Origin of the sequence: Parvularcula mediterranea, assembly GCF_013085255.1 — a bacterium.
Taxonomy (GTDB): Bacteria; Pseudomonadota; Alphaproteobacteria; order Caulobacterales; family Parvularculaceae; genus Parvularcula; species Parvularcula mediterranea.
Map to the genome: position 1 here is coordinate 1,068,062 of NZ_JABFCX010000002.1, position 453,101 is coordinate 1,521,162.

Consider the following 453,101-nt stretch of genomic DNA (forward strand, 5'->3'; position numbering starts at 1 on the left):
TGATGAGGTGGCGGCCCGCGATCCTGTCGATGCCTTCGACGATGAGATCAGCGCCCTCGATGAGGGAGAGGCCGTTCTCAGCCGTCAGCATCTGCGGAACGGGGCGCACTTCGATCCCCGAGTGCTGAGCGCGAAGACGCCTGGCTGCAGCGATGGCCTTGGGCCGACCGACATCCGCTTCGGTGTAAAGGATCTGCCGCTGGAGGTTCGAGGTCTCTACCTCGTCGCCATCAATGATGGTCAGATGGCCGACACCTGCCGCGCCGAGATAGGCAAGGATGGGGCAGCCGAGCCCACCGGCGCCAACCACCACGACCTTCGCGGCGGCAAGGCGCTTGATGCCCTGACCGCCGATCTCGGGAAGGAGGAGGTGGTGCTTGTCGCGCATGGCGCCCTTTGGGCTCAGACCCCGGTGGAGCCGAAGCCGCCCGTACCGCGCACGGTCTCCGGCAACTCGTCGGCGGTCTCTTCAAAGTCCGCGCGAATGTAGGGGGCGACCACGAGCTGAGCGATGCGCATACCGCGCTCAACCGTGAAGTCTTCCGTGCCAAGATTGATGAGGCTGACCTTCATCTCGCCGCGATAGTCCGCATCGACGGTACCCGGGGCATTGATCACGGTGATGCCGAACTTGGACGCAAGGCCAGAGCGCGGGCGGACCTGGCCTTCGGTGCCCTTGGGCAGGGCGATGGAGAGGCCCGTCGGGATCATCGCCTTGGCGCCGGGGATCAGGACAATATCATTGTCGATGGCGGCGCGGAGGTCTGCGCCCGCAGAATCTTCGGTCTGATAGCTCGGAAGGTCAAGACCTTCAGCATGCGGAAGACGTTTGATAAGGACCTTGGCCATAACGGGTTCTCCGGTTACTCGGCGTTCTTCTGCAGCACCTCTCCCGCAAGGTAAAGCGAGCCGCAGATGAGGACTCTCGGCTGGCCTTCGCCCGACTTGCCAAAGGCTTCCACGGCATGGGTCAGGGCTGCCTCAACGCTGTCCATCGGCTTGGCGGGGAGCCCTGCGCGCTGAGCCGCTTCGGCGAGCTGGCCTGCATCCATCGCAGCGGCGTGTTCGGCCTTCACTGTCAGCACTGTCGAGGCGAGGCCCTCGAAGGGTGCGAGGAACTCTTCGGCATCCTTGTTCTTCTGGATACCGACGATCAGGACGAGAGGGCGGGGGCTCCGCTCTTCGAGGTCCGCGAGGGTTCTTGCGAGGGCGCGGCCTGCATGGGGGTTATGTCCGCCATCGAGCCAAAGCTCACCCGGGTCGCCCTGGTGTTTCGTCACGATGGAAGTGAGTTTGCCGTGGCCCAAACGCTGGAAGCGCGCGGGCCACTCAGCAGCTTCGATCCCCATGCTGATGAAATCATCGTCCGGCGCGAGGCCAGCCTTCTTGAGGGCCGCCACTGCAAGCCCTGCATTGTCGATCTGGTGCTGACCCACCAGGCGCGGCAGCTTGAGGTCGGAGAGCCCGTGCTCATCCTCATAGGTGAAACCGCCGCCTTCGCGGACGAGCTGCCAGTCTTCGCCAAGCAGATGCTGGTCTGCGCCGAGCGCGAGTGCCCTGTTGCGGAGGACGTCTAGAACCTCAGGGCGCTGAGCACCTGTCACTAGGTTCGATCCCTGCTTGATGATCCCGGCCTTCTCGAAGGCAATTTCTGCAAGGCTGTCGCCCAGCCAGTCCTGATGGTCGAGGCCAATCGGAGTGATGACGCAGGCGCGGGGGTCGGGGACGACGTTGGTGGCATCGAGCCTTCCTCCGAGCCCCGTCTCCAGCAGCAAAACATCAGCAGGCGTCTCTGCAAAGGCTAGGAACGCTGCGGCCGTTGCGGCCTCGAAATAGGTCAGCGGCAAATCACCCGCTGCCGCTTCGCAACGGCCGAGCACGGACGCCAGCTTCTCATCGGAGATCTGCTCGCCAGCAAGAACGACCCGCTCATTGAAGCGGACGAGGTGGGGCGAAGTATAGACATGCACGCGCCGCCCGGCCGCTGCGAGGATCGTGCGCATGAAGGCAATGGTCGAGCCCTTGCCATTGGTTCCTGCCACATGGATCGTGGGCGGAAGGTTCCTGTGCGGATCACCAAGGCGCCCGAGCGCCTTCTCGATACGGTCGAGGCCGAGAACGATCTCGGCCGGGTTCGTGTTCTCGAACCTCGTGAGAAGGCGTTCGACTTCTGCCTTGGCGGCAGGGGTGTTCATCTACTCGGCAGCCTTCGGAAGCTCGTCAGCGGCAGCTTCGGGAGCGGCGTCATTGGCAGGCTGGGTCGTCGCCTCGGCAATCGGCTCGGGCAGCTCCCGCTGGACAGCGCCGGTCGGGGCCATCAGCACGCTGAGAATATTGCCAAGCTCGGCAGCCATCTCGCGCCGGTCGGTGACGCGGTCGAGCATGCCCTTGTCAAGGAGGTATTCGGACTTCTGGAAGTCCTCAGGAAGCTTCTCGCGGATCGTCTGTTCGATGACGCGCGGGCCTGCAAAGCCGATGAGCGCGCCGGGCTCGGCCATGTGGACATCGCCCAGCATGGCATAGCTCGCGGTGACGCCGCCCGTGGTCGGGTTCGTCAGGATCACGACGTAAGGAAGGCCAGCCTCGCGGACCTTCTGCACGGCGATGGTCGAGCGCGGCATCTGCATCAGGGAGAGGATCCCCTCCTGCATCCGCGCGCCGCCCGATGCTGTGACGACGATCAGCGCCGCGCCTGCATCAACGGCTGCGTCAGCCGCGGTGAGGAGGCCCTCGCCGATGGCGGTGCCCATGGAGCCACCCATGAACTTGAAGTTCTGGACCGCCACGACAGCCGCGCGCTCGCCCAGCATGCCCTTGCCGACGACCAGCGCGTCACGCTCGCCGGTGCGCTTGCGATAGTCCTTGAGGCGCGCAGGGTAGGGCTTGGTGTCCTTGAACTTGAGGGGGTCGTCCGGCGTCTCGGGCAATTCCAGCCGCTCCCACTCCTCGCCGAGGAGGTGGAAGAGCCGCATGACCGGAGTGATCGGGTGGTGGTGGCCGCAATTGGGGCAGACCATCTGCTCGGCCTCGAGGTCCCGGTTGAACGTCATCTGCTCGCATGACGGGCAGCGGGTCCAGAGTGCCTGCTGGTCGTCTTGCGCCCGAAACATCTTCTTGATGCCGGGAGGCGTGATGTCGGTGAGCCAGTTCATGAGCCTTCTCCCATTCCGTGCGTGGCAGCAGCGATGTCGCGCGCCAGTTCCAGAGCTGCGTCAGGGCCTTCTACCGCAAGCGTTTTAACGATGGCTGAGCCCACGACCACTGCGTCGGCGTGTTGGGCCGCAGCCCTTGCCGATGCGGCGTCCTTGATGCCGAACCCGGCGGCGATGGGCAAGGAGGTCTTCGTGCGCAATCGCGCGATGGCTTCGCCCAGCTCGTCCGCGCCAGCAGAGCGGTCACCCGTCACGCCTGCCACGGCAACGTAGTAGAGGAAGCCCGAAGCCCGCTCGACAACCCTGTCGATCCGCTCATCGCGGGTCGTGGGCGTGGCGAGGCGGATGACGTCGAGGCCAGCCTTTTTCGCTTGCGCGTCAAGGGTTTCGCTCTCTTCAGGCGGCAGGTCGACGAGGATCAGGCCATCGGCGCCCGCTTCAACGGCATCGCTCGCAAAGCTCTCGCCATGCTGTAGCACCGGATTGGCGTAGCCCATGAGGACGATAGGGGTCTCGTGACCGGCCTCACGGAAACGTTTCACCATCGAAAGCGTGCCCTGAAGCGTTTGCCCCAGGGCAAGGGCGCGCTGGCCTGCCTCGGCGATGATCGGGCCGTCCGCCATTGGGTCGGTGAAGGGAAAACCAAGCTCGATCACGTCCGCCCCGGCCTCGGGAAGCGCGTGGAGCAGCTTCTCCGTGGTCTCGGCGTTCGGGTCACCGGCCATGATGAACGGAACAAAGGCCGTGCGGCCCTCGGACTTGAGGCGGTCAAAGGTCTGAGAAAGTCGTGTCACGGGCTGTGCGTGCCGTCTGTGCGTGGTGAGCGCAAGGGGTTTGAGGAGGACTGAGATGGAAGGTGCCGCCTCCCTCTCCCAATGGGAGAGGGATTGAGGGTGAGGGCCTTCGAGGGCAGTCCATCACCTGCCCTCACCCGAAATCTGCAGATTTTGACCTCTCCCTGAGGGAGAGGTGGGCTCAGTTGCCGCCGATTGGGCTTCCCGGCGGGACCTGCGGATCGGCTGGCTTCGGCGATGCCGGCTGCGCAGGGGCAGAGAGATGCGCTTCGATCTGCCGCGCGAGGAAGGCCGAGTGGCTGTCCGTGCGGTCGTCGAGTTCATCCTGAACCCGCGCAAGGGCTCGCTGCACCTCGGCACGAACAGGCGTCGAGGCATTGCCGCTGTCCACATCCATCAGCGCTGCGACGAGCCTCGCTTCGACGAGCGCCGCCAGCGCTTCGCCCTGAGCCGTCTGTGGCGAGGCGGAAAGGATCGCGTCGAGGGTGTCTTCCAGCACCTCCTCGAGCGAAGGGTTGGCGTCATCCCGGGCTGCGAACTGGTGGAGCCGCTCAAGCCTGCGGGGGGCGAGGATCGCGCCGAGGCTGATGTCAGCGGAGGCTTCGGCTGCGCTCATCAGGTCAAAGATCTCGCCCGTCCGGCTGCCAAAGGCTTCGCGGCTCGAAACACCGACCATGGCGCCTGCGCCCGGCGGCAGGATCGTGAGGAGCTCATCGGGAAGGTCAAGGAAGTTGGGGTCGAGCGTCCGAAGGATGAGATCAAGCGCCGTGCGCTGACGTTCTGGCGAGACGATCTCAACTTGGGGGACGACATCGCCGACCTGTCCATATGTATAGCGTGCTCCGCCGAGCGACTTGGCTGCCGCGACCACTTGATAGCGGTGGTAGAGATAGATCGGCACCAGCGCCTGACGCAGGCGCTCCGTCCCTTGACCATCGGCCACACGGCTCGTGTCGAAGCCTTCGAGGCCGAGCGCCCTGACGGCGATGACATTGGCAAGCTCCGTCACAGGATCTGCACCATTGTCCCAGACGGCTGCTTCAGGATGGGCCGAACCGACGCCGCGGCCGTGGCTGTCCTGAATGAAGGGAACGCCCGCCTCGCGTGCCTCTTCCATCAGCTCCGACGCGTCCTCACCGCCATAAAGCCAGCGCACAGTCAGCTTGTCCCATTCGCCAAGGCCGGTGGCGTAGGTCTCGGAGAAATCGAGCTGGCCGTTCCGTGCACGAACGTAAGGGGCGGGATAGTCCATCACCGACGCCCTGTCCGCGGTCGAGGCTGCGAAATTATGGTCAAAGCCAAGCGCGTGCCCGACCTCGTGGGCAGAGAGCTGGCGGATCCTTGCAAGGCTCAACTCGATGGGGTCATCCGCATCGCCGCTGCCTGTGCCCGAGACGCCCGCCAGGCCTTCGAAGATCATGCGGTCCTGGCGCACCCGCTGGGAGCCGAGGATCACATTGCCCTTTAGCATTTCTCCTGTACGCGGATCAGCCACGGCCCCGCCATAGGACCAGCCGCGTGTCTGGCGGTGGACCCAACGGATCACGTTGTAGCGGATGTCGGCGGGGTGGATACCTTCGGGCAGCTCTTCGACGCGATAGGCATCAGGCAGGCCAGCGGCCTCGAAACCTTCCGCCCACCACATGGCCCCTTCGATGAGGGCCGACTTGATCGGCTCCGGCGCGCCTCGATCGACGTAGAAGACGATGGGCTCGCCTTCCTCGATCCGATGGCGCATGGCGAAGCTGCGCGGCACTTCCTCCGCAAGCGGAGCAGAGAAGTCATAGACAACCTGCTCAAACGCGCCGAGGCGGCTGTCATTGCGCTTGGGCTCATAGCCCTCCTCGGGAAGCCTCGCGAGGGTGTGGTGTACGGACAGGGTGACAGCCTTGGAGAAGGGCGCAGTGCGCCTCACCTCGATGCCGGGGTCGGAGCCTGCGAAAGTCAGCTCGGTATCGATCTCGGTGTTGTCGGGAAAGCCGAGAATGCCTCCCGGCATGATCATCGAGCGGTCCTTGGCGAGGGTGAAGCCGCCCAGCCCCTCGCCAACACCGAAGAGGTCGGTGAGGAACAGGCCTGAAAGGTCGACCCTCACCCCTTCGTCGCTGACCTTCTCCGCTACGCCTGACCAGAGGATCGAGCGGCCGAAGCTTTGCTCCGTAGCAAGACGTTCGTCGTTGTTCTCCGCGCTGGCACGGAAGGTCGTGTTCTCAGCCTCGGCCGTGACCCGCTTGCCGATGATCCGGAAGCGGATGACCCGCCCCCGCTCGCCAAGGCCGCGGTCGAGGCCGAGCGGGTTGGAGCCTAGCCCTGCCGAAAGCGACATGGCGTGAATGGCGCGCAGGCTCACCCCGTCCGTGTCCGGCACGGGGAGGGTCGCGATGAGCTTGCCGTCTTCGGTCAGTTCCAGCGGGACAAAGCCGCCGGATTGGGCGAGGAGCGCTGGCTTTTCGACCGCCTCGCTCGCGGGGCTTTCTGTGGGCGGCTCGCCTCCTCCGCAGGCCGAAAGGGCGAGAACGGCGGCGGAAAGGACCAGCCAGTGACGCATGAGGTGTGCTCCTGAAAACTAAGACGCCGGACGGTAGGAACCGGCTTTCTCAGGCGCAACGGTGAATAGCGGTTATCGGGAAGGGCCATGGGACGCGCCCGCCCGCTTGGCCTAGTCTCTCGGGGGAACGGAGGGACGTCATGGAAACGCTCACCAAGGTCTCGTGGGGGCTTCTCGCCCTCCTGCATCTCGCGCCAGCAGCGGCAGTTTTCTCGCCATCGGTCGTCGGCAAGCTTTACGGCGTCGATCCCGCAGGGGATGTCGGCGTGCTGCTCATCCATCGCGGCGCGCTGTTTCTCGCGGTGCTGCTGGTCGCTCTTTACGCCATCATCAGTGTCGATGCCCGGCGTGCTGCGTCCCTTGTCGCGATCGTCAGCATGCTTGGCTTCCTGATTGTCTACGCGCGGGCGGGCATGCCCGCGGGACCGCTCAAGAAGATCGCGGTTGCAGACCTCGCAGGGCTTCTCCCGCTGGCGTTCGTCAGCTGGCAGGCCTGGCGCTAGACCTCGACGCCCAGCGCTGCCGCGACGGTGAAGACGTCCTTGTCGCCCCGGCCGCACATGTTGAGGAGGAGGATCTGGTCCTCATCCATCTCCGCTGCGACCTCGAGGGCGCGGGCGAGGGCATGGCTTGGCTCGAGGGCGGGGATGATCCCTTCCGTCCGTGCACAGAGCTGGAAGGCTTCGAGCGCTTCGGTGTCCGTGGCAGAGATGTACTCCACCCGCCCGCTCTCATGGAGCCATGCGTGCTCTGGGCCGATACCGGGATAGTCGAGGCCCGCCGAAATTGAGTGGGCGTCGTCGATCTGTCCGTGCTCATCTTGCAGGAGGTAGGTCTTGTTGCCGTGGAGGACGCCCGGCTTGCCGCCGGTGAGGCTCGCAGCATGTTCCGTCGTCTGAAGACCTTTCCCTGCCGCCTCGACGCCGATGAGGCGCACTTCCTTGTCATCAAGGAATGGGTGGAACAGGCCGATGGCGTTCGAGCCGCCGCCAATGCAGGCCATGGCAACGTCGGGCAGGCGGCCTTCTGCCTTCATCATCTGCTCTTTGGCCTCTTGTCCGATCACGGATTGGAAGTCCCTGACCATCATCGGATAGGGGTGCGGGCCCGCCGCGGTGCCGATGCAGTAGAAGGTGTCCGCAACATTGGTCACCCAGTCGCGAAGTGCCTCGTTCATGGCGTCCTTGAGGGTACCCTTGCCGGAAGTGACAGGGACGATCTCCGCGCCCAAGAGCTTCATCCGGAAGACGTTCGGCTTCTGCCGCTCGACGTCCTCAGCGCCCATATAGACAACGCACGGAAGACCCATCAGGGCACAGACGGTTGCTGTCGCAACGCCATGCTGACCAGCGCCGGTTTCGGCGATGATCCTTGTGCGCCCCATTCTCTTGGCAAGGAGGATCTGCCCGACGCAATTGTTGATCTTGTGCGCGCCCGTGTGGTTCAGCTCGTCCCGCTTGAGAAAGATCTTCGCGCCCTTGCCTTTGCCTGCAGACTTGCGGGCATGCTCGGTGAGGCGGCCCGCATAGGTGAGGGGCGAGGGGCGTCCTACATATTCGTTCAGTAGGCGGTCTAATTCTTCCCTGAAGTCCGGGTCTGCTTTCGCGTCCTCGTAGGCGCGGCCGAGCTCGAGGATCAGCGGCATAAGCGTCTCGGCGACGTAGCGGCCACCGAACGTGCCGAAGTGTCCCGTATCGTCGGGCCCATTGCGGAAGCTGTTGAGCGGGGTGCGTGGGTCGTCGGCCATCGAAATCTCCTGAGGGGCGGGGCCTAGCAGCGCAAAGCCCGATCTTCCAAGGGGTTCCGGCGCGGAGATGCGCCCTCTGTTTGTCGCAGGAGGCCCCGCTCTTCTAAGGTGTCTCCTTCCCAAGAGGCCCCATGACCAAATTTCGACCCATGAGACCCAGCGACCGGTCGAGCATCATCGCTATGCTCGATGCCAATATCCCGGAGGCGTTTGCCCCCGGGGAGCGGGAGGTCTTCCTCTCCTTCCTCGACGCGATTGGCGAGCGCTACCGGGTGTTCGAGGAAGCCGGTGAGGTTCTGGCTGCCTACGCACTGTCCCCCGATGACGAGACGGGCGAGGCGCGGATCCAATGGTTCATGGCGCACCCGGCTGCCCACGGCCGGGGCCTCGGCAGGGCGATGATGGCAGAGGCCATGACAGGGGCTCAGGCGATGGGCGCTAGGTGCATCCACATTGCCGCGAGCCATGTCTCGGAAGGCTTCTATGCCCGTTGCGGAGCCGAAACAGTACAGAGAAAGAGGGATGGTTGGGCCCCCAGGATGCACCGGGTCGATATGGAGCTGAAGCTCTAGGCCTCCTTTGCGGCTTCGATGAAGGCCTTGATGAGGCCCGCGTCCTTCACGCCCTTTCCCCGCTCGACGCCGGAGGAGACATCGACGCCCACGAAGCCGCTATGCTGGCGGGCGGCGCGGATGGCTTCGGCGACGTTTTCGGGAGTGAGCCCCCCTGCGAGGAGGAACTTCCGCTCGCCTTTATAGCCAGCGAGTGCGTCCCAATCGAACGCGACGCCGTGGCCGCCTTTCTGGGCGGAGCCTTCAGGCGGCTTAGCATCGAAGAGGAACGCGCTGGCGTGGCGCCTATCCGCTGCTTCGGCTTCTGCTGCCGTCGCGACCGGGATCGCGCGCAGGACGGGCAGGCCGATCTCCTTTTCAATCCGCTCGGCGAAGGCATCGTCTTCGCCGCCGTGGAGCTGGATGCGGTCGAGACCCACGGCATTGTGGGTGGCGGCGATCTCCTCGAAGGCATTGTCAGCGAAGAGGCCGACCACTTCTGCGTTGCCGAAGAGGATGTCCCTGACCTTGTGCGCCTCGCGCAGGTTCACCCGGCGCGGGCTCGCCTGGGCAAAGACCAGCCCGCCAAGCTGTGCGCCATTGTCGACAGCGGCCATCGCGTCCTCAGAGGTCCTGAGCCCGCAGATCTTGATGAGGAGAGGGCTCGTCACCTGACAGCCGGGAGGTTGGTGCCGCCTTCGGAGGTGGCTGGCCGTTCGTTCGCCAGCTTCACTTCGCGCTCAAGCTCACGCACGCGGCGTCTCTGCTCTTTGGCGTTCTTCCTGAGGCGGGTGTTCGAGATCCACATACCCACCGCGCCGAGGACGAAGCCCACCAGCAGCGTTCCGGAAAGCCCAGCCCAAAGCGGTGCCGTAAAGGCGAGCGCTGGCTCCTCAAGAGAGGTCGGGTCGAAGCTGATCGTCACGAGGCTCCGGTTGGCCACGAAGAAGGCCACCAGAACGGGCGCGAGCAAGATGAGGAAGACGGTCGTCAGAAAGCGCGGCATGTCCGCTATGTGGCGAGGTTGGGCGCTAAAGGAAAGCCGTTAGGCCTGCGCTGCCTTGGCACTGCTCCGGCTTGTGACCGGATGGCCCGCGCGTTCATTGATACGCTCGCGAATTTCCTTGCCGGCCTTGAAGAACGGCGCCCATTTTTCCTCGACCTCGACAGTGTCGCCGGTACGCGGGTTTCTGCCGACGCGGGCTTCGCGGTGGCGGACGGAGAAGGCACCGAAGCCTCTCAACTCCACGCGGTCGCCATTGCACAGAGCATCGGTGATCTCGTCGAACACGACGTTGACCATTCTCTCGACGTCTTTTGCAAACAGATGGGGGTTCTCTTCTGCGAGGATCTGGATCAACTCGGACTTAATCACAACAGTCGCTCCAAGCGCTTTTGGTGGGACAAGTATCCTGAGGAACTCTTTCAGGAATAAACCTGTGCTAAGATTCACACAAAGCATGAACCGTGACTATGGGTCAACTCTTTGGACCTTAAATGCGATAGTGCTCTCAACACTTTGACCTGCATCAAGGAAATGGAACCTTTTCCACGGGGTGCGGCGATCCTCCGGGTGAAAATAGCATGGAAAATTTGAGTAATTTCTGCGAGGCGGCGCCGGTTCGCATCGCGTGGAGTTCCCTTGAAGCCTTCTCTCCGTCTCGCAGCGGTCTCCGCTGTCGCCCTCCAGGCTGCTTCCGCCCAGACCGTTGACCGGATCACTGTCAGGGCCGCTCCGCCCGAAAGCCTCGACGACCGGCCAGCCAGCCTCAGCCTCTTGGATGGGCCCATTCAGGAGCTGATCTCACCCCGCGCGCCAGCGGAGCTTTTGAACCGCGCTCCCGGCGTCTTCGTTCAGTCAGGCTCGGGCCGTGAGCATCTGACCGCGATCAGGTCCCCAGTCCTCACAGGAGGAGCGGGCGCAGGCTCTTTCCTCTTCTTGCAGGACGGCATTCCCCTGAGAGCGGCAGGCTTTGCCAATGTAAACGGCCTTTTCCACGCAGGTTTCCCGTTTGCCGAGAGCGTCGAGGTCCTGCGCGGGCCGGGGGATGTGGCTTATGGCGCGAACGCCCTCCACGGTGCGATCAATGTCCGCTCAGCAGCCCCAGGCGAGGGCGACACTGCCTTCACGCTGAGCGCCGGAAGCTTCGACCGCGGCAGGGCCATCGGCTCCTTGAACCGCGAAGGGCTCTCCGCCGGGCTCAGCGTTCTCCAAGATGGCGGTTACAGGGCCGATTCCGGTGCGCTCGAGCTTAAAGGCCAGCTCGCAGCAAAAATAGGCGAGGGCACGCTGAGGCTCTCGGTCCATCATCTGGAGCAGGAAACAGCAGGCTTCGTCCTCGGCGATGATGCCTTCAAAGACGACGCCCTGCGCCGCTCCAACCCCAATCCGGACGCCTTCAGGGATGTCCGGCACGCTCTTGTCAGCTTCGAGCAGCCTTTCTCCGCTGGCGGTTGGGAGGGCACCGTGACGCCCTTCGCCCGGGCGACGGATATGGAATTCAGGATGCATTTTCTCCCCGGCACGCCGCTGGAAGAAAATGACCACGCGAGCATTGGCGTCCAGAGTATTGCCTTTCGGAGCCTGTCAGACGCCATGCAGGTAGCTGTTGGTTTCGATGCCGATATCACTGAAGGTGCCCTGACGGAGATCCAAACGGCCCCGACCCGCTTCTCGTTCGTCCAGGGCGTCCACTATGATTTCGAGGTGGTCGCGCAGGAGGCAGCACCCTTCGCCAAGCTCCTCTGGGAGGCTTCGGACAGGCTGGCTCTCGAAGGCGGGGTGCGCCTCACGCACACGCGCTACGATTATGACAACAACACAGCGGCCAATGTTGTTGGCCGCTTCCGCCGCCCTGCCGACCGCGAGGACGACTTCACGACCGTGACCGGCAAGCTCGCAGGCACATTTGCGATCTCTCCCGGGCAGTCGGTCTACGCCTCCCTCGCAAGGGGTGCCCGGGCACCGCAGATCGCCGAGCTCTACCGGATCCAGGTGAACCAGGACCCGGAAGGCATTGAGCCTGAAACCCTCGACAGTGCGGAGCTTGGCTGGCGCGCAGGGGGCGGCTGGGGCCAGCTGGCGCTCACGGCATTTGCCATGCGCAAGGAGAACGTCTTCTTCCGCGACGCCGACGGTTTCAACGTCACCGATGGCGAGACCACGCATGTCGGGGTCGAGGGCGAGGCGACGTTCAGCCTCCACGAAACCCTCTCCTTGAGGCTCAGCGGGACCTATGCCGAGCATCGGTACGGCTTTGACCGGAATGTCGGGAACGCCTCCGAAGTGATCACTGACGGGGACACGGTCGACACGGCGCCGGAAACCCTGGGCACGGCGCAGCTCACTTGGACGCCATCGTCTGACTGGCTCGTCGAGCTGGCAGCGACCCATGTCGGGGATTATCCGATGAACGCTGCGAACACCGTCACCTATGAAGGCCACGACCTTCTCGACCTGAGGGTGCAGAAGCAGCTTGGCGACAAGCTCTCTTTGACAGGCATTGTCCGCAATGCACTCGACACCCGGTACGCAAGGCGAGCAGATTTTGCTTTCGGAAACGAAAGGTTCTTCCCCGGCGAGGAACGGGCCTATGAGCTGGTTCTTTCCGCGAAGTTTTGACCCTGCGGCTGATAGGTTTAGAGACCCTTCGCCCCTCCCGGCCTATGTCCGCCTAAGACCTTCAGAAAGTCCCGTCCGATGAGCGAAGAGAAGACCGTCCCCTTTGGTGCCCGCGATGTCTCGCGGGAGGAGAAGGCGCCTCTCGTGCGCGAGGTCTTCCGTTCGGTCGCGACCTCCTATGACGTGATGAATGACTTCATGTCCGGCGGCATGCACCGGGTCTGGAAATCGGTGACGGTGGACAGGATGAACCCCCAGCCGGGACATCACCTGATCGACGTGGCTGGCGGCACAGGAGACATTGCTGCGAGCTTTTTGACGCGCGCGGGTGAACGTGATCCTCGCGGGCGCGCTCCAGCCGAGGCCGTGGTCTGCGACATCAACCATGCGATGCTCGATGCGGGGAACGGCCGTGACCATGCGGCGCGGGTCTGCGGCGATGCGGAAAAGCTTCCGTTCACGGATGGCATGTTCAGCCACTATTCCATCGGCTTTGGCATTCGAAACGTCACAGACAGGGCAGCCGCCTTCCGCGAGGCCTTCCGTGTGCTGCGCTTCGGCGGAAGGCTCTTCGTCCTCGAATTCAGCCAGCCTCCGACAGAAGGCTTTCGCGCGGTCTATGATCGCTATTCTGATGAAGTCATTCCGCGCCTCGGAGAGGCTGTGGCGGGCGATCGGGAGAGCTATCAATATCTCGTCGACTCCATCAGGCGCTTTCCGGGCCCTGACGATCTGGCGAGCGAGATCCGTGCCGCAGGGTTTTCACGCGTGAAGTATGAGCGCTTCACGGGCGGCATCTGTGTCCTCCACATGGCGGCGAAGATCTAACTTATGTTCCGAGGGCTGAGCGATCTTCTGAGGCTGTTGCGGATCACATGGATCCTGGCGCGTCATGACGCGCTGATCCCGCGTGAGTTCGACCGTCAGGTCCCCTCATGGGTGCGCCTTGTGGGCAAGGTCACGCGTTTCGGTACCCGCGCGCGGGGGCGTCGCCCGGGCCAGCGTCTCGCCGATGCGTTGGCGGGCCAAGGGCCTGCCTACGTCAAGTTCGGCCAGCTCCTCGCTACAAGGCCTGACATTATCGGCCTCGAAATGGCGGAGGACCTGGCGAAGCTTCAGGACCAGATGCCGCCCTTCCCGCAGGCCGAAGCCATCCGCGAGATCGAGCGTTCCTTCGGCAAGCCAATCGCGGAGCTGTTCACGTCTTTCTCGGAACCGGTCGCCGCGGCATCGATTGCGCAAGTCCACCGTGCACGGACGCTTTCCGGGAGTGACGTGGCCGTCAAAGTCCTCCGCCCCGGCATCGAGAAGACCGCGAGACGGGAATTCAGGACACTCCTCTTGGGCGCGAAGCTGACCCAGCGTTTCGTGCCTGCGGCCCGGCGTATGGAGCCGGTGAAGTTCATCCGCACCCTGATGCAAAGCTCCGAGCTTGAGCTTGATCTTCGGATCGAGGCAGGCTCGGCTTCTGAGCTTCGCGAGAATCTTGCTGAGTATCCTGACCTCGTCATTCCCGAGGTTGATTGGCAGCATTCCGCCCGGCGCATTCTCACCCTTCAATGGATCGAGGGTACGCCAGTCACCGATCTCGAAGCGCTTGGTGCACGGAATATCGACCGTTCGAAGCTCGCCATCCTCGCGATGCGCTCGTTCCTGAGCCAGGCCCTCGACCACGGCTTCTTCCACGCCGACATGCACCAGGGGAACCTCTTCGTCGACGAGAAGGGGCGGCTTGTCCTCATCGATTTCGGCATCATGGGCCGGCTCGATGAGAAAGCCCGACGTGCCTTTGCCGAGATCATCTACGGCTTCATCCGGCGGGATTATCGCGCAGCGGCGCTTGCCCATTTCGAGGCGGGCTATGTGCCCGAGCATTTCAACGTGGATGCCTTCGCCACGGCCCTTCGCGCGGTGGGCGAGCCGATCTTCGGAAAGAAAGCGGACCAGCTCGACATGAGCAGGGTGCTCCAGCAGCTCTTCGACGTGACCGATGTCTTCGACATGCACCTGCGGCCGGAGCTCGTTCTGCTTCAGCGCACGATGGTGGTGGTGGAAGGCGTAGCGCGGGTCCTCGATCCGGAGATCGACCTCTGGGCGACCGCCGAGCCGATCGTCAGGGACTATGTGAAGCGCGAGGTGGGCGGCAAAGCCTTTGCCCGCCAAGCCAAGGCCAACTTCGACGCCGCCAAGGACTTGGTGGAAGCATTCCCCGAGTTCGCCCAGGCTGCGGAGAACGTCGCGGGCCAGCTCGCCAATGGCGGGCTCCGCCTCTCAGACGACTCCATCGAGCGGCTAGCGCGGGCCATCAAGGGCAAGCCTGTCCGCCCGGGCAAAGACAAGCCAAGCGCCTGATCCTCTCTCATCGCGACAGGTAGGCAAAGAAAAAGGGCGAAGCCGAAGCTTCGCCCTCTTCAATCTGCGGCGTCAGCTGCTGAAGCTTAGAAGCTCCAGCGGTAGCCGACTTCGGCGATGAACTGGTCAACGTCGATTTCGAGATCCGAGACGAGGCCGAGTGCGCCGCCGGTTTCGACTTCAACGCTTTCAGCTGCGCGGTAGCGGAAGCCAGCGTGCAGGGCCGTGGTTGCGGACAGGTCGTAGTCGACGCCAATCATGGCCTGCCAGCCGAAGCCGGTGCTGTTGTCGTCAACGAGGCCGAGGCCCGAAGGATCGTAGTCGACGTTGGTGTTCACGACACCGATGCCGAGGCCGATGAACGGGTGCACGTCTTCGGAAGGAACGGTGAAGTCGTAGTAGCCATTGACCATGAAGCCGATCGTGGAGACCGAGCCCTGAGCGTCTTCGATGACGCGGCCGATGTTGATGCCGAGCGGCTCGGTCGCGCCGACGAGGACGCCTGCGTCCACAGCCTGGAGGCTGCCGCCGAGAGCGCGGAAGTCGTCATGGTCTTTGACGTTGGCGCGGGTGTAGCTGAGCTCGAGCTCGCTGCGGAACGGGCCGAGGGCCGTTGCTTTACCGAGAGCGATCGAAGCGAAGCCGCCGACTTCGAATTCGGAGTCGAAGACGTAGTTGGCGTCGCTGGTGAGCGTGCCAGCGTCGAGGCCGAGAACGAAGTTCTCGCCGACATCGCCGGAGTTGCTGCTGTCGGCGCTGAGAAGGAAGCCCAGCTTGCCTGCGACGTAGTAGTCTTGGGCTGCGGCGCCGGCCGAGGCCATTGCCAGACCAGCAGCGGTCATCATCATGAGAGTTTTCGTCATTTTTGGCCTCCTCAGGCGCCCTGCCGTTACGATTCGCAGGCGCAGTTGATTCATGGCGCGTGCATGCGCGCGCTCTTCCGATAAAGCGTTCAACGTTGCGTATTCAAGTGAGTTCCCGCAGTGCACCCCAAGAAACCTCAGCGGGCGGCAAAAACGCAACAGAGGAAATTAACGTAACGGCTTCCCTTTTCGCGCGAACGACGTGCCAGACAAAGGCTTGCCAGCGTAAACAGGGAGACAAACCATGACGTCAGAAGAGCACCGGTCACGCCGCGTCCTTTTGGTCGTGGGAGGCGGGATCGCGGCGTACAAGTCGCTGGAGCTCGCCCGTGAGTTGTCAAAACGCGGCGTGACGGTCACTTCCGTGCTCACCAAGGGCGGTGCCGAATTCGTCACGCCCCTCTCTCTTTCGGGCCTCACCGGCGAGAAGTGCTACACCGATCTTTTCAGTCTCACCGACGAGGTGGAGATGGGCCATATCGAGCTCAGTCGCTCCGCTGACCTTGTTCTCGTGGCGCCCGCGACTGCTGATCTCATGGCGAAAGCGGCCCAGGGGCTGGCCAACGATCTCGCATCGACCCTTCTCCTGGCGACGGACAAGAAGGTGCTCTTCGCCCCCGCCATGAATGTGAAGATGTGGGAGCACCCTGCCACCCGGCGGAACCTCGCGCAGCTCAGGGAAGACGGCGCAGAGTTCGTTGGCCCGGGCGAAGGCGCCATGGCCTGCGGCGAATTCGGCGAAGGCCGCCTCGCGGAGCCGTGGGAGATTGCCGACGCTGCCGAAAAGCTTCTTCCCGCCCCCCAAGGCAGGCTGTCTGGCAGAAAAGTGGTGATCACCGCAGGCCCGACCCATGAGCCGGTGGACCCGGTTCGCTTCGTGGGCAACCGCTCGTCGGGCAAGCAGGGCTACGCGATCGCCGCTGCCTGCCGGAACGAAGGAGCAGATGTGACCCTGATCTCCGGCCCCGTTTCCCTGCCTGCGCCGTCGGGCTGCGACGTCATCCATGTGCAGACGGCGCGCGAGATGATGGCCGCAACGGAACAGGCGCTACCAGCCGATGTCTTCATCGCCTGCGCTGCGGTGGCCGATTACCGCCCTGCGGTCGAAACGCCGCACAAGGTCAAAAAAGAGCGGGGCGGCCTGACGGCCATCGATCTCATCGAAAACCCTGACATCCTCGCGACGATCTCGCAGCTCGATGTGGGGAGGCCGCAGCTGGTTGTCGGCTTTGCGGCTGAAACTGACGATGTGCTCGGCCATGCTGAGACCAAGCGCGCCCGGAAGAAGTGCGACTGGATCGTCGCGAACGACGTCTCGCCGGGCACCCCCTCCATGGGCGGTGACAAGAACGAGGTCACGATCATCACCGGCGACGATGACGAGAGCCTGCCGATGATGGCGAAGGACATGCTCGGCGCCCACCTCGCAAGGCGGATCGCCGACAAGCTCGATCAGGGGTGACGGCTAGAGACGCTCGACGTCGTAGCCGCGGCCCCTGAGCATGTCCTGCAGCGACGCGTCGCCTGCGAGGTGGCCAGCGCCGACGGCGACGACGAAGGTACCGGGCTCATCGGTCAGGACCCGGTCGATCTGCTGAGACCAGTCCGCGTTGCGGTCGGTGATCAGACGCTCGCGCAGCTTGGGATAATCGGCGAAGGCACTGTTGATCAGGTAGTCGACCCGCTCGACATCCCCTTCGTACCAGGCCCCCATGAGGTCGGCGTAGTAGGCTTCGCCCTCTTCAAGATCATCAAGGACTTCAAGGAAATAGGCGGCATCGCGCTCGTCATCGCCATTGGCCAGCATCTGTATCTGCTGGGCTGCGGTCTCGAGGTAGCGGAGCGGCACGCCGCGCTCGAGCATCTCGCGGGAGATGATGACGTCAGCGCCTGAGGCTGGATCGCCGCCCGCCTTGATGAGCGAGAGGACGCTCATCTGCATGGTCGCGAACCAGGGACGGAAATTGTTCAGCTGTGAGAGGCTGAGGTCCAGCTCGCCGAGCGCCTCGTCGATCCTCTTCTGGTCCTTCTTCTCGAAGAAGTCCGACAGCGTCATGTCGTTCTTGAGCTCTGCGGTCTGGGTGACGACCAGGCCCATCGCCCTCTGCGCTTCACGGGAAAAGACGTCGGCTTCCAGGAAGACGGCCTCGGCCTGGTTGAAGGCGGTCCTGATGTCCTGGGTCTGCCATTCGACCCCGGGCTTCATCAGGTGGACCGTGCCGAGGAGGTAGACGACAGTGTCCTCGTCGGAGACCTGCCAGATGGCGACGTTGCTTTCGCCTTCTGTGGCTTCATCGAGGTTGGAGGGGCGATCCTTGCCGCCAACCGGTTCTGCAATCTCCTGCTGACCGCCGAGTTCCTCGATGACGATATCGCCCGAGGCGGCGTCATCTGAGCACGCGCCTAAGAGGCCCGCAGAAAAAGCCGCCAGGGCAAGCGGGAATGAAAAGCGCATGGAGATTCCTCTTTTTGGTCGCCACGGAGTTAGCACGATCCAGGAAGCGAACCGTGTCCGAAAGACAACGTCCGGTGCTTCCTGGAACCCAGCCAAAACAGCCTTAATTCCGTAAACAAACCTTACCTGCGTGCTTACCATAGTTTGCACTCACATTAACGCGATAGGCACGGTTGGTCCTCTAGATACTATCACACGGAAGGGAGGGATCGCTGTGCTACTGACAAATGCCTCGGCACAAGTCGCGTTGAAGACATTGCGCACGGCGAATGTGAACCTGCAGACGACGCAGGACCGCATCTCCACTGGTCTCAAGGTTGCGTCGGCCGACGACAACCCGGCCTTCTTCCTCGTCTCAACGACCCAGCGTTCCGACGTGGTGGTTCAGGACGGCATCCGCGAGAATCTGCAGGTCGGTCTTGGCGCGCTCCGCACCGCGATGGCAGCGCAGCCAGCGATCGATGACGCCATCCTCAACATCAAGAACGCGATTGTCGCCCTCGAAAACGGCACTGCCGAAGAAGAGCTGACGACGATCATTGAACAGCAGATCGATCAGGTCCGCGAAGTCCTGAAAGCTGCGAGCTACAACGGCCTCAACCTTCTCGACACGCGCGAAGCCCAGACGATGGTCATCGGCGCTGAACGCGACGGTGGCAGCTACGACTTCCAGACGCTTGAGCTTGTTGGCGCAGGTCTCGGCATCAGGCCGACCGTTGCCTCGCCCACCGTGGCGCCGTTTGCGGGGTCCGTCCTCGACCTCAACTCAACCCGGGATAACGGCACCGAGGGTACCTATGGCGGCTACACCGTTGGTACGGTCAATGGCGTCAACACCGGCACCAACGGTTCTGGCGGTGTCGACGAGCGGACCTTCGGCATCAGCTTCGAGACCGGGTCGGACATCACGACCCAGCAGGTGATCTACGAAGAGGGCGGCAACGTCCGCGGCCTCAACATCTCGATCCGCAACGGCCTTCTCGTTTTCGGTGGCTACAACCTGCCAACGGGCGACCCGGGCACCGAGTGGACCTACCGCGAGGTCCAGGTCTCGATCGAAGCCAACACACGCTACACCGCGCAGCTCGTCCTCGATGGCGACGCCGCAGCGACGGGTGAGTTCCGGGGCTATCTCAACGGCGAGTTCGTTGATCGCGTCGGCGGCGTCGGCGTCCTGTTTGACCACCCCGGCGGTATCGGCGTTGGCCGGATCAACGGCAACGCTGTCGTCAATGGCTCTGTGGTCAACCGCATCACCGGTCCTACGGGTAACGACTTCCAGGGGTCGGTGGACAAGGTCATCGCCTACAACTCGATCTTCACGACGACCGAGTTCGACATCATCAACAGCTACCTCGCCGAGGACTGGCTGCCTGAGCGCGGGATCCAGTACTATATCGGCTCCGAAGAGCGTCAGGAGACAGCGTCCCTGATCCAGCTTCTCGAAGCTGTGGTGCCGATCGATCAGGACGGCTTCTCGACTTCCGCCGCGCTCGAAGTGCTCGACGCAGCGTCGAAGAAAGCCAACCGCGCGTTCAGCACCTTTGGCTTCTACGAGGCCCGGCTCGAGCGTCAGCAGGACTACCTCTTCAACCTCTCCGGTTCGATGGAGAGCGGGATCGCGGCGCTTGTCGAAGCGGATCTCGCCGAGGAGTCCGCCAAGCTGCAGGCCTTCCAGGTCCAGACCCAGCTGGCGCAGCAGAGCCTCCTGATTGCCAACCAGCGGCCGCAATCGCTCCTCCGGCTTTTCGCCTGATCTTGATTTCGTAACGCCCCTGTGGTCCGTAACACCCGGTCAACAAACCGATCGGGTGCATGTCGAAAGCCGTCCACATCCTCTTGGCCATCTGGCTACTCGTGACGCCGGCACTCGCCGCGCATCATGATGCGGAGCATCTGGACGATGCCATCGCCGATCATACCCAGTGCGTTCTCTGTCAAGTTGGCGAGCGCGACGATGACCTGCTCGCATCAGGAATTGCGCCGCAGACGGCAACTTTTCAGCCACAGAACCCTGAGGCGCTGAAGCCCCAGGCCGGGCTGACCCATTACCTGCAATCGGAAAGCATCAGGGGACCCCCGGCGTCTCTCTGACACCGAACCTCCCATTCAGCTTTCCAATGAAGTCCCGCGCCGGAAAGGCCCGGGCATGCAGGGTATTAGACCATGAAACGCAATCTCCTCCGCGCCAGCTGCGCGATCCTTCCGCTTGCCATCGCTTCGGCCCACGCCAACACGGGCGCTGCCCACGATCCCGACGAAGACACCATCGTCGTCACCGCAACGCCGCTCGACAAAACCGCAGGTGAGCTCCTTGCTCCGGTCTCGGTTCTCGATGGCGACGAGCTCCGTCGCCAGGCCCGTGAGAGCCTCGGTGAGACGCTTCGCCGCGAACCGGGCGTCAGCACGACCTTCTTCGGCCCGGGCGCCAGCCGCCCCATCATTCGCGGCCTCGGCGGTGACCGGGTCCGGACGCTGACCAACGGCATCGGCACCATCGATGCGGCGGCAGCCAGCCCTGACCACGCCACCCCGATCGAGCCCGCTCTCGCTGAGACCATCGAAGTCGTCCGCGGCACGGGCCTCCTGCGCTATGGCAGCTCTGCCGCTGGCGGTGTCGTCAACGTCCTCGATGGCCGCATCCCGCAAGAGGTTCCTGAAGGCGGCGTCGATGCTGCGGTCAGCGCGGGCTACTCGACCGTCGACGAAGGCACCTTCGTCTCCGGTGCCGTTCAGGCGGCCATCGCCAAGCTCGGCAACCATGACCTCGTGATCTCGCTGCAGGGCAGCCGCCGCGACGCGGATGATTACGAGATCCCGGGCTTCGCCGAGTCCGAAGCTTTTATGGAAGCTGAAGAGGAAGAGGAGCACGACGAAGGCGATGAGCACGGTGACGAGCATGGCGATGAGGAAGCCGAAGGCATCCTTGAGAACTCGTTCCTCGAAACCTCGACCTACGCCGCTGGCCTGTCGCTTGTCGGTGACCGCAGCTTCCTCGGCTTCTCGGTCCAGCAGGTGAGCTCCGAGTACGGAATTCCTGCCGGTCATGGTCACGGCCACGGCGAAGAGGAAGAAGAGCACGGCGACGAGCACGGTGAGGAAGAAGAGGGCGGCGTCACCCTCGACCTCGAGCAGACCCGCTACGACATCAATGGTCGTCTCGAGTTTGGCGGCTTCATCCAGGCAGCGAACCTTTTTGCGGGCTATGCTGACTATGAGCACACCGAGTTCGAGCCCGACGGCGAAGCCGGTACGGTCTTCTCGAACGAAGGCTACGAGATCCGCATCGAGGCCGTTCAGGCCACCATCGGCGGCTGGAGCGGTGCGTCGGGCATCCAGCTTCGCTCGCGTGATTTCTCGGCGGTTGGCGAAGAGGCCTTCGTGCCGGAAACCGAGACCGAACAGTTCGGTATCTTCACCTTCCAGGAGGTCGAGAACGGCCCGCTCCTCCTCGAAGCCGCCCTGCGCTACGAACATAATGAGCAAAGCCGTGCGCCTGCTGACGAGTTCCTCGTTATTGCAGGTGAGCCCGCCATCGTCGAAGCCATTCCGGTGATCGAAGAACGGACCTTCGACACCTTCTCAGGCTCGGCCGGTGCACGCTTCCAGCTCTCGGAGACCGTATCGGTCAACGCGCAGCTCTTCCGTACAGAGAGGGCTCCGGTCACCGAAGAGCTCTTCTCCGGCGGTCCGCACCTTGCGACCCAGAGCTTCGACATCGGCAATCAGGACCTCGACATCGAAGAAGCCGTTGGTCTTGAGTTCGGCCTGCGCTTTGCCGGTGAGAACGCATCGGTCCGCGCCAACATTTTCCGCACGGATTATGATGGCTTCATCTACCAGCGGAACACCGGCCTCGGCGGCGGTGCGATCCTGGCCTTCGAAGGCGAGGACGACCCCGAAGAGCTCGAAGAGTTCGGTGAGCTGACGGTGCTGCAGTTCGACCAGGCCGACGCGATCTTCACCGGTTTCGAGATCGAGGCCTCGGCCAATCTCGGCACCACGGGTCCGATCAGCTGGTCGGGCGACATTGTTGCTGACTATGTCGAAGCAAAGCTCGACGAGGCGGATGCGTCGGGTAACGCACAGCTTCCCCAGATTCCGCCCTTCGGCGTGATCGCAGGCATCGAAGCTGACATGGCGCAGCTCTCGCTGCGTGCAGAGGTTGAGCACAATGCCGAGGCCGACGAAGTCTCGCGCTTTGAGCTTCCCACCGAAGCCTTCACGATGACCAACCTCTATGCTGACTATCAGCTGACGGAGCGTGTCACCCTTTCGGTTGCAGGTCTCAACCTCACCGATGAAGAGGCGCGCCTTCATACGTCTTTCCTTAAAGACCAGGTGCCACTGCCCGGACGGAACTTCCGTTTCTCTGTTCAGGTCTCCTACTGAGCTTACTGAACATTGCTCACACTCTGCGAGGAGGGTTCACAAACCCTCCTCGTTAGGTATTCTCGCCTCATAGGGAGAGCCACTGTTTAGCGGCTGCGAGGGGCAGCCTGGCTCTCTGCAATGAGGGAGTGATCTATGGAAATCAAAGACAAGGCCCAAGGGCCTTCGAGAAGAACTGTGCTCGGTTCAGCGGCTGGTGCTGCGAGCGTTGCCGGAGCGATCGGGCTCAGTTCCGCTGCATCCGCAAAGAGTGGCCGGGGCGGCCCGCCGCCCGCCAGCAACGGCCACCCGATCCTTGCCGATAAGAACACCCACCGGAAACTCGATGCCGTCCGCCTGCGTTTCAAGGCTGCGCGGGACCTGCTGAACCCCGGCCTGCCGCGTCAGGAGACCAGCGGCGACGATAGTTACGCTGACCGCCGCGCGAGCTTCACCAAGACGCTCCCGCATAACGAGTTCGGCGAGGTCGACACGGCCGCGTACCAAAAGCTTCTCGATGCGCTCGCCAGCCGCGAGCAGGACGATTTCGACGCGATTCCGCTCTCGCCGCTCGCGGACCGGAAGCTTGCCAACCCGCAAGGCGCCTACAAGTTCGAGCTGACTGGGCTCGATGGCCAGCTCACATGGATGCGCCCCGCACCGAAGTTCTCGGGCCTCGAAACGGCTGCGGAGATGGGAGAGCTCTACTGGAAAGCCGCTTGCCGCGATATTCCGTTCTCGGATTATGAGACCAACAACCGCATCGCGAATGCGGCCGCCGATCTCAACGGCTTCTCCGAAACCGTGGGGCCGAAGGATGGCGGTTCCGTCACCCCGCTGACGATCTTCCGTGGTGAGACCCCGGGCGATCTTACGGGTCCCTATATCAGCCAGTTCCTCCTCAAGCCGATCCCGTTCGGTAATGGCCGGATCGAGCAGCGCTATGACCGTCCTGCGCGGGGCGATGACTTCATGGATGACTGGGCCAGCTATCTTGCCGTCCAGCGCGGTGTTGCACCGACGCCGCTCGTGAAAGGCAATCCGCGCTACATCACCAACGCCCGGGCGCTTGGCGAGTTTGTGCATGTCGACTTCACCTTCCAGGCCTATCAGTCAGCGGCGCTGATCCTGCTCGGTATTCCGGGTGCGTTCGATATCGGCAACCTCTACAACACGAACGCGACGCAAGGCGCGTTTGTCTCGCTCGGTGGTCCGGACGTTCTTGACCTTGTCTCAAAGGCGGGCAACCTCTCGCTGACCGGTGCCTGGTACCAGAAGTGGCTGGTCCACCGCCGCCTCCGTCCCGAAGCATACGGAGGAAAACTCACCCAACAGATGCTTGGCAATAGGGACTACGGCCTGCCTGACGAGATCATGGACAGCCGTGCGGTCCGCCGCACCCAGCGGGTGCAGGGCAACGCGCTTCTGAGTCAGGCCTTCCCAGAGGGCTCGCCGACGCACCCTGCTTATCCTGCAGGCCACGCGACCATCGCAGGCGCTTGCTGCACGGTACTCAAGGCCTTCTTCGAAGAAAGCCTCGAAATCCCGAACCCGGTCGTGGCCAACCGCAACGGTACGGCGCTTGATCCTTATGCGGGTACGCTGACGATTGGCGGCGAGATCGACAAGCTCGCCAACAATATCGCCCTTGGCCGCGACTGGGCCGGTGTCCACTATCGCTCTGACGGCGTGGACGGCCTTCTCGTCGGCGAGCAGCAGGCCATCGGCCTCCTGCGCGACTATTCAAGGACGTATAATGAGCGTTTTGACGGCTTCACGCTGAGGAAGTTCGACGGCACGCGTATCCGCATCAATGCCGGCGAGGTCTACGCCGCCGGCGCCTGATCGGAACCATAGGTCATCTCGAGGAAGACATCCTCGAGATCGGCCTCCACGGTGGAGATGTCCTTCACCGAGACCCCTGCGGCGCTGACATTCGACAGGATGTCAGCGACCCGGGTCAGGGACGGGCGGTAATCGATATAGAGGTTGCCGTCCTTCTTGATCTGCGCCCCCTCGATGCCGCGCACGGCTTCGTCGGAAAGCGCAGCCTCAGGCACCACCATCAGCGTTTTGCGGTCGAGGCTCTTGATCAGTTCATCCTTGGGCTGAACGGTTCGGACATTGCCCTTGTGGATGATGCCGATCGTATCGCAGAGCTCCTGGGCCTCTTCGAGATAGTGCGTGGTCAGAATGACCGTCACGCCTCTCTCATGAAGCTCCATCACCTGCTCCCAGAGCTGTTTCCTGAGCTCGATATCGACCCCAGCGGTGGGCTCGTCGAGGATGAGGACAGGCGGATCATGGACCATCGCCTTGGCAACGAGCAGCCTGCGCTTCATGCCGCCTGACAGTGTACGGACATAGGCCTCTGCCTTGTCCTCGAGGCCGAGGGAGCGGAGGATTTCCATGGTCCGGCGCTTCGACTTCGGTACGCCGTAAAGGCCGGCCTGAATCTCCAGCCCCTCGCGGGGGGTGAAGAAGACGTCTGTGGAGAGCTCCTGCGGCACGACGCCGATCGAGGCGCGGGACTGTCGGGGGTTCTGATCGATGTCGAAGCCCCAGATCGAAGCCGTGCCGCTCGTCTTGTTCACGAGGCCTGCGAGGATATTGATGAAGGTCGACTTGCCTGCGCCGTTGGGGCCGAGGAGCCCGAAGACCGACCCGCGCGGCACATCGAGGTCGATACCTTCGAGCGCTACTTTCTCGGGCTGCCCCTTACCGCCCTTGTAGACCTTGCGCAGTCCGCGGGCGGAAATGGCGGCTTCGGGGGCGCTGTTCACTAGGGCATCGGACATGGCGTGGGCATTTCGGCGAAGCCTCTCCCTGCGTCAACCGAGCGAACTGCCGTAAGCTTGCAGGCCCGCCGCCCCTCCGGCATAGGGGGGCCATGGCGACGAAACTTCCAGCGCATAAAGAGCCCCGCAGCTACGAGCAGATTCTCACCGAGGTCATCCATGACCGCGATGCGCTGGAGGTGGTGTTCACCGACCACCGCCGGGTGGCCTGCATGGGCTCGGGCGGCGCGCTTGGGCACCCGAAGACGTTCTACACGATCGGCGACAAGGGCTATGTCGAGTGCGGCTACTGCGACCGGGTCTTCGTCTACGACAAGGAACGCGCTGGCGAAGAGCAGCACGGCCTTGAGGAGCGCAAGGCTCTTCCCGGCGACGGCGTTACCGAGAGCGCAACACCTCGTCCCGGAGAGTCCCTGGACGCTTGAGGTGATAGCGGCGCATCACCGCGTAGAACACGATCACCCAAAAGAGCAGTAGGCTGAAGAAATTGAAGAACCCGCCCCATCCCTGAAGGATGAGCTGGAGGGCTTCGAGATCGGCTGTGCGGACGAGCCTGATCCCATCGGCTGAAAGCTGGATTTGCTGGGCCTGCTCGCCGGGCTGGGGGATAATGCCTGAGAGCTCCATGAAGCGGATGACCGTCGTCGTCAGCGCAAGGACCAGCGGCGCGAAAACGAGAAAGATCCCAACAGCCGTGAAGGTATAGAAGGGCGCCCGGGGCGCCTCAACCCGCGCGAAGATCTCGCGGAACCGGTCCTGGGTCAGCCCTTCAAGGAGCTTGGGCTCTTTCCGCTCGATGAGCTTCCACTCTTCCTCCGAGCCAATGCGGACATCCTCGTCGATCCGCTTCTGCCAAGTGCGGAGGACGCCGTACCAGGCGCCGAGAATGACAAGGACGAGGAGGTAGTAGGTCAGCAGCATAGCCGCTTCCTAACCCCGCGCATGCGCCCCGTCACCTGAGGATTTGGGAGGGTGAACCACCGTCACCAGTGCCCAGCTCAGGATCATCAGGATGAACCAGGCGGGGTATTTCTGCCAGCTCACCGGCCGCCAGACCTCTTGCTGGTCTGGGTAGAGCCAGATGCCCGCCAGCGTCGCGAGGTTCTCCGCAAGGAAGATGAACAGCGCCACGAGCGCGAAGCCAAGGAGCAGGGGCATTTTGTGCCTGAACCGCCAGACCCGGTAGTGCACCCAGGTCCTCCGGTAGATCCAGGCCGTCGCCGCCAGCAGCAGCCACCTGATATCCGGCAGATAATGGTGCGCAAAGAAATTCGCGTAGATGAGCCCTGCGACCACGAAGGTCTGCCAGCGCGCCGGATAGCGGTCGAAGCGGAACTCGAAGACCCTCATGCACCGCGCGAGATAGCTCCCGACAGCCGCGTACATGAAGCCCGAGAAAAGCGGCACGGCGCCGATCCTGAGCATGCTCGCTTCGGGGTACGTCCAGCTGCCCGCACCCGTCTTGAAGACTTCCATCGCGGTTCCGACGGCGTGGAAGATGAAGATGACCAGCGCCTCCTGAGGCCGCTCCAGCTTCGTCACGAGGAACAGCACCTGCACGGTCAGGGCATAGGCGAAGAGAAAATCGTACCGCGCGACCGGGCTGTTCTCAGGCCAGAAAAGGGCGGTCAGGAGGATCGCTGCGAGGATCAGCCCGCCAAAGAGGCAGGCCCAGGCCTGCTTGATCCCGAAGACGAGAAACTCGGTCAGGCCATTCGCCAGCCGTTCCCCAAGGGTACTTCGCAGGAACGCTTCCACCGGCACGAGCGCGCGCTGGAGAAGCTGGTCCACCCGGGAGATCTCTTGATTGCTCGTCACGCTCGCGCCCCTCAGGCGATAGCCCTAGCCTGACTTGAGCGCGGTGGGCAGGCCTCGAAGGGCTGCTGGTCACGGCTTTGCGATGTGACCTCAGACGATGGGTTACCTAGAAGTTGAGGGGGAACTCTGGGGAGAGACCATGAAAAAAATCACTGCACTGGCCGCCGCTCTTGGCGCGCTGACCATCACCGCGGCCCATGCCGCATCTTTGACTATCGCGCCCGATGCCGACGGCACGGTCCAGGTCTTCGGCGGCGACAGCGTCATCACCGATGATGCATCGCTCAACGTGACCCAATCAGGCGGCCTCGCAAGAAACGCCATCTTCGAATTCGACCTCTCGGGCATCGGCGATGACGCGACCATCACGGGGGCAACCTTCTCGATCACCCTGAGCCGGTTCGTCTCCAACACAGGCGGAAATCCGGCAGCCGTTGATCTCTTCGCCTATGGCGGCGACGGCGTCATCGACATTTCGGACTTTGGTGCGGCTGGCGCTCAGGTCGTGGATACCACAATTCCGGCTGGCGGAAGCGGCGGCACGGTTTTCGACTTCACCTTCACGGATGTTGCGACCCTCCAGAGCCTCTTGGTCTCGGACCTTCTGACGCTGAGAATGGAGACGGACAGCTTCGCGTCCATCGCGATACAGGCTCTAGAAGCCAGCAATGGCGGGGCGGCGAGCCTGACGATCAATTTCGATGTCCCCAATGGCCCTGCAATCCCGATCCCCGCGGCGGCGTGGCTCTTTGCAGCGGGCCTCGGCGGCATCCTCCGCTTCCGCAGCAAACGCTAAGCGGCTTGGAAGTGTTTGGGACGGCGGCTCTTCAGGAGCCGCCGTTCTGCTGTCCGGCCCACCAGTCGGCGTAGCTTGAGTTCTTCGGGTGCTTCCGTGTTTCGTCAGGGGCGCCATCGTCCCACCAGACCGGGCCACGTTCACCGAGGGAGACCTTGGCTTCATGCACCTTGGCGCGGGCGGCCTTGGTCTCTTCTTCTGACGTGGCATCGCGCACGGCGCGGCGGGCCGCCTTCAGGTCTTCGACCAAGCCCTTGCGGGTTTCCTGATCGAGGCTGGGGTCTGACTTCCGCCAGAGGCGCTCCTTGGCCACGAAGTAGCGGCCATCGGGGGTCTCGGGGTATTTCAAGGCGTTCGGGTTTTGCTGAGCGCGGCGGAAAGCGCATCGGCGAGCTCTCCGCGCTCCTTCGGCGAGAGAAAGCTCCCGATAATCAGTGTCTTGCCGCCTTCGGTGAGCTTCAGCTGGCTCTCATGCTTCACGGGCCGATCGATCCACAGGCGCACCCAATAGGGCGACAGCTTCCACCGGGTCTCGTGGCCTGAAGGGAGCACGCGGCTCACCCAGAGCGCCTCGTCGGTGAGCATCACCCGCTCATGCCGCCGCCCTTGTGCGTAGGACAGGCGGAAGGCCCACCAGACGATCAGAATGTCGATCCCGCAGAAGAAGGCCACAGGCCACGCGCCGAGGGTCAGATAGATGAACCCGTTCACAAGGTTGACCCCGATGACCACCGCCAGAACCCTGAAAAAGCCGTCCCGCGAGAGTGACCGGTTAGGATAGAGAAGCGCGTGGAACCTGAAATCATCCTCGGGCGCCACGGGGTCAGGACCGGAAAGCCTGGCCTTTCCGGTGGCGTGGGGCGGCATGGTCTCGATGGAGGTCGTTCTGGCCATGGGGGTGATCTGCCTCATCCAGCGCCAGAAGCAACGGCGCGCAATGTCGCCGCAATTCTGCGCCTTTCCCTTGCGCTTGAGGGCCGCAGCGCGCCAGTCTCCCACGACCTAACACTAGGAGTGAACCATGGCTGATTTCGAAGAGCACCTCGCGGACGTCCGCAAATATGACAGCGGCGCCGATGAGGCCGTCGTAAAGAAGCTCTACAACCGCCTGCGCCTGACCATCTCGAACCGCGATGCGGCGACGGTGGCGTGCTCGGACAAGTCAGAGCTCGAGACCGTGCGCGACGGCTTCTGCAAGAAGACCCTCGGCCTCGACGCCAAGCATTCAGACGATGAGATCATGGGCGTCCTCGAGAATGTTTGCCAGGAGATGTCCGACGAGAAGCGCGGCAAGCCGCGGGTGCCCTACTACTACCTCGTTGCGAAGCACACGGGTACGCTCGACAAGCTTTAAGTCTCTGAGATTGCTGGATTATGGAGCGCGCGGGCAATGCTCGCGCGCTCGTTTTTGTCTGATGGATGCTGAATCGAGTTCAGGATGACGGGTGGGGAACAGACCTCGCAGTTATCGTCATCCCGGACTTGATCCGGGACCCATCACAGAAAGAGACCGCGCGAAGCGCTCCTTCGTCACGCTGGACATAAGCGCGATGTCAGCCCTACTTCGCCCCATGCCGCGCCCCATGAAAAAGGACGATATCGAGGAGTTCATCCGCCGCCTTTCCGAGGCGATGCCGGAGCCTGAGACGGAGCTTGAGTATCAGAGCCCGTTCGAACTCCTCGTCGCCGTGGCCCTGTCCGCGCAGGCAACGGACGTGTCGGTCAACGCCTGCACGCGGAAGCTCTACCCGGTGGCCAATACGCCCGATGCGATCCTCGCTCTCGGTGAGGAAGGGCTGGCGGAATACATCAAGACCATCGGGCTGTGGCGGAACAAGGCGAAGAACGTCATCGCCCTCTGCCGCATCTTGATCGACGAGCATGGCGGTGTGGTGCCGGAGACGAGGGAAGAGCTGCAAAGCCTCCCGGGCGTCGGGCGCAAGACGGCGGATGTCGTTCTCAACGTCGCCTTCGGTCAGCCGACGATTGCGGTCGATACGCACATCTTCCGCGTCTCGAACCGCACCGGGCTCGCCAGCGGCAAGACGGCCGACCAGGTGGCGGACAAGCTGCCCAAGCGCATCCCTGCGCCCTATCTTCAGGATGCCCACCACTGGCTGATCCTGCATGGGCGTTACGTCTGCAAGGCGCGGACGCCCGAATGCTGGCGGTGTGAGGTCAATGACCTCTGCGGTTTCAAACCGAAGACCCCTTCCCCCGAAGAGCAGAAAGCGGCGAAGAAGGCGGCTCCTAAACGCAAGGCGGTGAAGAAGGCCGCCAGGAAGAAAAAGGCCGCGTAAGCCATGAAGGACAAGGTCATCACCGCCCTCGACCTCACCACCGTCGAGGAAGCCGAAGCGCTGGTGGCGCTGCTCGGTGACGAAGGCGTCGCCTATAAGATCGGCTACCAGCTTTTCCCGCTGGGCGGCTACGCGCTCGCCCGAAGGCTGGTGGAGCGAGGCAAGCAGGTCTTCATCGACGCCAAGCTCCTCGACATCGGTTCCACCGTCGAAAAGGGCGTCAGGAGCCTCACCAAGATCGGTGCGCATCTCCTCACCGTCCATGCCGACGGCGACGCGATCCGCGGCGCGGTGGAGGGGCGGGGAGACAGCCACCTGAAGATCCTCGCGGTCACGGTGCTGACGAGCTGGGACCAGGAAGCGGTGACAAGCCACGGGATCACCGACAGCGTCCCTGACCTCGTCCTCCGCCGGGCAGAGCTTGCTCTTAAATCCGGGGCAGACGGCCTGATTGCTTCGGCCCAGGAGGCACCGGTGCTGCGCGAGCGGTTCGGATCGGAGCCCCTGATCATCACTCCGGGCATCAGGCCCGCAGGCTCTGCTGCCGGCGACCAGAAGCGGATCGTCACCCCTTCGGAAGCCATTGCCAACGGCGCGAGCGCGCTCGTGATCGGGAGGCCCATCACGGCAGCGGAGAGCCCGCGCGGTGCGCTCACGAAGATCTACGAAGAGCTCGAAGGCACGGCGTGAACAGCCCCGCATCTCTCCTGAGGGGCGCAAAGCGCCTCGTGGTGAAGGTCGGCTCGTCACTCGTCGCGGGGGGCGACATCTTTCGCCATGACGGGTTTGCGGGCGACCTTGCTGGCTTGAGCGCCGAAGCGGTCCTTATCAGCTCTGGCGCTGTGGCGCTCGGGCGGCGGGCCGCGCCTGACGTGGCAGGTGAGACCCTGGCGCAAAGGCAGGCGCTTTCGGCCATCGGCCAGCCGCTCCTCATGGCGACGTGGGAGCAGGCGATGGGTGGGGCCAACGCGCGGACGGCGCAGGTCCTCCTGACCCCTGACGTGACGGATGATCCCAAGCGGCGGGAGAACGCCAAAGCGACCATCGAAGCGCTTCTGAGCGCCGGGATGCTGCCGATCGTCAACGAGAACGACACGGTGGCGACGGACGAGCTGCGCTATGGCGACAATGACAGGCTGGCGGCGCAGACGGCGGCGCTGGTCGGGGCGGACCTGCTGGTCCTTCTCTCCGACGTGGAAGGCTATTTCGACGACGACCCCGGCAAGTCACCGGGTGCCAGGCACTGGCCGGTGATCCCACCTGAGGTGCTCAGCGATCCTGCAGCGCACATCCCGCAGGAAGCCTCCGCCCTCGGCACCGGCGGCATGCGGTCGAAAGTGGAAGCAGCCCGCCTCGCGGTGGAGGCAGGCATTCCGGTGCTGATCGGTTCGGGGAGGGGGCAAAGGCCCCTTGGCCGCCTCGCGGGCGGTGAGGGCAGGGCCTCGATGGCCCTGCCGCAGGGTTAGCCGGCGCGCGGAGGCATCGGCGGCTCAGGCATCGGGCGCGAGCGCATCTCCGCTTCGAGGTCAGCGAAAGCCATCTCGATCTCGGACTGGGTGGCGTTCGGGTCCACCGTGCGGCTCTCGGCCATGATGGACAGCGACCGGCGTGCTTGGTCCTCAATGTCGTAGGTGACGATTTCGAGGGTGATCACCCGGCTCATCTCGCCGTCTCGTTCGATCGTTTCGACCGAGCGCTTGGAGAAGCTGCCCTGGGGCTCGAACTCTTCAGGGGACAGGGTGCCGCTCTTGTCGGTGTCGAGGGCTTCGAAAAGGCGGCTCATGCCATCAGCCGAGCGCGGGGCACGCGGCGCGGGCGGGGCTTCCATATTGCCCTTGCGCTTGACGATACGGACTTCCTCGACCTCGACATTGTCCTCGGTCATCTGCCCGCGATCCGCGAACTCCGACAGGCTCAGCGCACCGTCGCCATTGCGGTCATAGGCGCGGAACGTTGAGTCATCGGCAAGGCTGACACCGGTGCCGAAGGTGGCGGCCGCAAGGGCTGCACCGATGCCGCCCGCAGCGGTCTTGAAGGGGTTGTTCTTAAACATGGACATAAGGCTTCTCTCTTCCTGGGTTGGAAGGGCCTGGGCCTCGAGGTCGTCGGCGATGAACTGCCTGACGATATCCGACGCGGTGACACCGCGCTCCTTGCAAGCCTCCATGAAGGCCCGCTTCTGGGTGTAGGGAAGCCTGATCTCCAAGCTCTCGGATTTCTTTTCCGGCCGTTTCATCATCGTCTCCTCATCGAGGTCCCGGGGCCCGGGTGAGGAAAGCCGAGCAGGAACCAGCGTCCCGAAGGTAGTGAATGTGCGCCCGGATGCACGTGAAATGCTGTCCGGACGCGCAGAATTGCTGCAGTTTTCGTGCCTGAGAAGGGCCTAATCAGCGTCCCGCTGTGCCCGCCATTCTTCGAGGCTCAGGCCCTCGCGGACGCCTTCGCAGACATATTTCTGGAGCTCGTCGGCGGCTTCCTGATCGTCGTCGAGAAGCTCTTCGGGCTGGATCGGCTTGCCGATCTTGAAGTCGAAGGTCTGGCCCTTCTTGTTCATCAGCTCGTGGAACAGGGTCATGTTCCTCAGCTCCTCGTCGATATTGTTGAACCAGTAGTAGAGCCATGAGTTGCGGCTCTTCAGGTTCACCGGGATCACCGGGCACTTGTAGCGTTTGGGCAGGTTGGCGACCGTCGACATCCAGGGGCGCTCGATGAGCTCCTTGTCGTCGTTCATGTAGGCGAGGCGGCCTGACGGGAAGAGGATGATCGACCGGCCCTGGTCGAAGGCTTTCTTCGTGGCCTTGAGGGTTTCACGGCTCTTGGCCCGGCTTTTCTTGTCGTCGCGCCACTCGACCGGGATCAGCTTGTCCGTGAGGCGCGGGTTGAGCCTGATCGCGTCGGCATTGACGAAGACGATAGGGTCGGGGCGCACCTCGGTGATGACGTCATGGAGCGCGAGGCCGTCAGCGATACCTGTGGGGTGGTTGCAGGCGATGATGCAGGGGCCGTCCTTGGGTATGTTCTCGATACCGTCGACCTCCAGCTTCATCTGGATCATGCGCGAGGCGTATCCGAAGGCCTCCTTGGCATCCATGCGGCCCGCCTCGTCGACCATGCGCTTGGCTTTGCCGTAGTCGAGGACGCCGTTGAGGGTCAGCCGGTAGAGCGGCCAGAACGTCGACTGCGAAAGCTTGATCGCCCGCTCGCGGATCAGCTGGTCCACGATGTGCTGGTGGCGCGTCAGGTGACCCGTGTCTGTCGGGGGCCGCACATAGTAGGGGCTGGTCGACTGCCACTCATAGATCTCGCGGTCGGCCTCGCTGCCCTCAGGGGAGAGCGGCTTGGCGTCGGAGCCGAGCATGGTGTGGTCGATCTCGATAGGCGTCTTGTCGTCCAAGGATCAGACCTCGTTCTGCTTGGCGGTGAGCTCGGCGCAGCCCTGCTTGGCGAGGGCGAAGATGGCCTGGAACTGCTCTTCGGAGAAGGGATCGCCTTCAGCCGTGGCCTGAACCTCCACCAGACCGCCGGTGCCGGTCATGACGAAGTTGGCGTCAGCTTGAGCGTTGGAATCCTCGTCATAATCGAGATCGAGGACCGGGCCGCCACCATAGAGGCCGCAGGATACGGCTGCGATCGAGCCTGTGAGCGGGTCCTTGGTGATAACGCCGTCTTTCAAGGCCCAACGGATGGCTTCGCGTAGGGCGACGAAACCGCCGGTGATCGAGGCGCAGCGCGTGCCGCCATCGGCCTGGATGACATCGCAGTCGACGGTGATCTGACGCTCGCCGAGGGCCTTGAAGTCGACCACTGCGCGCAAAGAGCGGCCAATCAGGCGCTGGATTTCCTGGGTCCGGCCGGACGGGCCGTTCTTGGTATCGCGGCGACCACGGGTGTGCGTGGCCCGCGGAAGCATCGAGTACTCAGCCGTCACCCAGCCCGTACCCCGGCCGCGCATCCATGGCGGGACGTTCTCTTCCCAGCTGGCCGTACACAGGACGTGGGTGTTGCCCGCCTTGATCAGGCACGAGCCCTCGGCATAGCGAGAAACGCCTGTTTCTATAGTGACTTGGCGAAGTTCATTGAAGGTCCGACCGGACGGGCGCATGGGCACTCCTTAATCTTGAAGCGCACCCCTAGCGGGCGTCAGGCGCGGCGTCGATGGTGACTGGGTTACGCCCCTGAGAAGCTTCAGTTCCTACCGAATCGTCATCACGCGGCCACAGTTCCGCCTCTTGAGTGCCCCCGTTTTCTGGACAAGTGTTCCGCCCGGACCTCACGGGAACGTGTGGGTGGGTAGGAGGAATTACCAATGTTCAAGCTTCGGCTGACGGCCGGCGCCGCGTTGATGGCGCTTGTCTCGGGGTGTTTGCCCCAGGGCTCGGGGAGCGGCTCAGCAGGGGGAGCAGGAACTGGGGGCGGTCAGGCACCGCCGCCGCCAACATCTATCAGTCAGGCAGACGCCGTGCGCTTCTTGCAGCAGGCCAGCTTCGGGGGAACGCCCGAAGAGGTCAGCCAGCTCAGGAACAACGGCATCGAGCCCTGGCTCGTCGCGCAGCTCAACGCGCCTTACGCGCCTTACACGCCGCGGATCCAAGAGATCGACCGCTCGCGGTTCATTCAGACAAGAGACTATGTCGAGCTCTGGTGGGAGCGCATCGTCAATGGCGACGCCCAGCTTCGGGAGCGAATGGCCTATGCGCTTTCGCAGATCGTGGTTGTTTCCCTCCGGGACCCCGGCGTTGCCAAGCAGCGACTTGCATTTGCAACGTATACAGATCTTATTCAGCGTGAGGCACTCGGGAACTATTGCGATCTCATCCGTGAGGTGACGATGACGCCCGCAATGGGCATCTTCCTCACGCACCTGGGGAATAAGAAGGCGGATGCCGAAACAGGCTTCGTTCCTGACGAGAACTACGCGCGTGAGATCCTTCAGCTCTTCACGATTGGTCTCGAAACGCTCGATGCCGCGGGTCGGAGTACGGGTGCTGAGACCTACACCCCTGAGGATGTGTCAGGACTGGCCGCGGTCTTCACGGGCCTCTCATGGGCGGATACAGATTTCGACCGTCCACGGATTGATGAATTCAATCGCTACGCTCTGATGGAGGGTTACCGGGCAGAGCACGAGGCGATGCCGAAGAGCTTCCTCGGCACGACAATCGACTTCGGTGAGGACGCGGAGACGAGCGTTGCGGCCACGCTGGACTTCCTCCTGAGCCATCCGAACGTAGCGCCCTTCATCTCGAAGCAGCTGATCCAGAAGCTCGTGACGTCGAACCCCTCGCCGCAATATGTGCGCCGGGTGGCTGAGACGTTCGAGGCAGGCAGGTACACGCTGGCCAATGGCCAATCGATTGGAACGGGCAGGCGTTGCGACCTTGCGGCTACCGCGGCGGCCATCCTCACCGACGAGGAGGCGCGTCGTCCTGCCGGCAACGATTACGGAAAGATCCGCTCGCCCATCCTGCGCCTCGCTCAGCTCATACGAACCTACCGGGTCGATCAGGAAGTGACCCGCTTCGGTGAAATCCCGAACGCCTTCTTCATCAGCGATGCCGAGGACTCCGACAAGTTGGGCGTCAATGCCTTCCTGTCGCCCTCGGTCTTCAACTTCTACCGACCGGGTTATGTCGGTCCGGGTACGGAGAGTGCAGACCTCGACCTTGTCACGCCGGAGTATCAGCTCGCAACGACGCCTTCACTGGTTGGATACATCAACGCTGTCCGCCGGTATGCGTCCCAGCCGAACCGCGGCGTCACTGATTTTGACGTTGCTGTCATCGACTACCAGCGGCTCACCGATGTTGCTGACGATGCCACGGCCCTCCTCAACAGGGTGGATGGCGATCTGACGGGAGGTCTGCTTTCTGCCGAAAACCGAGAGAAGATTCTCTCCGTCCTCGAGATGATCGAGGTAAAGGGTAACGATGCCGACAATGATCGGAAGAAGCGGGTTGAGACCGCGCTCTTCATGGTCGCCATCTCCCCCGAATATGTTGTTCAGCGTTAGGAGGATATGATCATGCTCGACAGACGCTCTTTCATGATGGGGACTGCAGGTGCCCTTGCGGCCTCTCCGCTCCTCCCCTCAGCAGCGCTTGCTGCTGACCGTTCCGGCTACAAGGCGCTTGTGTGCGTGATGATGCTGGGCGGCGCCGATACCCATGACCTCCTGATTGGTCATGACCAGCCCTCCTATGATGCGTGGGCGGATCAACGTCGCTCAATTCTCAACAATTACGAGGCAGGCGAAAACCCGACGGCACGTGCCCGGGACCGTCTCCTCCGGCTTGATCCGCTCAATGGGGGCGAGTTTGGCTCCAGGGCCTTCGGCATGCCGCCGGAGATGGCGTCGCTCAAGGACCTCTTCGACAGGGGCGATATGGCCTTTGTACCAAATGTCGGCCCACTGATCGAACCGGTGACGCGCCAGCAGGTCAAGGACAAGACTGCTCGGGTCCCTTCCAAGATCGGCTCGCACAATGACCAGCGATCGACCTGGCAGGCCTTCTCTGGCGAAGGTGCCAAGGCGGGCTGGGGCGGCCTCATTCTCGATGCGGTGGGTGAAAGCTCTCCTTACACGGCGATTTCCGCGAGAAGTCAGACTGTGTTCCTGCAAGGTGAGGACACCGTGCAGCTTCAGGTCCCGTCCAATGGCCAGTTCAAGCGCGCCTACGGCATGGACAAGACGATCTACGGTAACGAAGAGATCACCCAGGCCATCCGGAGCTACTACAGCAATGCGGCTGACCACCTCTCCAACCCGCTGATGCGGGACATCGTTCGTGCACAGGGCAATGCCGTGGACAATATGGAGGTCCTCGCCGAGCTTCTGGATGGTCCCTCCATCGGAGATACGGTCCGGATCGAAGGCAATGGCTGGTCGCAACAGCTTGCGACGGTCGCCGACATGATCGGGCTCAGGAATGAGTTCGGTGTCAGCCGTCAGGTCTTCCAGGTGAGCGCGGGCGGGTGGGACACCCATAAGGACCAGCACGAGCGTATTCCTGGCCTCCTTGGGGGTCTCTCCCAGGCGATCGCCAGCTTCCAGGCTGCGATCGATGCGGCCGGTCTTTCAGATAGCGTAACGCTCTTCACGATGTCGGACTTTGGCAGGACCCTTCAGGCCAACTCGTCAGGGACAGATCATGGCTGGGGCGGTCACCACATGGTGGTTGGCGGCGCTGTCCGTGGTCAGAGGATTCACGGCCGTGTGCCTGAGTTTGCCCCTGACCACGACCGCGACTTCAAACGCGGCGCACTGATCCCTGAGATCTCCGTCGACCAATATGGTGCAGAACTGGCCCGCTGGTTCGGGCTCACCCAGAGCGAGCTGGATCTCGTCTTTCCGAACCGCCGCAACTTCGACCCGGGGGCGCTTCAGCTCTTCGCTTGATGCGCTCAAAGGCCGATCGCAAGAAGGCCCCGCACGGATGTTCCGTGCGGGGCCTTATTTTGGTCTTTGCGGTGGTGCGAAGGGGCTAGCGCCAACTGAACTCGAGGCGCTCGAGGTCGTTGACCACCTGCCAGGTGCCGCCGCCTTCTTCGACACGGGCCTGCCAGTCTTCAAGCCGTTTCATGTACTCGCGCGGATCGACATTGTCCGACTTCAGCTTGGTCACATTGAGGGCGATGACATGGAAGCCGTCGAGGGTCAGGGGGATGTCCCTGATATAGCCAGCGGGGAGATCTTCCTTGAGGTCCGAGAAGATGAAGATGACCTTCCGGCCCGTCTCCTTCTCGATCAGGAACTCCGAGGCCTGAAGAACGCCGCCTGTGATGTCCGTGTGGGAGGAGGGAGCGACGTCCTTGACGAAGCTGTCCACCCGCTCACGGAACTGGCGTTTCTGCTGGTTCGCGACCGAGGGACGGTCGTCGAAGTGCATCTTCGCGACGATGTCCCGCTCGGAGAAGCTGCCCGTATCGACGCGCGCGACGGCAAAGGCGTCGTCGGGTTCGAGGCGGGCGAGGATCACGTTGATGATCTGCTGCGCCTGGTCGATCTCCCGGGTGTAGGTGCCCGACGTGTCGATCAGCATGTAGACCCCGGTGTTGGTCACAGGGGGCTCTCCACAGGCAGCGAGGCTCGCTGCCATGGAGGTGGTCAGGGTAAGGATCGTTTTCCGCATGGCTTCCTCCTTAGGCTGCCTTTTGTTCCTGAAGACGGGCTTCGGTGCTCTCCAGCATTTCCCGCGCGCCGGACGGGCTCTTCATTTCAGCGCGGACGTCGAGGAATCTGCGCTCTGCCCAGAGGGGAGCGAAGATCACGACGTCGTAGAGCTGGGCGAAGACCCGGCCGAATTCTTCGAAGACCCGGGCAAGGAGCCTCAGGCCAAAGGCGGAGACCATCAGCGTCCCCGATGCCATCCATCCGAGGACGGAGCGCATGGAATGGATGAAGGTCTCGAGCGGGATCGCGATGAAGGTGAGGGCGAAGGGCAGGATGAAGCCCATGCCCATCTGCGCCGCCGTGGTGATCCACAGGAAGGCGACTTCCTGGGTCTCGTCGCCACGAAGCACGGCCGAGGTCGCAAGCTCGTCCTGAAGGAGCAGTTCCCGCATATAGGCGAGGCCAGCCTCCACACAGGCGAGGGACAGGAGGAGCGTGAAACTGACCACCGCAAGGCGGTGCCTGACCTTGTCGGGCAGGGAGGCGATCACCGGGAAGAGCGAGGTGATCCTGAGGCATTCCATGAGGAAAAGGCCCATCGACAGCTCGACAAGGATGATGACGAGGGCAGCGATATCGGCGGTCTTGAAGCTGCCGATATAGGTGTTGCCGCCGACCATTTCGGACATGGGCCGGGCGATGAGGTGGAAGTTCACCACCGCGCCGCCTGTTGCGACGATAAGCACGAGGCCTGCGATAAAGAACTGGACCAGGGCCGATGACTGGAGCGCCATCGCCGCCTGATCGGTATCCTTATGAATATCCTCGAACTTCTTCATCGAGGCATCCACGGACGCAGCCCGCTCGTTGAGGCTCTCGACCCGGCCCTTGACGTCGCCGAGGAGCTTCACACTCTCCCGCCAAGCAGGGGCCATGTCGTGGAGATGCTTGTGCCGCTGTCGGCAATCCTCGCGGTAAGCCTTGTTGGCCTCCTCGCCGGCCTTCTTGAAGGAGCCGTGGATCGATTCGAGGACCTGCCGCAGAACCGGCTCCGCCTTGTCGGGCACAGCCGCGACGGCTTCCACCGCGTCGGCCCAGCCGGGAGGCGATGGCGGGTTGGAGGCAGACTTGGCGTAGTCTTCATCAAGGCGCGTGGCATGGCCTGCCAGTTCCTGATGAAGGGTTGGATAGTCGCCAAGGTCACGGCGGACCTTGTCGGAGAAGCGCTCATACTCTCGCTCCACGAGGCGGGCAGCGGCATCGCGGCCAGCGGCGAGAAGGACTTCGCGGTTCCGGGCGACCAGCCTTGTCCTGACACGGATCAAACTGCGTGAGGCAAAGCGTAGTCCTGCGCCGATGGCAGACGAGCTTTCGCTCAGAACGCTCTTGATGGGCACTCTTGCGAGATAGAGCGCCACGATGGCGCCTGTGATGATTGCAGCGGTGCCGGCAAAGCTGTCGGCGAAAAAAGTAGCGTCGGACAAGGGTAGCCCCTCCCGTTTAAAAACCATCGCCCACCGCAGGCGCGCAAAGGTCCGCACGCTGCCCATCGATCAGGGTGCTCACGGAAAAGGTCTGCATGCAGGCGAGTTCGCGGCGAAAGTGAGGCAAGCACCTGAGCGCCAGGCGTAGTCTAGTGTTGCAGCGCACAAGTATTCACTGCGTAACGCTCTTGATAGAGTGCGCGACAGCTGGTGGATTGTTCAGAAAGGGGAGAGGTTCATGAAAAGGATAATCGGCGCGCTTGCCGCGATTTCTATGCTGTCCGTAGCTCCAGCTTATGCTGCAGTTTCCAGCACTTGTGGGGGCTCCAGTTGTACGCTGACCGAGCTGATTTCCGGCGAAACGATTACCATCGACGGTGTAACATTCAGCATCTCGGATTTCTTCGACACAAGCTCAGTGGCCCTCGATACCGACGTGATTACGGTCACCGGATCGTCTGAACCGGGGAAGGCGTCTTTGAAGTTCGAGGCAACACCGGCCCTCACCGTTATGGGTGATCTCGACTTTCTCGGTGCTGATTTCACGCTCGGCGCTGTGGTCGACATGATGTCGCCGGCGACGATCACAGGAGCATCCCTTGAGGCTGGTGCCGATGATCTTGCCATTTCAGGGCCCGGAGTTTCGTCGGCATTGTTCGACGTCGATGGCAGTTTCCTCGAGGTGTTTGACGATTCCGATTTTGGTGAGCTTCTCAGCAGTGCCACCGCGCTGGGCGGGGTCAGCATGATTTCGGCTCTCGGCAGCATCGGCCTCTTCGGTCTCGACTCATCATCAACGGCGAGCCTGACGGGCTTCACCTTCGCGCTGGACCTCGACGGGGTCCCGGAAATTCCGGTGCCCGCGGCGCTGCCTTTGTTCCTGGCAGGCCTCGCAATCATCCGCAGGCGGCGTACTACCTGAGCATACGCTCAGGCGCCTGCCTTAATTCATCTGTGTACATAGGGACCCGTGGAGCCTCCACGGGCATGAGGAGGAGTGAACCCATGAAACATTTCTGGAAGAAGACTGCGGCGACGGCGGCAGGGCTGTTCGCCCTGGCTGGCGGACAAGCGGCGGCACAGGAGTTCTACCTCGGCCAGATTATCTGGGGCGGCTGGAACTTCTGCCCCCGCGGCACGGCGACTGCCAATGGAGCGCTTCTTTCCATCTCGCAGAACCAGGCGCTCTTCTCGCTGCTCGGGACCCAGTATGGCGGGGATGGCCGGACGACGTTCGGCCTCCCTGACCTGCAGGGCCGCATGGCCATGGGGCAGGGCAACGGCGCTGGCCTCACACCGCGGAGAGAGGGCGAGGAAGGCGGCTCGGAAACAGAGACGCTGACCGAGGCGCAGATACCTTCGCACGACCATGATCTGAAAGCGACGACGGCCCTTGGGAATACCAACAACCCCAATGGCGCGGCCCAGGCCAATGGCCGGACGGCACGGGTCTATTCGACGAGCGCACAGCCTTTGAACACGACGATGAACGGCGAGTCCGTGGCTGATGCAGGCGGCTCCCAGTCCCACAACAATCTGCCGCCCTACACGGTCGTGAGAGCCTGTATTGTCACGGTGGGGACCTTCCCGTCCCGCAACTAGGGACCGTCCGGTCTTCCCTCTCTGCCACGAGCCGCGCTAAGCTGTGCTCGTGGCAAAATTGACTGATATCGACGTCCGCTCTCGGCAGATCTTCAAGGAGCTGGTCGAGACCTATCTCGAAACCGGTGAGCCCGTGGGCTCCCGGACCCTTTCCCGGCGCGATGGGGTTGATGTCTCGCCCGCCACGATCCGCAATGTGATGGCGGACCTTTCCGAGCTCGGCCTTCTCGATGCGCCGCACACCTCCGCAGGCAGGATGCCGACAGAGCGGGGGCTGCGGCTGTTCGTTGACGGGATGCTGGAGGTTGGCCAGCCGACGCCTGAAGAGCGCGCGGTCCTCGACCAGCGTGCAGGCGCGGGCGATGCCGAGGCCATGCTCGACAGCGCGGCGGGGATGCTCTCGGGCCTCACCCGCATGGCCAGCGTGGTTATGGCGTCGAAGAGCGAGCGGCCGATCAAGCATCTCGAATTCGTCCGGCTTGATGACCGCCGTGCGCTCGCCGTTATCGTTGATGAGGGCGGTGACGTGGAGAACCGCCTCCTCGACCTGCCACCGGGGCTACCCGCGACGTCGCTGATCGAGGCGGCCAACTATCTTAACGCCCAGCTGACGGGCCGCACCTTGCGCGAGGCCCAGCGGCTGGTGAATGCGGACATTGAAGCCCGCAAGACGGCGCTCGATGATCTGACGACGGAGCTTGTGAAGCGCGGCATCGCAGAGTTCAGCCAGGCTGGAGGCCGACAGCTTATTGTCCGGGGGCAGAGCAACCTCCTGGCGGGTGCGCAGGACGACCTTGCCCGGGTGCAGCAGCTCTTTGACGAGCTGGAGCGGAAAGAAGGTCTTCTGGATCTCCTCGAGGCGGCGCGGGATGGCGAAGGCGTTCGCATCTTCATTGGGGCCGAGAATCGTCTGTTCTCCCTCTCGGGTAGCTCGGTGGTGGCAGCGCCTTACAGGGACCGGGACCGCAACATTGTCGGCGTTCTCGGTGTCGTGGGTCCGACGCGCCTCAATTATGGCCGGGTCATTCCGCTAGTCGATTACACAGCAGAGCTCGTCACGCGCATGATGCGCTGAGGTCCAGACCTTGCGGGGTGTCCTCCTGGCTCCAACATGGCCCTGCGGGAGGAACGTCATGATCAGAACAGCCATTGCCGGGGCAGCGCTTCTCGCGGCCTGCGCCACGGCCCCCGAAGAGCGCATCGATTTCTCAGGCGTGCAGGACGACCTCGCGGGCGAACCGACCAAGGTCCTGGTGCTGGGCACGGTCCACATCAATCAGCAGCCTGCCGAAGCCTTTGACCTCGCCAACCTCTCGCTGGTCCTTGAGAAGCTCGAAGCGTTCGAGCCCGACATCATCGCGATCGAGAATGTGGACGGTGAGGACTGCTTCGTGATGCGCGCTTTCGGCAATGTCTATCCGGGCGTTGCCGACCGCTACTGCCCTGATCCACAGCCGGCGCTCGCCTCTCTTGGCATGACGCAGCCGGAAGCGACCATGGCGCTCTGGACGCTGCTCGACGAAGTGGGCGACGACCCGGCCCCTGCCCAGCGGCGACGGCTCGCTGCGCTCTTCTGGGCCACGGGCAATCCCTATTCCTCCGTGGTCCAATGGTATGGACTAGATGAAGCTGAGCGCAGGACTGGGGATGGCATCGACGAAAGCCTCCTTGAGCTGATTGAGAAGCGAAGTCAGAGCCGAAACGAGAGCAATGCCATCGCCGCTGTGCTCGCCGACCGTGCAGGTCTCCAGCAAGTCCATCCGATGGATGACCATACCGCCGACCGCGTCATTATCCGTTCAAAGACGAACCCCTACAAGATCCTCGGCGAAGAGGTCTGGGGCAAGTATGCGCCTGCAGGCCGGGCGTTCTACGAGGAGACCCTGAAGCTCATCGGTACGCAAGAAGGTGTGGTCGAGGCCTACAGGCGGCTGAACTCCCTCGAAGCCCAGAAGATGACGATCGCTGGTGACTTTGGCGCTGCCGCCGCCCATAGCGAGGAGACCCGGACCTATGTCGCCTGGTGGCAGGCGCGGGGGCTGCGCATGGCGGCCAACGTCGTGGAGGCTGCAGGCACGGAGCCGGGCGCCAGGGTGCTGGTCATCGTGGGCGCCTCGCACAAGGCCTATTTCGATGCCTACCTCGACCAGATGCAGGATATGGAAATCCTGTCCGTAGACGACGTTCTGGCAGACTAGTTCGTGTAGAGAATGAGCTTGTCGCGGGTGGTCTCGCGACGCTCGAACCGGTTGAGACCGTTGACCCCGAAGAGGCTCGTGGAGAGCTTGTCATCGGGAAGCACGACAACGGCAAGATCGCGCAGGATCAGCTCGTCGATTTCGAGGGCCGGAAGGGTCGCAGGCGCGCCGAGCACTTCGCCATTCGCCGTCTGGAAGGGGATCCGGTAGTCGCGCTCGCTCGGCTGGATTCCTGCCTTGCGCGCGTCACTCTCGCGGAGCGTCACGATGCTGGCGCCAGTGTCGACCATCATCCGGGTCGGGCGGCCATTGATCCGGCCGTCAAGCATGAAGTGCCCATCACGCCGTGCACTGATGATGATCTCTGACGGTGCGCCATCCATCATCTCGACCCGCAGGGGCTCAGGCTCGCGCAGGGGATTGTACCGGCCATCATCATCGAAGCCGCGCAGCCCGAAGAACAGGACCACCACGGCAAGGGTGCCGACCGCGATGAAACCATTGTTCTGCAAACCGTACTCCTTCGGTGGGTGATCCTGACCTTCCTTTCAGATAGGATGCTTCCGTGCAACGCGCGAGACCCAGATAGATGAAGCTTACGGCATGTGCCGCCATTCTCGGCTTTTCCGCGGTCGCTCTCGGCGCGTTTGGAGCGCACGGTCTTGAAAACCGCCTGTCTGCCGAAGCGCAGGGCTGGTGGGAGACAGCGAGCTTCTACCTTTTGGTTCACGCGGCCCTCGGCGCGGCGATGGCGGGGCAGGGGCGCCGGTGGCGGTGGGCGGTCGTTCTGTTGCTTGGTGGAGCGGCGCTCTTCGCTGCCACCCTCTATGCCATGGCGCTCGGCGCCCCGCGCGTGCTGGGCGCAGTGACGCCGCTTGGAGGGCTGGGGATGCTGGCAGGCTGGGCGCTGTTCGCACTGCAGGCCCTGCGTGGTCATGGGGCAGGGCTCAAGCCCGGCGGCAAGCGCCTGCGCTAGCGGGAGAGCCCGAGGACGTCGTCCATGCCGTAGAGGCCAGCGGGCTTGCCGATCACCCACTCGGCAGCCTTGATCGCGCCGCTGGCGAAGGTTTCGCGGCTGAGGGCCATGTGGCCGAGGCTGATGGTTTCGCCGTCAGCATAGAAGCCGACCTCGTGTTCACCGAAGACGCCCCCGCCGCGCCTGACGGCAAAGCCGATCTCCTCCGCCTTGCGGGCTTCGTCACGGCCGTGCCGGCCGAAATGCGCAGCTTCCGACAGGGCCGTTCCGCGTGCGCGGGCAGCAGCCTCGCCCAAGAGAAGCGCCGTGCCCGATGGGCTGTCTTTTTTATGCCGGTGGTGGGTCTCGAGGATCTCGATATCGAAGCCTTCGAGGCTCTTCGCTGCCGTGGCGACAAGGTGCTTCAGGACAGTGATCCCGAGAGACATATTGCCGGACTGGACGATAGCAATGTCAGCTGCCGTAGCCTTGATCTCCGCCTGCTGAGCATCCTCGATCCCCGTCGTGCCGGTGACGAAGGGGATGCCGTTCTCCCGGCAGAAGGCGAGCGCTTTCACGCAGCCTTCAGGGGATGAGAAGTCCACGACGACATCGATCTTCGAAGCATCCGCAAACGGATAATCCTTGGCCGGGTGAAGAGCCTTGATGGCTTCACCCATGCGCCCGCCGCCGCCGACAAGGCCGAGCTTCATGACGACACCGCAGCGAGGATCGCCTTGCAGTCCGTTGCTTCTGCCATGGCGGCCTGGGTCGCAAACCGCGCAGCCACGGGGCGGCCAGAGCCTTCCCATTCACCGAGGGAGATGTTCCCCTCATCGCCTAGAATGATGATCGTGGTCTGGAATCCGCGGGAGCGGAAAGCGGGCAAGCCGCAGAGAGTCAGGGCTTCGACGCCTTCCTCGCGGCGGCGCTCGGCGGTCATGGTGCTGACGTTTCTGGCGAAGGCTTTGCCGTCCGGCGTTGTGTCCACGGAGAAGTCGTAACTGTTGCCGTCATCCGAGCCGCACCGGCGCGAGAAAAGGATGCCTTCGGGTTTCGGATCGACCGGTTTGCGTTGGTAGAAGGCCGTGTAGTTCTGATAGACATCAGCCGTATCGTCATTGCACGTCTCATCGTTGAACGTGCCCGGCAGGGCGTTCGCAATGGCGCGGCCAACATCGTCGAGGGGCATGGTGTCCGGCATGGTCAGCGCGTCCCTGGCCTCAGCCTCGGCTTCCGCCCCCGCCATCTCGTCCGCGACGTCCGCAACCTTGCCATTGATCAGCTCATCAAGGCGGGCCTCGATGGCAGCCATCTCCGCCTCCTGCTCAGGCGTGATGGCTCCGCCGTTCTTGGCGATCTCCATCGAGATTTCGACGAGCCGCTCCTGACACTCCTCGAGCGTCATCTCGGAGACAGGCTTCAGAAGCAGCGCCGCCAGAGCAGCAGCCAGCAGGAGCTTGAACATGGGCACTTCCCTCTTCCCTCGGGTTCCGGATGAGAGACTAGAGCCTCAGGGCTCAGGGCCAAGCCTTTTCGTTAGCCGTCGGTCCCGTTGAGCTTGTCCCAGAAGTCCTTGGCCTTGCCCAGGAAGTCGTTCGACTTCGGGCAATCCTCGCCATCACCTTCCGCGCAGAACTCCTTGAGGAGCTCCTTCTGGCGGGCGGTGAGGTTGGTCGGGGTCTCGACGCGCAGCTCGACAAACATGTCGCCCCGGGTCTTGCGCCTCAGCTGCGTCATGCCGGAGCTCCGTAGGCGGAACTTCGTGCCGGTCTGGCTGCCTTCGGGGATCTTGATCTTGACCCGGCCGCCTTCGATGGTCGGCACTTCAACTTCGCCGCCGAGGGCCGCTGTCGCCATCGGAACGTGCACGTCGCAATAAAGGTCTGGCCCGTCGCGCTCGAAAAGCTCGTGGTCCGTCACGGAGACAAAGAGGTAGAGATCGCCAAAGGGTCCGCCCCTGAGGCCAGCTTCGCCTTCACCCGTCAGACGGATGCGGGTGCCATCCTCGACGCCTGCAGGGACATCGACCTGAAGTGTCCGGGTCTTCCGTACACGGCCCTGGCCGCCGCAATTGTCGCAAGGGTCGGAGATGACCTCTCCCTGGCCCTGACAGGTGGGGCAGGTGCGCTCGACCGTGAAGAAGCCTTGCTGTGCACGAACGCGCCCAGCGCCGCCGCAAGTGCCGCAGGCTTTGGGCTGCGTACCCGGCTTGGCACCTGATCCTTCGCAGACGTCGCAAGCCTCGGACGAGGGGATCGTGACTTCTTTCTCGATGCCACCAAACGCCTCGGCAAGGGAGATCTCGAGGTCGTATTTGAGGTCGGCTCCTCTTTGTGCGGAGGTACGCTGGCGCCCACGGGCCTGTCCGCCGCCGCCCATGAAGTCGCCGAAAATGTCTTCGAAGATGTCGGAGAAGGCCCCTGCGCCGCCGCCGAAGCCGCCGCCCATGCCTCCCCCAGCATTGCCCATGCCGCCGTTCTGGAACGCGGCGTGACCAAAGCGGTCATAGGCTGCCTTCTTCTGCTCGTCGGAGAGAACCTCGTAGGCCTCGCCGATTTCCTTGAACTTCTTCTCGGCTTCTTCATCCCCCGGATTGCGGTCGGGATGGTACTTCATGGCGAGCTTGCGGAAGGCCGACTTGATAGCCGCCGGATCCGCGCTCTTTTCCACGCCGAGAAGGTCGTAATAGTCTTGTGCCATTGCTCACTCGCTGCCCACCGATATGACATCGGATTGTGGGTGGCTCTCGTCTAGAGAGAAAAAGATTCCGCCATCGACGATCAGCCGTCGCGAACTTGTCCAGTTTAGGCTTTTGGCCTCGCCGTCGAAGACGGCTATCCGGTCATCAGGGGTCAATGCCGCCCCGGCTTCATCGACCAGGATCCAAGTCGCGTAGCCCGTCGTCGCGCCACAATTGACGATGTCGATCGCCGCAGAGAAGGCGCCATCCGGCGACGTCACTGCTGGTTTGATGTCGTGGCCACACTCGCCAAAAAGCGAAGTACCATCGCACGCTCCCAGAAGAAGAGCAGAAATCAAGATGCTGCGTTTCGGCATGGCTCACTCGCTCGGCTGACGCCGCCACCTCAGAACCGGGACCCATCTATGAGAAAAGCCGGCTAGGCCGGCCCCGAGGGTCCCGGGCAGCGCCGGGGGCGCTGTCCGGGATGACGGACGGGCCGTCTTACTTCTTCTCGTCGCCGTCGACTTCTTCGAAGTCGGCATCGACGATTTCGGCGTCCTGGGCGGCTTCTTCGGCGGCAGCGGCTGCTGCTGCGTCCTGTTCCGCCTGGGCGTTGCCTTCGCCGTAGATGGCTTCGCCGAGCTTCATGGAAGCGGTGGCGAGGGCCTGGGTCTTCTCGTTGACCTCATCGGCGGTGACATCATCGTTCGCGAGCGAGGTGCGGACATCGGCGATCGCGTCCTCGATGGCTTTCTTCTCGGCGTCGCCGATCTTGTCGCCATGCTCCTTGAGGGAGCTTTCGGTCGAGTGCGCGAGGCTTTCGGCCTGGTTCTTGGCTTCGACGAGCTCGCGGCGGGCCTTGTCGGCGTCGGCGTTCGCTTCGGCGTCCTTGACCATCTGCTCGATGTCGCTGTCCGAGAGACCACCCGAGGCCTGGATGCGGATCGACTGTTCCTTGCCGGTCGCCTTGTCCTTCGCCGAGACGTTGACGAGGCCGTTGGCGTCGATGTCGAAGGTCACTTCGATCTGCGGAACACCGCGCGGTGCCGGCGGGATCGAGGTGAGGTCGAACTGGCCAAGCAGCTTGTTGTCAGCAGCCATCTCGCGCTCGCCCTGGGCAACGCGGATGGTCACGGCAGCCTGATTGTCCTCGGCCGTCGAGAAGACTTGGGACTTCTTGGTCGGGATCGTCGTGTTGCGGTCGATGAGGCGGGTGAAGACACCGCCAAGGGTCTCGATACCAAGCGACAGCGGCGTCACGTCGAGGAGGAGGACGTCCTTGACGTCACCCTGCAGGACACCGGCCTGAATGGCTGCGCCGCGAGCGACGACTTCGTCAGGGTTCACGCCCTGGTGGGGCTCCTTGCCGAAGAAGTTCTTCACGGTCTCCTGGACCTTCGGCATCCGGGTCATGCCGCCGACGAGGACGACTTCACCAATGTCCGAAGCCTGAAGGCCAGCGTCTTTGAGCGCAGCCTTCATCGGGTCGATGGTGCGCTTGACGAGGTCTTCGACAAGGCTCTCGAACTTGGCGCGGGTCAGCTTGACGTTGAGGTGCTTCGGACCGGTTGCGTCAGCGGTGATGTACGGAAGGTTCACTTCGTACTGCGAGGCAGACGAGAGCTCTTTCTTGGCCTTCTCGGCCTCTTCCTTGAGGCGCTGGAGAGCGAGCTTGTCCGAGCGCAGGTCGATGCCTTGGTCCTTTTTGAACTCGTCCGCGAGGTAGTCGACAATGCGAAGGTCGAAGTCTTCGCCGCCGAGGAAGGTGTCACCATTGGTCGACTTCACTTCGAACACACCGTCGCCGATCTCGAGGATCGAGACGTCGAACGTACCGCCGCCAAGGTCGTAGACCGCGATCGTCTTGTTGTCCGACTTGTCGAGGCCATAGGCGAGCGCAGCCGCCGTCGGCTCGTTGATGATGCGCAGGACTTCGAGGCCCGCGATCTTGCCGGCGTCTTTAGTGGCCTGGCGCTGGGCGTCGTTGAAGTAGGCCGGAACCGTGATGACAGCTTGCGTCACTTCTTCGCCGAGATAGCGCTCGGCGGTCTCTTTCATCTTGGTGAGGACGAAGGCTGACACTTGGCTAGGCGCGTACTTCTCACCCTTGGCTTCGACCCACGCATCGCCATTGTCGCCATTGACGATAGCGTAGGGAACCATGCCCTGGTCCTTCTTGACCGTCGGGTCGTCGAAGGTGCGGCCGATGAGGCGCTTGATGGCAAAGAAGGTGTTTTCCGGGTTCGTGACTGCCTGACGAACAGCAGGCTGGCCGATCAGGCGCTCACCTTCGTCAGTGAAGGCGACAACCGACGGGGTCGTGCGAAGGCCTTCAGCGTTTTCAATGACTTTGCTTTCGCCGCCTTCCATGACAGCGACGCATGAGTTGGTCGTACCGAGGTCGATACCAATGACTTTTGCCATGGTCCGTGTGTCTCCTTGAAGCGGACCGTCATTGCCGGAGCCTGCCCTGAGGCCTCCGGTCGGCGCGGTCCCTGTTGGACAAATATGTGCGTGCGGGATCGGCGTTCTGCCGCCCGCAGCAGGCCATGTGGTAAAGAATGGCCGCCGATGCAACGGGTCTGACGCCCCTTTGAGGAAATCTTCTTGGGGTTCCCGTCAGGGCGCGCTCAAGGGAGGAAGTCGGCGAAGAAATCCGCTGCGTTTTCCTGGTCCTGAAAGCCAAAAATGTGGGCCGCTTCTACCGTGTCGGAGAAGTCGAGCCCGCCTTGCGTGACGGTCGGGTTTTCGTAGCCCACGCCGTTCCACGCCTCGCCCTGCTCCTTCGCCATTTGCCAGATGCCGCCCACGCGCTCGCTTGCGAGGGGGAAGGACCAGAGACTGGCGTCCTGCGTGTTGTAGTTGGGTGTCCCGTTGCCGGGGCCATTGCCATCCGCGATCTTGCGGTAGTCGGTCATCGCTTTCACGGCTGAGAGCTTTTCTTCCGTCGTCACGCTTTCGTTCCAGTCGCTGTGTTGGACGACGTGGACGTCGTCCTTGAGCAGCAGTGTGCCCGATGTTCGTACAGCCATGAGCATGTCATGGGTGAAGTCCGACTGACCGCCCTCCATCACCCAGACCTCCCCGCCCGCCTCCAGCGTCTCTGAGACCCGATCGGCCACGTCCTCGAGGGCGATCTCGCGATTGTTGTGCGCGTCCCGCCAGTTCGGGCCGAAGGCTTCGGCAAAAAGATCCTTGCCCGGAACATATTCGCCGCCTTGCGTGCCGTAGGTGCCGGCGACCGCGATGTAAGAGACGCACCTGAAGTCATCGGTTCCGAGGAAGGTCGCCACGGCAGCCGCGGAATGGAGGTCGTCGACATCTGTCTTGATGTCGAAATGCGCGAGGAAGAGGTCTATGGACGGATCGAACTGGCCGATCATCGCCGCGCCGGCACAGCTGTCCGCCTCTGGCCGGTCGCTTTCCGCACATGCCGTGAGAATGAGCCCTAGTGTCGAACCGAACGTCAGAAGTCTCAGCATGGTCCCATCTTCCCATAGGCAGAGAGACACTTGGCGCCCTCGGCCCCATCGGCGTCAACGTCCCCGTGCAGCTGAACGGTTGTAAGGTAGACTTGACAGGCGCGGATGTAACGCTTACCTGACACATACTGTCAGGAGGACTTTACATGCGAGCCTTGAAATCAGCCGTAGCCGCGATGGCGCTGAGCGCGCCGCTGGCCTTTATCGGCGTTGCGTCCGCGCAAGAGGGCCCCCAATGGACCGAGCGGATCGGGGTGGAGATCGAAGGGGAGGGCGCTGACCGCGTGTTCATCCCCGGGCTGACGTCCTCGCCCAAGGTCTTCACCAAGACCACCCGGGGACTCTCGGGTGAGCTTCACATGGTGACCGTGCAGGGCTTCGCCGGGACCGAGGCACCTGACGACCTCTCAGAGTTTATCGGCCCGGTTGCCAAGGCGATGGCCGACTATCTCGAAACTGAGGGCATCGAGGACGCCAGCCTCATCGGCCACTCCATGGGCGGTATCGTCGCGATGCTTGCTGCGGAACAATCGGACAGGATCAGCCGTGTGCTGATTGTCGACAGCGTGCCATTCCTGCCCGGTCTCTTCACCCCAGGGGTTACAGGCGAGCAGGCAGCGCTGATGCGCCCTATCCTCCGTCAGCAGATGAAGCGCATGACCAAAGAGGCGTGGATGCAAACCGTTCGCCAGGGCCTGCCCCGTCAAGCCATCAGCGACGAGGCGCGGGCAGCGATCCTGAAGGTCTCGGAGGAAAGTGACTTCGAAGCAGCCAAGGCGGCCTTTGTCGAACTGATGACCACAGACTATTCCGAAACCTTCGCGAAGGTTGATGTGCCCGTTACTGTCCTTGTCCCCTTCGATCCCTCTGTTGGCTTCAGTCGCGAGGCCGTGCTCTCACGCTATCAGGATCAGTATAAGGACGTTCCAAATGTTGAGCTGCGGGTGATCGAGAACAGCCGCCACTTTGTCATGATGGACCAGCCCGAGGCATTCCGTGCCGAACTCGAACGCTTTTTGTCTAAGGAGGACTGAGCCATGCCTGCCAAACGTTATCCCTTCTATGCCATTCTCGCGCTTGTTGCACTGACGCCCTGTGTGCTGACGGTTTACTTCCTGACCGATGGCCAGCGCGGTTCGATCGAGGGGTTGATCATCGCCGCTGTCGCAATCATCGTTCCGGCCATCAGCGCAGTGCTTACCGGCAAGAACCGTTCGAGGGGGGAGTGATGAACCCCTTCAACTCGAAGCGCTACATGGCCGAGTTCATCCCGGCCATGGGGCTCTACATGGCAGCGATCCTCGGGCGCGGTTTCGCCGATCTCGATGCGATGGCCCCGGCCCTCAAATACCCGCTTCTTTTCGCACCGGTTCTCGCGTCGATTATCGTCACAATCGTTATCTTGCGGGCGGTGTTCACAATGGATGAGGTTCAGCGGCGGATCATCACTGAGGCATGCCTCGTATCCATGGTAATCGTCGGTATGGGGAGCTTCAGCTACGCTCTAGTCAATGGTGACCTTGGGCTGCCTGATCTTTCCCTGATCTGGGTCTGGCCTGCGCTGATCGCCGTCGCAGGCATCGCCCAGTGCGTCCTGACCCTGCGCATGCGCTGATGAAGAACCGTATCAAGGAGCTTCGGGAGGCTGAGGGCTGGAGCCAGGGGGCGCTCGGCGAGAAGGTCGGCGTTTCCCGCCAGGCCATCAACGCCGTGGAGCGCGGGAAGCATATCCCCACGCTCCAGCTGGCGTTCAAGTTCGCAAAAACCTTCGGCCTGCGGATCGAAGAGATCTTTGTTCCGCAGGAGAACTGATCAACGGCAGCGCGAGAGGAAGCCGTCCATCTCGCGCAGCATGGTGATCCGGTTCGTGCCCACATTGAGGTAGTGCGAGCCTTTGGGCAGGGTCACGAGCTTAGTGTCCTTGCCTGCCCGCTTGAGGGCGCGGTGCATGTCTTCGGAATGATCAGGGCGCACGACGCGATCTTCTTCACTCATGATAATCAGTGTGGGGATCTTGATGTCATCAGCCCGGCGTGCTGGCGAGTTCTCCGCCAGCATCTTCCGGTCACCCCACAGCCTGCCGATATGCCGCGTGCCGTAGGTCCCGCCGACATAGTCCTTCCCATCCTTCAGGATCTTGGGGAGGTCGGTCACGGCGTTGATCGCCACAGCGCAGCGGTAGAGGTCAGGCGTTTTCACCGCACCCATGAGGGCTGCATAGCCGCCATAGGACGCGCCGATGATCGAGGTCTTGCCTGCGTCGGCCATGCCTTCACCGATCAGCCACTTCGCGCCATCGGTGATGTCGTCCTGCATCGCCTGGCCCCATTGGCGGTCGCCAGCGCTCTTGAATTCCTCACCGTACCCTGACGATCCGCGGAAGTTCATCTGCATCACGCCGAAGCCCTGGTGCGCAAGGAACTGCGCGAGCCAGTCGAAGCCGTAGAAATCCCGCGCCGTCGGCCCGCCATGGGGAAGGAGGGCGAACGGAAGATTCTTCGCTTCCTCGAGGCTGCCCATGCCCGGAGGCAGGGTCACGAAGGCCTGGATGTCGAGGCCATCGCGCGCCTTGTAGCTGGTGACGATCACCTCGCCGAGGGTCGCGTCGTCGAGCGCAGGATACTGGCTCGGCAGCTCGGACATCATGCCGGTCGCATACTCGAACGCCAGGTAGCGCCCCGGCTCGACCCCTGATGACTGATAGAGAAGCGCGTGGGAGCCTGAGAGGTTGTAGCCTGCGAAGCCGACGCCTTCCTGACCGATGGCCTGCTCGATGGCTGCGACGGTTTTCTTGGGTTTGGAGTCACTGAACCAGTGGATGACCCTCGTGTCCTCGCCGTAGATTGCGCCGATGGCTTTCCCGGTCTTCGGGTCCTGCCTGATCCCGAAAACGTCAGAGACCGGATGGCTGAAGAGCTTCTCCACAAAGCTGTCCGACGGAATATCGAAGAGATAGAGTGCGCTCGTTGCCCCCTCATGCGCGGAGGTCACATAGGCCTTGGACGGATCATTCGGGAAGCCGACGATCCTGAAGTCCGGCGCGCCTTCCTTGAGGCGGTGGGAGTATTCCTTCCACTTGCCGTCGGGCATGACGAAGGCAAGGCGAAGCTCGCTTTCGTTCCTGAGGCCGTAGCTGCCCCTGATCTTACCGGTAAGGTCAGCATAGAAATCAATCGAGCTGTAGATCCCGCGCTGGACGACATCCGGCTCGCGCATCGCGTCGATCTCGACCTCGTAGGCTGCGGTGTATTCGCCTCCCATAGGACGATAGCCGACGAGCACGTGCTCGGGGTCACTTGGCAGGATGGAGATGATGTTGTCCTGGATCTGGGGAGGGGCGGCACCGCGCTTGTAGGCACGGCCCATGAGGTAGGTGAGCTCGGTATCGGGCGTCGGGCTGAGGCCGAAGAGACGGGTCTCGACGGTAGGGGTGCCGTAGCGTTTGCCCGGGACGCGGGCGGCCATGACGAGACGGTCGTCGCGCTTCCAGAAGAACCTCCTGATCTTCAGGTCTTCCTGATCGCGGATGAACGTGAGGTAGCGGAAGCCTCCCTCCACCGTGAAAACGCCAAGCCCGCTGCCCTCAGCCGTGTTGACGAGGGCTGCGTAGTTCTTGCCGTCAGGGGAGATTTCAATATCGCTGAAGAGCGGCAGCGTGCCGAACGCGACCGCCGGGTCTTCTAGGGGCGCAGCAGCGACCGATGCTGCTGCAAGAAGGGAGAGGATCACTGAATATACTCCGTAGAACGATAATTGATGGATTAGCGGCATGTGCGGAGGAACTGCGCGGTTCCTCTCAGCAGTTGCTCTCGGTTGTTCCCCACATCGAGGTAATGGCTGCCCCGCCTAAGGGAGATCGCGTCCACAGGCTTCCCCGCCTTCTGGAGCGCTTTGAGCATCAGCTCATGCTGCTCGGGAGGGACGATGTCGTCATATTCGGATGTCGCGAGAAGCACCGGGATGGTAATCTTGTCGGCGTGACGAAGGGGTGAGTTCTCGCGCAGCATCTCGCGATCGGACCAGAGGCTACCGATATAGGCCGACCGGCGCTTGCCGCCTGGTTGCCCCCGCGCCCACGAGAGGAGGCGGGGAAGGTCCGTCACGCCATTGATCGACACGGCGCAGCGATAGAGATCAGGGGTCTTCACCGCGCCCATGAGCGCCGCGTAGCCGCCATAGGACGCTCCGATAACGGAGATTTTCTCCTCGTCAGCCATCCCTGTGCCGATCAGCCATTTCACGCCGTCTTCGATGTCGTCCTGCATCGCCTGACCCCATTGGCGATCGCCAGCATTGCGGAAGTTCGTGCCGTATCCAGCTGAGCCCCTGAAGTTCATCTGGAAGACACCGAAGCCCAGCTCCGCAAAGAACTGCGCCATCCAGTCGAACTCGCCATAGTCGCGCGCCTTCGGTCCGCCGTGAGGAAGAACGATGAAGGGCAGCCCGTTCGCATCCTCGAGTTCGACATAGGCAGGAAGCGTCACATAGGCTTGGATCTCGAGCCCATCCCGCGCTTTGTACGTCTGCGAATGAACCTTGCCGATGAAGCGGCCATCAAGCTCTGGGTATTGGCTTGGCAATTCGGTGAAGTGGCGCTTGTCAAAATCGAAGACCACGACCCTAGGGGGCTCGCGGTCCTTGTGGCTGACATAGACCCCGACGCTCCCGGTTTCGTTCACGCCGAGCAGCTCGACCCGCTTGGCACCCAGGCCTTTCCGGAGGGCTTCGGCAAAGGCCGCATACTTGGTGTCCCGAAGCCACTCGGTCCTGATGTTCTCATCCGCAACGGTCACCCCGATCGCACGGCCATCGAAAGGGCGAACGACGATATCGACGATGTCAGATGTCGGATCATTGAAAAGCGAAGGGCCGAACGAGCGCTCGTCGATCTGGTAGGCGTAGAGGGACTCGGTGTCTGTCTCGTGGTCCGAAGCGATATAGACCGTGTTCGGATCGTCAGGGAAGCCGAGGATCCTGAAGGTGGTGTCGAGGTTGTTGAGCGGCGCGGTAAAGTTGGCCCAGCTGCCGTCAGTCTCCCGCAGGTGCGCAACAAATCGTCCGCTTGCGCCATATCGCCCTCGCGCCCTGATGGCGCCTGTGGGGTCAGTGAACCAGACGTCGGTATCCTTGCGAGCCCGCTCGACCTGAATATGGCCACCGGTCTGGTCGATGGCGACCTTGTAGACGCCAAGCCCGCCGCCGATGGATGGTCTGTACTGCACGAGAACGTGCCGCGGATCGTCTGGGAGCAGCGAGATGATCTCGTCCTGGACGACGACTTGCTTGTTGCGCGTGCCGGGCTCGAAGAGCGGGAGCTTCTCCGCAGTCACGGGGTTCACGCTGAGAAGGTGGCGCGCCTCCCCGATCATGATCCTTCGCGAGGAGGACCTGATTTCGAACCGTCCGAAGGAGACGAGAAGGCGATCCTCGGCCTTCCATGCGAACCTCCGGACGCGGAAATCGCCTTCGTCCTTCAGGAAGAAGCTGAAGCCGCCATCGCCGTCGAGCTGGTAGATGCCGAGGCCGCTATAGTTGCGGTCGTTGACGAAGGCCGCGAACTGATCGCCGCTCGGCGCAAGCGACACGCCTGAAAGGTAAGGGCGCCGACCATAGGCCTGCGCCGCATCAAAGTTCTGGTTGGTCGCGGCACTCAGCGCTGCCGCAACGAAAATGGCCAGCATGCCCCTGCTCACCTGTCTGCCTTCCAGGATCATGGGGGCAGAAAGGTCGCAGGATCAAGCCATTGGCTGCGAAAAGTTAATCTTCGCTCGGAGCTTGCGGGGCCGCGCCTGCACCGGTGGAGACCGTCACCATGGCCGCGCGGATGACCCGGTCGCCGATGACGAAGCCTGGGGCAGCGACGTCGACCACATGGTCCTTAGGCTCGCCATTGCCCGGTACCTGCGCGATGGCCTGGTGCACGTTTGGGTCGAACTTCTCCCCGGCGGGTTCGATGCGCTTGATGCCGTTGCGCTCGAAGACGGTGATCAGTTCCTTCTCCGTCATCTTCATGCCGTTGATGAGACCCTTGAAGCCTTCAGGGTCCATCTTGGAGGGATCCTCCGGCGCAAGCTCGAGCGCGCGGGCGAAGTTGTCGGCGACAGAGAGAAGGTCCCGGGCGAAGTTCGTGATGCCGTACTTGGCCGCTTCCTGCTTTTCGCGGTCGGCGCGGCGGCGCGTGTTCTCAAGCTCGGCTGCGAGGCGGAGAGCGCGGTCTTTCTCCTGCTCGACTTCCTTCTGCAGCTCGGCGATCCGGGCTTCTGCGATCTCCTTGACCTTGCCGCCGTCGAGGGCTGCGTCGGTCAGGTGATCAGGGATGTCGAAGTCAGCCTGCTCGCTCGCGCCTTGGGTTTCAGGCTCGTCAGCGGGTTTGTCGTTCGGGGCGTGGCCGTTGGTGTCGCTCATCAGCGTCCATCCATTCTGGTGATTGTTCGAAGAGCCGGGCATGTATCTCTCCGGAGGCATGTGTTCAAGCGGAGGAACGCCATGACCGTCATCATTGTGACCACCACCGTGGGGTCGGAAGAGGACGCTGAAGCCCTGGCCAGCGCCCTGGTGGAAGCGCGGCTCGCGGCTTGCGTCCAGATGAGCGACATCAAGAGCTGCTATCGTTGGGAAGAGCTGAAGTGCGAGCGGGAGGTGCGGCTTGAGCTCAAGACCGCACCCGACCGCAAGGACGTGCTGCTGGACGAGCTCTCGGCGCGGCACCCCTATGACGAGCCGGAAATCCTCGTGACCGAGGCCGCAGCATCAGGCGGCTATGCGGACTGGGTCAAAAAAGAGACCCGGCCAAGCTGACCGGGTCTCCTTCCGAAAGGGAAAGGCTGGTTAGCCTTTCAGGGTAATGCGGGTTTCCATATCTTCGCCAAGCTCGATCATGGCATTGGCGAAGGTCGGGCGGCCTTCAACGTCACCGGAAAAGCCATAGGGTTCGCTCGGGCGCATGTTCTTCATGGTCAGCTCGCCATTGCCGTCCGTATCCTGAAAGACAGCGACTGCGTAGGTGCCCGGCGTGACGTCTTCGATCATGACGTCCTTCCGCTCGGCATCACCTTCGACGACCTTGGTGAAGTTGCCAGCGTTCTTGGCGAAGTCCTCGCGGCTCTGGAGCGCGATATAGACCTTGCCTGCATCGGCATCGATATTGTCGATGGTCATCGAAATCGTGACCGGAAGCTCGGCTTCCGCTTCGGTCATGGTCGCGATTTCGGCGGTCTCGACGTCCATCTCAGGGCGATCCGTCGAGCTCTCGACCGGCTCCGCATAGTCGGCCGGCATCTCGGAGCTTTCCTGGCTGCATGCTGCTGCAACAAGGGCGAGGGCGCTGGTGGCGATGAGCATCTTCATGGTCTCTTCTCCTTCGTAATGCGTCGTTCACGGAGCTAACGCGGGAGGAGAGGAGATCGTGCGGCGTGCTACGAGCCTTTAAGAAAAACCGCGCCCGATAGGCGCAGGCGCGGCATTGTGATGGTTCCGGATCAATCCCCTAAAGCGGCTGCATCAGCGCCGGGAGCTTGCCGAGGTCAGCGCCTGAGGCGCGCATGAAGAACCTCCGTGCGGGATCGATACGCTGGACGATGCCCAGGCCCACGCCCCTCAGGTGCTTGAGGGGTCCGAAATTGTTCGAGAACAGACGATTGAGTGTGTCGGTGCCGAAGGCAAGGCTTGCGCTGTCGAACCGGCGCCAGCTGTCATAGCCGGCCAGCACCGTACCGTGGCCGATGTCGAGGCCCGCCTGGCGCGCTTCGTCGACCGTCTCGCACAGCGCGGCAATGTCCTTGACGCCGAGGTTGAAGCCCTGTCCCGCAATCGGGTGGATGCCGTGGGCCGCGTCACCTGCCAGCACGAAACGGTCGGCCGTCAACTTCGGCGCGTAGAGGAAGGAGAGGGGAAAGCTCTGCCGCTCGCCCGCGAGTTCCAAGGCTCCGAGATGATCGCCAATGCGTTCTCTGGCGGCCTCCAGGAAGGCTGTATCATCCATCGCGAGGAAGCTCTTCACCGAGGCATTCCGCTCCGTCCAGACGATCGAGGAATGGTTGTTCCGCATCGGGAGGATTGCGAACGGGCCATCAGGGTAGAAGACCTCATGGGCAACGCCGCCATGGGGCTCTTCATGTTTCACGTTGAAGATGATCGCCGTCTGGTCGTAGCCCCATTTGACCGTCTCCAGTTTCATGCGTGCACGGAGGGGTGAGAACTTCCCGTCGCAGGCTGCGAGGAGCTTTGTCTCAATGGTCGTGCCGTCGGAGAGGCTCACCTTACCGTGCCCCATGCCGGGGCCGGCATCATAGTCCACCACCGAAGCGCCATAGAAACCCTCGACAGCCGATCCCTCGAGTGCCTCAGCACAGACTGCGAGAAGGTCGGCGTTCTCGACAATGTAGCCAAGCGCTTCTTCGCCCTCAGTTTCGTCAGTTCCGAGAAGCGTGACGGGGAAATGGAGCTGTCCGCCGAAGAGGCCGCCTTTTGAGAAGCGGCCCCGCGGCTCGCCGTTCGACACCATGATGTCGGTGATCGGCTCTGCCTTCGGCGCAAGGTCCTCCCAGAGGCCGAGCCGCTTGAAGAGCCTGACCGAAGCGTAGGCGAGCGCGACCGTCCGGCCGTCCCTGATCGGCGTGCTCGGCAGGCCCCGGTCGATGAGAGCGACCTTGAAGCCCAGATGATCAAGTGCGAGCGCGAGAAGCCTGCCGGTCATGCCAGCACCGACGACGGCGGTGTCGAAAGTTTGCGTCATGGGAAGCATCTAGGCGGCAGAAGCCCCGCTCGCAAAGCGGCGCGTTGCCCTCTCGGCAAAGAAAAAGGGCTCACCCGGCAGGTGAGCCCTCAAATCTTGATCCAGCCCTGGAGAAGGGCGGTTCGTTAGGCCTTCTTGCGACGGCGGGCGATGAGGCCGAGTGCCGGAGCAAAGAGAAGGGCCGCAGCCGGGATCGGAACTTCCGTCGAGCTGATGGCGCCAAGAGCGTTGATGTCAGCGCCGACGAACGTGCCGGAGCGTTGACCTTCGTTCGGATCATCGATCAGCTTCACGAAGAAGAACTTGGTCGAGAGCGGAATGCTGTTGGCGTTGAGAAATGCGTCGATGTCGACGCCGCGCGTGCCGCCGGTCACTTTGCCAACCTCAAGGAAGGTGATCCCGTCGGTGGAAATCTCGACAAAAGTGTCCTCAACGTCCGAGCCAATCTCGAAAACGTAAAGGTCATCAGAGCTGTCGCCCGATGCAATCACAGCGTTGTCGGTGAACTGGAGAACAATTTCACCGCCACGGCCGAGCGAGACGTAGTTGTTGCCATTGGTTGTGCTGGGCGCATCGGGACGTCCAACAGCGTTTTGCGGGTCCTGCGTGCCGGCCGCCGTTGCAGCAGGGTCACCTGGCGTGAAGCTGACAACAGCGTCGGCAAACGCCGCGTCGCCATCATCGAACGTGATGCCGTCAAAGACGAGCGGTGCTGCATTGGCGGCGCCAAAAGCAGCTGCGATTGCCGCGGATGCGGCAAGAAGTCGTTTCATGGGATCCCCCTCACTCACTTAACTCTTGACGAATTACACGAACTTGCGATCATTTCAATTGTACCAATCGGCCAAGCGTAGATCTTTTGCTGCCGCAACAGATCGTTAAGGCTTAAGGGAGGCTTAACCCCGCAGGGGCTTCATTCGGCGCGACCTGAAGCTACCTGATCGCCAGAGCCCGTGCCCCGCCGCAAGACCTCCCGCAAGCCTGACCCCAAAGAGCAGCTCAAGGCCGCTATCCGCCTGTCCGTGGCGCGTTCGGGCGGTGCTTCGCTCGTGCTGGCGGCTGTTTTCTCGCTTCTCGCGATCGCGAGCTTCTCGATCAGCGATCCGAGCCTTTCGAACGCAACGGCCCGAGAAGTGGTGTCGAATGTCGGCGGCGGCCTCGGCGCGGTCATTTCCGATGCCCTTCTTCAGGGCTTTGGCGGCGCGGCGATCCCGGCGCTCCTTGTTCTTCTTCTCTGGGGCGTTGATGCGGTCCTTTACGGCACACCGCTCCGAACGCCTCTTTCGGCATGGCTGAAGGCTGGCGCCCTGCCGCTCGGCGTCCTGCTGTTTGGCGGCTGCCTTGCTGCCTGGCCCCGCCCGCTCGACTGGCCCTTCGTGGTCAGCCTTGGCGGGCTTGCAGGCGATGGCGCCCTGTCGGTTCTTCAAGGCGGCTTTTCAGCTGTCTCGCTTCCCTTCGCCCGGATGATCGCCGCTGGTCTCCTCGGCGCCGCGGGCACCGCGCTTCTCGCCTTCGCAGGCGGCGTGCGCATCGCCCACGCCATCGCCGCATGGGACGCCATCGTCTTCAGCTACGACACGGCCGCTGAATGGGTCGAAGGCCAATACCGCCGTTTCTTTGTCCGCGAGGTCGAGGAAGAGGAGGGCGAGAGCCTGCCTGAGCCTGGCCCGATGACCGCGCTCGACGAAGAGGCGGAGGAAGAAGCTCCGGAAGCGGAAGAGATCTCCGACATCCCCGAAGCGATCAAACCTGCGCCCAAGTCCAAAGAGCCGCGCATCAAGCGCGAGGTCCGCAAGGTGCCTCCGAAGAAGCGCCCGCATCTCAGGAAGCCAGGCGACGCCTACGAGTTCCCCGGCGTGCAGCTTCTCAAGGCGCCGAATGCCAAGGACCGCAAGGTCCTCGCCGATGCCGACCTTGAAGAACGCGCGCGGATGCTTGAGCGCGTCCTCGCCGACTTCAAAATCGGCGGCGAGATCATCGGTGTGCGTCCTGGCCCTGTGGTCACGCTCTACGAACTCGAGCCGGCAGCAGGCGTGAAGTCCTCGCGCGTGATCGGCCTTGCTGACGATATCGCCCGGTCGATGTCCGCCGTCGCCTGCCGCGTGGCCGTCGTGCCGGGGCGCAATGCCATCGGCATCGAGCTGCCGAACGACGACCGCGAGATGGTCTACTTCCGCGAAATGCTGGTCACGGAGGAATTCGAAAGCGGCAAGGCCCTGACCCTCGCCCTCGGAAAGGATATTGGCGGCACGCCGCAATATGCCGACCTCTCCAAGATGCCTCACCTCCTGATCGCCGGTACGACCGGCTCGGGTAAGTCGGTGGGCATCAACACCATGATCCTGTCGCTCCTTTATCGTCTGCCTCCTGAGGAGTGCAAGATGATCATGGTCGACCCGAAGATGCTGGAGCTCTCGGTCTACGAAGGGATCCCACATCTTCTCGCTCCAGTCGTCACGGACCCTCGCAAGGCTGTGGTCGCTCTCAAATGGACCGTCCGCGAGATGGAAGAGCGCTACAAGCGCATGTCGAAGGTCGGTGTCAGGAACATTCACGGCTTCAACGACAAGGTCGCCGAGGCTGCCAGCACGGGCGAGCCGCTGACCCGGAAGGTGCATTCAGGCTACGACGCCGAGACGGGCGAGCCGACCTACGAGGAGGAGATCCTCGACGAAGACAAGATGCCCTATATCGTCGTGGTGATCGACGAGGTCGCAGACCTGATGATGGTCGCGGGCAAGGATATTGAAGCGATGGTCCAGCGCCTCGCCCAGATGGCGCGGGCCGCAGGCATCCACCTCATCATGGCTACCCAGCGGCCGTCCGTGGACGTCATTACCGGTACGATCAAAGCTAACTTCCCGACCCGCGTCTCCTTCCAGGTCACCTCGAAGATCGACTCGCGCACGATCCTCGGTGAGCAGGGTGCGGAGCAACTGCTCGGCCAGGGCGACATGCTCTATATGGCGGGCGGGGGCAGGATCACCCGCGTCCACGGCGCCTTCGTGGCCGATGGCGAGGTCGAGAAGATCGTCGATCACCTCAAATCGCAGGGCAAGCCTGATTACATTCAGGAAGTCACCGAAGGCGACGAGGATGACGACGCAGTCGCCAGCCAGCTCGGCCTCGACCTTGGTGGCAACACCGGCTCCGGCGATGCGCTCTTTGATCAGGCCGTGGCGATTGTCGTCCGTGACCGGAAGGCTTCGACCAGTTACCTCCAGCGCCGCCTGCAGATCGGCTACAACCGCGCAGCGACCCTGATCGAAAAGCTCGAAGACGAGGGGATCATCAGCCAGGCCAACCATGCTGGCAAGCGTGAAATCCTGATCGGCGAGGACGCCGCATAGAAAAACGGCCCCGCCGAGGCGAGGCCGTTTCCGATACGTCTTGGTACAAAGCTTATGCTTGGCGGCGCTTCCGAAGGCCGAGGCCAGCGAGGCCGGTCACGAGAAGCAGGCCAGCAGCCGGAACAGGAACCGCAGAGATGCGGGTCGCAAGACCGGTGCCGAGCTCAAGCTGGGTCGAGCCTTCGCCTTCACTGAAAACGAGGAAGCTGCTGAGGCCGGAGAAGGATTGGAATTCCTGCTCGAGCGAGAACATCCCGCTCAGGTCAAGCGCGAGGCCATCCGTGCAGCAGCCAGCCCAACGGAAGCCGTAGGAGAAGGTGTTGCCGGACACCGAAGCCGATTCCGAGCCATCGTCAGAGACGGCGACCGAAGCCGAGCCCGAGAGCATCTCGATGGTCTGTGCGGCGTTGCCGCGCGTGCTGTCGCTGATGCCGTCGAAGACCATGAACAGGGCAGGACCCGTGCTGGAGTCGACGATGAACATCATGACGCCGTCTGCGACCGGAACAGGCAGGCCCGGGCGGCCGTTATAGCTGGCGTTGCTGAGGTTGTAGTTGCCCGCCGTGGTGCGGGTGGTGCCGTCGTAGCTTTGGATGGTCGCGACCGTCGTGAAGACGTTCGAGCCAGCCGAAGTCTCTTGTTCGACGATGTAGGTGCCAGCCTGGGCCATGCCGAAAGCGGCTGCGGCTGCGGCGAGGCCGCTGAGTAGTTTGTTAAGCATGGGTCTTTCCCCCGAAAGCGTGATCCGTCGTCAAGATTATCACGGAATCGTTAGAAATGAAACGAGAACGTTTACATTTATAACGGGAGGAAAGCGGGCCCTCTCGCGTTGCGAAAAGGCCCATTGTGTTTGATCAGGCCTTCCGGCGACGGCGCAGTGCCATGCCGCCAAGACCGGTGAGAAGAAGAAGCCCTGCCGCAGGAACTGGAACAGGATCCACGATCGCGGAGGTCGCTCCGAGGGTGATGTTGTCGAAGGCCACACGGTTCGCAACGCCGCCAAAGTCGACGGAAAGCGCGGTCCCGACGAATGACACACCGTAGTTGCGGAAGGTGTTGAACGGCCCCGAACCGCCTGGGTCACCCGGACCGGTCGGGGTCGGGTCAAGGTCAATGCTCGCCAGGACGTTCCCGGTTCCGTTCAGGCCGTCATAGACCGTCACCGAGCCGGAGCTGTTCGTGGTGTAGAAGAACGAGAAGCCGGTGCTGAAGCCGTTAGCGACGTTCATGGTCGCTGCCCCGCCGGATAAGAAGTAGATCACAGTGTCGGCGCTTGCCTCATTGGCGAAGTTACCGGTTCCCCCCGCATCAGCGTCGATGAGGCCAAGGGCATTCGAGAACGAGATCCCGTAATTGGCGCCCGCTCCGCCATTGTAGAAATTGCCGACGAGTTCGTTGTTGCCCAGACCCTCGAAATCGAGAACCGTCGTTGCCGCAAGGGCCGGTGCGGACAATGCCGCCGCTGCGCAGGCAGCCATAGTCGTGATAGTACGCATAAGGAATTCTCCCTCTTTTGGATCGTTGCGGTAAGCTTTATTGATGGGTCCGCCTGATCGTCTGTTCTCAGACAATCAGGCGTTTGAGGTCAGGCCTTGCGGCGACGACGCGCTGCCATGCCGGCGAGTCCGGTAACCAGAAGGAGGCCTGCTGCCGGGGTCGGCACTTCGCTGTTGATCGTCCTGATCCGGGCGCGGCGGCCCTCTTCGAGGATGAGGTCGGTGTCGACGCCATTACCACGCACGATCCACTGGCTGAGGCGGCTGAAGCTGTCGAACCCGCCAGTCATGACAAACTCGCCGTCAAGCTCGCCAATCACGTAGCCGTCGGTGCAGCAGCCGAACCACTGGTGGTCGATGGAGAAATCGTAGGTACCTTCCGTGTAGAAATCATTGCCCGGATCGTCGTCACGAACCATGAGGCCGGCGCCATTGGGATCATCAGCGAGGTTCCAGAACGTGTCGGCGTTGCCGCCAGAGCCGTCGTTCACGGCATCCAACACGAAGAAGAAGGCGAGACCTTCAGAGGTGTCCACGAGGAACATCTGGGCCTGGCCGGACTGGGCGGCGGGAAGGCCGTTCAGCTCGCCATTGTAGCTGTAACGGTTCGGCGTGTGGAAGGAGTAGGCTTCGGCGGCGGTCATGCCGGAAGCGTCATAGCTGTCGAGATAGCCGAGCATTTTGAAGTCGCCGGCGCCGGCAGTCTTTTCCTGCTCGACGATGAAGGTGGCGGCGCTGGCCGATGCTGCTGCCATGGCGGCGGCGGTGAGGGCCGCTGCTGCGCCCTTGAGGAAGTTGTTGCCCACGGTGGTTGTCCCTTTGTTGCGGCATGAACGAGGGGACAGCCTTGGTCTTCGCCAGCCCCGCGTTAGGGACTTGCAAAGGATATTCCATCACTCCCTGTTAACCACCCGGCGCTCGTGCTCGAGGAGCCAGCGCTTCCGCCAGACCCCTCCTGCATAGCCTGAAATCTTGCCGTCAGCCGCGATGACCCTGTGACAGGGGACGATGATGGCGAGGCGGTTCGAGGCATTGGCCCGGGCCACGGCGCGCATGGCGGAGGGCTTCCCGATGCGCTCCGCGAGGGTTCGGTAGCTGATGGTTCCTCCGGGAGGGATCCCGGTGAGCGCCCGGTGGACGCCGCCGGTGAAGACAGTGCCGTAGGGGATGACCGGGGTTTCGAAGGAAAGCTTGTCCCCTGAAAAGAAAGCGGAAAGCTCTGCCTCGATCGTGGCGAGGGACGCCTTTGGCGCAAGGCTGACTTGGGCTCCGGCCTGCGTCTCGACCGAGGCAATCTCTTGAGGCAGCTCCTTCCGGTCGGCGAATTCGAGGAGCCAGAGCGCTTTGTCATCGCCGATCGCCACCATCGGCCCGAGGGGCGTCTGGATGGCGGTGGCCCCGAGGCTCGATGCCTTATTGAGAGCAGACGGTGCCCGGCCAAGAAGCTTCGCGAACGCGGCCCTGAAACCGCTTGGGCTCTCGAAGCCCGCCGCGAGCTGTGCGTCTATGACCTTTGCGCCGGCGGCTTTCTCCTTCGCGGCCGCACCAATCCGGGACAGGCGTGCCAATTCGAGAAAGGTCTTGCCCACCGAACGCTTGAACGCGCGCCTGACGGTGGAGGGGTCATGGCCGAGGGCTGCGATGTCGGCCTCGCTCCAAACCTTCGCAGGCTCGTCGCTCAGCGCCTTGAGGAGCGAGGCCACGAGCGGATCGCGCCCATTCTCCAAGGGGCGGCAGCGCCTGCAGGGCCGGAACCCCGCTTCCATGCAGGCCTCCGCTGAGCCGAAGAAGCGAAGGTTTTCAGGCTTGGGCCTCCGCGCGGGGCAGGAGAAGCGACAGAAGATGCCTGTGCTCGTGACGGCGGCGAACGCCTCGCCATCAAAATTCGGATCGCGCCGGTCGAAGGCTTCGAAAAGCTCGGCTTGGGAGGCGGGAAGGCTGTCCATGCCTGGCCCCTAACACGCCTCGTTACAGCGGGCCGCCACGGATCGGGCGTCAAAGCAGTTCCATTCAGAAAGAACTGTTGCAAATCAGCCAGTATCCGGGAGATTTCCGGATCGACACTTCGCGGCCAACGCCCCCGCGTCTAAGCCGCGAGGGTCAAGAAAGTCAGGGTTCTTTTCGTGTCCGTATCGCACCTCGTCCTGGCAGCCATAACAGCTGCCACAGTCTCCGCCGCGCCGCTCTCCTCTCAGGATGACGGACCCGCCAGCGATGCCGAGGTCAGCGAAGGCCGCAGCCACAGCCTTCTGGAGGCTGCTGCCGAGGGGCTCGAATCGATCAGCTCGATGGAAGCTCAGTTCACCCAATACGCACCGTCGGGCGAAATCTCGAAGGGCCGCTTCTATCTCTCGCGTCCCGGCAAGCTTCGCTTTGAATATGAAGAGCCGAACCCGATGCTGATCGTGGCGGTTGGCGGTATGGTCTATGTCCATGACGCTGAGCTCAAGACCACGGACAGCTATCCTGTGGGTCAGACGCCGCTCAGGTTCCTCCTTTCCAAGGAACTCGACCTCGAAGCGGCTCAGGTTCTCTCCGTCCGTGAAGACCGTCACGGCATCAAGATCGTGCTCGCGGCTCGTGACGAGGAATTGCGCGGCAGGCTCGCTCTGCTCTTTGAGCCAGAGAATATGCAGCTGGCGGGCTGGTCCTTCATCGATCCCGGTGGTCAGATGACCGCGGTGAATCTCGAAGGCGTCGAGGAAAAGCGCAGGCTTCCCAACCGCTTGTTCCGGGTCCCCGAATCCGAAGGACTGTTTCTTTCGGACAACTAGCTCTTTGAGTGTGTTGTTATCCTACCACAGTCAAATTTTACCGCGGTGTAACTATCCAGAAAAGAGTTCCAGCGTTACCGTAAAAGCACGGTTCCGGTGAACTCTGCCCCCCCGAACTGGAACCGTACGGGCCGCGCTGGCCCGGAAGACGCCCTAGACCGCGCCCGCTTCCCGTCCGAAGGAAGCGGGCGCTTTCTTTTCCAAGGCGGAGTGATCCCTTGAACCCTGAGAACGAAGAAGACCTGCCCGAGGTCGATCCTGAGCTGTTTGGTGAGCTGGAGCGGGAGATCCCCTTGCTCTTCGGCGTGCGCCGCCTGTCCGAAGGGCTGACCCAGTTCAGCTGGTTCGCGCATCTGGGCGAGCCGCCCACGGACAAGGTGCGCCGGACGGCCGAAGCCTATGTCGACGCGCTTGGCTTCCCTGAAGCCGACCTCGCCATCTTGCCAACGCCCGAAGATGCTGCGGATGCGGCTGAGACCAATGACTGGGCGAGCCCTGCGTGGGAAGCCGAAGAGCTGGCGCGGGCTGACCTGACGGCCCGAGCGCTCGAAGTCCTGTCCGAAGACGCCCTCGAGATCGCCGTGCGCCTTATCACCTCCAAGGCTGGCGAGTCCGCCAAGGAGGCGATGGAGGAAGAGAGCGCCATTTGGGAGATCGGCGACGAGGCAGTGAAAAACCTCGCAGTCGGCGCTGCCGTGCAGGCTTCGGTCAACGCGGCGCTGGCGCTGCTCGTGGCGGAGATCGATCCGGAGATGGAGCTTGAGGAGCACCTCTTCACCCGTAAGCTCAAGCTCTTCGAGCTTGGTCGTTGGCCCGTGGCCGTGGTCGGTCAGTCCTTCTCGCTTTTTTAGTCTGAGACGGCGAGGAAGATCAGCCAGACGGCGAGCGCCGTCAGGAGCCACTTCAATGCCTTGCGGAAGAGGGCTTCATCGATGCGTTTCAGGAAGCGGGTGCCCATGAAGGTACCCGCGAACCCTGCGACGAGTGCCGCTGCCATCAGGCCGAGCCAGGCCCCATAATCAAAGCCGCTGATCCCGAAGATCAGGACCTTTCCGCCATGCTGGAGGGTCATGCAGGCCCCTGCCGTCGCGATGAGCGCCAGGCGCGAGAACTGCGGGATCTTGGCAAGGATCGCCGTGATGAACGGCCCTGAAGCCCCGACGAACAGCGTCAGGAACATCGAAAGCCCTCCCGCAAGCGCATAGAACGGCGCGCCGAGCGGCAGCGAAACCTTCGGCCCCCACTGGGTGAAGAGGATGAAGGCCGCAATCGCGAGCCTCAGGATCTGGGGCGGCAGACCAAACACGACCTGCGCGCCGATCAGTCCGCCGACCAGTGCACCAGCTGCAAACCAGCCGATGATCCGCCACTCCACATGCGGAAGAAGAAGCCCCGACCGGCCCGCATTGCTGCCCACCATGACCACCGCATGGACGGGAATGACGGCCGCGGGAGGGAGAAGGGCGCTCATCGTTCCGATAAGAAGGAGCCCTCCGCCAATCGACAGCGCCGCCGTGATCGCCGAGCCAATGAAGCTGACCAGCATGATCGCGAAGAACGCCCAGAGCGGCAGGGCCTCGGGAAGAAACGCATCCATAACCGCCCGCTAGACCTGCCCAGCCCAGTCGTCAAAAGGCTTCGCGGGCAACCGTAAGAAGAAGGTGGCGCGCCTAGGCACCCCGGAAATCCCATGCTAAGGGTTCGGTAAGGTTTCTTAACTGGGGCGTGGGCCATGATGGACCTGTTCGGGCAGATGATTGGCGTTTTCGACTCAGCCGCGGGGGTGGCTGTGCTTGGGATGGCGATGCTCGCCTTCCTTGGACTCTTCATCTTTGTTTTCTGGGACAGCCTGAATTCGCCGCGTCGCGACGAGGTCAGGACCAACAGCCTGCAAACCTCACCGCCGCCGCTTCTGGATCCTGAAATCGTTGGTCGCAGCAGCCAGTCCGGCTGGCGCGCAGGCGGCACGCCGATCATTCGTAATTCGGTGCTGGTGGGCATCGGCGCTCTGTTCGTCGTCGCCGGTTTCATCGCAGCCGGCACGCTCGCCGATGAGAACGCAACCCGCACCACCGTGAAGGCTGGCCTCGCCCGCCCGCACCAGGCCGTCCTCCTCCAGCCGCAGCCGCAAGTGCGCACGGTCAGGACGTCTCTCGCGGCACCGGCTGAGCGGGCGTCGAGCCATGTCAGCCTTTGCGAGCCGTCGGGCTCCTTCGCTGACCGGGCCATCGAGACCTGCGCCAATGGCGCTTCGGTGCGTTTCGATCTCCTACGCTTCAGCCACGGCGACCGCTATGTTGTCCGCCCGGCCTGGAACAACGCCGCAGCGACCTTCGTCAAATCCGACAGCCACGCTGTGCCCTTCACCTTCACCGATGCGGTGAGCTTCGCAGCCCCTGAGACCGTTGAGGCGCCGCGCTATGACGGCTTCCTGGTCATCGGCGTCGGTGACGGCGAGAAGGCCGCCCGCCGCGAGGAGGCTCTGCGCGACTTTGCCATTGCCAAGCTTTCGGGCGGCGACCGCTCCGAGTGCACGAGCAGCGAGCGCGTCTTCTCCGTCTCTGCCGATTTCGATGCGGCCCGCGTCGCGGAGCTCAATGCTCTCCGCCTGCGGATCGCCTCGCTTGAGAGACAAGCCCGCCGCGACCAGAAGGCCAGGAGCGAGCTTGCCACGGCGCGTGAAGAGCTTGCGCGCCTCCAGCTCTTCGTTGTCGACAACCCGGCACCGATCGTCATCGGCATCACGGCTGACCCCAACTCTTCCGACGCGGTGGCTGATATGCTCGCCGCCTCACGTGAGTTCGTCCGTATCCACCGCCGCGATCTTCAGATCGACAATCCGGGCCCCGTGGGCACCATGCGCGCCTGCGCCAGGGGCGAGGGAACGCTTTGACCAAGGCGACCCTCTACGGGTCCCTTACGTCACCCTATGTCCGCCTCTGCCGCCTCGTGCGTGAGCGCTGCGGCGCGGAAGCTGACGTCGCCTTCGAGACCGCCAACCCGTTTGACGACCACTATCGCTCCGTGAACCCGCTGGCCCGTGTTCCGGCGCTCATCATGGCGGACGGGCTTGGCCTCTACGAAACGCCGCTGATCTGCCGGACGCTGATGGATATTGGCGGCAAGGACTTGCGCTCAGTGGACCCGGCTCAGCGCCTTCGCGAAGAGGCGATGGTCGGTGTGCTGATGGGCTTTCTGGAGCTCGGCGTCGCCTACTTTCTCGAAACAAGACGTCCTGAGGCGGAGCGTTCTTCGGACTGGCAGGAACGCCGCATGGCGGGCCTCGTCGCCGCTCTTGAAGAGATCGGCACCCGGCTCGCCACACCGCTGCCCGAGCAAGGCTACGGAGCGCTCGCTCTGGTCTCCACCCTCGATTGGGCCGAGTTCCGGCTCGCGTCATTTCTCGACTGGAAAGCCATCGCGCCCCGTGCGGCTGCTCTCTGCGATCAATTGAACAAGGTCCCCGATATTGCGGCGACCCACCCCTCGAATGCTGACGGCAGTCCGATGCCGGGCATTCGCAAGGCCTGACCCTCGGCCAGAAAGTCCCCATGCGTATCGTTACCTGGAATATCAATTCCGTCCGCCTCCGCATCGATTCCGTTATCCGCTTCTTAGAAGAAGAGCAGCCGGACGTCCTGTGCCTTCAGGAGACCAAGTGCCTGAACGACCAGTTCCCGGCCAAAGCCTTTGCCAAGGCTGGCTATGAGCACATGGCCGTCAATGGGCAGAAGGCCTATCACGGCGTCGCCACGGTCGCGCGGGTGCCGCTCACGGATCATCAGCCGATTGAGTTCTGCGGCATGGGCGATGCGCGCCATATCGCCGTGACCCTGCCGGGCGGGGCAAGGCTTCACAATTTCTACGTTCCTGCGGGCGGCGATGAGCCGGACCCGGAGAAGAACCCTAAGTTCGCCCACAAGCTCGCCTTCATGGAGGAAATGACAAAGCTCTTCTCCAAGAAGAAGAAAGAGCCGCGGATCATTGTCGGGGACCTGAATATCGCGCCTGGAGAGCACGACGTCTGGTCCCACAAGCAGCTCCTGAAGGTGGTCAGCCATACACCCGTCGAAACCGACGCCATGAAAGCCCTGATCAAGAAGGGCGGCTTCACCGACGTAGCGCGGGAGCTGACCACGGAGGACGAGAAGCTTTACAGCTGGTGGTCCTATCGGGCGAAGGACTGGGCCGCATCGGACCGGGGACGCAGGCTCGACCATATCTGGGTGTCCGAGCCCCTGCGCGAAGCAGCGCTCGCCAAGGGGCCACAGGCCCTGAAGATCCACCGCGATGTCCGGGGATGGGAGAAACCCTCCGACCACGCGCCGGTCAGCCTCGACATCGACCTCTAGGGCGCGCGGCGTACGAAAAAGCCCCGCGCGGCAGGTGCCGGCGGGGCTTCGAAGCTTATGCTGTTAGGCGAGAAGCTTACTTCTTCTTGGCGGCCTTACGACGGGTCGTCTTCTTGGCAGCTTTCTTGGCAGGGGCCTTCTTAGCCGGAGCCTTTTTCTTGGCTGGTGCCTTCTTCTTGGCAGGAGCCTTCTTCTTCGCAGCTGCCTTCTTCTTAGCCGGGGCCTTCTTCTTGGCCGGGGCTTTCTTCTTGGCAGCGCGCTTCGGAGCCATGGCTTCAGCTTCGATCTTGTCGAGAGCTTCAGCGTAGGACTTCAGGGCTTTCATGAATGCAGCCTGCTGGGCTTTCGGCAGGAGGCCGAGAGCAGCGGTTTCAGCTTTCATGACCTTCGATTCGTGGCTCGAGAGGACTTTCTTGCCAGCGGCGGTCAGCTTGACCGAGTTCGCGCGGGCGTCATCCTTCGTGCGCTGACGAGCGACGTAGCCTTTGGAGATCAGGCGGGCGATCATGTCAGCAAGGGTCGAGCGGTCGATGCCGGTGCGGCGAACGAGGTCGGTCTGCGAGAGGCCTTCCTTTTCGCTGATGGCGTTCAGGACCGTGAACTGACGAGCGGTGAGGCCGCCAGAGCCAACCTCTTTCTTGTAGAGATCGTCTGCATATTGTTGGGCCCGGCGGAGGAGGTGGCCAGGGCTTTGTTCGAGCGCGTATTTCGCCATGATGTCACTTCTCTTTGACGTCTTTGGCGCGGGAACACCGCGCCGGGTTCAAGGGTTAGGGGCGGCAGCCCCACTATTGTTCCGCTAAAGAACGTCGCGTGCTGATCGCCTTGACATAGGCACTTGACACGTTGTCCTTAACGAACATTTGCCAATTTGATCACTTCGCACACGGAAGCAACCCTTTTTGGCCTCGAAACGATAGGAACGCGGAGAATCTCTGCAGCTGGAGACCGGAAGAGATGACGAATACCGATGATTCGCACCCCTCCTTTCAGAAGGAAGTGCCCGATGGAGATGACCGCGAACGGAAGGTCTGCACGCGGTGCGGTTTCATCGATTACCAGAACCCGAAGATCGTCTGTGGATCTGTTGCGACGTCCCCGGACGGCCGAATTCTCCTTTGTAAACGGGCCATTGAGCCAAGGAAGGGCTTCTGGACGCTGCCTGCCGGATACATGGAGCTCGGCGAAAGCGTGGAGGACGGAGCACGTCGCGAGGCGCGGGAAGAGGCGCTTGCCGAGCTCAAGCTCGACCGCATCCTGGCGGTCTATTCCATCCCGCGGATCGGCCAAGTTCAAATTATGTTTAGGGCGGAGCTTCTGAACCCCGAGGGGGTCGGTGCGGGTCCTGAAAGCGAAGATGTCAAACTTGTGACGTGGGAGGACATTCCCTGGACGGAGCTGGCCTTCCCGACGGTCTACTGGGCGCTCCGTCACCACCGGGAAGTCATGGGGCAGGAGGTCTTCCCGCCCTTCTCAAACCCCGCTGACGGGGTCTGACGATCAGCCTTCGGCGTTCTCGTCCGAGGGCGTCTTTTCGCCTTCGTCCTTGATATGCTTCATCAAAAGCGGCGCGTTAGCAGCGATGAAGACGAAATAGGCGATGGTGAAACCAAAACCCTTGATGCCCAGCCACCACGCCTCGCCAGCGCAGTCCTCGCCGACAACGCAGCCTGAAGTCAGAGTGCGCCAGAGGATCTCATTGGCGAGGGCCATGGCGGCGTTGAACCAGACGAATCGCCAGGTGAGGGTCTTCCACGCCTCATCAGGCATCTCGAAGGCGCCGTCGAACAGGATCTTGAGGAAGTTCTTCCCCGCCAGCTGCCCGCCAGCCAGCGCTGCTGCTGTGATCGCGTAGACGATCGTGGGCTTGATGTAGAAGAACCGCTTGTCCTGGAAAACAAAGGTCAGGATGCCGAGGCCGATCACAAGAACGCCTGTCACCGCGAGAAGCGGCACCACCCTCTTCGTGCGGATCACCGAGAAGGCGAACGCTGCAAGAAACGCAGGGATGAAGAGCGCGAGGCCCACATAGAGCCTGCCATCATCGGCGCTGAAGAGGTCCGAACCGAACAGATTGTCGAGGAGGGGTCCCAACCGTCCGTGCAGCACATAGCCGGCGATGAGCGCGAAAATCGGCCCGAACTCGACCGCCATTTTCTCATTGCCCTCGAGTTTGACGGGACCAGTACCGGGCGCTTGTTCCATGATGTTCCTTTGGCTGATCGTCAGACTTCGGCGGTCAGGGCCTTTGCGAAGTCCTGAGCCTTGAAGGGCCTGAGGTCCTCGATGCCCTCACCGATGCCGATATAGTGGATAGGCAAGGCGAATTTGTCACCGAGTGCAACAAGGATGCCGCCTCTGGCCGTGCCGTCGAGCTTGGTCATGACCAGGCCCGTGACGCCTGCGATTTCTGTGAAGGCCTGGGCCTGGCTGATGGCGTTCTGGCCGACCGTCGCATCGAGGACCAGAAGCGTGTCGTGGGGCGCATCGGGCGCCAGCTTGCGGATCACACGGACGATCTTGCCAAGCTCATCCATCAGCTCCGAGCGGTTCTGGAGTCGGCCTGCCGTATCGATGAGGACTACGTCGCGCTTTTCTTCGCGGGCCTGCTCTATGGCCTCATAGGCGAGGCCGGCAGCATCGGCGCCGTGGGCCTTGGTGACGACCGGCACGCCTGCGCGCTCGCCCCAGACGGCCAGCTGCTCGATCGCCGCGGCGCGGAACGTATCTCCTGCGGCGAGGAGCACGGAGTGTCCGTCTGCCACATATTTGCTGGCGAGCTTGCCGATCGTCGTCGTCTTGCCCGCTCCATTGACGCCGACGACGAGCACAATGTGCGGGGCGTGACCCGGGTTGATGGTGAGCGGCTTCTCCAGCGGCTCCAGCGTTTCGGAGACGACATCGGCGAGGATGGTCTTCACCTCCTCATCGGTGACGTCCTGCCCGACCCGCTCCTTCCGTAGGCGGTCGATCACCCGCTCGGTGGGTCCGAGGCCAAGGTCTGCGGAGATGAGAAGGTCTTCAAATTCCTCCAGCGTCTCTTCGTCGAGTTTGCGCTTGGTGAAGATGTCGGTCACGCCCGAGGCGAGCTTCGATGACGTGCGGCTGAGGCCCTCCGTCAGCCTGCCGAAGAAGCCCTTCTTCTTTGGCGCCGGCTCCTGCTCTGCCGGCGCTTCAGGCTTTTTTGGCGGAGTGTCCTCGGTCTCATCGGCCAGGCCGCCTTCTTCTTCCTTCACCTCATGAAGGAAGGTGGCTTCGCCAGCTTCCGTGTCCTCTTCGACGGTGGCAGAGTGGACTTCCCGCTCGGCGCCCCGGCCCAAGTCTGGCGAGAGGTCCTCGGCAACCTGCGGCGAGGTCTCGTCTGGGCGCGAGGTCTCCTCGACCTTGGGCTCCTGGGGGTCGTGCTCCTTCTTCCGGCCGAACAGCCGGGACATGAAGCCTTTCTTCTCTTCCGCCATGAGGCGCTCCTTGAATACGCTGTGCCTGATATAGGCGCGCCGCCGATGGGGTGCATCGGCGGCAAGAGTTCCGGCGGCTTCCCTATCGGGGCGCGCCGCTGAGTCAAACAGGGACGCTGCGGTCAGACTGTCTTCATGGCGTCGCTTATGAGCGTCGACCCGCTGGCGATCTCGAACGTTTTTCCTTTGATGGAGGCATCCTCGGTGGCGGCGGTGAGTACGCGCGCAACGTCCGCCCTTGCGATCTCCTCGCCTTCGACGTGACCTGCGAGCTCAATCATCCCCTTGCCCTGGTCATCGGTGAGGGCGACGGGGCGGACGATGGCGAACTCCATGCCTGCATCGCGGAGGTACACATCGGCGGCGTGCTTCGCCTCGAGGTAGCACGCCATGCCGTCGGGAGCCTGCTCCGGCGTGTCGGCGCCTTTCGAGCTCAGCATGACGAAGCGTTTGATCTTGGCCTCGGCAGCCTTGTCGATCAGCGCCTTGGCGCCATCGCGGTCGATCTTGCGGGTCATTTCCTCATCGGTATCGCCGCCTGAGCCAGCCGCGAAGATCACCGCGTCCACGTCCGCAGCGACGTCTCCGGGGAGGTCAGAAAGGTCGGCGAGGCGGGTCTCCGTGCCTTCGGGAAGGACGGAGGTGTCCGAGCTTTCGCGCACCATGGCGACGGGCTCATGGCCCTGTTCCTTGAGGTCACGGACGAGAAGGCGGCCGGTTTTGCCGGTGGCGCCGGCGACGAGAACACGCATGTCGGGTCTCCAAATAGCTTGGAGAGGAAACGGGCGCGGGACGTCTGGAGTTCCTGAGCGGGCTAACCCGCCGCGGCCGTGAGGTGGCGGCCTTCGCGTGAGAGGAGGCAGGCGCTTATTCTGTCGCCTGCCTTCAGGGGCGCGCCCTCGGCGAAATGCACGTCGGTGAAGTCCGCGAGCCGTCCCCGCGGTCTTCCGTTCTTTGTCTCCTCGATCAGCACGGTGCCTTGGGTGTTGGTGCGTGCTTCGAGATGGCGGTTGAGCGAAGCCTCCGCCACCTCGCGCAGGCGCGCGGCGCGCTCCTTGATCAGGGCACGGTCATGCTGGGGCATTTTGGCGGCTGGGGTGCCGGTGCGCGGGCTGAAGGGGAAGACGTGCACGTAGGAAAGGCCGCACTCCTCAACGAGGGAGAGGCAGCCCCCGAACATCTCCTCCGTCTCCGTCGGAAAGCCCGCGATAAGGTCCGCGCCGAAAGCCATCTCCGGACGGGCTTCTTTCAGGCGCGCGCAAAGCTCAATCGCATCGGCCCGGCTATGGCGGCGTTTCATCCGCTTGAGGATCATGTCGTGGCCATGCTGCAGAGAAAGATGCGCATAAGGAGCAATCCGGTCCACTTCCGTCATGAGGCGGAAGAGCCGGTCATCGATCTCCGCCCCGTCGATGGAGGAGAGCCTGATCCAGACATCGCTTGGCAGCGCTGCGTCGAGCGCCTCGACCAGATGGCCAAGCGACAGCCCCTCGCCGAGGTCTGGCCCCCATGAGGTGAGGTCCACCCCTGTCAGCACGACCTCCTTCGCGCCGCGGTTCACCAGCGCCTTCGCTTCGAGCACCGCGTCTTCGATCGGGAGCGACCGCGCATCGCCCCGGCCGAAGGGGATGATGCAGAATGTGCACCGGTGGTCGCAGCCATTCTGCACGGCCAGCGGCGCACGCACATCGATCCGGCGCGGCGCGCGGGCGGCATCTCCGGGCAGCGACCATGAAGAGGGGGCGAGCTTTTGCTCGTTCGGGATGAGCCTCGTCACCTCGGGCATGGCTTCGAAAGCCTCTGTCTCGAGATCAGCGGCGCAGCCTGTCACCACGACCTCACGTCCGGGGTTCTCCCGGGCGGCGCGCCTGATCGCCTGACGGCTCTGGCGGACGGCTTCATTGGTAACCGCGCAGGTGTTGACGATCACCGGGGCCTGCCCCCCGCTCTCGGCGAGCGCCGCCATCGTCTCGGTCTCCGAGGCGTTGAGGCGGCAGCCGAGATTGACCGTGATCGCGCGTTCCTTGCTCATCGCGCCCATCTGCAATCTGGCGCGCCGTCCCGCAAGTGAACCCTTAGAAGCGCCCCTCGCGATGAAGGCACGTGGGGCCAGCCATCAGGACATGACCCGTCTCCTCATCCCATCGGATGCGCAGGCGGCCTCCATCGGCCACCACGTCCGCCTCGCGCCCTGTCAGACCGAGCCGGTGCGCATTGACCAGCGCCGCGCAGGCCGCCGTCCCGCAGGCTGCCGTGATGCCGACCCCGCGCTCATAGGTCCTGAGCCGGATCACCCCGTCCTTCACCGAGGCCGCCGAGACATTCACCCGGTCGGGAAAGAAGGGATGGCTCTCAATCTCGGGCCCGAAGCTTTCGAGGAGGGCGCTCTCCGCATCGTCGACGAAGAACGTCGCATGCGGATTGCCCATGCTGGCACCAGCAGGGCTGGGAAGGCCGAACCTGGCCCTGAGCGCAGGATCGAAGGGCAGGCTCGAGGTATCGTCGCAAGGCTCCGCGAGAGGGATTTCGTCCCAATCAACACGGGGGCTGCCCATATCGACCTCGACAAGGCTGTCCTGAAGCGATGCGCGCAGATCTCCTGAGGGGCTGCCGAAAGCCAGCGCCTCGCCGCCCTCTTCGCCAAAGAGAATCTTGGCCACGCAGCGGGCAGCATTCCCGCAGGCCCCGGCGGCGGTGCCGTCGGCGTTCCAGATCGACATGAAGGGCCGCTCGCGACGCTCCTCGAGCACGATGATCTGGTCGCAGCCAAATGGGCCGTCGCGGTCACCGAGGTATTGTGCAGCCTCAGCGGTCATACGCCCGCCCTCGCGGAGGTCGGTAATGACGAAGTCATTCCCCGCCCCATCCATGATGAAGTAGGGCTGGCCTTCGAGGGTCTTGAGCTCAGGATGAGTCATAGTCCCGGCACTTGGGACGCGGAGGACATGGCGGCAAGGGTACCTATGGCTGCGACGGCTGCTTCGAACGGCAGGGGAGCCCTGTTCCTGACGAGGAAGCTCGCCGCAAGCGCGACCATGAGGGCCCCGAGGACAGGTGACATGCCGGGGGCGAGGAGAAATCCCGCGCACACAACGGATGCGACCGCGCTGATCCGCCACCCGGGCATGCCGCGGAGAAAGACGCTGATGGCGAGGGGCGTGAGGCTCAAGGGGAGGCTCGCCGTGATCAGTTCAGGTCCCACGGCTCCGCCTCTCCCCGGCAGGCCAAAGAGGAGCGCGCCGAGCGCCATGGCGATGAGCGCCGGGAACAGCGCCACGAGATAGAAGGAGAGCATGTGCCGGTCGATCATCGCCTTGGGCGCGATGAAGAACAGGGGCGAAGCGAAGGCCAAGGCGACAAGACCGAAGTCCGGCACCGTCAGAGCACAGAGGAGAAGCGCAACACCAAGCGCGGGAACAGAGACGGGCCTCCGCGCTGTCTCGACCCGCTGCGCCGTCACGAAGAACAGAAGGACGGCGAGGACCGGCAGACCCCATCCTGCGAAGACGGCGACGCCGACCGCGGGGTGCGCAAGAAGGGGGATAAACCCCTCCGCCCACGGACGCCTGTAGAAGAAGGCAAAGCATCCAATCAAGCCGAGGATGCCCGTCGCAATGCCGAGGAGATGGCTCCCATCCGCCTCTGCTCTCAAGGCAAAGATCACCTCACCGGTGAATGCAGCGATCAGCGCCATCAGCGCGAAGGCGCTCACAATGATCCGCTCACGCATATTCTGATCCGCTGTCAGGAGCGTGACCTGCCGAATGGTCCGTCTTCTCCCAATGGTGAGGCCTGACCACGAAATCGTAGAGAGCCTTGTACCCCGCCACGGACTGCAGCCCCAATAGAAAGGAAGGTGGAGGGCTGTCGCGGTGAGGTCGAGCCATCCCCTGTTGAGGGGCGCGATGAGCAGGAACCAGATATGCGCCGCCGTGCCTCCCACAAACAGCATGAGGCAGGCCTGCCCCAGCCACCCCTGGAACACAGGATCCAAAAAGGCAGCACCGGTCAGAAGCCAGATCGTGAAGAATGCCCATGTGATGGGATTGATCACGGAGCTGATGAAAACGGCACCAAGTGCGAAATGGTTCACCACATGACGCTGCCAGCTCGCGGGCTCCCGCAGGTGCACCACCCAGGTCTGGAGGTAGCCCTTGAGCCAGCGCGAGCGCTGCTTGATCCAGCTCCCTGGCGTGTCGGTCGCCTCCTCGAACGTCGTGCTGTCCACCGTCCCTATACGGAAGCCTGCTGCATCAAGGCGCATGCCAAGGTCTGCGTCTTCGGTGACGTTGAAGGCGTCCCAGCCATTGGTCGCCTCCAGCGCCTCGCGGCGGATGAAATTGCTCGTGCCGCCAAGGGGCAGCGGCAGTCCCAGTCGCGCGAGACCTGGCAGGAACCAATCGAACTGAAGGGCGTACTCAAGAGCGAAGAGGCGGGTGATGATCCCGTCGTCGCGATTGTAGTAATTGAGGCGAGCCTGAACGCACCCCAAGCGCTCCCCGCCCTGATCGAATGCCGAAGCGATTTTCAGCAGCTGATCTGAAGACGGACGATCCTCAGCATCGTAAACGCCGATAATGTCCCCGCGACACCGCAAGAGGCCGTGATTAAGGGCATTGGGCTTGGTCTGCACGAGGCCCTTCGGAACTTTCTCGACGCGGATGAAATGCGGTAGCGAACCAATGCCTTGCTCGGTGGTATCGTCCGCCTCTTCGATCAAAAGGATCACTTCGAGAAGGCCGCGCGGGTAGTCGATCATCGCAATCGACCGAACGAGGTTCCCGACGCTCAAGGGCTCATCGTAGAGAGGGCAGAGGAGCGTGATCGCCGGAAGCTCCGCGGGCAGACGATGAGAAGGCTGGCGCCTCGGCCGCAGGATCATCATGCCGATCGATGCGGTACGCAGCGCAAGGAACCCGAACGCGGCGCCAAGGTGTAAAAGCACTGCTGCTTGCGCGAGGCTTACCCAATCGGTGACAGCCCAAAGAGGGAGGGCGAGGGCCACAGCGAGCGCCAACCGGCCCTGAAGAGGAGAGAAGCGTCTTGCTGCCCCGTAGGAAAGCCGCCCTTGAGAGGACGTCAGAACAGCCGCCTCATACGCACCGCTGCGATCCCGCCGATGGGAAGGGCGACAAGAAGAATGCTGAACCAGGGAAGGTCAGTGTCAAGAGCGATGCCTGAGGGGAGGGCGGCGGTGGCGGCCCCGACTGCGACGAACATCACGAGGAAAACAAGCCGAAAAATAGAGGGTTTCATATACGTCTCCAGATGGAAAAAAATGCTGCAGTGCCAGTATCAAGGTTTCGTCCGTAAACGTCTTGCCGCGCTCCGATCTGGAGCGACCAATCCTCGCGAAGAGGCGCGACGTAGGAGAAGGCGACCTGTCCAAGGTCATAATCGGTGCCGCCGCTGCCAGTGCTTTTGAGGCTAACCGTGTTGAAGCTCTGGAGGAGCACCATTCCTGCGCGGCCCTTGAGACCTGTGGTCACGTTGTGGCGGACCTGGTCGGCGTCATCGCCGAAGCTCTCACGGTACTGAATATCTGTCTCGGCGAAGACATGCTCGCTGCCCACGCCCGCTATCCCGCCTATGCCGATAGCTGCGTCCTGACCCATGACCCTCTGGCCGCGGGCGAACTTGCTGGTCCCGAAGATCGTGGTGAGCCGACCTGCCAGGGCCACTCTCCCCCGCCGGGGCGCATGGAAGAGGGCGAAGAGCTCGGCCTCGCTGACCCCCGTGCTGTCATTGAGGTAGCCGGGCCCCGCGGCTTCCTGCCATGCGCTGGCCAGCTGCCCGCCAATGCTGAGGTCATCGCCGAACTGGCGGACACGGTAGGTGCGGAGGACCACCTGCTGGAAGCTGCGGGCTTCGGCGCGCGCTGAGAAGGCTTCAAGCGAGTCGATCGCCAGCCACCGCTCATCGCCAAGTCGCCAGGCTTCAGCGCAAGCGCCCTTTGTTAGCGCAAACAGAAAAGCCACGGCGAATACAGAGAGTTTTACGCAAAAACGCACGTAATCTGCCCAATATTGCCCGCTAAGGCCTTAGGCAGACAGTATCTTTTATTCGCCGTACTTAAGGTTGAATGTCAGTCGTGCCGCGCGCGTTCGGCGAGTGACCTAGCTGCAAGCCTGCTCGACACGCTCAAGAGCCTTGGAAATGCCGAGGAGCGAGAAGGTGTAGTTGGTCGCCGTCGAGCGGGCCGACGTGGCGGAGACACGCATCTCGCGCCCGCGGCGCATGGCGTCGACGAGGCGCTGTTCCTGACGTGCGCTATCGATGAAGCCCTCGCGCTCGGCGCTGAACATCTCCCAACGGTCAGAACCAACCCGGACCATCGGCTCGGAACCATTCTGGAGCTGGTAGCCTGCCATGAAGCTCGGCTGGTTGGACGCTGCGCCCGACTTCCAGCTCGAGACGGAGAAGAAGACATCGCCGTGGTTGGCAGAGACCGGGGATGTGTCCTTAGGCTCCGTCACAGCGTAGCAGATGCGGTCGCCCTCGGCCGTGTCATAGGTGAAGACCATCCAGTCCTGGTAGGTCGCGACCTGCTGCGGCTCCTGCGCCTGAGCGGCGGCGGTCATGGAGAGGGCGGCAATGGTGGCAGCGATCACACGCATGGAGGGTCCTCGGATCTTTGGCTTCGTCTTCCCTATAGGACGAACTCCCCGGCTAACGAAAGCCGGGTCTGCCGTGATCGTTACGTAAGCTGGAGCCTGATCGCCGCAGCCGACAGGAACGGGCAGATGGCAATGGCCTGAAGGCTGTAGGCCGCGAGGATCAGGAACGGGACGAGCCCGCCCGTCCCGGCCTGTGGCCCGAAGACCAGCGCCGGGATGATGAGTGGCATGGCGCAGAAGACGAGAAGCGGTGCGCCGCGCCTCTGGCCGGAGGAAAGGGCGCTCACGACCCCTGCGGTGAAGACGAGACCGGGGCTTGCGAGGATCAGCGCGAGGATGCCTGCCAAGGAGGCTTCATAGGCGAGGAGCAGGATCGGTGCTGCGACGAGCAGCGGGATCAGGAGAAAGACCCACGCGACCCCGAGCTTCACCAGCATCACTTCGGCAAGGCTCGACCGTGACAGGATGAACTGCTCGAACGCGCCTGACGTCAGGTCATCTTCGAAGAGACCTTCGACGCCCAGGAACACCGACACTCCCAGGATCAGCCAGAGAAGCCCGGGCCCGGCTTCGGCCAGCAGCTCGCGCTCATTGCCAATGGCGAGGGGCGCAAGGCCGCCAAGGATTAAGAACAGCCCGGCCCCGACGGCCCAGCCGCCTTGGCGCGCGCGCAGCGCGGCTTCGCGCAGGAAGAGGGCCATGCGCGGGCTCATGCGGCCTCCACGCGGAGGGTTCTGGCGCCTGGGATGTCTTCCTCGTCGTGGAGCGCGATCAGGACAACGCCGCCCCGCGAGCGGTGCGCTTCGATCAGGGTCCGGACGATCGAGCGGCCTTCCTCGTCGAGGCCGGAGAAGGGCTCATCGAGAAGCCACAGCGCCCGCTTGTCGATCAGCAACCTGAGAAGCGACAGCCGCCGCCTCTGCCCCGTCGACAGCGCTCCCACACGCTCCTCCGCCTGCGGGACAAGGCCCAGCTGCAAGAGCGCGTCCTCGGCATCGCCTCCGTAAAAGCCGCTCTCGAACTGCGCGGTCTCCTCCACCGTCAGGCGCGGATTGTGCCCGCCATCGGGGGTGACGAGGTGGATCTCTTCTGACCGCATGAAGGCTGGATCGAGAACCTGCACCCCGCGGGTGAAGTAGATCTCCCCCTCATGCCGCGCGAGCCCTGCAACGGCGCGCAGGAGAGAGGTCTTGCCCGAGCCATTCGTGCCCCGGACCATCACCGCGCTCCCCGGCGCCATATGCATGCTGACGCCCGCAAGGACAGGCCGCCCCGCACGGGAGACCTCCACGTCCTTGAGAGAAAGCGCCATCTCGAAAGCCATCCCCTCCCATGCCCCGCACCGGGAGGAGGGGGCAAGGCCACCCGCAGAAGCAGAGAGTTCGAAAAAGGGTGCACGCCGAACTGGCGTTCAGAACGCGCTTCGCTAGGCTCTTCAATCGGGTCAGAGCAGAATACGAAATGTCTTACGAAAAGCAGTCGGGTAGATCTAAGAAACGAACCTATTGGGTAGTGTTGGTTCACGGCACGGGAGATAGCGCCTACCTGACGGACGATCGCCGTCGCTGGTGGCAATCAGACAGCTCTTTCAACCAGGAACTCCGGTACCAATTCGAGCGTGTCGGGAAGCGCCTTTGCGAAGAGGCGAAAGTCGATGCGGAGGAGACGCTCCCGGATATCCGCATTCTGCCTTTCCGGTGGAACGGAGCCAATAACCAGACGAAGCGATTACTGGCCGCGCTCAATCTCAAGAGGCATCTGGAGCTCCTGACCCCGGAAAAGGAAGAGCGGTCAGGTGAGATGCTCAGAGCTCTTTCCGGTCGACAGCCCGCACAAAAGGGCACGGGCCTCGGCGGGCAGTGGAGCGATTTTTTCCCCAAGGAAACGATCGGCCCAGACGATAAGGTCTTCGTCGTCGCTCACAGTCATGGCGGGAACGTCGCCATGGAAGCACTTCTTTTCGCGGCCGCTCAAAGCGGGAGCGGCTCTCAAGGCGGCTTCCGCGATCAACGCGAAAATGAAAAGGACCGGTCAACGCTCGAACACATCGACCGTTGGATTACTGTCGGAACTCCGTTTCTGCGCTTGGCGCCTGGCGGTCTCAGGCCTAAAATTTTGCGAGCAGCGGCTTGGATCGGCGATTACTTTGGGAGGATTCTCGCTGGAGTTCTCTTGGTCTCTGCTCTGGTTCTGGGGACTGGTTTTTCAGATCCGGTTGGAAGCCTTGCGTCAATCATGTGGGACGATGCGGATGCTACGGTTTCGATGGAGGCCTCCACCGGTGAGGCAGAGAGCAGCTTTCTAGGACTTTTCGGCAGCGACTTCAGTGCGCTGAATGCGCTTCGTGTCCTGGTTGCCATCTTTGTCACTGGAATGGCTTTGCGGTGGGTCATCAGGGCTCTATTTTGGCTTTTTCGTCAACTTAAGTTGAAAAAAGCTCAGGAAGAGATCGCCGCTGAGCTTCAAGAGGAGGTTCGTAGAAAGCCTAGATACAAAAGAGAACAAAAAAACGCTTATCAACTAAAAAGCTGGCTCAAATTCCACCAACTCTTCGGCAGCAAATTGATTGCTCTTTACAGCCGTCAGGACGAAGCGATCGCTGCGCTGGTCCGGCTTGATCAGAACAAGACGCCTCTCGGGCGCCAAACCGCAGAACGGCTCGGGGCGAGCTTCGTAAGCAAGTTTGTGGAGCCGGTCGTCACTGCAGCGGTAATCGTTGGAGGTGTCTATCTTCTCGAACCGGGTTCCCAAATGCCAGTCGTGTTTCTTTCGGCAGCCTTGGCGGCGTGGATAGTCCTCCCCCTGTTTCTGCGAGGACCGGTTCGAAAATTCGGCTCATCCTTTTTTCGTTGTGTGCACCGCTTATTCTGGGGCGTGCTCCGCGCAAGGGGATTGGGGATCGATGGCTCCTACGGAAGGATTGAGAACGCCGCTGCGTCGCCTAATCGTTTCCGCGAGAACGGCGACCCGCCCTCGGGCTACGCCCACCTAGCGGACTTGCGGGGAGAGGGCCTCCCGCACGAAATCGAGGCCGACGTTTACGCGGAGACCGTGCGACCGCCCTATCAAGATAAATGGTCAGAGGGTAAACTCGTGGAAGCATCGGAAACTGTCACGACCGATGCTGGTTTCATCGATTTTCTAATCAAGAGGACTGGTCGTAAGCCGCTTATCCACAATGGTTATTTTCGAAGCAGACGGTTCACGGAGCAGCTTGCCTATGAAATCCTCCACGAGTTCGATGCCACAAAACGTGCAAAGGATCGTGCAGTGGAGACCGATAAGCTCCGCGGGCAATCGAAACAGATCTCTCAGAGTTTCGAGGGCGGAACAGCCGAGCGTGTCATGAAACGGAGATCTGCCTGAGCGCTGTCAGGTTCCCACTTCCGTTCGGGTACGACCAATTGCTGAGAGCTTTGCCCGATGCCGCGTTGCAACAGAGGCGATCCCGGACCATAAGCGGCTCAAGAACAACGCAAAACTTGCGAACCATTCTCAAGAAGGAGCCGCGCATGATCCCCGGCAAGGACAGCCTCAAGACCAAGACCTCGCTCTCCGCGGGCGGGAAGACCTACGCCATTTACTCGCTGAAGAAGGCTGAAGAGCGCCTCGGCGACCTCTCGAAGCTGCCTGTGTCTCTGAAATACCTGCTCGAGAACATGCTGCGCTTCGAAGACGGGCGCACGGTCACCACCGACATGATCGACGCCTTCGGCACCTGGCTGAAGAACGGCGGCAAGAACCCTGTCGAGATCGCCTACCGTCCGGCCCGCGTGCTGATGCAGGACTTCACCGGCGTTCCGGCAGTCGTCGACCTCGCCGCGATGCGTGATGGCCTCAAATCGCTTGGCGGCGATCCAGAGAAGATCAACCCGCAGGTCCCCGTCGACCTCGTCATCGACCACTCGGTCATGGTCGACTATTTCGGCTCGGACGAAGCCTTCGATAAGAACGTGAAGCGCGAATATGAGCGCAACAAGGAACGCTACGAGTTCCTCAAATGGGGCCAGGGTGCGTTCGAGAACTTCCGCGTCGTGCCCCCGGGCACCGGCATCTGCCACCAGGTGAACCTCGAGCATCTCGGCCAGACCGTCTGGACGGCCGAGTATGACGGCGAAACCTACGCCTATCCTGACACGCTCGTCGGTACCGACTCGCACACCACGATGGTCAATGGCCTGTCGATCCTTGGCTGGGGCGTCGGCGGTATCGAGGCTGAAGCTGCGATGCTTGGCCAACCCGTCAGTATGCTGATCCCTGAAGTCATCGGCTTCCGCCTGACCGGCAAGCTGCCCGAAGGCGCAACGGCTACCGACCTCGTCCTGACCTGCACCAAGATGCTCCGTGACAAGGGCGTGGTCGGCAAGTTCGTCGAGTTCTTCGGCCCGGGCGTCGGCAACCTCTCGCTCGAAGACCAGGCCACCCTCGGCAACATGTCGCCGGAATTCGGTTCGACCTGTGCCTTCTTCCCGGTCGATGACGAAACGCTCCGTTATCTGAAGACCACGGGCCGCGACGAAGACCGTATCGAGCTCGTCGAAGCCTATGCGAAAGAGCAGGGCATCTGGCGTGATGACAGCATCGAGCCCGTCTTCACCGACACGCTCGAGCTTGATCTCAGCACCGTCGTTCCTGTCATCTCGGGTCCGAAGCGTCCCCAGGACAAGATCCTCCTCACCGAAGCTCCGGAAGCCTTCCAGGCTGCGCTCGACAAAGAGTACGGCATGGGTGACCAGGCCGGTAAGCAGGTTGCTGTCGCTGGCGCAGACTACACGGTCGGCCATGGCGATGTGACGATTGCCGCGATTACGTCGTGCACGAACACATCGAACCCCTCGGTCCTCATCGCCGCCGGCCTGGTGGCCCGCAAGGCGCGCGAGAAGGGCCTCAAGGTGCAGCCTTGGGTGAAGACCTCGCTCGCGCCGGGTAGCCAAGTGGTGACGGACTATCTCGAGAAGGCTGGCCTCCAGGATGATCTCGACGCCCTCGGCTTCCATACGGTCGGCTATGGCTGCACCACCTGTATCGGTAACTCCGGTCCGCTGCCTGAGCCGATTTCGAATGCGATCAACGAGAACGACCTCGCCGTGGCGTCGGTCCTCTCGGGCAACCGTAACTTCGAGGGCCGTATCAGCCAGGACATCCGCGCCAACTTCCTCGCCTCGCCGCCGCTGGTCGTTGCCTATGCGCTCCTCGGCACGATGACGAAGAACATCACCTCCGAACCGGTCGGTCAGGACACGGACGGCAACGATGTCTATCTCAAGGACATCTGGCCGACCTCCGCCGAGATCGCTTCGATCGTCTCCGAATGCGTCACCCGCGAAGCGTTCATCGAGCGCTATGCCGACGTCTTCAAAGGTGACGAGATGTGGCAGCAGATCGAGGTTTCGGGCAGCGACACCTACAACTGGCCTGCCTCGACCTACGTAGCGAACCCGCCTTACTTCCAGGGCATGGACGCGCGTCCGGGTGATCCCGAGCCGATCGAAGGCGCGAAGATCCTCGCTCTCCTCGGCGATAGTGTGACCACGGACCATATCTCGCCTGCTGGCGCGATCAAGGACGACAGCCCGGCTGGCTCCTACCTCCAGGATCACCAGGTGCCCGAGCGCGAGTTCAACTCCTACGGCTCGCGCCGCGGCAACCACGAGGTCATGATGCGCGGCACCTTCGCCAACATCCGCATCAAGAACCACATGGTTCCGGGTACGGAAGGCGGCATCACCAAGTACAATGGCGAGACGATGTCGATCTACGACGCGGCCATGAAGCACAAGGCGGACGGCAAGGATCTCGTGGTCTTCGGCGGCTCGCTCTACGGCAATGGCTCGTCGCGTGACTGGGCAGCCAAGGGCACGGTGCTCCTCGGCGTGAAGGCCGTGATCTTTGAATCGGTCGAGCGTATCCACCGCTCGAACCTGATCGGCATGGGTGTCCTGCCGCTCCAGTTCAAGGACGGCGACAGCTGGGAGAGCCTTGGCCTGTCTGGCGACGAGGAAATCACCATCCACGGCGTCGAAGACCTCAAGCCGCAGGAAGAGCTGAAGATGTCGATCAAGATGTCGGACGGTTCGACCAAGGACGTCATGGTCCTGGCACGGATCGATACGGCGGATGAGCTCGACTACTACCGCAATGGCGGCATCCTGCACTACGTCCTCCGGAAGCTCGCTGCGTAAGCGGGCTTTCCTCCGGGAACGGAAAAAGGCGGCCTGCCGAGGCCGCCTTTTTTGTGCCCAGTCTCCAGACTGGATCCGGCAAACAAAAAAAGGGCGCTCCGGTTGTCCAGAGCGCCCCTCTCGTGTCAGCGATGATCAGTGTCGAGATCAGGCCTTGCGGCGACGCATGGCGGCGATACCGCCAAGGCCTGCAAGCATCAGCGAGAGCGCACCCGGAACCGGCACGACAACTTCGTCGAGGGCCGAGGCGGCGATTTTCTTCAGCTTGAAATAGTCGTGCCTGCCATCAGCGTGGATCGCGATCGTCGAGGCCACATAGCCGAGAAGCTGGGTCTGGTTCACGCGAACCGGAACTTCGTCAGCAACACGGCTGAGATCGACGTAGCCGGCCTGGCTCGTCCAGACGTCGAAGTCGGTGCGCCGATCGCCTTCCCAGCCAAACAGGACGCTGTCCCAGCGCACGGCCTTGATGTCGCCGGTGGCGCGGTCGCGGGCCTGGAAGATCAGCGCTTCGTTGCGTCCGCGGCCATCGACGGCGTGCTGCGGGCTGTTCTCGCCGCGATCGATGCCGAGGCCGCTGCTCCAGCGGACAAGGCCGGAGCTGATCGGCGTGAAGGCGCCATAGCGCTCGGTCGATGCGTAGACATAGAGGTCGATGACGTCGCCTAGATTGTTGGTGACGTTGCCGACATAGCCGCCGCTGCCGCCGGACCAGAGGTGGAAGCTTCCGGAATGGAACGTCGCTGCCGATGCTGCCGACATGACGCAGAGTGCGGCCGAAGCGGCCGCCGCGAGAAATTTACGCATGAGGATTCCCCCAAAGAATCGAGTGTGCTGCACCGCAATAGATCACGGGTCCGTGATCATCAATCTTGTATTTTAATGTTTTGATTAAACCGCGGGTTGCGCCTTGCCTCATGGGCGGTGAGGCGCCAGCTACCCATCATGGCTAGACCCGTTACCGTGACCCTCGACCACGATAAGTCCCCAGAAGAGCTGAAGGAGCGCATCGACGCGAACCTCGATGAGCTGACATCAGGGCTGGCGGGGAAGATGGCGCTGAAGGTCGATCGCCGCTGGGAGGGGGAGATCCTCCACTTCTCGGCCAAGGCCATGTTCCAGAAGGTCACCGGTACGATCGAGCTTTTCCCGCAGCACGTGCGGATCACCGTGGTGCTTCCCGATATGCTTGCCGGGATGGCGGAAAAGGTGACCAAGCAGCTTCAGAATAAGGGCGCCCTGATCCTCGAAGACAAAAGCGGCTAGGCCTGAAACGCCAAGAAATTGATCTTTCGGGTTTACCAAACCGAAAAAGACATTAACGGCGCGAAACCCATCTGCTAGCGTCTCCCGCAGGTCTGGGAGATCCACATGGGCAGTCTTTTCATTATCATCGCGCGTGCGCTTATCGTTGCGCCGTTCCTCGTCACCGCAGCCATGGCAGGGCTCGACTATTCGTCGGCTGCTTCGGCCTTTGCTGACCAGTATCCGCAGCTGGGCTCGGCTTATCCGATCATCCTCGGCGTGCAGGTCATTCTCGGCCTCGTCATGATCCTTGGGCTGCCGTTCCACCGGGTGCTGGCTGCCATCCTCGCTGTGGTCGTCGTGATCCTGGCCACGATCCGTGCGCCGTTCTGGAATTACCCCGCAGCCGAAGAGATCCAGATGCTGAACATCTTCGTCGGCGCGATGGCGCAGGCCGGTGGCCTCCTGCTCGTCGCGGTCATGCCGAAGGGCAACTGATCACCGCTGCGCTCCTCTGGGAGCGACGGGGCATCATGAGGGCCGGGCGGCAAAGCTCCGGCCCTTTCTCTTGCGCGGGGGGGCAGGCGCTGAAAAAGAAAACCCCGGCACGCTGGCCGGGGCTTCTCGCTGTCAGGACGACAGAAGGTCGGTGACCAGATCAGTAGGCGCTGAAGTTCACGCGGCCATACTCCATCGAGACCTTGATCAGGTCGGAGAACGACGCCTCGTCGGCGAACTCTTCATGGCTGCCGCGGGTCTGGTTCAGCTTGGCTGCCAGTTCCGCATCGCGCGCCTTCACCTCAATGCGGGTCATGCCCTTGTCGAGGATGTAGGGGTCCTGCTTCACCTCGAGAGACACGCCAAAGCTGTTGGCGCCTGACGCGTAGGGGGCGACCATGTCGCGATAGCTCGCGAACTCGGCGCGGAAGAGGTCGAAGTTCGAGCTGACGTTGCCGTAGTCCGTATTGCCGACGATCAGCGCGGTGTCAGCCAGCGCCGCTGAACCTTGCGCGGTGAAGGCCTTGTAGAGCGACGTGGAATTATAGGTGTTGAGCTTCTGAAGCGGAACGGATGCGGCGCCCTCGACGATGCTGCCCATGATGAGGAAGTCGCCGACGCCGTTCTTGTCGACATCCACAAGGGTCATCGCCCAGCCCCAGCCGGTGCTGTCGCGACCGACAGTCACCGCAACGGCGCCATCGGGAGAGTACTGGGTGTCGGTGACCTGAAGGCCCTTGGACTGCATCAGCGCCGCGACCTGCTGCGGGGTCATGCCGGCCTGCGCCGTCGCCGCCAGGCCGAAGGCGAGCGCACTTGCTGCACCGAGTTTCCAAATGTTTTTCATGTCTTGCCCTCCCAGCGGACGCCACCTTGAAGCCCTGCCGCGTGTGTCTCCGAGAGAACGAACGCGGCCCATGGCGCCCACCTTTGCTTAACCCACGGAGCCCGGCAAGAAGAGAATGCCGAGCCCTTTCCCTTGATCACCGAGGCAGGCGGAGTTTCTTCGAGAGACGCTTCGCGACCGAGGCCATCTCTTGAACGCGCTCGTCGCGGATGCTGTCTACCGAGCCACGGGTCATGTTGAGAGCCCTGGCGAGGGCCGCATCGCGAGCCTTCACTTCAACCCGTGTCATCCCCCGGTCGAGGCGGTAGGGGTCGCTTTTTACATCCATCGACACGCTGACGTTGCTGGCATCGGCGCTTCCCCGGATGGCCCAATCGAATTCGCCGAACCTGGCCACGAAGAACTCAAAGTTCGCCGTCACGTTGGCGACGCTGGCCCCGCCGATCTGGACATCTGTGTCGTGAAGGACAGGCGTGCCGTCCAGATTGCTCGCCGTGAACCAGCCCGACGCATTCCAGTCCATGAAGAAGTCAGCCCCGGGGGTGGCCGAAGGCGCGTACACGGCGGAGAAGAACTGAAGCAGCTCCGCATCGCCGTCATTGTCGACATCGACAATCGTGACCCCATAAAGGCTGCTTCCCTTTGACCAGATGGTCGCCCTGATCATCCGATCGGCCGAGACGTCGGTATCCTCGAGCGCGAAGCCCTTCGACGTCATGATTTCTGCGACCTGCGCGTCGGTGACACCCGCATTTGCGAGGCCGCCAAGCGCCGGAAGAGCTGCAAGCAACACAATTGCTTTCTTCATAGATTTCATAACCCTGCCCGTGTCCCTGAAGCTGCCCCGGCAAAAACAGAGTTGAGCGTAGCCTGGCGCCTCGAGCAAGCCAAAGACGTCGCGAGGCTTCCGCGGGCGAGGCTGGAGAGAGGCGTTGCCAAGGCTTCACGCGCTTTGCGCGACCGCGCTCCGAAACCGCATGGACGCGGGAAGCGCCGGGGCTTATGGGGCGGCTATGACCGACCTTTCCCGTATCCGGAACTTCTCCATCGTGGCGCATATCGACCACGGCAAATCGACCCTTGCTGACCGCCTCATCCAGGTGACGGGCGGCCTCACCGAGCGTGAGATGCAGGAGCAGGTGCTCGACAATATGGAGCTCGAGCGGGAGCGCGGGATCACGATCAAGGCGCAGACCGTCAGGCTCACCTACACGGCCAACGACGGGAACGAGTACATCCTCAACCTGATCGACACGCCCGGCCACGTGGACTTTGCCTATGAGGTGAACCGTTCGCTCGCGGCTGTCGAAGGCTCGCTCTTGGTCGTCGATGCCTCCCAGGGCGTCGAGGCGCAGACCCTCGCCAATGTCTATCAGGCGATCGAGGTCGATCACGAAATCGTCCCCGTCCTGAACAAAGTGGACCTCCCTGCGGCAGAGCCTGACCGGGTGCGTGAGCAGATTGAAGAGGTGATTGGCCTCGACGCTTCCGACGCGGTGGAAATCTCAGCCAAGACCGGCCTCGGCGTGCCTGACGTTCTTGAGGCCATCGTCAACCGCCTGCCAGCGCCGAAGGGCGACCCCGATGCGCCGCTCAAGGCCATGCTGGTGGATAGCTGGTACGACCTCTACCTCGGCGTTGTGGTCCTTGTGCGGATCATCGACGGGAAGATGAAAAAGAACCAGAAGATCCGTATGATGAAGGCTGGCGCCACGTACCAGCTCGATCAGGTCGGTGTCTTCACGCCTAAGAAAGTCGAAGTCGATGAGCTTGGCCCGGGCGAGCTTGGCTACTTCACGGCTTCGATCAAAGAAGTCGCGGATACGGCTGTCGGCGACACCATCACCGATGACAAGAAGCCTGCCACCGAGGCGCTTGCAGGCTTCAAGCCGAACCAGCCCGTGGTCTTCTGTGGCCTCTTCCCGGTGGACAGTGCGGACTTCGAAGACCTGCGCGACGCCATCGCCAAGCTTCGCCTCAATGATGCGAGCTTTGAGTATGAGATGGAGACGTCCGCGGCTCTCGGCTTTGGTTTCCGCTGCGGTTTCCTCGGTCTCCTGCACCTCGAGATCGTCCGTGAGCGGCTTGAGCGTGAGTTCAATATCGATCTCATCACGACGGCACCTTCGGTGGTCTACCACATGTACAAGACCGACGGTGAGATGGAGGAGCTCCACAACCCGGCCGACATGCCTGACCCCGTGCATATCGACCATCTCGAAGAGCCGTGGATCAAGGCGACGATCCTCGTGCCCGACGAGTATCTTGGCGGTGTCCTCAAGCTCTGCGAAGACCGCCGCGGCATCCAGCAGGACCTGACCTATGCAGGCTCCCGCGCGATGGTCGTGTACGAACTACCGCTCAACGAAGTCGTCTTCGATTTCTACGACCGGCTGAAGTCGATAACCAAGGGCTATGCCAGCTTCGACTACCAGATCATCGGCTACCGGGCTGATGAGCTTGTCCGTATGCAGATCCTCGTGAACGAAGAACCTGTCGACGCCCTTGCCGTGATCGTCCACCGTTCAAAGGCTGAAGCGCGCGGGCGGGCCATGTGCGAGAAGCTCAAGGATCTCATCCCGCGCCACCTCTTCAAGATCCCGATCCAAGCAGCTCTCGGCGGCCGGGTCATCGCGCGGGAAACCATCGGCGCCATGCGCAAGGACGTCACCGCGAAATGCTATGGCGGCGATGCCACGCGGAAGCGGAAGCTCCTTGAAAAGCAGAAGGCCGGTAAGAAGAAGATGCGCCAATTCGGCCGCGTCGAGATCCCTCAGGAAGCCTTTATCAAGGCCCTCAAGATGGACGACGCCTAGGCGTCGTCTTCTTCCGCCGCGGTAAAGCTCAGCCGCACGGTGAAGCTGTCCGCGGTTTCTTCGATGGCGGCGTCGTCCCAGTCCGAAGCCCTGACGAAGGTCTTAACGAGGCCCACGCCAAATCGGCTCGCCTCGGGCAGGCTCGCATCCTCCGCCCACGTCATACGCAGCTCGCCATCCTGCTGGTGCCAGAAAAGGGAGACCTTGCGCTTCTTCGAAAGCGCTCCGCGTTCGGCAGAGAGTGCCGCGAGTTCGTAGATGATGATGGCGGCGTTGACGCCTTGTTTCCCGTCCAGTCTGGCGCTGTCGCCATCACGCGCGATCAGTGTCTCGTCAGGATCGAAGGACTGCAGAACCGCTGCAGCGATGTCGCCCATCTCCGCAGTGGTGTCCGACATGGAATAGACAAGGGCGTGGGCTGATGAAAGCGCCTGGAACTGGTAAAGGAGCCGACGCCTCAGCCCCTCGGCCGTGCCGTCCTCGGCTTCTGCTCCCCGGACCAGCACCTGCGCCATGCCGAAAAGGTTCCGTGTACGGTGATCAAGCTCCGCCAGCAGGCGTTCGCGTTCCTGGGTCAGTTCGACCTGCTTGGTCACGTCGCGCTGAACGGCCAGCCAGCTGTGCGGCTCGCCATCGGTTCCCCTGACAGGAGATACGGACCATTCGATCCAGAACGGGTCCCCGTTCTTGCGGTAGTTCACGGTCCGCGTGTTCGAGTGGCCGACGCCGCGTTCAAGGCTGTCCTTCAGGCGGTCCAGCGCTTCGCGGTCGGTTTCGGGGCCCTGAAGGAAGCGCGGCGAGCGGCCAACGACCTCATCATTGGTGTACCCCGTCATCCGTTCGAACCCGCGACTGGCCCACAGGATCTTCGGCCCGGGCTCTTCAAGCGGTTCATACTCGGTGAGGAGAAGGCTGTCCGTCGCCTGATCGAGAGCATATTCGAGGAGCTGCGAGCGGTCAGATTGATCCGCACCGAGATAAAACGCGCGGCTGTTGCTCTTCTCTTTCTCAACCACTTCCCATTGCGAGCCGAAGAAGTGGGTCAGCTCTCCCTGGTCATTGTAGACGGGGCTGATGTGCAGGGCGTTGCGGAAGGGGGTCCCGTCCTTGCGGTAGTTGAGGAGCTCGAAATAGCCGAACTCCCGCTTCTCCACGGTCTCGCGGATCTGGGCGACGAGAGACCGGTCGGTCTCCTCGCCCTGAAGGAAGCGGCAGTTCCGGCCAATGACCTCTTCCGCGCTGTAGCCAGTCAGCTGCAGGAAAGCGGGGTTGGCGAAGACGATCGGATTGTCCTCAGCGCGCGCGTCGGTCACGGTCATGGCCATGCGCGTTTGCGCAATCATCGTCTTGACCAGCCCCTCGGGCAGGCCCGCCAATGCGTCGTTCATCTCTGTCATGGAACTCTCATGCCTGACAGAATGTCGCAGGTCGAGTTCATTTCCATAACAGATGTGTGTTTGTCCCGCTAAAGCAGGGGCTTAACAATTGTTAGAACTTGCAACATTGCCTGAAGTCCGGCCTCAGAACCAATCCCGCGCCTTGAAGAATATGCCCGCAACGACCCCGATGAAGGTGCAGACCGCGACCACATAGGTGAAGGCGAGGGGGTTCTCGGTCCCCGGAAGGCCGCCGACATTGATCCCCAGAAGCCCGGTGAGGAAGCCGAGCGGTAGGAAGATCGCCGAGACCACCGACAGGACCATCATGTTGTTGTTCATCTTCTCCGAGCGTGCCGCCGCCATCTGATCGACGATGACCCGCGCCCGGTCGATGGTGATGCCGAGCTCCTCGACCACCCTCTCGGCGCGGTCGGCCTCCTCCTGCAGGGAATCATTCTCGTCCTGGGAGATGAGGGCATGGTCACGCCCGTTCAGCTTGGCGATCGCGTCCTTCATGGGCCCGAGGTAGCGCAGATAAATCGCCGCATCGTGCCGCATGGATGAGATCTCATCGCGCAGGGCGTCGTTCTGGCCTTCCGTGAGCGCGCGGGCTTCGAGCCCGTCCAGGCTGTCGGCTAGCCCATCGACCACCGGGTCGATAAGGTCCATCAGCTTGCGGATGATCTCGACAAGGAGCTGAGCCGGGCGTTCATGGCCTTCGCCCTCGCGGTAGGCGTCGCGGAGATGGTTCACCGCGATGCTGCGGCGCTTCCTGATGGTGATCAGGCGACCGGGTTCGAGCCAGCACCTGAGCGACAGCATGTCTTCGGGATTGGCGCCGTCATTGAGGTTCACGCCGCGCAGGTTGATCAGGATCCCCTTGCCGAGGAAGCTCGTCCGCGGCCGCGTCTCGGCAGCGAGGAGCGCCCGTGCGACCTGCTCCGAGAGACCCAGGCCCTGGGTAACGAGCTCTTCGGCTTCATCGAGGTTGAGGTGCAGCCAAAGATAGCCGCCCCGGGGCACCCGGGCGTTCCTCGGATCAGGGAGGATGCTCGCGACACCCTCTGCATCGACGCTGAACGCCTCGACGACGCTACCCATCGGCAGCACGGGCGGTTGCGTCTCGTCTGGGGAACTCTGATACTCGTCTGACAAAAGAATTCTCCGGGAGTGAGGCGATGGAAGACGCAGACTACGTCATCGTCGGCGGCGGGTCGGCAGGGGCCGTGCTGGCCAACAGGCTGAGCGCGGACGGGAAATACAAGGTCGTCCTTCTAGAGGGTGGCCCCAAGGATAAAAACCCCGCGATACATATACCCTTCGGCCTGACCGTCATCACACACATGAAGAAGATCATCACGGGGTTCGAGACTGTGCCGCAACCCTTCGTGGACGGACGGACCATGTACCAGCCGCGGGGGACGACGCTCGGTGGATCGAGCTCTGTCAACGCGATGTGCTATATCAGGGGCGACAGCTCGGATTATGACGAGTGGGCCGAGATGGGAGCTGTGGGCTGGGGCTGGGATGAGGTGCTTCCCTATTTCAGGAAGGCTGAGGACAATAGCCGCGGCGCTGACGATTGGCACGGTGAGGGTGGTCCGCTCGGTGTCTCGGATCTTCGCCATGTCAGTTCACTGACCGATGATTACGTAGAGGCCGGCGGAGAAATCCAGATCCCTTATACGGACGACTTCAATGGCCCCGACCGAGAAGGGCTTGGCGTCTATCAGGTCACCCAGCGGGGCGGCCAGCGTTGCTCAACGGCCAAGGGCTACCTCACGGATGAGGTGAAGGCGCGCCAGAACCTCAAGATCGAGACTGGCGCGAAGGTGCTACGCATCTTGATGGACGAGGGCCGGGCGACAGGCGTCGAGTACCGCGTGGGATCAGACGTCCGTACCCAGAAGGCACGCGCCGAAGTCCTTCTCTGTGCTGGTACTTTCGGTACGCCCCACCTCCTCATGCTGTCAGGTATCGGCCCTGCTGTCTCGCTGAAAGAGGCAGGGGTCACGCCCGTCCTCGACATGCCGGGTGTGGGACAGAACCTTCAGGACCATCTCGACGCGCATCTTACCTACCGGATCGAGACCCATGCGGGGTATGCGAACAGTTTCCGTTTCTTCGCGCGCATGGCGCCTGAGCCGCTGAAATACGCGACGAAGCGCGAGGGTGTCCTTTCCTCCAATATCGCTGAAGGCGGCGGCTTCGTGAAATCCTCGCCTGACGCGGAGAAGCCGGACCTTCAGTTCCACTTCATCCCCTCGATCCTTGTGGATCACGGAAGGAAGAAGGAGTGGGGCCACGGCTTCACCTTCCATGTCTGTCTTCTGTACCCTGATAGTCGCGGCGAGGTGTCTCTCCGCTCCGCGGACCCCGACGAGGCGCCGCTGATCGATCCGCGCTATCTCTCCGACCCGAGGGACCTGCCACGCATGCGCGCGGGCTACAGGCTCTGCCAACGGATTGCCGATGCGCCGAGCCTTAAGAAGCACGCGCCGCACCCCCGCGAGGCGCAGACAGGGGCCGAGACGGACGAAGAGATCGATGCTCTCGTCAGGCAGACAGCGGAGACCGTCTATCACCCGATCGGCACCTGTCGTATGGGTACGGACGATGAGGCTGTTGTGACGCCAGCGCTGAAAGTGCGCGGCGTCGATGGCCTGCGCGTCGTCGATGCGTCCGTGATGCCAAGAATCATCGGCGGAAACACCAATGCCCCCACGGTCATGATCGCGGAGAAGGCGGCGGACATGATCCTCGCCGACGCCCGTGGCGCTTAGGACGTCCCGCAAGGGGAACCCTCTGCCCCCTCCCGTGTCAGGGACTCGCCTTTGAAGGAGAGCCCTGCATGGAAGCCGTCCACGCCAATATCGAGAACTTCACGTCCCTGACGGATGTCCAGTACCAGCTCGCGCTCGTCGCGCTGATGATTGGCTATGGCGCGCACTTCGCCTTTGCGCCGTTCTTCCTGGGCAACGCCATCCACTTGAGGCCCCAGTACCGCATCGTGCCGATGATCTCGGCCGTGGTGATGATCGCCGCTGGGCTCAGCCTCTTCCGGGAGTTCTCGACGCTCAAGGAAGCCTACGTCTTCACCGGCACCCTCTGGCTCCCGGCGGCGGATACGATGCACTCCAACGCCTTCCGTTACGCCAACTGGATGATCACGATCCCGCTGCTCCTCGTGCAGCTTCTCCTCGCCATGGGGATCAGGCGCGATGAGTTCATGGGCACCTTTGCCAAGCTCGTCATCGCGGCGGAGCTGATGATCATCACGGGACTGATCGGTCAGTTCTACGAGCACGCGAATGTCGGCATGATGCTGCTCTGGGGCGCGATCAGTACCCTTCCGTTCGTGTACCTCGTGATCGCCGTGAAGGGCGTCCTCGACAAGGGCGCAGCGCGGGCACCGGAAGACCTCAAGCCATGGTCGGGCAAAATCTTCCTCTATTTCCTCTTCTTCTGGGGCCTCTACGCCGTCGCCTACATGGTTCCTGCGTTCGCTGACGAAGGCGGCGGGGTCGTGGTGCGCCAGTGGATGTATACAGTGGCCGACGTCTTCTCTAAGCTCGTCTACGGCGTTATCCTGACCCGCTACGTCCTGCGCCTCAGCGCATCGGAGGGCCATGAGCCTGCGCTGGCCAGCCTCCTGCCCGGCGAAGAGACGCTGGCCCGCCGGGAGGATCCTGAGCCTGAGAAGTCAGACGACTGATCAGCCTGTTTCTTGGGTCTTCCGCACCACGCGGAGGACCCGGCTTTTCGGGATGAAGGGGAGGAGCGCGTAGGTGATCCTGCGCGCGAACGGCACCCCTGCGATGACGTTGAGCTTGCCTGCCATCATCGCACTATAGCCTGCCTTCGCGACACTCGCTGCGGAGGCTGTCTCCTTGAAGAGCTCCGTGCCTTCGAGGCCCGCTTCGCTGGCAAAGCCCGTCTCCGTCGCACCGGGCATGAGCGCCGTCACGGTGACCTTTGTCTTACGAAGCTCTTCATGCAGAGCATTGGAGAGAGACGTCACGAAGGCCTTCGTGGCGAAATAGGTGGCCTGCAAGGGCCCTGGGATGAGCGCAGCCGTCGACGAGACGTTCAGTACCCGGCCTTTATTGCGCGCAACCATATGCGGGATGAAGAACCGGCAGAGCTCGGAGAGAGCGATGACATTGACCTCGATCATGTCCCGGTCCGCTTCCCAGTCCCGTTCGATGAACGCGCCCTGACCGCCAAAGCCTGCATTGTTGATCAGCACCTCGATCTCGATGCCCTCGGCCTGCACGCGGTCGTGGATTCTCTTCGCGGCGCCCACGGAGGAGAGGTCCTCGGCGATGACGAGGACGGAGATGCCGTGCTGTGATTCAAGCTCGCTCTTCAGCTCCTCTAGCTTGCCGACCGACCGGGCGACGATGACGAGGTTGCCTTTGCGCCTGGCGTGGATGCGCGCCAGCTCGAGGCCAATGCCGCTCGATGCGCCGGTGATAAGGGCGGTTCCGGTCATGGGACTCTCCTTTTTCTGAAGGACGCCTAGCCTGCTCCGCCCGGCCCTGCAGCCGCGATGGACAGTGCAAAGAGGCACTGCGCCCCGAAATAGAGCGGGGTGATGATGAGATTGTTCCGAGGCTCCCGCACAACAAACCGATCCCGCGCCACGAAGAGGTCGGAGACAGCGAACATCAGAGCTGCTGCGACGATCCAGATGGGAAGTGCACGGTCCGCTACATGAAATGCGCTCGCGACCATCGTGCCGATGACAGGTGCGTAGAGCATCACGGAAAGCTCGTGTTCTCCGGGAAACCTGAAATGCGCCCACAGCCAGACGCCCGTTACGAGTGCGAACGTGATCACGGCTCCGACGACCGTCAAAGGCGAGAGGTCGTAAATGGGAAACCAGATGAAGCCGCAAATGTATGCGACGTGTGCCAGCCCGAAGGCCAGCATCCCTGCCTTGAGGGCCAGCGACTTATCCCTCGGAAGCAGCAGAAGGTCGCCAAGCGCGGAAAGAATAAGCCCTGCAAAAATGAAGCGCCCATAGGGCTCGCCGAATGGCCCAATCATCCCGGCCTGAATGATGAAGAATGCAGCTGCCATCGGCTTGAAAAGCCACTGCTCCCGGCGCTTCCCGCGGTACTCGGCCCAGACCAGTCCCACCGCGAAGGTCATGCACACAAGGCTCGGCCAGATCATCTCGAAACCCATCGTGAGCGCTCCCCCTTCTGATACCCGCCACTTCTCCACCCGGACGCATTGCATCCGCGAATAACGAGTGCTAGCCGCGCCGCGATGCGCGGAGGTCTTCCGCTGCAACCCATTCCGACGCCGCTTTTCGCACCCTACCGGATCAGCGGCCACCCGTGACGGAGAATGATAACGAATGGCCGACTCACGGTCCGAAATCGCTGAACGTTACGCCAGCGCCTTCTTCGAGCTCGCCCGCGATGAGGGGAAGCTTGAGAAAGCTGAAGCCGACCTCGACGCTTTGCGCAGCGCCTATAATGATAGCGACGACCTTCGCCGCCTCGTGCAGAGCCCGGCTTTCTCCGCTGACGCCAAGAAAGAGGGCATGAAGGCTCTTCTGGACGGCAAGGCCGATGCGCTGACCTCGAACTTCATCCAGCTGGTCGCCGCCAAGGGTCGCCTGACCCTGCTCACCACGATCATCACCGATTTCAAACGCATCGCGGCGGAAGCCCGCGGCGAAGTCGCGGCGGAAGTGGTCTCGGCCCACCCGCTGAGCGATGACCAGCTCAACGACCTCAAGGCGCAGATCCGCGCCTCCGTCGGCAAGGACGTCACCCTCGATGCCCGCACCGACCCCGACCTCCTCGGTGGCCTGATCGTCAAGATCGGCAGCCGCATGATCGATTCATCACTCAAGACCAAACTGGCGCGGATGCGCGCCCGACTGAAAGAGGCGTAAGCGAATGGAACTCAACGCGTCCGAAATCAGCTCTATCCTGAAGAGCCAGATCAAGGACTTCGGCAAGGACGCCGAGGTCTCCGAGATCGGTCAGGTTCTGTCTGTCGGCGACGGCATCGCCCGCGTCTACGGCCTCGACAATGTCCGCGCAGGCGAGATGGTCGAGTTCGAAGGCGGCGTGAAAGGCATGGCGCTGAACCTCGAAGAAGATAATGTCGGTGTCGTTATCTTCGGCAACGACCAGGGCATCGCCGAGGGCCAGACGGTCAAGCGGACCGAAGCCATTGTGGACGTCCCCGTCGGCAAGGGCCTCCTTGGCCGCGTCGTCGACCCGCTCGGCAATCCGCTGGACGGCAAGGGCCCCATCGAAGCCACCGAGCGTCGCCTCGTCGATGTGAAGGCCCCGGGCATCCTGCCGCGTAAATCGGTGCACGAACCGGTGCAGACGGGCATCAAGGCCATCGACGCCATGATCCCGGTTGGCCGTGGCCAGCGCGAGCTCGTCATTGGCGACCGCCAGACCGGCAAGACCGCCATCTGTGTCGACGCCATGCTCAACCAGAAAGAGCCGAACGCTGCGGCTTCGGACGATTCAGGCAAGCTCTTCTGCATCTACGTCGCCATCGGCCAGAAGCGTTCGACCGTCGCCCAGATCGTCAAGACGCTCCAGGACAATGGCGCCCTCGACTACACGATCGTCGTCGCTGCGACCGCGTCGGATCCGGCACCACTCCAGTTCCTCGCGCCGTTCGCCGGCACCGCGATGGGTGAGTATTTCCGCGACAATGGCATGCACGCCGTGATCGTCCACGACGACCTCTCAAAGCAGGCCGTCGCCTACCGTCAGATGTCGCTCCTCCTCCGCCGCCCGCCGGGCCGCGAAGCGTTCCCGGGTGACGTCTTCTACCTTCACTCCCGCCTCCTCGAGCGCGCGGCGAAGCTCAACGAAGACCACGGTTCCGGTTCGCTGACGGCCCTGCCGATCATTGAAACCCAGGCCAACGACGTCTCGGCCTACATCCCGACCAACGTGATCTCGATCACCGACGGCCAGATCTTCCTCGAGACGGACCTCTTCTTCCAGGGCATCCGTCCCGCTGTGAACGTCGGCCTCTCGGTCAGCCGCGTCGGCTCGGCCGCCCAGATCAAGGCGATGAAGCAGGTTGCCGGTAAGATTAAGGGTGAGCTTGCTCAGTACCGTGAGCTTGCAGCCTTCGCCCAGTTCGGCTCGGACCTCGACGCCGCAACCCAAGCGACGCTCAACCGCGGTGCACGCCTGACCGAGCTCCTCAAGCAGCCGCAATACTCACCGCTGCAGGTCGAAGAGCAGGTCGTCGTGATCTTCGCCGGTACCCGCGGCTATCTCGACCGGATCGAGACCGCGAAAGTCGGTGAGTTCGAAGAAGAGTTCCTCCGCCACATGCACAGCCAGCACGCGGACATCCTCACGACCATCCGCACCGAGAAGAAAGTCTCCGACGATACCGACAAGAAACTGACGGATATCCTCGAAGCCTTCACCAAGTCGTTCGCGTAAGGACTTTCCATGACCGGCGCTGGGATCTCGGGAGTGCTTTTTGCGGCGAGTCTTGTACTCGTCTCTGCCTGCGCTTCCGTCCAGCCGCCCGTCAGTGACGAGACCTGCGAGCCTTGCGTGACGATAGCGACAGGGCCCGAAGCTGAGTTCGACTTCTACAGCCAAATCCTGACGATTTTAAACAGGCTCTACCTCGACGGGAAACAGCCTTATGTTTCGCTCACGCGTGATTTTGGTCAGCGAGATGGTGCACGGTTCGTTGTCGCGCCCGCTTTTGACCCTGTTATCATGGTTACACTCCAGAACATGAGTGAACCTCAACTCGAGCCAAAGGGTTCGCGTCGAGAATTTGCCGAGCTCAGGGTTGTCCGTGGTCGGAGCAGTCGGGAGCTTCTATCAGCTATCGATGGCGTGACTAAGAGCGAAGTGTTTGTAGAGGTTTGGGCTGAGGAGCTCTCACGAGCTGATTCTCAGCGGCTCTTGGATGAGGCGGCGCTTGCCGATGTCGAGTGGGGCTCGTCCGAATATGCTTGCGAAGATGGTATCACGATCTTCGGTGAAGAACTGCGCGGCGGAGAGCACACGATCGTGGATTTCCACGTCTGTGATGGTGCTGCCTATGATGCTCTCAAAGCACGATTCAGCGGTCTGTTGACGCGTGCTGAACAAATGGATCAGAAAATCGCAACGGACCTCACGGCGACTTTCTCCCGGTACGAATGAATAGAGACAGCTATGCCTAGCTTGAAAGACCTCAAAAACCGGATCGTCTCGGTCAAGTCGACCCAGAAGATCACCAAGGCCATGCAGATGGTCGCCGCGGCCAAGCTGCGCCGGGCGGAAGATGCCGCTCGCGCGGGCCGTCCCTATGCTGAGCGTATCGAGACGGTGCTCGCGAACCTCGCCGCTGGCATGACGCCGGGCGCGCCGGGGCCGAAGCTCCTGACGGGTACGGGCGAGGACAAGACGCACCTCCTGGTCGTCGCGACATCCGAGCGCGGCCTTTGCGGCGGCTTCAACTCCTCGATTGTCCGCCTCGCGCGCGAGACCATTGTCCGCATGCAGAGTGAAGGCAAGACGGTGAAGATCATGACCGTCGGCAAGAAGGGCTATGAGCAGCTCAAGCGCCTCTACGCCGACCTGATCATCGAGCACACGACCTTCGAAAACGTCAAAACCGTCGGCTTCGACCAGGCTTCGGCCATCTCCGAGAAACTCCTCGAGATGTATGAAGACGGCGCGTTCGACAAAGCGCACATCTTCTTCGGCGAATACCAGTCGGTGATCTCTCAGGTCCCAACCGCGCTGCAGATCATCCCTGCGCAACCACCCGAGGTCGAAGGCGATGAGAAAATCGCTGCGCCTTACGAGTACGAGCCGGGTGAAGAAGAGATCCTCGAAACCCTGCTGCCGCGCTACGTCGCCGTGCAGGTCTTCCGTGCACTGCTCGAGAACGCAGCGTCGGAGCAAGGCGCCCGCATGTCGGCCATGGACAACGCCACGCGCAATGCTGGCGACATGATCGACAAGCTGAACCTTCAGTACAACCGCGCCCGCCAGGCGCAGATCACGACCGAGCTGGTCGAGATCATCGCAGGCGCCGAGAGCGTCTAACGAGCCAGAGGTCCCGCCGCGAAGGCCGCATCCGGGCGGCTTGGCGGCCGGCGACCTCACAAGAGGGACCGACCGGCCAGGCGATGAAGCGTCACGCGATCCTCACCAATGGCCGCTCGGGTTCGAACTTCTTCGCCCAAGTCCTGAACCAGCACCCCCATGTTGTGAACTATGGTGAGGTGCTTGGGCCCTGGACCCTTCCGGGCAAGCATATCAAACCGCGCTTTTCAGGGGTTGGCCCCTATCTCGACTGGATGCTGTCGAGCCGCGCTGCGTTCTACGCAGGGCAGGGGGCATCCTTCGCCGCGCGCCTCAAGGCAGGCAAGGACCGCCACTTCCGCAGGAGGAGCGAAGTTCGCTCGATCGGCTTCAAGGAGTTCGAGATGAACTTCCGCCGCATGGAGGGCGTCGGCTATTTCAAAGCGCGGCCAGACATTGCGCTCCTGATTCTGATCCGCGAGAATATCATCGACCGTCACGTCTCAACCCGGCTCCTCGAAGCCACTGGCGTGGTAGCGGATAAGGACAAAGCCGCGACCAAAGCGCAGACCGTCCGCCTCGATCCAGAACGAATCATCTGGGAACTCGACGTGATCGCCAACGAGAACGCTGAGCTCCTCGAGACCCGTGACAGCCACCAGGGCGACACGATGACCATCACCTATGAAGGCTTCTTCGCAGGCTCACCTGATGAGCAGGCTGCGAAGCTCAAGCAAATCCAAGAATTTATTGGCGTGGAGCCACATGACCTCGCGTCCGAGCACAGGAAGCTCAGGCGCACGTCACTCCGCGAAACTATCGAGAATTTCGGCGAGATTTCAGAGGTCCTCACCGCATCGCACCATGGCGAGGCCTGGAACGCAGCAATCTCCGCCGAAGGGGCCAAAAACCCATAGAAAAGGCGGGAAGCTGGTGCTAGCGACCCGCTCAGAACGAAGAGGTCACGAATGACACAAGGAAAAATCGCACAGGTGATCGGCGCGGTCGTGGACGTCGAATTCGACGAACACCTCCCGGCGATCCTGAACGCGCTCGAAACTGACAATGGCGGCAACCGCCTGGTCCTCGAGGTTGCCCAGCACCTCGGCCAGAACACCGTCCGCACCATCGCCATGGACTCGACTGAAGGTCTTGTCCGCGGCCAGGAAGTCAAAGACACCGGCGACGCCATTCAGGTCCCGGTCGGCGAAGGCACCCTCGGCCGTATCATGAACGTCATCGGCGAGCCGGTGGACGACATGGGCCCGATCCCATCGGACGTGAAACGCCCGATCCACGCCGAAGCCCCTCCCTTCGTCGAGCAGTCGACGGAATCGGAAATCCTCGCCACCGGCATCAAGGTCATCGACCTTCTCTGCCCCTACGCGCGTGGCGGTAAGATCGGCCTCTTCGGCGGCGCAGGCGTCGGCAAGACGGTTCTGATCCAGGAACTCATCAACAACATCGCCAAAGTGCACGGCGGTTACTCGGTCTTCGCTGGCGTTGGCGAGCGGACCCGTGAAGGCAACGACCTTTACTGGGAGATGATCGAGTCGAACGTGAACAAGAACCCGGCGGAAAATGGCGGTTCGGCTGAAGGCTCGAAAGCCTCGCTGATCTACGGCCAGATGAACGAACCGCCCGGTGCCCGTGCACGTGTCGCGCTCACCGGCCTGACCGTTGCTGAGCACTTCCGCGACCAGGGCCAGGACGTTCTCTTCTTCGTCGACAACATCTTCCGCTTCACCCAGGCGGGTTCAGAAGTGTCGGCGCTCCTTGGCCGTATCCCTTCGGCCGTGGGCTACCAGCCGACGCTCGCCACCGACATGGGCGCGATGCAGGAGCGGATCACCACGACCACCAAGGGCTCGATCACCTCGGTTCAGGCTGTCTACGTCCCTGCAGACGACCTCACCGACCCGGCCCCGGCCACGACCTTCGCCCACCTCGACGCGACCACGGTTCTCAACCGTGCGATCTCCGAGAAGGGCATCTACCCGGCGGTTGACCCGCTCGACTCCACCTCGCGGATCCTCGACCCGCGTGTCGTCGGTGAAGAGCATTACGAGGTGGCCCGTTCGGTCCAGAACATCCTCCAGCGCTACAAGTCGCTGCAGGACATCATCGCGATCCTCGGCATGGACGAGCTCTCCGAAGAGGACAAACTCACCGTTGCGCGTGCGCGTAAGGTTGAGCGCTTCCTCTCGCAGCCGTTCGACGTTGCTGAGGTCTTCACCGGTTCACCGGGTGTCCAGGTGCCGCTCGAAGACACGATCAAGTCGTTCAAGGCTCTCGTGGCTGGCGAGTATGACCACCTGCCTGAGCAGGCCTTTTACATGTGCGGCGGTATCGATGACGCGATCGCCAAAGCCGAGAAGATGGCGGAAGCTGCTTAAATTTTGTGCGTGGCGGTAACGCCACGTCAATCACATTTGCCTTGGGGGCACGAACCAGCCCCCTAGGCACGGCCTTTGCAATCACTAGATACAGGCGATTGCGGAGACCGACATGATTGTGACCTTCCTCGACAAACTCTGGATCCAAGCGGGTCTTCAGCGTGAGGAACTGCGTCGCGAGCGTGGTCGCGGCGTGGTCTATGCCATTCTCGGCGTGGCCGTGCTTGGCTCGACCTTCCTCGCGGCGGATCTCGTCCTGAACATGTCAGGCCGTTTCAGCTGAAGCGCCTGACGCCCAGAACGGGAACCTCGCCCTGACCCCTCCCTCAGGAGGTGTAATCGGCAAGGACCGTGCCAGAGTTTGACCTTTGACGAAGGGCGCTTGCTTTGAGCGCCCTTTTCCTTTTGAACCTGCCGGAAACGGGCGATCCCGCCCTCCCGATCTTTACCTGGTGATCCCATGGCCCAGTTTGCCTTCTCCCTCGTCTCCCCCGAACGCGAGCTCTTCAGCGGCGATGTCGACGCTGTTGTCGTCCCTGGTACTGAGGGCACCTTCGAAGTCCGCGCGGGCCACGCCCCGCTGATGGCAACGCTCTCGCCGGGCCTTCTGGAAGTGCACCAGGGCGGTGAAGTGACCCGCACCTATGTCCGCGGCGGCTTTGCTGACGTCGGCACGAGCGGCCTGACGGTCCTCGCCGAGAAGGCGATCAACGAAAGCGACCTGCAAGGCGACACGCTCACTTCCGAGCGCGACGAAGCCCAGGCGACCGTCGATGCCGAAGGCGAAGAGCCCGAGAAGGTCCTCAACGCCCGCCGGGCGCTGGACAGCCTCGCCAAGTACTAAGCACGTGGTCTCGTAAGCACCCACGCCAGAGTGGAAAGGGTGCTCGCGCCAAGCGAATAGAAAAACATCGCAGCCTTTCCGAAGCGATCCGCATCATCGAGCGGATCAGCTTCGAACCAGTCGTACCAGAAGTAGTAGGCGAAGGCACACGCGGGCAGGGCGACGAGTATCAGTTGCACGAAACTCGAGAGCCACCGCTGGCTCAGAAGTAACCCCGAAAATAGCGTGACTGCCAACGCCGCCAAAGCGATCATGATGACGACGTCGGTCACTGTCTCGCTCTACTCGGCAGGCGCGGCTGCTGCGCCGCCGCCATCGCGCTTCTGCTGGATCGCGCCGACCTCCACGCCGGGGCCGTTCTCGACCGGCTTGCCTTCGGCCAGCGCCTTTCGCTTCGCGCGGCGCATCATCATGTTGAGACCCTCGACAAAGGCGGAGAACGCCATCGCTGCGTAGATGTAGCCCTTGGGTACGTGGGCTCCGAAGCCTTCGGCGATCAACACCGTGCCGATCAGCAGGAGGAAGGCGAGGGCCAGCATCACCACGGTGGGGTTCTTCTCGATGAAGTTGCCCACCGGGTCAGCGGCAATCAGCATGACGGCCACTGCAATGATGATCGCGACATACATGACGGCGATGAACTCGGTCATGCCGATCGCGGTCAGGATCGAGTCGATCGAGAAGACAGCATCGAGGATCAGGATCTGAACGACGACGGATGCCATCGTCGCTGTGCCAGCGGCTTTGCCTGCCGCATGGGCGAGATGATGCTCCTCAGGGTCGGTCTTCTCATGGATCTCCCGCGTTGCCTTGAAGACGAGGAACAGCCCGCCTGCGATCAGGATAATGTCTTTCCAGGAGAATTCGTGCCCGAAGGCTTCGAACAGCGTCTGCTTCAGCCCGATGATCACCGTCACAAGGCTCAGGAATACGAGCCGCAGGACCGCCGCCCCGCCGATGCCGATACGCCGGGCGCGTTTGCGCTGGTGCTCAGGCAGCTTGTTGGTCAGCACCGAGATGAAGATGAGGTTGTCGATGCCGAGCACGACTTCCATCACCACAAGCGTCAGCAATGCGGCCCAGGCCGCGGGATTCGAAAAAAGCTCGATCATCGGTCGTCCTCTAGATCACCAGGTCAGGAACATAGGCTTCGCCTAGCACGATCCCTGAAATCGCAATCGTGAATGCGATCCATGCGAGGATAATCCTCCCGACCCCCGGCTTCGATGCCCGGCCGGCCCAGAGCATGAGGATGAGGAGCACGACCATCATAGCGATCGGCACGGTCCACGCGCCGATGCCGATCATCTCGCTGACCCGCATTTCGTCATTAGGGCTCTTGAAGGAGATGACCTGCGCCATCAGGCGCATCATGAAGGCGGTGAAGACGCCCCAGAACGCAAAGACACTGCCCGTCGCCCTCGCGACGAGCGCGAAGAAGATAGCCTGAACCAGAGTGACCATGGGGCCCGTGATCGCGCCGACAATCGCGTCGCTGGTCGAGTTGACCCCGCCGATGGGCCCTGCGCTGTTGATGTTGATGCGCACCTGGTCATAGCCGAGCAGGTCGTAGGCGAGCCCGTGACCCGCCTCGTGGACGAAAAACGTCAAGGCGGTGAGGATGATCACCGTGACCAGAGTTTTCATGGATTGGCTCGCTCGCTTCCCTCGCGATTTATTGTGAAACGGCAAAGCCCACCTGTCGAGGGGGGGGTGCGCGACTTCCTTGCTTCGGAGCGCTGAAGTTGCACATGACCGGGCACGGACAAACGAAGGAGCTGCCCATGACCTCGCCACGCACCACCGAAGGCCGCGGGAAAACCTATGCCTCGATCGTCGACACGATCGGCGACACGCCTGCGGTCAAGCTCCAGCGCCTCTCCCCTAAAGGCGTCGACATCTATGTGAAGGCTGAGTTCTTCAACCCTGCTTCGAGCGTGAAGGACCGCCTCGCCATCGCGATCATCGAGCATGCTGAGAAGACAGGCGCGCTTAAGCCCGGCCAGACCGTGGTCGAAGCGACGTCAGGCAACACCGGAATCGGCCTCGCCATGGTCTGCGCAGCCAAGGGGTATCCGCTCGTCATCACCATGGCCGAGAGCTTCTCGGTCGAGCGGCGCAAGCTGATGCGCTATTTCGGCGCCAAGGTCATTGTGACGCCCAAAGCCGAAAAGGGCTCGGGCATGGTCACCAAGGCCAAGGAGCTCGCCGAGAAGAACGGCTGGTTCTACGCCCGGCAGTTCGAGAACGAAGCCAATGCCGACATCCACGAGGCCACCACCGGCCGGGAGATCATCCGTGATTTCCAAGGCAAGCGGCTCGACTGGTTCGTCACGGGCTTTGGCACCGGCGGCACGGTCACCGGCGTGGCGCGGGTCCTGAAGAAGGAGCGCCCGGAGGTGAAGATCGGCCTCTCCGAACCTGACCTCGCCCCCATGCTCGAAAGCGGCAAGCCCCAGGAGCGCCACGAAGACGGCTCAGCCGCAGGCAGCCACCCGGCCTGGCAACCGCACCCGATCCAAGGGTGGAGCCCTGATTTCATCCCGAAGGTCCTGCAGGAGTCCGTCGATCATTCGTACTATGACGAACTCCTCCCCGTGACGGGCGCGGAGGGCATGAAGGGTGCCCTCGATCTTGCGGCCAAGGAAGGGATCATGACGGGGATTTCGGGCGGTTCGACCTTTGCCGTCGCGCGGAAGCTGGCGGAGCGTGCCGAGAAAGGGAGTGTGATCCTCTGTATGCTGCCTGATACGGCGGAGCGATACATGACCACGCCGCTCTTCGAAGCGATAGGTGCGGATATGGATGACGAGGAGAAGGCGCTGTCGCTTTCAACGCCCTCGGCGCAACTGCCTTAAGAGCGCGGAAGCCGGCGAACGAGGCGGCGGGGCATTTGCTCCGCCTTCAAAGCCGGCTTCGCCTCCGCCTCGATGGTCAGCATCTCGCGGGTCTCGAGGCGCTCACCCTGACGGTCGCGGCGCAGGGCTGCGACCTGCTCGGTCAGCTCGGTGACGGCTTCTTTCAGCTGCTGGGTCTCAGAACGGCCTTTGAAGACCGCGCCGAACACGCCGCGGATGACGTAGAGCGCCACCACCGGCGCCAGCATCACGGCGAGATAGGGTCCAAGGGCATTGATCTTGTCCTGCATGTCGCCAACGCCCTGCAGCCCGAAGAGCAGGATGCACGCGACCAGCACCACGACGGTCAGATAGTTGGCAAGCTTGGGCAGCGGAGAGAACGATCCCGTCAGCGCCAGCAGCACCAGCGACATGACGAACAGGACGATGCCTGTCAGGCCGAGAAAGTCGAAGAACCCGCCGAGCAGCGTGACCGCCTGGCCGAGAAATTCCGCAACGTTTCCGAGTTCACGCATGACCGTCTGCCCTGCTGGCGTGCGGCCATGCCATCATGCCCGCTTCGCGCCCTTAACCTTGGGGTAAGGATAGGGCGAAAGCGCGACATTGTCACCTCACAGGCGGGCCGTTTTCGACAGCTTCGAAGACATCGTTCCTGAACCGTGCAGGGGGCTGGATATCCCGGACTTCGAGGACGGTCGTGTCCTCCGTGACCCGGCCGTGGCGATCGGTCGCCCGGACCCTTGCGACGTGAACGCCTTGGGGCAGGTCGTCAGGCAGGCGCGCACGCCAGAGGTGGCTGTTGCGGTCAGCGACCGAGCCCTGCGGCTGCGGGGTGGAGGGACCGAAGCGATTGCCCTTGTAGGCTTCCCAGCCCTGGTTGCGCTCGATGCCTGAGCGGCTTTCCAGCGCATAGCGGGCGACGGAGAGCTGGCGTTGGGCGGCGAAGGGGTCAGCCCATTCAGCGCCGATCCTCGCCGCCTCGCCTTGCGCTTCCTGAGTCCTCTCCATTGTGATCGTCCGCTCACCGATGATGACCTCAGCGCGCGTCTCGGTGGAGCCGTCCCAGATGTTCGCCGTTAGGAAGGTGCCGCGCGACAGGTCCCGCGGCGTCAGGATCTTCACGTCAGGCAGGTCATTGATGGAGAGAGGCGGGACGGGATCGCGGCGGTTCCTCGGCGTATCACGCCATGCCATGATCTGGGTGTACCAGCTCCTGAAGATCGGCGTGTTGACCGAGACCCACATGCTCCGCTCACGGCCGACATTGGAGCCGATGTAGCGCTCTTTGTACGTTGCACCGTCAAAATCGAGGCTCAGCCAGCCGCGCGGTGCGCCCATCCGCTGGAGCGCCATCGGCACCCCGTGATGGTCGAAGTCGCCATTGTACCATGCGCCAGAAGCGGCCCCTGCAATGATGTGCCGGAAGGGCAGGCTTTCGACGCCGACCATCTTTTCCCAGCCTTCAAAGCTGTCGCCAGGCGCGAAGTTTTCGGTCGTGTGCGTATGACCTGAGAGCGACAGCGCCTCGCGTCCCTCGGTCAGTGCATAGAGCTCCCGCACATTGTCCGTCTGGTGGGCGCCTGCGGTCTGGTCGAAGAAGGTTACGAAGGGGATGTGGTGGGCATAGACCACCAGCTTGTTCTCATCCGTCAGGGCAAGGAGGTTCTCGACAAACGCCATCTGGTCGGTCGTGATGCGGCCGTTGTAGCGCTTGTTCTTGTCGTCGGTGCAGAAGCGCCGCGCCATCTGCGCCTCGTCGAACCATTTGACCGGCCATGCCTCGTAGGCAACATCTTCCTGCGTGCACGGATAGACCACATTGTCGAGGGCGATGAAAAGCACATCACCGATCTCGAACGCGTAATAGTTCGGTCCCCAGAGCCTCCGCCAGCTATCCGCGGAGTCCTCATCATAGTCAGCATCGAAATCGAGATCGTGGTTGCCGTGGATCCACCATTGGGGAGCCCTCAGCGTGCCGATGACCTCCGCCATGCGCGGGATCAGGCCCAAATCATCACCCATGACGTCGCCAACGGCCACGATGCAGGCAGGATGCTCAGCCTCAGGACGATCCAGGATGTCGTCGACAGTCGAATCCCGGAAATAGCCGATCTCCTGATTGGCATAAGTCTGAGTGTCGCCAAGGATCGCGCAGCGATAGTTGTCACTCGTCCCTGTGCGGATGAGGGGGAAATTGATCTCGGATGGCAGCGGGCCGGTGGCTGGAAGGCCGCCATACCTTAGCGGCTTCGGAGACCCCGATGGCTTATGCTGGTAGGCGAACTGCGGGACCCAGTTCTGGTTGTGGGGTACCTGATAGCCCGAAGGCTGGATCACGAAGACCGCCATGTCATCCCGCGCGGGCAGGCTGTAGCTGCCATCGGCGCCTGTGAGGACAACTTCCCGGCCATTCGAGACCTTGACGCCCCTGACACCGGGCTCGTCCTCATCCTGCGTGCCGTTGCGGTTCTGGTCGTCAAAGACCGTCCCACGCGCTTCGTCGGAGGGCGCACCTGACCGGCGCATGATCTCAGGCGTTCCCTGATAGTCGGAGAACAGCGGCCCGCGGGGCGCGGACACCGAAGCGCTATCGGCGGGAACGGTTTCGCAGGCTGCGAGCAGCGCGCCTGTCACGAGACCAAGGGCGAGAGTTCGTCGCATCACATCTCCACATCGGGGGCAGGTCGTCTTACGTCCCCGTCATGGCGAAGGAAGGTGGCACTTAAAAGGCACATATCCATGAACGCCTGCACAAACGAAGGACATCACCCATGAAGGCACTCGCGGCAGCTCTCCTCTCTGTCTCGTTCAGCGCCTCGCAGGCACTGGCAGGCGGCGCGGTGATCGCTGTCCAGAAGGGCGGTGCGAAGCCAGAGATCAGGGTCCTTGGCGATGGTGTCTCCGGCGAAGCCTATCAGGTCGGCTCCATCGGCAAGGTGGCCTGCACGCTGGCGGCCCTGAGCCTAGAGAAGCGCGGCAAGCTCTACCTCGACAGCCCGATCGGAGAGCTGCTCCCAGGCTATGACGGTGTTCGCCCGGAGGTGACCTTGCGCCAGCTCCTCGCGAACCGTGCCGGGATTGCAGACGGCGCTGTCGCTGCATTGCTTCAGGACCGGTCAGTGGCCGAGGCCTCCATGCCTGCGCTCGACGCGGCAAACCGGTTCGCCACCGAAGCCACGGACGATGCTCCGGACACGACCTTCGATTACGTTCAGACCAACTGGGTGATCATCCAGGCGATCCTCGAGGAGGCGAGCGATAAGCCGATCACGAAGCTGATCCAGCGCGAGGTCCTTCGCCCTGCAAGGATGCGCGATTCCTACGTTTTCATCGGAGATCTCGACCGGGATGGCATCCCTCAGACGGAGACGCCCTATCTTCCGCTTCCGGACTTTATCTCCTGCGCAGGTGGGCTGGCCGCAACCCCTGAGGACATCATCAAGCTCTCGCGCCTGCCTTTCGTCTCACGGCGCTTCGATGAAGCCAGACGTGAAGCGCTGATGGCCGTCACGACGGAGGAACAGGACTATACCCTCGGGGGAAGGTTCGAGACCGTGACGGACCGCGAGGGCAACACCCGCCGTATCTCATGGCAGAGCGGAAACAATGGTCCGTGGTCGGCGCAGGTTATCTATGACCATGTGCAGGACGTGGCGTGGAGCGTTGTCTCGCTGGACGGTGACTTCGAGGCGATCCTTGCGGACAGGGCGCAATGGCTTGAGAGCGAGGGCCTCACCTGGGACGAAGCGCCTGCTGATTAGCGGGTCGGGACCGGGACCTCGCCCTTGTAGTCGTAGAAGCCGCGGCCAGACTTGCGTCCGAGCCATCCTGCTTCGACATATTTCACAAGCAGCGGGCACGGACGGTATTTGGAGTCAGCCAAGCCGTCATAGAGGACCTGCATGATCGACAGGCAGGTATCGAGGCCGATAAAGTCAGCAAGCTGAAGAGGGCCCATCGGATGGTTGGCACCGAGCTTCATGCCGGTGTCGATCGCGTCCACCGTGCCGACACCTTCGTAGAGACAGTAGATTGCCTCGTTGATCATCGGCATCAGGATGCGGTTGACGATGAAGGCCGGGTAGTCCTCGGACACGGCCATTGTCTTGTCGAGCTTGTCGACGAGGCCCTTGGCGGCTTCGAAGGTCTGCTCGGACGTGGCGATACCGCGGATGACTTCCACGAGTTTCATCACTGGCACCGGGTTCATGAAGTGAAGGCCGATGAACCGGTCGGGCCTGTCGGTGACGGCGGCGAGGGCCGTGATCGAGATCGACGAGGTGTTCGTCGCGATAATCGAGCCGGGCTCGAGCACTTCGCTCAGCTCACGGAAGATGGCCTTCTTGAGTTCGATGTTTTCCGTCGCCGCTTCGATGACGATGTCGCATGCGGAGAGTTGGTCGAGCTTCGGTGCCCCGGCGATGTGCGCGAGGGCGGAGGCTTTCTCCTCTTCGGTGATCTTGCCCTTGAGGAGCTGCCTGCCGAGGTTCTTGTCGATCAGACCTTTGGCCTGGTCGATGGCGCCTGCGTTGACGTCATGGAGGTGGATATCGAACCCAGCCAGCGCGAAGACATGCGCGATGCCGCTTCCCATCTGGCCCGCGCCGATCACGCCGATGCTCTTGATTTCGTCCAACGCCTTGGCCTCCTCAGGTCATTCGCGACCCTTATGTGACACCATCATGCACGGCGCCGTGCTGCGGTGCAACAATCATCCCGGTAAGACAAAGGTCAGATAGGCCGTGAGGGTCAGGAGGCCCAGCGACGTGCCGATGGCAACCACACCTGAGACACCACCGATCCACTGGCGGTAGACCGAGGCCAGGACGATCGAGGCAACCGCTGGCGGCAGGCCAGTGAAGAGCGCGGCGACGGATGTCGCGGTGGGATCTCCCGTGAAGAGCCAGACGAGCCCGGCTGTCACGCCTGGGAAGATCACCAGCTTGAAGGGGAGAAGGAGCGCTGCGCCCTTCAGCTCGCCGACCTTTCGGCTGAGGAGAAGGTCAGCAGCGTTGAGGCCGAGCACGAAGAGGCCCACCGGCCCCGCGGTCTGGGCCATGAAGCCGAGGAACCCCTGGACCGGCGCGGGCGGCTCGAACCTGACGAGCGAAGCGATGAGGCCAAGGGACGTGCCCACCACGATCGGGCTCCTGATCGAACGGAGCACCGCCTGCCGGACGGTCGTCAGCACGCTTGCCTCGCCGCTCGCAGCCTCGCCTTCGGGCCAGGTCATGAGCGCGGAGGCGATGGCAAAGACCACCGTGCCTTCGAAGAGGACGAGGATGAGGAAAGGCGAGGCCCACCCGTCGACCGCCGCCGCAATCGGGATGCCGAGGAAGATCGCGTTGCCGCAGGTCGAAGCGAAGACTGCGGCCCCCGCTTCCCTGATCGTCAGGCCAAGGATCGACCGCGACAGGATGAAGACTGCAAACGAAATGAGCGCGAGACTGAGCACGTAGCCCGCTGCGAGCCCCACGAAGATCTCGCCGTCCACCTGGCTCTGCCGCATGAACTCGAAGCCCGCGAAGGGCATCGCGATCATGAAGACAAAGCGCGACATGCGCCGAGAGTCTTCCGCGTCGAAGAGCTTCAGGACGCGGGTGCCTGCGCCGACAAGGATGGCGCCGAACAGCGGGACAAGAAGTGAAACGAGGGAACCCATTGCCGGGGTCTAGGCAGATTGCCGCGCCGTGCAAGCGCTGAAGTGCCGGTCAGGAGGGCAGGGCGGCCAGACGCGGGATGCCCTCGGGGGGCTGGGGGGCGAGATGTTCCGAAGGCAGGATCAGTCCCTCGCCTGGCCGAGAAAAACACTGGCCCATGAATGAGGCCATTCTGGGGACGATTGTGGGCGGCTTCGGGATTTGCGCTCCTAGGCAGCGTTTGTTTTCAGGGCTTCAGCCAGTTCAGCTTTCGTCATGTCCGAACGGCCCTCAACGTCCTGCTCTTCGGCAAGCTTGTAGAGTTCGTCCTTCGTCTTGCTGCTGGGGTCTGAGGGCGCTGGATGGTTGGCGATGGCATCGGCGAGCTCATCCTTTGTCATGTCCGAGCGGCCTTCGATCTCGCGCTCCTTCGCCATCCCGTAGAGCGCGTCTTTCGATTTCTGGTCGAGGGAGACCTTCGAGCCTTTTTTCCGCCCGTTCTCGTCCGTGGCCTCCTCGATGGCTTCGAGAAGCTCTTCCCTGGTCATGTCCGAATAGCCAGTGAGACCGAGATCCTTGGCCCGTTCGAGAAGCATGTCCTTGGTCGGCCCGTCCTTTTTGATCTTCGAGACCTTGTCTTTGACGTCGCCGGGCTGGTCGACGAACTGCTGGTCGCCGTTTTTCTTCTTCTGGGTCGAGCGGGCGTATTCGTCCTCGGTCAGGAGCATCCGCACCTTCTTCGGCAGGTAGCGCTCCCCGCTTTCGAGGCTCTCATCGCCCGACTTGGTGCCCCAGTCCTGCTCGGTCCATTCGTGGAGGTCAGTCTCTTCCTGGGAAGCACCATCATCCTCGTAGCCGCCGCCACGCTTTTTATACGCCTGCACGGCCATCTGGGCCTTACGCGCGGACCACTGTCCGGGATCCCCGCCCTTATCCGAGGCCATGATCTCGTCCTTCACCGCTTCCCAGAGCTCAGGGTCTGATTTCGTGGCGCTCGACATAAGGGTCTCCCGGATCAACTCGGTGAAAGAATGGGTTGAGCGTTACGAGCGTTCCCAGGCTGCGGCACCTCGCCGAAAGGGAGAGGCTTGCCGGTTAAGCGTTTCGGGGTAGGCTCTTCTCATGCGTGAGACCCAAGGGCAGGCGCGCCGCGCGCCGACCGTTCATTTCGACCGCCGCGAGCTCGATAGGCTCCTGCAGCTCTACGGCTTCTTTGTCGCGAGCGGTGACTGGAAGGACTACGCCATCGATGACCTCCCGGACCGGGCGGTCTTCTCCGTCTTCCGCCGCGCCGCGGAAATGCCGCTCTATCGGATCGAGAAAAACCCCAAGCTCAGGGGACGCCAGGGCCAATGGTCCGTCGTCTCGATGGGCGGGCAGATCCTCAAGCGCGGGCAGGAGCTTGAGAATGTCCTCAAGGTCTTTGATTCAAAAAAGCTGAAGCTCGTGACCTGAGCTGCGCTGGCTCGTTTACTAAGTTCACGGACGCATTATCTTCCTCTCGGGAATAATGAGGGGATCATCATGAAAAAACTCGCCATCGGCGCAGCGGCGCTGGCGTTCTTCGGAATGGGCCATGCGGCCACGCTCGGCGTGCAGTCGGCTGCGGACGCGAAACCTCTTGGGTTCGAAAGCGCTTCAGGGCCGATCCCAATTCTTGCCGGGTCCTTTTCGTCGAGGGTCGTCGGTGACGTCACGATCAGTGCCGTGCCGCCCTCCTCGCTCAATTTCCGCCAGGACTGGACGACCCGCATTTCCGGAAACCAGTTTGCAATAAACAACGTGGAGAGCTTCGACCTGACCTTCAGCGGCCTGGTCCGCGGCTTCGGGTTCGACTTCGTGGAGGCGGAGAACGATCCTCTCGTCAATGGCGCGTTTGTCGACTCTATTTTCGAGATCACGCTTTGTGACGGTACGGACTGCTTCGACAGCGTCATGCTCGATGCGGCCAACGACACAGGCCTGTTCGTCTTCGTCACGTCGAGCCGTGCGTTCGACAGTGTCGAGATCCGCGAGACCACGGGGAACATCGGCAACGAGTTCTTCGGCGAGATCTACACACAGGCCGTGCCCATCCCGGCTGCAGCGCCGCTCTTCCTTGCAGGTCTCGGCCTTGCGGGATGGCGCGGACGTCGCAAGCGCTGAACGGTTTGGTTCCGCCGGGTGTTCCCCTGCCAAGACACGCAGGAGAACGCCCATGGCCGACGCAACAAGCCTCACCATTGGCGCGGATGAAGTCCGCGCCTTCGCCGCCCAGCTGAAAGCCTTCCACGGCAAGGCTGCGTTGACGGGTCAGAATGACGGCTCGAACGAGACCGATACCCAGCAGGACAATCTCGAGCTGACCGACAAGGCCGGTGAGATGGCTGGCTTCCGCGGCACCTATGGCGAAATGAACGCAGCGAAGCGCCTCGACCTTGCCGCCCTGACGCTCCTGGGCATGGAGCAGGCTTCGACCTTCGACGAGGCCATGACCATCGCCAAGGACCGCAACGGTCCCGATCTCGATGCCTTCCGGGAGATGCCGCTCAGCCCGAACTTCCTCCTGTCGGGCCTCGACCAGGTCGGCATGCCCGGCGGTGACGACATCGAGGCGAAGCGAGAGCCCCAATAAGCGCTCCGGCTTCCTGACAACAAAAAAGCCCCGGCACGATGGCCGGGGCTTTTCTCGTTCTGAGATCAGCGTTCGCGCTATTCGCGCATGATGCCGAGAATGTTCAGGACGTGAATGAACAGCGTCACGAAGCTGCCGTAGAGGGCAAAGGCGCCGAAGATGGCGGCCCGCTCGTTCTGCTCGCCAGCACCCTCTGCGTAGAGGTTCTTGATCATCTGGGTCTCATAGGCGGTGACCGCCGAGATGAAGAGGATCACGCCAGCGGAGATCAGGAAGCTGAAGCCCGTGGACTGGATGAAGAAGTTCGCGACGATCAGCACGAGGAACCCGATACCCGCCATGAACAGGAACTTGCCCCAGGGCGAGAGGTCCTTCTTCGTCGTGTAGCCGAAGAGCGACATGGCCATGAAGATCGAGGCCGAGATGAAGAAGGCCAGCGCCACGTCCTGTGCGAGGCCAAGGCCCACATAAATTGCGACGATCGGCCCGATCAGGACGCCCCAAAGCGCGACATAAGCGGCGTAGGCGCCGAACGCGACGGCACGGCTTGCCGAGAAGATCATGCGCGGGGCAAGCCAGCCAAGCGCGATCACGCCGATGAAGCCGACGATACGCAGGGGGCCGAGCGCGGCGATCCACTGGGGGTTCATGATAAAGGCGAAGGCGACCAGTGCGGTGCCTGCGATACCAAGCGCCATGTAGTTGTAGACGCCAAGCATATAGCGCCTCAGGCCCTCGTCATAAGCGACGGCTCCTGTGCCTGCGCGCTGCTGGAAACGTTCCGTTTCTGACATTCAAATTCTCCTTGCCGCGGCCTGAATGGCCGCTTGCACGTGCCTTGAAGATAAGGAACATCGCGCTGGGCGCAATGGTCCTAGGCTCCGGTTAGCAGGGCAATAATCACGCTCGCGGCGCAGCCCTTGCAGACGATCCTCCCATCGATACCGAATTTGTTACCAGAGCGTTGCGCTCAGCGTCCAACTTGTTACGGTATCTTTAAGACATGGGCTGGGGGCACCGCTTTTGGGCGCGGTGGTTCCGGCAGGACCTGGGGAAGGGCATAGTATGATCCGCAATCTCAAGACGCGCGCGCTGCTTGGCGCCGCCGTTTCCGCATTCACGGTTTCGGCTTTCGCCGCGGCTAACGCTCAGGAAGACAAAGGTCTTCCGACGATCGCGGAGAAAACCGAAGGCTACGAGCAGATCGAGGGCCTCTTCCCGTTCTACCGCAATGCGGACACCGGCGAAGTCCTGATGGAAGTCACCGAGGAGCAGCTCGGCGACGAGTTCATCGCGTTTACCTATGTGGAGAACGGCGTCCTCGACGCGGGCGTCTTCAAGGGCCTCTTCGCTGACCAGCGCATCATCCGCTTCGACAAGCATTTCGGCGCGCTCGAGCTGAACGAAGTCAACACATCCTATTACTTCGACCCTGAGAATGCGATCGCGAAGGCCGCTGACGCCAATATCGCCCCGGCGATTATCGGCACCCTCGACATCGTTGCCGAGACCAAGGGCGATGATGATGGCGACGACCGCTACCTCATCCCCGCAGCTCCGCTCTTCAAGTCGGAGATGCTGACCCAGATCAACCGCCCGAACCCGCTGGCTGGCCCGTTCCAGTTCAACCTCGGCGGCCTCAACCCGCGTCAGACGAAGTATGACGACGTCCGCGGCTATCCTGAGAACGTCGACGTCGTTGTCGACTACGTCTTCAACAACCCGATGCCGTTCAATGGCGGCTCGTCGACCGTTACCGATGCCCGTTCGGTCACGCTGCAGGTCCAGCACTCGCTGATCGAAATGCCGGACGATGGCTACGAGCCGCGCTTTGACGACTACCGCGTCGGCTACTTCTTCGACCAGACCACGGACCTGACGAGCTACGAAGCGGCTCCTTATCGCGACGTCATCAACCGCTGGCGCCTCGAGAAGAAAGACCCGGCCGCTGCGATCTCCGATCCGGTCAAGCCGATCACCTTCTGGATCGAGAACACGACCCCGGTCGAATACCGCGACATCGTCGCCGAGGGTGTCCTCAACTGGAACGAAGCCTTCGAGCAGGCCGGTTTCTCGAACGCCCTCGAAGTGAAGGTGCAGCCTGACGATGCCGAGTGGGACGCGGGCGACATCCGCTACAACGTCCTGCGCTGGACCTCGTCGCCGATCCCGCCCTTCGGCGGCTACGGCCCGAGCTTCACCAACCCGCGCACCGGCGAAATCCTCGGCGCGGACATCATGCTGGAGCTCGTCTTCCTCCAGAACCGCGTCTTCGCCTCGCAGACCTTCGAATCGATCGGCCTGCCTGAGTGGATGATGGACGAGGACAAGTTCGACGAAGAAGGCCACATCATCACGCCTGAGCATGATGAGCACCGCCACTGCATCGCCGGCTCAGCGATGCAGGATAAGCTGAACTTCGGCATCACGGCTCTTCAGGCGCAAGGCGCGCCCCAGGAAGAGATCGACGAGATGGTTCGTCAGGCTCTGATGACCCTGATCCTTCACGAAGTCGGCCACACCCTCGGCCTCAACCACAACATGAAGGCGACCACGATCTATGGCCCTGACGAGATCCACGATGCGAGCGTCACCCAAGGCGCGCCGTCGGGTTCGGTCATGGACTATCACGCCACGAACTACGCCCCTCTCGGCGTTGAGCAAGGCGACTACGAGCACACCCGCGTGGGTGCCTACGACAAGTGGGCGATCGAGTTCGGCTACAAGCCTGAGGTCTCGGACCCTGAGGTTCGCGCCGAAGTTCTGTCGCGTTCGGACGATCCGATGCTCACCTTCGGCAACGACGCTGATGACATGCGTTCGCCTTGGAACGGCATCGACCCGCGCGTGATGATCGGTGATCAGTCCTCGGACACGATCGAGTACGGCATCGACCGTATCAAGCTCGTCCGTTCGCTGATGAAGGACCTCCTCGCCAACCACGAGGGCGACAGCTACCAGATGCTGCTCCGTCAGTACTTCACTCTGACTGGCCAGCAGGCCCAGGCGGGTGTCGTGATGTCGAAGCAGATCGGCGGGGTCTATGTCGAGCGCATCGAACCGGGTCAGGAAACGGATAAGCTTCCGTACACGGCCGTTCCGAAAGCCATCCAGAAAGAAGCCATGGACACGCTCGCCGAGTATGTCTTCGCGGCTGATGCCTGGGATGCGCCGGAAGACCTCATCCGTCACCTCCAGCCCCAGCGCCGCGGCTACAACTTCTTCTTCAACACCGAAGATCCGAAGCTCCATGAGCGTGTGCTCGGCATCCAGAACGCGGTCCTCAGCCAGGTTCTGAACCCGAACGTCATGCGCCGCATGACCAACTCGGCTCTCTACGGCAACGAGTACTCGGCCGCTGAAGTCGTGCAGGATCTCAACGACGCGATCTTCGGCAACGATCTAATGGGTGTGACCAATACCTACCGCCGCAACCTGCAGATCGCCTACGTCCAGCGCTTGACCCGTATCGCCTACGGCTTCGGCTGGGATCCGGTTGCGCAGGCTGCTGCCCTCGCAGGCATTCAGGACATCAAAGGCCGCTTCGGCCTGATGCCGGAGATGCTCCTGCCGCTCGAAACCCGCGCCCACCGCGCCGCGATCCGCTTCGAGCTGCAGTGGGTCGGTTGATCCTCTGAAGGCAGATGAATTGAAAAGGGGCGCCCAAGCGGCGCCCCTTTTCTGTGTGCGGATTTTTCAGCAGCGTGCTACGCCCACCTCTCCCTATGGGAGAGGTCGAATTCCATGATTTCGGGTGAGGGTGTTCGGATTCACGGCACAGATCGCCCTCATCCTCAATCCCTCTCCCTTTGGGGGAGGGAGGCGGCACCTGAGCAATCAGTCTTAAAAAAGGCGGTTTTCGCTCAGCCGTTCTTCCGCAGGCGGCAGGCGAAGAAGCCGTCCATGCCGCCGTCTTCCTGCATCCGGTGGGGCAGGGTGCGCACATCACCCTCTTTCGTCAGCACAGGGAGGTTCGCGACCTCGTCTTCTGTCACCGGCACGCGCTCGACATCGTCACGGCGCTCAAGAAGCGCTGCGATCTGCTCTTCGCCTTCCTCCGGCAAAAGCGAGCACACGGCGTAAACGAGCGTACCGCCAGGCTTCACCAGCTCCAGCGCCTTGTCGAGCATCCGCGCCTGGAGCCTGACAAGGTCAGGCACCTGGGTCTCCCGCGACGTCCACAGAAGATCAGGGTTCCGGCGAATGGTACCCGTCGCCGAGCATGGCGCATCAAGCAGCACCCGGTCGGCCGCATTGGGCGGGCTCCATTTGAGGACATCCTCCTCAAGGACCACAGCTTTGAGGCCCGTCCGCTCGAGGTTCTCGCGAAGGCGGATCGTCCGTGGCCCTGAATGGTCCACTGCAAAGACGTTCGCGCCCGTGGAAGCGAGCTGCATCGTCTTCCCGCCCGGCGCGGCGCAGAGGTCGTAGACCGTCTCACCCTCCTGCGCGCCGAGGATCTCGGCTGGCAGGCTGGCGGCCAAATCCTGGGCCCACCAGAGGCCCTCTTCGAAGCCCGGAAGCTCCCGCACCTGGGTCGAGCTCATGCGCACCGTGCGCGGCCCGATCCGGCGTGCGCCGACTTCCTCAGGCCAGTCGATCTTTGCCGAAGGATCTCGCAGGGAGAGATCGAGCGGCGGCTCGTTCCGATGCGCCTCGGCAATCGACCCAGCCCGCTTCGCGCCATAGGCCCGGGCGAGCTTGCGCCAGAGCCAGCCCGGCGTATCCGCCCGCAAGGGCACGGCTTCCGCCTTCGCCTTGCCTTCCTCGGCAATCCGGCGGGAGACAGCGTTGATCAGGCCCTTGTAGCCCTTGGTCTCGACCCGGAGCTTCGAAAGCTCCACCGCCGACCAGGCAGCCGCGTGGGCTTCGGTACCCATGAAGCAGAGCTGCGCCGCGGTGATCCTAAGAATGTCCGCAAGGTTCGTCTGCTTGGGCTTGAGCGGCTCGCGCAGATACTGGGCGATCACCTCGTCGAGCGTCCCCCGGCGCCTGAGCGTCGTCGATGCCAGCGCCCGGGCGAAGCCCCGGTCAGACCCCTCCAGCGCATTGAAAGTCCTGCAGATTTCAAGCGCTACATCGAGCGTGAAGCCCTTTCCCGTAAGGCGCAGGAGGTCGATCGCGGCGTTCCGTGACTCCACCCCCGGCGGTAGCGGCGGCAGCTCTTTCTTGCGCGGCGCGTCATCATCGCGGTCGCGGCCTTTCGGGCCGTCAAAGTCCCGTTTGCGAGGACCGTCGAAGTCGCGCTTGCGCGGCCGGTCTTCATCCCGGCCGGAGGAGCGTCGTTTACTCCCCCTTAACTCTTCGCTACGCTGGGGTCTGGCTTTATGGGGCGGCTTCATGATGAGACATCTGATCTTGGCTGTGGCAGCAATGTTCGTGGGCCTCGGCTCGGCCGCGGCACAATCCAACGCGCTTGGCACGTCGGGCAAAATCCGCAACCCCTCGCAGACCTTACCGAGCCTCCACGCTGAGGCTCTTATCCCGGTTCTGAAGCAAATGGGCCTCGGCTATGAAGGCGCCACGCTGCCCGGCGGTGAGAAGGCAATCCTCGTCCAGACCGCAGAAGGCGTGCGTTTCCAGATCACTCCGATGGCCTGCGACCGCTCGAACCGCTGCCGCGGCATGCACCTCGTCACCATGTTCGAGACCGAGGTCGACCGCCGTACGGTCGCTGCATTCAACGACCGCTACGCCTTCATTTCCGCAGGGCTGAGCAGCGACCGGCTCGCCTACCTCGCACGCTATGAGATCGCCGACTTCGGCATGCCCCGCGGCAACGTCGCGGTGTCCATCGAGGTCTTCCTCGAAACCGCAGGCCTCTTCGCCGAGCATCTCCAGAAGGCGCAGCCCGGTCTCAAGAAAGAGCCCCACGGCAGCGACCTCTCCGCCAATGGCCTCAACATGTCCGGCCTGATGCGCTCGGTCTCCACCGGCTTCGCACCCCGCGTGGCCATGCCACACAGCCATGCGCTGAGCTTTGAAGAGACGACCGACATCGTTGAGACCTTCGTCCGGGCCGAGAAGCTCTACCCCGGACGGATCGTCAACGAGCTCGATCCCCTGAAGAAGTAACGCCTTGCCAAAGGGGGCACCGTGCCCCCATACGGTCCCCCCGGCATCAGCACCCATAGCTCAGCTGGATAGAGCGCTGCCCTCCGAAGGCAGAGGTCATAGGTTCGAATCCTATTGGGTGCGCCATTTTCATTGTTTCACGGGCCGTGGGCCCTCCAACGGGGCGGCCTGACCGGCCGGGCCGCGGTCGCAGCCTTAGCTCGTCGCCATAGCGACGAGCGTGCTGAAGCGGGCCTGTTTGATATTCAGTCCTGACTTGTCGGCCTGACCGAAGTCCTACCTTATGACCTGGCGCTACGATGTGCTGGCTGAGGAGGATGTCGATGAGCGGAACTGCTGGAGCGCCGGGGCGGAGCCTTTCGGTGAGTGCGACCATCGCAATCTTCGAGCCGCCTCAGTTCGACCCCTCCCAGACTTTGCCTTCGCTCATGCTCAATGGAGAGCCTGAGACCTCGCCGCTCGAGGACCCTTGGCCAACCACCCCTTCCTTCGGCGAGGCGCATGGCAAGCGCACCGTGGACATCGCTATTGATCGCGACACAGACCTTTACGGTACGGGCGAGGTCACAGGCCCACTTCGCCGCAACGGCCAGACGATCGAGCTGTGGAACACGGACAATCCCAGCTACCGCCGGGTTCAGGGCCAGCGCCTTTACCAGTCCCACCCCTGGGTCCTTGGCGTCAGGCCAGACGGCAGCGCCTTCGGCATTCTTCACGACAGCACCTGGCGGCAGTCCCTGATCTGTGGGCGGACCATCAGGTTCGAGACTGACGGCCCCGCAGCGCGCGTCATCGTCATCCTCGGCGAGGACGCAATGGATGTCCTGCGCCAGCTCTCCAACCTCACCGGCAAGATGGAAATGCCGCCACTCTGGGCCCTCGGCTATAACCAGTGCCGGTGGTCCTACTACCCCGACGCGCGCGTGCGCGAGATCGCCAATGAGTTCCGCTCACGGAAGATACCGCTCGACGTCATCTGGGTGGATATCCATTACATGGATGACTACCGGGTCTTCACCTTCGACCCTGAGCGCTTCCCTGATCCTGCAGCAACCAACGCCTATCTCCATGAGAGGGACGTGAAGGCCGTCTGGATGATCGATCCGGGAGTCGCAAAGCAGGATGGCTACTCTGTCTACAACAGCGGCGAGGCACGCGATGTCTGGATCAAGACCGCTGACGGGCAGCCTGCCCAAGGCGAGGTCTGGCCGGGCCAAACAGTCTTTCCCGACTTCACCACTAAAGAAGCTGTCCATTGGTGGTCGGAGCAATATCAAGACTTCCTCGCGGTTGGAATCGACGGTGTCTGGAACGACATGAACGAGCCTGCGATCTTCGATGCCGAGACCTGGACCTTGCCGGAGGACGCTGTCCACCGCGGCGGTGCTGCCCACGCAGGTTTGCCGATCCCTGAGGGTCCGCATCTGCGCTATCACAACGCCTACGGAATGCTGATGGCGCGCGCCACACGCGACGCGGTTTTGAAAGCCAAGCCGGACAAACGGCCTTTCGTCCTAACCCGCGCCAATGTGCTCGGCGGGCACCGCTATTGCGCAACCTGGACAGGAGACAATCGTTCGTGTTGGCATCATCTCAAAATGTCGATCCCGATGAGCGTCAACCTCTCGCTATCCGGCCAGCCCTTCCACGGCCCGGACATTGGCGGCTTTGAGGGCGAGGCTTGGCCAGAGCTGTTCGCTGAATGGATGGCCATTGGTGCCTTTTTCCCCTTCTGCCGTGGGCACACGATCGAGAAGAGCGCGGATCACGAGCCCTGGTCTTTTGGTCCGGAGACGGAGGAGGTTTGCCGCGTGGCGCTGAGGCGCCGTTATGCGTTGATGCCCTATCTCTACACGCTGTTCCGCCGGGCAAGCGAAACGGGTGCGCCCGTTATGCTCCCGGCTTTCCTCGCCGATCCGGCGGAGGAGGAGCTGCGTTTCTGCGACGATCGCTTCCTCCTGGGTTCCGATCTCGCCGTCGAGCCCGGCTGGGCGGATAAGACGATCTCCCTTCCAGAGGACTGGCGGCTGATCCCTCCGCTGGCGGAGGAAGTGCCCGGCGATATCCATCCGGCACTACGCCTCCGTCCGGGAGGGTTGATCCCGGCCTGTGCGCCCGCGGTCAGTACGGAAGCACTGACGCTCGAAACCCTGACCCTCCATGTGAACTTCGACCAAGATGGGCACGCGACAGGGTCGCTCTACTGGGATGAGCGAGAGGGCTTCGGCTTCGAGAATGGTGCCTATACGGATCTGTCCTTCGTCTGCCAGCGCACCGATGCAGGGGCCACGCTCAAGGTCACGGCAGCAGGCCAGAGGCCGTTGCCAGCTGAGACAAAGATCATCGTGATCGATGTCGCGAACGCTGAACAACCAGTGCTCGCAACAAGGCTCGGCGCGGTGCTCTAGCCTCCGGACGTCAGTCGTTCTATGTCAAAGGTTGCGGCGAGGTAGGAGATCCTCGCGGCGGCAAGGGCAAGCTCCGCCTCCGCGACCCGCACCCTGGCATTTGCAGCCGTCTGTTCACGGATGTTGACGAGGAAGAAGTCACTGGCGCCGTTCCTGAAGCGCCGCCGTTCTGCTTCCTCCAGCTCAGCTGCCTGTTGCGCCTCTAGTGTCGCCAGTTTTAAAAGCTCCTCTGCCGTTTCAATCGAGACGGTCAGCTTGCGGATTTCCTGCGCGATACGATCGGACAGCAGCCGCTGGCGCTGCTCGAGAGCATCAAGCCGTGCATTGGCCGAGCGGACACGGCCGCGCGCATCACGGCGTCCGAAGGGCACTTTGAGGGTCACCCCTGCGATGACTTCAGCGTCGTCGCGGCTGATCCCGCCGGGGCCTATGGCACCGAAATCGTCACCCGCTTCGACCTTGAGGTCGAGGTTCGGCAAGAGGTCATTGCGCGCAAGGTCACGCTTGAGCTCGAGCCGCTGCCGGGCAATCTTCAGGAGGCGAAGTTCTGGCTGTCCGTCGACAATCGAGGCCAGCTCCGCAAGGGACACAGGGCTCGGTAGGTCAAGGTTCAAAGGCTGCTGCTCAGGAGACGGAACGATCGGCTCGCCATTCTCATCCCTGAGATAAAGCGCCAGATCGTTTGCCGCGAGGGCGAGGGCGAGGTCTGCGCGGCGGACACGGTCACGCCTCCTCGTCAGGTTCTGGGCATTCTCGGTCAGGAAGATCGCCGCTCTCGCGCCTGAACTGACCTCACGCCTGAGGGCGACATCGCGCCGCTCGGCCAATGCGAGCAGCCCGGCATAGGCCTGCCGTTCACGGCCCGCGGTCACCCACTGCCAGTAGGCGATCTGCGCACGCTCCTGCACCTCGAGGCGAGCGATCAGGACATCCAGCGCGGCCTCGCTGAGGCCAAGTTCGGCTTCGAGGATGCCCGCCCGCCGGCTATCAATCGTCCGGTTGCGGAGGAGCGAGAAGAGCACGCCGACCTTGGCTTCGCCGCCTTGGTTAGTGAAGTACTCATCCTCATAGATCGGGAAGTCGCCCTGGGACAGACGATAGCCGCCATAGACCTCAGCACCTAAGGGGGCGAGGGGCTTGGTCGCCTCCACCGAGGCAATGTCGCCTGAGTAGAAGCCCGCGAGCCTGCCCCTCAGCCTGCTTTCGATGACCGTGTCGAACGCGCCCTCCGCGCTCAGGCGTTCTCCGGCTGCTACGCGCTGTTCCGCCTCGGCTGCGAGGAGCGCGGGGTAGTGGCGCTCAACGGACTGGATCACCGTTTCGGGCAGGAGTGGTGCCGTCTGGGCATGGGCAAGCCCTACCAGGAAGATCAGTGCAAGGACAACATACCTCATTGAGGTGCGAACCCGTCGCTGCTGGCCTCGCCGGTGAACTCCGGCGGGAAGTTGTTGAGCTGGCGCCAGAGCTCGAAGCCAAGGGGCACGGTCTCGAGGAGGATCCAGCCGCGCACCGTGGCGCCGTAGCGGATGAACCGCTGGTCAGGCCAGGGCACTTCAGGATTGTCGACTTCTGTCACCAGAACGCGGAACTGACCGTTCGGCTGTGCCGTCGGGTCGATCGTAAGGACCCGTGCCTCGAACGTGCCGACAGCGACCGATGGCCAGCCGGAGAACTGCACCGCTGGCCACCCCTCGAAGAGGAGGCGGACATCGTCGCCCGGCTTGACCAGGGCCACGTCGCGGCCGTCGATGAAGAGTTCCACCGCACGCTTCGCGCCATCGGGCTGGAAGGTGGCGACGGCGCTCCCTGCGGAGATGGTGGTGGCGACGTCGCCTGCATTGAGGCGGAGGATCGTACCGTCCCTCGGTGCACGGATGAGCTGCAGCGACTGGCGCGAGATATCGACCTGCTGGCGGGTGAGGGCCGCTTCGGCGGCGGCAAGGTCAGCGCGCAGGCCTTCCACGCGGATCGTGGCCTGCTCATAGTCGCGCCGCGCGGCGAGGCCGTCCTCGAACAGGCGCTGGGTCCGTTCAAGGTCGATCCTCGCGGTGGCAAGGGCGGACGCTGCGGCATTGCGCTGCTCGAGTAGCTGCTGTTGCTCCGCATCAAGACGTTCGAGGAGCTGGGGGTCATTGTCAGCGACCTTCAGGATCGGATCGCCCTTTTTCACCCGCGCGCCATCACGGACGTACCAGCGCTCGATCCGCCCTGAGACGAGGGCGTTGATCTCCTGCTGGCGGTCATTGGGGTCGAGGGTCGTGACGATCCCGGGGCCTGACGTGGTCTGGACCCAGGGCGTCATGGTCAGGAAGGCAATCGTCGCGGTGATGGTCACCACGAGGATGATCGCCACCGCGGTGAAGATCCGCGGCTTCTTGATCGAGGCCAGGGTGGTGAAGTGTTTGATATGACGCTCACGGAACGGCATGGATCAGGCGCTCTCCATCACGGATGCAAGCGGGACAGGTTTTCGCGCAGCCTCGGCCCGGTCGAGGGCTTCGCAGAACGCCGTGTAGTCGCGGTGGATCGTCTGCTTGTCAGGCTGCAGGAACAGATATCCGTCAAGGTCCATGTCATCCCGCCGGTTCGAGAAGACGATCACGGTCGTCGGCGCTCCGCCGTCCGTCGTGGACAAGGCGATCGCCCGCTTCAGGAGCGAAGCCGACATGGTGTCGTAGAGCTGGTTCAGGATGAGTACGGACGGTTTCGACAGAATGCCTGCGGCAAGCTTGAGGCGCATCGCCTCACTCACCGACAGCGGCCAGCCTGTAGAGCTCAGCATCGTGTCGAGCCCGTCCTCAAGCTCATCAAGCGCCGTGTCGAGGCCGACGGCCTCCAAGGTCTGGAGCATTTCCTCCGAGCTGACATTCTTGCTCGAGAGGCGAAGATATTCGCGCATCGTCATCTCAACGAGGGTCGGCCGGTCGAGCACAACCACTTCGCGGCGGAGAGCATGGATCTCCGTGTCGCGCAGGTCATCGCCGCCAAGGGTGATGATGCCGCCTTCGGGGCTCTCAAAGCGCTTCAGCAGGTTGCCGAAGAGGCGCTGGGTACCGTGGGTGGACGCGACCGCCTGCAGCTTGACGCCTGAGGGGATATCGAAATCGAAGCGCGCAGGAATGTTCCGGGCACGGCCTATGACTGAGCGGAAGTGCAGCGAAGCGTCGAGGCGGTCAGGCGTCAGCTGGCCCACGGGCGCTTCCTGCTCGACGTCCCAGAAACGGCTCAGCTCTTCGGCTGCCGCGCAGAGATCATAGAAATAGACAAGGTACGTCCCAAGCTGGCTCACGCCGAGAAAGGCCACCGACAGCACGAGCTCAGCTGCAACAAGCTGGCCGAGGGTCAACTGCCCTTCGATCACCAGCCAGCCGCCGAGGCCCAAGAGCGCCGCGCTCGCGGCTGCGTAAAGGATCAGGAAGCTGACCGTCTGGGAGAAGTGCCGGCGGAAGTGGATGCGGTGCTTCTTCACATACTCCGCGGTGGTGTCATCGGTCTTCCGAAGGGCGAAGGCGATATGGTCGTCGGACTTGAAGAAGCCGTTCGAGGCACCGAGCCCCTCGAGCCACGCTGCGGCCTTGTGCTTGGCGATGGAGAGGTCGACCGACGTCCTGATCGCCGAGGGCCCCCAGATCAGCCAGATCGCCCAGATCAGCACGATCATCACGAGGTTCAGGGCGAGGAACAGCGGATGGTAGAAGCTCGTCAGGACGAAGCCGACCCCTGCCTGCAGGATCACCGTGAAGCCGCCGATCACAAGGACCGGCATGGCCTTCTGGATGATGATGATGTCGAAATAGCGGTTGAAGAGCGGCCCGCGACCGTCATCGAGGAAGAACGGGTTCTGCGCATAGAGCGCTCTGAGGGCGATTTCTGACGTCATCCGGGCGTAAAAACGCCGGGCGAAGATCTCCATCAGGTGCACCCGAAGGGCATTGAGGAGGCCTGAAGCCAGAAGCAGGAAGAACAGCGTGAAGGACAGAACCACCAGCGGTACGGCGAGCCCTGTATAGCCCACCGAGTTGATGAGCACCTGCACCGCGATCGGCGTTGCAAGGCTCAACAGGCTGATCCCTATGCCATAAATGACCGCCAGCGCGACGAAACTGCGCTCCGGCTTGATGACATCAGCCGCCAGGCGAATGACGTGGCGCGCTGAAGGGGTCTCTGGTGATCCAGCGTTCAAGTCCGACTCCCGACGAAAAAAGGGCCCAGCTCTGCCGCTGTCCCTTGGATCAATTAGAACCGGGAAAGATTGAAACAAGCCTATGGAGACAGGGTCGACTGATAGGTTTTGCGCTGCACCATGGAGCGGATGCTTGAGGGCCCTCCCAGCTTGCGGCAGCATTCCGGTCAGGGAGACTACGCCATGATGAGAACTGCTCTTGCAGCGTCCTTGATCCTGCTGACCGCCTGCGGAGGCGAGCAGGAAGCCGCCGCGCCTGTGACCGATGCCAGCTACCAAGAAGAGCTGCAGCTTGCGCTCCTCGACGCACAGCCAGGCGATGTGATCACCATTCCCGCAGGCACCTACGCCTTCGACCGGGGGCTCAGCCTCACTGCCGATGGGGTGACGATCCGCGGGGCCGGGATGGCAGAGACGGTGCTAAGCTTCAAAGGGCAGCTCGCAGGGGCGGAAGGGCTTCTCGTCACCGGCGATGACTTTCTGATTGAGGATCTCTCCATCGAAGACGCCAAGGGTGACGCACTCAAGGTCACCGAAGCGGACGGCGTGACCATCCGCCGGGTGCGGGTCGCGTGGACCGGCGGGCCGAAAACCGAGAACGGCGCCTATGGATTCTATCCGGTGCAGACCACCAACGTGCTGATCGAGGACTCTGTCGCGGTCGGCGCCTCGGACGCTGGCATCTATGTCGGTCAGTCGAAGAACGTCATTGTCAGGAACAATCTCGCCGAAGAGAACGTCGCAGGTATCGAGATCGAAAATACACAGGACGCGGACGTTTACGGGAACGTCGCGAAGAACAACACGGGCGGCATCCTCGTCTTCAACATGCCGAACCTCAAGCAAGCCGGCGCGAACATCCGTGTGTTCGAGAACGAGGTCGAGGAGAACAACCTCGATAACTTCGCCCATCCCGGAACGCCCGTGGCATCGATCCCCGCAGGCTCCGGGATTGTCGTGAACAGCCATGACGATGTCGAGATATTCGGCAACACCGTGCGCGACAACCGCACGGCCAATGTGATCATTTCTTCCGTCTACAGCTCAAACTACGCCGATGATAGCTGGTCAGACAGTTTTGATCCTTATCCTGAGCGTATCGCACTCCACTCGAACACCTTCGAGGGCGGCGGCAATCGCCCCGACGGGATGGAGCTGAAGGCTGCGAAACTCATGCTGTTCGGCCCGACGGGGCGGTTCCCTGACGTTCTCTGGGATGGCTACGCGCCAGAAGGCCGTTCACCCGAAATCTGCATCGGTGACCAAGGGACCGAGGTCCTGAATGCCGACATGCCGAACGGCTCAAAGAACATGCGGGTCGACGCGGAAGGCTTCTCCTGCACGCTTGAGCCGCTAGCGGCGGTGAGGCTGGCCGAGGCGCTGTAGTCGAGGATGAAGAGAGCCCTCCTTGCGATTGCCATGCTTCTCTCTGCATGCGGAGAGAAAGCTGTCGAGCCCGTCTTCTTCCCTGATGAGAACCCGCAGCTCCTCTCTGACTGGGGTGCGGTTTCGGTGGACAGGGGCGAGCTGCGCCTTGGCGAGGGCGTCACGCCCTATGCGCTCAGGACGCCGCTCTTCACCGACTATGCGCACAAGCTCCGCACCGTGTGGTCGGTTGGCGAGGCCACTCCGCGAGGAGATTGGGCGCCGGACTTTCCCGTCGGGACCGTGCTGACCAAGACCTTTTACTACCCTGAGAGCGGCAGCAATGTTCTGAAGGCTGAGGACATGCAGCCGGTGAACGGGACGCGCGGTCTGGACCTAGCGGAGCACAGGCTGATCGAAACCCGCCTCCTCGTCAGGCGCAGCGATGGCTGGCACGCTCTCTCCTACGTTTGGAACGAGGATGAGACCGAGGCTCGCCTCAAGCGCACGGGCGCAGTGGTGCCCCTGACGCTCGCCTCCAGCGCAGGGGAGGAGGCTTTCCCCTACATCGTGCCCAATGAAAATCAGTGTGCGTCCTGCCACATCCGCGACGCGACTGATGGCGGTCTCGAACCCCTAGGTCCGACCGAAGCACAGCTTGATCATCCGTACGGCTACGCAGGCGGTGAGGCGAACCAACTTGCCGCCTGGCGGGAACGCGGCCTTCTGGTGACGACTGGTTATGAGCCTTCCAGCACGGACCCGCTGGCGAGCCTCGATGGCCGGGCGCGGGCCTACCTCGCTGCCAACTGCGCCCACTGTCACAACCCCGTCGGCCCTGCGGACACGTCCGGGATGGATCTGACGCTCTCCGCCGATGGCCCGGCGCTCGGGCACTGCAAGCCGCCGATCGCGGCTGGGTCCGGCACAGGGGGCAGGCGCTTCGGAATTGTTCCGGGTGCCCCTGATCAGTCCGTCCTCACCTATCGTGTCGCTTCCCGCGACCCCGGCGCCATGATGCCCGAGGTCGGGCGGAGCCTCGTCGATGAGGAAGGCCTTGCGCTTCTCGAGGAATGGATCGGGGCGATGGACGGGGCCTGCAGCTAGTAGCCGAACTCGATACCGAAGCCGAAGCTCCGGCCTACGATGTCGTAGTGCTCTGCATAGATGTTCCGTCCACGGGTGAACCCGACAATGCCTGGAGTGTCATCGGTCAGGTTGGAGATGCTCGCACTGATCCGTACCCGGTCGCCAATCTCGTGCCGATAGGCGAGGTCAAGCGTCGTGATCGCATCAATCTCCGACTGCGGAAGGTCGAGGGTCGTCGTCCTGACCCGGCCCCGCCGTCTTAGCTGCACCGCGATCTCCTGCCGGTCCCATTGAATGCCTGCAGCGGCCAGGGTCTCATGCCGCGGCGCGTTGACTTGCCCTTCCTCAAGCGCGCTATCAAGCCGAGCTTCGAGAAGCCACGTATGGAGCCCCGATGCCCACAGCCGCTCGACCCCAAACCGTCCATCAAGCGACTTCACATAGCGGCTTTCGAAGTCAAACCCACGCCATTGCAGCCGCTGGTCGTTCTCAAGAACATAAGCATCGCGGAGCAACCGCCCCGTCTCGTCTTCCCGAAGGATATAGGACGCACCCGAAGGATCTACGCCGCAGGTAGGATGCTCAAGACCCTTTGAGGCCAGGCATAAACCCGTTGCTGTAGCGAACCGCCTGCCGCGCCTTAGGAGGTGGTCCGTGTACGATGCCCTCAGCTGAAGCCGATCGTTCTCCCACCCCAGAAGGTCATGGGGCTTGATGATGATATCGCCGCGATAGCTGACTGTGTGCTCTGGTTCGCCGCCGCGAAGGTCGAGGAGGGGAGTCTCCAGAAATCCTGCGCCCAGGACCGGCGCCGGATCGACGCCGTTGGGCAGCGTCTGCCGGCAGTTCACCGCAACCGTCCTTTGGTCCGCAGGGAGAAGACCTGCGCAAGGGTCGCGGGCGTAGGACACCTCATCTGGCTGCCGTGCGAAGACCTCAGAGAGGTTGGGTGGCCTGCCCGCAGCCGTCGCCATGGCGCGCACATCCACCCACGAGCGTGGGTTCCAGGAGAACCCTGCCTCGCCAGCGCCCGTCCAGTCCGCCTCTTCGCTGTGGATGGCCCGGGCGCCAAGATGGAGGTTGAAGGGCCCGAGGACGCTCTCCTCACCGTTGAGAGGGATGACCGCTCGCAGCGCCAGCTGTCCCAGCCGCTCATGGCCTTCAAAGCGCGTCCCGTCAAAGACACCGATCAGGCGATCTATCGCGGTACGATCCGTATGCGTAGAAACGCTGTCCCAGCGAACGCTGCCCTGCGCACGAAGCTCGATGTCTCTGCCGATAGGCGTACCAATCCTCTGGAAGGCATCGGCGAGAAGCTCTGTCTCAGCGACATTGTACTTGGTGCGCTCGGTTCCCGCACGGATGAAGTTTTCGGTACCCGCAAAACCATCAGCATCAAAAGGCCGGGCGACAACGCAGCCCGCTGTCACCGCGCAGAGATTAGGCGAGAGGGTAGCTTCGAGCGCTCTACGGTCCGCGATGTTCTTCTGCCTGAAGCCTGTCTGGGTCAGGCCCTGACGCAGCTGAAAGCTCAAGGACAGGCTATCGGTAGGCTGAACATCCACCCCGAGCGCGGCATCCAGCGTCAGCCGGTCTGTCTCACTGATCCGGGGGCCGAGCGCCGTGAGGCGCTTGTCGAGAACAATCGACGAGACGCCAAGGCCCTCGAAATTCGCCCGGATCGCCTCAGGCACGAGGCTGCTCTCAAGATCAATGACCAGCCCGCTGCCCGTCGCATCCGGGCCTGCCGAAAAGCTGACGGCGCCCACAGGAGAGAGCCGCGTCTCTGTCCGGTTCGCGCCAAGATGCAGCTCGGTAAAGAGCGCGGCGCTGTCGGAAAGCTCATAGTCCAGCTTGCCATAGCCGAGGAGACGTTCATTGGGCAGGAGCGTGCTCTGCCCCGCCGACCAATTGTAGAGCTGGTCTCGCGAGCCGACGAAAGGCTCGAGCGATCGTCCGTCCCCTGACACGATCAGAGCATTTGTCAGGGAACTGGCCTGCACGATCGAGCCGTCATCAAGCACCGCAAAACGCAACCGCCCCTCAGGCGTCAGAGCGCTGCCTCCAAATCCCGGCAGAAGCTCTCCCGTTCCGGTTTCGGAGAGAAGTCCGTCCACGGCAAAGCCATAAGGCTCACTGGTCAACGCGCGGTCCCGGCCCACAAGGCCATCGGCGATGGTCCCTTCGAGGCCGAGAACGAAGCTTCCCCGCTCGCCGCGGAACTGCCCTCCGTACACAGTGTAGAGGCTGTAGAGTTCGCCATCGCCTTCTTCCGAGACTGAGCCCCGCGCTCCCACCTCAAGACCCTCTGCGGCCTGGCGCAGGACGATATTGATCGAGCCCGCTGCTGCGTCGGGGCCGACGGCAACGCTCTGGTTGGAATCGAGGATCTCGATCCGGTCCAGAAGCGCCGTCGGGATTCCGGTCAGGTCCACCGCGAATACCGTGCCGTTGCCCCCCGAAACGGGCGTCCTGCGCCGACCGTTCACGAGGACCTGCGTCCTGTCAGGGCCAAGGCCGCGAAGGTCGGCCAGATTGAGGCCCGCGGTTGCGCCAAAGAGCGCCGTGTTGGCCGAGGTGAAAGAGGCGAGGGTCTGGGGCAGGTCGAAGATCGCGTCGGAGATATCGGTATCGTTCAGGAGGCGGAGCTCTTCGCCCTCGACGACGGTCACCGCGCCCTCCTGGGCAAACCGGGTCGCGATCGGCGCGCCTGTCACGACAATCGTGTCCACGAGCTGGAGGGAGGGGTCGAGGCTCGCCACCACCACAGGCTTCTTCGGGCCTTCGGTCCTGATGGCGAAGGTGCCGCGTCCTACCCGCTCGAGCTCCATGCCGAGGGACTGCACGACATCCTGCAGTGCACGCCGCGGATTACGCGCAGGGTCGATGGCCACCATCCCTGCGCGGTCCAGACGCCTTGGGTCGTAGATGACCACGAGCCCCGCCTCGTCAGCGAGAGTCTGCACGGCTTCGCGGGCAGGCACTTCGTAGACGGTCGAGCTCGCGAGCGCCGTCCCCGCGAGGCCAGCCGCGAGGGCCGCTAGACTGATCGTCAGCCTGCGCATCTAGTCCTCGCTCACCGGTCGCGAGAGGATGATACCGCCGGGCACGCGCTCGACGTCGAGGCCGAGGGCGACACTGATCCCGCGCACGGCCGTCTCTTGGCTATCAAGGGTGAAGGTGCCAGTGACAACCTCCTCCGCACCAAGATCATCCCCAAGCCTGATCTGTGTCACGAAATAGCGGTTGAGCTCCTCCACCACCTCGCCGAGGGGCGCTGCGTCAAAGACGAGCCTTCCGCCGCGCCAGGAAAGAAGCGCGTTCGCGTCGAACCTGACGGGCAGCACAGCCTCTCCATCGGCACGGAACATCACGGCTTCTCCGGCGATCAGGGTGACGGGGCTCCGCCCTTCCGGGCTGACCTCGACCGTGCCTGAGAGGACCGAGACGTGGGTCTCGGGGCCCGTCTGCCTGACGTTGAAGCTCGTCCCGATCACCGTCACCCGGCCATGATCCGTATCGACCGTAAAGATGCGGGAGGGATCCCGCTCCACGTTGAAGAAGACCTCGCCTTCATCAAGGGTGACCATGCGCGCATCGTCGGTCAGCGCGACTTCGACGGCGGTCCCTGTGTTGAGGGTCATCACCGAAGCATCATCGAGCGTCACGGTGCGCTGGGCCCCGATCCGCGTTGCGTAGCGGGTAGGCTCGAGAGGTTCCGGTGTGCTCGGCAGGCTGAAGAATATGGCCGAGGCCGCCAGCACGACCGTGGCTGCAACAGCTGCAAACGGCCAGGGCGAGCGGCGTTCAGCACTTCCTTCTGAAAGCGCGTGAAGCTCTTCCTCGAAGCTCTCCGCAAGAAGGTCCTCAGCATGGGGATCAAGCGCTGTCACTGCCCGCTCCATCTCCCCGAGCGCATCCTCATTGGCAGGCTCCGCGCGCCATTCAGTAAAACGGCGCTCCTCGTCGGGGGTGAGGGGGCCTCGTTCGATCCTCGCGAACCACTGGGCGACTTCCGCTTCGGTGGGTTTGGGGGTCTGGTTCATGGTCATGGTCCTAGCGCCCCCTACCGCGGCCTGGCGCGTTCAGCGGGACGACATTGCTGGCCTCGTCACCCCTGACCGATGCACGGAGATGGGCGAGGGCGGCGATGATATACTTTTCGATGCTGGACACTGAGACACCGAGAACGCCCGCTATCTCAGCGTAACTCTTCTCTTCGAAGCGCGACATAATGAATGCCCGCCGCTGCTTCTCCGGCAGGCCGCGGATTGCCTCGAGGGCGGAGAGGGTCTCGGTGCGGGTCAGGAGCTGGCTCTCGGGCGAGGGGCTGTCCGACGGCACACTGGCCACAAGATCAGTCTCGTCGTCCTTCGACTGCTCGGTCAGGCCAGCCTTACGGCGGCGCGAGCGGGAGCGGAACTCGTTGGCGGCAAGATTGGCGGCCGTCCGGAAGAGGAGCGCCTTCACGTTCTCAATGTCGTTGCTTTCGGCGTAGCGCCAGACGCGCAGATAGGTGTCCTGCGCCAGGTCTTCCGCCATCTCCCGGTCGCCGAACTTCGACGTGAGCCAGCCAACAAGCATGCGGTGATGCTTGCGGAGCTGCCTATCCAGAACCCCGCGGTTTCCTTGGCCTGCAAGGATCCTCTCAGGATCATCAGTCATAACGCATCCAACTCTGCCGGGCACGCGCCCGGCGTTTCTGCCTGACCGTCAGGATCCTTGGGTGCGCTCCCTCCTGCATTTTTCATGCAGTGCCTTGAGGGGTCTTTGCGTCCCGGTGTCCTTTTGGTCGGGCAGTCAGTTGATGCTGAGTGTCCTACCCCAATGAACTTGGCGGATCCGAATGCCTCTCGGATCCGCCGCTTTTGTAGGATCGAAGAACAGCGCTTGGCAAGCGCCGCCGCCTCAAGAGAGCCTCGGAAGAGGCTGGGCGTTGCGTAAAGAGCACGAAAAAACCGCGCCCTTTAGAGCGCGGTTTTCGTCGTGTCCGGAATATCCGTAGGCGTTAGTCTTCGGCGCGGAACCTGACAGCTGCACCGCCGCCTGCGCCAAGGTCGAAGGACATGGTGTCGGCTGACGTCACCGTCTTGTCCTCGCGGACGAAGGCGTAAGGATTGGTTTCCCAGTGGGCGCCCTCACCATCGCGGTAGATCTCCGCGACATAAGACTTGCCCTCTTCGAGGAAGCTCAGGTCGAAGCTGACTTCGCGAGCGTCTTCGTCCGTCAGTGCACCGACATACCAGTCATCGCTGTCCCAGTCCTTGCGGGCCTGGACGATGAAGTCACCGACTTCGCCTGCGACGGCGATCGATTCTTCCCAGTTGGTGGGGACGTCCTTGATGAACTGGAACGCCTCCGGCTTGGCGAGATAGTTCTGCGGCAGGTCCGGTGCCATCTGGATGGGCGAATAGATCACCACATAGAGCGAGAGTTGCTTGGCGAGCGTCGTCTGGGTGAAGGCCTCGGGGCTGTTCCGGTCGTCAATGTCATAGTCCGGGTTCTCGTTCGGCCTCAGGTCAAAGATGCCAGGGGTGTAGTCCATCGGACCCGAAAGCATGCGGGTGTACGGAAGGATAGCCGTGTGCTCCGGCACATTCGGCGGCACACCCCATGCGGAGAACTCCATGCCCCGGGCACCCTCTCGGGTGATCCAGTTCGGATAGGTACGGCGAAGCCCTGTATCCTTGATCGGCTCGTGAGGGTTCATGGCGATCATGTGGTCATGCGCCTTCTCGAGGACGAGGATGTGGTGGTTCGAGTTCTTCTGTCCGTCGTGGAACTCGTACTGCTCGATGCCGTTTTTATCCGTCCACTTCAGGTTTCCGCCATCGGCGACATAGCCTGACTTCACCTGGCGCACGCCATGCTTCTCGTAGAGGTCAAAGGCCTCGTCGATCTGGTCTTCGTAGCGGCCGATATTGCCCACGGTCTCGTGGTGACCGATCAGGCGGACGCCCTTGGAGAGGGCGTAGTCCGTGACTTCCTTGATGTCGAAGTCAGGGTAGGGCTTGGCAAACTCCATGACGTCGCCGGCATTGTACCAGTCGCCATCCCAGCCTTCGTTCCAGCCTTCGATCAGCACACCGACAAAGCCGCTGTCAGCTGCGAAGTCGATCATTTCCTTCGCGTACTCGGTCGTTGCGCCATGCTTCGGTCCCGAGCCCCAGGTCTTGGTGCGGATGTGCATGTCCCACCAGATGCCGGTGTATACCCCGAGGTCCTCGGCCACATAGGCGACATCACCAAGCACGTTCGGCTCATTGAGGTTCAGGTAGATATCGGTGCCGTTGACGAGGCCCGGCGCATCTTCGGCGATCTGCACGGTGCGCCAGGGGGTGTTGAACGGCGCGCGTTTCTTGACCTTAGGGCCGTCCGAACGCGGAGCAAGGTCAGCTTCGAGGATATTGCCGCGCTTGAGCTGCAGGGACATGCCCGAATAGTCGAGGAGCGCCGCTTCGTGGATCGACACGTGGGTGCCTGAGCCAAGCTCCAGCGTCACCGGCGTGTGGACCTTCTGCATCCCGCTCACGGGCGTTGTGTCATAGAGATATTCGTAGCGGTTCCAGAGGCGGGCGCCGATATGGAAGGCGGTGGCATCCTCCGCGGGCAGAGCGAACTCTGTCAGCTCGTCGACAATCGCGATCTCACCGCGCAGGGCTTTCTGCTTGGGAAACTCATAGCGGAAACCGATGCCGTCATCGAAAGCGCGGAAGCGGACGTCAAAGCTGTGGCGCTCATCGTCGGCGTCGCGGAAGGTGACGACCATCTCATTGTGGTTGTCGCGCACATAGCGGCGCTCGCCCCAGGGCTGCTCCCAGGTCTCATCATGGCTCGCCGTGCTCTTGCGGCCGATGAGGAGGTTGTCCTTGAACTGCTTATGCTTGGCGAAGCGCATGCCGAGCTTCGAGCCGAGGACCACCGGCTCACCGTCATGGGTGACCGCATACATCGGCTCGCCATATTGGTTCGTGAACGCCGTGATTTCGATATCGCCGTCAGGAGAAGTGACCGAGTAGCGGGCATCGTCAGCGAAGCTGATATCCTCCTGCGCTGCATGGGCGAGGCCCAAGCTTGCGACGGACAGCATCATCATTGTGCGGATCATTATCGTCTTCTCCCTGTCAGAGACCACTCGGCCGAGGGTCTTCCCGCGGCTCTTTTCTGGCCCTGACTTGCCCCACCAATGGCGCTCTTGCCAAGCCTTTATGCGGGTTTCGTGCAGTTTGCGTCATTGACCGGAGGGGCCTCACCGCGCATCTTCGGGGTCCAGTTTGGAGTGTCCGATCAGCTTAGGACGCATAAGGAATGACCATGACAACGATGTTTGGCGCCCTCGCCGGAGCGGCGGTTCTCGCCTCCTCTTTCGCACTTGCACAGAGTGATCTGAACAGGCCCGTGGAGGACGATGTCATCTACTTCATGCTCCCCGACCGGTTCGAAAACGGCGATCCGTCGAACGACCGCGGCGGTATGGAAGGGGATCGGCTTACCCATGGTTTCGATCCGACCCACAAGGGCTTTTATCATGGCGGTGATCTCAAGGGCCTCACCGAACGGCTGGACTATCTCGAGGAGCTGGGCGTCACTGCGATCTGGCTCGGCCCCATCTACAAGAACAAGCCCGTTCAGGGCGGCCCGGGTTTTGAGACCGCAGGCTATCACGGCTACTGGATCACCGATTTCCTCGACGTCGATCCGCACCTTGGCACCCGCGACGATCTCAAGCGTTTCGTTGATGCGGCCCACGGCCGCGGCATGAAGGTCATCCTAGACATCATCACCAACCACACCGCCGACGTCATCGCCTATCGCGAGTGCCACGACAGCGAGAGCCCTCTTTTCATTGGCGAAAACTGCGGCGGTTACCGCTCCGAAGCTGACTATCCCATGACCACTCGCGGCGGTCCCGACGGTGTGCCGATCAACCAGGACTTCCTGGGCATGGATATCAGGACCGAGGAAAACTTCGCCGCTCTCGAACGCACGGATTGGGCGTACACGCCCTACATTCCTGCGGGCGAAGAAGAGGTGAAGAACCCCGCCTGGCTCAATGACCCGGCCTATTACCACAATCGCGGGAACTTCGATAATCCGGGCGAGAGCTACGTCAACGGCGACTTCTTCGGCCTCGATGATCTGATGACGGAGCACCCCAAGGTGGTCGAAGGCATGATCGAGATCTTCGGCAGCTGGATTGAAGACTTCGGCATTGATGGCTTCCGCATCGACACGGCCCGCCATGTCAAGCCTGCGTTCTGGCGTGAGTTCCTTCCTGCGATGGAGGCCAAGGCCAAGTCCGTCGGCAAGGACGAGTTCTACATCCTCGGCGAAGTCTTCGACCCCGACCCCGCCGCGCTCGCGCGCCATACCTGGGACGATAAGTTCCCGACGGTTCTCGACTTCGCGTTCCAGGACGCGGTCCGCGATGTCGTGGCGAACGGCGAGGGCACGGACCGGCTGGCCTATCTCTTCCGCGCCGACACCCTCTACCGCGGAGGCCATGCTGGCGCCCGCAAGCTGCCGACATTCCTGGGCAATCACGATATGGGCCGGTTCAGCCAGTTCATCCGCGAGGCCAACCCCGACGCCGGTGAGGAGGAGATGATCGCGCGCCTCAAGCTCGCCCACACGCTGCTCCTCACGGCGCGCGGCGTGCCGACGCTCTACTCAGGCTCCGAACAGGGCTTTGTCAGCGACGAGGGCGACCAGGGTGCGCGGGAGGACATGTTCCCGAGCCGCACGGCCGTCTACAATGACAACGATATTCTCGGTACGGACGCGACAACAGCCGAGGATAATTTCGACACGGATCACCCGCTTTTCGTCTTTATACGCGATATGATTTCGCTGCGCCGCAACAATACTGCGCTGCGACATGGAACTCAGGTCACGCGTTACTTCGAAGAGGAGGGCGGACTCTTCGCTTTCTCGCGTATCCATCCCGAGGATGGCGAGGTCATCGTTGTCATCAATTCAGGCGAGGAGGATCGCGTTAAGAATGTCTCCGTTGAGCCCCAATCGGTTGAATGGGAAGCGCTTTTCGGAAATTGTGCAGTGCAATCAACTGCTCAGGCTACGGTACGAGTCGAAGTTCCGGCGCTGTCTTCTGTGATTTGTAAGTCACAGTAGGGTTAGCGCGAAATTGTCCCTCCCCTGACTGACTTGCTTCGCTCAGGGGAGGGGAGCACCCTCTCCTCCTAAGGTGACCGGACACAATAAATCCGGACGTCTGTAACAGGGAGGACATCAATGTTCAGGATGAATCGCAAAGCTGCTCTGCTTTGCTGCGCTGCACTGCCAGCCATCGCGATCTCGACGGGCTTCGCCCAAGAAACCGCGGTTGAAGAAGACGGCGACGTTATCGTCGTTCGCGGCATTAAGAAGGCAATCGAGGACTCGCTCGACGCCAAGAAGAATTCCAACTCGATTGTCGAAGCGATCTCTGCCGAGGACATCGGTAAGCTTCCCGACGTGTCGATCGCCGACTCGCTCGCACGCCTCCCCGGCGTGACCGCCCAGCGCGTTCGTGGCCGCGCTCAGCAGATCTCGATCCGCGGCCTTGGCCCGGCATTCTCGATCGCTCTCCTCAACGGTCGTGAGCAGGTCTCCGCAAACAACAACCGCGGCATTGAGTTCGACCAGTTCCCATCGGAACTGATCGCCCAGGGCCTCGTCTATAAGTCGCCTGACGCAACCCTTGCTGCGACCGGTATCGCTGGCGCTGTGGATCTTCGGACGGTTCGCCCGCTCGACTACAGCAGCCGCCGCGTCAACGTTTCGGGCCGCTACGTCGTCAACAGCGAAGACGAAGCCAACCCTGATTTCGACCGCAACGGCTACCGCCTGTTCGGTTCGTACATCGATCAGTTTGCGGACGGTACGATCGGTGTCTCGATCGGCATCACCGACCAGTCGAACCCGACCCAGTACACCTCGCGTGAGCTGAAGACGAACCCGTTCCAGATCGCCATCGATCCGGACAACGGCCTCTTCTATCCGTCGGACAACCCGCGGACTGGTGTTGTCAGCCGTGACTTCGAGCGCACCTCCTACGCTGGTACCCTCCAGTGGAAGCCGAATGACCGCTTCGAAAGCACCTTTGACGCCTTCATCACCGAGACCGAAGATGCAGGTATCTTCCGCGGTGTCGAAACGCCGATCGCTTCCTGGTCGGGCGCTCAGTTCGAAGGCACCACCGGCAATGGCGGTTTCTTCGCTGACAGCGCAACCTTCAGCGCCGTTGTTCCGATCCTCCGTACCGATACGGAAAGCAGCGAATCGACCATCGAGTCCTATGGCTGGAACACCGAGTACGCTGTCACCGACCGCTTCAGCATCATGCTCGACGTGGCGCGCTCCACCATGGAACGCACCGACCTCGACTATGAAAGCTATGCCGGTACCGGCGTTGCCCGTTCAGGTGCTCAGGACACGCTGACCTACAACATCGACCCCGATGGCGAGTACTCGATCACCTCGCAGATCGACTACACCGATCCGGGCGTTGTGCTCCTGACGGACCCGGGTGGCTGGGGCCAGGTCGGCTTCACCCGTTCGCCGAACATCGAGGACGAGCTCGACCAGATCCGCCTCGAAGGTGAGTATGACCTCGAGAAAGGCTGGCTGGACTCCGCAGTCGTCGGTTACCTCTACACGGCCCGTGAAAAGTCCTTCCAGGACACGGCAGCATTCATCCGTGCAGGGACCGGTTTCAACACCGACCGCGAAGCTTCGATCCCGCAGGACGCCATCGTCGGCCAGACCGACTCGGGCTCCATCGGCCTCGACATCATCGCGTATGACCCGTCGGCTCTGATTGCCAACGGCACCTACATTGTCGACCCGACCCCGGGTAATGACGGTTGGACGGTCGAAGAAAACATCGACACCTTCTACGCGATGTTCAATCTCGACGGTGAGCTCGGCGGCAAACCGCTGCGCGGTAACGTCGGTGCTCAGTATGTCATGACCGAGCAGTCCTCGACCGGTACGCTGGCTGGCGGCAATGGTGGCCTCCAGACTGTCGACTACGAGTACGAAGACTTCCTGCCGAGCCTCAACCTCGCGCTTGAAGTCGCGGAGAACACCTTCCTCCGCTTCGCAGCCGCCAAGCTGATCACGCGTCCGCGCCTCGACCAGCTCGCTGCCAACCAGAGCATCGGGTTCAACCCGCTGAGCTGTGTGGACACCGACTCGGACGGCTTCCCGGACCAGGTCATCGACTTCGACCCGCCGCAGCTCGTCTGCTTCAACATCGGTGGTGGTAACGCGACCCTCGAGCCGTTCCGCTCGACCCAGTACGACCTCGCCTTCGAGAAGTATTTCGGCGATGCCAGTGCGCTGTCCTTCGCAGTCTTTCACAAAGACCTCTCGGACTGGGTGGTCAGCCGGAACGACTTCATCGACGGCACCGGTACGATCCAGAACTTCGGTGACTCAGGCGATCTCCTCGCTACCAACCCCGAAGTTGCGCTCACCGGCATCAACGGCCCGGTCAACTTCGCTGACGGTTCGCTGACAGGCTTCGAAGCCACGGTCCGCGTTGGCCTCGGCGACGTCTACGAGCAGCTCGACGGCTTCGGCTTCTCGGCAAGCTACACCTACACCGACAGCGAACTTGAAGCTGACGGCGTGGCGATCCCGATCCCGGGCTACTCGGAAGAGATCTGGTCGGGTGACGTCTACTACGAAAAAGGCGGCTTCCGCGCTCGCCTGAACGCCCGTCACCGCGGCGACTTCCGCGCCGAGGTCACCCAGTTCGACGGTGCGCTCATCGGTTCGGACCAGCTCGGCGAGACGGTTCTCGACGGTCAGATCGGTTACGAGTTCAACGAAGGCGGCCCGCTTGGCGGCTGGTCCTTCATCCTCGAAGCCTACAACCTGACCGACGAGCGTATTGGTGATCAGAACGACATCTTCACCAATAACGATCCGAACAATGGTGACGTCGTCGGCACGTTCCCGAGCCGCTTCGAGCAGTACGGAACGACCTACAACTTCATCGTCTCGAAGAGCTTCTAAGCCCTTCAAGACAAGATAAGTTCTCCCTTGCCCGTCGGAAGGTCGCACCTTCCGGCGGGTTTTTTTGTGGTATAATGCCCAGGCAAGACCAGGGAGATACAGATGGCGCGCCAGCCTATCGAACGTGTGCTGATCGTCGGCGGAGGAACCGCAGGCTGGATCACCGCTGCCGCCATGTCCAAGCTCCTGCCAAAGAGCATCAAGATCGAGCTCATCGAAAGCGACGCTATCAGAACGGTCGGTGTGGGCGAGGCCACCATCCCCCAGATCCGCAGGCTGAACATGATGCTCGGCCTCGACGAGATGGAGTTCGTCCGGGAGACCAAGGGCACCTTCAAACTCGGCATTGAGTTCAACAATTGGGGCGGCAAGGGCGAGAGCTACATCCACACCTTCGGCGACGTCGGCATGCCGCTCGCAAGCCTTCCCTTCCAGCACTACTGGCTGCGCGCGAAGGAAGCGGGGCAGGCTGACGACCTTTGGCAGTATTCGCTCCACCGCCGTGCCTGCGACGCGGGCCGGTTTGCGCCGCTTGAGCGCGTAGGCCGTACACCGATGGGTGGGCTCTCCTACGCTTTCCACTTCGACGCTGGCCTCTACGCCCGGTATCTCCGCAAGTTCGCAGAAGCCCACGGCGTCACACGGACCGAAGGCCTCATCGAGGATGTGGCGCTGGACAGTGAGACCGGTTTCATTCGCTCGGTCTCCCTCAAAAGCGGTGAGGTCAGGGAAGCCGACCTCTTCATCGACTGCTCTGGCTTCAGGGGTCTCCTCATTGGCGGCGCCCTCGGTGTCGATTATGTCGATTGGTCGAAATGGCTCCCCTGCAACCGCGCGGTGGCTGTCCCTTGTGAGCGCACTGACCCCCTTCTTCCGTACACGAAAGCGACCGCCCATGACGCTGGCTGGCAGTGGCGCATTCCGCTCCAGCACCGGACCGGCAATGGGCATGTCTTCTGCGATGGCTTCACCACGGAGGAGGCCGCGACGGAGACGCTGCTCGCGCATCTCGACGCTCCGACCACGGCGGATCCGCGGCCGCTGCGGTTCACGACCGGCAGGCGGAAGGATTTCTGGCACAAGAACTGCGTCTCGGTCGGTCTGTCGTCAGGCTTCCTCGAGCCACTGGAGTCGACCTCGATCCACCTGATCCAGTCGAACGTCTCGCGCCTCTTGGAGCTTTTCCCGGACAAGAGCTTCAACCCCGCGACCATCCGCGAATACAACCGCGTCGTGGGCAAGGAGTATGAGCTGATCCGCGATTTCCTCGTTCTTCATTATCACCAGACGGAACGTGAGGACACGGAGTTCTGGCGTTACTGCAAGAACATGGACGTCCCCGACAGCCTTCGCGAGAAGATGGCGCTCTTCGAAGAGAGCGGCACGATCTATCGCGAGGCGGACGATCTCTTCCGCGATTCTAGCTGGATCCAGGTGATGGTCGGGCAGGGCGTCGCGCCAACAGCCTACCACCCCATGGCTGACCGTCTCTCGGATGATCAGCTCAAGGATTTTCTCGGGAACGTCGACAGGATCATCGACCAGGCTGTTGCCAAGCTTCCGACCCATGCTGAGTTTATCGATCAGACCTGCGCTGCTGGGGCATAGCCAGCCATGAAATCCTCATGGCTCGGCATCTCATTTGCCGCGTCACCGATGGCTGCCTTCACTTGCGCAAGCCGCTCCGCCACCGGGACGCCCGTGCGCATCTCCGTCATCACCGGCGCGCGCTCCGGCACGATGTTCTGGCCGAAGTAGACCGCCAGCCAGCTCGGGTTCCGGAACAGCTCGCCATCCTCGGCGACGACCATCCCGTAGTTCCTAAACTGATCAATCTTGTACTTAAGGGAGTCCGGGATCTCCATATGCGCGCAGTAGCGCCAGAGCTCCGTGTCCCGACGCTCCGTCGCATGGTAGTGCAGGACGAGGAAATCGCGCACCCGCTCATACTCCTGCTGGGTTAGACGGTTGTACTCTTGCGCCAAAAGCGGCGACATATCCGCATCGGGGAAGAGGGCGAGAAGGCGCATGATCCCGTACTGGATCAGGTGCAGCGACGTTGACTCCAGTGGTTCCATGAACCCGGCAGAAAGACCGATCGCAACGACGTTCCGGTGCCAGAACTTCCGCCTACGCCCTGTCGTGAAGCGCAGCGTCCGCACATCGGCAAGGGCCTCGCCATCAAGATTATCGAGCAGCGTCTTGGTAGCTTCCTCTTCTGAGATGAAGGCATCACAATGGACATAGCCATTGCCCGTGCGGTGCTGCAGCGGAATGCGCCATTGCCATCCCGCTTCGCGCGCCGTCGAGCGGGTGTAGGGCGCCATTGGCCCCGTCTTCGCGCAAGGCACAGCCACGGCCCTGTTGCAGGGTAGCCAGTGGGACCAGTCTTCATAGCCCGTATGCAGAGCATCTTCGATAAGAAGACCGCGAAAACCAGAGCAATCAATGAAGAGATCGCCCTCGATCTCCTGCCCGTCTTCGAGCGTGACGGAGCGGACAAATCCGTTCTCAGGATGAAGGGAGGCGTTGCTGATCCGCCCCTCGCGCCGGACAACGCCGCGCTCCTCGGAGAACCGCCTCAGAAAGGCTGCATAAAGAACAGCGTCGAAGTGATAGGCATAGTCAAAGGTCGACTGGATCTTGCCGCGATCGCGCGAGGGGTGTGAGAACTTGCCCGCCTCCGCCGCACCCCATGCCATGCAATAGTCCTCAAGACGCCCGGCACGCCCCGCCAGGTGCTCCTTCATCCAGTGGTGGTAGAAGGGGACGAAATCAAACTCCGCCCCGTACTGACCAAATGGATGGAAATAGGCGTCGCCTTTCTTCCCCCAGTCGACGAACTCGATGCCGAGTTTGAAGGAGCCTTGGGTTTCGCGTAGGAAGGTCTGCTCGTCGATGCCAATGCGCTGGTTGAAATAGCGGATGGGCGGGATCGTCGCTTCGCCAACGCCGACCGTTCCGATGGTTTCGGACTCGATCAGCGTGATCTTCGTCGACCTTCCGGCTGCAGAGGAAAGGGCCGCGGCTGTCATCCAGCCGGCAGAGCCTCCGCCGACGATCACCACGTTTTTCAGCACCCTGCTCATGGCCCGGTCTCCCTTGCGGACAAGCCGCTTTTTCTAAAGCCCATCTTGGCGAAAAGCCCCGCAGCGGACAAGCCGGAGTGATGCCGCATCCCTTGCCTATGGGGCCGTCTCCGTGCTGGAAAAAGGCCATGGTGGCCTTCACGCTCAACCCCTCACCCGACGTGACGTTCCGGCAGATGGGCGACGAACAATCGCCCCTGCTGATCCTCGACAATGCGACTTCGGGGGCGGAGGAATTGGTGGCTCTTGCCAAGGCCGCGACCTTCACGCTGGAGCGCGGCAGGGGCAATCATTTCCCGGGGGTCAGGGCGCCTCTGCCCGATACTTACGCCAACGCGATGGAGGCGTTGCTACGGCCGCATCTCCACCACTTCGGCCTTGCTGAGGCAGCCCGTTCGGCAACCCCGCTCAATGCCCTTCAAATGGTGACCCTCCCGGCGAGTGATCTCGCGATCCCGCAAAAGGTCCCTCACTTCGACACCTTCGAAGAGCACCAGATCGCGGTTCTCCACTTCCTCACTCATGAAGACCGTGGGGGTACGGATTTTTACCGCCACCGAGAGACAGGCTTTGAGCGGATCAGCGAGGAACGCTTCACCCCCTATACCCAGACATTGGTCAAGGAAGTGCAACGGGACGGGATCGGTGAGGGTTATATGCAGGGGGCTGATGACCGGTTCGAACTGATCGACCATGTCGAGAGTAAGTTCGATAGGGTCGTCGCGTACTTCTCCAACAGCTTGCATTCTGGCCATGTCGAAGGCGCTGGTCCGTTCCCGGATGATCCGGAGCAGGGTCGCCTCATGGCCTCGGTCTTCCTACGCTTCAACCCTGGCGCCTGACTGCTCAGCTATCCCAGCCGCGTACATTTCCTCGATCTGGTCTGCGAGGACCAGGATGTCGAACGGCTTCGCGATGATGCCGAGGGCACCCATACTCTCGATCTGCATCTTCGCCTGCGTCTTCGCGGTCATGAAGATCACAGGGGCCAGATGGTCCTTGTGCTGTTCTTTGATTGTCCGTGCCGCGTCGATGCCATCAAGGTCGGGAACCATGACGTCAAAGAGCATCAGGTCAGGCTTCACCTCCGGAAACCGCGCGATCGCATCGGGACCCGTGGCAACATGGACAAGCTCGAGATCGTCACGGGCGGCCAGAGCGAGCAGGACCAGCTCCGAGATAGCCGGATCATCTTCCAAGTATAGGATAGTCTGAAGCTTTTTCGTCACAGCGCGACCTCCGCGCTCATTTGATCCTGGCGCGCTTTCAGGAGCGCAGTGGCCTCTCCAACGACGACATCGGGCATGAAGGGCTTCTGGATGTAGCGGACATTCTGTTCCGAAAACCACGCAGACGGAGCTTTCGCCGAGAGCACGATGACAGGTATCTTGGAGAGCTCGGTATCTTGTTGAAGCTCCAGCAGGACCGACGTGCCCGACATGACAGGGAGGCCCCTGTCGAGGATAATCAGGTCGGGGCGTCTGTGCTTGATCGAAGCCATGGCTGCGATCCCGTCCCTCAGGACTTCCGTCTCATAGCCAAAACGCGAGAAAGCCGCCCAGAGAAGGTCAGACACGGACGGATCATCATCGACCAGAACGATGCGCGCCTCTTCCTGTCCAAGAGGAGCAGCGGCTTTCGGCGCAGAGGCGGAAGAGCGTTCTTTCCGCAGTTTGTCGAGCTGGCTTTCCTGACGATAGAGCTGAACCGCACTGTCGACGGCGTCGCGCAGCTGGGTCAGCGTCATGGCGAGATCGCGCGCATCCCGGTGACCGGAGATCGCGGCGTCGAGGGAGTCCTCCGCCGCAAACGCAGCTTCGCTCACATCCGGAAACCCATAGGTCGTCCCCGAACCTGCAAGCCTGTGCACGAGGTCCCTGAGAACGAAGAGATCGCCTGGCTTCTCGCCCGACTGGGCACGCTCAGACGCCAGATTGAATGTCTCGCAGGCTGCCTCCAGCCGCTTCAGATAGCGCAGGCGCAGCTCCTTGAACAGCGCGCGGCCCGAGCCCGATCCCTTGATGTAGTCTGTCATAGTACCGCTCATTACTTCGTTTGCCGCCAGCCTACGATCATCAAGTTGCCAGTCCCTCAACGCGCAATTTCAGATTGTAGGCCTTAACCATCGCCATCGTTACGCTGCGCTTTCCGATGCCGTTTCCTTAACAAGACCCGCGATCGTCCGCAGAAGGAGGTCATGATCGATGGGCTTCGGGACATAGTCGTCAGCCCCTGCCTGCAGGTACTCGTCACGCTGTTGGCGCAGGGCGTTCGCGGTCAGCGCAATGATAGGTATATCAGCCTGCGGAACATCACCTCGCCGGATCGCACGGATGGCTTCATCGCCTGTCATGATGGGCATATTGATATCCATCAGGACGATATCGAAGCGTCGTGTACGAAGCATATCGAGCGCCTGCTTCCCGTCCTCGACCGTCGTCACCTCGTAGCTTCCTGCGAAGGCCAGCATCTCCTCGACAATCTCCTGATTGACCGGATTGTCTTCAGCCAGAAGCACGGCTGCGTTCCCGCTGGGTGCGGTGGGCTCCGACTCCTCAGGAGCTGTTGTGGGCCGCTGGATATGGCCGTCCTCGACGCAGGGCAGGGTGAACCAGAACGTTGAGCCCTCGCCCAGCTTGCTCTCGACACCGATGGCCCCATTCATACTGTCAATCAGCTCACGGCTGATCGCAAGGCCGAGGCCGGTGCCGCCGAACTTACGGGTCGATGAGCTGTCCGCCTGGGTGAACCGTTCGAAGATCTTGGCCTGGTGCTCCTCGGAGATCCCAAGGCCCGTATCGGTGACGCTGAAGCGCAGGACGTCACCCTGTTGCCTGACAGCCATCGTCACAGAGCCGCTTTCGGTAAACTTCACCGCGTTCCCGACAAGGTTGAGGACGACCTGGTTGATCCGCTTACGGTCACCACGGCTCGCGGGCAGCGGCTCCTCAGGCAGGTCCACACGGAGCTTCAGGCGCTTCGAGGCGGCAAGGCCAATCGCAGCGTCCCTGACCTCTCCAAGCATAGCAGGCAGGTCGAGGCTCTCCATTTCGAACTCGATCTGACCGGACTCGATCCTTGAAAGGTCAAGGACATCATCGATGATCGACAGGAGAGCATTCCCGGACGCGCTCAGGCGCTTCACATATTTGTCCTGCTGGGGGTCAAGGTTCGTCCTCGACAGAAGCTGCGCCATGCCCAGAACGCCATTGAGGGGTGTGCGGAGCTCATGGCTGATGTTGGTGAGAAAGTCCGTCTTCTGTCGGTTGGCTGCTTCGGACGCATTCCTCGCCTCAAGAGCCTCTTCGAGCCGCCGGGCATCGGCCTCGATGTCATCGGTACGCCCCAGGACCTCTGCACCGGAATGCCGACTGCCCTTCGATACGACGATCTTGGTCCGGTAGCGGCGCACCTCGCCGGGATGGAGCGTCAGGCTATGCTCGAAGGTGAAGCCGCGAGCAGATTCCACGGCCTGGATCAGCTGTTCATCGAACAGGCTCCGCTCCTCGCTTCTCATCCGCCCACGAAGGAACTCGATCGACAGGGGTTGGTCCTGCACCTCCGTCAGCTTTGCCCGGAGGAGAGGGTCGAGATGCAGCGCGTTGCGCTCCACATCCCATCGCCAACGGCCTTCGTCGAGTACGCAAGGGTCAGGAGACTGACGAGAAAAGCTGTTCAACTGGGTAGCGGCTGCAACCATGACGCGAAGAACTCCCGGGGCGGCCAAGGACAAAAGAACAGCCTTGTTGCAAGGCTGGCCTAAGGTCTGGTGAAGCTGACCCTGAAAATCTTCTGCTGCGTTGCAAGCGAAGTCTTTACCGCCACAACCCTAAAGAGTTCCCGTCAACAAATCGGCAGGGGACATCATGGAACTATCGCTCGTTGAGACCATCCTTTCCATCGCGCTGGCTGCGGCGGGTGTTTGGGTGCTGAAATTGCTCTCGGAGAAGAGAGCGGAAATGGAAGCGGCGCGGGCAAGGCTCGTCTCGCGCTCCCAGCTCATCAGGGCAGCTGCCCATGAGCTACGCCAGCCCCTCAACGGAATCGTCGGGCTTGTCTCGACCATGAGAAGTCAGTCCGGGAACGATCCTGCATTCCGGGAGGAGATCGCAGAGAAGATCGACGTCTCGGCGCGGGAACTGAATGCAGCCTTGATCGACACGCTCGAGATCTTCGAGCTTTCGACGGGCGACCTTGGCTTTGATCAGGCACCGATCGACCTCAGGACAGAAACGAAGCTCCTCATCCGCAAAATGAACCGTGAGCTGAAGGAGAAGGGAAGCGAGATCACGATCCTCGGTGGCCACCTGCCAGAGATTTGGGTCGAGCTTGACGGCATGCGCCTGAAGCAGTGCCTCCGTACCCTGATCGAGCAGGCCATATCCCAGTGCAAAGCTGGCCATGTCCGGGTGTCGTTCAAGGTCGAGAAGGTCAAGGGTGCGCGTCACCGGATGACCTACACGATCCGCGACAGCGGCGCCGGAATGGACCAGCACCGTGCACGTCGTTTCTTCGATCCTGTCGAGTACAACGAGAACCCGGCGCTCCGCGGCAGGCCAGCAGCGATGCTGCGCCTCAACCTTGCTGCTGGCCTTGCTGAGCTGATGCAAGGGGGGATTGCGGTCGAGAGCAGCCTCGGGCGCGGAACCTCGTTCACCTTCGTCCTTGAAGCTGAGACCTGTCCGCCGATCGAGAACTTCACCCACGAAGAGGAGAGCCGCGCTGCCGAGGAGATGATCGACCCGAGTTTTGGAAACCTCAGTGTGCTGTTGGTTGACGACAACGAGGTCAACCTCTTCGTCCTCCAGGAGTTCATCATGCCTTTGGAGTTTGGCCGGGTGGTCTGCGCCAAGGGTGGCCAGCAGGCCATCGACCGGGCGGAGGAGGAGCATTTCGACCTCATCCTCATGGACCTCGCCATGCCGGAGGTCGATGGCTTTCAGGCGTCCCGCGCCATCAGGGATGGTGTGAAAAGCGCGGGCGCTCCGATCATTGCGGTGTCCGCGGAGCATATGCGCCGCGGCGATGACCGGCTGGCGAAGGCAGGCATCGACAATTTCGTGCCGAAGCCTGTCGTCAACGCGGACCTCTTCGCCGCGATCCTGAAGGCGACCCCTGACATGATCGCCAATGCGAGAGCGCGCGGCGTAGACGTCGAGCGCTCCGGCGAAGCCAAGCTCCGCTTGACGGCCTAGAGGCCGGCCTTAGCTTCGGAGAACTCCGTGGCCAGACGATCAACCAGCTTCGAGACAGGGCCGACGCTCTTCACCGAGCCGATGCCCTGTCCTGCACCCCAGATGTCCTTCCAGAGCTTCGCTTCGCTATCTCCGCCGGACTTGAAGCTCATCTTGGAAGGGTCAGCTTCCGGCAGATTGTCCGGGTCCATGCCCGCCGCCTTGATCGACGACTTCATGTAGTTGCCGTGGATGCCGGAGAAATAGTTCGTGTACACGATATCTTCCATATCGCCCGAGGCCACGCCCTGCTTGTAGGGGTCAGGCGCATTGGCCTCGTCCGTCGCAATGAAGGCCGAGCCGACGTAGGCCGCGTCAGCCCCCGCCGCGAGCGCCGCGAGGACGCCTGCGCCCGAACCGATCGCCCCTGAGAGGAGGATCGGGCCGTCAAACCACTCACGGACTTCCGCCACGAAGGCGAAGGGGGAGAGCACCCCTGCGTGACCGCCAGCGCCAGCCGCCACGAGGATCAGGCCATCGGCGCCTTTTTCGACAGCCTTCTTCGCGAAGGTGTTGTTGATCACATCATGGAAGCACAGGCCGCCATAGCTCTGGGTCGCTTCAAAGACCTCTGGCCGCGCGCCTAGCGAGGTGATCGCCATCGGCACCTGGTGCTTCACGGTCACTTCGAGGTCATGCTGCAGCCGGTCGTTCGAGCGGTGGACGATGTGGTTCACCGCGAAGGGCTTGCCGACGGTCTTGATCTCGTCGAGCCACTCGGTCAGCGCCTCGGCAGGCCGTGCGTTGAGCGCGGGGAAGGAGCCGATGACCCCGGCCTCGCACTCGGCCTTCACGAGCTGGGGGCCCGAGACGATGAACATCGGCGCCGCAACGACCGGCACTTTTTGTTGGGAAATGAGGGATTTGAAGTGGGCGCGCGCGTCGGCGGGCGATCTCTTGGCCATGGTTCCTCCCGTGGCGTCGGTTTCAGGTTTGGGCCGACAGTCGAACCGAGTGGGCGCGGGGTCAAGCGCGGCGCTTCGGGGCACTGTTTGTTCTTGACGGAGAGCCGCTTTCCCACTAGCTGCACCCGCTCACTGGGGCACCAGAACCCCGGGCCAAAAAGGCAAGTCATCAAGCTTAGCGGAGCAACATTATGAACTACGCAGTCATCAAGACTGGCGGCAAGCAGTACCGCGTGAAGTCCGGCGACGTGATCAACGTCGAAAAACTCGCCGGTGAAGCGGGCGATACGGTCAAGCTCGAGGACGTCCTCATGCTTGGCGGCGACGATGTCAAAATCGGCGCACCGCTCATCGAAGGCGCTTCGGTTGAGGCCGAGATCCTCGAGCAGGCACGCGACAAGAAGATCATCGTCTTCAAGAAACGCCGCCGCCAGAACTACCGCCGCAAAAAGGGCCATCGTCAGGAGATGACGGTCCTCAAGATCAACACCATCAACGGCTAAGGAGCCTAGAGGACCATGGCACATAAAAAAGCAGGTGGCTCGTCCAGGAACGGCCGCGACTCAGAAGGCCGGCGCCTTGGCGTCAAGAAGTATGGCGGCGAATCCGTCATCCCCGGCAACATCATCGTCCGCCAGCGCGGCACGAAGATCTTCCCGGGCGACAATGTCGGCCTCGGCAAGGACCACACGATCTTCGCCAAGATCGCAGGCAACGTGAAGTTCCGCACCATCAAGGACGACCGCAAGGTCGTCTCGGTCGAGCCTCTCAAAGCCGCCGAGTAACAAAGCGCATCGGTCCCGTCCTCCCGGCCGAAGCGCGTCAGCGCTGAAGAGCCGGGACCCATGGACCGATCGCCAGCAGCCCTCGCTGCGCCGGTGTCGATCTTCATCCATGGATCCCGGATAAGTCCTTCGGCCTTTCCGGGAAGACGCTGGAAAAGACGATGCCCCACACGATCAGAACCCAACGCCTTCTGATGCGCCCGCCGTCGCCCCGCGATGCGCGGGTTTTCTCTTTGGTGCTCAATGACTGGCGGGTCGTCGCCAACACCGGCACCTGGCCCTATCCCCTGACCAAGGAGCGGGCAGCCTTCCGCCTTCGCTATGCGCAGGGGATGAAGCCCCTCGAGGATCACGTGTTCGCCCTTTTCCATGGGGGCGCCTTCATCGGCACCTGCGGCATCCATAGGGAGCGTGGCCCTGTCTACTCTATCGGCTACATGCTGGGGGTGGATTACTGGGGCAAAGGCTTTGCCACAGAGGCGTTGCGCGCTGTCTGCGACTTTGGCTGGCGGATCTGCCGGGCCGAGCGCATCGCGGGCGATGCCTTCATCTCCAACCCCGCCTCCTGCCGCGTCATGCAGAAGGTCGGGATGGGTTTTGTCAGGTCAGAGCCCGGCTGGTCCGCAGCAAGGGGTGCGTACCTGCCCATGAACCGCTATGAAATGACGCGTACGGAGTTCCGGCCATGAAGTTTCTCGACCGCACCAAGATCTATGTGAAGGCAGGCGATGGCGGCAATGGCGCGCACTCCTTCCGGCGTGAGAAGTATGTCGAGTTCGGCGGCCCCGATGGCGGTGATGGCGGCAAGGGTGGCCACGTCATTGCGCGGGCCACGGATGATCTCAACACGCTCATCGACTACCGCTACCAGCAGCACTTCAAGGCCCAGAACGGCAAAGGCGGGCAGGGGCGCCAGAAAACCGGCGCAGGCGGCGACGACATCATCGTCCTCGTTCCAACGGGTACGGAGATTTACGAGGAAGACGAAGACACGCTGATCGCTGACCTCGACAAACCCGGGAAGGAAGTCCTCCTTGCCAAAGGCGGCAATGGCGGCTGGGGCAACCTCCGCTTCAAGACCTCCACGAACCAGGCCCCGACCCGCGCGAACCCCGGCCATCCGGGGGAAGAGCGCACCGTCTGGCTGCGCCTCAAGCTCCTCGCGGATGCAGGCCTTGTGGGCCTTCCCAATGCGGGCAAGTCGACTTTCCTCTCGGTGGTCTCGGCCGCGAAGCCGAAGATCGCCGATTATCCGTTCACGACCCTTGCGCCCCAGCTCGGCGTCGTGAGGCTCGGCCCCGGCCAGAGCTTCGTCCTCGCCGACATCCCCGGCCTCATCGAAGGCGCCCATCAGGGCGCAGGGATCGGTGACCGGTTCCTCGGACATGTGGAGCGCTGCGCCGTCCTCATCCACCTCATTGATGCGGGTGCGGAGGATGTCATCGAAAGCCACCGGGTCATCAGGGGCGAACTCGAAGCCTACGGCCACGGTCTCTCGGAGAAGCCTGAGATCCTCGTCCTCTCCAAATCCGACACGGTGGCGGACGAAGACCTTGAAGAAAAGCGCAAAGCCCTGGAAGCCCACGCAGGAAAAGACGTCCACGTCATTTCCGCCGCCACCCAGTCCGGCCTCGACCCCGTCCTCACGAAGGCCCTCGACGCCTGCGAGCACCTCAAGCCCTCGCAGATGAAACCCGAAGAGCCGTCTACGGACGAAGACGAACCCTGGCGACCGGACCTTTAGCCGAAAGGGCAAAGACAGCTCTCCTGATTGTGCTTTCGGGTACGGCGTGAAAGGTTTCTCTCTTTCAGGAGGGAGCAACTATGAAAACGCGTTCGATCGACCCGACCCCTTCGCTTGAGCATTTCGGCCTCAGCCATGCCGTTGAGGTCTCAGGCGGTGCGAGAACTCTTTACCTTTCAGGCCAGACGTCGACCGGTCCTGAGGGAGAGCCGCTTCATCCCGGTGATCTCGTGGCGCAGTTCAAGCTGGCATGGAGCAATCTGAAGGATACGCTGTCAGCCGCAGATATGGGTCCCATAAATGTGGTCCGCCTGAACATCTACACGACCGATGTTCAGGGCTTCATGGCGAAAGCGGAGGAGTTGGTGCCGATCTGGGCCGCGGACGGTATCCGGCCGAGCTGTACGCTTCTCGAAGTTTCGGCACTCTTTGACCCAACCCTGTTGGTCGAACTGGAAGCAACCGCAGTCGGAGACTGACTTATCCCCCTCGCGTGCTGGCGCTGTAGAGTTGATCGGTCTCCTGAAGATCGCGGGCCTGACCGGTCGTTCCGCTCATGGCTTCAGGAGCGGTGCCGATGGCGCGCGAGGCGTAACGACCCCCGTGCGTTGCCCGAGAGTTTGAAGTGCTTAGCCGCCGGGTCTCAAAGCCCCACGGACATGGCCTCTCGCATAAAGCACCGCCGGGCGCGGCCTTGTGCTGCGCATACAAACTATCAGCTTACGCACGGCCAAGGCTGCGCCCGGGCTCCCGCAACGCTTCGGAACCGCCTACGGGCGGGTATCTGTGCTGGGACGAGCCCTCAAACAGGCACTTCCGGCGAGAACTGCCCCTGCTTCCGGTAGCGGAAGAGGTAGGTCGGCAGGACCGCGTCGAGGGTCTCTGGCGTGATGCCGAGATCGTCGAAGGTCTTCACGCCCTCGCCGACGATGTTGTCGCGCTTGAGCATCTTGACCTGATCTTCCGTAATCGGAGCTTGGATGATCGGCAGCTTGGAGACGAGGTCGCCCATCTGGCCCATCGGCTTCGCTGCGAAGAACGGGACCGGGACCAGCGGACGGCGGCGGTCGACGATCTTGAGCATCAGCTCGAGGCATTCCTTGAAGGTCAGGACCTCAGGGCCGCCAAGCTCATAGGCGCCGCCGGTCTCGGCCTCGCCGTCGATCAGGCGGGCGATCGCGTCGGCGATGTCGTCCACATAGACCGGCTGGAACTTCGTCTTGCCGCCACCGATCAGGGGCAGGGCAGGGGCCATGCGGGCCATCTCGGCAAAGCGGTTGAAGAAGTCATCCTGCGGACCGAACACGATTGAGGGGCGGACCACGGTGACCTTGTCGCCAAGGTGCTCGCGCATCGCGGCCTCGCCCTCGGCCTTGGTGCGGGCATAGACGCTTTCACTCTCCGCGTCGGCGCCGATGGCGGAGACGTGGACGACATTGTCGATACCCCCACGGGCGCATTCCCGGGCGATATGCTCGGCGCCGTCGGCCTGCACCGCCTGGAACTTTTGCTTGCCGCCCTCGGCGAGGATGCCGACCAGGTTCACGCAGGCATCAGCCCCAGCCAGCGCATCGGAGACCGAGGTGCGGTAGCGCACGTTCGACTGGAAGAGCTGGATCTGCCCAACCGCGCCCATGGGCTGGAGGAACACTGCGTCATGGGGCCTGCGCACAGCGGCGCGTACCCTGTGCCCGCGCTTCGCCAGCTCGCGCACCACATGCCGGCCGAGGAAGCCCGACGCCCCAAAGACAGTGACCAGTTTCGACATGTTCAGCCTCGTTTCCTTGCGTCTCACAGCGTGAGGATCGCCTATCAGCCCCGCCCGTTAGGACAAGCCCGCTCTTTTGCCCAGAGGGCATGAATGCTTCTTGACGCGAGCCTCACCAGAAAGGTATGGCGCGCCCTCCACCTGCCCAGGTGGCGGAATTGGTAGACGCGCCAGCTTCAGGTGCTGGTGTCCGTATGGACGTGGAGGTTCGAGTCCTCTTCTGGGCACCATTCCTGGTCAAAACTGGGCACTTCGAGCCCGCTCCCGCTTGGCGCAGTCGCTTTGGCGAGTATGGCGGCGTTGGGGCCTTGGATCGTGATGGCTTCCTTGGACACGGATACATCGGAGACGAGCGTCCTGAGATAGGCGCGGCGGAAGCTTGGGTCGGCTTGGTCTGTGAGGCGGGTTCGGGCGGCTTTGGCGAAGGCTTCGATCTTCGCGCTTGAGAGCGCTGCCAGCGGGGCTTGAGTCGCCGCTTCGATCCTCGCGAGCTGATGGTTGATGCGGGCGATCGCATCTTTGCCGCTGTCGATCTTTCCACGGAGAACCGTGTCGAGTTCGAGCGCGCCCTCGGCGAGGAGGTCGTAGAGCCGCTGGAGCTTTCGGGTCTCGGCGGCCTTGCGGTTCCTGAGGTCACGGATGGCGGCAGCCTGATCGCCGCGCCTGTCCTGAAGCCGCTTGATTAGTAGAGGAAGCATCTCGCTGAGGCGCGAAGGGGCAAGGGCTTCGTCGAGAACAGCCTCGGTCACAGCGCTGTCGAGGGCCGCTTCGGGGACAGACACGCCATCGCAGCGGGCCTTGCCGCTATCGAGCTTGCGGGCGCATTTATAGTAGCGGTAGCGGCCTGCCTTGCCCGTCGCGATCCGCAAGGGCCCTCCGCATGCCGAGCATGTAGCGAGGCCCGTTAGGAGTACCTTGCTGGTCGTCACCCGGGGCGGGGTCTTGAGCGGGTGCTGGCGTTCAAGCTTCTCTGCAGCCTTGGCAAAGACCTGCGGTTCGATGATCGCGGGGACATCCATCTTCACCCAGTCCGCAGACGGGCGAAGCGCGCCGGTCTTGGCGCAGGCGCGGCCGAACCAGTATTCGCCGATATAGGTCTCGTTACGGAGGATTTTGGTGATGAACTGCTTGGTGAAGGCGGTCCCGCGCCGCGTCTTGAGCCCAAGCCTGCCGAGCTGTCCTGCAATAGCCGTGACGCCGATCGGCCCTTTCCGGCCATCGCCGGTGACGTAAAGCGCGAAGATGAGCTTCACGATCTCGGCTTCTGCCGGGTCGATCTCCAGCTTCTTCTTTTGCTTCTTGCCCCGGGTCTCGGCGACGTGAGTCCGGTAGCCCAATGGCGGCTGGCTCCCGTTCCAGAAGCCCTGACGGGCATTCTCCAGCATGGCGCGGGTGGTGTGCTTGGAGGTCTCCCGGCTCTGGTGCTCATCGAACATCCCGATCATGGCCCGCATCATCGGAGCGGTCTCGGCATCACCGAAGTCCTGGCTGATCGAGACGAGCTTGACGCCCGCTTTTTGCAAGGCGCGTTCGTGGATCAGGAGGTCGGTCAGGGATCGCGCAAAGCGGGACTGCGAATGAACGACGATGACGTCGAAGGGGCGCGGTGTGCCCTTCGCGGACCCTAGCATCGCCTGAAGCTCAGGCCGGTTGTCCGTGGTCGCACTGTAGCCGCGATCAACGAATTCCGCTTCGCCGCTCCAGCCTTTGGCACGAATATAGTCCTGGCACCTCGCAATCTGATCGGGGATCGAAAGCTCCGCTTCGGCCTGCTGGCCCGTGGACACCCTCGCATAGATCACCGCGCGCATGGTCTTTGTCCCTCGTCATTGTCGTTGGCTGCCAGAAGCTCAGCGATCAAGTCTGCAGCATGGGATTCGAACAGCGCAAGCTCCTCGACTGTGATGTGCGGCGGGAAGGATCCTTCGAAGCGAACAGAAGGCGCGTTGTCGTTAGCGGCAGGCTGCATGGTCTTGCTCATCGCTTGACCTCCAGCGCATCCATCTTGGCCCGGACGTCGGCGTCCCAGAGAGGCCCAGGACAATTGTCGTTGGCGCGCCTCAAAAGGAGCGCGAGGGCATCGTCCGTGCTCAGGATGTGATCACCACCCTCCAAAAGGCTGGCTTCCGCTGCAAAGCGCTTGAGATAGCCGAGGATCGCGAGGGCGGAGCGCTCATGGACTACCGCCAAGCTGTCGGGCCATCGCTCCTGTGGCGTCTCGATATCGAAGCCTGCGAAGCTCCGTGAGCGTTCGATGAGATTACGCCAGAGGAGGTGGAGGGGCCAGCGGGAGCGGTTCTGGTCATCGCAGGGCTGCCTCAGGCTCGTGTGATCCGATGCGAGGCTCACGAGAACGCCGGAAAGCCTGGCCCCGAGATCGTGAAAGCTGTCGATACCCCGTTCCTTCAAGGCCTCACGCCGAAGCTGCCATTCGATGCGCCAGACATCGTCCTTGATACCCCAAAGTGGGTGGAACCACGTCTTGCTGCTAGCCTCGACGATCTCGGCGCTCTTGTCATAAACGCGGAGCTGGAGGTCGCCCGAGCCAAGATGCATCGTCTGGACCTGGCCTGAGCGCCGGAAGCGTTTGTCCCGCCGCAGCCGCGTCACGAAGTGATCGAGGCAAAAGTCCATCACCGGGAGGTGCGTGTCGAAGGCGACATCGACGCGGCTCACCCGATCAGGCCCCAAGGGTGTCATGCCAAGGGCTCCGCACCAGTCCCGAACGCTCTGCACCAAGGCGACTGACCCAAAGTGCCAAAGGGCTTCGGAGCGGAACTCCACAAAGAGGGCCGGGCTCATCCGCTCCGCGAGCTTCAGGGTGAAGTGCGGATGCTCGAAGACATGGGCGTAGGGGAACTGCCCTGACGGCAGGAGGCCTAGCTCCAGCCCGCCGAGGGTCATGCGGTGGACTGAGCGTTTCGGGTCATCGCGAAGAAGCTGCTTGAGGTAATCAAGCTCGGCAAAGTCGATGGCGCTTGGCCGGGGGTCGACGTCGAAGCTTAGATAGAGGCTGTCGATGCCGGAGATCAGAGGGCGGAAGGTGTCGTTCACGGTTCTCTCCTTATGAAACGAGATCACGGGAGAGGCGCTTCGCTTTGCTACGCGCCACGTGTTGGGCGTCAACCGGGTCCCTCGTACTGCCCTTAAGGGCACTTACCGAAGGTTCATCTTGGCCCTTAAGGGACATGCGTCTTTTTGATCTGGGTAGGACCCGTAATGAGGCGGCCCGGTTCTTGATGGCAAGGTCACCAGCAGGGGGTAAGGTTGGTGTGTAGACTGACATATCGGCTCCGTGATCGGGAGCGTCAGTCACCAATGAGTCGGTATACGGAAATACACCCGAACATGCAGGTCATTTGAACGAAGGTTATGGGTGAAGTGTAGGTGAGATGCAGGAAGCGGCTTCCAAAGCCGCTTCAGCTCGAACGGCGTGACGTCCACGAGGGATAACGAGTTGCGCGATGCCCTTTCTTTCCCTGGTGAGCTACTCGCTGCGAAGCTGCAGCCTCAAGGGAACCCCGGCTGCGCCGTGGCGGCCCTTCCGGGCCGCCCTTGACCCTGCACCTTCAGAGCGAGGGAAGGGCTGCCATACGGCTTGCTACGCAAGCCGCCTTGGCGAAGGCGACGGGATCAGACCCGGCTGAACCCCTGCTCTGAGCCCCCTGAGAACGCTCAAGCGGAGCCCATGTCGGTGGAGGCCCCCGTGTTACTGATCACGGGGGCCTAGGGATCGAGAGATTAGAGCCAGATGCTCCTCAGCGGGCCTGCACCAGGTATCGCATCGTCACTTCGCTACTGCGCCTCCGGGATACTACATTCTGGCGGTCATCGCCGAGCGTTTCCCCGCAGTAGGCTAATGCTCAGCGCGCGTCCCAGCAGATGGCAGCGATGCTGAGCCTTAAGCCGTCCGAGGAGCTTGAAGCGCCCGTCGCGAGCCAAGTCTTGCTTGCAAGCTCGGCTTCAGCGGAGTGCCTCCGGAGGGCGGCTATACCTGAACAGACGTTTGAGGCTCGTGAGATGAACCTGCGGCTTGGTACTAAGGCGCAAGGCAGCATGACGAAGCTGATTGATGGCCTGCTGAAACGCGGTGGGGAGAGAGGAAGCAGACGGTCCATGTCCATCACTATAAACACTGCACCGATGCGAGGACCCAAGTTGCGGCGACGATCAACATTCAGGGCCCTTGGGAGGGGCAGAGCGAGAATGGAGGACAACTACATGAACCCCAAGCTCTCTGTTACCAGCCCAGCCTACAGGCTGAACCTGACCCTGCGCTGCGGAGAAAAGAACCGGCAGGGTGCGCAATGGCAAGCCCCAGCGATGCGCGGACGGAAAAGGTGTCGGCTGCACGGAGGAAAGGCTACGGATTCGACAAAAAGGTGAGGGTAACGCGATGAGAAGTTCTACTCGGGTCTCTGGCCCGGGCTGACACACACTCGGACACCATTAAAAGAGCAATTGCACCCGGGTTCTGGAAACAATACTTCAAAATGATCGTTCGTGAGTTAGGTCTCAGGCTATGTACCTGCCATTTTGGCTCTAAGTGCACTAACGAATCAACATCTACGGGCCAAATTCCAAGGAAAGGTTATCCAGGCACCGCACTCTCAGGCGCCCTAAGCCGGTCGCTTTTCCTATGTCGGTTTGGCAAGTAAATTTGACTGTTGTCTCTCGAGAAAAGAGCGATCACTGAAAAACCTAGCCTAGCTCTAATCAAGCGCTTCGGATGCTCGAGTATCACAGGCATCTTTGGACGAAAACAAACCGATTCCATCGGCAGCAAAAATTCCAGTCACGAAGCCTGCAGGTTCAGAATTCCACACGACTATGGTTTGTACACCACGACAGAAGTCATACTCGTAAACTGTTAGATAGCCATCATTCGATCGCGCTGTGACTAACCAACCATCCGCAAGCACATTTGAGACGGTGAACTGTGTTTCCTTAACCGTCCAGTCTACGATCGATACATCAATTGGGATGCTAATCCGAGCATTCATTGCCGGGATGGTTAGGCATTTAATCTCCGAAGTTGAACATACATCGATCGGCCCAGAAATAGTATCAAATGAATATGTGTCTAAGCGCTCAACCGAACGCGCCTTAACATCGATAGCATATGATGTTTTACTGTCTGGCAAAACGGGAATGTATAAGTACTGACTTTCCGTGAGCTTCTCGTCGTGGGCGCACGAGCAAGCTAGGAAGGTCAGCAAGAGGACACTACTCCGCACTATGAATGAACGCATCTAAGTCACCAAGTTCCAATTCTGTATGCGGCGCCACGATACCCTTCGGAAATGACACCCAGACGTTTACCGGCCTCGCGGGACTCCACATCATTCTGGTATTCTGCCCGCTTGAATGCAAGCTTCTGCGCGAGAAAAGGCTCTGCCAGTGCGCGTGCCCGCCGATTTCGATCCGATGCGGTAAAGTGGTATACCTCATGAATAACTATGTGAGCTGATAGATCAGAGGGCGAAAACTTGACATTGCCTTCAGAAGCGGCCTTGGCGACAGCATCAACTCCTCCCTTCCATACGTCTACTGAATTATCGGTACCAACGTTTGCCGTTGCATAACGCTGAGGATCTTTCGAATTGTGTGTCTTAGGACGGATATTAAACGCAGATATTTCCTCCCAAGCCGCAACCTCTTCCTCAGTGCCACCGTCCGCAATCGCTCCTCCAACAATCTTTATCTGCGCCTCAAGCTCGGCGACAGCGGCTTCCTCCTCAGGGGTGAGATCTTCGCGATCATGGATGTTTATCGTACAATCTTGGTAGCGCTCCGCACGAGTTCCACAAAGTCCCATTGGGTCTATTATTGTCGTGGGGCTGTTGAGTGCATACGAGTATCTATTGAAGTAAGCGGGCCCACCCGTGTCGAACTCAACCGGATCCTTTGCAAGAAACCTCCCAACCACTGGGTTGTAGTACCTCGCTTGCATGTAAGTGAGGCCAGTTGCGCTGTCGCGCACGTGACCAGTAAACGTCGGTCCGTTGTCGTTGGTCGGGCTCGATCCCGCCCAGACTTCGCCGTAGGGGGTGAGGGTCTCCTTAGCGATCACGTTCCCCTGGTCATCGGCCAGAACACTGTTCGAACCCAGATGATCCGCGTAGACATAAGTCACCTCACCATTGGTGATCCGCGCCAGTGATCGGCCAGCAACAGAAATATAGTCCGTTGCCTCATCAGGCTGCCCCGCCTCAACTTTCAACTTGTGCAGCAGCGCACCCGACGATCCGTAAACGAAATAGGTCGTCACACCACCCTCAACAGCTTTGATCCGCTTGAGATTGCCGTCGTAGGTATAGTTGGTGGTCGTCGAGCCGTCCTCGATCCTCTCGGCACGGAAGTTCCGGATGCTCACCGTTCCGTTGCCATCTAAGATTGCACGCCTGTAGACGCGCGGTCGTAGGAAGGTGTCGTTGCTGGTAGCTGTGTACTCAAGGGTATAGGTTCGCCATACACCATCTCCCTGAAGATCAACCATTTTGACCGCGGCATCTCTTTGTGCCTCTTCTTGGTAGTCGCCATCAAGACGTCTAATTAGAATCCCAATGTGCCGTCCCGTTTCTCCGGGGCGATCTTGCACTGTCCCGTCGGCTTTAATGTCGAGAGTCACACGATATCGTTCCCCCTCCTGCGCATGAATTACGTTTCGACTGACCACGGGAGCCCAAGATCGTGGAGCAATGTCGATCGACGCCACGCCATTCGCGAAGGTCCAGTCGGATGGGGGCCCAGAAGCTGGCATACCGCTACCCCATTTCGTGTATCCGGCACCGCCGAGGTCGATCGTACTTGGGATCACGCTCGAGACAATCGGCTGAGACCCGACCGTGACCTGCGTCGGTTGGTTCGCGAGATCGTAGACGAAGGTTCGCTTACCGTCCGAGAGGACGTTGCCTCGGCTATCGTAGCTCGAGTTCAGCCAGCCATCGTTCGTCGCGCTATCGCTGTAGCGTTCAAGCCGATTATTACTGTCATACTCGATATCGACAGTCCGACCGCCGAGCACCTTCTCCATGATGTTGCCCACTGGGTCATAAGAGAAAGAACCCGAACCCCACGGGCCCTGAGCCGTCTTGAGGCGCCCCATGCCGTCGTAGGAGAAGGTGCGATCGCCCTCGACGTCATCGTTGAAGTCGTTGATGCTCAGCACACGGCCAACATTGTCGTACGTGTAGCGAAGGTCGAACCCAGAGGAGTAGCTGATCTTCTCGACCTGTTGGCGGGCATTGATGTCCATGTTGAACACACTGCCATTGCCCAGATTCATCTGACTGAGCATGCCGTTGCGATGGTACGTCAGATTGGACGCGTAGCTGTCCGTCGTTCCCAGATTGGTCGCTGCTGTCGCTTGGCCCAGCGCGTTTGGATAGAACGCAACCCAGTCTCCGGTCACGAGCTTCCTTCGGTTGAGTTGTCCGCCGACTTGGTTGTTGTAGTCGGTCCTGAACGTTCTGCCTTCGTATCTAAGGGTCTCTTCGCGAAGGAGATCGGCATCCCCGAGATAGTCGTAGCGATAGCTCCAACGGCTTTGTGTCGAGCCCGACCCTCGGAACACTTCATACGGGTTGCCGTTGAGGTCATAGTCACGATTGATGTCAGGCGTGGAGCCCGGGAAATCGGTTATGTCCGGCTGTCCGAGAAGGGTGTAGCTCTGGTTGATCGTAGCGCCACTCGGCATCGAGCCGCAGCCCGATGTTTGTGGTTGGCCCTCAGCCCACTGAGTGAGTTCTCCCGCATGGTTATACCGGAAGAGCTTTGAACCCTGCTCCGGCGTGTGGTGCTGACAGAGACGCAGGCTGCCGTCATAGGAGTAGGTCTGGGTGAAGTCAGCCGAGAAGCCTCCGGAGTTACCGTACTGGCGAGCTGTGCGGATGTTCCCCCAGTCATCGTAGGCCATCACGGTGGTGCGCAGGTGCGTATGGCCCCCAGTCCACTCGTTGATATTGGTGACGTAGCCGTCGTTCGGGGATCCATACCCACTGCGGTGGATGTTTTTGTGGTGTCCCTCTGGATCAATGATCTGTGTTCGATGACCGTTCAGATAATTTGTCGTGGTCGTTGCGTACGGTGAAATGTTTTCTCGAACCTTGGTCACGCGACCAAGGGCGTCATAGGTCGTCTCGAACCCATCCTGTGGAGACCAGTCTGCCGACGGATGGCTTGTGAAGACAGGACGCCCCAATCCGTCATACGCGGTCCTCACAACGGATGCGGTCCCTGCTTGATCCGTATTGTCCCAGGAACGCGTGAGCCACGGGCGGAAGAACCCGTCATAGTAGATTTGACTATACCTGTCGCCTTGACGTTCTCTCTGATGGAAATTCGACGTTCCGACGTTCTGGTAGTCAATGATGCTGTCACCCCAACTTCCAGGCCGGTCGATTTTCGTCAGCCAGCCCATCGAGTTGTACTCGTAACTCACCACTGTGCCGACGGCATCAGTCTGGCTTGTGACCCATCCGTTATCATCGACGTCGCGGTGAACGGAGTTACCGTCATTCCGGTCAATGCGCTTTGGCAGCCCGCGCTTCCAGCTGTGATACTCTGTACGCCTATCAACACCGCCTGCGGCCAAGAAAAGTTCATGGTACCGAAGGGCGCCGGCTTGAACACCGCCTGAGTGATACCCAAACTGAGAGGAGAGGGTGCCGAATGCGAAATGGCGGTGGATCTTACCCTTAAAGCCAGTGTCGTACTCGAGTTCGTCAATCAGCTTTCCATCGATGGTGCGCTTCGTGAGCAACCTGATGATCCAGTCGGCGGGTTCAGCATCGAACTCTAAGTCGATGGTCCGTTGATCAGTCTGAAGATTGCTGGATTGAATGATCTTGTGTGGCTCGAAGTAGGCGTAGTTCGTGTTTGAGGGATTGAACTCGCGGAAGTACTCGGTCGTGTAGATATCTGCACCGCGCACGATGCGCACCTTTTGGGGAAGGTGTCGGAACTGAGTCGACAAAGGCGCACCATTGATGTCGACAACCTGCGTTTGGTGGCTGTCGTATTCGTCATAGTGAACGACCTCTAACGGTGTGGTGCTAGTGGCAGTCTCGTATCTCTCGATGCGGTCGATCTGGCCTTCGGAAGTCCCGGCCTGGACCCGGTTGATGTACGTGACGGTGCGGTGGCCCTCTGAGTCAATGACCGTGCGCTGAGTAAGGTCGGTGTTGACCGTCGCCCCCCATGCCCACTTCATTGTGGCGGAAGCGCGAGACCATTGGCCCGGCTCCTCGTGGTAGTTGTAGGTCCACTTGTCTGCAGTTGCGCCAGAGTGCGCGTAGAGCCGCTTCTCCGTGAGCGAGAGGCTGAAGAACTGCCAAGCGAATGGAGCTCCGTAGGAGCAAGCCGTAGCGCGGTTGGTTGCAGGGCCAGGGTCACCTGGCACATAGGGATAGGAAATCGGGTCTTCGACGATGTGACTGACCATACGGAGGTCAAATTCGCCGATTGCTCCGCTCGGATGACGTACACGGACTGGCCAGATCGCATTTTGCCCGGCCTGATCTGACTGTCTTTCCATCTCACATAGGTAGTGAGGATCCTCGTAAAGAGGGGCGACGTCTAGTTCCCAGTACGTGCTGTTCGGAAGCGTTACCCGATCAAGCTCGTCTGAGTTCGGTTTGTAGGCATAGGTCCATGTTCTGCCGTTTGCAGTGACCTGAGAGATGCGGCTGGTCTGGTACGTGATATCGATCTGGCGGCCATCATTGGCCACGATTTGAGTCACGCCAAAATTATTATACGTATACTGAACGGTGTTGCCGTATGCATCGGTGATCACGCTAGGCATGTAGTAGACAGTATCTGCGCGAACCCATGGCTCACCCTGCAGCAGCTTGTACTCAAATTGGCCTGCATAGCGACGGATTACCTGATCCAGCTTATACTTCACGCCCGTTGGTGAGATGGCTAGGTATCCGGTGCCCTCAGAGTGGTTGCCGGGCGCATATATCAGCCAATGGTCATTGGTTGCCATGAAACCGGGTGAAGATGCTCTTCCGGCACCAAGATCACTGGTCACGGATCCACCACCCGAAGTAACTTGCTGCCCGCTCAGATTCCTGACGGGCTTGATGCCCTGACCAGGGACGTTGAGCTTCATGCCGATGGAGACAATCTTGTTTGCTTCGTAGGAACCTGTCGTCGGAGCGTTGTGGTGCGTTACCAGCTGCCTGAATGCGATGAACGGAACATCGACGTCCCATGTGCCGAGAGGGCGGTTAGGATGTGCGTTCACTCCGCCTTCAAACCCATGACCGCGAGCTACCCGAGCAAATTCTACGGGCAGTCCGGAGTTTCCCGGGATCGAGACATCGACGTGCCGAAACGAGATCTGGCCAGTGTTCAGGTCGTACTGCTCACCCATCAGCCCCTGGCCCAGAGGAGCTAGTTCGCCCGTAATGCTAGACGGCGCAAAGTTGGCGAGCATTGTCGTGTGATCAAATGGCTCCGCATACGACTGCTGTGCCAGCGCCTGCGGGAGTGACAGTACCCACCACATTACCACTGTTGCTAGAAACCACCTGAACGCAACGAAAAAATTGTCGAAAATTTGAACAGTTCGCACTAGAAACTCACAAGCCAACTACAGTCGAAAGGATGCCTGAACAGCAGGCGGTTTCAACTCTTGTTGGCAGTGTAATTGCAGCTCACCCGCAGCGGTTTGTATGCGGGCTTTCTAGCCGAATCGGAAAGGCGTTGAGGCTCTTTGGTCGGACTGGCCTGAGCAGGTCGGGGCTCACCAAGCGACACTAACGACATCGCTCACCCAGCTCAACGCGTGTTCTTCGCGCCCGGACACCAGCATGTAGCCGTTAGCGCTCCACTGCGACTAGCCAGTGCCCATCTTTAGCCTCTTCGGTGCACCATTCGCCACTTTCAAAACCTCCGGGGAGGTTTTGAAAGTGGCGAATGCCCCGGCAGGGGCTGGCCTTTCTTCTCCGCTATGATGTCGCTGGGCGAATGGTTTCTCCTATCTCACGGCGCGTGGCGCCCGCATTTTCGTCTGCGCTACCGCTTCGCTACTTGAGCGCGGATGGGGCGGGCCTAACCGGCCCGGACGCCCGGTCGGGCGCCTTCCGGCGGGAGCGTTGGTGCGGGTGATCTCGTCTATCGAGCCTTCAGAGGACTTGTCCCCGTCTCCGCTCGTCTGCGCTATCATCCCATCAGTAGCCGCGCTTGAGGTCCACTTCGCTGCCTAGCCGTTTCGCGAGGAACTTGGGCAGGCGTTCAGCGAAGGCTTCGGCGATGTCGATCGGTCTTGTGACGCCTGAGACGTGGGGCGTGACGGTGACCTCTGGGTGGGGCCAGTACGGATGGTCTTTAGGCAGAGGTTCTTTTCGGAAGACGTCGAGGATGGCCCGGCGCACGGTGCCGTTGTCGAGGGCCCTCAGGAGCGCGTCATCGTCGACGACAGCGCCCCTGCCTATGTTCATGAAGAGCGCACCTTTCATCCGTTCAAGGAGCACCTTGCCGATGATGCCGTCGGTTTCTCTTGTTGCGGGGAGCGCTGCGATGACGATGTCTGCGCCGTCGAAGCGTTCGAGGGGGAGGGTCCTCGTAAAGCCCTCCGCCTCGCGACCAGAGCGGGAGTAGCCTGTGACCTCGCGGCAGAGGGGGGTGAGGGCTTCTGCGACGCCCCGGCCTATGGGGCCCGTGCCGAAGATCGCCACGGTCTGGTCGAAGAGATAGGTCGGGAGCGAGGCTTCCTTTTGCCAGTCTCTTTCCGCCTCGCGCGCAGCTCGGAAACCGTGCTTCTGCAGGTCGGCGAGGATGTAGCTCAGGACATACTCCGCCATCTGATGGCCCATCGCTCCAATCGTCCGTGTCAGGATGGGTGTCTTGCTCGAGCCTTTGAGCGCCGCAGCGATCCGGTCGATGCCTGCGCCGCCGATATGGATCCAGTCATAGCGGCCTATATCTTCGTCATCAGGCGCGCTGAAGGCGATGAGGGCCGAGGGTCCTTTGCCTGTCACTGGCTCACCGGTCACCAGGACGCCTTCGGGCAGCATCGGGTGCAGATGGCGCAGCACATCGTCGGGGGTCGGGGAGTGAACGCGCAAGGTGAGGAGGGTCATCGCGAAGCCCTTCTTGACGGCGAGGGGAGGCCATTCGAAAGGGCGGCCATGATCTTCGACATTATCGGTCTCATCGGCGTGGGTCTCATCCTCGCGGCCTACTTCCTTCTGCAGACAGAAAAGCTCGCTTCGGACCAGCTTGGCTATCCCGTGCTGAACCTGGTGGGCGCGCTCCTCATTCTCGTCTCGCTGACCCACACCTTCAATCTGGCGTCGTTCGTTATTGAGGTCTGCTGGATTGCGATCAGTGTCTACGGGATCGTCAAGATCCTGAAGCGGCGCAAAGCTTGACCTTTTCGCTTTTGGTCTCGACACCGCCTCCTTTCCCAAAAGGAGCGATGACGAGATGACGATCCACCACCACCGCGGCGACCTGCCCGAGGATTTCGACTGGTCGGACGCGCGCGACAATTGCGTGGCGGTGGATTCGGAGACGCTGGGCCTCAACCCGGTGCGGGACAGGCTCTGCGTGGTGCAGCTCTCGCTTGGCGATGGCGATGCGCACCTCGTGCAGCTCGCCAAGGGCGAGTACGAGGCGCCGCGGCTGAAGGCGCTGCTGGCGGATCAGAGCGTGACGAAGATCTTCCACTATGCCCGTTTCGATGTGGCGGTGATGAAGGCCTATCTCGGCGTTGATACCGCGCCGATCTATTGCACCAAGATCGCCTCCAAGCTGACCCGGACCTATACCGACCGGCATGGCCTCAAGGATCTCGTGCGGGAATCGGTGTCCGTGGACCTCTCCAAACAGCAGCAATCCTCGGACTGGGGCGCTGATGAGCTGACGGATGCCCAGAAGGCCTATGCGGCTTCGGACGTCCTTTACCTCCATGATGCGAAACTGTGGCTCGACGAGCGGCTGAAGCGGGAGGGCCGTGAAGAGCTGGCGCAGTCCTGCTTCGATTTCCTTCCCAAAAGGGCCGATCTCGACCTGATGGGCTGGGGCGAAACCGATATCTTCGCCCACAGTTAAGGCGTTTTGCGGCCTCTGATTGCCGATCACGTCTTTTAACCCAATGTTTCACGTGCCACGTAAGAGAGTGGCGGACAGATGGTGGGAGCCAGGCCAACGCGATGAATCAGTGGATGCCCAGGCGCGCGGATTACCCGGAGCTGAGCGATACCGCTCTGCGGGTGACCCAGCATACAGCGCTTGTCAGGCATTTGCGGCTCGCGGTCCCGGCCCTCGCGGTGGGTCTCGTTATTACCTATGCGATGTCCGCGACTCCGCCCCGGATCGACCGTGAGTTCCTGAATCAGTTCTCGACCATCGAAGAGACCGAAGGCGAAGACGTGCGCCTGGCAAGCCCGCGCTACGCCGGTGAGGACCTCGACGGGATGCCCTTCGAGATGGCGGCCACGACGGCACGCCGATCGGTGGATAATCCTGACCGCATCGGACTCGACATGCCCGAGGCCCGCAGGGTCCGGCAGGATGGCCAGGCGACCCTCGTTCGGGCGAAGGACGGTCTCTACGACCAGGCCGGCAGGACCGTGGATCTCTCCAATGGGGTCGAGCTTGAGCAGCAGGGCGACAATGGCACCTTCCTCCTCGAGACCGATGCCGCCGAGCTGGACCTTGAGACCCAGACCGTGACTTCGGTGACCGAGGTTCGCGGCACGGGCCAGTCAGGCACCGTGCGGGCTGACCGGGGGACGTTCTTCCAGTCGGAAGACCGCATCGTCCTCGAGGGTGACGTGAAGATTACCCTCGACCCGCAAAAGAAAAAGAAGGAAGGCGAAGCCAAAGAGGCTGAGCCCGAGACCGACAAGAAGAACTAGCGGGGCGGCTGGCTGCCCCTTGGATTTGGTACCGACGTGATCCGAACGCTCCTCATCATGGCGCTGGCGCTCTCTGCGCAGAGCTTCGCCCAGGCGCCGGGTGTTGGTTTTGACCCCTCCAAGAAGACCGAAATCGACGCAGCGCGCGCCGAATGGCGCGATGGCGGCCGGGTGGTGATTGCCGAGGGCGGGGTCTCGATCTCCCAGCCGGGCGTGATCCTGACCGCTGAGCGCATGGAAGTGACCGTGGTCGAAGGCTCCGATGAAGTGGAGCGCGTCGTTGCCACGGGCCGGGTACGCTATGCCTCGGTCAATGGCGACGCGATTGCCGGTGAGCGGGCTGTCTATTCGGCGGCTGAAGGCACCCTGATCGTCACGGGCCGCGTGGTGGTCGTGCAGGAAGGCCAGGTCGCGACGGGCCATGAGCTGACCTACAACACCGAGACCGGCGCTATTCTGCTGGTCGCAGAGCCCGGCGGACGGGTGCGCGGGCTTCTCGCCGAGCGGGACGGCTCCTGATGGAGGGCAGCGTCGCCTCGAAGCTTGAGGGCCAGACGAAGGCTCCTGACGATACGTCGGGCCTTGTCGCCGAGAACCTCCAGAAGGCCTATCGCCGCCGCCGGGTGGTGGAGCATGTCGACTTCCGGGTCTGCCGGGGCGAGGTTGTGGGGCTCTTGGGGCCCAACGGCGCGGGCAAAACGACCTGCTTTTACATGGTGATGGGCCTCGTGAAGGCCGATGGCGGGCAGGTCCTGATCGACGGCTATGACGTCACCACCCTGCCCATGTACCAGCGGGCAAGGCTTGGCCTTGGCTACCTGCCGCAGGAGGCCTCGATCTTCCGGGGTCTTACGGTCGAACAGAACATCGAGGCTGTGGCGGAGCTTGCCTGGCCCAATCGGGACAAGCGCAAGGAGGTGATCGAAAACCTCCTCGAGGAGTTCTCGATCACCCATGTCCGGGATTCGATGGCCACCGCGCTGTCAGGCGGTGAGCGGCGGAGGCTGGAAATCGCCCGGGCACTGGCGACGAGCCCCGACTACATGCTGCTCGATGAGCCATTTGCCGGGATCGACCCGCTGGCGATTGCAGACATCAAAGCCCTGATCATGCAGCTGAAAGAGCGCGGGCTCGGTGTCCTGATTACAGACCACAATGTCCGTGATACGCTCGATATTATTGACCGGGCCAGCGTGATCCATGGCGGCCGTGTCCTGTTCGAAGGTCCGCCTGAGGACGTCGTTACAAACGAAGACGTGCGGCGTGTATACTTAGGCGAAACGTATAGCGCGTAACCTTATCACGTTCGGGATTGGGGGTGCCGTGGGGGTACCGACCCGGATGTCGAGGGGTTCGCCTCATGAGCATGACAGGCCGTCTGGAGGCGCGTCAGAGCCAACAGCTCACGATGACGCCGCAGCTGCAGCAAGCGATCAAGCTGCTGCAACTGTCCAATCTCGAGCTTCAGGATTTCGTGGAAGAGCGCCTGCTGGAGAACCCGTTTCTCGAACGGGGCGAGGCCGAGGGCGATGGCGACAGCCCGGCGCCGGACGCGGCTTCCTCTTCGAGCGAGCCGAGCAGCGATGCGGGCCCTGCCGATGGCAGCGATGAGCCCCCTGTCGCACCTCGCGAGCGCATCCGTGAGAACAATTCAGGCGGTCAGGCGGGCGGCGAGGATTTCGACGCCGCGGCCAATGTTTCCGTCGAGAAGAGCCTGTCGGAGGTTCTGAACGAGCAGCTGGTCATGGCGCTCAGGGATCCGGTGCAGCAGGCGATCGGCCGCTATCTCATCGATCTCGTCGAGGACAGCGGCTACCTGACCACCGATCTGTCGATGGTCGCTGAGCGGCTTGGATGCCCCGAGGACGATATCGAGGACGTTCTCGCCGTCATCCAGCGGTTCGAACCATCGGGGATCGCCGCGCGGTCCCTGTCGGAATGCCTGGCGCTCCAGCTCCACGAGCTCGGGCTCCTGTCCGAGGAGATGGACCTCTTCCTCAAGCATCTCGATCTGCTCGGAAGCCATAAGCTCAACGAGCTGAAGAAGGTCACGGGCCTTGATGACCAAGGCATCCGCGATGCCGTGGTGCTCATCAAGTCGTGCAATCCCAAGCCGGGCCTCGCCTATGGCTCGGACCATGTGCAAGTCGTGGTGCCTGACGTCTATGTGGGCGAGAGCAGCGATGGCGGCTGGAAGGTGGAGCTCAACTCCGCGACCCTGCCGCGGGTGATCGCCAACGAGCAGTACTACGCGACCCTCTCGAAGGAGAAGCAGTCGCCTGACTCAAAGACCTTCCTTCAGGAGCAGATCAACGACGCCAACTGGCTGGTCAGGTCCCTCGACCAGAGGGCGCGGACGATCCTCAAAGTGTCGAGCGAGATCGTGCGTTATCAGGACGGCTTCTTCGCCCACGGGATCCGGCACTTGCGTCCCCTGAACCTCAAGACGGTGGCTGAGGCCATCGAGATGCACGAAAGCACCGTCAGCCGGGTCACGACGGGCAAGTACATCCACACCCCGCGCGGCGTCTTCGAGATGAAGTACTTCTTCACCGCGGCGATCCCTTCGTCGGGCGGCGAGGAGCAGTATTCGGCCGAAAGCGTGCGGCACGTGATCAAGAGCCTGATCGACGAAGAAGACCCCCTGAAGCCTCTAAGCGACGACCAGCTTGTCGACGCGCTCGCGGCCCAGGACATCGCGATTGCGCGGCGGACCATTGCCAAATACCGCCAGAGCCTCGGCATCGCCTCATCGGTGGAGCGTAAGCGGGCTGCGAAGCAGGCGATTGGATAAATCCGCCTACCGTAGGTTGTTTTCCTGATAGCAGCTTCCATTGCTGGAAGGACGGGCCCGGAAGGCCTAGGTTCCTGTTCTGTAATGACCGCTGGTCTCAGTAAGGAGGCAATTATGGACGTTCAAATCACCGGAAAAGGGATCGATCTCGGCGACGCGCTGCAGGTTCATGTCCGCGAGGCCATGGATACTGGCGTGCACAAATACTTCGAACGAGGGGCCGAGGCGAACGTCAATTTCGGCAAGGACGGCCACCGCTTCACCACTGAAGCCACGGTCCATCTAGCTTCCGGTGTCTTCCTTGCTGCCAACGGCAAGGGCGGCGACGCCTATGCTGCCTTCGACGAGGCCATGGAGAAGCTTGAGAAGCGGGTCCGCCGCTACAAGCGCCGCCTCAAGGACCATCATTCCCGCGAGCGCCAGCCGCTGCCTGCCGAGATGGCTTCGAGCTATGTCCTGCAAGGCCTGAACGGTGCTGACGAAGCGCCCGAGGAGGCTGATGCGCCCCTCGTGATCGCGGAGACGGAAACCTCGCTCAGGAGCATGACGGTGACCGATGCCGTGATGCAGCTTGATCTCTCCGACCACCCGGTGATCGTCTTCAGGAACGCCAAGAACGGCACCCTGTCGGTGGTTCACCGCCGCGACGACGGGAACATTGGCTGGATCGAATCCGCCGCGAAGCAATAACTTTTGTCACTTTCCACTGCCGCGCGCCCTCGTTAAGGGGCGCGCCTGGGATGGGCAGGGGTATGGCACGCTTTCCGCAGGGAAAGGTCCGATGCCGTTTCCATTGACCAAGGTGGGACAGCAAGAGGCGCGCCTTCATGGCTGCGAAAATGTTGTAATGACGAAGTCTTTGAGAGGTTTGATCGAGCCAAGCCGCGTCCTTCTGGACGTGCCTGCGACATGCAAAAGGTCCGTGCTCGAGCGCCTCGCCGACCGTGCAGCGGATTCCTTCGGGCTCCCTGCGAACGAAGTTCACGAGAAACTCCAGGAGCGTGAGCGCCTTGGATCCACCGGTGTGGGCAGCGGTATCGCTATTCCCCACGCCCGGGTTCAGGTCGACCACCTGCAGGGCCTCGTCATGCGCCTCCGCCAGCCGGTGGATTTCGAGGCGATCGACGGCAAGCCGGTGGACATCGTCTTCTTGCTGCTGGCTCCCGAGGCGGACAATGCCAGCCACCTGAAGGCCCTGTCGCGGGTCGCGCGGACCTTCCGGATGCCGGGCGTCGTCCAGGCCCTGCGCGGTGCAGGCGATGCCGAGGCTGCCTACGCGGCCCTTGTAGCAGAAAGCGATCAGGCCGCAGCGTAAGCGACGGCCTGACGGTCAATTCCTGAATTTTGGAAGGTTGCCCCCAGCGTCAGTGAACGCTGTGCGGCATCATTTCGTGCTGGCGCGCTGCGGCGAAAGCGATGTCGCGGTCGCTCATCAGTGCGATGCGCGAGCCGTCGTCTGCGCACAGAGCCCAGAGGATCGAGTCGTCTTCAAAGTCATGATCGGCGTCGAGCTCGGCTTCGATGTCTTCGCGCACGTCCTTGGCAAGGACTTCGCGAACATAGCAGACCCGCCTGTCGCCATTTTCAAATGCAGCCGTCGTCATGTCTTCCCTCCGGTCACCATCTAACGCCGCAGGGACTCAAGAATTCCTGAGAACCTGCGTTCAGGGTCGCCTGCAGTCGGTAAAGAGAGTCTTAATGACCGCGTCACGTCCCCGTGCCCCACGGGTCCATGCTTGCCCTATGAGTGCTAACATAACACTCAAATGCAGCGCAGCAATGGAGGCTTACGTGACAAGCCAGAGAATAAGCAGGCCCAGTGCGATCCGGTAGATGACGAAGGGCGTGAAGCTGATCTTGGCCGTTGCCTTGAGAAACAGGGAGATCGCCGCGAGTGCTGCTGCAAAGGAAAAGAGCGCGATGATGATCGCTGCTCCAATATTGCCGAGATCACCCTCGCTGATGAGATCGTAGGTCGCATAGGCCCCTGAAGCCCCGATGGCCGGGATCGCGAGAAGCATCGAGAAACGCGCAGCGTCGGTCCGGGTGTAGCCGAGGAAACGGCTGGCCGTGATGGTGATCCCTGACCGCGAGGTGCCGGGGATGAGGGCGAGGCACTGGGCAAGGCCCACGAGCAGCGCTGCCTTGAAGGTCGAGATGTCGCCCGTGTGCTTCTCAGGCTGTCGGTCGGCCCACCATAGGAGGCCTCCGAACCCGATTGAGGCCCATGCGATGACGACCGGGCTCCTCAAATGGTCGTTGAGCCCGGTGAGGGCGACGAGGGTGCCTGCGAAGAGGAAGGGGATGGTGCCAAGGGCGATCACCTCGAACAGGCGGCGGTCATCCGATGGCTTCTGCTGGGCGAAGTCGCGCAGGCCGAAGAGCAGGCGGCCAACATCCTTCCGGAAGTAAAGCATCACAGCGAAGAGGGTGCCGACATGGGCGGCGACGTCGATCATCGCGCCCTGGTCCTCGAACCCGTCGATCAGGGCCGAGGGGAGGATCAGATGGGCTGACGACGAGATCGGAAGGAACTCCGTAATCCCCTGAATGATCGCCAGAATGAGGAGTTCGAAAATGCCCATGTGCTCGCTTGCCTGAGGTCCTCGGTCTTCACTGAGCACAAACAGTTTGACGCTTAGTGTGTCCAGAGGTCTCATTATGTCGAGCGATCAAGGAAGGGAGGCGGCGATGCGGATCTTCAGGACAGCACTGGCTGCAGCCTTTGCCGCTCTCGTCCTTGCTTCATGTGCGTCAACCCCCAAGGGCGCCTTCGTGACGCCTGTCGATGGTTCGGTTTCTTCGAACTACGGGCCGCGCAAGCGCAACTTCCACACCGGCATCGACGTTGCTGCGCCTAAGGGAACGAAGGTTGTGGCCGCGCAGGCGGGGAAGGTTGTCTTCCGTGGTCGGAAGAAGCGCTATGGCCGCCTCGTGATCATCGACCATGGCGGGGGGATGCAGACCTACTATGCCCACCTGTCGAAGTTCCACGTCCGCAAGGGCAAGAAGGTGAAGCGTGGGCAAGTGATCGGCCGGGTCGGCAAGTCAGGCCGGGCCAGCGGGCATCATCTGCATTTTGAGTTGCGGGTGAACGGACGGCACACCGATCCGCGCGGGGTCGTGCCTTTCTAAAGGCTTTGGCTAACCGCCCCGTCCGATGAAGCGCAGGAGCTCGGGCATCTGGGCTTCGGCATCGCGGCGGCCCATGTCGATCAGGGCACTGATATAACCCTTCTCGAAGGTCAGGTAGCTGGGCAGCACGTAAGGCGCCTGCATGCCGCCTATCGCTCCGAGGACGAACTTCACCGCCGGCGGGATCTCATCCAAATGATCGCCAGCCACGAAGCGGACGTCTTCGCTGGGCCTGACCATCAGCGTGTCGATGGCCTTGAGGCGCGTCATGGCGCGGCGCTCAGGGATCATCGCTTCGAGGGTCGCGTTGATGCGGCCTAGGCGCTCGCGGTCGGCATCGAGATTGTCGTTGAACACGATGTCGAGGAGCTGGCCACCCAGGACACCGATCGAGGGGTACTCCTCGGCCTCGGGAACAGGGTCATCCTCCGTGTCCGGCGTTCCGTCGCGGGCCGCGATGAGGAAGAGCCGGTCACAGCCTAGCCTGATCGCGGGGCTGAGCGGCGCTGTCTGCCGAAGGGCACCGTCGCCATACCAGAACTTGCCCAGCCGCTGGGCCTGGAAGACGCCGGGCAGGGCGGCGGAGGCGAGGATATGCTCGACACCGATGGTCGCCGCTTCGCCTGAGCGTTTGGCGCGTGCCCAATCGGGTGAGGTGCCTCGCCCTTGGAAGAAGGTGATGGAGTCGCCCGTGGCGTAGGAGCTTGCCGTCACGGCGAAAGCTTTGAGGAAGCCCTCGTCGATCATCGCGGCGATGCGCGGCCCGTCCACTTGCTTGCGGAGGAGGTCGCCGAGCGGGGATGCGTCCAGGAGAGACTTCGGTGCCGTGACGCCTGCCCAGCCCAAGGGCAGAGCGAAGCCCCACCGGGAGAGGCGTCCCAGAAGATGAAGGGCATCGGAGCGAAAGACCTGCGAGCAGGTGAGGGAGCGCCAGAGGGCTTCGAGCTTGTCCGTGCCCCGGCGGAAATCATCGGCCTGCTCAGCGAGGACAGCGGCATTGATCGCGCCCACCGAGACCCCTGTGATCACCGGGAAAGGCGTGGGTCCCGGCGCTGCGTCGGCAAGGGCAGAAAGTACGCCGACCTGATAGGCTCCGCGTGCACCGCCCCCTGACAGGACGAGGCCTGCGCTCAAGGTCAGGTCCTCCACATCGCCTCCTTCCTGGTTCTCTCAGGATCGTTTGGAGCATCCTGAGCCGGTTTCGTTGTCAGTTCCTTTCGCACTTGGCGCGAAAAGGGATACGCCAAGCCCTGTTTCAAGCCGAGGCCGAAGGGAGTAGTCCGCCCGACCTATGAGCAGCGTTCGCCCCGTTTTCCTTGTGATCGGCCTCTTCGTCGCCGTGCTTGGCATTGCGATGCTGATCCCTGCCGCCTTCGACCTCTTCGCCGAGGGCGACAGGGCGCAGGACAGTTTCAACGCGTTCCTCGCCTCGTCGCTGATCTGCGTGGTGCTGGGCGGGGGGATGTCGGTATCCACCTGGGGCCGGATCGAGACGATCACCACGAGGCAGGGCTTCGTCATCACGACGCTGAGCTGGGTGGCGCTGGTGCTTGCGGCGGCGGTGCCGCTGACCATTGGCAATGGCGGGCTGTCCCTGACCGATGGGATTTTCGAGTCGATGTCGGCGCTGACCACGACGGGCTCGACGGTGGTGACAGGGCTTGAGAGCCGCCCGCCGGGCTTTCTTGTCTGGCGGTCGATGCTGCAATGGTTTGGCGGAATCGGCGTGATCATCATGGCGATCGCCATCCTCCCTTTCCTCTCGGTGGGCGGGATGCAGCTTTTCCGTCTTGAGAGCTCGGACAAGTCGGACAAGATCATGCCGGGTGCGGATGATCTCGCGGCGGCCGTCTTCAACCTCTATCTCGTCCTGACAGCGGCGTGCTTCTTCTCCTACTGGATCGTGGGGATGAGCGCGTTCGATGCCTTCAACCATGCGATGACGACGGTCGCGACGGGGGGCTTTTCGACCAAGGACAGCTCGTTCGCCTATTTCGTGGGCGACCCTGACATGGCCGGGCCAGCTGATCTGGTTGCGGTGGTTTTCATGATCCTGGGGGCGCTGCCCTTCACGCTCTACCTCCTGGCGCTGAGGGGAAATCTCAACGCGCTGCTGTTTGACAGCCAGGTGCGGTTCTTCATGCTGGCGGTGCTCGGCTTCACTGCGGTGGTGGCGTTCAGGATCATGGCGTCGCTCGGCTTTGACGGCATGACAGCCGTGAGGCTGGCGCTCTTCAACATCGTGTCGATCATCACGGGCACAGGCTATGCGTCGGCCAATTACGGGGCATGGGGACCTTTTGCGCTGGGGATCTTCTTCGTCGTGATGTTCCTTGGGGGATGCGCCGGGTCGACGTCCTGCGGGCTGAAGATCTTCCGCTTCCAGGTCGCGATCTCGGCGCTCATTGTCTATACCCAGAAGCTCAGCCATCCGCACAGGACGACGGTTGCGCGCTACAATGGCAGGCCGCTTGATGAAGGCGTGTTCCGCTCGGTGCTGAGCTTCTTCTTCATCTATTTCATGACGTTCGCGACGACAGCCGTGGGCCTGTCTCTTTTCAGCCTTGATCCGGTCACGGCGCTTTCTGCTGCAGGCACGGCCATCGCGAATGTGGGGCCAGGGCTGGGTGATGTGGTGGGGCCAGCGGGGAACTTTGCGAGCCTGCCGGGCGGGGCGAAGTGGATCCTCTGCCTCGCTATGCTGCTCGGACGGCTCGAACTGCTCACCGTGATGGTGTTGTTCCTGCCGAGCTTCTGGGTCCGCTAGCCAGCGGCCGCGGGGCTTTCCACGGGCTCAAGCGAGTAGCCTGCCGAACGGACCGTCCGGATGGGGTTCGCATCGCCGTTCTTCAGGAGGGCCTTCCGTAGGCGGCCGATATGGACATCCACGGTGCGCGCTTCGACGAACACATCCGAGCCCCAGACTGCGTTGAGGAGCTGCTCGCGGCTGAACACCCGGCCAGGGTTCTGGGCGAGGTGGTCGAGGAGCCTGAACTCGGTCGGGCCGAGGTGGAGCTCCTTGCCGTTCCTCCGCACACGGTGCGCAGTCCGGTCAACTTCGATATCGCCCACGATGACGACGTCCTCGACGAGCGAAGGACGGAGCCTGCGCATCACAGCGCGGATGCGGGCCACAAGCTCTTCCATCGAGAACGGCTTGGTGAGGTAGTCGTCAGCGCCCTGATCGAGGCCGCGGATGAGATCGCTCTCCTCAGCGCGGGCGGTCAGCATGATGATCGGCAGGCCGCGGGTCTCGGCGCGCGAGCGTAGGCGGCGGCAAACCTCGATGCCGGACACGTTCGGGAGCATCCAGTCGAGAAGGACAAGGTCGGGACGGCTTTCTTCGACCTTGAGAAGCGCCTCTTCGCCATCCTTGGCGCAGACGATCTCGAAACCTTCCTTCTTGAGATTGTATTCGATCAGCGTGCGGATCGATTCATCATCTTCGACAATCAGGATGGTGGTCGAGGCCATGGTCCTACTCCGCAGCGATCAGCGTCGAGGTGACGTCCGTCTTGACCCGCTCTGCGGGGAGTTGCTCACCGGTGAGGGCGTAGTGCACGCGCTCAGCGATGTTGGTCGCGTGGTCGCCAATCCGCTCGAAATTCTTGGCCACGAAGATCAGGTGCGTGCCCGTCGACGCAGTGCCCGGCATGCGGTTCATCAGCGTCAGGAGCTCCCGGAAGACCGAGTTGTAGATGTCGTCCACCTGATCGTCCGCGTTGCGCACGGCGCGAGCAGCATCAGCATTGCGTCGGAAGAGGGCGTCCAAGGCTTCGGAGAACTGGCGAAGCGCAATGCGGCCCATACGGACGACGCCTGCATGCTTCGAATGCTCACCTTGAAGATCGCTGTCGGCGATGATGATCGAGCGGCGGGCGATGTTCTTCGAGAGGTCGCCGATGCGCTCCATCTCAGAGGCAATGCGGACGGCCGCCATCATGCGGCGGATCTCGCCGGGGTTGCGGCGGCGCTCATGGAAAAGTTCGGCCACCAGCTCTTCGATCTGGCGTTCCTGACGGTCGGTTTCGGCATCGCGTGCGCCAACGGTCTTGGCGAGACCCGCGTCGCGCTGCTCGAAAGCAGTCAGGGCGTCGGTCAGCTGCTGCTCAACCATGCCGCCCATCGTGGCGAGGGCAACTTCGAGCTTATCGAGCCGATCGGCGTGTTGTTTCAAAATCCCAAAAGGCATGGGCACTCCTTAGGCCGCCGCCGATGCCTGATTTGTGTGACAGGATCATGTAAAACCAAGCGCGGTCGTTATTTTTTTCTTGTTCTTGCGGCGTGGCAAGCGCTGGATGTCGCTCTTTTAATGTCCAGCGGGCAGGTCACTCTCAGGCCCAGGACGCGGAGGGAAGTAGCAGGTAAATGCAGCGCCTTCTCCCTGGGCCGATTCCACGAGTATACCGCCTCGGTGGCGACCCACAATATGCTTGACGATAGCAAGACCGAGACCAGTCCCGCCTTGCGGGTGGCTCTTGTCGACATCGGTCCGGTAGAAACGCTCGGTCAGGCGGGGAAGATCGGTCCTGGCAATGCCGCCGCCTTCGTCGCGCACGCGGATATAGACGAGGTCGGAAGGCGCGCAGCCTGCCCTGACGGCGATCTGGTCGGGGCTGTCGCCTGAGCTGCTGGCTGCCTCGAAAGCATGGTCTGGCCCGCTGCCGACCGTGACGTGGACCCGCGCCCGGTCGGTGCTGCCGGTCGCGCCATACTTGAGGGCATTGTCGATGAGGTTCTGGGCCACCTGAATGAGCTGGTCGCGGTCGCCGATCATCCTGATCGAGCAATTGCTCGGCCCGGGGACGATCTCGCCATTCGCGCGCTCGGCCACGGGGGCCATCATTTCACGGACGACAGCTGCGATCTCGCAAAGGTCGACATCGTCTTCGGGCAGGCGGCGTTCGTTGAGCTCGAGCGCGGAGAGGCTGACGAGGTCACGGACGAGGCGCTGCATGCGCTCGGTCTGGGCCTGCATGATCTTGAGGAAGTGCGCGCGTGCGTCGGGATCGTCCTTGGCGTGGCCTTGCAGGGTCTCGATGAAGCCGAGGAGCGAGGCGAGGGGTGTCCTGAGCTCATGGCCTGCATTGGCGATGAAGTCGGTGCGCATCCGTTCGAGCTGGCGCTGTTCCGTCCGGTCACGGATCATGACGATCATCTCGCCCTCGGCTTCATCATGCTCAAGCGGGCTGACGTAGAAGAGGGCGGAAAGAGTGTTCGGGCCGGTGATCGAGATCTCGGCTTCCTGTGCGCCATCCATGTGCCGCGCCTCGCGCAGAGCGCCCAAGGCTGCGGGCGCACGGATGATGCCTGCGATATTGGCGCCTTCGATCCCTTCGCCGAACATGCGGAAGCAGGCGGCGTTGGCAGTCTCGATCCGGTCCTGAGCATCAAGGAGCATGACGGGCTGGGGCAGGGCGTCGAGGAGGATCGAGTAGCGCTGGAGGCGCTCGACCTCTTCCGTCGCTTCTTCGGAGAGCGGCGCAAAGACCTGCTGCGGGGTGGGGACGAGCCACCTGAGAAGCAGGACCGTGCCTGCGATCCCACCGGCGAGCAACGCGCCCAGCGGCTTGAGCACACCGGCAATGAGCGCCGCCGCAAGGCCAGCTGCGATGGCACCAGCCGCCACGAGGAGGTCGTTGCGCCTCAAGGGCGCCCGGCCTTCTGCAGTGGGAGGCTTCACATTGACCGAATTGCGCTGCACGTCCATCGGACGCTTCTAGGCGCTCGCCGCCAAGAAGAAAGCCCCGGGCACGACGAAAGAAGAAGAGCTCTGATCATGGTCAACCCTCAGTTCGCCAAGACAAAAATCCTCGCCACCCTCGGTCCTGCATCGAGTTCTCCCCACAGGATCGAGGCGATGATCCGCGCCGGAGCTTCGGCGTTCCGGATGAATTTCAGCCACGGCAGCCATGAAGAGCACGCCGAGCGCTTCCGGATGGTGCGCGATGCTGCGGAGGCCGTCGGGCGTCCGGTGGCTATTGTCTCGGACATGCAGGGCCCGAAACTTCGGGTCGGCAAGATTGCAGGCGGCGAGATCCAGCTCAGCTATAATGAGGATTACGAGGTCACCCTCGGCGAGACCGCTGCCGAGGGTGCGATCCCGATCCCGCACCAGGAGCTCTTCGATGCGCTCCAGCCCGGCGATGCTGTGATGATGAATGACGGCGCGCTGCGCTTCACGGTGAAGGAAGGCGGCTCGAGCCGCATGGTCTTCACCTGCGATGTACCGGGCAAGCTGACCAACAATAAGGGTGTCAACATTCCGGGCCGGAAGCTGCCGCTGGCCGCGCTGACGGAGAAGGACAAGGAAGACCTTGCCTTCGCGATTTCGCAGAACACCGACTATGTGGCACTGAGCTTTGTTCAGACGGCGGACGATCTGCGCGAGGCGCGGGAGCTGATGGGTGACAGCCCGGCCAAGCTGATCGCGAAGATCGAAAAGCCCGGTGCGATGGATACGCTTGGCGGCATCGTCAGCGAAGCCGATGCGCTGATGGTGGCGCGCGGTGACCTCGGCGTTGAGCTGCCCCTAGAAATGGTCCCCCGGGCCCAGCGCAGGATCATCCGTATGGCGCGGAATGCGGGCAAGCCTGTGATCGTCGCGACCCAGATGCTGGAAAGCATGATCGACTCGCCGACGCCGACGCGGGCCGAAGCTTCGGACACGGCTGCTGCTGCTTATCTCGGTGCGGACTGCGTGATGCTCAGTGCAGAGACGGCTGTCGGCCGCCATCCCGAAGCTGCGATCGCGATCATGAGCCGGATCCTTAAGGCCGTTGCCGACGATGATGGCTCGATCAATGAGATTGCTGCCGCTGCGGACCCGAGACCGCCGTCGACGGACGCGGAAGTTATCGCCGCTTCGGGCGCATGGGCCGCCGACAAGGCTGGCGCGGACGCGATCCTCGCGGCGACCATGAGCGGCGGGACGGCCTATGCCGTGGCGCGGAACAGGCCCGGTGTGCCGGTCGTCGCGATCACGCCGAACGCCCGCTCGGCTAGGCAGCTGGCGCTGATCTGGGGTGTCTACCCGGTCAAGGTGGCCGAGGATAAGAGCTTCGAGGAGCTGTCCGACAAGGCTGCCGAAGTGGCGCGGGAGCGCCTGCAACTCTCCGACGACGGACGGATTGTCCTGATCGCAGGGGTGCCGAAGGGCATCAAGGGCGGCACCAATACACTCAAGCTGATCAAGGTAGGTGGATGATGATGAGCCAGGCTGAACGCATTGACGCGCTGATCGCTCATGTCCCCGTCATGCCTGTCGTCGTCATTGACGATGCGGCTCACGCCATTCCGATGGCCGAGGCGTTGCTGGCCGGCGGCATCAATGCGATCGAAATTACGCTGCGCACCGACGCAGCCCTTGATGCGGTGAAAAAGATCGCCGATGAGAAACCCGACATGGTCGTCGGTACAGGGACGGTCCTGTCCGAGCGTGACCTGATGTCGTCCATTGATGCGGGCGCGAAGTTCGCCGTGTCGCCAGGCCTTACGACGCTCCTCGCGACGGCGGCGGGCCAGCATATGGATCAGTGCCCGCTGCTTCCCGGTGTGGCCACTGCTTCCGAAGCGATGCGTGCGGAGGAAGCAGGGTTCGAGCGGTTGAAGTTCTTCCCCGCCGAACCTGCAGGCGGTGCACCCTACCTCTCCGGCCTTGCGGGACCTCTCCAGCGGGTGAAGTTCTGCCCGACGGGCGGCATCAAGCCGGACACCGTGGCGAAGTACCGTGCCCTGAAGAATGTCTTCTGCGTCGGCGGCAGCTGGCTTGCACCCAAGGACAAGATGGCAGCCGGTGACTGGGCCGCGATCGAGGCGCTGGCTCGCGAGGCGGCTGCGGGTTAGCGACTCAGCCTTTGTTGCAGAAATGCAATAGTCCAGCAGATACATTATGCGACATAATTGCGCTCGAACTTTCTTCGGGCGTGTGTTGTTGTTGCCACAGATCACGAAGGGTGATGCCCTCCCTAACGACCTCTTCGCGATCCCATCCGCCCTCTGCCCCGGCGGATTGTCCCTGGAGCGGTGCTGAGCGCTGTCCCTGCAATTGCTCAGCACCGCCTCCCGGACAGACCTCATGGGCCAACATGTCACCGGGCGGTCGTTTGACAGGTTCCTCCGTGACCGCGTACCGCGCCTGATATGGTGATGATCGATGGGTGATGTTTCAGGCGCCAGGCCGCCCCGAAGCGCTTTCTACGAAATGCGGCGGGCGATCGCCCTGTGGCTCTATGGACTGGCTGGTTGGAAGGTCGAAGGCGAAGCGCCGCCAGACGACAAGTTTGTCGTCATCGCCGCTCCCCACACGTCGAACTGGGACCTCGTCTACATGCTCGGGGTTGCCTACAAGTTCCGTATACGCCTCCAATGGATGGGTAAGGACTCGCTGTTCAAAGGCCCCTTCGGCTGGGGCATGAAGGCGATGGGCGGCATCCCGATCGACCGCTCCAAGGCAAACAATGTCGTCAGCCAGATGGTCGAGATCTACCGCAACGCCGACGAACTTGCCGTCGCAATCCCGCCGGAAGGCACGCGCTCCAACGTCCGTATATGGAAGACAGGCTTCTACAATATCGCCCACGGCGCGGGCGTGCCGATCGCGCTCGGCTTTCTCGACTATAGCCGCAAGGTTGGCGGGATCGGCGGTGTGCTGAGGACTACAGGCGACTACGAGGCGGATCTCGAGCAGATCAAGGCGTTCTATGCCGGCGTGGTCGGTAAGCACGCTGACCGGTGACGCTTTGCGTCTCTTCTTTTTTGATGGGTCCTGGATCAAGTCCGGGATGACGGGTGGTTCGGTGGTCTCTCCGTTATCGTCATTCTGGACTTGATCCAGAACCCATCACATCAAAAAAGCACGCGCAGCGCTCACCCCCGCGGCAGGAAGCCCATGATGTCCTTGACGTCCTTGAGGATCGGGGCAGCAATCGCGTCGGCGCGCTCGGCGCCTTTTGTCAGGATGCTGTCAATATGGCCCTGATCGCCCATGAGGCGGCGCATCTCTTCAGAGATCGGCGAGAGCTTCTCCACCGCGAGCTCAGCCAGTTTCGGCTTGAGCGCGCCAAAGCCCTGACCGCCAAACTCAGAAAGAACAGCGTCCACGGACGAGCCTGAAAGCGCAGCATAGATACCGACGAGGTTCTTCGCTTCAGGACGGCCTGCGAGACCATCGGCTTCCGAAGGCAGGGGCTCTGGGTCGGACTTGGCCTTCTTGAACTTCTTCGCAATGGCGTCGCTGTCGTCAGTGAAGGTGATCCGCGAGAGGTCCGAAGGATCGGACTTCGACATCTTCGCGGTACCGTCGCGCAAGCTCATGACGCGCGTTGCCGGCCCCTGAATCATCGGCTCGGGCAGGGGGAAGAAATCCTCCGCACCCATATCATTATTGAACTTCGTCGCGATGTCGCGGGAGAGCTCGAGGTGCTGCTTCTGGTCCTCACCGACGGGAACATGGGTCGCCTTGTACGCGAGGATGTCCGCGGCCATCAGCACGGGGTAGGTATAGAGCCCGACCGATGCCTTCTCCTTGTCCTTGCCCGCCTTGTCCTTGAACTGGGTCATGCGGTTGAGCCATCCGATCCGCGCCTGGCAACCGAGGATCCACGAGAGCTCAGCATGGGCCGACACGGCTGACTGGGCGAAGATGATCGACTTTTCGGGATCGATCCCCGCCGCGAGATATGCCGCCGCGATCTCGCGGGTCTGGTCCTTCAGCTTGGCCGGGTCCTGGGGCACCGTGATCGCGTGGAGGTCCACGACGCAGAAGATCGACTCGAATTCGTGCTGCATGGTCACGAACTTCGAGATCGCACCCAGATAGTTGCCAAGGTGCAGGTTGCCGGTGGGCTGGACGCCGGAGAATACGCGCTGGGGATGGTTCGTCATGGCGGGGCGGATAGCCGATGGGGTGGCCGAAGGCGAGACCCTTGACGCGAGGCAGGGCTCCTTCATCTTGAGTGCCAAGGGGAGCGCGTGATGCAAGTTCGGACGATAGGGCCTGTCAAAACACCTCTGTGGCTGGAGTATGGGCATGACCCGCGCTCTCGCGCCTTCGATGAGGTTCTGGCGGCCATGCCTCCGGAAGGCAGGGAGTTCACGGCCCCAAACCGCGCCGACGGCGCAAGGGATGCGAACTTCTCCCGCTCGTCGAAGGATGATCTCGACCTGAGGCTGTTTGTCTGGGAAGCCGATGGAAAGGAGGGCGGGACGCGCCTCCGGCTCCATGTCTATCCCTTCGGTGTTTCGGTGCTCGAGACCTTTCAGGTCGCGCCGCCGCTGTTCCCGGTCGAGACGTGCGAAGCTGCGATCCAGGAAGAAGCGATGCGTGCCTACGAGGCCGCTGCGCCTGCTCTTCTGGCGATGTTCCGCAAGATCGAGAAGCGATTGCCCAAGTCGTCGCGGAAGAGGATCGCACCTGATTACCGGCCACGCGCATCGGATATCGAATGGGTCGCCCGGTGTGTTGTCCTCACGAAGGAGGAGGCGGCGAACGACAAGGCGCGTGGCTTTATCCGCGAATGGCTGGCGCCCACAGCGAGGCCGGAAGAAGCTGAAGCCATCATCGCCGGTGACCTCGATTCGTCGATGACCTGGCTCAACTATGTCGTCATCGAAGGCGACGATGCTGCGATCAGAGACCAATTCGCAGCGATCCGAACGGCTCAGGCCTTCTACGCTGCTCAGTCGATCCTCAATCTGGACGCGCAAGAGCGTCTGGTCGCCAGAAATGATGGCGTCCCCACCAAAAGGGTCGAGGCTGAACTGGTCGATTTCAGGCGAAAGATGCAGATCCTCCGTATCTTGTTCGAAACTCAGAAGGGCTTCCTGTCGAGGCAGCGGCGGGCCAAGTTCGACGATGTTCTGACGCTGTGGGATTATGACGACCTGGTGGACAATGGGTCACGGATCATCTCCGCCAGTACCGACCGGATCGGTGAGCTTCTCAGCAAGCGATCCCAGTCAGCATCGCTTTTCACGGACTTCATTCTCTTCTTCATTGCTCTCTTCGCGATTGTTGAGGTGACGCTCTACCTGACAGAGTATAGTCGCGAGATGATGTCCCGGCCTGCGCTCGCGTTCGAAGACGAAGACCTGTCAGGGGCATTGCGTTTCTTCGCGTCGATTGACGCTGACTGGATGATCGCCAGCGCATTCGGGCTCGCTGGTACGCTCGTGCTGGGGTATCTCTTCCTGAAGAGGCGGTTCTGAGATGATACGTTTTCTGACGACTGCAGCACTGCTCTTGTTCTGCTGCATCCCCGCGCATGGTGAGCCGGTCCGTGTGTACACGGATACATTCCGGCCCTTTGTCAGCGCCGAAGACCAGCGCGCTGCCCCCGCGAGCGAACTGGTCGATATGATCCTGCGGAATGCGGGGTTGGAGCCCGGCTTCACCTATAAGAACTTCGCCTACGGATTGTACCGCGTGGGCGAGGGCGACGAAGCATTGAGCTTCCCTTGGCGCCGCAGTGCCGAGCGCGAGGAACGGGTGATCTTCTCAGAGCCTTTCCTGACTCTCGAGCACAGCCTCCATCGCAAGCTCCCATCGAGTGCGGGGTCAGGATCGCCTCAGCTGTCGCAGGCGCGCATTGGCATGGTCGGAAGCTACGTCTTCTCAGGAGATGTCGCGCAGCTCGTCGAAGCGGCGAGGCGTGAGGACAGGCTCGTCGTCTCGGCATCGGAAACCGAGGCGCTGGCCGCGCTCCTTGCCGGAGAGACAGACCTTCTCGCGCTCCCGGCACCAGTAGTCACGGCGACGCTGGAGGCGAGCTTCCCCAACCAGACGGGCCTCGTCCGCGAGCTGGAAGACGGGCCGACCGAGAGCTTTTCCCTCCATGCCGTGGCACCAAAGAATGCGTGGGGCGAAGACCTGATTGCGCGTTTCAATGAGAGCTACCGGGAGCTTCGGACGGCGGGGGTCATCACGGATGACTTCCTCACCGGACGCCTCGCCCGGCCCGCCAAGCCGGATGTCGCAGTCCTTGTCAGCTCCGAGGGCTTTCCTGTCGTCAAAGGCGCCCTCAAGGACAACCCAGACCGCGAGCTTGCTCTGCCCGCGGGAACTCGGGTCCTTGTTAGGGAGTGGAGCGCTGATTATGCCGAGCCGCTGCGGAGCCAGTCCCTCTACCGGATCATGACATCGAGCTCTCTGGTGATCGTCCTGAACGGCCCCCACGTCGGTAGGGAGCTCTATATCCAGAATATGCATCTGACGCTCGCTGAATGATACTCGCGCTCGGATGGTTGGGGCTGACGCTTTATGCAGCGGCACATCTGCTTCTGATCCTCCGCGACGGCCGGGACCGGAGGCTCTATTTCTCGATCAATCTCGTAGCGGCCATCGTCTTCACGGCCAGCGCTATCGGTCTATCAAGCTGGCAGTCGATGGCGATCAACATCTTCTGGGCTCTGACGAGTGTTCTCGGCCTCGCCGACCGTGAGAGGATTCTGAGCGGTCTCGGCAGGGGGCTGACCCTCGCGACGTTGCTTCTCAGCGCGTTACTGCTTGCTGTTTCAGGGGCGGGAGTTTTTCCGTTTGCGGACGGCCTCGGCTGGACGGGCGCGCTTATCTACTCTCTCGCCTACTTCCTGCTGGCGGAGGAGAGGATCAACCGCAGGCGCTACCTGCTGCTCAACGTGATCGCAGCGGTCGTCTTGATCCCTGTTTATAATGCGCAGGAGAACTGGCCTGCTCTTTGGATGAGCATTGTCTGGACGGTGATTTCCGGTGGCGGCTATCTTCGCGTCACGCTGACAAAGCGCGGCGGCGCTTGATTTTCCAGCGGAGGAGGCTTCACAAGCACCGCCATGGCTGATGGAATGACCGTTATTGCGGGCGAAGCGCCTGCGCCGAAACCTGCGTTGAAGGTCTATGAGCACGCCCCCTCGTCGGTGGCGTTCAAGAAGCTGCGGAAGCGCATCCTGCGGCAGACCCAGGAGGTGGTTTCGACCTTTGGCCTCGACCAGCTGCGCGAGGACGGGACGCCGCAGAAGTGGCTCGTGTGCCTGTCGGGGGGGAAGGACAGCTATGGCCTCCTCGCCGCACTTCTCGATCTGCAGTGGCAGGGCGGGCTCAAGGCGGAACTTCTCGTCTGCAATCTTGACCAGATGCAGCCGGGTTTCCCGAAGCACGTGCTGCCCGACTACCTCACAGCGCTCGGTGTACCCCATAAGATCATCACCGAGGACACCTACTCCATCGTCACGGACAAGGTGCCGGAGGGCAAGACCTACTGCTCCATGTGCTCTCGCCTGAGGCGCGGAATCCTCTACCGTGTCGCGCGGGAGGAGGGGTGTGACGCCATCGTCCTCGGCCACCACCGGGACGATGCGCTCGAGACCTTCATGATGAACCTCATGCATGGCGGCAGGCTCGCGGCCATGCCCCCGGCGCTGATGAATGACGAAGGTGACGTGAAAGTCCTCCGTCCTCTGATCTTCACCGCGGAGCGAGACCTCGCCAAGTTCTCCGAGCTCTGCCAGTTTCCGATCATTCCGTGCACCCTGTGCGGGTCACAGGACGGGCTCCAGCGGATGCTGATGAAGGACCTCCTCGACCGCTGGGAGGAGAAAAGGCCCGGCCAAAGAGACGTGATGTTCCGTGCCCTGCGCAATGTGCGGCAGAGCCATCTGGTGGATGAGAAGGTTTTTGATTTTGAGAGGCTTTAGGAGAGTTGCATCGGACTGGTCGGATATCGTAGCCTTTTTAGAAGGTTAGGAGAGGCTCTATTGATATGCTGCGAACATCATTGATCTTGACGATCGCTGTTATCGGCTCGTGTCTTAACTCCTCGTGGGCTCACGAGGTCAGCAGCGCGGAGCAGAAGTCGGAATTTCCAGAGAGGGCGCTCTCCGAACTCTCCTCGTTCTGCCGATCACAGGCCGGCGTTCTGAAAGCCAAAAAAATCGAGACCCGGACACTTCGGGTGACGAGCGACGGATGTGCGAACTCAACGTGCATGTCCCTCCTGCTTGCTGATGGTGTCGAGGCGGTGGAGGCGCGGTCCATGCCCGGGGGAAATCCGGATCTCGCGATGGCTCCCGGAACTGGCCTCTTCCGCTTCTCCCACGCCGATGCAGGTTCCCCGCGATGCGCGTGGTTCGACGGCCTCAAGAAGCGTCTCAACGATATTCTAAATGTCAGGATCGATTTGCCGGTCCCGCGCGGAAAATGTCTGACGGCCGAGAAGATCGACGCCTTCTCGACTGATTTTCTCTGGGAGCGCGAGACCGAGGATGCGATTCTCGTGCAAGGGGATGAGCGCGTCGCCGTCAGGCCGGAGATCGAAAAAGTCACCAATGTGGAGACGGGCGAAATCGTCGGGCTGACCCGCGTCTTCACCATGTATCTGGGGACGGACCGGCTCTCCTTCGGCATGGGTCCGGAGAGCGGGGTCGCGCAGCTGAAATGCCAGGGGGAGCTGCGCCCGCGTCAGATGGTCGACGCGATGACGACGCCGTAGCGGCCCCTCGCTTCAGCTCATCCGGCGCGCATCGTGGGGGCTGTCCAAACTGAAGGGCGGGATCATCGCTTCGAAGACCTGTCCGTCTTCGCGGTTCATCTCGTAGGCTCCGAACATCATGCCTGAGGGGGCGGAAAGGGGGGTGCCGCTGGTGTATTCGAAGGCATCGCCCGGGTGCAGGACGGGTTGCTCGCCCACGACGCCGTCGCCTTCGACCACGAAGGACTGCCCCATCGCGTCCGCAATATGCCAGGTGCGGCGCTTCAGGGTCACGGCCTGGGGGGAGTCATTGTCGATCCGGACGGTGTAGGTCCAGAAATAGCGACCTTCTTCGGGGCGCGACTCGTCATCCATGTAGTCCGAAGACACACGCACCCGAATCCCGTCAGTTACGGCCTCGGAGATGAGACCATCCTCGAACTCTTCTTCAGCCATGTGGCACTCCCAAAGGTCACGGTCCCACCGGTTGTGACTTTAGGGTGTTACCCGGCATCGCCCAGCTTGACCAGCGCATGACTGCGCGCGACAGCTTTGCAACTTTGAAAGGCGGAGGGATGTCCGATGGATAGGAGGCCGGGAGTTCTCGATGCTGCGGCACTGAAGGCGCTGATCGCCGAGGGCGGCATCGTGGCCGATCCCGGCCCGCGTCAGGTGCAGCCCGCCAGCCTCGACCTGACCCTCGGGCCCAAGGCGCGGCGGGTGCGGGCAGCGTTCCTGCCGAGCCCGCGGGCGAGCCTTGCCGAGCGGCTCGATGCACTGACGCTTCATGAGCTGGATCTTCGGGAGGGCGCGGTTCTGGAGAAGGGCTGCGTCTATGTCGTGGAGTTGCGGGAGCGGCTGCGGTTGCCCCGGCACCTGTCTGCGACGGCGAACCCCAAAAGTTCGACGGGGCGGATCGATGTTTTTGTCCGCCTGCTGACCGATACCCATGAGGGCTATGAGCGGGTGCCAGCAGGGTATGAGGGTAAGCTCTATCTCGAAATCTGCCCACGGACGTTCCCGATAATTGTGCGGGAGGGGTCGAGCCTCAACCAGCTGCGGGTGCGGGATGGGTCATCATTCCTGAGCGACGAGGAAATTGCGTCCGTTCTCGGTGGTGAGCCCCATGTGGCCGACGGGCTCAATGTCTCGGTCGATCTTTCCTCGGATCTTGGCGGCGTGGCCGGGTGGCGGGCACGGCGTCATGCGGGACTGATCGATGTCGACAAGGTCGGCGCGCTCGATCCACGGGAGTATTTCGAGGCCATTGCTCCGCCGCCCGAGGGCTATCTGACGCTGGACCCTGACGAGTTCTATATCCTCGCGAGCCGAGAGGAAGTCTGTGTGCCGAATGACCTTGCCGCCGAGATGGTCGCGATGGACGAGGAGCTGGGCGCCTTCCGTGCGCACTATGCTGGCTTCTTTGATCCAGGCTTTGGGGTGGAGGCCGCGAGCCGCGCGGTTCTCGAGGTGAGAGGGTTCGACGTTCCAATGATCCTTGAGCATGGCCAGCGGATTGCGCGCCTTCGCTACGAACGGCTGGGGGCAGAGCCCGAGGCGGTTTATGGCAGTGCTCAGTCATCGAACTATCAGGGCCAGGGCCTGAGGCTTTCTAAGCATTTCAGGCAGCCGTGACGAACCCGCTGGCGAGCATGGCGGTGGAGGAGCGGGCGGCCTATCTGGCGTTCGTGCTCGACCTCTATGACCGTTTCTCCCGCGAGGGCGGGCGGGTCATGGAGTTCTTCAAGAAGCCTGAGCGTAAGCCGATGCAGGCGGTCCTGCACCTCGCCGCTGCGAAGGCGGAAGGAACGGGCGGGTTCATCGCGGAGTTCGGTGTCCATAAGGGCCACTCGATCCGGGAGCTGGCCGCGGCCTTTCCGGGGCGGGGCATCCACGGCTTTGACAGCTTCGAGGGGTTTCCCTCGGATGGTCGCGAAGACTGGCAGCAGGATTTCTCCGTGCCCGTATTGCCAGAGGTTCCGGGGAGCGTGACGCTGCACAAGGGATTCTTCGAGGAGACCGTGCCTTCGTTTGCAGCAGGTTTGCCAAAAGATCAGCAGGCGGACTTCCTCCATATTGATTGTGATATCTACAGCTCGGCGCGCACAATCTTCGAGACGCTGGGCGAGCGCATTCGTCCCGGCACGGTTCTGCTCTTTGATGAGCTTGTGAACTATGACGAGTTTCTCGGGAATGAGATGCTTGTGCTTTATGAGTGGACGCGGGCGAGCGGTCTCGGCGTTCAGTGGCTCGCGACAAAGGGAAAGCTCCGCCCCCTGAAGGAGTACACGGTTGGGGTCGAAGGCGGGTTTGTTGGCTACCGGCAGCAGCGCTACTACCAGAATGCTGGCCTGGTAGTTCGCGAGGATCCAGAGCGTGATGCGCGCGAGGTCCGGTTCCTCGACGAGGCCCGGGAGCTTGTCGCCTTCTTCGGGGACAGCTCAGGGCCGTTCCGGTCTTAGCGCGGCAAGTTTTCCCCATTAACCTGTGAAGGTTTCGCGTTTCGTTCTTCCTCGTTAGACTCTAAATCATGCAGACCGCCGCGCGCCTTTCCGAGACCTGCCTTCCGGGCACCGTGATCCTCGCGGGGCGTGAGGTTGTCCTCGATTGCTCCGGCGCCATGCTGATCCCTGATGAGGGGGTGCTGGTGGTCTCGGACCTGCACTTCGAGAAGGGCTCGCATTTCGCCCAGAAAGGGCAGTTCCTGCCGCCCTACGACACGCGGGCGACGCTCGACGGGGTGGAGCGGCTGATGCGGCTCTGCCGTCCCAAGACAGTAGTGTCGCTGGGTGATGCTTTCCATGACACGGACGCTGAGGCACGGATGGATGAGGCGGACGCTGAACGTCTCTCAAGGCTCTGCGAGGCTGCGGACTGGGTCTGGGTGCTTGGCAATCACGACCCCCTGCCGCCCAAGCGTTTCCGCGGGACGGCGACGGAAATCGCGCAAGTGGCGGGCCTGACCTTCAGCCACGAGCCCGGCGACCATGAGGGCTGGCAGGTGGCAGGGCACCTTCACCCCTGCGCCGTGGCGCAGAAGGACGGGCGCGGGGTCAGGCGGCCTGCCTTCGTGACCGATGGCGCGCATATGGTTATGCCGGCTTTCGGGGCCTTCACGGGCGGGTTGAACGTCCTCGATGAGGCCTTTGCGCCGGTCTTCCCGGACGGGTTCCAGGCGCACCTTTGCGGCAAGTCCCGGGTCTATGCCGTGCCGAGGAAGAGCCTGCGCGGGGACGCGCCGCCCGCTCACTGGATGCGCTAGCCGCGGAAGAAGGGCGCGAGCCCTGCTGCGACAATGATTGAGCCTGCAGCACCCCCTGCCAGCATCACGCGGAGCTCGAAATACCAGTCCTCCATGCCAGCGCGCCGGTCCCACTCCTGGGCCAGCTGCAGCATCAGGAGGAGCGCGATGATCACCAGCCTGACCATCGGGGTCAGCTGACCCTCGCCGAAATCCTCGGGCGCGGCTGCTGCAATCCATGCGATCAACGGCGGGGTTACGGACTGGAGGAGGCCGCCAAAGGGGATGCCGGGGCGGGCATCGGGCTGGAGCAGCCGATAGACCCACCGGCCGCCGCCCATGAAACCGACGATGGTCACGCCATAGATGACGATCCAGCGCTCGACTTCGCGGGTCCAGTCTTCGCCGAGCGATGGCTCGAAGAACTGCACGAGGATCAGCGCGGCGAAAGGGATGAGGCCGCCGAAGCCCAGCTGATAGGCCGCCCTGCGCCTCAGGGCATCGCCGTCCACGCGGCTTTCTACGCTCTTCATCGCTTCGGTCTCCCCTCGGGATTCGGGAACCAGTCGTCCGGCATGAGCTGACGCTCGCCCACCGCGACGTCCGGTGCAATCCTCACCTTAAGGAGAACATAGGCCCCCAAGCAGCTGAGGGAACGAAGAACTCCCGGACCGATCTTGAGGCTGTCGCCGGGGGCGAGGAGCTTGTGGCCATAGGCGGTGACGCCCGTATGGCTGAGCGCGACAGAGGCCGGGCCGCCTTCTTCCAGGGTCAGGGTCACCTCGGCATCGACCGTGTGCCAGCCTGCCTCTTCGGTGGCGGTGAGGAGGTGAAGCCCTGCGCGGTAGCTGCCGTCCTCATGCTCCGTCTCCCGCCAGTGGCCCTCGAAGGGATGGGGGAGGAGGCGGTGGGAGGAGATGAGCGCCTCGGTGTTCAAAAGCTGTCCTTCCGGGACCGGAGCTCGGCGAAGACATCCTCTGCAGGCGCGCCGGAGAGGCCGAGGCTGGCGGCGAGAGCAGGGTCATCGGCGCGCAGGAACGGGTTGGCCTTCTTCTCTTCAGCGAGTGCGACCGGCACCGTGGGCGTGCCCTCCTCGCGTAGCCTTGCAACCTCTGCCGTGCGGGCCTTCAGCGCTTCGTTCCCGGCATCGACGCTCATGGCAAAGGCGGCGTTCGCCTTGGTGTATTCGTGGGCGCAGAAGATCGTGGTCTCTTCGGGGAGCGCGCGGAGCTTCTGGAGCGACGCCCAGAACCCTGCCTTGTCCCCCTCGAACATGCGTCCGCAGCCGAGCGAGAAGAGCGTGTCGCCCACGAAGGCCAGCTTCGCTTCCGGTGCGTGGTAGGCGATGTGACCGAGCGTGTGACCCGGCACGGCGATGACATCGAGCCGGGTCTCGCCGAGCATGACATGGTCGCCGCCTAGGATCCTGCGGTCAGCGCCGGGGATCTTGTCGCCTTCGCCCTCGGGCGCGACGATCTCTGCGCCGAAGCGCTCCTTCAGAGGCGCGTTGCCGCCGATATGGTCCAGGTGCCAGTGGGTGTTGAGGATCAGATCGATGCCCCAGCCAAGCTTCTCCGCCTCTGCCTCGATTCGCGCAGCCTCAGGCGTGTCGATGGTTGCGACCTTCCCCGAGGCCTCGTCGCGTACGAGAAAGCCGTAATTGTCCTGAAGGCAGGGGAACTGGTGAACGGTAAGTGGTCCCAGATGGTGCATCGCAGGCCGATCCTCCTTAAGTTGATGGACCTAGAGGCTCTCACCCCCGAGGGCCACCGGCGAGGAGCCGCATCCTTTGCGCACCGAGAGCACAGAGCTCAGGGATTTCTACGAAGGCCGCCTTGGCAAAGTGGCGGAGGATCGCGTGCGTCAGCGCTTGGTCGATGCGTGGGGAGAGCTTGAGGGCCTGACGGTAGCTGGCTTTGGGTTCTCCGACCTGTTCCTCGAAGCCTTCCCGAAGGCTGCGCGCCGGGCGAGCCTCGTGCCTGCGTCGGCAGGGGCGCTGGCGGGCGGCAGGGATGTGCTGGTGGACGAGGACAATTGGCCATTGGCGGAGGCGTCGGTCGACAGGCTGGTGATCGTCCACGGCCTTGAAGAGGCTGGCGATCCGCGCCGGATCATGCGTGAGGCGTGGCGGGTCCTGACCGATGATGGACGGCTGGTGATCATCGCCGCCAACCGCCACGGCTTCTGGACCTTGATCGAGAACTCGCCCTTCGCGGCAGGCAGGGCCTATTCCCGGCGGCAGCTGATGAAGCTCCTTGGCCGGTCGATGTTCGCCCCTACGGCCCATGCCTCTGCGCTTTATGTCCCGCCGATCAGGCAGCTCATGCGCTTCGCCCCCCTGTGGGAGCGTATGGCGGAGCGGCTGGAGCCGCTGCGGGTGCCGCTTCCCAATGTGGCAGGCGTGGTGATGGTCGAGGCGCGACGGTCGCTGGCGGCGCCTGTCTCTGGCTCGAAGGCCGAGGTGCTGGGGCCGATCTTCGCCAGGCCGGGACGCCGGGTCGCAGGCCTCGCCGCCGAGCGTGAGCGGGCGGAAGACTAGCAAAGCTCCCGGTTTTTCGGCATGGGCAGGCCATGACCACAAGACCCACCCCGCGTTCGGGGCTCCTCGATATCTCGCCTTATGTCCCCGGCAAATCGAAGGCCGAGGGCAAGACCTACAAGCTGAGCTCCAATGAGAGCGCGCTGGGCCCTGCGCCGTCGGCTATCGAGGCGGCGCGCGAGGTTGCTGGCGCGCTTCATCTCTACCCTGACGGATCGGCGACGGGCCTGCGCGAGGCTTTGGCGAAGCTTCACAGCATCGATGCGGAGAGGATCATCGTCGGGAACGGCTCGGACGAGGTCCTGACACTGTCGGTGAAGTGCTTCACTGAGCCCGGTGACGAGGTCCTGATGACCCGGCACGGCTTCTCCTATTATCCGATCCTGACCAAGGCGGAAGGGTGCAAGCCGGTCATGGCGGAGGAAGACGACCTCACCGCCGACGTCGATGAACTGTTGGCGGCGGTCAGTGAGCGGACGAAGGTCGTTCTCTTGGCCAACCCCAACAACCCCACGGGCACGCTGCTGCCGTCGGACGAGGTGCGGCGCCTGCGTGAGGAACTGCCGCCCCACGTACTTCTCGTGATCGATGGAGCGTATGCGGAGTATGTCGAGGCCGATGACTATGATGGCGGTCTTGCTTTGGTCGAAGAGGCCGAAGCTTCAGGCGCAGCCAATGTCGTCATGACCCGCACCTTTTCCAAGATCTACGGGCTCGGCGGGATGCGTGTCGGCTGGGGCTATGTGCCCTCTGCCCTGATCGACGTGATGAACCGCGTCAGGGGGCCGTTCAACGTCAACGCGCCGGCTCTTGCCGGGGCCGAGGCAGCGCTCGCCGACCAGGGCTTTGTCGAGGAGAACCGTAGGCACAATTTCGAGGATATGGCGCGGCTGACCCAGAGGCTGCGCGGGCGCGGCTTCGAGGTGCGCGAGACCCTCGCGAACTTCATCCTGATCGATCTCGGTACGGAAGACCGGGCGCGGGCGTTCCTGAAGCATCAGGAGGAGGCGGGCGTCTTCATCCGCTCGACGGCCAGCTCGAACCTTCCGACCTTCGTGCGGGTGTCGATCGGTGCCCGCGAGGCCAATGACGCCTTCCTCGCGGCGGCTGAGAGCTTCGACGCTTAAAGCGGCGGGATCTCGCCGATCGAGACGGGGCCGAGGCGAACCTCGCCTTCATCGACGGTGAGAGGCAGGGTCTGCTCCTTCGTCCCTTTGTCCGTCAGCAAGCCGAGGATCTGGCGAGCCATGCTGGCTTCTCCGTTCGAGATGGCGCCGGTCTCGGCAAGGACGCCGAGGAGCGGCGGCTCGTTCTTGAACTTGATCTCGAGCTCACCGTTGAGGAGGCCCTGATCATCCGTCTGAAGAGCACCTTTGGCAACGAGCTGGGTTGGCGAGGGATCATCAGCGCGGCGGATGCCGAGGTCTGCGGCTGCGACGGTGAAGACATTGGCCTCGCGCGATGCGGCCATGTCGAAGTAGGGGACCTGCACCTGCTCCTCGCCGCCAAACTCCGCAGCCTTGACGGAGACAGCGATAGCGCGGCCGAGGCCCAGCCTTTGCTGGTTGGCGATGAGCTCGCCGACCGTCACGGTGCGCGCCTCGCTGGTAAGCGAAATGCCTGCGCCCTGCGCGGCCATGAAGTCGCCTTCGAGGCTGAAGACAAGATCCTCCGCCTCAAGATCATAGTCGGTACCGAAGGCCGTCAGCACCTGCTCTCCGCGCGGGACAAAGAGGATGCGGCTGACGTCATAGGGCAGGGTCGCGACCATCAGCTCCTCAGCCTGGAACCGGGTGCGCTCGCCCTGCCAGTCAGCACCCGCGATCGCGGCGCGGAGGTTGAAGGGGAAGCCATCAACGTCGATCGTCTCGTAGGTGAAGCTTCGCCCCTGTGCGGCTTCGCGGTCTGCGAAGGCGGCAAGCTCGGCCTTCATCGCGTCGGCGCCCTTGTTCCAAAGGACCGTGTAGCCAAAGGCAAAGACGCCGAGGAGGGCGAAGGGAATGATCAGTCCAAGGCGGTTTTTCACGCGACGACCTCTTCGTCAGGGCCCTCGATCGCGGTCTCCACGGCCTTGAGGTAGGCGCGGCGGTTGCTCGCATCGTCGATGGCGGGGTGGATCTGGATGGTGATGGTGCCGGGGAGCTTTTCAGGGCCGGGCTGGACCCAGTGCTCGCCTGAGTTATGGCTTACAGGGATTGTTGGCACACCGAGCGTTTTAGCGAGGGCTGCGACGCCCGGCTGGTAGGGCAGGCGCTGGCCTGGAAGGCTGCGCGTGCCTTCGGGGAAGATGACGATTTGCGCGCCTTCGAGGAGGCGGGCCTTCGACTGGGCCGTCATGTCACGGAGCGTCTTGGCCCCTGCGTCCCGGTCGATGAAGATGAAGCCGTTGGCCCGGCAGTACCACGAGAAGATCGGCCAGTGCTTGAGCTCCTTCTTGAGGACAAAGCTCGGCCGGGGCAGGAGGACCGTGAGCTTCAGGGTCTCCCACATGGACTGGTGCTTGGCGGCAATGAGCGCTGCGCCTTTGGGAATGTTCTCCCTCCCGACGACCACATCATCGACGCTGCAGAGAACCTTCAGTGCACCGAGGAGCCCGCTTGCCCAGAATTTCGAGACAGCGATCGACCATTCGCGCTTGAGGAGCGCGGGGAAGGTCAGCGCGCCCACGATGAACGAGAAGACGAACAAGAACACCACAAAGAGGGATGACCGGATCATCTGCATGGTGATCAGACCATCGAACGCAGCTGGACGAAGAGGAACTTGAGATATTCCTCGCCGAGGAGCTTCCAGGCGCGGGGCTCGCTCATCCACCCGAACTCCGGCGCAACGCGGCTGGCCACGGGGACGCCGATGATCTCGATATCGGGGGCCGAATGGCGAAGCTCTGCGCGCGCGCGGGGGAGGTGGTAGTCAGACGTCACGAGCAGCACTTCGTCGAACCCGTTGCGCATCAGCCAGTCACGGCTCTCGATCGCGTTACCCCGGGTGGTCCGTGCCCAGGGGCCAAGGTCCACGCAGCAGGCGAGAACGTCCGCATTAGGAATATCGGAGAGATCGCCCTTGGTGGTCTGGGGGTGGACGCCGGAGATCAGGACGCGCTCGGCATAGCCAGCGGCTTGCAACTCCAGGCCCCGCTCGATCCTCGGCCCACGGTCGCCGGTCAGGACGACAATGCCGCGCTGGGCCGCGCCTTCTTGGGAGAAGCCCGCGCTCGCCCCGTCCGATGCCCTCGGGAGGAGGGCGCAGAAGGCGAAGAAGCCTGCGACAAGGGCCATGGTCGCAAGTGCGCCGAGGCCCGCGGCGGCCTTGATGATCGAATCGATGCCGGTCATCAGCGCGCCTTAGCGCCGCGCCGGAAAAGGGAGAAGGCCCAAAGCGCTGCAGCGCACAAAGCAATGATCGGCCCGGCCCACAGGAGCGCATTGCCTGCCGACACGGCGGGGCGGAGGAGGACCTCCTGCCCGTAGCGGTCGGTCAGGTAACGTCGGACCTCGTCATCACTGTCGCCAGCGGCCACGCGTTCCTCGATGAGGGCGCGCATGACTTTGGCGAGTTCCGCCTCGCTCTCGGCAACGGACTGGTTCTGGCAGACGAGGCAGCGGATGTCCTCGGCAATGGCGTCCGCGCGGGCCTGTTCCTGGGGTGCGAGGCTTGCGGCAAGGAAGAGGAGCGCGGGCAGGATCATGCGGGCGCGCCCTGGGCCCCGGGAGCCTGCGCACGGGAGGGCTCACGCCGCAACGGTGCGAAGGCCGCAACGAAGCCGCCAAGGGCCACGAGGATCGTGCCTCCCCAGAGGACGTGAATCAGCGGATGGACATAGGCCCTGACGATGCGTTTGTCGCCAAGCCCCTGACCGTTGGCTGAGGCGAGGTAGAGATTGCCGAGGCCGTGCCTGACGATCGCCACCTCGGTCGTCGCCTGATCGGCGGCTGGGTAGTACCGGCGCGAGGGGTAGAGGGTCTCAATCGCGCGGCCGTCTTTTCTGACTTTGAACCGGTCCATCTCCGCGATGTAGTTCCGTCCGCGGGTGGCGAGGCGTGTCTCATATTCAATGGTCAGCCCACGGATCGAGAGGCTTTCGCCCGGCCCGATCACCGCACGGGTCTCGGCTTGGAAGACTGAGCTGGCGGTGGCGCCGAGGAGGAGAAGCGCGAGCCCTGTGTGGCTGAGGACAGCGCCCCAGCTCGCCGGCCTGACGCTGCCAAGGCGCTGGAGCGCGGCGCCGGGCGCGTTGCCGGGCAGGCCAGCCTTGCGCGCGAGATCAGCGATCACGCCGCCGAGGATGAGGATGGCCGCGGCGAAGCCCATATAGGCGTAGGCCGAGCCCTTCAGCACAAACGTCAGGACCAGCGCGCCGAGGAGGCCGCCACCAAGGATGATCGCGTAAGGCTTCTTCCACGCGCCCCGGCCTCGCTTCTTCCACGGGATGAGCAGGCCGAAGGCCAGGGTTGCCGCCATCGCGAGAGCGAGGGGCGCAGCCATCAGGTTGTAATAGGGCGGGCCGACCGAGATTCGCGTGCCGGAGGAGACCTCCATCACCGTCGGCCAGAAAGTGCCAAGGAACACGGTGAAGAGCAGCACTGCAAAAAGGAGATTGTTGAGGACCAGCGCGCCCTCACGGCTGACGGGCTCGAAGGCGGCGTCCTTCACCAACGCCCCACCGCGCATGGCGAAGAGGATAAAGCCGCCGCCGGTGAAGAGGGCTGAGATCAACAAAAGGAAGACACCGCGTTCGGGATCATTGGCGAAGGCATGGACCGAGGTGACAATGCCTGACCGAACGAGAAACGCGCCGAGGAGCGACGCGCCGAAAGCGATGATCGCCAGCGCCGCGCACCAGGGCTTGAGCACCTCCCGGCGCTCGACGACCATGACGCAGTGGAGGAGCGCGGTCGCTGCAAGCCAGGGCATGAGCGATGCGTTCTCGACCGGGTCCCAGAACCAGAACCCGCCCCAGCCAAGCTCGTAATAGGCCCACCACGCGCCAAGCCCGATGCCGAGGGTGAGGGCGGCCCATGCGAAGAGAAGGAACGGCCTGACCGTCCTCGCCCACGCGCGGCCAAGCTCGCCCCGGACCAGGGCGGCGATGGTGAAGCTGAAGACGGCCGATAGGCCGACATAGCCGACATAAAGCGTGGGCGGATGGATCGCGAGACCGGGATCCTGGAGAAGCGGGTTGAGGCCCTGCCCGTCGATCGGGGTTGGCCAGTTCGCCGGGTAGCTGACGAACGGGCTCGACGTCAGGAGCGTGAAGAGCAGGAAGCTCAGGGTCAGGAGGCCCTGAACGCCGAGCGCAATGCGGCGCTCCTCGTCCTTCTTGCCCGGCGCGAACGCCATCGCCGCGCCGAAGGCTGCCAGCACCAGAAGCCAGAGAAGGAGGCTCCCCTCATGGTTCGCCCATGTCCCGGTCAGCTTGTAGACCAGCGGCTTCAGGGAATGGCTGTTGAGGTACACATTCAGAAGGCTGAGGTCCGTGGCGGCGTAGGCGCTCATCAGAATGCCAAAGGCGCCTAGGATCGCGAGGAAACAGGCCATCGATGCGGTGCCCGCCAGCGCGGTCATCCGGGGACTGCGCGCAGGGACGAGACCCGCGACGCTCATGCCGAGCGAGGCGAGGATGGCGAGGCTCAGAAGAAGGGTGCCGAGAAGGCTTACACTCATGCCGGGAGAGGTGCCCCGTGAAGGCCCCAACTGCAAGCAAACTGGTGCCGCATCTGGAACTTTTCGGACCATTTCTCTGGATTCGGAACCCTCCTTTGAGGTAAATTCACGAAATGGTGAGGGCCCAATTCCATCCGCGCGAAGTCGCAAGGCTTATGGCGCTGCAGAGCTACGGCGTGCTCGACACGGGCGCAGACCCGTCTTTTGACGCGCTGGCAAGCCTTGCATCGCGGCTTTGCGACACGCCGATCGCCCTCGTCAGCCTCGTTGATGCGGAACGGCAGTGGTTCAAATCGAAGGTCGGTTTCAACGAGACCGAGACCCACCGGGACCATGCCCTCTGCGCCCATGCGATCCTGTCGGACGAGCCGCTGGTCATCCCTGACACGATGGATGATGCGCGCTTCAGCGATAATCCGCTCTGCGGGGTCGACGCCAATGTCCGCTTCTATGCCGGCGTGCCGCTGATCGCAGGCGAGGGCCTGCCGCTTGGCACCCTCTGCGTCATTGACGAGAAACCACGGCCCGAGGGTCTGTCGAAGGAGCAGCTTCAGGACCTGAGGCTTCTCGGCAAGCAGGCGGAGAAGCTTCTTGAGCTGCAGCGGTCCCTCGCGCGGGAGCGGGCTTCGCTGAAGGAAAGCGTCCACCGGACAAAGAACGTCATTGCGGTCGCATCGGCCATTGCCTCACGGACCATCGGCCAGGCTGACGATCTCCAGCAGGCGCGAACCAACCTCCTCGACCGGCTGAGCGCGCTTTCGAAGGCGCAGGCCTTTATCCTCGAGGCCGCAGGCAAGGGCGCTCCGGTGAGGGCGCTGGTCGAGCGTCAGCTCGCGGCGTTCTTCAATGATGATGATCACCGCGTGCGCTGCCACGGTCCTGAGGTCGCGCTGAAAGGCGATGCCGCCGAAGGAATCGGCCTTGCCACCCATGAGCTCGTGACCAACGCCATCAAGCACGGGTCGTTGTCCGTGCCCGGAGGGCGGGTCGACATCTCGTGGGAGCTGATGGAAGGCGGCAGCGTCCACTTCGAATGGCTCGAAAGCCGCGGGCCGAAGCCTGAGGTCCCCAACGGCAAACCGTCGGGGTTCGGCACGGTCGTCCTTGGACCGCTCGCGACCCAGAAAATCGGTGGGCGGAGCGTCCTCGACCTCTCAGGAGATGGCGCGGTCTGGCGGGCGGAGATTTCCGCCGCCAATGTCATGCCGCCAGCCTGACGCCTAGCGGGCCTCGCGCAGGAAGCTCAGCTGTTCGATCCGGCTTTCGGTTTTGTCCTGATCGATCAGGCTCGTCGGATAATCACCCGTGAAGCAATGGTCCGTAAACGCTGGAGCGTCGCCGTCACGCGGTCCCTTGCCGAGCGCCTTGTAGAGCCCGTCGAGGGACAGGAAGGCGAGGCTATCCGCGCCGATCTGCTGGCGCATCTCCTCGACCGTATTGTTCGAGGCGAGAAGTTCATCCTTGGACGGCGTATCGATGCCGTAGAAATCAGGGTGCGTGATCGGCGGACAGGCGACGCGCAGGTGGACTTCCTTGGCGCCCGCATCGCGGATCATCTTGATGATCTTGCGGCTGGTGGTGCCGCGCACGAGGCTGTCGTCGACAAGGACCACGCGCTTGCCCCGGACGACGCCTGCGTTGGCTGAGTGCTTGCGGGCGACACCCATCTCGCGGACCTTTTGGTCAGGCTGGATGAAGGTCCGGCCTGAATAGTGCGAGCGGATCAGCGCCATCTCGTAATCGACATTGCTCGCCTGGGCGAAACCGATCGCAGACGGAACACCTGAGTCAGGGATCGGTGAAATGATGTCGGCTTCGACAGGAGACTCTTCGGCAAGGGTCCGGCCGAGGCGTTTCCTGATGTCGTAGACGCTTTCTCCGTCCACGAAGCTGTTGGGCCTTGCGAAGTAGATGAGCTCGAAAATGCAGGGCCGGGGGTTCTTCGCCTCTGCGGAGATCCTGCGCGAGACGAGGGAGCCGTCGCGCCCGCAGACGATCACTTCGCCGGGCTCCACATCGCGGATGAACTCCGCGCCAATCAGGTCGAAGGCACAGCTTTCCGACGCCAGCACATGGGCATCGCCCAGCTTGCCGAGCACCAGCGGGCGGATGCCCACCGGGTCACGCACGCCGATCAGCGCATCGCGGGTCAGGACCGTCAGGGCAAAGGCGCCTTCCACCGCGCGGGCCGCGTCGATGACCTTGTCGCTCATCGTCAGGCCGCGGGAGAGGGCGGTCAGCTGCACGAAGAGTTCTGAGTCAGAGGTCGTGTGGAAGATCGATCCCTTGGAGATCAGCTCCTGACGCAGGTTCCGGGCATTGGTGAGGTTGCCATTGTGCGCAATCGCGATGCCGCCGCGGTCGAGGTCGGCATAGAGCGGCTGGACGTTGCGCAGGCTGCTTTCGCCAGTGGTCGAGTAGCGTGTGTGGCCGATGCCGGACGTTCCGTGGAGCTTCGCGAGGACCTCTTCGGCATTGAAGTGATCGGCGACCAGGCCGAGCTGCTTGTCCGAATGGAACTGGCCATCATGATAGGTCGTGATGCCTGCCGCTTCCTGTCCCCGGTGCTGGAGCGCATGGAGGCCGAGCGCGACGATGGGCGCTGCAGGTCCGTCATGGCCGATGATACCGAAGACACCGCACTCCTCATTGAGGGCACGGGGAAGGATCGGCGCGGAAAGCATTCGGGCTTTCTCGCTCCGTAGGAATGATGAGGCGTGGCGCATGCTCAGGTCCCGCTGAATTCGCTGATTGGGGAGATGGTCCAAAAATCCGGCTTTGACAATTCCGTGAAGGAAACATCACCTTTGCGGATAAGGGACTGCGCCGTGCCGTCGAGGGCTGGCGCGAAGAGAGACTTGGCGATCATGGGCGGTAGCTCGGTCCCCTCATGGTAGACCTGAACCGTGAAGAGCACGAAAGCTGCGAGGACCCAGCCGCGGACGAGGCCGAAAAGCCCCCCTGCGATCTTGTCGTTCCGCGTGGGATCCCGCCCGAAATACTTGCGCACGAGGACCGCCCCGAAGATCGACACGAGAAGGTCACCTGCGAGAAAGAGCCCGGCGATGGCGATGAGCTTCCTGAGAACGCCAGGGACCGCGTCGGTCACGGGCCCTGCAAAGAGGTTGATCGCAACGAAACCTGCGCCGATGGCCGCGAGGGTCACGGCTTCCCTAATGCCGCCGCGGAACCAGCCGATGCCGGCGGAGACGGCGAGGAAAAGAAGGACGAGGAGGTCAAAGCGCGTCACGACTTTCCCCTTGCGCGGAGTCGCTCCGGGATCAAGCGCGACCTAACCATGAGGCGGCTTCGTGAAGAGACGAGAAGCCGACGCAGGCGACGGCGTCGCTCTCTATGTCCGCTGGGCCCGCGGCCCGGACGAAGCCGAGCTTGTAGCTTTCCGACAGGCGCATCGGGGCCTGGGCAGCTCTTCTGATTTTGCCCGACAGGCCGATCTCGCCGAACGCTGTGGTGCGGGCAGGGATTGCCTTTCCCTCCTTGGCCGACATGAGCGCGAGGGCTGCTGCCAGATCGGCGGCAGGGTCCGTGATCCTCAGGCCACCGGCAACCGAGAGGAAGACATCGTCCCTGCCGAAGTCGAAATTGCTGCGCGCCGCAAGGACGGCGAGTAGCTGGCTGAGCCTACCTGAGTCCCAACCGACGACGGCCCGCCGTGGCTGGGCGAGCTGGCTGGGGAGCACCAGCGCCTGAAACTCGCAGAGAAGCGGGCGTGAGCCCTCGGTGCCTGCGAAGACAGCCGTGCCCGGCGTGTCTTCGTCGGCTTCGCCCAGGAACAGCTCGGAGGGGTTTGGCACTTCGATGAGGCCAGCACCCTGCATCTCGAAGACACCTATCTCGTTGGCGGGGCCGTAGCGGTTTTTCACCGCGCGGATGAGGCGGAAGCTCCGCCCAGGCTCAGTTTCAAAATAAAGGACGACATCGACGAGGTGCTCCACGACCCGGGGGCCCGCGATCTGGCCCTCCTTGGTGACGTGACCGACAATGATGACGGTGCAGCCTTCGTTCTTGGCAAAACGGGTCAGCTCCGCCGCGCAGGTCCTGACCTGGGCCACAGTGCCCGGAGCCGAGGGCAGGTCGTCGGACCACATGGTCTGGATCGAATCGATGATCAGAACGTCGGGCTTGGCCGCCTTCACCGTCTGCAGGACATCCTTCAGCGCCGTGCCGATGCCGAGCTGGAGCGGCGCTTTCGCGACACCAAGGCGTGTCGCGCGGAGGCGGATCTGATCGAGCGCCTCCTCGCCCGATATATAGAGGGTCTTCTTACCCGACCGCGCGATCGACGCGCCGGTCTGGAGAAGGAGGGTCGATTTGCCGACCCCCGGGTCCCCGCCAACGAGCAGCGCTGAACCGGGGACGAGCCCGCCGCCGAGCGCACGGTCGAACTCCGCTGCGCCTGTCGGGAAACGCGGCGGAGGCGCGCTCTCGCCTGCCAGGCTCTCGAGGTTCAGACCGCGTCCCTTGGTCTTCTTCCCAGAGGACGGCGCAGCGAGGGCAGCCTCCTCCGGTTCGATCGTGTTCCAAGACCCGCAATCGTCACAGCGGCCCTGCCACCGTGAGTAGGTGCTCCCGCAGGACTGACAGACGAAGGATGTGGATGCGCGCGCCATGCTCTTCAGTAACGCGATTGGCGGTTAGCGCCACTCCCCTTGAAACACTCGGATTTCCACACCCTTGAGACGCATTTGCTGCGCCGCACACACGCATGGGGAGAGCCACTTTGGGACCTCACGCTTATGTGTCCGAAAATGGGTCATTTAGCTGCCGTAAACCCTGTTGAGGCCGTTGCGCGTACCCAACCATTCTGTCACGCCAAGTGCAGATGGAGTGGTGGGTCACTCTAGCTCAAAGAATAAGCTGATCACGAGTCCGTGATCTCTAAGTAACTTTTTCGTGAGCGAGGCAGAAGTCTTGTTCTCGTCCAATCAAGTCTGACGGGCTTTAGAAGTCATCTTCGGTGGGTGGCGATGAGTTCTTCAGAGGAGCAAAAGAGAGGGGTCTCTTATGGAACTCAAGAATATCCTTGCTGGCGTTGCTGCCTCAGCTGTCCTTGCGACCGGTAGCGCATTCGCAAACACGATCATTGTCGACGACTTCGACACGGCTCAGTCGGTTGAAGACGCGAGCTTCGGTGACGGCTCCGAAACGGATGGCCCGGTCGCTGCCAACGTCAACTGGAACCGCACCGTTGAGGTCGAAGCCTTCCAGAACGGCCCGGTTCCTCCGGGTGCTGGCGCGAGCGTCCGCATCGGTAATAGCGTCGCGGCCTTCTCGGGCGACTCAAACGTCGGGTTCCTTTCGACGCTGACGTTCGCTCGCGAAGCAGGCACCGCCAACTTCGACCTTCCGGGCTTCAACGAGCGTTTCCAGGTCGACGTCCTCAGTGCTGATGGCACCGCGACCTTCACCTTCGGGCTGGAAGACGTGAACGGCAACATTTCGACGACGTCCCAGTCGATCGAAGCTGCAGATCTCGGTGTGACCGAGTTTCTCTTCTCCGACCTGATGCCGATGGTCGGCGGTGGCGTCGACATCACCCAGATCGTTGGCCTCTTCTTCGAAGTCGAGGGTGATCCGGAATTCGACCTGACGATCGACCTGATCGGTGTCACGGATACCGCGATCCCGCTTCCGGCCGGTGCGCCGCTTCTGGCCTCGGCCCTGGCAGGCTTCGCAGCCTTCCGCCGGTTCCGTAAGAACTAAGAATACTCATCCCTACACAGATGATTGAGAAGGGGCCCTCCGGGGCCCCTTTTACTTTGTGTTGAGACAGGTCAACGAAACCCTGCCAATACTATGGTTAACGCGTGTTTTCCCTTGTTAACAGGCGCTTTCTATTCCCTGAAGCGAGGGTAAATAGAGCATTCACTCGATCTTCATTTCAGAACCACAGTCTTCCTCAAGATTAACTTTGACGACGACGATTCAGGGAGGCTGACATGTCGATCGAGACGCGTATTGAAGAGATCCTTTCGGCAGAGCGGGTTCCCTCGGCTGATGAGATGTACCGGATGGGTATCGAGGCTTCGACCGGTGTCGAAGGCGGGGGCGTTGACCTCGTTGCGGCCCACAAATGGTTCAACCTCGCAGCTCTCCAGGGCAACGAAGAAGCCATGTTCTACCGCCGCCAGATCACCGAGGAGATGGACAGCCGCCAGGTTGCCGCCGCCCAGCGCGATGCGCGCGAATGGCTGCGCAAGCACCGTCCGGCTGTCACGCCCGCTGCCTGAGCAGTCTCAGTATCTGACGAAGCCCTGCTCCGAGACGAAACCGTCGAGTTTCTGATCGGTGGGACCGACAGGGAAGCGGTCCATCATCTGGGCGGAGTAACCATAGCCGATCGCAACCACCTCGCCTGAGCCCCGCAAGGCTTCGAGCGTCCGGTCGTAATAGCCGCCGCCCATACCAAGGCGGCTTCCATCGGGCCGGACCGCGAGCAGCGGCGTCACCACGATGTCCGGCCGCATGACGGGGCAGCTCTCACCGGGCTGCATGATGCCGTAGGGGCCTTCCTCGAGGCCCTTGTCCACCTCGAAGAGCCTGAAGCTCAGCGGTGCGTTCTTTTTCTCCACCACCGGTAGCAGAACCGCGACGCCAGCCTTCGACAGGGCCTCGGCGAGGGGCGCTGTGTCGAGCTCGTCGCCCTTGGGATGGTAGAGCGCCACCGCGCTTCCTTCACCGGGCTCGAGGCGCATCATGAAGTGGCTGGCGGCAAAATTTCCTGCGTTGGGTTGCCGTGCGGCAGCATCGCGCCGGCCCGCCTTGGCGCGCTCGCGGAACGCTTTCTTCCAGTGGACGAGGGGAAGGGGAGGCAGCATCGCGCCCTCCTTGATCAATGAGCCGCACCGGCCGTTGGACATGTGATTCGCCCTGGACCCGAAGGTACAGGTGGGCGCCGCGTGAAAGGGACCACGGTCCCGGCCAGAGGCAGCTCCCTACGAAGTCTGTAAGGCCCCGGGGAAAGATGTCCTGACGGGCCGGGCAGCGAAGGTGTTAGCTAGGGCGCGGGACCGCGGTCCGCAAGGCGGGAGCGCCGGGAATGCCGCCGCATCAGAGGAGTTCGTCCGTCATCTCGCGAAATTCGGACAGGTGCTCCCTGACTTTGGCTGCCTCCTCCGCGCGCCCGGAGCCCTCCAGCAGCGAGGCCATCCGCTCCAACCGGTTGTAGCGCCTGGCCCAGTAGTCGCGCTGATTCTCGATCGCGCGGCGGTTTCCGCGATACTGCGCAATTTGCTGCCGGGTGTTGGATGCCGACTGCACGAGGTCGATCGAGAGATCCTGAGGCCGCTCGAGCTCTTCCAACAGCCTTCCCGCATCGTGGGCCTCAAGCACGACATCCAGGTGTCGCCTCACGGCGCGGGCCGCGGGAGCGCTGTCCCCAAAGCCCGAAGCGCTGCGGATCAGGTCGAGGACCACGGGGCCATCGTCGCGGTGGGTCGCCGCCGAATAGGCGAGTTCGAACGCCTCCCGCTCTCCGTACATGGCATATTCTGATGCGTGATCATTCTGGATCCGTTCGAGCTCGCGGTCAGCACGGGGGCTCTCGTTGCGGAGCTGTGCGAGGGCACGGATGACGTCATGCCGATATCGCCTCGCCGTACGCTCATCTTTCGCGGGCTCGTCCCAGCGCGCAAGTGCATGCTCAACCGCCTCGTCGAACTTCTTCTCGCGACGGAGAGAGGTTATGGTCTGGTGGTAGCCGTTGCGCTCCCGCGAACGCTCGGCGCGGCGTAGAAGCCGGCGCTCCTCCTCGGAAAAACTCGCAAGGCAGACGGACCGGGAGGGGGCGTCTTCGTCTTCTGCCAGCTCTTCGGCGATCTCGAATTGAACCGATGCGTCAGCCGTAGGCCCATCCGTGCCAGGCCCACGATCGCTTGCGCCCAGCATGGCAGCATCACGCGCTCCGCCCGTCGCGCTGGGCGGCTGCTCCATGACCACTGCGGTCAGGCTCGCGCCAATCGCAGCGGAGAGCACGGCAACAATAGCAAGAAGGAGGGACTGGGGCATCGGTAACTCCACCGGGACGCGCCGCGATGGAGGCGGTCCTCCAAGGGAACCTAGTGCGATGCCGCCGAAGCCGCAAAATGAAGGAGCGGAAGGCTCCTGCCGGTTTAGACCGAAGCGTTCAGAGCCTGCTCGAGCCTGGCGCTGGCGCGGTCGAGGCGGTCGGCGGCCCATTCGGCCGCGGCGCCTTCGGGCGTGATGCTGGCCCAGCGGTTCTTCGCTTCGTCAAACTCGTCGAGAACGGCGAGGGCCGCCATGATCACAGCGTGTCTCTCACCTAGGGACTGGTGCTGCGATTGAACTTCGCCCACCCGCTTGTCGAAATCGTGGGCGAGTTGCTCAAGGCGCCGCTCTTCGCCGTCATCGCATGCGAGGTCATAAGCAGCGCCGCCAATCTGAATGCTGACTTCAGCCACTTTGCGCTCCTTCTCCTTGGCGGATCACATCGCGCAATTGCCGGAGCGCCGCTTCCGCTCTTTTTTCTATCTTGTCGATCAACTCGAGACTGTTGGCAGCTTCCGCCCTTGCGGCGGCTCCGCGTGACAGCTCTGCCTCTACCCGGGATAGGGTATCGAGGAATCGATGCTCTGCTTTTTCGAGTCGGTTCATCTTACTGGAATGAACATAAGTTGAATCATGTTCAAGCCTCCAAGTTGCCTTGACCCCTGCTGACAGGCGGGGCATCGACACCTCCGAGACATGGAGGTCGGTAGGTGGCAGTAGAGCAGAATTTTTCGAGAATGTCGGCGGCCATCGCTGCTCTTTCTATGGACGCGGTGGAGAAGGCGCAGTCCGGTCATCCAGGAATGCCCCTTGGTATGGCGGATGTTGCTACCGTTCTTTTCACACGGCACATGAAGTTCGATTCAAGCCGTCCGGACTGGGCAGATCGTGACCGATTTGTCCTATCGGCAGGTCACGGATCGATGCTTCACTACTCGCTTTTGTACCTTTTGGGCTTCGAGGACATGACCCTCGAGGAACTGAAAAATTTTCGTCAAATCGGTTCGAAAACGGCTGGGCACCCCGAATTTGGCCATGCCAAGGGCATCGAAACGACCACTGGACCCCTCGGACAGGGAATCACCAACGCCGTCGGCTTCGCTCTGGCGGAGGCTCATCTGCGGGCAAAATACGGCGAAGAGCTGGTCGACCACTACACCTACACGATCGCTGGCGATGGCTGCCTCATGGAGGGGATCAGCCAGGAAGCGATCGCTTTCGCGGGCAACCAGAAGCTCAACCGCCTGATCGTTCTCTGGGACGATAATGGCATCTCCATCGACGGTGCCGTCAGCCTTTCGGACTCCACCGATCAGCTGAAGCGCTTCGAAGCCTCGGGCTGGAAGACGATGGCCGTTGACGGTCACGACATGGATGCCGTGGACGCTGCGATCACCGAGGCGAAGACCTCGGACCGCCCGGTGATGATCGCGTGCCGGACCACCATCGGCAAAGGCGCGGGCGCCAAGGCCGGGACGGCTGGCTCCCATGGTGCGCCCCTTGGCGCGGAAGCCATCAAGGCGGCGCGCGAGAGCCGCGGTTGGGGCCATGAGCCTTTCGACATCCCTGAAGACGTTCTTTCCGACTGGCGCACAGCGGGCACCCGCGGCGAGGCCGCGCGCATCGCTTGGGAGAGCAAGCTGGCTGGCTCGTCGAACAAGGACGCCTTTGAGGTGCAGATGACGGGCGATCCTGCCGCTGCCGTCGCCGCGCTAGGTGACTACGCGAAGAAAGTGGCCTCCGAGGGCAAGGCCGTTGCGACGCGCAAGGCGTCCCAGAACTGCCTCGACGTGATCAACGCCGCGATCCCGCAGACGGTAGGCGGCTCGGCTGACCTCACGGGCTCGAACAATACGAAGACTGCGGACCTCGGCATTCTCGACGCAGAGAACCCGGCCGGACGCTACCTCCACTACGGCATCCGTGAGCACGGTATGGCGGCGATCATGAACGGCCTTGCCCTTCATGGCGGGATTATTCCCTATGGCGGCACGTTCCTCGTCTTCTCTGATTACATGCGCGGCGCGATGCGTCTTTCTGCGCTGATGGAGCAGCGGGTCATCTATGTGCTGACCCACGACTCGATCGGCCTTGGCGAAGACGGCCCAACGCACCAGCCGGTGGAGCACCACGCGGCCCTGCGCGCCATCCCGAACTTCCACTATTTCCGCCCGGCGGATGAAGTGGAGACGGCAGAAGCCTGGGCCTGCGCGCTCGAGCTTGATGCCCCGTCAGGCCTCGCGCTGACTCGCCAGGGCCTGCCGACGGTCCGTCAGAACGCTGACGAGAACCTCACCGCCAAGGGCGGTTACGTCTTGCGCGATGCGGAAGGCTACAAGGCGACGATCGTTGCTACGGGTTCCGAGGTTGAAATCGCTCTCGCGGCTGCTGACCAGCTTGAGAGCGAAGGCCATCCTGTTCGCGTCGTGTCGCTTCCGTGTGCTGAGCTTTTCATGAAGCAGGACGGCAAGTATATCGCCGATACGCTCGGGACCAAGCCGCGGCTTGGTATCGAGGCGGGCATCCAGATGGGCTGGGGCGAGCTTCTCGGCCTTGGCGGCGTCTCCTGGGGCTTCCTCGGCATGGAAGGCTTCGGCGCGTCCGGTCCTTATAAGGCGCTTTACGAACACTTTGGTATCACTGCTAAAAATGCCGCGTCGAAAGTCCGCGGCTTGATCGAAGGGAACTGAACATGACCGTGAAAGTTGGCATCAACGGCTTTGGCCGCATCGGCCGCCTCGCGCTGCGCTCCATGCTGGAGAACGGCCGCGACGATATCGAAGTGGTCGCCATCAACGATCTCGGCCCTGTCGGGACCAATGCGCACCTCCTCGAGTTCGACTCGCTGCACGGCCGCCTGCCGATGGATGTTTCGTCCACGGACGATTCGATCACCGTGAACGGCAAGACCATCAAGGTCTCCGCCGAGCGCAACCCTGCCGACCTCGCATGGGGCGACAAGGGCGTGGACATCGTCTTTGAATGCACCGGCATCTTCACCGCGCCGGACAAGGCGCAAGCTCACCTTGATGCAGGTGCAAAGCGCGTTCTCGTTTCGGCTCCTTCCACGGCTGATGTCAAAACCATCGTCTACGGCGTCAACCACGACATCCTGAACGGCGATGACCGCATCGTCTCAAACGGTTCGTGCACGACCAACTGCCTCGCTCCGGTGGCTTCGGTCCTCATGGAAGTCTGCGGCATCGAGCGCGGCTACATGACGACGATCCACAGCTACACCGGCGACCAGCCGACGCTCGATACGATGCACAAGGATCTTTATCGTGCACGTGCCGCGGCCCAGAACATGATCCCGACCTCGACCGGTGCTGCCAAGGCCCTGGGCCTCGTGATCCCTGAGCTGAAAGGCAAGCTCGACGGCTCGTCGATCCGCGTGCCGACCCCGAACGTCTCGGTCGTCGACCTCAAGCTCGTGCCGACCAAGGAGACCTCGGTCGAAGCCATCAACGCCGCGATGAAGGAAGCCTCCGAAGGCCGTCTCAAGGGCGTTCTTGGCTACACCGAAAAGCCGCTGGTCTCTGGCGACTTCATGCACGATCCGCACTCCTCGACCTTCGCTGCGGCCCAGACCCAGATCGTCGATGGCGGCCTCGTCCGTGTGCTGAGCTGGTACGACAATGAGTGGGGCTTCTCGACACGGATGTCCGATACCGCTCTTGCGATGGCGAAATATCTCTAACACCAACGCGCGGCGGAGCGGCGGCTTCGCCGCGTCGCCGCCATCTGAGAATTGATCAGCATGGCAACCTACAAAACAATCGAAGACCTTGGCGATCTTGAGGGCAAGCGCGTCCTCGTTCGCGTCGACCTGAACGTCCCGATGAAGGACGGCGAGGTCACCGACACGACCCGCCTCAAGGCCGCGGCACCCACCGTGAAGGCCCTCGCCGATATGGGCGCGAAGGTCATCGTCCTTTCGCACTTTGGCCGCCCCAAGGGCGAAGAGAACCCCGAAATGTCCACCGAGCAGGTGGTGCAGGAGTTCGCCAACGCTCTCTGGCGCAAGGTGACCTTCGTTCCGGCGACTATTGGTCCGCGTGCGAAGGAATCCGTCGATGCGATGGAGAACGGCCGCATCTACGTCCTTGAGAACACCCGCTTCCATCCGGGTGAAGAGGCCAACGATCCGGGCTTTGCCGCTGATCTTGCCTCGCTCGCCGATGCCTATGTGAACGATGCGTTCTCCGCGACCCACAGGGCCCATGCCTCGACCGAAGGCGTCGCGCGACATCTTCCCTCCGCGGCAGGTCTCGCGCTCTCAAAGGAGCTCGACTATCTCGCAGCAGCGCTCTCCAACCCCGAACGCCCGATGATGGCGGTCGTTGGCGGCGCGAAGGTCTCGACCAAGCTCGATGTCCTCAACGAGCTCATCAACAAGGCCGACAAGCTCGTCGTCGGCGGCGGCATGGCCAACACCTTCCTCCTCGCCATGGGCATGGAGATCGGCAAGTCGCTGGCCGAGCCTGACCTCGTCCCGACCGCACAGGAAATCATGTCGAAGGCCGCCGATGCGGGCTGCGAGATCCTGCTGCCGAAAGACGTTGTCGTGGCCGAGGAGTTCATGGCCGGAGTGCCGACCAAGGTCCGCGCGGCCGACGAGGTCCAACCGAATGAGATGATCCTCGATCTGGGCCCTGACTCGGTCGATAGCTACGCAGCGGCGCTCGAAGGCTGCAAGACGCTGATCTGGAACGGCCCGCTGGGCGCCTTCGAGACCGAGCCTTTCCACACGGGCACCGTGGAGCTCGCGAAATTCGCGGCCAAACTCTCCAAGGAAGGCAAGATCACGTCGGTCGCAGGGGGCGGGGATACCGTTGCGGCCCTCGCCATGGCCGGGGTGACCGAGGATTTCACCTACATCTCGACAGCCGGCGGCGCGTTCCTTGAATGGATGGAAGGCAAAGAGCTTCCGGGCCTCAAGCCGCTCGAAAAATAACCATAAACCATCTCGAAAGGCCCCCGCCAGAAGGGGCCTTCACCGTCCACATCGCTAGGGGATAAAAATGGACAACGCACTTCTCGAAGAACTCAACTCGATCGCCACACGGATGGTCGACAGCGGCAAGGGCATCCTTGCGGCTGACGAATCCACCGGGACGATCAAGAAGCGCTTCGACACGATCGGTCTTGAATCGACCGAAGACAATCGCCGTGACTATCGCGAGCTTCTGTTCCGTACAGAGAGCGCCATGAAGGAGAACATCTCTGGCGTCATCCTGTTCGACGAGACCATTCGCCAGAAGGCCGCCGACGGCACGCCGCTTGTCGACCTCATCGCCGACGCAGGCTCGATCCCGGGCATCAAGGTCGACATGGGCGCGAAGGACCTCGCCTTCCATGACGGCGAGAAGGTGACCGAGGGCCTGACCGGCCTGCGCGAGCGCCTTGAAGAGTACCACCAGCTCGGTGCCCGCTTTGCCAAGTGGCGCGCCGTGATCGACATCGGCCGCGGCGGTGACCGCTCCATGCCGAGCTATTCCTGCCTGCGCGCCAACATGCATGCGCTCGCCCGCTATGCGGCTCTCTGTCAGGAGCAACGCATCGTGCCGATCGTCGAGCCGGAAGTCCTGATGGACGGCGACCACGATATCGACCGCTGCTACGAAGTGACCGAGCTTGGTCTGAAGCTTCTCTACGAAGAGCTCTACTACGCCAAGGTCGCGCTTGAGGGCACGATCCTCAAGCCGAACATGGTCATTGCCGGCAAGAAGGCTGGTAAACAGGCGTCTACGGAGGAAATCGCTGAGAAGACTGTCAAGTGCTTCCGCCACGCGGTTCCTGCCGCCGTGCCGGGCATCGTCTTCCTTTCGGGTGGCCAGTCGGAAGTCCAGGCCACGGAAAACCTCAACGAGATGAACCGTCACTATGCTGACGTCATGCCTTGGAAGCTCAGCTATTCCTACGGCCGTGCGCTGCAGGCTTCGGCCATCGAGACCTGGGGCGGCAAGTCCGGCAATGTCGAGGCGGCCCAGAAAGCCTTCGCGCACCGGGCCAAGATGAACGGCCTCGCCCAGCAGGGCGCATGGACGAAGGAAATGGAGAACGCTTCCTGACCCCTTACGTCGTCAAGAGCCTGCCGGAGAAGGAGCGCCTGATCACCCTGGCGCGCTTCCCGACGGTCGTGCGACTTTCGAGCTGGCTGGAGCTTGTCGTTCTAGGCCTTGGCCCGCTCGCCTGGTTTTTCTTCCGTCTCGTGACGGCAGAACCTTCGCCCGCGGAGCTGGTGATCCTTTTGATCGTCAGCGCCGTGGGCGCTTTCATTTTTCTGGTGACGCAGATCTACTTCCACACGACGGAGTTCGGCCTCACCGACCAGCGGATCATCTTCAAGAGCGGCGTCATCAGCCGCTACACGAACGAGATCCCGCTCCAGTCCCTCGAGAACGTCAATCTCCAGCAGGGCATCATCGGCCGTATCCTCAATTTCGGACGCCTCGAAGTGAACGGCTCGGGCGGCTCGGGCGTCTGGACCCCCTTGGTGCAGGACCCCGTGAGCCTGCGCGCTGCGATTGCTGACGCGCGGGCAGCAACGGAGAACCCGGTCCGCTATCGGGCCCACGCCCAATCTATTCATCAACAGCATAATAATGATCGGAAGTCATAGTCTGGACCGAAGACGGAAGCAGGGCCATTTTTAGGACCTGCCCGAGGAGATGATTATGGAGTTCCGCGAAGACATGTACCCGCCGGCCCAGCCGGTCCGTCCGCTTCACGCGATCAAGACCTTCATGGTCTTCATGCGCGACAAGGAAGATACGCGCCAGGTCTTCAACTTCATCAACGCGCTCAACGGAACAAGCGTCCGTCCTGCCTTCGACCGGTTCTTCGAAGGCCCGAATGGTAAGCTTCTCCTCGAAAAGGACCCGCAAGCTCTCCTCCGTGCCTTTGACGATCGCGAGACTCTGCGGCAGCTCCCTATTGGCACGGTCGGCAGGACCTATGCCGATTTCATGGACCGCGAAGGCCTCGACACCGATGGTGTCAGCCAGGCCAATAAGGAGGCCGGCTTCTTCACAGACGAGTTCGCGCGCGACTACCCCGAATACGCGGCCTTCATCTGGATGATGAACCTCACCCATGACCTCTACCACGTGCTGACCGGCTACAACCGAGACAGCCTTGGCGAAGCGGCGCTTCTCAATTTCTCCGCGGTGATGAGCTGTTCCCGAGGCACCCGCGCCCTTTCATGGCTCGCGGCGGCAAGGATCAAGTCGGAGGCACCGGGCCTGCCGATCTTCAAGATCAACGCCTATGGCCGAAAGATGGGCCTTGAGGCCAAGGATCTCCTGAAGGCCGACTGGATCGGCATGTTGGAGCGGCCCCTGCGCGAGGTTCGTGAGGAGTTGAACATCGTCCCTGACCCAGTCTATGCGGCGCTGCCCCAGGAGCGACTCCTCGCCCTGGTCGCTCCGCAGGCTGCATGACGACCGACCCACTCCTCTACCTCATCACTCCGCCGAAGATCGACGACCTCCTAGGCTTCGCTGAAGCCCTGGGCGCGGTCATGGGCGAGACCGCTGGCACGACGGCAGGCATCGCCTGTCTGCAGCTCAGGCTGAAAGAGGTGTCTGACGACGAGATCCTGCGCGCAGCCGAAGCGGTTGCACCGCTGTGCGAGCAGTTCGGCGCCGGCTTCCTCATCAATGACCGCGCAGACCTTGCGAAGAAGGCGGGCGCTGACGGCGTGCATATCGGCCAGTCCGACGGCACGTTGGCTGAGGCCCGCAGCATCCTTGGCGCTGGCAAGGACATTGGCGTCACGTGCCACGACTCGATCCACCTCGCGATGGAGGCCGGCGAGGCCGGGGCCGACTACGTGGCTTTCGGGGCCTTCTACCCGTCCTCGACGAAGGAAGGGGCCTTCCGGCCAGAGCCCGAGATCCTGACCCGCTGGACGGAGATGGCGACCGTCCCTTGCGTGGCCATCGGAGGGATCACGGCAGAGACCGCGCGGCCCCTCGCCGAAGCGGGCGCGGACTACCTGGCCGTGTCCGGCGCCATCTGGGCACACGCGGAAGGACCCATCGAGGGGGCGAAAGCCTTCAAGAAGGCGCTGGCAGCGCAGTAACGGGCATTTCCCTTCGGGTTCATTTCCTGCAATAATCATCGAACCCGGTGGGCGGAAAACACTGGGGAACAATGATGTTCAAATGGATGACCGCGCTCGGAGCCTCCGCTGCGCTCATGGTCTCACAGGCGATGGCGTCCACCGTCTTCGTCGAGATCGACCTTTCACTTTTCGACAATTCCGGCTTCGAGGATGACGACGATCTCGGCACGCTTGCGCTGAGCGAGGACGACAGCATCACGATCTACCTCGAGTTCGACATGAACCCGTTCATCGGGGACATCTCGGATGTCGAATCCAATCCGATCGGCAATGGCTTCTTCGCTGACTTCGCTGAGATCCAGGTGTTCTCGAACATGGGAGATGAATTCGACGTCTTCTCCGAGGCCTTCGGCTCCCTCGATGTGATCACCGAGCAGGCCGATTTCGGGCCGTTCACGGGCTTCTTCCTGAGCGGGTTCGATGAGTTCAACGAGTACTCGTTCTTCATCGACACCAGCCTCGATCTTGGCCTCGGCCTCGACTCCACATTCCTCGAGGCGATGACGGCGCTCAAGGACCTCGTCGAGAACGGTGATGTCTTCAATGACTTCCAGGCCGTGCTGTTCGCTGACCCGCTGGCAGCGCTCGATTTCGGCACTTGCGTCTTCGACGACACCGACTGCATCTACGACTTCTTCGTGGAAGATATCAGGATCTCGGACCTGCCTGACGTGGCCCCGATCCCGATCCCCGGCGCGCTTCCGCTGTTCCTGGCGGGCGCCGGTCTCTTTGGCCTGAAGCGCAAGCTCGCCAAGGCCTGAGGCAGATCCCACTCGCCTCACAGGGAAAAGCCGCCCTCTTGAGGGCGGCTTTTTTCTATTCGTCCTTTTTGGGGTCGCCCGAAGGGGTGTCGACCCGGTTCGCCTTGGGCGGGTCCGAGGCTGGGAAGGTGTCCTCGAGGCCTTCTTCAAGGCGCTCTTCCTTCGACTTCGGTTGCTCGTTCTGGTGTTTCTCGGTCATGCCGCCTCCTTCAATTGCTCCACGAATGCAGGAGCCGGGGGGAGGGTTCCCTTTCTCCTCAGCTGCGCCCCAAAGGGTTGAACCCGGGCGCGACCTCGCCGAAGAGGGGAGGGAGAACAAAGAGGGTCCCTTGCCCGAAACCGTCCGTATCCTTGGTATCGATCCAGGGCTCCGCCGCACCGGCTGGGGCCTCATCGCTGCGACCGGCAGCCGCGTGCAGTTCATCGCATCAGGCGCCGTCGAGCCGCCGCAGAAGGCTGCGTTGGCCGAGAGGCTGTGCGCGCTGGCCGATGGGCTCGATCGTCTCCTCACGGAGCATAGGCCCGACGAGGCGGCGGTGGAGGAGACCTTCGTCAACCGCGACCCGCGCTCGGCCCTGAAGCTAGGGCAGGCGAGGGGCGTCTGCCTCCTCGCACCCGCCCGACATAACCTTCCCGTCGCTGAGTATGCCGCGAACCAGATCAAGAAATCCGTCGTCGGAGCAGGCCACGCGGCGAAGGAACAGGTGGGCGCGATGGTCAGCCACCTCCTCCCCGGCAGCCGTGCGGAAACCGCCGACGCCGCCGACGCGCTGGCGATCGCGCTCTGCCATGCCTTTCACCGCAAGGCGCAGAACCTGAAGGTGCGAGCATGATCGGACATCTTTCGGGACGTGTGCTGAGCGTTGGCGCAGACACCGCCATCATCGATGTGGGCGGTGTCGGCTATGAGGTGAGCTGCGCTCCGCGGACGTTACAGAAGTTCGTGGTCGGAGAAACGGTATCGGTCGCCGTTGAGACCCTGGTCGCCGAAACGTTCATTAAGCTCGTCGCCTTCGAGGCCGAGGATGAGCGCCGCTGCTTTCGTATGCTGCAATCGGTGCAGGGCGTCGGTTCCAAGGCTGCTCTGGCGATCCTCCAGGTCCTGAAACCCGGCGCGCTCCTCGATGCGATCTCGCTTGGCGACAAGGCCGCCGTCGCGCGGGCGCAGGGCGTTGGTCCAAAACTCGCAACACGGATCGTCACCGAGCTCAAGGATAAGACCAACGGCATTTTCGCAGGCCGCGCGCCTATATCTGCGCCTGAAGCGTCAGAGCCTGCGCCGTCTGGCGCAGGGTTTGAGGCCGTCTCAGCGCTCGTCAATCTCGGCTATGACGAAGCCGCCGCGCGGGCTGCGGTGACCGAGGCCCGGGGCGATGGCGATGCGCCTGTCGAGGCGCTAATCCCTGCGGCCCTTAAACTGCTGGCGCCGAAATGACCGAAGACCGGATCACCGAAGGCGAACGTCAGGTGACGGACGATGACGCCGCCCTGCGCCCAAAGCGCCTCTCCGATTTTGTCGGTCAACGGAGCGTCAAGGACAATCTCTCCGTCTTCGTCGAGGCCGCGAAGAAGCGCGGAGAGGCGATGGACCACGTCCTCTTCTTCGGCCCGCCCGGCCTAGGCAAGACGACCCTCGCTCAGATCGTCGCGAACGAATTAGGCGTCGGCTTCCGCGCCACATCAGGTCCCGTTATCGCCAAGGCTGGTGACCTAGCGGCCTTGCTGACGAGCCTTGAGCCCCACGACGTCCTCTTCATCGATGAGATCCACCGCCTGACCCCTGCGGTGGAGGAGATCCTCTACCCGGCGATGGAGGATTATCACCTCGATCTCATCATCGGTGAGGGACCGGCAGCGCGGTCGGTGAAGATCGACCTGCCGCGCTTCACGCTGGTGGGCGCCACGACGCGGTCGGGCCTCCTGACCAAGCCGCTTCTTGACCGGTTCGGCATTCCGCTCCGGCTTGATTTCTACGAGCCGAAAGACCTTGCACGGATCGTCACGCGAGGCGCTGAAAAGCTCGGTACGCCGATCACCGAAGACGGCGCGGCGGAGATTGCGAAACGCAGCCGCGGTACGCCCCGTGTCACAGGCCGCCTCCTGCGCCGGGTCCGCGATGTGGCCAGTGTCGAGGGCGAGGGCCGTATCGACCGCGAGATGGCGGCGAAGGCGCTGGCGCGGCTCGATGTCGACAGCATTGGCCTCGACGGCCTCGACAGGCGCTATCTCTCGACGATCATGGAGAATTTCGGCGGCGGACCCGTCGGGGTCGAGACGATCGCCGCGAGCCTTTCTGAAGGCCGCGACGCCATCGAAGACGTCATCGAGCCCTTCCTTTTGCAACAAGGCCTCATCCAGCGCACGCCGCGTGGCCGCATGGTCACCGAGCGCGCCTACCAGCATCTCGGCCTCACCCCGCCGCGCCGGAACCCGGAGCTTTTCTGATGCACCCGCTACGCACGACCCGCCAGGACTATCGCATCTATTTCGAAGACACAGACGTCACCGGTATCGTCTACCACGCGAACTACATCAAATACTTCGAGCGCGGACGAACGGAAGCCCTGCGGGCCAGCTTCTCCGACTTAGGAGCGCTGATGGAGACCGATGACCCCTGCACCTTCGCGGTGGCCAGCCTCGACATCGCTTATAAAGTGCCCGCGAAGCTCGACGATATCATCAGTGTCGAGACAACCCTCGAAAGCGCTAAGGGCGCGAAGATGGTGTTCGATCAAAAGATCTTCCGTGGCGAGACACTTCTCGCCGAAGGCAAGGTGGTCGTCGCTGTCATTACCCTCGATGGTCGCCCCCGGCGTATGCCTGAGGCGATGAAGGTCCGGATGGCTGAGCTGACAGCTTAGCCGCGCTTCCGAAAGGCGACCACACCAAGGCCTGTCAGGAATAGGAGCGGCGCTGCGGGCAGCGGGATCTCATTCGATACGCGGTCGAACTGGAAGTCACCGAACGCGCGGAAATCATTCCCCCCAAAGACCAATGTCGCAATTGGTCCAACGCCTGCGAAATCGAACAGGCGTGTGCGCGAGCTCGTTTCCATGGCGTCATCCCAGCTCCGTGCCGCCAGGAGCTGGTTGCCCGTGTCGAACGCCTGAACGGAAAAGGGCGACCGGGTGCTGGTTTGCTCAGCCTGGAAACTGATGTTGAAGACCGGCGCATCGAAGTACATGGCGCCCGATGCTCCGCAGGGAGCGAATTGCCCTTGGAAGCAGAACATCCGCTGGAAGGTGAAATTCGAGTCCAGGAACAGGATCGCGTTCGGCAGGAACCCTGGCGCATTGCTGAAGAAGCTATCGAGCCGGGCAGGACCGATGTCGAAGCCGGCCGGCCCATCACTTTGCTGTGAGTTTGCCGGAAAAGGCGTCAGGTCAATCATCGCTGCGTGTGCGGACGAAAGCCCAAGTAGTGCAGCCGCTGCGGCGGCTAGAAATCTGATCGGCATGGATATTCCCCTCATCAAAACCGTCCGCCCCCTCATCGGCGAACGGCCCGGTTTTAGCTGAGGGAAGGTGGCGGGCGAAGGCTGGGGTGCAGCCCTCGCATGGGGGGTCAGGCCTTGATCAGCTCCATGAGCTGTTGCTGCAGGCCAGCGTCGGTTTTGAACTCTCCGAGCAGTGTGCGCGTCACACAATCGACGCCTTGCTTGTTGATACCGCGGGTCGAGATGCACTGGTGCTCGCCATACATGATGACGGCCACGCCGCGGGGCTTGAGGACCTTGTTGATCGTCTGGGCGATTTGCTCCGTAAGCGTCTCTTGGCTCTGAAGGCGCTTGGCGTAGGCGTCGACCACGCGGGCGAGCTTAGAGATACCCACCACGCGGTCACCGGGAAGGTAGGCGACATGGGCCGTGCCGATCATCGGCGCGACGTGGTGCTCGCAATGGCTCTCGAAGCGGATGCCCTTCATCATGACGATGTCGTTATAACCGCCGACATCATCAAAGGTCCGCCCAAGGAGGGCCTCAGGGTCTTCTTTATACCCTTTGAACCAGTCGTCATAGGCGCCGATGAAGCGCTTGGGCGTATCGACCAGGCCCTCGCGGTCAGGGTCGTCGCCGATATATGCCAGCAGCGTACGGACGGCAGCCATGGCCTCGTCTTTGGATGGTCGGCCCATGACGTCAGCCCTTCTTGATCGCGATGAGGGTGTTGGCGGTCTCGACAGCGACCGTGGCCGCCTCTGCGCCCTTGTTGCCGAGCTTGATACCGGCCCTGTCCATGGCCTGTTCGACCGTTTCAGTCGTCAGGATACCGAAGACCGTGGGGACGCCTGTGTCGAGGCCGACCTTGGCAATGCCTTTGGCGGCTTCGCCAGCGACATAGTCGAAATGCGCCGTCGCCCCGCGGATCACGCAGCCGAGGCAGACGATGGCGTCATAGTGCCCGGTTTCTGCGGCGGCCTTTGCCGTAATCGGGACCTCGAAGGCGCCCGGCACGGTGACATGGGTGATGGCTTCATCCGCGACCCCGTGCTTCTTGAGGGTTGCGAGGGCACCTTCGGTCAGTCTGCTGACAATAAAGTCGTTCCATTGGGTGTCGATGACGCAGACGCGGAGCTTCGATCCGTCGGCGCTTCCTTCAATGCGGTTCATGATGGCCTCACGCAGCTTTTGCGCGGAGGGCAGCAATGTGCTGCTTCAGCGCTTCGGTGGTGGTGATGGGGATGTCGTGCTTGGCGGCGAAGGCCTCGAGCTCTGGCCGACGGGCCATGGTGCCGTCGTCGTTCATCACCTCACAGATGACCGCGCCGGGGCGCAGGCCCGCGAGCTTGGCGAGGTCGACCGAGGCTTCGGTCTGGCCGCCTCGTGCGAGGACGCCTTCAGGGTGCGCGCGCAGGGGGAACATGTGCCCGGGTGCGACAAGCTCGGTCGGTTCGCTTTCCGGGTCAATCAGCACAGAGACGGTCCGTGCACGATCAGGAGCGGAGATGCCTGTGGACACCCCTTCGCGTGCTTCCACGGACACCGTAAACGGCGTGCCGAAGCCTGACTTGTTCTCTTCCGCAGGGACCATGGGCTTGAGCTTCAGCCTGTCCACGATTTCCGGCGCGAGGGCGCAGCAGACGAGGCCCCGTCCGTGCACGGCGCAGAAATTGATCGCTTCGGCGGTCGCGAATTCAGCTGCGATACAGAGATCGCCTTCGTTTTCGCGGCCCTCATCGTCGGCGATGATGACAAAGCGTCCTTCGCGGAAGGCTTCGATGGCGTCCTCGACAGGTACGAAACCGCTCATGACATCCGCTCCCTGATGATTTTCTCTGCAAACTTGGCCATGATATCGACCTCCAGATTGACCGGGTCGCCCGGGTTTTTCGTGGGCAGCGTGATGAGAGGCTGGGTATGCCTGATCAACATCACGCTGAAGGAATCCTCCGTGACTTCGGTCACGGTAAGGCTGGTGCCGTCGATAGCCACATAGGCCTTCTCGACGATGTAGATGAGAAGCTCCGCAGGCGCCTCAATCGTGACCCACAGGGCATCGCCATCAGGGCGCATCTCACGGATCGTACCCATGCCGTCGACATGGCCCTGCACATAGTGGCCGCCGAGACGGGTGGTGGGCAGGCAGGCGCGCTCAAGATTGACGCCGTGGCCCTCTTCAAGGGCCCCGAGGCTTGTCCGGCGCAGGGTCTCCGGCGCGAGGCCGAAGGTCATGACGTCGCCGTCCTGCTCGGAAATGGTGAGGCAGACGCCTGCGACGGCAATGGAGTCGCCAAGCTCAGCATCCGAAGCCGAGAGCGGGCCGCGCACCTTGAGGTCAACGCCGTTACCGGTGTCGATCAGGGCTTCGACCTTGCCGATCTCTTCGATCAGTCCTGTGAACATCAGTGGGCGCTCCTTTTCTTGAGGCCGCGGAGAAGGGTATCCTGGCCGAGCTTCTCGATCTCGGTCTTCTCGAGGCGTAGGGCATTGGCGAGGCTCGTGCGGCCCTTGCTGGCGATAGCCGGACGGCCTGCACCGAGGATCATCGGCGCGGTGAAGGCCCAGACTTCGTCGATGACGTCGGCATCGAACGCAGCTCCGAGAAGGGTGCCGCCGCTCTCGATCATCACATCGTTCTGGCCGCGCTCCTTCAGGAGGCGGAGCAGTTCCTTGATGTCAGGGCGGCCCTCGCCGAGGAGGAGGACGACTTCTGCGCCTGCGTCTTCGAGCGCCGAGGCGCGGGAAGAGTCTGCATCTTCGTGGCCGACGATCAGCGTCACTCCGGGCGTTGTCAGGAGCTTCGCATCGATCGGGGTGCGCAGCTCGCTGTCGAGGACGACCTTCAGAGACGGCGCAGGCTCACGGCCCTCCGGGCGCGGGTCGAGGGAGGGATTATCAGCCAGGACCGTCCCCACACCGACGATAATAGCGCCCGTCCGCTGGCGCAGGTCATGGCCGCGCTGACGCGCTTCGGGCCCGGTGATCCACTTCGATTCGCCGGACGTCGTGGCCGTGAAGCCGTCGAGGCTCATGGCGAGCTTAGCCGTCACCCAAGGCCGCCAGCATTTCAGCGTATGCACCCACGGCCGCACGAGCTCTGCACAAGCCGTCCGCACACGGCCTTCTGCGAGCCTTGTCGGGATACCGGCCTCGCGCAGTCTCTCCGCGCCGCCAACGGCCAGCGGGTTCACATCGCGCAGGCCATAGACGACCCCTGCCACACCGGCGGCGATCAGCGCTTCGGAGCAGGGCGGCGTGCGGCCATGATGGTTGCAGGGCTCGAGCGTCACGTAAGCGACCGCGCCGCGGGCAGCGTCGCCAGCCAGGCGGAGCGCCATCGCTTCGGCGTGCTCCTGCCCCGGGCCCTTGTGCCAGCCCTCGGCCACCACGGCGCCATCTTTCACCAGGACGCAACCGACCATGGGGTTCGGATGGGTGAACCCTTCGGCATTCCTGGCGAGCGCGATGGCCCGTTCGATGTGCTGGGCGTCTTGCAACGCGCCGCCTCCAGTTCTCGAGCGTGAAGGGGCGCAAAAGCCGGATGAGAGCCATCATGCGCCGAGAACGCGCAGTTTCCCGCGTGAAGGCGCACCCATGGCGTCAGCAGGGTACGCGAGAACGCGCGCCCATCCGGCCAAGCTTTCTACCATCCGGACTATGACCGTCGGCACCGGAATCACACCGGTTCCTGCTTCCGCGAAGGGCCTAAGGGCCCCTGATCGCTTCGGCTCGCGGGCTTAGGGAGCGAACTCCCAACACCGCCGGTGGGGACTTCCACCCCGCCCCGAAAGCTCATGTTGAGCCCGCTAGGTAGGAGCCACGGAAAGAAAGAGCAAGCGAAGCGCGCGGTTTCGCAACTGCCGGGGGAGATAGGCCGCACCGGGCTCCCTCAAGACGGGAGAACTCGGAGGTTTTGCCCGGGGCGAGTTTGCGTTAGGACTCTCATGGTCTTTGGGGAGGTCCTTCGATGGTCCGCGCAGCTCTTCTGGTGATGCAACTCACCGCCGCTCTTGTTCTTGCCGTCTCGCCCGTGCGGGCGGCGACGCCTGACAGCTTTGCAGACCTCGTCGAGCGGGTCCTTCCTTCGGTGGTGAACGTCTCGATGCTGCCCCCTGGCGCTGACCTCTCGGCAGAGCCGCGGGCACTTGGTTCGGGCTTTGTGGTCGATTCCTCCGGCCTGATCGTCACGAACAACCACGTCATTGAAAACGCGACGAACATCGTCGTGATCTTCGGTGAAGAGAAGCCCTATCGCGCTAAGATCCGCGGCCGTGACGTCGAGACTGACGTTGCGGTTCTCGAGATCATCAACCCCGACCGCCGCTTCAAGGCGCTGCAGTTCGGCGACAGCGAAGGCGCCCGCGTCGGTGACTGGGTCATCGCGATCGGCAACCCGTTCGGCATCGGCAGCTCGGTCTCGGCAGGCATCGTCTCCGGTCAGAGCCGGGACATTGGCGCTGGCCTCTACGACAAATTCATCCAGACCGACGCCGCCATCAACCGCGGCAATTCGGGCGGCCCGCTCTTCGATCGCCGTGGCCGGGTCATCGGCATCAACACCGTGATCTTCAGCCAGACCGGCGGCAGCGTCGGCGTTGGCTTCGCTGTTCCGGCAGAGCTCGCTTCGCCGATCGTGAGCCAGCTGATCGAGAACGGCTCCACCACCCGGGGCTATCTCGGCGCTTTCCTCGATGACGTGGACGGCCCGACCCGTCAGCGTCTCGGGCTTGAGCGGAACCAGGGTGCGCTTGTCACCGGCATCGCCGTGGCAGGGGGCCCGGCGGACACCGCAGGCCTCCAGCAGGGTGACGTCATCATCCGCTTTGGCGGTGTGGCCATTCAGGACCGTCGCCAGCTGACCCGCCTGATCGCCGACGCGCCGATCGGTGAGGCCATCCCGGTGATCATCAACCGCGGCGGCCAGACCTTCCGCGTGACCGTCGTCCTCGAAGTGCGCGAGCAGCGCCTGGCGGGCATCGCTGACCCCGGCGACAATGTCGAAACCGCTGGCATGAGCCTGCAGACCGTCTCGAACGAGCTGGCCGAACGCTACAATCTGCCGAAGGGCACGGAAGGCGTCATGGTCACCGGTGTCTCCCACCACCTCTCGAACAGCCGCCTGCAACCGGGCGACGTGATCCTCGAGCTGGGTTGGGAGCAAACCAACGACGCAGAGGAGCTGAGCCAGAAGCTGATCAGCCTGCGCGAGCTGCGCTCGGGTCCGGTCAAAGTGCTGGTCCGCCGCGGCGACAAGCTCTTCTATGAGACGCTGATGCCGTAACGCCTACGGGCTCTATCTCCCGGTCATGGTGTGTGACTGGGCCACTCTTTCCCCGATGCGAGGCGGTGCGTGAACCGCTTCGCCGAGCTTCTCGACAGGCTGATCTTCACCCCTTCGCGGAACGGGAAGATCCGGCTTCTGACGAGCTACTTCTCCTCCGTTCCTGACCCCGAGCGCGGCTGGGCCGTGGCGGCGATCACGCGCGACCTTGAAATCCGTTCGGTGAAGATGGCGGCCATTCGCCAGATCATCGCGTCCCGTACGGATGAAGTGCTCTTCGACCTCAGCCGCGACTATGTGGGCGACACTGCCGAAGCAGCAGCGCTCATCTGGCCGGCGAAGCACGGCGCTAACCGTCAGCCCACGTTGTCCGAGGTCATCGAGACCCTCAACGCTGCGAGCAGGGCTGAGGCCCCCGCGATCGTGGAAGGCTGGTTCGATGCCCTCGACGCGAGCGGAAGGTGGGCCTTGATCAAGCTGATCTCCGGTGGGCTGAGGATCGGTGTCGCCTCACGGTTGGTGAAGGTTGCCCTGTCCGAATTTGGCCAAGTCGAGCCGCAGGAGATCGAGGAGCTTTGGCACGGCCTCACTCCTCCGTATGAGGAGCTCTTCGCTTGGCTGGAAGGCAGGGGCGAGAAGCCCGTCAACGCCATGAAGGCGCCCTTCCGCCCGGTGATGCTCAGCCATCCGGTCGAGGAGGCGGACAAGCCGAAGATCGACCTCGCCTCCATGGCGAAGGAATGGAAGTGGGACGGCATCCGCGTGCAGCTCGTCCGCGAAGGTGATGAGGCGCGCCTCTACTCCCGCACCGGCGACGATATCTCCGGCGCTTTCCCCGATGTAATCGAGGGGTTTCCAGTGGATGCGGCGCTCGACGGGGAGCTTCTGGTCTATGATCCAGAGGTCACCGATCGCTTCGCGGTCCGGCCCTTCAATGATCTCCAGCAGCGCCTCAACCGCAAGACGGTCACGGCCAAGATGCTGATGAGCCATCCCGCCTTCGTCCGCGCCTACGATATTCTGTGGGCGGAGGGAGAAGACCTTAGGACCCTCGGCCTCGATGACAGGCGGGCGCAGCTCGAGACCGTGATCGGTGACGGCCTGCCGCGCGTTGACCTCAGCGAGCGGATCGAGGCTGATGACTGGGAAGCGCTTCAGGAGATGCGCTCGAGCCCGCCCATTGACGCTATCGAAGGCGTCATGCTGAAGGCGAAGGGCGCACCCTACGTACCCGGACGACCCAAGGGGCCGTGGTGGAAGTGGAAGAAAGAGCCCTACCTCGTGGATGCAGTCCTGATGTACGCCCAGCGCGGGCACGGCAAGCGGTCGAGCTTCTATTCCGACTACACCTTCGGTTGCTGGCGCGACGGCGAGCTGGTCCCTGTCGGCAAGGCCTATCATGGGTTCACGGATCAAGAGCTCAAGAAGATCGATAAGTTCGTGCGCGACAACACGATCGAACGCTTCGGCCCTGTCCGCTCGGTGAAGGCGACACGCGAGCATGGTCTCGTCTTCGAGGTGGCCTTTGAGGGCCTCAACAGGTCGCCTCGCCACAAGTCCGGCCTCGCCATGCGCTTCCCAAGGATCAACCGGCTGCGCTGGGACAAACCCGCGGCCGAGGCCGATGAGGTCGCAACGCTCGAAGCCATGCTCCCCGCTTAGACAAAAAAAGAGCGGCCCTGAGGCCGCTCTTTGTCTTCTCGATGGATCCCGGATCAAGTCCGGGATGACGGGTTGAGAGATCGCTTCTCCGATATCGTCATTCTGGACTTGATCCAGAACCCATCTCAAAAAGAAAGTGTGCGGAGCACACCCCTGGTCAGCCCAGATAACCCTTCTGGTCGAGATATTCGACGATCATCTCGGCAGCCTTCTCGGCAGCCACTTCGGACGTATCGACGGTGATCTCAGGATTGGTCGGCTCCTCATAGGGGCTGTCGATGCCTGTGAAGTTCTTGATCTCGCCCTTGCGCGCCTTGGCGTAGAGGCCTTTGACGTCGCGCTGTTCTGCGACTTCGAGCGGGGTCGAGATGAAGACTTCGATGAACTCGCCATCATCCATCCGCTCACGGACGGACTGGCGCTCGGTTTCAAAAGGCGAGATGAAGGAGACGAGCGTGATGACGCCTGCGTCGACCATCAGCTTGCCCGCTTCGCCCACGCGGCGGATGTTCTCCACACGGTCGGCATCGGTGAAGCCGAGGTCACGGTTGAGCCCGTGGCGGACATTGTCGCCGTCCATGACGTAGGTGAGGCGGCCAAGGTCGTGGAGGCGCTTCTCGACGAGATTCGCCACCGTCGACTTGCCCGAGCCTGAAAGCCCCGTGAACCAGAGCATGCAGCTCTTCTGTCCAAGGATCTTCTGCCGGGACTCCTTGTTCACCTCGAGAGCCTGCCAGTGGACGTTCTTCGAGCGGCGGAGGGCATAGTCGATCATGCCGACGCCAACCGTCGAATTGGTCAGGCGGTCGATGAGGATGAAGGATCCCATCGAACGGTTCTCGGTATAAGGATCAAAGACCAGACGCTGGGTCAGCGAAAGGTTGCACTCACCGATCTCATTGAGTTTCAGCGTCTTGCCGGAAAGGTGCTCCAGCGTATTGACATCGATGCGGTGCTTGAGATCGGTGATCTGTGCAGGGATCATCTTGTTGTTGGACTTGAGGATGTACTGCCTGCCGGGCAGCATCTCTTCGTCGTCCATCCAGATGATCTTGGCCTGCAGCTGGCCTGCCTGTTCAGCGGGAGCGGTGGCGGCTGCGATCACGTCACCGCGGCTTGCATCGACCTCGTCTTCGAGGGTCAGCGTTACGGCGCGGTTCTTGTCGGCAAAGGCAAGGTCGCCGTCGCGGGCGACGATGGCTTTCACCTTGGTGCGCTTGCCCGACGGCAGGATCACGACCTCGTCGCCCGGCTCAACACGGCCAGAGACGACAGTGCCTGCGAAGCCGCGGAAGTCGAGGTTCGGACGGTTCACCCATTGGACCGGCATGCGGAACGGGCGTTCGTCCTTACGCGTCACATCGACGGTCTCGAGCCACGGCAGGAGCGCCGCGCCGTCATACCAGGGCGTGTTCGACGACTTGGTCAGGATGTTGTCGCCCTTGAGCGCCGAGAGCGGCATGCAGGTGATCGACTCGAAGTCGAGCTGCTTGGCGAACTCGCGATAGTCTTCTTCGATCGCCCGGAACTTGGCTTCGCTGAAGTCGACAATGTCCATCTTGTTGATGGCGACGACCACGTGGCGGATACCAAGGAGCGAGCAGATGAAGCTGTGACGGCGGGTCTGGGGCAAAACGCCCTGACGCGCGTCGATCAGGATGATCGCAACGTCAGCCGTCGAAGCACCCGTCGCCATGTTGCGCGTATATTGCTCATGGCCCGGAGTATCCGCGACGATGAACTTGCGCTTGTCCGTCGAGAAGAAGCGGTAGGCGACGTCGATCGTGATGCCCTGCTCACGCTCTGCGGCGAGGCCGTCGACGAGGAGCGCGAAGTCGATCTCGCCCCCTTGGGTGCCAAACTTCTTACTATCCGAACCCAGCGTTTCGAGCTGGTCGTCGAAGATCGACTGCGCGTCGTGAAGAAGGCGGCCGATGAGGGTTGACTTGCCATCGTCCACCGACCCGCAGGTCAGGAAGCGAAGCATGTCTTTCTGTTCGTGGCTGGCGAGATACTCGTGGATGTCGTCGCCGTCTTTGAAGACGTTGCTCATTAGAAGTATCCCTCTTGTTTCTTCTTCTCCATCGACGCGGACTGGTCATGGTCGATGACCCGGCCCTGGCGCTCGGAGCTGCGGGAGAGAAGCATTTCCTCGATGATCTTCGGAAGGGTGTCTGCGGAGGATTCAACAGCACCGGTCAGCGGGTAGCAGCCGAGAGTCCGGAAGCGGACCATCTTCTCCATCGGCTTCTCGCCAGGGTGGAGCGGCATACGGTCATCGTCGACCATGATCAGTGTACCGTCACGCTCAACGACCGGGCGGACGCCTGCGAAGTAGAGCGGCACCATATCGATGTTCTCGCGGGCGATGTACTGCCACACATCAAGCTCGGTCCAGTTCGAGATCGGGAAGACCCGGGTCGATTCACCCGGCGCGGTGCGGGTGTTGTAGATGTTCCAGAGCTCAGGGCGCTGGTTCTTCGGATCCCAGCGGTGGTCAGCCGTCCGGAAGCTGAAGATCCGCTCTTTCGCGCGGGACTTCTCCTCGTCACGGCGTGCGCCGCCAAAGGCTGCGTCGAACTTGTAGTGCGACAGCGCCTGCTTGAGGGCCTGGGTCTTCATGATGTCCGTGTGGACAGCCGAACCATGCGTGAACGGATTGACGCCTTGCTTGATACCGTCCTCATTCTTCCAGACGCGCAGCTCGACACCGAGGCGCTCGGGTAGCGCATCGCGGAACTCGATCATCTGGCGGAACTTGTAGGTCGTGTCGACGTGCAGGAGCGGGAAGGGAGGCTTGGAAGGATAGAAGGCCTTCAGCGCCAGGTGCAGCATGACCGCACTGTCCTTGCCGATCGAGTAGAGCATGACCGGGTTCTCAACCTCGGCCACGACCTCGCGCATGATGTGGATGGCCTCGGCCTCGAGCCTGTCGAGGTGGGTCATCGTTTCCGGCGAGAGGAGCCCCTCGGCGCGCGGCGTTCCGGCAACTTCGAGAGCGTCGAGCCGCTCGGTTGCCTGCTGTAGGGTTTTTTCGGTCATTCCGCCCCCATTTTTGATGCGGGCAAGCCCCTTTCCGTCGTTCAGGAGCTTGCGGGAGATGGTGGTGAGAGAAAGGCCCGAGGTCTCGCTCAGCCTTTCGGCGCGTTTGAGAAGGGTCTCGGCAGTGGTCATTGTGGGCCTCCAGAGCCCTTATTCAGGTCAGATCGTGGGAAAATCAAGAGCAGGAAGCATGCCAATCGTGGGAAAGCGTCCCATTCCCTTGAATTCCCTCGCTCCGGGCTACTTCAATTCCCTGTGGAAAGGATGAATCATGCGCTTCGAAGCCGCCTCCTTAGATACGTCGTCCCGAATTTTGACGCCTCTGACGGTGCTGATCGCGCTGTTCCTGCTGGTCTTTCCCACGTTTGTGGGAGGCTCAGGGGATCTGCCTGAGCGGGTGACGCAAGCTTTGGGCCTCGTGATCCTTCTCATCTCCCTTGCCGCGTGGGGCGCGATCCCCAAGGCGTTCGAGGTGGGAGAGGAAGGGCTTCTGCTCGAGACACCGCTTGGCGGCTCGCGCCTGGCGTGGGACGGGATCGTCTCGGCGCGCACGATCGAGCGGCGGGAGCTGCCGCTGATCCGGGTGATGGGCAGCGGCGGGGTGTTCGGCCATTGGGGCCTCTTCCGAGCGGCAGGGCAGATCGTCATGGTCCGCGCCACCCGGCGGCACCCGGCCGTGCTGATCGAGCGCCAATCCGGCCGTCCGCTGCTGGTCTCGCCAAAGGACGCTGAAGGCCTCGCCGCCGCGATCACTGCGAAGGCAGGCCGCGCCTCTTCAGTGGAAGTCCCGGCTTGAGAAGAGCCGCTTCGCCTGCTCCCTCGGGTGGGCCACCGTGGGACGGGGCGGCAGGGGCTTGGCCTGGGTCCTTGGCGGCTGCTTGACGTTATTCGGTCCCGGGCGCTTGGCCTCGTCGGCGCTCTCCCACGTGGGATCGATGCTCGCGCCATAGGCATCGGCATCGCCGAGGGTCTCGAGAAGATGGGAGCAGTCCTCGATCCTGTTCGCGATGACGTGGGTTACGATCCCCTCGCGCTGGACCTCGCCATGGATCTTGAGGAGGCGTCCGGTCATCACCTCGCGCCGGTGCTTCTCAAACGTCTTGGGCCAGACGATCACGTTGAGGCTGCCGGTTTCGTCTTCCAAGGTCAGGAAGATGACGCCGCTCGCCGTGCCGGGCCTCTGCCGTGTGGTGACAAGGCCAGCGACCATAGCCCGGGTGCGGTTCGGCGTATCGCGCTGGAGCTTCGCGCGCAAGCGCCGTTGCCCGCCAAGGGGCGCGGCGAGAAGCGCTGCGGGGTGCTCACGCAGGGTGAGGCGTGTGCTGACATAATCCTCGAAGACCTCTTCGCTCTTCGTCGGCGCGGGCAGGGGTGCCTTCTCCATCCGCTCCTCAGCTTCAAGGCGGGCAAGGAGCGGCGGGGCTTCGCCCTTGATGGCCTGCGCCTGCCAGAGGGCCTGGCGCCGGTCGAGGCCGAAGGGCGCAAACGCATCGGCCTCGGCCAGCCGGGTGAGGGCCGCAGGCGCAACGCCCGTCCGTGTCCAGAGCTCTTTGATGGAGGTGAACCCCGCTCCCCGCGCCGCCGTGATGGCGTAGGCGTCGGCCTCCTTGAAACCCTTGAGCTGACGAAAGCCCAGACGCAGCGCGAGCCGTCCGTGCCCGTCAGGTTCCAGCGCATGGTCCCAAGTGCTCTTCTGGATATCGAGGGGCAGGACGATGACCCCGTGCCGCTTGGCATCGGCGACGATCTGCGCAGGCGCGTAAAAGCCCATGGGCTGGCTGTTGAGAAGGGCGCAGGCAAAGATCTCAGGATGGTGCCGCTTCAGCCACGCCGAAGCATAGACGAGGAGCGCGAAGCTCGCCGAATGGCTCTCGGGAAATCCGTAGCCTGAGAAGCCTTCCAGCATCTCGAAACACTTGACCGCATAGTCATGGTCATAGCCCCGCTCCACCGCGCCAGAGATAAACCGCTCACGGAACTTCGACACATCGCCAGCCCCTCGGAAAGTGCCGACCGAGCGGCGCAGCTGGTCAGCCTCGGACGGTGTGAAGCCAGCGGCCACAACGGCGATCTGCATCACCTGCTCCTGAAAGAGCGGGACACCGAGGGTACGTTTGAGGACAGCCTCGAGTTCCTTGGAAGGGTAGGACACCTGCTCCTCGCCCCGGCGGCGCTTGAGGTAGGGGTGGACCATGTCTCCCTGAATAGGACCTGGGCGGACGATCGCCACCTCAACGATGAGGTCATGGAACTCCCGTGGCCGCATCCTCGGCAGGAAGTTCATCTGTGCACGGCTCTCCACCTGAAAAAGGCCGATCGTGTCCCCTTCGCAGAGCATGTCATAGACCTTAGGGTCCTCAGGCGGCAGGGTCGCGAGCTCGTAATGCTCGTCCTTCCAGTCGGCGAGGAGCTGGAAGCTCTTGGCGATACAGGTCAGCATACCGAGCGCGAGGACATCGACCTTCAGTATGCCGAGGGCATCGATATCGTCCTTGTCCCACTCGATGACCGTGCGGTCTTCCATGGCCGCGTTCTCGATTGGGCAGAGCTCATCAAGGCGACCCTTTGTGATGACGAAACCGCCCACATGCTGGGAAAGGTGCCGGGGGAATCCTACAAGCTCGGTGACGAGGAAGCCCAAGAGCTTGATCCGCTTGTCTGTCCGGTCGAGACCTGCAGCGTCGATCCTTTCGTCAGCAATGCCCGTTTCCGACCAGCCCCAGATCTGGGAGCTGAGGGCATTGATCGCATCGGCAGAGAGCCCGAGCGCCTTGCCCACCTCCCGAATGGCCGCACGCAGACGAAAATGGATCACCGTCGCGCAGAGCCCAGCTCTGTGACGGCCATACTTCTTGTAGATGTGCTGGATCACCTCTTCGCGCCGCTCATGCTCGAAGTCGACGTCGATGTCCGGCGGCTCGTTTCGCGCCTCGGAGACGAAGCGCTCGAAGACCATCGTGATCAGCTCCGGGCTGACCGAGGTGACACCGAGGGCATAACAGACCACCGAGTTCGCCGCCGAGCCGCGCCCCTGGCAGAGAATGTCCTGGGACCGCGCATAGCGCACCACGTCCTGCACCGTCAGGAAGTAGCGGGCGTAATCCATCTGGCGGATGAGGCCGAGCTCCTTCTCGACCATGGCCTGCACCTTGAGGGGCACGCCGTCGGGGTAGCGCGTCTTGAGGCCCTCTTCCGTCAGGGTACGGAGGCGTTCATTGGGATCCTGCCCCTCGCTCACCTCCTCTGGATATTCATAGCGCAATTCATCCAAGGAGAAGGTGCAGGCGCTTACGATCTCGCTCGTCCGGGTAAGGGCTTCGGGGTAATCTGTATACAGACGCCGCATTTCGAAGGGGGTCTTGAGGCGCCGTTCGGCATTGGGCAGGGCCTTGAGGCCGAGTTTGTCGATGCTCGTCTTCTCGCGAATGCAGGAGAGGATGTCGGCCAGCGCCCGCCGCTTGGCCCTATGCATCAGGACATTGCCCGTCGCGACGAGGGAGAGGCCCAACTCCTCCGCCAGCTGACGGATATGGTCGAACCGCCTGACATCCTCGCCGTCATAGAGAGGCGCCAGCCCCAAGAAGATATCCTCTCCGAAGCGCTTCTTCCACCGGATAAGCGCTTCGAGATCCAGGCGTGAATTGCTGTCGGCGATCAGGACCGAACCTTTGCCGAAGCCATGCTTCTCCAAGTCGCCTGGGAAGATCTCGCACTGCCCCTTCACCGTCCTCCTCTTGCCAAGGGTCAGGAGGCGGCAAAGCCGTCCGTAGGCGGGGCGATCCTTGGGGTAGGCGATGACCTCCATGCCGCAGGAGAAGGCGAGGCGCACGCCGGGGAGGAAGCGGATGCCCACTTCCTTGGCCGCCACATGGGCGCGCACGAGACCTGCAAACGTGTTCCTGTCCGCGATGCCGATCGCTTCGAGGCCGCGTTCCTTCGCCCATATCGCGTATTCCTCAGGGTGCGATGCGCCCGTCAGGAAGGTGAAGTTGGAGGTGATGGAGAGCTCTGCATACATAGGCGATCAAGGCATCTCTCCGTAGACAGACCAGTGCCTCTCCGACCCCGGCGCAGGATCAGCGCCCAGCCACAGGCGCTCACCGCTCTCGGTCTCGATCCGCCAATAGTCCCGGGCTTCGAGGCGTGCAGGGTCATCCTGCCACCATTCAGGCAGCACCCGCCGCGGCCCCTCGGAACGCTTGAGGCCATATGTCTTCCCCCGCCAGCGGAAGCGCTCAGGCGGCCGCCCCGGGCCGAGCGGCTCCACAGGCTGGCCACGGAAAAGCCGCAAGGGTCCCGGCGCTTCAGGCTTCGGCCATGCGGGCGGCTTCGGCCCTGAGACCGCAGGCACGCGGGCTTCGTTGAAGCCCGGCATATGGCTCTCGGCAGGCAGGGGCCTCGTGATCCGGTCAAAGCCGAGACGGTTGCCCAGCATACCGATCAAATCCTCGATGCTCCCTTTGCTCGTCATTTCTCCGATAGCGGATTGTTTGACTTCCAGCGGTGCATGGGCCCTGACGATCAGGCGCATCACGTCGATGCCGAAGCCTGCGTCGAGCCTGTCGAGGATCGGCGTCCATTGCCGCATCATCGCCGCGACATCGACCGAAGGCCGCGCCATGCCGATGGAGGTGATTTCGGAGGAATTGTCCGCTCTCTGAATGATGAGTTCGAGCGCCGTGACGCCGTGGCCATCCTCTTCGAGCTTTTCCGCGACAGCGGTGACGAGGCGTTTGAGGCCCTCCATCACATCATCCGTCAGGCCGATAGGCTCGGGAAAGCTGAGGCGCGCGGAGTAGCGCTTCTTCACCGCCGTCGGCGCAACGGGGGTGGCGCTCCGCCCGAAGGCTTCTTCCAACCGGCGGCTCAGCCCTGCGCCGAACCGCTTGGTGAGCTCGGACGCAGGAAGCCGCGCGACATCGCCGAGGGTCTTGAGCCCCAGCCTTCTCAGCGCCTGCGCGTCGGCCCCGAGGGCTGCGACGGGCAGTGAACGGATCATCTGGAGAGCCTTGCCCGGCGGGCTGATCTCCACCGTCTTGCCGCCGAACCGGGCGAGGGCACGCGCTGCGCCCTTGGTATCGGCCAGCGCGGCGCGGGTCTCGAAGCCGAGATCCTCCGCTTCGGCCCTCAGCTTCTCCACCATCGCCTCCTCGCCGCCGAAGAGATGGGCGCAGCCGGAGATGTCGAGGACCAGCGCATCCGGCGCCTCCACCGCGATGAAGGGCGCATAGCGGTGGGCCCAGCGGTGAAGGGCTGCGAGCAGCCGCTCCTCCCGCGCCTCGTCCCGCACACGGCTCAGGAGCCCCGGCACCGCCGCCCTCGCATCGGCGAGGGGCATCCCTGCGAAAAGGCCAGCCGCCTCCGCCGCGCGGTTCAGGACCTGGAGCCTCAGCGCATTCTTCGCCTCGGCCACCACGGCAAAGGGCTCAGCCGGATCAAGGCCGTCACGGCGCGCCGCCTGGTCCGCCGCCAGACGCAGGAACCACAGATAAAGAGCGCGTTTTCCAACGCCACGAGACATCCCAGGACCCATTTGTTCCTTCTTTGTTCTTATTAAGAGCCCACTGCCAGCGAGTCGAGTCGAGATCCGGTGAGGGGCGCGGATGACACACCCAGCGGGTCGTCGACGCCGTCGGCCGCTCATGCTCAGGACACAGGATGAGCCCCAGGCTGCCCCCTGCCTCCGCCGCCAGCTGCAGGCGCCTGCTCTCGGTCAGGCTCGGCGGCCTTGGCAGTTCGAGAAGGACGCTCGCCACGCTCCCTGACCTGAGGCTCGTCTCCGCCGCCCACAGGACATCGCGCGCATCATGGACATGCACGAAGAAAAGCTGCCGCGGATCGAGAAACGCTGCCAGCCCGTGGGTGTGCGGCTCCCCCGTCCCAAACCGCAGGACCCAGACCGCACGCTCCCCCGCCGCCGCGACGGTGAGCGCGAGAAAGCTCAGGGCCCCCGGCCCGGTCACCTCGTGAAGGCGGCCAAAGCTGAGGCCCGGCAGGCCGCGCGCGAGCTGCGCCTTGCCGCGGGGATGCGAACTCAAGGACTCCATGGCCAAGGATTCCACGGCGACCTTCGAGAGTCAAAAGATGTTCCTAAATTGTTCTACACAAGACCCGTGGGCGAACGGCGCGGATGGGGCTAGCCTCACTCCCGTGAAGGAGGCTCCATGACATTCCTCGAAAGACGCGCGGCGCGCCGCGACTGGCTGATGCTGTTCTTCGAGCTCATTCTTCTGGTGCTCGGTGTCTATGCCGGTATCGCCCTTGGCAACTGGAACGAGAACCGCCGCGAAGATCGGCGTGCTGAGCAATTTGTCGAGAGGCTTCAGGGCGAATTTCTCGGCCTGTCTGCGCAGGCATCGGTGATTGCCGACGGCAACGACCGCAAGCTCTTAAGGACGGCGGAGTTGATCGAGGTTTTCGAAGGCCGTCGGGAGATGACTCAAGAGTACGCGATTGAGGTGTTCACGGACATTTATGCCACAAGCTTCCCGGTTTTCCCCTCGGGCATCTACGAAGAGATGACTGCGACGGGCAATCTCAGCCTCCTCGAAGATGGCGATCTGCTGACCGCGCTGGTCGGCTATGACCAGGTGTCCAACGCGGTAATGTCTGTCTTCTCGACCCTCTCGGACCAGGCCAACGAGCCCTCCAACGTCATCGCCCAATACATCGAGTTCGACATGACCATCACCGATGATGTCCCTGCACGGACAATCAGCCGGGTGAGGCTTGATGAGATGATCGGCAATGACGAGGTCATCGGCGCAATGAACCAGGTCTACAATTACTTCTTCTCCCTCCAGTCCGGCAGCAGGGCGCAGGCCGACCTCGCGGCCTCCGTGCTGGCGGCCATCGACGGCGAGGACGTAGGTGGAGACGAGCCTGAAGGCGAATTATCCGATGACGGATGACCTGACCTCCGCCGTTTCCCCGGCCGAAGCCGAAGCCTTCCTGCGCGCAAGCTTCGAAGGCGGCAAGCCGCCGAGAGTTCTGGAGATGGAGCGCGACCGCGTGGTTCTCCGGCTCGATTGCGGACCGGGGCAGCTCAGGCCTGGAGGGTTCGTCTCGGGGCCAACCCAGATGGCGCTCGCAGACACGGCAGCCTATCTCGCGGTCTTCACGAGGCGGGGCATCGAGCCGATGGCCCTGACGTCGAACCTGTCGATCAACTTCCTCAGGCCCTGTCCCTCAAGCTGGCTCGAGGCAGAAGCCCGTGTGCTGAAGTTCGGCCGGTCGACCGTCGTGACGGAGGTCACGATGCGCGGCGAGGCGTCCGACAAGGCTGTTAGCCATGCGGTCGTGACCTACGCAATGCCCGTAGGCTGATTACTCGTCGTCGCTAGGCGGCGTCGGGCCGGGCTTGATACGAAAGCCGAGCGGCCGCTGTTCAGGCAGCACGATCTCCGCGTTCTCTTCAGGCTCGTCGAGCTTCTTGAAGGTCAGCGCGGGCTCTGCGGGGACATAGTCCGTAATGCCGCGGGCAGGGCGAATGCGGAACAGGCTCTCGACCTTGCCGTAGCGGCGCTGGACGATCGTCCTGTTCACGCCGTCCTGCTTGACGACATTGTACTCATTACCCTGATAGCACCACTGCTCCGTGGGCGGACCTTCGGGGATATAGAACTCGATATCGTTTTTGGACCAGAGGCAGAAACCATCCTCGCAGGTCCATTCGAGCTCGATAAAGGCCGTCTCCTTGCCCTCGTCACCCTTCCAGAACAGCGCCCTATCACCGTCGAGGAACCCGAGCCGCAGCTCGGTCTCGATCGGGGCGTCGAGAAGTGCCTGATAGTCCTCAGCCTTCAAAGGCGCATCGTTGGGGCAGACCGCGTAGCCAAAGGCCTGCGCGGCGATGAGCAGTGGGCCGATCATCAGCGTTCGGTCAGCTTGAATTCGATGCGGCGGTTCTGGGCGAGGCTCGCAGCATCGCGGCCCTGGACCAGCGGTTGGTACTCACCAAAGCCTGCGGCCACGAGGCGGTTGCCCGGTACGCCGCGGCCCTGAAGGTGCCGGACGACCGAGATCGCGCGCTCTGCGGAGAGGTGCCAGTTCGAATCGTAGAGAAGGCGGCATGCCGGGCCGAGCGCTTCTTGGTCGGCGTGGCCATCGACGCGGATGACCCAAGCGATCTCGCTCGGGATCTGCCCACGAATTTCGAGGAGCACATCGGCCAGCTTGTCGAGCTCCAGCTTGCCCTGCGGCGAGATGGTCGAGGAGCAGGAGCCGAAGAGGACGTCACTCTCGAAGACGAAGCGGTCGCCCACCACGCGGACGTCGTCGCGGTCGCCGAGGGCTTTCCTCAGCTCCTCGAAGAAGCGGGAGCGGACTTCGGCCAGCTCCGACACCTTGCGGGCGAGGGCCGCGTTGAGACGTTGGCTGAGGTTTTCGATCTGCGCCTGCTGTTCGAGGTCCTTGGCTTCGGCGGCCTCGAGCGCTTCCTGCAGGCTGGCGAGCTGTTTCCTGAGCGCGGCCAGCTGGGCGTTGAGGGTGGCGATTTCAGACTTCTGCTCTTCCGAGAGAGCCTTCTCCGCCTGGAGTTCCTCCGCAGACGCCGCAATGGCCGAGCCGGCGACGGCGAGTTCTTCGACAAGGGCGGCGATGCGCTCTTCGCCAGCCTTGATCTCGTCTTCGAGGGTCACGATCCGCGCAGCGAGGCGCTGGTTCTCGGCCTCTTTCAGCCCAAGATCCTCGGCGAGCTTGGCGATCTGTGCCCGGAGCGAGTTCAGCTCCGTATCCTTCTGGGTGAGGGCTTCACCCAGGTAGAATTGCGCCACCACGAAGAGCGACAGCACAACCATGAGGACGAGGATGAGGCTCGACAGGCCGTCGACGAAGCCTGGCCAAATGGCGGCCTCACCGCCGCGGGAACGGCGACGCGCCATGGCTTAGCGGCCCTTCGGAGCTTTGCCCTCGAGGAGGGTGCGGCCGAGCTGGCGGATTTCCTGCTGCACGGCGCCGGCACCTTCGTGCTGGGCGTTGGCGAGCTGGGTGATGGCCTGTTCGAGGCGGACGAGCGTGTCTTCGAGCTCCGCCGCGGAGTAGTCGCGGGACGCCTTGCCGCCATCCTTGCGCGACGAGGTGGTCGTGTCGGTGATGCCCGACAGCCAGTCTTCGAGGTCCGAATAGAAGCGGTTCTGCGCCTGGCCTGCCTGGATATCGAGGAGGCCGAGGACCAGCGATCCGCCGAGGCCGAAGAGCGACGAGCTGAACGCCGTGCCCATGCCCGACAGAGGCTCATTGAGGTTGGTGATCAGGCTTCCCACCGCATCCGACGAGCTGCCGCCCGTGGTGCCTGCGAGGCTGCCGATAACGTCGGAGACGCCATTCACGGTCTGGAGGAGGCCCCAGAAGGTGCCAAGCAGGCCGAGGAACACGAGGAGGTTCGTAGCGTAGCGGCCGATCTCGCGGCCTTCGTCGATCCTGAGGCCGACCGAGTCGAGGATCGCGCGGGTCGAAGCCTGGGACAGGCGACCGCCGCGCTCATCCGCATCGAGCAGCATCCGCGACACAGCCGTGATGAGCATCGGCGCGCGGGGCAGGCGGGTGCGGGATGGGTCGACGGAGTTACGGAAGCTGTTGATCCAGCTCACCGCCGGGCTGACCATCATGGCCTGCCGCAGATTGTACATGATCCCGACGAAGAGAACGAAAAGGATCAGCCCGTTGAGATACGGGTTCGCCATAAAGGCTTGAACCAGAAGCTCATTTGGCTGCGGGCTGTAGGGTGAGAGATACCAGCCTATCGCCCCGACAAGACCGAGGACGATGAGCATATTGAGGACTGCTCCGCTGGAGCCCGTGAAACGGACCGAGCGATCAAGCGAACGCGCCATGTGGTTCTACCCCTAACCGAAGGGTCCATCTTACCGCAAAGGCGTGAAGAGAAAAGTGTTAACCCGCCTTGGGCCTCAAATCGGAAATCCTGATCGCTCCAAGGAGAAGCGATAGGATGCCGTAGAGGACAGCGCCGAGCCCTGCGAGTATGAAGAGCATGATCCAGCTCTGCCCCGCGCATATGTCCTGAAGCTCCGGTCTGTAGACCAGCGCGTAGAGCAGGGCGGCAGAGAGCCCCGCGGTCGAGACCAGCATGGCGAGGAGCCTCGTGAAGAGGTGCCTGAAATGGATGATGCCCCGCCGCCGCAACGTGATGACGAGGAGCGAGACCTCCAGCCATCCGGCAGCGATAGTGCCCACAGGCACGGCGAGGAATTCGATGAACGGGAAGAGCGTGATCGACAGGATCGCATTGGTCGCGATGGCGACAAGGGCAAAGCGCATCGGCGTGCCTGTGTCCTCCCTCGCGAAGAACGCTGCCGAGAAGACCTTCTGAAGGACGAAGGCGGGGACGCCGAAGCCGAAGATGAAGAGCGCCTTGCCCACCATCTCGACGTCCGTGTCGTTGAAGGCCGAACCGCCTGCGCCGATCATCCTTGTCGCCATGCCGGCCATGTCCTGGAACAGCGCTTCGGCGATGAAGGTGCCGAGGATCGTGAGGCCCGCCGCTGCGGGAAGGGCGAAGAAGAGCGCGGTCAGGAAGCCCTGCTCCAGCGTATGCGCTGCCCGCTGCTCGTCACCGGACTTCAGCGCCCGGCCGATCGCAGGCATCAGGACGACACCGAGGGCGATGCCGATCATGCCGAGGGGCAGCTGGTAAAGCTGGTCGGCATAGGCGAGCCACGAGACTGCGCCGTTCTGCTGGCTGGCGATGTTGGTGCCGACGATGGCGTTCACCTGCAGCGCGGAGGCGGCGATGAAACCGGGCGTACCGAGCGCCAACATCCTGCGCGCCGACTTGGTGAAGCGCGGCAGCCTGAGCCTCAGGAGGAGCCTTGAACGCAAGGCTCCCCAAAGAAGCGCCAGAAGCTGGGCCACGCCCGAAGCCATCACGCCGATCGACAGCCAGAGGCCCGTCACCTCGATATCCGCGCGCGCAGTCGCGAGGAGCGCGGCGATCATCCCGACATTGAGGAGAAGGGGCGCCGCTGCTGCCACGGCGAACCTGCCAAGGGCATTGAGCATGCCGCCATAAATCCCCACCACCGACATGCAGGCGAGGTAGGGGAACATGATCCGCGCATAGAGCACCGCGAGGTCAAACCGCTCGGGATCGTCCCTGAACCCTGAGGTCAGGATGGAGATTGCGAACGGCGTGAAGATCATCACCGCCGCCGAGAGCGCCGTGAGGATCACCACCATCCAGGCAAGGATGTCCTCGGCGAACCGGCGCGCCTCTTCGATGCCGCCTTCAGCTTCCTTGCCCTGGAAGAGCGGGACAAACGCTGCCTGGAACGCGCCTTCGGCCAGGAGGCGGCGGAACATGTTGGGGAGCCTGAACGCCGCCATGAAAGCGTCAGCCACCGGATTCCCCGAGGCGCCGATGACGCCCGCGAGGATCAGCTGCCTGACAAAGCCGAAGAGGCGGCTCAGCAGCGTAAGGCCCGACACGGTGGCCAGAGATTTCAAAAGCTTCGGCAAGAAGTCGCCCCGACGCGCAAGTGCTCAACCCTAGTCCTGCCGACCAAGGTCAACAAGCATGCCGGGAGAGCTTAGCCCGAAATCGTTGCACGGCGCATAAGAGCCTTGCGGTCGCCATCGGCTCGTAAGCGGAAAGCAAGGGGCGTCCCGTCCTCGCTCAGGGTCACGCCGAGGCCGGAGCGTTCGAGCGCGGCCTTGAGAAACGCCGAGGGGTTCTCGACAGGTTCCAGCGCAAGGGTCCGAATGTCCTTCATCGCTGCCTCAGAAGCGCCGAGCCCTGCGAAGGTCTCGAAATAGGCCTCATGAGTCAGCCCTTCGTCGCCCCGCTCGGATGCGACTTTCTTGAACCGGTTCCAGAAGTCATAGAGCGAGTGGTCCGGCAGCCCGGCATCCGTGATCAGGCCCATGAAGTCCCCGCAGGCATAGAACGCGCCGAAGTCACCCCGGCCGACCGCTTCGGTCAGTGGCCCTTTCTCCAGCCCCGCGACGCAATCTCTGTAAGCTGACGAATAGACCTCCATGAGGAAGCCGTTCGGGTCTTCAGAGAAGCTCGCCGCCACGTCGTGGGCCATGGTGTTGGCGCTGCCTTCGTGGATCCAGGCGTGGAGCTGGTCGGCAGGATTACCGTTGTCCATCTTCTGGTAGAGATGCGCCGCCTCATGGGCAAAGAACCATTGGAGGTAGGTGAGGATGCCCGGCTCCCGATCCGTCAGCGCTTCGCCTCCAGCCTCAAGCGCGAGGACACCGCCATCGAGCGCACCGCCTGTGAGGTTGAGGCCCTCGCCCTCAAGCCCGTGAAAGCCGAAAATAACCGTGGACTTGCGCGGCAGGTCCTTGCCCCAGCCATCGGTGAGCTCACTGAAGATCCGTACAAGGTTGGCATCGAAGCCATCGGCCACCCATGAGGGCAGGCCGGGATCAACAAAGCCGACGAAGCTTTCCCCTTCGACGGGCTGGAGCTCTCCGACAAAGGCGTAGGTGTCGTCGCCCTCAGGCGTGAGGGTCACCTCGCCATCATACCGCTTCCCGCGCAGCCAGATCGGGCTCTCCGATTTGATCGTCAGGTCGAGATCGAGATCGGGCTTGCCCCATTCATTCGCGGTCTGATTGAACGCTTCGATGGCTTCGCGGCTCTCAGCTGGCATCAGGCGGAACTGGCCCGTCAGGACGCCATGGTCACCAGTGGTGTACGGAATGAAAGCGGTATAGGCTTTGGGCAGGTTCTCGGATGACGGCGCAAAGCGGAACGAAGCTTCGGTGGCAGGTTCTTCGAAGATCAGCGCATCCATCTGGCCAATGGCCTCGACCTCTGCGCCCTCGGTCAGCGACGTCCATTCGCCAGCCCGGTAGGTGAGGGGCGCCTGGCCGAAGACAAGCGCGGTCTGGGGCTCACGGAAGCGGTAGGTGAGGGTGTAGGAGCCGCTGTCCTCCCGCGTGAGGGTCGCGGAGACATCCGCTGGCACCAAGGGCGCGCTCTCGGGTACGGGCGCCGTGGCACAGGCGGAAGCGAGGACGCAGGCGGCGAAGATCGAGGTTCTCATGGCGTCCAACGTAGTGAACCCTATGCCGGTCACAAGCCGCCTATGGCAGGGGGCTTCCTTATCCCTACATCGAAGCGATGGCGGATCTCCTCACCCTCGGCCTTGGCGGCGGCTGTCATTGGTGCACCGAAGCGGTGTTCCAGAGCCTTCGCGGAGTGTCAGGCGTCGAGCAGGGCTTCATCGAAAGCGCACCGCCCCATGACACGGCTTCAGAGGCCGTCTGGCTGCAGCTCGATGAGGGCATTATGCCGCTTTCGGTCCTCCTCGACATCCACCTGCGCACCCATTCCTCAGGCTCGCAGCACAAGATGCGCGGCAAGTACCGCAGCGCTGTCTATGTGATGGACGAGGACACGGGCGAGCGCTGCCGCGAGGTGATCCATCAGCTTGCTGAGGAAAGAGAGGGACCTGTCGTGACGGAGGTCCTGCCGCTTCGGCGTTTCATCCTCAACGACGCGCGGTTCCTCAACTATCAGAAGACCCGGCCCGAGGCACCGTTCTGCAAGACGTATATCGACCCGAAGCTTGCGCTTCTGCGCCGCGAATTCTCAGAATTCTCAGAAGAGGCCTAGAGCGTGCCCCAGAGCTTGGACTTCTCCGTCCAGCCCCGATAGCTTTTTGTCCGTATACGGCACCACTCACCGCGGCAGGTCTCGAGCTTTGCCATGACGCCTTCTTCGACCCTTGCACGGGGCAGGGCATCTTCGGTGGGCTCGGCGAAGAGGATCCCGGGGGAGAGGGTCACGGCGTGCTTGTTCTCGACCAGCATCACCTTGTTGATCCAGACGCGGCGGCCCGTATGGTCCTCGACCCGGCGCCAGTCATTGTCCGGATCCTCGGCGATGACTTTCACCGGCAGGCCGCGCTTCTGGTAGATCACCACGACGTCGAGGTTCGGCCCGGCACGGCCGAAGACCTTGTCATTCTTGAGGGCAACGAAGCGGGGGACGGGAAGGCCCGAATAGCTCTCGCGCTCCTGCGCCTGCGCATCCTCGAAGACCGAGGTGACGACCGAAAGAAGACCGAGAATGAGAAGCGCCAGACCAAGGCGCTTGGGAACCCCGCGCACAGCTTGCCCCTCCGAAGACTGAACGTGAACGCGTTAGCCTTGGGGGAAGGATGGTAAATGCGGAGTTAACGGACGATCAGTCGTCGGAGAGCTTTCGCGCTTCGCCCTCGAGCATGATCGGGATGCCCTGCCTGATCGGGTAGGCGAGCCCGGCTGCGTCGGAGACGAGCTCCTGCGCCTCGGCATCGTAGCGGAGGGTGCTCCTGGTCACGGGGCAGACGAGAAGTTCGAGGACCTTGGGGTCCGGCTTGCGCGCTTCGGTATCGGTCATGGGGCCTTATTGCAGACGGTCGCCGCCCTCGTCATCCATATCCTGACGCTTCTGCGCGATCGACATTTCCATGAGCGCGATCAGCGTCTCGCCGCGGGCTTCAATGGAATGAGCCTCGACGATGGCCTGCTTCTCATCGGGCTCGAACGGGCAGGACATGGAGACCGAATTGATGATCGTCTCCGCCGAAGCACCTTCGATCGAGTCCCAGTCAGCCCTGAGGCCCACTTCCTCGAGATAGCGCATCAGGAGCTCGATCACCCGCTCGCGCAGGTGCGGGTTCTCTTCAGGCTCCTCATAGCGGTCGAGGGTGAAACTCGACCAGTCCACTGCGCCGACGCGGAAGCCCTGATCATGGAGGGTGTCCCCGGTCAGCCTGAACCGTGAGACCCCTGTCAGGGTCAGAAGGAACCGCCCGTCGCCCGTCTCCATGAAGGAGGTGATCCGGCCAGCGCAGCCAACATCATAGAGCGTCGGGTTGACGTCATCCTCGTGGCGCGGGCGGACCATGCCGATATGCCTGCCCGTGCAGAGGGCATGCTCGGTCATGGCGAGGTAGCGCGGTTCGAAGATATTGAGAGGAAGCTGGGCCCTCGGCAGGAGCATCGCGCTGCGCAAGGGGAAGATCGGAATCTCCCCCGGCAGCACGCGCCGCTTTTCGTCATGGGGCATGAAGCTGCTTCCCGATAGGCGGGGATGGGATAACCCCCGCCCAAGAGAAGTTAGCTGAAAAGCACAGAAGACAAGCGGCGGCGTCCGCGCTTCACGTCCGGGTGCCCCGCGCCGAGGGCTTCGAACACCGTCAGGAGTTTCTCCTTGGCCGCACCCTCGTTCCACTCACGGTCCCGCTCGATCATGCCGAGAAGTGTGTCCATGGCTTCGGTCATCTGGCCTGCGCCGATCTGGCCCTCTGCATAAGCGAAGGCAGCGTCCTGATCGGCCGGGTTTGCGGCATGCGCCTGCTGGAGGCCTGCCAGTTCGCCCGAGGGAGCATCCTGCTTGGCGAGATCAAGCTGCGCGGTGATCTGCGCAACCGCGGGGTGGTTCTCGAAGCCCATGGGGAGTTGCGACAATGTGGCGCGGGCGGCTTCGACGTCGCCTGCCATCGCCTGCACCCTTGCGATACCCGCCATGGCTTCGACCCGGACATCGGCATTGTCCTCGGCGGTGTCGAGCACCTGCGAATAAGCGACGATGGCGCTTTGCAGGTCCTGGTTGGCAAGCGCCTGCTCCGCCGCCGCGATCAGCTCGGCGGGGTCTGGCGCGCCAGGAGCGCCGCCGCCCTTGAGGCCCATCTGCTCAGCGCCAGCCACGATGCGGTCGAGGAACGTGTTCACTTCGCTCTCAGGGACCGCGCCCATGAAGCCGTCGACCGGCTGGCCCTGCACGAAAGCCATGACCGTGGGGAGCGACTGGATCCGCAGCTGCTGGGCCAGCATCTGGTTCTTGTCTGTGTCGACCTTCACCATTTTGACCTTGCCGCCCCGGGCCTGAACCGCCTTTTCGAGGATCGGGCCAAGGGTTTTGCAGGGCCCGCACCAGCTCGCCCAGAAATCGACGACCACCGGCACTTCCATCGAGGCGTCCATGACGTCGGCTTGGAAGGTCTCGATGGTGGCGTCTTTCACGAGGTCGGCTGCGGGCGGTTCGGCATTGCCGCCGAGGATCGGGGTGTCGGACATGTCTGTCGTCTCAATCGTTAGAATGCGTTGTCGGGCGGGAGATGGCCGCTCTGTCAGCCTTGGGCAAGGCCGATGACGATGAACGCCTTGGCATGAAGCTCGGCAAACCGTTTCAGGTCCTCGCCGGTCACGCCCGTGGAAGCCGTGTTGCGCAAGGGATGGGCCCAGATCGGGTCAGCTTCGAAGAGCGCCTCGTCGATGACGAAGGTCTCGATCCTGAGGCTACGGTCGTTGATCAGCGCAAACGGCGTCAGGTGCCCCGGGGCGACGCCCAGCACCTCCTCCATGACCTCAGGCTTGGCAAAGCTGAGACGCCCTCGAGCGCCGACGGCCTCACCAACCTTCTTGAGGTCGACCTTTGTCCTGCCAACGGCCGTGACGAGGGTGAGGGTGCCGTCTTTGTCTTCGAGGAGCAGGCTCTTCGACCGGCTGCCAGGCATGGTCTCGGCAAGGTGCGCGCTCTCAGCGACGGTGGCGGTCGCGTCATGCTCCACCGTCTCCGATGCGATGCCCATCTCCTCAAAGCGGGCAAACAATCGCCGTTCCGGGTCCATAGCGTCCGGTTTGAGGCCCTCTCTGGCCGTCTTCAACTCACCTGAGGAACATGGTTGCGGAGATTCGCTGGCATCGCGAACTCAACTCTGACCAAGCCTTGAGGCCACATCGCGCAGGAGCCGGTCGATGGCTTTATGGTCGTCCTCGGAGAACCCCGAGAAGGCTTCCGCTGCGTCATCCATCCTGACCGTGAAGGCTTCGTCGATGACCCGCTTCCCCTCATCGGTGAGGGAGACGATGCGCACCCGCCTGTCCTCATCGCTCACCCGCCGGGCGACATAGCCCTGCTTTTCGAGGCGGCCGAGCGCTGCCGTCACGGCACCCGAGGAGATCATCACCATGCGGATGAGGTCATTGGGCGTCAGCTCATGGGGCGGGCCTGTGCGCCTCAGCATCCCGAGGATATCGAAGTCGGTGTAGATCATGCCCGATGGCTTGAGGAGCGCCGCGGCCCTGTCTTCGAGCAGCCTGCCCGCCACGATGATCCGGCACAGGGTCCGCAGGGTATCAGGATCGATGTCAGGCCGGGCGCGGGAGAAGCTCTCCACCACCTCGTCCACCAAGTCCTGACTGTCTGCTTCGTCCGCCATCTCATCCCGCATAGGGCTGCTCGCCGTGGCTGGTCATTATCTTTGTATCAAGATATATATCTCGACATCGAGATAACATGGAGGGGCCATGCTCGCTCAGGAAGCCATCAACACAGCCGTCCAGCTTGGCATCGTCCTTGTCATTGCCCTCATCGTCTGGGCAATTTTCGGCAGGAAGAAGGCCGGGTACTTCCGCTGGATCGGCCTCATCGCACCGACGGGGCGCAGCATGCTCTGGGCGCTGGGGCTCTTCGTCCTCATCAAGGCGGTCAGCGGCATCATGTTCCTTGTCCCTGAGCTCAGCCAGGCCGCGAGTGCCGACAACACGGTCGCCGGGCAGATCAGGCAGGAGGGGTGGAGCGGCGAGATCCTGCTCGTCATCCTCCTCGTGGCAGGGATCAAGACGGCTCTGGCCGAGGAGATTTTCTTTCGCGGGCTCATCGCCAAGCGGCTGATCGGGGCGGCAGGGTTCTGGGCTGGCAATCTCATCCACGCATGTCTCTTTGGCGCGATCCACCTTCTCATCTTCGTGGTGCCGGGCGGGCCGGAGCCCAACATGCTCACCGTGCCTGCGTTTCTCCTCATTCCCGGGTTTGCAGGGTTCATGATGGCCTTTGCGAATGAGCGTCTCGGCAATGGCTCGATCTTCCCCGGATGGCTGATCCACGCGCTTGGAAATGCGATGGCTTATCCGCTTCTCGCATTCGGTCTGTGATTGCGATTTTTCCGAGAAAAACCGCTTGCGCCGCCCGCTCCCATTTGCTTTATGCGGGCTTCGCCGCCGATCGGCACCCGGATCGGCATTGAGCGGGCGTAGCTCAGGGGTAGAGCATCACCTTGCCAAGGTGAGGGTCGTGCGTTCGAATCGCATCGCCCGCTCCATTTTCCTCCCTTAAGGGGACGACCGACAGGCCAGCCCGGCGCTGGCCTTTTTCGTATCTTACCGGCGCTGACGGACGCGGGCACAAAAAAACCCCCGCGCCGGGAGGCGGGGGTCAGTCTCGTGATCAGTAGGCAGAAGACTTACGCCTTCTCGACCACCTGATCGATGCGTCCGAAGATCGATTGACCGTCTTCGTTCTGCATTTCGATGGCGACGCGGTCGCCGAAGGACATGAAGGGGGTTGAGGGTTTGCCGTTCTCGATCGTCTCGATCATGCGAACCTCGGCGATACACGAATAGCCAACGCCGCCATTGCTGACATGCTTGCCGGGGCCACCGTCGAGCTTGTTGGACACGGTGCCCGAGCCGATGATCGTCCCTGCACTGAGGGGCCGCGACTTGGCCGCGTGGGCGATGAGCTGTCCGAAGTGGAAGGTCATGTCGGTGCCGGCATGAGCCCGGCCGAAAGCCTCGCCATTATAGTCGACATGGAGCGGCAGGTTCAGCTTGCCGTCCTTCCAGGCGTCGCCGAGCTCGTCAGGTGTCACCGCACACGGAGTAAAGGCGCTCGATGGTTTCGATTGGAAGAAGCCAAAGCCCTTGGCCAGCTCACCGGGAATGAGGCCGCGAAGGCTGACATCATTCACCAGCATGATGAGGCGAACCTTGGACAGGGCGTCCTCCGCGCTGATCCCCATCGGCGTGTCATCGAGCACGATGGCGATCTCGCCTTCCATGTCGATGCCCCAGCCCTGGTCCGTCGGCATACGAATGGGTTCACGAGGGCCAAGGAAGCTGTCCGAGCCGCCTTGGTACATCAGCGGATCTTCCCAGAAGCTCTCAGGCATCTCGGCGTTACGCGCCTTGCGGACGAGCTCTACGTGATTGACGTATGCCGAACCATCCGCCCACTGATAAGCGCGGGGGAGGGGCGAAGCACACTCTTCCTGCTTGAACGGGGAGGAGCCGACATCGCCGCTCTCGAGTTTGCGGGAAAGCTCCTCAAGGCGCGGGGAGATGGCGGACCAGTCGTCCAGCGCTGCCTGCAGGGTCGGTGCGATGGCGCTGGCGTCGGCGTAGCGGCTCAGGTCTTTCGAGACCACGACGAGCTGGCCGTCGCGGCCCTTCTTCAGGCTGGCAAGTTTCATTCTTCAGTCCTTATCAGTCGTGTTCGTCACGGGCGGCTTCATGGAGCCACGCGGCATGACGTGGGGCGCGCTTGGTCTGCGACCACTCTTCGAGCATGTCTGGGGCGACGCGGCGGAGCTCCGTCATCTGTTCTTCCGTACCCGTATCGCAGGCCAGCTCGACGCGGTGGCCATTGGGGTCGAAGAAATAGATCGACTTGAAGACGCCGTGGTTCGTGGGCCCGAGCACATCGAGCCCGCGGGAAACCGCGCGCTCTTTCGCTTTCAGGAGATCGTCCATCGTCGGCACACGGAAGGCGATATGCTGCACCCACTCAGGAGTGTTGCGGTCGCGGTCCATGTCCTTCTGCTGGGGAAGCTCGAAGAAGGCGAGGATGTTGCCGTTCCCTGCGTCGAGGAAAACGTGCATGTACGGATCATAAGCGCCGGTGGAGGGCACATGATCCTCCGCAAACGCCACGTCGAAGGACATGCCCATCACGTCGGTGTAGAACTCCACCGTCTCCTTCGCATCGCGGCAGCGATAGGCGACGTGGTGGATACCGGAGAGGGTGAAGCCGGTGTCAGCCATTACGCGCTCTCTTTGACGTTCAGCACACCGCGGTTGATCTGGTCTCGCTCGATCGATTCGAAAAGGGCCTTGAAGTTGCCTTCGCCAAAGCCGTCATCGCCCTTGCGCTGGATGAACTCGAAGAAGACCGGGCCGAGCTGGGTCTCCGAGAAGATCTGGAGGAGGAGGCGTGGGCTTCCGCCTTCTGTGGTGCCGTCGAGGAGGATGCCGCGGGCCTTCAGCTCATCGACCGGCTCGCCATGGTTCGGCAGGCGGCCTTCGAGCATCTCGTAATAGGTTTCGGGCGGCGCGGTCATGAAGGGTATGCCGCGCTCTTTGAGGTTGTCCCAGCAGGCGATCAGGTCCTGGCAGGAGAAGGCGATGTGCTGGATGCCTTCGCCATTGAACTCGCGCAGGAATTCTTCGATCTGGCCTTTGCCGCCTTCGCCTTCCTCATTGAGGGGGATACGGATCTTTCCGTCAGGTGCGGTGAGCGCTTTCGAGGTGAGGCCGGTGTACTCGCCTTTGATGTCGAAGAAGCGGATCTCTTTGAAGTTGAACAGCTTCTCGTAATAGTCAGCCCAGTAGGCCATGCGGCCCGTGTAGACGTTGTGGGTGAGGTGATCGATGACCTCGAACCCTGCGCCCTTCGGATTGCGCTCGACGCCTTCGAGATACTCGAAGTCGATGTCGTAGATCGACAGGTCGTCGCCATAGCGGTCGATGAGGTAGATGATGGCGCCGCCAATGCCGCGGATGGCGGGGAGGCGCAGCTCCATCGGGCCGGTTTTGACCTCGACGGGCTCGGCGCCCTGTTCGATCAGGTAGTCATAGGCCTTGCGGGCGTCGCGGACGCGGAAGCCCATGCCGCAGGCGGCTGCTCCGTGCTCTCGGGCGAAGAACCATGCGGCGGAGCGGGGCTCGTAATTGGCGATGAGGTTGATGTCGCCCTGACGCCAGACATGGACGTCCTTGGTGCGGTGCTTGGCGACTTGCGTGAAGCCCATGGCCTGGAAGACAGGCTCCAGAACGCCTTTTTCAGGGGCGGAAAATTCAATGAATTCAAAGCCGTCAAGGCCGGCGGGGTTCTCGAAGAGGTCTGCCATGGGGCGCTCCATTCTTGCCGAGGTGATCGAAATGCCTTATCGTTGTAATCGGAACCAGTTTCAGTTGCAACCAATCGAGGCAGGCCCGATGGCGCCGCAGACACATCGAAAAGAGAACGCGAGAGCGGCCGATGTGTTCCGCCTCGATGACAGCTGGGTCTACAAAATCACCGTGCTTGCGGACCTCGTGGCGCGGAAGGTTTCTGCCGTTGTCGCGGAGACGAGCGGGCTCAATCTTTCCCAGTGGCGGGTGCTGGCTGCCGTGGCCGATGAGCCGGGGCGGACCTCTTCTGAAGTCGTTGCCGTCACGCCGATGGACAAGGCCATTGTATCACGGGCCGTGCGGGTGCTGATTGATATGGGGCTCCTCCGCCGGGAGGCTTCGCAGGAGGATGGGCGCCGTGCGCATCTTCAGCTGACGGACGAAGGCGAGGCGGTCTACCGCCGGCTGGTTGAAGCGCTCGACAGGTCGGGCGCTTCGGGGCTTCAGCTTCTGCCGGGCGAGGAGGGGGCGGCCCTCAATGCACGGCTTGATGCGCTGATCGAGGACTACCAGTCCTAGCGCAGGAGCGGCTCATCGAAGCTGCGCAGCTTCCTTGAATGAAGGGTGCCTTTCTCCGCTTCTGAGCGAAGGAGCTCCAACGTCCGTATGCCGATCTCCAAGTGTTGGCCGACGCGCTCCTGATAGAAGGCGTTAGCCATGCCGGGTAGCTTGATCTCACCGTGGAGGGGCCTGTCCGAGACGCAGAGGAGCGTGCCGTAGGGCACCCGGAAGCGGTAACCTGCCGCGGCGATCGTGGCGCTTTCCATATCGATGGCGATGGCCCGGGATTGGTTGAGGAGGACGGCGAGGTCTTCGAAGCGCAGCTCCCAATTCCTGTCGTCGGTGGTCACAACCGTCCCTGTACGGAGATGTTCCTTCATCTCCTTGCCCTCGATGCCCGTGACGTCACTGACGGCCTTGGAAAGCGCTAGCTGCACCTCGGCAATGGTGGGCAGGGGAACCGATGGCGGGAGTGCGTGGTCGAGGACGTGGTCGTCGCGCAGGTAAGCGTGGGCAAGGACATAGTCGCCGAGGCGCTGGGTCCTGCGAAGGCCGCCGCAATGGCCGATCATCAGCCAGACATGGGGGCGCAAGACCGCGAGATGGTCCGTGATCGTCTTGGCGTTGGACGGACCGACGCCTATATTGACGAGGGTGACCCCGCGTTGGCCCTCGCGTACGAGGTGGTAGGCGGGCATCTGCGGCGGCTTGGCGATGGGATCGCAGCTGGGGATCCCATCAGCTTCAGTAATCCGGCCGCCGGGCTCGACGAGGCGCTCGGCCCGGCCAGCCTTCACTTCCTCAAGGCCCCATTCAATGAACTCATCGACATAGCGCTGGTAGTTCGTGAACAGAATATAGGGCTGGAAATGCTCAGGCGCCGTCGCGGTGTAGTGCTTGATCCGGTTGAGAGAATAGTCCGTACGCTCCGCTGTGAAGAGCGAGAGCGGTAGGGGGCCTGAGCGGTCGAGGATGGTCTTGCCATCGACAATGTCGTCGTTCGTAGAGACGAGGTCCGGAGTGTAGAAGAAGTTCTGAAGGCTGTCGCGCTGCTCCCGGTCGAGCCTGCCGCTAGCGGCTTCGAGCGCGAAGGAAAGCGGGATCGGCCGGTTCGACAGGCCAACGCGGATCGTCGGCTCGTAGCGTTTGATGATCTTTGTCAGCTGACGGATCAGATATTTCTGGAACAGCGCAGGGTTGGTCATCGCCGCGCAGAAATCATGGCGCGAGGAGATCTGCCCCAAGGCGAGGCTCGACGTCATGGTCGCCTTCTCCGCCGGGATCTCGACGGTGAGGGCGGGATAGACCGCGTGGTGGTGATCGTCTTCGGCGAGGGTGCCCGCGGCGAAGTTCTCGAAGCGCTTTTCGAGGACGCCGATCTGTTCCGAGTAAAGAGCGATGAGCCTGTCGACAGCCTCTTCAGGCGTTTTGACCACGATCCCGTCGATGATGCTGAGGGGTTTCGTGGCGTCGCTCTTCATGGCTTGTCTCTCTTCTCGGTCAGTTCAGATTTCGCGCCTTCTTGGCCATCCGGCGCTGTCCTTTCAAGAAGGCACCCAAAAGCCCCATTTCCGTTTGGGGTTCGAGGTCGTTCGCGAGCCGGTCGATGTTCTCGTAGAAGAACGCCATGATCGCAAAGCCGTTGAGGGCCTTTAGGAACTTGATGGGCGAGCGGGGGCCAAAGAGCCCGGGGCCAAGCGCCAGCGTCTTGTCGTAGGAGGGAAGCTCGGCGATCTCGCCGTCGATGATCTTGTGGGGCGCGTCGGGCATGACGCAGAGCGGGCGCGCGAGCCCGATGACGTCGCAAGCGTCGGTGTTGAGGGCCTCGTTCATGCCCTCGGCGGTCCTGAAGCCGCCTGTGACCATGAGCGGGATGGCGCTGCGCTCACGCACCGCGCGGGCAAACTCAAGGAAGTAGGCCTCGCGCTTCTTGGTGCTCTCGGCTTTGCCTTCCTCGTAGCGCTTCTCCATGCCTTCGAGGTCCATCATCGCTGGCTGCTCGTAGCTGCCGCCGGAGATCTCGAGGAGGTCGACACCGCGATCCTCGAGCCACTCGATGATCTGAAGGCTTTCCTCCGTCGTCAGACCGCCTTTTTGGAAGTCCGAGGAGTTGAGCTTCACCGAGAGGATGAAATCCTCGGGCAGCTCGGCGCGGATGCGCTCGCAGATATGGAGGAGCGGGCGGGCCCGGTTCTCGAGCCTGCCGCCATATCGGTCCGACCGCTTGTTGGTCAGGGGGCTGATGAAGCTCGACAGGAGGTAGCCGTGGGCTGCGTGGATCTGGACGCCGTTGAAGCCTGCCTCGGAGCAGACGTGGGCTGCCTGCACGAAGCGGCCCATCATGTCGTCGATCTGCGCCGAGGTCATGGAGCGGGGCTGGCCGAACTGCTCACCGGGGAGGGCGACCTTGATCCCCGACGGCGCGAGGGGAGCGGGGTTCACCACTTTGGGGGTCTGGCGGCCGGCATGGCTGAGCTGCGCGATCGCGCGGCAGCCGCCGGTCTGCATCGCCTGGGCGAGGGCCCTGAACCATTTCAGCGTCGGATCGCCGGGCTTGGAGCTGATGGCGATGTTGCCCGGATGCTCAAGGTGACGGCGGTCGACAATCACGTTGCCGGTGATGAGGAGCCCTGCGCCGCCCTCTGCCCAGCGCTTGTAAAGCGTCACGTGGCGGTCGTTCGGAAGGAGGTCGGCGTCGGCCTGATGCTCCGTCATCGCAGCCTTGGCGATGCGGTTCTTGAGGCTCACGCCGCAGGGCAGCCGGAAGCGGTCTTCAATCGTCGTCACGCGGTCAGGCCTTCCATGTGGTGGCGGAGGTGGTCATCCATGAAAGTGGAGATGAAGTAGTAGCTATGATCATAACCTGCCTGACGACGAAGGGCATAAGCCTGTCCTGAAGTCTGGCAGGCATCCTCGAAGATACCGTGAAGAAGTTGCTCTGAGAGAAACGGATCATCGAGGCCCTGATCGATGAGGATCTCAGCCTCCGAGGGCTGTTTCAGGGCGAGGATGGCGCTGTCGTACTGGGCCCAACTTGCGTTGTCCGAGCCGAGGTAGGCGGTGAACGCCTTCTGACCCCAGGGGCACTGGCTAGGTGCAGTGATGGGAGCGAAGGCTGAGCAGGTCCGGTAGAGCTCGGGGTGCTTGAGGTGGAGGCTGATGGCACCGTGACCGCCCATGGAGTGGCCGAAGATGCCTTGGCGGTCTTTGGCGATGGGGAAGCTCTCAGTCACGAGGGCTTGCAGCTCTTCGGTAATGTAGCGGTCCATCTGGAAATGCTGGGACCAGGGCTCTTGGGTGGCGGTCAGGTAGAAGCCTGCGCCTTGGCCGAGGTCGTAGGCTTCGTCGTCGGGGACGCCTTCGCCTCTGGGTGAGGTGTCCGGCGCGATGATGGCGCAGCCTCTGGCGGCAGCGGCTTTCAGGACGCCGCCTTTTTCCATGACGTTGGACCAGTTGCAGGTGAGCCCTGACAGGTACCAGAGGCAGGGCACGTCGGCTTTCTCGGCCTCGCGGGGGAGGAAGACCGCGAAGCGCATCGTGGTGCCGGTGACGGCGCTCTCATGGTCGAAAACCTCGAGCGTGCCGCCGTGGCTGCGGTGCTTTTCGACTGACTGCATGGCCCGGCTCCTCCCGCAATAGGCGAAAGCTTAGGTTGCGGAGTGCGCCATTGGGGTCAAGCGGGGCTAGCCGAGGCGGCCTGACTGGAAGTCATTGAAGGCTTCGCGGAGCTCGTTTTGCGTGTTCATGACGAAGGGGCCGTGGCGGGCGATGGGTTCGCCTATGGGCTGGCCTGCGACGAGGAGGAAGTGGGCGCCTTCGGGGCCTCCCCTGAGGGCGACTTCGTCTCCTCGTGAAAGGACGGCGATGGCGGGGTCCTTCACTTCTGGCTGGGGTGTCTCGTGGATGCCCTGGAGGTTGCCGCCATAGACGGCGAGGAAGGCGTTATGGCCGTGGGGGAGGGCTTCGCGGAAGGTGGCGCCTGCCTCGAGCTCCACGTCGAGGATGCGGATGTCGGCGTCAGGGCCTGCTGAGCGGCCGGGACCTTCCCCGCCTGCGAGGATACGGACCTTGGCGCCTTCGAGGGTCTCGCTCGGCACGGTTTCGGCGGGATGGTCGTGCCAGTCGGGCTCGATCATCTTGTGGCTCGCGGGCAGGTTCACCCAGAGCTGGAAACCTGACATCCGGCCCTCGGTCTGCTCGGGCATTTCGGAGTGGATGAGGCCGCGGCCTGTGGTCATCCATTGGATGCCGCCAGGGGCGACGACGCCTTCATTGCCGCGGCTGTCGCGGTGGCGCATCCGGCCTTCCTTCATGATGGTGACCGTCTCGAAGCCCCTGTGGGGATGATCCGGGAAGCCGGCAATGTAGTCGTTCGCATCGCCGGAGCGGAAATGGTCGAGCATCAGGAAGGGGTCGAGGTCAGGCAGCTGTTGCGTGCCCAGCATCCGGGTCAGCTTCACCCCTGCGCCGTCCGATGTCGGCATGCCGGGGCTCACGAAAATGATGCGGCGGGTCTCGGTCATGGCGGCCTCCTTCTTAGGAGAGAAAATGGGGGCTTTTGGGTGGCCGGGCGAGGCGGGGAAGGGGAAAGCTGCTTTGCTCCTCTCCGTTTTCCCGGAAAGCCGTGAGGCTTATCCGGGATCCATGGACTGACCTCGCGTCCTGATTGAACCGATCGGTCCATGGGTCCCGGAAATTCACTGTCGCGAATTCCGGGAAGACGGGCAGGGGAAAGGTCCGGCCCGTGGGTCCGGCTTCTCGAAAGGAGAGGGATGTCCGGGCGCGGGGTGGTCCGTGCTCAAACTATGTAATACTGCGCGAGCCAGCCCGCGCCCGGCGGCGCTTTATGCGAGAGGCCATGTCCGCGGGCTTTTGAGGCCGGCGGCTAAGCACTTCAAACTCTCGAATGACGGGCACGGATCGTGAAGCCGCACGCGCCATCGGCACCGCCCCCGAAGCGAAACACGGAACGACCGGTTCGACCCTTGCGCTCTTCGGAGGACGCCTTTGTTGTACGCGGAAGGTTGGGGGCGGGGATAAGTTTCCGGCTATTCTTTACCTCACGCGCGTGGCGCTAAGGCGGGGCGGCGCATGTGCGCCGGAACCGCATTTCGCGGTTCTTGGGGTGGTCTCTTTGCGGAGAGGTGGTCGTTTTTCTTTGGGATGGGTCCCGGATCAAGTCCGGGATGACGATATCGGAGCGGTGGTTTCTCCAACTACCGTGTTCCCGGGCTTGACCCGGGATCCATGGACTGACCGGCCCTCCTCTTGATACGGATGGTCCATGGGTCCCGGATATTCGCTCCCGCGATTTCCGGGAAGGCGGATCGCTGTCGCGTTCCGCCCTACGTGCGTCGACTGACCCGCTATTGCAGCAGTTGTATTTCTTCGTCGCTCCAGCACAGGAAGACTCTACGAAAGCCACATCTATCATATGGGAATGTCTTGCAGTCTTCGATCCACCCAAACAGACCGGCGGCCATGATTGCGTCGGAGTTTGGGTAGATCAGCAAGTCGATGTCGGTATACGCGGAGTAGTCCTTCCGGGCCTTACGTCGAATAGCATCTTGGATCTGCCGAACAGCGAGATCCTTGGAGCCTTGAGTGATTCCAGCTCCGCCACTGTCGCCGACGTCCTGGTATAGAAACCGTGGTCTCCTGTCGACTTCCGATGCCGCGCGGCGCTTTCCGTCTACGGCGGGTGCTGCTTCAGTAAATTCTAGTCCGTACACAGAGTTAGACTCGGTAACCTCGAAGTCCGGAGCGTCTTGGTGCAAAACGGTCACTGGAAATCTGAGTGATTCCATTGCGACCTGTGAGAGGAGCCAGCGGCGCATCCAGTAGGCTTCCGACGATTGTGAGGTGCGCCTATTCTCGCCAGTGCGCGGACCGTTTTCGAGCCCTGTCCTACCGAGCTGCTTTCTTAGCTGCTCCTCGTTCGCAGCCTCGTCGATATTAAGGCGGACATGACGAAAGCTTGCTTTGTCCACCTAAAACTCCACCACGCTCCGGATGCTCTTGCCCTCGCGCATCAGGTCGAAGGCGTCGTTGATCTTCTCCAGCGGCATTTTGTGGGTGATGAGGCTGTCGATGTCGATGCGCCCTTCCATGTACATGTCGACGATTTTAGGAACGTCCGTACGCCCCCTTGCTCCGCCGAAGGCTGATCCTCGCCAGACGCGGCCTGTGACGAGTTGGAAGGGGCGGGTCGAGATTTCTTCGCCAGCGCCGGCGACGCCGATGATGACGCTTTCGCCCCAGCCCTTGTGGCAGCATTCGATGGCCTGGCGCATGACTTCGACATTGCCGATGCATTCGAAGGAATAGTCCGCGCCGCCGCCGGTGAGCTCGACGAGGTGGCCGACCAGGTCCTTGTGATCCTTGGGGTTCACGAAATGGGTCATGCCGAAACCTGCCGCCATTTCGCGTTTACTCTCATTGAGGTCCACGCCGACGATCTGCCGTGCACCGACGAGCTTGAGGCCCTGGATCACGTTGAGGCCGATGCCGCCCATGCCGAAGACGACGGCCGTTGAATTGGGTTCGACCTTGGCGGTGAACATGACCGCGCCGACGCCCGTGGTGACGCCGCAGCCGATATAACAAACCTTGTCGAAGGGTGCGTCGGGGCGGATCTTGGCAAGGGCGATCTCGGGCAGGACGGTGTAGTTCGAGAAGGTCGAGGTGCCCATATAATGGAGGAGCTTCTCACCCTTGTAGCTGAACCGCGAGGTGCCGTCGGGCATGACGCCTGCCCCCTGCGTCGACCGAATAGCCTGGCAAAGGTTCGTCTTCGGATGAAGGCAGTAGTCGCACTCACGGCATTCGGGCGTGTAAAGAGGAATGACATGGTCGCCGGGCTTGAGGCTTGTCACGCCCGGGCCGACCTCCTGCACGATGCCTGCGCCCTCATGGCCGAGGATCGCGGGGAAGGCGCCTTCGGGATCGGTCCCTGAGAGTGTGTAGGCGTCGGTGTGACAGACGCCGGTGGCCTTGATCTCGACAAGAACTTCGCCGGCTTTGGGGCCTTCAAGGTCGACCTCGACCACCTCCAGCGGCTTTCCGGCTTCGAAGGCGACGGCTGCGCGGGTTTTCATAGCGAGGCTCCTCTTGTTTCGGCTGTGATGTGGCCTGCGTGGGCGCCCGGGTCCAGCGGAGGCGGCAGCGGGACGACTGCCGAACATTGTTTCACTTCTGGTCCGAAGCCCTAGGTTCCCGGTCAGTTCTTTTGGGAGACGAGTATGCTTCGCGCCGCACTTCTGGCCGGGATGGCCTCTTTTGGCTTCGCTTTCGCGGATGATCACGGGGAGGCGCCGCGCTTCTCGATGGATGTGGTGTTCGACCTCGAATACGCCTCCGACCCGCAGATCAGCCCTGATGGCGAGACGATCGTCTATGTGCGCCGGTCGATGGACATCGAGACTGACCGGGTGGCCTCGCATCTGTGGGTCTATGACCTCGAGAGCGACGAGCACCGGCCTCTCTTGGAAGGCGGAAGCGCCGGGTCCGCGCCGCGCTGGTCGCCGGACGGGTCGAAGCTGGCGTTTCTTTCGTCGCGGGACGGGAAGCCTGACCTGAAGGTGCATCTTGTGGGGTCGGACCGGACCTATTCGCTGGGGCAGTTGCAGGAGGGGACGAGCGCGCCTGTGTGGTCGCCTGATGGGAAGCGTCTGGCGTTTTCGATGCTGGTGCCTGACGGGCCGCAGACTTTGATCTCTTTGCCGTCCAAGCCAGAGGGTGCTCAGTGGGCGGAGGGGATCAGGGTTTACGAGGACCTGACGTTCCGGGCCGATGGCGCGGGCTACCTGCGGCCGGGTGAGCGGCATGTGTTCGTCGTGCCTGTGGAGGGCGGGACGCCTCGGCAGGTGTCGAAGGTGCCGGGTGGTCTTTCAGGGCCGCAATGGCTTGATGATGAGACTTTGCTCGGCACGGGGAATGCTGACGAGGATCGCGACCTGCAGGCGCTGGTGAGCCGGGTCTACAAGCTGCCACTTGATGGCGGTGAAGCGGAAGCGCTGACGGGGGCTGATGGGTCTGCTGGCGGTGTGCAGGTCGGCCCTGGCGGGCGGATTGCCTATACGTTTACCCCTGACGGTAAGAAGACCTATCAGCAGACGGAGCTTTACGTCATGCGCGCCGATGGGTCGGGCAAGAAGAACCTGACCGAGGACTATGACCGGTCGGTGGGTTCTGTGCGCTGGCGCGGGCGGGATAGCTTTTACGCGCTGGCGGAGGATCGGGGGCTGGTTCGGCTCGTGACGATTTCGTCGGGTGGTGATGTCAGTACGCTTACGGATGAAGTTGGTAATGAGGGGACCGGTCGGCCCTATTCCTCGGGCAGCTATTCGGTGTCGAAAGATGGCGAGATCGCTTTTACGCGGCGGGTGATGAACCGGCCTGCGGACCTTGCTCTTCTTGAGGGGCGGAAGGTTGAGCAGCTGACGAGCCTCAACGAGGATGCGCTGGGGCATCTGGCGATGCCGGAGATGATGAAGGTTTCCGTGCCTTCGAGCGTTGGTGATTTCGAGATCGATGCGTGGATCGCGCTGCCTCCTGGGTTCGAGAAGGATGGCTCTGCGCCGCTTCTTCTGGAGATCCACGGTGGTCCGCATACGATGTATGGCGGGTTCTTCTCCGCCGAAGTGCAGCGGTTTGCGGCGGAGGGGTATGTCACCGTTTGGACTAACCCGCGCGGCTCGACGGGCTATGGGGCAGAGTTCGCCCAGGCCATCGACCTTGCCTATCCGGGTAAGGACTATGACGACCTGATCAGCGTCGTCGACCATATGGTCGAGGACGGCTACGTCTCCGAAGACAGGCTCTTCGTCACGGGCGGCTCTGGCGGCGGTGTGCTGACGGCCTGGATCGTCGGGAACACGGACAGGTTCGCGGCGGCGGCTTCGATCAAGCCGGTGATCAACTGGACGTCGGAAGTGCTTTCAGCGGACCTTGCGGCCTTTGGCGCGTTCGAGTGGCTGAAGGAGATGCCCTGGGAGAACCAGGAGCTCTATTGGGAGCTCTCGCCGCTTTCGAAGGTTGGCAACGTGACGACGCCGACCATGCTGATGGCGGGCACGGATGACTGGCGTACGCCGAAATGGGAGGCGGAGCAGTTCTACACTGCTCTCAAGCTGCAGGGCGTGGACACGATGATGATCCATGTCCCCGGCGCCAGCCATTATATCGCGGCACGGCCGAGCCAGCTTCTCGCCAAGACCGAGGCGATCATGGCGTGGTTCGAGCGGTATGATCCTGAAAAGCAGGACGCGGAATGACTCCCGCGGAGTATCAGGCCGACCTCCGTCGGGCCTATATCGGCGGGGGTCCCGGCGCGTTCGTTTCGGGGATCGTCTGGCTGGTGGCCGCAATCATCGCGGAGGCCAGAGGCGTGGGTTCGGGGTTCGTCGCGCTTTTTTTCGGCGGCATACTGATCTTCCCTCTTTCGTCGCTGCTCGTGCGGCTGTTCGCGAAGCGGGAAGGGCCGGTGAAGGGCAATCCCGGCGGGCTCCTCGTGACCGAGACGCTGCCGGGAATGTTCCTTGGGCTGCTGATCGCTTGGGTCGTCATCGACAGCCAGCCCGAATGGGTCTTTCCGATCGCGGCGATGGCCGTTGGGACACACTATTTTCCGTTCAGAACGTCCTATGGCGACGTTCTCTATTGGGTCCTTGGCGGGATCATGACTTCGGTGGGCTTCGTCGCGCTGATGGGCACGGTGGCCTTGCCCTTCAGCGTGCCCTTCGTGATTGCAGGGATCGAGATCGTGTTCGGCGTGATCCTGATCGTCAGAAACCTAGGGGGCCGGGCGCTCGCCTAGGTGCATCATTTCAGAGGGGCGCTTCTGCCTGCGCCTCTCGCAGGCGCGGCATGGTGCAGCGCAAGGCGTGGCCAAGTGTAGATTGTCGCACCTTCGCAGGTGCAGCAAATACTGTCGTGACTCTCTCACAGAGGAACCGCAGTCGTTAAAGTTGATTTAGCAAACGAGCGCTGTAGAGCTTGGGAACTACTTCGGCGCGGTTCTCGCGCCTGACATGAAGATCGAGGGAGTTTCCATGACTTTAGCGCTCGTGCTCGTCATTCTGGCGGGGCTGGTGGCCGTTGGGTACGGCATCATCACGACACAGCAGGTGATGAAAGCACCGGCTGGCAATGAACGGATGCAGGAGATCGCCGGCGCGATCCAGGAAGGCGCATCGGCCTATCTGTCCAAGCAATACACAACCATCGCCATCGTCGGCGCCGTGGCGACTGTGCTGCTGTTGCTCTTCTTCGGCTTCGATTTCGTCCCGGCCTTCGGCTTCGTCATCGGCGCGGTCCTGTCGGGCGCTGCCGGTTATATCGGTATGCTGATCTCCGTCCGGGCCAATGTTCGGACCACGGAAGCTTCGCGGCATGGCCTGCAGCAGGGCCTCGACATCGCCTTCAAGGCGGGTGCGGTGACCGGTATGCTGGTTGCTGGCCTCGCGCTTCTGGGTCTTGCAGGATACTTCGCGATCCTGACCCTCGGCCTCGGTTTCGAGGAAGAGAGCAGGCGGGTCGTCAACGGCCTCGTGGCCCTTTCGCTCGGTGCATCGCTGATCTCGGTTTTCGCGCGTCTCGGCGGCGGCATCTTCACCAAGGGTGCGGACGTCGGCGGCGACCTTGTGGGCAAGGTCGAGGCAGGCATCCCCGAGGATGACCCCCGCAACGCTGCGACCATCGCCGATAATGTGGGCGACAATGTCGGCGACTGCGCAGGCATGGCCGCTGACCTTTTCGAGACCTACGTGGTGACGATTGCGGCAACGATGGTTCTCGCCTCGATCCTGTTCGTCGGTATCCCGGCAGGCGAGGATGGCGGCCTTTCGGCGGTCCAGACCTTCATGCTCTACCCGCTGGCCATTGGCGGCTCGTGCATCTTGACCTCGATTGCGGGCACCTATTTCGTGAAGCTCTCCAAGGGCTCCACCAATGTGATGGGCGCGCTTTACAAGGGCCTCATCGCGACGGGCGTCCTGTCGATCGGTGCACTGCTGATCGTCACGTACTTCGTGACGGGCTTCTCGGACCAGTATGTGATCCCCGGCGCAGGCGGTGACGGCCTTCGGACCTTTACCGGCATGAGCCTCTTCTGGTGTGGCCTTCTTGGTCTCGCCGTGACCGGCGCGATCGTCTGGGTCACGGAGTACTACACCGGTACGGGCTTCCGCCCGGTGAAGTCGGTGGCCAAGGCTTCTGAGTCTGGACACGGAACCAACGTCATCCAGGGCCTCGCGGTCTCGATGGAAGCAACGGCCCTTCCGGCCCTCATCATCATCGTCGGTATCGTGACGGCCTTCAGCCTTGCTGGCCTCTACGGTATCGCCATTGCGGTGACGACGATGCTGGCGCTGGCGGGCATGATCGTGGCGCTCGACGCCTTCGGTCCGGTGACGGACAATGCTGGCGGCATCGCGGAGATGTCCGAGCTTGAAGGCTCGGTGCGTGACACCACGGACGCGCTCGACGCGGTGGGCAACACCACGAAGGCCGTGACCAAGGGCTATGCCATCGGTTCAGCTGGTCTTGGTGCGCTTGTTCTCTTCGCGGCGTATGCGGAGGACCTTCGCTACTTTGCTTCGAAGCCTGAGACCTATCCGTTCTTCGACGGGCTGGTGGTCGATTACTCGCTGATCAACCCTTACGTCATTGTGGGCCTCTTCTTCGGTGGCCTCCTGCCGTTCCTCTTCGGCTCCATGGCGATGATGGCGGTGGGACGCGCGGCTTCGGCAATCGTCGAAGAGGTGCGCCGTCAGTTCAAGGAGAAGCCGGGCATCATGGACCGGACGGAGAAGCCTGATTACGCTCGGGCAGTGGATCTCCTGACCGGCGCTGCGATCAAGGAGATGATCCTGCCCTCGCTCCTGCCGATCCTCGGGCCGATCGTCCTCTACATCGCCGTTGGCGCAGTGGCAGGCACGGCCCAGGCCCTTGCGGCTGTTGGCGCGATGCTGATGGGTGTGATCATCACCGGCCTCTTCCTGGCCCTCTCCATGACCGCTGGCGGCGGCGCATGGGACAACGCCAAGAAGTATATCGAGGACGGCAATCACGGCGGTAAGGGCTCTGAAGCCCATAAAGCGGCTGTGACTGGCGATACCGTCGGCGATCCTTACAAGGATACGGCGGGTCCGGCAGTGAACCCGATGATCAAGATCACGAACATCGTGGCACTTCTTCTGCTCGCGTTTCTCGCCAGCCAGGGTGCCGCCTAAGCGGAGCACCACCCATGACGATCGGCGCCGTCCTTTTCGATTGTGACGGCGTCCTCGTCGACAGCGAGGTCGTCGGCCTCGAAGACAGCGCTGAATTTTTAAGGCAGAGGGGCTTCGACTGGGGCCCCTCTGAGCTTATTAGGCGCTTCACCGGCAAGCGTGACGACCGGTTCCGGGCAGAGCTGATCGAAGCCTACGGCGACGTCCTTGGCCGTCCTGCGACGGAAGCAGAGGCCGACGAGCTCTTCGAAGGAATGCTCGAGGCGCGCAGGCTCAATAAGCACAAGATGCAGATCGTCGAGGGCGCTATCGAAACGATGGCGGTGACCCAGCGGCTCGGCCTGCCGATGGCGGTGGCGTCGTCCTCGCGGCAGGAGCATCTCGACAGCAAGATCGACCGCTTCCGATTCGCAGCCTTCGTGCGTCCTCACGTCTATTCGGCGGACCGAGTCGCCCACGGGAAGCCTGCGCCCGACATTTTTTTACACAGCGCGGAACAGCTCGGCATTGCCCCGCAAAACTGTCTTGTCCTGGAAGACAGTCCCTACGGCGTTATGGCCGGGGTGGCTGCAGGTATGGAGGTTTGGGGCTTTCTGGGCGGAGGTCACTGTTTTGATGGGCATAGTGAGCGATTATCGGCTGCAGGCGCCGTTAAAGTATTCGATGATCATTTCGCAGTGCAGCAAGAACTTATCGCCGTGATGGAAGAACACATCTAGAAAAACCCGCTTTACGCGAGTTCCGCGGCAGTCTATTACATGTGTAGGCAGCGCTTCCCCCACCCACCATCGCTGCCTGTTATCCAAGGCGGAATGCGATCGGCCTTTGGACACCAGCGGCAGCGCCGATCCCCCACGGCGCTGCCGCTTTTTTGTTTAACTGTTCTCTTGTAACGCTTTTGCTACACTCGAGGTGTGGCGAGGCCTTTGAAGGCAGCGCTGCGCGCGATGCGGATCAGGGTCTGCTTCCTGCGGGCACCGGCAAGCGTGATCTTCTCTGACGGCCTGACGATGGCCCCGCCGAAGCCATCGGCGATGATCAGGGCTTCGTCCTCAGGGAGAAGCTCAACGGGGAAGTCTTCGGGAACGGCGAAGTAAAAGAGGTCGCAATACTCGCGATACTCGGGCCATTTCTTGTCGACCTCGAAATCCGCGCGGCAGGACTTCACCTCGACCATCAGGATCTCGCCCTTCTTGGAGACCGCAGCGATATCCGCGCGGCGGCCATTAGGGAGGGAGAGTTCGAAGATCGGCGCGTAGCCCATGTCGACGAGCAGGCGCGCGGTGCCGCGGGTCACGGCCTCGGTGACTTCGGGCCGCGTTTCCAGCGCTGGTTTGGCGAGGGGTTCGTCCTCGGTGCTCAGCCCTGGAACTCCGGGATCTTCACTTTCATGCCTTCGAGCTTCTTGGAGACAGAGATCTGGCAGGAGAGGCGGGAGTTGTCCTGACGCTCCGACGCGAAGTCCAGCATCGACTCTTCCATAGGCGAGGCTTCGCCGGTGGCCTCCTTGAAGCCCTCGTCCACATAGACGTGGCAGGTGGCGCAGGCGCAGGCCCCGCCGCAGTCGGCGTCGATACCGGGCACGCCATTCTTCACGGCGACCTCCATGAGGGTCAGCCCTTCCTGGGCCTCGATCTCATGTTCCTTGCCGTCATGTTCGATGAAGGTAACCTTGACCACGCTCACTCGCCTTTCGTCGTTTGCCTGCACCTAGGCGTCTCTGGCAGGAGAGTGAACCCTTGCCAGAGATGAAGGAGCGCCCCCGTTGCCGCAGATAACCGTGCCGAACGAAGAGGCGATGAAGGCGCTTGGCCGCGACCTTGCGCCGATCCTGCGCGAGGGGGACTGCGTGAAGCTGGTGGGGGACTTGGGCGCAGGCAAGACGACGCTGGCGCGGGCGATCATCAGGGCGCGGGCCGGGGCGGAGATCGATGTGCCGAGCCCGTCCTTTTCGATCGTCGAGACTTACCAATTCGACACGCCTGTGCATCACGTTGACTTCTACCGTCTGGAGGACGCTTCGGAGGTGAGGGAGCTCGGCATCGAAGATATGGCAGACTACGGAATTATGCTGGTCGAGTGGCCGGAGATCGCTGAAGGCTTCCTGCCGAAGGCGTGCCTGACGCTGCGGATCAGCCACCGCGAGGGCGATGCGCGGATCATCGAGCTTGAAGGCGATGCTTCGTGGGAAGCGCGGCTGGCCGGCTTCCTCGGAGGGCATAAGGGATGAGCGCTGAGGTGAGTACGGCGATGGACGAACGCGCGGCGGAGCGCTCAGCGTTTCTAGAGCGCACCGACTGGGCATCGGCCCGGATCGTGCCCCTCGGCTCTGACGCCTCGATCCGGCAGTATTTCCGGCTGGAGGATGGGCCTGAGCCTGCGCTCCTCATGGATGCGCCCGCTGCGGCCATGGAGCCGCCATGCCCTCCGGATGCGGATGAACGGCGGAGGAGGAAGCTCGGTTACGGCGCGATGGTGCGCGGCTCGGCGAACTCGCTCCTTGCGTATAAGGCGACGGCTGAGGTCCTGGCCGAGCGTGGGCTTCTCGTCCCGCGGATGCTGGCCGATGATCTGGAGCATGGGTTTGCCATCGTTTCAGACCTTGGCGCTGAGCTTGTTTCCGATGCCTCCACCAAGCCTGAGCGTGAGGCAGAGCTTTACCGGCGGGCGGCCGATGCTCTCGACAAGCTCCGCGAGAAGGAAGCCAAGCCCGGAGACGTTCACGGATGGCCTGTGCAGGCCTATGACTATCTTGCCTATGGCGCAGAAGTCGCGTTGCTGGATGAGTGGTTTCTTCCGTATGCGTACGGAAAGAAATTGGCCGATGAGGAGCGGACGAGGCTTGCGGATGCTTGGGGCGCCGTCTTCGCCAAGCTTTCCCCGGCACGGCACTATGTCCATCGCGATTTCCATGCGGACAATCTGGTGGTGACGGAGGAGCGTATCGGTGTTCTTGATTTTCAGGACCTGATGGTGGGCCAGGCTGCCTATGACTGGGTGTCGCTGATCGAGGATGCGCGCCGTGACGTGACGCCCGGGCTTCGCGAAGAGCTTTACGCGCGGGCAGTCAGCGGCGCGGATGATCCCCATGCGTTCGAGACGGACTACGCGATCCTCGGTGCCCAGAGGAATGCCAAGATCCTTGGCCTCTTCATGCGGCTCGTCCATCGTGACGGGAAACCCCGCTATGAGAGCCTGATCCCGAGGGTGCGCAACTTCTTCCTGCAGGACCTCGCCCGGCCGCCCCTTGCCGAGGTGCGCGGGGTGCTGGTCGATCTTTGCCCGGAGCTTTTCCAATGAGTGTTGGCGAGAAGGCCATGGTGCTGGCCGCAGGGCTCGGCACGCGGATCAGGAGCCTTGATCCTGAGACGCCGAAGCCCCTGATCAAGGTCGCGGGCAAATCGCTGATCGACTACACGCTCGACATGCTCGGCGCGGATGGAGTCTCAGAGGCCGTGGTCAATGTCCACCACAAGGCGGACATGCTGGAGAGCCATCTTGCTGGCCGCGAGACGCCGAAGGTGACGATCTCCGATGAGCGTGGTGAGCTTCTGGAGACCGGCGGCGGTATCCTGAAGGCCCTGCCGAAGCTTGGGGGCGAGCCTTTCTTCTCCTGCAACACCGATGCGATCCTCCTCGGCGGTGATCCTGCGCCGAGCACGCTGCGCAAGGGTTGGAGCGAGGAGACGGATGTGCTGTTGCTGCTGGTTCCCCTCGCGCGCACAAGCGGTTACGAGGGGAAGGGCGATTTCAGCCTGAACGACCGTGGGCAGATCATCGACGCTTGCGACGGCGAGGCGATGGTCTTCACGGGGCTCCAGCTCCTCCGTCCGAGCCTCTTTGCGGGGCACGAGGTCGAGCGGGTCTCGACCCGGGCGTTCTGGCAGAAGGCGCGCGATGCGGGGCGGATGCATGGGGTCGTCTTCGGTGGCGACTGGATGCATGTGGGCGATCCCGAGGGTCACAGAATTGCGGAGGCCAGGCTCGCCTAGCTCCGTAAGCGGAGAATAGGCTGGCATGGCAGAGTTTGAACCGGATCGCGAAGGCCCGAGCCTCTACGCTGTCCTGCCTGGGCGGCCTTTCTTCGATGAGATCGTCAAGGCACTCCTGCGCGATTTCGGCGATGATCTCGGTGTCCTGCCCAGCATACGGATCTTTGTCCCGAGCCGCCGTTCTGCCCGTGCGCTGAAGGAAGCCTTTGTCCGGCATGCGCCCAAGGGTGTGATCCTGCTCCCGCGGATCACGGCGACGGCTGACCTCTCAGAAGATGACTTCCCGACGGGCGATCTCGTCCCGGGAGCGCTTTTGAGCGAAGCGCCTGCCGCGGCGGTCAAGCGGCTGAAGCTCGCCGGGATCTATGACAAGGCGAAGCTTGATGCGGGCGATCCTGTCAGCTGGCACGGCGCGCTGATGGCGGCAGGGCAGCTTTCGCAGACCTCGGACATGCTCGCCGACCATGGGATCACTGCCGATGACCTCGAGGCACTCGCCGAGGCGCCTGAGCTTGGTGAGGGGGCGAAGCACTGGCAGAGTATCCTCTCTGTGCTGACGGTGGTGACGAAGGACTATCCCAGATGGCTGGCCGGTGAGGGGATGGTTGATGGCCGGGTTCGCCGGGCGCAGCTTCTGGCGCGGCTTGGCGAGGCGCTGGCGCGGGACAGGAGCCGTCTCATCCTGGCGGCAGGGTTCCTTGGCACATCGCCGCCGACGGAGGCGTTCCTGAAGACCGTCGCCGGTCTTGATAATGGCGCAGTGGTCCTGCCAGCGCTTGACCAGGCGATGACGGACGAGGCGTGGGAGACGATCGAGGCGCCACATCCTCAGTCTGCGTACAAGGCGCTTCTGGAGAAGACGTTCGACGGCCTGCCCCGATCGGCCGTGCGGCTCTTGGGGCTTGCTGAGAGTGAGGGTGCTGCACGGCGAGAGCTCCTGTCGATGGCGCTGATGCCTGCGCGCTCGACCCACCACTGGGCGGAGGCGTTCTCATCATTCCGTGAACGGCAGGATGCTGGCCAGGCACTTGAAGGCTTGAAGGTTGCTGTCGCGCGGACGTCGGACGAGGAGGCGGACTTCATCGCCCTGAAGCTTCGCTCGGTGCTCGAGGAGGAGGGGAAGTCCGCCTACCTCGTAACCGCCGACCGGCTGCTTGGCCGGAGGGTCGCAGCGAAGCTCGAGGGCTGGGGCATTGAGATCGACGATTCAGGTGGCGCGCCCCTCCGCGGCTCCTTCAGGGCGACGTTCCTGAGGCTGATTGCCCGGGTAATGGCCGAGCCGTCCGATGCTGTGGCTCTCGCGGGGCTGATCCATCACCAGCTCTTCGGGCTTGGAATGAAAGCGTCCGACCGGCGTCCGCTGGTCGCGGCTTTTGACAGGTTCCTCCGTGGGCGGAGGCCTCGTGAGGGGTGGGATGGGCTCGCGGAATCACTGACGGACGAATGGCGCGCTTTCCCGGGCAAGGCGAACCGCGAAGACGATGCCGTCAAGCGGTGCGAAGAGCTATTGGTGAAGCTGCGCGAGGTCTTCCTTGCGACGCGGCGCCCCGACGAGGCCCCTGTTGCCCAGAGGCTGGAGGTGCATCTCGCTATTGCCGAGGCGCTGGCGGCGACGGATAGCGAGGAAGGGCGTGAGCGGCTCTATAGGTTTGAGGATGGCGAGGTCCTGCGTCCGCACCTTGAGCAGCTTCTGGCGCACCCTGACCTTCTGGGTCAGAGCAGTGCTGAGGACTATCCCGATATCTTCGATACGCTTTTGGATGGGCCTAGCTTCCGGCCGCCGGGTGGGCAGCATCCGAGGCTGTCCGTCTACGGCGTTCTTGAAGCGAGGCTGCAGACGGCTGACCTTGTGATTGTTGGTGGCCTTCAGGAGGGTGTGTGGCCGGGGGACGCTGCGGTTGATCCGTTCCTGTCGCGGAGCATGCGCGCAGGGCTCGGTCTGCCATCGCCCGATGCTGAGATCGGCCGGGTGGCCCATGACTTCCTTGACTTCGCGGCGCAGCCAGAGGTGCTGCTGACGCGGGCTGAGCGACGGGGGCGGTCGCCGCAACGCGCATCGCGCCTGATGCTCCGTCTGGAGAGCTTCCTGAAGGAGCTCGACAAGGACGGGACCTATGACGAGACCGCGCAGCTGAGAGCTTGGGCGGCTGGGCGGTTTGCCCATGAGGGCCGCGCGACACCCGCAAAGCCGCCTCGACCGAACCCGCCGGTGGACAAGCGGCCAGACAGGCTCTCGGTGAGCAATATCGGCACGTGGTTGCGCGATCCTTACGCGATCTATGGCGACAAGGTGCTCGGCCTACGGAAGTTTCGCAGCTATGATGAGCCCTTCGGATCGCGTGAGCGCGGCGATGTCCTGCACAAGCTGTTCGAGGTCTTCATTCAGGGGCACCTCGAGGATCCGGTGGACGAGATTGAGGAGGAGTTGGAGCGCCGCCTCGACTTCGTTCTCGACGCCTTCGACGTGCCGGAGGAGCAAAGGCTGCTGAACAGCAAGTTCCTGACGACCGGGCTCAAGGTCTTTGCCGCGCAGGAACGAAAGCTCCGCGAGCGGGGCCATGCTGCGGCGATCGAAGAGCGCGGGGAGATGGCGCTGAAAGCGGGCGGTCGGGATATCACGCTGCGCGCTGTTGCAGACCGGATTGATCTTTTCACGGATGGTGGCGGGCACATCATCGACTATAAGCTGGGTGGACAGGCGAGCCTTGCGGAAGCTGAGCATTTCTCTCCGCAGCTTTTCCTTTGTGCGATGATGCTGCGGGAGGGCTGCTTTGATCCTCCGGGTGCGGTGGAGCCTGAGCAGATCTCGTTCCTGCGGATGAAGTTTGCTTCGGGCGAGAAGATCGATGAGCTGTTTCCTGCCAAAGTTTCAGCGAAGAAGGGGCAGCGCATATCCAGCGGAGAGCTGCTGGCCGATCAGCTAGCGACGTTCGAGCGGAACTTCTACGAGTGGCTTGAGGTTCAGTATAAGGATGGAACGCCCTTCCTGTCGCAAGTGAGGCCGTTCAAGTCCGGCAGTGCAGGAGACTATGACGAGTTGGCCAGGCGGTCCGAATGGGCGGAGGCGCAGGGCGATGACGACTGATCTCGAAAAGACCAACGACATCCAGAAGCGTGTCGGCGATCCTGCGCGCTCGGCATGGGTCTCGGCCAACGCTGGGACAGGCAAGACCTATATCCTTGTACGGAGGGTGATCAGAGAACTGCTCGCAGGCGCTGAACCTGCATCGATCGTCTGCATCACGTTCACCAAGGCCGGCGCGGCAGAGATGTCGGGGCGGCTTCTCGAGATGCTGAGCGACTGGACGCTGGTCCCCGACGACAAGCTTTCCAAGGAGCTGGCCGACATCACCGGGACAGTGCCGTCTGCGGATGAATTGAAGGATGCGCGGCAGCTCTTTGCCAAGGCGTTGGAGAGCCCTGGTGGCCTGAAGATCCAGACGATCCACAGCTTCTGCGCCTCGATCCTGTCGCGCTTCCCCGTGGAGGCCGGACTGCCTCTCGGGTTCAAGGCGCTCGAAGATGACGAAGCGGCGGCGATCCTGCGTGAGGCGGTCAGGGACGTGGCGACGTGGCTGAAGACCGATGATGGGCTTGGCGCACAGCTCGACCTTGTGACCGCAAAATTGCAGGCCGCTGAAGAGGATGGGCTAGGGTTCCAGCCGTCGATCGAGGATGCACTGACGCTCTACGCGCAAAAGACGCGCAGCCTACGGACTTTGCCAGCGGAGATGGGCGACGCGCTGAGGTCGGTCGTGGGGGCTGAGTTTCAGACTGAAGAGGAGGTGGCGCAGGGTTTTCACAGCGACCTCCGCCATCAGTATGGTGCGTTCCTATCGTCAATGATCGGAACCCTCGACGCGAGCAAGGCGAAAGAGGGTGCGTTGGTTGAAGGCGCAAAAGCTGCTCTTGAGTCCGCGCCGACGCTGGACCTCATCGAGAATTCCTTTGTTCTGACCGCTGACCAGAAGCCTCGGAAAGTCGCGAACCTTGCTGGGTGCAAGCTGATCGAGAACTTTGCTGAGCAGTGGGAGGGGCTTTCTGATCTCGTGCTTGAGAACCTCGCGCAGCTCCGCGCCGTGCGGCTGTTCGATCTCAATTATGCCTTTAGCCTGCTCGCGAGGGCATCGATCCAGCACTATAATCAGCTCAAAGAGGAACGTCTCGGTCTCGACTATGATGACCTGATTGAGAAGACTCTCGATCTGTTGGGGCGGGTAGAGAACGCCTGGGTTCAGTACAAGCTCGATGCTGCGATCGACCACGTGCTACTCGACGAGGCGCAGGATACTTCGGCCTCGCAGTGGGAGCTCGTTAAGAAGCTGTCTGAGGAGCTGACCGCAACCTCGGAAGATGCAGCGGGTACGCACCGGTATCGCTCTCTCTTTGTCGTGGGCGATCCCAAGCAGTCGATCTATGCCTTCAACGGGGCGGAGGCGCGGCTCTTCAATCAGACCCATGAAGAGTATGAGACGCGGATGGGCGGAAGGCTGGCCGACGGTCGGCTGTTTCTGTCGTTCCGGACGGCGCAGCCCGTGCTTGATGCGGTGGATGCGATCTTCCACACGGACGGCTTTCGTGAGGCAGGCGGTCCTTACACGGAGCACAAGAGCGCCAAGCCTGAACGGCCAGGCTCGGTCGCACTGTGGCCTCACCTGCCCGAGGAAGAGAAGGCCGATGTCGATGTCTGGGCGCCTGTGGATGCGCCGAGCGAGGGGAGCATCGACCGGCGTCTGGCAAGAGCGATCGCGGCGGATATCAAGGCGCGGATGGAGCGGGGAGACAGGCTTGCCTGCAAGGACGGCCGCGTTCTTCAGCCTAAGGACGTCATGATCCTGTTCCAGCGGCGTGGGCCCCGGTTCGAAGAAATGCTCAAGGCGCTGGTCGATGCTGGCATTCCCAGCGCGGGGACCGACCGGATCGCGATTGCGCGGGACACGGCGGTCAGGGACCTGATTGCGCTCCTGCGCCTCGCAGCCAACCGCGATGACAGCCTCAGCCTTGCGGTGCTCCTGAAGTCGCCTTTCTTTGGTTGGAGTGAGGACAGGCTCTACGATCTTTGTCAGGATGCGGATGGCGGCCTCCTCTGGCGGGCTCTGCGCGATGACCCGGCGCAGGATGCGCAGGAGGCGTTTTCGGAGCTGAGCCGCGTTCTCGACACAGGCGCGCGGCACGGGCCCTACCGGATGCTGGCGGCGATGCTTGATGGAGGCGGGGAGCTGACGGGGCGGCAGCGGCTGGGTGCGCGGCTCGGTGATAGCTACGCGGAGGCGGTGGAGACCTTTCTCGATGAAGCGCTCTCTTTCGAAGACCGTGAGCCGCGGAGCCTCCACGGCTTCCTGCGGTATGCGGAGAACTTCTCCCGCGACATCAAGCGGGAGACGGCTGGCGAGGAAGTCACTGGGGTGCGGGTGATGACCGTGCACGGAGCGAAGGGGTTGGAAGCCCCGCTGGTCTATGTGGCGGATGCGGACTACCTCAAGAAGCCCCACGACGTCCGAAAGCGTGCGATGTTTGTCTATCCTGAGCCCGAGGGGCATGATGCGCCGCTTCCGGTTCTTGTCACGGGTTCGGTGAAGACCGACCCGCCTGCGCTCACGCCTGCCTCTGAGGATGCGGAGCAGCTGCGCCTCGAGGAGTATCAGCGGCTGTTCTACGTGGCGGCTACCCGGGCAGAGGAGCACCTCGTGATTGCGGGGGGTAAGGCGCCGAAGGATAGCGGCGAGCCGCCGCCTACCTGGCACGCTATGGCGATGTCGGGAATGGACCGTCTTGGTGCGGATGGTTCGGTGGTATCGGAAGAGGTCGAAGGTCTCGGGACCGTTCAGCTCTATGCCAAGGGCGGCACGATGCCTGAGGCTGAGGCGTCTTCGGATCAGGGTGCGGAGCGTATTGCTTCTCCCCAATGGCTTTCCGAGCCTGTGCGGCCGGAGGATCCGGGGCGGGTGATCTACCCGTCGCTGATCGGTGCTTTGGAAGAAGATGAGCGGGGCGAGGCGGAGGAGGCATCGCCATCGTCATCCAATGCGAGACTGCGCGGCGTCCTCTTGCACCGGTTGCTGGAAGTCCTGCCGGAAGTTCCGCCTGCGGAGCGTAAGACCCACGCTTCGGCGCTGGTCCAGCGTCAGGGGCAGGGCCTTGAGCGGGCAGAGCTGCCTGGGATCGTCGATGCTGCGCTCGGTGTCCTCGCGGATGACAGCTTCGCACCTCTCTTCGGGGAAGGGAGCATGGCAGAGGTCTCGATCCAGGGACAGGTGGATGGCGTGACGTTCAGTGGGCAGATTGACCGCCTCCTGATGACGGACAGCGAGATTGTTGCCGTGGAGTACAAGTCTTCGCGCTGGATACCCGCGACGGCGGACGCCGTGCCCTCAGCTCATCGCAAGCAGATGGAAGCCTATCTTGCGCTTCTGACGCAGATGGAACCCTCCCGTCCGGTGCGCGGGATACTCCTTTACACGGCCGGGCCGAGGGTGATCGAGGTCGGTTGAGTTTTTCACGTGCCGCGGCGAGAAACCTTCACCTCTTGCGCTGCGAAATGAGGGGTCTACTTCTGCCCCTCGAAAGGATGACATCATGACGACCAAAACTGTCACCGACAAGAGTTTTGCCGACGACGTGCTTGGCGCCGAAGGCCCCGTGCTCGTTGATTTCTGGGCGACCTGGTGCGGCCCGTGCAAGCAGATCGCTCCGGCGCTTGAAGAGATTGCTGGCGAAAAGGCGGGTTCGCTCACCGTCGCCAAAGTCGATATCGACACCAACCCTGACACGCCGGGCCAGTATGGCGTGCGCGGTGTCCCGACCCTTATGCTGTTCAAGGATGGCGAGCTTGTGGCGACGAAGGTTGGCGCTGCGCCCAAGACTCAGCTCGATGCCTGGATCAAGGAAAGCGTCGGCGTCTGACGCCTGACGGCCTTATGGTTTGAAGGAAGGCGCCCTCGCGGCGCCTTTTTTCATGCGCTCTTGGCGACCTTGTCGTCCTCGCTTCCGGCAGCGTCGGGCTCGTCTGACGCGTCGTCCGAAGCGTCGGTGGCCGCAGGTTCCTCTGCCTCGGGCTCAACCTCGGCTTCATCAGTGACTTCGGCATCAGCTTCGGTCTCTTCAGGCAGCGCGGTCTCCGATTCGTCAGTGACCGGGGTGTCCGGCACGACGGGCGCGGGCGGCGGGGCGAGAAGGGCGCGGACCTCGTCGCTGGCGATCTCTGGGGTCTCAACCTCGAGAGGAGGCGGTGCGAGGCGCTCGAATTCGGAGAATTCGCGGATCAGGCGTCGCCAGCCTTCGGTCGTATAGTGGAAGGTGCCATCGATGCCGGGGATGACTTCGGCGGGCGCGGCGGCAGCCTTGTCGCGCCACGGCTTTGCGGCCTCGGTGCCGTAACGGGCCTCGGTGATCTCGGCCATGAGGTCGAGGACGCGCCGGGAGGGACGGCCGGTCAGGAGCGGCTCGAGCGTTTCCTGCGCAGCGGCGGCGTCACCGCCTTCGAGCTGGAGCTTTGCCAGCAGGAGACGGCTTTCAGGATGCTCGGGATTGCGCTCGGTCAGCTTGATCAGGCGGCCCTGCACGCGCTCGTCCCGCTCATGGGAGAAGATGCGGCGCATGACGGCGGCGAGGCCCGGATGGGGCTCGGCTTCCCATGCATCACCCAAGAGGCGGGCAGCTTTGGCCCGGTGGCCGGCGTCGAGCTCGATCTCGGCCGCGAGGGCGGCGGCGGGGGTGAGTTTGGGTGATTTCTTCAGCGCTGCCTGGGCGTCCTTGCTGGCTTCGCCGCGTTCGCCTGCGTCGTCGGTGGCATAGGCCTGGGCGGCGAGGAGGGCGCCCTCCATGCGGCGGTATTCGAGGCCGTCGGCGATGTTGTTCTGGCGTCCGAGAGTGAGGGCTTCGAGGGCATCACCCCACGCGCCGCGCTCGAGGTTGAGGCGCAGCACGCTTTCGAATGCCCATGCGGTGCCGGGACGAAGGCGGAAGGCCCGCTCGGCATAGGCGCGGGCTTCTTCGTGGTCGCCGGACTGGATGGCCTGCATGTAGAGGCCGCGAAGTCCGAGGAACTCAGTCTCGGGCGCTTCGAGCATGGCAGTGTAGCTGAGCTGCGCGGTGTCCGTGTCGCCTGCGAGCTGGGCCGCTTGCGCAGTCAGAAGGCGGGTCAGCGCAGGCTCTGCGAGGGTCTTGGCGGCGGTGTTGGCATAGCGCTGGGCGTCTGCGGCGTCGCCTGCGGCAACAGCTTCGAGGCCGCGGGTGAGGGCGACCATGCCACGGGCGCGCTTCCTGTCCTCAGCGCGGCGCTTGAACTTCCCGGGCAGGCTGACGAGCCATGAGAACACCGTACCGCCAAAGAAAAAGAGGATCAGCGCGCCGATCGCGAGCCCGATCAGAAGGTTGGTCGAGACATCAACACGCGTGCCCTCAAGCTCGAGGACCGTGAAGCCGGAAAGCCCGGTGAGGCCCGTAATCACCCAAGCGGCGATGATCACGAAGACGATGTAGAGGAAGATCTTCAGCATCGGCGGGCCTCAATCGGGTTGCGCTTCAGAAGAGACGTCTAGCGGTTCGTCTCTCCGGTCACGAGTTTTTCGAGATCCGCGATGCCGCGGGCTGCCGCGGCCTTGGCCTCGGCAGCAGCGAGCCATCCGGCGAAGGCTTCACGGGCTTCGCCTTCGAGGCTGGAGATCTCCTCGGTTGCAGCGCCGACACTGCCTTCTTCAAGGCGGGCTTCGGCACGGGCGATAATGGCGCCAGGCGTGTCGCCCTCGACATCGCCCACGGGGCGGACCGTGAAGAGGCCGGAGAGGTTAGCGCCGAGCTTGCCCAGGACGCCGTCCGCGCCTTCCCGCTTGGCCCCGGCGAGGGCCTGACGCGATGCATCGTCGAACGTTGCGCGCAGGGTTTCATCCGTCGGGATGCCCTGATCAGCGAAGACGCGGAGGTTGGAAAGCTCGGTTTCGCCGCCTGCGATCGATTCCACATTGTTGAGCTGGTTGCGGAACGGGCGACCTGCTTCGATGGCTTCGGAGAGGTTGGTCAGCGCAACCATCAGTGCACCGCGCTGGGCCACGGCCACGTCGCGGGTCTGGATCTGGTTGATCCGGCTGTCAAGCTGGGACAGGCGTTCCTGTGCCTGCTCCTGCTGTTCGGAAAGGCTCTCCTGCAGCTGGACGATGCGTTGGTTCGTCTGCTGAACTTCAGCGCGGGTCTCGTTGACGGCCTGGCTCGTTTCCTGAACCTGCTGGCCGATCTGGTTGAGGCCCTCTTCGGTCTCCTGCACCTGCTGACGGGTTTCGGAGACAGCGCGGGAGGTCTCGGCCAGTGCTTCGTTGGTTTCCGCGAGGCGGCTGTCGATGACTTCGTTCGTCTCGGCGAGGACCTGTGAGCGGACGCCTTCGACTTCTTGGGAGACGTCTTGGGTGATCTCGCGGCGGAGGTTCGCGATCCGCTCCTCAGGGATCACGGCGACGGGCTGGGGCGCGGCTTCTTCGTCCGTAGGCTGTGCTTCTTCTGCAGCAGGGGCCTCCTCGCCTTGGGCTGCGCGAACTTCGGCGTTGCGGCGCTCGGCGAGGCGGGTGAGACCAGCGATGCGCCGCGTGGCGGCGTTCTCGCCTTCGGCCATCTCTTCTTCCTGCGCGGCGGCTTCGGCTTCAGCCTCGGCAACGGCCTGGCGTTCGGCTTCTTCTTCGGCTGCGCGCGCAGCTTCGACTTCGGCCTGGCGCTGGACCTCGGCCTCGCGGGCGGCGCGGCGTTCGGCTTCGACACGCTCCATCTCGGCGAGGCGCTCGGCTTCCTCAGCGGCTTCCCGTTCGGCGCGAGCTTCTTCGGCGGCCTGACGTTCGGCTTCGGCCTGCTCGATCGCTTCGCGGCGGGCGACGCGCTGGGCTTCTGCGGCTTCAGCGGCGCGCTCTTCGGAGCGGTTGTCCGCGGCGGCGGTCAGGGCCGCGACGAGGGCTTCGGCCTCGGCGGTGTCAGGTTCTTCAGCGGCCTCTTCTTCGGTGGGCTGAGCGTCATCCGCTGGGGCAGCTTCCGCGACCTGCACGGTCTCTTCTTCCGAAGGCTCTTCTTGCGGCTCCTCAGACGCGGCGCTGTTCAACGCGGCGACGAGGGCAAGGGCCTCTTCGGATGGCTCTGCGGGTGCTTCGGGCTCTTGCGTCTCAGCTTCCGCCTGTGCGGTTTCCTCGGGTGCTTCCTCGGCGGGAGCTTCAGCTTCCTCAGCAGCGGCAGCAGCCTCGGCCATCACGGCTTCGCTGGCGCTTCCGCGCTCTTCATCCGTAGGCGCAGCTTCTGCGACTTCGGTCGGAGCGGCGCTGTCAGGGGCAGTGGTGGCCGCAGGAGAGGTCGCTGCGAAATTTTCGTTGGTCGGCGCGGCAGGTTCGCCCGAGCCAGAGAGCTGGTTCGAGGGGAACTGGATCGTCTGGCGATCACCGCTGTCGGTGATCACGACGCCGTCTTCGAGGACGACACGGTCATTGTCACGCTCGGAGAAGATGAAGATCGCGCCGACGGCAAGAGCTGCAACACCGCCGAGGGCGATGAAAGGGAGGACCGAGCCTCCTCCGCCGCCGCCATTCTCGGATGGTTCTTCCGTATGCGTGCCTTCGGGTTCGTAGACCGTGTCGTCAGGACCCTCGGCAGAAGCGGAGAGCTCTTCGGTCTCGCCTTCGTCGTCGGAAACGATCTCGGCTTCGACAGCGTCGTCTTCTGTCTGCGCGTCGTCCGAAGAGGCCTCGATCTCTGCGTCTTCCGCTGCGTCGTTGTCGTCGTTCTTCTTGTTGTCGTCAGCCATACCAAACCCCTCGTGGCACACGAGATTCCCAGTGAGCGAGCCGGGCCCGCCTTTTCGGAACTTATGTGCAGCGCGATGAAACGAAGTCAACGAACAGCGCGGGGTCCGGGTCAGTTGCAGTGAACACGTTTTCGAAGGTGCCTGAGGCCTCTGCGGTCTGGGCGATCCTGGGGCTGAGACAGAGCGCCGCAAGCGGGGGAAGATTTCGGTTCCGGACCAGCCGGGCAAAGTTTTCGGCTGCCAGAGCTGACAGGAATGTCACGAAGTGAGGGCTGTTGCTTGCGAGGAAGTCGGCGAGGGCAGCGGGTGCTTCCTGAGGTGCGCGGGCTGCGTAGACGAACTGGCGGCGGTAGCGGACGCCGCGGGCTTCGAGGGGCTCGCGGGGGTCGGTGGCGAGGCGCTCGCCTGAAAGGTGGAGGAGGCGGGTGCCGTCGGGAATGAGGGCGAGAAACGTTTCATCGACGGTGCTCTGTCCCTCGCCTGCGACGGTGAGCCCTGCCTTGCGGGCGGCTTCCGCGCTGGCTGGGCCGACGGCGTAGACGGGGAGCTCAGGCAGGGGGTCTGCGTGGGTGATGGCGCGGGGGGAGGTGATGAGGAGGGCGCTGGCGTCGCCTTGATCGACCTCGCCGCCTGTGGCCTCGATCGTGCTCATCGGTGCAGAGAAGATGCGGCCTGCTTTGGCTTCCGTCAGCCTGCTGACGAGATCGCTCGCGCCCGGTTCGGGGCGGGTGACGAGGATCGCGGCATCAGCCACCGGCAATGACCGCTTTCAGCTCGGCACTGGCCATAGAGAGGAGCTGCTCTGCAGCTCGGCCGCCTTTAGCGAGGGCGTCGAGGATGAGGTCGTCGGGCGTTGTCCCTTCGGCCTCGAAGGTTTCGTCGAAGGCTTCGAACATCTGGCCGTCAGGGTGCAGAATTTCTGCCCGGAAACGGACTTTGGTACCTGTTGCTTCGGCAAGGCCTGCCATCGGCGTCCGGCAGGAGCCGTCGAGCCTTGCGACGAAGGCGCGCTCGACCGCGCTGGCGAGCTCGGTCGCGGGATCGGAGATCTTGCGGCAGAGCTCCAGGGTCTCCTCGTCATCGCCACGGGCCTGGATGCAGAGGGCGCCTTGGCCGAGGGCGGGCAGCATGACGTCAGGATCAATCGGCAGGCGGCGGACATCGTCGCGACCGAGGCGCCTGAGGCCCGCTTCGGCAAGGAAAGTGCCTGCGGCGACGCCTGCTTCGAGCTTTTCGAGGCGGGTCTGAACGTTGCCGCGGAAAGGGACGACGTCGAGGTCGGGACGCCTACGGAGGATCTGGGCTGCCCGGCGGATCGAGCTGGTGCCGAGCTTTGCGCCTTGGGGAAGGGTTTCGATGCCTGCGCCGTCGAGGGTGACAAAGGCATCGCGGGGGTCTTCGCGCTTAGGGACAGCGGCCTGAACGAGGCCCTTGGGCATCTCGGCGGGCATGTCCTTCATCGAGTGGACCGCGACCTGCGCTTCCCCGGTGAGGAGCGCCATCTCGATCTCTTTGACGAAGAGGCCCTTGCCGCCGACCTCGGCGAGGGAGCTTTGCAGGTTCTTGTCGCCGATGGTGACGAACGTCTTGAGCGGGAAACTGTCCGCCCACGCCGTCTCGGGCAGCCCAGCGGCGCGGCCAAGCATGGCGCGCACGGCTTCGGCCTGGGCAACGGCGAGGGGCGAGCGCCGGGAGGCTATGATGATGGGTTTCTGCATCAGGTCCGTGCTGCTAGGCGCTCGGCGATGGAGCGACAAGAGCGTCTGGTCTTTGGCATTGAGTCGAGCTGCGATGATACCGCAGCGGCGGTCCTGCGCATTGGCGAGAGGGTCGAGATCCTCTCCTCCATCGTGCGCGGTCAGGACGAGGCGCATGCTCCCTTTGGCGGGGTGGTCCCTGAGATCGCTGCGCGGGCCCATGCGGACAGGATCGACCAGGTGGCCGCAGAGGCCCTGCGCGAGGCGGGCGTTACCGCTGTCGCGCTGGACCTGATCGCGGCGACGGCGGGGCCGGGGCTGATCGGCGGGGTCATGGCGGGGTTCACCTTCGCCAAGGGCCTATCGTTGGCGACGGGCGTGCCGCTGGTGCCTGTGAACCACCTTGAAGGCCATGCGCTGTCGGCGGGGCTCGAGCATGACGTGCCGCTGCCCTACCTCCTGCTGCTGGTGAGCGGGGGGCATTCGCAGCTGTTGCTGATCGAGGGCGCAGGCAAGGCGAAGCGGCTCGGTACGACGATCGACGATGCGGCTGGCGAGGCGTTCGACAAGACGGCGAAGCTGATGGGCCTTGGTGTCCCTGGTGGTCCTGCAATCCAGCGGGTGGCGGAAGAGGGTGACGCGGAGCGGTTTGCGATGCCGCGGCCGCTTCTTGGGCGGAAGGGCTTCGACTTCAGTTTTTCAGGGCTCAAGACGGCTGTCCGTCAGGCGGCGGAGGAGGCTGCGCCTCTTTCGGATCAGGACCGGGCGGACCTCGCGGCGAGTTTTCAGGCGGCGGCGGTGAAGCATCTCGCTTCCCGGACGGAGGCTGCGTTGCGGGAGACGGGGGCGACGACGCTGGTCGCTGCTGGCGGCGTGGCGGCGAATGCCATGCTGCGGGCGCGGCTTGAGGAGATTGCCGAGGCCGAGGGCGCGGGCTTTCTCGTGCCGGGGCTTAAGTACTGCACCGATAATGCGGCGATGATCGCGCTAGCGGGCGCAAGGCTTCACGAGGCGGGGCTTGCGCCGACGCAGGAGGATGCTCTGGCGCTGGCTCCGCGGCCGCGATGGCCCTTGGACGGAGAGGCTGCGCCGGTGGTCGGCAAAGGCAAACGGGGAGCGAAGGTCTGATGGCGAAGCTGATGGTGGCCGGCGCTGGCTCATGGGGCACGGCCCTTGCGGTGCTGATGGCCGAGGCTGGCCGGGAGACGGTGCTCTGGTGCCGTGACAAGGAGCGGGCGCTCCAGATGGCGACGGCGCGGGAGAATGCGCGCTATCTCGGCGGCGTCGCGTTTCCAGAGGCGCTTTCGGTGACGTCGGTCGCTTCCGATCTCAAGGATGCCGAAGGTCTCCTGTTCGTGGTGCCTGCACAGGCGGCGCGGGGTTGGCTCGAGCGGTTCCGTGAGGCGACGAGCGGCGCGGACCTGCCGGTGGCGCTATGCTGCAAGGGGCTGGAGCGGGGCTCCATGGCGCCGATGCATAAGGTGCTCTCGGAGACTTGGCCTGAGGCGAAGGGCTCTGTCCTCTCAGGGCCGAGCTTTGCGGCGGATGTGGCGCGGGGGCTGCCGACGGCGGTGACGCTGGCTTCTGAGGATGAGGCGCAGCGTTCGTTCTGGCTGGAGCGACTCTCGACGCCGACCTTCAGGCCCTATGCTTCCGACGACCCCCTGGGCGCGGAGCTTGGCGGGGCGGTGAAGAACGTGCTGGCGATTGCCTGCGGGATCGCGGTGGGCAAGGGGTTCGGCGAGAGCGCCAAGGCTGCGCTGATCGCGCGGGGCTTTGCGGAGCTGCAGCGGTTCGGTCTGGCGATGGGGGCGAAGCCGGAGACGCTGGCAGGGCTTTCGGGGCTTGGGGACCTCGTCCTCACCTGCAACTCGCCCCAGTCGCGGAATTTCTCGCTTGGCATGGCGATTGGCGAAGGTGCTGATCCTGCGACCTATCTCGAGAGCCAGAAGAGCGTGGCCGAAGGCGCTGCAACGGCTGGTCCTCTGACGGAGCAGGCACGGGCGCTCGGTTGCGAGATGCCGATTTCAGAAGGTGTGGCAGCAGTAATCGACGGCCGCCAAGGCGTCGATGAAGCGATCGGCGGCCTGATGAACAGACCGCTCAGAAGCGAAGCTTAGAGGTAGTCGCCTGCGCGGCAGCTGCGGCGCTCACGCGGTTCTGCAGCCGCGTCGGATGCGCCTTTGCCAAGGGCCGAGGCGCCCATCGCACCGACATTGTCGTAGCAGGTCTGGACCTGGCCTTCGAAGACGGTGCTGGTCGAGCTGATGCCCTCGCGGACCATGTCGTAGCCGAGGAAGTAGCACTCGCAGGCGGTCGTCGGGGCGACATAATCTTCCGGGTCGTCGCTCAGGAGGCCCGAGAGCGAAGCCTTCGTCGAGATGGTGCGGGTCTGACCCGGCTCATAGGAGCGCTCACTCGGCCCCGAAGACGCCGAACCCAAGAAAACAAAGAGGAAAACTGCTCCGATACCGAGCGCCAGAAGGCCGCCGAAAATCGTCTCGATGCGCGTCATGGCTCTGTTTCCACCCCTAACCGTCGGGAGACCTTAACCTGAACGAGACGTTAAGAAAAGGCGGAACCTCGCTATCATGCCCCGCGGTCGTAGCAGGCCTCGGTGATGGTCCAGCCCAGGTCCCTGAGCATGCCGAGCATGATCTTGTCAGGGTTGCGGATGCTCTCGCCGCGGCCTGAGTTGGAGAGCATGACCGGCGTGGGGGCCCTTGGAAACGCTGGGATGTGGCTGACGTTGAGGGGCGTGACGCCGACCGGGAAGCCATTGTTGGCCTTCTCCGCCTCGGGGCCGTCGAAATGGATGGTTGGATTGGCGAGGGCAAAGGTGAGGCCGAGGGAGGGATTGCCGAAGTCCTCGGTGATCTTCCGGCCATCAGCCAGCTTCAGGAACGTGTCGTAGAGCTGGGGCGTGCCGTCCTGCTCGTGCAGGGTGAAGCTGTAGTTGAAGTAGTTGACGAAGCCGTTGGGCCTGCCAATCGCGCCGAGGGGTTCGCCTTCCCAAGGGACGAAGGTCGCCGATGAGAGCCCGAGGCCGTGGCCGATTTCGTGGAGGGCGACATTGATCATGTCGACGCCATCCTCGGGGATCGGGTCATTCCTTGAGTAGTGGCGGGTCTCGTCGCCCATTTCTTCCTTGATGAAGATGTTGATGTCGTCCTCATCGCTCACCCGTTTGCCGCGGAGGGCCGAGGCGAGGGCGGTGGGGTACCAGGCGTCTTTGACGGGCAGGTAGCGCTTGTTCCGGACCACGTTCTGGTAGGCGAAGCCGGTGGGGCCGCGGTCGATCTTGGAGACCCTGATCCTGATCGGCGCTTCGGAGACGAGGCAGCGCTCCCAGACCATCGCCGCCTTCTCGAAATCGACCTGCCCGTCTTCGGAGAGGCCGTCGAAGCTCAGCTCAATGTCCGAGGTCGGCATCGGCTGGGCCGTGAGGGTCAGGGCGGCGAGAGCGAAGAGCATGGGCGTCATCCGGGAAGCGAAAGTTCCATTTATTGTTTTGCGATGAAGAAGCCAGTCTTGACATCATTTAGTCGCTTAGCTAAATGACGATTCATGGCATCAGTCTTCAAAGCCCTGTCCGACCCCACCCGGCGCGAGGTCCTGTCCCTCCTGAAGGATGGGCCCCTCTCCGCCGGGGAGATTTCGGACCGGTTCGACTTCTCGAAGCCGACCATGTCCCAGCACCTCAGTGTGCTGAAGGAAGCAGGGTTGGTGCTGGCGAAGAAGGACGGCAAGCGGGTGATCTATCACCTGCAGATCTCCGTCCTCGAAGATGCGCTGCTCGGGTTTGCCGAGCAATTCGGCATAGGTGCGGATGCACTGGCGGCTGGAAGAGCAAAACCGGAAGGAGCAGGCTCATGAACCGACAAATAAGAAATGCACTGACCTTCGGGGTACTTATCTTACTGGTCGCCTTCGGCGGCGAGCGCGCTCAGGAATTCGGGTGGCTGTCCGGTGAGCCAGAGCGTATTTCGGGTGTGATCGCCGGTCTCGTCCTGGTCTGGTTTGGCAACGCCATGCCAAAGGACCTTCCGCATAAATCCTGCGGGACTGATCCGGGGACGGCTTTCCGCATGAAGAGGTTTGCGGGTTGGGCCTTCATGCTGGCCGGCGTCGCTCACGCCCTGATCTGGGTCGTCGCGCCAGCCCAGCATATGGCGCTCCTGTCGACGATCCCTGTTGCAGTCGCCCTGGTCCTCGTCCTTGGCGTGGCTTTCAAAACCAGGGTGTGGGTCTGAGGGTTACTCAGGCAGCTGACCGTTTCCGTAGAGGGCCTCGGCGCGTAGCTCCGAGGCTCTTTTCTTGACGCTTTCGGTCTTGAGCTGGCCACAGGCGGCGCCGACGTCGCGGCCCCTCGGTGTACGGATGGGTGAGGCGTAGCCTGCGCGGTTGACGATGTCGGCGAAGGCTTCGATCCGTGACCAGCTCGAGCACTCGTAGTCACTGCCGGGCCAGGGGTTGAAGGGGATCAAGTTGATCTTGGCCGGGATGCCTTTCAGCAGCCGGACAAGCTCATGGGCCTCGGCGTCACTGTCATTGACGCCTTTCAGCATGACATATTCGAAGGTGATCCGGCGTGAGTTCGACGTACCCGGATAATCGCGGCAAGCCTGGAGCAGGTCCTTCAGCGGCCACTTCTTATTGATCGGCACGAGGACATCGCGCAGCTCGTCGTTGGTCGCATGGAGCGAGATGGCGAGCATCGCTTCGGACTTTTCGCCGAGCTCCTGCATCTGGCCGACGACGCCTGACGTCGAGACGGTGATCCTCCGCCTGCTGATCGAGATGCCTTCGCCATCGGAGATGATGTCGATTGACTGGGCCACGGCATCGGTGTTGTAGAGGGGCTCGCCCATGCCCATGAAGACGATGTTCGAGAGCTGGCGCTCGTCCTTGCCGGACGGCCATTCCTCAATATCGTCCTTGCACGTCAGGACCTGGAGGACGATTTCTTCGGCCGTCAGGTTGCGGACGAGGGCCTGGGTGCCCGTATGGCAGAAGGTGCAGTTGAGGGTGCAGCCCACCTGGCTCGACACGCACAGCGCGCCTGCGCGGCCAACGCCTGGGATGAAGACGGCTTCGGCTTCGACGCCCGGGGCGAAGCGCAGGAGATACTTCCTCGTTCCGTCCACGGAGACCTTGCGCTCGATGATCTCAGGACGCGGGACGGTGTACCAGTCGTCGAGCTTTTCGCGCATGGGCTTTGCGATGTTGGTCATCTCGGCAAAGTCGGTGACGCCGAGATTGTAGATCCAGCCCCACACCTGACGCGCGCGCATTCGCGCTTCCTTGTTCGTAAGGCCGAGATCGGTCTCGAGGCGCTGGGCGATCTCTTTGCGGTTGAGGCCGACGAGGGAGGTACGCTGGTCGGTCTGGACCGCGGGGGCGCGGTCGAGGAGGGTCGTGCTCATATCTCTTGCCTTGCTACAGGTCTTAAAAGGAGCGCGGCGCCTACACCCGGGGCCGCGCTCCCGCAAGCTTACCTTTCCTTGATGCCGAAGGCGATCCTGAGACCCGGGATCCTGCGGAGGAGCTCGTAGCCTGCGAGGCATCCGAGGGTCGTTCCTGCGAAGACGAGGGTCAGCTCCAGCGGTCCGCCGAGCCTCAGCGGGCCGAGCCAAGCGATGAGCGCGACGATGATCGTCTGGTGGAGGACGTAGTAGCAGAAGACGCCGCCGGTCAGGTATTTCAGCACGGGCGATGGCTGGCTGAGGAAGCGCTGGGCGAGGCCGAGGATCGAGAGGATCGTCGTCCAGGCGTAAAGGACCCCGGCCGCTGGCCAGGTTGCTCCGCCGATGATGAGCACAGGGGCTGGGATGTCGTCGAAGCCGCCTTCTGGCGTGCTCTCGATGAGCATTCGCCATGCGAAGAGCAGCGCGAATAGGATCAGCGAGAGGGGCAGGGCGCGTCTGACGCCTTCCCAGAAGCCTTCGGACTTTGCCGCGAGAAAGCCGAGTAGGAAGATGGTCAGACGGTGCGCGTGATTGTTCCAGTCGCCAATCAGGGCGTTGGTGTTCGGGAAGCGCGGCTCGAGGAGATACTCGTAGAGGATGAAGGGCGCGGCGATCCCTGCGATCAGGAAGAGCGGCCGTGCAGCGAGGGCGTTCCAGAACCTTGAGTCTGCCGCCCGCCTCAGGAGCCCTGCAAAAGGGGCGGTAAGCAGCATGTAGACGAGCAGGTAGACGATGTACCAGAGGTGGTTCCACGTCGGCGTCGTGATGCTGAACTGCTGCTCGCCCGAAAGGTACTGCCCCCAGAAGGCGAGGATGCCGGGCTCGATCTCTCCGCTGGCGAGGAGCTGGAAATAGGCCTGCGGCATGACCCACACTGCCATGCCGAAGAGGATCGGGACGCCTAGCCTCAAGAGGCGTGAGGCTGCGAACCTGCCGCTGCCGAGCTTGTCGATCGCGAACCTGACCGCGACCCCTGAGATGAAGAACAGGATCGCCAGCCGCCACGGGTTGACTGCGAGCATCGGCAGCTCCCACGCCGCCGAGCCATAGGGGCTCTTCACGTGCCATCCCCATGGCACATAGGCCATGCCTATATGGTAGAAGATGAGGAGCCCGAAAGCGATGACGCGGACCCAGTCGAGGTCTTGGCGGCGGGCGTGAGACGGGGCGGCATGGGGAAAAGACATCGGATGACCAGTGAAACTGCTGACGATGCCAAGGTTGGGAACGGCCTCGCCCGACCGCCAGCGACAGGTGACGGCTCGCGGCCAAAAGGGACGCTTGGTCATGGGGTTGGGACAAGCGGCGAGGCTTCAGGGACGGCTCCGCTGACCCCTGACGAGGAAGACCGGCAGGCGGACCGTCAGACATTCTGGTGGTTCGCAGGGCTGACCGTCGCGATGACGCTGGTCGGGGTCCTGTCCGCGATCACCGAGGCGGGCAGAGGCTCCGATGTTGAACCGGCGAAGATGGCGCTGTGGGACGGAACGAGCATCCTCGTGATCTTCGCGCTGATGCCGCTGGTTGCCGCTGCGGTGTCGCGGGGGATGCCGGGGGTTCATCGCTGGGTGCGGATCGCCGGGGTGCATGCGGTGGGGGTGCTGGTGTTCTCGAGCCTGCACATCGCGGTGATGGTCGGGCTTCGAAAGGTGCTCCACCCTGTGTTTTTCGGCGGGCCCTACATCTTCACTGACAATCTGCCGCGCGAGTTCATCTACGAGTTCAGGAAGGACGCGCTGACCTATTTCATCCTCGCCATGCTGATCGTCCTTGGGCGTGAGCTGGCGCAGAAGAGCCGGGCTTTGGCGGCGGCGAAGGCCAGCGCTGCGCCGCGGATGCTGACGTTCCGGTCCGGCGGGCGGACGATCTTTCTTGAGGCTGGCGATGTCCTGTGGGCCAAGGCCGAGGGCAATTATGCCGAGCTTCACACGCGGCAGGGCAAGCATTTCGTCCGCACGACTCTGAAGGCCGTGGCGGATGATCTCGAAAGCGCGGGAACCGAGGCTGTCCGTGTGCATCGGAGCTATCTCGCGGTGTCCAAGGAGGTCCGTGAGGCGGCGCCGACGGGCAGCGGAGACCTGAAGCTCACCATGTCGGACGGTGCGGAAGTGCCTGTATCGAGGCGCTACCGGGACGGCCTGTCGCTCGGCGGCTAGGCCTTGCGGCGCAGGAACTTGAGGGCGGACCAGTCCTCGTCCACCGCGCAGACCTTCACGTCGACGAAGTTCGTCGTCGGGAGGATCGCGGTCCTGAGATCGCCTTCGGTCAGGTCCTTGAAGAGCGGCGAGCTCTTCTTCGGCCAGCTGATCCAGAGCATCCCGCCCCCGGCCACCTTGCCGAGCGCACCCGGCAGGCGGCGCGCGAGGTCTGCCCGGTGGCGGCAGAAGAGGTGGACGATGTCCGCTGACTTCGCCGTCTTGCGGAAGATGACGTCGTCGGTCCCCGGAAGGAGGTCGCGGTAGTGCGCAGGCGCGCCGATCGGCAGGACGACCGTCCCCGGTTTCATGCCAAGCTTCTCTGCCAGGGGCTTGCCGGAGTAACCGTGGCTCGCCCCGGCCTTCGTCACCCGGCGGGCTCGTATTCGAGGATGTCGCCTGGCTGGCAGTCGAGGACTTCGCAGATCTTCTCGAGGGTGGTGAAGCGCACCGCTTTCGCCTTGCCGGTCTTCAGGATCGACAGGTTGGCGATGGTGATACCGACGCGATCGGACAGCTCCGTCAGCGACATGTCGCGTTCGGCGAGTATCTTGTCCAAGGTCACGCGGATGGTCACGCGGGCTTCATATCCTTTATCGATAAACAAAAAGGCTTAGGCGTGATGAACGATTATTCATATCGCCGCAACCCTTGCTGATCTCTTCCCGCACGGCCTAGGGCGAACGGATGGACCTCTTTCCCGGAAACCGCCTTGTTCTTGCAACCCGTAACGAGGGAAAAGTGCAGGAAATGAAACGTCTTCTCGATGGGAGAGGCGTGGATGTCACAACCGCCGCCGCCCTTGGCCTGCCTGAGGTCGAGGAGACCGGCACCACCTTCGAGGAAAACGCCGGGCTGAAAGCTGCAAGCGGAGCAAAGGCTTCGGGGTTCGCTGTTCTGGCTGATGATTCGGGGCTATCGGCCGATGCGCTGGACGGCGCGCCGGGGGTCTACTCGGCTGACTGGGGCGGACCGGAGCGCGATTTTGCCGCAGCGATGGCGCGGCTCGAGCGCGAGGTGAAGGCGGCGGGCGATAACCGCGCGGCCCGCTTCGTGAGCGTCCTGATCCTCGAATGGCCGGACGGCCGCCGGATCTCGGCCCGGGGCGAGGTCGAGGGGCAGCTGGTTTTCCCGCCGCGGGGCGAAGGCGGTTTCGGGTATGACCCGTGCTTCATCCCTGATGGCGAGGATCGGACCTTCGCCGAGATGAGCCCTGAGGAAAAAGCGAAGCACTCCCACCGCTCGCGGGCGATGGAAGCCCTGATGGTGGAGCTTATCGGGTGAGACCCCTTGGGCTCTATGTCCACTGGCCCTTCTGTGCACGGATCTGTCCCTATTGCGACTTCACCATCGCCAAAAATCGCGCGGTCGATGAAGCTGCGTGGACGGAAGTGCTTCTCGATGACCTGCGGTTCTATGCCGAGCTCACCGAGAAGCGGGCCCTGCGGAGCATTTATTTCGGGGGCGGGACGCCTTCGCTGATCCCTCCTTCCGTGGCGGAAGCTGTGCTGTCCGAGGCGGAGCGCCTGTTCGGGCGCGAAGAGACTTGCGAGCTGACGGTTGAGGCGAACCCCGATGATGCGTCGCGGTTCGAAATGCTTGCGGGACTTGGCTTTCACCGCTTGTCGCTTGGTATACAGAGCTTCGATGATGCCGAGCTTAAGTTCTTCGGGCGCAACCATGATGCGAGCGAGGCTCGAAGCGCGCTCGATGAAGCGTTGCGTGTTTTCTCCGATGTGAGCTTCGACCTGATCTACGCGCTCCCGGATCAGGAGCTTGGCGCATGGCGAGATGCTCTTGCTGCTGCCTGTGATCTTGGTGCGGACCATCTATCGCTTTATCAGCTGACGATTGAAGAGGGGACGGCTTTTGGGCGGGCAGCGGAAAAGGGGAGGCTCATCCCCATGCCTGACGATCGCGCCGCTGACTTCTACGAGGTCACGCAAGAGGTCACGGAGGCGGCGGGGATGCCTGCCTACGAAGTGTCGAACCACGCCAAGCCGGGGTCTGAAGCGCGGCATAACAGCCTTTATTGGCAGGATGCGGAATGGATCGGTATCGGCCCCGGTGCCCATGGCCGTTTAGGGGGCGAGGCAAAGTGGGTGGCGACGCGGGGCGCTGCCGTGCCTGTGCGCTACCCCTCCCTTCCGCAGGCGGAGCGTTTGGTGGTCGAAGAACTGTCCCTCTCCGACGTGCGGTTGGAAGCGCTGGCTGGTGGCCTCAGGCCCGTGGCGGGGCTCGATCTGTCGCGGCTGGGGGACGATGCGCCCGGTGTGCTGGAATGCGCCGGGCCGCTTGTCGAAGCAGGTCTGCTGACCGAACAGGATGGCCGGCTGCGGGCGAGCCCGAGCGGTCGCCTCGTTCTTGATCAGCTGACGGCGCTTCTCGCCGAAGGGTTGGCCGGCTGAGCGGCGTCGAGGTATTTCGAGATCAGCCCTAGCAGCGTTCCGGGCTCGAACGGCTTGGTCAGGAAGTCGTCCATGCCTGCCTCGAGGCACGCATCCTGGTCTTCCTGAAGCGCGTTTGCCGTGAGTGCAATGATCGGTACACGGCTGACCGTCTCTGCGTCCCGAATGGCGCGGGCAGCGTCGAGACCACCCATGACGGGCATGTGCATGTCCATAAGGATGATGTCGAAGCTGCCTTCTGCAGCAGCCTCGACAGCCTGCTTCCCGTCGCCGACCACGGTCAGCTTATGGCCGCCGCGCTCAACGACCGCGCGCGCGAGAACGGCGTTGATGTCGTTGTCCTCAGCAAGGAGGATGTTCGCAGGGCCGACGTCCTTGACCTCTTCCTTACGCTCGCGCTCCGCGCGGTCGAGCTCGTCTTGGGTGATGCTGAGATCATCTCCGGCAAGGACACGGAGGAAACTCCGCTGGCGGATGGGTTTGGTGAGGTAGACGGGGAAGCCTATCTCGCGAAGATGGTCGACGGCGTCCCGCTTGCCTGTTGGGAGGAGGGCGATCGCGCGATCCGCCGAGGTGGCCAGCGGTGCGGCATCATTCGTAAACGGATAGTCGCAGAGAAGGAGGTTGGCGTCAGAGCCAGCCAGCGCACGCGCTGCATCACCAACGGTCTTCACCGATGTCACCTTGTCGGCACCTGCAAGCCGGAGCTGCAGCGTCAGTGCCCGCGACAGGACGGCATTGTCGGTCAGCAGGACGACGTTCTGATCAGCCACCGGCTCGGGCCGCTCACGAGGTGCAACCTCTTCAATTTCAAAGGGCAGACGCAGAACGAAGGTCGAGCCAAGATTGACCTCACTCTCGACACGGATCTTACCGCCCATTTTCTCCGTGAGCTGCTTGACGATCGCAAGGCCAAGGCCGGTGCCCTCGATCGAGCGCTCTTCCACCCTATCGTCGCGCGAGTAAGCGTCGAAGAGGTTGGGCAGGAGTGTCTGCGGAATGCCGACACCTGTATCGATGACGTCGATGGCGAGGGTCGCGCGGCCGTCCTGTTGCTCCTCGACCTTCACGGTGAGGATGACCCCGCCTCGTTCGGTGAATTTGACGGCGTTTCCGACGAGGTTGATCAGCAGCTGGCGCAGCTTGGACGCATCTCCACGTAGCCGTTTTGGAACCTGCGGGTGGATCAGTGCACTGATCTCGATGCCCTTCTCGGCAGCTTTGGGTGCGAGAAGCTCGGCGATCTGCTCACAGAGCATCGTTGGATTGAAAGGCTCAACCCTCAGCTGGGCCTGACCCGTGTCGAGCTTGGCGTAGTCGAGGATTGCGTTGATGAGGTCGAGGAGGGCGACGCCGCTCTGCTTGATGTTCTTCGCGAAATTGGACTGGTTGGGATCGAGCCCCGTCTCCATCAGGAGATCAGCCATGCCGAGGATGCCGTTGAGCGGGGTCCGCATCTCGTGGCTCATTGTGGCGAGGAACTGGAGCGTTCGGTCCGTACCCTGACCCTTGGAAGAGGCTTCAGCGGGCAGGTCCAGTTCGGTGGCGATGTGGAGGATCTGGCCATCAGCGGCGCTGGACGTTGCGAGCGTGATCGAGCGGCGTTGCTGCCCGAGCTCGGCCGTGACCTGCCACTGGCCCTGGGCGATCGGCTTCACGTCCCACGCGGCGGGCCAGCGTTCTGATTTGAAGACAGCCTCGGGCGGAAGGCCCAGTTCCTGCGCTCTTGCGTTTCGAGCGGTGACGATCCCGGTGAGCGCGTCCGTGAGAAACGCGGCGGCGGAGAGGTGCTCGATCGAAAGGGCAGGCGTAGGCATGGGTGACAGCGTTCCCTTGGCTGTGCGAGCCGAGATACTATCACGAGAGTGTTGCCGTCCCGTTTGTTCAGCCGGGCGCTTTGATGGCGGCGGGTTCAGGACGTCTGAAGCTGATGGCTTCTGCAATGTGAACCCTGCGGAGCGCATCCGATCCGTCGAGGTCTGCGAGGGTCCGGGCCACGCGCAGGATGCGGGTATAGCCTCGGGCGGAGAGGTTGAGCTGCTCACAGGCGCGGCGGAGGAGGCCGAGGCCAGCATCGTCGGGCTGGGCGGCCTGGGTAAGGGCGCTTTCCCCGAGTTGGGCGTTGATCGGCCCGCGTTCCTTCTGGGCCTCGCGGGCGGCAAGGACGCGAGCGGCGACGGTTGCGGTGTCCTCCCCCTCGGCAGGGCTTGCGAGGTCGAGGGCGGAGACAGGTGGGGTCTCGATGGTGATGTCCATGCGGTCGAGGAAAGGGCCTGAGACCCGGGACTGGTACTTGGGCGCGCAGGACGGCCCGCGGATGCACATGGCGCCGCATCGGCAGGGGTTCATGGCGGCGACGAGCTGGAAGCGCGCGGGGTAGCGGACATGGGCATTGGCCCTCGCGATGAGGATGTCGCCTGTCTCTAGCGGCTGGCGGAGGCTGTCGAGAACGGGGGCTGAGAACTCCGGCAGTTCGTCGAGAAAGAGAACGCCCCGGTGGGCAAGCGACGCTTCGCCCGGCTTGGCGCGCATGCCGCCGCCGACCATGGCGGCCATGGAGGCGGAGTGGTGCGGCGCGCGGAAAGGTCTTGAGCGGGAGAGGGCGCCATCGCTGATGAGCCCGGCGACGGACTGGATCATCGAGACTTCGAGCATTTCCTCGGGGGATAACGGCGGCAGGAGGCCGGGAAGCCTTGAGGCCAGCATGCTCTTGCCTGACCCCGGCGGGCCGATGAGGACCAGATTGTGCCCGCCTGCTGCTGCGACTTCGAGGGCGCGGCGGGCCGTTTCCTGGCCTTTGACGTCGGCGAGGTCCGGCACGCTTTCTGTCGGGAGGAGAGGCCCCGGCTTAGGCTGGGCGAGGACTTGCGTGCCTTTGAAGTGGTTGGCGAGCTGAACCAGGCTTTTCGCGGCGATGATCTTGGCGTCACCGCCAGCCCACGCCGCTTCAGCGCCCGAGGCTTCGGAGCAGATGAGGCCGAGGTCTAGGCTGTTCGCGGCGACGGCGGCGGGCAGGGCGCCGGTTGTCTTGGCGATGGTGCCGTCGAGCCCGAGCTCTCCGATCACGGCCATGCCTTCGACGGCATCCCTCGGGATCGCGCCCATTTCGGCCATCAGCGCGAGGGCGATGGGGAGGTCGAAATGGCTGCCTTCCTTGCGCAGGTCGGCAGGCGCGAGGTTCACCGTGATCCGCTTGGGCGGCAGGCCCAGGCCGATAGCGGAGAACGCAGCAGAGATCCGGTCCTTCGCTTCGCTGACCGACTTGTCCGGCAGGCCGACGATGACGACGGCCGGATTGCCGCCGGTCATGTGGGCCTGGACCGTGACCTCGCGGGCCTCGACGCCTTCGAAGGCGAAGCTCGTGACTTCCGCGACCATGCGATTCTCCTCGTTCCCTTCGGCGTGGCAGGAACATTAAGAGAACGCAAGCATAGTCTGCAGTGATCAGGATAACTCCGCGGAAGCGAAGAGAATCCTGAACGGCTTGCACCAGATCACGATGCTCTTGGCGTCATCGAGGTCGAAGTCTGCGGGCAGTTCGTAGCGCTGGGATTTCTGGCGTGCGGACTGGAGGGGGGCGAGTTCTAGATAGCTCGCAGCTTCCGCTTCCGAGTTGCTGCGCACGGGGCCGGCGGCGATCCAGACTTCAAGCTGGGGGCCTCGGCTTGTGCGGAAGTCTTCGAATTCGAGGAACAGCTTGCCGCCTTCGAGGATGATGCGGGCGGTGCCGCGGCCCTGTTTCCCTTCACGGCCTTCGAAGGAGCCGGAGAGGAGGACTTCGGCCTCCTGCACGGCGACGGTGGAGGCAGCGAAGGAAGCTTGAGGGATGAGGACGGTGCCGACGGTCAGGGCGGCAGAGGCGGCTAGGAGGAGGCGTTTCATGGCGGTCTCGCTTGTGGCTTCTGAGAGCCTGTTCGCGGGACCGCCTGCTCGGTCACACCGGGAGGTGTGAAAGCTGCCTTGCTACTTTTTGCCAAAGCCCGAGAGGCGGTCGGCCGTGTCGGTGATGGTCTCGAACTCGCGGGCGACTTCTTCGGTGAGTGCGTCTTCTAGAGGGCGGTTCTCCGCGGAGAGTGCGAAAAGCTCCTTGTACGCAGCGACGGCGCCTTTGGAGTTGCGCGCTATGGCCGAGGCGGCCTTCATGACCGCGCCGTCTAGCGCGGCTTCGTCTTCGAAGGCTGCGTTGGCGAGGCCCCACTGAGCGGCTTCTGCGCCGGAGAAGGTCCGTGCGGTGAAGCTCAGCTCACGGGCTTTTCTGAGGCCCACGGCCTTGGGCAGCATCTGGCTCATGCCCCAGGTGGGGCGGATGCCGAACTTGGCGTGGGTGTCGCCGAACTTCGTCTCCCCGGTGGTCATGATGAAGTCGCAGTGGAGCGCCATCTCCAGCGCGCCCGTGAAACATGCTCCGTGCACCTGTGCGATGACGGGGAGCGGGACTTGCCTGACGGCAGAGGCTGCCTCGGAGGCTGGGCCGTCGAAGACCCCGCCGACCCGGCCATGCTTGAGGGTGGCTTTCTGAAGGACCTTGAGGTCGACGCCTGCGGAGAAACAGGGGCCGGCGCCTTTCAGAATGATGACGCTGGTCTCCTCGCCAATGGCCTTCAGCTCACGGACGAGGGCTTCAAGCAAGGTCGGCGTGAAGGCGTTCATCGCCTCGGGCCGGTTGAAGGTGAGGGTGGTGATCCCGCCCGTCGTTTCGGTGAGGAGTTCGGTCATGCCGCTTTCTCGTTCGCGACCCAGTCCCAGAAGAGGGCGGCCATGTCGGGGCCTCCGAAGCGCTTGAGCTCCCTTATGCCGGTGGGGCTGGTCACGTTGATTTCCGTCAGCATACCGCCGATGACGTCGATGCCCGTGAAGACGAGGCGGCGCTCTTTCAGCTCGGGCGCGATGGCGGCGCAGATTTCGAGGTCGCGCTCAGTGAGGTCCGAGGCTTCGGCTCGGCCGCCCACATGCATGTTGGAACGGGCTTCGCCTTCTGCCGGGACGCGGTTGATGGCGCCGACGGGCTCGCCGTCGAGGATCAGGACGCGCTTGTCGCCGCCTCTGACTTCCTTGAGGTAGCCTTGCGCGATAACGGGCAGGGGGCGGTCGCCTTCGAGGAACATCTCGAGAAGCGAGCTGAAGTTCTCGTCACCTGGACGTATGCGGAAGACCCCGGCGCCGCCATTGCCGTAGAGGGGCTTGAGGATCATCTCCTCATGCTCCTCCCGGAAGGCCCTGAGCGCCTGCTCGTCACTGGTGACGAGGGTGGTCGGCATGAGCTCGGGATAGTCCATGACGAAGAGCTTTTCCGGCGCGCCGCGGATCTCGGCCGGATCGTTAAGGACAAGGACGTTCTCAGGCAGCTTTTCGAGGATGTAGCACGCGGTCTGGTAGACCATGTCGAAGGGCGGGTCCTGGCGGATGAGGACAACGTCTACGGAGGAAAGGTCCAGGACCTCTTCCTCGCCGTGGATCACGTGCTCGCCTTGGGTATCCATGAGCTTGGACAGCTTGCGGGCGCGGGCGAAGACTTCGTCGCCTCTCAGCTGCAGGTGCTGGGGCTGGTATTCCCAGATCTCGTGGCCGCGCTCTTGCGCCTCGAGGGCCATGGCGAAGGTCGTGTCGCCCTTGATGATCAGACCACTGAACGGGTCAGTTTGAATGGCGATGCGCACTGCGTCTCCAGAGGGAAATCGCGGCGACGATGAAGAAGGACGCAGCGATGAGGAAGGAAAGGGCTGCGGAGGCAGGGCCGCTGTCTGTGCCGAGCTCGACGAACCCGAAAATCATCGCGATGACGCCCGAGACGAGCATGACGGCGATGAAGGCGCGGGTTTCGACGAGCGTCTGGGTCACTGAGGTCTCCGCGGATCCCTGAGATAGATGACGTGGCTCACCACTTCCTTGACCCCTGCGATGGCCTGGGCCTGTCCGGTGACGCGGCGGAGCTCATTGGGCCCTTGGGCGACGCCGAGGAGGTAGACGACCCCTTGGCTCACGAGGACGCGGTAGTTGCCAGCCGTCACGCCGGTATCAGCGATGAGGGCCGTTTCGAGCTTCTGGTCGATCCACGCATCGCGCGTGCCCTGGCCCACCGTGGTCCGGGGGAGGACGAGGATCTCGTTGATGACCTCGCGGACCTGCGGGATGCGGCGGGCTTTCTCCTCGATCAGGATCGAGTCGCCTTCGGTTGGGACCGTGCCCGTCAGGAGCAGCCGGCCTTCGAAAATGGTCATGTCGATGTCGCCGGTCTTGGCCTCGCGGTCGAAAAGGAGCTTCGACTTGAGGTTCACGCTGGCGGCGGAATCGTCGAGCCGGTCGCCAAGGGTCCTGTTCTGGACACAGGCGGTGAGGGTCAGGGCGGCGAAGACGACAAGGATCGGGCGGAGCATGGCGGGGTTCTCCTGCGGCATTAGGGCCTACTTATGAGGCGTCGCCAAGAGTTCCAATGCCTTTCAGCGGAAAGCGTCGCGGAAATGCCTGAGCGAAAAAGTCCCTGCGGCGACGATATCGTAGCGTATGGGCACGTCGATGCGCTTGGCTTTGCGGGCCAGCCATTGGTTTGCAGCGGCCCGGATGCGCTGCTGGTTGCGGGGCGTGACGGAGAGGCGGGCAGCCTCGGTCGATGTCCGCTTTTTCACCTCGACGAAGATGAGGGTGCCGGACTTCTTGGCGACAATGTCGATCTCGCCGCCTTGCGCGCGGAAGCGCTGGGCCAGGATGCGGTAGCCCTTCAGCATGAGGAGGATCGTGGCGAGGGTCTCGGCGATGCGGCCCTGCCGCTCAGCCTCCTGCCTCCTTGAGCGCGAGGGCGCGGGCATAGCATTCTTTCTTCGGAAGGCCGGTGATCTCGGCGGCCATGCGGGCTGATTCGCGGAGGCTCTCGGTGGCCATGAGGCGGGCGAGGACATCGTCGAGGCTCGGTGCGTCATAGTCCTTCTCGGGCGGATGGACGACGAGGACGATTTCCCCTTTGGGCGGCTGGTCCCGGTAGCGCTCGGAGAGCTCTGACGCATAGCCTTCGACGACTTCCTCGTGGAGCTTTGTCAGCTCACGGCAAATCGACACCCGGCGTGGCCCGAGGACCCGGTCGAGCATGTCGAGACTTGCTGCGAGGCGCGGGCCGCTTTCGTAGAAGACGGCGGTCTCCCCGCGTGACTTCAGCTCACTGAACAGACGGTGCTGAGTCATGGCTGGCTTGGGCAGGAAGCCGTAGAAAGTGAAGCGGTCGGTCGGCGCGCCTGCGATGGACAGGGCCGCGGTGAGGGCGCTTGCGCCGGGGAGGGTGAAGACGGGGATGCCTTCGTCTCTTGCCTCGCGGACGATCTTGTAGCCGGGATCGGAGATGAGCGGCGTGCCTGCGTCGCTGACGAGGACGATGGCCTTGCCTTCCTTGAGATCCGCGATGATCTGTGGACGGACTTCGGCGGCGTTGTGCTCATGATAGGGGGTGAGCGGAGGACGCTCGAGGCCCAGTGCTGCGTAGAGCTTGCCGGTGACGCGGGTGTCCTCGCAGAGGACGCGGTCGGCATGGACGAGGGCCTGTTCGACGCGCCTCGTGATGTCGCCGAGATTGCCGATGGGGGTGGCGGCAACATGGAGACCAGGCTGGAGCGGCTTCAGCTGCCGGAAATCAGACACAGGTGAACTGGCCGTCCGAGCCGTCGGTTCCTGAGCGAGGCGTACACTTCTCAGGCCAGCCGAATTGCTGCCATGCCTCGACGAGGCCGACTTGATCGGCCCACTGAGGGAAGTCCGGGTGGGTCCTGATCTTCGTCGTAGCCTCGCGGCCGTCCCACAGGCGGCTCAGGACATAGGAGCCGTTGGCGTAAGGTTCCGCCTCGAAGGCTTCCATGAAGAGCTCGGCTTCGCCCATGGAGAGGAGGGCGTTCATGATGGAGGTGCTCATGGCGATCTCGGGCGCGGCGCGGGCCTCGGTGACCCGCCGGAGCGCTAGGGCCTGCGCCGGTTTCTCCTCGAGGTAAAGGGCGCGGCCTGCGAGAACCCATTGATCCCGGTCGGCAAATTCGGGCGCGATGTAGGAAAGGCTGTCATAGGCCTCGATCAGGTAATCGTAGGCAGCGCGCTTCTTTCCTTCGATCAGCATGATGTCGCCGATGATGAACGCGGCGCCGGGGAAGCCTAGCTCGAAGCTGCGCTCTGCAGACTGACGAGCGCCTTCGAGGTCGCCTGCGTTGAGGCGGGCGACGGCCTGGGCGTTGAGCCAGAGCCCGCTGCTGGGATTGGCGTCGAGGGCCTCGTCAAGAAGCGGAAGAGCGTCGCGGGAGTTGCCGATGACGGAGAGGCGGTAGCCGTGGCCATAGTTCGCCTCCGGATCATCGGGGCCAAGCTTCCTCACAAGGGCGCTGCGTTTGAGCGCCTCGGCAAAGCGGTTGTCGGCGAGGCGCAGGCTGGCGATCAGCGAATGGCCCGCAGGGTCCGTCGGCTCGAGCGCGATGACCTTGCGCGCGGCTTCTTCGGCGGTGGCCATGTAGGGGTCCTGCGACTGGACCCGGGAATAGGTGGGCAGGAGGAAGTTGGCGTAGGAGAGAAGCTCCCACGCGGCGACGAACTCGGGGTCACGCTCCACCGCCTGCTGGAGGAACAGGACTGCGCGGGGGAGGGTGTCGATGCCCCACGCCTGATTGACGAGATCGCGACCTCTCAGGAAGAGGTCGTAAGCGACGGGGTCATCTGTGAGCTGATCGGCGAGCCGTTCGCCGCCGCTCTCGGTCATCATGCCCTTGAGCTCCCGCGCCACGGCGCGGGCAATCTGCTCCTGGGTGTCCCAGACATTGTCGAGGGTCTCGTTGAACGTGTCGGACCACAGATTGAAGCCGGTGTCCGCTTCGATCAGCGTCGCGGTGATCCTCACCCGGTCGCCGTCTTTCCTGACCGAGCCTTCGAGGATGTGCCCGACATTCAGGGTCTCGCCGATCTCGCTGAGGGTGCGCTCTGATCCCTTGAAAGCGAACGCGGAGGTTCGCCCGGCGACCCGCAGGCCGTCGATCCTGACGAGGGCGTTCAGGATCTCCTCGGCAATGCCGTCGGAGAAATAGGCCTGGTCCTGGGCTGCGCTCATGTCGGCGAAGGGCAGGACGGCGATGGAGGAGGGGCCTTCAGGGACTGTCCGCTCGGGCTCTTCGGTGAGGGCCGAGGCGGCGACTTCGCCGAGGGGGACCTCGACGGAGCGCGGGGTCTCGCGGGTCAGGTTCCAAGTGGTGAGGCCAACGAGGGCCACGAGCGCGATGGCAATGACGCCATCAGCAACGCGCAGGCGCAGATGCTCATGGTCGGGGTCTGCGTCCGGGTCATAGTCCGTGCGCTTGATCCCCTGGGGCGTCATCTCGAAAGCCCAGGCGAGGATCACTGCCACGGGAAAGCCGAGGATGAGGAGGACCGTGACGCCACTGTCGAACCACGCGGGCAGGAGAAGGGTCGCTTCGAGCGCGATGGCGAGCTGGATCAGCAGCCATGCGAGCACCGCATAGCCGCCGGCCACCCTGAAGACGCTCCTGCGCCTGAGCTCGACAAAAAACTTCAACACGATCGGCGGGCCCTTCCGCGCAGACTCGATAACATAGGCAAACGCGCAATAGCACTGGTCCTGCCCCCCTAGGAACTGCCTAAGGCTGTTAAGTGTGTTGTCGGTGTCGCAAAGGCTGGGTATGCCGGAGGCTAGGGAGTTCCTGACATGACGATCGCGCCTCTTTCCAACTGGCAAAAACGCCTTGCAGCTCTAGGGCTTGTCCTCTTCGCAGCGGCCTGCAGCACGACCGGTGGTGGACCCGGCAAGACCGATGACATCGATCCCGTGGCCACCGAAGATCCTGTGGGCCTCGAGGAGCCGATCACCCTTCCTGACCTCGATGAGGACCGGGTTGTGCGCGTTGCGCTGCTCCTGCCGCTCAACGACCAACGTCCGAGCGTCCAGGACCTCGCCGAATCGATGCTCAAGGCAGCGCAGATGGTCGCCTTCGAGAGCGGCAACAAAAGCTTCCTGCTGATCCCAGAAGACACCAAAGGCACCCCGCAGGGCGCCCGGATTGCGGCGCAGAACGCCATCCGCGGCGGTGCTGACATAATCCTCGGCCCGCTCTTCGCGAGCAGCGTCGATGCGATTTCTCCTATCGCGCGGGCGCAGAACATTCCTGTCGTGGCCTTCTCGACCGACCGGCGGGTATCGGGCGACGGCGTCTACCTCCTGAGCTTCCCGCCTGAGCCTGAGATCGAGCGCGTGACGCAATATGCGCTCTCGCAGGGCTACGCCCGTTTCGGCCTTCTCGCGCCCCTCACCGAGTATGGTAGCCGAGTGTCGGACGCCTTCCGCGAGCAGATCTATGTGGGCGGCGGCCAGCTCGTGCATGAAGAGGTCTACGAGCGGACCCCTGATTCGATGCGCGCTCCGGCAGCGCGCCTCGCCGAGTTCGCAGCGCCCGGGTTCATCCCGCAATATGTGAAGCCTCGCGGCCCGCGTCCGATCGAGGACCGCCTGCGTCCGGATGAAGATGATCTGCGTGAACCGCCGGCGACGGTGGACCGGTATGGTCCGCGGATCTCGAACGACGATCTCGCTGATCCGATCGGTCGGGCAGATGTGCCGAGCGAGACCTATGATCCCGCCTATGACGGCTTCCAGGCCGTGCTGCTGCCTGAGTCAGGCCGCCTCCTGAGGGCTTTGGCGCCGCTTCTTCCCTACAATGATGTCGATGTTCGCGAGATCAAGCTGCTCGGCGTGTCCGCATGGAACAATCCGGGCCTCAAGGGTGAGCCTGCGCTCCGGGGTGGCTGGTTCGCAGCGCCTGACCCGCAGCGTTCGCGCGGGTTCAACGCCCGCTACCGTGCGGCCTATGGCGAGACGGCGCCGAGGCTTGCCTCGCTTGCTTATGACGCGACGCTGATTGCTGCGCGGCTGGCCGAGTCGAAGGTGCCGAACCCTTATTCCGAGGCGATGCTGACGAACCCCAACGGTTTCATCGGTGCAGACGGTCTCTTCCGCCTGACGCCCGAGGGCATGGTCGAGCGTGGTCTCGCGATCCTCGAGATTGGCCCGGGCGGCATCGTCGTGATCGACGAGGCACCGCTCAGCTTCAAGCCGGACCCCTACGCTCCGAAGTTCTGATCAGCTGAGCTTTAGAGCTTGGCAGACCAACCCATACTGAGCCTCGGGCCGGACATTCTCCGGCCCGTTGAACCCGCCAATTTCCCCAAGGCGATCCTCCGTTACCGGAGCGACCGGGCGGCCGGGGAGGTGGGCCTGGCTCAGCTGTCCAATGAGGATTGGGCCCGGCATTTTGCGCGGTTCGATCCGCTCCCTGACAGTCTCACTGAGCCTCTGGCGCTCGCCTATCATGGCCACCAGTTCCGGGTGTATAATCCTGACATCGGCGATGGGCGCGGCTTTCTCTTCGCGCAGCTGAGGGATGGCGCCGGGCGCCTCATGGACCTAGGCACCAAGGGATCAGGCCGGACGCCGTTCTCCCGTGATGGCGACGGTCGGCTGACGCTGAAAGGCGCGGTGCGTGAGGTGCTAGCGACGGAGATGCTCGAGGCGCTTGGCGTGCCGACGTCCCGCACACTGAGCGTTATTGAAACGGGAGAAGATCTCCACCGCTATGACGAACCCTCGCCGACGCGCTCGGCTGTGATGGTACGGCTGAGCCACAGCCATATCCGCTTTGGCACGTTCCAGCGGCTTGCTGCGCTCAAGGACGAGGAGGGGATGGCGCGGCTACTCGCTTATGTGCGGGACGAGTTCTATCCGGCGCTTGCGGAAGGCGACGCTGCTGGCCTGCTCCGCGCGGTGTCGGAACGGATGGCGGTGCACGCGGCGCGCCTGATGGCGGCAGGGTTCACCCACGGTGTTCTCAATACGGATAATATGAACATAACCGGGGAGTGCTTCGACTACGGACCTTGGAAGTTCACGCCGACGGTCGACCCTGGCTGGACGGCTGCGAGCTTTGACCGAACGGGGCTCTATGCTTTTGGCCGCCAGCCGGAAGCGATCTACTGGAACCTTGCGGCGCTGGCCGACGCGCTGAGGCCGATCGGCGACCCGGAGGAGCTGAAGGACGTTCTCGAAGTCTACCCCGATGCCTATGCGAAGGCGTTTCCCGATGCGATCCTCAGGCGTCTGGGCGTGCGCCCAAGCGATCCGCAGGCGGATCAGTCCTTCGCCAGCGACCTTTTCGTTTTCCTCAACAAGACAAGGCTACCCTTAGAGCGCGCCTTCTTCGACCTCTTTGCCGGCAGCGCTGGCCGCGGCAAAAGGCTCCGCTCTCCCCACTCTGATACCTATGCCGGGGAGGAGATCATCCGCAGGCTGGATGCTTACGAACCGTTGCAGCCCGAGCGGGCTGAGCATCCGATCTTCCGCCGCGAGCCGCCGACGCTCTTGCCTGACGATGTCGAGGCGCTTTGGGACCCGATCACCGAAGCCGACGACTGGAGCGCCTTCGAAGCGAAAGTGGCGGCCATCCGGGAGTATGGCGAAGCTCTCGCTATCGCGGACAGGTTTTCCTGACGTCGGTTGCCAGCGCGCCAATCCTTCCCCATCAAAGCCTGATGACCGAAACGCCTCTCCACGACCCGATTGCTCTCGCCAAGGCGCTGATGGCCTGCCCGTCGGTGACGCCGGTCGATGCGGGGGCGCAGGACCTTCTTGAGACCTGGCTCGAGCGGCTCGGGTTCGAAGTTCACCGGGTGACCTTCGGCGACGTGCCGAACCTCTATGCGACGCGGGGGCAGGGCCAGCGGCTCTGCTTTGCCGGGCATACCGATGTCGTCCCGCCGGGACAGGTCGATGCCTGGACCAGCCCGCCCTTCGAGCCTTCGGTGGAGGACGGGATGCTGCGTGGACGCGGTGCGTCGGACATGAAGGGCGCTATTGCGGCCTTCCTCGCGGCCATTGCTCGGGCGGAGGGGACGCCGCCGCTGTCGCTCCTGATCACAGGTGACGAAGAGGGCCCGGGTCTCGATGGGACCAAGAAGATGCTCGGCTGGATGGCGGAGCAGGGATACAGCTTTGACCATTGCCTCGTGGGTGAGCCGACGAGCCGCGAAGTGCTGGGCGACATGATGAAGGTCGGCCGTCGCGGCTCGATGAATGCCATCATCACCATCGAGGGCCGTCAGGGCCACGTGGCGTACCCGCACCGCGCGGAGAACCCGATGCCAGCCGCTGCCCACATCGCCGAAGCGCTGGCGAGCCTCGACCTCGACGGCGGCTATGAGCATTTCCAGCCTTCCAACCTCGAAGTGACAGGCTGGGGTAGCGCGAAGACGGCGGAGAATGTGATCCCTGCAGACGCGTGGATCAGGCTGAACGTCCGCTTTAATCCAAACTGGACCGGGGAGACGCTGGTCGCGCACCTGGAGACGGTGATCGGCGAGGCGGCGGGCGGCGCCAAATGGAGCTGGCACCCGCGGGTCAGCGGCGAAGCATTCCTCAACGAGGACCCGGCGCTCGCAGGGCTGGTCACAAAGGCGGTGCGCAAGGTCACGGGCCGCGCGCCTGAGCTATCGACCTCAGGCGGCACATCCGATGCGCGCTTCATCGCCAAGGTCAGCCCCTGCGTCGAGTTCGGCCTGTCGGGGCAGACGATGCATCAGGTGGACGAGCAGGTCCCGGCGGTGGACGTTGAGCGCCTGACGGATATCTACAGCGAGATTATCGCTCTTTATAAGGACGGTCTTTGATGCTTTCGGCGCGTTCGATTTCTTCGGCCATCTCCATGACCTTCTCGATGGCGAAGGGTGATCCCGACTGGGCCGAGAAGCACGACATGTCCGCCGAAGCGGTGTTCATGAGCTTCTGGGCGGTGCCTCTTGCGATCCTGCCGCACCTCGTCGCGGCGGAGGGTGCGCGGCGCATCCTCCTCGAACAGACGGTGGTGCAGGTGGCGCCTGCCGGAGCGGTGGCCAACGCGGTGGCGCAGGTCATCACGCTCCTCGTCTCATGGGGTGTGGAGCTTCTTCTCATCACGAACCTCGCCCAGCGGCGTGAGATCGGCTGGAAGATCAGCCCCCTGATCATCGGCTACAATTGGTCGATCTTCATCTCGCGCATGGCGCAGGGTCTGGGGATCGGGCTCTTCCTCGTCGCAGGGATGGCGGGGATGGCGCAATTCGCGACCCTGCTGGTGGCGTTCCTGTCGGTGTGGCTGCGCTGGGGAGTCCTGAGGCGGGCGCTCGGCACGACGCCGATGGGTACGGTCGGCGTGATCGTCCTCCTGCTGATCGTCTCGATGGCAGCGGCGGTGGTCTTGTCGCTGCTCTTCCAAGCGGTGGGACTTATGCCTTCGACGCCTGTGCCTGCGGCGGATTAGTAGACAGCCTTCAGGAAATAGAGGCCCTCAGCAGGCGCGACGGGGCCGCATCGGGTCCTGTCGGTCGCTTCGAGGGCGTCTTTCACGTCGTCAGCTGACCAGCGGCCAGCGCCGACCCGGTCGAGGGTTCCTGCGATCGAGCGGACCTGATTGTGCAGGAAGCTCGGTGCCCTGAGGAAGAGGTCGATGCGCTCTTCGTCTTGGGTGACGTTGATTTCGGTGATCGACTTGTGCGGGCTCTTCGACTGGCAGTGCGACGAGCGGAAAGTGGTGAAGTCGTGCTTGCCGACGAGGTGCTGCGCCGCCTCTGCCATCGCCTCGGCGTCGAGGGCATAGGGGACCTGCCAGGCCTTGCCTGCCTCCAGCGCGAGCGGCGCGCGGCGGGTGACGTAGCGGTAGAGATACTGACGCTCCTTGGCCGAAAAGCGCGCATGGAAGTCCTCGCTGACCTCTTCCGCTGAGAGGATGGCGACGGGGTGGGGCCTGATTAGAGCGTTGAGCGCGTTTTGAACCGTGAACGGATCAACTTCCTTCGGAAGATCGAGATGGGCGGTCATCGCGCGGGCGTGGACACCTGTGTCAGTGCGGCCCGCTCCGTAGCAATGGGCTGTGCCTTGGGTAAACTTGGCAGCGGCATCCTCAATCACCTGCTGCACCGAGAGAGCATTGGTCTGGCGCTGCCAGCCTGCGAAGGGCCCGCCATCATATTCGATTTCGAGCCGGTAGCGCCAGAAGGGCCGCTCGATCACGAGAGCACCGTGCCCGGATCAATGGAGAAACCGCGGAAGAACTCTTCAGCGTTCTGGGCTGCCTTGCCCGCTCGCTGGAGGCGGGTGACGAGAAGGGAGGTGCCTTCGCCGCAAGCAACGGAGAGGCCGTGTTCGTCGGCAGAAAGGACCGTGCCCGGAGTTTTTTCGGTGGAGGTGCCTTGCGCGGACATGAGGAGCTTCACCCGGTCGCCTGCGACTTGCGCGAAGGCGCCCGGGAAGGGGGAGAGCCCCCTGATCTGCGGATCGATGACGCTCGCGGGCTGGGTCCAGTCGATGCGCGCTTCGTCGGCAGTGATCTTCTTGGCGTAGGTGACGCCGTCTTCGGACTGGACCGTTTCCTGAAGGCCGCCGCGCTCCAGCGCTGCGAGGGCGCGGGGAAGGAGGCCTGCGCCAACGGGGGCGAGCTTGTCGTGGAGGCTCTGGTAGGTCTCATCGTCCGCGATGGGCACGGTCTCGGAGAGGAGGACGGGGCCGGTATCGAGGCCTGCTTCCATGCGCATGACCTGAACGCCTGTCACCTTGTCGCCCGCCATGATCGCGCGTTGGATCGGTGCTGCGCCCCGCCAGCGGGGGAGGAGCGAGCCGTGGAGGTTGAGGCAGCCATGCTCGGGCACGTCGAGGACAGCCTGGGGCAGGATCTGGCCGTAGGCGACGACGATCGCGACGTCAGGCTTGAGCTCTGCCAGCGCTGCGGCCTCGCTCGGCGCCTTCATGGTGGTGGGGGTTCTGACCTCGAGGCCGTACTCCTCAGCCAGCGCTCCGACCGGTGAGGGGCGCAGCTTGTGGCCCCGTCCGCGGGGGCGGGGCGGTTGGGTGTAGACGGCTGCGATCTCGTGGCCTGCGGCGACAAGCTCGCTCAGCGCCGGAACGGCAAACTCCGGCGTGCCCATGAAGACGATGCGCATGGAGCTTATTCCGCGGCGGCGAGGGCCTTGTCGCCCTCTTTGGCCTTGAGTTTCGCCTCTTTCTTGAGACGCTTGACGATCCGGTCGCGCTTCAGTCGCGAGAGATAGTCGATGAAGAGGATGCCCTCGAGGTGATCCATCTCATGCTGGATGCAGGTCGCGAGGAGGCCGTCAGCCTCGAGCCGCTGTGGTTTGCCCTCATAGTCGAGATACTCGACCACGCAGGTCGCGGGGCGCTCGAGCTCTTCATAGGCATCGGGCACGGAGAGGCAGCCCTCTTCGTAAGGCGCAGTCTCTTCAGCCGGGTCGATGATGCGCGGATTGACGAAGTACCGGGGCTGCGGGCCCTCTTCCTTGTCCGCGATGTCCATGACGATGATCCGGAGCGGGACACCCACCTGGATCGCCGCGAGGCCGATACCGGGAGCCGCGTACATGGTCTCCAGCATGTCATCCATGAGGGCACGGTGCTCGTCCGTCACCTCGTCGACTTCCTTGGAAACCTCGCGCAGGCGCGGGTCGGGAACAGTAATGATCTCGCGTATAGCCATGGAAATGCACCTAAGAAGCCTCTCCACCGTGGTCAATCGGAACCGGGCAAGGCGCGGCCAAAGCGCAGTCTAAGACTTTTTTGCAACTTTAACGGTATGTGGACACTGTCATGTATCTCGCCTTGCCGCCCATTCGGTGACATAGGAACATCTTCGGGTCATATTGGGGAGCCCGGAGGCGTTGTATATCGAGGCCTGGCGGTAGCCGGTGGGACAGCATGGCACGGTTTGTGAATCTCGTACCGGGACGCACCGCTGACATCAGGGTCGATGAAGAACTCGAAGATGTCGAAGGTGTCTTGGAACAGTTGACGGGGGCCAGTGAGGCAATGAGCACGAGCGACATGATCCTCTACGGGATACTGGGGATACTCCTCCTCGGGGTCATTATTGCCCTTGTCATTGTCTATGGGCGCATCAACCGCAACAAAGACATGTATGAGGACGGTGAAGAGCTGTTCGACCAGCGCTTTGACGTTGGCAATGACACGTTCGACGAGCGCGACGACTTCTCCTCCATTCGCATCACCCGCGACCAGCCTTCTGAGCCGGGGCCGCTCCTGTCCCAGGATGATCCGTTCGAGACCGTGGACGATGACCTCTTCGCGGGCGAGCCTGCCGAAAACGTCGTGCCCCTGCGCCAGGCTGAGCCAGAGCCGGAGATGGAGCCGATGCAGCGGGCCGAGCCCGAAGTGCGCTCCGAGCCGATGCCGATGGCTGCGAGCGGCGACATGGGGCGTGACTTCGAACAGACCCAGCCGCGCTTCTCGAGCCAGGAAACCGAGCGCCAGCAGCCTGCCTTCGAGCCCCGCCAGATGGCCGGGCGCTATGATGATGACGACCAGCCTTTCGTGGCGCCGTTCATCCGCGACTATATTGAAGAGAGCGAGCGCCGCCAGCATGCGCGTCTCGACGATTTGCGCGACGATGTGCGCCGCCAGCTATCCGGTATCCGCGAGGAGCAATCGAGCCGCCTCGACCTCTTCCTGAATTCGATCGACCGTAAGCTGAACCGCAACGGGCTCACCCGGTCGGACGACGAGGACGGCGCGAGCACCCGCCGCCGTATCGACAGCCTCTCAACGGTCGTTGACCGCATGAATGATGCTCTTGAGCGCCAGGGCGAGCGTCTTGCTGATCTCACCCGTTCGTTCGAGGAGCGGATCTCCGAGATGAGCCCGGTGCGCAGCGATGTGCGCTCGGTCCATGACGACATTCTCGGCTTCCGCCGGGACGTCGAACAGAACACCACCGCCATCGGCCAGATCAGGGACAATTTTGACTCTCTGAAAGAAGACTTCGGCCGGATGGAGCGCAGTTTCTTCGAAAGGGCGTCCACGGATCAGTCCGTGACCATGCGCCTGTCCGAAGTTGTCCGCGGCACCCTCGACGATGACGACTACCAGCTGAACGCGAAGCTCTCGAATGGTCAGACGGCTGACTGCCTGATCATCCTGCGTGGTGGCCGCAGCCGTATCGCGGTCGATGGCAGCTTCCCGATCGAGTGCTTCAACCGCCTGCCTTCGCGCGATGCGGTCCGCCGCAACATGCCCCAGGCGAAAGCCAGCGAAGACGAGTTCCGCCGCACGGTGCTGCGCTCGATCTTCAACACGGCCGACCGGAACATCGTGGCCGGTGAGACCGCCGACAGCGCAATCCTCTTCCTGCCTTCGGAAGCTGCGTACACGATCCTTCACGACCGCTTCCCGGACCTTGTCCGTGACAGCCACCGTGCCCGCGTCTGGCTGACCTCGCCGTCGACCCTGATGGGTACGCTGAACCTCTTGCACAACGTCCTGCCTGCCAGCGACGAGCATGAGCCTGCCGATGTCGAGGAGCATGACTTCGAGGCTGAGGGCCCATATTACGCCAGTCCTTATGACGAGCAGCCGCGCGCCGAGCCTTCGATCCGTTCGCGGAGGGCTTCTGACCCGGATGCTGAGCGCGCTTCCGATATCGAAGAGCGACTGCGTGCCCTGCGTGAAGAAGAGCAGGCCCTCGCGGAAGAGCTGGTCCGCCGCCGCGATACCGGCCAGCGCCGCTACCGCGCCAAGCCTGCTACTCGCCGCGAAGAGGCCGTCGATGATTTCGAAAGCCGCCTCGAGCGCTTCAGCTTCGACATCGAGGATGACCGTGTCTCTTTCGAGAGCGAGGACGATGACGACAGCCGCCGCAGCTTCAAAGGTCCCCGTGAGGATGACCTCCGCTAAATCGGTGGGCTGATCGATGGATTTGGAAAGGGCGCCTCGGCGCCCTTTCTTTTTTGCTCGATGGATCCTGAATCAGGTCCAGGATGACGTTAACTGCGAGGCCACTTCTCCACTTGTCATCCTGGACTTGATCCAGGATCCATCAGGGAAACAAGCCTAATCTTCCAGTGAGAGCATCTCATCAAAGCTTGGACGCCTGCGGACGATCTTGTAATCATCCCCATCGACCAGAACCTCGGGGACCAGAGGCCGGGTGTTGTACTGCGAGGCCTGCACCGCACCGTAGGCACCGGCTGTGCCGAAGGCGATGAGGTCGCCTGCCTCTGGAGCCACGAGCGCGGCGTCCCGGGCGAAGGTGTCGGTGCTCTCGCAGACCGGGCCAACCAGGGTGTAGGGCGCCGGCTGACCGACTTTCTCCGTCACCTGATGAAGCGTGTGCTCTGCGCCATAGAGAGCCGGACGGATCAAATCGTTCATGGCTGCATCCGCCACGACGAAACTCTTGCTCGTCTGGGTTTTGGTGAGAACCACCTGAGCGAGGAGGAGGCCTGCATTGCCTGCAATCACACGGCCCGGCTCGAAGATCAGTTGCACGCCGAGGTCGCCGGTGATTCTGACGACTGCTTCTGCATAGGCTGAGGGAAGGGGCGGCACCTCACCATCTTTATACGGAACACCGAGGCCGCCGCCGAGGTCGAGGCGGGTGATGTCGAAGCCGCGCTCGCGCAGGGCCAGCACGAGATCCTTTGCCCGCGTCGCCGCTTTCTCAAACGGGGCGAGGGACGTGATCTGTGAGCCGATATGAAGGTCGAGGCCGCATGGGTCGATGCCCGGCAGGTCGCGCGCGCAATTGTAGATCTCAAATGCGCGGTCCCACGGGATGCCGAACTTGTCGTCAGCCTTGCCGGTGGAGATACCCGGGTGGGTCTCAGCATCGACATCGGGGTTGATCCGCATGGCGACGGGCGCGGTCTTGCCGAGGCGGGTCGCGGCATCGCTCAGCATACGTAGCTCTTCCGCGCTCTCGACATTGAACTGGTGGATGCCCGCTTCGAGGGCTGCTTCCAGTTCCGACACTTTCTTGCCAACGCCTGAGAAGACGATCTTCTCGGGCGCAATTCCGGCCCGCAGCGCGCGTTCGAGCTCGCCCGCGGACACCACATCTGCGCCGAGCCCCTGCTCGCCGAGGAGCTTCAGTACGCTGAGGTTCGACAGCGCCTTCACCGAATAGGCGACGAGTGTGCCCTCCGGAAAGGGCTCACTGAACACCTGCGCATGACGGCGGAGGGTCGCTGCGGAATAGACGTAGCAGGGGGTGCCAACCTCCTCCACGATCCGGGGAAGGGGGACACGTTCTGCGTGCAGGACGCCGTCCTGCCTCTTGAAATGGTGCATCTAGAGCGCCTCTTCGAGACTTGCGGGCGGCGGCGGCACGTCGAGCGGTGCGCGCTTCCCGCACGAGGAAACGACGAGGGCGAGGGCGGCGAGGGCAAGGAGGCGCTTCATCATGTCCGCCGCCTACCACGTGGCCTTTGGCGCGCGGAACCCCTAGGTGCTGCGTGAAAAGGAGCCATGCCTTGAACGCTGTCGTGCGATATCTTCAGAGCCTCAGAAATCCGGTGAAGCTGCTGCAACTGCTGATGATCATTGGCGGGGTCTTCATCGCCTACACGCTGATCGCGTCGATGGGCGGGGAGCCCAAGCCCTGGGAGGATCAGAGGCCCCGCTATGTCGTGGGCGAGATGGGCGCGTTTGAGCGGACCTTTCCTTCGCAGCCTTTGCCGAACATCCCCGTCGATCTCGGTGGCGAGGTGGTTTCCTTGCGGGACGTTGCTCCGGGCAAGCCGCTGGTGGTGAACCTATGGGCGACCTGGTGTGCGCCGTGCGTTGAGGAGCTGCCATCGCTGCAGGCACTTCAGGACAGGCTTGGCGACGAGGTGGCAGTCATTGCCGTCGCGCAGGAAGGCGGCGACGGCACGCGGCAGCAGGCCATGCTGGAACGGGTTGGTGCGGAGAGGCTGACCTACGTTCTCGATGGCAGGCTCGCGCTCGGGCGGTCGCTGAGCAATGACGTCGTCCTGCCGATCACGGTGCTCTACGATGCGCGAGGCCGGGAGATCGGCCGCCTGACCGGGAGCGCCGACTGGGCGAGCCCGGAAGCTGAACGCCTCGTCCGAGCCATCGCCCGGGGCGAGCTGCCTCGTTAGAGCGAACCCTTGGCAAGGGTCGTGGCGAGCGGCCTGAATGCCTCAACGAGCTCGGAATAGACCTGCCGCTTGAAGGGCACGATCAGCTCTTCGAGCTCGTCCAGCGCGGCCCAGCGCCAGCGCTCAAACTCAGCGGGCTCATGGACGTTGAGGTCGATCTCGTCGTTCTCGCCCTCGAACAGCATGACCACCCACTTCTGGCGCTGGCCGAGCCAGTCCTTCTTTCCCCTGCGGTAGCGAGGGGGGAAGTCGTAGGCGAGCCAGCCAGGGGTGGTCAGGAGGATCCGCGCGCTCTTCACGCCCGTCTCCTCATGGAGCTCCCTGAAAGCAGCCTCTTCGACGTTTTCGCCCTTATCGATGCCGCCCTGAGGCATCTGCCAGCGATAGGGATTGACCTCGCGGCTGCCCGGCGCGGTCAGGCGCTCGCCCAGCCACACTTCGCCAGCCCGGTTGAACAGGCAGATGCCGACATTGGGCCGGTAGCGGTCGAGATCGGGAAGCTCCTTCATGGGAAGGGCTGTTCGGCTATTGTTGGCCGTTGTTCAAGTTTTCTCGACCTGTGGCCGGGGAAATCCGCTCAGGCTCTCCGGAAATGGCGATTTCGAGATAGGGGACCTGCTGGGCTTCCTCGCTGCGCTTCTGGAGGAGCAGCGCGCCGGGCAAGGCTGCGGCGAGGGTCAGGAACAGGGCGCATAAGGCGACAGGGGAAGAGGCGTTACGAATTGTCTCATTCCGAAACAGAACGTTTTGATAGGCCCTCTTGGCCTCGCGCAGCTTCTGTGCATCGTTGAATGATTGCATGCGAACCTCTATGCCAGCCGCGGTATTCGTACCTCGACGCAGGAGGCATCATCATGGACGGCGCACAGGCAGTAGATCAGAACAAGGTTAACGAAGACGAGCCGGCCCCTGTCGAGGACAAGGTCAAGGCTAAGATCGAAGCCGCTGACAAGCGTGAAGAAGAGGCCGCCAAGAAGGCCCGCGAGGAAGCCGCCAAGCGCTCCCGCCGCCGCATCTGGGCGCGCTCCCGCTCGACCGTTTTCTCGAAGGTTGTCGAAGCCAAGAACAAGTTCGGCGCCAGCAAGATCGCGTTCTCCGAACCTGAAGGCCGCGAGATCAGCTATCAGGATGTCGTCCGCGGCGCTTTTGCGCTCGGCAACGCGTTCTCGAAGTTCACCAAGCGCGGCGAGAATGTCGGTGTGCTGCTCCCAACCAGCGCGGGCGGGATCATCACGATCCTCGGCCTTCACTGCGATGGCCGGGTCGCGGCAATGCTGAACTTCACCGCTGGGGAGAAGGCGCTGTTCAGCGCTCTCGAAACCGCCGACATCAAGCACATCATCACCTCATCAAAGTTCATCGAAATCGCGCAGCTCGAGCCGCTCGTCGATGCGCTTTCGTCGAAGGCGCAGATCCATATTCTCGAGGACATCAAGGAAGGCCTCGGCGGTGGCGATAAAGCCCGCGCGGCCATCGGCGAGAAGCTGCCGTTCCTGGTCCGTCGCGGCGTCAAGCCTGACAGCCCGGCTGTCATCCTCTTTACGTCGGGTACGGAAGGTAAGCCCAAGGGCGTCGTCCTGACCCACGCCAACCTGGTCGCGAATGTCGAGCAGGTGATGAGCCACGTGCAGCTCGAGCCGGAGGACGTCTTCTTCAACCCGCTGCCGATCTTCCACTCCTATGGCCTGACCGGCGGCTCGCTCTTCCCGCTCATCGGCGGGCATAAGCAGGTGGCCTATCCGTCGCCGCTGCATGTCAAGATCATCCCGGAGATGATCAAGCGACACGAGGCGACGATCCTCTTCGGCACCGATACCTTCGTCACCCGCTATCTCAAGCAGGCGAAGCCCGGTGCGCTCTCGACCTTGCGCTACGCCGTGTGCGGGGCGGAGAAGGTGCGCGACGAGACCCGCAACCTTGCGCGCCGCAAGTTCGGTTTCTCCGTCCTTGAAGGCTATGGCGCCACCGAAGCTGCGCCGGTCGTCGCCGTGAACCAGCCGGGCGATATTCGTCCGGGTACGGTGGGCAAGGTTCTGCCGGGCATCGAAACCCGCATCGAGCCTGTTGAAGGCCTCTCAGGCGGCGGGCGTCTTTATGTCCGTGGTCCGAACATCATGGCGGGCTATCTCGACCCGGAAACCAAGGAAGTCATCCCGCCTGAAGGCGGCTGGCATGACACTGGCGACGTCGTCACCATCGATGGTGGCGGCTATGTTGCCATCCGTGGACGGATCAAACGCTTTGCCAAGATCTCAGGCGAGATGGTAAGTCTCGCCGTCGTCGAGAACTGCGCATCGGTCGTCTGGCCAGACGCGGTCCACGCTGCGGTCATCATGCCTGACCCCAAGAAGGGCGAGCAGATCATTCTTCTCACGGAGGAAGAGGACCCGAACCGTTCGGAACTCCTCTCCTGGGCGCAGACCCACGGCGTGCCGGAGCTGGCGGTGCCGAAGAAGGTCCTCCACGTCGAAGACATCCCGGTCCTCGGAACCGGCAAGGTCGACTACGTCACGCTTCAGCGCAAAGCCGAAGAGCTGATCGCAGAGGCCGAAGAGCACCAGAAACAGGCAGCCGAGTAGGGCGCCTGACAGACCGGCCGGGCGATCAGTCGACCGGCCGGATCAGGATCGTGGCGATCAGCCCGATCACCCCGATGATCATCCAGAGCGGTAGGTCCAGGAAAAGCTGGAAGAAACCCATCACGCCTTCGCTGCGCATGGGGTCGATGGCGACCCCTGGCAGGAGGTTCAGGATCTCGCGGGCGGTCCGGATAACAGGCTGCCCAGCCTCGAGCGACGAGATGAAATCAGCGCCGATCAACGCAATGGCCAGCGCCACGGCAATCCAGGCCACCATCCGCAAGGTTTTCATAGCAAAATCCTTCCCGCCGAAAGCTTGGCTAGCTTGACCGAGAACGCTTGCCAATGCCCTACCACCGGGGCTAAGCGCGCCGTTCGACGGACAGGTGGCCGAGTGGTCGAAGGCGCACGCCTGGAACGCGTGTAGGCGGGCAACCGTCTCGAGGGTTCGAATCCCTCTCTGTCCGCCATTTTCTCTCGTTTTTTTGCGTCATAGCGATGCTCTCGCGGCGCATCCGTCGTGTGCGGCGTGGACTGCGGGCCTCGTGGCACGCCGGTGGTGTGCACCGGACCGGAGAGCGGGGTTTCTTGCGTTCGCGAGGCCGTAGCAGACCCGTTCTCTCTGTTCGCCGTTTCCGCGGTCCGGACTCAAGGGCGGGCGAAGCTGGCGGACATCGATTGGCATCCGTGTGGCTTTGATCGAGCACCGTCAGCTCAAAGACTACACCCGAGCGCGGCTACGGTCGTAAGTCTCGAGGGTCGCTGCCGACGCTTCCGGTCAGGGGGCAGTTTCGACGCGCAAAGCCGAGCACTTCTTCCTGCTCTCGCCAAGCTCGTCGCTTATCGGTGACGGTTCGAGATTGATCCATTGGCCTCTCCTGGAGACCGAAGTGCGAGAAGAAGGCCGGGAGCGATGTGATCCGGTAGAGCAAAACGCGACGATCAGGGAGCGCAGGCTTCCGCCAGCGGCGCGATCGCGCTTGGAGCGGATGCAACCGCTTCCCATGCCAACGCTGTCGCGATCGGCGTCAATGCGGAAACATCGGCTGATAACCAGATTGCGCTTGGTACTGATCAGTCGACTCTCACGGTCTCCGGTCTGGTCTCGAATACAAGCCGTGCACGCCAGCAGGGCGGTCTCGAACTCCTGACGACGGATTCGCGCGGCAATGTTGCTTCAGACGGTGGCGCAACTCAGGGGCAGATCAGCAGCAACTCCACGAACATCAGCGCGAATGCCGCAGCAATCTCGCAGAACAGCCTCGCTATTGCCGATTGGGATGCGCGCATTCAGGAATTCGAGAATTCGTTGACCGCGCTCAGCGGTGAGGTTGCTCTCAACCAGGAGCAAATCCTTGAGCTCAATGACGCCGTCGCGATTTCCATGGCGATGTCGGGCAGCACCTGGCTGCAGCAGAACGAGAAGTTCGCCGTCAGTGCCAACTGGGGCACCTTCGGCGGGTCCAACGGCATGGCGTTCAGCGCGGCCGGACGCATCAACAAAAAGACGAGCTTCAACGCGGCGCTGGGCGTCACCGACCGCACAGGACAGGTCGGCGCTCGAGCAGGCGTTCGGTTTGGTTGGTAGGCTGATTGACTGACAACTTCACCTGAAGAAACCGGGCTGATCCAGCGGGTGTTTTGATGCGCCGCGCGGGATCAGATGCCGCCGCCTAGGTCTCGCTGACGGCGTGGGCGTCCATGCGAGCACGCCATAGCTTCAAGACGTGTCACGCCATGGGGCACAAAGATCGAAGGCCTCGAAACCTTTGGCTCTTGGCCTGTTGATGCTGCCTATGCCATTTTGGCAGAGGAATGATCGGGTGGAGGTGCTCTCTAGTAGCGCAGTCTGTCGAACACTTCTCGCTCTGTATACGGTTGATGTGCTGCATCGCTTCGATCCTGCCGGCGGGCGCCATTCGCAGCAGCGCTGACATGACGAACTCTGAGAAAGCAGAGAACACTCCGCCGATCACCGCGCTCCAGAGCGCGAGGAAGAGGCAGAAACAGCGGGTCCAGTCATAGGTCATCGTTTCATTTCCTGAGATTGAGGCTGGTCGAGGTTGGGTGTGCGTAGCCTGGCCACGCAGGGGCGATGAAAGACCTGATGCCCGCCTTGTTCTTGACCGTGCCCGTCAGGGTTTTGACAGATCGCGACAAAGACCGTGCGTAGCGGAATCCACGAAGCCAGCGTGGGTCAAGAGTCAAGGGAATGCTCTGGCCTGAGTGCCTATCAACCTTGGTCAGATGGCTTTCCTGCCACCCGAAACTCGGCCAGCCCGCCTCTGTAGGGCCGTGAAACGAGGCGCACGGGCACGTTCCCTGCGCCAATAACGGGAATCACAGCGCTGGGCCCTTTCGTGGTTTGTCCCTTGAGGAGCGGGCGCCTACGCTTGTCGTCAAAATGAGTTCGTACCTTTGAGGGGATTTCCGAATGACAAGACGCGACCGAGGCAGCGCACTGCCTATTCTCATGGGCCTTCTTGCGAGCACCGCGCTCTCGTCCGCATGCGCCGACGATCATGCGGCGAAATCCGAGGAACAGGAGAAGGAAGCGCCGCTCTCCCTCGAAGGGAAGACAGAGAAGCTGAACTTCAACGTCGAGGAGGGGACGTGGCTGTCCCTGACCCTGGGGCCTGACGACGGCCGGATCATCTTCGATCTCTTGGGCGACCTCTATCAGATCCCCAAAGGTGGAGGGGAGGCCGAGCGCTTCACGTCTGGCCTCGGGTTCGACAGCCAGCCTGCGCTCTCGCCCGATGGCACAACCCTGGCGTTCATCAGCGATCGCGAGGGCGAGGATGACCTGTGGGTTTCCGATGCCGATGGAGAGAACGCGCGCAAGATCAGCTCGGTCGGCAACGGACGCATCCTGTCGCCCGCCTGGAGTCCCGATGGGCAGTTCATTCTGGTCTCGGAGATCGGCAGCGAGCCGGGGCTGACCATGTACCATGTTGATGGAGGTAGCGGCGTTGCGCTGATGGCGCGTCCCGCCAGTGGGGGTGACGCCTATCCCGTGAACGGTGCCGGTGCAGCGTTCTCTCCCGATGGCCGGTACGTCTACTACGCATCCCCAACCGGCGGGTCCTATCCCGGCGCGCAGATCCATCGCCTCGACAGGCAGACGGGGGTCGAAGCACCGATCACGCAGCTTGAAGGTGGCGCGATGAGGCCGGTGGTCTCGCCCGATGGCGAGCACCTTGCCTACATCACCCGCGACGAAAGTGAGACGAGGCTCCGTGTGCGGAACCTCAGGACCGGCGCAGATCGGCAGATTATCAGCGGCCTCCAGCGCGATGCTCAGGAGCAGCGCCGCGCTCCTTCGCGGGACTACTATCCTTCCTACGCTTTCACAGCTGAGAGCGATGCCATCATCATCGGCCATGACGGAGCGTTCGCTGAGGTCGGTCTCGAAGACGGGTCCGTCGACGCGATCGCTTTTTCCGCGGAGATTGACCTCGATATCGGCCCAGACCTGACTGCACCCTACGCTGTCGATGAGGTACCTGTCCGGGCACGGATCATCCACGATCCGGTCTTATCGCCCGGCAAGGACAAGATCGCCGCGTCCATCCTCGGCGGTATCTACGTGACCGACGCGGAGGAGGGTGCCGAGCCTCGGAAGATCAGCCCCGACGATGTGATGGCCTTCGTGCCGACCTGGTCGCCTGACGGTCGGCATATCGCCTTCGTGACGTGGTCGGACATTGGCGGCGGCTACATCTGGCGGATGCCCGCCGATGGATCGGCCGAGCCGAGGCGGCTGACGGATCATGCAGCCTATTACACGGACCTCGACTGGTCGCCGGACGGCCAAACGCTTGTCGCGATGCGCGGCAATGAATGGACGCGCCACCGGACGTTCTCAGAGTTTGGCGGCCTCGACACGCCTATGGAGTTTATCAGCCTTCCCGCACAAGGCGGAGAGGTCACGGTCCTGCGGCCGGCCAGCGATGGTGAGCGCGACCCGCATTTCGGTGAGGCGAGCGACCGTGTCTTTGCCTATTCCGGTGAAGCGCTCTTCTCGATGACCCTCTCTGGCGCGGACATGATCGAGCACCTGACGGTCGATGGCCCCAAGCGCAGGCAGGGCGGTGATCCGAACTACGCCGAACAGATCCGTATACGTCCAAACGGTGAGTGGGCGGTCGCTTTGATGAACGGCCAGGTCTGGGTCGTTCCGGTCGCCAAGCTTGGCGCGACGATCCCGCAGATCTCCGTACGCGGCCCGTCTCTGCCCATCGCGAGGCTGACCGACATCGGGGCTGATTTCGTCGGCTGGAGCGATGATGGCAGCGACGTGGTCTGGGCCATCGGCTCGACCTTTTACCGCAGGCCTTTCGACGAGATTGCGTTTGCTCCGCCAGCTGAGGATGAGGGTGAAGAGGAAGCTTCGGACGAAAGCGCCGTGCCGGAAGAACACCCCTCAGTGCTCGCCCAGAAGTTGAGCGTCACGGTCCCCCGCAACGTGCCTGAAGGTGCGGTTCTCCTGTCCGGCGCAACCGTCATCACTATGGATGGCGACGACACCGAGGAGATGGCCGAAGGGATGCGCAATGCCGACATCCTGATCGTCGGTGATCGGATCGAAGCCATCGGACAGAAGGGATCTCTTGATGTTCCTGAGGATGCCGAGCGGATCGACTTGCGCGGCAAGTTCGTCATCCCGGGCCTCCTCGACACCCATGCCCACTGGGAGTTCCGCACGCAGGATGTGCTCGAGCCGCACAACTGGTCGCTCGCCGCGAACCTTGCCTATGGCGTGACAGCGGGCCTCGATGTCCAAACAGCGCACAAGGATTATTTCACCTACCGCGACTGGGTCGATGCGGGTGTGTCGGTTGGCCAGCGGGCGTTCATGACGGGTCCCGGCATCTTCGCGAACAATCAGTTCCAGTCTTATGAGCGGACCCATGCCTATCTTCGTCGGTATTCGGACCACTATGAGACGAAGAACATCAAGGCTTACCTCACGGGCAACCGGCAGCAGCGGCACTGGGTCGTCAGGGCGTCGCAGGACCTGGGCCTGATGCCGACCACTGAGGGTGGGGCGGACATGAAGATGGACATCACCCACGCGATCGACGGGATGCACGGCAATGAGCACAATCTGCCGATCACGCCGCTGCGCGAGGATGTGGTGAAGCTCTATGCCGAGACGAAGACGGCCTACACGGCAACGCTGCTGGTCCAGTACCAGGCGATCAGTGCACTGAACTGGTTCTTCACCAACGAGAACCCCCACGACGACGAGAAGCTTGCGAGGTTCTACCCGGAGAACCGCATCGACGAGCTGACACGGCGCAGGGGCACCTGGGCACGGGACGATGAATATGCGTTCAAGCAGGCCGCAGCCGATGTGGCGGCGATCCAGCGCGCGGGCGGGCTCGTCGGCATTGGCGGCCATGCCGAGCTTCAGGGGCTGGGCTTCCACTGGGAAATGCGCATCCACGAGATGGGCGGCATGACCCCGGAAGAGGTTCTGCGCGCAGCGACCATCGATGGCGCGACGATCATCGGTGTGGAGGGCGACCTCGGTTCGATTGAAGAGGGCAAGCTGGCAGACCTCGTGGTCCTCAACTCCGACCCCCGCAAGACGATCGAGAACGCAGCCGACATCCACTACGTCATGAAGGGTGGCGAGCTCTACGATGACGAGACCCTGACCCGGGTCTGGCCTTCGGAGAAGAAGCTTGAGCCGTTCTGGTGGACGGACTCGCCGGACTGATCCGGCGAGTGTTTGGGACTGCTAGCCCATGCCGACGACGATGACCGCCGCTGCGTAGGCCAGCGGCGTGACGATGATCGTCCGCAGGATGAAGATTGCCGTCATTTCGAGGAACGACAGCGGGATCGGCGAGCGCAGGATCAGGACGCCGAGCTCGGACAGGTAGATGAGCTGGCTGACCGACACGACGGCAATGAAGAACCTCGTGAAGGTCGACTCAGCCTCGGCTGTGATAATCGCTGGCAGGAACATGTCAGCATAGCCGATCAGCATGGCGGGCCCTGCGACTTCGGCGTTCTCCATGCCGACAAGGTTCATCACAAAGATGATCGGTGCCGCGATGATCTCGAAAACTGGCGTCTGGGTCGCGACGTAGAGCGCGGCCACGCCGATGAAGACGACGCTTGGAAGGAGGCCGAGCCAGATGTCGAGGACGTTCATGGTCGACTTCTTGAGAAGCGCCGCCGGCCCCGGCGCAGACCCTGCTTTCAGCAATGCCCTGCGCCAGCCTTCCTTGATGGCGGAGCCTTCGGGCGCAAGTTCGGCAGGCTTGTCCGAGCCGTTGGCGTAGACGTCCTTCTTCATCGAGAGCGGCGGAATGCGCGGCATGATGATGGCGCAGACGAACGCCGTGAACACCACCGCGAGGTAGAACGGCACGAACACGTCCGCGACTTTCAGGAGCGATGCAACGGCATAGCAGAAGGCCGTCGAGACGATCGAAAAGTTCGTCGCCACGATCGCAGCTTCACGGGCCGTGTAGAAATTGTTCTCATATTGCTTGAGGGTGATCAGCACACCGACCGTACCTGAGCCGAGGAACGACGCCACCGCGTCGATTGCTGCCCTACCGGGCACTTTGAAGAGACGCTGGAAGGCCGATTGCAGGAACGCCCCCACGAACTCCATCAGGCCAAACTCCGTGAGGAGAGGCAGGAGGAAGCCAGAGAAGAGGAAGATGATGAGGATGACCGGCGCCAACTCACCCAGCACCACGCCGCCAACATCGACGGAATAGATCCACTCTGGCCCCAGCTTCCAATAGATCATCGAAATCGCGACCGCGCCGAGGATGCGGATAATGAACCAGGGGAGGGGCGGGCCGAGCAACTCCGCCATCGCGCCGCTCGTCTGCTTGCCGATGTTTGCCAGCTTGTAGAGCGTGCTGAGGATGGCAGATGCCAGCACGATCCCGACAATCAGCTCATCGAGGATCGGCTTGAGGAACGCCGTCGTGCCATCGGAGAGGACGGCGAGAGGGATCTTCCAGACCCCGCCATCCTGAACCGGCGTCAGGAAGAGAAACGCGCCGATGAGGCTCGCGACGATGAAAAGCAGGGGCTTCCGCGCGCCGCTCTCAGGTTGGACAGGGGTGCTGCCCGTCTGTTCGTTCTGTTGATGATCCATTGTGCGCCCGCTGCCTGACGTGCGAGGTTGCGAGCGTCGCAGGCCCGTTTCAAGCAGTTTCTCCCGCTCGCCTGCACCCGGAGCATCAGATGAAGAAGACCCCGCCCCCTGCGAGCGACGCAATTGTCAGCCTTGAGCCCTACACGTCGGCGCGCATGCTGAACGCACTGTCGCCGGACGGTGTCTACCTCGATGCGAATGAAGCGCCGCGGTCTTTCGGCTTTCCTCCGGTCGATCTTGGCGACATTCGTCACTATGCCGACGACAAGGCTTCGCTTGAGGAAGCCTATGCCTCTTACGCAGGCCGCAAGCCCGATGACGTGCTTGGAATGCGGGGCGTGGACGAGGCCGTGGACCTCGTCATCCGGGCCTTCTGCGAGCCGAAGGAAGACAGCATCCTGACCTTCACGCCGACCTATGGCGGCTACGCAGCGGCTGCCGCGGCTCACCGAGTCGAGCTTCAGAAGATGCCGTTTGGCAAGGACTCAAGCTTCGACGTCGAGACTGCCGCAAGATCCGGCGCGCGGGTCATCTTCCTCTGCAGGCCGAACAATCCCACGGGCTCGGTCGCTTCGCTTGCGGATGTGCAAGCGCTTGCCGAAGCGGTGCCCGACAGGACCGTGGTGGCGGTGGACGAGGCCTATATCGAGTTCACGGAAGAGGCGTCCGCGCTGACGCTCCTCGACCGCTATCCGAACATCATCATCATGCGGACCATGTCGAAAGCGTTCGGGCTTGCAGGCGCGCATGTCGGCTTCACGATCGCGCATCCTGACGTGACCGACGCGATGAAGAAGATCATCAACCCCTATCCGCTTCCCGATCCCTGCATCCAGCTGGCGATGGCCTCGCTCGGCAGCGAAGGGCTGGCCTTCCTGAAAGAAGCCGTCGGCTCCATCAGGCAGACCCGGGACAGCTTCTCGGCGAAGCTCGAGAAGCACTCCCGATGCCTCGAACTCCTCCCCTCGGAGACCAGCTTCCTTGCGGGCCGATTCGAGGATGCGCAGGGGATCTACGAGCGTCTGCGCGCGGAGAAGATTTTCATCCGGCCCCTCGCGCCAATGTATGGCGAGGGTGGCTGGCTGCGTTTCACGATAGGAACCACCGAAGAAATGGATCGGATCGCCGCCATCCTCGGCCTCTAGAGCGCTTCCAGCAAAAGTGGAGCCCGGTTTCGCGGCACGGAAGCGCGACCGGAGACAAATACAGGCGTAACGCGCCACAATGTCGTGTGATCCCGCGTTGCAGCAGACGATTCGGCTGTCTACGCTGGCGTTTCACGCTAGGAAGGCTCGCGTGAGAGCCCTGCGTTGAGGCGGCCCTATTCCCGAGGCTGCCCGCAGGCATCAGGGACAAGAGGCGCCGTTGGACAGGCTGAAAAATCTCGGCACGCTGAAGCTATCAGCCATTGCGGCAGTTGCGCTGGCGCTCGTTGGGCTTGTGACGCTCATCGCTATCGGCGGGGCATCAGCAAAGCGCGGGGCACCCGGCGAGACGATGGCCACGATGGCTTTCGATCAGGCGCTGGCGGAACGTGGGGCCTATCTCGCGACGGCTGCCAATTGCGTCAGTTGCCACACCGCGCCGGGTGGGGAGGCCTTCGCAGGTGGGCTGAGTTTCGAGACGCCCTTCGGTCTCGTCTACTCAACCAACATCACGCCGGACGAGGCGACCGGCATCGGCAGCTGGACCTATGAGGCTTTCGAGCGGTCGATGCGCAAGGGCATCGGCGATGGCGGCGAACATCTCTATCCTGTCTTTCCGTACACGTCTTTCGCGAAGATCACGCCTGAGGATATGAAGGCGCTCTTCGCCTACTTCCAAAGCCTCGACCCGGTCGAGAGCCGTCCGCTTTCGAACGACATGCAGTTCCCCTTCGACCAGCGCTGGATGCTCGGCGGTTGGAAGCTCCTTTTCATGGAGGGCGGCACCTATGAACCTGATATGGCGCAGACGGAGAAATGGAACCGCGGAGCCTACCTGACCCAGGCGCTGGCCCACTGCGCAGCCTGCCACTCACCGCGCAACAGCTTCGGCGCGAAGAAGGCGGGGCAGGAGCTCTCCGGCGGCATCTACATGGACAAGGTGCCGAGCGGCGATAACAGGAAATGGTCCGCGCCCAACCTGACTTCGGCGCAAAGCGGCATCGGTCATTGGACGGCGGAGGAGCTGGTCGCCTATCTGAAGGTCGGCAAGAACACCCACGCCGCCATGTTTGGGCCAATGAACGAGGTGATCGGGAACAGCACTCGGTACCTGACGACTACGGACCTTGAAGCGATGGCGACCTATTTCAAGAGCCTGCCGCCCGTCGCGGCGGCTGCGCGGGCGCAGCAGGCCTCTGCAGACAAGCTCGGACGTGGGCAGACGATCTATAACATCCACTGCGGTACCTGCCATATGCCAACAGGGCTCGGCGCGCCAGAGACGGGCGCGACCCTGGCCGGAAGCCCGATCGTGCAGGCGGAGGATCCGGCCTCGCTCCTCAACGTCATCATCTATGGGCCTGAGCTACCCGATCCCTGGCCGCCGATCGGTGACTGGGGCCAGATGCCGTCCTTCAACGACACGCTGAAGGACGACGAGATCGCAGCCCTCGCGAGCTATATGCGGCAGGAGTGGGGGCATCAGGCAGGCGAGGTCACCATCGAACATGTCGAGGTCCAACGGCCGCCTTATGATACGGACTTCCAGGGGCTAACCGAATGATGGTCTTCATGCGGATGATTGGAGCCCTTTTGCTTGTCGCGGCTCTTGCAGCCTGTGGTAGCGAGAAAGCTGCCGAAGCCTTCTTCGAGCCCGAGAATGCGGCCTCCGACATGCGCGCGCGCCTGATGACAGGCGAACAGTACACGGCCGCCGTGGCCTATGTTTTCGGCGAGGATGTCGCCGCCTCCGTCGTCGCGCCCATGCCGCCTACGGCGCGGATCGGCGGCCTCACCGCGTCGGGCGCTGCAGGTGTCGGCGTCTCTCCGGACCAGCTCCAGCAGGTGCAGATCTCCGCTGCGCTCATCGCTGCGAAGGTCGTGGACGAGGAGCACCGCACTTACTTGATCCCCTGCGAGCCGGAAAATCCGTATGCCTCCGATGATGAGTGCGCGCGGGCGTTTCTCTCCTCAGCCGGAAGGCTCTGGTTCCGCCGCCCACTAAGCGAAACATCTCTCGACCGATATGTGGAGGCCGCCGCCTATGGCGCGGACATGCTCGAAGACTTCTATGACGGGCTCGCGCTGGCGCTCGAAGGTATGCTGGCGAGCCCTGAGGCGCTCTACATCATCGACGGCGCGGATGTCGGTCTCGGCGAGGCGGAGATCGTTCCGCTTGACGCCTACTCCCTCGCTTCCAGGCTCAGCTTTTTCCTATGGAACGCACCGCCTGATGACGGTCTGCTGAACGCCGCGCAAAGCGGTGCCTTGAGCGACCCGGTGCAGCGGGCGGCCATTGTTGACCGCATGATCGAAAGCCCAAGGCTTGAAGAGGGCATGCGCGCCTTCTTCGATGACATGCTGCACTTCGACGAATTCGACACGCTGGCGAAGGACCCCTCCGTCTACCCCGCATTGACCGGGCAGACGCTCGCCGATGCGCGCGAGCAGACCTTGAGGACCATCATGCACGAGCTGATCGTGGAGGAGGGCGACTATCGCGATCTCTTCACGACGCGAGACACGTTCATGTCCCTCGACCTCGCGCCCGTCTACGGAACGCCTGCGAAGAAGGGGTGGCATCCCCACACTTTCCCTGAAGACGGCCTGCGCCGCGGCATCATCAGCCATGTGAGCTTCCTCGCGGCCCATGCCCACCCGGCGCGCAGCTCTGCGACGCTGAGGGGCAAGGAAATGCGCGACATCTTCCTCTGCCAGGTGGTTCCTGACCCGCCGCCGAATGTCGACTTCTCGAACCTTGAGGAGCCAGACCCCAGCATCAAGACCGCGCGCGGACGGCTGCGCATCCACAACGAGAACCCGTCCTGCGCTGGTTGCCACAAGCTGATGGACCCGGTCGGCCTCGCCATGGAAAATTTCGACGGTGGCGGGCAATTCCGCGAGACCGAAGACGGTGCCGAGCTCGACACGTCGGGCGATCTCGACGGCGTTACCTATACCGACATGCGCGGCCTCGCTGAGGCCCTGCGCAACCACCCCTCGCTGCCCGGCTGCTTCGTCGAGCGTCTCTACGCCTACGCCACAGGCGGGCCTATGGGAGGGCGCAGGGATTGGCCAGTCACGGAATATCTGGAGGCGGAGTTTACCGACAGCGACTACCGCCTCAAGGCTCTCCTGAAGACGATCGCCATGAGCGACGCCTTCTCCCGCGTGCGTAATCCGGTGAAACCCGCGGATGCCGTAGTCGCATCCCTGGCAGATTAGGATCGAGGTCAGCCATGCATAGACGACAGGTTCTGAGGGGCATGATGGGCGGCGGCGCCATCAGCGTCGGCCTCCCCGTCCTTGAATGCTTCCTCAACGACACGGGCTCCGCCTACGCCAACGGCGCACCCTTGCCTATGCGGTTCGGCAACTGGACCTGGGGCCTCGGCATGAATGCTGGCGCCTTTGTGCCGAAGAAGACAGGCAAGGATTTTGATCTCCCGCCGGAGATCGAGATGCTGGCGCCCATTCAGAAGCATATCAATCTGTTCACGAACTTTGATGTCTTCAAGGATGCTGCACCCAATATTTGCCACCACACGGGCTGGGTTATCCTGCGTTCCGGCGAAGCGCCGCAGACGAGGGCAACGCTCCCCGGCGAGACGATCGACGTCACCATCTCCAAGAAGATCGGCGGCAGGACGAGGTTTAACAACCTCGTCGCCAACGCCACCGGCGATGTCCGCGACAGCTTCAGCTACGCCAACGGCAGCACGGTGAACCCGCCGCTCTACTCGCCCACGCGGCTCTACCAGACCCTCTTCGGTGAAGGCTTTCAGGATCCCAATGCGCCGACCTTTGAGCCTGACCCCCGGGTGATGGTGCGCAAGTCGGTGCTGTCTGCCGTGATGGATGACACCAAATCGCTGATGGGCAAGGTGGGTGCCGAGGATAAGCGCCGCCTCGACCAATACTTCACTGGCCTGCGCGATCTCGAACGGCGCCTCGACCTTCAGATGACGAAGCCTGAGCCGATCGCAGCCTGCTCCGTACCCGGAGAGCCTGAGGACCTGCCTACGGGTCTCGACGCCGACCTCGTGTCCAAGCGCCATCGGATCATGACAGACCTGATGCTGACGGCCGTGGCCTGCGATCAGGTCCGGGTCTTCAACATGTTCTACGCGGCGGCATTCTCGGCCACCGTGCGGCCCGGCTACGACAAGCCGCACCACACCGCGACCCATGAGGAGCCGGTGGATGAGGGCCTAGGCTTCCAGCCCAACGTTTCCTGGTTCACCAAGCGCGCGATGGAGGAGTGGCTCTACTTCGTGCAGGCGATGGAGAAGATTCCCGAAGGCGACGGGACAATGCTCGACAATGTCCTCGTCTATGCGTCTACGGACCAATCCTTCGCCAAGCTCCACGCCATCGATGGCATTCCGATGTTCACCGCGGGCAGTGCACAAGGGCAGGTGAAGACCGGCCTTCACATCGACGGCGGCGGTACGCAAGGTACGCGGCTCGGCTACACCTGCATGAAGGTCTTCGGCCTCGAGAACCAAAGCTGGGGCACCCAGAGCAACAACACGTCGAAGGAAATCGGGGAGATCATCGCTTGATCCTCCGCTCCTTCATCGCGAGCCTTCTGGTGCTGCTCGCCTCCGCGTCGGCGCAGGATGTCTTTGATCTTTACAAGGATGAACCGCGCCCCGAAGGCATCTCTGTGCGGATGACGGAGCTTGAAGGCGCCGTCTTCACCGACGAAGCCGGACATACACTCTACACCTGGCCGCAGCATCTCCTGCGCAACGGCTATTCCGGAGAACAAAAGGGCCGCATTGAGTGCTATGATATCGTGCGTACCAAGACGGCTGGCCTGATGAGCCCTTATCCGCCGGGGGTCCTCCTGCCAGAGCTCGATACAAGGCCATCCTGTACCGATCTGTGGCGACCGGTCCTGGTGCTGGAAGGCGCTGAGCCCATAGGAAAGTGGTCCATCGTCGAAGGTCAGGACGGGCGGCGTCAGTGGGCCTATGACGAGCAGCCGGTCTACACCTCGCACCTCGATCAGGAACCCGGCGATACGACCGGTGGAACGAAAAGGCGCTATGGCGGCGAGGGCGCCGCGGCGCGCAATCCGATTGGGCCACCGCCGAGGGTGCCGCCAGCGTTCCGTGTCATGACAACCGCCCACGGCGGGCTCGTGATGACGAGGGACGCTCGTTCCGTCTACATCCTGAACGGGGAGTCCGAGGGACAGATCCGCTGCACCGGCGATTGCCTCGATAGCTGGCAGCCCCTCACAGCTCCTGCGCTCGCGCGGGGCGATGGTCTCTTCAGCCTGGTCGAGCGCAGTCCTGGCGTTCGCCAGTGGGCCTTTCGCGGTCAGCCGCTCTACACCTACAGCCTTGATAGCGGTGAAGACTGGATGGTCGGAAGCGACGTGTCCGGATGGTCCAACGTCTATCTCTGGGAGACGCCAGAGCCTCCGGAGGAATTCACGGCACAAGATACAATCGCAGGGCAGGTGCTGGCGGACGCTCAGGGCCGGACGATCTACCTCTACAGCTGCGGCGACGACTCCATCGACCAGCTTGGCTGCGATCACCCGACTGATCCGCAGGTCTACCGCCTCGCGATCTGCGGGCGCGGCGATCCCGAGGTGTGCCAAGAGAACTGGCACTATGTTCCGGCTAAAGATGATGCGGAAAGCGGGAGCCGTGCCTGGCGCGCGGTCTGGATCGACCCAATGACGGGGCGCTTCTCGGATGCGGGGGTGGAAGGTGCGATGCGCGTCTGGGCCTACCGCGACCGGCCTGTCTACACCTACTTCCTCGACGAGAAACCTGGCGATGTGCGCGGTGATGCGACGGGCGAGTGGCGGGGAGGGCGCAACGGTCTCAAGGCCTACTGGATCCGCAATGCCTACTTCAGGGGGCAGTGATAATGCGTAGACTGATCTTATCTACTGCAACCGCTGGCCTTCTGACTGCCCCGGCTTCGGCTGAGCAAACTGCGCTCAGGAACGGCGAGATCGGATACGTTCTGACCTCGCTCTACTGGTCGATCTACCAGAGCGACGACAACAGCCGCGATTGTCCCAACGGCTTCAACTCAGGCCCACGCCAGCAATATGAGGCGCTCTTTCCCTCGGATGGACCGGCGCCGAGCATCGTCGATGCCCGCCTCGACCTTGAAGGTCAAACCTGGAACCCCGAGCCCGGTGATGACGGCTTTCCTTTTTACGAACCGCAAGGCGGCATCGCGCGAGGCTTTGATCTCGATGGTCAGGCTACCGAGGAAGACTACAGAAGCCCTGAAGGCGAGCCGGGCATCGACAACCAGCTCTTCCGTACCGTTGGCTGCATCATCGGCTTTCGCGGGCCCGACGGCGTTGAGTTCATTTTCGAGAACAAGGCCATCAAGGATGAGCGCTACAACCGCCTGATGCTCCATCTCGAAGACGTCGACAGCCTTGAGAACGACCCTGAAGTCACGGTCACCGTCTACCGCGGCCTGGACCGGCTCCTCACCGATGCATCTGGCGAAAGGGTCGTGCCCGGAGGGTCCCAGCGGGTCGACCTACGCTGGGGGAAGAGCCTGATCCGTGAGCTTGATGGCAAGATCGAGGACGGTGTTCTCACGACGGAACCGATCGAAGATCTCATCATCCCTTGGATGAACCTCAGTGTACCGTCATTCCAGCAGATCAAGGAGATGAGGCTCGAACTGGCGCTCAACGAGACCGGCGCGAAGGGCATGATTGGCGGATATGCCGATGTCGAGACCTGGTACCGCCAGCTTATGCGGAATGACTCGACCCACCATCTCAGCAATGGCGATATCTCTGCGATCTCGCTCTACAAGCAGCTTCGCCGGACGGCCGACGGGCATCCTCATCCTGAAACCGGTGCCATGACCTCGATCTCCACAGCGCTTGATGCCGAGTTCGTACAGGTCTTCATCAATGCCCCCGACGAGACGAAAGTCAGCAGCAGGACGAACGGCGAAAGCCCCAGCGAAAGCGAATAACTATGCGACCCATCCGCCATCTCACGACGAGCCTCGCGCTCGCCCTCATTGCGGGTTCGGCCTGCGCTCAGCAAGCGCAAGACGGCGACCGCGAAGCCCGTCTCAAGGCAGCGCTTGAGGCGCCCCGGCCTATCGAGGCTGTCTCATCCCCTTGGATTGAGGACCTCACCTGGATGGAAGTCCGCGACGCCATCGCAGACGGCGCGACGACGGCGATCATCCCCACCGGCGGGATCGAGCAGAACGGCCCCTACCTCACCACGGGCAAGCATAACGTGATCCTTGAAGGCGTCTGTCCAGCGCTGGTACAGGAGCTCGGTGATGCGCTCTGTGCACCAATCGTCGGCTTCGTCCCGGAAGGATCGATCGAGCCGCCAAGCGGCATGATGCACTTCCCAGGAACGATCAGTGTGCGTGAGGAAACCTTCGTCGCACTGATCAGTGACATCGCGTCAAGCCTCCGCCAGCATGGCTTCGAGACCATCGTCCTTTTGGGCGACAGCGGCGGGAACCAGTCCGGCCTCAAGACAGCTGCCGACACGCTGAACGCTCAATGGGAAGAGGGCACCGGGCGGGCGCTTTACCTCGAAGCCTTCTATGAGCCCGGTTGGACGGACACGGAGAAATACACCGCGGAGGTCCTGGGCGTCAGCGAGGGCGAACGCGAAGGGCTCCATGACGACATCTGGGTGACCGCCATGATGATGGCGACTGATCCTGAAACCGTCCGGCATGCGCAGCGGCTGGAAAAAGGTCTCGCATCGATCAACGGCGTCGATATCTCCGATAAAGAGGCCACAGCGGAGCTGGGCCGCAAGATGATCGCCTTCCGCGCAAGCCATGCCGCGAAGGCCATCCGGGCTGCGCTCGCAGAAGAGTAAGTACTGTCCCGCATACGCCCTTGGTAGGACTTGAGCGGCCTTCCGGCGTCGTCCATCTTGGCATGAGACGGCCGGCGCACCTTTGCGCCAAGGCGGGTAGGAATTGAGTGAGACCACGATCCTGCGCGGCGATCTGCTCGATCGCCTGAGAGGGCAGCTCGACGAGGCACGGGAGCTTCGCGATGAAGCGCGGGCGTTCTCGAAGCGCCAGCTCCTGCCTGGCTCCACCGGCCTCGTCCTCTCACAGCTGCCTCGCGAAGTAACGCTTGCCGAGGCTGCTGCGCGGGTGGCTGATGCTTATAACCTCCTGCACGGCGGGCTCTTCAACCGGGTGGTCCATCGCGGCGGGACCGTGATCCTCCAGACCGATGACCGGACCTTCCCATTCTCTGTGACGGACGAGGAGACGGTGTTTTCAGTGATGGAAGAGACGCTCCTCTTCACCCATGGTCTCCTATGCCTTGTGACGGGCCGATTGGCGCGGGACGGGCTGGTCGGGATCCAGATCAGGCGGAAGCGTGGGCAGCCCTCTGTGCCGTTCCAGCGCCTCACGCGCGTAACGCAAGGCGGCGCGGTCTATGCCCTGCGCTATGACGCAGCGATGGCGCAGGAGGTGGCCCCGCGGCCAGCGCGAGAGGACCTGACCTTCGAAGCGGTCATTAGAAGTCAGATCGATATCCTCCGTTCGATCGAAGGCGATGCTGAGCAGTTCAGTGACATCGTGATGCGCACCATGCGCGAAGGAGTGGTCTCTCAAGCCGAGGTCGCCATGGCTCTCGACGTATCGCCAGCCACTCTGCGGCGGCGACTTGCCGAAGAGGGGACGAGCTTCCGAGAGGTCGCTGCAGACCTCATGATCGAACGAGCCGACGCCCTTCTCGCAACATCTCTGCCCCTCGCCGAGATTGGCGAGCGGCTCGGGTTCTCCGACGTGCGAAGCTTCAACCGCGCTTACCGCGCCCAGACGGGTGTGACGCCTGCGGCTGCTCGGCGGCTGACGGGTTGAGCAGAAATGTTCACTGACAGGTAGCGGACCTGTCGTTCCCAGCGAAATCGTTCCGTCCTAAGATGGAACTACAAATGAGAACATCCGCGAGGGAAAACAGGGCACTAGGGCCTCCTCGCGGGGGAGGGAAAACATGAAACAGCTTCTTCTCAGCTCGGCTGCGGCCAGCATCATTGCGTCGTCGTTCGCCGTCGCGACCCCGGCGTTCGCGCAGGAAACCGCAGCAGACGGAGAGATCCGCGACGAGATCACCGTGACAGCCCGCCGTCGCGGCGAGAGCCTTCAGGATGTCCCCCTCGCGGTGACGTCCATCAGCGGTGAGCAGCTCGAAAACCTCGGCGCTCCGGACATTACCTACGTCGCGCAGACAACCCCGAACGTAACCCTCGAGGTCTCCCGCGGCACGAATACGACGCTTACGGCGTTCATTCGCGGTGTCGGCCAGCAGGACCCGGTCGCAGGCTTTGAGAACGGCGTCGGCATCTATGTCGATGACGTCTACCTCAACCGTCCGCAGGGTGTCGTTCTCGACCTCTACAACGTCGAGCGTATCGAAGTGCTCCGTGGACCGCAGGGTACGCTCTACGGCCGTAATACGATCGGCGGCGCGGTGAAGTATGTCACCAAGCGCCTCGGCGACGAGCCTAGCCTCAAGCTTCGTGGCACGGTGGGTTCGTTCAACCAGCAGGACGTGCTGGTCAGCGCTGAACTCCCTGTCACCGACACCCTCCGCGTCGGCGGCACCATCGCAAGCTTCCAGCGCGACGGCTTTGGTGAGAACCTTACGACGGGTGCGGAAAACTACGACAAGGACATCACGGCTGCCCGGGCGACCGTCGAGTTCGAGCCGAACGAACGCCTCTTCGTGCGCCTCAGCGGTGACATCCTCGCGGACGATTCAAGCATCCGCGGTGGGTTCCGAGAGATCCCGAACCTCGCCGATCCGAGCATGCCGCGCATCAATGACCGGTTCGATACCGCCGGCGGCATCACCGGCCCGAATGAGCTTGATGCCTGGGGCGCTGCCCTGGTCGGCGAGTACAAGCTGACGGATCAGCTGACGATCAAGTCGATCACGTCGGTCCGTGAAGACGAAACGGTCACGCAGATCGACTTCGACGCTCTCCCGGCACCTGACCTTGACGTGCCTGCAATCTACGAGAACGAGCAGTTCACGCAGGAAGTTCAGCTCACCTACGAAGGTGACTATGTCAGCGGTGTAGGTGGTCTCTTCTACATCGACGCCAATGCGGTGACGAACTTCGACGTGCTGCTCGGCACGCTGATCCCAACGCTTCCGGGCTTCAACGCGAACACGTTCGGCGATGTCGACACAGAGAGCTGGGCTGTCTTTGGCGACTTCAGCTTCGACCTTGAAGAGATGTTCGGCCTGACCGGTTTCGAGCTTTCGCTTGGTGGTCGTTACACGGAGGATGAGCGCACCAGCCGCGTCTTGCGTCAGAGCTATCTCTCCGGCCGCACCCCTGCGCTCGGCGGTGATCCGAACGCGCAGATCCCGTTTGGTGCTCCGACCTCGGACTTCAATGGTTCGCAGACCTTCACCAATTTCGATCCGCGCGTCTCGCTTGCCTATGAGCTGAACAGCGATCACAATTTCTACGTGACCTACAGCCAGGGCTTCAAGGGCGGCGGCTTCGACCCCCGTGGCCAGACGACCGCAGCGCCTGACGTGAACGGCGACATGGTGGTGTCGCAGGACGAGATCTTCGATTTCATGCAGTTCGACCAGGAGACCGTGAATTCCTACGAAGCGGGCTGGAAGTCGCGCGTCCTCGATGGCCGTCTTTCGAACAACCTCGCCGTGTTCTTCGCTGACTACACGGACATCCAGATCCCCGGTTCGTTCGGCGGTCAGGATGCCAACGGCAACCAGACCTTTGTCGGCGTGACCACCAACGCAGGTGCCGCTGAGTTCTTCGGTGTCGAGCTCGAAGGCTCGATGCTCTGGAGCGACGATCTGACGGGCGTCGGCGATACCTTCTCGACGGCCTACAGCCTCGGCGTCATCGATGCTGAGTACACGGAGTTCGAAGCCCTCGTCGGCGGTCAGCCTACGGATGTCTCGGACCTCCGCGTCGTGCAGAACACGCCCGACACGACGGCCAGCCTGACGACCACCTACACCCGTCCGCTGAACGGCGGCACGCTGAGCATTCTCACCGTGACCTCCTACCGTTCCGAGGTGAACCAGTTCGAGATCCCGAACGCGTTCATCGATCAGGACGAGTATGCTCTCGTCGACGCCAGCCTCGTCTGGCAGCGCGAGGACGGGGGCCTGACTATTGGCCTCCACGGCAAGAACCTCCTGGACAAGGAATACCGCGTCGCGGGCTATAACTTCCTCGCCCAGAACCAGGACGGCAGCTTTATCGACCCGCTGACCTCGACCCTCGGCACGACCGGTGTGGCTACGTCGTTCTACGGCCCGCCGCGCCAGGTGTTTGCCACGGTCGAACTCAGCTTCTGATAGGCCTAGGCACTCTCCGGACGGCGACCTCCCTGCCGTCCGGAGAGGTCATGACTGATAATGCGTAGATTTCTTCTCATCATTCTCGCCGTCATCGTTGCGGGAGCGCTGGGTGCTGTCGGCTTCGTCTGGCTGAACATGCCCGAACCGGCAGAGCTCAGCGAAGTCGAGGCGGCCTACCTCACGGAAGATGACCGCTACCTCGATATCGACGGTGCCAAGGTCCGGATCCGTGAGCAGGGGCCTGCCGACGCTCCTGTCCTCCTGATGATCCACGGCTTTACCTTCAGCCTAGAGAGCTGGGATCAGCTGGCTGATCGCTTGGACGATGATTTCCGCGTCGTCCGCTACGACCTGCTCGGACACGGCCTGACCGGTCCCGACGCGATGGAGCGCTACGCTCCGGACGAGCGCGCGGCCTTTGCCTCCCGTGTCATCGAAACCCTCGGGCTCGAGAAGCCAGTGCTGGTTGGAAACTCGCTGGGCGGGCTCGTCTCGTGGAAGGTCGCGGCAGCCCGGCCTGACCAGGTGGCAGCGCTCGTCCTCATCAGCCCGGGCGCTTACTCGATCAACGGCGTCGGTGACGAACCGGTCCCAGTGCCAGCGCCGGTGGCGTTCTATCTCAAGAACGCACCTGAAGCCGCCGTGCGCGCGAGCTTTGGCCGGATCTATGCTGATCCATCAGCGGTCTCGGACGAGCGGGTCGCCCTGGCGGCAGCCATGATGCGGCGAGAGGGCAATGGCGTGGCATTCGTCAAATCTCTGGAAGAGTTCGTCCTTCCGAACCCTGACGAAGATCTCTCGCGGATCGAAGCACCAACGCTCATCCTTTGGGGTGCCGAAGACCTGATCGTCCCGCCAGAACACGGCCCGCTGATCGAAGCGCAGGTTCCAAACGCACGTCTCATCACCTACGCAGGCGTCGGCCACGTGGCGCAGGAAGAGGTGCCGGACCGCGTGGCGGACGATCTCCGACGCTTTCTCTTCGCGCTAGATCAGGAGGCGGAACAGCCATGAGTACCGATCGCAACCCAGGCGCAGAACCCTCCGCGGGCTATCGCGCCTGGGTCCTTGTTATCCTGGTCCTCGTCTACACCTTCAACTTTATCGACAGGCAGATCATTGGCATCCTTGCCGTGCCGATCAAAGCCGAACTTGGACTGACCGATCTGCAGGTTGGCCTCATGTCGGGGCTGGCATTCGCACTGTTCTACACATTGCTCGGTATACCGATCGCCATGCTTGCGGACCGCAGGAACCGGGTCTGGATCATGACGGTCGCCCTGACGGTCTGGTCAGCCTTCACCATGGTTTGCGGAGTGGCCAACAGCTACGGCCAGCTGTTCCTTGCTCGTCTCGGCGTGGGCGTCGGTGAGGCAGGGGGCGTTGCGCCCGCCTACAGCCTGATCTCTGACTACTTCCCGCCGCAACAGCGGAGCCGCGCGCTCGCTGTCTATTCATTCGGCATCCCCATCGGCAGTGCTCTTGGCATTATCCTTGGCGGTGTGCTGACGGCCTATTTCGACTGGCGGATTGCATTCTTCGTCGTTGGCGGGGCCGGGGTCCTCCTCGCGCCGATCTTCAAGCTAACCGTGCGTGAGCCGGTGAGGGGACGCTACGACCCGGTGCCCGCTGCACCGCCGCCTACGAAAGTGACCGATGCCATCAAGGAGGTCGTCGCCACCCTTGTTAAGAAGCCTAGCTTCTGGGGATTGAGCGTCGGCGCGGCCTTTTCTTCGATGATGGGTTACGGCCTCTTCCTTTGGGTACCGTCGTTCCTCGTACGGAGCTTTGGAGCGGATCTTCCGGGCTTCATGAGCTTCATGCCCGCGGCGCTGGTGCCGCCGAACCCTTCGCCGCTGTTGTTTGCAGCCTACTTCTACGGGGCGATCGTGCTCGTAGGGGGGATCGCTGGCATCTGGCTGGGAGGCGTCCTCGCCGACAAGTTCGGTCAGGAGAAGAAAGCAGCCTACGCCATCGTCCCAGCCATCGCCTTCGCCTTGACCGTGCCCTTCCTCGCTGTCGGCGTCCTGACGCCGTCGCTCACATTGGCCTTTTTTGCGCTGATCGTCCCGACGGCGCTTGGTCTCGTCTGGCTTGGGCCCGTGATCTCGGCGTTTCAGCACCTCGTGCCGCCGCACATGCGGTCGACGGCGTCTGCGGTCTTCCTCTTCATCAACAACCTGATCGGCATCGGCATCGGCCAGGCAGCCATCGGCGCGATTTCCGATGGGATGTCCGCGAGGCTCGGCGAGGAATCGCTACGCTACGCAATCCTTTCCGGCTGCAGCTTCTATGTGATCGCAGCAATCATCATGCTGATCACCTCACGCAGGCTGGCAGCCGACTGGCACCATTAAAGCCCGCCCACGGCCCTGAGGAGCGCGAACTCCGCAATTGCGAGGTCGCGACGGGTGGTGAGAAGGCCGACCTCGGCAAGGGTTTCCTCGCGGTCAGCATCCAGCACATCGAGCCGGGTGCGCCGTCCGCTCGAAAACTCCGCCGCCACGCCCTCGGCAGACAGGCGGGCGGCGAGAACCTGCGCCTCGCGGGCCTGAGCTGCTGCGCGGGCAGTGATGAGGCCGGTCCAGGCGGCAACCGTCTGTTCACGCACGATCCGGCGGGTGTCTCGCACCCGCTCGTCCGCACCCCGCGCACGGCGCTTGGCGGCCCTTGTCGAGGCGTAGCCTGAACCGCCGCGGAAGATATCCCAGCGCCCGTTAAGCGTGACGGCGAACTGCTCAGCTTCACCAAGCTCAATGCCGAACCTCTCATTCTCCGCGTAGCTGGCCGTCCCTCGGACTGATACCTGGGGCAGGAGAGCACCGCGTTCAGAGCGCACGGCCTGCTCAGCCGCCTTCCGGCCTGCCACGCTCGCAGCAAGATCGGGGTTGCTCGTTAGCGCCCGGTCCACCGCAGACTGAAGGTCTGATGGCAGCGGCGCAGAGGCTTTCGGGATCGCCAAGGTCGAAGGTGCCGCCTTGCCGAAAACGCGCTCGAAGCGCGCTTCCGCCTGGGCGAGCTGTCCTTCCGCCGCAATCCGTTCGGCGGAGGCGAGAGCCACCCGTGCCTCGGATTGCCTGACGTCGGTACGCGTTGCGAGACCTGCGGTGCGCCGCGCTGTGCTTTCATCGAGCCGTGAACGGATCACCGCTTCATTATCCCGCCGCTCGGATAGGACCGCCCTTGCAAGCACAACGTCGGCAATGGCGGTCACCCCCGCGAGGATGAGATCCTGCCGCGCTGCATTATACTGCAGCTCGGCGCCGGAGGCCTGAGCCTTTGCAGCGCCGATGGCACCGCCGATGCGCCCGGAAGCAAAGACCGTCTGTTCCAAGGTGGCCGTGGCTCCTGCAGGATCGCGCGTCGCGCTTAACTCTCCGGGTACGCCATTGATGCGGAAGGTCTCTTCCAACGTCCCTGCCTGCGCTTCAACGCGGAGCTGGGGCAAGCGCGAGCCCCGGGCAGCCCATAGGTCAGCGCGTGCCGCCTTGGCCTCTTCCTCAGCGACGGCAAGGGCCGGGCTGGTCTTCACAAGCTCCGCAAGCAGATCATCTTGCGCAGCGGCCGGGAGCGGTAGGAGTAGGGCGGCGAGAGCGATCTTAGGCAGGTGCATGGATCAGGTCTCCATTGGTCTCCTCGAGATCAAAACGCGCCACCGGGCGTTGTCTCGTCAGGAGAAGGAACAGTTGCGGCACGAAGAAGAAGGACACGACCGTCGAGAGGACGACGCCCCCGGCAATGGCCGTAGCGAAGGGCGGCCAGAAGCCTCCTTCGGCAAGAATGAGGGGGAGGAAGCCCGCAAAGGTTGTCAGCGTCGTGGACGTGATGTGCCGCGAGGTTTCCATCACCCCGTCACGCACAGCCAACCGGTCGCCAGCAACGGCCTCAGGCTTGGCCTTCAGTGTAGCGATGATGATGATCGCGGCGTTGATCGCGACCCCCATCAGACCCATCAGCGCGATGATCGGCTGGAACCCGAACGGGTAGCCAGCGATGTAAAGGCTGAGCATGCCGAGCCCCATCGAAAGTCCTGCAACGATCAGGACCACACCGCCCAGCCTGAACGAGCTGAAGGTCAGGACCACGACCGCCACCACCGCGGTGACGATCAGCCCAACCGAAGCGAGAAGCGCGCCGACCGCGTCGGACCGGGCCTCGGCATCCCCGCCAAAGGCGTAGCTATAGCCCGGAGGAATGTCGAAGCGGCCTTCCTCGATCGCCAACATGAAGGCATCGACGGCCGCGGACGGCAGAGCGTCAGCGTCCGTGTACGCAAGGATCGTGTTGACCCGTTCTCCCTCATACCGGGTAATCGACGCGGCTGAAGGCTCAAGCTTCAGCTCACCAAGGCTCGCCAGTGGTGTTCCGACAGCTGACGATGACCGGCCAGACAGGCTGAGCGACGACACAGCTTCGATCGAGGACCGGGCGCGGTCGTCGAGACGCACGGTCACGGGGACTTCGCTATCGCCTTCAATGACGGTGCCCGCTGGCGTGCCCTGCAGCTTCGCCGCGAGGCCGCCTGCGATGTCGCGCAGGCTGAGGCCGGCGAGGCGCGCTGCTTCTTCATCCGCGTCGAGCCAGAGTTTCGGCTCACCGCCAGCAAGGGAAGCTGTTGAGACTGTGACTTCGGGCACTTCAGAGAGGATGAGCCGCGCTTTCTCACCGAGCTCACGCAGCGTATCGAGATCGCGCCCCTGTATCCTTAGCTCAAACGGCGCAGGCGTCGGTGGGCCCTGGACGAGTACCCGGACGTTGATCTGGGCCTGCGGTAGAGCCGTCGAGAGATCCGTCTGCAGATCATTGATCAGGTCCTTGATGCCGCCGAGCTCAGTCGTCGTCACCATGGCCTCGGCAAAGTTCGCCGCGCCGTCCCGGTTCATCATCAGGTTATAGTAAAAGGCGGGTACGGAGTTCCCGGCGAACCACTCGACGGTCTCGATACCCTCATATCCCGTAAGAAACGCATCCGCGTCGCGCAGGGCTGCTTTGGTTTCCTGAAGGCTCGATTGAGGGGGAAGGGTGATCTGGACGTGGAACTGGTTCCTGTCTGCCGCCGGGAAGAACTGCGTGGGAAGCTGGCCCACGCCGATGAACCCGAAGACTGGCAGCACGAGCGCCGCGAGGATCGAGAGCCTTGGCGCAGCAAGGCTCAGGCCCAGAAGGCCCTTGAACGCCGGACCGATGAACGGGAACTCGATCCCGCCGGAGGACGTCTTCTCTTCGCTCTGGGAGGGGGAAAGGAACCGCCCCGCAAGCGCGGCGATCACCGTCATCGACAGAACGAAGGAAGCGATCAGTGCAATGATCACCGAGTCTGCGATGGGCCCAACGAACTCGCCTGCACCTCCGGTGAGGAGGGTGATTGGGAGGAAGGCAAGAACCGTCGTCGCCGTCGACGAAAGAAGCGGGACGAACAGACGCCCCACGCTCTCCGAAACTGCCTCGCGCGGAGACAGCCCACGCCTGAGGGCCCTGCCCACAGCATCACACATCACAATCGCTGCATCGACGAGAAGGCCAAGGGCAACAATAAGTCCGGTCACGGACATCTGGTGGATGGGAACGCCGAAGAAGTTCATCGTCATCAGCGACAGAAGCGCCGTCAACGGGATGGCGAGGGTCACAAGGAGCGCCGCTCTTGGACCCAGGGTGAAGAATAGGATCGTGACGACCAGCAGGACCCCGACACCGAGGTTGGTGAGAAGGTTGCCAAAGCGCTCCTGCGTATAGGTCGCCTGATCGAAAATGATCTTCACTTCGATGCCGGATGAGACGTCCTGCTCAAAAGAAGCGACTTCCTGACGAACCCGCTCGGACCATTGCTGGACACGGAGGCCGTCATCGATCCGTGTGCCAACGACGAGCGCACGCTTGCCATCGACAAATGCGGTCTCCTGCTCCGGCACGGCGAGGCCACGGGTGACTTCGGCAATGTCTCCGATCCTGACCGTGGCTCCGTCGGCACCTTCGCGTATGGGGACAGCACGCACGCGGTCAAGGGTTTCAAGCTCGCCCCGAACTTCGATGGCGATCTCATTCTCCCGCCCAGTGACCCGTCCTGCGGAGACCTTGGCATCGCCAGCAGCGAGAGCGCGGGCGATGTCGGTTTCCGAGAGGCCGAGGGACTGGGCAAGGTCTGCGCGCAGGGTGACCGCGATTTCTTCCGATCCAGCTCCGTGGACCTCAGTGAACTCCGTACCGGGAACATTCCGCAGACGGGCCTGCAGCTCTTCGGCGGAGCGCTTCAGGATGAGAGCATTCTCTTCGCTCTCTGCGTCCCAGATCAGGGCCGTCAGCACGGTATAGGCGTATCCGCGATCGTCAATGAAGCGCGGCTCACTCGCACCTTCAGGGAGCAGCACCGCTGCGTCCGAGAGGCTGTCTCGCACCTTGGAGAACGCCTTGTCCGTCTCGTTGATTGAGTCCTGAAGAATGACCGATACGGAGGAAAGGCCCGTGTTCGACGTTGAGGACACGATGTCTACCTCTTCGAGCTCTCGGATCTGGTCCTCGATGACTTGGGTCACCAGCCGCTCGACACGTTCCGCGCTAGCGCCAGGGAGCGCGGTGAGGATCGTTGCCGCGCGGTTGCGGATCTTGGGGTCTTCCTGCTGCGGCATCGTCAGGAGAGCGGCGACACCTCCGACGAAGACCAGGATCAGCGCCATCGCAAGGGCGCGAGGATTATCAAAGAGGAGCGTGCGCATGGGTTTCCTCCGTCAGCGGAGCGACGAGGTGGGTGCGCCCGTAGGGGCGCTGCCCACGACACGAACGCGCTGTCCGGGGACGAAGCGGAAGGTCGACGTCTCGACCACGCGGTCGCCATCCTCGAGCGTGCCAGTGACGTAGGCCCGCTCCTCGGCGAGAGAGAGGATCTCGATATCCTTACGCCGGATCAGGTCTTGGCCGTCCTCGTTCTCAACAACGTAGACGGACCAAAGGCCGCGATAGCCTTCCTGAAGCGCGGTAAGGGGGACCCAGACCCCGCGGGCTGAGCGCTCCTGCGTCAGTGCGAGGCGGACGAGGCTGCCGGGGGAGAGGCCAGGGTCTTCAGTGATGATCAGTCTCACGAGACGGCTGCGGGTGAGGGGATCGATCTCGCCGCTCACGCCTTCGACGCTCCCGCGGACGTCTCCTTCGTCCGTCAACAGATCGAACTGGTCACCAACCTCGACCATGTCGGCCATGCGGTCCGGAACAGCGATTTCGGCCTCGAGCGTTCCTCGCTCGTTGAGGCGCAGGACGGGCTGGCCTGCAGTGAGGATAGCGCCTGCATCGGCGTAGCGGGCGACGACGAAGCCATCGAAGGGCGCTCTCAGCGAGGCATCGCCTTCGTCCTCGCGGGCGCGTTCAAGGCTCCGCGTGAGAAGCCTAACCCGCTCCCGGGCGCCGTTGCGGGCTGCTAGGGCATCGTCCCGTTCCTGATCCGTCGCGAAGCCCTGTTCGAGAAGCTCGGCGACGCGCTTGTAGCTTGCTTCGGCGCGATCAAGCTGGGCCCGCGCATCGGCGAGGCTCGCCGCAGCCTCTTCTGTCCTGAGGGAAAGGCGGCGCTGGTCGAGGGTCGCAAGCGTCTGACCCTTGGCGACCCGGTCACCGACCTTGGCCGTGACCTCTTCGATCTCGCCAGCGACTTCGAAGGCGACGTCCGCCACCTGCGCGGGAGCGATTCGGCCGGCGAACAGCCGGCGCTCTTCATAGCGGTCCTGATAGCGGGCTTCGATGACCGAGACCGGGAGGGCTCGCGCCTCCTGCTCTTCGGCGTTTCCGCGGGCGATTACCTCGCGTCCGCCGAAGATCGCGGCCCCCAGAACCGCCGCCAATCCTACCAGCCAGAGGAATCCCCTGCCGAGCCTAGCCAGAAATCCCATTGCCTCGATCCTCCGAGCAGCGGACGGAACCCCGTCCTGACGAGTGAGTTATGACAATATTCAAAAATCGTCACTAGTCAATGACCACGGAGTGAGATATGTCGCGAGACCCATTTGAGAAGGCCCTGAATGCCCAGATTGAACCTCACTGAAGCCGAAACCCGGACCCTCATCCTTGATGAGGCGGACCGGCTCTTCACCGAAATCGGCTATGACAAGACGACGATTGCGGACATTGCCCGGGCCTGCGGGTTCAGTTCCGCGAACGTTCACAGGGTCTTGGGAACCAAGGGGGTGATCAACCGGGCTATCGCTGAGCGGAAGCTCGCCGGAAAGATCGAGCACCTCCGGGAAGCGGTCGAAGCAGTGGAGGGTGCGCCCATGCGTCTCAGGGCTCTCTACGCCACCGTGAAGCAGATCAATCAGGAGACCTTCATCGAGCACAAGCGCGTGCACCAGATGGTCGCTGCTGCCATCGATGAGCGTTGGGAAGAAGTGCAGCGCTACCGAAGCCGTCTCAAGGCGCTGAGCCGCGAGATTATCGCTTACGGTGTCGAACGCGGCGAGTTTAATGTTCCCGACGTGGATAAGGCTGCATCAGCGGTCCACAGCTCAGGCGTCAGGTTCTGCCATCCGTTGCTCTGTGCAGAGATGGAAGGCGAGCCAGACGACACCGATGTCGACGTCTGGCTCGAGTTTGTCCTGCGTGGCCTTGGTCAGCGGGTGAGCTGAGACCACGGTCTCGTCAGCCCTCTGAGGGCTCGAGCACCTTGCCGGCTTCGGCAGGCTCACGGTGGCGGTAGCGTTTCAGCTCGAACCACATCGCATTCAGGATACCGACGGTTGCCGCGAGGCCGAGGCCGAGGATCCAGGTGAAGTACCACATCGTCTATCGTCCTTTTCGTCAGTATGCGTGGTCAGCTTCGCTGATCGAGGCGACCGTCACCTGACCCCGCATGATGCGGTAGGCCCAGGCCGTGTAGCCGAGGATCAGCGGCAGGAAGAGCACCGTCGCAATCAGCATGTTGCGCAGCGTGTTCCGGCTGGAACTTGCATCGAAGACCATCAGGCTGTGCGAGGGATCAACCGTACTCGGAAGAAGGAAGGGGAACATGGAGACCCCGACCGTCGCAATGACCATGGCCACGCCAACCCCGCTGGCAAGCAGCGTGAGCGTCTTTGCGCGTGCCCTGAAGCCAACAGCGCTGAGCGCGAGACCCGCGATCCCGAGAAGCGGAACGCCTAAGAGGATAGGCGCCTCGCGGTAGTTCTGGAACCAGCCTCCGCTCGCGGCTTCAACCGTTTTCCCGATCGGGTGGCTCGGCCCTGTGAAGTCTGCGGTGCTGGTCAGCTCGTACCCGCCAAGCCAGCCTGCTGCGGTAAACACCCCGCCGAAAGCGAAGAGCGCCGCTGCGGCGAGGGCCGCTTTGGTACCGATGGACCGCGCCCGCTCGGCCACGACATCATCAGCCTTCAGATGGAGCCATGCCGCACCGTGCGCCGCCAGCATGGCCAGCGAGACAACGCCGCAGAAGATTGCAGGCGGGTTGAGGAGACCAAAGAGGCCCCCCTGATAGTCAGGCCGCAGATCACCATCGAAGGTGAAAGGCACACCCAGCAGGGCATTACCAACAGCGACGCCGAAGATCACCGGCGGCACAAGACCGGAAAGCATCAGCGCAACATCCCAATTCCTGCGCCACTTCTCGCCTGTCCGCTTCGAGCGGTACTTGAAGGCCACTGGCCTCAAGATCAGGAAGAACAGCACAAGGAACATTGCGAGGTAGAAGCCCGAGAAGGAGAGGGCGTAAAGCGCTGGCCACGCCGCGAAGATCGCACCGCCGCCAAGGATGAACCAGACCTGGTTCCCCTCCCAGACTGGCCCGACCGTGTTGATCACGACACGACGCTCCTCGTCTGTCCTGCCAACCAGCGGCAGCAGAGCTGCTGCCCCCATGTCAAAGCCGTCGGTCACTGCGAAGCCGATGAGCAGCACACCGAGCAGCGCCCACCAGATGACCCGGAGGGTTCCGTAGTCGAAGAGAAATTCCATCAGTCTGCTCCGTTATTCTGCAGGCGCCGCAACGGGCGTATCGGGACGGTTCTCACCAAGACCGGGGACAAGATCGTCGAGCTCATCAACGATGCCGGGGCCTTTCGAGATCGCTGCCAGCATGAGCTGCACCTCGATGATTGCGAGGACGCCGTAGACCACGGTGAAGCCGACGATCGTGATCAGGATATCGCTCACCGTCAGGTTCGACGCGGCCATGAAGGTCGGAAGGACGCCTTCGATCACCCAGGGCTGACGGCCGAACTCGGCCAGGAACCAGCCAAGCTCCATCGCCACCCAAGGGACGGGGAAGGCAAGGATCGAAGCCTTGAGCAACCAGTTCGGCGGCGCGGCTTCCTGTGTCGTGTAGAAGAAGGCGAGGACGAAGAGGATCAGAAGGATACCGCCCGCCGCGACCATGAAGCGGAAGGAGAAGAACGCTGCGGGTACGGAGGGAACCGTCGACCATGCAGCCTGCCGGATCATTTCGTCATCGGCAAGGAGAGGATCCTCTGTGAACTGCTTGAGCAGCTGTGCATAGCCAAGGTCCTCGCGGTACTCGATGAACCGCTCGCGGGCCTGCATGTCGCTCCGGTCAGCCTTGAAGGTCTCAAGGGCTTCGTAGGCTATCAAGCCCGTTCGAACGCGAGCTTCCGCATCATCGACTAGCTCGACGATACCCTTGATTTCGGTATCGAGGCTCCGTGTGCCGATGATGCCCATGACCCAGGGGATGTGAATGGCGAAGCGCGTCTCCTGCGCTTCCTGGTCGGGAATGCCGATGAGGGTGAAGGAGGCGGGCGCTTCCTCCGTGTGCCACATGGCCTCCATCGCGGCGAGCTTCATCTTCTGGTGGTCGGTCACGGCGTAACCGCTCTCGTCACCGAGGACGAGGACCGAAAGGGTCGATGCAACACCAAACGCTGACGCGATGACAAAGCTCCGCTGGGCGAGGGCTATGTGTCGGCCTTTCACCATGTACCAGGCCGAGACCGCGAGGACGAAGACGGCGCCCGTGACGTATCCGGCCGAAACGGTGTGCACGAACTTCGCCTGTGCAACCGGGTTGAACATGACCGCCATGAAGTCGGTGACTTCCATGCGCATCGTGTCAGGGTTGAAGACTGCCCCGACCGGGTTCTGCATCCAGCCATTGGCGATGAGTATCCAAAGCGCTGAAAAGTTCGTACCCAGAGCCATCAGCCATGTCACGGCGAGGTGCTGGCGCGCACCCATCCGGTCCCAGCCAAAAAAGAACAAACCCACAAACGTCGCTTCGAGGAAGAAGGCCATCAGCCCCTCGATCGCCAGCGGTGCACCGAACACGTCGCCGACATAGTGGGAATAGAAGGCCCAGTTCATCCCGAACTGGAACTCCATCGTGATCCCCGTCGCCACGCCGAGGGCGAAGTTGATCCCGAAGAGAAGACCCCAGAACTTGGTCATCTCCCGCCAGATCGGGCGACCGGTCATGACATAGACGGTCTCCATCATCGCGATGAGGATGGAGAGACCCAAGGTCAGGGGGACAAAGAGGAAGTGGTACATCGCCGTCAGCGCGAACTGCAGGCGGGAGAGATCGACGATCAACGGATCGGGCATGATGGCTCCAACAGGTTAGTCCCGAGCGTTCTGGCCGATCCCGCAGATGGAAACCTTGCTCTGGCGCAAGGCTGAGCCGGGCAAACCGATGCAAACCATGGCTATGCGAGCCCGTTCTGTGTCCCGAGCGAAGAAAGCCGATCCTCTCGCCGACAGCGTGCGGTCAGGCATTCGCATGCTTGTCGCGCTCCAGCTCCTCGCGCGGGCAGGGCGCCTGGCCTTGGTCCTCAGCCTCGCCTTTCTGGCGGCAGGGCTGACCATGTCAGGTTCTGTTCCATCATGGGCCGTGCCGATGCTCGTCGTCGGTCTCGCTCTGTCCGCGGGAAGCGGGTTGGCGGGTGAGCGGTTGCGCGTCTCCCTCGAAGAGAGGGCCGCAGAGGCCGGGCAGGACATCATCCAGCGATATGCTGCTCGCGCGTCTGTTGCCGCGATCGAAGCGGGGGACACTGGCGACCTCGTCTCGCGCCTCGCCCGGCATCCGGGGCTTGCGGCGAAGCGGCTCGTCTCAGTCGCTGCGTCGAAGGCGGCATGTGGTGCGGGCATGCTCATGGGTATCGCCCTGATGGCGCTTTTCTCGTGGCAGGCTGCGCTTCTCCTTCTGGTGACGTTGCCCGTCATGATCCTGTTCTTCGTATTTGTTGGTGGGCTGACCAAGGCCAAGGCCGACCGGCAGGAGGAAAGCCTCGCCCGCCTTGCAGGCGCATTCGCGGATCGGGTGCGCTGCCTGCCGTCGATCCTCGCCAACCACGCCGTGGACAAGGAAGGCGAAGCGCTGAGCGGGGAGCTTGAAGCCTACCGCCGGGAGACGGCTGGCCTGTTGCGGGTCGCGTTTCTGAACTCTGCCGTGCTCGATTTCTTCAGCTCACTCAGCATCGCCATGCTCGCGATCTTCCTGGGTCTCGGCCACCTTGGTCTTGCCGATGTCCCCGGCTTCACGGGGCTCGCCTTGAGCCAGAGCCTTGCGATCCTCGTTCTGGCGCCGGAGATCTTCCAGCCCCTCCGCCGCCATGCAGAGCTCTACCATCAGTCTGCTGAAGGTGATGTCGCAGTCGCTGCGCTTGCCACTCTCGGCTTGGAGGAGGAGCAGAAATCCCTTCGCTTGCCAGCAGAGGCCATCGCCGCGCGCTCCCTTGTCCTCAAGCAGGGCATCGGCATGGTAGATCTCGACCTCCCGGCCAAAGGCCTCGTTGCAATCACCGGAGCCTCAGGTTGCGGGAAGACGAGTTTGCTCCGTGCGCTTTCCGGCGTTGATCAGCCGAGAAGCGGGCAGGTCTTCAAGCCTGAAGGCGACATCGCGTGGGCTGCCGCCGACGCATGGCTGCCTGCCGGACGCCTTCGCGACCACCTTGGTCCGGAGGCAGATGCCATTCTCTCCGCCCTGAACCTCGATCAGGATCCGCGCCTTTCTGACCCTGCCTTCTCTATTGACGAAGGCGCATCGGCGCTATCTGGTGGCCAACGGCTTCGCCTGGGCATCGCCTTTGCCGCGGCATCGGACGCTAGCGTTCTCTACACAGACGAACCAACAGCCAAACTCGATGAGAAGAGCGCCAGCGCTGTGCGCAGTTTCTTGGCAGAGCTCGCCAAGGACCGTCTCGTCATCGCCGCGACCCATGATGAAGAGCTGGCGCGCCGTGCTTCGCTCCGCATCGACATGAGCGTGACCAATGAGGTGCTTGCATGAGCCGTATGCTGACCAACAGTCGTTGGAGGATCGCCCTCATCATCGCTCTGGTGACAGGCTTCGCTGGTATCCTTCTCGTCGGCGTTTCGAGCTGGTTCCTCGGCGCTGTAGCCCTTGCAGGACTGACGCCGATGGCGTTCGCCTTCAACTTCCACGCGCCTGCAGCGCTCGTCAGGCTCCTCGCGCTCCTGAGGACAGCAGGCAAGTATGGCGAGCGGATGGTCGGCCATGACGCCGCGCTCCACGACCAGGCATCCTCGCGCCGTGCTCTCTTTGAAGGCATGGCTGCTGCTCCAGACACCCGCGCAGGAGGGTGGCAGCTGGCAAGGGCCGACAGGCTCGACACGTTCCTCGCTGACGTGGAGACCCGCGACAATGCGAGACTTCGCGCGACCTTTCCGTGGTTCGTCAGTGGCGCCACGTTTCTGACGCTCAGCATCGTGGCCGTTGCAGCGGAACCTCTGGCGTTACCCTTCATTCTCGGCATTGCAGCGAGCGTGATCCTCCTTGTCCGGAATGCATCGGACAGGGCGGGGCGGTTCTCTGAAGAGGCAAGGGAAGAGCGCCGCAAAGCGGGGCTCGCATTTGGCCTCGCTCTGGGAAGCGTCGCTGGCCTCGAGGCCGATGGCCGCCGCGACCGCGTCATGTCGGACGCCATCGAGAGAGAAGCGCGGGCAACCCGTCTCCTCGCCAAGGCCGAGCGCCGCATGATCCATGCGGAGCAAGCTGCCGGTCTGTTCGGTGTCTTGGCAGCTGCCTCAGTCCTCCTCGCAGCTGCAATGGCGGGAAAGTCCGGACACGACATGCTGCCGAGCCTCTTCCTTGCCTTCTCCTGGCTGGCGTTCGGTGAGCTTGCGGCACCGATTGCCCGCCAGTTCCTCGCTGCTGCCGATGCGAAGGAGGCTGATACCCGCCTTCGCAGTTGGCAGGCCGAGCCCGCTCCGGAAGACACTGCCTCACCGCTTCCCGAGCGGTGCCGCCTTCCTTTTGTCGCTCCCAACGGGGTGAAGCTGGCGGAGAGCGCGGATCTCCTCCTTCGAAAAGAAGAGCCAGTGGCCATTCTCGGTTCCTCCGGATGCGGAAAGACAACGGCCATCAAGCGGCTCGCAGGCTGGCTCCCATGGACCGAAGCCCGTCATCCCTTCGGCAGCGAAGAGGCGGCGCGCAGAGCAACCCACCTCTCGCTCCATGACGCGGCGATCCGGAAAGCCACCGTAAGGGCGAACCTGTTCTCCGACGCGCCGGACCATGAGCTCCTCGCAGCAATCGACGCGGTCGAGTTGACCCCGCGTATCCGCGAGGCAGGCGGGCTCGACGCTATGATCAGCCAGGAGATCCTGTCCCTAGGCGAGGCAAGGAGGTTCGCCATTGCTCGCGCCATGCTCGCACCGCAGCCGGTGATCCTTCTCGACGAACCTGGCGAGCATCTCCGGCCGGAGCAGGCGCGCCGCATTCTCGCCCGCATCCTCGATGCGCTCCGCGACCGTGTCGTCGTCTACGTCACCCATGACGAAGCGCTCGCCCAACTTGCCCATAGGGAGATCAGGGTCGATGGTTGACGTGATGAAACGGTCCTCGAAGCTCTTCTGGCGGGCGCTTGGCTATGCCTGCCTGGCGATCGGCGCAGCAGGTATCCTCCTGCCGCTCCTGCCGACCACCGGCCCGTGGATCCTCGCCGTGGTCTTCCTCATCAAGGGCGAAGATCCGATGGCGTCAAAGCTGCTCGACCACCCGCGCTTCGGCGCACCGATCAGGGCTTGGTTCGAGCGGGGAGAAATCAGCCGCTCAGGTAAAATCGCCGCCAGCGTTGGTATGGCTTTGGCGGTCGTCAGTGCTGCGTTTCTAGGAATGCCGCCAGTCGCCGTGGGCGTCATGGCGGTCGTTCTTCTCGGCGTAGCGCTCTGGCTGTGCCGCAGGCCCGAGCCCGGTCAGGCCGCGAGGAGCGCCTCGCCCCGGCGGTAGGTCCCTGCGGAGACCTTGGTCAGGGTCTCATCGCGCTGCCACTGGGCAAAGGTCCGGCTGACCGTTTCGAGGGTCAAGCCGGTGAAGTCAGCGATCTGCTGGCGCGTGAGCGGCAGGTTCATCACATCGTTCTCCGCACCCAGACAGTCAGCGGCAAGATCGATGAACTCCGCCAGCCGCTCCGTCGCGGATTTGCAGGAAAGAAGCGTGATGTGCCGCCGCTCGAACCCGAGCCGGTCGCGCATCTGCTCCAGAAGGAAACCCGCCATGTCCGCATCGGAGAGAAGCTCTTCTGCATCGTAGAACGCAACTTCGCAGGGCGTCAGGGCCTCGGCAAAGTGGTCGAGCTCTCCGCCTGTTTCGAAGTGAAGGAAGTCGCCCGCGCCTGCGAGGTCGAGCACCTGCCGGCGTCCGTCGGGAAGAATCGTATACAGAATGGCTGCGCCACTGATGAGCTTGGGGAGCGATCCCGCCTTGTCGCCTGCTGCGAAGATCGTGCGGCGCTTGCCGAATTCGATTACGCTCACTGTCATGGCTGCCTCCATCTGATGATGAGAGACTGCCCGAGGAGGTACCTACGCGGAATCCGCACGGCCCCTTACGTAGATGTCCTTATGCGGTGTGAAGCGCGGTCAGGAGCTCGCGGTGGTCGAGAGGCTTGCGGAAAGCCCGGTAGGGCGCGATCTGCGCCACGCCCTGGGAAAAAGCCGCCGCGCGCAGGCCGGAAATGACGAGGATCGGACAGATCCAACCCCTGATGCGCAGCTCATCGACGATGTCGACCCCGCTCAGCATCGGCAGGTCGATGTCGAGGATCACAACGTCCCCTGAGCTCGGGCGGGCCTGATCAAGGAACACTCTGCCCTCGGGGAAGTCACGGACGACATAGCCTGCACCGCGAACGACCATGCAGAGCGAGTCGCGGACCGCTGCGTCGTCTTCAATGATGAAGACGGTGCGTGCAGGGAAGGTGGCAGCGGTCCGTGACATGCGAACGGCCTAGGCCTCGATCCGCTATCGGGCTTTGCGCTCGCGCAAGCTTCGGAAGATCAGCCGATCCGGCTCATCAGGCGGACCAGTCCGGCGACGTTGCGCACTTCGAGCTTCTTGAGCACCCGGGCCCTGTGGATCTCCACCGTCCGCGGGGAGCAGTCGAGCGCGCGGGCCACTTCCTTGTTGGTCATGCCTTCGTTGAGGTGCACCGCCACCTCCCGTTCCCGCGGCGTCAGCTGTTCGAGAACGTCAGGTGCTGCGTGGGTCTCGTCACCACCCTGAACCTCGTCCACGGCACCTAAGAGGTCCTCGGCGGAGAAGGGCTTTTCAATGAAACTGGCGGCGCCAAGCTTCATCGCACGAACCGCAGCCTGCACATCAGCATGGGCGCTGATCATCACGATGGGGAAGGGCAGGGCTTCGCGTCCTTCGCCAAGGCTGGCCAGAACGTCGAAGCCGTCACTTCCGGGCATCTTCAGGTCGAGGAAGGCGAGGGTCCATGATTGCTGCGCACCGTCTTTCAGGAACGCGTCGCCATTCTCGAACGCAATCGCCTCATGCCCCGCGCTTTCCAGGACCATAAGCGCAGCATCCCTGATGCTCGCTTCGTCGTCGATCACTGCGATGCGCGGCATCTCATTCATGCCCAGCCTCCTCCGCCAGCGGTAGGGTCAGGGAGAAGCAGGCTCCGCCGAGCCCGTCCTCTGTTTCTTCCTTAGGCCGATTGATCAGCCGTCCGCCATGCCCTTCGGCAATCGTCCGGCATATGGAGAGTCCTATCCCAAGGCCATCATCCTTGGTCGAGGAGAACGGCTCGAACAGCCTCTCCGCAATTTCCAGCGAGACGCCGGGACCGTTATCGAGGACCTCCACCCGCACCTTATCGGTGACCTCGCTGCGGATGAGGACGCGCCGTGTCTGCTGTCCTTCGGTCGCGTCGAGGGCATTCTTGATGAGGTTGACGAGGATCATGCGTATCTCCGTCGGCTGACCGAAGAGGACGGCGGCAGGCACTTGCGTTGCTGTGATCGCAGTCCCTGAACGGTCAACCACGCGGCAGAGGTCGACGGCGCCCTCGATGACTTCGCTCAGGAGGAAATGCGTCCGCTCGCCATCGGTGCGCTCGACCATCTCACGGATTCGCCGGACGATGTTGCCCGCCCGGGCGGCCTCGTCACGAACCCGCTGGAAGATGTCGCGGGCTTTCTCAGGGTCCTCCGAGAGCTGACGGTCTGCCGCCGCGAGAAAGAGGTCGATGGCTGTCAGTGGCTGGTTCAGCTCATGGGCCAGCGCAGCGCCCATCTCACTGACAGCAGAGTGCCTGCCGATCAGCTCGAGCTGTTCCTGCAATCCTTGCGTCTTGGCCTGCTCGGCGACTTCGTGGCTCAGGTCCCTGACGATGCCGACAAAGTGCCTCTCGCTCCCAGCGGAAAATTCGCCTACGGAGAGGTGCATTGGGAAAACCTCGCCGGACTTCCTCTGCCCTTCGACCTTACGCCCCTTGCCGATAATGTTCGCTTCGCCAGTAGAGAGATAGGCGCTGAGATAACCATCATGGGCCCTGGCAATGGATCTCGGCATCAGCATCGAGATATTCTGCCCAAGGACTTCCTCGGCCTTATACCCAAAGATTGCCTCCGACGCGCGGTTGTAGAGCTTCACGCATCCGTCGGGCGTGATGGACAGGACGCCGTCGACGGCAGTCTCGATCAGGGCCTTGAGCTGTTCTTCTTCGTACACCCGTCTCTCCTAAGGTCGCCCGCATCAGGCGTCCACCATGTCCCGCGTGCTCTCTACGCCTGTAGCAGGGACAATGATCTCGACCGCCAAACCCTGTGGATCATTGACGCGAAGATCCATGCGCACATCGTCCTGAAAGACTGACCTCAGGCGCTGCTCGACATTGCGTAGCCCGATCCCCGTCGATGTCGCCGAAGCACTCTTGTCGGGAAGCTCCGTCGTCGGACCAGTGTCGGAGACCGTCACGCGGAGCGCGCCATCTTCGATATCCGCTTCAAGGCGGAGCGTCACGGGAGCGAGCGTCCTGCCCACCGCATACTTCATCGCATTCTCGAACAGCGGCTGGAGAATGAACGAGGGAACACTGGCGTCAAGCGCAGCCTCGGAGATCTCAAACTCCGTCACCAGCCTTTCGCCGAAGCGGACCTTCTCGATGTCGAGATAGAGATCCAGAAGCGCCACCTCGTCACGCAGGCTGTGTTCCATCTCAGCGCCGGTTTCGAGGGTCTCGCGCATGAAAGACGCGATCCGCGAGATCATCGTCGTCGCTTTCTCCTTGTCCCCCGCACGGACAAGATGGCTGACCGAGTTGAGGGCATTGAAGAGGAAGTGCGGGTTGATCTGATAGTGCAGCATCCGAAGGCGCGTCTCCTGATAGAGACTTTCCGCAGTCAGACGTTTCACGCTTTCCTCGTGGGCACGAGCCTCGGCGCGCAGGGCCATTCTCTCCGCTTCCGCAACCTTCTCCCGCGTCACCAGCGCCTGCCGGTAGTAGCGCGCTGCGTAGTAGCAGAAGACCCAGCTGGCGAAGACGATCCCCGACGCGAAGGCCCACCCGCCATAGTCAGAGACAAACACCGTCTCCCCGGTTAGCCAGCTGAACGTCACGATACGGAGCATCGTCCAGATTAGCGCGGCGATCACCGTCGCGACGGTGTTGAGGACCGTCTGCATCGGTAGGGACATGGCCCATGCCCGCCGCACGACCTGATGCAGGCCGTGGCTGACGATCAGGCCGAGGAGGGACTGAAGCGCCGTGTGGGTCGTCGCTTCGAGTTGGCCGGGATTATTCCAGAGGGTAAGGCTCAGGAAGGTGAATAGCGCGAAGCCCGCCCAACCGGCGACCTGCAGGCTCCAATAGGTCCGCTGCCGCGTCGCCGATAGGAATCCCATGACCTGGTTCGGTGTCAGCATGCCTCAACCCTTGGGGAGCCGCTGGCCTTGCCTGCCTGCCGCGGCTCGCTTTTCCCGTCCAACATGGCTAGCAGCTTCGGCAGCCTATGTCTCTGCGAACCCTTATTTGCGACGACGAGCCGCCAGCGCTCGAACTCATGGCGACCCTCCTTGAGGGCATCCGCCGCGTGGATCTCGTGGCCAAATGCCTGTCAGCGCGTGAGGCGCTCGAACGCATCAACGCTGGCGGGATCGACCTTGCCATCTTCGACATCGAGATGCCTGAAATGAGCGGTGTCGACGTGATCTCAAAGATCACCGTGGAGCCCAAACCGCTCCTCGTTTTCGCCACAGCCCACGCTGAATACGCAGTCGAAGCCTTCGACGTCGACGCGATCGATTACATCGTGAAACCCATCGAGGAAGACCGCGTCCGCCGGGCGATCGACAAGGCTGAGCGGCTTCACGCCTCGATCGTGGCGTCCAAGGAAGACGGCTCCCAGATGGTCGAGGATCAGGACCGCGCCGTCGCGCCCGACGCCATCCTCAAGGTGCCTGACGGCGGCCGCATCCACTTCATCGCCGAGAGCGAGGTGATCTGGGTCGAGGCGGCTGGCGACTACTCGATCGTCCACACCCGCGAAGGAAAGAATTTCGCGATGCGGGCGACGCTGGCCTCGCTCCAGAAGAAGCTCGCCGCGGGGAAATTCGCCCGGGTCCACAGGTCAGCCATCATCGCCTCCGGCGCCATCAAGGCGATCAAGATGCTCCCGAAGGGCGAGGCGTCCATCCTGCTCGAAGGGGATGTCACCGTCCGTTCAAGCAGGACCTATCGCGACACGGTCAGGGCCCTCGCAGACCGCGATTGATCCGCGTGCTGCAGCGCACAATCCAGCTCACCGCTGCGAGAGGACGGGTTGCCGCAAGGCCCCTTGCGCTTCAGACCTCGAGGCAAGATTCCTAGTCTGGAAATCACTCGCCGAACCGATGGCCCCCATCGGCGCCGGCGCCAAGGGAGAAGACCTGATGAAGACTTTCCTAGCCGCAGCTGCCGCATCGACAAGCCTCCTGGCCCACGCCGCCATCGCTCAGGACACGATCGCAGAGAAGGTGGACGCGCTCCTCGCGGAAATGACGATGGAGGAGAAAGTCGGGCAGCTGACCCAGTACAGCGCCGCATGGGAAGTCACAGGCTCCGCTCCCACCGGGGAGAGCGAAGTCGCAAAACGGTTCCGCCATGTGGAATCAGGCCTCGTCGGCTCTATGTTGAATGTGATCGGTACGGATCAAGTCCGCACAATCCAGGAATACGCCGTCGAGAACTCTCGCCTCGGCATCCCGATGATCTTCGCCTACGACGTGATTCACGGGCATAGGACATCCTTCCCCCTACCTCTCGCTGAGGCGGCCAGCTGGGACATGGAGCTGATCGAAGAGGGCGCGCGTGTCGCCGCCCGTGAAGCCGCTGCCCAGGGCCTCAACTGGACCTTCGCACCCATGATCGACATCAGCCGCGATGCGCGCTGGGGCCGCGTGATGGAAGGTGCTGGCGAAGACCCGTTCCTTGGCTCTGAAATCGCTGTGGCAAGGGTCAACGGTTTCCAGGGCGATGACCTTTCCGACCCGCTGACAATCGCTGCGACCGCCAAGCACTTTGCAGGCTACGGCTTTGCGGAGAGCGGCAAGGACTATAATGCCGCCGAAGTCGGCACGGTGACGCTCTGGAACGTCATCTTCCCGCCGTTCAAGGCAGCCATTGAGCGCGCGAACGTCCGTACCGTGATGAACGCCTTCAACACGGTGAACGGTGTTCCGGCGACCGGTGACGAATGGATGCAACGCGACATCCTCAAGGGTGAGTGGGGCTTTGACGGCTTTGTCGTTTCCGACTGGGGCTCGGCCGTTGAGATGATCGACCACGGCTTCGCTGCTGACCGCGAAGATGCAGCCAAGCTCGCCATCATCGCAGGCTCGGACATGGACATGGAGTCCTACGTTTTCCGTGACCACCTCGAAGGTCTCGTCGAGACAGGCGCCGTCGATGAAGCGCTGATCGACGACGCAGTCCGCCGTGTGCTGACGGTCAAGTATGAGCTCGGCCTCTTTGACGACCCCTACCGCTACATTGATGAGGGCCGTGAAGAGGCGCTTCTCATGGCGGAAGAACATGTCATGGCTGCCCGCAAGATGGCGGAAGCGTCTGTTGTGCTTCTGAAAAACGAGGGCGATCTTCTGCCGCTCTCCACCGACGACGATGTTGTGATCATCGGCGCACTGGCCGCTGACAAGGACGCGCCGATCGGCAACTGGCGCGCTCAGGCAGAGGCGAAGTCCGCAGTCTCGGTCCTCGAGGGCCTCGACGCCATCGACTTTCCGTACACTTACGTGGAAGGCGCGAAGGTCCAGATTGGCGACGCAGGTTTCGGTGATGAGCTGACCATCAACATGGAAGACCGCTCTGGCTTCGATGACGCGGTGAAGGCCGCGGCAGCAGCCGACAAGGTCGTCCTCGTCTTGGGCGAAACGGCACTGATGAGCGGGGAGGGCAGGAGCCGCGCAGGCATCAAGCTTCCTGGCGTACAACAAGAGCTCCTCGAGGCCGTCCACGAAGCGAACCCGAACACGATCCTCTGGGTCATGGGTGGCCGCCCTCAGGACCTTTCGTGGGCTGATGAAAATGTCCCGGCGATCTTCCAAGGCTGGCATCTCGGCCATGAAAGCGGTAACGCCGTCGCCAGCATCCTGACCGGCGCCTACAATCCGAGCGGCAAACTGCCGATGACTTTCCCGCGCGCGGTCGGTCAGGTGCCGATCTACTACAATGCACTCAACACGGGTCGTCCGGGGCCGAAGAAGGAAGTGTTCTGGCAGCACTACACCGACATGACCAACGACCCTCTTTACCCGTTCGGTCACGGTCTCAGCTACACGGACTTTGACTATTCAAGGCTCCGCGCTCGCCAGCGCGGCGAGAATGTCGAAGTTTCCGTCCGTGTTCGGAACACCGGAGACATGGCAGGCCAGGAAGTCGCCCAGCTCTACATCTGGGACCGCGCGGCCACCGTCGCACGTCCCATCCGCGAGCTGAAGGGTTTTGAGAAGTTCGAGCTTGCTCCGGGCAAGACCAAGACAGTCAGCTTCACGCTGACCCCTGACGAGCTTGGCTTCTACAAGGGTGACGGCAGCTTCGTGACCGAGCCGGGCGCGTTCGACATCTTCGTTGGCGGATCATCCGCTGCGGAGCTGAAAACCACCATCGATTACAAGGCTGAGTAGGAAATGGCACCCCTGCGGCGCCTGGAGTTCGGCGCCGCAGCAAGGTTTGGCGTATTCTCGCGCTGTTCCCACTCACCGCTTCGATTGGACGGCTCGCCGCAAACCAGCTTGCTCGAAGTTAAGCCCCGCAGCATCGTTTGCCGGTTATTTGCAGCCAGATCCTGAGCTTCGTTGGCCTTCGAAGCGATGGAGTTGGCAGCAACACAACTCCCCTGGCGGGTCCCGTTCGGGCCTGCATTTACTGGCCTCTGCGATCTCCGGCTGTTTTTCAGCCGCGGCGCAGAGGCCCTTTTTTGCCTAGGCGGCGGTGTTGATGAAGCCGAGCGGAAGCCGGTCAAAATTACCGCGATTGGGCAGGATCGTATCGAGGTCTGCCTCGCTGATACCGAACCAGCGACCAAGATCCGACGCATACTGCTCAACAGCAGTGTCAGGGATCAGAGCGCCGCGGCGATAGTCCCTATCGTGATCAACAACATAGGGCGCAACATCGCCATAGATGCCACCACCATTGACCGCACCACCCATCACCATGTGATGACTACCCCAGCCATGATCTGTACCCGTTGAGTTACTCGTCAGTGTTCGGCCAAAATCCGACGTGGTGAAGGTGGTGACGTTGTGCGAGAGCCCAGCGCCGTCGATAGCATCCTGGAAGGCCTTCAAGGCTTGGGAGAAGGTTCGGATCTTGTCGGGCAGTCTGTCAACATGGTTCGCGTGGGTATCAAAACCGCCAATCGAGACGAAAAAGATCTGGCGGTTGACGCCAAACGCCTCGCGTTGGGCGATCATGTTGGCAACGCCAGCAAATTGTTCCGACAACCCGTTGCCCGGAATGATAACCTGATCGCCAAACGTCTCACCTTTCAGCGATTGCGAGACGAAGTTCATGTCGACGATCGCTTGGCTTTGCTTCTCCATGATGTCGCGCATCAGCACGTTGTTGCGTGCGCTGCCGCCAGCGCGGCCATACCACTCGCGGATCCTGGGAGGCAGCTCGCTTGTACCAAGGACGGAACCGGTCGCGCCGAATGCTGTCCGCGCTTTGCCGTTGCGAACCTGCAGCTGACGGCTCTCACGGCCGGACAGGAACACGGATTGGCGACTGGCGGAGAAGCCGCCGAAACCAGCCGAACCGTTCGTCGCATCGAGGAAGCGTCCACCCCAACCGTATTGGGAACCCTCCGTCTGCAAAGAAAGCCAATACGACTCTTGGTCATTATGGGATTGAAGTCGCGGTGGGAGAATAGCGGAGCCGTCCATCACCTGCTGGCGGCTGACTGGCTCAATCAACGTGCCAACATTTGGAACGAAGGCCATTTTGCCATCGTTGAAGAGCTGTGCGAGTTCTGCGGCCTCTGGCGGCATTGCGAACTGCCGTGTGCCGAACGAGTTGCCAGCTTGCGGGGTTAGCGGCACGAGGCCAGAGCGCTCCCGCGTACTTCCAAGGCCAGCTTCATCAAAAGCGTCCATGATCAGCTTACGCGAGCCGGACCAGTCATTGTACGAAGACTGATCATATCCAATGAGCATCTCGTGGTTGTCGAGACCGCCTTCGAACAGGAGGCAGACAAGCGCTTTGTAGTCGCCTCCCACACTTGCACGGGCGGCAAGCGGAGAAAGTGCGGTGGCACCCATGGCGGCGGCGGAGCGGTGGAGGAAGGAACGGCGTGAAAGCATCGTCATCTCCTAGTTCTGGACCAAGAATTCAGGTGAAGTGGCGATCATTGCGACCGCGAGGCGCATCCGGTCGAACTCTCCCTCCTCGGGTGCATTCGGATCAATCCGGACAAGCTCGATCATCGAGGCCAGCTCACTCAGTGCGTCCTGAGGGAGCTTCCCGCCCGTGAGGATGAGATCAGCTTCCGTAGCCAGCGCCATCGGATCATTTGCCAGTTCGCGCAGCGGCTCGATGCTTGAGGTGAACGCAAAGTTCCGACCATTACTCCTCAAGTCGGGCGCAGCGTAAAACGAAGCCACTTCCTTCGTGTAGCCGATGATCGCTTCAGTTGACTGAGTCTGAAACTCCGGCGTCACAAGGCCCATGTCGCCTGCCTCGCTGCCCGGTTCAACAAAGCCCGGGCGGTAGAAATTGAAGACACCGGGCGAAGCGAAGGCGTTCATCTCCAGTCGTCCGTCGAGATCGAGCGAACGAAGGCGACCGGAATAGGGGATTGGCCCCGAGGTCGACACGGTCTGCTCTCCACGGAATGAGCGAACGACATTCGCCAAACGAAGCAGCGGAGAGCGGAGCTTCCCTTCACGTTCGCCCGTCTCTGTGTTCTGTGCCTCTTCATCCGTCAGGATGGCAGCAGCGACGGCAGCCATGTCGCAGCGTTGGCCTGTGCCGATGACCTGACCATTTGCGAGCTCGAAGGAGCCTGCGTTGAAGACTTCGGCAACGCGTCCGACATACTCAGGAGACGGATTGGATGTCACAAGCTTCTGAATGAGCTGCTTCGAGATAAACGGAGCGACATTGGGATGCGTCAGCAGGAAGTCGAGCGCTGCTTGAACGCTCGCCACTGGCGACGTTCCAACATCAATCGTTGTACCTAGGAAGCTCTTGGGTCCTGGCTCGTGGAACTCAGGGTAGCCCGCCATGGGGATGTACCGGTTGTCATCAGTGATCTGTGGGCGGTCAAAACGTGTATTTGCCCAAGTGAGGCCGGTGAACACCTTCGCGAGACCTGAGATATCGTTGATGTCGTAGGTCTCTTCTCCGAGGGGCTGGCCCTGCTCATCAAGCATCTCGAGCCCGATTGTGAACAGCTGCATCACCTCGCGGGCGAAATTCTCGTCCGGTTCGATACCGGTTGAGCTGTCGCGCATCTTATTGCCCATATGCGAGAGGTAGATCCCCATCACCGGGCTCAGCGATACCTTGCGAACAAGCTGACAGTAGTTGCCGAGAGCTTCCTCTTGAAGATCATCGAGGTACACGCCGTATTCACGGACCCTCGGGCTGAGAAGCTGATCCTGAAGCGAGATGACGACGATCTGAGACAGCGCGAAGGCCATCCGTTGACGGAGTTGATCTTCGCCGTGAATGGCGCGTTCCCAGAACAGGTCCTGGACTTCGTCGACCCGGGTCCGATCAATCTCCCATTCCTCGATCATCCGGTCGAGATAGGGGACAGGTTCTTTCGTTACCTGATCAGCGATCCAGGCGTCGATGCCGGTCTCCTGAAGCTCTACGACGTCCGCTTTCGACGGACCGAACGTTGCCTGCTGGAGGAAGCGTACAGCTTCGTATTCCGACACGGGATCGGGCTGCGGCTCAGGTTCCGGCTCTGGATCCGGCGGCGGAGGCGGAGGCGGAGGCGGAGGGGGCGGAGGAGGAGGAGGAGGAGTATCCGTACCGCCGCTCGTCGGCGGTGGTGTTGGTTCGGGATCAGGACCTGATCCTTCAGGCATACAGGCGGCCAGCGTTATCGCGGCCGTACACAGAAGTAATGGTCGAATGAATGACATCCACACGCACCCCAATGGCTAGGAGGTGAATGTGTAACAATCCAGTCTGTCCGAAATATGGCGGGAGTTGGGCGAAAAAGTCCGCCCACGTTATACTTAATGGGTCCTGTCGTTTTTAAGGTGTTCGATTACCTTAGACGTCAGCATGGGGAGGAACTTAGGCGCCAGATCATGGCCCATATCGTTAACGAGTTCGAGCTCTGAGTGCTCAAGATTTGCGTGAAGATCCTTACCAGCGGTCACGGGGACGAGCTTGTCAACGTAACCGTGAACAATAAGACTGTGGCAGGGTATTTGGCGGGTGTATTTGCGAAGATCGCCGGTCTCTAAAATTGCAGCGAGTTGCCTCTGCCAGCCCTCGCGGTCCATTCCGCGGTCATAGGCAGCGGCATGGAAGGCCCTCAAATCCGCCTCACTCATGCCACCATCGACGGTCATGAAGAACTGCCACTTCGCCACGATATCGTCGATCGTGGCTTCGCGGCCTTCAGGTGCCTTGCCGCGGTTGAGGAGGATATCCATGGCCTTCTTCTCAGGCATCGGAAGGCGACGATTGTTCGTGGACGTCATGAAGAAGACGATCCGATCAATTCGGTCCGTATGCCGAGCGGCGAGTACTTGGCTGACGATGCCCCCCATGGAGAGACCGATGAGATGCGCCTTCTCGATACCGAGATGGTCCAGCACGGAGACCGCATCGTCCGCCATGTCTTCGAGGGTGTAGGGAGCTCCAGCCTTGAGGCCGATCAGACCCAGGATCAGCTGGAGGTAGGGGTTCGGCGGCTTCTTGCCCTCGACCCGCCCCGACAGGCCGACATCGCGGTGGTCAATGCGAATGGTCCTGAAGCCAGCCTGCTGGAGGTCACGGACGAATGGTTCGGGCCATTGCGTCAACTGCATCCCAAGGCCCGTCAGCATAAGGACGGGCTTGCCATCCTCCGGTCCTCCGACTTCGTACGCAATCGGGATGGCGCTGTCAGTCTTGCCCGTCATCGTCATTATGCTGCTCTTTCTGCCTTCCGGCGAAGTCCGGGCGGAGGAGGGGTCTCCGGCGCGCCGGCAAAGCACTGCGCCTTGCTCATCCAGTCTTTAGCAGCACTCCCCGTGACCTCCAAAGGAACGTCAGCGATGTTCCGGGTCTGTGTCACCACCTGGCAGAATGCCGTAGCAGGCCCTTCGATCCGCTCGTCAGCCTGCTCGTCATTGAACGTCCACACCTCTCCTGAAGGCGCGGTCAGGCGGACGTGAGGCTTCACCCCTGGACGTTCCTCTCCGCGCACGGAGTAGGTCCAGCCGAAGGTCCTGACGCCCAGCTCGGCGATCGGGTAGATGCGATCCTCGTCCTGACGATCTCTGCCGAGGGCATCGAACACCGCCTGTCCGTGCGCCCATGTTTCCATAAGGCGGGCCGAGATCGACGATTGCGCACTCATCGGTGGTCCGACCCAGGGCAGACGCGCCTCAGGGTCAGCGTTGCGGAAGGCATCGGCTGTCGCGCGCGCCCCGGCGATCCATGTCTCCCGCAGGCATTCACCGGAAAGATCGCCGTACCGCTCATCCTCGTAAGAGCGCAGTCCGGTCGTCGCCATCTTCGGCAGCGCTTCCTGCAACATGGCCATAAACCCTTCCGGGTCCTGAAGGCTCAGGGTTGCCGCCTCGTTCCACATATGCAGATGGCGGAGGATCTGATCCACCGTCCACTCCTTGAAGAGCGTGGTCGCATCGTGGGCGAGGTCACCGCCAGTGATCGCCCGGTCGAGCGCCTCGCTCTCCTCGAGGAAAAAGTCCGCTTCCCTGATCATTCGCCAAGCGCCTCGGTCAGGCGTTCATAGGCTTCGATGAACTCTTCCTTGAACCGCTGGACGACCTGCCCGGAGGTCTCCTTCTCATTCATCAGGCCAACGGCCTGACCCACCCAGTAGGTCGAAAGTTCCTTCGCACCCTGATGACCACCATCGGCCAGCTTGTCGAGATGCCGGAGAGCAGGCTCGGAGATGAGGGTCTGGAGCGGCATGGGCAAAGGCTTCGGACCTTTCGCCTCCCAAGCCTCCGTCCACGCACTTTTGAGCTGCCGCGAAGGCTTGCCCGTGCGCGACCGGGACCGGACCGTGTCAGCGGACGTCGCTGTCAGCATCTTCTCCTTCACCGACTCCGAAGTCTCGGCCTCCGAAGTCGTCAGCCACACCGAGCCGCACCAGGCGCCAGCTGCACCCATGGCCATCATCCCGGCCATCTGGGTACCCGTCGCAATACCTCCTGCCGCAAGAACAGGCGTACCCTGAGCAGCCCTGACCACTTCAGGGACAAGGACAACGGTAGAGACTTCGCCGCAGTGCCCGCCAGCCTCACCGCCTGCAGCGATCAGGACGTCGACACCCGCGTCAACCTGCTTGGCAGCATGCTTGGCTGAGCCGACCAAAGCGCCGACCTTCACACTGTGCTCCCGGCCTTTGTCCAGCATGATCTGCGGGGGCACACCGAGCGCGTTGACCAGTAGCTTGATCGGATGGCTCAGCGCCACATCGAGCACGGCACCCGCACCGTCAGGCGTCAGATTATCCGTAAAGTGAAGATGCTCGCGACGGCTATCCTCGATCCCGCTGGTCGAGACGTCAGCCTTCTCAAGGACGTCATTGGCAAACTGCTTATGCTCACCCGGAAGCATGCCGAGCAGTGCGTCCTTATCGACGGGACCTGCCTGCAAGACGCTCGATGTCGGAACGATCAAGTCGAGGCCGTAGGGCTTGCCGTCGACATGCTCGTCGATCCATGCCAGCTCTTCTTCCAGGAGGTCCGGCGGATGGTTCACCGCGCCGAAGACGCCCATCCCCCCGGCTTTGGACACTGCGGCGACCACGTCGCGGCAGTGGCTGAATGCCAAAAGCGGGAACTCGATCCCGAACATCTCGCAAATCGGAGATCTCATCTATTCCTCCGTGTCAGGTTCAATTTGTAGAAGCAGGTCCCCGCCTGCCACCTGTTTTCCAGCAGCCGCGGGCAGCGCACTGATCGCCCCAGAGACTGGGGCTGTCACTTCGTGCTGCATCTTCATGGCTTCGAGAATGGCGAGCCTTTGGCCTTTCTCGACCCGATCGCCCTCAGTGACGAAGACTTCCGTGACCAGCCCGTGCATGACTGCAGTCACCGCGCCAATGCCTCCAGCCTCGCCAGAGCCTGACGCGACTTGGGTGAGATCGGTCAGCGTGAGATCCTGATCCGCAGTCGCTAGGGCGATCGTGGCGCCCTCAACAGTGAAGGAGAAGGGGATGCGCGTGCCGTCCACAAGCGCAAGGCCCTGGTCTTCGCCCAGAGAAACGAAGCGTACGCTGATCGAGCGATCATGGAGCGTTGCGACAAGCTCACCCTTGGCCTCGGCGATCCGAACGGCAACGTCATCCTCTCCAGCAAAAACGACAGAGGAATAAAGCGCCTCACTCGACGCCCATCCTCGCAGCTCTTCAGGCAGGGAAGCCGCCGCCGCGTTTTCGTCCCGCCGCCGAGCGTGAATGATCGCCGCTGCCAACGCGAGATGCTGAAGCCTCGCAGGCTCAGGCTTCCAAGCCTCGCTCCTGTCGATAGTCGTCGTCCTCGCATCACCGGTTCGGAACGCCTCACCTTTGAGGAGCGACCGGAGGAACTGCCGGTTGGTTTGAGGGCCGATGAGGGCTGTATCTTCGAGCGCCTTGGTCAGCTTACGGATGGCCTCGTCACGGCTAGCGCCGGTGGCGATGACCTTGGCAACCATCGGGTCATAATGCGGCGTGACCTCTCCGCCGGTTTCGATCCCCGCGTCGGTCCTGACACCCGCCGGTGCCCGCCAGAGCTTCACAGGCCCCGTCGACGGAAGGAAGCCAGCGCCAGGTTCCTCGGCATACAGCCGCGCTTCGATCGAGTGCCCGCAGAGCTTCACATCGTCCTGCGTCAGGCCGAGAGGCTTGCCCTGCGCGACCTTAAGCTGGAGCGCCACGAGATCGAGCCCGGTCACTTCCTCCGTCACCGGATGTTCGACCTGCAGCCGCGTGTTCATCTCGAGGAAATAGAAAGACCCGTCTTCACCCAGCAGGAACTCCACCGTACCGGCGCCCTGATAGTCGACGGCAGCAGCAGCTTCGCACGCAGCCCGGCCCATGCGCTCCCTGAGGTCCGCGTCCACGGCAGGCGAGGGGGCTTCTTCAATGACCTTCTGGTGCCTGCGCTGCAAGGAGCAGTCCCGCTCGCCAAGGTGAATGATTGATCCGTGGGCATCGCCGAAGACTTGAACCTCAACGTGGCGGCCGTCCTCGATAGCCTTTTCAAGAATCAAAACGCCAGAGCCAAAGGCATTCTCCGCCTCGCTCCGCGCATCTGCCAGTGCCGCTGGCAGGTCGCTCGCTGACCGGACAAGCCGCATGCCACGACCACCGCCGCCTGCGGCAGCCTTGACCATGACCGGGTAGCCGGCCTTCTCTGCCTCCGCGATGAAGACTTCGTCCGACTGATCCGTCCCCTGATAGCCGGGAATGCAGGGCACACCCGCTTCCAGCATGGCCCTCTTTGCGCCCGCCTTGTCGCCCATCAGCTCGATAGCGCGAGGGGATGGGCCAATGAACACGAGGCCCTCATCCGCACACCGCTGGGCAAACGCTGCGTTCTCGGACAGGAAGCCGTAGCCTGGATGGATAGCCTCGGCCCCGCTTTCCTTTGCGGCGCTGATGACCCGGTCCATATCGAGGTAGGAGCTGCCCACGGGCGCCGGGCCGATCACGACAGCCTCGTCAGCAGCCTTGGCATGGGGCGCATCACGGTCGGCTTCCGAGGCGATGGCAGCTGTCCTGTACCCCAACTCTTTCGCAGTACGGATCACCCGGAGAGCGATCTCTCCACGGTTTGCAACGAGGATGGATGAAAAGCGCTCAGCCATCTTTCCTCCAGCTCGGTTGACGCTTCTCGACGAAGCTCGCAATCCCTTCACGGCCTTCGTCCGAGAGCAGGCAATCCGTGAATGCTCGTGCCGCCTCATCGGAGAGGTCACCACCTTCAGCAGCTAACATCGCAAGGCGCTTCGTCATGGCGTTCGCATCGGGCGCACAGGTCAGGATCTGCGCCTTCACCACTGCCTCATAGGCGCGCAGTCCCGCCTCATCCTTGACCACAGTATCGGCAAGGCCCAGCGCCTCTGCCTCCACACCGCGAAACTTCTGTGCCGTGATCATCAGGCGCTTTGCCGTCATCAGACCGAGCCGCCTGACCACGTAAGGCGCAATCTGCGCCGGAGGGATGCCAAGCTGCGTCTCAGTCAGGGCAAACTTCGCGTCTTCAGTGACCGCGACGATATCGGCGCAGCAAACAAGCCCAAGCCCGCCCGCCATCGCCGGCCCATCGACCAGCGCCAGCACCGGCTGAGGCTGCTCCGCAAGCTGACGGAAGAGCCTGCCCCCCGTCTTCGACATCTCCTCAATGGCGTCCCGGTCGCCAGAGAAGATGTACCGCGCCATGCCTTTGAGGTCCCCGCCGGAGCAGAAAACACCGCCAGCACCCGTCAGGCTGATGCCGCGCACCTCGCGGGCATCCGCTGCCTCCTCGAGCACCGAGGAAAGCGCCTGGGTCATTTCGAGCGAGAGGGCATTCTTGCGCGCCTCGTCATCCATGACGATTCGCAACCAGCCGCCGGAAAACTCCGTCCTCAGCGTTTCGTGGGAAGAAAACTCAACCATCGTCACATCCTCGCCACGCCAAACGCGTTGGTCTGTGGCTGCCGCGCCCGACCTTCGAGGCAGGTCTCAATGACGAAGCCCAGCACCCGGCGTGTATCCCGCGGGTCGATCATCCCGTCGTCGCAATTCCGGCCTGAGGTCGTAAAACCGTCAGCCTGCCCATCAAAGTGGTGTTTGAGAGCCGCTTCCTGAAAGGCGAGCATCTGTTCATTAGGCTCTTCGCCCTTCGCCGCCGCAGCGCCTTCGGCCACGATTCGCATGACCTTCCCGGCCTGCTCACCGCCCATCACGCCAGTCATTGCATTGGGCCAGATGAAGCAGAAGTCCGGGGCGAAGCCGCGTCCGCACATGCCGTAATTGCCCGCGCCGAAGCTCGCGCCGATCTGCACCGTGATCCGCGGCACACGGACATTGGCGACGGCCTGGATCATCTTTGAGCCATTCTTGATCATGCCAAGCCGCTCATGCTCCGTGCCCACCATATAGCCCGTGGTGTTTTGCAGGAAGACCACCGGCGTCTCCGAGCTATCGCAGAGCTGCAGGAACTGCGCAGCCTTGTGCGCCCCGGGGTTATCAATCGGACCGTTGTTGCCAAGGAGACCCACGCGATGCCCCATGATCGAGGCGAACGCGCAGACTGTGGCCGACCCGATCCGCGCCTTGAAATCGGTGAGGTCCGAGCCGTCAACGATCCGCGCCATCACTTCGCGTACGTCGAAGGGCTTCTTGTAGTCAGGCGGCACAACGCCGGCCAGCTCGTCAGGGTCCAGCTTCGGGGCCTCCACCGTTCCGCGAGCGACCTCCGGCGTACCCGGAAGCCTGCCGACGATCTCCCTTGCAGCAAGAATTGCATCACCATCATCCTCACACAGAACATCGGCCAGACCCGAGACCTCCGCGTGCATCTCCGCGCCGCCAAGGGTGTCGTCATCGGCCACTTCGCCCGTCGCAGCCTTGAGGAGGGGAGGACCAGCGAGGAACGCCTTGCCCTCGCCCTTCACCGCTACAACGTAGTCGGACAGTCCTGGCATGTAGGCACCGCCAGCTGTGGAGCTTCCGTGGAGTACGGCAATCGTCGGCACACCTGCCGCCGAGAGCCGCGCGAGGTTCGCGAATATCGTCCCGCCTTCAACGAACCCTTCAACCGTATAAGCCTTGAGGTCACCGCCAGCGCTCTCAACGAGATGGACAAAGGGAAGCTTCTGCTCGAGGGCGATCTCCTCGGCTCTGATGAACCGCTGCGCCGTACCGACCGCCAGTGCACCGGCCTTGATCGCCGCGTCATCCACCGTAACGACACAGCGGCGTCCACGGATGAACCCGATGCCCGCGATGAGGGTTGAGCCTGGGATCGACTTCTCTTCCTTGTCCGTGTCCACCATATATCCAGTGAGGTTGCCGATCGTCAGGAACGGCATCCCCGGATCAAGCAGGCGTGCCAGCCGTTCACGGGGCAGGAGCTTGCCTTTCTTGGCAAAGCGCTCCGCCTTTTCGGCAGACTTGGCAGCAGCTCTCGCGTTCAGGCCTTCGAGCCTGTCCACCAAAGCCAGCATCTCCCGGCGGTTGGTCTTAAAGCTCTCCGATGTCGGATCGATGCGGCTTTCAAAGACAGCCATCAGCTGATCTCCTCAAGAAGTCGGGCAGGGACCTGGACGGACATGGTCAGCATGACCTGCGAGAAACCCTTCCCCTGCGGGTCATTGCGCAAAGAGGCGATGCCGCCTCCGCCCAGTGATTTCTCAAGCGTGAAGTTGATGGCCGACGTGCCCGGCATATGGAACCGCTTCACGAGACCTTCGGCAACGTGAGCGAAGCGCTCGGCCACGGCCTCTTCGGTGAGCTGCGCCCAGAGATAGGGCAGGAGGTCCGGGTGCCGCGCGATGACACCGACATTGGCGCTGTTGCCTTTGTCACCGGAGCGCGCGAAAGCCGCCTCGATCAGCAGCACGCTGACGAGGTCTGATGTCTGCTCTGCCGCGCAGGGTTCGGCGAAGGGAGAGGGTGGAGCACTCTTTCCGTGATCAGCGCTCGCAACAGGCTGCGCTCCTTCGCCCAGGTCAACGCTGACCGACACCTCACCTCGATCGATAAGGAAGCTGTAAAGCTGCACGACAGGCGAAGGCTTCGGCCTTGCACCAGCAAACCCGCAAAGGCCCGGAGGCGTAGCGAGGCCAAGCCCTGCAGCCTCGCGCAGGAGGGTCGCGATACCTTTCTCCTCCGCATGCCGAGCAGCGACCTTCAGGACGACCTCGTCGGCCTCACCTTCCTCGCCAAACATGCCGCCGGCGCCGATCACCTCGACCGAAGTTTCCGTGAACGGAGGAAGGCTCTGCGCCCGCAGCATGAACTCGCACCGGGCCAGCACATCCTCGGCAAAAACCCGCGCCTTCTCGGCGGCCTGAAAGCCATAGAACGTCGGTGTCAGCCCGCCGCGCCAGCCTGCGAGATGCGTCGCACAGACCTTGAGCTTGCCCGTGGGCGCACGCCCCTTGGCACCGCTGACCGCCACGCGGTCGGGACCCACGTCCTCCAGCTCAACCTCACGCCAGTCACAGCGAACGTCAGGGAGCAGATAGTCTCCGGGATCACCGATCTCATAGACCAGCTGCTCCGCCACCGTACCCCGGCTGACCAGCCCGCCAGAGCCCTCAGGCTTGGTGATCACGGCGGACCCGTCTTCGGAAACCTCCGCAATCGGATAGCCGATCGCCGCCCGGTTCGGCACATCGCGCCAGTCGGTGAAGTTCCCGCCTGTCGCCTGTGGCCCGCATTCGAGAAGGTGCCCGACGAGGCTCCCTGCGCTCAGAAGGTCGTAATCCTCAGCGTCCCAGCCATAGCGGTTCATCAGGGCACCGAGCGTGAGCGAGCTATCCACGCAGCGCCCCGTAATCACGATGTCCGCGCCGTCCGCCAGTGCCTTCGCAATCGGCAGCGCGCCGAGATAGGCATTCATGCTGACAAGCGCCATCGGCTCAGGATGCCTCTCGCCCGAGAACATGTCCTCCGGCCCGAGCTCGCCGATCTCCGCCCGCCGCGCGATCAGGTCATCACCCTCGACCACAGCAACCTTGAGACCGAGCCCAGCGTCATCGATCAGCTTGCGCAGCGCCCGTCCGCAGGCCGCAGGGTTCACGCCGCCCGCATTGGACAGAACCTTTACCCCACGCTCGGCAATCTCGGCGAGGTTCCGCTTCATCACGACACTGACAAAGTCCGGCGCATACCCGCCGTTCTCTGGGTCCTTCATCCGCCCACGGGCGAGAAGGCTCATCGTGATCTCTGCGAGGTAATCATAGACGAGGACATCCACCCCTGCCTTCAGGAGCTGGGGCGTCGCCATCACGCTCTCACCCCAATAGCCGCTGGCACCACCGATCCGGATCATCGTCAGCTCGTCGTTGCGTCAGGCCGGACCATGCCCTTGACGCGGCGAATGAGCAACCCTCATTATGACTGAGGCAGCATCAGAGTAGGCACAGGGCCATGCGCAATCCCTTCGACAATGACGAACGCGCCGCCTTCCGCGAGACCGTGCGGCAGTTCATCGCGAACGAGATCACCCCCCACGCCGACCGCTGGGACGAAGAGGGCGCCATCCCGTGGGAGCTGCACGAGAAAGCAGGCGAGCTTGGCGTTTTCGGCTTCGGCATCCCTGAAGAGCTCGGCGGCCTAGGCTTCGACGATGCCTTCATGCGCAGCATCTGGGCCGAAGAACTAGCCTTCTGCGGAGCGGGGGGCGTCGGCGCGGCCTTGGGCGGCAGGACCATCTCCATCGATCCCATCGTCCGCTTCGCAGGCCCCCACATCAGGGACCGCGTCGTCCCGGAGATCGTCTCGGGACGGAAGGGTTCCTCCTTGGGCATCACAGAACCCGGCGGCGGTTCGGACGTCGCGAGCCTTACCACCAAGGCCGTAAAAGACGGTAATGGCTGGCGCATCTCAGGCTCCAAGACCTTCATCACCGGCGGCATGACCTCGGAGTATTATGTCATCGGTGCACGGACGGGCGGAGAAGGCATGGCTGGCGTCTCGCTCTTCTTTATCGAATGGGGCGCCGAAGGTTTCAGCCGCACGCCGCTCGACAAGAAGATGGGCTGGTGGTGCTCGGACCAGGCGACCCTCTACTTCGACAACGTCTTCGTCCCTGCCGATGCCATGATCGGGCCTGAGAACGCCGGCTTCATGGTCATCATGAACAATTTCAATCTCGAGCGCCTTGGCCTCATCGCAGGCTCCCTCGGCATGGCGAAGGTCTGCCTCGATGACTCGATCGCCTGGGCCAAGGAGCGCCAGACCTTCGGCAAGCCCCTCATCAAGCACCAGGTCATCCGACACAAGATCGCCGACATGTCTGCCAAGATCGACGCCCTCGAAGCGCTGACCAATCAGCTCTGTTGGCTGATCAATGAAGACGACATGCCCGTGGCGGAGCTTTCCAAGGCCAAGTTCTTCGCCACGAAAACCCTAGAGTTCTGCGCTTCGGAAGCCATGCAGGTCATGGGCGGCGCGGGCTATCTCCGCGGCAACCGGATCGAGCGGGCCTATAGGGAGGTCAAGGTCATGGCCATCGGCGGCGGCTCCGAAGAAATCATGCGCGACCTCGCTGTCAGGCAGATGGGCCTATGACCGTCGGTACAAAGACCAAGCGCGAAAAGCTGGCCGAACGCGAAGACGCCATCGTCTCGGCTGCCACCGAAGCCTTCCTCGAAAAGGGCATGAGTGCCGCCAAAATGGCCGAGATCGCGGCCAGCGCAGGTGTCGCGGAAGGCACCCTCTACCTCTACTTCAAGAACAAGGAAGCGCTCTTCGCCGCCGTCGTCGCCCGGCACTGGGAGAGCCTCACCGAAGGCGCAACGGCTGCCATTGCGAAAGCCGACAGCCCCGATGACCAGCTCGAAGCCCTCGCGCGCTACACGCTCCGCCGCATCCTCGCCGACTGGAAGCTCTTTGAACTGAGCTTCGTCCTCCACTACCCCGTCAAGGAAGACGGCGTCGGCAGCGACCGCCGCGGATATGTCAGGATCTTCGACCAGATCGTCGCAAGGGGCATCGACCGTGGCACCTTCGCGCCAGAAGCCGACCCGCGCCTCGTGCGCGACCTCTTCTTCGGCACGATAGAGTACGCCGTCCGCTCGATCCTCCAGACCGGCAAGAACCCCAAGCTCGAGCCAGTCGTCATCATGCTCCTCACCGCCGTCAGGGCCGTTCTCAAACCGGGGCAGGGGCAGGCGCGCACCCCCGACCATGCCGAACGCATCGAGGCAGCCGTCACCCGTCTGGAAAAGCTCGCAGAGCGCTAGCCCCAAGGCCCCTTTCCCCCGCGGCAACGCCCTGCTATGGGCGCCTTCCCTGACGCGGGTATAGCACAATGGTAGTGCAGCAGCCTTCCAAGCTGAGGATGCGGGTTCGATTCCCGCTACCCGCTCCATTCCCCGAACCAAGCCGCGCTTCGCCTGTTCTCCTCCCAAAAGGAGAACGCCCATGTCCGATGCGCCGACCCTGACCTACTGGCACGTCTACACCGATAGCGACGGTATCAGCCGCCAGGGACGCCGCACCCTCGAAGGCTTCGAGAAGCAGTCGATGGGCGGTGACGCAGCCGAGCAATGGAACAATGTCCTCGGCAGCTACGATGCCAAGATCCTGTTCGCAGAGCTCCCGGTCGGCTTCGACGGGGACTGGCACGAAAACCCTGAGCCGCAATGGATCATCCCGCTCTCCGGCACCTGGTGGGTCGAGACGATGGATGGCGACCGGGTCGAGATGGGCCCGGGCGAGGTCAGCTTCGGCAATGATCAGGACACGAACGACGAGAAAGGCCACAAGAGCGGCGTCGTCGGTGACGAGCCCTGCCGTATGATGATCGTCCAGCTGGACAAGGTTCCAGAGGCTCTCAAGCGCTAGAAAAACGCCTGCAGCCCGGTCTGGCCACGCCCGAGGATCAGGGCATGGATGTCGTGGGTGCCCTCGTACGTATTGACCGTCTCGAGGTTCATCAGGTGCCGCATCACGTGATACTCGCCGGAGATTCCATTCCCTCCGTGGACGTCACGAGCGGTCCGCGCGATCTCCAAAGCCTTCCCGCAATTGTTCCGCTTCATCAGCGAAATCGCCTCGGGCGAAGCTGTGCCCTCATCAAGCATCCGCCCAAGTCGCAAGGAGCCCTGAATGCCAAGCGCAATCTCCGTCTGCATATCCGCCAGCTTCTTCTGGACAAGCTGCGTCTCTGCGATGGGCTTGCCAAACACCTTCCGGTCCAGCGCATAATCGCGCGCGGCATGCCAGCAGAACTCTGCTGCACCCATAGCGCCCCACGAAATCCCGTACCGCGCCTTGTTGAGGCAAGAGAACGGCCCCTTGAGACCCGAGGCGTGCGGAAGAAGGTTCTCCTCCGGCACAAATGCTTCGGAAAGCGCAATCGACCCCGTCAGCGACGCGCGCAGGGAAAGCTTGCCCTCGATCTTTGGCGTCTCGAAACCCTCCGTACCCCGCTCGACAAGGAACCCGCGGATAGCCCCGTCAAGCTTTGCCCACACCAGCGCAACATCAGCGATCGGTGAATTGGTGATCCACATCTTCTCGCCAGACAGCCGATAACCGCCGGAGACCTTCTCCGCTTTCGTCCGCATACTGCCGGGATCAGAGCCGCCATCAGCCTCGGTCAGGCCGAAGCAGCCGACGAGCTCTCCCTTGGCCAGCCCCGGAAGAAAGCGCTGTTTCTGCTCCTCCGACCCAAAAGCTTCGATCGGATACATGACCAGCGAGGACTGCACCGACATGGCCGACCGGTAGCCTGAGTCCACACGCTCCACTTCCCGCGCGATCAAACCGTAAGCCACATGGCTCGCACCCGACCCTCCGTAGGCTTCTGATACCATCGCGCCGAGCAGGCCCTGCCTGCCAAAGGCCCGCATGATCTCCGGATCAAACCGCTCCTCCCGGTTCGCTGCTTCAATTCCCGGCATCAGCTCCGCGTCACAGAAGCGGCGTGCTTCGTCGCGAATCTGACGCTCCTCGTCCGTGAGCGCACCATCAAGACCTAGAAGATCTTCCCAACCGTAGCTCATCCGCCGAACACCACCTCATACATGATCCGCCCGGGCATCAGGGTGAAGACGCCAGCAATCAGGATACCGAAGATGAAGATCGCCCGGAAAGGCCCGGCGTGCTTCTTGAAGTTCTCACCCTTCTGGAAAAGGTGCACCACCCCGCCGATAAGGCCGATGGTCGTGATCCCGCTGAGAACATGGATCGGCGAGAAGCGGATCACATTGAACATCCAGATAGTCATCCAGGACGTCGCCGCGACCAGCGATAGGAGGATGATCCAGACCACCCCGATCACCTTGTGAGGAAGCGTCCCCTTAGGCGCCAGAAGCTGGATCGTGCCGAGGACGAACCCGCCCAAGGCTGCAATCGTATGCACCTGCAGAAACCACGGCGCCTCAAAAAGCGGTGACCAATCCATGCCCAAATTCCTCTCCCTGCACCCCCATCAAAGCGCAGACCGGAAAGCCGGGCAACGCTGTCACGCGCAGTCAGCAAGCCTGTTAGCGGCGGCTGGGCACGGATAGGCCTTGATCGAGCAGCGTCCCGGCGTTGACTGGCGCTCTTCTCCTTCGCAAACACCAAAGCTGTTCGTGACCGAGAGGAGTTCCCCGTGGCTGAGACCAAGTTTGATATGATCGTCATTGGCGCAGGCCCTGGCGGCTATGTGGCGGCCATCCGCGCTTCGCAGCTTGGGATGAAGACGGCGATCGTCGAGCGCGAGCATCTTGGCGGCGTCTGCCTCAACTGGGGCTGTATCCCGACCAAGGCGCTCCTGAGGACGGCTGAGGTCTACACCAACATGCAGCACGCCTCGGCCTATGGCCTGAAGGCGGAGAACATTACCTTCGACCTCGACGCCGTGGTCCAGCGCTCGCGCAAGATCGCGAAGCAGCTTTCGGGCGGCGTTAGCTACCTGATGAAGAAGAACAAGATCGAGGTCATCATGGGCGAGGCGCGCCTCAAGGGCGCCAACGGCTCAGGCCCTGCGGTCGTCGTCAAAGGCCAGGACGGCAAGGAGACGACCTACCAGTCCAAGCACACCATCATCGCAACTGGCGCCCGTGCACGGACGATCCCTCAGGCTGGCCTCGAGCCCGATGGGAAGCTGATCTGGACCGCCCGCGAGGCGATGACGCCGGACACCTTCCCTAAGCGTCTTCTCGTCATTGGCTCGGGCGCCATCGGCATCGAGTTCGCCAGCTTCTACAATGCCCTCGGATCCGACGTACACGTCGTTGAGATGGTCGACCGCATCCTCCCAGCGGAGGACAAGGAAGTCTCCGCCTTTGCCCGCAAGAGCTTCGAGGGGCAGGGGATGAAGATCTCCACCGAAACGAAGGTCGACAAGGTTGAGAAGAAGGCCAACTCCGTCATCGCCCACATCACGGGCAAGGATGGCAAGACGGTCAAGGAAGAGTACGATCGCGTTGTCCTCGCCATCGGCATTGTGGGCAACACGGAAGGTATTGGCCTCGAAGACGTCGGCGTAAAGGTCGATCGCGGCCACGTTCAGGTCGACGAATGGCTCTCCACTGGCGTAAAAGGTCTCTACGCCATCGGCGACGTTTGTGGCCCGCCTTGGCTCGCCCACAAGGCTGAGCATGAAGGCGTCATCTGTGTCGAGAAGATCGCAGGCTCGAACTCCGTACACCCCCTCGACGTTGGCCGCATCCCGGGCTGCACCTACTGCCAGCCGCAGGTCGCCTCGGTCGGCCTCACGGAAGCCAAGGCGAAAGCCGCTGGCTACAAGGTCAAGGTCGGCAAGTTCCCCTTCCAGGCCAACGGCAAGGCCGTGGCGCTTGGCGAGCAGGAAGGCTTCGTCAAAACCGTCTTCGACGAGAAGACCGGCGAGCTCCTCGGCGCCCACATGATCGGCGCGGAAGTGACCGAGCTGATCCAGGGCTTCGGCATCGGCATGGCGATGGAAGCGACGGAGGAAGACTTCTTCCACACGATCTTCCCGCACCCGACCCTGTCGGAGATGATGCATGAGTCAGCCCTCGACGCCTACGGACGGGTGATGCACACCTGACCGGAAGTGGAGGCGTGTTCGTTCGTACACTGATCCAGATCGCTGTCTGGGGCTACGGCCTCTGGGCAGCGGTCACGGTCATCACCGACCACCGCTTCGCCCAGGCCAAGAGGCGCTGCATAGCCGATATCATGCCTGCGCCTGATCATTTCGTCGGGATTGTCCTGCCGGCCGCGATTGTCGTGATCACGCTTGTGACCTCGCTGATCTTCTGGTCCCGCCTGCATATCGGGTGGAAGATCGCCTGGTCGCCGCTTTGGTTCTTCTCCATCTCCATCATCGTCGTCTTCGCTGGCTTAGGGCCGCTCTTCGCCACACAGACCTTCGGTCCCGGCGACTCGAGCATCGCGAGCGAGATGCGCGCCTGTCTCGAGATGATCACGCGATAGCCTCCCGCGCCTCGCGTGAGTGTGACTGCAGCTGAGCGAAACGGTCAGCGACTTCTCCGCGCCTGCTGTCAGGTTCCGCCTACAAAAGTGGGAGGAAACGCTATGCAAAAACTGATCGCATTCGCCGCCGCTGGCCTCATCGCTGCAGGCTCAGCCCATGCCGCAACGACCTTCACCGCGACCCTGACCGGGGGCCAGGAAGTGCCGCCATCAGGCTCGCAGTTCGTCGCGACTGCCAACCTTGAGCTTGTCGACACCAACGGTGACGACATCCTCGATGCCCTCAACATGACGGTCGAGATCCCGAGCGCCTTCGACTTCTCGGCGACCGACGCGGGCATTGACGGCAATGACGGCTCGCAGGTCGTGACCGTCTTCCACATTCACAGCGCTCCGCGCGGCGTGAATGGTCCCGTGGCCTTCGGCATCATCGGTCCGAACAGCGACACCGATATGGACCGCATGTTCACGCTGAACGACGACGGTTCGGTCACGCACTCCAACCAGTGGGACCTCGGCGAAGGCAACGGCACGACCCTCGCTGCCTTCCTGCCTGCGCTTCTCGCGGCAGCTCCGGGCGAGGATGTCGGTCTCTACTTCAACCTCCACACCGAAGAGTTCCGCGGCGGTGAGCTGCGCGGTCAGCTTGTTGCGACGCCGATCCCCGGGGCGCTGCCGCTCTTCGCGGGGATCGCTGCTGCCTTTGGCTTTGCCCGCAGGCGCATGAGCCGCTGAGCTTCCCTCAGCCTCGCACCGTGCTAAGCACGGCGGATGCTAGAGATTCGCGAAGGCTCCATCCTTCTGGGTGCTGATCACAAAGGGGCGGCGGTTTCGCTGCCCCTCAAAATGTGCAACCGCCACGGCCTGATCGCCGGGGCCACGGGTACGGGCAAGACCGTATCGGTCCAGATCATGGCCGAGGCGTTCAGCCGGGCAGGGGTCCCTGTATTCGTCTCCGACGTGAAAGGCGACCTTGCCGGCCTCGCCCGGGAAGGTGCCGACAAGGACTTCCTCCACAAGCGCGCGACCGATATTCAGCTCCCTGACTATGGCCCTGAAGAGTTCCCCGTCAGGCTCTGGGACTTCTACGGCGAAGGCGGACTTCCGATCAGGGCGACCGTCACCGAGGTCGGCCCGCTGCTCCTCGCGCGGATGCTCGATCTCAACGACACCCAAGAAGGCGTCCTCGCGATCACCTTCCGCGTCGCTGACGATGACGGACTGCCGCTCCTCGACCTTAAGGACTTGCGTGCGCTCCTCCATTACGTCAGTGAGCGGAGGGCCGAGCTCTCGGCCATGTACGGCAACGTCTCGCCAGCCTCCGTCGCTGCGATTCAGCGCCGCCTGATCCAGCTCGAAGACCAGGGCGGCGCGCTCTTCCTCGGGGAACCGGCGCTCGACGTCCGCGACCTCATCAGGACCACCCGCGATGGCCGCGGTGTGCTGAACGTCCTCAAGGCCGACAAGCTGATGATGGCGCCAAGGCTCTACGGCGCCTTCCTCCTGTGGCTCCTTTCCGAACTCTTCGAGGAGCTTCCCGAGATCGGCGACCCCGAAAAGCCCAAGCTCGTCTTCGTCTTCGACGAGGCGCACCTCCTCTTCGATGGCGCCTCGCGAGCGCTCCTTGAAAAGGTCGAGCAGGTCTGCCGCCTCATCCGCTCCAAAGGTGTTGGCGTCTTCTTTGCGACCCAGGACCCCGGCGATGTCCCCGACGACATCGCAGGCCAGCTCGGCACGAAGGTGCAGCACGCCCTCCGCGCCTTCACCCCGGCCCAGCAGAAGCGCGTTCGCGCAGCCGCCGATGGTTTCCGTCCGAACCCGGACTTTTCGACCAAGGATATCATCACCGAGCTCGGCGTTGGCGAAGCCCTCGTCAGTACGCTTCAGAAAAAGGGCGTCCCAACGCCTGTCGCGCGCACCATGATCCGACCGCCAGCCTCGCGACTTGGCCCGCTGACGGCGACTGAGCGCAAGGCGATCATCCGCGAGGATGAGCTCTCCACCCAATACGCCAAGGCGATGGACAGCGAGTCCGCTCACGAACTGCTCGCTGAGCGCGCAGATCGCATGGCCATGGAAGCGGAGAAGGCTGAAAGCAAGGCCGCGCAATCCAAGCGCAAGACCACCACGCGCAAACGGCGCTCCTCCCGAATGACCGTTACCGAACGCGCGATCAACACTGCGACAAGGACCGCCACCAGCACCGTCGTCGGCGCGCTCCTCCGTGGTCTCCTTGGTGGCCTCAAGCGGCGCTAGCCTGTCCGGACGAAGCTGCGGGATGACAGGGTAGGGCAGGGTTCCTACCTTCCTCACCATGTCCATCTGGTCCCGCATGCGCTCCGGCGATCCTGAGCCTCAAGAGTTTCGCCGCATGGCGGACGAGGCCTATCTGCGCCTGCCAGAGCGTTTCCGCGCCCTGACCGGTGATCTCGTGCTCAGGACCCCCGACTACCCAGAAGAGGATGTCCTCCGGGAGTTCGGGATGCAGAGCCCCTACGAGCTCTTGGGATTATACCAGGGCGTGGACCTGACGAGGAAATCTCTCTTCGACGCCTCAGGCCTGCCGGACACGGTTTACCTCTACCGCCTGCCGATCCTGCGCTACTGGCGCGAGGGCACCGACACGCTGGAGGAGATCGTCGAGCACGTCCTCGTCCACGAGATCGGCCACCATTTCGGCTTCTCCGACGACGACATGCACGCCATCGAGGACGAGGCTGACTAGCTGGCAGAGGCCCCGGTGACAGGACGGGGCTCGTCTTCGGAGGCCGCTTCAGCCAGTGCTTCCGCCTTTTTCTTCTCAACGCTGCGCCAGGTCGACCAGCCGCCAAAGGCGACCATGACTGCAATCACGCCGTAGACCCAGACCGGCAGGTTCTCACCGAACAGCGCCACGTAGAGGTAGGGCTGGATCGCGAGGAACAGCAGAAGGAGCGCCTGCACCGTCACGGACTTCTTCGCCTTTGCCCTGGCTGCCAGCCAGCCCGCGACGCCGAGGAAGAGCGGGATGCCTCCGATGTACAGAATCCCGAAGATCACCGGGTTCACATTGTAGGTCGCGCTCAGCTCGCGCACGGTCTCTAAGATGCCGTCCATGGTGGCCTCCTGTCTCTCTGGCCCTCTCTTCGGGAGGGCCGGGCTATCGGTTACGTGGCCGGAACGACCGGAATAGTGACAATATAACTTAAGTCGTGGGCCGATGCTTGGGGCGGCGCTAACGCGCATGGAGCATCCTCCCTCCGGGTATGTGAAGGGGACCTTCCATGAAACACGCAATTCTTGCTGCTGCAGCATCCGCCATCGCGCTTTCCGGAGCGGCCTCCGCAGGCGTCGGCGCCGACGTCTCCGTTGGTACGCCGGGCGTCTCGGGCAATGTACACATGCAGTTCACGCCGCTGATTACGCTCCGCGCTGGCGTCAATTTCTTCGACTTCGAGATGGAAGATCAGGAGTTCGACGACATCAGCTATGACGCTGAGCTCGGCTTCACGCAGGTGGGCGGCTATGTCGATCTCCACCCGTTTATGAACGGCTTCAACGTCTCCGCTGGCGCGCTCTTCGGTGAGCGCACGATCGACCTCACGGCCACGCCGATGATGGACATCGAGATCGGCGACCAGACCTTCACCGCTCAAGAAGTCGGCGTCCTCCGCGGTGCAGCGGATTTCGGCGACATGAGCTACTATGCCGGTATCGGCTGGGACTCGACCACACACGGCCTGAGCCCGATCAGCTTCGTGGTGCGCGCAGGCGTCCTGATGACCGACTCGCCGATGGTGTCTCTCGTCAATGAGGGCGGCACGATCGACCCGCTGATCCAGGCAGAGATCAATGCCGAGCTGGCGAACGAAACGGCTCAGCTCCAGACGGATCTCGAAGATTTCGAGTTCTTCCCGATGATTTCGATTGGCATCGGCTTCGGCTTCTGAGCACCTGCAGCACACCAGCGATTGACGATATAAGGATTTCCTTATATCCCAATCGCAGAGAGGTGTGCCGTGGAATTTGCGACCGGATTGGAACAGCTGCGCGCGGCGGGTGAAGAGACCCGCCTGCGCGTTCTTTGTTTGCTGCGGCAGTCCGACCTCACGGTCACAGAGCTGACCCAGTGCCTGGATCAACTTCAGCCCAGGGTCAGCCGCCACCTGCGCATCCTCGTCGATGCCGGGCTCGTGAGCCCGTACCAGGAAGGCAGCTGGCGCTTCTACCGCCTTGCTGAGCAACCCGACTGGCTCGAAGCTTTGGTCGGAACCCTCGAGGGCGAGGAAGTCGAAGCGCTCGACAGGGCCCTGACCGATGTGCGGGCCGAAAGGGCGCGGAGGGCGCAGGCCTATTTCGCAGACAATGCCGATGACTGGGACGCGCTGAGACGTCTTCACACGGACGACCGCCTGATCGAAGAGGCGATGCTCGAGCTCGCTCCTGACCGTGTCGACGGCTTTGTCGACCTCGGGACGGGCACAGGGCGGATGCTGACTCTGTTTGCAGGGCGCTATCGCGAAGCGTCGGGCTATGACCTGTCACCTGAGATGCTCGAAGTGGCTCGGGTGAAGCTCGAAGAGGCCAAGGTCCGCAACGCCATCGTCCGTAGGCGCGATATTCTGAAGCACGACCAGATCCCTCCTGCCTCCGCCGACGTCGTCACGCTGCACCATGTTCTCCATTTCCTCGGAGAGCCTGAGCGCGCTGTAGAAGTCGCTGCAGCCACCTTGCGTCCCGGCGGCGCTCTCTTGATCGCCGACTTTGCCGAGCACGCCATGGAAGAGCTGCGCGAGCGCTACGCCCATCGCCGCCTCGGCTTCAGCACCCAGGAAATCGACAGCTTCGCCAGGCGCGCGCGTCTTCTTCTGCGCGAAGAGATTGCGCTCGAGCCCGGTGATGGCGGCCTCGTCAGCAAGATCTGGCGCCTCGACAAACCTCTTTCCTCCGTTCACGGCCCTTCCCAGAAGGAGACGGCCCTTGTCTGATCTCTCCGTCAGTTTCGAATTCTTCCCGCCGAAAACCGAGAAGATGGCTGAGACCCTCTGGGCATCGGTGGACAAGCTCGCGCCGCTCGGGCCGAGTTTCGTATCGGTCACCTATGGCGCAGGCGGATCGACCCGCGAGCGGACCCATGACACGGTAGAGCGGATCGTTCGCGATACGGACATTCCTGTTGCTGCCCACCTGACCACTGTATCCGCAACGAAGGCGGAGGTGGATAGCGTCCTCAAGCGCTACTGGGACAGCGGTGTGAAGCACATCGTTGCCCTGCGTGGTGATCCACCTGAAGGGGTCGGCGAGAAGTATGTTCCGAACCCGGAGGGCTATGCCGGTGCTGCGGAGCTTTGCGAAGGCGCTTCCGCCATCGCTCCTTTCGAGATCACGGTGGGCTGCTACCCTGAGAAGCACCCCGAGAGCCCGAGCCTTGCCTATGACATCGACCTTCTGAAGCGGAAGATCGACAATGGCGCGACCCGGGCGATCACGCAGTTCTTCTACGAGAACGACGTCTACGAACGATATGTCGAGCGCGTCCGCGCTGCCGGAATCGACATTCCGATCGTGCCCGGCATCATGCCTGTGACCAATTTCAAGGCGCTCAAGCGCATGTCGAAGCTCTGCCAGGCGACGGTGCCCAAGCGCTATGCCAAGCTTTTCGACCATCTCGACGATGATCCGAAGACGCGGCAGCTGGTCGCGGCGACGGTTGCGGCCGAGCAGTGCCATGACCTCGCTGATCGCGGCGTCGATCACTTTCATTTCTACACTCTCAACCGGTCAGAGCTCGCCTATGCGCTCTGCCATATGCTGGGCGTTCGTCCGGCGGAGACGGCTGAAGCTGCCTGATGGTTCCTCAATTCGTAAACATTGGTGAGCGGACAAACGTCACTGGATCCGCCAAGTTCCGTAAGCTGATCAAAAACGGTGACTATGCTGCGGCCGTCGAGGTTGCTCGACAGCAGGTCGAGAACGGCGCGCAGGTCATCGACGTCAACATGGACGAGGGGATGCTCGACGGCGTCGAAGCCATGTCGACATTCCTGAGGCTGATTGCTTCCGAGCCGGACATCGCCCGTGTGCCAGTCATGATCGACAGCTCCAAATGGGAGGTGATCGAGGCGGGCCTCAAGCAGGTGCAGGGTAAGCCGATCGTCAATTCGATCAGCCTCAAGGAAGGCGAGGAGCCTTTCCTCGCCCAAGCCCGGAAATGCCTGCGCTATGGCGCGGCCGTCGTGGCCATGGCCTTCGACGAGGACGGCCAGGCCGATACCGCGGCGCGCAAGATTGAGATCTGTAAACGGAGTTATGACCTCCTGACCGGGATGGGCTTCCCTCCTGAAGACATCATCTTCGATCCCAATATCTTCGCGGTCGCGACGGGGATCGAGGAGCATGCCGGGTACGGCGTCGACTTCATCGAGGCGACGCGGATGATCAAAGAGCAGCTTCCCGGCGCGAAAGTGTCGGGGGGTGTATCCAACGTCTCATTCTCCTTCCGCGGCAATGATGCCGTGCGCGAGGCGATGCACTCGGTCTTTCTCTTCCATGCCATCCGTGCAGGGATGGATATGGGGATCGTCAATGCGGGCCAGCTCGCCATCTATGACGATATTCCCGAGGACCTGAAGGAGCCGGTCGAGGACGTGATCCTCAACCGCCGTGAAGATGCGACGGAGCGGCTTCTCGAGGCAGCTGAACGCTTCAAGGGGCAGGGCGCAAAGGAGCGCCAGCAGGACCTTTCCTGGCGTGAGCAGTCAGTTGAGAAGCGGCTGGAGCACTCGCTTGTAAAGGGCATTACGGAGTATATCGAGGAAGATACCGAGGAAGCGCGGGAGAAGCTGGGGCGGCCTCTGTTCGTTATTGAGGGGCCACTGATGGACGGCATGAACGTCGTTGGTGACCTCTTCGGTTCGGGCAAGATGTTCCTCCCTCAGGTGGTCAAATCCGCCCGTGTGATGAAGCGGGCCGTGGCTTATCTCGAGCCCTTCATGGAAGCCGAGCGCAAGGCTGGTGGTGCTGCGCCTGAGGCGAAAGGCCGTGTGCTGATGGCGACGGTGAAGGGCGATGTACACGATATCGGCAAGAACATTGTCGGCGTCGTTCTGCAGTGTAACAATTATGAGGTTATCGACCTCGGTGTCATGGTCCCGGCCAATGATATCCTCGACAAGGCCGAGGAGCATAATGTCGATGTGATTGGCCTTTCCGGCCTCATCACGCCTTCGCTTGACGAGATGGTCGGCGTGGCGAAAGAGATGAGCCGTAGGGGAATGACCCAGCCCCTGATGATTGGCGGCGCGACGACCTCGAAGGCGCACACGGCAGTGAAGATCGCGCCGAGCTATGAGAAGGGTGTCGTCTACGTGACCGATGCCAGCCGCGCGGTGGGTGTGGTCAGTGACCTGATTTCTGATGAGCGTCGTGACGATTACCTCCAGAACATCGCGAATGAGTATGACAGCGTGCGCGAGAGCTTCTCGAAACGTCAGCGTCAGGATGACCGTGTGTCGATCGCTGATGCCCGGGCGAATGCACATAGGCTCTCTGATGCGGTGCTGCCTTCGCCGAAGGACCCAGGACTGAAGATCCTCAAGGATGTTCCGCTGGCGGAGCTTGTTCCCTATATCGATTGGACCCCCTTCTTTGCTTCGTGGGACCTTCATGGGCGCTATCCTCAAATTCTCGAGGATGACGTCGTGGGCGAGGCTGCGACCTCGCTGTTTGGTGATGCGCAGGCGATGCTGAAGCGCATCCTGCGTGAGGGTTGGTTCACAGCCCATGCGGTGTGCGGACTGTTTCCTGCCAACAGAGACGGTGATGACATCATCGTCTGGATTGACGAGACCCGAACGGAAGAGCGGATGCGCTTCCACACGATCCGTCAGCAGATGAACAAGAAGGGCAAGGGTGGAAACCTTGCGCTTTCGGACTTCATAAAGGTGGATGGCGAGGACTGGATCGGCGGCTTTGCTGTCACTGCCGGGCATGGCGAGGATGAGACCGTAGCACGGTTCAATCAGTCCGGGGACAATTACGGCTCGATCATGGCATCAGCGCTGGCCGACCGGTTCGCCGAGGCGATGGCGGAGTGGCTGCACGAGAAGATGCGGCGTGAGTATTGGGGCTTTGAAACTGGCGAGAAAGCGACGGTCGAAGCTCTGATTGCTGAGGATTATCAGGGCATCCGTCCGGCAGCGGGTTATCCTGCGCAGCCTGACCATACGGAGAAGGGGCCGCTGTTTGAGCTCCTATCCGCGACGGAGCATGCGGGGATCACCCTGACCGAGAGCTTTGCGATGCAGCCGGGTGCCAGTGTGTCTGGCCTCTACTTCGCCCATCCAGATGCTCACTATTTCGGCACGGGTAAAATCGCGAAGGACCAGGTCGAGGACTATGCGCGCCGCAAGGGCTGGGACCTTGCGACGGCCGAGAAGTGGCTGGCTCCGATCTTGAGCTACGAGACCTGAGCGGGGTCAGCTGTCCCTGAGGGAGAGGTGGGGCGCCTCGCTTAGGCCTTCCGCACTTCCGAGTGGCTTTTCATGACGCGCTGGCCGTCGTCCTGCTTGATCATGTAGGCGGGGCAGTCGCTTGAGGCGTCGCGGGTGACGTCGTTGCCGTCGATCTGGCGGGTGGTCTTTTCGGTGAAGCTTTCCTGCACCTCGCCGGTCGCGGTGCCCTGGCCCCAGTCCCATTTGACTTCGGTGCCTTTGTTGTACGCCTTGCTCATAGCGTTTCTCCTTCAATGATTTGGATGCGAGGCGAACGCCACAGGCAGAGCAGGCGTGCCATCACAACGGCGCGTGGGACCAATTGGAGCAGGGGCATTCTACCGCGCCAGGAGGCTGCGGGGATAACGCGATGTCATTTGCCTTGCGGAGAAGGGGGCTCGCAGTTTCCACAGCGATGGCGTAGGGGCCGCCTTCGCTTTCCTTGCGCCGCTCTTTGACAGCAGGCGCTCCGCACCGACTTTCCGGACTATTCGCATGACCGATCAATCACATGGCGGCCTTCCGCCTGCACTGGCCTCTGCCCTGGATGCCAAGGGCTACGACACGCTGACCGAGGTTCAGGAGGCCATGCTGGCCCCTGAGCTTCTGGGGCAGGATCTTTTGGTCTCGGCCCAGACGGGGTCGGGGAAGACGGTGGGCTTTGGCATTGCGATCAGCAGCGACCTGCTCGCTGGCGAGGATACGCTGCCACGGGCCGGGGTTCCTCTGGCGCTGGTGGTGGCGCCGACGCGGGAGCTGGCGGTGCAGGTGGCGAAGGAGTTCCGCTGGCTGTTCGGAGAGGCTGGGGCACGGGTTGCGACCTGTATCGGCGGGATGGACATTCGGTCGGAGCGGCAGGCGCTTGATCGCGGGGCGCATGTGGTTGTTGGGACGCCGGGGCGGCTGGTCGATCATATTTCGCGCGGCGCGTTTGATACGTCTGAATTGAGGGCTGTTGTCCTCGATGAGGCGGATGAGATGCTGAACATGGGCTTCCGCGAGGAGCTTGAGAGCATTCTCGATTCCTGCCCCGAAGAGCGCCGGACGCTGATGTTCTCGGCGACGGTGAGCCCGGGGATCTCGAAGCTGGCCCAGCGTTACCAGCGCGATGCGGTTCGGGTGACGGCGACTGGTGAGAGCCGTCAGCACTCTGATATTACCTACCGTGCGCTGATCACTGCCGGGCATGATACCGAGCGGGCGATCATCAATACGCTGCGCTTCTACGAGGCGAAGAACGCTATCGTTTTCTGCGCGACCCGTGCTGCGGTGGCGCGGCTGACGAGCAGGCTGGCGAACCGCGGATTGTCCGTGGTCTCCATGTCCGGCGAGCTGAGCCAGGCGGAGCGAACCAATGCCTTGCAAGCCATGCGCGATGGGCGGGCCAGGGTCTGCGTCGCGACGGATGTGGCTGCGCGGGGCATTGATCTGCCGGGCCTTGAGCTCGTGATCCATGCGGACCTGCCGAAGAACCGTGAGGGGCTTCTTCACCGCTCAGGGCGAACAGGACGTGCAGGGAGCAAGGGGACGTCGGTCCTGATTGTACCGCCTCGTGCACGGAGGAGGATCGAATTCCTGTTCCGTGACGCGAAGGTCGAGGCAGAGTGGGGGAGCCCTCCGTCTGCTGATGAGGTGCTGGCGAAGGATAATGAGCGGCTTCTTGGGCACTGGGCCTTCGGTGACGATATTGAGGTTTCCGATATTGCCCGGGACATTGCCGCTCTCCATTCGCCGGAGAAGGTGGCTGAGGCCCTTGTGCGGATGTTCCGTAAGGATCATTCGGCGCCGGAGGAGCTTTCGGAGGTTCGTCCCGACCGGGAGCGGCCTGAGAAGCGGGAGCGTGCACCTCGCGATGAGTTCGAGGACTCGGTCTGGGTGACTTTGTCCGTAGGCCGATCGAACCGGGCGGAGCCGCGTTGGCTGCTGCCGATGCTTTGCAAGGCCGGGAAGCTCAAGAAAGAAGCGATTGGCGCGATCCGCATCCGCGAGGATGAGACGTATGTACAGCTTGATGCTGAGGGCGCTTCGGCGTTCCTCGAGCGCATGGCTGGCGGCGGTTCGCTGGAGAAGGGTGTCGAGGTGCAGCGGGCTGATGGCCCTCCGCCCCAAGAGGAGAAGAAACCCTTCCGTCCCAAGAAGAACTTCGACCGCAGGGACGACCGCGGGGACAAGAAGCCTTTCAAGAAACCCTTCAAGGCGAAGCGGCATGAGGGCGGCGAGGACAGGAAGCCTGAGCCCTGGTCACCTGACGCTGGCGAGGTGCCTGATACGTTCAAGCGCAAGCCGAAGGCCAAGGGGAAGCCGGGCGGAAAACCTGGCGGCAAGCCCGGCAACTGGAAGAAGAAACCTCAGCCTGCTGATGGCAAGGGACCGCGCAAGCGCAAGGACAAGAAGGGCTGAGCGACCGCCCAGCACCAAAGCCCGCCCGTGGGCGGCTTCAGATAGGGGCTGTTCGGGCGCGGCAGAGCCGTGCGCTCTAAGGTAGTAGTTGTGCGCTCGGCTCATGCCGCGCCCGACGACGCCTTCTCGAAGAGGCCATCTCCGGCGAGGGGACTTGAGGAACCTCGCCGGGTAAGCACTTCAAACTCTCCGTGCACCGCTCTTTTGTGGAGCCCTCGGGCCTCTTGCCGCCCGGGTGGACTCCGCTCCGGGGTGTGACCCCGGCCAGCGGATGCTGACGCCGCCTCGCCAGCGAAAAGGAACGACCGGTTCGGCCCAGTCCGGCGAGGACTTGAGCAGGATAGGGGATGGTTGGGGGTGGGGGGATAAGTCGACGCCTCTCAAGGCGTCGTCCCGGAAAGCCGGAGGCTTATCCGGGATCCATGACCTGACCGGCGCAAGAGATGTCTACGGATGGTCCATGGGTCCCGGATATTCGCTTCCGCGAATTCCGGGAGAGCGCTGGAGTGTGATGACGCGCGCTACTGCGCTGGTTGGAGGGTGGAGCCGATGGCTGGTTCCTCGAAGAGCTCCATGAGGCCCAGTGTACGGACGAGTTGGGGATCGATGCCCTGCTTCACGAGGAAGCCGTCGACCATGATGTCGAACGCGCCGTCGATGCCGCATTCGTTTGCGATGAAGCGCGCATCGGGGATCACGCGGTTCCTGAGATCGAGGACGAGACGCTCGACATCGCGCTTGGCCGACAGGACTGCGAGGGCGGTGAAGAGGTCGGGTTGGGAGTTGAGATCTTCGCGCAGGGTCCTCAGCCGACGGACCTCGCCCCGGTTCCGCTGGGCGAACTCGCGCTGCAGCTCATCGGACTTGTACACGAAATAGGCCCGGGTGCAGGGCTCAGGCGTCGTGGCACAGGCTGCGATGAGCGTAGCTGCCGCGGCAGCGAGGAGGAGTTGTCGCATTCTACGGACCTTCGATCATTCTTCTCTCGAGCATACACGCTCACGATGCCTTCCGCGAGGGGGAAGTCAGCAGCTCCGGTTACGGTCGTCGATCAGAAACGGTGGTCAATTCTCTTGAGCTGAGAAGTCGCTGCAAGTCCTGCGCTGCACCCCTTGCGAAGATTACCCAGACTGAGAGAGTACCGATTGGAGGTCCTCTCAATGGTGCGTATTTTCGTTCTACTTTCCCTTTTGATGGGAGTGTCGGCTTGCTCGATCACACCACGATCACTCACTGGGCGAAGCCTCACGCATTGGGAGTTTGTCGGAGAAAAGCCGCCTGCTGAAGGAACGGTAGATGATTGGGACGGGGTGGAGTGCACTGCGGACGATCGGCGGCTCGTGGACATCAGTGTCAACCGGCTCTTTCAAAGCGACCCCCTAGCAGCTCCGTCCCGGTCTGAGATCGACCTCGGTTTTGATGAAGTCTTGCCAGAAGCGATTGGCCTTTCTCAGATCTCCTACTGCAAGGTATCTGAGAAGCAGAGCCGGTTCCGATGGGATGACGGGATCTGGATGGGTCGCGTCCGCACGACGCGTTTCTATCGCGATCAATTCGATGTGGCAGCAACCTATCATCATCCGGGCACCAACATTTTCTTCCGGGACCCAAACGTTTTTTTGCTTGGAAGGCCAGCTAGCAACCGTGTTGTGATCGTTCTGCTAGGGACGGAGGGTGGAGCGAACCCTCTGGACAACCTAAAGAATATTAGAGCATCTTTGAAAGACGACTCCCCCGCAAGGATTCCAAAAGTCGAGGGGCGCCGCATCTATATTCCGAGCGGCCATGGCGGGTTTCGCAGCAGTGCGAGAAATTTGATCCAGCGTGGTGTGTTCAATCGGCGCGGACTATTGGCGGATGTCACATCAGTAGAAGAGCTCGAACGTCATTGTGCGGATGAGAACCGCTGGCGGGGCCGTTTCAATTCAAGCTACGGAACACTCTCGCTTGCAGACTTCATCTGCAAAAACAAAATCCGTCCCAATGGTAGCCGCGAACCTGTCCGGGTGGTGATCATCGGGCACAGCTTGGGCGCGGGGATCGCGCAGATGCTCGCGGGTGGAATTCATGGACTCCATTGGGAGCAGGGAGAGGATGACGCCTGGTCGGTCGTTTCTGGTGACAGCCCTGAAGGGTCACCCAGTCAGCGTTGGCCTTTCGACCTTGAGCGGCTTTACCTCATTGCCCCGCCGCTTGCTCTCTACACTCGGGAGTTGGTCAAGAAGGGGTGTTTTCCGCTTGCGGAACTGCAGGAAAGCCAGCCTAGTCGATTCGCTGGTTTCACCGACCCTATCAAGACGTACGACCGGCTTGGGGTGACCGCGCAGACCTCGATAGTATTTCGAAACGGCGATATGGTGCCGAGCCTCTGGAGCCCGCTGAAGGGCAATTGCGTCGTTGGGCAGCATTTCGCTTCGATCGCTTACTTTATTCAGCGTGACGGTGAGGTGCGTGTCGAAGATCTCCGTGATCAACTTGAAGCGAACGTCCCGACTCTCGAGCAGTACCTTCTGCTTTCAGAGCCCCATACGCCGAACAATCATCGCATCCCGATGCTCGAGTGGGCCAAGGAGCTGCTGGAGGACTGAAGCCCAGTCCATCGCGGGCATGAAAAAAGCCGCGACGGTTGCCCGGCGCGGCTTCGGTATTCTCGCTAAGCTACGGGAGCTTAGAGGACCTTGAGGTCCACGGCGCTGGTCTTGCCGCGACGGTCGTCCGTGAAGAGCTCGTAGGAGACCTTCTGGTCTTCCTGGAGGCCTTGCAGGCCCGAACGCTCAACTGCGGAGATGTGCACGAAAATGTCCGCGCCGCCGTCTTCAGGCTGGATGAAGCCGTAGCCTTTTTGGTCGTTGAACCATTTTACTTTACCGGTTGCCATGTTGGCTCCTTCGTCGTCATAAATGCCCCGGAGGGCTAGAAGCATACCGGGGTATTAAGTCGAAGAGCCGTCGGTCCGACGGTAGTCCAAGTCCAAGACCGACCGTATGCAGCCCCAGACGTGGGGCTGTGCGAGGTCTCGGTCAAGGACGAACTTCAGATGGTTTAGAGAACTTCCCAATTCAGCCCGTGCGACGGACTTCGAGGCCTTGCTCCTGGACCTTCCGGTAGAGGGTCGAACGGCCGATGCCGAGGCGGCGGGCCACTTCGGACATCTGCCCGCGATACATCTCGATAGCGGCCGCGATGAGGTCGCGCTCGATCTCCTGGAGCTGGCGCAGATGGCCTTCCTTGTCGAAGACCGCGATGCCGTCGGAGGAGCCGCCTTCTTCCTGGGGCTCGCCGCGGTCATCGAGCGGGGGCGGGCCGGAGGAGACGCCTGCCTGCTCGAACGCGAGGGCGAGGGTGGGGAAGTCGCCGGCCGTGAGCCAATCGCCCTCAGCGAGGACGACGGCGCGGTAGATCGTGTTCTCGAGCTGGCGGACGTTGCCGGGCCAGTCCTGCGCCTTGAGGACGCCGAGGACCTCGTGCTGCACACCGCGGATGTCGCGGCCTTCCTCGGCATTGTAGCGCGCGATGAAGTGGTTGATCAGCGCGGCGATGTCTTCGCGGCGCTCTCGCAGCGGCGGGACTTCGACGGGGAAGACGTTGAGGCGGTAGAAGAGGTCCTCACGGAAGGTGCCTTCCTTCACGGCCTCGGAGAGGTCGCGGTTGGTCGCCGAGACGAGGCGGACGTCGACCTTCACCGGCTGCTTCGAGCCGACGGGATCGACCTCGCCTTCCTGGAGCGCGCGGAGGAGTTTGACCTGCGTTTCCAGCGGAAGCTCGCCGACCTCGTCGAGGAAGAGGGTGCCGCCATTGGCCTCCTGGAACTTGCCGACATGCTTGCCGGTGGCGCCGGTGAAGGCGCCTTTCTCGTGGCCGAAGAGGATCGACTCGACGAGGTTCTCAGGGATCGCGCCGCAGTTGACGGTGACGAAGGGCGCGCCTGAACGCTCCGAGCTGCCCTGGATGGCGCGGGCAATCATCTCCTTACCGACGCCGCTCTCACCGGTGACGAGAATCGGGATCGTGGAGGAGGCTGCGCGCTCGGCCATTTTGAGGGTCGCGCGGAAGGCGGGGCTCTCGCCGACGACGTCCGTGAAGGTCATTGCGCCATCATCCTTGCGCTTGCGGCGCGAAACCTCCGAGCGGAGATTCTGGACGTTGAGGGCGTTGGCGATGCCGACGGTGATGCGCTCGGGCGAGGCGGGCTTCACGAAGAAGTCGATGGCGCCAGCCTTCATGGACTGGACCACGGTGTCGATGCCGGCCTTGGCGGTCAGCATGATGACGGGGAGGTCGGGCCTGATCGAGGGGAGCTGGCGGAGGACTTCCATGCCGTCGACTTCGGGCATGGAGAGGTCGAGGAGCATGATGTCGATCGACTTGTCCGCGCGGACCATGTCGAGGCCCTGCTGGCCGCCTTCAGCCTGCTTCACGAAGTAGCCTGCCTTCTCGCAGACGGCCTGGACGAGACGGCGGAGCGTCGGATCATCGTCCACGATAAGAACTGTTTTCGCCATCGACCCCTCGTCACGCGCAGCGGTTATTCGAAGGGGGAGGGATAGCGTTATGTTGTAAAGATCCGCTGAACCGGTGTTCCATGATTGGACAGGAATGCAGAGCCAACTGCGCTCGCTGCTTTCTTCCTCGCCCCGGCGGTTGCTAGGCCCAGATGGTTCGCGTCAACGAAAGGTCTGGGGCCCAATGAAGCTTGCTGGTGTGCGTACCGCCGGAGAACGACGCTCTCCCCTGACCCCGGAAACGATCAAGAAACTCAAAGCCCTTGGTTATGAAGTGGCGGTCGAGACCGGGCTCGGGAAAGACGCTGGGATCCTCGATTCGGCCTATGAAGAGGCGGGCGCGAGCGTGTCTGGCGAGCCTGCGAACGGGGCCGATGTGGTTCTTGCTGCGGGGCCTCTTGAAGGCGAGGAGCTGGGCAAGCTGGCCCGCGGCACGCGGCTCGTGGGGATGCTTGATCCATACGACGCGCCTGAGCGGCTGGCGGCTTATGCGAACGCTGGCGTCGATGCTTTTTCGATGGAGCTCGTGCCCCGGATCACCCGGGCACAGGCGATGGATGTGCTCTCGAGCCAGGCGAACCTTGCTGGCTACAAGGCCGTGATTGATGCGTCTGCGCACTATTCACGAGCCTTCCCGATGATGATGACAGCGGCGGGCACTGTTCCGCCTGCGAAGGTTTTCGTGATGGGCGCGGGCGTTGCGGGTCTGCAGGCCATTGCGACGGCCAAGCGCTTGGGCGCCGTGGTGTCCGCGACCGATGTGCGGGCCGCGGCTGGCGAGCAGGTGAAGTCCTTGGGCGGCTCTTTCGTCTTCGTGAAGGAAGCGATGGAAGAGGGCGAGGGCACCGGCGGCTATGCCAAGGAGCTGACCGCTGAGCAGCAGAAGGCGCAAGCCGAGCTCGTCGCCGAGCATATCAAGAAGATGGACGTGGTGATCACCACGGCGCTGATCCCCGGCCGCCCCGCGCCGAAGCTGGTGAGTGCGGAGATGCTGGGCTCGATGAAGCCGGGTTCAGTGGTGGTCGACCTCGCAGCACCGCGCGGCGGCAACGTCGATGGCGAGGCGGACGGCGTGACGGTCCTCCGCCCCAAGAGCATTCTCGACGGGCTGGCGGGAGAGGCGTCGAACCTTCTCGCGAAGAACTTCCTCAGCTTCGTGACGCTGATCACGGACAAGGAGGCGGGCCAGGTGAAGGTCGACCCCGAGGACGAGATCATCAAGGGCATCCAACTCACGCGCGATGGTGATGTCGTGCACGAACGCTTCCTCAAAGCGTGACAGATTTGCGGAGTACCCCATGAAACAAGAAACGCACACGGAACAGACGGCTGAAGAACTTGAGGCTACCGTTGAGGAGCTTCGGGCGGCTTCGGAGCAGTTGGCTTCGGCTTCTGAGGAGGCTGATGCTGCTGCGGCGAAGGCGGATAGTTTGCTTTCGGCGCTTGATGCCATGGCCCATGCCGGGGGCGCGAGCGGGATCGTTTATCTCGCGGCGATTTTCGCGCTGGCCTGCTTTGTCGGCTATTACGTCGTCTGGTCGGTGACGCCTGCGCTTCACACGCCGCTGATGTCCGTGACCAATGCCGTGAGCTCCGTCGTCATTGTCGGTGCACTGATCGCCGTTGGCGCTGATGTGGCGCAATCGCCCGCGGGCGGATGGAGCCGATGGCTCGGCGTGATCGCCGTGGCCCTCGCCAGCGTCAACATATTCGGCGGCTTCATGGTCACCAACCGCATGCTCGCCATGTACAAGAAGAAGGAGGGATGACGCTGCCGTGGTCAGCGCCTTCGCTTTTCATACTGTGAAGACGATCATCTTCGAACTGGGCGCTGCCGCCAAACTTGCCGACCATGTCGGTGAGCTTCTTGGCGAGCGCGTCATGATCGTCACGGACCCCGGGCTGATGAAGCTCGGGCTGCCGGGGGCTGCCATGCGCAGCCTGCAAGATGCAGGCGCGGAGCTGACCATCTTTCACGAAGTCGAAGAGGACCCTTCGCTCTCCACACTGATGAAAGCGGTGGAGAAAGCGAAGGCCGATGAGGTGACGGGTGTCCTCGGCTTCGGTGGCGGGTCGTCCATGGATATTGCCAAGCTGGTGGCTTTGCTTGCGGGGTCTGGCGAAGATCTCGATGAGGCCTGGGGCGTCGGCAATGCCAAGGGGCCAAGACTGCCTCTTGCGATGGTGCCGACGACGGCTGGCACAGGCTCGGAAGTGACGCCCGTGTCGATCATCACCGTGGGCGAGGACGAGAAGCGCGGCGTGAGCTCGCCGCTCTTGATCCCTGATGCGGCGATCCTCGATCCTGAGCTGACCCTCGGGCTTCCTCCGCATACGACGGCGGCGACCGGCATTGATGCGATGGTCCACGCGATCGAGGCCTATGCCTCGGCGAGCCCGAACAACAATCAGATGTCCAAGGCCATGGCCTTGGAGGCGCTGCAGCTTCTGGGCGAGAACATCCACGCGGCGGTCAGGAAGCCCGGCGATGTGAAGGCGCGGGGCGGGATGATGCTCGGCGCAATGCTGGCGGGGCAGGCGTTCGCCAACTCGCCTGTCGCGGCGGTCCATGCGCTGGCCTATCCGATCGGCGGGCGGTTCCATGTGAGCCACGGCCTGTCGAACAGCCTCGTCCTGCCGCATGTCCTGCGGTTCAATGCGGCGAATGACGATGCGCGGAAGATGTATGCGGAGCTTGCGCCCCATGCTTTCGCAGACCTGGCCTCGGCGGACGGGACGCAGGCGAAGTGCAGCGCGTTCATTGAGCGGCTGGCGAAGCTCGCGGCGGATTTGGGGCTTGAGACCAAGCTGCGGGATGTCGGGATCGCGGAGGCGGACCTGCCGGGGCTGGCGTCCGATGCGATGAAGCAGACGCGGCTCCTCGTGAACAATCCGCGCGCGGTGAGCGAAGACGACGCGCTCCTGATCTACAGGCAGGCCTATTGATGGCGCGGCCTGAGCCCTCATCGCGCAGCGCCTACAAGGCGTTCGTGCCGCTGACCACGCGGTGGTCGGATAATGACGCCTACGGACACATGAATAATGTGGTCCATTACGCGCTCTTCGATACGGCGGTGAACCAGTATTTGATCGAGCAGGGTGCCCTCGACATTCGAGGCGGCGAGCAGATCGGCCTCGTGGTCGAGACCCGCTGCAGCTACTTCGCCGAGATGGCGTTCCCCGACCGCGTGACGGCTGGCCTGCGGGCGGACCGGGTGGGGAATAGCTCGGTGACCTATGGGATCGGGCTCTTCCGGGGCGACGCCGATGAGGCGGCTGCGGAAGGTCGGTTCACTCACGTTTATGTTGGCCGCGAGACCCGTCGGCCTGAGCCTCTTTCCAGGACCCTCCGCGAAACCGTGGAGGCGATTGCCGCGTGACCGTTCAACCCCTCTCCCCAAACCGCCCTGCGGTTTGGACCTCTCCCAAGGGAGAGGTTCGTGTCTCTCCCTCGGGAGAGACCGGCATCGTTGATGCCGAGAGAGGGGATGACCCCAGCCAGTTTTTCAGGAGTACCCCATGAGCACTGACCTGACTGCCATTCTCTATATCGTTGCCGGGATCATGTTCATCCTTGCGCTTCGCGGCTTGAGCTCTCCTGCGACGTCGCGGGCGGGGAACAGGAACGGGATCATCGGGATGGCGATTGCCGTCTTCGCGACGCTGTTCTCCGAGCGGTTCCTGTCGACGGCAGGGGTGGGGGCCTGGGGCCTCGTGATCCTCGCGATTGCGGCCGGCGCCATACCGGGGGCGATCATCGCGCGCAGGGTGGCGATGACGGCGATGCCTCAGCTGGTGGCTGCGTTCCACGCCATGGTCGGTCTCGCGGCGGTGCTGATCGCCTGGTCGGCGTTCCTTGCGCCCTCGGCCTACGGGATCGGGGAGTATGGAGAGATCGAGGCGCAGGCCATCATCGAGATGGCGATCGGCGTCTTTGTCGGCGCGGTGACGTTCTCGGGCTCGGTGATCGCGTTCGGCAAGCTCTCGGGGCGGATGTCGGGCAAGCCGATCCTCCTGCCTGCTCGGCACATCATCAACCTCGCGCTGGCGGGCGTGACGCTCCTTCTCATCGCGCTCCTCTGCACCGGGGTTCAGAACCCTGTGCTGTTCGGCATCCTGACGGGCATCGCGTTCGGCATGGGCATCCTCTTGATCATCCCGATCGGCGGGGGCGACATGCCGGTGGTGGTGTCGATGCTCAACTCCTACTCAGGCTGGGCCGCGGCAGGGATCGGCTTCACGCTGCAGAACATGGCGCTGATCATCACGGGCGCGCTGGTCGGCGCGTCGGGCGCGATCCTCTCCTACATCATGTGCAAGGGCATGAACCGGAGCTTCATCTCGGTGATCCTCGGCGGCTTTGGCGGTGAGGATGACGGGGCTGGCGCGGGCGCTGGCGGCGGCGAAGAGCGGCCGGTGAAGCAGGGCTCGGCCGAAGACGCGGCCTTCATCATGGGCAATGCGGGCAAGGTCATCATCGTGCCCGGCTACGGCATGGCGGTGGCGCAGGCGCAGCACGCCCTCCGCGAGATGTGCGACAAGCTGAAGGAAGAAGGCGTTGAGGTGAAGTATGCCATCCACCCGGTTGCTGGCCGGATGCCGGGGCATATGAACGTCCTCCTGGCGGAGGCGAACGTGCCCTATGACGAGGTCTTCGAGCTCGAGGACATCAACTCGGAGTTCTCTCAAGCCGACGTGGCCTTCGTCATCGGTGCGAACGACGTGACCAACCCTGCGGCGAAGACCGACAAGAGCTCGGCCATCTACGGCATGCCGATCCTCGACGTGGAAAACGCAGGCACGGTCCTCTTCGTGAAGCGCGGTATGTCCTCAGGCTATGCCGGGGTGCAGAACGAGCTCTTCTTCCGCGACAACACGATGATGCTCTTCGGCGACGCCAAGAAGATGTGCGAAGAGATCATCAAGGCAATGGATTAGGTTCCATCTTCGCGTTTTAGCGAGGTTCTTACCCATCGCGGGTTTGATAGGCGGCGCGTGCTGCGCTATGGGCGCGTCAATCTTTCCACCCCACCTGAGGGCCGACCGATGTCCATTGTCAAAAACGAAACCGATAAGATGCCCGATGAGGCGATCGAGAACCGCGCGAAGACCTATCAGGGCATGATGGACTTTGCCTATATCTGGGGCCTTCCACTGGCCACGGGTATCGTGATGCTGTTCACGCTGCTGCTTCTTGGCGTTGGCGTCTTCAACCCGCTGACGTGGGTGATCAGCTTCTTCACGTTCCTCGGTGTGATGGCCTTCTCCAAGGCTTTCTTCGTCCACTGACGATGTTAAGCCGTCTCGCCGCCGCTTCGATCTTGCTTCTCGCGGCGGCTTGCGGCCCCGCGGGTGAGCCTCCCGAAAGCAACATGTCGACTGAGGAGGCGCAGAGTCTCCTCCGTGTGGCGACGTTCAATGTCAGCCTCTATCGCGACGAGGGCGGAGCGCTTCTCTCCGATCTGCAAACCGATGAGAACCCGCAGCTTGAAGCCGTGCGCGCGATCATCGACCGGGTCGACCCCCAAATTCTTGTCCTCAATGAGTTCGACTACGAGCCATCGGGCGAGACGCTTGATCTGTTCGCTGAACAGCTCGGTCTGGGCTACGACTATCGCCTGAGCCTACCGTCGAATACGGGCGTGCCGAGTGGGGCGGATCTCGATGGCGACGGGCGCGCGGACCACCCGCAGGGGAGCCGCGAGTACGGCAACGACGCCTTCGGCTACGGTATCCATCCAGGCCAATACGCGATCGCGATCCTGTCGAAGTATCCGATTGACGAGGAAGCGGTCAGGACCTTCCGCACCTTGCGGTGGAAGGATGTACCTAATAACCTTCTGCCTACGGAATTCTACTCCGAGGAAGCGCAGGAGGTCTTCAGGCTCTCCTCCAAGACCCATGCCGATGTGCCCGTCGAGGTGGATGGCGAGACCATTCACATGATCCTCGCGCACCCGACGCCCCCGGGCTTTGACGGGCCAGAGGACAGAAACGGTCGCAGGAACCATGACGAGATCCGCCTGCTGACGGAGTATGTCGGCGGCGCGGGCTGGATTGTTGATGATGAAGGCGGCGTTGGCGGGCTGAGCGAAGATGCGAAGTTCTTCATTGCGGGTGACCTCAACTCCGACCCTGCCGATGGGGACCAGCTCGAAGGTACTGAGCAGAAGGCCATCTCCGCGCTGATCGCGCACCCGCGGGTGCAGGATGCGCTACCGGCTAGCTCTGGCGGGACGGCGGCTTCTGCTAATCAGGGCGGCGCGAATGAAGGCCAGTCGGGCGATCCTGCCTATGACACGTCGGACTTCTCTGATCGCCGGGTCGGCAACCTGCGCGTCGACTATGTCCTGCCGTCCTCGAACCTCGAGGTCGTGGGAAGCGGTGTCTTCTGGCCAGCGCCGGATGAGCCCGGCTTCGAGCTTGTCGGCCCCGGCTATCCGCCCGTGTCCTCGGACCACCGCCTCGTTTGGGTGGACGTGGCCCTCTAGGGAACTCTTTCAGGGCGAAGAGGTGTTCGGACCCCGATGTTCAGGATCGCGCACCTCTCCGACCTCCATTTCGGCGCCGCCGACCCCGCCCAGATTGAGGGCCTCGAGGCGACCCTCCACGAGGCGGAGGTCAGCCATGTGGTCGTCACAGGCGACCTGACCCAGTCCGGTTTCGCGAAGGAGTTCCGCGAGGCAGCCGAGTGGTTCGAGCGCCTGCCGATGCCGGTGGCTGCGATCCCCGGCAATCACGACGTGCCTGTCTACAACCTTATCAGGCGGTTCTTTGCTCCATGGTCGAGCTTTGAAGGGATCATCGGGCGTGAGCGCGAGACATTGGAGAGCCATGAGGGATTTGTTTTTGCGGGGCTGAACAGCGCCCGGCGCGCGAGGCCCTCGCTTGACTGGTCGACGGGGAAGCTGACCTCTTCGCAGCTCAAGAGCGTCGGCGATGCCTTCGAAGACGAAGAGCGTGTACGGATCACCGGCTTTCACCATCCGCTCCGAGGCTTTGACGATGGCGGGAGCGCGGGGAATGCCGTTATTCCTAATACAGAGGATACGCTTGCCTGCATGGCCGCTGCGAAGGTCGATGTCGTCATGAACGGTCATGTCCACAAGGCGCGGGTGAGCGTCGTGGAGCATGAGGGCTGGTCGTTTGTCCTGAGCCAAGCGGGCACGGCCATTTCGACACGCCTGCGCGGCGAGGCGGCTAGCTTCAACATCCTTGCCCACGCAGGGCATGGAGAACTGGCGGTGGAGGTCTGGCGCTGGATGGAAGGGCGGTTTGGCGAGGAGCGGCGCGAAGAGTTCGTTCAGTCTTCTGATGGTTGGAGTGCCGTGCGATGAGCCCCCATCTCGTCCTGATCAATGAAGCCTCGGGCCGCGCCAGCGAAGAGGGCGCTGATGTGATCGCGGAGCGTCTGGAGCCTATCCTCGAGGAGTATGGAGGCGGCTCATTCAACGTGGCTGAGGTCCCTGAACTCATCGAGGCTGCAAAGAGTTTCGAGGGTCGCTCGATCATCACAGTGGGCGGTGATGGCACGATCGCGGCCATCGCGAGTGCGCTTTATCAGCGAGAGGATCAGCCGACCCTGATCCCGCTTCCCTATGGGACGGCGAACCTCGTGCCGCGCGATATTGGGATGCCGCTCGATCCAACTGAGGCGCTGGCGCGGTCGCTCGAGGCGGGGACGCGGAAGATCGACTTTGTCGAGGCGAACGGGCGGGCGCTTCTGCATAGTGCTGCCTTTGGCGCCTTCGCGGAGATTGCCGAGGGGCGCGAGGATTTGCGCAGTGCACCGACCTTTGACGATGCGCTCGGCGCCTCACTGTCCATGTGGGAGCAGTTCATTGACACGCACGCCACACCCTACCGGCTCAACATTGACGGTGAGGAAAGGGTGGTCGAGAGCAGTGCGCTCTTCGTGGCCAATGGAGCCATCAGCGGCGGCGAGGGTATTCTTCCGCAGAGGAACTTTCTCGATCGCGGCGAGATCGTTCTCTACATCTCCAAGGGCCGGGGGGTGCTCGGGCTGCTCCAGCATATAGCCGAGGCCATCACAGGGCGGTGGGATGATAGCGAGGAATTCGAGCGGATCACGGCGCAGCAGGTGATCGTGTCGGAGGCTGACGAGGAGTTGCACTACACGATCGACGGGGAGCCGGGGCGGGGTGAGAAGGCACTGAAATTCACGATGCACGCCTGCTCCCTGACCGTGCCGGACCTGCGCGAAGCTCAGGACTGACAAGGGCCGGAGGCCGGGTCTGGCCACGGCGGGCCGGAGCGGCTACCTCGCGGGAAAGAGGAACCAACGAGGATCATCGCCATGCCCCGCACGCTTGCCTTCCTGCGCCACGGACAGTCGCAGTGGAATCTCGAGAACCGCTTTACCGGCTGGGTGGACGTCAACCTGACCGAGAAGGGCGAGGCCGAGGCGAAGAAGTCTGGGCAGCTCCTGAAAGAAGCGGGCGTGGCGTTTGATGGCTGTTTCACATCGGTTCAGACGCGGGCGATCCGCACCCTGAATTTTGCGCTCGAAGAGATGGGTGAGAGCTGGCTGCCGGTGATCAAGGACTGGCGCCTGAACGAGCGGCACTATGGCGGCCTCACGGGCCTTAACAAGCAAGAGACGCGCGATAAGCATGGCGACGAGCAGGTCCACATCTGGCGCCGCAGCTATGACACGCCGCCGCCGGTCCTCGAGGACAGCTCGGAGTTTCCGTCGCTCAACGACCGCCGCTACCGCGGCATTGATGTTCCGAAGACGGAGAGCCTGAAGCTGTGTCTCGACCGGGTGGAGCCCTATTGGAACGAAGCTATTGCTCCCGCCGTGCGGCAGGGACAGAGCTTTATCATCGCAGCGCATGGCAATTCGCTCCGTGCACTGGTGAAGCTGCTGTTTGACGTCAGCGACGACGAGATCACGCAGGTCGAAATCCCGACGGGCAACCCGCTGCTGATCGAGCTCGATGACAATCTCAAGCCGACCTCTGCGCGCTATCTCGACGAAGAGCGCGCGACTGAGCTGCCCAGCGGCTTTTGATGGAAGCCCCGCAGCTTCCTGACGAGGGGCTTCTCCATGAGGAGGAGGTCCGTATCAGGAGCTTTTCCCTTAAGCTCCGTATCTGGGGTGACCGGTCGAAGCCTCTCGTGATCCTGCAGCATGGCGGCAAGGACCACGGGCGGAGCTGGGACTGGACGGTGGCGCGGCTGCTGGATCACTACTGCGTTGCTGTGCCTGACCTGCGCGGGCATGGCGATAGCGATTGGTCCCCCTCGCGGGGCTATGACACGATGGACTATGTCACCGACATGGCCTTCGTGGTGGAGCATCTGAAGGGGATGGGGTTCGCTCCGCCGTTTCATTTTGTCGGACATTCCTTGGGCGGGAACATCGTCCTGCATCATGCTGCAGCGCAGCCGGGGCTGGTCCGTTCACTGACGGCTATCGAGGGGCTCGGCTTTTCGCAGTCGAGCCTTGATGATCGGATGAAGACGCCAACCCACGAGCGAATGGCGGAGTATCTGAAAGGCGTGACGGCTCTGGCCAGCAAGCAGGCGCGGCAGGTTGCGAGCGTCGATGTCGGTGCGCGACGGCTGCGCTCCATCCATCCCGATCTTCCCGAAGAGATGGTCCGGCACCTTGCGCGGCACAATATGCGCGAGGAGGGGGAGAGTTTCGTCTGGAAGCCGGACCCGCTTCTCGGAGTCTGGCCGCCACGGCCAATTCCGCCTGCTGAGTACATGCCCGTCTACGCGTCGATCGGGGCACCGATACTGGTCATGTATGGAGATAAGAGCTGGGCGACGAACCCGGCTGAGGACGGGCGGATGGATCAGCTACCAGGAGCTGAGCTCATCTCTTTCGAAGATGCAGGTCACTGGTTGCATCACGACCGGTTTGAGGATTTCATCGGCCATCTGCGCCGTTTCCTGGAGGCCCACCCATGAGTTCAGTCCGCGCTGCAAAGATCAAGTTGGTGATCGCCGTGATCCTTGACGTTGCCGACTTTGTCATCGGCAGGGTCATTGGCTTTGGGACGCTGTTCGACGCCGTCCTGACGGCGGCAGGGGTCGCCATGTTCGGCTGGAAGGGCTTCGTCCAGGCCTTCGAAATGGTCGATGTGACCGACCAGATCGACGGCTTCATCCCCACCCTGACCCTCCTCGCGCTGGCTGAGCTGCGCGAGGCGAAGGCCAGGGAGAAGAAGGCCGGCGGCGAGGCCTGAAGGCTTGCCTACTCCGCCGGCGCTGCGGCTTCCCCTTCGTGTTTGCCGATCCTGAGCGTGGCGGTCTTGCCGAAGGCCACGCGGTTGACGGCCAGCGCGAAGGCCAGCGTTGCGAAGAACGTGATCGCCATGAAGTGGATGAAGTGCATCGTGACGATGCCCTCTGGCGACAGGTAGAAGGTGTAGAGGCCATAGAAGGCCACGCCGAACACCACGCCCGCCATCGCTGCGCGGTAGTCCACATTGTTGAACATCAGGGCAAGGACGAATGCCGAGAGAACCGGCATGGACCCGAGGCCGTAAAGCTCCTGCAGGAGATTGATGAGGCTCTCGGCGTTCTGGAACACTGGGACGAGAGCGAGGGCTGCGAAGGTCATGATCAGTGAGAAGATCGTCGCAACCCGCGGGACGTTCGCGTTCGGCTGGAAGTAGCGCTGGTGGATGTCGACGACATAGAGGGCTGCCACGGAGTTCAGGAGCGAGTTGAACGTGGTCAATACGGCGGCTGCCATCATCGCTGCGAACGCGCCTGAAAGGTAGCCGGGCAGGATGTCGCCGACGAGGGTGCCGAAGGCTGCATCATTGATATCGCCGTAGAGCTTGAAGGCGACGACGCCTGGCACCACGACGATGACCGGGACAATCAGCAGGCGGATGCCTGCTGCTGCGAGGATGCCCTTTTGCGCTTCGCGTACGGTCGGAGCTGCCATGGCGCGCTGCGTAATCGTTTGATTGGTCGACCAATAATAGATCTGGATCAGGATCATCCCTGTGAAAAGCGTGTGCCACGGAATGGGCGAGCCATCAGCACCGATCATGGAAAGCCGCTCCATCGGAACGTCTGTGACGATGTCGAAGTCCACAGCCTTGAGCGACAGGAACACGACGAGCAGCGCAAGGGTCAGGAGGCCCACGCCGCTGAACGTGTCGGAGACCGCGACGGCCCGAAGGCCGCCAAGTATGGCATACGCTGCGCCGAGCGTTGCAAAGAAGAAGGCGATGACCATGAGGGGGATATCCACCTTGAACATGGTTTGCATGAAGAGAGACCCGCCATAGAGCGCGGCAGGGAGGAAGATCAGCAGGCTGCCTGCCATGAAGATGATGGAGATGAGCGCACGGATGTGCGGGTTGTTGTAGCGCCGCTCCAGAAGCTCCGTCGTCGTCGTACAATTGTTCCGGTAGTAGACGGGAATGAAGACGAAGGCGAGGATGAAGAGGCCCGCGACCGCCGCCAGCTCCCACCATGCCAAGAGCAGCATCTGGTTGCCGTTCATGCCGACAAGCTGGTCCGTCGAAAGGTTCGTCAGGGTGATGGACCCGGCGACGAAGAACCAGGGCAGGCCGTTCCCTGCGAGAAAATAGTCGTGGGCGGAGTTCTTGTCCTCGGCATTGCCGCGCGCCCTGCCGCCGCTGCACTGCCACCAGGTGAGGCCGCCGATGAGAGCTGTCAGCCCGAAAAACACACCGATCTGGATCGGATCGAGGGCAAATCCTTCAACTTCCAACGTTTCTCTCCTGCCGCGCGGCTTGACTGCCGCTTTTTGCCGTTGAGGCTATTTTCATTTTCGAACCTCGTATAATAGGAAACCGAACATTCGCACAAGAAAGGCTGGGCGCCTGATGTGCAGAAAGGCGGTAAGACATGGGCGCGTCAGCCCTTTTCTCCCTCGAGGCGCAGGGCAGCCAGCTGGTCATCAGTGCCGCCACTGGAGAGGTTCCGCGGATTCTACACTGGGGCGCGAGCCTTGGAAGCACCGATCTCAACGAGCTTGAGGTCCTGGGCTTCAGGCAGGTGGTGCATGGCGGTCCGGGCCGGAGCGTTGAGCCGTCGCTGGCCCATGAAGCAGGGCAGGGAACGGGCTTTCCTCCTGGCCTGACGCTGCATCGTGGCGGTGACGACTGGGCGTTCCTCCTGAAGACCGTGTCGGTGGAACAGCGGGATGGTGCTCTGATCGTCTCGACGGAAGACGAGCGCCGGACCCTTCGCCATCGGGCCACGTTTTCGATTGCGGAGAAGACTGGCGTTCTCTCGGTTGCGGTCGAGCTTGAAAATCTTGGTGCCGAAGAGCTGATGCTCGATCAGTGTGCAACGCTGACGATGCCGCTTGATGGGCAGATGAACAGCGCTTTGAGTTTTGGTGGCCGTTGGTCCGGGGAGTTCCAGACCGAAGAGATCGATCTCTACCGTGGGAGCTTCGTCCGCGAGAACCGAGCCGGGCGGACGAGCCACGAGAACTTCCCGGCGTTCATTGCGAAAACCTCTTCCACCGATGAAACGTCTGGCGCCTGCGCGGCCTTTCATCTGGCCTGGAGCGGTAACAGCCGTATGCGGATTGACCGGCAGCCAGACGGGCGGACCTATGCCCAACTGGGCGAGCTACTCTTCCCCGGCGAGATGGTCTTGAAGCCCGGTGAGCGCTACGAGGCGCCTTCGGTGGTGGCGGTTTGGTCGGGTGAGGGGCTTGGGGCCTTGAGCCATGCGATGCAGCGCCATCTCAGGAGCGAGATCCTTGATCCGCGTGCGTCGGAGAAGGTGCGTCCGGTTCACTACAACACTTGGGAAGCGGTCTATTTCGACCATTCGCCTGAGCAGCTGCTGGCGCTGGCCGAGAGCGCTGCCGAGGTTGGTGCTGAACGCTTTGTTCTCGATGATGGCTGGTTCGGATCGCGGCGGAATGATCAGGCTGGTCTTGGTGACTGGTGGATCTCGGAAGAGGTGTACACGGATGGCCTGACCGCTATTGCCGACAGGGTGCGTGACCTGGGGATGGAATTCGGGATCTGGTTCGAGCCGGAAATGGTCAATCCAGACAGTGACTTGTATCGATTGCATCCAGACTGGGTTCTGACCGCTCGCGATGTTGAGGACGTGCCTTTCCGGAACCAGTTGACGCTTGACCTTTCAAAGCGCGAGGTGTCGGACTATCTCTTCACGGCGATCGAGAAGATCGTCCGGGAGCTGAGCGTTAGCTATATCAAGTGGGACATGAACCGGGACACGCACCATCCGGGTCATGACGGCGGCAGGGCTTCCATGCACCGCCAGACGAGGGCGCTCTATGCGCTGATTGACCGGCTGCGGGAGGCTCATCCCGATCTTGAGATTGAGAGTTGTTCGTCTGGTGGGGCGCGTACGGATTATGCGATCCTGAAACGCACCGACCGGCTTTGGACTTCGGACAACAACGATGCGCTGGAGCGGCAGCAAATCCAGCGTGGTGCGAGCCACTTCTTTCCGCTTCGGGTGCTTGGCAGCCATGTGGGGCCTAAGGTCTGTCATATCACTGGCCGAACCCTGCAGATGGAGCTGCGTGTCGCGACGGCGATTTTTGGGCATATGGGAATGGAGGTCGATCTTCGTACTGAAGAACGGCAGGATCTTGAGGTCCTGAAGGCGGGGATTGCGCTCTACAAGGAGCATCGCGGGCTCCTCCATGCGGGGCGGCAGCACAGGCTGGAGACTGACCCCTGGTACATCGCGCAGGCTGTGGTGTCGGAGGACAAGGGTGAGGCGCTTGTTTCATCGGTGAAGATGGAGCGTGATCCGTTCACTCACCCGCAGCGCTTGAGAGTCGCGGGGCTTGACCCTGACAGACGCTACCGCACGCGGATTGTCTGGCCACAGAGCAGCCTTTCGCTGACGTCGCCATCGGTGGTGGAGGCGGGGGACCTATTGGGTGAGGGTTCGGTTTTTCAGGGTGCGGCCTTGATGAATTTTGGTATCCAGCTTCCTGCGAACTTTCCGCAGACGGCTGTGATCTATCACCTTTCCGCGGTCAGTGACGGGGAGGCATAGTCATGGCTCAGAACGACATCATTGCTGAGGTGGGCGGACAGTCCGTGTTCCGCCGTCATCACATCAAGGCGGATGGGCGCGACCTCAGGCTTTATGGGTACAGCGCGCATGAGCTTCCCGTGGTTGCCGAGATGGATGATGACGTCGCGAAGGGTGGCGAGCTGCGCTGGCATCCGTTCCGGCGCGAGTGGAATGTCTACGCTGCGCATCGCCAGAACCGGACGTTCAAACCCAGCGCCGCTGACGATCCCCTCGCGCCGACGAAGCCAGGAGGGGCGGCCACGGAGATCCCGTTCGAGGATTTCGAGGTCGCCGTTTTCGGCAACAAGTTCACCAGCCTTCACCCCGAAGCGCCTGCTCCCACGACCCCTCCGTCTACGGAGACGGACCGGGCGTTCGGCGCATGTGATGTCGTGGTCTATACCGCGGATCAGACAGGCGATCTTCATTCGGTAGGGCAGGACCGCCGGCGACTTTTGCTGGCAGCGTGGGTGGATCGGTACGAGGCGCTGTTCAGCGAAGGCTGCCGGTTCGTCATGCCCTTCGAAAGCCGTGGCGAGGAAGTTGGCGTGACGCTTCACCATCCCCACGGACAGATCTACGCCTTCGGGAAGGTGCCCCATGTGCACCAGCTGATGGCGGAGGCGTATGCTGATGGCTTCTCTCTAGAGACGTCGCTTCCTACGTGGTCGGACTATGTGGTTGCTGAGGCGGGAAACGTCGCAGCCTTCTGCCCGCCCTTCGCCCGGTTTCCTTATGAGACCTGGGTCACAAGCCGCCGGCGTGTTGCTGGGCCGTGGGACTTCTCCGAGGAGGAGGCGGACGGGTTCGCAGCCCTGCTCGGCGACATGACACGCCGCTACGATACGTTCTTCGGACGGGACACGGCCTATATGCTGACCCTTCATGCGAGCCCGGTGGGCTCAGAGGACAGCTTCCACTTCACAGCGCAGTTTTATCCCATCCTGCGGGCCCCGGGCCGGGTCAAGTTCCTGGCGTCGGTGGAGCAGGGGACGGGCGTCTTCACCGTCGACGTCATGCCGGAAACCGCTGCACGTACACTGAGAGACCAATGAGCATCACTTCGTTCTTTCAACAGAGCTTCGGCGTTCTACCGGACATCGCGGTCAGGAACCCCGGTCGGGTCAACCTGATCGGTGAGCATTTGGACTATAATGGCGGCGCGGTTCTTCCCTTTGCCCTGAACAAGGGGATCGATCTTGCCCTCCGCCGGATCGACGCAGAGAAAGTCCGCATACGGTCTGATCGGTTCGAGACGCCTGCGGTCTTCGGGCATGGGGAGCGGCCTGAAGGTGGATGGGCGCGGTACGCCTATTTCTCCGCTGAGCTCGCGCGGGAGCTTGGCTGGTGGGAAGGCGGGCTCGAGATCGCGATCATGTCGGACCTTGATCATGGATCGGGGCTTTCTTCATCCGCTGCGCTTTGCGTTGCGACCCTCCGTGCCCTGCGGGATCAGGCTGGTCGCAGCGAAAGCGATGTCGATATCGCTCGGCTAGCGCGGCGTGTGGAGAATGAGCTGATCGGCATGCCCTGCGGGATCATGGACCAGATGGCTGTCGCCGTGCCGCGGCCGGGGCAGGCCCTGTTCCTCGACACGCGCAGCCTTGAGTTCGAGACCATCCCTCTCCCCAAGAGCCACCGCTTCATCACGATCCATACCGGCGTTTACCGCGAACTGGCCGATGGTCGGTACAAGGAGCGGAAAGAGGAGTGCGACGTCGCCAAAGCCTTCTTCGGGACGGACGACCTCTGCCACCTGGAGCTTGAAAAGGTGAAGGCCGCCGAGGGGCTTAGCGATGCCGTCCGTCGACGTACGGTCCACTGCATCACGGAACACAAGCGGGTCGTGGACGCCGCAGCGGCGATGTCTTCAGCGGACATGACAACCTTTGGTACTTTGATGAACGAGAGCCACGCATCCATGCGGGATGATTTCGAGATGTCCGTGCCCGGAGTCGATGCCGTTGTCGAAACCTGCTGGAAGGCTGGCGCATTGGGCGCCCGCCTGACGGGCGGCGGTTTCGGCGGATGCGTTGTGGCTCTGGTCGAGCCGGACAAAGCGGAGGCTTTGGTGGCCGAAGTCCTCAGCCAGCAGTCAGCGGCGTTCGTGGTCGATGGTGGAGTGAGCGCATGACAACCGATCAAGATACTGACCTTCAGCTCTCGGATCGCCAAAGCGCGATCAAGCAGCTTGTCGAGAAGACCGGGTTTGCGACGGTCGCCGAGCTTGCCAGCCTCTATTCGGTGACGACCCAGACGATCCGGCGCGACGTCAATGCGCTTTGCGACGCCGGGCATCTCGCGAGATTCCACGGCGGGGTTGGCCTGCCCAGCAGCATTGAGAACGAGGACTATACCGATCGGCGGGCCTCGTTTTCAGATGCGAAGGAGAAGATCGGCGCTCTCGTGGCGGAGATTGTCCCCAACCGCGCGTCACTGTTCCTGAACATCGGCACGACCACTGAAGCTGTCGCAGCGGCGCTTCAGGATCATCGCCAGCTCTCCGTCGTGACGAATAGCCTCCACGTGGCCGGGACGTTGTCGGATCAGGACGGTTTCGAAGTGATGGTCGCAGGTGGCCGCGTCAGAACCGGGGATGGTGGCATCGTCGGCGAGGCGGCGATCGAGTTTCTCCAAGGGTTCCGGCTTGATTTCGGGATCATCGGGATCAGCGGCATCGACCGGGATGGTGCGCTCCTGGACTTTGACTATCGCGAAGTCCGTGCGGCTCAGGCGATCATCGAGAATGCGCGCCAGGTCATCCTCGTCGCTGACCACAACAAGTTCGGTCGTGCGGCGATGGCGAAGGTTGGTGGTCTCGACTTGGTCGATATTCTCGTCACCGACTGCCCGCCGCCTGACGAGTTCCTGCCCGCCCTGAGAGAGGCGGGCGTGCGGGTGGTCCATCCATGACGGGTTCTGCTGCCTTCTCCCACTTGATTTTCACGTCCGATCTGCGATGTTCGCAAGTGAACATCGAGGTGCAAAATGCGGACGGTTGACCTTCTTGTCGTAGGTGGCGGCATCAACGGTGTCGGCATCGCCAGGGACGCGGCGGGCCGCGGGCTTTCTGTTCTTCTTTGCGAAAAAGATGATCTCGCCAGCCATACATCGTCGTGGAGCACGAAGCTGATCCACGGGGGTCTGCGCTATCTTGAACATCGTGAGTTCAGGCTGGTGCGCGAGTCGCTGATCGAGCGCGAGGTGCTGCTGAACGCTGCGCCGCATCTGATCTCTCCGCTGCGCTTCATCCTCCCGCATCACAAGGGTTTGCGCCCAGGCTGGATGCTTCGCTTTGGGTTATTCCTCTACGATAACATCGGGGGCAGGCGGGCCCTGCCGGGGACAGTCCGCCGCGATCTGAAGCAGTCGGTTTATGGCGAGCCTTTGGACCCGGAGTTCGAGTTCGGTTTCGAATATACCGATTGCCGGACCGATGACTCGCGGCTTGTCGTCCTCAATGCGATCGATGCCCGCGAGCGTGGCGCCGAGATCCGCACACGGACCCGTTGCATTGGCGCCCGTCGCGATGGCGAACTGTGGCACGTCAGTATGCGCAACGCTGCTGGCGAGGAGGAGACCGTCGCAGCCAAGACGCTGGTCAACGCGGCGGGACCCTGGGTGACGAGCCTGTTCGATGATGTTGAGGATGTCGCTCCAAGGAAGAAGCTGCGCCTCGTCAAGGGCAGCCATATCATCACGAAAGCTCTCTACGCGCATGATCGTGCCTATATCTTTCAGAACACTGACGGCCGGATCGTCTTTGCGATCCCTTATGTCAACGGGACGACCCTGATCGGGACGACAGACGAGCCCTATGAGGGCGATCCTGCGAGCGCTGAGATTTCGGAGGAGGAGACGAATTATCTCCTTGATTCAGTGAGCGAATATATGCGGAAGCCCGTGACGCGCGATCAAGTGATCGGGTCATTCTCCGGCGTCAGGCCACTTTACGACGAGCTCGACAATGCCGAGGCTTCGGCGGTGACGCGAGACTATGCGTTCGATATCGACAGTGAGAACGGTGCACCATTCCTCTCCATCTATGGCGGTAAGCTGACGACCTACCGGAAGCTTGCTGAGCATGCGGTGGACAAGCTGGTGCCCTGGCTTCCGTCTGCTGACGACAAGGCATGGACCCGCTCGGAGAGCCTGCCGGGCGGCGAGGCTGATTTTGCCGCATGGCCGGCAGCGCGGGCAAGCTTGCGCGAGCGGTTCGGTTTCCTGCCCGAGGCGGTCTTCGAACGGATGGTCTCGGCCTATGGCGACCGGCTCCCGGCCGTCCTCGGCGACGCGTCCAGTCTCGAAGAGCTCGGCCGTGATTTCGGACACGGGCTGTTTGAGAATGAACTTCGCTACCTGATTCGCGAGGAATGGGCGCTTTCAGCTGACGATGTCCTCTGGCGGCGAAGCAAGCTTGGGCAGATCATGTCTGCTGAACAGATCGAAGCCGTTGGCCAGTTTATTCGTTCTGAAACAGGCGATTACACCGTAGCCGCCTAAGGCACAGCAATCCTCCCCACTACCTGTTTTGCTCGCCAGCTGCAGAACGACGAATATTTTCGTTTACGAGCAGGAAATGTTCGAATACGAGTATTTACCATACCGAGCTTGAAAGCGGCGTTTGGGTTTTCCTGAACACAGACCGTGGCTCGGCGTGGATTACGGAGGAAACCATGAAACGAACGACCGCACTGCTTCTCGGTGCAGCCATCGCCCCAGTCTTCTCAAACATCGCTGTCGCGCAGGACGACGTGGACACCATTGTCGTCCGCGGCATCCGCAGCAGCCTCGAAGCCTCGCGTGAGGTCAAAAGGAACGCGTCTGTCGTCGTCGATGCGGTGTCGGCTGAGGATGTTGGCAAGTTCCCTGACACCAACGTCGCCGAAGCGCTGCAGCGCATCACCGGCGTCGCCATCGACCGTTCAGGCGGTGAGGGTCAGTTCATCACCGTTCGCGGTCTCGGGCCGGAGTTCAACACTGTTCTGGTCAACGGCCGGACCATCGCAACCGATAATCCGGGCCGCGAGTTTTCCTTCGATGTTCTGTCATCGGACATTATCTCTCGTGCAGAAGTCTTCAAGACTTCGTCGTCGGACAAGCAATCAGGTGGGATCGGCTCGCTCGTCAACATCGTGACGGCTCGTCCGTTTGATCGTCCTGCAGGACCCAGCCTGACCCTCGGCGTCTCGGGTACCTATGATACGCTCCGCGAGGAGACAGGGCCGGAGTTCACTGGCGTGGCATCGTGGTCCAACTCCGACAAGTCCCTCGGTATTCTGGTGGGCGCATCCTATTCGGACCGTAAGGTTCAGGTGGACAGTTCGTTCACGAACGGTTTCGCTGATCGCTCGGGCAACCCTGCGATCTTCGCTGACGAGGGGTCTTCCGGGCTCCAGGCATCGGACATTGGCGGCCTGCCTGACGGCGCACGCCTCCAGCAGCAGGTGGTCCATAGCCGCGACATTCAGGACCGTGAGCGCCTGACGATCAACAGTGCCGCTCAGGCCAAGCTCAGCGACACGCTCGAGCTGACGATCGATGGTCTCTACACGGAGTTCGACATTCAGTCGACGCAGACGCAGTTCTCCGGCTTCTTCAGCCCGCCATTCATCGACCCGATTCTTGATGAGAACGGAACAGTCGTCTCGTTCAGCCGTCCGGGGCAGGACTTCGCCATGCGCAACCCCGACATTGCGGGTCTCGTGGGGCTGTCCCAGAACGACAATGTTCTGACAGCGGATAATCGTCTTGCCGAGACTTACCAGTTCGGCGTGAATCTCGAATGGGAAGTCACCGACAGGCTGACTGTCGACTTTGACGTTTCGACCTCGAACGCCACCCGTGACGCGACGAACCCGTTCGTGGTGATCGGTGCCCTGGCGCCAACGTCGCCGCTGATCCAGCTGCCCAATGATGATGGCATCTCGACGATCACCAATCTCTCGGGTCTCACGGACGCATCGATCCAGCGCCTGCACTTCGTGAACGTCCAGCGTCTCGCCGTAGAAGACGAGGTCTTCGAAGCCCGTGTCGATGGCATCTGGGACGTTGACCGTGGTCCGCTGAAATCCATCGGTGCAGGTGCTCTGCGTACCGATCGTGAGAAGGCACAGGACTTCTTCGACAACTTCTCGCCAACCCAGGGCGCAGCGGTTTTCTGTGCCTATTGCGGGTACAATGTCGACGCACCTGATGAGATCCTGTCGGTCTACTCGTTCGACGGCTTCCTTGATGGCGTGTCGGGTTCGGGCGACGTTCCGGGTCAGATCCTCAACTTCACGTTTGCTGATGCCTTTGCTGCGCTTAACTCAGATGCAGCGATCATGGATCCGAACCGCAACAGCCTGACGGGTGCTGATCGTGCGGCCAGCGATGCAGACCTCATTGCGCGGAGGAATGCGGCGGGCGACTCGATCTTCGGCTTCTATGAGCCAGCCTTCAACCCAGGCGCCAGCTTTGCGGTCGAGGAAGAGATCACCTCGTTCTATATCAACTCGGAGTGGGAAGGGGACCTTGATGGTCTTCCGTGGGCTGCCAATATCGGCTTCCGCATCGCCCAGACCGATGTCGTCTCGAGCGGCTTTGACCAGCCTGTCATCGAGTTCCGCGAGAGTGACGGCGACACCCAGCTCAGCCCGGTCTTCGGTGCAACGACGCCTGTGTCGGTAGAGAACGACTACATCAACTTCCTTCCGTCCGTGAACCTCTCGATCGATCCGACGGACGATACGAAGCTGCGCTTCGCCTACACCGAGACGGTGACCCGGCCGACGCTGACGTCGCTTGGCGTCAACAACTCCTTCGGTGGCCGATCGAACGCGCCGACATCGACGGGCGGTAACCCGTTCCTCGAAGCCTTCGAGGCGCAGAACATCGACATCTCCTACGAGTGGTACTTCGACGAAGTCGGGTTCTTCGGCGTCGCGATGTTCCACAAGGAGTTCGAGCAATTCCTCGAAGTCGCCACCGTGGCCATCCCGCGCGAGGTTGTCTTCCCGGCAGGGAACGGCGGACGCACCGCGGATGAGACCCTTGTCGTTGACTTCCAGGACACGCGGACCCGCAACGCGGAAAGTGGCCGGATCTCCGGTGTCGAAGTCGCCCTTCAGAAGGCGTTCGTCGAGCTGCCTGCGCCGTTCGACGGCCTCGGTGCTGCCGCGAACTACACCTACGTGACGAGCGACATCGATCGTGACCAGACGTCGGCTGCCGCGGACTGCGACTACAACGGTCTGTCGCCGCATTCGTTCAACGTCAGCGGCTTCTACGAGAAGAACGGCATCCAGGCACGCGTCGCCTACAACTACCGCGACGAGTTCCTGTTCCAGTGCCGCTCGAACTTCGAAGAGCCGCGCGAGCGTGAGGAGTTCGGCCAGCTCGACTTCTCAGCAGCCTACGACATCACCGACCAGTTCCAGGTCTATGTCGAAGGCATCAACGTCCTGGGCGCGGATACGAGAGACTTCTCGCGCTTCCAGAACCGGTTCCTGACCTACTCGGATACAGGATCCCGCTACACGGTTGGTCTGCGCGCGCAGTTCTAACCGTCCTCCCTACGGGTTCCTCCCTGAAGGCGGGTGCGTTCTGGCGCGCCCGCCTTTTTCTGATGGGTTTGGCGAGAGGCGAGGAGGATCGAAAAGTCTGGAAAACAGGCGCGAAAAATATCCATGATCCGCTTGACGGTGCCTCTCCCTATGTCTAATCCCGGCTCTCGCTCCGACATATGGAGCATGCGCGGGTGTAGCTCAGTTGGTTAGAGTGCCGGCCTGTCACGCCGGAGGTCGCGGGTTCGAGCCCCGTCACTCGCGCCACTTTCCAGGATCTGGAAAGTGTCCAAGTATCTGAAATTCCATTGAATTTTGATCGTGACGTTTGTAGCCCTAGCGGGGTTCCCGCTGTTTGCACCACATTTTGCACCACAAAATGCAAACCGGTCGCACTACAAAATCGATGAACCGATCATTACCCGGAACGAAATTTCTCAAATCCCGCGGTGGGGTCTAGCACTATGTGCGGAGGGTCCCCAAACGCTATCGGGCTTTCGATGACCGGCGCCTGATCCAGATATCCTTGCGCACGCCGTCCTTAGAAATCGCCAAGATGAGGCGGGACGCCCGAGCCGAAGCCGACCAGCAATTCTGGTCCTCGATGGACCTCGCTGCCGCGAGCGCGGCCGGGGATAGGAAAGCCGCTCAGGCTGCTGTCAGCTTGCGGTATCAGTCCGCTGTCGCTCGTTCGATGGCTCTTGGTTTCACCTACCTACCGGCGGAGGCGGTTGCGGCGCTTCCAGTCGAGGACATCATCGCACGCATTGACGCCTCGGTACCTAACGGCGTTCCGAGACCTTCGACTGCTGAAGCGCTGCTCGGATCGGCACCTGACCCATCTGAAGCTATCACCGTCAGCGAAGCCTTTGAGGTCTACGTTGAGAAGATCGCCTTCGATGATCAGTTCAACAAGTCGGACGCTCAGCGGCGCTCATGGGAGAAGACAAAGCGCACGTCGATCGGTTATTTCATCGAGCGGGTCGGGGACGTGCCACTCGGCTCCATCACGCGTGAGCTGGCGACAGAGTATCGGGACTGGTGGCAGGACCGATTGCGGCCCAAAGATCCGGCGACGAAGCCTGTGACGCCGAACACGGCGAACCGGCACATCGGCAATATCCGTTCACTCTACCTGCGTTACCACAAGTATGTCGGAAAGCCGGACATCGTTGATCCGTTCAAGGGCTTTTTCTTCGCCGGGAAATCGGAGGTGAAGCGGGCAGCCTTCTCCGACGATTGGGTGCGGGACCGAATCCTCAAGCCCGGCCTGTTCGATAGTCTGAACGTCGAACTGAGAACAATTTTCTTTCTACTGATCGAAACTGGTGCGCGGCTAAGCGAAATCGTCAGTCTGCAGGCAGATGATATCCGATTGGACTGCGAGGTTCCCCATATCCTCATCCGGCCCGAACAGAACCGGGAGCTGAAGACCAGCGACTCAAGAAGAGAAATTCCGCTTGTCGGTGTCGCGGAGCGGGCGATCACATCGTGTTCTCACGGCTTCCCAAGGTATTATGATCGATCGACGCTCGTCTCCGCGAATTTGATGAAAGCGTTCAAGACGCGCAAACTCCTGCCCACAAAAGACCACGTCCTCTACTCCTTCCGGCATGCCTTCGAGGACCGCATGCTCGAAGGGGGCCTCGACTACGGGCTGCGCTGTGCACTCATGGGCCACAAGAACAACCGGCCCGAATATGGCTCCGGCGGATCGCTTGCCTATCGTCGCGCGGAGCTCCTCAAGATCGCGCATCCCTTCGATCCGGCAATTTTCCGGGCGGAAGTCGACGCTCAGTCGTCGGTTGAGAGCCCCTGAGATATCGATCCAGGCGATTTGAACGCTGATTGGCTACGTCGAGCTCGTCTTCGAGCCGATCGACGATCACCCAATAGGGGGACGTGAGAGGGGACTCTGCTGCATCGATCAGAAGCGCGAGCTTATCGAGCGCGTCTAGGATCGAAATATGTTGCTGCGAAAAACGTTGGACCACGTTGTTCGTGCGGCAAGCGTTGAAGGCTCTCCGACCCTAATGAAAAGCCTGTCGGCGCTGAAAGGGCTACGGATGTCCCCCCGCTCAGGGCTTCATTGTTCGAAGACCAAATATTTTTGTGGCTTTGATCAAGGGGCCGGGTCACTTCCCCCGAGGATTAGGGCCCGGACAACCGGTTGGGCTCCACCTCTAGCGCGGGCTAATCAGACGCGTGCGATGTACTTCTCATCCGCATGCGCGGACAAACCGATTTTATCATCGAACGCGGATATTGCGTTTTTATCCGTGATCGCGTATATCGAGTGGTGGAGGAACACCATGCCGATACGCGATCCACAACAGCTCGGCGCAGCGCTTCAACGGGAGCGAAAGCGGCAGGGCCTGACCCAGACCCAGCTCGCCGAGAAAGCCGGACTGCGCCAGCAGACGATTTCAGCCGTCGAGGGCGGCAAGCCGCGCTCCGAGCTTCAGGTCATCTTTGACATCATGACCGCCCTTGGCCTTGAGATGGCGCTCAGCCCGCGGGACGGGAAGACCACGCCGAGCCTTGAGGAATTGTTCTGATGGGCCGGAAACGCAAATCCGGCGTGCTCACCGTCGCGCTGAACGGACGCGTTGTGGGCAGGCTTGCGCGCGCCGCCGATGGCGCAACGCGCTTCGACTACGCCCAGGAGTGGCTCGATTGGGAGTATGCGATCCCGGTCTCGCGCTCCATGCCGCTCGTGGATCGGCCCTTTACCGGCCTCGCTATGAGGGCGGTCTTCGACAATTTGCTTCCCGACGATGATCGCATCCGGGCACGGATCGCGGCAAGAGTAGGCGCGGACGGGACCGATGCCTTCTCGATGCTCGCCGCGCTTGGCCGCGATTGCGTCGGCGCGCTTCAGTTCCTGCCCGAAGACATGCCGCCCGCGCCGCCGGGCCCGCCGGAAGGCGAGCCCATAACCGCAGAAGGGATCACCGAGCGCATTCGCTCGCTCAGTGTCGCGCCGCTGGGCATGCGTGGCGGCGATGATGCGTTCCGCATTTCCCTTGCGGGCGCGCAGAACAAAACCGCGCTTCTTTATCATGAAGGCAAGTGGATGGTGCCGACCGGCACCACCCCGACCACCCATATCCTGAAGCCCCAGATAGGGATGGTCCAAACCCCCGATGGTGAGGTGGACCTCACCGACAGCGTGCAGAACGAGCACCTCTCCATGGCGCTTTGCCGTGCCTTTGGGCTGGACGTGGCCTCGACCGAAATCCTGGAGCTTGAGGACGATCTTCGCGTCCTCAGCATTGAGCGGTTTGATCGCCGCCTCGACAGCAAAGGCCGTCTCTTGCGGCTTCCCCAGGAAGATATGTGCCAGGCGCTCGGCATCCTGCCGACCGGCAAGTATGAAAGCGATGGCGGCCCCGGCATCGAAGCCTGCCTTGACCTCCTGAAATCGAGCGATCAACCGGACGCCGACCGGCGGGCGTTCATAAAGGCGCAGATCGTGTTCTGGCTGATCGGCGCGACCGACGGCCACGCCAAGAATTTTTCCTTGTTTCTTGAACCGCAAGGGCGCTCCAGGCTGACGCCGCTCTACGACATTCTATCGACCCAGTGGCAGCATGACCGCCGCCAAATAGCGCGCAACGCGTTCCGGCTTGCGATGGCGATCGGCGACAAGCGACGGTACAAGGTGACAGAAATTGCGCCGCGCCATTTTGAGCAGACGGCGAAGCTTGCAGGCTTCCCGATCGACGCACTGCACGCGGTGATGGGCGAGGTCGTGAGCGAGCTTCCACGGGCCTCGGAAGCCCTGACAGCTCAACGGGATGCCCGCGTACCAGCCGCCATGGCAGAGGCTATCGTGGCCGCCGCAACGACGAGAGCCCAGCAGATCGAAGCGTATTTGAATGGCTGAATCAGTCACCGGAGGGTCGTCTTTCGAAAGCCCCGCTCATGCTCGGACACCGCGCTGTTGGTGAGGATCACCGAGAGCGGAAACGGGCGATGCTCGCCCGAGGCGGTGAGCATGTTGAGTTCGGTATGGAGCGGCGCGCGGAGAAGCCGGTACCCCTGCGCCTCGTACCTCTTCATGGCATAGTGGCGTTCCTCGGGCGAGGTGTTTGCCTTGGTGCCAAGGTAGGCGATGACCAGCATCAGGCTGATCATCGCGCCGGCCAGGAAGCGGATCACCTGGCCGAACATGCGAAGGGTGTGGAGGGTGACCTGCCCGCCCCGTAGGAAGGTCTTGAGGGGTCCGTTGGCGTTCGCTGTCATCAGCTGATCCTCCCGTTACGGAGGATCGAAGCCTCCTGCCGGAGCCTCGTCTTGACGATCTCGATGGCGTCATCGAGTTCTCCCGACCGGTCCGACCTTCGGAACAACTGCTCCATGCCGGCCCGGATCACCAGGAGATCATCGGCGAGCTTTTCCGGGGGCAGGGGGTCTTTCGAGAGGGCCAGCTGAACGAGCTTCTTCGCCATCTGGTTGGGAGCGATGCCGTGGGCTTTGGCGGCCTCTTCGAGGGCAAAGCAGTCCCTTTTAGGGAGCCAGAACTGGAAGCGGGTACACTCGGTCATCGGGTCACCGCCTTTCCGAAACAGGCGCTGGAAGGAGCGCCCTGAAAACACTCACAAGAACGTTGTCTGCATTGGCTGCGCGGATCGGAGACACTCCGTATCCGGCGGAAGCCGCGCATACTCTCCGCCAGCGGACCATCTAGATACAGTGCGCCGAAGCAGCTCGGTTTGGCGGACTTGGCTTCCAACCCAGACGCTGACTGGCTTTGCCGCCCCAAGGCACCCTGTGCGTTGTGTGTGATCAGGCCAGGGCGGCCCCCTGGCCGTTCTCCGCCCCCACGCCCGATTGTCTTTCCGGGGGTCGCGGTCTCCTCTCTACGGGATGGGCCACGCCCTTCTCGCGCGAGCTGCAGGGAGTCCTTCTGTAGCCCGCGAAGGACATCGTCTCGCTGTTTAGGTTGGCCTTGAAGCAGCCCGAAGGACATGCCCATGCCTCGCACCAAAGACCCTGTCGCCGAACTTGAAGCCCACCGGAAGAAGGAAGCAGCGTTCAAGGACAAAGCGAAGCTCTTGGAAGAGCAAGCCGCTGCCCATCTCGGCCGTAAGCTGATGGATCGTGGGATCCACACCATGGACTCGAAGGAGATAGACATTGTCCTCGACCGTCTCGCCGAACTTGGACCCGAAGAGACTCTGCGGCGTTTGTCGGTGGCGAAGGCGAAAGTAGCTCCGACTCCGTTGAGGAAGACGGAAGGCAAAGAGGCGAAAAACAGGTCGGTGCGTCGCTCATGCGCTGACCTCCCCGTTCTTCATGCGCTGCCATTTGGCGAGGGAGAGGCCGGTGACGGAGGAGGCGATGACGGTGAGGCTCGTCCGCTTCTCGCCGTTTTCGGTTTCCCCAGCGGTTCTGCTGAGGCCGTCCCTTGACCGCGATGAGGTCACTCTTGGAGAAGTGCTGCTCGGCGAAGCGTTGGTCAGAACCGTCGAAAACGGTGACGAGGATCCAAACCGTCTCTTTCGATACCGACTTGTTGTCCAGAAGGGCGAGGGAGAAACGCGCCAAGCGCTTCGAGCTATCGTCCCGAGAAAAGTTCAGGAGGGTTCACCGCCGAGGCGGCCGCTCATGTGGAAAGAATTCATGGGTGCGATCTCCGAGGTAGAGATCGGTCACCGGTCAAAAGCTTTTAAAGCCTATCGCGAAACGCAAGTCCTCACAAACACCCGAGGGGGGCCAGCCATTTTGCGTTTATACTCAAGCGCCAGATCATAGTGAGCCGCGGTGGGGTTCTCGCACCCATGCTCTCGCTCCTCTCCGCTCACATCCTTTCCCCCGCGAGGGCGGGGGACCGGTAAGCGCTGGAAACCGGAGGGGAGGAGACGGTCAGCACTTGAGATAAAACCGTACAAAGACCGAAACGCCGAACCTGTTTCGTAGGAGAACCGCGACAGCTAAGACGCTTCAGTCCCGAAACAGGTTGCGGACCGGCGGCCTCCGGTAGCCGAATCAGGCGTCCGGTCCCCCAAGGCCTCGAAGGGAAAAAATACCATCAGAAGCCGCGCCGGTTTGCGGCGCGTCCCTTGCAGGGCCACCCCCGGCCAAGCGCGAGGAATCCCGACCGGCCGGTGGTGACTGACGGCGTCCGGATCCGGGCGACGAGGTCGCCTAAAGCCCGGTTCCGCAGAGGGACGCGCGGCGCCCTATGACTTATTGGAGCCGTTGTTTCTTGACCAGATCGCGGTGGACCGGTCCATCCTTTGGGGGATCTTTGCAGGGACAGAAAAGGCTCATCACAACCTGAGATTATAAAATTTGCGATCCTCTCTATAGGTTCTTGCCTAGCGAGCGTATCGCCTGGCCCCATCACAAATAGTGCCGCATCAACGCTATCGAGCACATCACGTTTCCACCGCGCCATGCTGCCGACGACAATTGAGACAGCGGACTTTGAAGCTTCGACAAATCGGAAGTTGGTTACATCTTCCATACGAAACAATATCTTGGTGAGCGATTCACACTCCATCTGCTGGTGAGCTTTTTCCGGTATTTTTCTTGAAAGATCGATGCCAATCCCCAGTCTCTTGACGTCGGCAACATCTGAAAGATGGACAAGCTTGTCGTCTGTTCGGGATCGATGGTCGCGATCTCGGCATTGTTCAGAGAGCGACCCGAGAGGCCCTTACTCGGGACCAAGATCGTTCGGTCCGGACGTTTCACATTAACAGCATCGAGTGCCGATAGGGCGCAGTTCAGACCTTTACCCGTTCGAGGGCGGGATGTTGCGCTTTCGCGACATCGTCGCCACGAAATACATTGCATTGCATTTCGTGTATTGTTTCCTGTTCACGTTCGGGTAAGCAAGGCTCAGGCGGCGGCTCTGATCGGCGCGAACAAGAACGTTCCAGGGAGGATCCAATGAAGACTATTCAACGCAGCCTCATGCTGTCTGCCGCCGTTTGCGCAGTCGCATCGGGCAACGCCTTTGCTCAAGACAATGATGAGGACCGCGGTGACGAGATCATCGTGACGGGTGTTGCCCGCCCGACCACGCAGCTTGAATCGACCGCCTCGGTTACCTCGCTCTCGCCCGAACAGCTCGATCGCTCCGCGCCGCGCTCCACGGCCGAGGCATTCCGTGTCCTCCCCGGTATTCAGGTGGAGCCCTCGTCAGGTGACGCGAACACGAACCTCAAGGTTCGTGGCATGCCGATCAGCGCGGGCGGTTCGCGCTACGTTTCCTTCCAGGAGGATGGCTTCCCGACGCTTCTCGTCGGCGACATCGCCTTCGGTACCGCAGACAGCTTCCTCCGCTTTGACCGCACGGTCGGCAGCGTTCAGGCCATTCGCGGCGGCTCGGCTTCGACGGCTGCTCCGAACGCTCCGGGCGGTATCATCAACCTCATCTCCAAGACCGGTGAAGACCAGGGCGGCTCTGTCGCGGTCACCACGGGCCTGAACTACAATTCCGTACGCGGCGATTTCGAATACGGTATGCCGCTGAACGAGACGTGGTCAGCACACATTGGCGGCTTCGTTCGTACCGGTGAAGGCGTTCGCGAGGCTGCGGCCGGCACCGAAGAGGGCGGCCAGATCAAGGCAACCCTCGCAGGTGACTTCGACCGTGGCTCCATGAAGGTTCACTTCAAGCACCTCGACGACAAGGTCCCGACCTATCTCCCCATCCCGGCTCGCTATAACGGCAGCGGCTTTGAGGAAGTTGGCGTCGACTTTGGCGACGGCACGATTTTCTTCGACCCGACCGACTATGTGAACCGCGTCGACGGTGTTGAGGCGACCGATGGTGACGGCTTCGAAGCCCGCATGACCTCGATCGCATTTGTCGGTGAGTACGAGCTGACGGACCACCTTACGGCAAACTTCCGTCACCGGACGGCCAAGGTCGAAGGTAACTTCGCATCGCCGTTCCCGGCAGGTTCGTTCGACGATCCGCAAGCCGGTCCGTCCACGAACGTTGTGTACTTCAACACCCAGATCCGTGACTTCGACAACAGCTTCACCGAGGCGAGCCTGACCAAGGACCTCGACTTCATGCAGGTCACTGCTGGCGTGAACTTCGACAGCCAGGACATCAATACGAACTGGAACTTCAACCAGTACAATATCCGTCTTGATGGTGACCGTACGTTCTTTGACCAAGGCGACAGCGTTGGTGGTGCTCTGTTCGGCAACCCGGCTTTCGGCAACTGCTGTACCCGTTCATACGACTTCGAAGTTGATCTGGTTTCGCCATTCATCGCTCTGACCGGTGAGTTCGAGAACCTCTCCTGGGACCTGAGCTACCGCGACAACCAGTATGACGTGTCCGGCAGCTTCGCCGAGGCCGCCATTCAGGCACCGCAGGATATCAATGGTGACGGCACGATCGGCGCCAACGAGCAGGCGGTGAACAACTTCGGCGCACCGCGTCTTGCGAACTACGAAGTTGACTTCGACGCATGGTCGGCTGGTGTGAACTATCAGTTCACACCGGATATCGCAGTCTTCGCCAACATCGCTGAGGGCGGCTCGCTAAGCTCACCGGACCGCGTGACAGGCAATATCGCTGCGAATGGCACGATCCAGAACGACAGCGCCTACAGCCTCGTCGAGCAGTGGGAGATGGGCTTTAAGTACTCGACCCGCGACCTCTCGTTCTTCGTCACCTATTTCAACGCTGATACGACCGAAGCGCGCGAGTTCGAGGTGACGACCCAGCAGTTCCGCGAGAACGCCTATGAGGCTTCAGGCTTCGAAGTCGAAGGTCACTACAAGCACCCGACCGGCTTCGGTCTCCGCGCCACCGCAACCCTGCAAGACGCAGAGATCGTCGAGACGGGCTCTGGTGCCAATGTCGGGAACAAGCCGCGTCGCCAGGCTGACTACGTCTTCAACGTCTCGCCTTACTTCGAGGCTGAGCGCTGGACGGTCGGCGCCAACGTTTTCGGAACGGACGAGGTGTTCATTCAGGATAACAATGACCTGAGCTTCGATGCCTACAACATCGTCAGCGTCTATGGCCGCTTCGACATCACTGAGAACATTTCGGTGTCGGCAGACGTGAACAACCTCTTCGACGAAGAAGGCTTCACCGAAGGCGAAGAGGGCTCGGCCGTTGCTGGCGACTTTGTGCGGATCCGTCCGATCAATGGCCGCAACGCAAGCCTGACGCTCAGCTATCGCTTCTGATCTCTCCCTGTTCAATCAGATGCGCCTCGGGCCGTTCCAGTCTTGGAGCGGCCCGTTTTTTTCGGCACAAACGGGGAGACATGAGTGAGCGAACGCCTCAATGGAGCTTGGATGAGCGGCAAACCGACCATGGCGGATCTCGCCCGTGCGGCGCAGGTGGACGCCTCGACCGTGTCGAGGGCGCTCGCCGATAGTCCGCGTGTGAAGCAAGCGACGAAGGATCATATCAAGGCCATCGCCGAGAAGATCGGGTATGAGATCAACATTTCGGCCAGCAACCTGCGGAAGCAGGCAACCAAGACAATCGGAGTCGTTGTCCCGATCGACCCCACCCGCGGGCAGACCATTTCCGACCCGTTCTACCTCGAGATGCTGGGCGCGGTGACGACGGCAGCGGCGGACCGGGACTACGATTTGCTTCTCACGGTGCCGAAAAGCGACGAGAAAGTCGCAGAGAAGAGGCTCCTTACCACTGGAAAGGTCGATGGGCTCATCATCATCGGCCAGGCGGGGCGAAAGGAACGCCTCAACGCGCTGGCGCAGTCCACGGACCGTATTGTCGTCTGGGGCGGGGCCCTGGAGGATGCCCGGTATACGATCGTTGGCAGTGACAATGTGGAGGGCGGACGGACGGCTGGCCGCCATCTTCTCTCGCTCGGTCGCAGGCGGATTCTCTTCATCGGCGATACATCGCTTCCCGAAGTCGCTTTGCGCTACGAAGGCTTCCAGTCGGCGATGGCGTCGCAAGGGGTTGAGCACGATCCGGACCTGATGCTGCCGCTCGGGTTCGGAGCGTCAACGACGGTGCGCGATGTGCTCAACCTCGTCGAGGACGGCCTCAAGTTCGACGCGATCTTCGCCGCCTCTGACGTGCTGGCCATTGCTGCCATGAGTGCGCTTCAGAAGGCGGGACGCGAGATCCCCGAGGATGTCGCCGTCGTTGGGTACGACAATGTCGGTCAGGCGGCAAACGCGCTTCCCTCGCTCTCCACCATCGACCAGAACATCGCTCTTGGCGGGGAGCTGCTCGTAGAACTCCTTCTACGGAAGATCAGGGGTGAGAAGGTCCGCTCTGAGCTGACGTCGACCGATCTTATTGTCAGGGCCTCGACGCTTTGACGCGCCCGCGGTTCAGGCGGCGGGCGCCGGCTTTTTGACGTTCTCAGGCTCGAGAGAAACCTTGCGGATATCGGCGAAGGTGAGTTGCAGCTCCGGTTCGGCCATTTCGGTGTACGGCGCTATCAGCGAAGCGCGCCTGCTGACGAAATCGACGTCTGAGAACTCGCCGCCGAACAGGTGCCTAATACCCGGCAATGTCGCGCCATCGGCTGCGTATGGCGTCCACGGACCATCGAAGCCCGGCGCCTGGTAAAGACGAAGCTCTTTCGAGACTTCCTCATCAGGTTGGTCTTCACTGACGCGGTTGCAGGTGGATGTCAGCATCAGGAGCGAGCCGTCGCGCGGATTGCGGTAGACTTTCGGAACCTCCGACTGCGTGTACTGAGAAACATCGGGCGGTACGATCGGATCATAGAGCTTGTCCATGACGTAGCCCTCATCGGTCAGTCTCACCCTCCCGGACGCCACCGCTGGCTCCGCAGGTCCGACCTTGCCCGCCCAATAGGCCCGCAGGGTGCCATCATCTTCAGGGACGAAGAACGGGTCACGCCAGGCGAGGATGGGGCCATCCTCTTCGCCCCCATCGGAGCCGAGCGTCGACCATGGGCCGAGATAATAGCCCGCCTTGCGGATCGCCTCATAGTCTCGCGACGGATCGGAGAGAACCACCGTATCGGCAAGGTCGGGCGTCGCCTCGGGCGAGGATGTCAGGAGGCAGATGGATTGATGAAAGCTGCGCCCGACCCCGGGCTTCGTGACACCCGTGAACCCAAAGAGAAGCTGATCGCCGTGCAGCAGCGCCGAGCCGCTCCAGATATTATGCTCGGTGGGTGATCCAGGTCGTTCGTCAGGACACAGATAGGCACCGCAATCCCGCCAGCTCTCACCGCCGTCCCCGGACGAGAAATGGCGCACGTGGAACGGATAGTCGTTCCGGTCGGCGGGGGTGATGGCCTGCCCGCAGCTGTTGGTCCTGGCGAGAGCCAGGCAGAAGAGGTGGAGGGTGCTCTCATCCGTGTACGTCCATGCATCCCAGAGCCACAGATCGGGATGTCGGATGCCATGGCGAAAGACCTGAGGGGAGGCCAGCGGGACAGCAACGGTGTGAGAACGAGAATTCATCCGATCAGTACTCACTCTCGTTGGCTTCGCGGAGTGCCTTGCCGGCCGGGTCCCTGATGAGGTTGAAGAGCGTACCTGCGAAGAGGAGCAGCGCAAAGCCTGTCGCAAGACCGAAGCCGACCTTGAGGTCGCCGCCGCCGAACCGGTCGCTGGCAAAGGCCATGGCGAGGGGCGCGAGCGCCGCAGCGGCCGCGGTGAAGAAGAGCGTGACCCCCGCGACGGCGCCGTGGTCGACCTTGGGATAGCAGCTGATCGCCTTGGAATTGAGGGTCGGGTAAATCATCGACATGAAGAGACCGGAGAGGGGAAGGAGGTACACGGCCCAAACCTGGCCCCCCACCATACTCCCCGCGAAGCACGCGAAGATGAGACCGGTGAAGAGAACGAGGACGATCTTCCAGTCGAGGAGGTTGAGCACGAAGACCCCCAAGAAACGCCCCGCAGCGCGCAACACGAAGAAGATCATGACGGCGTAGGCTGCGAAAAAGGCTGTCATGCCCGAAGCCTCGAAGCCGTCGAGGAATGTCGGCAACCAGACGAAGATTGCCACCTCCGACGCCACGTAAAGCGCGATCATCATCGAAAAACCGAAGGCATAGGGGCTGCGCATCAGGCGCAGGGTGTGGCCGAGCCCGGCCTCGCTCTTTTCCGACTGCACCGTAGGCGGAAAAGTGGCGCGGGACATCGCGACGATCATCACGGCACAAAGTGCCGCGGCCACGATGTAAAGCCAGCGCCAGCTCGCGCCTGAATGGTCAAGATAAACGACGAGAGCCGGCCCCGCGATGGCGCCGACGCCGAAGAAGCCTTCGACCGCGTTCATTTTCTTGGTGTGGTCGTCGGTCGAGCTAGAAATATCGCCGATGACCGCAAGCCCCGCTGTCTTGAAGATGCCGATGGCAAAGCCGGATATGAACAGAAGTACCGTATATAACTGAAAGGATGAGCCAGCGAAGAAGAGAGCACTGGCGACCCCGTAAAGCGCGAGACCGATGACGATGGTTCGCTTCCGGCCGATGGAATCCGACAGGAAGCCCAAGGTCACGCCGCTCAGCGCGATGGCAATCATCGTGGCCCAGTGGAACGCAGCCGCTTCGGTGTTGGTGATCCCAAGCTCACCCCGCGCGATCGAGATGATCTCGCCCACCGCGTCGGTGGTCATGCCGAACATGAAGAACATCGCGAAGACGAGTGCCGTCACCACGCCATATGTGGCAGCTGGCAATGTGTGCGCAGAGGTCTGGCTCATGGTTCGCAATCCTCGCATGTTCGACATCAGAGTCCTACCTAAGCTGTACACGGCGAGGCAATGCATTGGCAAGCCGTGTATTGTGTGATTAGGACAGCGGCGGAGCAGCGTTCAGGATGAGGCTATGACGAAGGAGCTGATCGCCGGCATCGACGCGGGCGGCACGACGTTCAAGCTTGGTGTGAGTGACCGGGACGGACGCCTCTTGGCCAAGGCGCGCGTGCCGACCACGACACCCGAAGAGACGGTGGGTGATGCGAGCATGAAGCTTCAGGAGCTGGCGGCGGCTGCCGGAGGCCGGATCGGTCGGCTGGGCGTCGCCACCTTCGGCCCCGTGGACGTCGACGAGTCGTCCCCAAACTACGGGACAATCCTCGCCACGCCGAAGCCTGGTTGGTCAGGGACGCCCTTGCTGCGCAACCTGTCAAAGGCCCTCGGAGTTCCAGGTCGTCTCGATACGGACGTCAACGGAGCGCTCGAAGCGGAAATGCAGCTTGGTGCCGGTCGCGGTCTTTCTCGCGTCGCCTATATCACCGTGGGGACGGGGATCGGTGTTGGTCTCAAAAGCGAAGGGCAGTTCGCGGGGCGGCCGCTCCATCCTGAACTCGGTCATATTCGCGTGGTGCGCCATCCGGAAGACCAGCACTACGAAGGTCGTTGCGCCTTTCACAGGGACTGCCTCGAAGGCCTCAGTGCGGCACCCGCTCTATCCGATAGGTTCGGCGATCTTGAAAGTTTGGGTACAGATCATCCAGTCTGGGAAATGGCCGGGCATTACCTTGCGCAGCTTTGCTTGACCCTGGCACTCGGGTCGCGGCTCGAGCGGATCATCTTGGGCGGCGGTGTGCTCGGTGCGCCGGCGTTGATCAGCTCGGTTCAGCGCCACTTCGCGCGGCTGGATGGGGGCTACCTTCCAGAAGCAGGCCGTCTGCAGGAATTGTTGCAGAAGGCGCAACTTGGCGATGATGCGGGCCTGCTGGGAAGCTTCCTGATCGCCCAAGGGGTCGATGCGAAGGCTCGGCCGTAGTGTAGATTTCGTGCGTCGCGTACCAGGTGCTATATTCAAGTATCCCGCATCGCCGTTCGAACGATGATGTCGAGAATGCTACATTTCAAGCTCTTGCAAGAAATGAAATAATGGTGCGCATTGGCTCTTAGCGACCGCACGATCATGTGTTTTGTGAATATGATTTTGGGCGTCTGCCCTAGAAGTAGATTGCTTGCTGACGATCCTGCCTATAGCGAAAAAGCGGAGCTGAAGAAGGGCCGTGCGCCGTTTCCTGCACTACAAAATGCAAACTTTGTGCACTACAAATTGGGCAAAAACGAAGCTAAACCGCTGTAATATATTAGAAATGCTTGTCGTTTTTAACCCCGTCACTCGCGCCACTTCTCTCACGGAGAGAAGTGAAAGTGACAAAGATCCCAGTCAGTCTGATAAGTTTGGTCCCTTTGGGGGATTGCCGCTTTTCGTGCTCAGCGCCGAGCGCTACCTGACGATCCGGAAGCCAATGTGAGATGTTCCGTAGGCGAGGTTTTGCGCCTGACGGGCGGCTGGCCGGAACCGCGCGCAATAGGAGAACGAGCAGAGGTAGGAGCCTCCCTTGATCGTTGCGACGGCGGCTCCGGGTTGATTGGGATCGAAGCCGATCCTGCCTGCTACCCTCTTGTCGTCCGCCCTGTGGGACGGCGCGTAGGGCGTGGCTGTCCACTCCCAGACGTTCCCCATCATGTCGTGAAGGCCGAAGGCATTGGCCTCGAAGGATGCCACGGGGGCGAGGCCCTCGAAGCCGTCCTTGCCGGTATCGATGGCGGGGAAGAGCCCCTGCCAGGTGTTGGCGCGCTTGTTCAGCGCTTCCGCCTCAGCCTTGGTCCATCGCATGACGGAGCCATCGGGCGCGGCCCGGGCGGCAAACTCCCATTCCTCTTCGGTCGGCAAGCGAGCGCCCGCCCAGTCGGCGTAGGCTTCTGCGTCCTCCCGGGTGACGTGGATGACCGGGAGTTGGCCTGAGGGCCTTGAGCTGCCGGGGCCCTTAGGTGCCTGCCAGTTGGCGCCCTCTACGAACCGCCACCAGTCGAGCTCTTCCCGCGAAGGCCTGCTGGGCGGTGCGAAGACTGCAGCGCCGGGGGGCATGGCGATACCGGGGCCGCCGGGCTCATCAGCTTTCCAACCTCGCTCCGCTCGGGTCCTGTAGCCTGTTGCCTCCACAAAGGCCGTGAACTGAGCATTGGTGATTTCAGTTCGGGAGATGGAGAAAGGCTCGACGCAGGCGGGGACCTGCGGGCGCTCTTCGGGGTTGCCCTCTTCGGCGCCAATGGTGAAGCAGCCTCCTTCGAGGGCGACCCAATCTACGTCCTCGCCGCGAGACTGACCGAGAGCCGATAGCGCGACGAGGGCAGCTGTGCATGTGTTGCGAAGTGCAGGGTTCATCCGCGTTCGTACTGTTCCTGCCAGTCCTCAATGTCCGACTTGAAGGTTGAAATCAGCTCCGGGTTCTCCTCTGACACGTCAGCCAGCTGTCCGGGGTCGTTCTCAAGGTCGTAGAGCGCGGTCTCGCCGGTTTCAGGCAGCCAGACGAAGTGCCAGCGTAGGTCCCGGCGATAATAACCGCTCCTTGCTGCTCCCATGTGATCGTCGGTGAAGTCATCGGGCTCACCGCGGAAGTTCGTACCCGCACGATGCTGGGTCATCCTGCCGATGAAGTACTCGCGGGGCGCGGGCAGGCTGCCTGCTTCAATGGCTGGACGCAGGGAATAGCCGGGGAGGTCTTCGGGCGCCTCAACGCCGACGTAGTCGAGGATCGTCGGCATGATATCGAGTGCGCTGGCAAGGTTCGCCGTATCGCGCATCGCCGTGATCTTGCCCTGCCAATAGAAGATGATCGGTGTACGGAACCCTGTTTCGAAGAAGGAGCCTTTGCCTCGCGGACCGCCATTGGCGAAGGTGATGTTATCGTCCGTATACTCAACATCGGCATCCTGCTCCCAGCCATTGTCGTTGATGTAGACGATGAGTGTGTTGTCCATGACCCGCTGGTCGTGGAGTGTGTCGAGGATCTTCCCGACGCCCCAGTCGAACCATGCGATGTTAGCGTAATAGAGCTTTGCGGACTGGGAGAGGTCATCCCGCTCTGCGAAATACTTGTAGAACTCGTTCGGTGCGTTGAGCGGGGTATGCGGAAGAGCCGGACCGTACCAGACGAAAAACGGTTGGTCCGCATGCTCTTCAATGAAGGTCTCCAGCGGCTCCATTGTCTCGCGGCCGATCTTCTGGCCCTGGCCGCCCATGAAGGTGAAGAACCATCGATCGCCAAGGTCGACGGCGTCCTGTACGTCCCAGCTCTCGGTCATGCCGTGGGTGAACCCGCCATGGGCGTAGGACTGCTCCCACCATTTGCCGCTCTGATGCGAGACGTAGCCCTGGTCCTGCAGGATACGCGGGAGCGTCTTGAACTGCTCAATGGCGGAGGTGTGGAGCTTCTGCCGGTACATGGACTGCTCGCGCTGACTGTCGAGGCTGTCCGGGACACCATCCGTGGCGAGAGCATTCTCGACAATCTCGTTCGCCCTCTGATCATATTGGACAGGGTAGAGGCCAGTGATCAGGGTCTGGAGTGTGGGTCTGCAGAAGTTTGATGTCGCATGGCCCACCTCAAAGACCGTTCCGCCATTGCCGATGATATCCATGTTCGGCGTGACGACATTCTCGTCCCCTAAGAAGCCCAGGTAGGGCCAGCCGAGATCATCCGCGATGATGAGGACGACGTTGGGCGGGCCATCAGGGCGCCGGGGCTCAACGGTGCGGTCGATCTCTCCTGCATAGGTGTCGTCGAAGACGCCGCCGAAGTCGAAGGCTTCGGTTTTGGCTTCGGACTCTGGCTGGGTCGCCTCATGTCCTTCGCATGCGGAGAGGAGGAGGGCTAGGATACTCGCTGAGATCTTGCGGTGCATTGAGTCATCCTGCTCTTTGGACGGAGGGAAGTGGATTGCTGGCGCTAGTCACTTGTGGCTTCGCCTTGCGCTGTCGGGACCGCGGCGATGGCCACGCCGTAGGCGCTGAGGACAGCAGAGCCTGCGCTTGGGCCAACGGAACCTGTGACGGGCATCCAGTCGGCGTCTTGTATTGCGAGGGGTGCTTCCACGGCCCCGAAGTTGAAGGCGACGAGGACGCTGCCTTCGAGGTGCTCGCGTCTCAGGACGACAGTGTCACCGCTGGTCTCCGCAACTGCTGTCGAGCCGTTAGCGAGGGCCGGATGGTTGGCTCTGAGGCGCGTGAGACGTCGATAGAACGCGAGGAGCGAGCCTTCGTCAGCTTCCTGAACGTCCACCCATTCGGGGCCATCGAGAGCGTGGGCGCTGGGTAGGTCGTATGCTGAGGGGTCACTGAGATACCAGTCGGCGAGGGCGTCAGGCTGCTGGCTGTCCCAACGCATGGCTTCTCTGATGGGGATATCGCGCACATCATGCTGGGAGGAGAGGAGGGCGTCGGGAAGGTCGCCTTCAAGCTTTTCGCCGCGCATTCCGAGTTCCTGGCCGTAGTAGAGGATCGGCGTCCATCCGGTGAGTAGGTTTGATGCCGCAGCAAGGCGGAGAGCCCTTGGGTCCTCAAGGTGGGAAGCTATTCGGTCCGTGTCGTGATTTTCTACGAACACGAACTGGCCGTGGTCACTGCCAAGGACAGCGTTCGTCTCGCTCACAGCGTCAGCAAAGCCTGCCCCATCAAGATCAAGGATGGCCCCCCGGATCGGGAAGCCAAAGACCATGTCGGCTTCGCCTTGATTGACGAATGCCTCGCCATAGCCCCAGTCCGCCTGCTCTGCGATGATCTTGATGTCTGGCTTGGCTTCACGGAGTTCGTCAAATATTGGTACCCAGAACGCATCGAATAGACCAGTCAGTACACCAGCATTATCGAGATCATCCATCATGTGGTCGATCCGGTATCCATCGGCACCGTCTGAGAAGTGACCGTCTCCGTTGGGATCGAGCCAGAACAGGAGGTACTCGGTGAAGTAGGCGCGCGCCTTTTCGCTGAGCAGGTCGACGGTGTAGATGTTCTGCTTCTGGCTGGGCCAGACGTCGAACTCCGTCAGGTTGAAAAGCGTCCCTACCGGTCGAGTGTTCTGCTCGTCGTCGAACAGGACGTAGCCGTCAGACGGTGAGCCAGGATTGCCGGACGCCTCCTTGAACCATTCATGCTGTCCACTGACATATTGGATTTCCTGATCGAGGATGATCGTCATGCCGCGTTGGTGGATCTCCTCGACGAGTGCGACGTAGTCCTCCATCGAGCCGAACTCCGGGTCGATCCCATAGAAGTCGTTGGCGAAGTAATTGTGGTAGAACTGGGATGGATAGAGCGGCGTCAGGAGGATGCCTGTCACGCCAAGCGATTGAAGAAAATCGAGCTTTTGGCGGATTCCATCCAGATCTCCCTGTCGGTCGCCATCGCTGTCTGCGAAGCTCCTGACGAAGATGTGGTAGTAAAGCTCTGGCTGCGGAGGTTCCTGCTGTTCCGGTGTGTTGGGAGTTTTGGACGAAAGAGGTGCCTGCGTGTCTGCAGGTTCTGTCCTCTGCGAACAGCTGGCGATCAGGATGGCGAGGAAGAGCGCGGGAATGAGCTTCATTAATAGAAAGCCTCTGCTGATGTTGGGGCTTCATGAGATGCTCTGAACCCTGACGGTGTGACCCCGAATCTCTTGTGAAAGGACGCGGTGAAGTGTGATGGGCTGCGGAAGCCGTGCTCGTAGGCGATGTCTGAGATCGGCTGTGCACTGCTGGATATGCGCAGGGCGGCGCGGCGCAACCGGTAATGGCGTTCATACTCCGCGAAGCCGGACCCGAAAGCCTGTTTGAAACTTCGCGAGAAATAGTGCCGGGACAGGTGACAGCGCGCCGCGGCTTCCTCCACGCTCACCGTCCGGTGCGCGGTATCCGCGACGAGTTCCAGCGCAGGTCGCAGCCGTGAGCGGAACGTCTCTCTTTGGACGGGCACAGTGCTGTGCACATCATCCGAAGTCATTAGCGCGGCGAGAAGCGTTGCGAAAAGGCGCGGGGGGAGGGCGGAATGGCAACGGCCCTCAAGCGCTTCCGCCGTCCATGCGATCAGCGTCCGGAACCTCTCGCGTTCAGTGCCCTGAGCTTGGAGAACGAATGCATCGTCCGGTGGAGCGATGCCGTCCTTGCGCAGAAGCTCTGCAACAAGGCCGGCATCGGCGTGGAGGACTGTCCAATCCCTCGGCCCAGCCTCAAGGGAGAAGTCGTGGAAACGCATCGAAGGGACGTACACGATGCACCCGGAGCTGATGGGATAGTCGCCGCCGAGCGTGTGAAGGGTGCCTTTCGCCTGTTCGAAGAAGATGAACTCGTGGGCATCGTGGAAGTGCGGGAAGAGGCGTTCCTCAGCAGGCCCGTGCGCGTCGGAGACCGTCTCCGCTCGCAGCGCGATGGCCGGGTCGAGTGCGACTGGCTCGCAGAGTGTCGGTTTCGAACTCATCGCACGGGTTTTATACTGCCTAGGCAGGCCTGGGAACCAGACCCTTCTGTCAAACAGCAGTCATTCCGCAGGATCGCACAGATGCGATAGCTAATCACTGGTGCTACGATAGTGGCGCTACTCGAAACTGTTGTGATTGGAGGGCTAGATCTTCTCTATGTCGGACCCTGAGCCTCCTTCTGACCTCGCTGACCTTGATTGGGTCGATGAGCCGGTCACGCTCGATCGAGATGCGTGCGCGCGGTTCGATCGTGACGGGTTCGTCCTCCTTCGCGACGTTCTTCCTGCGGAGAAGCTTGCGAGGATCGGCGAGGAGATCACGGCGCTGACGCTGGCGCTGAACGAGGAAGACAGGCCCCTCGAAGAGCGCGATACCTACGATCGCGCGTTTCTTCAGGTGATGAACCTTTGGCGTCATTCCGAGCGTGTGAAGCGGTTCGTGTTCGGGAGGCGGCTGGCGGGGCTGGCCGCTGAGCTTCTCGGCAAGGATGGTGTTCGTCTGTACCACGATCAATCGCTCTACAAGGAGCCGTCGGGCGGCATCACCCCTGCGCATGCGGACCAGTACTACTGGCCCCTGTCATCGGATCGTACGGTGACAGCTTGGATCCCGCTTCAGCCGGTCCCGGAGGAGATGGGACCTCTCGCCTTCTTTGCGGGCAGTCAGCATGCGGAGCTAGGACGGGACCTACCGATTTCTGATGAAAGCGAGGCGACCATCCGCCGGGAGATGCAGGCCCAGGGCTTTCCTCTGGTTCAAAGCCCCTTCGCCCTCGGCGATGTCAGTTTCCATGCCGGTTGGACATTCCACCTCGCTGGCGCGAACCAGTCTGACCGTCCACGTTCCGTGATGACGATGATCTACATGGACAAGGACATCAGGCTCGCGGCGCCGACGAACAGCTTTCAGGAAAATGACCGGGCAACCTGGATGCCGGGCGCGAGGGTCGGGGAGGTGGTGGATACTCCGCTCAACCCGATCTTGATCGACAAGGGCTAAGCCCGCCTGAGGCCCACGTCGCTCGAAGGATTGGAAACAACGTATACGGAGTGGAAGTGCCGTTCTTCGCTGGAAGAGCGCTCAACGAACTGCGGCTGTAGCGTCGCTCGTGCCACCTGATGGCGCTGAAGTGTTGTCCCCGAGGACCTGCGCCAGGGCAGCTTCGAGGTCTTCGCGGTTCATCGGCTTCTGCACCACCGGGTAGGCGTGGAACTCACCGGGCAGTTCCTTGGCGTTGTAGCCAGTGAGGAAAACCACGGCCGTTCCGTCTGCGATCAGGTCCCTTGCAAGCTCAAAGCTTGTGACGTTGGAGCCGAGATGGATGTCGAGGATCGCAAGGTCGAAGTGCTCGTCGCCAGCGCGTTTCACCTGCTTCAGTGAGGCTGCGGAGACGATGTCCTTGAACCCGATCTGACCGAGAGTGAGTTCCCCATCGAGCGCGACAAGTGTTTCGTCCTCGAGATAGAGTACGCGCAGATCAGAATAATTTTCCACTGATATCCTCGTCGAACTCCGTGATACTCTCACTAGGAACAGTGATAACACAGCGCAGACCGCTTGGTTCCCAGAAAAGTTCCACATTTCCGTCGAGGGTTCGTTCGATGGTCGATTTGATGAGCGTCGATCCGAAGCCTTCCCTCGTGGGGGGCTCGATCTGCTCTGGGCAGGTCTCCTGCCAGTTCATGCGGAAGACCTCGCCATCGCCTTCGTCGGTGCGGGACCAGCTGACGTCTAGCTTGCCGTCCGGCTGGGCGAGGCAGCCATACTTCGCGGCGTTGGTCGCAAGCTCATGAACGGCCATGCCGAGCGCGAGGGTCGCTTTTGAATTGCAGCGGATCGACGGGCCACGCAGGGACACGATGTCGTCGCCGTAGACGCGCGTGAGCTCCGGTTCGATGAGCTCCCTGAACGTTGCCGAGTGCCAGTTCTCCTGGGTGAGCAACTGGTGCGTTTTTCCGAGCGCCGTGATCCGGTTGAAGAGGGTGTGGAGGACCTGCTCGGCATCGCCTTCTTCGAGGCGCGCCCGATTCACGAGCGCCGCGACGTTGGCCAGCATGTTCTTCACCCGATGCTGCAGCTCGAGCATGACGCGGCGAAGCTCTTCCTGAACCTCCTTATACGCCGTAACGTCCCGGACGTTGACGCCCACGGCAGCCACGTCACCCGCGACGTGGAGAGGATACCAGTCGACGATCCAGGTCAGGTCCCGGTCAGGGTTTGCAGGCGTCCTACCGACGACTTCCTGGTTGAGGATCGCTTTGCCGGTTTCGAAGACTTTCCGCACCGGTTCGATGACGGTCTGGCCAAGCTCGGGAACGATCTCGTCTATGCGCTTGCCGAAATGATCCTCAATCGGAATACCGTTGATTTCTGCAAGGCCCTTATTGGCGCGAATGTAGGTGAGGTCAGGGCCGAAGAGCGCCATCGCCACAGGGCTGACCCGATAGAGCTCATTAACCTCCGCCAGACGCTGCTGCGCTTCGAGCTTCGCCACGTCGAGCTCGCGAGCATTGCGGCGCATCTCAGTGACATCAATCAGTGTGAAGATCACGCCTAGGTCGCTATCGTCACTGTCCCTGGACGCTGCCGCGCGGAGGATGAATTCGAACTCTTCGTCAAAAGACTTCAGGTCAGTTTCGATCATCTCGCCGGTATCAAGAACGCTCTTGCACAGCGGGGCCAACGCTCCGACCGGGAAGATTGAAGCTATATCGTCGAGCGGCCTGCCGATGTCCGCCTCAACGAAACGGAAATACTTGAGCGATTCTTCCGTATACCGCTTAACGGCGAGCTTGTCATCGAGGAAAACCGTCGCGAGGCTCGTGCTTGCGACGAAGCCATTGAGATCCGCGTTGAGCTCATTGAGCTCTGAGATCTTCGCCTGAAGCTCTTCATTGATCGTCGACAGCTCTTCGTTCGAGGACTGAAGTTCCTCGTTCATCGACATCATTTCTTCGTTGGAGCTTTTCAGCTCCTCGTTCGATGTCTCGAGCTCTTCGATCGTCGTCCTGACGGTCTGGCGCGCGTCGTCCAGCTCCTGTTCGAGTTCCCGGACATACTCGCTTTCATCGCCGCTCGATGCTGCCAGGGTGCGGTCGACGGAAGGGATCTCATCGCCCTTCTGGTGGAAGACGAAGAACCGCTCGCCTGTGCTCAGCCGTTCACTCGTGACCTCGAGATCAAGGGCCTCGCCATCGATCTCACCGGTGAAGGATGCTGAACTGACTTCGCCATCCCGCTCCGTAGCCTGATTGTTCAGCCTGCGGATTGTACTCTCGAGGCTGGGGTGGATGAGGTTGCTGAGGGTGACCTGCATGTCGCCAGAGCGAAGCTTGCAGAACTTCTCTGCCCCGGGGGACAGCCTAGTAACCGTACCGCCCGGTGCGGTGGCGATGAATGGCGGGGAGTGGCGCTCGAGGATTGCGTCCCGGACGGCGTCACTCGATTGGCGCGAATAGCCCGAGGACTGGTCCCCGTGCGTGTCGAGCCGCCGGTTGAGCCCAATCGGCGAGAGCGGGAGGCTCAAAGGTTCCGAAGGGCGCCCGTCGCGCTCATAGATATGATGTGCGGTACTGAAATCCGAGAAACCGGGGTGTACGGATTGGGGTGTTTCGCTTGTCCCAAGAAACAGGTACCGACCCGGCTTGAGCGAGTAGTGGAACACCTTGAAGGCGTGCTCCTGCAGAGGCTTCTCAAAATAGATCAGCAGGTTCCGGCAAGAGATCAGGTCGAGCTTGGAGAAGGGCGGGTCCTTGATGAGGCTGTGTTCCGAGAAGCGGACGAGGGACCGCAGCTTCTTCCCCACTTCGAAACCTGCTTGCGTGGGCTGCATGTAGCGCTGCAGCAGGTCCTCGGGGATCTTCTCCGCGGCGATGTTTCCATACTGGCCTGCACGTGCGACCTGCAGGGCCTCGTCGTCGATATCGGTCCCAAAGATCGTGACCAGCGGCTTGCCATCGGACCGCTCGAGCTCTGCGGCGATCAGCATGCCGATCGAATAAGCCTCCTCGCCGGTGGAGCAGCCGGGAACCCATACGCGGACTTCGTCGCTCTTGCCCTTGCCGCGGACGATGCTCGGTATGACGTGTGTTTTCAGGGTCTCGAACGCGTCGGGATCACGGAAGAAGCCCGTGACGTTGATGAGGACATCGCGTTGAAGCTTCACCGCTTCCTGACGATCCTGGATCAGCTTCTCGAGATATTGGGAGGGGCTGACCGTTCCGAGCGCCGACATGCGCACCGCGAGACGGCGCAGCAACGTGGATTGTTTGTAGTCGGAGAAATCATGCCCGGTGTGATAGCGGACATGCTTGAAGACTCGCGAGACGAACTCGTAATTGTTGTCGATCGTCGGCCCGATGCCTGTACGCCGCTGGCGATAGTCGCGCAGGACGTCGGCCATCTCGGCGATGGTCAGGGTGAGGTCGACCGCGCCGCTCGCAATCGCGCTCTTCGGCATTCCGTCATAGGAAGCCTCGGTGGGGTTCTGCGCGAGGACGAGACCACCGGCTTCCTTGATCGCCTTGATGCCGTCCGAGCCGTCGCTGCCCGTGCCGGACAGGATAATCCCGACGCAGTCTTCGCCCTGGTCCTCGGCGAGGGAGCGGAAGAAGGTATCGATGGGACGGCGCTGCCCGCGTGGGCTATCGAAGTCTGCGAGGTGCAGCTCGCGGTCCTTGATCGTGAGGGAGGCGCCTGGCGGGATCAGGTAGATGTTGCCGCTTTCGACCCGCATGCCTTCTTCTGCCGTGTGAACGGGGGTGCTGGTGCGCTTCGTCAGCAGTTCCTGAAGCAGGCTCCGGTGATCGGGGTCGAGGTGCTGCACGAGGATGATGGCCAGCTTCTCGTTCGCGGAGAGCCTCGCAAACAGGTCGCGAAAGGCTTCGAACCCTCCGGCCGAGGCGCCGACGCCCACGACAAGTTCGCGGCTATCCTGATTCATTTCGGAGTTGTTCATCGGGACGCCTGCTCTACCATCCCCAAGGGCATAACGAAGTTCTACCGGGAAAGCACCACGGTATGCTGCCTAAACGTCTGAGAAGCTTCATCGAAGACGCGGACATCCCGCTGAGCCTTGCCGATGCGCAGACGCCGGACATGCCGCTTGTGCTCGTGAACGCTGCGTTTGAGCGGCTCACCGGCTATCTTTCGGAGGAAGTCGTCGGGCAGAACTGCAGGTTTCTTCAGGGAAATACGGACCAGCCCGAGGCGCGATCGGAGGTCAGGGCGCTTCTGTCGGGGCGTGCCGACGGGCAGGTCGTCCTCAAAAACTACCGCAAGAACGGCGAGCGGTTCGACAACCTGCTCTTCCTGTTTCCGATCGAAATTGGCGGGAAGCTGGCCTATTTCCTTGGCTCTCAGTTCGAGGCGACCGGAGAGGACACCCTGAGCGATTCGGCTGCGCGGGGCGGTTATCTCAAGGCGCACCTCGCGACGCTCCAAACCGACACGCGCATCCTGAAAGCCCAGACCCGCCGGACCACGTCGGAATCGATCGCGATAGCCGCGCGAACGCTCGTGACGCTCTCGACGACAAGAGGCGCGCGCTAGCCGCTGCAACAGGGCTTGTCATCGTTGTCAGAAATGGTGGTAGGAAGGTTCCCTCGCTTTAGCTGACCGGGGCCACTGACCATGATCTTCGACCGCCGTACCTTCCTGCTCGCCAGTGCCGCGAGTGTGGCTGCCTGCTCTCGCGAGACCCCTTCGACAGAGGCTGCGGCATCGCCGAAGAGCATCCTGGCGGCCGGGGCAGAACTCGAAGTCCTGGCGGAAGGCTATGGTTGGTCCGAGGGGCCGACCTGGGACTATGACCGAGGCGCGCTCTACTTCACCGACGTCCCCGGAAACACGGCTTATCAGTGGACGCGCGCGAGCGGCGTCGAGGTCTTTCTCCAGCCCTCAGGGACCGACAGCGCAGAGGGTTTCCGCGAGCCGGGGGCGAACGGGCTCTGCTATGAAGGGGAGGGCAAGCTCCTCGTCTGCAATCATGGCCTGAGGCGCGTCGAGCGGTTGGACATCGCAACGGGCGAGCGGACGCCGCTGGCTTCGAGCTACAATGGCGAGCCGTTCAACTCGCCGAATGATATCTGCAAGGCGGCAGACGGCACGATCTACTTCACCGATCCGCCCTACGGCCTTCAGGGTCAGGACGATTCCCCGATGAAGCGGCAGGACTCTAACGGCGTCTATCGTCTGAAGACGGACGGAACGGTCGAGCGGCTTCTCTCGGATATGGTCAGGCCCAACGGCATTGCACTCTCGCCTGACGAAAGCACCCTCTACATCACCCAGTCCGACCGGGTACAGCCGATCCTCAGGCGCGCAACACCGACTGCGGCTGGGCTTGATGACGTCAGGACGCTGATGGATATTTCGCCCTATATGGGTGAGGACACGCCGGGCTACGCCGACGGCATGGCCATCGCGGCGAGCGGCGAGGTGCTTGTCGCAGGTCCCGGCGGGGTTCTGGTCATCTCGCCCGAAGGCGAGCTTGTCGAGCGGATCATGACGGACAGCGCAGCGGCGAACTGCTGCTTCGGTGAGGACGGCACGACGCTCTTCATCACAGCGCACAAGCGCCTCCTCCGCGTGCGCACGACCCTCACGGGCGCCAAGTTCGCCTGATGGAAGGGCAGCAGGCGATCATCGCCACAGGGTTAGGGGTCGCGGTCCTCCTGCTCCTGATCCTCCGCTTCCGGATGAATGCCTTCGTCGCGCTCCTTTCGGTGGCGCTTGGCACGGCACTGCTTGCAGGGCTGCCTGTCACCGAAGCGCTGGCCGCCGTGCAGGCCGGAATGGGCGGGACCCTTGGCTTCATCGCGCCGATCGTCGGGCTCGGCGCACTCTTCGGTGCGATGCTCGAAGCGTCTGGCGGGATCGAGGCGCTGGGCCGGGTTGTTGGCGATCCGAAGAAGCTGTTCCGGACGCAAGTCACCGTCGCAGTCATCGGTCTCGTGGCGTCCACGCCTGTCTTCTTCGACGTGGGTCTCCTCATCCTCTTGCCGCTGGTCATTGGCCTTGCGCGGGCGGGGGCCAAGCCAGCGCTGGCGTTCGGCCTGCCTCTGGCAGCGGGCCTCGCGGTCGGGCACGGCTTCGTGCCGCCGACGCCGGGGCCTATGGCGATTGCGGATCTCATTGGCGCTGAGGTCGGATGGGTTGCGATCTTCGGCATACTGACGGGACTTGTCGCCGTCATCGTTTCAGGCCCGGTCTTCGCGTCATTTCTCGCAAGCCGTGGCGCGCTCCCTGAAGGCAAGGTGCAGGAGCCCCAGCGATCAGCGACAGCCACCATGCCGCCGGGGCAGGCCATGGCGCTGATCGTCCTGCCGCTGCTCCTCATTCTCCTCGCTGCCGCGTGGCCGGGGGAGAAGCCGGGTGCAGTCACGCTGATTGGCCATCCGTTCACGGCGCTTATCATTGCCTGCGCAGCAGCTGCGCTGGTGCTGAGGACCAAGGACGAGGAGGCGAGGAAGCAGCGCGACCGCATCCTCGCGGGCGCGCTCCTGCCAACCGGGTCCATCATCCTCGTCACAGGCGCAGGGGGCTCGTTCAAGCAGGTGCTGGTGGAGACCGGCGCTGGCGAGATCATCGGGCAGGGCGTTGCCGGCCTTGCGCTCTCTCCGGTCATAGCGAGCTTCGTCCTCGCGCTGATCCTCAGGGTTTCGCAGGGGAGCGCCACGGTCGCGATGGTCACGGCGAGCGGGCTGGCAGCCCCGATTATCGCAGCCGCTGACCCGAGCGCGGCGGGCCTCGGTGTGCTGACGATTGCGATTGCCGCCGGGGCGACCGGGTTCAGCCATGTCAACGATTCAGGTTTCTGGCTCGTCCGAGAGCTTTTCGGCCTGACGACCGGCGAGACCTTGAGGACCTGGACGCTCCTTACGGGGATTATCGCGATCGTGGGCCTCATCGCCTGCCTGATCCTCTATCCGATCGTGGCATGACGGTGAGCAGCGCAGCCGCGCAGAAGAGCAGGGGGTGGGCAGAGCGTTTCTCCCGCCTTGCTGCTTATGGCGTGGGCGATTTCGGGCTCAACATCTACTGGAACACGCTCTCGCTGTTCCTCGTCTTCTTCTACACGGTGGTCGTGGGCATCCCTCCAGGGGTCGCCGGTATCATCTACTCAATAGGCATGGCGTGGGATGCGCTCAGTGATCCTGTCATCGCGAGTTTCGCAGAGCGGGCGCGGACGCGGCACGGGACGTACAGGCCCTTCCTCCTCTTCGGCGCGCCGATCGTGGCGGCAGCCTTCGTGCTTCTCTTCTGGGTCCCGCCATTCGATGGCGCGGTGCTTCTCGCTGTCCTGCTGGTCGTCGGGATCATCTTCAGGACAAGCTATACGCTTGTGGCTATTCCGTATGCAGCGCTTTCGGCGAGGCTGACCTTCAACAGCCAGGAGCGCGTAGAGCTGACGGGCGTCAGGATGTTTTTCGCGTTCGGCGGGCTGCTTCTGGTCTCGGGAGGGTTTCCGTTTCTCCTCAAGGCCTTCTCAGGCGGCGACGACTATCAGGCCCCGGCCTTCCTGCTGACCGCGCTCCTCGGCGGCATCGCAGCCACGGCAGCGCTCCTTCTCTGCTTCGCGAGGACGGAGGAGCAACCCCTCATCCGAGGAACCAAGGTGGCGGAGCTGAGCCCCCGAGCCTTTGCCAAGGCTTTCACGAGCAACTCCGCACTCCTCATTCTTCTGGGCACGGTGTTTCTCCAGTCGCTGGGGAGCGCCAGCCTCATGGTCTCGCTGCTCTTCTTCCTCGAGACGCAGGAGGGCCTTGCTAGCGAGGGGACCGTCCTTACCGCCTTCGCCGTGGCGACCATGCTCGGCGTGCCGCTCTGGACCCTCGTCATCCGCGCGATCGGCAAGAAACGCTGCTGGGTCCTCGCGGCAATCATCATGTCCCTCGCAGGGCTGTCGATGCTGGTCTTCGGCACGCTGCCGGTCATGGGGCTACCGGTGCCGATCATCGTCTACGGCTTCGCCATGGGCAGCTTCGGCGTGATGCTCTGGTCCTTCGTTCCGGATACGGTGGAGTTTGGCCAGCTCAAGACAGGCGAGCGGGCCGAGGCCGTGAGCTTCGGCGCGGTGCTGATCTCGCAAAAGATGGCAGGCGCTGCGATGGGGTTCCTCGTCGGGCAGGTCCTGGGCCTTGTCGGCTTTGACGCACGGCTGGGAGAGCAAGGGGCGGGCACGAGCGAGGGGATCCTGATCTTCCTCGCGGTCGTCCCGGGTGCTGCCTATCTCATCAGCGCGATCCCAGTGGCGTTTTTACCTCTCAACAGGCAGAGCCATGCTGATATGGTCTCGGAACTTGAAAGGAGCGGCCGGGAAGGCGCGTAAGGTTGGTCTATGGTCCGGATGGTGGATGTTGCGAAGGAGGCTGGCGTCTCGATCAAGACGGTGAGCCGTGTTCTCAACAACGAGCCCCACGTGCAGGACGCCATGCGCCAGAAGGTGCGCAGCGCGGTTGAGCGGCTCGGTTACATCCCGTCAGCTTCCGCAAGGAGCCTCAGGAGCAATCGCAGCTACTCGATCATGCTGCTGATCCACGACGTCCGATCGATGTTCGTCAGCACGGTGCAGTTCGGGGCTCTGCAAAAGTGCCAAAAGCTCGGCTACCACCTCCAGCTCTCGATGATCGGTTCGGACCAGCTGAAGGATGAGGAGACGCTCAAGGCCTGGTTCGCGGAGAACCTGCGCGGCGGGCACCCCGATGGCCTTGTCCTGGTTCCTCCGATGGCGAACAATCCGGTGATGGAGAGGGTGGTGAAGTCCCTTGGCCTCAACACCATCCGCGTGGGACCAAACGAAATTCCGCACACGGCCCGTACCGCGAGCGTGATGATCGACGACCGTCAGGCAGCCCACGACATGACGGCGCACCTGATCGGCCTCGGCCACCGCAGGATCGGCTTCATCCGGGGCAAGGAAGATCAGGACGCGACCCACCGGCGGTTCGACGGCTACGCCTCGGCGCTGGCTGGGGCCGGGATCGCGATGGACGAGAGCATCGTTCTTCCCGGTTCGTTCGATTTCAACTCAGGCCTGGAGCAGGGCGATGTACTCCTCGCCATGAAGGACCGCCCGACCGCTGTCTTCGCCTCGAACGACGACATGGCCGCGGGGGTCATCATGGCGGCGCATCAGGCCGGGGTTTCGGTCCCCGGTGAGCTCTCCGTCGCAGGCTTTGACGACAACGAAATCGCTGAGCGGACCCTGCCGACCATCACGACGATCAGGCAGCCGCTCGAAGAGATCGGCATGGTGGCGATCGAAGCGCTGGTGACGGCGGCAGGCGCTTCGCTGGAGGAGCTGACGTCCCACGTCCTGCCCTATGAGCTGGTTGAGCGACGCTCCACCGCAGCACCAGCATAGGGGCTCGCCAAGCGGGCCGCTCTCTGCCTAAGGTTCCCGCAAAATCGTCCGGCCCCGATGCGCCGGAGCGGGGAGGCATCATGTCGATCATCAGAACCCTGGCCCTGACGGGGCTGTCCGCCGCAACGCTTGCTGCCTGCGAACAGCAGGCCGAGCCTGAAGCAACGCCCGAGGCCAACGCAGCCACGGCGCGCACCCTCGATACAGGCGAGGTCGTCGGCTTTATCGAAGAGAACGGCGCGCATGTCTGGCGCGGGCTTCCCTACGCCGCCGACACCTCGGGCGAGAACCGCTGGCGTGCGCCTCAGCCGGTCGGGGCGTGGGAAGGCACCCGCGAGGCGCTCACCTTCTCCGAGCCATGCCCGCAGATCGCGACGCCCTTCACCCAGCTTCCGGGCTTCGTGAACGGAGAGCTTGAGGGCAGCGAGGACTGCCTCGCCCTCGACGTTTACACGCCCGGCGATGTGGGCGAGGGCGACTTGCCGGTCATGGTCTGGATCCACGGCGGCTCAAACGTTTCGGGCGCATCGCAGCTCTATCGCGGCCACAATCTCGCGGTGAATGAGAACGTCATCGTTATCTCCGTTCAGTACCGCCTCGGCCCACTCGGTTTCTTCAGTCATCCGGGCCTCGATGACGATGCGCAGGAGCTGAAAGGCGCGGCAAACTTCGCGATCCTCGACCTCATCGCCGCTCTCGAATGGGTCCAGCGGAACGCTGAAGCCTTCGGTGGCGACCCCGACAATGTCACGATCTTTGGCGAGAGCGCGGGCGCACACAACGTCAATGCGCTGCTCGTCAGCCCACTGAGCGATGACCTCTTCCACGGCGCTATCATCCAGTCGGGTCTCGTCAGCAGCACCACGATCCCTGAGGCTCGCGGTCAGACGGGCGAAGAGCCCAATCCATCCGATATCGTCGTCGATGCGCTCGGTGGTGCCGACAAGCTCCGTACCGTGACGGTCGATGATGTCTTCGCGGCCTATGAGAAGGAAGACGGCCAGTGGATGAACCTGCCGCGAATGATCGAAGATGGCGTCACGATCCCGGCCGAGCCTATGGCTGGTCTCGTCAAGGATCCGTCGGCGATCAAGGACGTGCCGATCATCACCGGCACCAACCGCGATGAGATGAAGCTCTTCTTCGCCTTCGACGAGCGCCTGACCAAGTCAGTGCTCGGCGTCTTCCGTGTGCCCCGTGACAAGGACCTCTATAACGCGGCGTCAGAATACTCCTCCCGCGTCTGGCGAACCCTTGCGGTGCATCAGGTCGCCGGCGCGCTGGTCGATCAAGGCAAGTACGACGTCTACACCTACCGCTTCGATTGGGACGAGGGCGGCAAGTTCCTGATCATGGACCTTGGCGAGCTTCTGGGAGCAGGCCACGCGATCGAGATCCCCTTCGTGTTCAACCGCTTTGACCTCCTTGGCGATGCCGACGGCATCATGTTCAACGACAAGAACAAGGAAGGCCGCGAGGGCCTCAGCCGTGCGATGGGCAGCTACTGGGCCAACTTCGCCCGTGGCGGCATCCCCCGGTCCCGTGCAGGCAGTTGGCGCCCCTATGGCGCGGTGGGCGGCTCGATCGTCCTCGACAGCGAGAATGATGGCGGCATCTCGATGCAGCTCGACGGCGAGACCCTTGAGGACATCAAGGCAGACCTGCTGGTCGACCAGCGCATCACCGATGAGGAACGCTGCGAGATCGCAGGTTCTCTCCTCGGCTGGAGCGACGACAGTGCTGAGGTCTTCGCGCTAGAGAGCTGTCAGTCAGCGGACGATACCCCGATGGCGGCTCGCTAGACGGAACGAGCGCTCCGGGCTATCTGGCGATCAAGCAAGGAGCGCAGCATGGCAGACGCAGGCATCGTCATTGTCGGGGCAGGGCAGGCAGGGGCCGCCGCCGCGACCAAGCTTCGCCAGATGAAGGTGGACGCACCGATCACTGTGATCGGTGCGGAGCCGGACCCGCCTTACGAGCGGCCTCCGCTGTCCAAGGATTATCTCTCCGGCGAGAGGAGCTTTGACAGGCTGCTCATCCGTCCTGAGACGTTCTGGGCGAATCAGGACGTGGCATTCAAGCTGGGCGCGCCGGTTACGGCTGTCGATGCCGAGGCCAAGACGGTGACGCTCGAGGGTGGCGAGACTGTCCCCTACGACACGCTGATCTGGGCCACCGGCGGCTCGCCGCGCAAGCTGGCCTGCCAGGGCGGTGACCTGCCAGGCGTTCATACCGTCCGTTCCCGGATAGATGCCGACCGGATGAAGACCGAGCTTCCGACCGTGAAGCGCGCCATCGTCATCGGCGGCGGCTACATCGGCCTCGAAGCCGCAGCGGTCTTGAGAAAGCATGGCCGGGAGGTGGTCCTCCTTGAAGCCGCGCCGCGTCTTCTCTCTCGGGTGGCAGGCGAAGCGCTTTCTTCCTTCTTTGCAGAAGAGCACGCGCGGCAGGGCGTCGATCTCAGGATCGAGACAACGGCTGACTGCATCGTTGGTGATGCCAAAGCTGAGGGCGTCCACCTTGCTGACGGCTCCGGGATCGAAGGCCAGATGGTGGTCGTCGGCATAGGGATCATTCCCGACGTTGCGCCTTTGGCCGACGCGGGCGCAGAGGTCTCGAATGGCGTCCATGTCGATGCTGAGTGCCGGACCAACCTGCCTGACGTCTTCGCCATCGGCGACTGTGCGCTGCATCCGAACGGCTTTGCTGGCGGAGAGATGATCCGCCTCGAGAGCGTCCAGAACGCCAACGACCAGGCAGCGACCGTCGCCAAGATCCTCGCAGGCAGAGGCGGGGCTTACGAAGCTTTCCCCTGGTTCTGGTCGGACCAGTACGACCTCAAGCTCCAGACCGCTGGACTGAACTTAGGCTATGACGAGGAAGTCCTGCGCGGCGATCCCGACAGCCGCCAGTTCTCCGTGGGCTACTTCCGCGAGGGTCGCATCCTCGCCGTCGATTGCGTCAATGACCCCCAGACCTATGTGGCGGGACGGAAGCTCATTACGGACAGGGTTTCGCCGGATCTCGAAAAGTTCGCCGACCCCAACGTTCCGCTCAAGGAGCTTCTTGGCTGATCAGATCCGCGCACTGATCTGAGCCAAGAGCGAGTTCGCCATAGGCTGCCAGCGCTTCGTCCTGCGCCATCAGGGCCTTCGTCACGCCGTTGGTCCAGCCAAAGCCGTCCTGATTCGGATATTCCCCGCCGCCAGCAGGTTTCCGCTCGGTCACGTCATACTTCTCGACCAGCTTGCCGTCTGTGCAGAAAGTCAGCGCCACGGTCCTTACCCAACGCTCCGCAATCTGATCGCTTAGCTCCGGTGCCACATCCTCGAGCCCCTGCGTCGCCAGCCAGTGAAGCGGTGCCCAGCCATTGGGCGCATCCCACTGCTGGCCACTGCGATAGGGCGTCGTAAGAAGGCCGTAGGGCGCCAGAAGGTGCGCTCGAACGGCCTCGGCTACCTGCTGCGCACGCCCTGAAGCATCGGCTGCGAAGAAGAGCGGATAGACCATCGCAGCCGTGATCCGAGAAGACTGCTGCCCACGGACGAAGTCGTAATCCGTATAGGTCCCAAGCTCTTCATTCCAGAAAGTCTCGTCCATCGCTGCCGCCCGGTCGCGCGCACGGCCTGCGAAAGCCCTTGCACAGCCTGCGTCACGGACCCGCGCACACCCTTGCGCAATCGCATTCTCCAGCCCGTAAAGAAGGCTGTTGAGATCGACGGGCAGCATGTCTGCCGTCTTGGTCGCCGACAGGTCTTGGCCCTCATCGTACCAGCGTGAGGAAAAGTCCCAACCGCTCTCTGCCCCTGCACGCAGGTTGCGATAAACGATGGGAAGCGCACGATCTGTATGCTGAGCGGTCTCGACATCGGCAAGGTAGCTCTCGTCCCTCGGAACCTCGCGGTCGTCGAAGTATCGGTTGAGGATGGAGCCGCCTTCAAGCCGAACCACCCGTGCGCTCGGTGCACCGGGACGGGCGTCTTCCTCGCCGGCCATCCAGAACGCATGCTCGGTCATGAGCGCGTCCAAAAACTCCGCATACGCTGCTGCCGGATCCTCTGGGTCAAGCAGGCTGACCATCATGAAGAAGAAAGGCGGCTGGGAGCGGCTGAGATAGTAGCTCCTGTTGCCGTTCGGGATGAGCCCATAGGCTTCAAGCTCCGCCGCGAAGTTCTCCACCATGGAGCGCCGCAGGGGTGCCTCGTCGCCATCGAGACCAAGCATCGTGAAATAGCTGTCCCAGTAGTAGATCTCCCGGAACCTGCCGCCCGGGACGACATAGGGCTCAGGCAGGGGCAGGAGCGATGCGTAAGGTCCCGCAGCTTCATCGGACTGCCGCGTCAGGACCTCCCACAGCATTCCAATATGCTCCGTAGGCGTACGGCCCTCTGGAAGCGTCAGTTCAGAAGCCCCGACCTCTGCAGGCAGAACAAACCATCCGTCTACGAAGCTCAACAGCTCCGCATCGCTCGACGGAGAGGTCCTGGCATAGTCAGCGAGGATCGCCGACGGCTCCGCGCGCGGCACGGCATCGACCCAGTCCTTGGCGGGAATGATGTCCGCGAGCGCCACCGCTTCGAAGAGCCCCGGGTAGAGTTCCGAAGGCGGCGTCTTCGCCTCCTGCGCGAAGGCGGGGATGCCGGCCAATGCAAAGACCATGGCGATGATGGCAGTCATCTGGCGCATCGCTAACTCCCGGAATTCGTCTCTTTGACGTTCGACCCTTCCAGAGAAGATAGTGCCAACGCAACGCCTTTCGATCATCGCCTCGTCAGGCGAGCGCAGCATGCCTCCGGAAGATCGCGGAACGCTCTTTGTAGTCGGCGTGGGGAGGCTCGCTCGGCGCTGCTGGTGAGAAGAGGATCACACCGTCCTCAGGGCAGGCTTCCTCAGCCTTGGCGATGGCATCTTCAAGCGAGTTCGCCGTCACGCTGGTGGTCATCCGTTGCGCCGCCTCTCCGTAGCCGATCGCCGTGACCTGCGATGCTGCCATGAGGTGCTTGTTGAGCGGCGCATAGTCGATGCCCCGGTCAGCGCCGCCGAGGATCAGGGCGACGGGTTTGCCTGCGAACCGGGCGAGCACCGCGAGGGTCGCTTCAGGGATCGTGGCGAGGGTGTCGTCGATCCACAGGCGCCCATCCTTTGTCGGCACGATCTCCTGCCGATGCGGCAACCCCGTGAAGGCGTGCACGGTTTTCTCCACCGCTTCGCGGAGGTGGTCTTCGCTGAGGAATGCCGTTCCTGCTGCGATGGCTGCGACGAGCGCCTGGCGGAGGGGGCCTGATTGGAAGCCCAGCGCCGGGTCACCGAGATCCGCCGGCTCACCGCCGAGCATCAGGACGCCCTCCGCCGCAGCGACGCTCTCAAGCGGTTTGACGCTTGAGGGGAGTTGATAGCGGTCGATGACGTTCTGAGGCGCCCAGCCCGCAGCGGGTCGCTCCCTCAGGAACGGCCTGAGCTTGGCGAGGTGATAGGCCTCGCGGCTGCCGTGCCATGTGAGGTGGTCTTCGAAGAGACAGGTGATGATGTGCAGATGCTCCGCCTTGGGAAGATCGTGCATCATGTAGGAGGAGAGCTCGAGGATCGGATGCTCTTCCTGCGGAAGGTCCCCGGACAGTGGCGGCTCCCCGATATTGCCGTATCCCGCAGCGGAGAGGCCCGCCTCCTTGAACAGAAGAGTGGTGAGTGCCGTGGTGGTGCTCTTTCCCTTGGTCCCCGTGATGGTCACCGTACCCTTGGGCGCTAGGTCCGCGAGCCACAGCCCAGTCGGGGTCGTGGCTCTCAGGGCGCTGTCGGTCGCAGCGGCGACGATTTCATTCGTAGGCGGAACGCCGGGAGAGCGGAGATAGGTCGCGCCGGGAAGTATCGCGAGCACTTCATCATGGCTGACCGATGGCACGCCCTCAATCGAGCCTCCCCGGTCATCGAAGCAGGACACCTCGTCATCGGTATGCCGAGCAAAGTACCGCGCCGCCGCCTGCGCCTCCGTCCCCGCGCCGTGAAGCAGCACCTTGGTCATGAGAGCTTCAGCGCCGCGTCGTAGAGCTCCTGGGGCAGGGCTCCGCGAGGCATGGGTGCCAGCGCGTCCTCGGCAAGCTTCGCTAGCTCCGCTTCGCTCACTTCTGAGAGCAGCTTTGGGATGATGGTCCTGACCGCCAGCGTCTCTGCGAAGGCCGGCGTCCGTGACGCAAGCGCCAGCGCAGCGCGACATTCATTGATCGTGCCCACACAGTCCCAGGGCTTGTGATCTGACAGGCCACACAGCTCTTCATAGACGGGAAGCAATCCTTCAACGTTGAGCATGATCCGCCCAAAGATCACCTGAGCTTGTTCAGCGCTGATAAATGGCGCGAGGATCAGGGATGTGAAGGCACACTTGGCACAGTCACCGCACCAGCGCTTGTCAGCGTCTCCGGCGAGCCGGAAGTTCCGGTTGCAGCTGGTGAAGCGCGGAAAAGCCTCCTCGATGCGGGCAAACGCCCGTCCGATCCAAAGCTCTGAGAAGGGCCTCAGCACACTGAAGGTCGGTGGTGCGTCGGGCGCTGCCTCCGTGACGGCTGCGCGCACGAGTGCTTCAAACGTGGAGGACTTCGAAAACTGATGGTTCGCGACAACGCCATCGACGTCGAATGTCGGCTCGTCTGCGGAGCGTTCATTGGCGAAGAGGATAGGCCCTGATCCCGTCAGGTAGCCTTCGATCGTCAGTGTCAGGATATTGATCGCGGTGATCGGGACGTGCCCGCTGAACGCATCTTCGAGGGAAAGGAGCTTGGGGTCGAGGCTCCTCCGGACGAGGAGGAGGGGCGAGGGCGCGGTCTTCTGGAGAACCTCCGCTACGGGGTCTGCGAGGTATACGGAGGCGAATTGCGGTGCGCTCCCGGTCGCCAGTTCAACGATCCGCCCGGCGACATAGCTGTCCTTGCCCCCACCGAACGCCACGATGGGCTGCCCGCTTTCAGACTGCGTGCCGAACACCTGAGCTTCGGTGACGTGGCCTTCAAAGACCGTCTGGGGCGGGTAGGTGAGGCCGCTCCTGACGAAGAACTCCGCGAGACCGTCGGTGTAAAGTGCCTCGGCCATGGCCCGGCCGTGTTGTCCGAGAGGCGGGAAAACCACCGTCGTGGCCGCAGCCGCCTTATAGGTACTCACCCCGAGCGCGACCTGTAGGAGGGCGAGGAGCGCCTCCGAAACAGGCTCTCCCGACGAAAAGACCACGCTTTCCGTGAACTTACCGTGGCGAGAGCACACGAACGTGAACCGCGCTTCGTTGCCCTGCCGCTCTATCGGCCCGAAGGAAAAACGGTCGCTTCGCGAGGCTGGGGGGTCTGCAGGACGTGATGCCATGAAACTCTGAGACGCGCTTCGTCCCACCGGGTCAAGGCCTTGGGAGCTTTCGGAGTCTTACAGAGTCAAGATCGTGTCGGAACAAAGACAAAAGACTGCACTTCGCCCTTGCAGCAAGTGTTACAATATCGCCTGCGTAAATGAAACTTGTATGACATCACACCTATTCAGGGGTGATATTCCAAAACAAGATAACAGTTTGGCAGATTCTTATGGACAAGCGCCTTCCTGAGCGGATATGACGCTTCTTGTCTGAAGGGAGGCACGGGTAATGTCTGATTTCTGTTCAAACGACGGTGCAGTTCGGCTCCAATCACTGATCCGCGAATACTGGAAGAAGCAAGGATTCGAGGTGGATGTCCGCCTCGTGCAGGAAGGCTTCGTCTCCACCATGCGGTCCTC

Annotated in this window: 422 protein-coding genes, 6 tRNA genes, 1 other RNA gene, 2 pseudogenes and 1 riboswitch (2 of these 432 running past the window's edge); of the genes and pseudogenes, 216 read left to right on the plus strand and 215 right to left on the minus strand. The window is 62.6% G+C overall.

Translation table 11 applies throughout. From position 1 onward, the window contains the following. The 6 genes from HK107_RS05780 to HK107_RS05805 all read right to left on the minus strand — a co-directional run. Positions 1-388, minus strand: the 5' portion of a protein-coding gene (locus HK107_RS05780) for a HesA/MoeB/ThiF family protein (protein WP_173197576.1). Its footprint begins 338 nt before the window's first position; only the first 388 of its 726 coding nucleotides appear in the window; the start codon lies at positions 386-388; its stop codon lies off the left edge, out of view. Between the two features lie 14 nt (positions 389-402). Further along, positions 403-849, minus strand: coding sequence for a dUTP diphosphatase (gene dut, locus HK107_RS05785; RefSeq protein WP_173197578.1), 447 nt, complete (start codon positions 847-849; stop codon positions 403-405). Between the two features lie 14 nt (positions 850-863). After that, complete coding sequence (locus HK107_RS05790) at positions 864-2,195, minus strand: bifunctional folylpolyglutamate synthase/dihydrofolate synthase (RefSeq protein ID WP_173197580.1); 1,332 nt, start codon at positions 2,193-2,195, stop codon at positions 864-866. Beyond that, on the minus strand, positions 2,196-3,152 hold the full coding sequence (accD, locus tag HK107_RS05795) for an acetyl-CoA carboxylase, carboxyltransferase subunit beta (RefSeq protein ID WP_173197582.1): 957 nt from the start codon (positions 3,150-3,152) through the stop codon (positions 2,196-2,198). Continuing rightward, positions 3,149-3,946 (minus strand): tryptophan synthase subunit alpha, encoded by a 798-nt coding sequence (gene trpA, locus HK107_RS05800; protein ID WP_173197585.1) that lies wholly within the window; start codon positions 3,944-3,946, stop codon positions 3,149-3,151. The genes accD and trpA overlap by 4 nt, the downstream gene beginning before the upstream one ends. A 181-nt stretch (positions 3,947-4,127) precedes the next feature. Further along, on the minus strand, positions 4,128-6,494 hold the full coding sequence (locus tag HK107_RS05805; RefSeq protein ID WP_173197587.1) for a zinc-dependent metalloprotease: 2,367 nt from the start codon (positions 6,492-6,494) through the stop codon (positions 4,128-4,130). Between the two features lie 140 nt (positions 6,495-6,634). Between HK107_RS05805 and HK107_RS05810 the strand changes: the two genes are divergently transcribed. Beyond that, positions 6,635-6,997 carry a hypothetical protein gene (locus tag HK107_RS05810; protein ID WP_173197589.1) on the plus strand — a complete coding sequence of 121 codons (363 nt, stop codon included), beginning with the start codon at positions 6,635-6,637 and terminating at the stop codon, positions 6,995-6,997. On the opposite strand, the gene trpB is transcribed toward HK107_RS05810, so the two are convergent. After that, positions 6,994-8,241, minus strand: a complete 1,248-nt coding sequence (gene trpB / locus HK107_RS05815) for a tryptophan synthase subunit beta (RefSeq protein WP_173197591.1) — start codon at positions 8,239-8,241, stop codon at positions 6,994-6,996. The two genes, HK107_RS05810 and trpB, sit on opposite strands and share 4 nt — an antisense overlap. A 131-nt stretch (positions 8,242-8,372) precedes the next feature. Here trpB and HK107_RS05820 point away from each other — a divergent pair, with 131 nt between their 5' ends. Next, complete coding sequence (locus tag HK107_RS05820) at positions 8,373-8,813, plus strand: GNAT family N-acetyltransferase (RefSeq protein WP_173197593.1); 441 nt, start codon at positions 8,373-8,375, stop codon at positions 8,811-8,813. On the opposite strand, the gene HK107_RS05825 is transcribed toward HK107_RS05820, so the two are convergent. From HK107_RS05825 to HK107_RS05835, 3 genes are read right to left on the minus strand one after another with little or no spacing between them, the layout of a single operon-like run. Next, on the minus strand, positions 8,810-9,463 hold the full coding sequence (locus tag HK107_RS05825; RefSeq protein WP_173197595.1) for a phosphoribosylanthranilate isomerase: 654 nt from the start codon (positions 9,461-9,463) through the stop codon (positions 8,810-8,812). The two genes, HK107_RS05820 and HK107_RS05825, sit on opposite strands and share 4 nt — an antisense overlap. Beyond that, entirely contained in the window at positions 9,460-9,798 is a 339-nt protein-coding gene (locus HK107_RS05830; protein WP_173197597.1) for a lipopolysaccharide assembly protein LapA domain-containing protein, read from the minus strand. The genes HK107_RS05825 and HK107_RS05830 overlap by 4 nt, the downstream gene beginning before the upstream one ends. 39 nt (positions 9,799-9,837) lie before the next feature. After that, positions 9,838-10,167, minus strand: a complete 330-nt coding sequence (locus HK107_RS05835) for an integration host factor subunit beta (RefSeq protein WP_173198804.1) — start codon at positions 10,165-10,167, stop codon at positions 9,838-9,840. 267 nt (positions 10,168-10,434) lie between these two features. Here HK107_RS05835 and HK107_RS05840 point away from each other — a divergent pair, with 267 nt between their 5' ends. From HK107_RS05840 to ubiB, 3 genes are all read left to right on the plus strand, one after another. Beyond that, the gene (locus HK107_RS05840; RefSeq protein ID WP_173197599.1) at positions 10,435-12,414 is read left to right on the plus strand and encodes a TonB-dependent receptor; all 1,980 of its coding nucleotides are present in this window, start codon (positions 10,435-10,437) and stop codon (positions 12,412-12,414) included. Between the two features lie 78 nt (positions 12,415-12,492). After that, a complete protein-coding gene (locus HK107_RS05845; RefSeq protein ID WP_173197601.1) occupies positions 12,493-13,242 on the plus strand; it encodes a class I SAM-dependent methyltransferase in 750 nt (249 codons plus the stop codon). A gap of 3 nt (positions 13,243-13,245) precedes the next feature. Beyond that, complete coding sequence (gene ubiB, locus HK107_RS05850; protein WP_173197603.1) at positions 13,246-14,766, plus strand: 2-polyprenylphenol 6-hydroxylase; 1,521 nt, start codon at positions 13,246-13,248, stop codon at positions 14,764-14,766. An 86-nt stretch (positions 14,767-14,852) separates the two neighbouring features. Here ubiB and HK107_RS05855 read toward each other — a convergent pair whose 3' ends face one another. After that, complete coding sequence (locus tag HK107_RS05855; protein WP_173197605.1) at positions 14,853-15,629, minus strand: outer membrane protein; 777 nt, start codon at positions 15,627-15,629, stop codon at positions 14,853-14,855. A 244-nt stretch (positions 15,630-15,873) separates the two neighbouring features. Between HK107_RS05855 and coaBC the strand changes: the two genes are divergently transcribed. Beyond that, entirely contained in the window at positions 15,874-17,091 is a 1,218-nt protein-coding gene (coaBC, locus tag HK107_RS05860) for a bifunctional phosphopantothenoylcysteine decarboxylase/phosphopantothenate--cysteine ligase CoaBC (RefSeq protein ID WP_173197607.1), read from the plus strand. A gap of 3 nt (positions 17,092-17,094) precedes the next feature. Here coaBC and HK107_RS05865 read toward each other — a convergent pair whose 3' ends face one another. Next, complete coding sequence (locus HK107_RS05865) at positions 17,095-18,084, minus strand: TraB/GumN family protein (RefSeq protein ID WP_173197609.1); 990 nt, start codon at positions 18,082-18,084, stop codon at positions 17,095-17,097. Positions 18,085-18,298: 214 nt separating this feature from the next. On the opposite strand from HK107_RS05865, the gene HK107_RS05870 reads away from it, so the two are divergent. From HK107_RS05870 to HK107_RS05885, 4 genes are all read left to right on the plus strand, one after another. Continuing rightward, entirely contained in the window at positions 18,299-19,840 is a 1,542-nt protein-coding gene (locus HK107_RS05870; RefSeq protein WP_173197611.1) for a flagellin N-terminal helical domain-containing protein, read from the plus strand. Between the two features lie 59 nt (positions 19,841-19,899). Next, positions 19,900-20,178, plus strand: coding sequence for a hypothetical protein (locus HK107_RS05875; protein ID WP_173197613.1), 279 nt, complete (start codon positions 19,900-19,902; stop codon positions 20,176-20,178). A 72-nt stretch (positions 20,179-20,250) separates the two neighbouring features. Next, a complete protein-coding gene (locus HK107_RS05880) occupies positions 20,251-22,476 on the plus strand; it encodes a TonB-dependent receptor (protein WP_173197615.1) in 2,226 nt (741 codons plus the stop codon). Positions 22,477-22,611: 135 nt separating this feature from the next. Then, the gene (locus tag HK107_RS05885) at positions 22,612-24,300 is read left to right on the plus strand and encodes a vanadium-dependent haloperoxidase (protein WP_198912311.1); all 1,689 of its coding nucleotides are present in this window, start codon (positions 22,612-22,614) and stop codon (positions 24,298-24,300) included. Here HK107_RS05885 and HK107_RS05890 read toward each other — a convergent pair. Beyond that, positions 24,282-25,253: an ABC transporter ATP-binding protein gene (locus tag HK107_RS05890; RefSeq protein ID WP_173197617.1), complete on the minus strand. Its 972-nt coding sequence runs from the start codon at positions 25,251-25,253 to the stop codon at positions 24,282-24,284. The two genes, HK107_RS05885 and HK107_RS05890, sit on opposite strands and share 19 nt — an antisense overlap. Positions 25,254-25,345: 92 nt before the next feature. On the opposite strand from HK107_RS05890, the gene HK107_RS05895 reads away from it, so the two are divergent. Then, a complete protein-coding gene (locus tag HK107_RS05895; protein WP_173197619.1) occupies positions 25,346-25,678 on the plus strand; it encodes a zinc-finger domain-containing protein in 333 nt (110 codons plus the stop codon). Here HK107_RS05895 and HK107_RS05900 read toward each other — a convergent pair. Beyond that, complete coding sequence (locus tag HK107_RS05900) at positions 25,632-26,174, minus strand: hypothetical protein (RefSeq protein WP_173197621.1); 543 nt, start codon at positions 26,172-26,174, stop codon at positions 25,632-25,634. The genes HK107_RS05895 and HK107_RS05900 overlap by 47 nt on opposite strands. A gap of 9 nt (positions 26,175-26,183) precedes the next feature. Next, positions 26,184-27,071: a DUF817 domain-containing protein gene (locus tag HK107_RS05905; RefSeq protein ID WP_173197623.1), complete on the minus strand. Its 888-nt coding sequence runs from the start codon at positions 27,069-27,071 to the stop codon at positions 26,184-26,186. A gap of 139 nt (positions 27,072-27,210) precedes the next feature. Here HK107_RS05905 and HK107_RS05910 point away from each other — a divergent pair, with 139 nt between their 5' ends. Next, positions 27,211-27,867, plus strand: coding sequence for a hypothetical protein (locus HK107_RS05910; protein WP_173197625.1), 657 nt, complete (start codon positions 27,211-27,213; stop codon positions 27,865-27,867). Between the two features lie 31 nt (positions 27,868-27,898). Here HK107_RS05910 and HK107_RS05915 read toward each other — a convergent pair whose 3' ends face one another. Both HK107_RS05915 and HK107_RS05920 read right to left on the minus strand, forming a co-directional pair. Further along, positions 27,899-28,216, minus strand: coding sequence for a hypothetical protein (locus HK107_RS05915; RefSeq protein WP_173197627.1), 318 nt, complete (start codon positions 28,214-28,216; stop codon positions 27,899-27,901). Further along, a complete protein-coding gene (locus HK107_RS05920) occupies positions 28,213-28,761 on the minus strand; it encodes a DUF2244 domain-containing protein (protein ID WP_173197629.1) in 549 nt (182 codons plus the stop codon). Before HK107_RS05920 ends, HK107_RS05915 begins: the two co-directional genes overlap by 4 nt. 127 nt (positions 28,762-28,888) lie before the next feature. Between HK107_RS05920 and HK107_RS05925 the strand changes: the two genes are divergently transcribed. The 4 genes from HK107_RS05925 (at position 28,889) to proB (ending at position 31,633) form a co-directional block, all read left to right on the plus strand. After that, positions 28,889-29,221, plus strand: a complete 333-nt coding sequence (locus HK107_RS05925; protein ID WP_173197631.1) for a DUF2853 family protein — start codon at positions 28,889-28,891, stop codon at positions 29,219-29,221. A gap of 229 nt (positions 29,222-29,450) precedes the next feature. Continuing rightward, entirely contained in the window at positions 29,451-30,167 is a 717-nt protein-coding gene (gene nth, locus HK107_RS05930) for an endonuclease III (RefSeq protein ID WP_173197633.1), read from the plus strand. A gap of 3 nt (positions 30,168-30,170) precedes the next feature. Next, the gene (pyrF, locus tag HK107_RS05935) at positions 30,171-30,857 is read left to right on the plus strand and encodes an orotidine-5'-phosphate decarboxylase (protein ID WP_173197635.1); all 687 of its coding nucleotides are present in this window, start codon (positions 30,171-30,173) and stop codon (positions 30,855-30,857) included. Then, complete coding sequence (proB, locus tag HK107_RS05940) at positions 30,854-31,633, plus strand: glutamate 5-kinase (protein WP_173197638.1); 780 nt, start codon at positions 30,854-30,856, stop codon at positions 31,631-31,633. The genes pyrF and proB overlap by 4 nt, the downstream gene beginning before the upstream one ends. On the opposite strand, the gene HK107_RS05945 is transcribed toward proB, so the two are convergent. The 3 genes from HK107_RS05945 to rph form a co-directional block, all read right to left on the minus strand. Further along, positions 31,630-32,403, minus strand: a complete 774-nt coding sequence (locus HK107_RS05945; RefSeq protein WP_173197640.1) for an EF-hand domain-containing protein — start codon at positions 32,401-32,403, stop codon at positions 31,630-31,632. The two genes, proB and HK107_RS05945, sit on opposite strands and share 4 nt — an antisense overlap. Before the next feature lie 147 nt (positions 32,404-32,550). Continuing rightward, the gene (locus tag HK107_RS05950) at positions 32,551-33,561 is read right to left on the minus strand and encodes a lysophospholipid acyltransferase family protein (RefSeq protein WP_173197642.1); all 1,011 of its coding nucleotides are present in this window, start codon (positions 33,559-33,561) and stop codon (positions 32,551-32,553) included. Positions 33,562-33,564: 3 nt separating this feature from the next. Further along, positions 33,565-34,269: a ribonuclease PH gene (rph, locus tag HK107_RS05955; RefSeq protein ID WP_173197645.1), complete on the minus strand. Its 705-nt coding sequence runs from the start codon at positions 34,267-34,269 to the stop codon at positions 33,565-33,567. Positions 34,270-34,626: 357 nt separating this feature from the next. Here rph and HK107_RS05960 point away from each other — a divergent pair, with 357 nt between their 5' ends. Together HK107_RS05960 and HK107_RS05965 are read left to right on the plus strand one after the other, a co-directional pair. Continuing rightward, positions 34,627-36,177 (plus strand): DUF1800 domain-containing protein, encoded by a 1,551-nt coding sequence (locus HK107_RS05960; protein ID WP_173197647.1) that lies wholly within the window; start codon positions 34,627-34,629, stop codon positions 36,175-36,177. A gap of 12 nt (positions 36,178-36,189) precedes the next feature. Beyond that, positions 36,190-37,563: a DUF1501 domain-containing protein gene (locus HK107_RS05965; protein WP_173197649.1), complete on the plus strand. Its 1,374-nt coding sequence runs from the start codon at positions 36,190-36,192 to the stop codon at positions 37,561-37,563. Positions 37,564-37,648: 85 nt separating this feature from the next. Here HK107_RS05965 and HK107_RS05970 read toward each other — a convergent pair whose 3' ends face one another. Then, a complete protein-coding gene (locus HK107_RS05970) occupies positions 37,649-38,296 on the minus strand; it encodes a vWA domain-containing protein (RefSeq protein WP_198912313.1) in 648 nt (215 codons plus the stop codon). Positions 38,297-38,306: 10 nt separating this feature from the next. Next, complete coding sequence (locus HK107_RS05975) at positions 38,307-39,761, minus strand: hypothetical protein (protein ID WP_173197651.1); 1,455 nt, start codon at positions 39,759-39,761, stop codon at positions 38,307-38,309. 196 nt (positions 39,762-39,957) lie between these two features. Between HK107_RS05975 and HK107_RS05980 the strand changes: the two genes are divergently transcribed. From HK107_RS05980 to HK107_RS05995, 4 genes are all read left to right on the plus strand, one after another. Then, positions 39,958-40,683, plus strand: coding sequence for an MYXO-CTERM sorting domain-containing protein (locus HK107_RS05980; RefSeq protein WP_173197653.1), 726 nt, complete (start codon positions 39,958-39,960; stop codon positions 40,681-40,683). 83 nt (positions 40,684-40,766) lie between these two features. Beyond that, the gene (locus tag HK107_RS05985) at positions 40,767-41,363 is read left to right on the plus strand and encodes a phage tail protein (RefSeq protein ID WP_173197655.1); all 597 of its coding nucleotides are present in this window, start codon (positions 40,767-40,769) and stop codon (positions 41,361-41,363) included. Positions 41,364-41,412: 49 nt separating this feature from the next. Further along, the gene (gene hrcA, locus HK107_RS05990) at positions 41,413-42,438 is read left to right on the plus strand and encodes a heat-inducible transcriptional repressor HrcA (RefSeq protein WP_173197657.1); all 1,026 of its coding nucleotides are present in this window, start codon (positions 41,413-41,415) and stop codon (positions 42,436-42,438) included. 58 nt (positions 42,439-42,496) lie between these two features. Then, positions 42,497-43,561 carry a DUF5694 domain-containing protein gene (locus HK107_RS05995; RefSeq protein ID WP_173197659.1) on the plus strand — a complete coding sequence of 355 codons (1,065 nt, stop codon included), beginning with the start codon at positions 42,497-42,499 and terminating at the stop codon, positions 43,559-43,561. On the opposite strand, the gene HK107_RS06000 is transcribed toward HK107_RS05995, so the two are convergent. Beyond that, on the minus strand, positions 43,558-44,073 hold the full coding sequence (locus tag HK107_RS06000) for a retropepsin-like aspartic protease family protein (RefSeq protein ID WP_173197662.1): 516 nt from the start codon (positions 44,071-44,073) through the stop codon (positions 43,558-43,560). The genes HK107_RS05995 and HK107_RS06000 overlap by 4 nt on opposite strands. Positions 44,074-44,150: 77 nt before the next feature. Between HK107_RS06000 and HK107_RS06005 the strand changes: the two genes are divergently transcribed. Beyond that, on the plus strand, positions 44,151-44,537 hold the full coding sequence (locus HK107_RS06005) for a DUF423 domain-containing protein (RefSeq protein ID WP_173197664.1): 387 nt from the start codon (positions 44,151-44,153) through the stop codon (positions 44,535-44,537). Here HK107_RS06005 and dapB read toward each other — a convergent pair. The 6 genes from dapB to HK107_RS06035 form a co-directional block, all read right to left on the minus strand. Beyond that, a complete protein-coding gene (gene dapB / locus HK107_RS06010) occupies positions 44,534-45,229 on the minus strand; it encodes a 4-hydroxy-tetrahydrodipicolinate reductase (protein WP_173197666.1) in 696 nt (231 codons plus the stop codon). The genes HK107_RS06005 and dapB overlap by 4 nt on opposite strands. Further along, the gene (locus HK107_RS06015) at positions 45,226-45,984 is read right to left on the minus strand and encodes a hypothetical protein (RefSeq protein WP_173197668.1); all 759 of its coding nucleotides are present in this window, start codon (positions 45,982-45,984) and stop codon (positions 45,226-45,228) included. The genes dapB and HK107_RS06015 overlap by 4 nt, the downstream gene beginning before the upstream one ends. Positions 45,985-46,055: 71 nt before the next feature. Next, a complete protein-coding gene (gene dnaJ / locus HK107_RS06020; RefSeq protein ID WP_173197670.1) occupies positions 46,056-47,219 on the minus strand; it encodes a molecular chaperone DnaJ in 1,164 nt (387 codons plus the stop codon). A gap of 3 nt (positions 47,220-47,222) precedes the next feature. Next, on the minus strand, positions 47,223-47,576 hold the full coding sequence (locus HK107_RS06025) for a hypothetical protein (protein ID WP_173197672.1): 354 nt from the start codon (positions 47,574-47,576) through the stop codon (positions 47,223-47,225). Positions 47,577-47,703: 127 nt separating this feature from the next. Beyond that, the gene (gene dnaK / locus HK107_RS06030; RefSeq protein WP_173197674.1) at positions 47,704-49,626 is read right to left on the minus strand and encodes a molecular chaperone DnaK; all 1,923 of its coding nucleotides are present in this window, start codon (positions 49,624-49,626) and stop codon (positions 47,704-47,706) included. A 206-nt stretch (positions 49,627-49,832) separates the two neighbouring features. Continuing rightward, positions 49,833-50,684 carry a hypothetical protein gene (locus HK107_RS06035; RefSeq protein ID WP_173197676.1) on the minus strand — a complete coding sequence of 284 codons (852 nt, stop codon included), beginning with the start codon at positions 50,682-50,684 and terminating at the stop codon, positions 49,833-49,835. A 146-nt stretch (positions 50,685-50,830) separates the two neighbouring features. On the opposite strand from HK107_RS06035, the gene HK107_RS06040 reads away from it, so the two are divergent. From HK107_RS06040 to HK107_RS06055, 4 genes are read left to right on the plus strand one after another with little or no spacing between them, the layout of a single operon-like run. Next, on the plus strand, positions 50,831-51,718 hold the full coding sequence (locus tag HK107_RS06040) for an alpha/beta fold hydrolase (RefSeq protein WP_173197678.1): 888 nt from the start codon (positions 50,831-50,833) through the stop codon (positions 51,716-51,718). A gap of 3 nt (positions 51,719-51,721) precedes the next feature. Next, the gene (locus tag HK107_RS06045) at positions 51,722-51,913 is read left to right on the plus strand and encodes a hypothetical protein (RefSeq protein WP_173197680.1); all 192 of its coding nucleotides are present in this window, start codon (positions 51,722-51,724) and stop codon (positions 51,911-51,913) included. Beyond that, complete coding sequence (locus tag HK107_RS06050; RefSeq protein WP_173197682.1) at positions 51,913-52,299, plus strand: hypothetical protein; 387 nt, start codon at positions 51,913-51,915, stop codon at positions 52,297-52,299. The genes HK107_RS06045 and HK107_RS06050 overlap by 1 nt, the downstream gene beginning before the upstream one ends. After that, positions 52,299-52,496 (plus strand): helix-turn-helix transcriptional regulator, encoded by a 198-nt coding sequence (locus HK107_RS06055; protein WP_173197684.1) that lies wholly within the window; start codon positions 52,299-52,301, stop codon positions 52,494-52,496. Before HK107_RS06050 ends, HK107_RS06055 begins: the two co-directional genes overlap by 1 nt. Here the strand turns inward: HK107_RS06055 and HK107_RS15975 are convergent, their stop codons facing one another. From HK107_RS15975 to grpE, 3 genes are all read right to left on the minus strand, one after another. Further along, on the minus strand, positions 52,497-54,413 hold the full coding sequence (locus HK107_RS15975; RefSeq protein WP_173197686.1) for an alpha/beta hydrolase family protein: 1,917 nt from the start codon (positions 54,411-54,413) through the stop codon (positions 52,497-52,499). 32 nt (positions 54,414-54,445) lie between these two features. Beyond that, on the minus strand, positions 54,446-56,365 hold the full coding sequence (locus tag HK107_RS06065) for an alpha/beta hydrolase family protein (protein ID WP_173197688.1): 1,920 nt from the start codon (positions 56,363-56,365) through the stop codon (positions 54,446-54,448). Positions 56,366-56,441: 76 nt separating this feature from the next. After that, on the minus strand, positions 56,442-57,089 hold the full coding sequence (gene grpE / locus HK107_RS06070; RefSeq protein WP_173197690.1) for a nucleotide exchange factor GrpE: 648 nt from the start codon (positions 57,087-57,089) through the stop codon (positions 56,442-56,444). An 81-nt stretch (positions 57,090-57,170) separates the two neighbouring features. Between grpE and cutA the strand changes: the two genes are divergently transcribed. Then, the gene (gene cutA, locus HK107_RS06075; RefSeq protein ID WP_173197692.1) at positions 57,171-57,482 is read left to right on the plus strand and encodes a divalent-cation tolerance protein CutA; all 312 of its coding nucleotides are present in this window, start codon (positions 57,171-57,173) and stop codon (positions 57,480-57,482) included. 30 nt (positions 57,483-57,512) lie between these two features. Here cutA and HK107_RS06080 read toward each other — a convergent pair whose 3' ends face one another. From HK107_RS06080 to HK107_RS06090, 3 genes are all read right to left on the minus strand, one after another. Beyond that, on the minus strand, positions 57,513-58,031 hold the full coding sequence (locus HK107_RS06080) for a DUF2141 domain-containing protein (RefSeq protein WP_173197694.1): 519 nt from the start codon (positions 58,029-58,031) through the stop codon (positions 57,513-57,515). 139 nt (positions 58,032-58,170) lie between these two features. Further along, a complete protein-coding gene (locus tag HK107_RS06085; RefSeq protein ID WP_173197696.1) occupies positions 58,171-59,418 on the minus strand; it encodes a UbiH/UbiF/VisC/COQ6 family ubiquinone biosynthesis hydroxylase in 1,248 nt (415 codons plus the stop codon). 125 nt (positions 59,419-59,543) lie between these two features. Next, positions 59,544-60,191 (minus strand): PEP-CTERM sorting domain-containing protein, encoded by a 648-nt coding sequence (locus HK107_RS06090; protein ID WP_173197698.1) that lies wholly within the window; start codon positions 60,189-60,191, stop codon positions 59,544-59,546. Between the two features lie 180 nt (positions 60,192-60,371). Here HK107_RS06090 and HK107_RS06095 point away from each other — a divergent pair, with 180 nt between their 5' ends. Continuing rightward, positions 60,372-62,768: an FtsK/SpoIIIE family DNA translocase gene (locus HK107_RS06095; RefSeq protein WP_173197700.1), complete on the plus strand. Its 2,397-nt coding sequence runs from the start codon at positions 60,372-60,374 to the stop codon at positions 62,766-62,768. A gap of 52 nt (positions 62,769-62,820) precedes the next feature. Here the strand turns inward: HK107_RS06095 and HK107_RS06100 are convergent, their stop codons facing one another. From HK107_RS06100 to HK107_RS06115, 4 genes are all read right to left on the minus strand, one after another. After that, positions 62,821-63,489 carry a VPLPA-CTERM sorting domain-containing protein gene (locus HK107_RS06100; protein WP_173197702.1) on the minus strand — a complete coding sequence of 223 codons (669 nt, stop codon included), beginning with the start codon at positions 63,487-63,489 and terminating at the stop codon, positions 62,821-62,823. A 133-nt stretch (positions 63,490-63,622) separates the two neighbouring features. After that, positions 63,623-64,264: a VPLPA-CTERM sorting domain-containing protein gene (locus HK107_RS06105; protein WP_173197704.1), complete on the minus strand. Its 642-nt coding sequence runs from the start codon at positions 64,262-64,264 to the stop codon at positions 63,623-63,625. 89 nt (positions 64,265-64,353) lie between these two features. After that, entirely contained in the window at positions 64,354-65,070 is a 717-nt protein-coding gene (locus HK107_RS06110; RefSeq protein WP_173197706.1) for a VPLPA-CTERM sorting domain-containing protein, read from the minus strand. Positions 65,071-65,157: 87 nt separating this feature from the next. After that, on the minus strand, positions 65,158-66,210 hold the full coding sequence (locus HK107_RS06115; RefSeq protein ID WP_173197708.1) for a bifunctional transcriptional activator/DNA repair enzyme AdaA: 1,053 nt from the start codon (positions 66,208-66,210) through the stop codon (positions 65,158-65,160). Between the two features lie 177 nt (positions 66,211-66,387). Between HK107_RS06115 and HK107_RS06120 the strand changes: the two genes are divergently transcribed. Continuing rightward, entirely contained in the window at positions 66,388-67,038 is a 651-nt protein-coding gene (locus tag HK107_RS06120) for a LolA family protein (RefSeq protein WP_173197710.1), read from the plus strand. Between the two features lie 218 nt (positions 67,039-67,256). Beyond that, positions 67,257-67,889, plus strand: coding sequence for a hypothetical protein (locus tag HK107_RS06125; RefSeq protein ID WP_173197712.1), 633 nt, complete (start codon positions 67,257-67,259; stop codon positions 67,887-67,889). Here HK107_RS06125 and HK107_RS06130 read toward each other — a convergent pair. Continuing rightward, positions 67,886-68,635 (minus strand): sulfite exporter TauE/SafE family protein, encoded by a 750-nt coding sequence (locus tag HK107_RS06130; RefSeq protein ID WP_173197714.1) that lies wholly within the window; start codon positions 68,633-68,635, stop codon positions 67,886-67,888. The two genes, HK107_RS06125 and HK107_RS06130, sit on opposite strands and share 4 nt — an antisense overlap. Positions 68,636-68,770: 135 nt before the next feature. Between HK107_RS06130 and HK107_RS06135 the strand changes: the two genes are divergently transcribed. Genes HK107_RS06135 through xth form a run of 3 tightly spaced genes read left to right on the plus strand, consistent with a single transcriptional unit; the run spans position 68,771 to position 71,390 of the window. Further along, positions 68,771-69,931 (plus strand): hypothetical protein, encoded by a 1,161-nt coding sequence (locus tag HK107_RS06135; protein WP_173197717.1) that lies wholly within the window; start codon positions 68,771-68,773, stop codon positions 69,929-69,931. Next, positions 69,928-70,569, plus strand: coding sequence for a glutathione S-transferase family protein (locus HK107_RS06140; protein WP_173197718.1), 642 nt, complete (start codon positions 69,928-69,930; stop codon positions 70,567-70,569). Before HK107_RS06135 ends, HK107_RS06140 begins: the two co-directional genes overlap by 4 nt. A gap of 20 nt (positions 70,570-70,589) precedes the next feature. Then, complete coding sequence (xth, locus tag HK107_RS06145) at positions 70,590-71,390, plus strand: exodeoxyribonuclease III (RefSeq protein WP_173197720.1); 801 nt, start codon at positions 70,590-70,592, stop codon at positions 71,388-71,390. Between the two features lie 76 nt (positions 71,391-71,466). Here the strand turns inward: xth and HK107_RS06150 are convergent, their stop codons facing one another. After that, positions 71,467-72,105 carry a MarR family winged helix-turn-helix transcriptional regulator gene (locus HK107_RS06150; RefSeq protein ID WP_173197722.1) on the minus strand — a complete coding sequence of 213 codons (639 nt, stop codon included), beginning with the start codon at positions 72,103-72,105 and terminating at the stop codon, positions 71,467-71,469. A 242-nt stretch (positions 72,106-72,347) separates the two neighbouring features. Here HK107_RS06150 and HK107_RS06155 point away from each other — a divergent pair, with 242 nt between their 5' ends. Then, the gene (locus HK107_RS06155; RefSeq protein ID WP_173197724.1) at positions 72,348-72,887 is read left to right on the plus strand and encodes an NUDIX hydrolase; all 540 of its coding nucleotides are present in this window, start codon (positions 72,348-72,350) and stop codon (positions 72,885-72,887) included. 3 nt (positions 72,888-72,890) lie between these two features. On the opposite strand, the gene HK107_RS06160 is transcribed toward HK107_RS06155, so the two are convergent. The 10 genes from HK107_RS06160 to ccmA form a co-directional block, all read right to left on the minus strand. After that, positions 72,891-73,595 carry an inner membrane-spanning protein YciB gene (locus tag HK107_RS06160; RefSeq protein WP_173197726.1) on the minus strand — a complete coding sequence of 235 codons (705 nt, stop codon included), beginning with the start codon at positions 73,593-73,595 and terminating at the stop codon, positions 72,891-72,893. Positions 73,596-73,615: 20 nt separating this feature from the next. Next, complete coding sequence (gene ftsY / locus HK107_RS06165) at positions 73,616-74,848, minus strand: signal recognition particle-docking protein FtsY (protein WP_233061147.1); 1,233 nt, start codon at positions 74,846-74,848, stop codon at positions 73,616-73,618. Positions 74,849-74,970: 122 nt separating this feature from the next. After that, positions 74,971-75,600, minus strand: a complete 630-nt coding sequence (locus HK107_RS06170; RefSeq protein WP_173197728.1) for an SDR family oxidoreductase — start codon at positions 75,598-75,600, stop codon at positions 74,971-74,973. A gap of 62 nt (positions 75,601-75,662) precedes the next feature. After that, on the minus strand, positions 75,663-76,880 hold the full coding sequence (locus tag HK107_RS06175) for a MiaB/RimO family radical SAM methylthiotransferase (RefSeq protein WP_173197730.1): 1,218 nt from the start codon (positions 76,878-76,880) through the stop codon (positions 75,663-75,665). 43 nt (positions 76,881-76,923) lie between these two features. Further along, positions 76,924-77,766, minus strand: a complete 843-nt coding sequence (gene dapF, locus HK107_RS06180; protein ID WP_198912314.1) for a diaminopimelate epimerase — start codon at positions 77,764-77,766, stop codon at positions 76,924-76,926. Beyond that, on the minus strand, positions 77,763-79,853 hold the full coding sequence (locus HK107_RS06185) for a glycosyltransferase family 2 protein (RefSeq protein ID WP_173197732.1): 2,091 nt from the start codon (positions 79,851-79,853) through the stop codon (positions 77,763-77,765). The genes dapF and HK107_RS06185 overlap by 4 nt, the downstream gene beginning before the upstream one ends. A 247-nt stretch (positions 79,854-80,100) precedes the next feature. Continuing rightward, on the minus strand, positions 80,101-80,826 hold the full coding sequence (locus HK107_RS06190; protein WP_173197734.1) for a hypothetical protein: 726 nt from the start codon (positions 80,824-80,826) through the stop codon (positions 80,101-80,103). A gap of 138 nt (positions 80,827-80,964) precedes the next feature. After that, entirely contained in the window at positions 80,965-81,465 is a 501-nt protein-coding gene (locus HK107_RS06195) for an invasion associated locus B family protein (protein WP_173197736.1), read from the minus strand. An 80-nt stretch (positions 81,466-81,545) separates the two neighbouring features. After that, positions 81,546-82,178, minus strand: coding sequence for a heme exporter protein CcmB (locus HK107_RS06200; protein WP_173197738.1), 633 nt, complete (start codon positions 82,176-82,178; stop codon positions 81,546-81,548). After that, complete coding sequence (ccmA, locus tag HK107_RS06205) at positions 82,175-82,789, minus strand: heme ABC exporter ATP-binding protein CcmA (RefSeq protein ID WP_173197740.1); 615 nt, start codon at positions 82,787-82,789, stop codon at positions 82,175-82,177. Before ccmA ends, HK107_RS06200 begins: the two co-directional genes overlap by 4 nt. A gap of 137 nt (positions 82,790-82,926) precedes the next feature. On the opposite strand from ccmA, the gene HK107_RS06210 reads away from it, so the two are divergent. Together HK107_RS06210 and acnA are read left to right on the plus strand one after the other, a co-directional pair. Further along, positions 82,927-84,831 (plus strand): hypothetical protein, encoded by a 1,905-nt coding sequence (locus tag HK107_RS06210; protein ID WP_173197742.1) that lies wholly within the window; start codon positions 82,927-82,929, stop codon positions 84,829-84,831. Positions 84,832-84,977: 146 nt separating this feature from the next. Beyond that, positions 84,978-87,647 carry an aconitate hydratase AcnA gene (acnA, locus tag HK107_RS06215; protein WP_173197744.1) on the plus strand — a complete coding sequence of 890 codons (2,670 nt, stop codon included), beginning with the start codon at positions 84,978-84,980 and terminating at the stop codon, positions 87,645-87,647. 147 nt (positions 87,648-87,794) lie between these two features. Here acnA and HK107_RS06220 read toward each other — a convergent pair whose 3' ends face one another. Continuing rightward, positions 87,795-88,454, minus strand: a complete 660-nt coding sequence (locus HK107_RS06220; RefSeq protein WP_173197745.1) for a VPLPA-CTERM sorting domain-containing protein — start codon at positions 88,452-88,454, stop codon at positions 87,795-87,797. Positions 88,455-88,592: 138 nt separating this feature from the next. Here HK107_RS06220 and HK107_RS06225 point away from each other — a divergent pair, with 138 nt between their 5' ends. Further along, complete coding sequence (locus tag HK107_RS06225) at positions 88,593-88,913, plus strand: polyhydroxyalkanoic acid system family protein (RefSeq protein ID WP_173197746.1); 321 nt, start codon at positions 88,593-88,595, stop codon at positions 88,911-88,913. Positions 88,914-89,018: 105 nt separating this feature from the next. Then, complete coding sequence (locus HK107_RS06230) at positions 89,019-89,390, plus strand: hypothetical protein (RefSeq protein WP_173197747.1); 372 nt, start codon at positions 89,019-89,021, stop codon at positions 89,388-89,390. Between the two features lie 160 nt (positions 89,391-89,550). Here HK107_RS06230 and HK107_RS06235 read toward each other — a convergent pair whose 3' ends face one another. Together HK107_RS06235 and HK107_RS06240 are read right to left on the minus strand one after the other, a co-directional pair. Next, positions 89,551-90,237 (minus strand): hypothetical protein, encoded by a 687-nt coding sequence (locus HK107_RS06235; protein ID WP_173197748.1) that lies wholly within the window; start codon positions 90,235-90,237, stop codon positions 89,551-89,553. A gap of 136 nt (positions 90,238-90,373) precedes the next feature. Beyond that, positions 90,374-91,045 carry a type III secretion system chaperone family protein gene (locus tag HK107_RS06240; protein WP_173197749.1) on the minus strand — a complete coding sequence of 224 codons (672 nt, stop codon included), beginning with the start codon at positions 91,043-91,045 and terminating at the stop codon, positions 90,374-90,376. A gap of 205 nt (positions 91,046-91,250) precedes the next feature. On the opposite strand from HK107_RS06240, the gene lepA reads away from it, so the two are divergent. Next, complete coding sequence (gene lepA / locus HK107_RS06245) at positions 91,251-93,053, plus strand: translation elongation factor 4 (protein ID WP_173197750.1); 1,803 nt, start codon at positions 91,251-91,253, stop codon at positions 93,051-93,053. Here the strand turns inward: lepA and HK107_RS15825 are convergent. Together HK107_RS15825 and HK107_RS06255 are read right to left on the minus strand one after the other, a co-directional pair. Next, a complete protein-coding gene (locus HK107_RS15825; RefSeq protein WP_173197751.1) occupies positions 93,050-94,450 on the minus strand; it encodes a PAS domain-containing protein in 1,401 nt (466 codons plus the stop codon). The genes lepA and HK107_RS15825 overlap by 4 nt on opposite strands. A 123-nt stretch (positions 94,451-94,573) precedes the next feature. Beyond that, complete coding sequence (locus HK107_RS06255) at positions 94,574-95,533, minus strand: zinc transporter ZntB (protein ID WP_173197753.1); 960 nt, start codon at positions 95,531-95,533, stop codon at positions 94,574-94,576. A 77-nt stretch (positions 95,534-95,610) separates the two neighbouring features. Between HK107_RS06255 and HK107_RS06260 the strand changes: the two genes are divergently transcribed. Then, positions 95,611-97,215 carry a GMC family oxidoreductase gene (locus HK107_RS06260; protein ID WP_173197755.1) on the plus strand — a complete coding sequence of 535 codons (1,605 nt, stop codon included), beginning with the start codon at positions 95,611-95,613 and terminating at the stop codon, positions 97,213-97,215. 68 nt (positions 97,216-97,283) lie between these two features. Further along, positions 97,284-98,147, plus strand: a complete 864-nt coding sequence (locus tag HK107_RS06265; protein ID WP_173197757.1) for a bacteriorhodopsin — start codon at positions 97,284-97,286, stop codon at positions 98,145-98,147. Here HK107_RS06265 and HK107_RS06270 read toward each other — a convergent pair whose 3' ends face one another. After that, positions 98,148-98,927 carry an SDR family NAD(P)-dependent oxidoreductase gene (locus HK107_RS06270; RefSeq protein ID WP_173197759.1) on the minus strand — a complete coding sequence of 260 codons (780 nt, stop codon included), beginning with the start codon at positions 98,925-98,927 and terminating at the stop codon, positions 98,148-98,150. Positions 98,928-98,953: 26 nt separating this feature from the next. Continuing rightward, positions 98,954-99,625, minus strand: coding sequence for a lysoplasmalogenase (locus tag HK107_RS06275; RefSeq protein ID WP_173197761.1), 672 nt, complete (start codon positions 99,623-99,625; stop codon positions 98,954-98,956). Between the two features lie 175 nt (positions 99,626-99,800). On the opposite strand from HK107_RS06275, the gene HK107_RS06280 reads away from it, so the two are divergent. The 8 genes from HK107_RS06280 to atpC all read left to right on the plus strand — a co-directional run bounded on the left by HK107_RS06280 (position 99,801) and on the right by atpC (position 106,716). After that, a complete protein-coding gene (locus HK107_RS06280) occupies positions 99,801-100,346 on the plus strand; it encodes a F0F1 ATP synthase subunit delta (RefSeq protein ID WP_173197763.1) in 546 nt (181 codons plus the stop codon). Between the two features lie 4 nt (positions 100,347-100,350). Next, the gene (gene atpA, locus HK107_RS06285) at positions 100,351-101,883 is read left to right on the plus strand and encodes a F0F1 ATP synthase subunit alpha (RefSeq protein ID WP_173197765.1); all 1,533 of its coding nucleotides are present in this window, start codon (positions 100,351-100,353) and stop codon (positions 101,881-101,883) included. Between the two features lie 9 nt (positions 101,884-101,892). Continuing rightward, the gene (locus HK107_RS06290) at positions 101,893-102,606 is read left to right on the plus strand and encodes a hypothetical protein (RefSeq protein WP_173197767.1); all 714 of its coding nucleotides are present in this window, start codon (positions 101,893-101,895) and stop codon (positions 102,604-102,606) included. 12 nt (positions 102,607-102,618) lie between these two features. Continuing rightward, the gene (locus HK107_RS06295; RefSeq protein ID WP_173197769.1) at positions 102,619-103,497 is read left to right on the plus strand and encodes a F0F1 ATP synthase subunit gamma; all 879 of its coding nucleotides are present in this window, start codon (positions 102,619-102,621) and stop codon (positions 103,495-103,497) included. Between the two features lie 83 nt (positions 103,498-103,580). Next, positions 103,581-104,393, plus strand: coding sequence for a hypothetical protein (locus HK107_RS06300; RefSeq protein ID WP_173197771.1), 813 nt, complete (start codon positions 103,581-103,583; stop codon positions 104,391-104,393). 51 nt (positions 104,394-104,444) lie between these two features. Continuing rightward, positions 104,445-105,872, plus strand: a complete 1,428-nt coding sequence (gene atpD / locus HK107_RS06305) for a F0F1 ATP synthase subunit beta (protein ID WP_173197773.1) — start codon at positions 104,445-104,447, stop codon at positions 105,870-105,872. A gap of 112 nt (positions 105,873-105,984) precedes the next feature. Beyond that, positions 105,985-106,155 (plus strand): hypothetical protein, encoded by a 171-nt coding sequence (locus tag HK107_RS06310; RefSeq protein ID WP_173197775.1) that lies wholly within the window; start codon positions 105,985-105,987, stop codon positions 106,153-106,155. A 177-nt stretch (positions 106,156-106,332) separates the two neighbouring features. Beyond that, positions 106,333-106,716, plus strand: a complete 384-nt coding sequence (atpC, locus tag HK107_RS06315; protein WP_173197777.1) for an ATP synthase F1 subunit epsilon — start codon at positions 106,333-106,335, stop codon at positions 106,714-106,716. Here atpC and HK107_RS06320 read toward each other — a convergent pair. The 3 genes from HK107_RS06320 to HK107_RS06330 are packed head-to-tail and all read right to left on the minus strand — an operon-like array spanning position 106,713 to position 108,363. Next, positions 106,713-106,988 carry a hypothetical protein gene (locus tag HK107_RS06320; protein WP_173197780.1) on the minus strand — a complete coding sequence of 92 codons (276 nt, stop codon included), beginning with the start codon at positions 106,986-106,988 and terminating at the stop codon, positions 106,713-106,715. The two genes, atpC and HK107_RS06320, sit on opposite strands and share 4 nt — an antisense overlap. A gap of 9 nt (positions 106,989-106,997) precedes the next feature. Next, positions 106,998-107,828, minus strand: coding sequence for a TerC family protein (locus HK107_RS06325; protein WP_198912315.1), 831 nt, complete (start codon positions 107,826-107,828; stop codon positions 106,998-107,000). A 10-nt stretch (positions 107,829-107,838) separates the two neighbouring features. Beyond that, complete coding sequence (locus HK107_RS06330) at positions 107,839-108,363, minus strand: hypothetical protein (RefSeq protein ID WP_173197781.1); 525 nt, start codon at positions 108,361-108,363, stop codon at positions 107,839-107,841. Positions 108,364-108,500: 137 nt separating this feature from the next. Between HK107_RS06330 and cysK the strand changes: the two genes are divergently transcribed. Then, on the plus strand, positions 108,501-109,574 hold the full coding sequence (gene cysK, locus HK107_RS06335) for a cysteine synthase A (protein ID WP_173197782.1): 1,074 nt from the start codon (positions 108,501-108,503) through the stop codon (positions 109,572-109,574). Here the strand turns inward: cysK and HK107_RS06340 are convergent. Both HK107_RS06340 and HK107_RS06345 read right to left on the minus strand, forming a co-directional pair. Beyond that, positions 109,571-110,089 (minus strand): hypothetical protein, encoded by a 519-nt coding sequence (locus HK107_RS06340; protein WP_173197783.1) that lies wholly within the window; start codon positions 110,087-110,089, stop codon positions 109,571-109,573. The two genes, cysK and HK107_RS06340, sit on opposite strands and share 4 nt — an antisense overlap. Positions 110,090-110,180: 91 nt before the next feature. Next, a complete protein-coding gene (locus tag HK107_RS06345) occupies positions 110,181-112,235 on the minus strand; it encodes a calcineurin-like phosphoesterase C-terminal domain-containing protein (protein WP_173197784.1) in 2,055 nt (684 codons plus the stop codon). Positions 112,236-112,345: 110 nt separating this feature from the next. On the opposite strand from HK107_RS06345, the gene HK107_RS06350 reads away from it, so the two are divergent. Beyond that, positions 112,346-113,335 carry a serine hydrolase domain-containing protein gene (locus HK107_RS06350; protein ID WP_173197785.1) on the plus strand — a complete coding sequence of 330 codons (990 nt, stop codon included), beginning with the start codon at positions 112,346-112,348 and terminating at the stop codon, positions 113,333-113,335. On the opposite strand, the gene HK107_RS06355 is transcribed toward HK107_RS06350, so the two are convergent. The 3 genes from HK107_RS06355 to HK107_RS06365 form a co-directional block, all read right to left on the minus strand. Next, the gene (locus HK107_RS06355; RefSeq protein ID WP_173197786.1) at positions 113,332-114,210 is read right to left on the minus strand and encodes a 3-hydroxybutyryl-CoA dehydrogenase; all 879 of its coding nucleotides are present in this window, start codon (positions 114,208-114,210) and stop codon (positions 113,332-113,334) included. The genes HK107_RS06350 and HK107_RS06355 overlap by 4 nt on opposite strands. Positions 114,211-114,285: 75 nt before the next feature. Then, positions 114,286-115,236, minus strand: coding sequence for an AEC family transporter (locus HK107_RS06360; protein WP_173197788.1), 951 nt, complete (start codon positions 115,234-115,236; stop codon positions 114,286-114,288). Positions 115,237-115,443: 207 nt separating this feature from the next. Next, positions 115,444-116,214: a Rho termination factor N-terminal domain-containing protein gene (locus HK107_RS06365; protein ID WP_198912316.1), complete on the minus strand. Its 771-nt coding sequence runs from the start codon at positions 116,212-116,214 to the stop codon at positions 115,444-115,446. A gap of 121 nt (positions 116,215-116,335) precedes the next feature. On the opposite strand from HK107_RS06365, the gene HK107_RS06370 reads away from it, so the two are divergent. From HK107_RS06370 to HK107_RS06380, 3 genes are all read left to right on the plus strand, one after another. Beyond that, positions 116,336-116,668, plus strand: a complete 333-nt coding sequence (locus HK107_RS06370; protein WP_173197790.1) for a DUF2794 domain-containing protein — start codon at positions 116,336-116,338, stop codon at positions 116,666-116,668. Between the two features lie 69 nt (positions 116,669-116,737). Beyond that, positions 116,738-117,358 (plus strand): VPLPA-CTERM sorting domain-containing protein, encoded by a 621-nt coding sequence (locus HK107_RS06375; RefSeq protein WP_173197792.1) that lies wholly within the window; start codon positions 116,738-116,740, stop codon positions 117,356-117,358. A gap of 52 nt (positions 117,359-117,410) precedes the next feature. Next, a complete protein-coding gene (locus tag HK107_RS06380; RefSeq protein WP_173197794.1) occupies positions 117,411-117,827 on the plus strand; it encodes a hypothetical protein in 417 nt (138 codons plus the stop codon). A gap of 77 nt (positions 117,828-117,904) precedes the next feature. Here the strand turns inward: HK107_RS06380 and HK107_RS06385 are convergent, their stop codons facing one another. Then, positions 117,905-118,621: a Bax inhibitor-1/YccA family protein gene (locus tag HK107_RS06385; RefSeq protein ID WP_173197796.1), complete on the minus strand. Its 717-nt coding sequence runs from the start codon at positions 118,619-118,621 to the stop codon at positions 117,905-117,907. A gap of 271 nt (positions 118,622-118,892) precedes the next feature. Between HK107_RS06385 and HK107_RS06390 the strand changes: the two genes are divergently transcribed. After that, positions 118,893-121,457 carry a zinc-dependent metalloprotease gene (locus HK107_RS06390; protein WP_173197798.1) on the plus strand — a complete coding sequence of 855 codons (2,565 nt, stop codon included), beginning with the start codon at positions 118,893-118,895 and terminating at the stop codon, positions 121,455-121,457. Between the two features lie 233 nt (positions 121,458-121,690). On the opposite strand, the gene HK107_RS06395 is transcribed toward HK107_RS06390, so the two are convergent. Then, positions 121,691-123,169 (minus strand): transcription antitermination factor NusB, encoded by a 1,479-nt coding sequence (locus tag HK107_RS06395; protein WP_173197800.1) that lies wholly within the window; start codon positions 123,167-123,169, stop codon positions 121,691-121,693. On the opposite strand from HK107_RS06395, the gene HK107_RS06400 reads away from it, so the two are divergent. From HK107_RS06400 to HK107_RS06410, 3 genes are all read left to right on the plus strand, one after another. Then, positions 123,168-123,902 (plus strand): YbjN domain-containing protein, encoded by a 735-nt coding sequence (locus HK107_RS06400; RefSeq protein ID WP_173197802.1) that lies wholly within the window; start codon positions 123,168-123,170, stop codon positions 123,900-123,902. The two genes, HK107_RS06395 and HK107_RS06400, sit on opposite strands and share 2 nt — an antisense overlap. Positions 123,903-123,951: 49 nt before the next feature. Further along, positions 123,952-124,028, plus strand: a tRNA-Arg gene (locus HK107_RS06405). 197 nt (positions 124,029-124,225) lie between these two features. After that, positions 124,226-126,310, plus strand: a complete 2,085-nt coding sequence (locus HK107_RS06410) for a TIM-barrel domain-containing protein (RefSeq protein WP_173197804.1) — start codon at positions 124,226-124,228, stop codon at positions 126,308-126,310. Here the strand turns inward: HK107_RS06410 and HK107_RS06415 are convergent. The 3 genes from HK107_RS06415 to HK107_RS06425 are packed head-to-tail and all read right to left on the minus strand — an operon-like array spanning position 126,307 to position 130,493. Further along, positions 126,307-127,704 carry a TolC family protein gene (locus tag HK107_RS06415; protein ID WP_173197806.1) on the minus strand — a complete coding sequence of 466 codons (1,398 nt, stop codon included), beginning with the start codon at positions 127,702-127,704 and terminating at the stop codon, positions 126,307-126,309. The genes HK107_RS06410 and HK107_RS06415 overlap by 4 nt on opposite strands. Then, entirely contained in the window at positions 127,701-128,738 is a 1,038-nt protein-coding gene (locus tag HK107_RS06420) for an efflux RND transporter periplasmic adaptor subunit (protein ID WP_173197808.1), read from the minus strand. The genes HK107_RS06415 and HK107_RS06420 overlap by 4 nt, the downstream gene beginning before the upstream one ends. A 3-nt stretch (positions 128,739-128,741) precedes the next feature. Continuing rightward, positions 128,742-130,493 (minus strand): ABC transporter transmembrane domain-containing protein, encoded by a 1,752-nt coding sequence (locus HK107_RS06425; protein ID WP_233061150.1) that lies wholly within the window; start codon positions 130,491-130,493, stop codon positions 128,742-128,744. A 186-nt stretch (positions 130,494-130,679) separates the two neighbouring features. Here HK107_RS06425 and HK107_RS06430 point away from each other — a divergent pair, with 186 nt between their 5' ends. Continuing rightward, positions 130,680-131,879 carry a parallel beta-helix domain-containing protein gene (locus tag HK107_RS06430; protein ID WP_173198817.1) on the plus strand — a complete coding sequence of 400 codons (1,200 nt, stop codon included), beginning with the start codon at positions 130,680-130,682 and terminating at the stop codon, positions 131,877-131,879. 6 nt (positions 131,880-131,885) lie between these two features. Next, entirely contained in the window at positions 131,886-132,965 is a 1,080-nt protein-coding gene (locus tag HK107_RS06435) for an SO2930 family diheme c-type cytochrome (RefSeq protein ID WP_173197812.1), read from the plus strand. Here HK107_RS06435 and HK107_RS06440 read toward each other — a convergent pair. The 4 genes from HK107_RS06440 to HK107_RS06455 form a co-directional block, all read right to left on the minus strand. Continuing rightward, positions 132,962-136,012 carry a TonB-dependent receptor gene (locus HK107_RS06440; protein ID WP_173197814.1) on the minus strand — a complete coding sequence of 1,017 codons (3,051 nt, stop codon included), beginning with the start codon at positions 136,010-136,012 and terminating at the stop codon, positions 132,962-132,964. The two genes, HK107_RS06435 and HK107_RS06440, sit on opposite strands and share 4 nt — an antisense overlap. Beyond that, complete coding sequence (locus tag HK107_RS06445) at positions 136,013-136,993, minus strand: FecR family protein (RefSeq protein ID WP_173197817.1); 981 nt, start codon at positions 136,991-136,993, stop codon at positions 136,013-136,015. Positions 136,994-137,003: 10 nt separating this feature from the next. After that, positions 137,004-137,612, minus strand: coding sequence for an RNA polymerase sigma factor (locus HK107_RS06450; protein ID WP_269815579.1), 609 nt, complete (start codon positions 137,610-137,612; stop codon positions 137,004-137,006). A gap of 343 nt (positions 137,613-137,955) precedes the next feature. Next, positions 137,956-140,040: a glycoside hydrolase family 97 protein gene (locus tag HK107_RS06455; RefSeq protein WP_408636658.1), complete on the minus strand. Its 2,085-nt coding sequence runs from the start codon at positions 140,038-140,040 to the stop codon at positions 137,956-137,958. Between the two features lie 221 nt (positions 140,041-140,261). Between HK107_RS06455 and HK107_RS06460 the strand changes: the two genes are divergently transcribed. The 3 genes from HK107_RS06460 to HK107_RS06470 all read left to right on the plus strand — a co-directional run bounded on the left by HK107_RS06460 (position 140,262) and on the right by HK107_RS06470 (position 146,579). Continuing rightward, complete coding sequence (locus tag HK107_RS06460) at positions 140,262-142,079, plus strand: alpha-amylase family glycosyl hydrolase (RefSeq protein ID WP_198912319.1); 1,818 nt, start codon at positions 140,262-140,264, stop codon at positions 142,077-142,079. Positions 142,080-142,199: 120 nt separating this feature from the next. After that, positions 142,200-144,971 (plus strand): TonB-dependent receptor, encoded by a 2,772-nt coding sequence (locus HK107_RS06465; protein WP_173197821.1) that lies wholly within the window; start codon positions 142,200-142,202, stop codon positions 144,969-144,971. A gap of 102 nt (positions 144,972-145,073) precedes the next feature. Beyond that, on the plus strand, positions 145,074-146,579 hold the full coding sequence (locus HK107_RS06470; protein ID WP_173197822.1) for a tryptophan halogenase family protein: 1,506 nt from the start codon (positions 145,074-145,076) through the stop codon (positions 146,577-146,579). Here the strand turns inward: HK107_RS06470 and HK107_RS06475 are convergent. Next, positions 146,555-148,060 carry a tryptophan halogenase family protein gene (locus HK107_RS06475; RefSeq protein ID WP_173197823.1) on the minus strand — a complete coding sequence of 502 codons (1,506 nt, stop codon included), beginning with the start codon at positions 148,058-148,060 and terminating at the stop codon, positions 146,555-146,557. The genes HK107_RS06470 and HK107_RS06475 overlap by 25 nt on opposite strands. Before the next feature lie 128 nt (positions 148,061-148,188). Here HK107_RS06475 and HK107_RS06480 point away from each other — a divergent pair, with 128 nt between their 5' ends. Next, entirely contained in the window at positions 148,189-148,902 is a 714-nt protein-coding gene (locus tag HK107_RS06480) for a DUF6445 family protein (protein WP_173197824.1), read from the plus strand. Here the strand turns inward: HK107_RS06480 and HK107_RS06485 are convergent. The 3 genes from HK107_RS06485 to HK107_RS06495 form a co-directional block, all read right to left on the minus strand. Next, complete coding sequence (locus tag HK107_RS06485) at positions 148,879-149,289, minus strand: response regulator transcription factor (protein WP_173197825.1); 411 nt, start codon at positions 149,287-149,289, stop codon at positions 148,879-148,881. The genes HK107_RS06480 and HK107_RS06485 overlap by 24 nt on opposite strands. Then, on the minus strand, positions 149,286-150,095 hold the full coding sequence (locus HK107_RS06490; protein WP_173197826.1) for a response regulator transcription factor: 810 nt from the start codon (positions 150,093-150,095) through the stop codon (positions 149,286-149,288). Before HK107_RS06490 ends, HK107_RS06485 begins: the two co-directional genes overlap by 4 nt. Before the next feature lie 99 nt (positions 150,096-150,194). Continuing rightward, complete coding sequence (locus HK107_RS06495; protein ID WP_173197827.1) at positions 150,195-151,760, minus strand: ATP-binding protein; 1,566 nt, start codon at positions 151,758-151,760, stop codon at positions 150,195-150,197. 166 nt (positions 151,761-151,926) lie between these two features. Here HK107_RS06495 and HK107_RS06500 point away from each other — a divergent pair, with 166 nt between their 5' ends. Next, a complete protein-coding gene (locus tag HK107_RS06500; RefSeq protein ID WP_173197828.1) occupies positions 151,927-153,255 on the plus strand; it encodes a response regulator in 1,329 nt (442 codons plus the stop codon). On the opposite strand, the gene HK107_RS06505 is transcribed toward HK107_RS06500, so the two are convergent. Continuing rightward, positions 153,252-154,199, minus strand: a complete 948-nt coding sequence (locus HK107_RS06505) for an NAD(P)H-dependent flavin oxidoreductase (RefSeq protein ID WP_173197829.1) — start codon at positions 154,197-154,199, stop codon at positions 153,252-153,254. The two genes, HK107_RS06500 and HK107_RS06505, sit on opposite strands and share 4 nt — an antisense overlap. A 191-nt stretch (positions 154,200-154,390) precedes the next feature. On the opposite strand from HK107_RS06505, the gene rplU reads away from it, so the two are divergent. The 5 genes from rplU (at position 154,391) to HK107_RS06530 (ending at position 157,207) form a co-directional block, all read left to right on the plus strand. Then, positions 154,391-154,702 carry a 50S ribosomal protein L21 gene (rplU, locus tag HK107_RS06510; protein ID WP_173197830.1) on the plus strand — a complete coding sequence of 104 codons (312 nt, stop codon included), beginning with the start codon at positions 154,391-154,393 and terminating at the stop codon, positions 154,700-154,702. A gap of 15 nt (positions 154,703-154,717) precedes the next feature. After that, entirely contained in the window at positions 154,718-154,984 is a 267-nt protein-coding gene (gene rpmA / locus HK107_RS06515; RefSeq protein WP_173197831.1) for a 50S ribosomal protein L27, read from the plus strand. Positions 154,985-155,178: 194 nt separating this feature from the next. After that, positions 155,179-155,673, plus strand: a complete 495-nt coding sequence (locus HK107_RS06520) for a GNAT family N-acetyltransferase (RefSeq protein WP_173197832.1) — start codon at positions 155,179-155,181, stop codon at positions 155,671-155,673. Further along, a complete protein-coding gene (gene obgE, locus HK107_RS06525; protein WP_173197833.1) occupies positions 155,670-156,728 on the plus strand; it encodes a GTPase ObgE in 1,059 nt (352 codons plus the stop codon). Before HK107_RS06520 ends, obgE begins: the two co-directional genes overlap by 4 nt. Before the next feature lie 80 nt (positions 156,729-156,808). Next, a complete protein-coding gene (locus HK107_RS06530; protein ID WP_173197834.1) occupies positions 156,809-157,207 on the plus strand; it encodes a RidA family protein in 399 nt (132 codons plus the stop codon). 323 nt (positions 157,208-157,530) lie between these two features. Here HK107_RS06530 and HK107_RS06535 read toward each other — a convergent pair whose 3' ends face one another. Further along, positions 157,531-158,496, minus strand: a complete 966-nt coding sequence (locus tag HK107_RS06535; RefSeq protein WP_173197836.1) for a complex I NDUFA9 subunit family protein — start codon at positions 158,494-158,496, stop codon at positions 157,531-157,533. A 143-nt stretch (positions 158,497-158,639) separates the two neighbouring features. Between HK107_RS06535 and HK107_RS06540 the strand changes: the two genes are divergently transcribed. Then, positions 158,640-158,726: transfer RNA gene (locus HK107_RS06540), tRNA-Leu, on the plus strand. Positions 158,727-158,960: 234 nt separating this feature from the next. Next, entirely contained in the window at positions 158,961-159,182 is a 222-nt protein-coding gene (locus HK107_RS06545) for a hypothetical protein (protein ID WP_173197839.1), read from the plus strand. 60 nt (positions 159,183-159,242) lie between these two features. Here HK107_RS06545 and HK107_RS16065 read toward each other — a convergent pair. The 3 genes and pseudogenes from HK107_RS16065 to HK107_RS06565 form a co-directional block, all read right to left on the minus strand. Further along, positions 159,243-160,307: pseudogene (locus HK107_RS16065) on the minus strand (recombinase family protein); the annotation flags it as partial. Further along, positions 160,295-160,477 carry a hypothetical protein gene (locus tag HK107_RS06560; RefSeq protein ID WP_173197841.1) on the minus strand — a complete coding sequence of 61 codons (183 nt, stop codon included), beginning with the start codon at positions 160,475-160,477 and terminating at the stop codon, positions 160,295-160,297. The pseudogene HK107_RS16065 and the gene HK107_RS06560, both read right to left, overlap by 13 nt. Continuing rightward, entirely contained in the window at positions 160,474-161,550 is a 1,077-nt protein-coding gene (locus HK107_RS06565) for a hypothetical protein (protein ID WP_173197843.1), read from the minus strand. The genes HK107_RS06560 and HK107_RS06565 overlap by 4 nt, the downstream gene beginning before the upstream one ends. Positions 161,551-162,717: 1,167 nt before the next feature. Between HK107_RS06565 and HK107_RS16070 the strand changes: the two genes are divergently transcribed. Continuing rightward, positions 162,718-162,882, plus strand: coding sequence for an HGGxSTG domain-containing protein (locus HK107_RS16070; protein ID WP_408636659.1), 165 nt, complete (start codon positions 162,718-162,720; stop codon positions 162,880-162,882). 326 nt (positions 162,883-163,208) lie between these two features. On the opposite strand, the gene HK107_RS06570 is transcribed toward HK107_RS16070, so the two are convergent. The 3 genes from HK107_RS06570 to HK107_RS06580 all read right to left on the minus strand — a co-directional run bounded on the left by HK107_RS06570 (position 163,209) and on the right by HK107_RS06580 (position 170,591). After that, the gene (locus HK107_RS06570) at positions 163,209-163,715 is read right to left on the minus strand and encodes a hypothetical protein (protein ID WP_173197844.1); all 507 of its coding nucleotides are present in this window, start codon (positions 163,713-163,715) and stop codon (positions 163,209-163,211) included. Between the two features lie 38 nt (positions 163,716-163,753). Beyond that, positions 163,754-169,015, minus strand: coding sequence for an RHS repeat domain-containing protein (locus HK107_RS06575; RefSeq protein ID WP_173197845.1), 5,262 nt, complete (start codon positions 169,013-169,015; stop codon positions 163,754-163,756). 664 nt (positions 169,016-169,679) lie between these two features. Next, positions 169,680-170,591, minus strand: a complete 912-nt coding sequence (locus tag HK107_RS06580; protein WP_173197846.1) for an NAD(P)-dependent oxidoreductase — start codon at positions 170,589-170,591, stop codon at positions 169,680-169,682. 48 nt (positions 170,592-170,639) lie between these two features. Between HK107_RS06580 and HK107_RS06585 the strand changes: the two genes are divergently transcribed. From HK107_RS06585 to HK107_RS06620, 8 genes are all read left to right on the plus strand, one after another. Beyond that, on the plus strand, positions 170,640-170,882 hold the full coding sequence (locus HK107_RS06585) for a CBU_0592 family membrane protein (protein WP_173197847.1): 243 nt from the start codon (positions 170,640-170,642) through the stop codon (positions 170,880-170,882). A 55-nt stretch (positions 170,883-170,937) separates the two neighbouring features. After that, the gene (locus HK107_RS06590) at positions 170,938-171,564 is read left to right on the plus strand and encodes a ribonuclease D (RefSeq protein ID WP_173197848.1); all 627 of its coding nucleotides are present in this window, start codon (positions 170,938-170,940) and stop codon (positions 171,562-171,564) included. 113 nt (positions 171,565-171,677) lie between these two features. Continuing rightward, positions 171,678-172,373 carry an LPS export ABC transporter periplasmic protein LptC gene (lptC, locus tag HK107_RS06595; RefSeq protein ID WP_173197849.1) on the plus strand — a complete coding sequence of 232 codons (696 nt, stop codon included), beginning with the start codon at positions 171,678-171,680 and terminating at the stop codon, positions 172,371-172,373. Between the two features lie 36 nt (positions 172,374-172,409). After that, entirely contained in the window at positions 172,410-172,892 is a 483-nt protein-coding gene (locus tag HK107_RS06600) for an LptA/OstA family protein (protein ID WP_173197851.1), read from the plus strand. Then, positions 172,892-173,668 (plus strand): LPS export ABC transporter ATP-binding protein, encoded by a 777-nt coding sequence (lptB, locus tag HK107_RS06605; protein WP_173197853.1) that lies wholly within the window; start codon positions 172,892-172,894, stop codon positions 173,666-173,668. The genes HK107_RS06600 and lptB overlap by 1 nt, the downstream gene beginning before the upstream one ends. Positions 173,669-173,733: 65 nt before the next feature. Further along, complete coding sequence (gene rpoN / locus HK107_RS06610) at positions 173,734-175,167, plus strand: RNA polymerase factor sigma-54 (protein ID WP_173197856.1); 1,434 nt, start codon at positions 173,734-173,736, stop codon at positions 175,165-175,167. Between the two features lie 114 nt (positions 175,168-175,281). Continuing rightward, positions 175,282-175,857, plus strand: coding sequence for a ribosome hibernation-promoting factor, HPF/YfiA family (gene hpf, locus HK107_RS06615; RefSeq protein ID WP_173197858.1), 576 nt, complete (start codon positions 175,282-175,284; stop codon positions 175,855-175,857). A 157-nt stretch (positions 175,858-176,014) separates the two neighbouring features. Beyond that, entirely contained in the window at positions 176,015-176,482 is a 468-nt protein-coding gene (locus HK107_RS06620) for a PTS sugar transporter subunit IIA (RefSeq protein WP_173197860.1), read from the plus strand. Positions 176,483-176,531: 49 nt separating this feature from the next. Here the strand turns inward: HK107_RS06620 and HK107_RS06625 are convergent, their stop codons facing one another. Beyond that, positions 176,532-176,771, minus strand: coding sequence for a DUF1150 family protein (locus tag HK107_RS06625; protein WP_173197862.1), 240 nt, complete (start codon positions 176,769-176,771; stop codon positions 176,532-176,534). A gap of 183 nt (positions 176,772-176,954) precedes the next feature. Next, entirely contained in the window at positions 176,955-177,752 is a 798-nt protein-coding gene (locus tag HK107_RS06630) for an undecaprenyl-diphosphate phosphatase (protein WP_173197864.1), read from the minus strand. A gap of 106 nt (positions 177,753-177,858) precedes the next feature. Between HK107_RS06630 and HK107_RS06635 the strand changes: the two genes are divergently transcribed. Continuing rightward, a complete protein-coding gene (locus HK107_RS06635; protein ID WP_173197866.1) occupies positions 177,859-178,302 on the plus strand; it encodes a M23 family metallopeptidase in 444 nt (147 codons plus the stop codon). Positions 178,303-178,311: 9 nt separating this feature from the next. On the opposite strand, the gene HK107_RS06640 is transcribed toward HK107_RS06635, so the two are convergent. Further along, positions 178,312-179,451: a patatin-like phospholipase family protein gene (locus HK107_RS06640; protein ID WP_173197868.1), complete on the minus strand. Its 1,140-nt coding sequence runs from the start codon at positions 179,449-179,451 to the stop codon at positions 178,312-178,314. Positions 179,452-179,593: 142 nt separating this feature from the next. On the opposite strand from HK107_RS06640, the gene HK107_RS06645 reads away from it, so the two are divergent. Then, positions 179,594-181,069: a TrkH family potassium uptake protein gene (locus HK107_RS06645; RefSeq protein WP_173197871.1), complete on the plus strand. Its 1,476-nt coding sequence runs from the start codon at positions 179,594-179,596 to the stop codon at positions 181,067-181,069. On the opposite strand, the gene phoB is transcribed toward HK107_RS06645, so the two are convergent. The 3 genes from phoB to HK107_RS06660 form a co-directional block, all read right to left on the minus strand. After that, a complete protein-coding gene (gene phoB, locus HK107_RS06650) occupies positions 181,066-181,776 on the minus strand; it encodes a phosphate regulon transcriptional regulator PhoB (protein WP_173197873.1) in 711 nt (236 codons plus the stop codon). The genes HK107_RS06645 and phoB overlap by 4 nt on opposite strands. Before the next feature lie 4 nt (positions 181,777-181,780). Next, the gene (phoU, locus tag HK107_RS06655; protein ID WP_173197875.1) at positions 181,781-182,494 is read right to left on the minus strand and encodes a phosphate signaling complex protein PhoU; all 714 of its coding nucleotides are present in this window, start codon (positions 182,492-182,494) and stop codon (positions 181,781-181,783) included. 117 nt (positions 182,495-182,611) lie between these two features. Next, a complete protein-coding gene (locus tag HK107_RS06660) occupies positions 182,612-184,012 on the minus strand; it encodes a sensor histidine kinase (RefSeq protein WP_173197877.1) in 1,401 nt (466 codons plus the stop codon). A 69-nt stretch (positions 184,013-184,081) separates the two neighbouring features. On the opposite strand from HK107_RS06660, the gene pyk reads away from it, so the two are divergent. From pyk to HK107_RS06675, 3 genes are all read left to right on the plus strand, one after another. Next, positions 184,082-185,509 carry a pyruvate kinase gene (gene pyk, locus HK107_RS06665; RefSeq protein WP_173197879.1) on the plus strand — a complete coding sequence of 476 codons (1,428 nt, stop codon included), beginning with the start codon at positions 184,082-184,084 and terminating at the stop codon, positions 185,507-185,509. A 2-nt stretch (positions 185,510-185,511) separates the two neighbouring features. After that, positions 185,512-186,147, plus strand: a complete 636-nt coding sequence (gene eda / locus HK107_RS06670; protein ID WP_233061154.1) for a bifunctional 4-hydroxy-2-oxoglutarate aldolase/2-dehydro-3-deoxy-phosphogluconate aldolase — start codon at positions 185,512-185,514, stop codon at positions 186,145-186,147. Positions 186,148-186,505: 358 nt separating this feature from the next. Further along, the gene (locus tag HK107_RS06675) at positions 186,506-187,039 is read left to right on the plus strand and encodes a lysophospholipid acyltransferase family protein (RefSeq protein ID WP_173197882.1); all 534 of its coding nucleotides are present in this window, start codon (positions 186,506-186,508) and stop codon (positions 187,037-187,039) included. Between the two features lie 131 nt (positions 187,040-187,170). Here the strand turns inward: HK107_RS06675 and trpS are convergent, their stop codons facing one another. Further along, complete coding sequence (gene trpS / locus HK107_RS06680; RefSeq protein ID WP_173197884.1) at positions 187,171-188,187, minus strand: tryptophan--tRNA ligase; 1,017 nt, start codon at positions 188,185-188,187, stop codon at positions 187,171-187,173. Between the two features lie 90 nt (positions 188,188-188,277). Between trpS and HK107_RS06685 the strand changes: the two genes are divergently transcribed. The 5 genes from HK107_RS06685 (at position 188,278) to HK107_RS06705 (ending at position 192,764) form a co-directional block, all read left to right on the plus strand. After that, entirely contained in the window at positions 188,278-189,510 is a 1,233-nt protein-coding gene (locus HK107_RS06685; protein ID WP_173197886.1) for a hypothetical protein, read from the plus strand. 1 nt (position 189,511) lies between these two features. Then, entirely contained in the window at positions 189,512-190,528 is a 1,017-nt protein-coding gene (locus HK107_RS06690) for a type 2 periplasmic-binding domain-containing protein (RefSeq protein WP_173197888.1), read from the plus strand. Further along, a complete protein-coding gene (locus HK107_RS06695; protein WP_173197889.1) occupies positions 190,525-191,076 on the plus strand; it encodes a CBU_0592 family membrane protein in 552 nt (183 codons plus the stop codon). Before HK107_RS06690 ends, HK107_RS06695 begins: the two co-directional genes overlap by 4 nt. Before the next feature lie 33 nt (positions 191,077-191,109). After that, positions 191,110-191,970, plus strand: coding sequence for a tRNA 2-thiocytidine(32) synthetase TtcA (gene ttcA / locus HK107_RS06700; protein WP_233061156.1), 861 nt, complete (start codon positions 191,110-191,112; stop codon positions 191,968-191,970). 290 nt (positions 191,971-192,260) lie between these two features. Then, a complete protein-coding gene (locus HK107_RS06705) occupies positions 192,261-192,764 on the plus strand; it encodes a hypothetical protein (protein ID WP_173197890.1) in 504 nt (167 codons plus the stop codon). A gap of 12 nt (positions 192,765-192,776) precedes the next feature. Here the strand turns inward: HK107_RS06705 and apaG are convergent, their stop codons facing one another. Beyond that, positions 192,777-193,199 (minus strand): Co2+/Mg2+ efflux protein ApaG, encoded by a 423-nt coding sequence (apaG, locus tag HK107_RS06710; RefSeq protein WP_173197891.1) that lies wholly within the window; start codon positions 193,197-193,199, stop codon positions 192,777-192,779. A 126-nt stretch (positions 193,200-193,325) separates the two neighbouring features. On the opposite strand from apaG, the gene HK107_RS06715 reads away from it, so the two are divergent. From HK107_RS06715 to pdeM, 3 genes are all read left to right on the plus strand, one after another. Then, positions 193,326-194,378: a 2'-deoxycytidine 5'-triphosphate deaminase gene (locus tag HK107_RS06715; RefSeq protein ID WP_173197892.1), complete on the plus strand. Its 1,053-nt coding sequence runs from the start codon at positions 193,326-193,328 to the stop codon at positions 194,376-194,378. Then, entirely contained in the window at positions 194,375-195,205 is an 831-nt protein-coding gene (locus HK107_RS06720) for a class I SAM-dependent methyltransferase (protein WP_173197893.1), read from the plus strand. The genes HK107_RS06715 and HK107_RS06720 overlap by 4 nt, the downstream gene beginning before the upstream one ends. Before the next feature lie 68 nt (positions 195,206-195,273). Next, the gene (pdeM, locus tag HK107_RS06725; RefSeq protein WP_173197894.1) at positions 195,274-196,005 is read left to right on the plus strand and encodes a ligase-associated DNA damage response endonuclease PdeM; all 732 of its coding nucleotides are present in this window, start codon (positions 195,274-195,276) and stop codon (positions 196,003-196,005) included. Here pdeM and HK107_RS06730 read toward each other — a convergent pair. From HK107_RS06730 to gloB, 3 genes are read right to left on the minus strand one after another with little or no spacing between them, the layout of a single operon-like run. Next, a complete protein-coding gene (locus HK107_RS06730) occupies positions 196,002-196,517 on the minus strand; it encodes a DUF3429 domain-containing protein (RefSeq protein ID WP_173197896.1) in 516 nt (171 codons plus the stop codon). The genes pdeM and HK107_RS06730 overlap by 4 nt on opposite strands. Continuing rightward, positions 196,514-196,921, minus strand: coding sequence for a cupin domain-containing protein (locus HK107_RS06735; protein ID WP_173197898.1), 408 nt, complete (start codon positions 196,919-196,921; stop codon positions 196,514-196,516). Before HK107_RS06735 ends, HK107_RS06730 begins: the two co-directional genes overlap by 4 nt. Then, on the minus strand, positions 196,918-197,697 hold the full coding sequence (gene gloB, locus HK107_RS06740; protein WP_173197900.1) for a hydroxyacylglutathione hydrolase: 780 nt from the start codon (positions 197,695-197,697) through the stop codon (positions 196,918-196,920). The genes HK107_RS06735 and gloB overlap by 4 nt, the downstream gene beginning before the upstream one ends. Before the next feature lie 76 nt (positions 197,698-197,773). Here gloB and HK107_RS06745 point away from each other — a divergent pair, with 76 nt between their 5' ends. Beyond that, positions 197,774-198,523, plus strand: a complete 750-nt coding sequence (locus tag HK107_RS06745; protein ID WP_173197902.1) for a class I SAM-dependent methyltransferase — start codon at positions 197,774-197,776, stop codon at positions 198,521-198,523. 32 nt (positions 198,524-198,555) lie between these two features. After that, positions 198,556-199,650, plus strand: coding sequence for a histidinol-phosphate transaminase (hisC, locus tag HK107_RS06750; protein ID WP_173197904.1), 1,095 nt, complete (start codon positions 198,556-198,558; stop codon positions 199,648-199,650). Here hisC and HK107_RS06755 read toward each other — a convergent pair. From HK107_RS06755 to HK107_RS06775, 5 genes are read right to left on the minus strand one after another with little or no spacing between them, the layout of a single operon-like run. Next, positions 199,647-200,549, minus strand: a complete 903-nt coding sequence (locus HK107_RS06755) for a DUF2125 domain-containing protein (RefSeq protein ID WP_173197906.1) — start codon at positions 200,547-200,549, stop codon at positions 199,647-199,649. The genes hisC and HK107_RS06755 overlap by 4 nt on opposite strands. Then, on the minus strand, positions 200,546-201,241 hold the full coding sequence (locus tag HK107_RS06760; RefSeq protein ID WP_173197908.1) for a lysophospholipid acyltransferase family protein: 696 nt from the start codon (positions 201,239-201,241) through the stop codon (positions 200,546-200,548). The genes HK107_RS06755 and HK107_RS06760 overlap by 4 nt, the downstream gene beginning before the upstream one ends. An 11-nt stretch (positions 201,242-201,252) precedes the next feature. Continuing rightward, on the minus strand, positions 201,253-201,858 hold the full coding sequence (locus tag HK107_RS06765) for a YdcF family protein (protein WP_173197910.1): 606 nt from the start codon (positions 201,856-201,858) through the stop codon (positions 201,253-201,255). Then, on the minus strand, positions 201,858-202,211 hold the full coding sequence (locus tag HK107_RS06770) for a cytochrome c-type biogenesis protein (RefSeq protein WP_173197912.1): 354 nt from the start codon (positions 202,209-202,211) through the stop codon (positions 201,858-201,860). Before HK107_RS06770 ends, HK107_RS06765 begins: the two co-directional genes overlap by 1 nt. Further along, the gene (locus HK107_RS06775; protein WP_173197914.1) at positions 202,208-204,187 is read right to left on the minus strand and encodes a heme lyase CcmF/NrfE family subunit; all 1,980 of its coding nucleotides are present in this window, start codon (positions 204,185-204,187) and stop codon (positions 202,208-202,210) included. The genes HK107_RS06770 and HK107_RS06775 overlap by 4 nt, the downstream gene beginning before the upstream one ends. 113 nt (positions 204,188-204,300) lie before the next feature. On the opposite strand from HK107_RS06775, the gene HK107_RS15830 reads away from it, so the two are divergent. Then, entirely contained in the window at positions 204,301-205,404 is a 1,104-nt protein-coding gene (locus HK107_RS15830) for an HWE histidine kinase domain-containing protein (protein ID WP_173197916.1), read from the plus strand. Positions 205,405-205,407: 3 nt separating this feature from the next. On the opposite strand, the gene purF is transcribed toward HK107_RS15830, so the two are convergent. Genes purF through radA form a run of 3 tightly spaced genes read right to left on the minus strand, consistent with a single transcriptional unit; the run spans position 205,408 to position 208,818 of the window. After that, positions 205,408-206,871: an amidophosphoribosyltransferase gene (gene purF / locus HK107_RS06785; protein WP_233061158.1), complete on the minus strand. Its 1,464-nt coding sequence runs from the start codon at positions 206,869-206,871 to the stop codon at positions 205,408-205,410. 44 nt (positions 206,872-206,915) lie between these two features. Continuing rightward, positions 206,916-207,437: a CvpA family protein gene (locus HK107_RS06790; protein ID WP_173197920.1), complete on the minus strand. Its 522-nt coding sequence runs from the start codon at positions 207,435-207,437 to the stop codon at positions 206,916-206,918. A gap of 31 nt (positions 207,438-207,468) precedes the next feature. Further along, positions 207,469-208,818 carry a DNA repair protein RadA gene (radA, locus tag HK107_RS06795; RefSeq protein WP_173197922.1) on the minus strand — a complete coding sequence of 450 codons (1,350 nt, stop codon included), beginning with the start codon at positions 208,816-208,818 and terminating at the stop codon, positions 207,469-207,471. A gap of 394 nt (positions 208,819-209,212) precedes the next feature. Between radA and HK107_RS06800 the strand changes: the two genes are divergently transcribed. Continuing rightward, positions 209,213-209,911, plus strand: coding sequence for a VPLPA-CTERM sorting domain-containing protein (locus HK107_RS06800; RefSeq protein ID WP_173197924.1), 699 nt, complete (start codon positions 209,213-209,215; stop codon positions 209,909-209,911). A gap of 236 nt (positions 209,912-210,147) precedes the next feature. Beyond that, entirely contained in the window at positions 210,148-210,438 is a 291-nt protein-coding gene (locus HK107_RS06805) for an SEL1-like repeat protein (RefSeq protein WP_173197926.1), read from the plus strand. 6 nt (positions 210,439-210,444) lie between these two features. Here the strand turns inward: HK107_RS06805 and HK107_RS06810 are convergent, their stop codons facing one another. From HK107_RS06810 to HK107_RS06830, 5 genes are all read right to left on the minus strand, one after another. After that, on the minus strand, positions 210,445-211,026 hold the full coding sequence (locus tag HK107_RS06810; RefSeq protein ID WP_173197928.1) for a 5-formyltetrahydrofolate cyclo-ligase: 582 nt from the start codon (positions 211,024-211,026) through the stop codon (positions 210,445-210,447). A gap of 15 nt (positions 211,027-211,041) precedes the next feature. Further along, a non-coding RNA gene (ssrS, locus tag HK107_RS06815) (6S RNA) lies at positions 211,042-211,199 on the minus strand. Between the two features lie 59 nt (positions 211,200-211,258). Then, a complete protein-coding gene (locus tag HK107_RS06820; RefSeq protein ID WP_173197930.1) occupies positions 211,259-212,215 on the minus strand; it encodes a hypothetical protein in 957 nt (318 codons plus the stop codon). A gap of 104 nt (positions 212,216-212,319) precedes the next feature. After that, complete coding sequence (locus HK107_RS06825; protein ID WP_173197932.1) at positions 212,320-212,628, minus strand: cell division protein ZapA; 309 nt, start codon at positions 212,626-212,628, stop codon at positions 212,320-212,322. Next, positions 212,621-212,896, minus strand: a complete 276-nt coding sequence (locus HK107_RS06830; protein WP_173197934.1) for a hypothetical protein — start codon at positions 212,894-212,896, stop codon at positions 212,621-212,623. Before HK107_RS06830 ends, HK107_RS06825 begins: the two co-directional genes overlap by 8 nt. Before the next feature lie 56 nt (positions 212,897-212,952). On the opposite strand from HK107_RS06830, the gene tkt reads away from it, so the two are divergent. The 8 genes from tkt to HK107_RS06870 all read left to right on the plus strand — a co-directional run bounded on the left by tkt (position 212,953) and on the right by HK107_RS06870 (position 221,107). After that, the gene (gene tkt, locus HK107_RS06835; RefSeq protein WP_173197936.1) at positions 212,953-214,905 is read left to right on the plus strand and encodes a transketolase; all 1,953 of its coding nucleotides are present in this window, start codon (positions 212,953-212,955) and stop codon (positions 214,903-214,905) included. 2 nt (positions 214,906-214,907) lie between these two features. Beyond that, on the plus strand, positions 214,908-215,915 hold the full coding sequence (gap, locus tag HK107_RS06840) for a type I glyceraldehyde-3-phosphate dehydrogenase (RefSeq protein ID WP_173197938.1): 1,008 nt from the start codon (positions 214,908-214,910) through the stop codon (positions 215,913-215,915). Positions 215,916-215,975: 60 nt separating this feature from the next. Further along, complete coding sequence (locus tag HK107_RS06845) at positions 215,976-217,172, plus strand: phosphoglycerate kinase (RefSeq protein ID WP_173197940.1); 1,197 nt, start codon at positions 215,976-215,978, stop codon at positions 217,170-217,172. 67 nt (positions 217,173-217,239) lie between these two features. Next, entirely contained in the window at positions 217,240-218,289 is a 1,050-nt protein-coding gene (locus HK107_RS06850) for a class I fructose-bisphosphate aldolase (RefSeq protein WP_173197942.1), read from the plus strand. Beyond that, the gene (locus HK107_RS06855; RefSeq protein ID WP_173197944.1) at positions 218,259-218,840 is read left to right on the plus strand and encodes a PH domain-containing protein; all 582 of its coding nucleotides are present in this window, start codon (positions 218,259-218,261) and stop codon (positions 218,838-218,840) included. The genes HK107_RS06850 and HK107_RS06855 overlap by 31 nt, the downstream gene beginning before the upstream one ends. A 55-nt stretch (positions 218,841-218,895) precedes the next feature. Next, positions 218,896-219,660 (plus strand): Coq4 family protein, encoded by a 765-nt coding sequence (locus tag HK107_RS06860; protein ID WP_173197947.1) that lies wholly within the window; start codon positions 218,896-218,898, stop codon positions 219,658-219,660. Continuing rightward, positions 219,657-220,304, plus strand: coding sequence for a thiamine phosphate synthase (gene thiE, locus HK107_RS06865; protein ID WP_173197949.1), 648 nt, complete (start codon positions 219,657-219,659; stop codon positions 220,302-220,304). The genes HK107_RS06860 and thiE overlap by 4 nt, the downstream gene beginning before the upstream one ends. Before the next feature lie 86 nt (positions 220,305-220,390). Continuing rightward, on the plus strand, positions 220,391-221,107 hold the full coding sequence (locus tag HK107_RS06870) for a hypothetical protein (RefSeq protein WP_173197951.1): 717 nt from the start codon (positions 220,391-220,393) through the stop codon (positions 221,105-221,107). A gap of 55 nt (positions 221,108-221,162) precedes the next feature. Here HK107_RS06870 and HK107_RS06875 read toward each other — a convergent pair whose 3' ends face one another. Further along, positions 221,163-221,306 carry a hypothetical protein gene (locus HK107_RS06875; RefSeq protein WP_173197953.1) on the minus strand — a complete coding sequence of 48 codons (144 nt, stop codon included), beginning with the start codon at positions 221,304-221,306 and terminating at the stop codon, positions 221,163-221,165. Between the two features lie 130 nt (positions 221,307-221,436). Between HK107_RS06875 and ruvC the strand changes: the two genes are divergently transcribed. Genes ruvC through HK107_RS06895 form a run of 4 tightly spaced genes read left to right on the plus strand, consistent with a single transcriptional unit; the run spans position 221,437 to position 223,968 of the window. Then, the gene (gene ruvC, locus HK107_RS06880; protein WP_198912321.1) at positions 221,437-221,940 is read left to right on the plus strand and encodes a crossover junction endodeoxyribonuclease RuvC; all 504 of its coding nucleotides are present in this window, start codon (positions 221,437-221,439) and stop codon (positions 221,938-221,940) included. Beyond that, the gene (gene ruvA / locus HK107_RS06885; RefSeq protein ID WP_173197957.1) at positions 221,937-222,542 is read left to right on the plus strand and encodes a Holliday junction branch migration protein RuvA; all 606 of its coding nucleotides are present in this window, start codon (positions 221,937-221,939) and stop codon (positions 222,540-222,542) included. Before ruvC ends, ruvA begins: the two co-directional genes overlap by 4 nt. Further along, on the plus strand, positions 222,539-223,552 hold the full coding sequence (gene ruvB / locus HK107_RS06890) for a Holliday junction branch migration DNA helicase RuvB (RefSeq protein WP_173197959.1): 1,014 nt from the start codon (positions 222,539-222,541) through the stop codon (positions 223,550-223,552). The genes ruvA and ruvB overlap by 4 nt, the downstream gene beginning before the upstream one ends. Then, positions 223,552-223,968 (plus strand): YbgC/FadM family acyl-CoA thioesterase, encoded by a 417-nt coding sequence (locus tag HK107_RS06895; RefSeq protein WP_173197961.1) that lies wholly within the window; start codon positions 223,552-223,554, stop codon positions 223,966-223,968. Before ruvB ends, HK107_RS06895 begins: the two co-directional genes overlap by 1 nt. On the opposite strand, the gene HK107_RS06900 is transcribed toward HK107_RS06895, so the two are convergent. From HK107_RS06900 to ribD, 6 genes are all read right to left on the minus strand, one after another. After that, positions 223,965-224,564 (minus strand): hypothetical protein, encoded by a 600-nt coding sequence (locus HK107_RS06900; RefSeq protein ID WP_173197963.1) that lies wholly within the window; start codon positions 224,562-224,564, stop codon positions 223,965-223,967. The genes HK107_RS06895 and HK107_RS06900 overlap by 4 nt on opposite strands. A gap of 107 nt (positions 224,565-224,671) precedes the next feature. Then, on the minus strand, positions 224,672-225,241 hold the full coding sequence (folE, locus tag HK107_RS06905; RefSeq protein WP_173197965.1) for a GTP cyclohydrolase I FolE: 570 nt from the start codon (positions 225,239-225,241) through the stop codon (positions 224,672-224,674). Between the two features lie 4 nt (positions 225,242-225,245). Continuing rightward, positions 225,246-225,716, minus strand: a complete 471-nt coding sequence (gene ribH, locus HK107_RS06910; protein WP_173197967.1) for a 6,7-dimethyl-8-ribityllumazine synthase — start codon at positions 225,714-225,716, stop codon at positions 225,246-225,248. 7 nt (positions 225,717-225,723) lie between these two features. Continuing rightward, complete coding sequence (ribB, locus tag HK107_RS06915; RefSeq protein ID WP_173197969.1) at positions 225,724-226,356, minus strand: 3,4-dihydroxy-2-butanone-4-phosphate synthase; 633 nt, start codon at positions 226,354-226,356, stop codon at positions 225,724-225,726. Further along, positions 226,353-226,949: a riboflavin synthase gene (locus tag HK107_RS06920; RefSeq protein WP_173197971.1), complete on the minus strand. Its 597-nt coding sequence runs from the start codon at positions 226,947-226,949 to the stop codon at positions 226,353-226,355. Before HK107_RS06920 ends, ribB begins: the two co-directional genes overlap by 4 nt. Further along, on the minus strand, positions 226,949-228,043 hold the full coding sequence (ribD, locus tag HK107_RS06925) for a bifunctional diaminohydroxyphosphoribosylaminopyrimidine deaminase/5-amino-6-(5-phosphoribosylamino)uracil reductase RibD (protein ID WP_173197973.1): 1,095 nt from the start codon (positions 228,041-228,043) through the stop codon (positions 226,949-226,951). Before ribD ends, HK107_RS06920 begins: the two co-directional genes overlap by 1 nt. Positions 228,044-228,180: 137 nt before the next feature. Further along, a riboswitch (FMN riboswitch) is annotated at positions 228,181-228,342 on the minus strand. 171 nt (positions 228,343-228,513) lie between these two features. Between ribD and HK107_RS06930 the strand changes: the two genes are divergently transcribed. Both HK107_RS06930 and HK107_RS06935 read left to right on the plus strand, forming a co-directional pair. Continuing rightward, on the plus strand, positions 228,514-229,827 hold the full coding sequence (locus HK107_RS06930) for a trypsin-like peptidase domain-containing protein (protein WP_173197975.1): 1,314 nt from the start codon (positions 228,514-228,516) through the stop codon (positions 229,825-229,827). Between the two features lie 69 nt (positions 229,828-229,896). After that, positions 229,897-231,489, plus strand: coding sequence for a cisplatin damage response ATP-dependent DNA ligase (locus HK107_RS06935; protein ID WP_173197977.1), 1,593 nt, complete (start codon positions 229,897-229,899; stop codon positions 231,487-231,489). A 157-nt stretch (positions 231,490-231,646) separates the two neighbouring features. Here the strand turns inward: HK107_RS06935 and cysN are convergent, their stop codons facing one another. Together cysN and cysD are read right to left on the minus strand one after the other, a co-directional pair. Next, on the minus strand, positions 231,647-233,542 hold the full coding sequence (gene cysN / locus HK107_RS06940; RefSeq protein WP_173197979.1) for a sulfate adenylyltransferase subunit CysN: 1,896 nt from the start codon (positions 233,540-233,542) through the stop codon (positions 231,647-231,649). After that, entirely contained in the window at positions 233,542-234,435 is an 894-nt protein-coding gene (gene cysD / locus HK107_RS06945; protein WP_173198825.1) for a sulfate adenylyltransferase subunit CysD, read from the minus strand. Before cysD ends, cysN begins: the two co-directional genes overlap by 1 nt. A 367-nt stretch (positions 234,436-234,802) precedes the next feature. On the opposite strand from cysD, the gene HK107_RS06950 reads away from it, so the two are divergent. After that, a complete protein-coding gene (locus tag HK107_RS06950) occupies positions 234,803-235,327 on the plus strand; it encodes a PH domain-containing protein (protein WP_173197981.1) in 525 nt (174 codons plus the stop codon). Here HK107_RS06950 and HK107_RS06955 read toward each other — a convergent pair. The 3 genes from HK107_RS06955 to HK107_RS06965 are packed head-to-tail and all read right to left on the minus strand — an operon-like array spanning position 235,307 to position 240,569. Then, positions 235,307-238,549 (minus strand): error-prone DNA polymerase, encoded by a 3,243-nt coding sequence (locus HK107_RS06955; protein WP_173197983.1) that lies wholly within the window; start codon positions 238,547-238,549, stop codon positions 235,307-235,309. The genes HK107_RS06950 and HK107_RS06955 overlap by 21 nt on opposite strands. 6 nt (positions 238,550-238,555) lie before the next feature. Continuing rightward, positions 238,556-240,052 (minus strand): DUF6504 family protein, encoded by a 1,497-nt coding sequence (locus HK107_RS06960; RefSeq protein WP_173197985.1) that lies wholly within the window; start codon positions 240,050-240,052, stop codon positions 238,556-238,558. Further along, positions 239,976-240,569, minus strand: a complete 594-nt coding sequence (locus HK107_RS06965) for an ImuA family protein (RefSeq protein ID WP_173197987.1) — start codon at positions 240,567-240,569, stop codon at positions 239,976-239,978. The genes HK107_RS06960 and HK107_RS06965 overlap by 77 nt, the downstream gene beginning before the upstream one ends. Positions 240,570-240,695: 126 nt before the next feature. Here HK107_RS06965 and HK107_RS06970 point away from each other — a divergent pair, with 126 nt between their 5' ends. Then, entirely contained in the window at positions 240,696-241,442 is a 747-nt protein-coding gene (locus HK107_RS06970) for a hypothetical protein (RefSeq protein ID WP_173197989.1), read from the plus strand. Then, on the plus strand, positions 241,432-241,857 hold the full coding sequence (locus tag HK107_RS06975) for a PaaI family thioesterase (protein WP_198912322.1): 426 nt from the start codon (positions 241,432-241,434) through the stop codon (positions 241,855-241,857). The genes HK107_RS06970 and HK107_RS06975 overlap by 11 nt, the downstream gene beginning before the upstream one ends. On the opposite strand, the gene HK107_RS06980 is transcribed toward HK107_RS06975, so the two are convergent. The 5 genes from HK107_RS06980 to HK107_RS07000 all read right to left on the minus strand — a co-directional run bounded on the left by HK107_RS06980 (position 241,858) and on the right by HK107_RS07000 (position 247,556). After that, positions 241,858-242,403, minus strand: coding sequence for a hypothetical protein (locus HK107_RS06980; protein ID WP_173197991.1), 546 nt, complete (start codon positions 242,401-242,403; stop codon positions 241,858-241,860). It lies immediately after the preceding gene. Continuing rightward, positions 242,403-243,413 carry a peptidoglycan -binding protein gene (locus HK107_RS06985; protein ID WP_173197993.1) on the minus strand — a complete coding sequence of 337 codons (1,011 nt, stop codon included), beginning with the start codon at positions 243,411-243,413 and terminating at the stop codon, positions 242,403-242,405. The genes HK107_RS06980 and HK107_RS06985 overlap by 1 nt, the downstream gene beginning before the upstream one ends. A 3-nt stretch (positions 243,414-243,416) precedes the next feature. Further along, positions 243,417-244,364 carry a flagellar motor protein MotA gene (locus HK107_RS06990; RefSeq protein ID WP_173197995.1) on the minus strand — a complete coding sequence of 316 codons (948 nt, stop codon included), beginning with the start codon at positions 244,362-244,364 and terminating at the stop codon, positions 243,417-243,419. A gap of 58 nt (positions 244,365-244,422) precedes the next feature. After that, positions 244,423-245,994, minus strand: coding sequence for a murein biosynthesis integral membrane protein MurJ (gene murJ, locus HK107_RS06995; protein WP_173197997.1), 1,572 nt, complete (start codon positions 245,992-245,994; stop codon positions 244,423-244,425). A gap of 83 nt (positions 245,995-246,077) precedes the next feature. Further along, positions 246,078-247,556: a hypothetical protein gene (locus HK107_RS07000; RefSeq protein ID WP_173197999.1), complete on the minus strand. Its 1,479-nt coding sequence runs from the start codon at positions 247,554-247,556 to the stop codon at positions 246,078-246,080. Between the two features lie 68 nt (positions 247,557-247,624). Here HK107_RS07000 and HK107_RS07005 point away from each other — a divergent pair, with 68 nt between their 5' ends. Further along, a complete protein-coding gene (locus HK107_RS07005; protein WP_173198001.1) occupies positions 247,625-248,119 on the plus strand; it encodes a peptide-methionine (S)-S-oxide reductase in 495 nt (164 codons plus the stop codon). Here the strand turns inward: HK107_RS07005 and HK107_RS15835 are convergent. The 6 genes from HK107_RS15835 to HK107_RS07035 form a co-directional block, all read right to left on the minus strand. Continuing rightward, positions 248,116-248,616 carry an SH3 domain-containing protein gene (locus tag HK107_RS15835; protein ID WP_173198003.1) on the minus strand — a complete coding sequence of 167 codons (501 nt, stop codon included), beginning with the start codon at positions 248,614-248,616 and terminating at the stop codon, positions 248,116-248,118. The two genes, HK107_RS07005 and HK107_RS15835, sit on opposite strands and share 4 nt — an antisense overlap. Before the next feature lie 76 nt (positions 248,617-248,692). Continuing rightward, positions 248,693-248,887, minus strand: coding sequence for a Trm112 family protein (locus HK107_RS07015; RefSeq protein WP_173198005.1), 195 nt, complete (start codon positions 248,885-248,887; stop codon positions 248,693-248,695). 6 nt (positions 248,888-248,893) lie between these two features. Continuing rightward, positions 248,894-249,559: an LON peptidase substrate-binding domain-containing protein gene (locus HK107_RS07020; RefSeq protein ID WP_173198007.1), complete on the minus strand. Its 666-nt coding sequence runs from the start codon at positions 249,557-249,559 to the stop codon at positions 248,894-248,896. Between the two features lie 50 nt (positions 249,560-249,609). Continuing rightward, on the minus strand, positions 249,610-250,569 hold the full coding sequence (gene trxA / locus HK107_RS07025) for a thioredoxin (protein ID WP_173198010.1): 960 nt from the start codon (positions 250,567-250,569) through the stop codon (positions 249,610-249,612). A 53-nt stretch (positions 250,570-250,622) separates the two neighbouring features. Then, complete coding sequence (locus HK107_RS07030; protein ID WP_173198012.1) at positions 250,623-251,123, minus strand: prolyl-tRNA synthetase associated domain-containing protein; 501 nt, start codon at positions 251,121-251,123, stop codon at positions 250,623-250,625. 81 nt (positions 251,124-251,204) lie between these two features. Next, positions 251,205-251,714 (minus strand): MarR family winged helix-turn-helix transcriptional regulator, encoded by a 510-nt coding sequence (locus tag HK107_RS07035; RefSeq protein ID WP_173198014.1) that lies wholly within the window; start codon positions 251,712-251,714, stop codon positions 251,205-251,207. A gap of 88 nt (positions 251,715-251,802) precedes the next feature. On the opposite strand from HK107_RS07035, the gene HK107_RS07040 reads away from it, so the two are divergent. Both HK107_RS07040 and HK107_RS07045 read left to right on the plus strand, forming a co-directional pair. Beyond that, the gene (locus HK107_RS07040; RefSeq protein ID WP_173198015.1) at positions 251,803-252,429 is read left to right on the plus strand and encodes a CPBP family intramembrane glutamic endopeptidase; all 627 of its coding nucleotides are present in this window, start codon (positions 251,803-251,805) and stop codon (positions 252,427-252,429) included. A 92-nt stretch (positions 252,430-252,521) separates the two neighbouring features. Then, positions 252,522-252,596, plus strand: a tRNA-Gly gene (locus HK107_RS07045). Between the two features lie 141 nt (positions 252,597-252,737). Here HK107_RS07045 and HK107_RS07050 read toward each other — a convergent pair. Genes HK107_RS07050 through hppD form a run of 3 tightly spaced genes read right to left on the minus strand, consistent with a single transcriptional unit; the run spans position 252,738 to position 255,401 of the window. Next, complete coding sequence (locus tag HK107_RS07050; protein WP_173198016.1) at positions 252,738-253,745, minus strand: fumarylacetoacetate hydrolase family protein; 1,008 nt, start codon at positions 253,743-253,745, stop codon at positions 252,738-252,740. A 13-nt stretch (positions 253,746-253,758) separates the two neighbouring features. After that, a complete protein-coding gene (locus HK107_RS07055; RefSeq protein ID WP_173198017.1) occupies positions 253,759-254,316 on the minus strand; it encodes a VOC family protein in 558 nt (185 codons plus the stop codon). After that, on the minus strand, positions 254,316-255,401 hold the full coding sequence (hppD, locus tag HK107_RS07060) for a 4-hydroxyphenylpyruvate dioxygenase (protein ID WP_173198018.1): 1,086 nt from the start codon (positions 255,399-255,401) through the stop codon (positions 254,316-254,318). Before hppD ends, HK107_RS07055 begins: the two co-directional genes overlap by 1 nt. On the opposite strand from hppD, the gene HK107_RS07065 reads away from it, so the two are divergent. Continuing rightward, on the plus strand, positions 255,400-255,963 hold the full coding sequence (locus HK107_RS07065; RefSeq protein ID WP_173198019.1) for a MarR family winged helix-turn-helix transcriptional regulator: 564 nt from the start codon (positions 255,400-255,402) through the stop codon (positions 255,961-255,963). The genes hppD and HK107_RS07065 overlap by 2 nt on opposite strands. Here the strand turns inward: HK107_RS07065 and HK107_RS07070 are convergent. The 6 genes from HK107_RS07070 to HK107_RS07095 all read right to left on the minus strand — a co-directional run bounded on the left by HK107_RS07070 (position 255,960) and on the right by HK107_RS07095 (position 263,042). After that, entirely contained in the window at positions 255,960-257,426 is a 1,467-nt protein-coding gene (locus tag HK107_RS07070) for an AMP nucleosidase (RefSeq protein ID WP_173198020.1), read from the minus strand. The genes HK107_RS07065 and HK107_RS07070 overlap by 4 nt on opposite strands. A gap of 19 nt (positions 257,427-257,445) precedes the next feature. Then, positions 257,446-258,732, minus strand: a complete 1,287-nt coding sequence (locus HK107_RS07075; RefSeq protein ID WP_173198022.1) for an NADH:flavin oxidoreductase/NADH oxidase family protein — start codon at positions 258,730-258,732, stop codon at positions 257,446-257,448. Beyond that, positions 258,729-259,562 carry an S-formylglutathione hydrolase gene (fghA, locus tag HK107_RS07080; protein WP_173198024.1) on the minus strand — a complete coding sequence of 278 codons (834 nt, stop codon included), beginning with the start codon at positions 259,560-259,562 and terminating at the stop codon, positions 258,729-258,731. The genes HK107_RS07075 and fghA overlap by 4 nt, the downstream gene beginning before the upstream one ends. Before the next feature lie 66 nt (positions 259,563-259,628). Continuing rightward, complete coding sequence (locus tag HK107_RS07085) at positions 259,629-260,468, minus strand: pirin family protein (RefSeq protein WP_173198026.1); 840 nt, start codon at positions 260,466-260,468, stop codon at positions 259,629-259,631. A gap of 843 nt (positions 260,469-261,311) precedes the next feature. Next, positions 261,312-261,935: a hypothetical protein gene (locus HK107_RS07090; protein ID WP_173198029.1), complete on the minus strand. Its 624-nt coding sequence runs from the start codon at positions 261,933-261,935 to the stop codon at positions 261,312-261,314. Next, positions 261,936-263,042 carry an S-(hydroxymethyl)glutathione dehydrogenase/class III alcohol dehydrogenase gene (locus tag HK107_RS07095; protein WP_173198031.1) on the minus strand — a complete coding sequence of 369 codons (1,107 nt, stop codon included), beginning with the start codon at positions 263,040-263,042 and terminating at the stop codon, positions 261,936-261,938. It abuts the gene before it with no gap. A gap of 144 nt (positions 263,043-263,186) precedes the next feature. On the opposite strand from HK107_RS07095, the gene HK107_RS07100 reads away from it, so the two are divergent. The 4 genes from HK107_RS07100 to HK107_RS07115 all read left to right on the plus strand — a co-directional run bounded on the left by HK107_RS07100 (position 263,187) and on the right by HK107_RS07115 (position 268,897). Continuing rightward, positions 263,187-265,220, plus strand: a complete 2,034-nt coding sequence (locus HK107_RS07100; RefSeq protein ID WP_173198033.1) for a S9 family peptidase — start codon at positions 263,187-263,189, stop codon at positions 265,218-265,220. Continuing rightward, positions 265,217-265,762 (plus strand): DUF7010 family protein, encoded by a 546-nt coding sequence (locus tag HK107_RS07105; protein WP_173198035.1) that lies wholly within the window; start codon positions 265,217-265,219, stop codon positions 265,760-265,762. Before HK107_RS07100 ends, HK107_RS07105 begins: the two co-directional genes overlap by 4 nt. A 235-nt stretch (positions 265,763-265,997) precedes the next feature. Continuing rightward, positions 265,998-268,178 carry a sodium-translocating pyrophosphatase gene (locus HK107_RS07110; RefSeq protein ID WP_173198037.1) on the plus strand — a complete coding sequence of 727 codons (2,181 nt, stop codon included), beginning with the start codon at positions 265,998-266,000 and terminating at the stop codon, positions 268,176-268,178. Positions 268,179-268,192: 14 nt separating this feature from the next. Beyond that, positions 268,193-268,897: an HAD family hydrolase gene (locus HK107_RS07115; protein ID WP_173198039.1), complete on the plus strand. Its 705-nt coding sequence runs from the start codon at positions 268,193-268,195 to the stop codon at positions 268,895-268,897. 182 nt (positions 268,898-269,079) lie between these two features. Here the strand turns inward: HK107_RS07115 and HK107_RS07120 are convergent, their stop codons facing one another. Then, entirely contained in the window at positions 269,080-269,541 is a 462-nt protein-coding gene (locus tag HK107_RS07120; RefSeq protein ID WP_408636661.1) for an MmcB family DNA repair protein, read from the minus strand. Beyond that, a complete protein-coding gene (locus HK107_RS07125) occupies positions 269,538-269,858 on the minus strand; it encodes a 2Fe-2S iron-sulfur cluster-binding protein (protein ID WP_173198041.1) in 321 nt (106 codons plus the stop codon). The genes HK107_RS07120 and HK107_RS07125 overlap by 4 nt, the downstream gene beginning before the upstream one ends. 85 nt (positions 269,859-269,943) lie before the next feature. On the opposite strand from HK107_RS07125, the gene tsaE reads away from it, so the two are divergent. The 6 genes from tsaE (at position 269,944) to trxA (HK107_RS07155) (ending at position 279,073) form a co-directional block, all read left to right on the plus strand. Then, positions 269,944-270,408 (plus strand): tRNA (adenosine(37)-N6)-threonylcarbamoyltransferase complex ATPase subunit type 1 TsaE, encoded by a 465-nt coding sequence (gene tsaE / locus HK107_RS07130; protein ID WP_173198043.1) that lies wholly within the window; start codon positions 269,944-269,946, stop codon positions 270,406-270,408. Further along, the gene (locus tag HK107_RS07135; RefSeq protein WP_173198045.1) at positions 270,405-271,478 is read left to right on the plus strand and encodes an aminoglycoside phosphotransferase family protein; all 1,074 of its coding nucleotides are present in this window, start codon (positions 270,405-270,407) and stop codon (positions 271,476-271,478) included. Before tsaE ends, HK107_RS07135 begins: the two co-directional genes overlap by 4 nt. Next, entirely contained in the window at positions 271,475-272,170 is a 696-nt protein-coding gene (locus HK107_RS07140) for a nucleotidyltransferase family protein (protein ID WP_173198048.1), read from the plus strand. Before HK107_RS07135 ends, HK107_RS07140 begins: the two co-directional genes overlap by 4 nt. Before the next feature lie 25 nt (positions 272,171-272,195). Continuing rightward, positions 272,196-275,255 (plus strand): double-strand break repair protein AddB, encoded by a 3,060-nt coding sequence (gene addB / locus HK107_RS07145; RefSeq protein WP_173198049.1) that lies wholly within the window; start codon positions 272,196-272,198, stop codon positions 275,253-275,255. Then, on the plus strand, positions 275,245-278,661 hold the full coding sequence (gene addA, locus HK107_RS07150; RefSeq protein WP_173198050.1) for a double-strand break repair helicase AddA: 3,417 nt from the start codon (positions 275,245-275,247) through the stop codon (positions 278,659-278,661). Before addB ends, addA begins: the two co-directional genes overlap by 11 nt. A gap of 85 nt (positions 278,662-278,746) precedes the next feature. Further along, a complete protein-coding gene (gene trxA, locus HK107_RS07155) occupies positions 278,747-279,073 on the plus strand; it encodes a thioredoxin (RefSeq protein ID WP_173198051.1) in 327 nt (108 codons plus the stop codon). Between the two features lie 50 nt (positions 279,074-279,123). Here the strand turns inward: trxA (HK107_RS07155) and HK107_RS07160 are convergent, their stop codons facing one another. The 4 genes from HK107_RS07160 to hemC all read right to left on the minus strand — a co-directional run bounded on the left by HK107_RS07160 (position 279,124) and on the right by hemC (position 284,656). After that, positions 279,124-280,668, minus strand: coding sequence for a heme biosynthesis protein HemY (locus tag HK107_RS07160; RefSeq protein ID WP_173198052.1), 1,545 nt, complete (start codon positions 280,666-280,668; stop codon positions 279,124-279,126). 38 nt (positions 280,669-280,706) lie between these two features. Next, positions 280,707-282,938: a COG4223 family protein gene (locus HK107_RS07165; protein WP_173198053.1), complete on the minus strand. Its 2,232-nt coding sequence runs from the start codon at positions 282,936-282,938 to the stop codon at positions 280,707-280,709. A gap of 61 nt (positions 282,939-282,999) precedes the next feature. Further along, positions 283,000-283,692: a uroporphyrinogen-III synthase gene (locus tag HK107_RS07170; RefSeq protein WP_173198054.1), complete on the minus strand. Its 693-nt coding sequence runs from the start codon at positions 283,690-283,692 to the stop codon at positions 283,000-283,002. After that, positions 283,685-284,656 carry a hydroxymethylbilane synthase gene (gene hemC, locus HK107_RS07175; protein ID WP_173198055.1) on the minus strand — a complete coding sequence of 324 codons (972 nt, stop codon included), beginning with the start codon at positions 284,654-284,656 and terminating at the stop codon, positions 283,685-283,687. The genes HK107_RS07170 and hemC overlap by 8 nt, the downstream gene beginning before the upstream one ends. A 27-nt stretch (positions 284,657-284,683) precedes the next feature. On the opposite strand from hemC, the gene tsaD reads away from it, so the two are divergent. Together tsaD and HK107_RS07185 are read left to right on the plus strand one after the other, a co-directional pair. Next, positions 284,684-285,763, plus strand: a complete 1,080-nt coding sequence (gene tsaD / locus HK107_RS07180; protein WP_173198056.1) for a tRNA (adenosine(37)-N6)-threonylcarbamoyltransferase complex transferase subunit TsaD — start codon at positions 284,684-284,686, stop codon at positions 285,761-285,763. Continuing rightward, a complete protein-coding gene (locus HK107_RS07185) occupies positions 285,763-286,755 on the plus strand; it encodes an NAD(P)H-dependent glycerol-3-phosphate dehydrogenase (RefSeq protein WP_173198058.1) in 993 nt (330 codons plus the stop codon). The genes tsaD and HK107_RS07185 overlap by 1 nt, the downstream gene beginning before the upstream one ends. Here HK107_RS07185 and HK107_RS07190 read toward each other — a convergent pair. After that, positions 286,752-287,150, minus strand: a complete 399-nt coding sequence (locus tag HK107_RS07190) for a hypothetical protein (RefSeq protein ID WP_173198060.1) — start codon at positions 287,148-287,150, stop codon at positions 286,752-286,754. The two genes, HK107_RS07185 and HK107_RS07190, sit on opposite strands and share 4 nt — an antisense overlap. A gap of 74 nt (positions 287,151-287,224) precedes the next feature. Next, positions 287,225-288,118, minus strand: a complete 894-nt coding sequence (locus HK107_RS07195) for a zinc metalloprotease (RefSeq protein WP_173198062.1) — start codon at positions 288,116-288,118, stop codon at positions 287,225-287,227. A gap of 84 nt (positions 288,119-288,202) precedes the next feature. On the opposite strand from HK107_RS07195, the gene HK107_RS07200 reads away from it, so the two are divergent. Both HK107_RS07200 and HK107_RS07205 read left to right on the plus strand, forming a co-directional pair. Next, on the plus strand, positions 288,203-288,511 hold the full coding sequence (locus HK107_RS07200; RefSeq protein WP_173198064.1) for an autorepressor SdpR family transcription factor: 309 nt from the start codon (positions 288,203-288,205) through the stop codon (positions 288,509-288,511). Beyond that, a complete protein-coding gene (locus HK107_RS07205; protein ID WP_173198066.1) occupies positions 288,508-288,888 on the plus strand; it encodes a hypothetical protein in 381 nt (126 codons plus the stop codon). The genes HK107_RS07200 and HK107_RS07205 overlap by 4 nt, the downstream gene beginning before the upstream one ends. 3 nt (positions 288,889-288,891) lie before the next feature. Here the strand turns inward: HK107_RS07205 and rlmN are convergent, their stop codons facing one another. Further along, entirely contained in the window at positions 288,892-290,061 is a 1,170-nt protein-coding gene (gene rlmN, locus HK107_RS07210) for a 23S rRNA (adenine(2503)-C(2))-methyltransferase RlmN (RefSeq protein ID WP_173198068.1), read from the minus strand. A gap of 68 nt (positions 290,062-290,129) precedes the next feature. Beyond that, entirely contained in the window at positions 290,130-291,290 is a 1,161-nt protein-coding gene (locus HK107_RS07215; RefSeq protein WP_173198071.1) for an acyltransferase family protein, read from the minus strand. Positions 291,291-291,293: 3 nt separating this feature from the next. Here HK107_RS07215 and HK107_RS07220 point away from each other — a divergent pair, with 3 nt between their 5' ends. Further along, a complete protein-coding gene (locus HK107_RS07220; RefSeq protein ID WP_173198074.1) occupies positions 291,294-292,259 on the plus strand; it encodes a LytTR family DNA-binding domain-containing protein in 966 nt (321 codons plus the stop codon). Here HK107_RS07220 and HK107_RS07225 read toward each other — a convergent pair. Then, positions 292,256-292,669: a DUF3052 family protein gene (locus tag HK107_RS07225; RefSeq protein ID WP_198912323.1), complete on the minus strand. Its 414-nt coding sequence runs from the start codon at positions 292,667-292,669 to the stop codon at positions 292,256-292,258. The two genes, HK107_RS07220 and HK107_RS07225, sit on opposite strands and share 4 nt — an antisense overlap. After that, complete coding sequence (locus tag HK107_RS07230) at positions 292,666-292,875, minus strand: helix-turn-helix domain-containing protein (protein ID WP_173198076.1); 210 nt, start codon at positions 292,873-292,875, stop codon at positions 292,666-292,668. Before HK107_RS07230 ends, HK107_RS07225 begins: the two co-directional genes overlap by 4 nt. A 110-nt stretch (positions 292,876-292,985) precedes the next feature. On the opposite strand from HK107_RS07230, the gene rdgB reads away from it, so the two are divergent. Together rdgB and hemW are read left to right on the plus strand one after the other, a co-directional pair. After that, entirely contained in the window at positions 292,986-293,582 is a 597-nt protein-coding gene (gene rdgB / locus HK107_RS07235) for an RdgB/HAM1 family non-canonical purine NTP pyrophosphatase (protein WP_173198078.1), read from the plus strand. Then, entirely contained in the window at positions 293,579-294,706 is a 1,128-nt protein-coding gene (hemW, locus tag HK107_RS07240; protein ID WP_173198080.1) for a radical SAM family heme chaperone HemW, read from the plus strand. The genes rdgB and hemW overlap by 4 nt, the downstream gene beginning before the upstream one ends. On the opposite strand, the gene HK107_RS07245 is transcribed toward hemW, so the two are convergent. The 10 genes from HK107_RS07245 to HK107_RS07290 form a co-directional block, all read right to left on the minus strand. Then, entirely contained in the window at positions 294,667-296,523 is a 1,857-nt protein-coding gene (locus HK107_RS07245) for an ATP-binding protein (RefSeq protein WP_173198082.1), read from the minus strand. The two genes, hemW and HK107_RS07245, sit on opposite strands and share 40 nt — an antisense overlap. A 67-nt stretch (positions 296,524-296,590) precedes the next feature. Continuing rightward, positions 296,591-298,084: a YifB family Mg chelatase-like AAA ATPase gene (locus HK107_RS07250; RefSeq protein WP_173198084.1), complete on the minus strand. Its 1,494-nt coding sequence runs from the start codon at positions 298,082-298,084 to the stop codon at positions 296,591-296,593. Between the two features lie 66 nt (positions 298,085-298,150). After that, positions 298,151-298,588, minus strand: coding sequence for a DM13 domain-containing protein (locus tag HK107_RS07255; protein WP_173198086.1), 438 nt, complete (start codon positions 298,586-298,588; stop codon positions 298,151-298,153). 81 nt (positions 298,589-298,669) lie between these two features. Next, positions 298,670-299,422, minus strand: coding sequence for an enoyl-CoA hydratase/isomerase family protein (locus tag HK107_RS07260; RefSeq protein WP_173198088.1), 753 nt, complete (start codon positions 299,420-299,422; stop codon positions 298,670-298,672). Beyond that, on the minus strand, positions 299,419-300,363 hold the full coding sequence (gshB, locus tag HK107_RS07265; RefSeq protein ID WP_173198089.1) for a glutathione synthase: 945 nt from the start codon (positions 300,361-300,363) through the stop codon (positions 299,419-299,421). The genes HK107_RS07260 and gshB overlap by 4 nt, the downstream gene beginning before the upstream one ends. Then, entirely contained in the window at positions 300,341-300,544 is a 204-nt protein-coding gene (locus tag HK107_RS07270; RefSeq protein WP_173198090.1) for a hypothetical protein, read from the minus strand. The genes gshB and HK107_RS07270 overlap by 23 nt, the downstream gene beginning before the upstream one ends. Further along, positions 300,541-301,080, minus strand: a complete 540-nt coding sequence (locus HK107_RS07275; protein ID WP_173198091.1) for a BON domain-containing protein — start codon at positions 301,078-301,080, stop codon at positions 300,541-300,543. The genes HK107_RS07270 and HK107_RS07275 overlap by 4 nt, the downstream gene beginning before the upstream one ends. Positions 301,081-301,143: 63 nt before the next feature. Then, entirely contained in the window at positions 301,144-301,509 is a 366-nt protein-coding gene (locus HK107_RS07280) for a YraN family protein (RefSeq protein WP_173198092.1), read from the minus strand. After that, complete coding sequence (rsmI, locus tag HK107_RS07285; RefSeq protein WP_173198093.1) at positions 301,472-302,329, minus strand: 16S rRNA (cytidine(1402)-2'-O)-methyltransferase; 858 nt, start codon at positions 302,327-302,329, stop codon at positions 301,472-301,474. Before rsmI ends, HK107_RS07280 begins: the two co-directional genes overlap by 38 nt. Then, a complete protein-coding gene (locus HK107_RS07290; RefSeq protein WP_173198094.1) occupies positions 302,322-304,235 on the minus strand; it encodes a tetratricopeptide repeat protein in 1,914 nt (637 codons plus the stop codon). Before HK107_RS07290 ends, rsmI begins: the two co-directional genes overlap by 8 nt. A gap of 147 nt (positions 304,236-304,382) precedes the next feature. Here HK107_RS07290 and HK107_RS07295 point away from each other — a divergent pair, with 147 nt between their 5' ends. From HK107_RS07295 to HK107_RS07310, 4 genes are read left to right on the plus strand one after another with little or no spacing between them, the layout of a single operon-like run. Further along, entirely contained in the window at positions 304,383-305,810 is a 1,428-nt protein-coding gene (locus tag HK107_RS07295; RefSeq protein WP_173198095.1) for a penicillin-binding protein activator, read from the plus strand. Positions 305,811-305,828: 18 nt separating this feature from the next. Further along, positions 305,829-307,214, plus strand: coding sequence for a protein adenylyltransferase SelO family protein (locus tag HK107_RS07300; RefSeq protein WP_173198097.1), 1,386 nt, complete (start codon positions 305,829-305,831; stop codon positions 307,212-307,214). Between the two features lie 41 nt (positions 307,215-307,255). Beyond that, on the plus strand, positions 307,256-308,389 hold the full coding sequence (gene dapE / locus HK107_RS07305; protein WP_173198099.1) for a succinyl-diaminopimelate desuccinylase: 1,134 nt from the start codon (positions 307,256-307,258) through the stop codon (positions 308,387-308,389). Then, complete coding sequence (locus tag HK107_RS07310; RefSeq protein WP_173198101.1) at positions 308,389-309,018, plus strand: hypothetical protein; 630 nt, start codon at positions 308,389-308,391, stop codon at positions 309,016-309,018. Before dapE ends, HK107_RS07310 begins: the two co-directional genes overlap by 1 nt. Here HK107_RS07310 and truA read toward each other — a convergent pair. The 3 genes from truA to def are packed head-to-tail and all read right to left on the minus strand — an operon-like array spanning position 309,015 to position 311,244. Then, positions 309,015-309,767, minus strand: a complete 753-nt coding sequence (truA, locus tag HK107_RS07315; RefSeq protein WP_332871503.1) for a tRNA pseudouridine(38-40) synthase TruA — start codon at positions 309,765-309,767, stop codon at positions 309,015-309,017. The two genes, HK107_RS07310 and truA, sit on opposite strands and share 4 nt — an antisense overlap. Further along, positions 309,764-310,693, minus strand: coding sequence for a methionyl-tRNA formyltransferase (gene fmt / locus HK107_RS07320; RefSeq protein ID WP_173198103.1), 930 nt, complete (start codon positions 310,691-310,693; stop codon positions 309,764-309,766). The genes truA and fmt overlap by 4 nt, the downstream gene beginning before the upstream one ends. 5 nt (positions 310,694-310,698) lie before the next feature. Beyond that, the gene (gene def / locus HK107_RS07325; RefSeq protein ID WP_173198105.1) at positions 310,699-311,244 is read right to left on the minus strand and encodes a peptide deformylase; all 546 of its coding nucleotides are present in this window, start codon (positions 311,242-311,244) and stop codon (positions 310,699-310,701) included. A gap of 218 nt (positions 311,245-311,462) precedes the next feature. Between def and rmuC the strand changes: the two genes are divergently transcribed. Next, positions 311,463-313,454 (plus strand): DNA recombination protein RmuC, encoded by a 1,992-nt coding sequence (rmuC, locus tag HK107_RS07330; RefSeq protein WP_173198107.1) that lies wholly within the window; start codon positions 311,463-311,465, stop codon positions 313,452-313,454. A 156-nt stretch (positions 313,455-313,610) separates the two neighbouring features. Here the strand turns inward: rmuC and lysA are convergent, their stop codons facing one another. Continuing rightward, the gene (gene lysA / locus HK107_RS07335) at positions 313,611-314,849 is read right to left on the minus strand and encodes a diaminopimelate decarboxylase (RefSeq protein WP_173198109.1); all 1,239 of its coding nucleotides are present in this window, start codon (positions 314,847-314,849) and stop codon (positions 313,611-313,613) included. Beyond that, positions 314,850-314,963, minus strand: a complete 114-nt coding sequence (gene lptM, locus HK107_RS16075) for an LPS translocon maturation chaperone LptM (RefSeq protein WP_408636639.1) — start codon at positions 314,961-314,963, stop codon at positions 314,850-314,852. A 68-nt stretch (positions 314,964-315,031) separates the two neighbouring features. On the opposite strand from lptM, the gene HK107_RS07340 reads away from it, so the two are divergent. Continuing rightward, a complete protein-coding gene (locus HK107_RS07340; protein WP_173198110.1) occupies positions 315,032-315,661 on the plus strand; it encodes a TlpA family protein disulfide reductase in 630 nt (209 codons plus the stop codon). Here the strand turns inward: HK107_RS07340 and HK107_RS07345 are convergent. Beyond that, entirely contained in the window at positions 315,658-316,170 is a 513-nt protein-coding gene (locus HK107_RS07345) for an RNA pyrophosphohydrolase (protein WP_173198112.1), read from the minus strand. The two genes, HK107_RS07340 and HK107_RS07345, sit on opposite strands and share 4 nt — an antisense overlap. 16 nt (positions 316,171-316,186) lie before the next feature. Continuing rightward, positions 316,187-316,462, minus strand: coding sequence for a hypothetical protein (locus HK107_RS07350; RefSeq protein WP_173198114.1), 276 nt, complete (start codon positions 316,460-316,462; stop codon positions 316,187-316,189). Between the two features lie 53 nt (positions 316,463-316,515). On the opposite strand from HK107_RS07350, the gene HK107_RS07355 reads away from it, so the two are divergent. After that, a complete protein-coding gene (locus HK107_RS07355; protein WP_173198116.1) occupies positions 316,516-318,240 on the plus strand; it encodes an AMP-binding protein in 1,725 nt (574 codons plus the stop codon). A 25-nt stretch (positions 318,241-318,265) separates the two neighbouring features. Here the strand turns inward: HK107_RS07355 and HK107_RS07360 are convergent, their stop codons facing one another. Further along, positions 318,266-318,532 (minus strand): hypothetical protein, encoded by a 267-nt coding sequence (locus tag HK107_RS07360; RefSeq protein ID WP_173198118.1) that lies wholly within the window; start codon positions 318,530-318,532, stop codon positions 318,266-318,268. Positions 318,533-318,620: 88 nt separating this feature from the next. On the opposite strand from HK107_RS07360, the gene HK107_RS07365 reads away from it, so the two are divergent. The 4 genes and pseudogenes from HK107_RS07365 to HK107_RS07380 all read left to right on the plus strand — a co-directional run bounded on the left by HK107_RS07365 (position 318,621) and on the right by HK107_RS07380 (position 323,968). Further along, positions 318,621-318,710, plus strand: a tRNA-Ser gene (locus HK107_RS07365). Between the two features lie 497 nt (positions 318,711-319,207). Continuing rightward, positions 319,208-319,309: pseudogene (locus HK107_RS16080) on the plus strand (hypothetical protein); the annotation flags it as partial. A 240-nt stretch (positions 319,310-319,549) separates the two neighbouring features. Further along, entirely contained in the window at positions 319,550-319,828 is a 279-nt protein-coding gene (locus tag HK107_RS07375) for a YadA-like family protein (protein ID WP_173198120.1), read from the plus strand. An 846-nt stretch (positions 319,829-320,674) separates the two neighbouring features. Next, the gene (locus HK107_RS07380; RefSeq protein WP_173198122.1) at positions 320,675-323,968 is read left to right on the plus strand and encodes an amidohydrolase family protein; all 3,294 of its coding nucleotides are present in this window, start codon (positions 320,675-320,677) and stop codon (positions 323,966-323,968) included. Between the two features lie 21 nt (positions 323,969-323,989). Here the strand turns inward: HK107_RS07380 and HK107_RS07385 are convergent, their stop codons facing one another. Further along, positions 323,990-325,375, minus strand: a complete 1,386-nt coding sequence (locus HK107_RS07385; RefSeq protein ID WP_173198124.1) for a YjiH family protein — start codon at positions 325,373-325,375, stop codon at positions 323,990-323,992. 89 nt (positions 325,376-325,464) lie between these two features. Here HK107_RS07385 and HK107_RS07390 point away from each other — a divergent pair, with 89 nt between their 5' ends. The 11 genes from HK107_RS07390 to HK107_RS07440 all read left to right on the plus strand — a co-directional run bounded on the left by HK107_RS07390 (position 325,465) and on the right by HK107_RS07440 (position 340,233). Further along, positions 325,465-326,520: an aminotransferase class I/II-fold pyridoxal phosphate-dependent enzyme gene (locus HK107_RS07390; protein WP_173198126.1), complete on the plus strand. Its 1,056-nt coding sequence runs from the start codon at positions 325,465-325,467 to the stop codon at positions 326,518-326,520. Between the two features lie 220 nt (positions 326,521-326,740). Then, a complete protein-coding gene (locus HK107_RS07395) occupies positions 326,741-328,084 on the plus strand; it encodes a cytochrome c (protein ID WP_198912324.1) in 1,344 nt (447 codons plus the stop codon). Next, positions 328,081-329,745, plus strand: a complete 1,665-nt coding sequence (locus tag HK107_RS07400) for a DUF1592 domain-containing protein (protein ID WP_173198128.1) — start codon at positions 328,081-328,083, stop codon at positions 329,743-329,745. The genes HK107_RS07395 and HK107_RS07400 overlap by 4 nt, the downstream gene beginning before the upstream one ends. A 14-nt stretch (positions 329,746-329,759) precedes the next feature. After that, positions 329,760-331,085 (plus strand): DUF1552 domain-containing protein, encoded by a 1,326-nt coding sequence (locus HK107_RS07405; protein WP_173198130.1) that lies wholly within the window; start codon positions 329,760-329,762, stop codon positions 331,083-331,085. Continuing rightward, positions 331,082-332,410 (plus strand): COG4315 family predicted lipoprotein, encoded by a 1,329-nt coding sequence (locus HK107_RS07410; RefSeq protein ID WP_198912325.1) that lies wholly within the window; start codon positions 331,082-331,084, stop codon positions 332,408-332,410. The genes HK107_RS07405 and HK107_RS07410 overlap by 4 nt, the downstream gene beginning before the upstream one ends. A gap of 2 nt (positions 332,411-332,412) precedes the next feature. Next, positions 332,413-333,498, plus strand: a complete 1,086-nt coding sequence (locus HK107_RS07415) for a hypothetical protein (protein ID WP_173198132.1) — start codon at positions 332,413-332,415, stop codon at positions 333,496-333,498. 2 nt (positions 333,499-333,500) lie between these two features. Then, positions 333,501-334,379 (plus strand): creatininase family protein, encoded by an 879-nt coding sequence (locus HK107_RS07420; RefSeq protein ID WP_173198134.1) that lies wholly within the window; start codon positions 333,501-333,503, stop codon positions 334,377-334,379. Positions 334,380-334,482: 103 nt separating this feature from the next. Next, complete coding sequence (locus tag HK107_RS07425) at positions 334,483-335,385, plus strand: helix-turn-helix transcriptional regulator (protein WP_173198136.1); 903 nt, start codon at positions 334,483-334,485, stop codon at positions 335,383-335,385. Between the two features lie 133 nt (positions 335,386-335,518). Then, positions 335,519-337,873: a TonB-dependent receptor gene (locus tag HK107_RS07430; RefSeq protein ID WP_173198138.1), complete on the plus strand. Its 2,355-nt coding sequence runs from the start codon at positions 335,519-335,521 to the stop codon at positions 337,871-337,873. Positions 337,874-337,933: 60 nt separating this feature from the next. After that, complete coding sequence (locus HK107_RS07435) at positions 337,934-338,890, plus strand: alpha/beta fold hydrolase (RefSeq protein WP_173198140.1); 957 nt, start codon at positions 337,934-337,936, stop codon at positions 338,888-338,890. Then, a complete protein-coding gene (locus HK107_RS07440; protein ID WP_173198142.1) occupies positions 338,887-340,233 on the plus strand; it encodes a spinster family MFS transporter in 1,347 nt (448 codons plus the stop codon). Before HK107_RS07435 ends, HK107_RS07440 begins: the two co-directional genes overlap by 4 nt. Here the strand turns inward: HK107_RS07440 and HK107_RS07445 are convergent. Genes HK107_RS07445 through HK107_RS07455 form a run of 3 tightly spaced genes read right to left on the minus strand, consistent with a single transcriptional unit; the run spans position 340,230 to position 345,747 of the window. Beyond that, on the minus strand, positions 340,230-341,489 hold the full coding sequence (locus HK107_RS07445) for a TolC family protein (RefSeq protein WP_173198144.1): 1,260 nt from the start codon (positions 341,487-341,489) through the stop codon (positions 340,230-340,232). The genes HK107_RS07440 and HK107_RS07445 overlap by 4 nt on opposite strands. Beyond that, on the minus strand, positions 341,476-344,586 hold the full coding sequence (locus HK107_RS07450) for an efflux RND transporter permease subunit (RefSeq protein WP_173198146.1): 3,111 nt from the start codon (positions 344,584-344,586) through the stop codon (positions 341,476-341,478). Before HK107_RS07450 ends, HK107_RS07445 begins: the two co-directional genes overlap by 14 nt. A 12-nt stretch (positions 344,587-344,598) precedes the next feature. After that, positions 344,599-345,747 carry an efflux RND transporter periplasmic adaptor subunit gene (locus HK107_RS07455; protein ID WP_173198148.1) on the minus strand — a complete coding sequence of 383 codons (1,149 nt, stop codon included), beginning with the start codon at positions 345,745-345,747 and terminating at the stop codon, positions 344,599-344,601. A 129-nt stretch (positions 345,748-345,876) separates the two neighbouring features. Between HK107_RS07455 and HK107_RS07460 the strand changes: the two genes are divergently transcribed. Further along, positions 345,877-346,479 (plus strand): TetR/AcrR family transcriptional regulator, encoded by a 603-nt coding sequence (locus HK107_RS07460; RefSeq protein ID WP_173198150.1) that lies wholly within the window; start codon positions 345,877-345,879, stop codon positions 346,477-346,479. Between the two features lie 13 nt (positions 346,480-346,492). Here HK107_RS07460 and cydX read toward each other — a convergent pair whose 3' ends face one another. Genes cydX through HK107_RS07475 form a run of 3 tightly spaced genes read right to left on the minus strand, consistent with a single transcriptional unit; the run spans position 346,493 to position 349,402 of the window. Next, positions 346,493-346,633, minus strand: a complete 141-nt coding sequence (gene cydX, locus HK107_RS07465) for a cytochrome bd-I oxidase subunit CydX (RefSeq protein WP_173198152.1) — start codon at positions 346,631-346,633, stop codon at positions 346,493-346,495. Positions 346,634-346,651: 18 nt separating this feature from the next. Further along, the gene (cydB, locus tag HK107_RS07470; protein WP_173198839.1) at positions 346,652-347,803 is read right to left on the minus strand and encodes a cytochrome d ubiquinol oxidase subunit II; all 1,152 of its coding nucleotides are present in this window, start codon (positions 347,801-347,803) and stop codon (positions 346,652-346,654) included. Between the two features lie 9 nt (positions 347,804-347,812). Then, positions 347,813-349,402: a cytochrome ubiquinol oxidase subunit I gene (locus tag HK107_RS07475; RefSeq protein WP_173198154.1), complete on the minus strand. Its 1,590-nt coding sequence runs from the start codon at positions 349,400-349,402 to the stop codon at positions 347,813-347,815. A 97-nt stretch (positions 349,403-349,499) separates the two neighbouring features. Between HK107_RS07475 and HK107_RS07480 the strand changes: the two genes are divergently transcribed. The 3 genes from HK107_RS07480 to HK107_RS07490 are packed head-to-tail and all read left to right on the plus strand — an operon-like array spanning position 349,500 to position 353,048. After that, positions 349,500-351,086: an ATP-binding cassette domain-containing protein gene (locus HK107_RS07480; RefSeq protein WP_173198157.1), complete on the plus strand. Its 1,587-nt coding sequence runs from the start codon at positions 349,500-349,502 to the stop codon at positions 351,084-351,086. Further along, positions 351,083-352,645, plus strand: a complete 1,563-nt coding sequence (locus HK107_RS07485; RefSeq protein WP_173198159.1) for an ATP-binding cassette domain-containing protein — start codon at positions 351,083-351,085, stop codon at positions 352,643-352,645. Before HK107_RS07480 ends, HK107_RS07485 begins: the two co-directional genes overlap by 4 nt. Then, positions 352,638-353,048 carry a YbaN family protein gene (locus HK107_RS07490; RefSeq protein ID WP_173198161.1) on the plus strand — a complete coding sequence of 137 codons (411 nt, stop codon included), beginning with the start codon at positions 352,638-352,640 and terminating at the stop codon, positions 353,046-353,048. Before HK107_RS07485 ends, HK107_RS07490 begins: the two co-directional genes overlap by 8 nt. Here HK107_RS07490 and HK107_RS07495 read toward each other — a convergent pair. The 5 genes from HK107_RS07495 to HK107_RS07515 form a co-directional block, all read right to left on the minus strand. Continuing rightward, complete coding sequence (locus HK107_RS07495) at positions 353,015-353,581, minus strand: Crp/Fnr family transcriptional regulator (protein ID WP_173198163.1); 567 nt, start codon at positions 353,579-353,581, stop codon at positions 353,015-353,017. The two genes, HK107_RS07490 and HK107_RS07495, sit on opposite strands and share 34 nt — an antisense overlap. 79 nt (positions 353,582-353,660) lie before the next feature. Further along, the gene (locus HK107_RS07500) at positions 353,661-354,038 is read right to left on the minus strand and encodes a response regulator (protein ID WP_173198165.1); all 378 of its coding nucleotides are present in this window, start codon (positions 354,036-354,038) and stop codon (positions 353,661-353,663) included. 59 nt (positions 354,039-354,097) lie between these two features. Beyond that, positions 354,098-354,685 carry a response regulator transcription factor gene (locus HK107_RS07505; RefSeq protein ID WP_173198167.1) on the minus strand — a complete coding sequence of 196 codons (588 nt, stop codon included), beginning with the start codon at positions 354,683-354,685 and terminating at the stop codon, positions 354,098-354,100. After that, positions 354,678-355,781, minus strand: a complete 1,104-nt coding sequence (locus tag HK107_RS15980) for a two-component system sensor histidine kinase NtrB (RefSeq protein WP_173198170.1) — start codon at positions 355,779-355,781, stop codon at positions 354,678-354,680. Before HK107_RS15980 ends, HK107_RS07505 begins: the two co-directional genes overlap by 8 nt. 24 nt (positions 355,782-355,805) lie before the next feature. Beyond that, positions 355,806-356,975 (minus strand): sensor histidine kinase, encoded by a 1,170-nt coding sequence (locus HK107_RS07515; protein WP_173198172.1) that lies wholly within the window; start codon positions 356,973-356,975, stop codon positions 355,806-355,808. 86 nt (positions 356,976-357,061) lie between these two features. On the opposite strand from HK107_RS07515, the gene HK107_RS07520 reads away from it, so the two are divergent. Then, the gene (locus tag HK107_RS07520; protein ID WP_173198174.1) at positions 357,062-357,823 is read left to right on the plus strand and encodes a LytR/AlgR family response regulator transcription factor; all 762 of its coding nucleotides are present in this window, start codon (positions 357,062-357,064) and stop codon (positions 357,821-357,823) included. A 157-nt stretch (positions 357,824-357,980) separates the two neighbouring features. Next, on the plus strand, positions 357,981-360,230 hold the full coding sequence (gene bglX, locus HK107_RS07525; RefSeq protein ID WP_173198176.1) for a beta-glucosidase BglX: 2,250 nt from the start codon (positions 357,981-357,983) through the stop codon (positions 360,228-360,230). A 297-nt stretch (positions 360,231-360,527) separates the two neighbouring features. Here bglX and HK107_RS07530 read toward each other — a convergent pair whose 3' ends face one another. The 9 genes from HK107_RS07530 to HK107_RS07570 form a co-directional block, all read right to left on the minus strand. Further along, positions 360,528-361,910 carry a DUF1501 domain-containing protein gene (locus HK107_RS07530; protein ID WP_173198178.1) on the minus strand — a complete coding sequence of 461 codons (1,383 nt, stop codon included), beginning with the start codon at positions 361,908-361,910 and terminating at the stop codon, positions 360,528-360,530. A 9-nt stretch (positions 361,911-361,919) separates the two neighbouring features. Next, the gene (locus HK107_RS07535; protein WP_173198180.1) at positions 361,920-363,494 is read right to left on the minus strand and encodes a DUF1800 domain-containing protein; all 1,575 of its coding nucleotides are present in this window, start codon (positions 363,492-363,494) and stop codon (positions 361,920-361,922) included. A 306-nt stretch (positions 363,495-363,800) separates the two neighbouring features. Then, positions 363,801-364,703, minus strand: a complete 903-nt coding sequence (locus tag HK107_RS07540) for an alpha/beta fold hydrolase (RefSeq protein ID WP_173198182.1) — start codon at positions 364,701-364,703, stop codon at positions 363,801-363,803. Beyond that, the gene (locus HK107_RS07545) at positions 364,703-365,506 is read right to left on the minus strand and encodes a TIGR03084 family metal-binding protein (RefSeq protein ID WP_198912327.1); all 804 of its coding nucleotides are present in this window, start codon (positions 365,504-365,506) and stop codon (positions 364,703-364,705) included. The genes HK107_RS07540 and HK107_RS07545 overlap by 1 nt, the downstream gene beginning before the upstream one ends. Next, positions 365,503-366,630, minus strand: a complete 1,128-nt coding sequence (locus tag HK107_RS07550; protein ID WP_173198184.1) for an NAD(P)H-dependent flavin oxidoreductase — start codon at positions 366,628-366,630, stop codon at positions 365,503-365,505. The genes HK107_RS07545 and HK107_RS07550 overlap by 4 nt, the downstream gene beginning before the upstream one ends. Beyond that, on the minus strand, positions 366,631-368,604 hold the full coding sequence (locus tag HK107_RS07555; protein WP_173198186.1) for an acetyl/propionyl/methylcrotonyl-CoA carboxylase subunit alpha: 1,974 nt from the start codon (positions 368,602-368,604) through the stop codon (positions 366,631-366,633). It lies immediately after the preceding gene. Then, positions 368,597-369,397 (minus strand): enoyl-CoA hydratase/isomerase family protein, encoded by an 801-nt coding sequence (locus HK107_RS07560; RefSeq protein ID WP_173198188.1) that lies wholly within the window; start codon positions 369,395-369,397, stop codon positions 368,597-368,599. Before HK107_RS07560 ends, HK107_RS07555 begins: the two co-directional genes overlap by 8 nt. A gap of 2 nt (positions 369,398-369,399) precedes the next feature. After that, complete coding sequence (locus tag HK107_RS07565; RefSeq protein ID WP_173198191.1) at positions 369,400-371,013, minus strand: acyl-CoA carboxylase subunit beta; 1,614 nt, start codon at positions 371,011-371,013, stop codon at positions 369,400-369,402. Continuing rightward, positions 371,013-372,782, minus strand: coding sequence for an acyclic terpene utilization AtuA family protein (locus tag HK107_RS07570; RefSeq protein ID WP_173198193.1), 1,770 nt, complete (start codon positions 372,780-372,782; stop codon positions 371,013-371,015). The genes HK107_RS07565 and HK107_RS07570 overlap by 1 nt, the downstream gene beginning before the upstream one ends. 98 nt (positions 372,783-372,880) lie before the next feature. On the opposite strand from HK107_RS07570, the gene HK107_RS07575 reads away from it, so the two are divergent. From HK107_RS07575 to HK107_RS07590, 4 genes are all read left to right on the plus strand, one after another. After that, positions 372,881-374,023 carry an acyl-CoA dehydrogenase family protein gene (locus HK107_RS07575; RefSeq protein ID WP_173198195.1) on the plus strand — a complete coding sequence of 381 codons (1,143 nt, stop codon included), beginning with the start codon at positions 372,881-372,883 and terminating at the stop codon, positions 374,021-374,023. After that, on the plus strand, positions 374,020-374,697 hold the full coding sequence (locus HK107_RS07580; RefSeq protein ID WP_173198197.1) for a TetR/AcrR family transcriptional regulator: 678 nt from the start codon (positions 374,020-374,022) through the stop codon (positions 374,695-374,697). The genes HK107_RS07575 and HK107_RS07580 overlap by 4 nt, the downstream gene beginning before the upstream one ends. 54 nt (positions 374,698-374,751) lie before the next feature. Continuing rightward, positions 374,752-374,825, plus strand: a tRNA-Gly gene (locus HK107_RS07585). Between the two features lie 53 nt (positions 374,826-374,878). After that, on the plus strand, positions 374,879-375,301 hold the full coding sequence (locus HK107_RS07590) for a cupin domain-containing protein (protein ID WP_173198199.1): 423 nt from the start codon (positions 374,879-374,881) through the stop codon (positions 375,299-375,301). On the opposite strand, the gene HK107_RS07595 is transcribed toward HK107_RS07590, so the two are convergent. After that, a complete protein-coding gene (locus tag HK107_RS07595) occupies positions 375,298-376,464 on the minus strand; it encodes an acyl-CoA dehydrogenase (protein ID WP_173198201.1) in 1,167 nt (388 codons plus the stop codon). The genes HK107_RS07590 and HK107_RS07595 overlap by 4 nt on opposite strands. Then, positions 376,461-376,865, minus strand: a complete 405-nt coding sequence (locus tag HK107_RS07600; protein WP_173198203.1) for a DUF2306 domain-containing protein — start codon at positions 376,863-376,865, stop codon at positions 376,461-376,463. The genes HK107_RS07595 and HK107_RS07600 overlap by 4 nt, the downstream gene beginning before the upstream one ends. A gap of 192 nt (positions 376,866-377,057) precedes the next feature. Here HK107_RS07600 and lpdA point away from each other — a divergent pair, with 192 nt between their 5' ends. The 5 genes from lpdA to HK107_RS07625 all read left to right on the plus strand — a co-directional run bounded on the left by lpdA (position 377,058) and on the right by HK107_RS07625 (position 381,593). Further along, positions 377,058-378,479, plus strand: coding sequence for a dihydrolipoyl dehydrogenase (gene lpdA / locus HK107_RS07605; protein WP_173198205.1), 1,422 nt, complete (start codon positions 377,058-377,060; stop codon positions 378,477-378,479). Positions 378,480-378,493: 14 nt separating this feature from the next. Further along, positions 378,494-378,868 carry a hypothetical protein gene (locus HK107_RS07610; RefSeq protein ID WP_173198207.1) on the plus strand — a complete coding sequence of 125 codons (375 nt, stop codon included), beginning with the start codon at positions 378,494-378,496 and terminating at the stop codon, positions 378,866-378,868. Positions 378,869-378,970: 102 nt separating this feature from the next. Then, entirely contained in the window at positions 378,971-379,603 is a 633-nt protein-coding gene (locus HK107_RS07615) for a CHRD domain-containing protein (protein ID WP_173198209.1), read from the plus strand. A gap of 36 nt (positions 379,604-379,639) precedes the next feature. After that, positions 379,640-381,124: a helicase HerA-like domain-containing protein gene (locus HK107_RS07620; protein WP_173198211.1), complete on the plus strand. Its 1,485-nt coding sequence runs from the start codon at positions 379,640-379,642 to the stop codon at positions 381,122-381,124. Between the two features lie 58 nt (positions 381,125-381,182). Further along, a complete protein-coding gene (locus HK107_RS07625; RefSeq protein WP_233061165.1) occupies positions 381,183-381,593 on the plus strand; it encodes a metallopeptidase family protein in 411 nt (136 codons plus the stop codon). Here the strand turns inward: HK107_RS07625 and HK107_RS07630 are convergent. After that, positions 381,590-381,964, minus strand: coding sequence for a hypothetical protein (locus HK107_RS07630; RefSeq protein WP_173198213.1), 375 nt, complete (start codon positions 381,962-381,964; stop codon positions 381,590-381,592). The two genes, HK107_RS07625 and HK107_RS07630, sit on opposite strands and share 4 nt — an antisense overlap. A gap of 167 nt (positions 381,965-382,131) precedes the next feature. Between HK107_RS07630 and HK107_RS07635 the strand changes: the two genes are divergently transcribed. The 4 genes from HK107_RS07635 to metH all read left to right on the plus strand — a co-directional run bounded on the left by HK107_RS07635 (position 382,132) and on the right by metH (position 387,318). Next, on the plus strand, positions 382,132-382,797 hold the full coding sequence (locus HK107_RS07635) for a hypothetical protein (RefSeq protein WP_173198215.1): 666 nt from the start codon (positions 382,132-382,134) through the stop codon (positions 382,795-382,797). Between the two features lie 69 nt (positions 382,798-382,866). Further along, positions 382,867-383,835: an ArsR/SmtB family transcription factor gene (locus HK107_RS07640; RefSeq protein ID WP_173198217.1), complete on the plus strand. Its 969-nt coding sequence runs from the start codon at positions 382,867-382,869 to the stop codon at positions 383,833-383,835. Beyond that, complete coding sequence (gene metF / locus HK107_RS07645) at positions 383,828-384,697, plus strand: methylenetetrahydrofolate reductase [NAD(P)H] (protein WP_198912328.1); 870 nt, start codon at positions 383,828-383,830, stop codon at positions 384,695-384,697. The genes HK107_RS07640 and metF overlap by 8 nt, the downstream gene beginning before the upstream one ends. After that, a complete protein-coding gene (metH, locus tag HK107_RS07650) occupies positions 384,697-387,318 on the plus strand; it encodes a methionine synthase (protein ID WP_173198222.1) in 2,622 nt (873 codons plus the stop codon). The genes metF and metH overlap by 1 nt, the downstream gene beginning before the upstream one ends. A 41-nt stretch (positions 387,319-387,359) precedes the next feature. Here the strand turns inward: metH and HK107_RS07655 are convergent, their stop codons facing one another. After that, a complete protein-coding gene (locus tag HK107_RS07655) occupies positions 387,360-387,578 on the minus strand; it encodes a hypervirulence associated TUDOR domain-containing protein (protein WP_173198224.1) in 219 nt (72 codons plus the stop codon). 256 nt (positions 387,579-387,834) lie between these two features. Here HK107_RS07655 and HK107_RS07660 point away from each other — a divergent pair, with 256 nt between their 5' ends. Beyond that, positions 387,835-389,739, plus strand: a complete 1,905-nt coding sequence (locus HK107_RS07660; RefSeq protein WP_173198227.1) for a DEAD/DEAH box helicase — start codon at positions 387,835-387,837, stop codon at positions 389,737-389,739. A 521-nt stretch (positions 389,740-390,260) separates the two neighbouring features. On the opposite strand, the gene HK107_RS07665 is transcribed toward HK107_RS07660, so the two are convergent. Next, positions 390,261-390,698 (minus strand): hypothetical protein, encoded by a 438-nt coding sequence (locus HK107_RS07665; protein WP_173198229.1) that lies wholly within the window; start codon positions 390,696-390,698, stop codon positions 390,261-390,263. Between the two features lie 201 nt (positions 390,699-390,899). On the opposite strand from HK107_RS07665, the gene HK107_RS07670 reads away from it, so the two are divergent. Continuing rightward, complete coding sequence (locus HK107_RS07670; RefSeq protein WP_173198231.1) at positions 390,900-392,327, plus strand: alpha/beta hydrolase family protein; 1,428 nt, start codon at positions 390,900-390,902, stop codon at positions 392,325-392,327. An 80-nt stretch (positions 392,328-392,407) separates the two neighbouring features. Here HK107_RS07670 and HK107_RS07675 read toward each other — a convergent pair whose 3' ends face one another. After that, positions 392,408-392,617 carry a cold-shock protein gene (locus HK107_RS07675; protein WP_173198233.1) on the minus strand — a complete coding sequence of 70 codons (210 nt, stop codon included), beginning with the start codon at positions 392,615-392,617 and terminating at the stop codon, positions 392,408-392,410. Positions 392,618-392,798: 181 nt separating this feature from the next. After that, positions 392,799-394,241, minus strand: a complete 1,443-nt coding sequence (locus tag HK107_RS07680) for a sigma-54-dependent transcriptional regulator (RefSeq protein WP_173198235.1) — start codon at positions 394,239-394,241, stop codon at positions 392,799-392,801. 184 nt (positions 394,242-394,425) lie between these two features. Here HK107_RS07680 and HK107_RS07685 point away from each other — a divergent pair, with 184 nt between their 5' ends. The 12 genes from HK107_RS07685 to HK107_RS07740 all read left to right on the plus strand — a co-directional run bounded on the left by HK107_RS07685 (position 394,426) and on the right by HK107_RS07740 (position 404,461). Then, the gene (locus tag HK107_RS07685; RefSeq protein ID WP_173198237.1) at positions 394,426-395,520 is read left to right on the plus strand and encodes an NAD(P) transhydrogenase subunit alpha; all 1,095 of its coding nucleotides are present in this window, start codon (positions 394,426-394,428) and stop codon (positions 395,518-395,520) included. A 19-nt stretch (positions 395,521-395,539) separates the two neighbouring features. Further along, positions 395,540-396,010, plus strand: coding sequence for an NAD(P) transhydrogenase subunit alpha (locus HK107_RS15680; RefSeq protein WP_173198239.1), 471 nt, complete (start codon positions 395,540-395,542; stop codon positions 396,008-396,010). 7 nt (positions 396,011-396,017) lie between these two features. Next, on the plus strand, positions 396,018-397,187 hold the full coding sequence (locus tag HK107_RS07695) for an iron-containing alcohol dehydrogenase (RefSeq protein WP_173198241.1): 1,170 nt from the start codon (positions 396,018-396,020) through the stop codon (positions 397,185-397,187). Next, on the plus strand, positions 397,187-397,621 hold the full coding sequence (locus HK107_RS07700; RefSeq protein ID WP_173198243.1) for an acyl-CoA thioesterase: 435 nt from the start codon (positions 397,187-397,189) through the stop codon (positions 397,619-397,621). Before HK107_RS07695 ends, HK107_RS07700 begins: the two co-directional genes overlap by 1 nt. Positions 397,622-397,760: 139 nt before the next feature. Beyond that, on the plus strand, positions 397,761-399,179 hold the full coding sequence (locus HK107_RS07705; protein ID WP_173198245.1) for an NAD(P)(+) transhydrogenase (Re/Si-specific) subunit beta: 1,419 nt from the start codon (positions 397,761-397,763) through the stop codon (positions 399,177-399,179). A gap of 108 nt (positions 399,180-399,287) precedes the next feature. Beyond that, complete coding sequence (locus HK107_RS07710) at positions 399,288-399,530, plus strand: hypothetical protein (protein WP_173198247.1); 243 nt, start codon at positions 399,288-399,290, stop codon at positions 399,528-399,530. 83 nt (positions 399,531-399,613) lie between these two features. Further along, positions 399,614-400,732 carry an endonuclease/exonuclease/phosphatase family protein gene (locus HK107_RS07715; RefSeq protein ID WP_198912330.1) on the plus strand — a complete coding sequence of 373 codons (1,119 nt, stop codon included), beginning with the start codon at positions 399,614-399,616 and terminating at the stop codon, positions 400,730-400,732. 36 nt (positions 400,733-400,768) lie between these two features. After that, on the plus strand, positions 400,769-401,578 hold the full coding sequence (locus HK107_RS07720) for a metallophosphoesterase family protein (protein ID WP_173198251.1): 810 nt from the start codon (positions 400,769-400,771) through the stop codon (positions 401,576-401,578). Next, positions 401,575-402,477, plus strand: coding sequence for a diacylglycerol/lipid kinase family protein (locus HK107_RS07725; RefSeq protein WP_173198253.1), 903 nt, complete (start codon positions 401,575-401,577; stop codon positions 402,475-402,477). Before HK107_RS07720 ends, HK107_RS07725 begins: the two co-directional genes overlap by 4 nt. Positions 402,478-402,558: 81 nt before the next feature. Continuing rightward, a complete protein-coding gene (gpmA, locus tag HK107_RS07730) occupies positions 402,559-403,275 on the plus strand; it encodes a 2,3-diphosphoglycerate-dependent phosphoglycerate mutase (RefSeq protein WP_173198255.1) in 717 nt (238 codons plus the stop codon). Beyond that, positions 403,275-404,183, plus strand: coding sequence for an alpha/beta fold hydrolase (locus HK107_RS07735; protein WP_173198257.1), 909 nt, complete (start codon positions 403,275-403,277; stop codon positions 404,181-404,183). The genes gpmA and HK107_RS07735 overlap by 1 nt, the downstream gene beginning before the upstream one ends. Beyond that, on the plus strand, positions 404,180-404,461 hold the full coding sequence (locus HK107_RS07740) for a hypothetical protein (protein ID WP_173198259.1): 282 nt from the start codon (positions 404,180-404,182) through the stop codon (positions 404,459-404,461). Before HK107_RS07735 ends, HK107_RS07740 begins: the two co-directional genes overlap by 4 nt. A gap of 8 nt (positions 404,462-404,469) precedes the next feature. On the opposite strand, the gene HK107_RS07745 is transcribed toward HK107_RS07740, so the two are convergent. Continuing rightward, entirely contained in the window at positions 404,470-405,969 is a 1,500-nt protein-coding gene (locus HK107_RS07745) for an SLC5 family protein (protein ID WP_173198261.1), read from the minus strand. A 137-nt stretch (positions 405,970-406,106) separates the two neighbouring features. On the opposite strand from HK107_RS07745, the gene HK107_RS07750 reads away from it, so the two are divergent. The 10 genes from HK107_RS07750 (at position 406,107) to HK107_RS07795 (ending at position 419,717) form a co-directional block, all read left to right on the plus strand. Beyond that, positions 406,107-408,260: an alpha-galactosidase gene (locus HK107_RS07750; protein ID WP_173198263.1), complete on the plus strand. Its 2,154-nt coding sequence runs from the start codon at positions 406,107-406,109 to the stop codon at positions 408,258-408,260. 2 nt (positions 408,261-408,262) lie between these two features. Then, a complete protein-coding gene (locus HK107_RS07755; protein WP_173198265.1) occupies positions 408,263-409,336 on the plus strand; it encodes a galactose-1-phosphate uridylyltransferase in 1,074 nt (357 codons plus the stop codon). Next, positions 409,333-410,415 (plus strand): galactokinase, encoded by a 1,083-nt coding sequence (gene galK, locus HK107_RS07760; protein ID WP_173198267.1) that lies wholly within the window; start codon positions 409,333-409,335, stop codon positions 410,413-410,415. Before HK107_RS07755 ends, galK begins: the two co-directional genes overlap by 4 nt. Then, a complete protein-coding gene (locus tag HK107_RS07765) occupies positions 410,412-411,194 on the plus strand; it encodes a DeoR/GlpR family DNA-binding transcription regulator (protein ID WP_173198269.1) in 783 nt (260 codons plus the stop codon). Before galK ends, HK107_RS07765 begins: the two co-directional genes overlap by 4 nt. Positions 411,195-411,269: 75 nt before the next feature. Then, complete coding sequence (gene glpD / locus HK107_RS07770; protein ID WP_173198272.1) at positions 411,270-412,784, plus strand: glycerol-3-phosphate dehydrogenase; 1,515 nt, start codon at positions 411,270-411,272, stop codon at positions 412,782-412,784. A 173-nt stretch (positions 412,785-412,957) separates the two neighbouring features. Then, complete coding sequence (locus tag HK107_RS07775; RefSeq protein ID WP_173198274.1) at positions 412,958-415,828, plus strand: TonB-dependent receptor; 2,871 nt, start codon at positions 412,958-412,960, stop codon at positions 415,826-415,828. A gap of 190 nt (positions 415,829-416,018) precedes the next feature. Beyond that, a tRNA-Asp gene (locus HK107_RS07780) sits at positions 416,019-416,095 on the plus strand. Positions 416,096-416,384: 289 nt separating this feature from the next. Continuing rightward, positions 416,385-417,647: a tyrosine-type recombinase/integrase gene (locus HK107_RS07785; protein ID WP_198912331.1), complete on the plus strand. Its 1,263-nt coding sequence runs from the start codon at positions 416,385-416,387 to the stop codon at positions 417,645-417,647. A 493-nt stretch (positions 417,648-418,140) separates the two neighbouring features. After that, positions 418,141-418,386, plus strand: coding sequence for a helix-turn-helix domain-containing protein (locus HK107_RS07790; protein WP_173198276.1), 246 nt, complete (start codon positions 418,141-418,143; stop codon positions 418,384-418,386). Beyond that, positions 418,386-419,717 carry a type II toxin-antitoxin system HipA family toxin gene (locus tag HK107_RS07795; protein WP_173198278.1) on the plus strand — a complete coding sequence of 444 codons (1,332 nt, stop codon included), beginning with the start codon at positions 418,386-418,388 and terminating at the stop codon, positions 419,715-419,717. Before HK107_RS07790 ends, HK107_RS07795 begins: the two co-directional genes overlap by 1 nt. 5 nt (positions 419,718-419,722) lie before the next feature. Here the strand turns inward: HK107_RS07795 and HK107_RS07800 are convergent, their stop codons facing one another. Further along, entirely contained in the window at positions 419,723-420,076 is a 354-nt protein-coding gene (locus tag HK107_RS07800; protein ID WP_173198280.1) for a hypothetical protein, read from the minus strand. Continuing rightward, positions 420,076-420,378, minus strand: coding sequence for a hypothetical protein (locus HK107_RS07805; protein WP_173198282.1), 303 nt, complete (start codon positions 420,376-420,378; stop codon positions 420,076-420,078). The genes HK107_RS07800 and HK107_RS07805 overlap by 1 nt, the downstream gene beginning before the upstream one ends. A gap of 429 nt (positions 420,379-420,807) precedes the next feature. Here HK107_RS07805 and HK107_RS15685 point away from each other — a divergent pair, with 429 nt between their 5' ends. From HK107_RS15685 to HK107_RS07820, 3 genes are all read left to right on the plus strand, one after another. Continuing rightward, entirely contained in the window at positions 420,808-421,245 is a 438-nt protein-coding gene (locus HK107_RS15685) for a DUF6437 family protein (protein ID WP_233061168.1), read from the plus strand. A gap of 1,486 nt (positions 421,246-422,731) precedes the next feature. Then, positions 422,732-425,002: a TonB-dependent receptor domain-containing protein gene (locus HK107_RS07815; protein ID WP_173198286.1), complete on the plus strand. Its 2,271-nt coding sequence runs from the start codon at positions 422,732-422,734 to the stop codon at positions 425,000-425,002. Between the two features lie 111 nt (positions 425,003-425,113). Beyond that, on the plus strand, positions 425,114-426,121 hold the full coding sequence (locus tag HK107_RS07820; RefSeq protein WP_198912332.1) for a LacI family DNA-binding transcriptional regulator: 1,008 nt from the start codon (positions 425,114-425,116) through the stop codon (positions 426,119-426,121). A 12-nt stretch (positions 426,122-426,133) separates the two neighbouring features. On the opposite strand, the gene HK107_RS07825 is transcribed toward HK107_RS07820, so the two are convergent. Both HK107_RS07825 and HK107_RS07830 read right to left on the minus strand, forming a co-directional pair. Beyond that, a complete protein-coding gene (locus tag HK107_RS07825; RefSeq protein WP_173198288.1) occupies positions 426,134-427,243 on the minus strand; it encodes a glycoside hydrolase family protein in 1,110 nt (369 codons plus the stop codon). A 4-nt stretch (positions 427,244-427,247) separates the two neighbouring features. Further along, positions 427,248-428,492, minus strand: a complete 1,245-nt coding sequence (locus HK107_RS07830; RefSeq protein WP_173198290.1) for an MFS transporter — start codon at positions 428,490-428,492, stop codon at positions 427,248-427,250. 124 nt (positions 428,493-428,616) lie between these two features. On the opposite strand from HK107_RS07830, the gene HK107_RS07835 reads away from it, so the two are divergent. After that, complete coding sequence (locus HK107_RS07835; RefSeq protein WP_173198292.1) at positions 428,617-429,519, plus strand: ROK family protein; 903 nt, start codon at positions 428,617-428,619, stop codon at positions 429,517-429,519. A 462-nt stretch (positions 429,520-429,981) separates the two neighbouring features. Here the strand turns inward: HK107_RS07835 and HK107_RS07840 are convergent, their stop codons facing one another. Genes HK107_RS07840 through HK107_RS07855 form a run of 4 tightly spaced genes read right to left on the minus strand, consistent with a single transcriptional unit; the run spans position 429,982 to position 434,988 of the window. After that, positions 429,982-430,923, minus strand: a complete 942-nt coding sequence (locus HK107_RS07840) for a formylglycine-generating enzyme family protein (RefSeq protein WP_173198294.1) — start codon at positions 430,921-430,923, stop codon at positions 429,982-429,984. Next, the gene (locus HK107_RS07845; protein ID WP_173198296.1) at positions 430,920-432,443 is read right to left on the minus strand and encodes a sulfatase family protein; all 1,524 of its coding nucleotides are present in this window, start codon (positions 432,441-432,443) and stop codon (positions 430,920-430,922) included. Before HK107_RS07845 ends, HK107_RS07840 begins: the two co-directional genes overlap by 4 nt. Before the next feature lie 44 nt (positions 432,444-432,487). After that, positions 432,488-434,119, minus strand: a complete 1,632-nt coding sequence (locus HK107_RS07850) for an alpha-amylase family glycosyl hydrolase (protein ID WP_173198298.1) — start codon at positions 434,117-434,119, stop codon at positions 432,488-432,490. After that, positions 434,119-434,988: a helix-turn-helix transcriptional regulator gene (locus HK107_RS07855; protein ID WP_173198299.1), complete on the minus strand. Its 870-nt coding sequence runs from the start codon at positions 434,986-434,988 to the stop codon at positions 434,119-434,121. Before HK107_RS07855 ends, HK107_RS07850 begins: the two co-directional genes overlap by 1 nt. Positions 434,989-435,145: 157 nt before the next feature. On the opposite strand from HK107_RS07855, the gene HK107_RS07860 reads away from it, so the two are divergent. After that, complete coding sequence (locus tag HK107_RS07860; protein WP_173198300.1) at positions 435,146-435,988, plus strand: phytanoyl-CoA dioxygenase family protein; 843 nt, start codon at positions 435,146-435,148, stop codon at positions 435,986-435,988. An 81-nt stretch (positions 435,989-436,069) separates the two neighbouring features. On the opposite strand, the gene HK107_RS07865 is transcribed toward HK107_RS07860, so the two are convergent. Both HK107_RS07865 and HK107_RS07870 read right to left on the minus strand, forming a co-directional pair. Beyond that, positions 436,070-436,483 (minus strand): response regulator, encoded by a 414-nt coding sequence (locus HK107_RS07865; protein WP_173198301.1) that lies wholly within the window; start codon positions 436,481-436,483, stop codon positions 436,070-436,072. Beyond that, a complete protein-coding gene (locus HK107_RS07870) occupies positions 436,467-439,946 on the minus strand; it encodes a chemotaxis protein CheB (protein ID WP_173198302.1) in 3,480 nt (1,159 codons plus the stop codon). The genes HK107_RS07865 and HK107_RS07870 overlap by 17 nt, the downstream gene beginning before the upstream one ends. 62 nt (positions 439,947-440,008) lie before the next feature. On the opposite strand from HK107_RS07870, the gene HK107_RS07875 reads away from it, so the two are divergent. The 7 genes from HK107_RS07875 to HK107_RS07905 all read left to right on the plus strand — a co-directional run bounded on the left by HK107_RS07875 (position 440,009) and on the right by HK107_RS07905 (position 448,429). Then, a complete protein-coding gene (locus tag HK107_RS07875) occupies positions 440,009-440,539 on the plus strand; it encodes a PAS domain-containing protein (RefSeq protein ID WP_173198303.1) in 531 nt (176 codons plus the stop codon). A gap of 81 nt (positions 440,540-440,620) precedes the next feature. Then, positions 440,621-441,613 (plus strand): SMP-30/gluconolactonase/LRE family protein, encoded by a 993-nt coding sequence (locus HK107_RS07880; RefSeq protein ID WP_198912333.1) that lies wholly within the window; start codon positions 440,621-440,623, stop codon positions 441,611-441,613. After that, a complete protein-coding gene (locus tag HK107_RS07885) occupies positions 441,613-442,932 on the plus strand; it encodes a GntT/GntP/DsdX family permease (RefSeq protein ID WP_173198304.1) in 1,320 nt (439 codons plus the stop codon). Before HK107_RS07880 ends, HK107_RS07885 begins: the two co-directional genes overlap by 1 nt. Positions 442,933-442,934: 2 nt before the next feature. Next, entirely contained in the window at positions 442,935-444,320 is a 1,386-nt protein-coding gene (locus HK107_RS07890) for an MFS transporter (protein ID WP_173198305.1), read from the plus strand. Between the two features lie 9 nt (positions 444,321-444,329). Next, on the plus strand, positions 444,330-445,355 hold the full coding sequence (locus tag HK107_RS07895; RefSeq protein WP_173198307.1) for a LacI family DNA-binding transcriptional regulator: 1,026 nt from the start codon (positions 444,330-444,332) through the stop codon (positions 445,353-445,355). Between the two features lie 80 nt (positions 445,356-445,435). Continuing rightward, positions 445,436-447,157 carry a carboxylesterase/lipase family protein gene (locus HK107_RS07900; protein ID WP_173198308.1) on the plus strand — a complete coding sequence of 574 codons (1,722 nt, stop codon included), beginning with the start codon at positions 445,436-445,438 and terminating at the stop codon, positions 447,155-447,157. Between the two features lie 48 nt (positions 447,158-447,205). Next, positions 447,206-448,429, plus strand: coding sequence for an NAD(P)/FAD-dependent oxidoreductase (locus HK107_RS07905; RefSeq protein ID WP_173198309.1), 1,224 nt, complete (start codon positions 447,206-447,208; stop codon positions 448,427-448,429). Here HK107_RS07905 and treF read toward each other — a convergent pair. The 3 genes from treF to HK107_RS07920 form a co-directional block, all read right to left on the minus strand. Next, positions 448,410-450,041, minus strand: coding sequence for an alpha,alpha-trehalase TreF (gene treF, locus HK107_RS07910; protein WP_173198310.1), 1,632 nt, complete (start codon positions 450,039-450,041; stop codon positions 448,410-448,412). The genes HK107_RS07905 and treF overlap by 20 nt on opposite strands. Positions 450,042-450,126: 85 nt before the next feature. Beyond that, positions 450,127-451,374 (minus strand): UDP-N-acetylmuramoyl-L-alanine--D-glutamate ligase, encoded by a 1,248-nt coding sequence (gene murD / locus HK107_RS07915; protein WP_173198311.1) that lies wholly within the window; start codon positions 451,372-451,374, stop codon positions 450,127-450,129. Beyond that, on the minus strand, positions 451,371-452,699 hold the full coding sequence (locus tag HK107_RS07920; RefSeq protein ID WP_173198312.1) for a hypothetical protein: 1,329 nt from the start codon (positions 452,697-452,699) through the stop codon (positions 451,371-451,373). The genes murD and HK107_RS07920 overlap by 4 nt, the downstream gene beginning before the upstream one ends. 271 nt (positions 452,700-452,970) lie before the next feature. Here HK107_RS07920 and HK107_RS07925 point away from each other — a divergent pair, with 271 nt between their 5' ends. Next, a protein-coding gene (locus HK107_RS07925) for a hypothetical protein (RefSeq protein WP_173198313.1) crosses the window boundary here: on the plus strand, positions 452,971-453,101 show its 5' portion. It continues 64 nt past the right edge of the window; the window shows 131 of its 195 coding nt (coding positions 1-131); it begins with the start codon at positions 452,971-452,973; its stop codon lies off the right edge, out of view.

Coding starts and splice junctions, on each gene's coding strand:
- dut (WP_173197578.1), bottom strand. CDS start 849: ATGGCCAAGGTCCTTATCAAACGTCTTCCGCATGCTGAAGGTCTTGAC.
- HK107_RS05790 (WP_173197580.1), bottom strand. CDS start 2,195: ATGAACACCCCTGCCGCCAAGGCAGAAGTCGAACGCCTTCTCACGAGG.
- accD (WP_173197582.1), bottom strand. CDS start 3,152: ATGAACTGGCTCACCGACATCACGCCTCCCGGCATCAAGAAGATGTTT.
- HK107_RS05805 (WP_173197587.1), bottom strand. CDS start 6,494: ATGCGTCACTGGCTGGTCCTTTCCGCCGCCGTTCTCGCCCTTTCGGCC.
- HK107_RS05810 (WP_173197589.1), top strand. CDS start 6,635: ATGGAAACGCTCACCAAGGTCTCGTGGGGGCTTCTCGCCCTCCTGCAT.
- trpB (WP_173197591.1), bottom strand. CDS start 8,241: ATGGCCGACGACCCACGCACCCCGCTCAACAGCTTCCGCAATGGGCCC.
- HK107_RS05820 (WP_173197593.1), top strand. CDS start 8,373: ATGACCAAATTTCGACCCATGAGACCCAGCGACCGGTCGAGCATCATC.
- HK107_RS05830 (WP_173197597.1), bottom strand. CDS start 9,798: ATGCCGCGCTTTCTGACGACCGTCTTCCTCATCTTGCTCGCGCCCGTT.
- HK107_RS05845 (WP_173197601.1), top strand. CDS start 12,493: ATGAGCGAAGAGAAGACCGTCCCCTTTGGTGCCCGCGATGTCTCGCGG.
- ubiB (WP_173197603.1), top strand. CDS start 13,246: ATGTTCCGAGGGCTGAGCGATCTTCTGAGGCTGTTGCGGATCACATGG.
- HK107_RS05855 (WP_173197605.1), bottom strand. CDS start 15,629: ATGACGAAAACTCTCATGATGATGACCGCTGCTGGTCTGGCAATGGCC.
- coaBC (WP_173197607.1), top strand. CDS start 15,874: ATGACGTCAGAAGAGCACCGGTCACGCCGCGTCCTTTTGGTCGTGGGA.
- HK107_RS05865 (WP_173197609.1), bottom strand. CDS start 18,084: ATGCGCTTTTCATTCCCGCTTGCCCTGGCGGCTTTTTCTGCGGGCCTC.
- HK107_RS05875 (WP_173197613.1), top strand. CDS start 19,900: ATGTCGAAAGCCGTCCACATCCTCTTGGCCATCTGGCTACTCGTGACG.
- HK107_RS05880 (WP_173197615.1), top strand. CDS start 20,251: ATGAAACGCAATCTCCTCCGCGCCAGCTGCGCGATCCTTCCGCTTGCC.
- HK107_RS05885 (WP_198912311.1), top strand. CDS start 22,612: ATGGAAATCAAAGACAAGGCCCAAGGGCCTTCGAGAAGAACTGTGCTC.
- HK107_RS05890 (WP_173197617.1), bottom strand. CDS start 25,253: ATGTCCGATGCCCTAGTGAACAGCGCCCCCGAAGCCGCCATTTCCGCC.
- HK107_RS05895 (WP_173197619.1), top strand. CDS start 25,346: ATGGCGACGAAACTTCCAGCGCATAAAGAGCCCCGCAGCTACGAGCAG.
- HK107_RS05900 (WP_173197621.1), bottom strand. CDS start 26,174: ATGCTGCTGACCTACTACCTCCTCGTCCTTGTCATTCTCGGCGCCTGG.
- HK107_RS05910 (WP_173197625.1), top strand. CDS start 27,211: ATGAAAAAAATCACTGCACTGGCCGCCGCTCTTGGCGCGCTGACCATC.
- HK107_RS05920 (WP_173197629.1), bottom strand. CDS start 28,761: ATGGCCAGAACGACCTCCATCGAGACCATGCCGCCCCACGCCACCGGA.
- HK107_RS05925 (WP_173197631.1), top strand. CDS start 28,889: ATGGCTGATTTCGAAGAGCACCTCGCGGACGTCCGCAAATATGACAGC.
- nth (WP_173197633.1), top strand. CDS start 29,451: ATGAAAAAGGACGATATCGAGGAGTTCATCCGCCGCCTTTCCGAGGCG.
- pyrF (WP_173197635.1), top strand. CDS start 30,171: ATGAAGGACAAGGTCATCACCGCCCTCGACCTCACCACCGTCGAGGAA.
- HK107_RS05945 (WP_173197640.1), bottom strand. CDS start 32,403: ATGAAACGGCCGGAAAAGAAATCCGAGAGCTTGGAGATCAGGCTTCCC.
- rph (WP_173197645.1), bottom strand. CDS start 34,269: ATGCGCCCGTCCGGTCGGACCTTCAATGAACTTCGCCAAGTCACTATA.
- HK107_RS05965 (WP_173197649.1), top strand. CDS start 36,190: ATGCTCGACAGACGCTCTTTCATGATGGGGACTGCAGGTGCCCTTGCG.
- HK107_RS05970 (WP_198912313.1), bottom strand. CDS start 38,296: ATGCGGAAAACGATCCTTACCCTGACCACCTCCATGGCAGCGAGCCTC.
- HK107_RS05985 (WP_173197655.1), top strand. CDS start 40,767: ATGAAACATTTCTGGAAGAAGACTGCGGCGACGGCGGCAGGGCTGTTC.
- HK107_RS05995 (WP_173197659.1), top strand. CDS start 42,497: ATGATCAGAACAGCCATTGCCGGGGCAGCGCTTCTCGCGGCCTGCGCC.
- HK107_RS06005 (WP_173197664.1), top strand. CDS start 44,151: ATGAAGCTTACGGCATGTGCCGCCATTCTCGGCTTTTCCGCGGTCGCT.
- dapB (WP_173197666.1), bottom strand. CDS start 45,229: ATGAAGCTCGGCCTTGTCGGCGGCGGCGGGCGCATGGGTGAAGCCATC.
- HK107_RS06015 (WP_173197668.1), bottom strand. CDS start 45,984: ATGTTCAAGCTCCTGCTGGCTGCTGCTCTGGCGGCGCTGCTTCTGAAG.
- dnaJ (WP_173197670.1), bottom strand. CDS start 47,219: ATGGCACAAGACTATTACGACCTTCTCGGCGTGGAAAAGAGCGCGGAT.
- HK107_RS06025 (WP_173197672.1), bottom strand. CDS start 47,576: ATGCCGAAACGCAGCATCTTGATTTCTGCTCTTCTTCTGGGAGCGTGC.
- dnaK (WP_173197674.1), bottom strand. CDS start 49,626: ATGGCAAAAGTCATTGGTATCGACCTCGGTACGACCAACTCATGCGTC.
- HK107_RS06035 (WP_173197676.1), bottom strand. CDS start 50,684: ATGCTGAGACTTCTGACGTTCGGTTCGACACTAGGGCTCATTCTCACG.
- HK107_RS06040 (WP_173197678.1), top strand. CDS start 50,831: ATGCGAGCCTTGAAATCAGCCGTAGCCGCGATGGCGCTGAGCGCGCCG.
- HK107_RS06045 (WP_173197680.1), top strand. CDS start 51,722: ATGCCTGCCAAACGTTATCCCTTCTATGCCATTCTCGCGCTTGTTGCA.
- HK107_RS06050 (WP_173197682.1), top strand. CDS start 51,913: ATGAACCCCTTCAACTCGAAGCGCTACATGGCCGAGTTCATCCCGGCC.
- HK107_RS06055 (WP_173197684.1), top strand. CDS start 52,299: ATGAAGAACCGTATCAAGGAGCTTCGGGAGGCTGAGGGCTGGAGCCAG.
- HK107_RS06065 (WP_173197688.1), bottom strand. CDS start 56,365: ATGCTGGCCATTTTCGTTGCGGCAGCGCTGAGTGCCGCGACCAACCAG.
- grpE (WP_173197690.1), bottom strand. CDS start 57,089: ATGAGCGACACCAACGGCCACGCCCCGAACGACAAACCCGCTGACGAG.
- cutA (WP_173197692.1), top strand. CDS start 57,171: ATGACCGTCATCATTGTGACCACCACCGTGGGGTCGGAAGAGGACGCT.
- HK107_RS06080 (WP_173197694.1), bottom strand. CDS start 58,031: ATGAAGATGCTCATCGCCACCAGCGCCCTCGCCCTTGTTGCAGCAGCA.
- HK107_RS06085 (WP_173197696.1), bottom strand. CDS start 59,418: ATGACGCAAACTTTCGACACCGCCGTCGTCGGTGCTGGCATGACCGGC.
- HK107_RS06090 (WP_173197698.1), bottom strand. CDS start 60,191: ATGAAACGACTTCTTGCCGCATCCGCGGCAATCGCAGCTGCTTTTGGC.
- HK107_RS06100 (WP_173197702.1), bottom strand. CDS start 63,489: ATGCTTAACAAACTACTCAGCGGCCTCGCCGCAGCCGCAGCCGCTTTC.
- HK107_RS06105 (WP_173197704.1), bottom strand. CDS start 64,264: ATGCGTACTATCACGACTATGGCTGCCTGCGCAGCGGCGGCATTGTCC.
- HK107_RS06115 (WP_173197708.1), bottom strand. CDS start 66,210: ATGGACAGCCTTCCCGCCTCCCAAGCCGAGCTTTTCGAAGCCTTCGAC.
- HK107_RS06130 (WP_173197714.1), bottom strand. CDS start 68,635: ATGGATGCGTTTCTTCCCGAGGCCCTGCCGCTCTGGGCGTTCTTCGCG.
- HK107_RS06135 (WP_173197717.1), top strand. CDS start 68,771: ATGATGGACCTGTTCGGGCAGATGATTGGCGTTTTCGACTCAGCCGCG.
- xth (WP_173197720.1), top strand. CDS start 70,590: ATGCGTATCGTTACCTGGAATATCAATTCCGTCCGCCTCCGCATCGAT.
- HK107_RS06150 (WP_173197722.1), bottom strand. CDS start 72,105: ATGGCGAAATACGCGCTCGAACAAAGCCCTGGCCACCTCCTCCGCCGG.
- HK107_RS06155 (WP_173197724.1), top strand. CDS start 72,348: ATGACGAATACCGATGATTCGCACCCCTCCTTTCAGAAGGAAGTGCCC.
- HK107_RS06160 (WP_173197726.1), bottom strand. CDS start 73,595: ATGGAACAAGCGCCCGGTACTGGTCCCGTCAAACTCGAGGGCAATGAG.
- ftsY (WP_233061147.1), bottom strand. CDS start 74,848: ATGGCGGAAGAGAAGAAAGGCTTCATGTCCCGGCTGTTCGGCCGGAAG.
- HK107_RS06170 (WP_173197728.1), bottom strand. CDS start 75,600: ATGCGTGTTCTCGTCGCCGGCGCCACCGGCAAAACCGGCCGCCTTCTC.
- HK107_RS06175 (WP_173197730.1), bottom strand. CDS start 76,880: ATGAGCAAGGAACGCGCGATCACGGTCAATCTCGGCTGCCGCCTCAAC.
- dapF (WP_198912314.1), bottom strand. CDS start 77,766: ATGACTCATCCTGAGCTCAAGACCCTCGAAGGCCAGCCCTACTTCATC.
- HK107_RS06195 (WP_173197736.1), bottom strand. CDS start 81,465: ATGCGTGTGATCGCTGCCACCATTGCCGCCCTCTCCATGACCGCCGCC.
- HK107_RS06200 (WP_173197738.1), bottom strand. CDS start 82,178: ATGAGCCCGCGCATGGCCCTCTTCCTGCGCGAAGCCGCGCTGCGCGCG.
- ccmA (WP_173197740.1), bottom strand. CDS start 82,789: ATGGCTTTCGAGATGGCGCTTTCTCTCAAGGACGTGGAGGTCTCCCGT.
- HK107_RS06210 (WP_173197742.1), top strand. CDS start 82,927: ATGTCTTACGAAAAGCAGTCGGGTAGATCTAAGAAACGAACCTATTGG.
- acnA (WP_173197744.1), top strand. CDS start 84,978: ATGATCCCCGGCAAGGACAGCCTCAAGACCAAGACCTCGCTCTCCGCG.
- HK107_RS06220 (WP_173197745.1), bottom strand. CDS start 88,454: ATGCGTAAATTTCTCGCGGCGGCCGCTTCGGCCGCACTCTGCGTCATG.
- HK107_RS06225 (WP_173197746.1), top strand. CDS start 88,593: ATGGCTAGACCCGTTACCGTGACCCTCGACCACGATAAGTCCCCAGAA.
- HK107_RS06230 (WP_173197747.1), top strand. CDS start 89,019: ATGGGCAGTCTTTTCATTATCATCGCGCGTGCGCTTATCGTTGCGCCG.
- HK107_RS06235 (WP_173197748.1), bottom strand. CDS start 90,237: ATGAAAAACATTTGGAAACTCGGTGCAGCAAGTGCGCTCGCCTTCGGC.
- HK107_RS06240 (WP_173197749.1), bottom strand. CDS start 91,045: ATGAAGAAAGCAATTGTGTTGCTTGCAGCTCTTCCGGCGCTTGGCGGC.
- lepA (WP_173197750.1), top strand. CDS start 91,251: ATGACCGACCTTTCCCGTATCCGGAACTTCTCCATCGTGGCGCATATC.
- HK107_RS15825 (WP_173197751.1), bottom strand. CDS start 94,450: ATGACAGAGATGAACGACGCATTGGCGGGCCTGCCCGAGGGGCTGGTC.
- HK107_RS06255 (WP_173197753.1), bottom strand. CDS start 95,533: ATGGGTAGCGTCGTCGAGGCGTTCAGCGTCGATGCAGAGGGTGTCGCG.
- HK107_RS06260 (WP_173197755.1), top strand. CDS start 95,611: ATGGAAGACGCAGACTACGTCATCGTCGGCGGCGGGTCGGCAGGGGCC.
- HK107_RS06265 (WP_173197757.1), top strand. CDS start 97,284: ATGGAAGCCGTCCACGCCAATATCGAGAACTTCACGTCCCTGACGGAT.
- HK107_RS06270 (WP_173197759.1), bottom strand. CDS start 98,927: ATGACCGGAACCGCCCTTATCACCGGCGCATCGAGCGGCATTGGCCTC.
- HK107_RS06275 (WP_173197761.1), bottom strand. CDS start 99,625: ATGGGTTTCGAGATGATCTGGCCGAGCCTTGTGTGCATGACCTTCGCG.
- HK107_RS06280 (WP_173197763.1), top strand. CDS start 99,801: ATGGCCGACTCACGGTCCGAAATCGCTGAACGTTACGCCAGCGCCTTC.
- atpA (WP_173197765.1), top strand. CDS start 100,351: ATGGAACTCAACGCGTCCGAAATCAGCTCTATCCTGAAGAGCCAGATC.
- HK107_RS06290 (WP_173197767.1), top strand. CDS start 101,893: ATGACCGGCGCTGGGATCTCGGGAGTGCTTTTTGCGGCGAGTCTTGTA.
- HK107_RS06295 (WP_173197769.1), top strand. CDS start 102,619: ATGCCTAGCTTGAAAGACCTCAAAAACCGGATCGTCTCGGTCAAGTCG.
- HK107_RS06300 (WP_173197771.1), top strand. CDS start 103,581: ATGAAGCGTCACGCGATCCTCACCAATGGCCGCTCGGGTTCGAACTTC.
- atpD (WP_173197773.1), top strand. CDS start 104,445: ATGACACAAGGAAAAATCGCACAGGTGATCGGCGCGGTCGTGGACGTC.
- HK107_RS06310 (WP_173197775.1), top strand. CDS start 105,985: ATGATTGTGACCTTCCTCGACAAACTCTGGATCCAAGCGGGTCTTCAG.
- atpC (WP_173197777.1), top strand. CDS start 106,333: ATGGCCCAGTTTGCCTTCTCCCTCGTCTCCCCCGAACGCGAGCTCTTC.
- HK107_RS06325 (WP_198912315.1), bottom strand. CDS start 107,828: ATGATCGAGCTTTTTTCGAATCCCGCGGCCTGGGCCGCATTGCTGACG.
- HK107_RS06330 (WP_173197781.1), bottom strand. CDS start 108,363: ATGAAAACTCTGGTCACGGTGATCATCCTCACCGCCTTGACGTTTTTC.
- cysK (WP_173197782.1), top strand. CDS start 108,501: ATGACCTCGCCACGCACCACCGAAGGCCGCGGGAAAACCTATGCCTCG.
- HK107_RS06340 (WP_173197783.1), bottom strand. CDS start 110,089: ATGCGTGAACTCGGAAACGTTGCGGAATTTCTCGGCCAGGCGGTCACG.
- HK107_RS06345 (WP_173197784.1), bottom strand. CDS start 112,235: ATGCGACGAACTCTCGCCCTTGGTCTCGTGACAGGCGCGCTGCTCGCA.
- HK107_RS06350 (WP_173197785.1), top strand. CDS start 112,346: ATGAAGGCACTCGCGGCAGCTCTCCTCTCTGTCTCGTTCAGCGCCTCG.
- HK107_RS06360 (WP_173197788.1), bottom strand. CDS start 115,236: ATGGGTTCCCTCGTTTCACTTCTTGTCCCGCTGTTCGGCGCCATCCTT.
- HK107_RS06365 (WP_198912316.1), bottom strand. CDS start 116,214: ATGTCGAGCGCCACGAAATCAGACCCTGAGCTCTGGGAAGCGGTGAAG.
- HK107_RS06370 (WP_173197790.1), top strand. CDS start 116,336: ATGCGTGAGACCCAAGGGCAGGCGCGCCGCGCGCCGACCGTTCATTTC.
- HK107_RS06375 (WP_173197792.1), top strand. CDS start 116,738: ATGAAAAAACTCGCCATCGGCGCAGCGGCGCTGGCGTTCTTCGGAATG.
- HK107_RS06380 (WP_173197794.1), top strand. CDS start 117,411: ATGGCCGACGCAACAAGCCTCACCATTGGCGCGGATGAAGTCCGCGCC.
- HK107_RS06385 (WP_173197796.1), bottom strand. CDS start 118,621: ATGTCAGAAACGGAACGTTTCCAGCAGCGCGCAGGCACAGGAGCCGTC.
- HK107_RS06390 (WP_173197798.1), top strand. CDS start 118,893: ATGATCCGCAATCTCAAGACGCGCGCGCTGCTTGGCGCCGCCGTTTCC.
- HK107_RS06400 (WP_173197802.1), top strand. CDS start 123,168: ATGATGAGACATCTGATCTTGGCTGTGGCAGCAATGTTCGTGGGCCTC.
- HK107_RS06395 (WP_173197800.1), bottom strand. CDS start 123,169: ATGAAGCCGCCCCATAAAGCCAGACCCCAGCGTAGCGAAGAGTTAAGG.
- HK107_RS06410 (WP_173197804.1), top strand. CDS start 124,226: ATGAGCGGAACTGCTGGAGCGCCGGGGCGGAGCCTTTCGGTGAGTGCG.
- HK107_RS06415 (WP_173197806.1), bottom strand. CDS start 127,704: ATGAGGTATGTTGTCCTTGCACTGATCTTCCTGGTAGGGCTTGCCCAT.
- HK107_RS06420 (WP_173197808.1), bottom strand. CDS start 128,738: ATGCCGTTCCGTGAGCGTCATATCAAACACTTCACCACCCTGGCCTCG.
- HK107_RS06430 (WP_173198817.1), top strand. CDS start 130,680: ATGAGAACTGCTCTTGCAGCGTCCTTGATCCTGCTGACCGCCTGCGGA.
- HK107_RS06435 (WP_173197812.1), top strand. CDS start 131,886: ATGAAGAGAGCCCTCCTTGCGATTGCCATGCTTCTCTCTGCATGCGGA.
- HK107_RS06440 (WP_173197814.1), bottom strand. CDS start 136,012: ATGCGCAGGCTGACGATCAGTCTAGCGGCCCTCGCGGCTGGCCTCGCG.
- HK107_RS06445 (WP_173197817.1), bottom strand. CDS start 136,993: ATGAACCAGACCCCCAAACCCACCGAAGCGGAAGTCGCCCAGTGGTTC.
- HK107_RS06450 (WP_269815579.1), bottom strand. CDS start 137,612: ATGACTGATGATCCTGAGAGGATCCTTGCAGGCCAAGGAAACCGCGGG.
- HK107_RS06455 (WP_408636658.1), bottom strand. CDS start 140,040: ATGATGCTGTCCGTCGCAAGCTTGGGCCTCGCCCATGCAGCGCAGGAG.
- HK107_RS06460 (WP_198912319.1), top strand. CDS start 140,262: ATGACAACGATGTTTGGCGCCCTCGCCGGAGCGGCGGTTCTCGCCTCC.
- HK107_RS06465 (WP_173197821.1), top strand. CDS start 142,200: ATGTTCAGGATGAATCGCAAAGCTGCTCTGCTTTGCTGCGCTGCACTG.
- HK107_RS06470 (WP_173197822.1), top strand. CDS start 145,074: ATGGCGCGCCAGCCTATCGAACGTGTGCTGATCGTCGGCGGAGGAACC.
- HK107_RS06475 (WP_173197823.1), bottom strand. CDS start 148,060: ATGAGCAGGGTGCTGAAAAACGTGGTGATCGTCGGCGGAGGCTCTGCC.
- HK107_RS06480 (WP_173197824.1), top strand. CDS start 148,189: ATGGTGGCCTTCACGCTCAACCCCTCACCCGACGTGACGTTCCGGCAG.
- HK107_RS06490 (WP_173197826.1), bottom strand. CDS start 150,095: ATGACAGACTACATCAAGGGATCGGGCTCGGGCCGCGCGCTGTTCAAG.
- HK107_RS06495 (WP_173197827.1), bottom strand. CDS start 151,760: ATGGTTGCAGCCGCTACCCAGTTGAACAGCTTTTCTCGTCAGTCTCCT.
- HK107_RS06500 (WP_173197828.1), top strand. CDS start 151,927: ATGGAACTATCGCTCGTTGAGACCATCCTTTCCATCGCGCTGGCTGCG.
- HK107_RS06505 (WP_173197829.1), bottom strand. CDS start 154,199: ATGGCCAAGAGATCGCCCGCCGACGCGCGCGCCCACTTCAAATCCCTC.
- rplU (WP_173197830.1), top strand. CDS start 154,391: ATGAACTACGCAGTCATCAAGACTGGCGGCAAGCAGTACCGCGTGAAG.
- rpmA (WP_173197831.1), top strand. CDS start 154,718: ATGGCACATAAAAAAGCAGGTGGCTCGTCCAGGAACGGCCGCGACTCA.
- HK107_RS06520 (WP_173197832.1), top strand. CDS start 155,179: ATGCGCCCGCCGTCGCCCCGCGATGCGCGGGTTTTCTCTTTGGTGCTC.
- obgE (WP_173197833.1), top strand. CDS start 155,670: ATGAAGTTTCTCGACCGCACCAAGATCTATGTGAAGGCAGGCGATGGC.
- HK107_RS06530 (WP_173197834.1), top strand. CDS start 156,809: ATGAAAACGCGTTCGATCGACCCGACCCCTTCGCTTGAGCATTTCGGC.
- HK107_RS06535 (WP_173197836.1), bottom strand. CDS start 158,496: ATGTCGAAACTGGTCACTGTCTTTGGGGCGTCGGGCTTCCTCGGCCGG.
- HK107_RS06560 (WP_173197841.1), bottom strand. CDS start 160,477: ATGAGCAAGACCATGCAGCCTGCCGCTAACGACAACGCGCCTTCTGTT.
- HK107_RS16070 (WP_408636659.1), top strand. CDS start 162,718: ATGAACCCCAAGCTCTCTGTTACCAGCCCAGCCTACAGGCTGAACCTG.
- HK107_RS06575 (WP_173197845.1), bottom strand. CDS start 169,015: ATGTGGTGGGTACTGTCACTCCCGCAGGCGCTGGCACAGCAGTCGTAT.
- HK107_RS06580 (WP_173197846.1), bottom strand. CDS start 170,591: ATGACCCTCCTCACCTTGCGCGTTCACTCCCCGACCCCCGACGATGTG.
- HK107_RS06585 (WP_173197847.1), top strand. CDS start 170,640: ATGATCTTCGACATTATCGGTCTCATCGGCGTGGGTCTCATCCTCGCG.
- HK107_RS06590 (WP_173197848.1), top strand. CDS start 170,938: ATGACGATCCACCACCACCGCGGCGACCTGCCCGAGGATTTCGACTGG.
- lptC (WP_173197849.1), top strand. CDS start 171,678: ATGCCCAGGCGCGCGGATTACCCGGAGCTGAGCGATACCGCTCTGCGG.
- lptB (WP_173197853.1), top strand. CDS start 172,892: ATGGAGGGCAGCGTCGCCTCGAAGCTTGAGGGCCAGACGAAGGCTCCT.
- rpoN (WP_173197856.1), top strand. CDS start 173,734: ATGAGCATGACAGGCCGTCTGGAGGCGCGTCAGAGCCAACAGCTCACG.
- hpf (WP_173197858.1), top strand. CDS start 175,282: ATGGACGTTCAAATCACCGGAAAAGGGATCGATCTCGGCGACGCGCTG.
- HK107_RS06620 (WP_173197860.1), top strand. CDS start 176,015: ATGACGAAGTCTTTGAGAGGTTTGATCGAGCCAAGCCGCGTCCTTCTG.
- HK107_RS06625 (WP_173197862.1), bottom strand. CDS start 176,771: ATGACGACGGCTGCATTTGAAAATGGCGACAGGCGGGTCTGCTATGTT.
- HK107_RS06630 (WP_173197864.1), bottom strand. CDS start 177,752: ATGGGCATTTTCGAACTCCTCATTCTGGCGATCATTCAGGGGATTACG.
- HK107_RS06635 (WP_173197866.1), top strand. CDS start 177,859: ATGCGGATCTTCAGGACAGCACTGGCTGCAGCCTTTGCCGCTCTCGTC.
- HK107_RS06645 (WP_173197871.1), top strand. CDS start 179,594: ATGAGCAGCGTTCGCCCCGTTTTCCTTGTGATCGGCCTCTTCGTCGCC.
- phoB (WP_173197873.1), bottom strand. CDS start 181,776: ATGGCCTCGACCACCATCCTGATTGTCGAAGATGATGAATCGATCCGC.
- phoU (WP_173197875.1), bottom strand. CDS start 182,494: ATGCCTTTTGGGATTTTGAAACAACACGCCGATCGGCTCGATAAGCTC.
- HK107_RS06660 (WP_173197877.1), bottom strand. CDS start 184,012: ATGGACGTGCAGCGCAATTCGGTCAATGTGAAGCCTCCCACTGCAGAA.
- pyk (WP_173197879.1), top strand. CDS start 184,082: ATGGTCAACCCTCAGTTCGCCAAGACAAAAATCCTCGCCACCCTCGGT.
- eda (WP_233061154.1), top strand. CDS start 185,512: ATGAGCCAGGCTGAACGCATTGACGCGCTGATCGCTCATGTCCCCGTC.
- HK107_RS06675 (WP_173197882.1), top strand. CDS start 186,506: ATGCGGCGGGCGATCGCCCTGTGGCTCTATGGACTGGCTGGTTGGAAG.
- trpS (WP_173197884.1), bottom strand. CDS start 188,187: ATGACGAACCATCCCCAGCGCGTATTCTCCGGCGTCCAGCCCACCGGC.
- HK107_RS06685 (WP_173197886.1), top strand. CDS start 188,278: ATGCAAGTTCGGACGATAGGGCCTGTCAAAACACCTCTGTGGCTGGAG.
- HK107_RS06690 (WP_173197888.1), top strand. CDS start 189,512: ATGATACGTTTTCTGACGACTGCAGCACTGCTCTTGTTCTGCTGCATC.
- HK107_RS06695 (WP_173197889.1), top strand. CDS start 190,525: ATGATACTCGCGCTCGGATGGTTGGGGCTGACGCTTTATGCAGCGGCA.
- ttcA (WP_233061156.1), top strand. CDS start 191,110: ATGGCTGATGGAATGACCGTTATTGCGGGCGAAGCGCCTGCGCCGAAA.
- HK107_RS06705 (WP_173197890.1), top strand. CDS start 192,261: ATGTCCCTCCTGCTTGCTGATGGTGTCGAGGCGGTGGAGGCGCGGTCC.
- apaG (WP_173197891.1), bottom strand. CDS start 193,199: ATGGCTGAAGAAGAGTTCGAGGATGGTCTCATCTCCGAGGCCGTAACT.
- HK107_RS06715 (WP_173197892.1), top strand. CDS start 193,326: ATGGATAGGAGGCCGGGAGTTCTCGATGCTGCGGCACTGAAGGCGCTG.
- pdeM (WP_173197894.1), top strand. CDS start 195,274: ATGCAGACCGCCGCGCGCCTTTCCGAGACCTGCCTTCCGGGCACCGTG.
- HK107_RS06730 (WP_173197896.1), bottom strand. CDS start 196,517: ATGAAGAGCGTAGAAAGCCGCGTGGACGGCGATGCCCTGAGGCGCAGG.
- gloB (WP_173197900.1), bottom strand. CDS start 197,697: ATGCACCATCTGGGACCACTTACCGTTCACCAGTTCCCCTGCCTTCAG.
- hisC (WP_173197904.1), top strand. CDS start 198,556: ATGACCACAAGACCCACCCCGCGTTCGGGGCTCCTCGATATCTCGCCT.
- HK107_RS06760 (WP_173197908.1), bottom strand. CDS start 201,241: ATGATCCGGTCATCCCTCTTTGTGGTGTTCTTGTTCGTCTTCTCGTTC.
- HK107_RS06765 (WP_173197910.1), bottom strand. CDS start 201,858: ATGACCGGCATCGATTCGATCATCAAGGCCGCCGCGGGCCTCGGCGCA.
- HK107_RS06770 (WP_173197912.1), bottom strand. CDS start 202,211: ATGATCCTGCCCGCGCTCCTCTTCCTTGCCGCAAGCCTCGCACCCCAG.
- HK107_RS06775 (WP_173197914.1), bottom strand. CDS start 204,187: ATGAGTGTAAGCCTTCTCGGCACCCTTCTTCTGAGCCTCGCCATCCTC.
- HK107_RS15830 (WP_173197916.1), top strand. CDS start 204,301: ATGGTGAGGGCCCAATTCCATCCGCGCGAAGTCGCAAGGCTTATGGCG.
- purF (WP_233061158.1), bottom strand. CDS start 206,871: ATGCTTTCCGCGCCGATCCTTCCCCGTGCCCTCAATGAGGAGTGCGGT.
- radA (WP_173197922.1), bottom strand. CDS start 208,818: ATGGCGCGCGCATCCACATCCTTCGTCTGTCAGTCCTGCGGGAGCACC.
- HK107_RS06800 (WP_173197924.1), top strand. CDS start 209,213: ATGGAACTCAAGAATATCCTTGCTGGCGTTGCTGCCTCAGCTGTCCTT.
- HK107_RS06805 (WP_173197926.1), top strand. CDS start 210,148: ATGTCGATCGAGACGCGTATTGAAGAGATCCTTTCGGCAGAGCGGGTT.
- HK107_RS06810 (WP_173197928.1), bottom strand. CDS start 211,026: ATGCTGCCTCCCCTTCCCCTCGTCCACTGGAAGAAAGCGTTCCGCGAG.
- HK107_RS06820 (WP_173197930.1), bottom strand. CDS start 212,215: ATGCCCCAGTCCCTCCTTCTTGCTATTGTTGCCGTGCTCTCCGCTGCG.
- HK107_RS06830 (WP_173197934.1), bottom strand. CDS start 212,896: ATGCCCCGCCTGTCAGCAGGGGTCAAGGCAACTTGGAGGCTTGAACAT.
- tkt (WP_173197936.1), top strand. CDS start 212,953: ATGTCGGCGGCCATCGCTGCTCTTTCTATGGACGCGGTGGAGAAGGCG.
- gap (WP_173197938.1), top strand. CDS start 214,908: ATGACCGTGAAAGTTGGCATCAACGGCTTTGGCCGCATCGGCCGCCTC.
- HK107_RS06845 (WP_173197940.1), top strand. CDS start 215,976: ATGGCAACCTACAAAACAATCGAAGACCTTGGCGATCTTGAGGGCAAG.
- HK107_RS06850 (WP_173197942.1), top strand. CDS start 217,240: ATGGACAACGCACTTCTCGAAGAACTCAACTCGATCGCCACACGGATG.
- HK107_RS06855 (WP_173197944.1), top strand. CDS start 218,259: ATGGACGAAGGAAATGGAGAACGCTTCCTGACCCCTTACGTCGTCAAG.
- HK107_RS06860 (WP_173197947.1), top strand. CDS start 218,896: ATGGAGTTCCGCGAAGACATGTACCCGCCGGCCCAGCCGGTCCGTCCG.
- thiE (WP_173197949.1), top strand. CDS start 219,657: ATGACGACCGACCCACTCCTCTACCTCATCACTCCGCCGAAGATCGAC.
- HK107_RS06870 (WP_173197951.1), top strand. CDS start 220,391: ATGACCGCGCTCGGAGCCTCCGCTGCGCTCATGGTCTCACAGGCGATG.
- HK107_RS06875 (WP_173197953.1), bottom strand. CDS start 221,306: ATGACCGAGAAACACCAGAACGAGCAACCGAAGTCGAAGGAAGAGCGC.
- ruvA (WP_173197957.1), top strand. CDS start 221,937: ATGATCGGACATCTTTCGGGACGTGTGCTGAGCGTTGGCGCAGACACC.
- ruvB (WP_173197959.1), top strand. CDS start 222,539: ATGACCGAAGACCGGATCACCGAAGGCGAACGTCAGGTGACGGACGAT.
- HK107_RS06895 (WP_173197961.1), top strand. CDS start 223,552: ATGCACCCGCTACGCACGACCCGCCAGGACTATCGCATCTATTTCGAA.
- HK107_RS06900 (WP_173197963.1), bottom strand. CDS start 224,564: ATGCCGATCAGATTTCTAGCCGCCGCAGCGGCTGCACTACTTGGGCTT.
- folE (WP_173197965.1), bottom strand. CDS start 225,241: ATGGGCCGACCATCCAAAGACGAGGCCATGGCTGCCGTCCGTACGCTG.
- ribH (WP_173197967.1), bottom strand. CDS start 225,716: ATGAACCGCATTGAAGGAAGCGCCGACGGATCGAAGCTCCGCGTCTGC.
- ribB (WP_173197969.1), bottom strand. CDS start 226,356: ATGAGCGGTTTCGTACCTGTCGAGGACGCCATCGAAGCCTTCCGCGAA.
- HK107_RS06920 (WP_173197971.1), bottom strand. CDS start 226,949: ATGTTCACAGGACTGATCGAAGAGATCGGCAAGGTCGAAGCCCTGATC.
- HK107_RS06930 (WP_173197975.1), top strand. CDS start 228,514: ATGGTCCGCGCAGCTCTTCTGGTGATGCAACTCACCGCCGCTCTTGTT.
- cysN (WP_173197979.1), bottom strand. CDS start 233,542: ATGAGCAACGTCTTCAAAGACGGCGACGACATCCACGAGTATCTCGCC.
- cysD (WP_173198825.1), bottom strand. CDS start 234,435: ATGACCCACCTCGACAGGCTCGAGGCCGAGGCCATCCACATCATGCGC.
- HK107_RS06950 (WP_173197981.1), top strand. CDS start 234,803: ATGCGCTTCGAAGCCGCCTCCTTAGATACGTCGTCCCGAATTTTGACG.
- HK107_RS06955 (WP_173197983.1), bottom strand. CDS start 238,549: ATGTATGCAGAGCTCTCCATCACCTCCAACTTCACCTTCCTGACGGGC.
- HK107_RS06960 (WP_173197985.1), bottom strand. CDS start 240,052: ATGTCTCGTGGCGTTGGAAAACGCGCTCTTTATCTGTGGTTCCTGCGT.
- HK107_RS06970 (WP_173197989.1), top strand. CDS start 240,696: ATGACATTCCTCGAAAGACGCGCGGCGCGCCGCGACTGGCTGATGCTG.
- HK107_RS06975 (WP_198912322.1), top strand. CDS start 241,432: ATGACGGATGACCTGACCTCCGCCGTTTCCCCGGCCGAAGCCGAAGCC.
- HK107_RS06980 (WP_173197991.1), bottom strand. CDS start 242,403: ATGATCGGCCCACTGCTCATCGCCGCGCAGGCCTTTGGCTACGCGGTC.
- HK107_RS06985 (WP_173197993.1), bottom strand. CDS start 243,413: ATGGCGCGTCGCCGTTCCCGCGGCGGTGAGGCCGCCATTTGGCCAGGC.
- HK107_RS06990 (WP_173197995.1), bottom strand. CDS start 244,364: ATGGCGCGTTCGCTTGATCGCTCGGTCCGTTTCACGGGCTCCAGCGGA.
- HK107_RS07005 (WP_173198001.1), top strand. CDS start 247,625: ATGGCGGATCTCCTCACCCTCGGCCTTGGCGGCGGCTGTCATTGGTGC.
- HK107_RS07015 (WP_173198005.1), bottom strand. CDS start 248,887: ATGACCGATACCGAAGCGCGCAAGCCGGACCCCAAGGTCCTCGAACTT.
- HK107_RS07020 (WP_173198007.1), bottom strand. CDS start 249,559: ATGCCCCATGACGAAAAGCGGCGCGTGCTGCCGGGGGAGATTCCGATC.
- trxA (WP_173198010.1), bottom strand. CDS start 250,569: ATGTCCGACACCCCGATCCTCGGCGGCAATGCCGAACCGCCCGCAGCC.
- HK107_RS07030 (WP_173198012.1), bottom strand. CDS start 251,123: ATGGACCCGGAACGGCGATTGTTTGCCCGCTTTGAGGAGATGGGCATC.
- HK107_RS07035 (WP_173198014.1), bottom strand. CDS start 251,714: ATGGCGGACGAAGCAGACAGTCAGGACTTGGTGGACGAGGTGGTGGAG.
- HK107_RS07040 (WP_173198015.1), top strand. CDS start 251,803: ATGCTCGCTCAGGAAGCCATCAACACAGCCGTCCAGCTTGGCATCGTC.
- HK107_RS07050 (WP_173198016.1), bottom strand. CDS start 253,745: ATGAAACTTGCCAGCCTGAAGAAGGGCCGCGACGGCCAGCTCGTCGTG.
- HK107_RS07055 (WP_173198017.1), bottom strand. CDS start 254,316: ATGGCTGACACCGGCTTCACCCTCTCCGGTATCCACCACGTCGCCTAT.
- HK107_RS07065 (WP_173198019.1), top strand. CDS start 255,400: ATGGGGCGCTCCATTCTTGCCGAGGTGATCGAAATGCCTTATCGTTGT.
- hppD (WP_173198018.1), bottom strand. CDS start 255,401: ATGGCAGACCTCTTCGAGAACCCCGCCGGCCTTGACGGCTTTGAATTC.
- HK107_RS07070 (WP_173198020.1), bottom strand. CDS start 257,426: ATGAAGAGCGACGCCACGAAACCCCTCAGCATCATCGACGGGATCGTG.
- fghA (WP_173198024.1), bottom strand. CDS start 259,562: ATGCAGTCAGTCGAAAAGCACCGCAGCCACGGCGGCACGCTCGAGGTT.
- HK107_RS07085 (WP_173198026.1), bottom strand. CDS start 260,468: ATGACCGAGACCCGCCGCATCATTTTCGTGAGCCCCGGCATGCCGACA.
- HK107_RS07095 (WP_173198031.1), bottom strand. CDS start 263,042: ATGAAAACCCGCGCAGCCGTCGCCTTCGAAGCCGGAAAGCCGCTGGAG.
- HK107_RS07100 (WP_173198033.1), top strand. CDS start 263,187: ATGCTTCGCGCCGCACTTCTGGCCGGGATGGCCTCTTTTGGCTTCGCT.
- HK107_RS07105 (WP_173198035.1), top strand. CDS start 265,217: ATGACTCCCGCGGAGTATCAGGCCGACCTCCGTCGGGCCTATATCGGC.
- HK107_RS07110 (WP_173198037.1), top strand. CDS start 265,998: ATGACTTTAGCGCTCGTGCTCGTCATTCTGGCGGGGCTGGTGGCCGTT.
- HK107_RS07115 (WP_173198039.1), top strand. CDS start 268,193: ATGACGATCGGCGCCGTCCTTTTCGATTGTGACGGCGTCCTCGTCGAC.
- HK107_RS07135 (WP_173198045.1), top strand. CDS start 270,405: ATGAGCGCTGAGGTGAGTACGGCGATGGACGAACGCGCGGCGGAGCGC.
- HK107_RS07140 (WP_173198048.1), top strand. CDS start 271,475: ATGAGTGTTGGCGAGAAGGCCATGGTGCTGGCCGCAGGGCTCGGCACG.
- addB (WP_173198049.1), top strand. CDS start 272,196: ATGGCAGAGTTTGAACCGGATCGCGAAGGCCCGAGCCTCTACGCTGTC.
- addA (WP_173198050.1), top strand. CDS start 275,245: ATGACGACTGATCTCGAAAAGACCAACGACATCCAGAAGCGTGTCGGC.
- trxA (WP_173198051.1), top strand. CDS start 278,747: ATGACGACCAAAACTGTCACCGACAAGAGTTTTGCCGACGACGTGCTT.
- HK107_RS07160 (WP_173198052.1), bottom strand. CDS start 280,668: ATGCTGAAGATCTTCCTCTACATCGTCTTCGTGATCATCGCCGCTTGG.
- HK107_RS07165 (WP_173198053.1), bottom strand. CDS start 282,938: ATGGCTGACGACAACAAGAAGAACGACGACAACGACGCAGCGGAAGAC.
- hemC (WP_173198055.1), bottom strand. CDS start 284,656: ATGCAGAAACCCATCATCATAGCCTCCCGGCGCTCGCCCCTCGCCGTT.
- tsaD (WP_173198056.1), top strand. CDS start 284,684: ATGGAGCGACAAGAGCGTCTGGTCTTTGGCATTGAGTCGAGCTGCGAT.
- HK107_RS07185 (WP_173198058.1), top strand. CDS start 285,763: ATGGCGAAGCTGATGGTGGCCGGCGCTGGCTCATGGGGCACGGCCCTT.
- HK107_RS07190 (WP_173198060.1), bottom strand. CDS start 287,150: ATGACGCGCATCGAGACGATTTTCGGCGGCCTTCTGGCGCTCGGTATC.
- HK107_RS07195 (WP_173198062.1), bottom strand. CDS start 288,118: ATGACGCCCATGCTCTTCGCTCTCGCCGCCCTGACCCTCACGGCCCAG.
- HK107_RS07200 (WP_173198064.1), top strand. CDS start 288,203: ATGGCATCAGTCTTCAAAGCCCTGTCCGACCCCACCCGGCGCGAGGTC.
- HK107_RS07205 (WP_173198066.1), top strand. CDS start 288,508: ATGAACCGACAAATAAGAAATGCACTGACCTTCGGGGTACTTATCTTA.
- rlmN (WP_173198068.1), bottom strand. CDS start 290,061: ATGAGCACGACCCTCCTCGACCGCGCCCCCGCGGTCCAGACCGACCAG.
- HK107_RS07215 (WP_173198071.1), bottom strand. CDS start 291,290: ATGTCTTTTCCCCATGCCGCCCCGTCTCACGCCCGCCGCCAAGACCTC.
- HK107_RS07220 (WP_173198074.1), top strand. CDS start 291,294: ATGACCAGTGAAACTGCTGACGATGCCAAGGTTGGGAACGGCCTCGCC.
- rdgB (WP_173198078.1), top strand. CDS start 292,986: ATGGACCTCTTTCCCGGAAACCGCCTTGTTCTTGCAACCCGTAACGAG.
- HK107_RS07245 (WP_173198082.1), bottom strand. CDS start 296,523: ATGCCTACGCCTGCCCTTTCGATCGAGCACCTCTCCGCCGCCGCGTTT.
- HK107_RS07250 (WP_173198084.1), bottom strand. CDS start 298,084: ATGGTCGCGGAAGTCACGAGCTTCGCCTTCGAAGGCGTCGAGGCCCGC.
- HK107_RS07255 (WP_173198086.1), bottom strand. CDS start 298,588: ATGAAACGCCTCCTCCTAGCCGCCTCTGCCGCCCTGACCGTCGGCACC.
- HK107_RS07260 (WP_173198088.1), bottom strand. CDS start 299,422: ATGACCGAACTCCTCACCGAAACGACGGGCGGGATCACCACCCTCACC.
- HK107_RS07275 (WP_173198091.1), bottom strand. CDS start 301,080: ATGCTCCGCCCGATCCTTGTCGTCTTCGCCGCCCTGACCCTCACCGCC.
- HK107_RS07280 (WP_173198092.1), bottom strand. CDS start 301,509: ATGCCCGCGCCCTCGCGCTCAAGGAGGCAGGAGGCTGAGCGGCAGGGC.
- HK107_RS07295 (WP_173198095.1), top strand. CDS start 304,383: ATGACGATCGCGCCTCTTTCCAACTGGCAAAAACGCCTTGCAGCTCTA.
- dapE (WP_173198099.1), top strand. CDS start 307,256: ATGACCGAAACGCCTCTCCACGACCCGATTGCTCTCGCCAAGGCGCTG.
- HK107_RS07310 (WP_173198101.1), top strand. CDS start 308,389: ATGCTTTCGGCGCGTTCGATTTCTTCGGCCATCTCCATGACCTTCTCG.
- fmt (WP_173198103.1), bottom strand. CDS start 310,693: ATGCGCATCGTCTTCATGGGCACGCCGGAGTTTGCCGTTCCGGCGCTG.
- def (WP_173198105.1), bottom strand. CDS start 311,244: ATGGCTATACGCGAGATCATTACTGTTCCCGACCCGCGCCTGCGCGAG.
- rmuC (WP_173198107.1), top strand. CDS start 311,463: ATGGCACGGTTTGTGAATCTCGTACCGGGACGCACCGCTGACATCAGG.
- lysA (WP_173198109.1), bottom strand. CDS start 314,849: ATGCACCATTTCAAGAGGCAGGACGGCGTCCTGCACGCAGAACGTGTC.
- lptM (WP_408636639.1), bottom strand. CDS start 314,963: ATGATGAAGCGCCTCCTTGCCCTCGCCGCCCTCGCCCTCGTCGTTTCC.
- HK107_RS07345 (WP_173198112.1), bottom strand. CDS start 316,170: ATGAAGGAGCTTCCCGATCTCGACCGCTACCGGCCCAATGTCGGCATC.
- HK107_RS07350 (WP_173198114.1), bottom strand. CDS start 316,462: ATGCAATCATTCAACGATGCACAGAAGCTGCGCGAGGCCAAGAGGGCC.
- HK107_RS07355 (WP_173198116.1), top strand. CDS start 316,516: ATGGACGGCGCACAGGCAGTAGATCAGAACAAGGTTAACGAAGACGAG.
- HK107_RS07360 (WP_173198118.1), bottom strand. CDS start 318,532: ATGAAAACCTTGCGGATGGTGGCCTGGATTGCCGTGGCGCTGGCCATT.
- HK107_RS07380 (WP_173198122.1), top strand. CDS start 320,675: ATGACAAGACGCGACCGAGGCAGCGCACTGCCTATTCTCATGGGCCTT.
- HK107_RS07385 (WP_173198124.1), bottom strand. CDS start 325,375: ATGGATCATCAACAGAACGAACAGACGGGCAGCACCCCTGTCCAACCT.
- HK107_RS07390 (WP_173198126.1), top strand. CDS start 325,465: ATGAAGAAGACCCCGCCCCCTGCGAGCGACGCAATTGTCAGCCTTGAG.
- HK107_RS07400 (WP_173198128.1), top strand. CDS start 328,081: ATGATGGTCTTCATGCGGATGATTGGAGCCCTTTTGCTTGTCGCGGCT.
- HK107_RS07405 (WP_173198130.1), top strand. CDS start 329,760: ATGCATAGACGACAGGTTCTGAGGGGCATGATGGGCGGCGGCGCCATC.
- HK107_RS07415 (WP_173198132.1), top strand. CDS start 332,413: ATGCGTAGACTGATCTTATCTACTGCAACCGCTGGCCTTCTGACTGCC.
- HK107_RS07420 (WP_173198134.1), top strand. CDS start 333,501: ATGCGACCCATCCGCCATCTCACGACGAGCCTCGCGCTCGCCCTCATT.
- HK107_RS07430 (WP_173198138.1), top strand. CDS start 335,519: ATGAAACAGCTTCTTCTCAGCTCGGCTGCGGCCAGCATCATTGCGTCG.
- HK107_RS07435 (WP_173198140.1), top strand. CDS start 337,934: ATGCGTAGATTTCTTCTCATCATTCTCGCCGTCATCGTTGCGGGAGCG.
- HK107_RS07440 (WP_173198142.1), top strand. CDS start 338,887: ATGAGTACCGATCGCAACCCAGGCGCAGAACCCTCCGCGGGCTATCGC.
- HK107_RS07445 (WP_173198144.1), bottom strand. CDS start 341,489: ATGCACCTGCCTAAGATCGCTCTCGCCGCCCTACTCCTACCGCTCCCG.
- HK107_RS07450 (WP_173198146.1), bottom strand. CDS start 344,586: ATGCGCACGCTCCTCTTTGATAATCCTCGCGCCCTTGCGATGGCGCTG.
- HK107_RS07455 (WP_173198148.1), bottom strand. CDS start 345,747: ATGGGATTTCTGGCTAGGCTCGGCAGGGGATTCCTCTGGCTGGTAGGA.
- HK107_RS07460 (WP_173198150.1), top strand. CDS start 345,877: ATGCCCAGATTGAACCTCACTGAAGCCGAAACCCGGACCCTCATCCTT.
- cydX (WP_173198152.1), bottom strand. CDS start 346,633: ATGTGGTACTTCACCTGGATCCTCGGCCTCGGCCTCGCGGCAACCGTC.
- HK107_RS07475 (WP_173198154.1), bottom strand. CDS start 349,402: ATGCCCGATCCGTTGATCGTCGATCTCTCCCGCCTGCAGTTCGCGCTG.
- HK107_RS07480 (WP_173198157.1), top strand. CDS start 349,500: ATGGCTATGCGAGCCCGTTCTGTGTCCCGAGCGAAGAAAGCCGATCCT.
- HK107_RS07485 (WP_173198159.1), top strand. CDS start 351,083: ATGAGCCGTATGCTGACCAACAGTCGTTGGAGGATCGCCCTCATCATC.
- HK107_RS07490 (WP_173198161.1), top strand. CDS start 352,638: ATGGTTGACGTGATGAAACGGTCCTCGAAGCTCTTCTGGCGGGCGCTT.
- HK107_RS07495 (WP_173198163.1), bottom strand. CDS start 353,581: ATGACAGTGAGCGTAATCGAATTCGGCAAGCGCCGCACGATCTTCGCA.
- HK107_RS07500 (WP_173198165.1), bottom strand. CDS start 354,038: ATGTCACGGACCGCTGCCACCTTCCCTGCACGCACCGTCTTCATCATT.
- HK107_RS07505 (WP_173198167.1), bottom strand. CDS start 354,685: ATGAATGAGATGCCGCGCATCGCAGTGATCGACGACGAAGCGAGCATC.
- HK107_RS07515 (WP_173198172.1), bottom strand. CDS start 356,975: ATGCTGACACCGAACCAGGTCATGGGATTCCTATCGGCGACGCGGCAG.
- HK107_RS07520 (WP_173198174.1), top strand. CDS start 357,062: ATGTCTCTGCGAACCCTTATTTGCGACGACGAGCCGCCAGCGCTCGAA.
- bglX (WP_173198176.1), top strand. CDS start 357,981: ATGAAGACTTTCCTAGCCGCAGCTGCCGCATCGACAAGCCTCCTGGCC.
- HK107_RS07530 (WP_173198178.1), bottom strand. CDS start 361,910: ATGCTTTCACGCCGTTCCTTCCTCCACCGCTCCGCCGCCGCCATGGGT.
- HK107_RS07540 (WP_173198182.1), bottom strand. CDS start 364,703: ATGACGATGACGGGCAAGACTGACAGCGCCATCCCGATTGCGTACGAA.
- HK107_RS07545 (WP_198912327.1), bottom strand. CDS start 365,506: ATGATCAGGGAAGCGGACTTTTTCCTCGAGGAGAGCGAGGCGCTCGAC.
- HK107_RS07550 (WP_173198184.1), bottom strand. CDS start 366,630: ATGAGATCTCCGATTTGCGAGATGTTCGGGATCGAGTTCCCGCTTTTG.
- HK107_RS07555 (WP_173198186.1), bottom strand. CDS start 368,604: ATGGCTGAGCGCTTTTCATCCATCCTCGTTGCAAACCGTGGAGAGATC.
- HK107_RS07560 (WP_173198188.1), bottom strand. CDS start 369,397: ATGGTTGAGTTTTCTTCCCACGAAACGCTGAGGACGGAGTTTTCCGGC.
- HK107_RS07565 (WP_173198191.1), bottom strand. CDS start 371,013: ATGGCTGTCTTTGAAAGCCGCATCGATCCGACATCGGAGAGCTTTAAG.
- HK107_RS07570 (WP_173198193.1), bottom strand. CDS start 372,782: ATGATCCGGATCGGTGGTGCCAGCGGCTATTGGGGTGAGAGCGTGATG.
- HK107_RS07575 (WP_173198195.1), top strand. CDS start 372,881: ATGCGCAATCCCTTCGACAATGACGAACGCGCCGCCTTCCGCGAGACC.
- HK107_RS07580 (WP_173198197.1), top strand. CDS start 374,020: ATGACCGTCGGTACAAAGACCAAGCGCGAAAAGCTGGCCGAACGCGAA.
- HK107_RS07590 (WP_173198199.1), top strand. CDS start 374,879: ATGTCCGATGCGCCGACCCTGACCTACTGGCACGTCTACACCGATAGC.
- HK107_RS07595 (WP_173198201.1), bottom strand. CDS start 376,464: ATGAGCTACGGTTGGGAAGATCTTCTAGGTCTTGATGGTGCGCTCACG.
- HK107_RS07600 (WP_173198203.1), bottom strand. CDS start 376,865: ATGGATTGGTCACCGCTTTTTGAGGCGCCGTGGTTTCTGCAGGTGCAT.
- HK107_RS07615 (WP_173198209.1), top strand. CDS start 378,971: ATGCAAAAACTGATCGCATTCGCCGCCGCTGGCCTCATCGCTGCAGGC.
- HK107_RS07620 (WP_173198211.1), top strand. CDS start 379,640: ATGCTAGAGATTCGCGAAGGCTCCATCCTTCTGGGTGCTGATCACAAA.
- HK107_RS07625 (WP_233061165.1), top strand. CDS start 381,183: ATGTCCATCTGGTCCCGCATGCGCTCCGGCGATCCTGAGCCTCAAGAG.
- HK107_RS07630 (WP_173198213.1), bottom strand. CDS start 381,964: ATGGACGGCATCTTAGAGACCGTGCGCGAGCTGAGCGCGACCTACAAT.
- HK107_RS07635 (WP_173198215.1), top strand. CDS start 382,132: ATGAAACACGCAATTCTTGCTGCTGCAGCATCCGCCATCGCGCTTTCC.
- metH (WP_173198222.1), top strand. CDS start 384,697: ATGGTTCCTCAATTCGTAAACATTGGTGAGCGGACAAACGTCACTGGA.
- HK107_RS07655 (WP_173198224.1), bottom strand. CDS start 387,578: ATGAGCAAGGCGTACAACAAAGGCACCGAAGTCAAATGGGACTGGGGC.
- HK107_RS07660 (WP_173198227.1), top strand. CDS start 387,835: ATGACCGATCAATCACATGGCGGCCTTCCGCCTGCACTGGCCTCTGCC.
- HK107_RS07665 (WP_173198229.1), bottom strand. CDS start 390,698: ATGCGACAACTCCTCCTCGCTGCCGCGGCAGCTACGCTCATCGCAGCC.
- HK107_RS07670 (WP_173198231.1), top strand. CDS start 390,900: ATGGTGCGTATTTTCGTTCTACTTTCCCTTTTGATGGGAGTGTCGGCT.
- HK107_RS07675 (WP_173198233.1), bottom strand. CDS start 392,617: ATGGCAACCGGTAAAGTAAAATGGTTCAACGACCAAAAAGGCTACGGC.
- HK107_RS07680 (WP_173198235.1), bottom strand. CDS start 394,241: ATGGCGAAAACAGTTCTTATCGTGGACGATGATCCGACGCTCCGCCGT.
- HK107_RS07685 (WP_173198237.1), top strand. CDS start 394,426: ATGAAGCTTGCTGGTGTGCGTACCGCCGGAGAACGACGCTCTCCCCTG.
- HK107_RS15680 (WP_173198239.1), top strand. CDS start 395,540: ATGAAACAAGAAACGCACACGGAACAGACGGCTGAAGAACTTGAGGCT.
- HK107_RS07700 (WP_173198243.1), top strand. CDS start 397,187: ATGGCGCGGCCTGAGCCCTCATCGCGCAGCGCCTACAAGGCGTTCGTG.
- HK107_RS07705 (WP_173198245.1), top strand. CDS start 397,761: ATGAGCACTGACCTGACTGCCATTCTCTATATCGTTGCCGGGATCATG.
- HK107_RS07710 (WP_173198247.1), top strand. CDS start 399,288: ATGTCCATTGTCAAAAACGAAACCGATAAGATGCCCGATGAGGCGATC.
- HK107_RS07715 (WP_198912330.1), top strand. CDS start 399,614: ATGTCGACTGAGGAGGCGCAGAGTCTCCTCCGTGTGGCGACGTTCAAT.
- HK107_RS07720 (WP_173198251.1), top strand. CDS start 400,769: ATGTTCAGGATCGCGCACCTCTCCGACCTCCATTTCGGCGCCGCCGAC.
- HK107_RS07725 (WP_173198253.1), top strand. CDS start 401,575: ATGAGCCCCCATCTCGTCCTGATCAATGAAGCCTCGGGCCGCGCCAGC.
- gpmA (WP_173198255.1), top strand. CDS start 402,559: ATGCCCCGCACGCTTGCCTTCCTGCGCCACGGACAGTCGCAGTGGAAT.
- HK107_RS07735 (WP_173198257.1), top strand. CDS start 403,275: ATGGAAGCCCCGCAGCTTCCTGACGAGGGGCTTCTCCATGAGGAGGAG.
- HK107_RS07740 (WP_173198259.1), top strand. CDS start 404,180: ATGAGTTCAGTCCGCGCTGCAAAGATCAAGTTGGTGATCGCCGTGATC.
- HK107_RS07750 (WP_173198263.1), top strand. CDS start 406,107: ATGGGCGCGTCAGCCCTTTTCTCCCTCGAGGCGCAGGGCAGCCAGCTG.
- HK107_RS07755 (WP_173198265.1), top strand. CDS start 408,263: ATGGCTCAGAACGACATCATTGCTGAGGTGGGCGGACAGTCCGTGTTC.
- galK (WP_173198267.1), top strand. CDS start 409,333: ATGAGCATCACTTCGTTCTTTCAACAGAGCTTCGGCGTTCTACCGGAC.
- HK107_RS07765 (WP_173198269.1), top strand. CDS start 410,412: ATGACAACCGATCAAGATACTGACCTTCAGCTCTCGGATCGCCAAAGC.
- glpD (WP_173198272.1), top strand. CDS start 411,270: ATGCGGACGGTTGACCTTCTTGTCGTAGGTGGCGGCATCAACGGTGTC.
- HK107_RS07775 (WP_173198274.1), top strand. CDS start 412,958: ATGAAACGAACGACCGCACTGCTTCTCGGTGCAGCCATCGCCCCAGTC.
- HK107_RS07785 (WP_198912331.1), top strand. CDS start 416,385: ATGAGGCGGGACGCCCGAGCCGAAGCCGACCAGCAATTCTGGTCCTCG.
- HK107_RS07790 (WP_173198276.1), top strand. CDS start 418,141: ATGCCGATACGCGATCCACAACAGCTCGGCGCAGCGCTTCAACGGGAG.
- HK107_RS07795 (WP_173198278.1), top strand. CDS start 418,386: ATGGGCCGGAAACGCAAATCCGGCGTGCTCACCGTCGCGCTGAACGGA.
- HK107_RS07800 (WP_173198280.1), bottom strand. CDS start 420,076: ATGACAGCGAACGCCAACGGACCCCTCAAGACCTTCCTACGGGGCGGG.
- HK107_RS07805 (WP_173198282.1), bottom strand. CDS start 420,378: ATGACCGAGTGTACCCGCTTCCAGTTCTGGCTCCCTAAAAGGGACTGC.
- HK107_RS15685 (WP_233061168.1), top strand. CDS start 420,808: ATGCCTCGCACCAAAGACCCTGTCGCCGAACTTGAAGCCCACCGGAAG.
- HK107_RS07815 (WP_173198286.1), top strand. CDS start 422,732: ATGAAGACTATTCAACGCAGCCTCATGCTGTCTGCCGCCGTTTGCGCA.
- HK107_RS07820 (WP_198912332.1), top strand. CDS start 425,114: ATGAGCGGCAAACCGACCATGGCGGATCTCGCCCGTGCGGCGCAGGTG.
- HK107_RS07825 (WP_173198288.1), bottom strand. CDS start 427,243: ATGAATTCTCGTTCTCACACCGTTGCTGTCCCGCTGGCCTCCCCTCAG.
- HK107_RS07830 (WP_173198290.1), bottom strand. CDS start 428,492: ATGAGCCAGACCTCTGCGCACACATTGCCAGCTGCCACATATGGCGTG.
- HK107_RS07835 (WP_173198292.1), top strand. CDS start 428,617: ATGACGAAGGAGCTGATCGCCGGCATCGACGCGGGCGGCACGACGTTC.
- HK107_RS07840 (WP_173198294.1), bottom strand. CDS start 430,923: ATGAACCCTGCACTTCGCAACACATGCACAGCTGCCCTCGTCGCGCTA.
- HK107_RS07845 (WP_173198296.1), bottom strand. CDS start 432,443: ATGCACCGCAAGATCTCAGCGAGTATCCTAGCCCTCCTCCTCTCCGCA.
- HK107_RS07850 (WP_173198298.1), bottom strand. CDS start 434,119: ATGAAGCTCATTCCCGCGCTCTTCCTCGCCATCCTGATCGCCAGCTGT.
- HK107_RS07855 (WP_173198299.1), bottom strand. CDS start 434,988: ATGAGTTCGAAACCGACACTCTGCGAGCCAGTCGCACTCGACCCGGCC.
- HK107_RS07860 (WP_173198300.1), top strand. CDS start 435,146: ATGTCGGACCCTGAGCCTCCTTCTGACCTCGCTGACCTTGATTGGGTC.
- HK107_RS07870 (WP_173198302.1), bottom strand. CDS start 439,946: ATGAACAACTCCGAAATGAATCAGGATAGCCGCGAACTTGTCGTGGGC.
- HK107_RS07875 (WP_173198303.1), top strand. CDS start 440,009: ATGCTGCCTAAACGTCTGAGAAGCTTCATCGAAGACGCGGACATCCCG.
- HK107_RS07880 (WP_198912333.1), top strand. CDS start 440,621: ATGATCTTCGACCGCCGTACCTTCCTGCTCGCCAGTGCCGCGAGTGTG.
- HK107_RS07885 (WP_173198304.1), top strand. CDS start 441,613: ATGGAAGGGCAGCAGGCGATCATCGCCACAGGGTTAGGGGTCGCGGTC.
- HK107_RS07895 (WP_173198307.1), top strand. CDS start 444,330: ATGGTCCGGATGGTGGATGTTGCGAAGGAGGCTGGCGTCTCGATCAAG.
- HK107_RS07900 (WP_173198308.1), top strand. CDS start 445,436: ATGTCGATCATCAGAACCCTGGCCCTGACGGGGCTGTCCGCCGCAACG.
- HK107_RS07905 (WP_173198309.1), top strand. CDS start 447,206: ATGGCAGACGCAGGCATCGTCATTGTCGGGGCAGGGCAGGCAGGGGCC.
- treF (WP_173198310.1), bottom strand. CDS start 450,041: ATGCGCCAGATGACTGCCATCATCGCCATGGTCTTTGCATTGGCCGGC.
- murD (WP_173198311.1), bottom strand. CDS start 451,374: ATGACCAAGGTGCTGCTTCACGGCGCGGGGACGGAGGCGCAGGCGGCG.
- HK107_RS07920 (WP_173198312.1), bottom strand. CDS start 452,699: ATGGCATCACGTCCTGCAGACCCCCCAGCCTCGCGAAGCGACCGTTTT.